The organism is Curtobacterium sp. NPDC092190 (assembly GCF_044755625.1).
Lineage (GTDB): Bacteria > Actinomycetota > Actinomycetes > Actinomycetales > Microbacteriaceae > Curtobacterium.
On record NZ_JBIVRJ010000003.1, the window covers coordinates 172628 to 549889 of the forward strand.

Consider the following 377262-nt stretch of genomic DNA (forward strand, 5'->3'; position numbering starts at 1 on the left):
CAGTTCGCGGCGCCGAGGTACCCGCGCTCGTCCACGTCGGCCTCGGGTGCCGCAGGACGCGTCACGAGCAGCGGCTTGCCGACGGCCAGTCGGTCGTAGATCATCGCGCTGATGTCGGTCACGGCGACGTCCGCGTCCGCGAGCTGCCACCCGAGCTGCGGTCCGTCGTCGTACACGTGGTGCGCAGACGGGTCGGCGGCGTTCGCGGCGGTGATCGCGGCGACGATGCGCTCGTGGGCAGCACGGTAGTCCTGGTCGAGCACGCCGCTGCGCGGGTGCGGCCGGTACACCAGCCGGTGTCGACCGGTCGCGAGCAGGCGCTCGGCGAGCTCGACCCCGTGCGACGCGATCGAGCCGTACGCGGCGGCGGCGCGGTCGCCCTCCCACGTGGGCGCGTAGAGCACCACGGTCCGGTCGTCGTGGGGGTACGGCACTGCGCCGGCGAAGTGGTCGGCCTGCGGGCGTCCGATGGCGATGGTGCGGCGGTCCACGTCGTAGTCCCACAGGGCGGCACGCAGGCGGTCCCGGGCGGCGTCTCCCGCGATCAGGGCGTAGTCGTACGCCTTGAACTGGTTGGTGGTCATGTACATCTTGTCGCTCTCGCCGTGGTTGACGAAGACGTGCCACATGCGCCCGTACCGCATCATCTGGAAGTTGCGGGCGTTCTGGTTGACGTACAGGACGATCTTCGGTGCCTGCTCCTCGACGAACCGTTCGAGGTCGACGACCTGGCGGGCGTACACCGCCGGGACGGGCGACTCGTCGAGCAGGGTCGTCATCGTGCCGGGGCTGCGGGAGATGATCGCGACGGGGTGCTCGCTGGCGAGTTCCGCCAACGGTGCGTACCACTGCCGGAGCTGGTACATGTTCACCTTGCCGTCGGCGAAGTAGACCGCGACCTCGATCGAGCGCGGTGCGAGCTCCGGGACCTCCGGGAGCCGGCGGGCGAGCTCCCGCCGGTTCTGACGGGAACGCAGCAGGCGGCGGGCGAGACGGATCGCGGTCCGGACGTCCTTGGTGATCGGCATGGTGGTCCTCAGGCTACGGGCGATTGCTGGGCGGTGTGCTCGGCGACGACGGCAGTGACGAAGGGTGTGGTGCGGGCAGCGACGGGTGATCGACCGCGGACACCCGGTCGGGGCGCCGGGACGTTCGGGCGGCGGCGTCAGACGACGGGTGGCCGACCGGCCAGCGTCATCCGAGCGATGGTCAGCCACCCCATGGGCCGCGACGGCCCGCAGTCCGCCGTCCAGCCCTCCCGGATCCCCGCGAACCACGTCCGCAGGCGCACGGGGTGTCGCCACCAGCGCGCCACCTGGATCGCGGCCCACGACCCGACGTAGACGGGTCGCAGTGCCACCGGCAGGTTGCGGCGTGCCAGGAACACGCGGTTGCGGGCGTTCAGCCGGATGTACTCGGCGTGCCGGGCGGGGTCGATCGCCGGGTGGTGCGCGACCAGGTCACCGGCGTACCAGGCGCGTCGACCGGCGTCCCACACACGCCACGCCAGCTCGATGCCCTCGTGCGCGTAGAAGTACGGCGCACCCCACCCGCCGACGGCACGGTGCACGTCCATCGGCAGGAGCACGGCCCCCTCCCACACCGAGAAGACCGGCGACGAGTCGGTCGCAGCGCCCTTGCGGATGCGCGGCACCCAGCGACGGGGGTTCGCCGATCCGGTCGGGTCGACCACCCGCGGTTGCACCAGGCCGAGCGACGGGTCGCGTTCGAGCAGTGCCACGGCGTCACGCAGGAAGGTCGGCGACGGGATCGACGCGTCGTCGTCGAGGAAGAACACGTAGTCGCCGTCGACGACTGCTGCTCCGGCGTTGCGACCGGCGGGGATCCCGACGTTCTCGGGCAGCGCGAGCGCACGGACGCCCTCGGGCAACCCCGTCGGCTCCCAGCCGTTGCCGACGCACACGACGTCGAGCTCGACGTCCTGCTGCGCGAGCACGCTCGTCAGCCCACGGCGGAGGTCGTCCGGACGGGTGCCCTGGGACAGGCTCACGACGGCGATGCGCGGGCGCTGCCGGTGCGGGACGGCGTTCCGACGGTGGGTCCCGGGCAACGCCTCCGGTGTGGCGCCCGTCGTCGCTCCCGAGGTCATGCCCGCACCCGCTTCGACGAGATGATGGCGACGAAGTGACCGGCCGTGGCGAGGACGGCGAGCGGCAACAGCGCCCCGACCAGGACCCGGTCGACCAGCGGGCTGCCGACGACGAGCCCGAGCAGTGCGAACACGAACGCCAGGATGGTCAGCTCGACCGAGTGGTACAGGCGGTGGAAGGGCAGGAAGCGTGCGAAGCGACGGAGCGTCGCCAAGCGCCGCCCGGACGGGGCCGTGCCGGCGTCCCGGCGGTCGACGAGCTTCTCGAGGCCGGCGTTCGCGCGGGCGACGTGGACCATGTCGTTGAGCGCCTTGTTGAGCACGATCACCAGGCCGAGCGCGCACCCGATCGTCGTCCACATCCAGTCCGCGCCGTGGACCGGCCAGGTCGCGGCGCGGACGCCGAGCGCGATCGGGATGAGTCCCTCGGTCGTGTAGTGCCCGACCTTGTCGAGGAACACCCCGGCGGGCGACCGGGTGCCGCGCCACCGGGCGACCTCACCGTCACAGCAGTCCACGAGCATCTGCAGCTGACCGAGCACGAGTGCGAGCAGTGCACCCCAGATGCCCGGGACCAGCAGCGCGGCGGCGACGCTCCACCCCACCAGGATCATCAGGCCGGTCACCTGGTTCGCCGAGACCCGCGTCCTGAGCAGCGCCCAGGTCAGGTACGGCGACACGTCGCGCAGGTAGAGCGACGCCGTCCAGTGCTCGGCGTTCGCCCGCGAGCGGACCTCGTCGGGTTGGGCGACCGCACGGAGTTCGGCGATCGAGGTCGGGCGGGCGCTGCCGCGGCCGGTGGTGTCGTCGGTCAAGGGGTCAGGTCACCGTCCCGTGTGCGTGGTCAGCTCGGAGGTCCGGGTCAGGAACCCGATGATGAAACCGATGCCCCAACCGACGTGGATGCAGGGCAGCACGACGATCAGCCAGAGCATCGTGGGCAGCCCGGAACGCCGCGCCACGAGGACGGCGCCGAGCACGACGAAGAGCAGGTAGACGGCGGGGACGACGAAGCCCAGCGCCGCCCATGCGACGGGCGACCCGAGCACGGCACCGACGATGCCGACGAGTCCGGCGACGATCCCGAGCGCCATCGCCACGACCATCGCCGGGGGCGCGAAGTACCGCAGGCCGTTGTTCGCCGGGAAGCGTCGGGCGAGCTCGCCGCGCCAGAGGCCCGTCGCGACGAACTGGCGCACCAGTCGTCGGAGGCTCGGCCGCGGCCGGTAGGTCACCACGAGTTCCGGGGTGAACCACACCGTGCCACCGGTCTGGCGCAACCGCCGGTTGAGTTCCCAGTCCTGGCCGCGCTTGATGCCCTCGTCGAAGAGTCCGACCTCGAACAGCCGGTCGCGTCGGAACACCCCGAGGTAGGCGGTCTCGGCCGGACCGGCCTTGCCGCCGACGTGGTGCGGTGTCCCCCCGAGGCCGACCCGGCTGCCGTAGGCGAGCGCGACGGCACGCTCGAACGGCGTGCGGCCCTCGGCGTGCATGATGCCACCGACGTTGTCCGCACCCGACTCGAGCAGCACGCGGACGGCGATCCGGGTGTAGTCCGACGGCAGCACCGAGTGGGCGTCGACCCGGATCACGATCGGGTGCACCGACGCTCGGATGGCGACGTTCAGCCCGGCGGGTGTGGAGCCGACGGGGTTCTCGATGGCCCGGACACGAGGATCGGCGGCGCTCATCTCGGCGACGAGTTCGTTCGTCCCGTCGATCGACGGTCCGAGCGCGAGGATCACCTCGAACGGACCCTCGTAGTCCTGCTCCAGCAGGCTCCCGACCGCGGCACGGACCTCGGTGACCTCGTTGAGCACCGGCATCACGTACGAGACCCCCGGCAGGGGCTGTCCGTCTGTCTGCATGCGGTCCTCGGGGTCGTGGCTGACGCGCGGAGCGCACCGTGGACCGGTACCGCCCCGGAGAGCAGCCATGAGCCTATCAAGCGGCCGGAGCGCCCACCTGCGCCGGACCCGCCAGGGCGCCGACCGGCGGACCGCACCACGACCCGCGGCGTGGACGGACGACGGACGGGAGGCGCCGTGCCAGCCGGCACCGCGCCTCCCGTCCAACGCTGGTCGCGTCAGCTCTTGTAGGTCCCGAGCGTGACGTCGGCCTCGCGCGTCTGACCGTCACGGACGTAGGTGATCGTCGTCTTCGCACCGCCGGCGAAGAAGCGGACCTGCGCGGTCAGGTCAGTGGCGTCCGCCACCGATGCCGAGCCGATCTTCGTCACGACGTCGCCCTTCTCGAGGCCGGCGTCCGCCGCCGCTCCGCCGGACGACACCGACTTGATGAGCGCACCCATCTGGGTGGCGTTCGCGTCCTCGGAGGCGTCGCCGACCGTCGCGCCGAGCAGACCGTGCGTCGCGGACCCGTTCTCACGGATCTCGTTCGCGACGCGCTGGACCAGGTTCGCCGGGATGGCGAAGCCGACACCGATGCTGCCCGACTGCGCGTCGGAGGACTGGGAGCTGCCCGCGCTCGCGATCGCGACGTTGATGCCGATCAACTTGCCCTTCGAGTCGAGCAGGGCGCCGCCCGAGTTGCCGGGGTTGATCGACGCGTCGGTCTGGATGACCGGCAGCGAGACGGTCGTCTTGGTGGAGGATCCGCCGTTGCCCGGGAACTCGAACGGGCTGTCGCCGTTGCCGCCCTCGTTCGAGTCGCCGCCCTGGCTGGGGGCGCTCGAGGCGACCTGGATGCTGCGGTTCAGGGTCGAGACGATGCCGTCGGTGACGGTGTTCGACAGGCCGAGCGGCGCACCGATCGCGACCGCGGTGTCACCGACGTTGAGCTCGGAGGAGTTCGCGAAGGAGATCGGCTTGGTGCCGGTCGCGTCGATCTTGATGACCGCGAGGTCGACCGTCGGGTCGGTGCCGACGAGCTTCGCCGGGTAGATCCTGCCGTCGGACGTCGTGACCGTGATCGTGCCGTTCGAGCTGTCACCGTCGAGGGTCACCACGTGGGTGTTCGTGACGATGTACCCGTCCTTCGTGAAGAAGACACCGGAGCCGGTGCCGCCCGCGGAGCCCGAGGAGACGTTGATCGTGACGACGGACGGCGTCGCCTGCGCGGCGACCGCGGTCACGACGGTGGCGTTGTTGTAGTCGTTGACCGTGAGGTTGCCGCCGTTCTGCGACGAGCCGGAGCCGATCACGGTGGTGCCGCCGCCCTGGGCTGCACCGGCCGCCCAACCGGCGCCGCCGCCGACCAGGCCGGCGAGCACCAGACCCGCGACGATCGGCAGGACGAGCTTGTTGCGGCCGCCCTTCCCGTTCGCGGTCGTGCCCGTTGCGGCACCCGTGGCGGTCCCGGTCGCCGCACCCGCGGCAGCGCCGCCGAAGTAGTGGCCGTTGCGCTGGTTCGAGCCGTCCACGTCGCCGAAGGCGCTGGCGGACGAGGGGGCCTGGGCGGAGCCGGGGTACGAGGCGCTCTGCGGTGCGCCGTACTGCGAGCCGACCTGCGGCGTGCCCTGGGCGTACTCGCCGTAGCGGGGCTGGCCCTGGGACCGGCCGTACTGGTCCTGACCGTACGGGGACGGGTTCTGGGTCTGGCCGTACTGGCTCTGGCCGTCCTGGCCGTACTGGCTCTGGCCGTACTGGTTCTGGCTCTGGCCGTACTGGTTCTGGTCCTGGCCGTACTGGCTCTGGCCGTACTGGCTCTGGTCCTGGCCCTGGCCGTACTGGCTCTGGCCGTACTGGCCCTGACCGTACTGGCCCTGGCCGTGGCCGTACTGGCCCTGGTCCTGGCCGTACTGGCCCTGGCCGTACTGGCTCTGACCCTGGCCGTACTGGCTGTGCCCGTACCGGTCGTCGTCCTGGCCGTGGGCGCTCTGGCCGGACGCGCTCTGTCCGTCGCCCTGCCCGTGGTGAGCGTTGTCGGAGCCGTAGGGGCTGGCCTGCTGCCCGGCATCGCTGCCGTCGCGGTCGCGGTCGATGGTCGGGTAGGGCGCGGTGTAGCGGTCCGTCGTGGTGTCGGTCCCCGCGGCGATGACGTCGGTCTCGGCCCCGTGGGCGTCGTCGAAGACGTCGGTGTGGTCGTGGTCCGTACGGCGGTCGGCGGGCTGTCCGGAGACGTCCTGCGTCGACGTGCCCTCGCCGGAGGTGGCGCGCGAGGCGTCCTCGGCTGCGGCCCGGTGGTCGGTTTCCTCGGGGCGGTTGTCGTCGCCCTGGCCGTGTGGCGTGGTGTCGGTCATGCTGGACGTGCTCCTTTCAAGCTCGTGCAGTCTTCCGGACCCACCTGAGCGGTGCTCCTGCTGGCGCTGCAAGCGACCTATGGCGATCTTATGCGTGGGCTGTGGACGCGTTCCCGGTCTCGCGGCGCCGGGTGACCCGCAGGACGCGCACCGCCGATCCGTCCGACTAGGTTGGGGCCTCCAGGCCGTCGACCCGCGCCGAGCGCACCGGAGGGACCACCATGCACCGCACCGGACCCTGGCTCCGAGCCGCCGAGGGAGCGATGCTGCTCGGTCCCGACGGCGTCCCCGCGCCGACCGTCTTCGCCGAGATGAGCGCGCTCGCTGCCGCCACCGGCGCCGTCAACCTCGGCCAGGGCTTCCCCGACCAGGACGGCCCGGTCGAGGTGCTCGACGCCGCGGTCGACGCGATCCGCCGCGGCGTGAACCAGTACCCGCCCGGCCGCGGGGCGCCGGAGCTCCGGGAAGCGATCGCCGAGCACCAGGCGCACTGGTACGGGCTGACGGTCGACCCGGACCGCGAGGTCCTCGTCACCGCCGGCGCGACCGAGGCCCTCGCAGCGACGCTGCTCGCGTTCGTCGAGCCCGGCGACGAGGTCGTCACCTTCGAGCCCTTCTACGACGCGTACGGGGCGCTGATCCGTCTCGCCGGCGGCACCCACGTCACGGTTCCCCTGACGGCACCGGACTTCCTGCCGGACGAGGCCACCCTGCGTGCCGCGTTCACCGACCGCACACGGGTCGTGCTGGTGAACACACCGCACAACCCGACCGGGCGGGTGCTCCCCCGCGAGGTCCTGGCCACCGTCCTCGAGCTCGCCGAGCGGCACGACGCCCTGGTCGTCACCGACGAGGTGTACGAGCACCTCACCTTCGGCACACCGCACGTCCCCGTCGCGACCCTGCCCGGTGCAGCGGACCGGACGATCACGATCTCCAGCGCTGGCAAGACCTTCAGCACCACCGGTTGGAAGATCGGCTGGCTCACGGCTGCACCCGCACTCGTCGAGGCCATCGTCTCGGTCAAGCAGTACCTCACGTTCGTGAACGGGGCTCCCTTCCAGCCCGCGGTCGCAGCCGGGCTCCGTCTGCCCGACGAGGTGTTCCACGGCATCGCGCGGGAGCTGTCCGAGAAGCACGAACTGCTCGCGGGCGGACTCCGCGCGTCGGGCTTCGAGGTGATGCACCCGGACGGTGGGTACTTCGTCCTCGCGGACACCGCACCGCTCGGGTACGACGACGCCCGGGAGTTCTGCCTGCGGCTCCCCGGACTCGCCGGGGTCGTCGGCGTCCCCGTGTCGGCGTTCGTCCGACCGGAGCGCGCGGCGGGCTACCGGTCGCTCGTGCGCTTCGCGTTCTGCAAGCGCCGCGACGTCCTGTCCGAGGCCGTCAGCCGCCTCGCGGCCCTCGCTCCGACCCACTGACCCGGAGGCGCCCCCACGTCCCCCACGGCGCACCCCGTGCTCCGGCGCGCCGCACCCGACGTGCACGTCCGCCGCCGTCCCGCGCTGACCAGCCGAGCGGGCGTCTTCTGCACTTCTCGCCGCACCGAGCCGCCGTTTCCGCCCGCTCGGCAGGCGCCCACCACCCGGTCACCGTGAGTGGGCCTTCTCTGCTCGTCTCGCCGCACCGAGCCGCCGTTTCCGCCCGCTCGGCGAGCGCCGGCCACCCGGTCCCCCAGCCACCGCGAGCGGGCCTCTTCTGCACGCCTCGCCGCACCGAGCCACCGATTCCGCCCGTTCGGCGAGCGCCCACCACCCGGTCACCCGGTCTCCCGGCCACCCAGCCACCCAGCCACCGCGAGCGGGCCTCTTCTGCACGTCTCGCCGCACTGAGCCGCTGTTTCCGCCCGTTCGGGGAGCGCAGCTCGTCGTGCCGACAGCGGCCCGTGCCGGCTGTCCCCGCGAGCGGGTCGTTCCTGCGCCTTCGGACACGCGGCCCTCCCGGTTCCGCCCGTTCGCCGTCGTGCGCCGGTCCGCGCCGCTCGTCTGGTTGCAGCAGAGGGCGAACACGACCGCACCAGGGCGCGCGAGCGGGCGGAATCGAGGGCGGAGCTCGCGCCACGATGCCGGTTCCGCCCGCTCGGGGAGACAGCGGTGCGGCAGAGGCACGGGCGGGCGCAGCCCGTGCGGCACGGGCGCGGGCGCGGGCGCGCGCGAGCGCACAGTCCGTGCCCGCGCGGGGCGTGCGCTCAGCGCGGGTGCACGTCGAACCGACGGAGCGCGAGCGAGGGGTTGACCGCACGGACCGCCTCGGTGGTCGCGGTGTCGATCGTCGCGACGACGGTGCCGGGCTGGGCTCCGCCGGCGGCGACCGCGACACCGGCGGGGTCGATCACCACGGAGTCGCCGATACCGATCGGCCCGGTCTGACCGACCCCGACGACCCAGATCGTGTTCTCGATCGCACGGGCGGTCAGCAGAGTGCGCCAGTGGTGTTCCTTCCCGGGGCCGCGCACCCACTCGGCCGGCAGGACCACCGCGTCGGCTGCGCCGACCTCGCGTGCGGCCAGGCGCCGGGTGACCTCGGGGAAACGCAGGTCGTAGCAGGTCTCGAGGCCGATGCGGACCCCGCCGAGCTCGAACACCGGCAGCTGGTCGGCATCACCCGACTCGATGCGGTCGGACTCCTTCGACCCGAACGCGTCGTACAGGTGCACCTTCCGGTACGTCGCCGCGATCGATCCGTCGGGCAGCACAGCGACCAGGGTGTTCCGGAACCGTCCCGGCGTCCCCGCGGTCTCGGCCACACCCACGACGAGCGCGATGGCGTGCTGTCGCGCGATCGCCCGGAGCCCGGTCACGAAGGGCCCGCCGAGCGGCTCGGCGGCGGCGACGAACCGGTCGTCGATCTCGGCGCTGAAGTACGACGTGTACTCGGGCGTCACGAGCAGGTCGACCCCGCGCGCGGTGGCGTGCTCGGCAGCGGCCTGCACGGTGCGGAGGTTGGCCGCCGTGTCGTCGACGGGAGCGAACTGCGCGGCGGCGACGGTGAGGGTTGCCATGGCCCGAGCGTAGCCGCGGCACGTCCTCGCTGAACGCAGCGGCGAGGAGGACCAGCGCGACCAGCGCGACCAGCACGCCGTGCACGACCAGCAGGCCTTGCACGTCCGGGTGGAACGACGAAGGCCCCGGTCCGAGTGGACCGGGGCCTTCTTGTGACGCTTGGTTGCGGGGGCAGGATTTGAACCTACGACCTCTGGGTTATGAGCCCAGCGAGCTACCGAACTGCTCCACCCCGCGGCACATCCAATAGCCTACACACCCCGGTGGCGGGGCACAAATCGAGTGCCCCGCCACGGCGTGTCAGTTGCCGTTCTCGGCTTCGGTCGCGGCCTCGATGGCGTCCTGCAGGCGCTTGTCTGCCTCTGCCGCAGCGACCAGGTCGTTGTCGGCGTAGGCCTTCTGGCGGTCCTGCAGCGCGCTGCGCGCGTCTGCCAGGGCCCGGTCGAGCGCCTGGTTGCCGGTGTCGCTCGACGAGCCGCCCGAGCCGCCGGAGGAGGACCCTCCGGACGACGAGCCGGAGTCACCCGAGGAGTCGGACGATCCCGAACCCGAGTCGGCCGAGCCTGAGCCCGACGATCCCGAGCCCGACGAACCCGAGTCCGACGATCCGGTCGAACCCGACCCGTTCGCCGCGCCCTGGTCACCGGCGGCAGCACCGGAGTCACCGTCGAACAGCTCGTTGAGCGCCTGGTCGAGGGTGTCCTCGAACGCGATCTTGTCGCCGAAGGCCACGAGCACCTTCTGCAGCAGCGGGTACGAGCCACTCGAGGTCGACTGGACGTAGACGGGCTGGACGTAGAGGAACCCACCGCCGACGGGCAGCGTCAGCAGGTTGCCCTGCTTCACGGTCGAGTTGCCCCGCTTCAGGATGTTCAGCTCCTGCGACACGGTGGTGTCACCGTTGAAGAGGCTCTGCACCTGCGCCGGGCCCGGGATGTTGTCCGTCTTCGGCATCGTCAGCAGCGTGAGCTTGCCGTAGTTCGACGCCTTCTCGCCCTTGCCGGCACCACCCGCGTCGGAGTCCACCGCCAGGTACCCGGTCAGCACGTTGCGGTTGTTCGCTCCGGCCGACTGCTGCGGGATGTAGGTCGTGTACAGCGAGTAGGCGGTGTCCTGCCCCGGCACCTTCATCGTCAGGTAGTACGGGTCCTGCAGGTTGCCCTGCGACGCCGTGGTCCTGGTACCGAGGGCGTTCGTCGTCGTCTGCGACACCGTGTCCGAGTTGGCCTCGGAGTCGGTCGTGCCCGTGGTGGTCTCCTGCGGGGTGTTCCACGCGTCGTCACCCGAGTAGAACGAGTTCGCGTTCGTCACGTGGTACGTGCCGAGGATCGAGCGCTGCACCTTGAACAGGTCGGTCGGGTAGCGCACGTGGTCGAGGAGCTCCGCGCTCATCTGCGAGACCGGCTGCGTCGACGTGGGGAAGATCTTCTGCCACGTCTTGAGCACCGGGTCCTCGGTGTCCCACGCGTAGAGCGTCACCTTGCCGGTGTACGCGTCGACGGTGGCCTTCACCGAGTTGCGGATGTAGTTCACCTGGTCCGTGCGGAACGCCGACGAGTCGGTCCCGGCGACCGTGTCCGACAGGCTCTGGCTCTGCGAGTACGGGTAGGCGTCGCTCGTCGTGTAGCCGTCCACGATCCACTGGATGCGGTGGTCGACGATCGCCGGGTACGCGTCGCTGTCGAGCTTCAGGTACGGAGCGACCTTCTGCACGCGCTGGATCGGGTCGCGGTCGTACAGGATCTGCGAGTCGCGGTTCACCGCGTCCGACAGCAGGATCTGCTCCGACTGGAACTTCGCCGCGTAGACGAGGCGGTTGAAGAACCCGCCGAGGCTCGGTCCGCCGTTGCCCTGGTACGTCGTCGTGGCGTTGCCGCCGTCGCTGTCGTCGGAGCCGGCCGGGTAGTCGAGCTCGATGTTCTTCGAGCCCTCGGGTCCGCCCACGATGGAGTACGGCGGCGAGGTCTCACCGAAGTAGACGCGCTCCTGGTAGTTGCCGAGCTGCCCGTTCGACGGGATGCCGGACTCGAGGAACACCGGCTTGCCGTCGCTCGCGCGCTGGTTGCCGTAGGCCGCGGTGACACCGAAGCCGTGGGTGTAGACGAACGTCCGGTTGTACTGGGTGTTCGCCTGCGAGCTGAGCCCGTCGAGGTCGATGTCGCGGACCGCGATGACGGTGTCCTCGGTCTGGCCGTCGATGTCGTAGCGGTCGACGTCCAGCTGGTCGGGGAACTGGTAGTACTGCCGGTACTGCTGCAGCTGGCTGAACGTGTCCGAGACGATCTTCGGGTCGATCAGACGGATGTTCGCCGTGGTCTGGGCGTCCTGTGCCAGTGCACCGGAGCTCGCCTCGGTCGTGGCGTCGTAGTTCTGCTCCTGCACCCCGCTCACGCCGTACGCGTCGCGGGTCGCCTTGATGTTGCGCTCGATGAAGGCCGACTCGTAGGTCCGCTCCGACGGCTTCACCTGGATGCGCTGGACGATCCAGGGGTAGATGCCGCCGATGACGATCGCCGCGACGAGCAGCAGCCCGGTGCCGACGATCGAGATGCGCCAGCGGCCGATGACGGCGGTGACGATGAAGAGGATCGCGACGATCGCCGCGATGCCCGCCATGATCTCGCGCCCCGGGATGACCGCGTTGACGTCGGTGTACTGCGCACCCGTGATGAGCGGGTTGTCCTTCGTCAGCGCGGCGTACTGGTCGAGCCACAGGCTGACGGCCTGCAGCGCCACGTAGACCGCTGCGGTGACGGCGAGCTGGATGCGCGCGGCCTTCGAGATGCGCACCTCGCGCCCGCCGAAGCGCAGCGCGCCGTAGAGGTAGGTCGCGGCGAGCGCGGCGATGCCGGCGATGAGGACGACGGCCGACGAGTACGCCACGATCGAGCGCCAGAACGGCAGCTCGAACACGTAGAACCCGATGTCCAGCCCGAACTGCGGGTCCTTCTGGCCGAACGGGGTCCGGTTGAAGTACTCGAGCACCATGCTCCAGCGACCAGCGGTCGCGAGCCCGGCGAACAGGCCGAGGACGACCGGGATGCCGATCATGACCGCGCGGCGCAGGGGCTCGATGACCTGCTGGTAGCGGTCGAGCTGCGAGTTGAGCTTGGCGTAGACCGGGCGGAAGCGGAAGGCGAGTGCGATGCTCACGTAGACCGGGACCGCCATGCCGAGGAACCCGGCCAGGAACATGAGCGTGCCCGCGATCCAGCGCGTGGTGAGGACCTGCTGGAACCCGAGCTGCGCGAACCACGCGTAGTCGGTGTACAGGCTGGCGAAGATGAAGAAGCCGATCACCAGTGCGGCCAGCACGATGATCGTGACCACGATCGGGACCCGCGGCGAACGCCGCCCAGCAGTGCCCGAGGTGGACGAGGTTGTCGTCACTTGATGTGCTCCAGACGTGTCGGACCGGCGGGCCCGGCGCGCCGGGCCGTCAGTGCTCCGATCCTATTGGTCCGGACCGACAGCGAAACTGTACGGGGACTCAGGAAGGCGAGCCGAGCCTCCAGGCCGGTCGGCCGGGAGGCGCGGATCGCGTCGAGCGCGCACGTCGCGCCGTGCGGGTGGCCGGGTCAGGAGCCGCAGCGTGCGAGCCCGGCGGTGCTCTTCCCCGCGGCGATCGTCTCGAGGTCGGTGACCGCCTGGTCGAGCGTGGCGACCTTGTAGACGTCGAGTCCGTCCGGCACGTGGCCGACGACCTCGTCGCAGTTGTCGGCCGGCGCCAGGAACACGGTCGCACCGGCGTCCTTCGCGCCGTAGAGCTTCTGCCGGATGCCACCGATCGGGCCGACCTCGCCGTCCGCGGTGATCGTGCCGGTGCCCGCGACGTGCTTCCCGCCGTTGAGCTCGCCCGGCGTCAGCTCGTCGATGATCCCGAGCGCGAACATCATGCCGGCGGACGGGCCGCCGACGTCCTGCAGCGCGATCTTCACGTCGAAGGGGAAGTCGTACCGTTCGGTGACGCCGACCCCGAGGAGCGGGGTCCCCTGCTCCTCGCGGGGGGTGACCTCGACCTGCTCGCGCTTCCCGTCGCGCAGCAGCGTCACGGTCGCCGGCGACGAGGTCCCGTGCTCCGCGACCGCCGCGCGGAGCGACCCGGCGTCGACGTTCTCGGTCAGCTGCTCCCCGTCGAAGGCCGTGATGACGTCGCCCTCGCGGATGGTGCCGTCCGCGGCGGAGCCCTCCTGCACCGTCCCGACCCGGAGCTCGGTCGGCAGGTCGTGGCCCTGGTGGATGAGCGCGGCGGCGACGGCGGACTGCTGCGACGACCGCATGTCGGCCTCGTCCTGCTGGTTCACCTGCTCGGTGGTGGTGCCCTCCGGGTAGACGGCGCTCGCGGGGATGACCGCCTCGGAGCGCGAGAACAGCGCGCGGATCACGCTCGTCCACGACGGGCGGTTCGTGGCGTCACCCTGGATGCCCACGGTGAGCATGTCGAGCGCGCCACCCGTCGGGTACGTCTCCGCCCCGTCGATCTGGATGAGCTCGACGTCCTTCGCGTCCTTGCCCTGCCCCTGCCGCTGCGTGCCGATCGTGTTGTAGACCGGCCCGGGCACCTCGATCAGGTAGGGGCTCGGCAGGAAGCTCGCCAGGAGTCCGAGCACGACCGCGCCGATGACGAACGCCCAGCCGACGGTGCGTGCGCGGGAACGGCGACGGGGCGCGGGGGCGAAGAGGGTCACGGACGTCCTTCCACGGGCGGGGCGCCCGCGGGTGCGGGCGGTGCACCCGCGCGCTGGCGGGTCGGTCGCCCGCGTGCTCGCAGGCTGTTCGCCCTCGGCGCAGCGGTCCGGGCGTCCCCTCGGGAGCATCCCGGGCGCGGCCCCGTGAGCAGCGGTTAGCGTAGTCGTCATGCCTGATCAACCGCAGCCGGGGCCGGACGACGACTTCCAGGAGATGCTGCGCAAGCTGCTCTCCGGAGAGGGACAGATCGACCCGTCGCAGCTCGCGGGCGCGGCCGGACTGCCGAACGACCCGGCGTTCGTGGCGAACCTGATGAGCCAGCTCCAGCGCGCGGCGCAGTCCGGCGGGGACGGCATCGACTTCTCGGTCGCGTCCGAGCGTGCGACCGCGATCGCGCGCGACGGCGGACACCCGGTCGACCCGGCGACCGCCCAGGCATCGGACCAGGCGTTCCAGGTCGCCGCGCTCTGGCTGGACGAGGCCACGAGCGTCCCCGAGCTCACCGCGACGCCGAGCCTGTACACGCGGGAGCAGTGGGCGAAGGCCACGACCCCGGTCTGGGCACAGATCGCCGAGCCGGTGGCGCTGAGCATCGCGAACGCGCTCACCGAGGCGATCGACCAGCGCGCGCCGGAGCAGCTCAAGGCCATGCTCGGCGACGTCTCGAAGGCGATGCGCGGCGTCGGCGGCGCCCTGTTCGCGATCCAGCTCGGCCAGGTCGTCGGGCAGCTGTCGAAGGAGGTCGTCTCCGGCGGCGACGTCGGCGTGCCGCTCCTCGATGAGCAGGTCGCCGCACTGCTGCCGCAGAACGTCGCCGAGTTCGCCGAGGGCCTCGACGTGCCCGAGGACGAGGTCCGGATCTACCTGGCCGTCCGTGAGCTCGCGCACGCCCGGCTCTTCCGCTCCGCCCGCTGGCTCCGGCTGCACATCATCTCGTCGATCACCGACTACGCACGGGGCATCCACATCCCGTTCGACCGGGTCGAGGAGCTGGCCTCGGAGATCGACCCGACCAACCAGGAGCAGCTGCGCGACGCACTCGCGTCCGGGGCGCTCATCCCGCCGCGCACGCCCGAGCAGGAAGCCGCGCTCGGCCGGCTCGAGACGATGCTCGCGCTCGTCGAGGGCTGGGTCGACACGGTCACCGCCGCCGCGACCGTCCGGCTGCCGAAGTCCGACGCGATCGCGGAGATGGTCCGCCGTCGCCGTGCCGCCGGTGGTCCCGCGGAGTCGGCCTTCGCCACGCTCGTCGGCCTCGAGCTGCGTCCCCGCCGACTGCGCGAGGCCGCTGCGCTCTGGCAGCGCGTCACCGAGGAGTTCGGGGCCGAGGAGCGCGACGCCCTGTGGTCGCACTTCGACGCCGTGCCGACGGCCGAGGACGTGGACGACCCGGACGCCTTCGTGCTGCGGCTGCGCAATCCGGGTCGCTCCGCCGAGGACGACGCGTTCGACAAGGCGCTCGAGGACCTGCTCAACGACGCCTCCGGCGATCGCCCGCGCGAGGACGAGAGCGGCGGCATCGAGGACGAGGGCGGCCCCGCGGACGACGGCGCTGCGGGCGACGACACCCCCGGCGCCGGACCCCGCTAGTTCTCCACAGATCGTGACGGCCGGTCCCCACGGGGCCGGCCGTTCCGCCAGCGTGGGTGCATGGGCATCCGCATCGACCCCACGCTCGAGTTCGTCTGGCGCGACCCGGGGACCGTGCAGCTCGGCGTCGACCCGCCGCGCGCCGTCGTCCCCGTCCCGACCGTGGCCGAGGAGCGCTTCCTCTGCGCGCTCCGGCGGGAGACGAGCCGCGACGCCCTGACCGCCCTCGCCGGGACGACGGGGTGCAGGCCCGAGGTGGCGGCCCGCGTGCTCGGTGACGCCTCCCCCGCCGTCGTCGACGTCCTGCCCGAGCCGCTCGCCCGGGTCGAGGTCCACGGGGACGGCGTCCTCGCCGACACCGTCGCCGAGATGCTCTCCGGCGAGGGCGTGACGGTGGCCCGGACGGCCGCGCGCCGCGGTGGGCCGGTCGTGCTGCCGGACCCGACCCCCGCACTCGCGGTGGTCGTCGTCGACCACGTCGTCGACCCGGCGCTCCGGTCGGCGTGGGCGCGGCGCGGGACCCCGCACCTGTCGCTCGTGGTCGGCGACGGTCGGATCCGGCTCGGGCCGGTGGTCGTCCCGGGCGACGGCCCGTGCCTGCAGTGTGTCGAGTACGCCCGCGTGGACGAGGACCCGGCGTGGCCCGCGCTGGCCGCCCAGGTGTGGGGTCGGCCGGCAGCACCGCTGTCGCCCTGGCGACGCGCAGCGGTCGCATCGGCCGCGGTGCGGATGCTCGTGCAGCGCCTGCCCCTGCGGACCCAGGTCCCCACGACGGAGCAGGTCGTCTTCGACCGCGACGACCTGACGGTCAGCCTGCTGCCGGTGGCACAGCACCCTCGGTGCGCCTGTCGAGCGCTGCCAGGAACCGACTCGGCGCCCGGGCACCCCCGCGCGTGGAACCCTGCCGTGACCACGTGACGGTGACCGAGCGACGCGCGCGGGTCAGCCCGACGTAGAACAGCCGGCGCTCCTCGTCGACCTCGGCGTCGGTCGCGGCGTGGGAGATGGGCAGCAGCCCCTCGGCGGCGCCCACGACCACGACGTGGGGCCACTCCAGACCCTTCGAGGAGTGCAGCGTGGCGAGGGTCACAGCGTCGAGCTCCGGCTCGTGGTGGGTCGCCGCACGGTCGACCAGGTCCTGCGTGAACTGCTGCATCGTCGTGCCGGCGGGCGCGGCCTCGGCCAGGCCCATGACCGCCTGCAACGCCTCCCACTGGTCGCGGACCGCGCCGGTGCCGTCCGGCGGCGTCGGGGTCCAGCCGCTCAGCTGCAGCACGAGCCCGACCCGGCGGGTGAGCTCGTCGTCGGTCTGCCGGACGGCCTCGCCGCGCATGTGGTGCACCGCGAGCTTCACCTCGGGCCGGTCGAAGAACCGCGTGCCGCCCTGCACCCGGTACGGGATGCCGGCGCGACCGAGGGCGGACTCGAGCGCGGCGGACTGCGCGCCGACGCGGAACAGGACCGCGCAGTCGCCGAACGCCGCTCCCGACGCCACGAGCTCGCCGATGCGACGGGCGACGGTCTGCGCCTCGTCGCCGTCGTGCACGCAGGGCAGCACCTCCGGCTCCGGGCCCCGCTCGGCGGACTGCGCGACGAGGTCGAGCGCACCGGGCTGCCCGCGCATCAGGGTGTTCGCGGCGTGCACCACCTCGGGCGTCGACCGGTAGTTCCGTTCGAGGCGCACGACCGACCCGCGGGGGAACTCCGACCCGAAGCCCAGCAGGTACCGGCTCGACGCGCCCGCGAACGAGTAGATCGTCTGGCTGGCGTCACCGACCACGCACACGTCGTCGCGGCCGCCGAGCCACGCGCGCAGCAGGTCGTGCTGCACGGGCGAGACGTCCTGGTACTCGTCCACGACGAAGAACCGGTACTGCTGTCGGACGTACGAGGCCACCCGCGGCTCCGACTCGACCATGCCGAGCGTCGCGAGCAGGACGTCCTCGAAGTCGAGTTGCCGACGGTCGTCCTTGAGCTGCTCGTACGCCTTCATGAGGTCGATCACCCGCCGGGGCGGGGTGTCCCGCGGCATCACCCGGTCGGCCGCAGCGGCCTCGTACTCGTCGTAGGTGAGCATCTGCACCTTGCGCCACTCGACCTCGGCCGCGAGGTCGCGGAGCACCGGGGTGTCCACGTGGATCCCGACCGTGTCGGCGGCGTGCGCGATGACCCGTCCCTTGGACTCCACGATGCGCGGGGCGTGCCCGCCGACGGTGTCCGGCCAGAAGTAGCTGAGCTGTGCCATCGCCGCGGCGTGGAAGGTCCGCGCCTGGACCGTCCCGGCGCCGAGCGCGCGCAGCCGCGACCGGAGTTCCCCGGCCGCCCGTGTCGTGAAGGTGAGCGCGAGGACGTGGTTCGGCGAGTACGTGCCGGTCGCGACCCCGTACGCGATCCGGTGGGTGATCGCCCGGGTCTTGCCGGTCCCTGCGCCGGCGAGCACGGCGACGGGGCCGAGCAACGTCCGGGCCACGGTCTGCTGCTCGGCGTCGAGCGCCGCGAGCAGTTCGTCCGGCGACGGCGGGCGCACCGGTGCGGCACCGGTCGCCGCGCGGGGATCGGTCACGGCACGTCCAGCGGCCCGCCGTACCACTCCTCGATGATCGCGCGGGCGATCGACGTGCGGCCGGGCAGCAGCAGGGTGTCGCCGGCACGCTCGCGGACCTCGTCGCGCGAGAACCACCGGACGTCGAGGATCTCGACGCCGTCCGGTCGAGCGGTCGAGGGATCGCCGTCCACGGCGCGTGCGCGGAAGCCGACCATGAGCGACGCGGGGAACGGCCAGGGCTGCGACCCGAGGTACTCGGGCTCCTCGACGCGCACGCCGGACTCCTCCCAGACCTCGCGGCGGACGGCGTCCTCGAGGGACTCCCCCGGTTCGACGAAGCCGGCGAGCAGCGAGTAGCGGTCGGCGTCCCACGCGGCGTTCGACCCGAGCAGGATGCGGTCGTCGGCGTCGGTGACCCCGACGATGATCGCCGCGTCGGTCCGCGGGAAGAGCTCGTGCCCCTCGGGGTCGCGGCGGACCCACCCGCCGCTGACGACGTCGGACGGCGAGCCGGTGCGCGGGGAGAACCCGTGCACGGCGTGCCAGTTCGCCATCGCGACGGCCTCGACCGCGAGGCCCTGGTCGCGGGCGGACAGCTCGGTGCCGAACATGCGCAGGCTCGACCACGCCCCGTCGTCGGGCTCGATCGCGGCGGCGGCCGTCGCGTCGAGCAGCGCGGCGGCGAAGCGCGTGCCGGCGGGAGCGTCGGCGGCGTCGGTGACCGCTCGGCCGAGGTAGAGCGTCACCGCGTGCTCGGGCACCGCGTCGGCGCCCACGAACCGGAGCGCGCCGTCGGCGTCACGGAGCAGCTCGGCACCGCGGACCGGCAGCCACCGGGTGTTCGGGTCGGCGCGCAGGACGCGGTCGAGGTCGGGGGTGGTCCGGAACTCCGCGTCGCGGTCGAGTTCGTTGCGGGACAGCGGGAGTCTGGCGGCGAACTCGACGGTCACGGCGGGGTGCTCCTCGATCGGGACGGGCTTCTCAACGGGACCCTGTGGACGGTGCCCGGGCTTGCACAGGCCAGCGTGGCGTGCGCTCCGGCACCGGACGCGGACCTACCCTGAGGGGCATGGCGGGATCCCAGTTCACTCTAGCCGCGTTGGCGACCACGGCCGTTCCCGGTCTGGTCGTCACGGGCACGCGCACACTCGGCTCGGCCGCCTCCGGTGACTACGAGTCGGCCGTCCTCCGCGACGCGGACGGCGCGCTCAGTGCGATCCGTCGCCCGCGCAACCAGCGGGCCGAGGCCCGGCAGTCCGCGGACCTCGTCGCGATCCGTGCCCTGAGCGCCGGCATCCGTTCGCGTCTGCCGTTCGCCGTGGCCGAGTACCGCGGTCAGGCGCCGATCGGCTCGACCCGGGCGATCGTCACGACCTACGTGCCGGGCACCCACCCGACGCTGCGCGACCTGACCGAGCGTCCCGACCTCGCGACCGCCGTCGGCCGTGCCGTCGCGGCCGTCCACCAGCTGCCGACGAGCTTCGTGACGGACGCGGGACTGCCGTCGCTCACCCCGTTCGAGGTCCTGCGCTCCGCCGTCTCCGTGATGGACCGCGCGGTCGCCACGAAGCTCGTGCCCGCCGCACTCGTCGAACGGTGGGAGGGCGCTGCGCGCGACCAGCAGCTCTGGCAGTTCACCCCGACGGTCGTGCACGGCGCGCTGGGCACCGGGGTCGTCCTGGTCGACGGCGACTCGGTCACCGGCGTCCTCGACTGGGGCGAGCTCCGACTCGGCGACCCCGCGAAGGACCTGGCCTGGGTGCTCGCCGGTCACCGCGACGCCTTCGACACCGTGATCAGTGCGTACGAGGCGAACGGCGGGGGTCGGGACCGCCAGCTCGCCCAGCGCGCCCGCGTCCACCACGAGCTCGAGACCGCCCAGTGGCTGCTGCACGGCGTGCAGGCGAAGAGCACCGAGGTGGTCGACGACGCGGTCGCGATGATGCACCGGCTGGTCGACGCCGTGCAGACCCCGAGCGCGGCGCCGCTGCAGTCGGTCTCCCCCGAGACGATGGAGATCGGCGAGGTCGAGCAGTTGCTGTCGTCGACCGAGCGTCGACACGGCTGACCCGGCCGCCGCCCCGTCCGTCGCGACCACCCATCGGACGGGAGGCTCCCCGCGGCCCCGCCCCGCGCCTCCCGTCCGACACGGCGTCGGTCCACGTGCCGCAGCGGCCCAGCCCTGATCCGGCCGGCCGACGCACCGGGCCCGGCCGGTCGACGCACCCGGCCGGTCGACGCACCGGATCAGCCGAGCGCCTCCTGCCAGGCGCGCTCGAGACCGGCACGGTCGAGCAGCGCCGTGGGCCGTACCTCGAGGTCGTCCGCGACGAAGTAGAAGACGGCGTCCACCTCGTCGACCGGTCGCCCGGTGAACTCGGCGTACGCCACCCGGTACAGCGCGAGCTGCAGCTGCCGCGCGGCCAGGTCCGCCGTGCCGGTCGGTGCCTTGCCGGTCTTCCAGTCCACCACCTCGGCGCGACCGTCGATCTCGTACACCGCGTCGAGCTTGCACACCACGCTGTGCCCGAGGAACGGGATGTGGATCTCGCGCTCGACCTCCACCGGGGTCAGGTCGGCCCAGCGTGACCGGGCGAAGGTCGCCTGGAACGCCGCCAGTCGTCGTGCGTCGTCGTCGGTGACCGCGGCGTCGGTCGAGGCGTCCACGGCCTCGTCCGCGTCGAGGTCGCGTTCGTCGTCCCACAGGTCGAGGGTCTCGAGCGAGCCACCGCTGCGCGCGCGCTGCTCGACCCACTGGTGGAAGAGCGTGCCGAGCCTGGTCGCACGGTACGGCCGCTCCGGCATGGGCCGGCGCAGGCGCTCGGCGACCGCGTCCGGCTGGCCGATGTAGTCCTTGAACCCCGAGGCCGGGACACGGTGCGGGATCGCGACGCGGCGCCGGTCCGACCGTGCAGCCTGCCGCTCGGCGAGCAGCAGGTCGATGTCCGCCGCGAAGCGCCCGGCCGCACCGGGGTTCGCGTTCCGGACGCGCTCGGCTGCCGCGAGGACCCGGGCACCCCGCTGCCCGAACGGCACGTGCGGCCAGGTCTGGGTCGCCCCGTCCCCGCCGAGGGGGTTCTCCTCGTGCACGGTGCCGTCGGGGACGGCGTCGGCAGCGACGACCCCTGCCGCGACGAGGTCCCGGAGGTACCGACTCGGCGGCGTCGGCTTGACCCCGCCGGCCCACGACGACCCGGACACGAGCAGGTCGTGCCGTGCCCGCGTCAGCGCCACGTAGGTCAGCCGACGCTCCTCGTCCTCGTTCCGGGCCTTCACCTGCTCCTTGTAGGCCTCGATGGCGTCGACGACGCCCTTCTGGTCCGCGTGCCCCCGCCACTCGAGCCGCGGGAGCTCGTCGGCGTCCCCGCGGAACTCGTACGGCAGGCGGCCGAAGCCGAGCCACCCCGAGGATCCTTCCTGCGGTCGGGCGGGGAGCGCGCCCTCGACGAGCCGCGGCACCGCGACCGCGTCCCACTCCAGGCCCTTCGACCCGTGGATCGTCAGGATCTGCACCGTGCCGGCCTCCGGCTCCTCCGACCGCGGGCCCATGTCGTCGCGGCGGGCGGCGGCGTCGATCCAGCCGAGGAAGGCACCGAGGTCGGCGCGGTCGTCGGTCGTCACGAACCCGGCGAGCTCGTCGACGAACGCGTCGAGGAAGGCGGCGCTCCCCTGCTCGTGGGCGGCGACCTCGACGTCGAGCCGCATCTCCTGCACGACCAGGGTCACGAAGTCGACCAGGTCCCCGGCCGCCCGGGCCCGGAGCGCGGCGAGCTGCTGCCCGAGCTCGCGCATCCGCTGGCGGCCGGCGGGACTGATGCCCTCGAGGGCGCCGTGCTCGTCGGGGGCGCTCGCGACGAAGTCGAGCGCGTCGACGATCGATCCGTGCTCCCCGGCGGCGACGGACGCGCGGAACGCCGCGGTCAGCTCGTCGTCGAGGCGCTGCTGCGTGTGGTCGCGGCGGAACAGCCAGCGGGCGAGTTCGTGCAGCGCGGCGACGTCGGCGGCACCGACCCGCCACCGTGCGCCGGCGAGCAGGCGGATGAGGTCGTTGCCGGCCGCCGGGTCGTGGAGCACCCGGAGACACGCCACCAGGTCGACGATCTCGGGTCGCTGCAGGAGGCCGCCGGTGCCGAGCACGTGGAACGGCACCCGGTGTGCACCGAGCGCGGCGGTGAACGCCGACAGGTCCTTCCGCGAGCGCAGCAGCAGCGCCATCGAGCCCTCCGGCGAGGCACTCCGGCGGTCCGCGAACCAGCGGGCGACCGCGTCCGCCTCCTCGGGCAGGGTCTCGGGGAAGACGGCCGTCACCGTGCCGGCGTCCGCACCGGGTCGCGGCGCGAGTCGCTCCACGGCGACCTCCGACGCAGCCGACAGCGGGTCGACGACGGCGTTCGCGCCGGCGAGCACGTCGACCGGGTTGCGCCAGCTCGTGGACAGGGCGAAGGTCACCGGCGCCGGCGTTCCGGCACCGTCCGTCCCCGCGACCGGTGCGTCCGGTGCGACCGGTGCGTCCGGTGCGTCCGGTGCGACCGGTGCGACCGGTGCGACCGCGAAGTCGCGCGGGAAGCGGGCCAGGTTCGCCGCGCTCGCCCCGCGGAAGCCGTAGATCGACTGGTGCGGATCGCCGACCGCCATCACCGGGTGTCCGCGGAAGAGCCGGGCGAGGAAGCGTGTCTGCACCACGGAGGTGTCCTGGTACTCGTCGAGGAGCACCACACGGAACCGGCTCCGCAGGTCGTCGACCACCCGCGGGGCGGACTCGGCCGCGGCGAGCGCGAGGGCGATCTGGTCCGAGAACTCCACGAAGCCGCGGTCGACCTTCTGCCGTCGGAACTCCTCGACGAGGTCGACGAGCGGCTCCAGCGCTCCGATCGCTGCGACGGTGTCGGTCACGGCCTTGTAGGGGTTGCCCCTGGCGTTCCCGGGCAGCTCGAGCAGCGCGCCGAAGTCGATCGCGAAGCGACGCAGGTCGGCCGGGTCGACGAGGTGCTCGGACACCGCCCCGGCGAGGGCCACGACGGCAGCGGTCACGGTGTCGACGTCGCGGTCGAGCCCGGCGAGCCGGTCGTCCCGCGCACCGACGACCACCCGACGGGCGAGCTGCCAGGCGGAGGGCTCGGTGAGCACCTGGGACTCGCCGTCGCGTCCGACCAGCAGGGCGTTCTCGCGGAACACGGCGTTGGCGAACGCGTTGTAGGTGGAGACCGTCGGGGCCTCGAAGGCGTCGCCGGCGGTCAGGAGCCCGACGTCCTCGAGCGCACGGATCCGGTCGTTGATGCGCACGGACAGCTCACCGGCCGCCTTGCGGGTGAACGTCAGCCCGAGCACCTCGGCGGGACGGACGAACCCGTTCGCGAGCAACCACACCACCCGCGACGCCATCGTCTCCGTCTTGCCGCTGCCGGCTCCCGCGACGACGAGCGCGGGAGCGAGCGGCGACTCGATGACCGCACGCTGCTGGTCGGTCGGGCGCGGTCGGCCGAGGGCGTCGGCGATCGCGTCGGCGTCGTGGGCCGCCAGGGGCGCGTCGGCGTCGTGGGCCGCCGGGGGCGCGTCGGCGTCGTGGGCCGCCGGGGGTGCGGCGGTGTCGACACCTGCGTCGGCCCCGGGCTGCGTGTCGGTACCGGTCGTCACCAGGTCACCTCCCCCACCACGTGGATGCGGCACTCGACGCCGGTCCGCGCCCGGTCGCAGTGGTCGTCGACGTTCGCCAGGAAGGTCCGGCCGGCCATCCCCCGCGCGACGGCGTGCAACCGTTCCCGGTAGGCCTCGCGCGCCTCGTCGTCGAAGGCGTGCTGCGTGCGCTCCGAGTACGCCTGTCCCGAGCGGGGGTTCTGCACGAAGACGAGTCGGGCGTCGGCCATCGGCGCGCCCGCCGGGACCCCCTCGACCGCGCCGTCCTCGACCGCGAGCTGGTACGCGCCGAGCTGGGGGTGCTCCGGCATGTCGTTCTTCTCGCTCGGCATGGAGCGGCCGGTCTTCAGGTCGACGACGCTGACCCGCCCGTCGGGGTCGACCTCGATGCGGTCGATGCTGCCGCGCATCCGCGCCGGCCCGGTCACGAGTGCGAACGACGTCTCCGCGCCGAGCAGCCGTCGACCGGCGCTCGCGAACGTGCGCAGGTAGTCGCTGAGCCCCTCGATCATCCGCCGGGTCCGCGCGCGTTCGCGGTCGGCGACCCACGGCGACTCGAAGGTCAGCTCGTCCCAGCGCCCCTCCACGTGGTCCCACAGCGACTCGACGTCGACCGCGGTGGCCCGCTCCATCGCCTCGTGGACGATCGTCCCGATGCCCATGGCCGGGCTCGGCGCGCTGCCACCGAAGGTCTGCACGAACCAGTGCACCGGGCACTCCTCGAAGGTGCCGATACGCGAGGGCGACACCGCGACCGTCGGGGCGACCGGCTCGCCGTCCTCGTGCTCGGGCGCCGGCGGGGCGTCCAGGTCGACCAGCGGTTCCTCCGTCGTCGGCTCGGCCGTCCCGTACCACTCGTCCGGTGACGCGCCGGCGACCCCGGCCTCGGCGAGTCGTGCGAGGGCGGACGCCGCCTCGTGGTCGCCCGAGGCGACGACGCGGCGGCGCAGCGAACCCGCCATGCCCCGGAGCGACAGCGGGTGCACGGTCGGTTGCCGGTCCGGCGGCACCGGGACGAGCCGGACGAAGGGCGACGGTGCCTCGTCGTCGTTGGCGACCGTGCCGATGAGGACCTGGGTGGTGGCGCGGGAGACGGCGCGGGCGAACAACCGGAGCTCGTCCGCGATGACGGCTGCCCGGTCGTCGACGGTCTGGTCGTCGATGCCGGCGGCTGCGCGGACCAGCCCGTCCGGGTCGAGCAGGCTCCCCCGCACCCGGGTGTTCGGCCAGACACCGTCCTGGAGCCCGAGCACGACGACCACGTCGCACTCGAGCCCGATCGTGGCCGAGGGGGTGAGCACGCGCACGCGGCCGGCCGTGCGGTCGGGGCCGATGGAGTCCTCGGGCAGGTCGGCGCCGAGCAGGTCGTCGACGAACACCCGCGCGGGCGCGTCCGGGGTGCGCTCGACGAAGCGCTTCGCCGCGGTGAAGAGCCCGACGACGGCGTCGAGGTGCCGGTCGGCCTCGGCGGCTCCGACACCCCCTGCCGCGGACTGCCCGCCCCAGGCCGTCGCGAGGCCGCTGCGCTCCCACAGTCCCCACAGGATCTCCTCGATGCTGGCGTCCGCGGCGGCGTCCGCCCGCGCCTGCACGAGGCTGCGGGCGAGTCGGGTCGCGCGTCGGGCGAAACCGGCGTCGACGGTGGCGAGCCGTTCGGGGGCACCGAGCGCCTCGACGAGCAGCTCGTCGGCGGTACGGGTCCCGCCGCCCGCGAGTTCCTCACGACGCAGGGCGAGCCGGAGACGGCGCATCGCGAGGGTGTCCAGGCCCCCGAGGGGTCCGGTCGCGAACGACGTCGCCAGGTCGGCACCGAGCGGGAGCACCCCGAGCGCGACCGCGGCGGCGTCGAGCAGCGCCCGGGCAGCGCTGTCGTCACGCGGGCGCACCGGAGCGGCGCCGGCCGTCGCGGGCACCTCGGCGACGGACAGGGCACGCACGAGCTCCGGGATGGCGGCTCCGCTGCGGGTGACGACGGCCATCCGGTGCCACGGCAGGCCGTCCAGCAGCCGGTGTTCACGGAGGCGCCGGGCGACGGCGACGACGAGCGCCGAACGGCTGCCGGCCTCGAGGTGCAGCACGGCGTCGCTCCGGGCTCCGGTCGTCGACGCGACGGCGGTGCGCTGGCGTCCGGCCGCGGCGGCCCCGATGCGCGCCGTCACCGCGCCGACGAGCTCCCGGACCGGTGCCGCGTGCCGGTGCACCGTGCCGAGCACGACCTCGTCGACGCGCGCCACACCGAGCCGGGTGGCCAGGCGTCCGAGCACGTCCGGCTCCGCACCGCGGAACGCCGAGGCCGCGATGTCCGGGTCCCCGAACGCCACGACCTGCACCCCGGAGCGGGCGAGCGCCCCGAGCAGGGCGACCTCGCCCTCGACGAGTTCCTGCGTGTCGTCCACGACGACCAGGCGCAGCGCGGCGACACTCGCCGGGACCTCGTGTCGCAGCACCGCGGCGGTCGCGAACGCCACGAGCTCCGCAGCGTCGAGACTGCTGCCACGGAAGGCCGTCACCGCTGCGCGGTACTCGTCCACGAAGTCACCGACCGCGCGCCACTCGGGGCGACCGCGCTCGTCGGCGAGCTCCCGCATGTCCTCGGGCTCCACCCCGGCGGCCACGGCGCGCATCATCACGTCGCGGAGTGCCGTGCGGAAGCCGGCCCGTTCCCGTACGACGGCGGTGATCGGCGCCGGCCACTCCGGTCCGACCCCGTCGGTCTCGTGCCCCGCGAGCAGGTCGGCGATGATGCGGTCCTGCTCGCCACCCGTGAGCAGCGTCGGCGGCTCCTGCCCCTGCAGCGCGGCGGCGTGCGCGACGACCTGGAAGGCCAGGGAGTTGACCGTCCGGGCGAGCGCGCCGGGGACCGCCCGGTCGACCGCGGCCGCCAGGCGATCGCGGAGCGCCGTGGCTGCGGTTCGGGCCGAGGTCAGCGCGAGCACCGTGGCGTGACCGTCCGGCGAGACCGCGTCCGGACGGGAGAGCCGGTCGGCGACGAGCCGCGCGAGCGTGGTGGTCTTGCCGGTGCCCGGCGCGCCGAGCACGGCGGCGTGCCGCCCCTCCGGCAGCGCGAGCACGGCGTCCTGCGCGGGGTCGGCGACGAGCGGGCGGACGACCCCGACGTCCTCGGGGAGGGTCGTCAGCGTGGTCCTGGGCACGCGGACACGGTACCGAGGACGGCCGACAGCAACGCTCGACGCACCGGGACCGCCGTCGGCGGTGCGCCCCCGGCGAACGCCCGGGCCGACGGGGTACCGCTCGGATACGCTGTGCTCGTGGACATCAAGATCGGCATCATCAACAGCCCGCGCGAGATCGCCTTCGAGACCGCCCAGAGCGCCGAGGAGATCGAGCAGGCCGTGGCAGCGGCCCTCGAGTCGCAGTCGACCCACCTCTCCCTCAAGGACGAGAAGGGCCGCCGGTTCATCGTGCCCGTCGCCTCGCTCGCCTACGTCGAGGTCGGCGCAGAGGAGTCCCGCCGCATCGGCTTCGTCGCCTGACGTGGAGCTGCTCTTCGCCGTGCTCGGCGGCCTCATCGCGGGGGCCGTCGCGCACGTCGTGGTGCCGTGGCGCTCGACGCGCGGCGCACTGCTCGGACCCGTCGTCGGCGGCGTCGTGGCGGCCGTCGTGTGGGAGGCCCTGACCTGGGCCGGTTGGCCGTACGACGGCGGATGGATCTGGGTCGTGGCCCTGGTGGGTGCCGGGGTCGTCGCCGTCGTGACCGAGTGGGTCCTGGGTCGTCGTCGCACGGCCGCAGACGAGCACGCCTTCGAGCGCGCACGCACCGAGCGCGCCTGACCGAGCAGGCCCGAGCGAGCGCGCCCCGCGCCCCGGGCCGTCGACGCGGCCCGCGCCTCAGGCGGTCAGGCCGAGTGCGTCCATCCGCCGTGTGTGCGCAGCGATGAGCTCCGTCCACACCGGCTCGAGCTTCTCCTGGTCCTCACGGGCGTGGACCGCCAGCGCCGACCGTGCCACGAGCAGCGTGTCCCCCACGAGCCGCCGGCCCCACATCGCCAGGCGCGACCCGACCCGCGGGTCCTGCTCGATGTGCGCTGCCAGCTCCTCGACGACCGCCGGTTCCTCGCGCGCGTCGAACACCGTCCGCAACCGCTGTCGGACGTCGAGCGGCAGCGACCGGAGCAGGCTGCCGAAGAGGTCGTTGAGGATCCCTGCCGTCACGTAGCCCGTGAGCATCGACTCGTACCAGTCAGCGCCGCTCGTGCGCAGCAGGAAGCGGTCGATCGCCTCGCGGTGGGGCTCCATGAGCTCCGCCGGCGCCCACCCGCCTCGTTCGATCTCGGCGACGATCGTCCGGTGCCGCTCGAGCGCGGTCGTCGCGAGCACGCCCGTGACGAGTCGCCCGGACATCGTCGGCGCCGCGGCACCGGCTCGACCCATCGTCTCGTAGAGCGACAGCTGCAGGTAGGCCGCCTGCCCCAGGTACACGTCGAGCTCGGGACTCACGTCGTCCAGCTGCAGGCGCTCCACGGGCTTGGCGTTCCGCGGGTTCCGCGACGCCAGCCACGCGGCGGCGAGCTGCGCAGCGCGCTTCCGGTTCCACCACGACACCACGCGCCAAGCATACGGGCCGCGGGCACCACTCCCGCCCGGCGGGCGCTGTCCTCGCCCGCCGTCGGTAGACTGGCCTGGACTTCCACCAGGACTAAGGTGATTCTTTGACTTTCGCAGACCTCAACATCGAGCAGGACATCGTCGACGCGCTCGCGACGAAGGGCATCGCCGAGCCCTTCCCGATCCAGCAGCAGACGATCCCGCTCGCCCTCACCGGCCAGGACATCATCGGCCAGGCCAAGACGGGTACCGGCAAGACCTTCGGCTTCGGCCTGCCGCTGATCCAGCGTCTCGGCGCCGACCCGGAGCACGGCGTGAAGGCGCTCGTCGTCGTCCCGACCCGCGAGCTCGCGGTCCAGGTGACCGAGGACCTCGAGCTCGCCACCTCGAACCGGTCGACCACGATCGTGTCGATCTACGGCGGCAAGGCGTACGAGGGCCAGATCGAGCAGCTCAAGGCCGGCGCGCAGATCGTCGTCGGCACGCCCGGTCGCCTCATCGACCTGCAGCGCCAGCGCCTGCTCGACCTGTCGAAGGTGCAGGAGGTCGTGCTCGACGAAGCAGACCGCATGCTCGACCTCGGCTTCCTGTCGGACATCGAGCGCATCTTCCAGGCCGTCCCCGCGGTGCGCCACACCATGCTCTTCTCGGCGACGATGCCGGCTCCGATCGTGGCGCTGGCCCGCCGGTTCATGACGCGCCCGGTGCACATCCGCGCGACGGACCCCGACGAGGGCCTGACGCAGGCGAACATCAAGCACGTCATCTACCGCGCGCACTCGCTCGACAAGGACGAGGTCATCGCCCGCATCCTGCAGGCCGAGGGCCGCGGCAAGACCGTGATCTTCACGCGCACGAAGCGCGCCGCCGCGAAGCTCGTCGAGGAACTGAAGGACCGTGGCTTCAACGCTGCCGCCGTCCACGGCGACCTCAACCAGGAGCAGCGCGAGCGCGCGATGGCGGCGTTCAAGGCCGGCAAGCGCGACGTGCTGATCGCGACCGACGTCGCGGCGCGCGGCATCGACGTGGACGACGTCACGCACGTCATCAACCACACGATCCCGGACGACCCGGACACCTACCTGCACCGCGCCGGCCGCACCGGTCGTGCCGGCAAGACGGGCATCGCGGTCACCTTCGTGGACTGGGACGACCTCCACAAGTGGACGCTCATCGACAAGGCCCTCGAGTTCGGCATCCCCGAGCCCGTCGAGACCTACTCGTCGTCGCCGCACCTGTTCGCCGACCTCGACATCCCCGCCGGGACGAAGGGCCGCCTGCCCGGTGCGCCCTCGCACGCGGCCGAGGCAGGTTCCTCCGCCGGCCGTGGCACGCAGCGGACCGGTGACCGTCGCGGCTCCGAGCGCAGCGGTGACCGCCAGGGCGGCTCGCGTCCGCGCTCGCGCACCCGGTCGGGAGGCTCGTCCGACGCCGTCACGTCGGCTCCGGCCGCCGACTCCACGGGTCCTGACGCCGCGCAGCCCGCCGGCGAGGGCTCGACCACCGACGGGGCCGCGAAGCGCCGTCGCCGTCGTCGTCGCCGCAGCGGTTCCGCCGAGGCGACCACCTCGGCACCGCAGGGCACCGGCGAGGGCGAGTAGCGCCTCCCGTCCGAAGGCCCCGTCACCCACGTGACGGGGCCTTCGTCACGTCCGCGTGCCTGCCCGCCGGGGACCCCGACAGGGGCGGACGTCAGGCCAGGCGGGAGCCCGCTCCGTGCACCGGGTCGCTGCCGGTGGCCTGGTCGACGATGGCGTCGAAGGAGTGCCGCGCGGTCCGGTGCTCGCCGAACCGGTTCGGCTTGCCGGTGCCGTGGTAGTCGCTCGAGCCGGTGACGAACAGGTCGTAGCGACCGGCCCAGTCGAGCAGCGTCCGCTTGCCGTGAGCGAGGTTCTCGCGGTGGTCGACCTCGAGCCCGCCGAGGCCGGCGTCGACGAGGTCGCGCAGCATGGGCTCGTCGATCACGATCCCGCGCGAGGACGCCGCCGGGTGCGCGATCACCGGCACGCCACCGGCGCCGCGGATGAGCTCGACGCCGCGCAGGGGCGTCGGCGCCTCGTGCGGTTCGTAGTAGCCGGAGGCCGGGTGCAGGATCCCGCGGAACGCCGCGCTGCGATCCGGCTCGAGCCCCCGGGCGACCAGGGCGTCGGCGATGTGCGGGCGACCGATGGTGGCGCCGTCGCGCGCCTGGGCGAGGACGTCGTCCCACGTGATCGGGTGGTCGCGACCGATGCGCTCGACCATGCGCCGTGCCCGCGCGAACCGGCCGTCGCGGATCCGGGCGGTCTCCGCGACCAGGGCCTCGTCGGTCGGGTCGACCAGGTAGCCGAGCACGTGCACGCTCCGGTGGCCGACGCGGGTGCTCAGCTCGAGGCCGGGGAGCAGCGACATCGGGCGGTCGCGGACGGCGGCGGTCGCCTCGTCCCAGCCGGCCGTCGTGTCGTGGTCCGTCAGGGCGACGCCGTCGAGGCCGGCAGCAGCGGCGGCAGCGACGAGCTCCGCCGGCCGCTCGGTGCCGTCGGACACGCTCGAGTGGGCGTGCAGGTCGATGAACGGATCGGGCACGTCGACCATGCTACCGACAGGTGAACAGCCGCTCAGGCCGGAGGGTCAGCTCGGTGCGATGATGGGTGACATGGCCGACACCACTCCTCGCGCGACGAGCAACCGATCCACCACCCCCGGGTCCTCGACCTTCAAGGACCACATCGCGTCGCAGTGGGCGGACCGGGAGCGTCCCACCCCCGAGCCGCGCGAGCAGTCGCCCTTCGCGGCGGAGCGACGTGCTCGCATCTCGGAGCTGCACCCCGGACGCACGATCGTCGTCCCCGCGGGTCAGGCGAAGGTGCGGTCGAACGACTGCGACTACCCGTTCCGTCCGCACTCGACCTTCGCGCACCTGACCGGCTGGGGCACCGACACGGTCGTCGGCTCCGTCCTGGTGATGACCCCGAACGGGTCCGGTCACGACGCCACGCTGTACTTCCGCGCCACGGCCGGCCGTGACTCCGAGGAGTTCTACGCGAACCCCGAGATCGGTGAGTTCTGGGTCGGGCCCCGCCCCTCGCTCGACGAGGTCGCCGCCGACCTGGGTCTCGCGACGGCCGACCTCGGCGCCTTCGCCGGGGTGGCCGACGGCCTCGACGCATCCGTCCTGCTCGTCCGCGATGCCGACGCCGAGCTGACGCGCGCCCTCGACACCCGACTCGGCACGACGGTCGGCGGTGCGGACGCCGTGGACGGGGCCCCGGCGACCGAGGACGTGCTCTCCCGTGACCTGTCCGAGCTCCGGCTGGTCAAGGACGCGTACGAGGTGCGCGAGCTCCGGAAGGCCGTCGAGGCCACGGGGTCGGGCTTCGACGACGTCATCGCCGACTTCGACGCCGTGCTCGCGCACCCTCGCGGCGAGCGCATCGTCGAGGGCACGTTCAACCGTCGCGCACGGGCCGACGGCAACACGGTCGGCTACGACACGATCGCCGCGTCCGGCCACCACGCGTGCATCCTGCACTGGACCCGCAACGACGGCGCGGTGCAGCCGGGCGACCTGATCCTGATCGACGCCGGCGTCGAGGTCGACTCGTTCTACACCGCCGACATCACCCGGACGCTCCCCGTGTCGGGCACCTTCACCGACGTGCAGCGCATGGTCTACGAGGCCGTGCTCGAAGCCGCCGACGCCGCGTTCGCGATCGTGAAGCCGGGCATCACCTTCCGCGAGGTGCACGCGACCGCGATGGAGGTCATCGCGAAGAAGACCGCCGAGTGGGGCTTCCTGCCCGGTACGGCCGAGGAGTCGCTGCAGCCGGACAACCAGTTCCACCGCCGCTACATGGTGCACGGGACGAGCCACCACCTCGGGCTCGACGTCCACGACTGCGCGAAGGCCCGTCGCGAGATGTACATCGACGGCGTCGTGCAGGCGGGCATGGTGTTCACGATCGAGCCCGGCCTGTACTTCCAGCAGGACGACCTGACCGTGCCCGAGGAGTTCCGCGGCATCGGCGTCCGGATCGAGGACGACGTCCTGGTGACCGAGGACGGCGCCGAGAACCTGTCGGTCGGCATCCCCCGGACCCCCTCGGAAGTGGAGGGGTGGATCGCCCGCACCGGCCGCTAGCCTGAGCGGGTGACGATGCCCGACGCCTCCCCCAGCACGACGTCCGCCCCGACCGACGGCCCGATCGCGCCGCGCGGGCTGGTGATCGACGTCGAGCACTTCGACTCGCCCGACGCACAGCGGCTCCGTGCCGCTCAGCGTCTGGAGATCGACCGGGCCTACGGCGGGGACACCGAACCGGGCGAGAAGCCGACGGCCGACTCGATCGCGGTCTTCTTCCTGGCCCGCGACGAGGACGGCACGCCCCTCGGCTGCGGTGGCCTGCGCCTGGTGCAGGACGGCATCGCCGAGGTGAAGCGGATGTACGTGCGGCCGGAGTCCCGCGGGGCCGGTGTCTCGAGCGCGATCCTCCGTCGCCTCGAGGAGGCCGCGATCGACCTGGGTTCCCCGGCGCTCGTGCTCGAGACCGGCGACGAGCAGAAGCGCGCGATCGGGTTCTACGAGCGCGAGGGCTTCCGCCGCATCGCGCAGTTCGGGCCGTACGTCGGAGCGGCGCGGTCGATGTGCTACTCGAAGGTGCTCTGACCACCGAGCCCTGACCGGCGACCCGTGACCGGAGCCCTGACCGGTCACGCGCCGCAACGCAGGACGCCCGCGTCGACGATCGTCGACGCGGGCGTCCTGCGGTTCGGTCCCTCCGTCAGCCGCGCTCGCCGTCGCGGCGGTCGTCGGGTGCCGAGCCGGGTCGCTGGTCCGCACCGGCGGGGCGGCCGCCGGCTCCGTCGACGCGCTCCCCGTACTGCGGGGGCTGGCCCGGTCGTGACTGCGGGACACGCGGGTCCGACGTCGGCGCCGGCTGCTGCGCCGTCTGCGGGGTCTCGCCGTACCGGGGGCCGTCGTTCGTCCCGTACCGCGGGCCGTCGTTGGTCCCGTACCGCGGACCGGCGGCCGACGGGCCGGACTGCTGCGGGCCTCCAGGCCGGTGCTGCTGCGGCTGGTGCGGCGTCGCGTGCCCACCGTAGGGCGAGCCCTGCTGGGGGCCCGGACGCCACGGCTCCTGGCCCTGGGACGGACGGGCCTGCGAACCCGGCGCGCCCGGCTGCGGAGCGTCGTTCCAGTGCGTCGACGGCGTCGCGCCGTGCTGGCCGAGGATCCGCTGCGCCTGGCCGGTGAGCTGCGGGTCGACGACGATCTGGTAGTTCGTGGCGAGCACCTGGTGCACGCTCGTGAAGTCCCGCTGCCGCTTCGTGATCGCGAACGAGACGATGCCGTACAGCATGCCGAACGCGGCACCGATGATCGCCGCGGCGATGATCAGCCCGCCCGCGGTCGGTGAGAACAGCGTCAGGACGATGCCGAAGAAGATGCCGAGCCAGAGACCGGAGAGCGCGCCCGCGATGGCCGCACGGCCGTAGGTCATCTTCCCGGTGACGCGCTCGACGGTCTTCAGGTCGTTGCCGACGATCGAGATCTTGGCGACGGGGAAGTCCGCCTCGGCGAGCTTCGCGACGACGCGCTGGGCATCGGGGTAGCTGTCGTAGGTGCCGAGGACGTCCCCACGCGGCAGCGTCGGGAAGGCCTGGGCGGTGCGTCCGGCGAACGGGCTCTGGTTGCTCACCCAGCCATCATCCACCGGGCACCTTGCGATCACACGTGCGCCTCCCGGGAACCTCCGGGGCAGGGGCGCAGCGGCTGGTGCACCGAGCCGCACGTCCCCTCGGTGTGCGCAGGGTGCGCTCGTCCCCGGCCCGCGCGGCAGCGACTACGCTGGACGGGTGAGCGCCACGAAGGTCTTCGTCGCCCGCCTCGCCGGGTGCTCCGTCTTCGACCCCGCGGGCGACCGCGTCGGTCGCGTCCGGGACGTCCTGGTCGTGTACCGCCGCGTCGACGCCCCGCACGTCGTCGGGCTCATCGTCGAGGTGCCCGGCAAGCGCCGCATCTTCCTCAGCATCGGCCGCGTCACGTCGATCGGCGCCGGTCAGGTCATCACCACCGGCATCGTCAACATGCGTCGCTTCGAGCAGCGCGGGGGTGAGGTGCGCGTCATCGCGGAGATGCTCGGCCGCAAGGTCCTGCTGACGCGCGACCGCATCCGCGCCACGATCGAGGACGTCGCGATCGAGGACCGCGGACAGGGCGACTGGGAGGTGTCGCAGCTCTTCCTCCGCAAGCCGAAGACGACCCCGTCGCCGTTCGGCAAGGGCCCGACGACCTTCGCCACGTGGAACGAGGTCACCGAGGACGAGCTCCCCGGCGAGGCCCAGTCCGCCGAGCACGTCATCGCCGCCTACTCCGACCTGGTCCCGGCCGACCTGGCGTCGACGCTGCTCGACCTGCCCGAGGAGCGCCGGTTCGAGGTCGCCGAGGAGCTCCCCGACGACCGGCTCGCCGACGTGCTCGAGGAGATGCCCGACCAGGAGCGCATCGAGATCCTGACCCGGCTCGAGGACGCCCGCGCAGCCGACGTCCTCGACCAGATGCAGCCCGACGACGCCGCAGACGTGCTCGCGCAGTTCCCCGACGACCGGAGCGAGGCGCTGCTGCAGCTCATGGAGCCGGAGGAGGCGCAGGACGTCCGCATGCTCCTCGAGTACGAGCCGGACACCGCGGGTGGTCTCATGACCACCGAACCCGTCATCGTCTCCGCGGACGCGACCGTGGCCGAGGGGCTGGCGCTCATCCGCCGGCACGAGCTCGCCCCGGCGCTCGGCGCGAGCGTGTGCGTGGTGCTGCCGCCCTACGAACCGCCGACCGGTCGGTTCCTCGGGCTCGTGCACTTCCAGCGCATGCTCCGGTACCCGCCGAACGAGCGCCTCGGCACGCTCATCGACCAGCAGACCGAGCCGGTCCGCGTCGACGCGAGCGCTGCCGAGGTCACGCGCGTGATGGCGACCTACAACCTCGTGTCCGTCCCCGTGGTCGACGACGCCCACCGTCTGGTCGGGGTGGTGACGATCGACGATGTCCTCGACCACGTCCTGCCGGACGACTGGCGAAGTCACGGCGAGGGGGATGCCCCCTCGCGACTCCGCCAACGCCAGCGCAAGACGCCCGTGACGACGGGGAGGAGGACCACCCGTGGCCCGAACGGATGACAACCGCCAGGGGCGACTCGACTCGCCGAAGGGCATGCGCACACGCGTGCTCCCGACCCGCCGCCGTGGTCGTGGCGACACCTTCGGTCGTGCGACCGAGGGCATCGCCCGCGGCATGGGGACGCCCTGGTTCCTGGTCGGTCTGACGCTCTTCTGTGCCCTGTGGATGGGCTACAACACCCTGGCGCCGAAGCCGCTGCAGTTCGACTCGGCTGCGATCGGCTTCACCGCGCTCACCCTGGTGCTCTCACTGCAGGCCTCCTACGCGGCACCGCTCATCCTGCTCGCGCAGAACCGGCAGGACGACCGCGACCGCGTGCAGTTCGAGCAGGACCGCCAGCGCGCCGAGCGCAACCTCGCCGACACCGAGTACCTGGCCCGCGAGGTCGTCGCCCTCCGTCTGGCGATGCGGGAGATGGCGTCGAAGGACTTCATCCGCGCCGAGATCCGGTCGCTGCTCGAGGAGCTCGACCGGCGGGACGCCGAGGAGGCAGCGCTGCGCGCCGACTCCGTCGACGACGGTGAGGGAGCGACGAGCACGCGTGGCTGACGGCACCGCAGCGACGCCCGACGAGCAGCTCGGCGCCGCGGTCCTCGCTGCGCTCGGTCGCGTGATCGACCCCGAGATCCGCCGCCCCGTCACGGAACTCGACATGATCCGCGGGGTCGACGTCCGGCCGGGAGGCTCGGTGCGGGTCGACCTGCAGCTCACGATCGTCGGGTGCCCCGCCGCCGACACCATCGAGCGCGACGTGCGGTCGGCCGCCGGTTCCGTGGACGGCGTGCACCACGTCGACGTCGACGTCGACGTGATGAGCCCGGCGACCCGCGCCGCCCTCACCGAACGCCTCCGTGCCGGCCGGCCGCGCGGCGTGCAGTTCACCCCGGACTCCCTGACCCGCGTGATCGCCGTCACGAGCGGCAAGGGCGGGGTCGGGAAGTCGACGGTCACCGTCAACCTGGCCGTCGCGCTCGCAGCGGCCGGTCAGCGGGTCGGCATCGTCGACGTCGACGTGCACGGCTTCAGCGTGCCCGGCCTGATGGGGTTGACCGACGAGCACGGCGTCGCACCCCGGCCGACCCGCGTCGACAACATGATCCTGCCGCCGGTCGCCCACGAGGTGAAGGTCGTCTCGATCGGCATGTTCGTCGACGACGTCTCGACCGCGGTGTCCTGGCGTGGACCGATGCTGCACCGCACGGTCTCGCAGTTCCTGACCGACGTCTGGTTCGGCGACCTCGACGTGCTCCTGCTCGACCTGCCGCCCGGCACCGGCGACGTGGCGATCTCGGTCGGGCAGCTGCTCCCCCACGCCGAGGTGCTCGTCGTCACGACGCCCCAGGCCGCGGCCGCCGACGTCGCCGAGCGGAGCGGGGTCGTCGCACGGCAGACCGGGCAGAAGGTCATCGGTGTGGTCGAGAACATGGCCGGGCTCGTGCAGCCCGACGGCAGTGTCCTGCACCTGTTCGGCGAGGGCGGCGGCGACGAGACCGCCGCTCGGCTCTCCCGGGGGCAGGACGTCCCCGTGCCGGTGCTCGGCCGCGTGCCCCTGTCGGTCCCGCTCCGGGAGGGCGGCGACGCCGGCGTCCCCGTCGTGCTCGGCGCCCCGGAGGACCCCGCCGCGGTCGCCCTGCGGTCCGTCGCCGAGACCATCACCACGATGGGACGGGGCCTGGCCGGACGGAAGCTCGGACTCAGTCTGTCCTGAGCGATCGTCGCGCACGGGCCGACGCGCCCGCTAGCGTGGCCGCATGGACAGCTCCGACCACGTCAGCGTCGACTGGGACGCCGCCCGCGCGACGAACCGCGCGAACTGGGACGACCGGGTCCCCATCCACGAGGGCGCGTACGACGTCGCCGCGCTCGACGACCCGGCACACCGGTCGGACGTCGTGCGCGACGACCTGCCCGCGCTCACACCGTGGCTGCCCGGCGGCACGCTCGCGGGGCTCGACGTCTGCCACCTGCAGTGCCACATCGGCACCGACACGGTCTCGCTGGCCCGCGAGGGTGCACGCCTCACCGGGGTCGACTTCTCGGCACCGGCGCTCGCGTCGGCAGCGGCCCTGGCCGACCGGCTCGGCCTCGACGTCACGTGGGTGGAGACCGACGTCCTCGACGCCCGCGCGGCCGTCGCGGGCGACTTCGACGTCGTCTACACGAGCATCGGCACGATCTGCTGGCTCCCGGACCTCGACCGCTGGGCCGCGCAGGTCGCGGGGCTCCTCCGGCCGGGCGGGGTGTTCTTCATCCGCGACGGACACCCCGCGATGTACGCCCTGGACGAGGACGCGCCGGAGCTCGCGACGCGACACCGGTACTTCCCCGACGGCACGGCCCAGCAGTGGGAGGACGCGGGCACCTACGTCGGCGAGGGCACCGTCGCGAACACCCGGACGTACGAGTGGCCGCACCCGCTGTCCGAGGTCGTCAACGCCCTGCTCGGCGCCGGACTGCGTCTCCGCCGACTGGACGAGGGGCGCACCCTGCCGTGGCGGTTCAGCCCGCACATGGAGGAGGACGGCCACGGTTCGTGGGTGTGGCCCGCCCCGGACCGCGACCGGATCCCGACGACGTTCACGATCGTCGCGACGCGTGATTGAGAACGGACGGGAGGCCCGGTGCCAGCTGGCACCGGGCCTCCCGTCCGTCGTGTCGTGACGGGAGCCGCGTCAGGTCGCCTCGGTGTCGAAGGGGGCCGGCTCGCCCTCGGCGAGCGGCACCACCGGCGCCGTCGCACGCACCTTCGACGCGGTGACCTGCGCGGTCTCCACCGCGGCCGTGCTGCCGGCGGCGGTGCCCCCGGAGTCGAGCAGGGCGTCGCGGATGATGCGACGGGGGTCGTACTGCCGGGGGTCGAGCTTCTGCCAGTCGACGTCGTCGAACTCGGGGCCCATCTCCTCGCGCATGCGGTCCTTCGCGGTGTCCGCGAACCGGCGGATCGCCTTGACGAACTCGGCGAGCTTCTGCGCGTACATCGGCAGGCGCTGCGGCCCGAGCAGCAGCACCGCGATGATCCCGATGATCAGGATCTTGTTGAAGTCGATGGACACGGCAACGAGCGTAACCCGTCCCACTGCGCCGCACCCGTAGAGTTGTCTCCCGAACGGAGTGTGCGTGTCAGAGAAAGAGTCGAACTGGAAGTTCGCCGAGGACATCGTCTCGGAGCCCGAGGTGATCGCCCGAGCGCGAGAGCACTCCCTCGAACTCGGGGTCGAAGCCGTCTCCCCCGCGATCGGCGCCCAGATCGCCGTGGTCGCAGCGGCATCGCGCGCGACGAGCATGATCGAGATCGGCACCGGGCTCGGCGTCTCGGGGCTCTACCTGCTGCGCGGCGCGCCCGATGCGACCCTCACGACGATCGACGTCGAGGTCGACCACCAGCAGTACGCCCGTGACGCCTACGTCGCCGCCGGCACGGCGCCCTCGCGCGTCCGGCTCATCCCGGGTCGGGCGAACCAGGTGCTGCCCCGGATGAACGAGGCGTCGTACGACGTCGTCCTCGTCGACGCCGACCCCGAGCACGTGATCGAGTACGTGGAGCACGGACTCCGCCTCGCGCGCGTCGGGGGCACCGTGCTCGTGCCGCACGCGCTCTGGCGCGGTCGCGTCGCGGACCCGGTGCGTCGGGACCGCGCGACGACGGACTTCCGACTGCTGCTCACCGAGGTCTCGACCTCGGGCGCGGTGCGGAGTGCGCTCTCCCCCGCCGGGGACGGGCTGCTGCAGATGACGAAGGTCTCGGCCTGACCCGCCGGACGTCCTGACCCGACGGACGTCCTGGACCGACGGACATCCTGATCCGATGGACGTCCTGGATCGACGGACGTCGCGGCCCGGTCTGCCGGTTCCGTCGGCCACGACGCACACGAGAGGCCCGGAGCGTACGCGCTCCGGGCCTCTCGTCGTGGTGCGTCGACGGACTAGGCGGAGACGACCTCTGCCAGTGCGTCGTGGAGTTCCTTGGCCTCGGCGTCGTTGACCGAGACCACCAGGCGGCCTCCACCTTCGAGCGGAACCCGCACGATGATGAGTCGACCCTCCTTGACAGCCTCCATCGGCCCGTCACCGGTCCTCGGCTTCATCGCTGCCATCAGATGTCCCCTTTCGTGCAGAAGATGCAGGCCCATTATCCCGTACCGAGGGGGCAACTGCGAAACCGCCCAGGTTGGGGGTGTCGGAATGCGACGTTCTCGCGGCTCCGGGTGGTCACCTTGGCGTGTGCCGAACATCCGCTCCATGCTGCGTCCACAGGTCGATCCGGTCGTCGAGGCGGTGCCGAGGGGCATGCGCATCGCCGGAGCGTTCTCGTGGCGCTTCCTCGTGGTGGTGGCTGCCCTCGCCGTCGTCGTCGCCCTCGTGGTCCTGCTGCAGGACATCCTCGTGCCGTTCCTGGTCGGGCTGCTCGTCTGCGCACTGCTCGCCCCCTTCTCGGCGTTCCTGCAACGTCACCGGTGGCCGAAGTGGCTCGCCGTGCTCACGGCCTGCATCTCGGTCGTGGTCGTCCTCGGTGTCCTGGCGCTCGTCGTGACGGCGCAGATCCGCTACGACCTGCCGACGCTCGAGCGTCGACTGACGAGCAACGTGCAGACCTTCCAGACCCTGCTCGCGTCCGAGCCGTTCGGCATCACCTCGGCGCAGGTCACGAAGTACCTGGCGGAGGCGACGAAGTTCCTGCAGACCCACGTCGCGTCGATCCTGTCCGGGGCCGCCGAGGCGGGCAGCGGGCTGGTGCACGCGCTCGAGGGGCTGTTCATCGTGGTGTTCACGACGATCTTCGTGCTCATCGACGGCCGCCGGATCTGGTCGTGGGTGGTGCGGATCTTCCCGCGACGCTCGCGCGGGCGCATCGACGCCGCGGGTCAGGCGGGGTGGAAGACCCTCACCAGCTTCATCCGCGTACAGCTCGTCGTCGCGGTGACGGACGCACTCGGCATCGTCATCGGCGCGCTCGCGCTCGGCCTCCCGCTCGCCGTCCCGATCGGCGTGATCGTGTTCTTCGGCGCGTTCGTCCCGGTGGTCGGGGCGATCGTCGCCGGCATCGTCGCCGTGCTCATCGCGCTGGTCTTCAACGGACTGGTCCCGGCGCTGGTCATGCTCGCCGTGGTGGTGGTGGTCCAGCAGCTCGAGAGCCACGTGCTGCACCCGTTCCTCACCGGCTCGGCCGTCCGGGTGCACCCGCTCGGCGTCGTGCTCGGCGTGACCGCGGGCACCACGATCGCCGGCGTCGTCGGAGCCTTCTTCGCCGTACCGTTCATCGCGACGGTGAACGCGATGGTGCACGCCGCGGCCGACTGGCGCCCGGGCGAGGACCCCTCGGCGACACCCGCCGCCGAGGACTCAGACGACCGCGAGGTCGATCACGGCGGCGTCCAGTCGTAGCCGTCGACCCACCAGCAGGTGTACAGCCAGACGAACTGCAGACCGAGACAGACCGCGACCACCAGCACCCGGTAGCCCGACGACCGCGGGAGGGCCACGATGCCGAGGAGCGGCGCGATCGGCAGCAGGATGCGCCAGGTGCTCGACTGCGGGAAGAACACGGCGAGCAGGTAGACGACGTAGGCCACGCCCCACAACCGCAGCTCGAGGCCGACGCGCCGCACAGCGGGGTGCGCGACGAACACCGCGAACCCGACGAGCGCCACGGCGAGCAGGATCCCGCCCGCCGGCTGCCCGAACCACCAGCCGGCGCCCTGGATCCACGGCGCGAACGGGACGAGTTCCCGCCACCCGATGTACGACGACCGCCAGGCGAGCTCGGTATCGGTGTACGCCTTCGGGACCCCGGTCACCGCCCACGCGATCGCCGGCCATGCGAGTCCGACGAGCCCCGAGACCGCACCCACGACGAGTGGCGGCAGAGCGGTGCGCAGGGTCGGCCGCTCCACCTCGCGCACCCATGACGGCCGGATCGTCCAGGCGGCCAGGAACAGCACCACGAGGAACGCGAACGCGAGCCCGGTCGGTCGGGTCATCCCGAGCAGCAGCACGACCGGCACCATCGTCCACCAGCGGCGGTCCACCATCAGCAGCAGGGCGACCAGGAGCAGGAAGAGCCCCATCGCCTCGGCGTAGGCAACCTGGAACACAGCGGACACCGGCGCGACGCAGAACAGCACCGTGGCGAACGTCGCCCGGCCGTCGTCGAGGAAGCGGCCCATCAGCCGTCGGAACACCAGCGCAGCGCCCCACCCGGCGACCAGCGACACCGTGACCGCGACGGCCTCGAACGACGCCCCGGTCAGCACCATCAGCCCTCGGACGAGGAACGGGTACGCGGGCATGAACGCCCACGCGTTCTCGGTGACGTGGCCCGCGGCGTCCATCGGCAGGGTCGACGGGTACCCGTTCGACGCGATCACCCGGTACCAGGCGCCGTCCCAGATCGATGCGAAGGACAGGTACGACGGACGCGCGCCGGTGAACGAGTTGGCGGTCTGCACTCCGGCGAAGGCCAGGAGCATCGCCCCCGTCACGAGACGCGCGACCACGTAGACGACGGTGACCCGGACCCACCAGGGCACGAGCCGGTAGCGCGCGCGCCAGCGGCCGGCGCCGTGGAGCCCCGCGACGGTGCGCGCGGGGCCGGTGGTCACGCCGTCAGCCACCGACGCAGGCCGTCCTCGACCGCGGTGATCTGGTCGACGGGGACCTGCTCGTCGTCGTGGTGGGCGAAGACCGGCTCGCCGGGACCGTAGTTGACCGCCGGGACCCCGAGCGCCGAGAAGCGGGCGACGTCGGTCCACCCGTACTTCGGGCGCGGGGCCGGGCCGCCGACCGCTGCGACGAACTGCTGCGCGAGCGGCGCGTCGAGCCCGGGGCGGGCGCCGGCGGCGAGGTCGACGATCTGCACGTCGTACCCGTCGAACAGCTCTCGGATGTGCGCGACCGCCTCGTCCGCGCTGCGCGACGGCGCGAAGCGGTAGTTCACGTGCACCATGGCCTCGTCCGGGATGACGTTGCCGGCGATGCCCCCGGTGATGCCCACGGCGTTGAGCCCCTCGCGGTACTCGAGCCCGTCGACCGTCACGGTGCGCGGTTCGTACGCCGCGAGCGTCGCCAGGATCGGTGCGGTCTTGTGGATCGCGTTGTCGCCGATCCAGCTGCGTGCGCTGTGGGAGCGCTTGCCGGAGGTCCGGACCTCGGCGCGGAGGTTGCCGTTGCACCCACCCTCGATCTGGGCCCCCGACGGCTCGCCGAGGATCGCGAAGTCGCCCGCGAGCAGCTCGGGACGGGTCCGCGCCAGCCGACCGAGGCCGTTCAGGGAGTCGCTGACCTCCTCGTGGTCGTAGAACACCCACGTGACGTCGACGTTCGGCTCGGTCAGGTCGTGCGCGAGCTTCAGCTGCACGGCGCACCCGGCCTTCATGTCGACCGTGCCGCGACCCCAGAGGATCTCGGTGCCGTCGTCCGCGGTCCGGAACTCGGTCGGCAGGTTGCCGTTGAGCGGCACCGTGTCGATGTGCCCGGCGATCACGACCCGGCGCTCGCGACCGAGCTGCGTGCGTGCCACGATCGCATCGCCGTCGCGCACGACGTCGAGGTGGGGCAGCGACGACAGCGCCGCCTCGATCGCGTCGGCGAGGGGTCCTTCGTTCCCCGACACCGACTCGATGTCGCAGACGGCGCGCGTGATGTCGATGGACGAGGCGGTGAGGTCGAGCTGCTCCGGCATGCGGTCAGCGTACCGGCCGCTTCCCTCAGCGGACGGTGAGGCGACCACCTGTGGACGGTGCCGATCCGTCCACAGCACCCGCGCCTCCAGGCCGGCCTGGTCGCGTCACCGACGTTCTCCACAGACCGTCTCCCCGGACGGGTCGCCGACCGGCCCGCTCGCTACCCTGGTGGCGTGACCGACGCGACCGCAGCCACCGACCGACCCACGCACGCCTGGGGCCACGGCCTCGCGACGATCGCTGCCGACGGCACCGTCCTCGACACCTGGTACCCCGAGACGCACCTCGGTGCGCGTCCGGCCGACGCGGTGTTCCCGCCCGAGCTCGAGGCGCACGTCGGCGACGACCCCCGACGCGAGGTCCGGATCGAGGCGGTGACGACCGAGATCGTCATCGACGACGCACCGACCAGCACGCCCGATGCGTACCTGCGGCTGCACCTGCTCAGCCACCTGCACGTCCGGCCGAACACCGTCTCGCTCGACGGCGTCTTCGGTCACCTGCCGATCGTCGCCTGGACCAACGCCGGCCCGGTGCACCCGGACGCCCTCGTCCGCCTGCGTCCGGTCCTGCAGCGCGCGGGCATCGCGGTGCACGCGGTCGACAAGTTCCCCCGCCTGCTCGACTACGTCGTGCCGGACCGGGTGCGCATCGGCGACGCCAACCGGGTGCGGCTGGGCGCACACCTGGCTCCCGGCACGACCGTCATGCACGAGGGCTTCGTGAACTTCAACGCCGGCACGCTCGGTGACGCCATGATCGAGGGTCGGGTGTCGCAGGGGGTCGTCGTCGGAGACGGCACCGACATCGGTGGGGGTGCGTCGATCATGGGGACCCTGTCCGGCGGCGGGACGCACCGGGTGTCGCTGGGCGAGCGGGCGCTCCTCGGGGCGAACGCCGGCCTCGGCATCTCGCTCGGGGACGACTCCGTGATCGAGGCCGGACTCTACGTGACGGCCGGCACCAAGGTCGTCCTGGTGGGTGTCGCACCGAACCCGGACGGCACGCCGCGCACCGTGAAGGCCGCAGAGCTGTCGGGCGTGCCGAACGTGCTGTTCCGGCGCAACTCGCTCTCGGGTGTGGTCGAGGCCCTGCAGCGCCAGGGCCAGGGCATCCAGCTCAACACGGCGCTGCACGCGTAGCGCGGCTCCCGACGAGAGACGGCATGGGGGCGACGATCGGGGGGCCGCACGGACCGGTGCCCGTCCGGCAGTACGGACGCCCGGGCCGACCCACCTTGGTGTGGTTGCACGGGGGCGGGTTCTTCCGCGGCGGCCTCGACCAACCGGAGTCGCACGCCGTCGCCACCGCGCTGGCCGCCCACGGGCTCGCCGTCGTGACCGTCGACTACCGCCTCGCTCCGCTGCCCGGGCTGCCCTGGGTCGGACGCCGTGGAGCTCGGCCCCGGGCGCGGTGGCCCCACGCGCACGACGACGTGCTCGCGGTGGTCCGACACACGAGGGCGCACACCGACGGGCCGCTGCTGCTCGGTGGGGCGAGCGCGGGGGCGTGCCTCGCGTCCGCCGCGACGCTCGGCCTGCTCGATGCCGGCGACCCGCCGGAGGGCGTCGTCCTCGCGTACGGCTTCCACCACGCCCGACTCCCCCGCGACCGCGCCGTGCAGCGCACCGTCCGCGGACACCGCCGTGTGACGCACGCCCCGTGGGCCCTCGACGTCGCGAACCGGAACGCGGTGCCCCGGACGGCACTCGGGCAGCGGACGGCGTTCGCCGGCGGACAGGACCTGACCGGCTTCCCGCCCGCCTTCGTCGTCGACGCCGCGTCCGACGCGATGCGGGCGTCGGGCGAGCGGTTCGCTGCCGAACTCGTCTCGGCGGGCACGTCGGTGGAGCGACACGTCCTGGCCGATCGGCACGCCTTCCTGAACCGACCGGGCACGCCCGCGTTCCGTGCGGCCGTCGACCTGCTCGGGACCTGGGCGACGGCGACGGGCCGGTTCCCGTCGGCGGCGCACCGCGCCTGCTGACCGCCGCTCCTGCACGCCGCCTGACCGCCGCTCCTGAGCGCCACGAGGAGCTCGGCGCGAGCCGGGTGACGCCGGCTGGCGCCGACGGAATCCGGGCGCACTCGATGGAACCGGGCGTACGCAGCAGGCCCGGGCGTACGCAGCAGGCCCCGGCGTACCCACCAGAACCGGGCGTACCGAGCAGAACCGGGCGTACCTGATCCGCAGGATCGACCAGGTACGCCCGGTTCCGCCTGCCGTGGCACGCGTGTCGGGAAGGAACGGGCTGCACGCCGGACGGGAGGCGCGGTGCCAGCCCGCACCGCGCCTCCCGTCCGGCGCGCGCGCACTTGCCCTCAGGTCACCGAGCGGGCAGGACACGCCGCGCGTCTCCTGCCGAGCGTGCAGGAACCGTCGCCGGACGACGACGCGCGTGACAGGAATGGCCCGCTCGCGCGCTCGCGCGCTCGCAACCGTTGAGCGTGACAGGAATGGCCCGCTCACGGCTCGCGCCCGTCGAGCGTGACGGAAGAGGCCCGCTCGCGGGGCGCGAGCGGGCCTCTCGGACCGTGTCGAGTGGGCCGGGGCCGGACGTCAGCGAGCGGGCAGGTCCCGCTCCGGGTGCCCCACGTAGAGCTGCTGCGGGCGGCCGATCTTGTTGAGCGGATCGTTGTTGAGCTCACGCCACTGGGCGATCCATCCCGGCAGACGCCCGATGGCGAACAACACCGTGAACATGCGCGGCGGGAAGCCCATCGCCCGGTAGATGATGCCCGTGTAGAAGTCGACGTTCGGGTAGAGCTTGCGGCTCACGAAGTACTCGTCCTCGAGCGCGATCTGCTCGAGCTCCATCGCGATGTCGAGCAGGTCGTCCTGCACCCCGAGCGACTGCAGTACCTCGTGCGCGGACTCCTTCACGAGCTTCGCGCGCGGGTCGTAGTTCTTGTAGACGCGGTGCCCGAAGCCCATGAGCTTCACCCCGCGCTCCTTGTTCTTCACCCGCTCGACGAAGCGCGACACCGGCTCACCGGAGTCCTTGATCTGCTGCAGCATCTCGAGCACGGCCTCGTTCGCGCCACCGTGCAGCGGCCCGTACAGCGCATTGATGCCGGCGGAGATCGACGCGAACATGTTCGCCTTCGTCGAGCCGACCAGGCGCACGGTCGAGGTGGAGGCGTTCTGCTCGTGGTCCTCGTGCAGGATGAGGAGCCGCTCGAGCGCCTTCGACAGCACCGGGTTCGGCTCGTACGGCTCGGCCATGGTGCCGAAGTTCAGCCGGAGGAAGTTGTCGACGAACGACAGCTTGTTGTCCGGGTAGAGGAACGCCTGCCCGATCGCCTTCTTGTGCGCGTAGGCGGCGATGACCGGCAGCTTCGCGAGGAGCCGGACGGTCTGCAACTCGACCTTCTCGGGGTCGTCGACGTCCATGTCGTCCTCGTAGTACGTGGACAGTGCGCTCACGGCGCTCGACAGCACCGACATCGGGTGCGCCGAGTGCGGCAGCGCGTCGAAGAGCCGGCGGAGGTCCTCGTGCAGGAGCGTGTGCCGACGGATGCGGGCGTCGAAGTCGTCGAGCTCCTCCTTCGTGGGGAGCTCACCGTAGATGAGGAGCCACGCGACCTCGAGGTAGGTGCACCCCGATGCGACCTGGTCGATCGGGTACCCGCGGTAGCGCAGGATCCCCTGGTCGCCGTCGATGTACGTGATGGCGCTCTTGGTCGCGCCGGTGTTGACGAAGCCGTAGTCGAGCGTGTTCAGCCCGGTCTGCTTCTTCAGCGAGGAGATGTCGATGGCGGACGCACCGTCGACGCTCGGCAGGATCGGGAACTCCGCCGTGCCACCCGGGAACGTCAGTGTCGCCGTCTCCGTCGACTCCGCGGCGGCGGGGCTCACGGGGACGGGCGTGGTGGGCGGTGTGGCCGTCTTCTGAGCGTCGTTGGCAGTGTCAGTCACGACGACAGCCTAACTGCGCCGACTGTCGGTCGTGCACCACCGGAAGGCGGAGATCTGGTGGATTCCACGGATTGTGCGGGGAGCGCACAGCGGTCTCGCCCCTCGTCACGACCGGGAGGCGCGGCCCACCTCGATCAGGACGCGGCCAGTCTCCGGGTGCTCGCCAGCCGCTGCGCCGCGGCCGCGATCCGGTCGTCGGTCGCGGTGAGCGCCACCCGGACGTGCTCCGCCCCGGCGGGCCCGTAGAAGGTGCCCGGTGCGACGAGGATGCCCCGCTCCGCCAGCCAGCCGACGGTCTCGAGCGCGGGCTCGCCGCGGGTCGCCCAGAGGTAGAGCCCGGCCTCGCTGTGGTCGATCCGGAAGCCCGCCCCTTCGAGTGCCCGTCGGAGCATGTTCCGTCGGGCGCGGTAGCGGGCCTTCTGCTGCTGCACGTGCGTGTCGTCGGCGAGGGCCACGATCATCGCGTCCTGGACCGGCAGCGGCGGCATCATGCCGGTGTGCTTCCGGACCGCCAGCACGTCGGCCAGGATCGCCGCGTCCCCCGCGACGAAGGCAGCACGGTACCCGGCGAGGTTCGACTGCTTCGACAGCGAGTACACGCTGAGCACACCGTCGACCCGGTCGCCCACGACCTGCGGGTCGAGGATCGAGGGTGTCGGCGACGCGTCGTACGGCGGCTCCCACCCGAGCTCGGCGTAGCACTCGTCGCCGACGATCACGGCGCCGAGCTCCCGCGCCCGTGCGACCGCGGCGCGCAGCTGTTCGACGGACAGCACGCGACCGTCCGGGTTGCCGGGCGAGTTCAGCCACACGAGCTTCGTGCTCTCCGGCCATGCGGCGGGGTCGTCCGATGCCAGCGCGTCGGCGCGCACGAGCGCGGCTCCGAGCTCGTAGGTCGGGTACGCGGCCTCCGGGAACACGACGGTGTCCCCCGGGCCGATCCCGAGCCAGAGCGCGAGCCCGGCGATGAACTCCTTCGACCCGATCGTCGGGAGCACCTGCTCCGGCGTCAGCGTGACGCCCTGCCGACGGCCGTACCAGTCGGCGATCGCCTCGCGCAGCGCGGGCGTGCCGGCGACCTGCGGGTAGGCGTGCGCGTCGGTCGCTCCTGCCAGGGCTCGTCGGACGACCTCAGGGGTCGGGTCGACGGGCGAACCGACGCTGAGGTCGACGATACCGCCCTCGTACGCCGCTGCGCGCTGCTTGAACGGGACGAGCTGGTCCCAGGGGAAGTCGGGGAGGTCGAGCGCCACGGAGCGGTCCGGGGTCAGCCGCGCGGGGGCTGGGCCGTGATGACGGGGTGGTCCTTGTGGATCACACCGACCTTGGCAGCACCGCCGGGCGAACCGACCTCGTCGAAGAACTCGACGTTGGCCTTGTAGTAGTCGGCCCACTCGTCCGGCAGGTCGTCCTCGTAGTAGATCGCCTCGACCGGGCAGACCGGCTCGCACGCACCACAGTCGACGCACTCGTCGGGGTGGATGTACAGCGACCGGTCACCCTCGTAGATGCAGTCGACCGGGCATTCGTCGATGCAGGCGCGGTCCTTGACGTCGACACAGGGCTGGGCGATCACGTAGGTCACGGTGCGGGTGCTCCCTTCGGACTGAGCGTGGTCGAGTCTACTCGCGGCGCCCGGGAGCCCCGGACCGCGCGGTGTCCGTGGACGATGCGGCAGCCGTCCCGGCGCCGGCTCCGGCTCCGGACGCCGACGCCGCCGCGGCGCGGGCGCGCAGCCCCGACAGGTCGGGCCAGGCGAGGGTGAACGCCGCGATCGCCGCCGGCGCGAAGGTCCAGACGTAGCCGGCGAGGTTCGCGAGCACCAGCGGGGACGACTGCCCGCCGACGCTCACGAGCACCTGCGTCGCGGCGATGATCCCGATGCCGGCCGCTGCGACCATCGCCCGCGAGCGGTACAGGAGGCGCAGTCCCACCACGAGTCCGAGCACGATGAGCGTCGTCAGGACCATGCCGACCGGGAAGCCCGCAAGCCGCTGCTGGTGCGTGACGGTCCCGAGTGCTCCGACGACGAGCCCGGCGACCGCCGCGACGACGACCGCGGTCACCTTCCCCTGACGGGTGAGCTCGGCGAAGGTCTCGGGAGCGTGGGGCACCGGGTCGGCGTCGTGCCGGAACGCCTCGATCGCGGGGGCCTCCTGCCGGACGCCGTGGGGCATCACCCAGGTCAGGCGCTGCGGGTCGGTCGGGTCCACGGGGTCGATGGCGACCTGCGACCGGTACTGCTCGACGGCGGCGCGGACCTTCGCCCGGACGGGGACGACGTCGACGGTCAGGTCGACCTCGTCCGACGTCGGGTCGACGATCATCGAGAAGGGGACCTCCTCTGCCCGGGCCGCGTACCGGGCAGCGTGGTGCACCCGCACGTGGTCCGGGTGGCCGTACCCGCCGTCGTCGGCGTAGCTGACCACCGCGTCGGCGCCGGTGGAGCGGATCGCCGCGCGCACGTCGTCGACGACCTCGCCCAGGTCCGCCGCGGTGAGCGAGTCGGCCGGGGCGTCGTCGGCGGCCGTCGCGCGTCCGTCCGGTCCCCACTGCATGCCGGAGTCGCTGTACCGCCGCTCGGGCAGGTCGGTGGGACGTGCTCCCCGGCCGCCGAGCCACAGGTGTGCCGGGCCGCCGAGCGCGGCCAGCGCGGCGGCGATCTCGGTCTCGCGGTGTGCGGCGACACGGGGGCCGTCACCGAAGAGCGGCGCCAGGGCCTCGGTGAGCATCTCGCCGCGCTCGCCCCGCGTCGCGGTGAGCACCGTCACCTCGGCGCCGAGCTCGAGCAGGGTGGCGATGGTGCCGCCGGACGACAGGGTCTCGTCGTCGGGGTGGGCGTGCACGAACAGGACGCGCTCGGGACGCGGTGCGGGAGCCTTGGACATCGCGTCCCAGGGTACTTCGCTAGCGGGGCGTGACGATGTACGTCGCGGTGACGCCGTCCGACGACTCGGACACCGTCAGCACCACGCGGTACGCGTCGCTGCGGAACATCCCGAACGCGCTCGACGTGTCCGCACGCTTCGCGGACTCGGTGTACCCGGCGGCAGCGAGCTGCTCGGCGGCCGCCGCGAAGTCGTCGACCGAGGCCACGCGGACCTGGACCACCCAGCCGGAACCGTTCGGCCCGGCCCCACCGCCGAGCACGGTGCCGTCGACGAGCGGGACGTCGGCGGTCGGGAAGCCGTCCGGCACCCTGCCGTCGCTCGTCACGCCCGTGCCCGACAGTGCCGCGTCGAGGGCGCCGTCGATGCCGCCCGCGACCGAGGCCATGCCGTCCTGGACCGCCTCGCCGTCGATGCCCTGCACGGTCTCGCTGACGTTCGAGGCGACCGACGAGCCGAGGTCGGTCGCCTGGCGCACCGCGTCGGCGGAGCAGCCGGTCAGGCCCGCGAGGGCGATCCCCGCGGTCACGGCGGCGATGAGGGTCCGGGTCGTGCGCATGCGGACACCCTAGGTGGACTGCCGGGAGGCGCGGCGTGCGTTCCCTGGGAAGTCTCCCGTCCGCCGCGCCGCCGGTCAGGACAGGTAGGTGCGGGCGGCTGCCGTCAGGGCGTCGACGCCGACCGGGATCGCCGTCTCGGCCTGCGGCGCGTAGAACGGCGAGTGGTTGCTCGGGATCTCCTCGCCGCGGCGGAACAGCTCCGGATCGGTGATGCCGGTGAACCAGTACACGAGCGGCACCCCCGCCGCGGTGGCGAGCTGGCCGACGTCCTCCGACGCCATCGCCAGCCCGATCTCCAGGTCGCGCGCACCGGGCACGACGGGACGGATCGCCTCGAGCACGCGCTTCGCCGCCTCGGGGTCGTTCACGGTCACCTCGGCACCCGGGGCACGCTCGATGGTCGGCGCGGCGAGGCCGCCCGCCTCGCTCTCGGCCCGCACGATGCGCTCGATCGAGGCGATGATCCGCTCGCGGGTCTCCTCGTTCCGGGCGCGCGTCGAGATCTCGATGACGGCCTGGTCCGGGATGATGTTCGGCCGGGTCCCGGCGTGGAAGGCGCCGACGGTGACGACGCCGGCGTCGGACGGCGAGACCTCGCGGGAGACGACCGTCTGCAGCCGCACGACGGCGCTCGCGGCGGTGACGATCGGGTCGAGCGAGGCCTGCGGCGCCGAACCGTGCGCGCCGCGGCCGTTGAACGTGACCGTCATCCGGTCGCTCGACGCCATGACCGGTCCGCTGCCGACCGCGACGATCCCGACCGGCGCGGGGGCGGAGTGCTGCCCCAGCACGACCTCCGGCTGCGGGAAGCGCTCGACCAGGCCGTCCTCGATCATCGCGCGGGCACCGGAGATGACCTCTTCCGCGGGCTGGAAGACGGCGACGACCGTGCCGTGCCACGCGTCACGGGTGTCGACGAGGCGCTCGAGGGTCCCGAGCAGCCACGTGACGTGGATGTCGTGTCCGCAGGCGTGCATCGTCGGGACCTCGACGCCCTCGTCGTCGCGGCCGGTGTGCGTGCTCGCGTAGGACAGCCCCGTGCGCTCCTGCACGGGCAGGCCGTCGATGTCGGCGCGGAGCCACACGACCGGCCCGTCGCCGTTCGCCAGGACGCCCACGACGCCCGTGCCGCCGACGCCCGTGGTGACCTCGATCCCACCGATCTCGGCCAGTCGGTCGGCGATCACACCGGCGGTGCGGTGCTCCTGGAAGCCGAGCTCCGGGTGGGCGTGCAGGTCCTGGTACAGGGAGAGGAGATCGAGGGTCACCCGTCCACCGTAACCCCGGAGCCGGAGGGCGCGGACGCCGACGGCCCGGCCACCTCGACGAGGTGACCGGGCCGTCGGACGGAGGCAGTGCCTCCAGGCCTGTCGCGGGGTTACGCGTCCTGGCGCTTCAGGCGGGCGTACGCGCGCTGACGGGCCTGCGCGTCGAGCTCGACCTTGCGGATGCGCACGTTGTCGGGGGTGACCTCGACGCACTCGTCCTCGCGCGCGAACTCCAGGCACTCCTCGAGGGAGAGCTGGCGCGACGGCGTCATCGACTCGAAGGAGTCGGCGTTCGCCGAACGCATGTTCGTGAGCTTCTTCTCCTTCGTGATGTTCACGTCCATGTCGTCGGCGCGCGAGTTCTCGCCGATGACCATGCCCTCGTAGACCTCCTCCGTCGGGTTGACGAAGAACGTCATGCGCTCCTGCAGGTTCGTGATGGCGAACGGCGTCACGACACCGGCGCGGTCGGAGACGATCGAGCCGTTGATGCGGGTCTGGATCGGGCCCGCCCAGTCGTCGTAGCCGTGCGAGATCGCGTTCGCGATGCCCGTGCCACGGGTCTCGGTGAGGAACGACGTGCGGAAGCCGATGAGGCCACGCGACGGCACGATGAACTCCATGCGGATCCAGCCGGTGCCGTGGTTCGTCATGTTCTCCATGCGACCCTTGCGCGCGGCCATGAGCTGCGTGATCGCGCCGAGGTGCTCCTCCGGCGTGTCGATCGTCATGTGCTCGTAGGGCTCCTGGAGCTTGCCGTTCTCGTCACGCTTCGTGACGACCTGCGGCTTGCCCACGGTGAGCTCGAAGCCCTCGCGGCGCATCTGCTCGACCAGGATGGCGAGCGCCAGCTCACCACGGCCCTGGACCTCCCAGGTGTCCGGACGGCCGATGTCCTGCACCTTGAGCGACACGTTGCCGATGAGCTCGCGGTCGAGGCGGTCCTTGACCATGCGCGCGGTCAGCTTGTGGCCCTTGACCTTGCCGACGAGCGGGCTCGTGTTGGTCCCGATGGTCATCGAGATGGCGGGGTCGTCGACCGTGATGGTCGGCAGCGGGCGGACGTCCTCGGGGTCGGACAGCGTCTCACCGATGGTGATGGTGTCGAAGCCGGCGACGGCGACGATGTCACCGGGGCCCGCGGACTCGGCCGGGAAGCGGTCGAGTGCCTTCGTGATGAGCAGCTCGGTGATGCGGGCGTTCGCGACGGTGCCGTCGTGCTTGACCCACGCGACCGTCTGCCCCTTCTTCATCGTGCCGTGGAAGATGCGGAGCAGCGCGAGGCGGCCGAGGAACGGCGAGGCGTCGAGGTTGGTGACGTGCGCCTGCAGCGGGTGCTCGTCGTCGTACGTCGGCGCCGGCACGTGCTGCAGGATCGCCTCGAACAGCGGCTCGAGGTCGTCGTTGTCGGGCAGCTCGCCGTCGTTCGGCTTGTTGCGGCTCGCGGCACCGGCACGACCGGACGCGTAGACGACCGGGACGTCGAGGATCGCGTCGAGGTCGAGGTCGTCGACCTCGTCCGACAGGTCGGAGGCCAGGCCGAGGAGCAGGTCCTGCGACTCGGAGACGACCTCGTCGATGCGGGAGTCCGGGCGGTCCGTCTTGTTGACGAGCAGGATCACCGGGAGCTTCGCGGCGAGCGCCTTGCGCAGCACGAAGCGGGTCTGGGGCAGCGGGCCCTCGGACGCGTCGACGAGCAGCACGACACCGTCGACCATGGAGAGGCCGCGCTCGACCTCACCACCGAAGTCGGCGTGGCCGGGGGTGTCGATCACGTTGATCGTGATGCGGCCACCCGGGTTGAACTCCTCGGCGTGCTCCCCGTTGTAGAGCACCGAGGTGTTCTTCGCGAGGATGGTGATGCCCTTCTCGCGCTCGAGGTCGTTCGAGTCCATCATCCGGTCTTCGCCCTCGAAGTGGGCGTCGAACGAGTTGGTCTGCGTGAGCATCGCGTCGACGAGGGTGGTCTTGCCGTGGTCGACGTGTGCCACGATGGCGACGTTGCGCAGGTCGGACCGGGTGGCGAGCGCCATACAGGACATCCTTCAAGTGTTCGGAGAAGATCGGGCGGCCGACGGCGGCTCTCGCGCCGTGGTGGCACTGCCCGTGGGTGGGCTGGAACGCCCGACACGCCAGTCTACCGGTAGTTCGCAACCCTGAGGAGTACAGCGCATGACCCGACGGCGGACGTGGACCGAGATCACGATCGTCCTCATGCTCTCACTGGGCGGCAGCGCGCTGTACTCGGTGCTGCAGATCATCGACGACCTGTCGCAGACGACGCCCCTCGGCGAGCAGTCGACGGCGCTCAACACGTCGACCACGACCGTGCAGTACGTCGACCTCGCGCGGCAGCTCGTCGGCATCGCGGTCGACCTGGCCCCGGTCGCGCTGGTCTGCTACCTCCTCTGGAGCGCGAGGCGCCCGCACCTCCACCGGCTCGGCATCGACCGCTTCCGGGCGCGGCCGGACCTCGGCGGTGCCGCCCTCATCGCGCTCGGCATCGGCGTCCCCGGACTCGCGCTCTACTTCACCGGTCGCGCACTCGGCTTCACGGTGGACGTCGACCCGGCGGCGCTGAACACCTACTGGTGGACGATCCCCGTCCTGCTGCTCTCGGCCGTCCGGTCCGGGCTGCAGGAGGAGGTCATCGTCATCGGGTACCTGTACGAGCGACTCGGCGGGCTCGGGTGGGGGCGGTGGCAGGTCATCCTGTCGACCGCGGTCCTGCGCGGGAGCTACCACCTCTACCAGGGGTTCGGGGCGTTCGTGGGGAACGCGGTGATGGGCGTCGTGTTCGGGTGGATCTACACGAGGTGGGGGCGGCTGCTCCCGCTCGTCATCACGCACTGCCTGCTCGACGCCGTCGTCTTCGTGGGCTACCCCTTCGTCGCCCAGGCGTTCCCGGGGCTGTTCCGGTGAGCGGGTGCGTCGCCGAGGCGAGACGCCGGCGTGCCCGTCAGACGGAGGCATCGACGCGAGACGCCGCAGAATCCTGCGGCGTCTCGACGTGACGAGACCGTCTCACGGCAGGACGGGCCCGAGGTGACCGGGTGACGGACGGGAGGCGCGGTACCGACCGGCACCGCGCCTTCCGTCCGTCGGCTGGTCACGCGACCAGCTGCGGCACCTGCTCCGGGTAGTGGCACGCCGCACGGTGATCGCGCTCCGCGCCGGCGCGCGGCGCCTTCTCGGGCACCTCGTCGCGGCACCGCGCCTGCTGCGCCTCGGGCAGCATCGCGTAGAGCGGGCAGCGCGAGCGGAACCGGCAGCCGGTCGGGCGCTCGGTCGGGCTGGGCGGGTCCCCCGGCAGCAGGATCGTCCGCCGTGCGCGCTCCACGACGGGATCCGGCACCGGGACCGCCGACATGAGCGCAGCCGTGTACGGGTGCATCGGGCGCTCGAACACCTCGTCCACCGCGCCCTCCTCGACCGTGCGGCCCAGGTACATCACGCTCACCCGGTCCGCGACGTGCCGGATCACCGACAGGTCGTGCGACACGAACAGGTACGACAACCCGAGTCGTGCCTTGAGGTCGGCGAGCAGGTTGAGCACCCCGGCCTGGATCGACACGTCGAGCGCGGAGACCGGCTCGTCGAGCACGATGAGCTCCGGCTCGGTGGCGAGCGCCCGAGCGATCGAGATGCGCTGCCGCTGCCCGCCGGAGAACTCGTGCGGGTAGCGGTCGGCCTCGGCGGCACGGAGTCCCACGAGCCCGAGGAGCTCCGGCACCCGCTCGGCGATGCGGTCCGACGAGGCGCCGATGGCCCGGAGCGGTTCGGCGACGACGTCGTACACGGACATGCGCGGGTCGAGGCTCGCTGCGGGGTCCTGGAACACCATCGAGATGCGCTGCCGCAGCTGCTTCGACGCCGTGACCGGCTGTCCGAAGAGCTCGACCGTGCCGTGCTCGGGCCGCTCGAGGTCCATCAGCTGGTGCAGGGTCGTCGACTTGCCGGACCCCGACTCCCCGACCAGCCCGAGCGTCTCGCCCGTGCGGATGTCGAGGTCGACGCCGTCCACCGCGTAGACCTCGCCGACCTTGCGCTTGAACACCGATCCCTTGACGAGCGGGAACGTCTTCGTCAGTCCCTCGACCTGGACGACGGCGGGGCGCTGCTCGCGGGCGGCGGGCGTGGTGGCGGGCACCCCGGCGTCCGGGATCTCGGGCAGCCGGAAGATCGCGCCGGCGTCGGCGTGGGCCTCGGCGACCTCCTCGTACCGGTGGCAGGCGACGGCGTGCGGCACCGAGGTGTCGACCGGTCCTTCTCCGGGGACACCGGCCGCCACGTCGATCGCTGCGAGCGGCGGTTCCGACCCACGGCAGACGGCGGCGGCGAGCGGGCACCGGTCGGCGAACGGGCAGGCGTCGGGCAGCCCGATGAGCGACGGCGGCGACCCGGGGATCGGGACCAGCGGCTCGCCGCTCGACTCGTCGAGCCGGGGCAGCGCGCCGATGAGGCCGATCGTGTAGGGCATGCGTGGTCGGGCGAACAGCTCGTCCGCACTCGCGGTCTCGACGATCCGGCCGGCGTACATGACGGCGATGCGGTCGGCGATCCCGGCGATCACCCCGAGGTCGTGGCTGACGAAGACCAACGCCGCACCGGTCTCGCGCTGCGCGGTGCGGAGCACGTCGATGATCTGGGCCTGGATCGTCACGTCCAGTGCCGTGGTCGGTTCGTCGGCCAGGATCACGTCCGGGTCGTTCGCCATGGCCATCGCGATCATCGCGCGCTGCCGCATGCCGCCGGAGAACTCGTGCGGGAAGGCGTCCACGCGCTGCTCGGCCTGCGGGATGCCGACGAGCTCGAGCAGCTCGATCGCCCGGGCGCGTGCGTCCTGCTTGGAGGCACCCCGGTGCACGCGGACGGTCTCGGCGATCTGCTCACCGATCGTGTACACGGGCGTGAAGGCGGACAGCGGGTCCTGGAAGACCATCGCCACCTTGGCGCCCCGCAGCTTGCTCAGCTGCCGGTCGCTGCGGCCGAGGAGCTCCTGCCCCTCGAGCGCGATCGACCCCGTGACCTTCGTGGTCTCCGGCAGCAGTCCGAGGATCGCCATGCTCGTGACGGACTTGCCCGAACCGGACTCACCGACGATGCCGAGGACCTCGCCCCGCCGGAGCTCGAGGTCGACCCCCCGAACGGCGTGCACGACGCCGCGCGGGGTCGGGAACCGGACGTCGAGGTCGCGGACACGGAGCAGCGGTTCGGTCGTGGTGGTCGTCGTGGTGGTGGTGCTCATGCGCCGGCCCCTGCCTGCGTGGTGATGGTCGCGGCGTCGACCGCGGCCTGGTTCTGGTCGCGCTTCCGACCGGTCCGCTTCTGCTTCTTGCCCGTCGCCGACGTCGGGTCGAGCGCGTCGCGCAGCCCGTCGCCGAGCAGGTTCGCCGCGATCGCGAAGACCACGAGCGCCCCGGCCGCGAAGAAGAACAGCCACGGGCTGGTGAGCGCGGCGTCCTGGTTCTGTGCGATGAGCGTGCCGAGCGAGACGTCCGGTGGCTGGACGCCGAAGCCGAAGTAGCTCAGGCTCGTCTCCGCGAGCACCGCGGCCCCGACCTGGATGGTCCCGTCGATGATGAGGAACGAGGCCACGTTCGGCAGGATGTGCCGGAGGATGATCCGGAACGGGCCGATGCCCATGTACCGGGCGGCGCGCACGAACTCGCGCTCCTTCACCGAGAGCGTCATCGAGCGGACGACACGGGCGGTGACCATCCAGCCGAAGGCCGCGATGAGGACCACGAGCACGATCCAGCCGGAGTCCTGGATGCGCGGGCTGATGATCGCGATGATGAGGAACGACGGCAGCACGAGCAGCATGTCGACGAAGAACATCACGATCCGGTCGACCCAGCCGCCGAAGTAGCCGGCAGCAGCACCCGTCAGCGCTGCGAGTGCGGTCGAGAACAGCGCGACCAGCAGGCCGATGAGCAGGCTCTTCTGCATGGCGCGAGCGGTCTGCGCGAAGACGTCCTGCCCGATGCCGTTCGTACCGAACCAGTGCGCGCCGCCCGGGGGCTGCGAGAACGCGGTGTAGTCGATCTGGGAGTAGCCGAACGGGCTCACGAACGGCCCGATGAACGCGAAGGCGAAGAGCAGCACGATCACGACGAGGCCGATCCCGGCTCCACGGTTCATGAACACGCGGACGGCGGTCTGCACGAAGCGGTTGCGCTGCTTCCCGCCCGGCTTCGGGCTGCCGGGCAGCGGCGTGTCGGACCGGCCGACGGTCGTGCCGTCGACGGGTTCGATGCGGGTGTCGGTCATGTCAGCTCCTCCGCACGCGCGGATCGAGGGCGGCGGTGAGGACGTCCGCGAGGAAGCCCGCGATGAGGACCACGACCGAGGCGAACAGCGTGTACGCGGTCACCGCGTTCACGTCGTTGTTCTGCACCGAGTCGATGAACCACGCGCCGAGGCCGTTCCAGCCGAAGATCTTCTCGGTGAAGGTCGCACCGGTGAGGATGCCGAGGAACCCGTAGGCGAAGAGCGTCGTCATGGGGATCAGCGCGGTCCGGAGCCCGTGCTTGAAGGTCGCCTGGCGCTTCGTCAGCCCCTTCGCCCGCGCGGTCCGCAGGAAGTCCGAGCCGAGCACGTCGAGCATCGTCGCCCGCTGGTACCGGCTGTAGATCGCGATGAGGCCGAGCGCGATGGAGATCGTCGGCAGGAGCAGGTGCACGCCCCGGTCGAGGAACAGGTCCCACGCGCTGCCGCTCAGCCCCGGGGTGGCCTCGCCGGTGAAGTTGATGAGCTGGGTCCCGGTGTCCTGGTTGAGCTTCGTCGCTCCGATCTTCAGGAACACGGCCGTCAGGAACACCGGTGTCGAGATGAGCACGATCGAGACGATCGCACTCACCCGGTCCGAGATCCGGTACTGCCGGATGGCGTTCCAGACACCGAGCAGCACCCCGAGCAGGATGCCGAGCAGGGACCCGACCACCAGCAGCCGCAGGCTCACCCCCAGGCGCGGCCAGAAGGCGTCGTTGACGCTGCGGTCCTGGATCGTCCGGCCGAGATCGCCCTGGACGGCGTCGCCGAGCCAGTGCCCGTAGCGCACGACGATCGGCGTCTTGTCGTTGACGCCGATGTCGTCGAGCTTCTTGTCGATGGTGGCCGCAGGCGGTGCCGGGTTGCGTTCTGCGTAGACGGATCGGGGGCTGAACGTCGCCGAGGCCAGGAAGTACGTCAGCGAGGTGGCGAGGAACACGAGCACGACGTAGTACACGAGTCGACGCGCCAGGAAGCGGGTCATGCGGAACACCATACGACCCGATTTGTTTCCGGGAGATCACATCCCGCCACATCCCGCGTAACGGATTGGTGTTTGCAACAGAACGGGTCGACTGCCCCCGCGCGGGGGCCGTATGGTGATCCACAACTTCACGAGGGGAACACCATGAAGCACAGGAAAGTCCTGGCGTTGACGGCGGCACTCGCCGGCTTCGCTCTCGTCGCGACCGGCTGCTCGAGCGGATCCAACGGAGGATCCGGCGGCGGCTCGGACGACTCGGGCAAGAAGACCCTGCCCACCTCGGCCCAGATCAACGAGCAGCCGGTCTCGGACCTGCAGGACGGCGGCACGCTCCGTCTGCCGATCTCGCAGTGGATCACGCAGTGGAACTACAACCAGGTCGACGGCGCCCTGGTCGACGCCTCCACGATCGAACAGGCGACGATGCCGTTCATCTACGTGATCGACGGCAAGGGCGCACCGCAGCTCGACACCGACTACGTGTCGAAGGCCGAGGCGACGAGCGACGACCCGCTCACGATCGAGTACGAGATCAACCCGAAGGCGAAGTGGAACGACGGGTCCCCCATCACGTGGAAGGACTTCGAGAACGAGTGGAAGGCCCTGAACGGGTCGAACCCGGACTACCTGGTCGGGTCGACCACCGGGTACGAGGACATCGCGTCGGTGTCGAAGGGCTCGTCCGACCAGGACGTCAAGGTCGTCTTCGACAAGCCGTTCTCCGACTGGAAGTCGCTCTTCAGCCCGCTCTACCCGGCGAGCCAGACCGGCACCCCGGAGCAGTTCAACGAGGCGTACAAGGGCAAGGTGCCGCTCTCGTCCGGACCGTACAAGGTGTCGAAGCTCGACGAGACCGCCGGCACCGTGACGATCGTCCCCGACGAGAACTGGTGGGGTGACAAGCCGAAGCTCGACCAGGTCATCTTCCGGTCGCTCGACGGCAACGCGGACGTCGACGCCTACCTCAACAAGGAGATCGACTCGGTCCTGACGACGACGTCCGAGCGGTTCGACCGCGTCAAGGACGCCAAGGACTCGAAGGTCTACGCCTCGACCTCGGCGCAGTACACGCACGTCGACTTCTCGTCCAAGGGCATCCTCAAGGACAAGCAGCTCCGACTCGCGATCCAGCACGCGGTGAACCGTGAGGCGCTGGCGCAGGTCATCGGCGGCACGCTGCCGTACGAGCTCGGCACGCTCGACAACCACATCTTCCTGTCGACCGACGACGGCTACGAGGCGAACACCGACCCGAACGGCACCTTCGACGTCGAGAAGGCGAAGAAGATCCTGGACGACGACGGCTGGAAGACCGACGGTCAGTACCGCAAGAAGGACGGCAAGACGCTCTCGCTGTCCATCACGATCCCGTCGGGTGCGACCGCATCGCAGAAGCTCTCCGAGGTCATGCAGCAGCAGCTCAAGGACGTCGGCATCGAGCTGAAGCTCAAGTCCGTCGCGGTGGACGACTTCTTCGAGCAGTACGTCACGCCGGGCAACTACGACATGACGATCTTCGTCTGGGGCGGCACCGGCTTCCACTCGGGCGGCGCCTCGATCTACACCACCGGCGACACCGGCCAGAACTACGGCCGCATCGGCGACGACAAGATCGACGAACTCGTCGCGAAGGCCATCGCCGAGCCGGACACCGACAAGGCGAACGAGATCTGGAACCAGGTCGACAAGCAGGTCTGGGCGATCGGCCACTCGATGCCGATCACCGCGAAGCCGGCCCTCGTCGCGCAGAACCCGAAGCTCGCCAACTACGGCGCGTTCGCGGGCGCGCAGAACATCGACTGGACCAAGGTCGGGTTCACGAAGTAGCAGCACGACACCAGGACGGGCCCGGTCGCAGAACGCGACCGGGCCCGTTCCCTGTCCTACTGTGAGGGCATGAGCATCCCCGAGCCGGGCGAGACCGCGCCCGACTTCTCCCTGCCCGGCCTGGTCATCCGGAACGGCGCACGGACGGACGACGAGTACGCCCTGTCGGCGGTCATCGGACGCCCCCTCGTCCTCGCCTTCTACCCCGGCGACGCCACGCCCGTGTGCACGGCTCAGCTCTGCAGCTACCAGGAGGAGCTCGACGAGTTCACCGACCTCGGGGCGGTCGTCTGGGGTGTCAGCCCGCAGGCACTGGACTCGCACGAGGACTTCGCCCGCGGTGCGTCCCTCACCTTCCCGCTGCTGAGCGACACCGGCGGCGACGTCGCGCGGGCCTACGGCGTCCGTGCGCCGGGCATCGGCCTCCGCCGCTCGGTCTTCGTCATCGATGCCGACGGCATCGTCCGCTGGCGCCACGTCGGGCTCGTCGGCCTGCGCTTCCCGAAGGCCGACACCATCCGCGAGCAGGTCGAACGACTCGTCTGACCGCGCCGGACGGACCGGCGTTCCTGAATATCGGGCACCGGGTGTTGACACCCGGGCGTGGCGGTGCCGACCATGGACGGACGAGGTCCGCAACGGACCCGCCTCTCCGGGGAGCCGGGTCGTCCGGCGGTACGCGCAGGTGTGTCACACCCGCTCCCGGACGTCCCCGGGGAGGCGCTCTCGACCCCGCCCACTCCCCTACGATGGCCTGGATGAGCACCGTCGTCGCGCCCCGGATACGCCTGTTCGCCGTCGTCCTGTGGGTCGTCGCGGTCGTGCTGGTGCCGCTCGCGCTCCTGACCGGCGGCAACCCGTTGCTCGTCCCCGTCCCGAGCATCTTCACCGCGTTCATCGCGTGGGCCGTGCTCTGGCGCCCGCGGTTCGAGCTCACGGAGGAGACGCTGACGATCGTCGACGTCCGCCGCACGAGCACCTACCCCTGGCGCCGCGTGCAGGAGGTCCGCACGAAGTACGGCATCGAGGTGGTCACGTCCGAGGGCGTCCGCCGCACCTGGCTCGCGACGCGGCCGACCGCCGTGCTCGGGATCCGTCGCCCGGGCGACGGCGCGACGACGGCCGCCGACGTGCGGGAGGTCGCGGACGTCCTCCGCGCGCACGTGCCGGCGCCGGTCGTGCAGGACGGACCGCCGCCGGCGACCGTCGAGGCCGCGACCATCGTCCACCGCGTGCACGGGTGGACGGTCACGGCGATGATCGTGCTCGGTGTCGCCGCGTCGATGGCAGGCGCACAGCTCTAGACGAGCACGCAACGGCCAGGAGGCGCGTGGCGGGACCGCGTCGAGCCTCCGGACCATCCCGTCGGCGGACGGGAGGCGCGCGGCGGGACCGCGCAGAGCCTCCCGGCCGTCCCGTCGGCGGACGGGAGCCGCGTGGCGGGACCGCGCAGGGCCTCCCGACCACCCCGTGGTGCGTCAGACCGCCAGCGCGCCCGCGGAGACCAGCAGCAGGACCGCGACCGCCGCCCCGGTCACGACGGCGGGACGGTCCCACCCGCGGCGGACGTCGCTGTCGGGTGCCCCGGCCGCGCGGCGTGCGCGCCAGCGCTGGCGGATCGTCCGCAGCTCCTCCGGCTCCTGCGGCACGGACAGCTGCCCACGACGGACCGGACGCGACCCGCGGATCGACGGCCCGCCGCGGCAGGTGACGGAGCGCCCGTCGGCGGTCTGCACCACGATCTGCCAGCGCAGCCGGACGTCGGTGACGGCAGCCCACGGGACGCGGGTGGTGCGCATCGGGTTCACGACCGTGAGCGCGTCGTCGTCGAGCCGCACCGACGGCCGGACGGTGAGCAGCCAGAGCGCCCACACGATCGCGGCGACCGGGCCGACCGCGACCCAGACGACGTCCCAACTCCCCCGTACCGCGGCGTCGGCGAGCAGGAACACCCCCAGGACGACGACGAGGCCGGACGCCACCGCGCCTCCGCGACCTGCGCGGAGGACGACGGGACGTCCGGCCTCGGGGTGGTGCAGCGGGATCAGCGCCCGAACTCGAACCCGGCACCCGGGATCGCGGCGAGCAGGTCCTTCGTGTACTGCTCCTTCGGGTTCGCGAAGACCTCGTCGGTCGTCGCCTTCTCGACGATCTGCCCCTTCCGCATGACGCAGACGTTGTCCGCGACGAGGCGGACGACGGCGAGGTCGTGCGTGATGAAGAGGTACGTCAGGTCGAGCTCGGTCTGCAGCTCGGTGAGCAGGTCGAGGATCTGTCCCTGGACGAGCACGTCGAGCGCCGAGACCGCCTCGTCGAGCACGATGACCTCGGGCTTGAGCGCCAGCGCACGCGCGACCGCGATGCGCTGCCGCTGCCCACCGGACAGCTCGTTCGGGTAGCGGTTCACCATCGACTTCGGCAGCGCGACCTGGTCGAGCAGCTCGAGCACGCGGGCCCGGCGGCTCGCCTTGTCGCCCACCTTGTGCGTGGCGAGGGGCTCGGCGATCGTGTTCCCGACGTTGTACATCGGGTCCAGCGAGCCGTACGGGTCCTGGAAGACCGGCTGCACCCGGCGACGGAAGTCGAACAGCTCCTTGCCCTTGAGGGCGCCGATGTCGATGCCGTCGAACGTGACCGAACCACCGCTGATCGACTCGAGCTGCAGCACGAGCTTCGCGACGGTCGACTTCCCCGACCCCGACTCGCCGACGAGCGCCGTGGTGGTGCCCTTCGGGATCGCGAACGAGACGTCGTCGACGGCCTTGAGCTCGCGGGACTGCAGGTTCTTCCCGCGGAGCTTGTAGACCTTCTGCAGGTTCTTCACCACGATGAGGTCCTGCGCCGGACGGTGCTCGCGCTCCTGGGCGCGGGCGATCAGCTCGTCGTCCTCGCTGCCCGCGTCGGCGATGTCGACCCGCGCGTGCTGCACCTTCGACTGGATGCGACGGCTCGCGAGCGAGGGCGCCGCGGCGACGAGGCGCTGCGTGTACGGGTGCTGCGGGTTCGCCAGGATCTCCTTGGACGGACCCGACTCGACGACCTGGCCCTTGTACATCACGACGAGCTTCTCGGCACGCTCGGCGGCGAGGCCGAGGTCGTGCGTGATGAACAGGACCGAGGTGCCGAAGTCACGGGTCAGCGTCTCGAGGTGGTCGAGGATGATCCGCTGGACGGTGACGTCGAGCGCCGAGGTCGGCTCGTCGGCGATGAGCAGCTGCGGGCGGCTGGACAGACCGATCCCGATGAGCACCCGCTGGCGCATGCCGCCGGAGAACTCGTGCGGGAACTGCTTGAGCCGGGTGGCGGCGTCGCCGAGGCCGGCCTCCTGCAGCACCTCGACCGCGCGGGCGCGGATCGCGTGCTTGCCGGTGGCCATGCCGTTGGCCTTGATCGCCTCCTCGACCTGGAAGCCGATCGACCACAACGGGTTGAGGTTCGACATCGGGTCCTGCGGGACGTAGCCGATCTCCTTCCCGCGGATGCCGGCCATCTCCTTGTCGGACAGCCCGACGAGCTCACGCCCGTTGAACTTGATCGACCCGCCGGTGACCTCGCCGGTGCCGGCGAGCAGCTTGATGATCGCCTGGGCGCTGGTCGACTTGCCCGAACCGGACTCGCCGACGATCGCCAGACGCTCGCCCTGCTCGAGGGTGAAGTCGACGCCGCGCACGGCCTGCACGAGACCGCTCTGCGTGCGGAACCCGACCTGCAGGCCGGAGACCTCGAGCAGCGGGGCGCCGGAACCGGCCGGACGACGGGTGGTGGGATCGGTGAGCGTCTCGGTCATCGACGGGCCCTCGCCTTCGGGTCGAGCGCGTCGCGGACCACGTCGCCGAGGAGCAGGAACGCGAGCACGGTGATGGACAGGGCGGCGGACGGCCAGAAGATCGTCGACGGGTTGGTGCGGATCGACGTCTGCGCGGTCCCGATGTCGAGGCCCCAGCTGAGCGCCGACGGGGGCAGCCCGATGCCGAGGAACGACAGGGTGGCCTCGGCGACGATGAACGACCCGAGCGACACCGTGGCGATGACGATGACCGGGGCGATGGCGTTCGGGATCACGTGGCGGACGAGCGTGGTGAAGCGGCTGACACCGAGCGCCGCCGAGGCGGTGACGTAGTCGGACTGCTTCGCACTGAGCACCGCACCGCGCATGATGCGGGCGATCTGCGGCCACGCGAACGCGGCGAGCACGAGGGCCACCGTGATCGCGTTGCGGGCCGGGATGACCGACATGATCACGATCGCACCGAGGATGGTCGGGATCGAGAAGAAGATGTCGCCGATGCGGGAGACGATCGTGTCGAGCCAGCCGCCGTAGAAGCCGGCGAGGGCACCGATGATGATGCCGACGAGCGACACCAGGATCGTGGCCACCAGGCCGACGATGACCGAGCTGCGTGCGCCCCAGATGACACGGGCGTACACGTCGTAGCCCTGGCGGTTGTACCCGAGCGGGTGACCCGGGCGGGCGCCCTCGTCACTGAAGTCGAGGTTCGCGGCGCGCGGGTCCACGTGCGTGAACAGGCCGGGGAAGACCGCGACGACCAGCACGAGCAGGATCAGGACCGAGGAGATCCAGAAGGTCGGGCGGACACGCATGGAGTCCCACGCGTCGGTCCAGGTCGAGCGCGTCTTCTCCGTCTCGTCGACCTGGTCGACGGCCTGGAGCGGCGTCTCCTCGATCGGCGCCACGTAGTGCGTCGCGGAGCGGGGTTCGGCGTTACTTGGCATAGCGGATCCTCGGGTCCAGGACGGCGTAGAGCAGGTCGACCAGGAGGTTGGCGAGCATGAAGATGATGACCATCACGGCGACGAACGACACGACCGTGGGGCCCTCGCCGAGCTTGACGGCGCGGAACACCGTGCCGCCGACACCGTTGATGTTGAAGATGCCCTCGGTCACGACCGCGCCGACCATCAGGTTGCCGATGTCGACACCGAGGTAGGTCACCACGGGGATGAGCGAGTTGCGGAAGATGTGCACCCCGACCACGCGACGACGGGGCAGGCCCTTCGCGGTGGCGGTCCGGACGAAGTCGGCGTTCATGTTCTCGGCGACGCTGGCACGCGTGAGCCGCACGATGTACGCGAACGACACGGTCGCGAGCACGACGGCCGGGAGCACGAGCTCCGACCACGGTGCCTGACCCGACACGGTCACGCGGAACAGACCGAGCTGGATGCCGAAGACGTACTGCAGCAGGAAGCCGACGACGAAGGTCGGCACCGAGATGAGCAGCAGCGAGACGACGAGTGCGGAGGTGTCGAACCACTTGCCCTTCTTGAGACCCGCGATGACACCGACGACGATGCCCGCGACGGCCTCGAAGAGCAGGGACAGGAGCGCCAGACGCGCGGTGATCGGGAACGCCGACGCGAGCTGCTGCGACACCGGCAGGCCCGAGTAGGTCAGTCCGAGGTCGCCGCGGAAGACGCCACCGATCCACAGGAAGTACTGGACGAGGAACGGCTTGTCCAGGTTGTACTGCTGCCGGAGCTGCTCGATCACCTGCGGCGACGGCTGACGGTCGCCGAACAGCGCGGCGATCGGGTCGCCGGGCAGCGAGAAGACCATGAAGTAGATGAGGAACGTGGCCCCGAAGAAGACGGGGATGAGTTGCAGGAGGCGCTTGCCGAGGTACCAGAGCATCAGATCGCTCGGCCCTGCGCAGCGGCGCGCGTGTCGTTCAGGTTCATGTCGTGAGGGGTGGACGGCTCGCGGGTCGGCACGGGTGTCCGGTGCGGGCGGCGGCGCCCGCGGTGGTGGGGGTTGTGTTGCCGCCGAGGTACGGGGGCCCGGAGACCGTGTGGTCTCCGGACCCCCGTCCGGTGGCCGCGGAGCAGGATACCTGCTCGCGATGTGTCTCCGCGGTGCTCGACCGCGGTGACACCGGTGTTACTTGGTGACCTCGATGTCGTAGTACAGCGGCACGGAGTCCCAACCGAACTTGACGTTCTTCACGTTGTCGGCCGACCAGACGCCGGTCACGTTGGAGTACCACAGCGGGATCTCCGGCAGGTCCTGGAACAGGAGCTCCTGGGCCTGGTCGAAGTACTTGTTGCCCTCTTCGACGGTCGAGGCGGAACGGCCCTTGGCGAGCAGTTCGTTGTACTCGGCCGAGTCGTAGCGCGCGTAGTTGCTGGACGAGCCCTCACCCATGGTCGGGCCGAGGAAGTTGTACAGCGACGGGTAGTCGGCCTGCCAACCGGTGCGGCTACCGCCCGTGAGCTTGTCCTGCGTCTGGGCGTCGAGCGCTTCCTGGAAGGTCGGGATCGCCTTGCCCTCGGCCTTGATGTCGAGCGTGTTCGAGATCGAGTTGGTGACCGCGGTCACCCATGCCTCGTGGCCGCCGTCGGCGTTGTAGGCGATGGTGAGCGTCTCGTCGTACGGCGACATCTCGTTGGCCTGCGCCCAGAGCTTCTTGGCCTCGGACGGGTTGTAGTCGAGGACGTCGGAGCCCTTGAGGTCACCGTTCCAGCCGGCGATGACCGGGGAGGTGAAGTCCTTGGCCGGGGTGCGGGTGCCGTCGAAGATCTTGTCGGTGATCTGCTTGCGGTTGACCGCCATCGACAGGGCCTCGCGACGGAGCTTGCCCTCCTCGCCCTTCCAGTGGTCGAGGTAGTAGGGCAGGTAGAAGCCCTGGAAGATCGCCGCGGCCTGGTTCGCGTTCGAGTCGGGGAAGTCCGACTTGTACGTCGCGAAGGCAGCGTCCGGGATGGCGTCGAGCACGTCGAGGTTGCCACCCTGCACGTCCGCGTAGGCGGTGTCCTGCGAGGTGTAGAACGTGATCGTCAGACCACCGTTCTTCGGCTTGCGCTTGCCGGCGTAGTCCTCGTTGGTGACGAGCTTGATCGACTGGTTGTGCGTCCACGCACCCTTGCCGTCGAGCTTGTACGGGCCGTTGCCGATCGGGTTCTCACCGAACGCCTTGGTGTCGTCGTAGAACGCCGAGGGGAGCGGCATGAAGGCCGAGTAGCCGAGCGACAGCGGGAAGTCCGACTGCGCCGACTTCAGCGTGACGGTGAACTCGTCGTCGCTCTTGACCTTGAGCCCGGTGAGCTCCGAGTCCTTGTCGGCGTCGTAGCCCTCGATGTTCTCGAAGAAGTAGCTCGCGCCCTGCGCGTTCGACTTCTGGGCAGCCCAGTTCCACGCCTTCGTGAACGACTCGGCCGTGACCTTCTCGCCGTTGGTGAAGGTGTAGCCCGTGTTCAGCGTGATGTCGTAGGTCTTGGAGTCATCGGTGTCGATGCTCTTCGCGACCTCGTTCACCGGCTTGCCGTCGGCGTCGTACGAGACGAGGCCCTCGAAGATCGACGTGATGATCTTGCCGCCACCGGTCTCGGTGGAGTTCGAGGGGATGAGCGGGTTCTGGGGCTCGGAGCCGTTCGTGGTGACGATCCCGGACGCGTTCGTCGAGCCCGAGTCACCGCCGTTGCCGCTTCCGTTGCTGGAGCAGCCGGTCAGGGCGATTGCTGTGGCCCCGAGCACGGCGAGGGCAGAGAGCCCAGCGCGCTTCTTGATCAAGGTTCCTCCTGGTGCATGGGACGCGCCAGGCACAGAGGTGCTGCCGGGCGCGTTTGTCCTTGCACTGTAGGCAGTGCCCCGACCGCCGACCAAACCCTGCGGCCATCGGTTACAAACCGGAAACCAAGTTGCAGGATCGTTGCGGGAGGATGCAAGATTCGGTCGCCCTGACGAGGCGCGAGCGGGTTTGTTGCTTCTGCAACGAAGTTGTTGCACGAGCGCACAGCGATGGGCTAGCCGAGCAGCCCTCGGACGGAGGTGGAGCGCTCCGACATCCCGCTGTCCGGAACCGTCGGCGCACACCCCCTGGCGCACGTGTGCCCTGCCCGGATCTCCGGACAGGGCACACGCTACGCGCTCAGGGGTGGGACCGCCGCCGTGTGACACGGGCGGCGGGCCTGATCAGGCGAACGCCTCGATCGGCGGGCACGCGCAGACCAGGTTCCGGTCGCCGTACGCCTGGTCGATCCGGCGGACCGGTGGCCAGTACTTCCGCGCACTGATCCCGGGGACGGGGTAGACGGCCTGCTCCCGCGTGTACGGGTGCGTCCACTCCCCCGAGATCGCGGACGCCGCGGTGTGCGGGGCGTGCACGAGCGGGTTGTCGTCCGCCGGCCACTCCCCCCGCTCGACGGCTGCCGCTTCGGCACGGATGGCCAGCATCGCGTCGACGAAGCGGTCGAGCTCGGCGAGGTCCTCGCTCTCGGTCGGTTCGACCATGAGCGTCCCGGCGACCGGGAACGACATCGTCGGGGCGTGGAAGCCGTAGTCCACCAGGCGCTTCGCGACGTCGTCGACCGTGATGCCGGACGACTCGCGCAGGGGGCGCAGGTCGAGGATGCACTCGTGGGCGACGAGCCCCGACTCCCCCGTGTAGAGCACGGGGAACGCGTCACGGAGCCGCGCGGCGATGTAGTTCGCACCGAGGACCGCGGCCTCGGTCGCCCGGGTGAGGCCCTCGAGTCCCATCATCCGGACGTAGGTCCAGGTGATCGGCAGGATGCTCGGGCTGCCGTAGGGCGCTGCGGAGACCGGCCCACCGGCGTGGGCGAGTCGCCCGTCCGAGGTCGATCCGGGTCGCCGGTCCGGGTCCTGGGCGAAGGCGTGCGCCGGCAGGAAGGGCGCGAGGTGCGCCTTCGCCGCGACCGGGCCGACGCCGGGGCCGCCGCCGCCGTGCGGGATGCAGAACGTCTTGTGCAGGTTGAGGTGCGAGACGTCGCCGCCGAAGTCGCCGAACCGGGCGTGCCCGAGCAGTGCGTTGAGGTTGGCACCGTCGACGTACACCTGGCCACCGGCCTCGTGCACGGCGTCGCAGACCTCGCGGACGTCGTGCTCGTACACGCCGTGCGTCGAGGGGTAGGTGATCATCAGCGCGGCGAGGGTGTCGGCGTGCTGCGCGGTCTTGGCACGGAGGTCGGCGAGGTCGACGTTGCCGTCCTCGTCGCAGGCCACGACGACGACCTTCATGCCGGCGAGGACGGCGGACGCGGCGTTCGTGCCGTGGGCGCTCGACGGGATGAGGCACACCGTGCGGTCGACGTCACCGCGGGACCGGTGGTAGCCCCGGATCGCGAGCAGCCCCGCGAGCTCGCCCTGGCTGCCGGCGTTCGGCTGCAACGAGACCGTGTCGTACCCGGTGACCTCGGCCAGCCAGGTCTCCAGGTCGCCGATCATGTCGAGGTACCCCTCGACGTCCTCGCGCGGGGCGAACGGGTGCACGTTCGCGAACTCGGGCCAGGTGACCGCCGCCATCTCGGTCGCCGCGTTGAGCTTCATGGTGCAGCTGCCGAGCGGGATCATGCCGCGGTCGAGCGCGTAGTCCTTGTCGGCCAGGTGCTTGAGGTACCGCATCATGCGGGTCTCACTGCGGTGTGCGCTGAACACGGGGTGCGTCAGGTACTCGCTGCTGCGCAGCAGGTCGGACGGGAGGCCCGTGGCCGCGTCGCGCACGGCGCCCTCGGTCGACGGGACGGTCACGTCCACCGCCCCGAACACGTCGGCGAGCGCCGTCACGTCCTCGGGTGCGGTCGTCTCGTCCACCGACAGCTGGAGGGTGTCGGCGTCGATCAGGTGGAGCAGGCGGTCGGCGTCGCGCGCGGCGTCGACGATCGCTGCCGCGCGCCCGGGAGCCCGCAGGGTCAGGGTGTCGAACCAGTGCTCGTGCACGACCTCGAGCCCCGCCGCACGGGCGACGTCGGCGAGCGCCGAGGTCGTCCGGGCCACGCGGTCCGCGATGAAGCGCAGCCCCTCGGGGCCGTGGTAGACCGCGTACATCGAGGCCATCACGGCGAGCAGGACCTGCGCGGTGCAGATGTTGCTCGTGGCCTTCTCGCGACGGATGTGCTGCTCACGCGTCTGCAGGCTCAGCCGGTAGGCCATCTGTCCGTCGGCGTCGAAGGAGACGCCGACGAGCCGGCCGGGCAGCTGCCGCTCGAGTCCGGCACGGACGGCGAGGTACCCGGCGTGCGGGCCGCCGAAGCCGAGCGGGACGCCGAAGCGCTGGCTCGTGCCCACGGCGACGTCGGCACCCAGGTCGCCCGGGCTCGCCAGGAGCGTCATCGCGAGCAGGTCGGCCGCGACCACGGCGATGCCGCCACCGGCGTGCACGCGCTCGATGGTCGTCGAGGGGTCGACCACGCGCCCGGAGGCACCGGGGTACTGCACGATCACGCCGAAGGCGCCGTCCAGGTCGTCGTCGCTGGGCCCGGTCGCCGCGTCGAACTCGCGCAGGGCGATCCCGACCGCGTCGGCACGGTGGTCGAGCAGCGCGCGGGTCTGCGGCAGCAGGTCGGCGTCCACCAGGAACGCGTCGCCCTTGACCTTCGACGCACGACGGGCGAGGAGCATGCCCTCGACCACGGCCGTGCCCTCGTCGAGCATCGACGCGCCGGCGGTGGCCATGCCGGTCAGGTCGGACACCATCGTCTGGAAGTTGATGAGCGCCTCGAGTCGGCCCTGCGAGATCTCCGGCTGGTAGGGCGTGTACGCCGTGTACCAGCTCGGGTTCTCGAGCACGTTCCGCTGGATCACCGCGGGCGTGTGGGTGCCGTGGTAGCCGAGGCCGATCATGGCGCGACGGACGGTGTTCCGCCCGGCCTTCGCGCGGAGCTCGGCGAGCGCCTCGGTCTCACCGACGGCCGCGGGGACGACCGTGTCGGTGGTGGGCGCGGCGTGGATCGACTCCGGGATCGCCGCGCGGACGAGGGCGTCGAGGGACGGCTGCCCGACCACGTCGAGCATGACCTGCTGGTCGGCGCTCGTCGTGCCGATGTGCCGGTCGGCGAAGGACGTCTGGAGGTTCTGCTGCGCGCCGGTCATGCGAGGGACGCCCGGTACGCGTCGTGGTCCATCAGGTCCTCGGGGAAGGAGGTGCCCTCGACCTTGAGCTTCACGAGCCAGCCGGCGCCGAACGGGTCCTGGTTGACGGTGTCGGGGGCGTCGACCACGGCGTCGTTGATCGCGACGACCTCGCCCTCGATCGGGGCGAAGAGCTCGCCGACGCTCTTGGTCGACTCGATCTCGCCCATCTGCTCGCCGGCGGTCGTGGTGGTGCCGACGGCGGGGAGCTCGACGTAGACGACGTCCCCGAGCTGCTCGGCGGCGTGGTCGGTGATGCCGACGGTCACGGTGTCGCCCTCGACGAGGATCCACTCGTGGTCGGCGGTGTACTGCAGTGCGGTCTGGTCGGTCACGGGATCAGCCTCTCGGAGTGCGGCGGTAGAAGGGGAAGGGGGTGACGGTGCTGGGGATCGCGGTCCCGCGCACGTCGATGTGCAGGAGCTGTCCCTCACCGGCCACGGTCGGATCGACGAAGGCCATGGCGACGGGGTGTCCCAACGTCGGCGAGAGCGCCCCGGACGTGACGGTGCCGACGACCTGCCCGTCGTGCACGACGTCGTACCCGGCGCGCGGCGCACGGCGTCCCTCGGTCACGAGGCCGACGAGCACGCGGGCGCCGGGGGCGGGCGCCACGCCGGCGTCCCCCACGAACGAGCCCGAGGTCGCGACGACCCGACCGAGACCGGCCTGGGCGGGTCGCACCTCGGTCGACAGTTCGTGCCCGTAGAGCGGCATCCCGGCCTCGAGCCGCAGGGTGTCCCGCGCGGCGAGCCCGGCGGGCACGACACCGCGGTCGGCGCCGGTCTCGAGCAGGGCGTCCCAGATCGACGACGCGACGTCGGTGTCGCTGTAGATCTCGAAGCCGTCCTCGCCGGTGTAGCCGGTCCGGGCGACGAGGACCTCGGCGCCGTCGAACAGCGCGTGCAGCACGCGGTAGTACCGGAGTTCGTCGAGCGGGGTCTCCGGCTGCAGGCGGTCCGCGACGACCAGGGCGTCGAGCGTCCCTGCGGCGGCCGGACCCTGGATCGCCACGAGGGCGGTGGTGTCCGAGTCGTCGGTGACCTCGACGTCGTGGCCGCCCGAGCGCGCGACGAGCGCGTCGACCGCGACGGAGCGGTTCGCGGCGTTCGCCACGACGAGGAAGACGTCCTCGCCGGTGCGGTAGACCACGAGGTCGTCGAGGATCCCGCCGTCCTCGGCGAGGAGCAGCGAGTACTTCGCGCGACCGACGGGCATCGCGCCGAAGGACCCGGCGAGCGCGTGGTCGAGGAACGGCACGGCGTCGGGGCCGACGACGCCGACCTCGGCCATGTGCGACAGGTCGAAGACGCCCGCGGCCTGACGCACGGCGTGGTGCTCGGCGAGGTCGGACGAGTACCGCACGGGCATCCGGTACCCGGCGAAGTCGGTGAAGGTGGCGCCCGCAGCCTCGTGCGCGGACTCGAGTGGGGAGGAACGCATGACGGAGTTCTCCTGGCATCGGCAGGACCCGACGGCCGTCGTCGGGTGGGAACTCCCCCTCTGTCATGGGCCTGAGAGTTTCACCGCGGCCCGTGAGGTCCGGCGGCTTTCACCGTGGGCGAGACACCGCGCGGGCCCGGCGGGGACGCGTGTCTGCTTTTCAGAGTGGCCTGTCCGCTGCGGTGTGGGACCTGAGAGATTGACGGGGAGGTTGCTCCTTCGGTGCCGTGCGCGTGCGCTCGGCTCTCCCGCGGCGGGTGTGCGGCCGGTGTTGAGTTGTGCAGGCCCGAGCATACCGACCCCGCGTTTCCGGCATGTGTCGTGGTCGACCCTTCGACGTCTCGTAGAATGCGGGGATGGCAGGACAGCGATCGCGCCCCCGTGGGCAGCTCGAGCAGGCGGTCCTCGAGACCCTGCGCGCTGCGGCCGACCGCGGCGTCGTGGACGGGTGCACGGCACGGCAGGTGCTGGACGCCTTCCCGGAGCCGCGTCCGGCGCTCACCACGGTGCTGACCGTGCTCGACCGCCTGGGACGCAAGGGCCAGGTCGAGCGGCAGGAGCACGCCGAGGCCCCGCTGACCTTCCGCGCCGTGCACAGCCGTGAGCAGCAGACGGCATCGCTGATGTCGAACGCGCTGGCCGCCGCGTCGGACCGCGAGGCCGCGCTGCTCCAGTTCACCGGATCGCTCGCCTCGGACGACCTCGACGTCCTGCGCCGCGCCCTCGACGCCCGAGCCCGCTCCTGACCGGAACCGAGCAGTGGTCGTCGTCGGAGTCGCCCTCATCGCCCTCGCCCTCGTCGTCGTGGTGGTCGCCCCGCGCGTCCTGACCCGGTCCGCCTGGACGATCGACCATCCACGCACGGCGCTGGTCTCGTGGTCCGTCGCGGTCCTGCTCGGCGTGGTCGGATTCGTCGTCGGGGTCGCCCTCGTCGTCGCGGCCGACCGGCCGCTCGACCCCTTCCGGCTCACCGAGTCCCCGACGCACGGCCTGAACCTCGGCGTCGCACTCCTCGGCGTGGCAGCGTTCGTCGTCGCGGTCCGGGTCCGTCCCGGCGCCGAGCACGAGGCAGTGCGGCAGGCCATGCGGTCGGGCACCGCTCCGCACCGACAGATCGACGGCACCACCGTCGCCCTGGTCGAGGCGGACCACGCGCTCGCCTGCGCGGTCCCCGGTCGGTCCGGCGGTGTGCTCGTGAGCACCGGGCTCGCCGACCTGCTGCGGACCGACGAACTGGAGGCCGTGGTCGCCCACGAGCGCGCCCACCTGACGCAGCGCCACGCGGTGGCCGTCGCGGTCGCCGAGTCGATCGAGCGTGCGGTCCCGTGGGTGCCCGGGGCGCGCGCCATGGCGCGCTCGACGCGCGTCCTCGTCGAGTTCGCCGCCGACGACGCGGCGGCCCGACGCGTCGGACGCGACGCCCTGCGCCGGGCGGTGCTCGTGGCGGACGGGACGAGCGCGCTCGGGGCGGTCCGTGCGTCCCGGCTGCGCTGAGCCCACCGGTCACGCCTGTCGGGGGCGAGGCATAGGGTGGCAGGCACCGTGAAGCCACTGACCGAAGCAGACATCCGTTCGTCGTTCGTGAACGCCACCCCGGACGAGCTCGAGCAGCTCCCCATCCCGGGGCTGCACGAGATGCTGTGGGACGAGCGCGAGTTCCTCGGCTGGCGCGACCCGCAGGCCGCCCGACGCGGCTACATCGTGTCGTGGATCGACGACCGCCCGGTCGGCATCGTCGTCCGCTCCGCCGGCGGTTCGCTCCGCCCGGGCATCGCCGCGATGTGCTCGTTCTGCCACTCCCCGCAGCCGGCGACGCAGGTCCGCCTGTTCTCCGCCGCCCGCGCCGGTGAGTCCGGCCGGAACGGCAACACCATCGGGTCCTACATCTGCGAGGACCTCGGCTGCTCGATGCTCATCCGGACGGCCCCGCCGCACCTCAACCCGCCCGCGACGATCGCGATGCGCGGCGAGGCCCTGCTCGGGCGCGTGCGGAACTTCACCGAGGACGTGGCGAAGACCGCGTGAGCCGGTTCGCCACCGCGCGGTGGGCCGTCGTCGAGGAACAGGGCGACGGGCGCTGGCGCCTCAGCATCCGCGACGAGGCGGACGACGAGCTCGGCGCCCTCGGCCTCGGGGTCGAGGGGCCGTGGGACCCGGACGTCGAGCCGCACGTGGCGTTCGTCCTGGTGCAGCTCGGACTGACGCTCCGCGGTGCGCGGCCGTGGCACGAGGACGAACTCGGCGACCAGCGCGCACCGGTGCTGCCGCTCGGGTGAGCGACCGCTCCAGCGGCCGCGGCGGGCGGCGGGCGGCGGGCGGCGGGCGGGGATCGAACCACGTACCCGACGTCGAACCAGCCACGCCGCCTGGTTCGACGTCGGGGACCTGGTTCGACGCTGCATTGCACCCCCGGCCCGGCGGCGGGGCACAGCTCAGGGCTCGGTGGCCGCGATGAAGTTGCGGAGGATCTCGCGGTCGTCGTCGACGCGGACGGCCCAGACCAGCTCGCTGCGGTGCGGGTCGTCCTGCAGCGGGAGCAGGACGACGGTGTCGGGTGCCGCGAGGGTTGCGCTCTCCGGGGCGATCGTCACACCGAGCCCCGCTCCGACCAGGTGGAGCACGGTCGCCCACGTCGTGGCCTCCTGCACGACCTCGGGTCGCCGTCCGTCGACGACCACGGGCGCGAGGTTGCGTTCGGTCGCGACCGCACCGGCGATCGCCGGGAAGAACACGAACGGGTCGTCGACCAGTTCGGTGCCGCGGATCGACGCCCGCTCCGCGAGCCGGTGCCCGTGCGGGACCGCCGCGACGAAGGGCTCGGAGCGGAACGGCAGGAACCGCACGGCGGGGTCCGGGTCGGGGTCGCGCAGCACCGCCAGGTCGAGCTCGCCGCGGACGATGCGGGCGAGCAGCGTCGACGAGTAGCCCTCGGTGAGTTCGACGCGGACGAGCGGGTACCGCTGCCGGAAGGCCTGCACGCGCTCGATCGGACCGAGGGGCAACGCCGAGACGACGAACCCGACGTCCAGCCGTCCGGCCTCACCGCGTCCGACCCGCACGACCTCGTCCAGGTCGCGCGCTGCCTGGTCGAGCAGCGAGCGCGCACGGCCCTGCAGCACCCGACCGGCGGCGGTGAGCGCGACGCTGCGCGAGGTGCGGACGAACAGGTCCACCCCGAGGTCACGCTCGGTCCGTCGGATCTGCTGCGAGAGCGCGGGCTGGGCGATGCGCAGCCGCTCGGCGGCCCGCCCGAAGTGCAACTCGTCGGCGACGGCGAGGAACGCCCGGAGCTGCCGCAGGTCGACATCCATGCACGCAGCCTATCGATGTGCGGGAACGAGTATTGGACGCGATCAGATCCCTCGTCGAGGATGGGTCCGTGCCCGAGACGCCCACGCTGACCATCGCCGAGTTCGAGACCGCCGCCGACGCCACGGCGTTCCGCACCCTCAACGAGGCGTGGATCGAGCAGTACTTCACGCTCGAGGACGAGGACCGCGCGATCCTCGGCGATCCGATCGGCCGCATCATCGAGCCCGGCGGTGCGGTGTTCGTCGCGCGGCTCGACCACGAGGTCATCGGCTGCATCGGGATCATGCCCGTGGACGAGCGCGTGTTCGAGCTCGTCAAGATGGCGGTCTCGCCGGTGCACCAGGGGCACGGCACCGGGCGGAAGCTCATCGCCGCAGCACTCGACCGCGCCCGGTCCCTCGGCGCGCAGCGGGTCGCGCTCGAGAGCAACAGTGCCCTGGCGAGCGCCGTGCACCTGTACGAGGCGTTCGGCTTCCGGCACCTCGGACACGACGAGATCGCGCCGAGCCCGTACGCCCGGGCGGACGTCCACATGGTGCTCGACCTGGTCTGACCCCGACCCGGTAGCGTCGCGCTCGTGCACATCCGACCGCGCCGCGACGATGACCTGGAGCACCTGGTCCAGGTGCTCCGGCGCACGCACGACGAGGACGGCTACCCGGCGCACTGGCCCGACGATCCGGTCACGTGGCTGACCCCGCCCGGGCACCGCTCGGCGTGGACCGCGTGGTCGTCGGGCAGCGTGGTCGGTCACGTCGGACTGGCCGCTCCGGCCGCGGCCGCGGCACCGCTGGTCACCCGACTCGTCGTCCACCCGGACCACCGTGGGCAGGGCGTCGCCGACGCCCTGCTGGCGGCTGCCGAGGCCTCCGCGGCGTCACCGGTCCTGCGGCTCGACGTGACCGAGGAGACCCCCGGTGCGTGGCGGCTCTACGAGCGCCGCGGCTGGCGGTTGACCCACCGGTCTCCCGCGGACTGGGCGAAGCCGGACGGGACCGTCCCGACCATGCGGTGGTACGAGAAGCGCCTGCCGTGAGCCGGTACGCTCGCCGCATGGCGACGTACGAGGTGCAGGCCGTCCGTGAGCGCGGCGTGTGGCAGGTGTTCATCGAGGGGACCCCGATCACCGAGGTGCTCCGCTGGTCCTCCGTCGGTCCGGTCGCACGGGAGTTCCTCGCGATGGACCGCGACGACGACCTGCGCATCCGCGTCGTCGGCCGCAACCAGTACGTCGACGAGCTGTCCGACTGACGCCGTCGCGGCGCTCCTCCGCGCGCGTCCTCCCGCGGTGAGGCTCGGGCTGAACGACGTCCCTCGCGCGCCCGGGCCCGGGACGGGTCGCTGGGCGCGAGACTCGTCCGAGCGCGACCGACCGCTCAGGCGACGTGCCAGACCAGCCCCTCCTGCGCGCTCGACGGGTAGGCCGCCGCGATGCGGTGCACGGCCTCGCGCAGGGTCTCCGGTGAGCACGCCAGGTTGAGCCGCGCGAACCCCCGCCCCTGGGCGCCGAAGCCGAGCCCGGAGTTCAGCGCCACGTACGCGTGCTCACGGAGCGGCACCGCCGGGTCGTCGCCGAGGCCGATCCCCCGGAAGTCGAGCCATGCCAGGTAGCCGGCCCGCGGCCGCGTGTAGACGACCCCGGGCAGGTGCTCCGCGAGCAGGGACCCGAGCAGCCGCTCGTTCGCGACGATGCGGGCGACGACGTCGTCGAGCCAGTCCGTCGCCAGGGTGAACGCGGCGAGGTTCGCGTGCAGCCCGAGGATGCTCGTGCGGCAGGCGACCTCCTCCCACAACGTGTCGAGGAGCGCCGCGGCCCGGTCGTCCCCCGCGACCATGACGGAGCACTTCACGCCCGCGAGGTTCCAGCCCTTGCTCGCGCTCGTCACGCAGACGCTGCGGGCGCCGTGCTGCTCGGCGACCATCGCGAACGGGGTGAAGTGGACCCCCGGGTGCGTGAGCGGCGCGTGGATCTCGTCGCTGACGACGAGCACGTCGTACCGCGCCGCCAGCTCGGCGAGCGCCTCGAGGTCGGCCCGGTCGTGCACGAGCCCCATCGGGTTGTGCGGGTTGCAGAGCAGGAACACCCGGACACCGTCGGCGAAGGCGCGCTCGAGCCCGGCGAGGTCGAGCCGGTAGACGCCCCACTGCTCGGTCAGCGGGACCTCCTCGACCTGACATCGTGCTTCCTCGACGAGCTCGAAGAACGGCGGGTACACCGGCGGGGTGATCGCGACGCGTCCGCCCTCAGGGAGCGCGAGCCGCAGGGACTCGACGATCCCGACGCTGACGTCCGTCGCCAGGTGCACACGCTCCGGGTCGACCGCCCAGCCCCACCGGTCGCGCGCGAACTGCGCGAACGCCGGCGCGAGCGGCCCGGGGCCGTCCAGGTACCCGAGGTCGGACTGCTGCACCCGCTCGACCAGTGCCTGCCGGATCGCCGGCGCCACGTCGTGGTCCATCTCGGCGACGAACAGCGGCAGCACGTCGGGCGCGTAGCGCGTCCACTTGATGCTCGTGCGGACCCCGCGGAGCGTGCCGACCGGGTCCTGTTCGTCGTCAGCCATGCGTCCCAGCATGCATCGACCGGAAGGCCCGGTGCGAGTCCGGCCGTCATCCCGCGTCGTCCAGCGGTCACCTCCCGTGCGTGCCGAGGCCCGCCCACGTAGGTTCGGCACCATGAGCACGAGCACCGCCGACAAGGCGACCACCCTCAAGCAGCTGCACGAAGCCCCCGAGATCCTGCGCGTCGTGAACGTGTGGGACGCGATCAGCGCGAAGGTCGTGAGCGACCTGCCGGAGACGAAGGCGATCGCGACCGCCGGGCACTCCATCGCCGCGAGCCACGGCTACGACGACGGCGGGATGCCGCTCGACGTGGCCCTCGCGGGCGCCGCGACCGTCGCCGCCGCGACCGACCTGCCCGTCACGGCAGACCTCGACGACGGGTACGCGGACCCGGCCGAGACGATCCGTCGCGCGATCGCCGCCGGGATCGTCGGCGCGAACGTCGAGGACCGACTCCGTCCCTTCGACGAGGCCGTCGCCCGCGTCGCCGCGATCACCGCCGCAGCCGAGGCCGAGGGCGTCGCCTTCCAGCTCAACGCCCGCACCGACGCGATCGCCCGGGGTGGCGACCGCCCGATCGACGAGAGCATCGAGGACGCCATCGCCCGCGGGAAGGCGTTCCTCGACAACGGCGCCGCACTCGTCTTCGTGCCGGGTGCGATCCAGCGCGACGTGGTCGAACGACTCGTCGACGGGCTCGGTCGCGGCAAGCTCTCGGTGATCGGACTGCCGGGCGCCCTGCCGGCTGCCGAGTACGAGGCCCTCGGCGTCGCCCGCATCTCCTACGGTCCGCTGACGCAGCGCGTCGCGCTGCGGGCGCTCCGCGACCTGGCGACCGACCTGTACGGCGACGGCGTCGTGCCGGAGGACACCCCCGCTCTGAACTGACGGCCCACCGGACGGACGGCGCGGTGCACGCTCGCACCGCGCCTCCCGTCCGTCTTGCTGGACGTTCCGGACGAAGCGACGTATAGTGTCTCCTTGGTGCACTGCAGCGAACCCATCTGACTCGCGCACACCAGCACGTCTCGTACCGACCCGCCGGGTCGCATTCCACCGAGACCACCGCTCGATCCGAACGGACGAGCAGCACGTCGAGACACGACGTGCGCACCCGCAGCCGATGCGTCGTGCCGGACCACGGAGTCCGCCGACCAGAGCACGGCCGGGTGCCGAACGACCAGGAAGTACCGCACCACCATGACCAGCAACGACCGCATCACCATCTCCGGGACCGCGCTCGCGGCCCCCACCGTCTCCCCCGACCGCATCGCCGAGTTCCCGGTCCGCGACGACCGCTCGCAGCGCGAGTACCTCGTCCGCATCGCGGCCGACGACCTGCGCCTGTTCGTCACGCGTGACGCACGCGTGGACATCGACGGCGAGGCCGGCTGGACCGTACCCGGCCGCTCCTGGCGGGGCGAGTCGAGCCGGACCATCCTGCTCGCGCGCCGCGTCGGCAAGGGCGAGCTCGCCCTGGCCGCCTAGGTCGAACCCGCCGGAACCGCTCACACGGTTCCCGGTCCACACACGACGAACGCCGCCGGCCCAGCGCCGGCGGCGTTCGTCGTCTGTGCCTTCGGGGTGTCAGGCCGGGCCGTACGACGACGGCTGCTCGGCTCCGCGGAAGCGCGTGCCACCGTCCGCGTTCACCGGGAGCGCTGGACCCGCACGTCGTGCCGCGTCGCGCAGGCGACGGATGAACGCCGGGTCCTCGGGCTCGAGCTCGTCGTCCGGGGCGACCGTCACGCAGAGCTCGCTCGCCGGGCCGACGAGCAGGATCGACGTCGACACCGAACCGTCGTCACCGACGCTCGGCACCGTGATCGTGTCGGTGCGCGAGTTCGCTCCGAGGACGGCTGCGTAGTCGGCGACCGCGTCCGCGATCAGGTCTCCGGTGAGGATCTGGCTCGCGTCGTAGTTGATGTACTTCACGTCTCCTCCTCGTCTCTCCCTCGACGGTAGGTACCGCGTGTGCGAGGAGGTTCGGAGTGTGCGTTCCGTGGCCAGTCCACTCCTCGGGGCGTGCGGCGGTCAGACCTCAGGCGGGTCCGTCCGGAGGCGCTTGGCCTCCGGCTCGTCGGAGTGCGACGACGCGGCGTCCGTGAACCGTCCGCCGCCCACCACCGCGATGCGGCGCCCGAGCTCGTTGACCAGGTCCTCATCCTCGGGCTCCAGCTCGTCGTCCGGCGCCGCCTCGACCATGATCTGCGAGGCCGGCCCGAGCAGGACCTCCGCCGTGGTGCCGTAGCCCTCGGCGTCCGCGGTCGGGATCTCGACGATGTCCGTCGTCCCGTTCTCGCCGAGCGCAGCGGCGTAGGCGAGCACCGCCTCGGCGATCGCGTCGCCGGTCATCACTCGGTTCTCTCCGTAGACCACGTACTTCATGCGTCCAGTGAACGCTGCGACCTCGGTGGGCACTCAGCTCGGACGGGCATCGGGGGACGCGCTGCTCCTCCGCCACGCCGGGACTGCGCGGCTGCGGAGATCGGCTCTTCCCAGTTCTGGGGACTGGTCAGGGCAGCACGCACCCGGTGGACTGGACCCATGCGATCGTTCCACCCCCTCGACACGTCAGCGCTGCTCCGGGTCGAGATCGTCGACGCGATGATCCGTGTGCTCCGCGCGAACGCCCTGCACGAGGTCTCGTACGAGCACGTGGCCACCGAGGCGTCGCAGCCGCTCGACGTCGTCACCGAGGTGTTCCCGACCTGGGACGGACTCCTGCTCGCCACCATCGACCAGTGGAACGACCAGCGGACCACCGCGCTGCTGCCGATCGCCGAGCGCAGCGGCACGATCGTGTTCCTCCGCGCCATCGTCCGCGCGAACGTCGCCGACCCGTCGCTCATGCGCTTCCTGACCTCGACGCTCAACATCGCCGCGACGCCGCACCACCCGCTCGCACCGATGCTCCACCTGCGCTGGCGTCGCTTCCACGGGTTCGTGCTGGCGGCCCTGCAGCGGGACGTCGAGCTCGGCCGGGAGCCGCGCACCATGGAGCCGGCTCGTGGTGCCGAGCAGCTCCTCGCGACGTACGAGGGGCTGCAACTGCAGTCGATGGTGCGGCCGGAGATGGACCTGCTCGAGTCGTTCGACCGCGCGGTCACCCGACTCCGCGAGGGCTGGTCGCGCGAGTACGTGCCGCCGGTGTGGGACCTCGAGACGGCCTGACGGGGCGACCGGTCGTCGTCGGACGCCCCGCTTCCGTCAGTTGTTGAAGCGGAACTCCACCACGTCGCCGTCCTGCATGACGTAGTCCTTGCCCTCGATGCGGGCCTTGCCGTGCGCACGGGCCTCCGCGATCGAGCCGGCCGCCATCAGGTCCCCGAACGAGATGACCTCGGCCTTGATGAAGCCCTTCTCGAAGTCGGTGTGGATCACGCCGGCAGCCTGGGGAGCCTTCCACCCCTTGCCAATCGTCCACGCACGCGCTTCCTTCGGCCCGGCGGTCAGGTAGGTCTGCAGCCCGAGGGTGTCGAACCCGATACGGGCGAGCTGGTCGAGACCGGACTCGGTCTGCCCGGTCGACTCGAGCAGCTCGGCGGCGTCCTCGGGGTCGAGCTCGATGAGCTCCGACTCGACCTGGGCGTCGAGGAACACGGCCTGCGCCGGTGCCACGAGCGCGGCCAGCTCGGCCTTGCGGGACTCGTCGGTCAGGATCGCCTCGTCGACGTTGAACACGAAGATGAACGGCTTCGCCGACAGGAGGCCGAGCTCGGCGATCGGCGCGAGGTCGATCGAGGTCGCGGAGAGCAGCGTGCCCTGCTCGAGCGCCGCCTTCGCCTCGTTCGCGGTCTCGAGCACGATCGGCTCGGCCTGCTTGAGCTTCACGGTCTTCTCGTACCGGGGCAGCGCCTTCTCGATGGTCTCGAGGTCCGCGAGGATGAGCTCGGTGTTGATGACCTCGAGGTCGTCCTTCGGCGAGACCTTGTTCGCCACGTGCACGACGTCGTCGTCGGTGAAGCCGCGGACGACCTGCGCGATGGCGTCGGCCTCGCGGATGTTCGCGAGGAACTTGTTGCCGAGGCCCTCGCCCTCGCTCGCACCCTTCACGATGCCGGCGATGTCGACGAACGACACGGGCGCGGGCACGGTCTTCTCGGAGCTGAAGAGCGTCGCGAGCTGGTCGAGCCGCGGATCGGGCAGGTTCACCACGCCGACGTTCGGTTCGATCGTCGCGAACGGGTAGTTCGCGGCGAGGACCTGGTTCTTGGTCAGGGCGTTGAACAGGGTCGACTTGCCGACGTTCGGGAGACCGACGATTCCGATGGTGAGAGCCACGGGAGCACAGCCTACCGGCGGCGGCCCGCCGGAGCCGACCCGGTCCTCCAGGCCGGTGCCGTCAGGACGGCCAGATGCCGGACAGGAAGCTCACGAACGTGAGCAGCAGGCCGTGCGCGATCCCGAGCACGATGCCGGCGACCAGCACCGCGGTCACGAGCAGGGTGGTCCCGAGACCGATCCCACGCCGCACCGTGTGCGGCCGCGCGTCCACGCGGTGTGCACCCGCCAACAGCTCGTCCAGGTCCCTCGGCTCCCCCATGCGCCGACTGTACGTCGCGGCGGGTCAGGACACCAGCGCTCTGATGCGCTCGTCGACCAGGGCGAGCACCTCGGCCTGGAGGCGCTGGGAACCGCGCCAGTCACCGCGCACCTCGAGCGCGTGGTCCGCACCGTCGACCGTGTGCAGTCCGGCGCGCGTCGTCCCGACCGCGGAGGGCAGCCACATCGGGTCGGCGGAGCCGCCGACGGCGAGCGAACCGGTACCCGCCGCGGCGAGCGCGGCGACGACGGCCGGGTCGGTGAGGACCGGCGTGAGCCAGAGCCCGTCGACGCCGTGGCGGACCGCCCAGGGCAGGGCGGAGCAGCCGAACGACTTCGCGACGACGAGGTCCGGGCGGCGGCCGTCGAGTGCGCCTGCCACCTGGCGCTCGACGAAGGCCACCGGGTCGACCTTCGCTACGGCGTCGACCGTCCACGCCGGCGCGACGACCTCGACGCCGTGCTGCGCGGCGATCGCGCGCGTCCACCAGAGCAGGGGCGCCTGCTGCCCGTACCCGGCACCGGGCAGGACGAGGACGAGCGGGGTCGTGGTGGCGGTGGCGGTCACGCCTCGGACGCTACCGCGCCGGGCCGCAACGCCGAGGCCGCGTGCGGGTGATGTCGGAACCCCGTGCGACCATCGAGGGCGTGCCGTTGAACTTCACCGCGATCGACTTCGAGACCGCGAACAGCTCCCCCGCGAGCGCCTGCTCCGTCGGACTCGTCAAGGTCCGCGGCGGCCGCGTGGTCGAGCGGGCCTCCTGGTTCATCCAGCCACCGCTGGGCCACGACGCGTTCCTCGAGTGGAACACCCGCATCCACGGCATCGTCGCGACGGACGTGGTCGGGGCGAAGGGGTGGGCCGAGCAGTACCGGGACATCGTGGCGTTCGCCGAGGGGGACGTCCTGGTCGCGCACAACGCCCGGTTCGACATGGGTGTGATCGCCGGCGGCTGCTCGGCGACCGGCACGGAACTGGCGGAGCACCACTCGCTGTGCTCGCTCCAGGTGGCGCGCAAGACCTACACGCTCGACTCCTACCGACTCCCGATGGCGGCCCGCGCGGCCGGGTACGAGGGCTTCCAGCACCACGACGCCGCTGCCGACGCCGAGGCCTGCGCCGCGATCGTCGTGCACGCCGCGGGGCAGCACGGGTGCGACACGGTCGAGGCGCTCGGTGCGGCCACCCGGGTGCACATCGCGCCGGTGCGACCGCGGACGGAGCAGCCCCGCGCGGCAGCCCAGCCGCGGCTGTCGAACCGTCCGATGATCTTCGCCGACTGACGATCCCGGGGAGCCGGGCCGCGCAGAGTCCGGTGCTATTGTCACGACATAGCCGAGGGGTGCCGTCGCCGGTGCCCTCCCCACCCGGAGGACCGCGATGACCAACGAGGGCCAGCTGCCGTCCGACTTCTCCACGGACCTGGACCGCTCCGGGCCGGTGCCGCTGTACTTCCAGGTCGCATCGCGGCTCGAGGAGGCGATCCGCTCCGGTGCGATGCCGCCCGGAGCACGGCTCGAGAACGAGATCGCCCTCGGCGAGCGACTCGGGCTCTCGCGCCCGACGATCCGCCGAGCCATCCAGGACCTGGTCGACAAGGGGCTGCTCGTCCGTCGTCGAGGGATCGGCACGCAGGTCGTGCACGGCCCCGTGACGCGCAAGGTGGAGCTGACGAGCCTGTACGACGACCTCGCGCAGGGCTCGCAGGCACCGGCGACCACGCTGCTCGAGCGCACGGACCTGCCGGCGAGCGACGTCGTCGCCGAGGCCCTCGGCACCGCCCCGGGCACGCCGGTCGTCCACATCCGCCGGGTCCGCTTCGCCGAGGACGTCCCGATGGCGATCCTCGAGAACTTCCTGCCGCCCGAGTTCACGGCGATCACCGACGAGGACCTGCAGACGCACGGGCTGTACCAGCTGCTCCGCGGCCGGGGTGTCACGATGCGGGTCGCGAAGCAGCGGATCGGGGCACGGGCGGCCACCGACGACGAGGCCTCGCTGCTCGAGATCGAGGACGGTGACCCGGTCCTGACGATGAGCCGCACGGCGTACGACGCGTCGGGCCGGGCGGTGGAGTACGGGGTGCACTGCTACCGCCCGGACCGCTACTCGTTCGAGGTCACCCTCGTCGACAAGTAGGCCGGCGGACCCGCTGCCTCAGCCGGCGGAGGGGACGCCGAGCTCGCCGGTCACGTACTGGGCACGGCCGAACCCGAACGACCAGTCCTGCGGCCCGTTCTCCACGTAGCCGATGAAGACGTCCTCGCTCGCGACGCCGACCTCGGCGAGCCGGTCGTGCACGGCGCGGTAGAGACCCTGCTTCGCCTCGTCGCTCCGACCGCCCTGGGTGAAGACCTGGACCATGACGACGCCCTCGGTCCGCTCGAAGCCGAGACCGGCGTCCTGCGCGATGATCTGCTGCGCCGGGTGCTCGGTGATCACCTGGAACCGGTCGCGCTCGGGGATGCCGTACTCGGCGACGATGGCGGTGTGGACCGCGTCGGCGACGGCACGCACCTGCTCCGGGGTGCGACCGGTGACGAGATCGATGCGGACGAGCGGCATGGTGCCTCCTGGGGGTGCGTGGGGGGGTGGCGGTGCGCCGTCGCGGACGGGAGGCGCGGTGCCAGCATGCACCGCGCCTCCCGTCCGGTACACGGCCCGTCTCCAGCACCGGTGCCGGCACCTCCGTCGCCGGGCGCCCGCCGCCGGGCGCCGCCGTCAGGCGTCCTTCGTCAGGGTGCGTCCTCAGGCGTCAGGCGTCGTCTCGTAGAACGCGGGCTTCGCGGTGGCGTAGGTCACGTGCTCGAGGGCGCCGGTCTGCTGCGCCCGCACGGCGACCTCGGCGACGACCGACGCCGTGTAGCCGTCCCAGGCGCTCGGCCCGTCGATGCCCCCGGTGCGGGCAGCGTCCACCCAGCGCTGGACCTCCTCGTCGTACGCGGCGCCGAAGCGCTCGACGAAGGACGGGGTGACGCCTTGGCCCGAGACACCGGCCGACACGACGTTCATCGTCGTCTCGCGCCCGATGTACGCGACGCCGGACTCGAACACGGCGTCGGTCGTCACCTGGTACCCGAACTGCGCGTTGACGTTGATCTCGACGATCGCCATGGTGCCCGACGCGGTGGTGAACAGCACGAACTGCGGCTCCGGCAGGTCGACCGGTCCGAGCGAGTTCCTGCGGGGCTTCTTCACCTCGACCGCGACGATCGGCTCGCCCGTGAGGAACGGGATGATGTCGATCTCGTGGATGACCGAGTCGTGGATGAGCATCGACTCGCTGAAGTTCGGCGGCGTCGTCGGGTTGCGGTGCGCGTGGTGCAGGGCGAGCAGCGCGCCGTTCGTGCCGGACTCCCGGAGTGCCCGGAGCTCCTGGTACCCCTTGTCGAAGCGACGCATGAAGCCGACCTGGATCCGTGGGCGGTCGGACCTCGCCTGCTCGAGCTCGACGATGCGCAGGGAGTCCTCCGCGCTCGTGGTGAGGGGTTTCTCGCACAGGACGGCGAGACCACGCTCGATCGCCGGCACGAGGACGGGCTCGTGCAGGAACCCGGGCGTCGCGACGAGCACGGCATCGATCGGCGTCGCGTCGAGGGCGTCCTCGAACGACGCTGCGGTGAGCGCCCCCGGTGCCCGCTCGGCGGTGGCGGTGGCCCGGGCGGTGTCCGGGTCGACGACGGCGACGACGTCTGCGCCGGCGATCGTGGACGTGATGCGACGGACGTGGTCGCTGCCCATCGCGCCGGCTCCGACGACGGCGACGCGGAGGTTCTCGGTGGTGCTCACGGGGTTCTCCTGGGGGGGTCAGCGGACGCGCGCCGAGGCGGTCGAGCCGAGGATGTGCCGGACGGTGCGCTCGGCGATCGGGCCGGGGGCGTCGACCGAGCAGCCGTACATGTCCTGCTCGACGATGCCGAAGACATCCGGGTCGATCCGGGCGACGGCCTCGATGACCGGGGCGAGCTCGGGGGTGCCGTGCGGCGGCTCGGTCATGATGCCCTGCGCCACGGCCGTCGCGAAGGGCACGTCGTTCTTGAGCACGTCGAACAGCAGCTCGGTGTCGACCTGCTTGAGGTGGAGGTAGCCGATGCGCTCCGGGTGTTCGGCGATCATGCGGAGGTTGTCGCCGCCGTAGTAGGCGAAGTGCCCGGTGTCCAGGCACAGGTTCGTGTACCGCGGGTCGGTCTCCTCGAGGAAGCGCACGGTCTCGCGGTACGTGCCGACGTGGCTGTCGGCGTGCGTGTGGAACTGCTGGCGGACGCCGAACTCCTCGAGCAGCGCCTTGCCCAGCTGGTCGTGTCCCCTGCCGAGGCGCTCCCACTGCTCGTCGGTCAGGGTCCGCGACTCGAGCACCGCACCGGTCGCGTCCGAGCGCCAGAGGTCCGGGATCGTCACGAGGTGCCGGGCACCGAGCGCCGACGCGAGCCCGGCGACCGCGACCGCCTGGTCCCACGCCCGCTGGAACTGGTCGTCACCCTTGTGGAACCCGGTGAAGACCGTGCCGGCGGACAGCCGGAGGCCGCGGGACTCGAGCTCGTCGGACAGCTGCGCCGGATCGGTGGGCAGGTACCCGTACGGACCGAGCTCGATCCACGTGTAGCCGGCTGCTGCGGCCTCGTCGAGGAAGCGCTGCCACGGCACCTGGCCCGGGTCGTCCGGGAACCAGACGCCCCAGGAGTCGGGGGCGGTGCCGATGCGGATCGCGGCGGGGGCGGCCGCGGCGTCGGTGGCAGCGGTGTCGGCGGTGTCGGTCATGACGTCGTCGTCCTTCGTGGGATGGGTTCGTTCAGCCGAGCAGGGGGCGCTGCGACGCGACCTGCTGCTCGTACTCGGCGCGGGCCTGCCGGGTGCTCGGCAGGGTCGAGGTCTCGGCGACGGGGACGTCCCACCAGCCGTCACCCTCGGGGGCGGGGGCGAGCGGGTCGGCGTGCACGTGCACCAGCGTGGTGTGGTCGTTCGCCTTGGCCTGCCGCACGGCCGCGGTCAGGTCGGCGATCACGTCCGGGCCGGGGCGGACCTCGATCACGTCGACGCCGTAGGAGCGCGCGTTCGCGGCGAGGTCGACGGGCAGCACCTCGTCGTTCTCGAACGACCCGGTGTCGTCCCGGTAGCGGTACTCCGTGCCGTAGCGCTCGGAACCGACGGTCTCGGACAGGCGGCCGATCGACGCGTAGCCGTCGTTCTGCACGAGCACGACGACGATCTTGATGCCCTCGGCGACCGCCGTCACCAGCTCGGTGTGCAGCATCAGGTACGAACCGTCGCCGACGAGGACGATCGCGTCGCGGTCCGGGGCGCCGCGTCGCACGCCGATGCCGCCGGCGATCTCGTAGCCCATGCACGAGAAGGCGTACTCGACGTGGTACCCGAGCGGGTCGCGGACCCGCCAGAGCTTGTGCAGGTCGCCGGGCAGCGAGCCGGCCGCCTGGACCACGACGTCGCGCGGGTCCGTCGCCGCCCGGACCGCGCCGATGATCTCCGACTGGCCCGGGACCGCACGTCCGGACGGCACGGACGCGGCGTCGACGACGGCGTCCCACTCCTGCTTCCGCGACGCGACCTCGGCGGCGTACCCGGCGGAGACGGCGTACGACGGGGCGTCCGACGAACCTGCCGTGAGCATCTCGGTCAGCGCGACCAGCGCCTCCCGGGCGTCCGCGACCAGCGGCAGCTGCGAGCCGTGCTTGTGGGCGTCGAACGCGGCGACGTTCACGTTGACGAAGGTCACGTCGGGGTCCTGGAACGCCGTCCGGGACGCCGTGGTGAAGTCGCTGTACCGCGTGCCGATGCCGATCACGACGTCGGCCCGTGCGGCGATCGCGTTCGCCGCAGCCGTCCCCGTCGCCCCGATGCCGCCGAGGTACTGCGGGTGGTCCCAGACGAGCGAGCCGCCGCCCGCCTGCGAGGTGCCGACGGGGATGCCCGTCGTCTCGACGAAGGCCGCGAGTTCGTCCTCGGCACCCGAGTAGAGCACGCCACCACCGGCCACGACCACGGGACGCTCGGCGCTCCGGATCGCCTCGACCGCACGGGCCAGCGGTCCGCGTTCCGGCAGCGGACGCCGGACGTGCCACTCGCGCGGTTGCAGGAACGTCACCGGCACGTCGAGCGCTTCGGCCTGGACGTCCTCGGGCAGGGCGATCGTCACGGCGCCGGTCTCGGCCGGGTCGGTGAGCACCCGCATCGCGGCGAGCGCGATCGGGAACAGCTGCTCGGGCCGTTCGACGCGGTCGAAGAACCGCGACAGCGGCCGGAACGCATCCGTCACCTGCAGCGACGGGTCGTGCGGCATCTCGATCTGCTGCAGCACCGGATCGGTCCTGCGGGTGGCGAAGGTGTCCGACGGCAGCAGGAGCGCGGGCAGCCGGTTCGTCGTCGCGAGCGCGGCGCCGGTGAGCATGTTCGCCGCGCCGGGGCCGACCGAGGCCGTCGACGCGAAGGTCGCCCGGCGGCGGTGCATCCGGGCGAACCCGACGGCCTGGTGCACCATCGCCTGCTCGTTGCGGGCCTGGTGGTACGGCAGCAGGCCGGGCTGGTCGACGTGGAGCTGCTTGATCGCCTGCCCGAGACCGGCGACGTTGCCGTGCCCGAAGATGCCGAAGATCCCCGGGATCGTGCGCTCGCGGTGGTCACCGTCGACGGTCCACTGGTTCGCCAGGAACGCGACGAGCGCCTGACCGACGGTCATCCGACGGGTCTGCTCCGGGCCGGCGTACTGGCTCATCGGGAGGGCTCCTTCTCGTAGGGCAGGCGCGGGTCGATCGGTTCCGAGGTCCACGTCTGCCGGACCCACCCGTGGGCGGGGTCGTCGGTGATGTTCCAGACGCGCTCCGGGTCCGGTCCGGCCATGACGTTGAGGTAGTACATGTCGTAGCCCGGTGCCGCGACGGCCGGTCCGTGCCAGCCGTACGGCACGAGGGCGATGTCCCCGGTCCGCACCTGGCGGAACTCGTCGATGGGCCGGTCGTCCGAGGCGTACGTGCGGTGCAGGGCGAAGGGGTCGGCCTGCTCGGGAGCCTGCAGACCACGGGTCACGGCGGCTTCGTAGTAGTAGATCTCCTCGAGGTCCGACTCCTCGCCCGGGCGGTTCGTGTCGTGCTTGTGCGGCGGGTACGACGACCAGTTGCCGGCCGGCGTGATCACCTCGCAGACGATGAACCGCACCGCGTCGAGGGCGGCCGGGGTCCCGAAGTTGTGCACCTGCCGGCTCGACTGCCCCGCGCCGCGGAGTTCCACGGGGACGTCGACGCGGGCGATGTACGTGCTCGGCTGGACCGTCTCCGTAGGCGCCTCGGCCACGGCGACACGACCGGAGCCGGTGATCGTCGCGGCGGTGCCGGAGCCCAGGTAGAGGACGTCGGTCGGCCCCTCGAAGACGCCGGTGCGTCCCTCGAGCGCCTGCTCGGTGTCGTCGTACGCCACGGTGAAGCTGCCGGCGAGCGGGACGACGAGGCGCTCGACCGCGTCGGCCGGGAGGCGCAGCTCGCCACCGTCCTGCAGGGCGCCGGTCCGCAGACCGGTGTGCGTCCACCCCTCGACGCGGCCGTCGACCACGTCGGTCCAGCCCGCCTCGGGGCGGGAGCCCGCCGGGATGAACCAGCGGTCGCGCTGCTGCTGTTCGTTCGCCATGCTGCGCGTCAGCCGTTCGACGGGAAGCCGAGGTCGACACCGCCGTGCACTGCCGGGTCGAGCCAGCGGGAGGTGATCGCCTTCTGCCTGGTGAAGAAGGCCACCCCGTCGGCGCCGTACGCCTTGTGGTCGCCGAACAGCGAGTTCTTCCAGCCGCCGAACGAGTAGTACGCCACCGGCACCGGGATCGGCACGTTGATGCCGATCATGCCGACCTGCACGTCGCGCTGGAATCGTCGAGCGGCTCCACCGTCGTTCGTGAAGATCGCGGTGCCGTTGCCGAAGGCGCCGGAGTTGATCAGCTCAAGCCCCTCGTCGTAGGACTGCACCCGGACGACCGAGAGCACCGGACCGAAGATCTCCTCGGTGTAGACGCGACTCGACGTCGGCACCCGGTCGATCAGCGTCGGGCCGAGCCAGAAGCCGTTCTCGTCGCCGTCGGGTCGCACGGTGCGGCCGTCCACCACGACCTCGGCTCCGTCCTGCTCGGCGACCTCGATGTACGAAGCGACCCTGTCGCGGTGCTGCTCGGTGACGAGCGGGCCCATGTCGCAGCCCCGACGTCCGTCGCCGACGCGCAGCGTCGCCGCGCGCTCGCTGATCTTCGCGATCAGCTCGTCGGCGACCGGCTCGACCGCCACCACCACCGAGATCGCCATGCAGCGCTCACCGGCCGAGCCGAAGCCCGCGTTGACCGCGTTGTCCGCGACGAGGTCGACGTCCGCGTCCGGCAGCACCAGCATGTGGTTCTTCGCCCCGCCGAGCGCCTGGACGCGCTTGCCGTGCTTCGTGCCCGTCTCGGACACGTACCGGGCGATCGGCGTGGACCCGACGAACGAGATCGACTCGACGTCGGGGCTGGTGAGGAGCCCGTCGACCGCTGCCTTGTCGCCGTTGAGCACCGTGAACACGCCGTCGGGCAGACCGGCCTCCCGGAACTTCCGCGCGAGCCACATCGCGGCGGACGGGTCCTTCTCGCTGGGCTTGAGCAGGACGGTGTTGCCGGCGGCGATCGCGATCGGCAGGAACCAGAGCGGCACCATCGCCGGGAAGTTGAAGGGCGAGATGATGCCCACGACACCGAGCGGTTGACGGATCGAGTACACGTCGATGCCGTTCGACACCTGGTCCGAGAACTCGCCCTTCATCAGTGACGGGATGCTCGTCGCCAGCTCGACCACCTCCTGCCCGCGGGCGATCTCCCCCAGGGCGTCGTCGATGACCTTTCCGTGCTCGCTCGTGATGATCTCGGCGAGCTCGGCCTTGTCGCGGTTGAGGACCTCACGGAACGCGAACATGATCTGCTGGCGCTTCGCGAGCGACAGATCCGACCACGCCGGGAACGCCGCCTTGGCACTCGCGATCGCCCGCTGGACCTCGGCCTCGTCGGCCAGGGCGACCCGCTTCGTCACGACGCCGAGCGCCGGGTCGTGGACCGGGGCGGTCCGACCGGAGGCCGAGGCGACGTGCTCGCCGTCGATCCAGTGCCCGACCGTCGTGCTGCCGGCGCTGGTCTCGGTGCTGGTGGTCATGCGGTGCTTCCTTCCGGGACGGACGGGTCCAGGGTGGCGGACGGGGCGGGCGAGTCGGCGCGTCGGCGAGCCGGTGTGGAGCGATCGCCCCGTGCCTCCCGGCTGTGGACGAGTGCGGCGGCGACGTCGACGGCGGCGGCGACGTCGCCGTCCTGCGGGTAGAGCAGGGTGCGACCGACGACGAGCCCGCGGACGCCCGGCAGGGCGAGCGCGTCGTCCCAGGCGGCGTACGTCTCGTCCGGACTGCCCGACGGGTCGCCGCCGAGCAGCAGCGTCGGCAGGGTGGTCGCAGCCATCACGCGTGCCATGTCGTCGACGACCGGGACCTTGAGCCAGCTGTAGGCGCTCGACTCACCCAGGCCGGCGGCGATCGCCATCGACGTGATGACGGCGTCGGCGCTCAGGTCGTTGACGACCCTGCCGTCCCGCCACGAGGACATGAACGGCTCGAGCATGATCGGCAGCTGCAGGGCCGCGGCCTCGGTCACCGCCCGCGCCGTCGCCTCGAGCGTCGAGGCGGTGCCGGGATCGTCGAGCGCGATCCGGACGAGCAGCTTCGCGACGTCGAGCCCGGCGTCCGTGATCGCCTGCGCCGAGTACGCGGTGTAGCGGTCGTCGAGCTCGAACGATGCTCCGCGCAGGCCGCCGCGGTTCATCGAGCCGACGACGACCTTGCCGTCGAGCGCCCCGAGGAGCGCCAGGTCCTCGAGGACGTCCGGCGTGCCGAGGACCCCGTCGACGCCCGGGCGGCCGAGGGCCACGACGAGCCGTTCGAGCAGGTCGTACCGGTCGGCCATCGCCGAGGCGTCGTCGCGGACCGCGAGCGCACCGCGCGCCGGGTGGTCCGCGGCGACGATGAGGAGCCTGCCGTCCTCGGCGAGCAGCGGACGGCGGGTCCGGGTCCGCAGGACCTCCCCGACGCGTTCCGGTGATCCGGCGCGCAGGTCGCGCAACCGGGCGAAGTCGGCCGGGCTGACCTCAGGCACCGACGCCCTCCTCCGCGGTCGCCGGCGCGGGGTTCGTGCGCAGGAAGCCCTCGACCTCGTCGCTCGTCGGCATCGCGGTCGAGCACTCGAACCGGGTGGCGACGATCGCCCCGGCCGCGTTCGCGAACGCGAGGGTGCGGTCGAGGCTCCAGCCCTGCAGCAGCCCGTGCACGAGTGCTCCGCCGAACCCGTCGCCGGACCCGAGGCCGTTGACGACGTCGACGGCGTGCGGTCGGTACGCGACGGTCTCGTCGCGGGTCTTCGCCAGCACGCCCCTCGGGCCCTGCTTCACGATCGCGAGCTCGACGCCGCGCTCGAGCAGGGCGTCGGCGGCGCGCAGGGGGTCGGTCTCCCCCACGGCGATCTCGCACTCCTCACGGTTGCCGACGGCGACGGTGGCGTGGTCGAGGGCGACGGCGACCTCGCGCGTCGCGGCCGCCGGCTCGGGCCAGAACACCGCTCGGTAGTCGAGGTCGAGCACGGTGTGCCGCCCGGTGGCGCCCGGCGCCCGCAGTGCCGCGCTCCGTGCCGCGGCGGCCGCGTGGTGCGCGCTGCGGCTCGGCTCCTCGCTGAGTCCCGTCACGGTCGTCCAGAACACCCGCGTCCGTTCGATCGCGTGCAGCGGCAGGGACTCCGACGTGATCATCAGGTCCGGCGCCTTCGGCGCGCGGTAGAAGTAGAGCGGGAAGTCGTCCGGCGGGAAGATCTCACAGAACGCCACGGGCGTGTTGAGGCCCTCGACCGGCTCGACGAAGTCGTTCGCGACGCCGAACTCCGGCAGGGTGCGGGCGATGTAGCGGCCGAAGGGGTCGTTGCCGGTGCGGGTGATCACCGCTGCGTCCGCGCCGTGCCGGGCGGCGGCGACGGCGACGTTGGTCGCGCTCCCACCGACGGACTTCGAGAAGGTGGTGACGTCCTCGAGCGGTCCGGTCTGCTGCGGGTAGACGTCGACACTGACGCGTCCCATCGTGATCACGTCGTGGACGTGCGGGGCTTCGTCGGTCATGCGACGCGGACCTTCCGGGCGGCTTCATCGGCGGACGAGCACGACTGTACACGGACTTTGCGCTGATGTCAGTACATGGATCGGGCTGCTGTCCGGCGCCTCTCCGGCCTGGAGGCGCGTGTCGGTGGGACCTGCCAGGGTCACGACATGCAGATCCTCGCCCTGGTCATCGGCCTCGTCCTCGGTACGGCCGTCGGTGCCGTCGTCGCGTGGTCGCTCGCCCGCTCGCGCGCCGGGGTGGAGGCGGCAGCCGCACGGGCGACGGCCGACGTGCTGCGTGCGCAGCTCGACTCGGTGCGCGCCGACGCCGAGGAGCGCCTCGACGCCCAGGACGCCCAGTACCGCCGGCAGGTCGACTCCCTCGAACGCCGTGCCGCCGAGCTCGAGCACCTCGTGCAACGCATGCACGGCGCCGACGCCGCGCGCACACAGGGCGAGTCGAAGGTGCTCTCTGCGCTGAGCCCGGTCGCGCAGACGCTCGACGTCATGCGCGCGAAGATCGCCGAACTCGAGCAGTCCCGCAGCGAGCAGTACGGTGCCCTCTCCGCGCAGCTGCGATCCGCCGCCGAGTCCGAGGAACGGCTCCGCGCGACGGCCGACACCCTCGCGAGCGCCCTGTCCTCGAACAGCACCCGCGGCGTGTGGGGCGAGACGCAGCTCCGGAACGTCGTCGAGGCCGCGGGGCTCCTCGAACGCGTGGACTTCGACGTGCAGTCCTCCATCACGACGACCGCGGGGACCGCCCGACCCGACATGGTCGTGCACCTGCCCGGCGGCAAGACGATCGCCGTCGACGCGAAGGTGCCGTTCAGCGCCTACCTGCAGGCGGCCGAGATCCCGGCGAGCGCGACGGGTGCCGAGGGTGCCCGGCGCGAGCAGCTCATCGCGCAGCACGTCAAGGCGCTCCGGGCGCACGTCGACGCCCTCGCCGCCCGCGAGTACTGGACGGGCTACGACGCGTCGCCCGAGTTGACGATCGCGTTCATCCCGTCCGAGTCGCTGGTCTCGAGCGCGCTGGCCGCCGACCCCGGACTGCTCGACCACGCCTTCCGCAAGCGCATCGCACTGGCGTCACCCGTCACGCTGTGGTCGGTGCTGAAGACGGTGGCGTTCTCGTGGCAGCAGGACGTCGTCACCGCCGAGGCACGCGAGCTCTTCCGGGTGTCCCGCGAGCTGTACGGCCGCCTGGCCACCATGGGCGGGCACGTCGACAAGCTCGGCCGGGCCATCCGCGGCTCGGTCGTCGACTACAACCGCTTCGTGGGGTCGCTCGAGCGCCAGGTGCTGCCGAGCGCCCGGCGGCTGTCGCTGCTCGACGAGTCGAAGGTGCTCGCCGACCCGGCGACGATCGACGACGAGCCGCGGCTGCTCACCGCGCCGGAGCTCGTCGGCGCCCTCGACGAGGACTGACCGCGCGGCGCCACGGCACGAGGCGCCGCGGCGCGAGGTGCTCCGGCACGACGAGAAGCACCCCGAACCACGTGATCGCGTGGTTCGGGGTGCTTCTCGTCGTGCGAGCGGTCAGGCGTCCCGACGGCCGTCAGCGGTCCGGCCGGATCAGAACCACTTCTCGGCGCGGTGGTCGGCCTGGATGCGGCGGATGGTGTTCGAGCGCGAGCGGAGCACGAGCGAGTCGGTGTGGATGACACCGCGCGACCGGCGGACACCGTCCACGAGGACACCGTCGGTGACGCCCGTCGCGACGAAGAACGTGTTGTCGCCCGTCACGAGGTCGTCCTGGTCGAGGACCTTGTCCAGGTCGTGCCCGGCGTCGAGTGCCTTCTGGCGCTCCTCGTCGTCCTTGGGCTGGAGCTTGCCGAGGATCACACCGCCGAGCGCCTTGATCGCGCACGCGGTGATGATGCCCTCGGGCGTACCGCCGACACCGACGCACATGTCGATCTTCGAACCGGGCAGTGCCGCCGAGATGCCACCGGCGACGTCGCCGTCGAGCAGCAGGCGCGTGCCGGCGCCCGTTGCGCGGATCGCGCGGATGAGCTCGTCGTGGCGCGGACGGTCGAGGACGGCGATCTGCATGTCCTCGATGTCCTTGTGCTTCGCCTTCGCGAGCGCGCGGATGTTCTCGCCGATCGGCTTCTCGAGGTCGAGGACGCCACGACCCTCGGGGCCCGCGGCGATCTTGTCCATGTAGAACACCGCCGACGGGTCGTACATCGAGCCGCGGTCGGAGACGGCCATCACGGAGATGGCGTTCTGCCGGCCGGCGGCGGTGAGCGAGGTGCCGTCGATCGGGTCGACCGCGATGTCGCAGGCCGGGCCGTGGCCGTTGCCGACGTGCTCGCCGTTGAAGAGCATGGGGGCGTCGTCCTTCTCGCCCTCGCCGATGACGACCACACCGTCGAAGTTCACCGTGCCGAGGAACTTCCGCATCGCGTCGACGGCTGCGCCGTCCGCGAGGTTCTTCTCGCCCCGGCCGACCCACGGCTGCGCACGGATCGCGGCGGCCTCCGTCGCACGCACGAGCTCGAGCGCCAGGTTGCGGTCGGGCTGGAGGAACAGGGAGCCGGTCTCAGTCGTGGGAGTCACGACCAGAGCCTACCGACCGGGCTCCGGGGCGGCCGCACGGGTGCACGGACGTGCACGCTGTAACCCGTTGAGGAGCCCTGACTAGGCTCGGCGGGGAACCACCAGTCGAAGGAGATCGCAGTGCCCATCGCAACGCCGGAACAGTACGCCGAGATGCTCGAACGAGCGAAGGCCGGCAAGTTCGCCTACCCCGCGGTGAACGTGTCCTCCTCCCAGACGATCAACGCGGTCCTCCAGGGCCTGCAGGAGGCCGGCTCGGACGGCATCCTCCAGGTCACGACCGGTGGCGCCGACTACTTCGCCGGGCACACCGTGAAGAACCGCGCCGCCGGCGCCCTCGCGATGGCCCGCTTCGCCCACGAGGTCGCGAAGAACTACGACGTCACGGTCGCGCTGCACACGGACCACTGCCCGAAGGACGCCCTCGACGGCTTCGTCATGCCCCTCATCGCCGCGAGCGAGGAGGAGGTCCGCCAGGGCCGCAACCCGATCTTCCAGTCGCACATGTGGGACGGCTCGGCCGTACCGCTCGACGAGAACATCGAGATCGCCCGCACGATGATCGAGAAGACGCGCAACATCAACGCGATCCTCGAGGTCGAGATCGGCGTCGTCGGCGGAGAAGAGGACGGCGTCCAGCACGAGGGCACCAACGACGCGCTCTACACGACCCCGAACGACGTCGAGAAGGTCGTCGACGCCCTCGGGCTCGGCGACCGGGGTCGCTGGATCGCCGCGCTCACGTTCGGCAACGTGCACGGCGTCTACAAGCCGGGCAACGTCAAGCTGCGCCCGGAGCTCCTCGGCGAGATCCAGGCCTCGGTCGCGCAGAAGCACGGCACCGGTGAGAACCCGCTCGACCTCGTCTTCCACGGCGGCTCCGGCTCGACCGACGACGAGATCCACGAGGCCGTGCGCAACGGTGTCATCAAGATGAACATCGACACGGACACGCAGTACGCGTTCACGCGCTCGATCGCCGACTCGATGTTCCGGAACTACGAGGGCGTGCTGAAGATCGACGGCGAGGTCGGCAACAAGAAGCAGTACGACCCGCGTGCGTGGGGCAAGGTCGCCGAGACCGCCATGGCGGCCCGCGTCGTCGAAGCGGCGAAGGTCCTCGGCTCGGCCGGCAACAGCAAGGGCTGATCGGCACCACCAGCCGGGAGGAACGGGGCGCGTCCGCAAGGACGCGCCCCGTTCCTCGTCCGGTCACCGCCACCGCCCGTGCCACGATGGGCGGGTGACCTCCGACGCCATCGCCTCCTCGTTCGCCCAGTACGTCACCGAGTCCCCCACCGCGTTCCACGCGGCCGCGGTCGCGCGGGACCAGCTCGTCGCAGCGGGGTTCACCGAGCTGTCGGAGCTCGACGCCTGGCCGACCGAGGCCGGCGCCTACGTCGTCGTCCGTGACGGCGCGGTCATCGCCTGGCGTCTGCCGGAGTCGGCGACGCCCACCACCCCCTTCCGGATCCTCGGTGCCCACACCGACTCCCCCGGCTTCCGCATCAAGCCGAACCCGGCCGTGCGCGTGGGCGGGTGGGAGCAGCTCAACGTCGAGGTCTACGGCGGCGCGCTCCTGTCCACCTGGTTCGACCGCGACCTCCGCATCGCCGGACGTGTGGTCGACGCCGACGGATCGGTGCGGCTCGTGTCGACCGACGCGGTCGCGCGGATCCCGAACCTCGCGATCCACCTCGACCGCGGGGTGAACGACGGCAAGGAGATCGACCGGCAGCGCCACACCCTGCCGGTCGTCGGCACGGACGGCACCACCGGCGGCACCGACGTGCTCGGGTGGCTGCGCGGCCGGCTCGGGGAGGACGCGGTCTCGTGGGACCTCTTCCTCGCGGACACACAGCCGCCGGCGCGCATCGGCATCGATCGGGAGTTCCTCGCGTCCGGCCGCATGGACAACCTGACGAGCGTGCACGCCGGGCTCCGCGGGGTCGTCGACGCGCCGACCGACGGCGACCACATCCCGGTGTTCGCGGCGTTCGACCACGAGGAGATCGGTTCCTCGACCCCGTCCGGTGCCGGGGGCCCGTTCCTCGAGGACGTGCTCGGCCGCGTGCAGGAGGGGCTCGGTGCCACCCGCTCCGAGGCCGCCCGGGCGTTCCGGGCGTCCTGGCTCCTGTCGAGCGACGCCGGACACCTCGTCCACCCGAACCAGCCGGAGAAGCACGACCCGACGAACCGTCCGCGTCCGGGAGCGGGCCCGCTCCTGAAGATCAGCGCGAACCAGCGTTACATGACCGAGGCGAAGGGCGAGGCCGTCTGGGCGACCGCCTGTGATGCCGCCGGCGTCTCCTGGCAGCCGTTCGTCAACGTGAACACGATCCCCGGTGGCTCGACCATCGGCCCGATCGCGGCGACGCGGCTCGGCATCCCGACGATCGACATCGGCGTCGGCCTGCTGTCGATGCACTCGGTCCGCGAACTCGTGCACGTGGACGACCTCGCGGCACTGCACGGCGCGGTCGCCGCCTTCCTCGCCGGGTAGGCGGGTCACGGCCCGGCCGGCCGGACAGCGCCGGCTGGCCCGCTGGTCAGAGCGTCACGACCACCTTGCGCGCGGACACCCCTGCACGCTGCCGGTCGATCGCGCCCTGCACCGCGCCCGGCCCGTGCCCGACGACGAGCGGCTCCGGCATCGGTCGGATCGAGCCGTCGGCGAGTCCCTCGGGCAGGACCCGGCCCCACAGCTCGGGGCCCAGGTCGTCGTCGCGCAGGCTGCTCCCCCACACGAACGCGGCGCGGATCCCCGCACGACGGGCACGCAGCGTGAGCGCCAGCGTGGCGAGTCCGAGGCGGGTGAACACCGGGAGCATCGCCGGGAAGAGTCGCCGACGGCCGGCGACCCGGTCGAGGGAGACCGGCGTGCTCGCCATCGCCAGCGCGGTGCCACCCGTCCGGCGGAGCACCTCGATGCACGCGGCCGTCGAGGTCGTCCCGAGCGCGACGGCACCGACGACGGGGCGTCCGGCGACGCCGGCGACGAGGTCGTCCACCGCCGTCGGCGAACCGTGGTCGACGACGACGTCGGCCCCGAGCGACCGGACGGTCGCGGCGTTCCGGGGCGACGCGGTGCTCACGACCGCGTACCCGGCGGCACGGGCGAGTTGCACCGCGTTCATCCCGACGCTCGTCGAACCACCCCAGACCACGACGACGCCGGAGCGGTCCGACGGCGCGTCGGCGGCCCCGGGGAGCGGGAGCCCGAGGTGCTTCGGCTGGAACAGCGCGCAGGCGGCGGTCGAGGCCCCGAGCGGAAGGACCGCGGCCTGTTCGAGGGGCACGTCGTCCGGCACCGCGGCGGTCAGGCGTTCGAGCAGCGCGGTGTGTTCCTGGAACGCGCCCTCGTGCACCGGGTCGCGGCCACGGTCGGTCCCGGTCGCGAGTCCGACGACACGGTCGCCGACCGCGAAGCGGGTGACGCCGGCGCCGACGGCGACGACCTCGCCGGCGACGTCCGAGCCGAGCACCGCCGGCGTCCGGAGCCAGCGGTAGGTCACCGGCCCCGTGCCCTGGATCACCCAGTCGACGGGGTTGACGGCAGCGGCGCGGACGCGCACGACCACCTCGTCCTCGGCGGGGACGGGGACCGGCACCCGGTCGACGACGAGTGCGCCCCGGGGTTCACGGAGCAGAGCGGCGGAGTTGTCGGGCACGGCGGGCCTTTCGTCACGAGCGATGACACCTGGTGTCGTCACTCTACCCGCCCTCGGCACCGAGTGTCATCACTAGGGTGTCCCCATGGCGAGATGGGCACCGGACACCCGTGAGCGACTGCGGACGGCCGCGATGGAGCTCTTCGCGGAACGCGGCTTCCATGCGACGACGGTCCCCGACATCGTCGCGCGGGCGGGCGTCACCCGGCGCACGTTCTTCCGCCACTTCAGCGACAAGCGCGAGGTCTTCTTCGGCGACGACGAGATCCCCGCGATCGCGACCCGGATGATCGAGACCGCGCCGGCCGAGGAGGCACCGATGCGCGTGGTCCTCGACGGGCTCCGGCGGCTCGCGGCCGAGCGGTTCGACCCCCGCCGCGACCAGGTGCTCGCCGCACGACGGATCATCAGCGAGGAGCCCGACCTGCGGGAGCGGGACCTGCGGAAGCAGGAGGACCTGCGGGCGGCGGTCCGGGACGGCTTCCGTCGCCGCGGCGAGGACGACCGGACCGCCCGCTCCGTCGCCGGGCTCACGGTCCTCGTCCTGCAGACCGCGCTCGAGACGTGGCTCGAGGACGCGGACGGAACACCGCTGCAGGACCACCTCGACGCCACGGTCGACCGGGTCACCGGACTGCTCGACACCGGTCGCTGACGGGCGCACGGCCCGCACACGACAGCGAGGGCCCGAGGGTCAGGCCCCGGACTGCTGCATCAGCACCTGCACGAAGCCCGGGTCCTGGAACATCACCACGGCGAAGGCGACCAGGCTGACGAGCGACGCCACGGCCCCGCCGAGCAGCGGGACCCAGAACGTCCACCTCCGAGCGGCCAGCCGACGCAGGGACCACCACGCGACGAGGGCGAACACGACCACGTTGCCGATGGCTCCGACGGCAGCGGCGGTCGACAGCGCCGTGGGGTCGGAGAGCTCCAGGCCCTGCTGTTCGAACGCCCTGCGCACGGCGGAGGCGACGTCACTCACGGCGAGCGACTGCACGACCGACAGCAGACCGAACGCCAACAGGGCGACCGTCACCACGAAGTCGAACTGCGACGCCCCGAAGCGGCTCGAGAGCGTCGGCCGCTCCTGACCGGCCGCGGCACCCCGCGACGGCCCGGCGCCGGTGCCACCGGGCGTGCGGCGGTCCGTCGGACGGGTCGTGCGTGCCGTGCCACGGTCGGTCGGCCCCTGGGTCGCCGCGCGGGCACGGTCGTCGGCTTCGCGCCGCTGCCGGTCGCGCCGTTCCTGCTCGACCAGGACCGGGTTCACCCAGCCCTCCGGCGCGTACTCGCCGTACTCGGGAGCGGGCGTGCCGTGGACCCGGCCGTCCCGTCGACCGGAGGCCGGTGCGGCGGAGGCGGGACGGGCCTCCAGGCCGAGGGCGGTCTCGTCCACGTGCCCCGGTTCACGGGCCGGTGCCGACGACCAGTCGCCGCGGAGGCCGCTCACGAGCGACGCCCGCCGAGGGCGCGGGTGGGGTTGCCCGCGGCGTCCGTGCGGAGCTCCTTGGGGAGCGAGAACATGAGGTCCTCGTGCGCCGTCACGACCTCTTCCACGGTGCCGTAGCCGGCGTCCGCGAGCTGCTCGAGCACCTCGGTGACGAGTTCCTCGGGCACCGAGGCACCGCTGGTCACACCCACCGTGCGGACACCGTCGAGCCAGTCCTGGCGGATCTCCTCGGCGTAGTCGACCCGGTGGGCGGACGCCGCACCGTACTCGAGGGCGACGTCGACGAGGCGCACGCTGTTCGAGGAGTTCGCCGAACCGACGACGATGACGAGGTCGGCGTCGGGCGCCACCTTCTTCACCGCGACCTGGCGGTTCTGCGTGGCGTAGCAGATGTCGTCCGACGGCGGGTTCTCGATGGACGGGAACCGCTCACGGAGCAGGCGGACGGTCTCCATCGTCTCGTCGACGCTCAGGGTGGTCTGCGACAGCCAGACGAGGTTGTCGGGGTCGGGCACCTCGAGCGCGGCGACGTCCTCGGGTCCGTTGACCAGGATCGTGCGCTCGGGCGCGTGGCCCATGGTGCCCTCGACCTCCTCGTGACCGGCGTGGCCGATCAGGACGATCGTGCGGTCCGCCTTCGCGAAGCGGGTGGCCTCGCGGTGGACCTTGGTGACGAGGGGGCAGGTCGCGTCGATCGCGTGCAGGTCGCGTTCTGCGGCACCGGCCACGACGGCGGGTGCGACGCCGTGCGCACTGAAGACGACGTGTGCGCCGCGCGGGACCTCGGCGACGTCGTCGACGAACACCGCGCCGCGCTGCTCGAGCGTGGAGACGACGTGGACGTTGTGGACGATCTGCTTCCGCACGTAGACCGGCTCGCCGTACTGCTCGAGCGCCTTCTCGACGGCGACCACGGCACGGTCGACACCCGCGCAGTACCCGCGCGGCGCGGCGAGCAGGACCTTCTTCGTGCCGGCGACCGGCTCGTCCCGCAGCCGACCACGCGCTGCGTGCACCCGCGGCGGGGCGAGCGGGACCGTGCGGCCGTTGGTGATCGTCACGTCCTCGATGATAGGTCCCGGGCACGCGCGGGGCCTGGGTGCGTCCGGGGCCGAGCCGGGCCGTGACGACGTGGTGGAGCACCGGCGTGCGGCGCCGCGGGCCGGCGCTGTCGCCGGGATGCGGCACGATGGTGGGCATGGCGATCGAACAGGGCCCGCCGACGGCCGACAACCCGTGGCCCGTCGCCCTGCTCGGGGCGAAGCTCCGCGACTGGATCGACCGACTCGGCACCGCCTGGGTCGAGGGCGAGATCACGCAGTGGAACGTCGCCGGCGGCAACGTCTACGGCAAGCTCAAGGACGTCGAGGTCGACGCGACCGTGTCCTTCTCGATCTGGTCGAGCGTGCGTTCCCGGGTGCCCGCGGACCTGGGGCAGGGCGCTCGCGTCGTCGCCGCGGTGAAGCCGAACTACTGGGTTAAGGGCGGCTCGCTCACCATGCAGGTGGTCGAGATGAAGCACGTCGGCCTCGGTGACCTGCTCGAGCGGCTCGAACGGCTCCGGCGCACCCTGGCGGCGGAGGGCCTGTTCGACCCGTCCCGCAAGAAGCGTCTGCCGTTCCTGCCGCACCGGATCGGCCTGATCACCGGCAAGGACTCCGACGCCGAGAAGGACGTCAAGCGGAACGCGCAGCTCCGCTGGCCGCAGGTCGAGTTCCGCACGGTGCACACGGCGGTGCAGGGCGAGCGGGCCGTGGGCGAGGTCACGGCCGCGATCCTCGAGCTCGACGCCGACCCGACCGTCGACGTCATCATCGTCGCCCGGGGTGGCGGCGACTTCCAGAACCTGCTCGGCTTCAGCGACGAGGGACTCGTCCGGACCGCCGCGGCCGCCACCACCCCCATCGTCTCCGCCATCGGGCACGAGGCGGACCGCCCGATCCTCGACGAGGTCGCCGACCTGCGCGCCTCCACCCCCACGGACGCGGCGAAGCGCGTGGTGCCCGACGTGGCCGAGGAGCTCGCGAACGTCCGCCAGGCCCGGGCCCGGCTCGGGCTGCGGCTCTCGCACACCCTGTCGGTCGAGGCCGACCGGATCGCCGCACTCCGGTCCCGCCCGGCGCTGGCGTCGACCGCCTGGCTCGTCGACACCCGGGCCGAGGAGGTCGCACGCGACCTGTCCCGTGCCCGCGAGCTGCTCGACCGACGCCTCGAGCGCTCGCACAGCGACGTCGGGCACCTGACCGGGCGGCTGCGCGCGCTCTCGCCGCGCGACACCCTGCGGCGCGGCTACGCCATCGTGCAGCGGAGCGACGGAGGGGTCGTGCGCGGCACCGAGGACCTCGACGGTGCGACGCCGGTCCACGTCACCCTCGGCGCGGGCACGGCGACGGGGACGCTCGAGCCGGAGGGACCGGGGCCGGACGGTTCCGGGGCGTAGCCCGGTCCCCACGGGCTCCGTCGGCGGTGCACCGTCGACGGAGGGTGCTCGGTAGGATCGGGGTGTGTCATCCCAGCAGGAACCCGTGCCGTCCGACGTGCAGTCGCTGAGCTACGAGGCAGCGCGCGACGAACTCGTGCGCGTCGTCGGTGAGCTGGAGCAGGGGTCCGCGACGCTCGAGCGTTCGCTCGCGCTCTGGGAGCGTGGCGAAGCCCTCGCGGCCCGGTGCGAGGAGTGGCTCGTCGGTGCGCGCGCCCGGCTGGACGCCGCCCGTGCCGCGTCGGCCGGCGACGGCACCGCGGACACCGCAGGCGACCCGGACGGAGCAGCACGGTGACCGACCCCGACGGCCGGCCGATCGTCGCCGAGCTCGGCCGCCCGGAGACCCCGGAGGAGACCTGGGCCCGGAAGGACGCCGCGCGACGCTCCCGCCGCGAGCACCAGACCGCCTTCAACCTCGTGCTGGCGCTCATCGCATCGCTCGGCATCGTGCTCTTCCTGGTCGCCGTCGTCGTGCGACCGGACCAGACCGTCGACCGGTCCGTGGACTACCAGCAGGTCGCCGCCGGTGCCGACGTGCCCGGCGTGACGCTCGCGGCACCGGACCTGCCCGACGGCTTCACCTCGAACCGCGCCGACTTCCAGGACAAGACGTCGGACGGCGTGCGGGTCTGGACGGTCGGCCTCGTCACCCCGGACCGCCAGTACATCGGCCTCCAGCAGGGCATCGATGCGAACGCGTCGTGGGTGGCCAACCAGCTCGACCAGGAGCCCGCCACCGGTGACCGCACCATCGACGGCACGAAGTGGACCGTGTACGACCGTCGTGACGAGGGCAAGGACGCCGGGAACCACGCGTACTCGCTCGTGCACACCTTCGGCCGCGACACCATCGTCCTGTCCGGCACGGCCGACGACTCGTCGTTCACGACCGTCGCGAAGGCCGTCACCGAGCAGCTCGCGAACTGACCCCGCCCGACCGAACCCGAAGCACGAGGAAGACCATGCCCGACCGCGCCGCCTCCACCCCGTCCGACGCCCTCCGCCTGCTCGTCGAGGGCAACGCCCGCTTCGCCGCCGACAAGCGCCGCACCGGCCGGATCGACCCGGACCGCCGTGGCGAGCTCACGGGCTCGCAGGCGCCCTTCGCGACCGTGCTCGGCTGCTCCGACTCACGCGTGCCGTTCGAGCACGTCTTCGACGCGGGCATCGGTGACCTGTTCGCGATCCGCAACGCCGGTCAGATCGTCGACGACGTCGTGCTCGGCTCCATCGAGTTCGCGGTCGTCGCCCTCGGCACCCCGCTCGTCGTCGTCCTCCGCCACACCGCGTGCGGAGCCGTCGCCGCAGCGCGCTCGGGCGAGCCCGTGCCCGCGCCGCACCTGCAGTCGCTCGTCGACGCGATCGCGCCGAGCGTCGAGCGGGTCCGCGCGACCGACGCCGAGCTCCCGCAGGAGGCCGTCGGTGCCGCGCACCTCGAGGCCACGCTCCGCCAGGTGATCGAGCGGTCCGGTGTCGTCTCCGACGCGGTCGCCGACGGTAGGTTGGCCGTCGTCGGGGCGACCTACGACCTCTCCACAGGCGAGGTCACCATCGACACCGTCGTGGGCCAGGCCTGACCGGCCGCCACGACGCGACGCCCGGAGACCACCGGGCCGCCGAAGACACCGGAGCGACCGCTCCGGCCGTGCACCACAGGAAGGACCACGACGACGTGACCCACACCAGCGAGCCCGACCAGACCGCGACCGACCGGACCGCGACGGGCGGTGACGGCTTCCGCATCGAGCACGACACGATGGGCGAGGTCCGGGTCCCGGTGGACGCCCTCTACCGCGCCCAGACGCAGCGCGCGGTCGAGAACTTCCCGATCTCGGGCAGCGGACTCGAGCCGGCACAGATCGTCGCCCTCGCCCGGATCAAGCGCGCCGCAGCGGTCGTCAACGGGTCCCTCGGCATCGTCGACCCGACCGTGGCCGACGCGATCGCACGGGCGGCCGACGAGATCATCGGCGGCGAGCACCACGACCAGTTCCCGGTGGACGTCTACCAGACGGGCAGCGGCACCTCGTCGAACATGAACATGAACGAGGTCCTCGCGACCCTGGCGACCCGCATCGCCGGCACGGACGTCCACCCGAACGACCACGTCAACGCGTCCCAGTCGTCGAACGACGTCTTCCCGACCTCCGTGCACGTCGCCGTGACCGAGGCCCTCATCCGCACGCTCGTCCCCGCGCTCGAGCACCTGGCGGAGTCGCTCGAGGCCAAGGCGACGCTCTGGGCCGATGCCGTGAAGTCCGGACGCACCCACCTGATGGACGCCACCCCGGTCACCCTCGGGCAGGAGTTCGGCGGCTACGCCCGCCAGGTCCGGCTCGGTATCGAGCGCGTGCAGGCCACGCTCCCCCGTGTCGCCGAGGTCCCGCTCGGCGGCACCGCGGTGGGCACCGGCATCAACACGCCGAAGGGCTTCCCGCAGCAGGTCATCGCCCGTCTGGCCTCGGACACCGGCCTGCCGATCACCGAGGCGCTCGACCACTTCGAGGCACAGGGGGCCCGGGACGCACTGGTCGAGGCGTCGGGTGCGCTCAAGGTCATCGCGGTCAGCCTGACGAAGATCAACAACGACCTGCGCTGGATGGGCTCGGGTCCGAACACGGGCCTCGGCGAGCTGCACATCCCGGACCTGCAGCCCGGCTCGTCGATCATGCCCGGCAAGGTGAACCCGGTCATCCCCGAGGCCACCCTGATGGTCGCTGCACGCGTCATCGGCAACGACGCGACGGTCGCCTGGGCCGGCGCCTCGGGTGCCTTCGAGCTCAACGTCGCGATCCCGGTGATGGGCACCGCCCTGCTCGAGTCGATCCGCCTGCTCGCGAACAGCTCGCGGGTGCTCGCCGACAAGACCATCGACGGGCTGCAGGCGAACCTCGAGCGCGCCCGCGCGTTCGCGGAGTCGTCCCCGTCGATCGTCACGCCGCTCAACCGCGTCATCGGGTACGAGGCCGCGGCCAAGGTCGCCAAGTACGCCGTCGCCGAGGGCATCACCGTGCGCGAGGCGGTCGTCGCCCTGGGCCACGTCGAGCGCGGCGAGGTCACCGAGGAGCAGCTCGACAGCGCGCTGGACGTGCTGTCGATGACGCACCCGAACTGACCCTCGGGACCCACTGACGGACGGGAGGCACGGTGCCGGCTGGCACCGTGCCTCCCGTCCGTCGTCGGGTCACCCCCGAGACTCGCGCCTGCGGACACGTTCGCAGTCCTGCGACCGCGAACGTGTCCGCCCAGGCGAGTTTCGCTGGCGGCCGACCAGCCGCGCTACCCGAGGTCGGGCGAGTCGAGCAGCTCCGTCACGAGCGCCGCGATCGCCGACCGCTCCGAGCGGGTCAGCGTCACGTGCGCGAACAGCGGGTGCCCCTTCAGGCGCTCGATCACGCTCGCGACACCGTCGTGCCGGCCGACCCGCAGGTTGTCGCGCTGGGCGACGTCGTGCGTGAGCACCACACGCGAGTTCTGCCCGATGCGCGACAGCATGGTGAGCAGGACGTTCCGCTCGAGCGACTGCGCCTCGTCCACGATGACGAACGCGTCGTGCAGGGACCGCCCGCGGATGTGCGTGAGCGGCAGCACCTCGAGCATCCCGCGCTCGACGACCTCGTCGAGGACGTTGTCGGACACCAGCGCGCCGAGGGTGTCGAAGACGGCCTGCGCCCAGGGGTTCATCTTCTCGGAGGCGTCGCCCGGCAGGTACCCGAGCTCCTGCCCGCCCACGGCGTAGAGCGGCCGGAACACCATGATCTTCTTGTGCTGCTGTCGTTCGAGCACCGCCTCGAGCCCGGCGCAGAGCGCGAGCGCCGACTTGCCGGTGCCGGCCGATCCCCCGAGCGAGACGATGCCGATCTCCGGGTCGAGCAGGGCGTCGATCGCGAGCCGCTGCTCGGCGGAGCGTCCGCGCAGCCCGAAGACCTCGCGGTCGCCGCGGACGAGCGACACCGCGCCGGCCTCGTGCACGCGGCCGAGCGCCGACCCGCGCTCCGAGTGGATGACGACGCCGGTGTTCACCGGGACGCCGTCGAGCCGCGAGGACCGGATCTCCTCGTGCTCGTACAGGTCGCTCATCTGCTCACCGGAGACCTGCAGGTCGGTGATGCCCGTGTAGCCGGAGTCGACGGCGAGCTCGGCGCGGTACTCCTCGGCGGCCATGCCGATCGACGACGCCTTCACGCGCAGCGGCAGGTCCTTCGACACGACGACGACGTCCAGCCCGTCGTTCGCCAGGTTCGACGCGACCGCGAGGATCCGCGAGTCGTTGTCCCCGAGCCGGAGCCCGGACGGGAGCACGGACTGCTCGGAGTGGTTCAGCTCGACGCGGAAGGAACCGCCGTCGTCGAGTGCGACGGGGAAGTCGAGCCGCTCGTGCTCGACCCGCAGTTCGTCGAGCAGCCGCAGGGCCTGGCGCGCGAAGTACCCGATCTCCGGGTCGTCACGCTTGGACTCGAGCTCGCTGACGACGACCACGGGCAGCACCACGGCGTGCTCGGCGAAGCGGAACAGCGCCCGCGGATCGCTGAGGAGCACCGACGTGTCGAGCACGTACGTGCGTTGGGCGACCGACGTGGACGAGTCCGCGGTGGACCGCTGGGCGGGTTCGCGAGCGACGTTGCGAGAGGTCACGACCACTCCATCCCCGGGCCGCGCTCGGCCCGGTCGCTGTCCTCGACGCGGCCGGAGAGCGGTCCCGAAGCACCGTTGCCTGGCCGCTCCGACCGGGCACCGTGCCCGGTGGCGCCAAGCTACGACCGGCCCCCGACAGCCGGACCGCGACACGCGGTCCCGGAGGTTACGGTCACGTGAACGCGCACCACGACGGCCGGGAGGCACGGGGCGGGCCCGCTACGGGCCTCCCGGCCGCCTCGGGCGCACGTCCGGCCCGTGCCCGTCCGGGCGCGCAGGCGCGCAGGCGCGCAGCCGCGCAGGCGCGCAGGCGCGCAGCGGCGAGACTCGCGGACGCGGACGGATTCGCGGGCCGGGAGGCGCGAACACGTCCGCCCGGCCGAGTCTCGCGGACCGCGGCCAGGCCGGCGGGCGGCCAGCGCGCGGGCGCGCTACTGCATCGTGGCGTAGGACAGGCACGCGTCGCGGAACATGTCGAGCGTCGCGTCCGTGGTGGACGCGAACACCGACACCCGCGCGACCCCGAGCCGCGTCGTCGCCGTGACCCCGTGGTTGTGCAGCGCCGCGGACAGCGCCGTGAGCCGACCCTGCGGCGGACGCAGCACGACGATGCCGGCGCGCTCCCGCGGGTCACGGCTGGACTCGACCGACAGGCCGAACTCGTCGGCGATGTCGAGCACCCGCTCGACCCGGTCGGCCACGCGCTCCTGCACGGCCCCGACCCCGACGGAGACCAGCCGCTCGAGGGACACCGCCATCCGGGCCTGTGCGACCGGGTCGACGCGCGTCATCTGGTACCCCGCGGCGCCCGGCTTCACCGACGGGACCTCGGTCGGCCAGCCGGTCGTGCCGTGCGGCCCGGACAGCGCCGGGCGCAGGCGGTTCAGGGCGCGGTCGCTGAACGCGAGGAAGCCCGTGCCCCACCCAGCGTGCAGCCACTTCTGCCCGCCGGTGGCGACGACGTCGGCGACCTCGTACGGGGCGTCGACGACGCCGAAGCCCTGGATCGCGTCGACGATGAGCAGGCGGTCACCGATGACCTCCCGGATCGCAGCGAGGTCGGCGAGGTACCCGGTCTGCCAGTCGACGAGCGACACGGCGACGGCGGCGACGTCGTCGGTCAGGCGCTCCCGGACCAGCGTCGGGGTCATCCAGCCGGCACCGGACTCGACGACGACGGGCTGCACGCGGCCACCCGTCGCCGAGGCGGCGCTCGCCAGTGCGAGCGGCAGCGACGGGTACTCGTCGGCGGCCACGAGGACACCGCCGGTCAGGCCGAACGCGGTGTGCAGCAGCCCCGGCGTCGTGGCGGTCTGCGAGACCACCTGGTCCTCGCGACGGCCGACGAGCCGGGCAGCGACGGTGCGCACCCGGGCGTCCTGCTCGTCGAGGGTCTCCACGGCGCCGAAGCGCATGCGCTCCTGGATCGTCCCGAGCACCCGCTGCTCCTCGAGCACGGCGGTCTGCACCGGCCCGAAGGCGGCGTGGTCGAGGTAGCCGGGCTCCTCGTCGAAGCCGGCCGCGTACTCGGCGATGTTCACAGGGGCAACCTTCCGTGGGACGAAAACCCTGTGAGTCTACTGGGACGCACGGAGGCCGCGCGAACCTGAGCCGCCCGACGCACTCGCCACCGCCGTCGGGAGCCTCCCGCGATCAGCCGCCGAAGCGACGGGAGCGCAGGCCGAAGTCGCGCACGGCCCGCAGGAAGTCGACCTCGCGCAGGTCCGGGTAGAGGGCCTCGACGAAGTAGAACTCGCTGTGCGCGCTCTGCCACAGCATGAAGTCCGACAACCGCTGCTCACCCGAGGTGCGGATCACCAGGTCGGGATCGGGCTGGCCCTGCGTGTACAGGTGGTCGCCGATGAGCTCGGGCGTCAGCACCTCGGCCAGGGTGTCGAGCGTGCCGCCGCCCTCGCCGTGCGCCCGGACGATGCTCCGCATCGCGTCGGCGATCTCCCGGCGTCCGCCGTAGCCCACCGCGAGGTTGACGTGCAGGCCGTTGTGGGCTGCGCTCCGGGCCTCGGCGTCCGCGAGCGCCCCGAGGAGACCCGCGGGCAGCCCCTCGTCGGAACCGACGTGCTGCACGCGCCAGTCGCGGTGCACGGCGAGCGTCCCGGCCAGGTCGCCGATGATGCCGACGAGCTGCTCGAGCTCCTCGCCGCCCCGACCGGTCAGGTTGTCAGCGGACAGCAGGTAGAGCGTGACGACCTCGATGCCGAGCTCGTCGCACCAGTCGAGGAACTCGGGGATCTTGGCCGCGCCGGCACGGTGCCCGTGGGCGGCCGACTCGAGGCCGAGCTGCTTGGCCCAGCGACGGTTGCCGTCGACGATCATGGCGACGTGCTTCGGCATCGCCTGGCCGTCGATCTGGCGGCGGATACGACGCTGGTAGGCACGGTAGAGGACGCCGCGCCCTGCCCATCCCACCCTGCCGGTCACGCCACGACTGTAGTGCACCGTGACGCCGGCCGTGCGGGGCTGTGCATTCCCTGCTGCCGTTCGGCCGGGGGCCCTACTGTCGCCCCATGCAGGACGAGACCGCCACGCTCCCCCACGTCCCGTTCACCGAGGAAGCGGACACCACCGAGCCGCCGCGCCCCGCCTGGCGCGGCTGGATCCACCTCGGCACGTTCCCGTTCGCCATCGCGATGGGCATCGTGCTCATCACCCTGGCCGACAGCGGGGCCGCGAAGGCCGGCAGCGCCGTGTTCATGGCGACGTCGCTGCTCATGTTCGGCGTCTCCGCGACCTACCACCGCTTCCCGTGGGGCCCGACGGTGAAGAAGGTCCTCAAGCGGATCGACCACACGAACATCCTGCTGCTCATCGCCGGCACGTACACGCCGATCGCGATCTGCGCGCTGCCGCACACGCTCATGGTGGTCGTGCTCTGGGTGATGTGGTCCGGGGCCGCGCTGGGCATCGCCTTCCGCGTCCTGTGGATCGGCGCACCGCGCTGGCTGTACGTGCCGATCTACCTCGTGCTCGGGTGCGCTGCGCTCGGTCTGCTCCCGCAGTTCTTCGCCGCGAGCGTCCCGATGACGGTCCTCGTGCTCTCCGGCGGCCTGGCGTACGTCATCGGTGCCCTGGTCTACGGCTTCAAGCGCCCCGACCCCGCCCCGACCGTGTTCGGCTTCCACGAGGTCTTCCACGCACTGACCGTCGTCGCGTTCGCCGCGCAGTGGGTCGGCGTGCTCATCGTGGCCCTCGACCCGGTGCGCTGACCGCAGCCGCTGCGGACCGCGGCACCGGCCGGCAGGGGCGACCGGACGACGGACGGGAGGCCCGTGGCACGCTCGCCACGGGCCTCCCGTCCGTCTGCTGGGGACGTCGCTGCTGCCGACGTCGCCGCTGCTGGTGTCGCTGCTGCCGACGTCGCGGGCTCAGCCGCGTTCGGTGTCGTCGCCCAGGTCGGTCCGGCCGTCCTCGTCGGCGCGACGCACCGGCTCGTCCGTCGACGTGCCGTCGCCCGCGTCGGACTCGAGCCGCTGGCGGATCTCCGCGCGGTAGCGGGTCCGACGGATTCGGCGGGTCATGTCGACCACGAGCAGGATCGTGACGACCGCGACGACCGCGATCGCGACGAAGCCGGCGACCCCGGGGGTGACGTCGACGTCGGGCACGACCGACGGGCTCGGGCTGGGGGCGGCGGCGATGGCCGTCAGGATGGTGCTCACGCGGTGGTGTCCTCGTCGTCAGGGAGCCCCGCGAACAGGTCGGACTCCGGCAGGTCGGTGGGCACGCGGGCCTCGACGAGCTGGTAGTCCTCGGTGGGCCACACCGTCGCGAGGAGGTCGTTCGGCCACGAGAAGAAGACGCTGTCCGGCGGCACCTGGCTGGCGTGCGCGTGCAGGGCGGCGTCGCGGGCGTCGAAGTGGTCGCGGACGTCGACGTGGGTCGTCGCCAGGTCCGGCCGGTCGGCGAACCGCTCCACCCACTCGCGCAGCTGCTCGACGGCAGCGCTGTCCGGGTCGCGCTCGCGCAGTGCCTCGTAGATCGTGCGGAAGCGGCGCGGGTTCATGGTGCGCTCGTAGTAGAGCTTGCTGATCGACCACGGCTCCCCGGCGTCCGGGTACTCCGCGGGGTCGGCGGCGGCGCGCCAGGCGGCGACCGAGACCTCGTGCGTGCGGATGTGGTCGGGGTGCGGGTAGCCGCCGTTCTCGTCGTAGGTGACGAGCACGTGCGGACGGAAGCGGCGGACGACGCGGACGAGTGCCTCGGTCGAGTACTCGAGGGGCACCGTCGAGAACGTGCCCGGACGGACCGTCTCGCCCTTCTCGGCATCCGGCAGCCCGGAGTCGTGGTAGCCGAGCCAGACGTGGTCGATGCCGAGCGCTGCCTGCGCAGCCGCCATCTCGGTGCGCCGGTAGCCCGCCATGTCGCGGTGGGCGCGGCTCGTCGCCGGCTCACCGAGCTGGTCGTTGAGGATGTCCCCGGCCTCGCCGCCGGTACAGGAGACGACCATCACCTGGTGCCCCTCGGCGACGTACTTCGCGGCCGTCGCGGCACCCTTGCTCGACTCGTCGTCGGGGTGGGCGTGGACGGCCAGCAGGCGGTACGGCACGGAGGATCCTCACGGGTGACGGAGCGGGCGGGACGCGCACGGATCGACCCGGGCGTGGGGGCAGCGCACAGCGGGGCGTGAACTACCCTGGGACCAGGATAATCACCCCAGGAGCCCCGAACTGTCCGAACCGCTGCACCCCACCCCCACCGCTGCGTCGGCCACGGCCACGACCACCGCCGCGTCGCTGGACGACCGGTACGGGCGCACGCCGGATCGTCGGCGCCGCGGGAAGCTGTTCGGGGTCGTCGCGGCGATCGCCGTCGTGCTCGTGTTCGTCGCGTGGGTGGTCTGGGCCGGCCTCGACCAGGAGTCACACGGGCTCGACGACACCGAGCTCGGGTACACCGTCGTCTCCGACCACCGCACTGTCGTGCACTCACAGGTGTCGGCCGACCCGGGGACCGAGGTCCGGTGCGCCGTGCAGGTGCTCGACAAGTCGTACTCGATCGTCGGGTGGAAGGAGGTGACGCTGCCGGCATCCGAGCAGCGCACCCGCTCGATCTCGACCGAGGTGAACACCACGACCCGCGGCGTGACCGGCTTGATCCACGACTGCTGGGTTCCCTAGACTCGACTGATTCGCGGACGAGACCGGCCACACCGGCCGGTCTCGTCCTTTGTCGAAAGGGAGACCGATGAGCAACGACACGCAGACCACCTGGCTGACCCAGGAGGCGCACGACCGTCTCACGGCCGAGCTCGAACAGCTGTCGGGCCCGGCCCGCAAGGAGATCGCGGACCGCATCGAGGCGGCGCGTGAAGAGGGCGACCTCAAGGAGAACGGCGGCTACCACGCCGCGAAGGACGAGCAGGGCAAGATCGAGGCCCGCATCCGGCAGCTCACCGAGCTGCTCAAGCACGCCACCGTGGGCGAGGCCGACTTCGACGGCACCGTCGAGCCGGGCACCGTCGTCACGGCGGTCATCGCCGGCGACGAGTCGACCTTCCTCGTGGGCAACCGCGAGATCGTGGCCGAGGGGTCCGACCTGACCGTGTACAGCCCGGTGAGCCCGGTCGGTGCCGCGATCCTCGGGCTGCGCGCGGGCGACGAGACGACCTACACCGCGCCGAACGGCAAGGAGATCAGCGCCAAGGTGACGAAGGTCGAGCGCTACGAGCCGTAGGGCGCCCGGCGCCCGGCGCCCGGCGCCCGGCGCCGCAGTGCGCCCGGAACGCGAAGGCCGCAGAGCGCGCGGCGGGCCAGCAGGCGGCGCGACGCGCCAGTGCACAACGAGGAGCAGCTCGCACCACGGAACCACGTGGCGCGAGCTGCTCTTCGTTGTGCAGGGGCCGACGGGGCTCTCGGCGCCGGTCGGTGCGCGACGACGTCGCGAAGCGAGGGCAGGATCGACGTGAGGGTCATGACGGGAGCTCCACGCGCCTCCCGGCCGTCCGCGGTGTCGCTCACGCGACCCTGACGCCTGCGCGGCCGTCCCGTGCGCACCGCAGACACCGACGCGTGCAGCCAGCGCGGCGGGGTCAGTTCTCGAGCAGCTCCGGGCGGAATCCGACCTCGTGCAGGCGCTGGATGACCTCCTGCGCGTGCTCGGGGCCGCGTGCCTCGATCGACAGGTCCAGGGCCACCTCGTTGATCACCAGGCCCTGCCCGTGCCGGGTGTGCAGCACCTCGACCACGTTGGCGCCGGCGTCCGAGATGACCTGGGCGACGCGGGCGAGCTGCCCGGGGCGGTCGGGCAGCATGATCCGGATGCCGATGTAGCGCGACGCCGCGACGAGACCGCGGGTGATGATCCGCTCCATCATGAGCGGGTCGATGTTCCCACCGCTCAGCAGCACGACGGTGCGGCCGGTGTCACGGACGGCGCCGGACATGATCGCCGCGACGCCGACGGCGCCGGCGGCCTCGACCACGAGCTTCGCGCGCTCGAGCAGCACCAGGAGGGCACGGGCGGTGTCGTCGTCCGAGACGGTCACGATCTCGTCGACCAGGTCGCGGATGATCGGGAAGTTCAGGTCGCCCGGTCGGGCGACCGCGATGCCGTCCGAGATCGTCGGCTTCGTCGTGATCGTGACCGGTGCTCCCGCGGTGATCGACGACGGGTACGCCGCGGCGTTCTCCGCCTGCACGCCGATCACCCGGATCGGACGACCGAGGCGCTCGGACATGCCCTTCACCGCGAGCGCGATGCCGGAGATCACCCCGCCGCCACCGATCGGCACGACCACCGTGTCGACGTCGGGCACCTGGTCGATGATCTCGAGGCCCAGCGTGCCCTGGCCCGCGATGACGTCCGGGTGGTCGAAGGGCGGGATGAACACCGCACCGGTGTGGGCGGCGAAGTCCTTCGCGGCGCTCAGCGCTTCCTCCACCGAGTGACCGCGCAGCACGACCTCGGCGCCGTAGTGCCGCGTCGCCTGGAGCTTGGGCAGCGCGACGCCCACCGGGGTGAAGATCGTGGCCGGGATGCCGAGCTCACGAGCGGCCAGGGCGACTCCCTGCGCGTGGTTGCCGGCACTCGCGGCGACGACACCCGCCGCTCGCTGCTCGGGGCTGAGGGCGGCGAGTCGGTTGTAGGCGCCGCGCACCTTGTAGGCGCCCGTGCGCTGCAGGTTCTCGCACTTCAGGTGCACCGGCGAGCCGAGCAGCTCGGCGAGGAACTGCGACGTCTCCATCGGCGTGACGCGTGCGACGCCCGCGATGGTCTGCCGAGCGGCCTCGATGTCCGCGAGCGTCGGGAACGCGTCGGTCTGCTGCTGGGGCGCGGAGGTGTCGGTCACGGACCCATCATCGTCCGTCGGAGCCGTCACGGCGAACTCGTGACGGTCCGTCGGTGAACGCCCGCTCAGCCCGCGGTCCCCTTGGTGGCGGTGGGCTGTTCGTCGCTGCCCGGGGCCGGGACGCCGTCGGGGTGGCGCTTCCGCCAACGACGGCGCTTCTTCGCCTCGACGCTCGCGTGGTGGTCGCGCTGCTTCGCCTCGAGCACATGGTCGGAGTCGAGCCCCTTCCACCGGCCGCTCGCGATCGTCGTGACCATCGAGTTCACGGTCGCGATCAGCGGCACCGCGAAGAACGCTCCGGCGATGCCGGCAAGCCCGGACGCCGCGGTGACGCCGAGGACGACGGCGAGCGGGTGCACCTTGACCGCGCTGCCCATGACGAGCGGCTGCAGGATGTGCCCCTCGACCTGCTGCACGACGAGGATCACGCCGAGCATGACGAGCGCCGCGACCCATCCGTTGAAGATCAGGGCGATGAAGACGGCGAGGAAGCCCGTGACGATGGCGCCGACGACCGGGATGAACGCGCCGAGGAACACGAACACGGCGATCGGGATGACGAGCGGCAGCTGCAGCGCGGCGGCACCGATGCCGATGCCGACGGCGTCGACGAACGCGACGAAGATCTGCACGCGGATGAAGCTCGTCAGGGTGGTCCACCCGGCGACCCCGGCGCCGTCGATCGCGGCGCGGGCGTTCTTCGGGAACAGCCGGACGGTCCAGCGCCACACGTTCTTGCCGTCGATGAGCAGGAAGATCACCGTGAAGATGACCACGAACAACCCGGTGAGCAGGTGCGTCAGCGACGATCCCGCGCTCGCGACCCCGGACAGGATCGAGCCGGAGTTGCTCGACAGCCAGTCGGTCGCCTGGTTGAGGTAGTTGTTGAGGTCGGACTGGCTGATGCCCAGACCGGAGCTGAGGACGAACTCGCGGATGTTGTCGTACTGCGAGAGCGTCCGGTCGCGGAGCGAGGGGTAGGCCGCCGCGATCTGGTCGACGACGAGCCAGATGAGTCCACCGACGGCCGCGAGGCCCCCGACGAGGCTGACCACGACGGCGATCCACTTCGGCACGTGGTGGCGCTGCATCCAGTTCGACAGCGGCACGAGCAGGGCGGCGACGACGATCCCGATGAGGAACGGGATGAGCACCTCGCTGAACAGCGTCACGAGGTAGATGAAGACCGCGACCACGCCGACGACCACGAGCACGCGCCAGGACCACGCCCCCGCGATCCGCATGCCCGTCGGCACGACCTGCTCGACGACGGGATCCGGATGCGTCTTCTTTCCCCAGGCCATGCGGTGAGTGTACCGACGCGTGCCGGTGTGTGTTCCAGATGCGGCATACATCGGCCCGACCCCGGTGTCGGCGTCGATCGGTAGCGTCGTGCCATGGTCCGGACCACGCTCTCCGCCGCCGAGGCCCGCCGCGTCACGCTGGCGGCCCAGGGCTTCGGCGCACCCCCGCGCGACGCGGTGGGCACCCGCACCCTGACCAGCACGATCGGCCGGCTCGGGTTGCTGCAGATCGACTCGGTCAACGTCTTCGAACGCAGCCACTACCTGCCCCTCTTCGCCCGCCTCGGTCCCTACGACCGGGACACGTTGGACCGGCTCACCATGCGGCGCTCCGGCCCCTACGCGGAGTACTGGGCGCACGAGGCGGCGTTCCTGCCGCGGACCGACCTCCCGCTCTTCCGGTGGCGGATGGACGCGTACCGCGAACGCGACGCCCGACCGAACCGGATCGCCGGCGTGGAACGGACCGCGAGCGTCCGCCGGGAGCTCCGCGCACTGCTCGCCGCCGAGGGGCCCCTGCCCGCCAGCGCGGTCGAGCACGAGGCGAACGTCCGACGCGGGCCGTGGTGGGGGTGGAGCGACGTGAAGGCGGGGCTCGAGCAGATGTTCCGCTGGGGCGAGGTCGTGAGCGCCGGACGCGCCGGGTTCGAGCGTGTCTACGCCCTGCCCGACCAGGTGCTGCCGGTGGGGACGCTCGAGGCCGCGCCCGACCGCCACACCGCGGTCACGGAGCTGGTCCGGCGTGCCGCGCGCGCGTCCGGGGTCGGGACCCGCGCGGACCTCGCCGACTACTTCCGCCTGCGTGCGGACGACACCGCCGCCGCGATCACGGAGCTCGAGGAGCGCGGCGAACTCGTACCGGTGCGGGTGGCGGGCTGGCGGGACCGTGCCTGGCTGCACGTCGACGCCAGGGTCCCACGCCACGTCGCCGCCGACGCGGTGCTCAGCCCGTTCGACCCCGTCGTGTGGTTCCGGCGTCGCGCGGAGCGCATGTACGACTTCCACTACCGCATCGAGATCTACACGCCGGCGCCGAAGCGTGTGTACGGCTACTACGTGCTGCCCGTCCTGCAGGACGACCGGCTGACCGGACGCGTCGACCTGAAGAGCGATCGGCAGCGCGGCGTGCTCCGGGTCCGGACGGCCTGGCAGGAGCCCGGCGAGCACCTCGACGCGGAGCGCCTCGCCGAGACGCTGCGGCGGGCGGCGGCGTGGCAGGGCCTCGACGGCGTCGAGGTCACCGATCGCGGCACCGCCGCGGGTGCGGTGGCCGCGGCGCTCGGGGTCGCGCTCGTCCCGCACGAGGCGGCGGACGACGCCGATGCTCCGGCTCCCGAGGACGACACGGTCGTGTGACCAGCGGCCGGGAGGCACGGCGCCCGTCCGCCCCGCCCGTCCGGCTCGGGTCGAGGTCCCGTCACCCGCCGCTCCGTCGCGGCGACGCCGCATCGTCGTCGAGACACCGCTTCGTCGTCGAGACACCGCATCGTCGTCGAGACGCCGCGGATTCCGAGGGCGTCTCGCCGGCACGAGTCCGTCTCGTGTGGACACCGGCGTCTCGGCGCCGGCATCGCAGCGACGGCGGCGACGGCGTCAGCGCCCGTCAGAACCGGTCGAGGCTCCCCCGGAGTCGCGCGACCCGGTCGGGCAGCGGCGGGTGCGTGGAGAACAACCGGTCCATCAGGCCCGGTCGCATCGGGTCCGCGATCCACAGGTGCGCCATCGAGGAGTTCTGCGACCGGGTCGGTCGGCCGTGCGCCTGGAGCTTCTCCAGCGCACGGGCGAGTCCCTCGGGGTACCGCGTGGTCATCGCACCCGTGGCGTCGGCGAGGTACTCCCGCTGCCGCGAGACGGCCGCCTGCACCGCCGCGGCCGCGATCGGGGCGACGAGCACGGCCACGATCCCCGCGACGAGGACGATCGGGTTGCCGCCTCCACCCCCGGAGTCGCTGTTCCGCCCGCGCCCGCTCAGCCCGCCGAAGATCGAGATGCGCAGGAGCACGTCCGCCAGGAACCCGACCGCGACGACCAGGCCGAACACCATGGTCGAGACGCGGATGTCGAAGTTCTTGACGTGACCGAGCTCGTGGGCCATGACGCCCTGCAGCTCGCTGTCGTCCATGATCGCGAGCAGTCCGGTCGTCGCCGCGACGATCGCGTGCTCCGGGTCCCGTCCGGTGGCGAAGGCGTTCGGTGCCGGGTCCTCGATGACGAACACCCGCGGCATCGGCATGCCGTTCGTGATCGCCAGGTTCTCGACCGTCCGCCAGAGCCGCGGCTCCGTGTTCCGGTCGATCTCGATGCCGCCCGCGATGGCCGTCGCCTGCCGCCCGGCCAGGAAGTACTGGAGCACCGCGTACCCGAGCGCGACGAGGAGCACGATGACGCCCACGGAGACGTTGCCCGCGAGGTAGCCGCCCAGGAACCCGAGCGCCCCGACGATGAGCAGGAAGACCAGGATGATGACGACGGTGTTGCGCTTGTTCCGCGCGATGGCGCTGTACACGGGTCAGGCCGCCCCGGTCGACGTCAGAACTGGACGCGCGGCGGTTCGGCGATCGCCGCAGGCTCGGCCGTCTCGAAGAACGTCGCCTCGCTGAAGCCCTTGCTCTTCGCGAAGGTCGAGTTGGGGAAGACCCGGATCTTCGTGTTCAGCTCGCGCACGCCACCGTTGTAGAAGCGCCGGGCGGACTGGATCTTGTCCTCGGTGTCGACGAGTTCCGACTGCAGCTGCAGGAAGTTCTGGCTCGACTGCAGCTGGGGGTAGCCCTCCGCGACGGCGAACACACCCTTCAGGGCCTTCTGCATGTGCCCCTCGGCCACCGAGGCGCTCGAGGCGTCCGATGCGCCGAGGGTCTCGGCGCGGGCGCGCGTCACCGACTCGAACACGGACTTCTCGTGCGCGGCGTACCCCTTCACCGTCTCGACGATGGTGGGGATGAGGTCCGCGCGGCGCTTCAGCTGCACCGTGATGTCGCTCCACGCCTCGTCCACGCGCAGCTTCAGCGTGACGAGCGAGTTGTAGGTCACCCAGAGGTAGATCCCGACCACGACGAGCAGGACCACCACCACTCCGACGACGATCAGCGTCGTGACGAGTCCGGTGTCCATCTGGGCGTACTCCTTTGCGCTTCGGGTCCGGCGCAGTGGGACCGCGGCCGGTGCGTGGCCGTGGGACGACCGTCCACGAGTGTACCGAGGCGCACCGGCACGACCCGTTCGCGCAGTCTGGTTCACGGGGGATTCCCGAGTGGCGCACACCCACCGTCCGGGGACCCCCGCCGGGGATCGGTCCCGGGACACATCATCCGGGTGGTGGATTGACCCGAGCCCGATGATCGCGTGTGATGGAGACGGTGGACAGGCTCGGGGACAACGTGCAGGACGGGACCGTCGGGGGCGGCGGTCCCGTCGGTCGACCCCGATCGCGCGTCGGGCTGCTGGCCGCGGCGCTGGTGACGGTGCTCGCCACCGGGACGGTCCTGCTCGGCGCACAGCCCGCCGCAGCCGCGCCCGCGACGACGTCCGCGACCGCGACGACCACGACGTCCACCACCGACACCGTGCCGCAGCAGGACGGCGACGCGCCCCGGACCGCCTCCCCGACGCCCTTCCCCCAGTTCGGCACCCTGCCACCGGACACCGGTTCCCCGGCGCCCTCGCCGACGGACCGCCCCGCCGTCCGCCCGAGCATCGCCGACCCCGGCGACGTCACGACCGCCACCGTCCGGCTGCACGGCGCCGGGACCCCCGGGCACCGGCTGCGCGTCACCGGACCGGCGGCCACGGGCTCGAGCGGCTGCACGACGACCGTGGCGACCGACGGGTCCTGGTCGTGCATCGCCACCGTCCGCTCGGGCCCGCAGCAGGTCTTCACGGTCGCCGACGAGACCGACGCCGCGCTCGGGTCGTCCCGCGCTCCGGCCTCGGACGTCGTCGTCCCGCCGGCCGTCACGACCGACGGTCCCACCTCGGGTCCCGTGTCCGGCACCGGCCTGCCCGGAGCGACCGTCGCCGTGTCGGTCTCCGGCACCCCGACCGACCGCACCGCGCGGGTGGACGCCGGCGGTCACTGGACCGTCCCGCTGCCCGGCAGCACGCGCGACGGGCGCATCGCGGTCTCCGCGGCACAGACCGCGAGCACCGCGAACGGCTTCCGCTCGGACTTGCGGAGCGCCTCCTCGGCCCCGCGGACGGTGGTCGTGGACCGGACCGCCCCGGCAGCACCGGTCGTCACCACGCCGGGGTCCGACGAGCGCGTCCGTTCCCAGCCGTTCACCGTGCGCGGCACCGGTGAGCCCGGTGCCGTCCTCACCGTGTACGTCGACCGCTCGCCGGTGTGCCGCTCCGACGTCGGTGCCGACGGCCGGTGGGCGTGCACGACGACGGGCGCGACCGCACCCGCCGGGACCCGGGTGGTGAGCGCGATGCAGCAGGACGCCGCGGGCAACTCCTCACCGTCGTCGTCTGGGGTCCGCGTCGTGCTGAGCGACGCGACCGCAGCGCCGAGCGCCGGGCCGAGCGCGAGTGCCTCCGGGGCCGCGGGCGGGCAGACGTCGTCGTCCGGCGCGCCGGGGACGACGTCGGACGACCACACGTCCGGTACGACGGACGGCACCGGGACCCCGACCGACACCGGCACGAGCGGCGGCGGGACGGCCGGGGGCAGCGGCACGGCAGGCGCCGGGGGCAGCACCAGCGGGGTGCCCGACTGGTCCGGCCCCGCGGGCGACTGGACCGCCGACACCGCCTACGACCGCGGCGTCCCGACGATCCAGGCCTCGTTCTCGTGGGGCACCGTCCTGCTCGCCACCGGCGTCGCCGCCGGGTTCCTCGTGCTCGTCGCCGTGCCGCTCGCGGTGGTCGGCGCCGCTGCCCGGGGTCGCCTGCGCAACCCGTTCGCCGCGCTGCTCGGCCGCAACCGCTCGCGCACGGAGCGACGACTCGGGGACGAGGTCCTGCCCGCCTGGGCCGCGGCGGCCGTCGGCGTCGGGATCGTGGTCGTCACGACGCTCCTCGGTGTCGGCGTCGCGCTCGAGGCCCGCTACGTCCGGCTCGCGCTCGCGGTGCTGCTCGGTTCGGCGGTCACCACCGGGGTCGTCGTCCTGGCCACCCGCTGGGCGGCCGGCAAGGACCGCGCCGCCGTCGGTTTCCGCGTCTCCCCCTGGCTCGTGCTCGCAGCCGTGCTGGGCTGCGCCCTGACCCGCGTCACCGACCTCTCCCCCGCCCTGGTCGTCGGGGCCGTCCTCGTCCCGGTCGGACGCCCCGGCGCCGACACCGCCGCCCTGCGACTGGGCTCGAGCCTCGCCCGCGGGGTCCGGAGCGCCACGGCCCGCTCGGCCGCGCTGCTCGGCGTCGCCACCGTCGGCTGGGTCCTGCACTCGCTGGTGCACGGGTCGGGCTTCTGGACGACGCTGACGGCCGAGTTCGCCACCACGCTCTGCGTCGGCGCGGTCGGGGCACTCGTCGTGTCGCTGCTGCCGTTGCCCGGGTCGACGGGTGCGGTGCTCGTCGCCGGGGCGCGTGCGCGCTGGGTCGGCCTCACCGCCGCTGGGGTCGCGCTGGCGGCGGTGACGGCGGGCGCGGGCGCTCCCGCTGTCCCCTCACCGACCGAGACCGCGGTGGCGTCCGCCCTGTGTGCCGCCGCCGTCGCCTGCTGCTGGATCTGGTTGCGCGGCTCGCGCACCGCCGCACAGCACCGCTGACCGGTCCTTCCACGGGACGGGAGGCGCCGGGCTCGACCGCCACGCGCCTCCCGGCCCGCCACCCACCGGACGGGAGGCGCCGGGTTCGCCCGCCACGCCCCTCCCGGCCCGCCACCCACCGGACGGGAGACGCCGGGCTCGCCCGCCACGCCCCTCCCGGCCCGCACCGGTCGGACGAGAGGCGCGTGACGGGGCGGCTGCGCGCCTCCCGACCGCCGCGCGCCCCAGGTCTCAGGCCACGCGGTGCGGGACGTTCCGCCGGAACAGACCGGGCAGCAGGCCGCCGATCTTCGTCCCGATGCACAGGCTGACGAACGTCGCCAGGGGCGTGCCGAGCGCGACGGGGTCGAACGTGGTCACCGCGACGAGTCCCACGGTGCCGGGCACGAGCAGCAGGAACGCGGGGAAGAACGACACCGTCGCCGGGATCACCGGGACCACACGCTCGAGCAACCGCGTCGCGACGAACAGCAGCGCGGCCGCAGCTCCGGTCGCGACCACGCTGCCCCACACCGGCGTCGTCCCGCTCACGACCGCGTACGCGCTGATCATGACGGCGACGGACACGACGGTGAGCCGCCAGCCGGAGCGGAACACGAGCCCGAGGCCGACGGCGAGGCCTGCCACCGCCACCCAGGACACCCAGTAGGACGGCACGGCCTCCCAACCACCGCGGAGCGTGCCGACGCCGGCGACCTCGCCGACGAGGGCCGCCGACGACGGGTCGACCCGCAGGCCGGTGAGGGCGCTCCCCGCGGCGATCCCGGCGGCCATGAAGCCGAGCGTGATGAGCCCCTGCACCAGGCGCGAGGCTCCGGTCACGATGTCGGCGGCCGTCAGCTCGAGCAGCGCGTTCGTGACCAGCGCGCCGGGCACGAAGACCGCGACGGGCGCACACACCGCGAACAGGGGCACGTGGTCGAACCCGGTGCCGGCGGCGACGAGGCCGACGACGCTCGTCGACATGAACGCGGCCAGGAACGGGATGATCGCGACGGCCTCGCGGAAGCGGCGGAGCACGAGGCTGAGCACACCGACCAGGGCACCGACGACGAGCGCGAGCACGATCGCCCACCACGGGCAACGGAACACGACGGCCAGTCCGACCGAGGTGAGGGCGTTCCCGGTGATCCACGGCAGCGCCGGCGGCGGCACGGTACCGGTCCGGATCGCACGCACCCGGGCGGGGATCTCGGCGAGGGCGATGGACCCGCGTTCCAGGCCGAGCACGAGGCGGTTCGCCCGCGCTGCCTGACGCGACGAGAGCTCGACGCCCTCGGCGTTCACGATGGTGGCGGCGCCGGTGGCGACCTCGCTGACCATGACGAGTGCGGGCAGGACACCGACGGCGAGCGTCGGTCCGACCCCGGCGGCGTCGCGGGCCTTCTCGAGCGCGGAGCGGACGTCGGTGACGGAGCTGCCGGCGTCGAGCAGCAGGGCGCCGAGGGTCCCGAGCAGCATCCCGGTGGGGACCGTCTCGCCGTCGACGACCTCGACGTGCGCCTCGGGTCGGTTGAGCGCGTTGCGCAGGTTCGCGAGAGCGCTTCCGAGTCCGACCACGGACGTCGATGCTACTGCGCGGCGGCGAGCGGCGGGTGGCTCCGGCCTGTGCGGGCGGGGTTGTGCGGGCGGGGTTCCGGGCGGGCGGGGCTCCGGGCGGGCGGGGCGCTCGCACGAGACTCGCCTGTGCGGACACGTTCGCGACGGTAGACCCGCGAAACCGTCCGCGGAGCCGAGACTCGCCCGCCGGTACGCGGCGGGGCGGGCGGCGCGGCGGCGCGGCGGCGCGGCCAGCGCGGCCGGCGGCGCACCCGCGCCTCGCGTACCCCCGGTGGGACTCGAACCCACAACTCAGCGATTTTAAGTCGCGTGCCTCTACCGATTGGGCCACGGGGGCGGGCCGCAACAGCCTACCGATGCGACGACGGCCGCCGCCCACGTGGGGCGACGGCCGTCGGTGCTGGTGCTGGTGCTACTTGGCGTCGGCCGGGGCCGCGACGGGCGCAGCGTCCTTGGAGACGTCCTCGGCCGGGGTGGCGTACGCGGGACCGGCCGCGTCGGCCGGCTGACCCTCCGCCGGAGCCGGGGCAGCGACGGCCTTCGGCTCCTCGGCGGCAGCGGGCTTCGGGCGCGACGCGAAGGCTTCGAACGCGGCACGCGGGGTCTCACGGTCGTCGAGCGACGCGATGTCGCGGCCCAGGAAGAAGCCGCCGACCCAGTCGCCGATGACGCGCCACTTGCGCTCCCACGACGGCATCGCCAGGCCGTGGTACCCGCGGTGAGCACCCCAGGCCAGGAAGCCCTTCATGGCGAACTTGCCGGACTGGAACACACCCGTGCCGAGACCCAGGCCCGCGACGGCGCCGAGGTTCTCGTGCTTGTAGTCGGTCGTCGCCTCTCCGCGGACGACCGCGACCAGGTTCTTCGCGAGCTGCTTCGCCTGGCGCACGGCGTGCTGGGCGTTCGGCACGCAGAAGCCGCCGACACCGCCACCGGTCAGGTCCGGCACGGCCGCGACGTCACCGCAGGCCCACGCGTCGGCGATCACGCCGTTGTCGTCGACCACGCGGAGGTCGGGCTGCACGCGGATGCGACCGCGCTGCTCGAGCGGGAAGTCGGTGCCCTTGACCATCGGGTTCGCCATGACACCGGCGGTCCAGATGATGAGGTCGGACTCGATGGTCTCGATCGACTCGTCCTTGGCCTTGAGCTGGCAGACGCCGCCCTCGGCCGAGGCCAGCTGGGTCTCGAGGTGCACCGTCGCGCCGCGGGACGCGAGGTTCTCGAGCACCCAGTGCGAGGTCTCGAGCGACACCTCGGGCATGATGCGGCCCATCGCCTCGACCAGGTGGAAGTGCGTGTCGTCGAAGGACAGCTGCGGGAAGCTCTTCAGCAGGTCGGACGCGAAGGAGCGGAGCTCGGCGAACACCTCGATGCCGGCGAAGCCACCGCCGACCACGACGACGGTGAGCAGGCGGTCGCGCTCGGGACCGGCCGGCAGGTTCGCCGCCTTGTGGAAGTTCGTGAGGATCTTGTCGCGGATCGCCGCGGCCTCCTCGATGGTCTTCAGGCCGATGGCCTCGTCCGCGACGCCCGGGATCGGGAAGGTGCGCGAGACGGCACCGGCGGTCATGACGATCTGGTCGTAGGACTCCTCCCACGCCTCGCCCTCGGCCGGGGTGATCGTCGCGGTCTTCGTGGCGTGGTCGACCTTCGTGACCTTCGCCGTGACGACACGGGTCTTCTTCAGGTGACGACGGTGCGACACGATCGCGTGACGCGGCTCGATCGAACCGGCGGCGACCTCGGGCAGGAACGGCTGGTACGTCATGTACGGCAGCGGGTCCACCATGGTGACCTCGGCTTCACCCTGACGCAGGTGCTTCTCGAGCTTCCAGGCGGTGTAGAAACCGGCGTAGCCGCCGCCGACGACGAGGATCTTGGGCACGGGGGATGATCTCCTTGGAGTGGGGTGGTTGCTTGCCGGGAGGCTGGTCAGTCTTCGCCGCCACCCGCCCCGACTCCAGCGTCTGCGATGCCATCATACGCCCGGCACTCACAGCGGGAGGGCGACCAGTCCACGCGCTCGAGCGCGAGGTCGCCGATGGGGTTGACGCCGGGTCCGGCAGCGAGGGCGTGGCCGACGAGCGCGTGCAGGCACTTCACGCGGGTGGGCATGCCGCCCGCGCTGATGCCGTCGATCTTGTCGACGTGCTCGATCGACTCGCGGTCCGCCAGGTAGGACTCGTGGGCCGCGCGGTACTGCGCCGCGACGGTCTCGTCCTCGAGCAGGGCGGCGAGCTCGGGCATGACGTGGTTCGCCTCGAGCGTGCTCACGGCCGCGGTGGCGGCGGGGTGGCACAGGTAGTAGAACGTCGGGAACGGGGTGCCGTTCGCGAGTCGGGGCTTCGTCGACACGACGGTGGGGTTGCCGCAGGCGCACCGTGCAGCGATCCCGACGACGTCGCGGGCCGGTCGCCCGAGCTGCGCCGAGACGACCTGGATGTCGCGGTCGGACGGCGGATCGAAGGGAGGGGTCGTCACGGGCACGTGAGCCTACCCGAGTCCGGGTCGCCGTCCCACTCCGTGACGCCGCGGCGCCCCGGCTGCCCTACTTGCTGTCGCTCGTCGCGGCGCCGGTCGGGTCCCCGGTGCCGGAGACGTCCGGGGCCACGAGCTCCTCGGTGGTCTTCTCGGTCAACCCGGACTGCAGCACGCTGGACAGCATCGCCTGCACCCAGTCGACCTTCGGCGTCTGCACCATCGAGCTGACCGGGCTGCCGGAGTCGGTCTCGGTCCGGTCCGACCCCTTCGCCTGCTCCGCACCCATCACGAGGTAGCTCTCCTCGCCCGGGTACACGTAGAGCAGCCGGTCGCGGGCCTGGGCCTCGATGTAGGCCGGGTCGTCCCACCGCGCGACGTCCTGCTTCTTCTGCGCGACGTCGGCCTTCTGCGCTGCGACCTCGCGCTGCTGCTGCGCGATCTGCTCCTGCTGCTGGATGAGCGTCCGCAGCGAGGGGGCGAGCACGACGACGAACAGCACGATGATCGCGAGCATGAGGAGGCTGAAGCCGGAGAACCGGATGGACCGGTACCAGGGCTGCTCGTGCGCACCGGACTCCGGCACGGCCACGGGGATGCGGCGGACGCGGGGCTTCTGGCTGGGCACGGCTCGACGATAACCCGGCGCGGCACGGTCACGTGACCCGGCACGCGGACCGTCGTGCGTCGCTCGGCACCCTCCCAGCGGCCGGGAGGCGCGGCGCACGGCCACCACGCGCCTCCCGTCCCCCGGAGGGCCACCAGGCTGGCTGGCTGACCGACCGGCTGGCTGGCCGGCTGTGGGCTAACCGGCTGCCGAGCGGGAAGGACATGCCGCTCACGTCCACCGAGCGAGCGATGACCGTCGGAATGCAGCGCCGAGCGTCGCAGATCTGGCCCGCTCGAGGGCGAGAGCAGACCGGGTCGAGAGCGAGGGCGGATCAGCTCGACGACGACGGGAGCGCCCGGGAACGGCGAGACGCCGCCCTCCCGGAGGAGGGCGGCGTCTCGTGGTGGTGCGGGTGCGACCTAGAGCGCAGCGGCCCGGGGGAACGCGGTGCGGCCGGCGTAGACGGCGGCGTCGCCCAGTTCCTCCTCGATGCGGAGCAGCTGGTTGTACTTCGCGACGCGGTCCGAACGGGCCGGGGCACCGGTCTTGATCTGGCCACCGTCGACGGCCACCGCGATGTCGGCGATGGTGGTGTCCTCGGTCTCGCCCGAGCGGTGCGACAGGATCGCGGTCATGCCGTGGCGGTGCGCCAGGGAGACGGCGTCGAGGGTCTCGGTCAGCGTGCCGATCTGGTTCACCTTGACCAGGATCGAGTTGCCGGCCTGCTCGTCGATGCCACGCTGCAGACGCTTCGGGTTCGTGACGTACAGGTCGTCGCCGACGAGCTGCAGCTTCGAGCCGAGTTCGGCGGTGAGGTGCTTCCAGCCCTCCCAGTCGTCCTCGGCCAGGGCGTCCTCGATGGTGACGAGCGGGTAGTTCGCGACGAGGTCCGAGAAGTACCCGGTGAACTCCTCGCTCGAGAGCTGCTTGCCCTCGAACGCGTACTTGCCGTCGTGGAAGAACTCGGTCGCGGCGACGTCGAGGCCGAGCGCGATGTCCTTGCCCGGGGTGAAGCCGGCCTTCTCGATCGCGGCGAGCAGGAAGTCGAGCGCAGCACGGTTCGAGGCGAGCTCGGGGGCGAAGCCGCCCTCGTCGCCGAGGCCGGTCGCGAGACCCTGCTTCTTCAGCTCGCCCTTGAGGGCGTGGTAGGTCTCGACGCCCCAGCGCAGGGCCTCCGAGAAGCTCTCGGCGCCGTAGGGCACGAGGAAGAACTCCTGGATGTCGACGTTGGTGTCGGCGTGCGCGCCACCGTTGACGACGTTCATGAGCGGGACGGGCAGCGTGTGCGCGTTCGGGCCACCGAGGTAGCGGAACAGCGGCAGGTCGGCCGAGTCGGCGGCGGCGCGGGCGACGGCGAGCGAGGCGCCGAGGATCGCGTTGGCACCCAGGCGGGACTTGTTCTCGGTGCCGTCGAGTTCGATGAGCGCGGCGTCGACGAGGCGCTGGTCGGTGGCGTCGAAGCCCTCGAGCGCCGGGCCGATCTCGTCGAGGACGGCGTCGACGGCCTTCAGGACGCCCTTGCCGCCGTAGCGGTTCGCGTCGCCGTCGCGGAGTTCGTACGCCTCGAACGCACCGGTGGAGGCGCCGGACGGGACGAGCGCGCGCGAGACCACGCCGTCGTCGAGGAGGACCTCGACCTCGACCGTCGGGTTGCCTCGGGAATCGAGGACTTCGCGTGCGCCTACGGCATCGATCTGGGCCACGGGGTACTCCCTACGAGTTCGGTTGTGGTGGACAGCGGGTCGATCCTACCGAGGCGCGGTGGACGCCTCGCCGCGGATGACGTCGGGTGTGGAGGAGTTCACGCCAGCGGGCGGAACTCGACACCTTCCAGGGTCTCGGTGTCGGCCCGCACACCGGTGAAGGCCGCGAAGCCCTGCTCGGCGAGGCTCGCGAGCAGGTTCTTGGTGTTCTTCGGCCGCCGCTCGAGCCGGACGCGACGGTGCGACGCGAGGGCCTCGGTCTTGAGCGCCGCGAGGCGGACCGGGTCGACGTCCCTGTCGTACAGGAGCACGACGGCGTCCGACTCGGCCGACTCCGGCAGCGTGACGAGGTCGACGAGCCGCTCGAACCCGAGCGAGAACCCGACCGCGGGCACGTCCTGCCCGAGGAAGCGTCCGATCATGCCGTCGTAGCGACCGCCGCCGCCGAGGCTGTAGCCGAAGTCGGGGTGGGCGACCTCGAAGATCGTGCCCGTGTAGTAGCCCATGCCGCGCACGAGTGTCGGGTCGAAGCGCAGGTCCACGCCCGGCAGGGCCCGGCGGAGGCGGAGCAGGTCCGCGAACGCCTCGGCATCGAGCCACGGCGCCCCCTCGACGGACACCCAGTCCGCGGCCTCGAGCGCACGGATCGTGTCCTCGAGGCCCGGCAGGTCGGCGCCGATCGTCGCGCGGAGCTCGGCGGCCACACCGTCCGCACCGATCTTGTCGAGCTTGTCGACCGTGATCAGCGCCCGGTCCGCGGCGTCCGGGTCGGTGATCCCCCACGAGGCGAGCAGCGCGAGCAGGATGCGACGGTCGTTGATCCGGATGGTGGTGTCCGCGATGCCGAGCGCGTCGAGCGCGGCGGTGGTCGCGCGGATGAGCTCGATCTCCGCGAGCTGCCCCGGCTCGCCGAGGATGTCGATGTCGCACTGGACGAACTGCCGGTAGCGCCCCTTCTGCGGACGCTCGGCACGCCACACGGGTGCGATCTGCACGGCACGGAACACCGCGGGCAGCTCGGCGCGGTGCGAGGCGTAGAAGCGGGCGAGCGGGACCGTCAGGTCGAAGCGGAGTCCGAGGTCCGCGAGGTCGAGCGGCGCAGCCGCCTGCTGCAGGTCCTCGGTGGTGAGCCCGCGGCGCATCACCGCGAACGCGAGCTTCTCGTTGTCGCCGCCCAGCCCCGAGTGCAGGCGTGCGGCGTCCTCGACGACCGGGGTCTCGATCTCGTCGAACCCGTGACGCGCGTACACGTCCCGGACCACCCCGAGGACGTGCTCGCGACGGGCCTTGTCCGCCGGGAGGAAGTCACGCATGCCACGGGGAGCCGTCACGGTCGTCGCCATGCGCCAATCTTGCCAGAACCGAGGCAGGATCTTGCGCCCCACCCGGTCTACTGGTACGCTACATACAGAACCTCGGTCTGACGGCCTCCTGATCCGGCCACCAGACCGTTCGCGGGGCTGGTGTGCTGCAACGGTGCCCCGCGGTTCGGGCGGGCATCCCTGTCGACGTGTCGCCTTGGCGCGTCGTGGCCCGCTCGCGGGCACCCTCCTTTTCGGGTTGGGAGGGTGCCCGCCCTCTCGTCTGCCTGCCCGGCGCTCCTCCGCGCGCGCCGAACAAGAGGCGCAGCTCACTCCCCGACGCGCGCGCCGGCCTCGAGCCGGGTCACCGCGTCCCGCAGGCTGGCGACGACGTCGATGCCCGCCTCCCGCGCCGCTGCGACCTCGGCGAGCATCCCCGCACCCCACCGGTCGTCGACGGCGCCCTCCGACCGGCTGCCCTCGGCAGGCGCGGCCGCCGACGTGACGGCGGCGACGACCGTGGCGGCGTCGCCACGCTCCTCCAGGCGTTCGAGCAGCTTCACGGCTCGCTCCAGCGGCGGCATCGCCCTCGGGACCCCGTCGAGGACACTCGTGCGCGACGCCTTCTCGGCCGACTTCGCCGCCCGCCACACCCGGACGACCTCCGCCTCCGTGTCCGCCCGTTCGGCACCGAACACGTGCGGGTGCCGACGGACCATCTTGTCGCGAGCACCGGCGGCGACGTCCTCGAGGTCGAACCGGCCCTGCGCTGCAGCCAGTCCGGCGTGCAACACGACCTGGTAGAGCACGTCGCCGAGTTCCTCGCGGAGGTCGTCGTCGTCGCCGGAGTCGATGGCGTCGACGAGTTCGTACGACTCCTCCACGGCGTACCGCGCGAGCGATGCGTGGCTCTGTGCACGGTTCCACACGCAACCGCCGTCGGGGGCGAGCAGGCGGTCGACGACTTCGACGAGGTCCGTGACGGCGGTCATGGCGTCATGCTCGCACGCAGGCCGCTCCGGTAGGCTCACCCCTGGTGTGTCGGGAAGTCTGGTCGACGGTTCCGTACCCGTACCCGCACACCGTCGGAGATCCATGTCGGCACTCGTCCGCTCCCCCCGTTTCAGCGCGATCGCGCTCCTGACCGCCGCCGTGCTCGGCCTCCTCGTGGCGAACTCGCCGCTCGGACCGGGCCTCGAACGAGCCCTCGACGCGCACTCGCCGTGGGGAGCGGTCGGTCTCGACCTGTCCGTGTCGCACTGGATCAGCGACGGCCTGCTCGCGGTCTTCTTCCTGCTGGTCGCGATCGAGTTGCAGCAGGAGCTGCTCGACGGGGAACTCTCGAACCCGAAGACGGCCGTCATCCCGGCGATCGCCGCGGTCGGCGGCGTGCTCGTGCCGGCCGGGATCTTCCTCCTGGTGACCTCGGGCACGCCGTACCAGCACGGGTGGCCCATCCCGACCGCGACGGACATCGCGTTCGCGCTCGGGGTCCTGGCGATGTTCGGTCGAGGGTTGCCCTCCACGCTGCGCGTGTTCCTGCTCGCGCTCGCGGTGCTGGACGACCTCATCGCGATCGTCATCATCGCCGTCGTCTTCGCGCACGGCACGGACTTCCTCGCGCTCGGCGGTGCGATCGTCGCCCTCGTCGTCTTCGCGGTGCTCGGTCGACTGCTGCGTCCGGGCCGCACCGGCCACGTGTGGATCATCGCCGCGATGGTGCTGGTCGGCCTCGTCACGTGGTGGCTCGTGTACCACTCGGGCGTGCACGCGACCATCGCCGGCGTCGCGCTCGGTCTCGTCCTGCCCCGCCGTCCGGGACACACGTTGCACGAGAACGTCGAGCCGTGGTCGAACGCCGTCGTGCTGCCGGTGTTCGCCTTCGCCTCGGCGGCGGTCGTGCTCCCGAGCGTCGGCATCGGCGAGCTCTCCCCCACGTTCTGGGCCGTCGTCCTCGCGCTCCCGGTCGGCAAGGTCATCGGCATCACGCTGTTCGGTGCCGTCGCGACGCGCATCTTCCGCGCCCCCGGTCGATCGACGCTCTCGTTCTGGTCGATCGTGACGGTCGGCGTGCTCGGCGGGATCGGCTTCACGGTCTCGCTGCTCATGAACGAGCTGGCGTTCGCCCGGAACGAGGAGATCCTCGACGAGGGTGTCCTCGCCGTGCTCGTCGGGTCCGGCATCGCGATCCTCGCGTCCGCCGTCGTCGTCAGCCTGCGCGCCCGCCGCTACCGCGCGCGACGCGAGCTCTCCGAGGCCGAGGCCACCGAGTAACGCACCGAGCGGCCACTGCGCTGCGACACGTCCGCCGTCGGACGACCGCGGACGTGTCGTTGCAGGCGCACCGTGCGACGTCGCACGGGTCGATCGACACGTGCGATGTCGGATGGCGACCACTCGTCGGCCTGGAGGCGCGGTACCGGCTGGCACCGCGCCTCCAGGCCGCGTCGGGTCGCGTCACTTCGCGCAGGCCGCGTCAGGAGGCAGGCGCCTCCGCGGGGGCCTTGGACGCGCCGTAGACGGCCGTCAGGATGCTCTCCACCCACTCGATGAGCCCGTCGTCGGGCAGCGTCTCGCCGTGCGGCTTCGGCAGCGGGATGCTCGCGGCGTCCTGCTGCGGGAACCAGCGCGCGCCGGGGAACATGCGCGTCAGCCGGACCTGGGCCGAGTCGGCGAGTTCCTTGCCCGCGATGCGCAGGTTCGACCCCATCACGACGACGTCGGACAGGCCGACCTGCTGCGCCATGCGGCGGAGGCGCGACACCTCGACCAGGGTGAGCACCGGCTGCGGCGGCTGGCCGTAGCGGTCGGTGAGCTCGTCGAGCACCATGTCGATCGCCTCGGGCTGCGCAGCCGGAGCCGATGCGGCCGACAGCTTCTGGTACGCCTCGAGCCGGAGCCGCTCGGACTCGACGTAGTCCTCGGGGATGTGCGCGTCGACCGGGATCTCGAGCCGGAGCTCGGTCTGTCCCTCGGCGACGTCGCCGCGGAACTGCGACACCGCCTCGCCGATCATGCGGAGGTACAGGTCGAAGCCGACCCCGGCGATGTGCCCGGACTGCTCGCCGCCGAGCAGGTTGCCCGCGCCGCGGATCTCGAGGTCCTTCATGGCCACCTGCATGCCGGCGCCGAGCTCGTTGTTCGCGGCGATGGTCTCGAGCCGGTCCTGTGCGGTCTCGGAGAGCGGCTTGTCGGCGTCGTAGAGGAAGTACGCGTACCCGCGCTCACGCCCACGGCCGACGCGACCGCGGAGCTGGTGGAGCTGCGACAGCCCGTACTTGTCGGCCTTGTCGATGATCAGCGTGTTCGCGTTGGCGATGTCCAGGCCCGTCTCGACGATGGTCGTCGACACGAGCACGTCGAACTTGCGCTCCCAGAAGTCGACCATGACCTGCTCGAGGGTGCCCTCGGACATCTGCCCGTGGGCGACCTGGATCCGGGCCTCGGGGATGATCTCGGCCAGGTGCGACGCCACCGACTGGATGTCCTTCACGCGGTTGTGCACGTAGAAGACCTGGCCCTCGCGCAGGAGCTCGCGGCGGATCGCGGCGGCGACCTGCAGGTCGGACTGCGGCCCGACGAAGGTCAGGATGGGGTGGCGGTCCTCCGGCGGGGTCGCGAGCGTCGACATCTCCCGGATGCCGGTGACGGCCATCTCGAGCGACCGCGGGATCGGGGTCGCGGACATCGCGAGCACGTCGACGTTGGTCTTGAGCTTCTTGAGCTGGTCCTTGTGCTCGACGCCGAAGCGCTGCTCCTCGTCGATGATGACGAGCCCCACGTCCTTGAACGCGATGTTCTGCGACAGGATGCGGTGCGTGCCGATCACGATGTCGACGGTGCCGTCGGCGAGGCCGGCGATCGTCTCCTTCGACTCCTTCTCGGTCTGGAAGCGACTGAGTGCGCGGAGGTGCACGGGGAAGCCCGCGAAGCGCTCCTGGAAGGTCTCCATGTGCTGGCGCACCAGCAGCGTCGTCGGGACGAGCACGGCGACCTGCTTGCCGTCCTGCACGGCCTTGAACGCCGCGCGGATCGCGACCTCGGTCTTGCCGTAGCCGACGTCGCCGGAGAGCAGGCGGTCCATCGGGATCGGGCTCTCCATGTCGCGCTTGATCTCGTCGATGGTGGTGAGCTGGTCGGCGGTCTCGGCGAACGGGAAGGCCTCCTCCAGCTCACGCTGCCACGGGGTGTCCGGACCGAACGCGTGCCCCTTCGAGGCCATGCGCGCCGAGTACAGCTTCACGAGGTCGACGGCGATGTCGCGGACGGCCTTGCGCGCCTTCGACTTCGCGGCGGACCAGTCCGAGCCGCCCATCTTGGACAGGGTGGGGTTCTCGCCGCCGACGTACCGGGAGAGCTGGTCGAGCTGGTCGGTCGGGACGAAGAGCTTGTCGCCCGGGTAGTTCCGCTTCGACGGGGCGTACTCGAGCACGAGGTACTCGCGCTGCGTCTTCACGGCGTTGCGGCCGCCGGAGCTGACCTCGCGCGAGACGAGCTCGACGAACTTGCCGATGCCGTGGGTGTTGTGCACGACGACGTCGCCCGGCTTCAGCTGCAGCGGGTCGACGACGTTCTTGCGGCGGGCGGCGAGCTTCTTGACGGTGCGGGCGCCCTGCTGGACGCTGCGGCCGTAGAACTCGGCTTCGCTCAGGACGGCGATCCGCGGGTCGGGGGTCGCGAAGCCGGCCTCGACGGTGGCGGTGGTGACGATCGCGACACCCGGCTCGGGCGGAGCGGTGAGGTCCTCGGCACGAGCCGCGACACCCGCGTCCGCGAGCACCTGCACCGCGCGCTCGACGAGCCCCTTGCCCTGCGCCGTCACGACGACGCCCCACCCGTCGTCGACGAGCTGCTTGACGTGCTCGACGGCCCCGTCCGCACTGCCCGCGAAGCTCGGGATCGACTCCGCTCGGACGCGGATGTACTCACCGGCCTCGGCAGCGGCCTCGGCGTCCGTGAGCACGCGCTCGCGGTCACCCTCGTCGAGCCCCGAGTCGAACGGCGTGACCGTCCACCAGGTGCGCTGGCCGCGGGTGTTCTTGAGCTGCTGCACGGACAGGAAGTTGCCCGCGTCGAGGTCGATGGGTGCCTGTGCGCCCGCGACCGCGGCGCTCCACGCGGCCTGCAGGAACTCGGTGTTCGTCTCGGCCAGGCTGTGCGCGCGACCGGCGACCCGCTCGGGCGAGAGGACCGCGATCGTGGCGGTCTCGGGCAGGTAGGTGGTGATCGGCACGAGGTCCTGCACGAGCGCCGGCGCGAGGGACTCCATGCCCTCGACCGGGATCCCCTCGGCGATCTTCGCGAGCATCTGCGACAGGTTCGGGAACTCGTGCAGCATCTCGCGTGCCCGCTGGCGCACGTCGTCGCTGAGCAGGAGCTCGCGCGAGGCGGTGAGCTCGACCGAGCCGAGGTCGTCGTCGGTGGTGCGCTGGTCGGCGACCGAGAACGCCTTGATCGCCTCGATCTCGTCCCCGAAGAAGTCGACGCGCACCGGGTGGTCGGCACCGGGCGGGAAGACGTCGAGGATGCCACCGCGCACCGCGAACTCGCCGCGGCGGGTGACGAGGTCGACCCGGGCGTAGGCCAGGTCGACGAGCTGCGACGCGATGGCCGCGAGGTCGTTGCCGCGTGAACCCGTCGCGAGTGCGACCGGGGCGAGCGACGTCAGGTTGCCCGCGATGGGCTGCAGTGCGGCGCGGACGCTCGCGACCACGACGATCGTGCGGCGGTCGGCCGGATCGGCGTCCTGCCACGCGGCGAGCTTGCGGAGCGTCGCGATGCGGGTGCCGACCGTCTGGGCGCTCGGGCTGAGGCGCTCGTGCGGCAGGGTCTCCCACGCGGGGAACTCGCGGACCTCGGCGTCCGGGACCGTGCACGTGAAGGCGCCGCGGACCGCCTCGGCCTCACGCCCGGTGGCGGTGACGACGAAGAGGCACTGGGGACCGTTGCGCTCGGCGAGCAGCGCGCCGAGCAACGGGACCCGCAGGCCGTCGACGACGGAGAAGTCCGCGTCACGCCCGGCAGCGCGGAGGACGCGATCGAACGCGGAGGCGCGCGAGAGCGCAGGGATGATGCCCGAGATCGTCACTCAGACGATGGTACCGGCGGCGTCCGACACCCGGCCCGGCGTGCGCGGGCGGCGAACACGGTCAGCTGCGGCGACGGAGTCGGGACCCGATCAGGACGAGCAGCGCGGCCACGAGCAGCGCGGGCGCGACGGGTGCGGCGCCGGTCCAGGCGAGGGTGGTCGGGCTGCGGTCCGCAGACGTGGAGCCGGCCCGGTCGGGAGGCGCGGCACCGTCCGCCGCGTCGGCACCCGTCACGCCGGTGGTCCCGCCGCGGCCGGGAGACGACCCCGGGTCGGCGCTCGGGATCGGGGCGGTCGGGGTCGGGGCGGTCGGTCCTCCCCCGCCGGTGGAGCCGTCCGGGCCGGGCGACGGGTCCAGGTCGGGTGCGGCCGTCGGTGCGGGGGCGCCGGTCGGGCCGGGGGCGGCTCCGGACGAGGCGTCGGGCGAGGGCGACGGTCCGGGCTCCGGGGCGGTGGTCGCCCCCGGCTCGGGCGCCGTGGTGGGTCCGGGCGCGGTGGTCGGCTCGGGCGCGGTGGTCGGCTCGGGCGCGGTGGTCGGCTCCGGCGCGGTCGTCGGTCCGGGCGCCGTGGTCGGCTCCGGCGCGGTCGTCGGTCCGGGCGCCGTGGTCGGCTCCGGCGCGGAGGTCGGTCCGGGCTCCGGCTCCGCGGTCGGCTCGGCCGTCGGGGACGGTGCGGGCGACGGCTCCGCTCCCGTCGAGGGTGTCCCGGTCGGGAGCGGTCCTGCCGTGGCCGGGGCGGAGGGGGTCGGGGTCGCGCTCGCCTCGCCCGTCGGGTCGGGATCCGGCTCGGGTCGGGGGCCCGGGTCGGTCGTCGGTGTCGCACCCGGGGTGCCCGACGGCGACGGGGTCGGCTCCGGGGTGGTCGGTCCGGGGCCGGGCGGCGTCGGGGTGGGGCCCGGCTCGTCGGTCGGCTCCGGGTCCGTCGAGGGACCGGGCTCCGTCGACGGATCGGGCTGCGGCGTGGCGGTCGGCTCCGCGGTGGGATCGTCGGTCGGGGAGGGCGACGAGGTCGGTGCGGGGGTCACCGTCGGCGTCGCGCTCGGCTCGTCGGTGGGCTCGTCGGTCTGCTCACCCGTGGAGGCGGGGGTGGGCTCGTCGGTCGCCGGCGCCGACGGGTCCGTACCCGGCTCGCTGCTCGGCATCGGCGTCGGCGTCGGCGTCGGCGTCGGCGTGGGCGTCGGCTGGTCGTTCGGATCCGACGTCGGCGCTGCGGTCGGATCCGACGTCGGCCCGGGGGTGGGCTCCCCCGTCGGGTCGGACGTCGGTGCAGCGGTCGGTTCCGACGTCGTCTCGGGGATGGGCTCCCCCGTCGGGTCGGACGTCGGCGAGGCAGTCGGGTCGGGCGTCGACGGGTCGGTCGGGGAGGCGGTCGGATCGGACGTCGGCGAGGCGGTCGGGTCGGACGTCGGCGAGGGGGTCGAACCGCCGCTCGGGTCACTGCTCGCCGGCGTCGTCGGCTCACCGGTCGCCGGAGTCGTCGGCTCCGCCGAAGGTCCGGGAGACGGGGCGCTCGTCGGGCCAGCCGTCGGCTCGGGCGTCGGGATGTCCGACGGCAGGGGCTCCGCCGTCGGCGCGGTCGGGCTCGTGCCCGGGGTCTCCTCGACGCGGCCGGACGACGTCGCGGTGACGATCCGCTGCCGGTTGTAGTCCGCCACGACCAGGCTCCGACCCGGGCCGACGGACACCGCGGTCGGGTTCGCGAGTGCCGACCCGTCGGGCGCCGTCGAGAACGCCGGAGCCCACGCGCCGCCGGCGTCCGACCAGACGCGGCCGTTCCCGTTGTCCACGACGAAGACGTCCCCGTCGTCGACCGCCACCCCGCGGAGCCGGGTCTGCCCGTCGGCCGGGAACCCGAGCGCGCTGACGACGCCCGACGCGCGGTCGACCTGCCACACCTCGTCGGGTCCGGCGTCCGTCACGGTGAGCGTTCCACCGTCGGCGGAGATCGCGACGCCGCTCGGGTCGGACCACGGACCCGCGACCGCCGTCCACGTCCCGCTGCCGAGCTCGGCCGTCCAGAGCGATCCGCTGCCGGGCACGGCAGCGAAGACCGTCGTCCCCTGCACCGCGAGTTCGGAGACGGCTCGTCCGCTCGGAGGCGGGGCCCACCGGGAGACGACGAGCCCGTCCGGGGAGAGGAGCGTGATCGACCGCCGCCCGGCCTCGGCGACGAGGATGCGGCCGTCGTCGAGGGTGGTCACGGCCGACGGGTTCCACATGTCGCCCGGCGCCGTGCCGAACGGAGCGACCACGCTCCAGGTGCCGTCGAGTCCGCGGCGCAGCAGGCCGTTCCCGGCGAAGTCGGCGACCAGGAGTCGTCCGTCGACGTCGTGGTGCACGTCGTTCGGGGCGGAGAAGCTGCTCGCGACCGGTGGCGCGGACGACTCGGCGCTCGTCGGTGTCCAGGTCTCGGTGGCGGCGACCGCGCCGTCCTGGGTGAGCAGGGAGGCCATGCCGACCGCGATGACCGCGACCGCGGCCGGGACGACGGCGAGGACCGCACGCACCCCCGTGCCGGAGCGCTGTGCGACGTCTGTCGGTCCTGCCCGGTGTCGTGCTCGCCCCACGTCGCCCCCTCGTCGTCGGGACGGTCGCCCCGACGGCGAACCTACCGACGACCGGGGGACGTGACGGTCCCCCAGTTCGGGGACCCGGCGGGAACCGGACAGCCGCCGCTGACCTGCACTGCGCCTCCCGACCGTGGTTACCGGGCACCGGCGAAGCCGGGATCAGTCCTGTCCGGGCTCGAGATCGTCCGGCTGCGACGGCCGCGTGTCCGAGCGGTCGTCCCGGGTCGCCTTCCGGGTCAGCATCCGGACAGCGAAGGTGAGCGTGAAGCCGACGATCACCACGACGACGAGCGCGATCACCTGGACGGGGCCGTCGGCCGCGAACAGGACCGTGCTCACGACGGGGCGTGCACGCGCTGCTGCGCGGCGAGGAGCCCGAGCTCCGCGATCGCCTCGACGGCGTCGGCGCCGTCGGCGAGCAGGTTCGGCAGCGTCTTCTTCTCGGCCGGCGAGAAGTCACGCAGGACGTAGTCGGCGGGGTCCTGGCGACCCGGGGGACGGCCGATGCCGATCCGCACCCGGGTGAACTCGTTCGTGCCGGTCGCCTTGATGATGTCGCGGAGCCCGTTGTGGCCGCCGTGCCCGCCGCTGCCCTTGAGACGGACGGTGTCGAACGGCAGGTCGAGTTCGTCGTGGACGACGACGAGGTCCGCCGGGGTGGCGCTGTAGAACCCGAGCACGCTCGAGACCGGGCCACCCGAGGTGTTCATGAAGGATCCCGGCTTCGCCAGGACGAGCTTCGGTCCGCCGGGCACCAGGCGCCCCTCGGCGACCTGGTTCGGCGTCTTGTGCTTCTTGAACGTCGCACCCATGCGGGCGGCGAGTTCGTCGAGGACCATCTGGCCGACGTTGTGACGGTTCCCCGCGTAGCCGGGCCCGGGGTTCCCGAGCCCGACCACGACGAGGGTCGTTCCTGTCATCAGCGTCGGCCAGACGTTCCGCGGAGGGTGTGTTACTCGGAGTCGACCGGGGCGGAGCCGCCCTCGGCGCCGGCCTCGGCGCCCGCCTCGGCAGCGGCCTCGTCGGCAGCGTCGTCGTCAGCGGTGCCACGCGGGGTGACGATCTGCACGACGAGCGCCTCGCCGTCGGTCTCGAGCTCGGCGCCGGTCGGCAGCTCGAGCTGCGAGGCGAGCACCTGGGTGCCGTCCTCGAGGCCCTCGACGTCGACGGTCACGTGTTCCGGGATGTCGGTCGCCTCGACGAGGAGCGAGACCGAGGAGAGGTCCTGGACGTGGATCGTGCCGGAGAACGACTCGCCCTCGACGACGACGGGGACGTCGACGGTGACCTTCTCGCCACGGCGCACGACGACGAGGTCGATGTGCTCGATGATCTGGCGCACCGGGTCGCGCTGGACGTCCTTGACGAGGGCGAGCTGGGCCGCACCCTCGATGTCGAGGTCGACGACCGCGTTGGCGGTACGGACGAGCAGCATCGTCTCGTGGCCCGGGAGGGTGATGTGCTGCGGCTCGGTGCCGTGGCCGTAGACGACCGCGGGGATCTTGTCGGCGGCGCGGAGCTTGCGCGCAGCGCCCTTGCCGAACTTGGTGCGGGTCTCCGCTGCGAGCTTGGTGTAGTCGGCCATGGTGCCTCCTGGTGTCGGGGTCGACGCCGGGGTGCCGGCATCGGGGGGTCTGTGGTGTTGCAACTCGAACGCGTGCACGCGTGAGGAACGCTCCCAGGACTGGGCCGGGTCTCCCTACCGCGTCGATCACGGCCGCGCGCTGCGCGGCCCTCGCCGAAGTCGGTTTGTGAGTCTAGCAGGGGACGTCGGGCGTGTCGCACCGCGGCACTGCCCACCACCGGACCGGAGGCTCGTGGCGGTGCCGCCACGAGCCTCCCGTCCGTCCCTGCGCGCGGTCGCGGACCGGTCCCCCCAGGTCCACCTGCCCGCGACCGCGGGTCTGTCGCCGTTGTCCGTCAGTCGACGCCCTCCGGTGCGTCCGGCGCCAGTCGCTCGATCGTCCTGGCGACGCGGTCGGCGACCGCGAGCTGGTCCGGCCGCGCGGCCGCCAGCACGGCGGCGTCGGTGGCGGTGACGTGGAGGAGCCGGGACCACTGCGCGTCGTAGAGCGCCTCCCGGTAGCCGGACGACTGCTGGCAGGCCAGGTCGTGCTCGGCGAGGGCGATCTCGGGCTTCGTGACGGGCAGTGCGAGGCCGCTGATGCCGAACGCCTGGCGCATCGGAGCGGTCGGCATCCCCTGCGGGTCCTCGGGGAGCGCGCTCGGGGCGTGCGGTCCGAGGCACGTGCGCCAGCGTGCCGCCGCAGCGACGACCGCCGGTTCTCGTCGTGCCTCGTCCGCGGCGAGGTAGGTGAGGCGCTTCGCGGTCATCGAGGCGCCCTGGGCTTCCTCGTCGTCGTCCGTGCCGAGCGCGCGACGGGAACGTTCGAAGCACCGATCGACGGCGGACCGGTCGGCGCGGTCGAACGCCGCGTCGTGCTCGGGGTCCTCCGCCCACTGCCGCCAGCCGTCACGGTTCGCACCCCGTGCCGACGGCCGGTGGTAGCCGAGGTCCGCCGCCGCCTTGCTCAGCGGTCGTGACCAGTCGAGTGCGGGAGCGTCGTTGCCGCGTTCCGGCGTCTCGTCGGCGACCGACTCTGCCTGCAGGCCCGCGGACGTCGCCCACGGCACCGGGAAGTCGATGCCGACGTCACGCAGGCAGGACTGGTCGAGGAGCGACTCTGCGTACCCGGTCTCGGACCAACCGGGCTGGGCGTAGCCGTCGAGCGGCATCGACCACGTGTCGAGGTCGCGCTCCACCGTCGGGCGGACGGCGTGGTCGGCGGGCTCGGGCAGGCTGTGCAGCACGGCTCCCCCGAGGCCGGCGAGGACGAGGACGAGTACGCCGGACTTCGCGGCACGCTGGGTGATGCGCATGGTGTTCCCCCTAGGCGCGGACGAGTCCGCGTTCGTGTGCGGTGATGACGACCTGGATCCGGTTCCGGAGTCCGAGCTTCGTGAGCACCGCGCGGACGTGCGTCTTGACCGTGGCCTCGCTGAGGAACACGGTCGCCGCGATCTCCTGGTTGCTGAGCCCCTTCGCGACGAGCAGGAAGACCTCGCGCTCCCGGGCGGTGAGGACGTCGAGCACCTCGTCCGGGCGCGGGGTCTCGACGAGGGTCCCGTCGGCGCGGAGCAGGTCGAGCGCCTCGGCCTCGGTCGGCGCCGGACGCCCCTCGTGGACGTCGCGGATCGTGGCGAGCACCACCTCGGGCAGGGCGTCCTTCGTCAGGAACGCCGCCGCTCCCGCACGGAGGGCGGCGAGCACGGCCTCGTCGCGGCGGATCGTCGTCAACACCACGACCCTCGGGCGGTCTCCGCCCTGCGCGGCCAGGCGTGCGGTGGTCTCGATGCCGTTCAGCACCGGCATGCGGAGGTCCAGGAGCAGGACGTCGGGGTCCTCGTCGGCGCAGAGCTCGAGCGCCGCGGCGCCGTCGGCAGCGGTGCCGACGCAGGCCATGTCGTCCTGGGCCTCGACGAGCATCCGCATGCCGGAGGCGAAGAGGTGCTGGTCGTCGACCACGGCGACGCGGATCGCGCTCACCGGGCGTCCTCGACGGGCACCCAACCGGTCACGACGAACTCGTCGGCGTCGTCGCCGGCACCGGCCCGGAGCCACCCGCCGGCGAGCCGAGCCCGCTCCCGCATGCCCTCGATGCCCGAGCCCGCGCCGTCGAGCTGCACCAGGGGCGCGTCCCCTCGCGAGGTGACCACGATGCCGAGGCCCGGGCCGCGCCAGTCGAGCACGACGCGGGTCGACGCCGTCCGCCCCTGGTGCTTGAGGACGTTCGTCAGGCTCTCCTGCACGATCCGGTGCACCGCTCCCCCGGTCGCCGTGCCGACGGGTCCGGGTACACCGTGCTGCTCGAACGTCGCACGCATGCCGAGGTCGCGCATGTCCTCGACGAGGTCGGGGACGTCCGCGAGGCCGTGCACCGCCGCCGACCCGGTGCCCTGGATGCGTTCGACGAGTGCACGGACGTCGCCGAGGGCGCTCCGGCTCACGTCGGCGATGTCGCGGAGGGCCGTCGCTGCCGGTGCGCCGGCACCGGCGATCGCCGCGGCGCCCTGGGCCTGCGAGACCACCACGGCGAGCGAGTGTGCGAGCGAGTCGTGCACGTCGCGGGCGATCCTGGCGCGTTCCTGTTCCGCGCGGAGCTCGGCGGTCGTGACCTCGGTCTCCCGCTCGGCCGCGACGACGCGGGTCCTGGCGAGGCCGATCCGCCACGCTGCACCGATCGCGACGCCGGCGGCCCAGGCGATGCCGCTCGCGCCGGCGATCGCCAGCGACAGGAGCACGAGGTCACTCCGCGTCCCCGAGTGCGCCCCGGTCCAGCTGCCCCAGACGTCGGAGTCGGCGACCGTCGGCACCGCCATCGCCCAGGCGGCGGCGATGCTCGCGACGCCGAGGACCGGGACCGCGAGCCACCGGAGCAGCCCCGACCGCCCTGCACCGACGACGCCCACGACGATCGCGATCGCCAGGTACTCCGGCCACGTCGTCGCGCGCGGGCGGTCGAGCAGGTGCAGCGCCTGCAGCAGCGGGACCACCACGACCAGGCCGAGCGCCGTCGCGGGCATCCAGTTCGTCAACCCGATGGCGACGGCGAACGCGGCGACGACGAGCACGTGGCCGGTCAGCTCGGAGCGTCCGGCCTCGGCGACGATCCAGAGCACCAGGTACACGGCACCGACGACCGGAGGCAGCACGTGCCGGACGCGGCGACGCAGGAAGGAGGTCATGTCGGCGAGCGTAGGGCGGGCGTCCACGCGGCTGCGAGCTCGGGCGGCACCTCTCATCCGAGTGGATGAGTGCTGCGGACGTCAGCGACCGACGTCTCGGCGGTGGTGCTGCGCGGCGCGCAGGAGGTCCCGCGCGCGATCGCTCGCGTCCGCTGCCTCGTCGCGCGCGCGTTCGGCCCGCTCGACCTCGACCGCCGCTTCGGCGAGCTGCCGTTCGAACTCGGCACGACGGTCCTCGGCGGCCTCGAGTTCCTGCTCCGCCGAGTCGAGGGCCGCGTCGGCATCGCGGGACTCGGCCCGAGCGGTCGCCTCGGCCTCGCGAGCGGCGCGGCGCTCGGCAGCGGGGTCGGTACGCGGTTCGGGTGCGGCCTGCGGTTCCGCTTCCGGCTCCGGTTCGGACTGCGGCTTCGGCTTCGGCTCCGGCTCCGGCCCCGGCCCCGGCCCCGGCCCCGGCCCCGGCCCCGGCCGGGAGGCTCGGCCCCCCTTCCGGGACCGTCGCGCGCTGGTGATCGGGATGGGTTCGGCGTCGGTGCCGGACCACGAGTCGGGGACCGCGTCGGGATCGGCCAGTGCCTCGTCGAGGTCGACGGCGTCGAACCCGGCGCTCTCGAGCGGTCGGACGAGCAGCCCGGACCGGACGGCGGCACCCGCGTGTCCGTCGGCCATCGCAGCCTCGATCGTCGCGCGGACCTGGTCGAGGACGGCGGATGTCAGCGGGTGCCCGGCGTCGGAGGCCAGGTCGGCGCCCGCCTGCGCCAGCGCGGCGACGACCTCGGACCGCTGGCGGCGGAGCCGTCGGATCTCGTCGGGGTCGGCGTCCGCCTGGGCCTGCCGGATCGCCGGGCCGAGGTCGACCGCCTCGTCCAGGGCGCCCTCGTGCGCGAGCAGGTCGACCACCCACGCCGCGGGCGCGGGCTTGCGCAGACCGCCGATGCGCGTCGCGAGCGCTCGGTCGTCCTTCCGCACCGATCGCTGCCGCGCGGTGCGTTCCCGGACGAAGTCCGCGGGCGCGACGAGGAGCAGTTCCCTCGCCTCATCCGCGAACTCCATGCCCCCAGCATGCCCGTCGGCTCACTCGCACTCTCGTCGGAAGCACGACCGACCGGGCAGGACACGCCGCACGTCCTCCACCGAGCGGGCCGCGTACGTCACCGTCGTGCGCGACCGTGCCGTGTTTCGCCCGCTCGGGGGCGGGGGCGGGGACGGGGGCGGCCGCCGGTCCGGCGTCGGACTACCAGTCGTGGACGGTGCCGTCGGCCAGGCGGTTGAACGGCAGGTACGCCTGCTCGTACGGGTACTTCCCCGCCTCGTCCACGTCGAGCGTCACGCCGAGGCCCGGCTCGTCGCCCGGGTGCAGGTACCCGTCCGTGAAGGTGAACGTCTGCCGGAACACCTGATTCGTCCTCGGTCCGTGCTGCATGTACTCCTGGATGCCGAAGTTGTGGATCGCCATCCCGAGGTGCATCTGCGCGGCGAGTCCGACGGGTGAGATGTCGGTCGGCCCGTGGAACCCGGACTTGATCTGGTACATCGCGGCGTAGTCCATCGTCTTGCGCAGCGGGGTGACGCCGCCCATGTGGGTCACGGCACCGCGCACGTAGTCGATGAGCTGGTCGCGGATGATGTCCTTGAAGTCCCAGATCGTGTTGAAGACCTCGCCGATCGCGAGCGGTGTGGTGGTGTGCTGCCGGACGAGCTTGAGCGCCTCCTGGTTCTCGGCGGGGGTGCAGTCCTCGAGCCAGAACAGGTCGTACGGCTCCAGGCTCTTGCCGAGCTTGGCCGCCTGCAGCGGGGTCATCCGGTGGTGACCGTCGTGCAGGAGCGGCAGCTCGGGCCCGAACTCGTTCCGGACGGCCTCGAACACGGTCGGCACGTGGCGCAGGTAGGCACGGGTGTCCCAGTCCTCCATCGCCGGGAACGCACCGCGCTGTGCCGGCTCGAAGTCGTACCGGACGCCGGCGTTGCCCTCGGTCGTCCGGTTCGACGCGATGCCGTAGATGCTCTCGAGCCCGGGGACGCCCGTCTGCACGCGGATGGACCGGTAGCCCTCCTCCTGGTGCTCGCGGATCGAGTCGAAGAGCTCCGGGAGCTCCTTGCCCGAGGCGTGGCCGTACGCCATGAGTCCGGTGCGCGACGCCCCGCCGAGCAGCTGGTAGAGCGGCATGCCGGCGACCTTGGCCTTGATGTCCCACAGCGCCATGTCGACGGCCGCGATGGCGGCCATCGTGACCGGGCCCCGGCGCCAGTACGACGAGCGGTAGAGGAACTGCCAGGCGTCCTCGATGCGGCTGGCGTCCCGCCCGACGAGCAGCGGGACGACGTGCTCGGACAGGTACGCGGACACGGCGAGCTCGCGGCCGTTGAGGGTGGCGTCGCCGAGCCCGGTGACACCGTCGGCGGTGGTGATCCGCAGGGTGACGAAGTTGCGGTCCGGACTCGTGACGATGACCTCCGCGCGGTCGATGAGCTGTCCGCGGTCGGCCGACACCCAGGTGTCCGGTCGGCCGGCGGTCGGGTCCGTCGCCGCGCCGCCGTCGGCAGCGCCGGGGACGGGCGCAGCGGGGTTCGTGGTGCCGGTGTCGGTCATGCGTGGACTCCTTCGTCGACGGGGCCGCGTGCTGGTGCCGCGGCGGCGCGGATGCGTTCGGCGGCCGCGGTCACTGCGGCCACCACGGGGGTGGTGTCGAGGTCGGGCGCGACGACCCCCAGGACGTCGTGCACGTCCGAGTCTGGCCCGGGTGCTCCGGCGTCGTCCACCAGCTCGGCCTGCGTGGTGCAGTGCACCCACCAGGCGGCGAGCAGGGTCGCGGCTCCCGGGCCGACCCCGGCGTCGGGGTCGCGCTCGAGTCGCCGACGCAGGACGTCGACGACGCGGACGGGCAGCTTCTGCGAGCCGCCGGACGCGATCTGGCGCAGGGTGTGCCGGATGCGCGGGTTCGCGAACCGCTCGACGAGCGCGGCCCGGGCGTCGGCGACCTCGTCGGTCGGCAGCGGGAGTTCGGCGGCGGCTTCGTCCCAGAGCTGCTCGACGGCGGTCCGGCAGCGTGGGTCGTCCATCGCCGACGCCACGGTGTCGTGGCCGAGCAGCAGGCCGAGGTACGCCAGGAGCGAGTGCGCCCCGTTGAGCAGCCAGAGCTTCCGCTGCTCGTACGGGGTGACGTCGGGCACGAGCCGCACGCCGGCGGTCTCCCACGCGGGGCGGTCGATGCCGTCGAACACGTCCTCGAGCACCCACTCGGCGAAGGGTTCCGTGACCACGGGCACACGGTCGCCGTCGAGCGCCCCGGGCAGGTCGCCGATCTCGTCGAGGTCGGCGGCGGTGGTGGCCGGCGTGATCCGGTCCACCATCGACGACGGGAAGGCGACGGACGACTCGATCCACGACCGGAGTGCCGGGTCGTCCGTCGCCCACAGCACGGCCTCGCGGAGCACGGCGCCGTTGTGCGTCAGGTTGTCGAGCGACACCAGGGCGATGCGTCCGCCGTCGGCGGCCCGGCGTGCGGCAAGCCCGTCGACCAGCCGGGCCGGCACGTCGGCGTCGGCGCGGTAGCCGGCCTCGGTGACCGTCAGCGTGACGATGGTCGTCCCCGGGGACGCGACCACGTGCCTCCAGGCCGTGCCGTCGCCGCCGGGGTGCGCCGCCACGATCGAGTCGACCACCTCGGCCGTGTCACCGTCGGCCGCTCGCGTCACCAGCGTGTACCGGCAGTCCTGGCCGGCGAGCGCATCGGCTGCTCCGGGCGAGCGCCCGGTGAAGGCGGTGATCCCCCACGGATCACCGCTGGCGTGCTGCGTGTACCAGGCGAGGTGGGCGCGCGCGAACGCGCCGATGCCGAGGTGGGCGATGCCGGGGCGTCGACTCATGCGGTCACCGGGACCAGGGAGCGCAGGTACGCCAGGTTGTCGGCGGTGCGCTCGGCGAGCGGCAGGTCGGTCGAGAAGTCCTCGATGGTGACCCACCCGTCGTACCCGTGCCGTCGCAGGGCGTCGAGGTACTCGGACACCGACGCCTGGCCGTCGCGCAGCGGTGCCCACTCGTTCCGCCAGATCCGGCTGCCGTCGTCCCGGGTCTCGCCGGTGTCGACCCACCGTGCGTTCTTCACGTGCGCGTGGGCGAGGTACGGCCCGAGGAGCTCGAAGGCCGCGAGGTGGTCCTCCTGCCCCTCGATCACGAGGTTCCCCAGGTCGTGGATGACGCCGACGTGCTCGGGGTCGAGCCCGTCGACGAGCCGGAGCGCGGCCGACGCGGACGGGGTGATCGTCATGTGGTGCAGCTCGACGAGTGCCTTGACACCGAGCTCGGCAGCACGCGCCGCCGCCCACTCGAGGTCGGCGCGCGTGCGGTCGAAGAGCTCCCCGTAGGTGGCGCCGGTCCGCTCGCGCTCGCGCTGGTACCAGGGCATGGTGACGCGCACCTGGCGGGCGCCGAGTTCGCTCGTCACCCGGAGCATCGTCTCGACGCCCTCGTGGTCGGACACCGGCTGGTAGCCGCCGATGCCCGAGTACTGCAGGCCGGCGGCGTCGGTGGTGCGGGCGATCTCGCCGACCCGGTCCGCGATGCCGGTGAACTGCCAGGTCGACCGGTTGCCGGCCCAGAAGCCGGACGAGCCGTCCTCGGTGAGGTCGTCGACGATGCGCCACTCGATGCCGTCCCAGCCCTGCTCGGCGAGGGTGTCGGCTGCCTGCGACGGGGTCCAGTCGGGCGTGGAGGCGGTGAACACGGAGAACTTCACCGGACTGCTCCTTCCCGGGGAGCGACGACCGGTTCGACGTCGTCGTACTTCCCCTCGATGACGTCGTCGATCCGGACCGGCTGCCCGAGGGTCGCGCTGACGTACAGGCCGCGGACGGTCGCGAGCGACACGAGGGCGTCGTCGACGGTCACGCCGGGGTCGCGTCCCTCGCGGATCGCGGCGACGATGTCCGTGTACTGGCGGGCGTGCCCCGCGGCGAAGTGGTCGGGCTCCGGCGGGCCGCCGACGACGTGCTCCGGCGGGACGACGTCGTGCTTCTGGTCGACGGCGTCGGCGACCGCGGTGGCGTTCGCCGTGGTCGACGCGGACTCGAGCGTCGCCGCGTCCGGTGCGACGTGGAAGTACGCGAGCCGGTCGTCGTCGACGATCGCCGAACCGTGCGTGCCGTACACCGCGTAGCGCGCGGAGAGTCCCGGGTAGGCGGCGGTCGTGCAGTGGATGACGCCGAGCGCGCCGCCGCGGAACCGGACGGTCGCGACCGCGGTGTCCTCGACCTCGATGCGGTCGTGCGCGAGGAGCCCGACCTGCGCCGAGATCTCCTCGGGACGACCGAGTGCCCAGACGAGCAGGTCGACGGTGTGCACGCCCTGGTTCATCACCGCGCCGCCGCCGTCGAGCGCCCAGGTGCCGCGCCAGTCGCCCGAGTCGTAGTAGCCCTGCGAGCGGTACCAGGCGACGCTCGCGACGCCGGAGGTCACGGTGCCGAAGTCGCCGCCGTGCGCGGCTCCCGCGACCGCGACCGAGGCCGGGTCGAAGCGGTGCTGGCTGATCACGCTCGTCGTCACCCCACGCGAGCGGGCGTCCGCGGCGAGCGCCGCGATCTGGCGGGCCCGGGGCATCGTGGTGTCGAGCGGCTTCTCGATGACGACGTGCTTGCCCGCGGCGAGCGCCGCCTCGGCCAGCTGGACGTGCATGCCGGACGGGGAGCAGATCGCGACGACGTCGATGTCGGTCTGCGCGACGGCCTCCTCGACGGTCGCGGTGGTGACGGGCCGGGCGGCGCCCGTCGCCTCGATCTCGTCCGCCGCGCCGGTGGCGGCCGCGGGGACGGCGTCGACGAGGGCGACGACCTGCAGGTCCGGGTGCTGCACGGCAACGCGGGCGTGGTGGCGTCCGATGACGCCGGCGCCGACGACCGCCAACTTCAGGGGGGTGCTCATCGCAGGGTGACTCCGATCTGGTCGGTGAGGGAGCGGAAGGCCCGTCCGGCACGGCCGAAGGCCGCGGGGCCGGAGAACCCGCCGAGGGAGGTGACGTCGCTGAGGTGCGGTTCGAGGGAGGCGTACCCGGAGTACCCGGCGTCGCGGAGCGCGGTCAGGGTCTCGAGCAGTTCGCCGTCGCCCTCCCCCGCCGGGACGACGGACGCGTCGGCGGCCAGGGCGTCCTTCACCTGCAGGTAGTCGACGTACGGCGCGAGCTGCGCCCAGCCGTCGGCGAACGGCCGGACGCCGCACTGCACGTAGTTCGCGTTGTCCCAGGCGAGCCGCAGCGCGCTCGACCCGACGCTCTCGACGATGTCGAGCACGCGCTCGGGGACGTCGCCGTAGATGTCCTTCTCGTTCTCGTGCAGCAGGGTGACGCCCTCGCGGTCAGCGAGGTCGGCGAGCGCACGCATCCGGACCATGACGTCGTCGCGCACCTCGTCCGCCGTGCGCCCGTCGAAGTAGAACGAGAAGATCCGGATGTTGGTCGTGCCGAGCGCGTGCGCGGCGGCGATCGCGCGGCCCAGCCGCTCGACCTCGTGCTCGACGGGCCGGTCGACGAGCACCTTGCCGATCGGCGAGGCGATCGCGGACACGGTCTGCCCGCGCTCCTCGAGCAGGCGGTGGAGGCCGGCGAGCTGGTCGTCGTCGAGGTCGACGACGTTGGTGCCCCATGCGCTGCGCACCTCGATCGCGCTCGCGCCGAGCGCCTGCAGCACGGCGACCTGGACGGCCGGGTCGGCATCGATCTCGTCGCCGAAGCCGGAGAGCTCCCACGTTGGCTGGGTCATCGTGTTCCTTCCTTGTCGGACGGGAGGCGCGTGGCGGGCCGGCACCGCGCCTCCCGTCCGTCGTGTGGTTGCGTTCGTCACTTGACGGAGCCGGCGGTGAGCCCGCCGACCAGGTAGCGCTGGAAGATGAGGTAGAGCGCGACGACCGGCACGGCGCAGACGATCGACGCGGCCATCATCTGGCCGTAGATGGGGACGGCGCCGCCCTCCTGGGCGGTGCCGAGCACCTGCAGCACCACGGCCACCGTGCGGGTGTTCGGGGTCGTCATGATCGTGCTGAAGAGCACGTCGTTCCAGCCGAGCAGGAAGGCGAAGATCGCCGAGACCACGACGCCGGGCCACGAGAGGGGCAGCACGACGCTCCGCAGGATGCGGGTGCTCGAGGCGCCGTCGATGCGGGCCGCCTCCTCGAGCTCCTTCGGCAGGCCGCGCAGGTACGTGACCATCACCCACGTCGAGAACGGCAGGGCGAACGTCAGGTAGGTGACGAAGAGGCCCCAGCGGGTGCCGATCACCTGCACGCCGGTGGCGCTCGCGATGTTGGCGAAGACCACGAAGACGGGCAGGAGCAGCAGGGTGCCGGGGATCGACTGCAGGGCGAGCAGCCCGCGGAGGATCGTCAGCCGGCCGAGGAACCGGAACCGGACGAGCACGTAGGCGGTGGACACGGCGAGCGCCGCACTCGCGACCGCCACCGCACCGGCGGTGAGCAGGGAGTTCACCAGGCCCTGCCCGAGCGACACGGTGTCCCAGATCGCCACGTAGTTCGACAGCGTGAACTCGGACGGGAAGTACTCGCCGCGGGCGACCGCGACGTCCGAGTTCACCGAGCCGAACAGGATGTACAGCACCGGCACGGCGATGAACGCGACGAGGACGGCGATCACGGTGACCAGCAGCCACCGCGGCAGCAGCCGGGTGACGTCGGTGTCGTACGGACGCTTCGGGCGCTTCGCGCCACCGGCGGTGATGCTCTCGGTGAGCGTCGCGGTCGGACGGGTGCGGGTCTGGCTGAAGGCGCTCATGCGCGGGCTCCCTCGAGGTCGGCGGCGGCCGGGGCGGCGAGCAGGGCGCGGTCCGCGCGACGCTGCTTCCGGGTGGGGCCCGCGTCGTCTCCGGTGTCGAGCTTGACTGCCCGGAGGTAGACGAACAGCGGGATCGCGACGATCACCAGCGAGCAGATCGCCATCGCCGCGGACAGGCCGAAGCGGAACGACTGGAAGCTCGCGATGTACGTCAGGACGGGCATCACCTCGACGCTCGAGGGCAGGGGGTTGCCGAAGAGCACGAAGGGCAGCGTGAAGTTGTTGATGTTGTGCAGGATCGAGATGATGATCGCCAGGCTCAGCGGTCCGCGCAGGTACGGGAAGACGATGTAGCGGAGCTTCGCCCACCACGTCACGCCGTCGAGGGCGGCGGCCTCGTGCACCTCGTTGTCGACCGCCTGCAGTCCGGCGAGCGAGAGCAGGTAGACGAACGGCCAGCTCGTCCACACCATGACGCCGGCGAGCGCCCAGTAGGACGCGGAGCCGTTCAGCCAGAGGACGTCGGTGCCGAGGACGGTGTTCACCACGCCCTGCGGCTGGAGCATCGTGCGGAAGAACGTCCCGACGACGAAGGCCGGCAGCACGTACGGCACGAGGTAGATCGACCGGACCAGGCCGCGCCCGGGGAACCGGTTCTGCGTGGAGACCGCCGCGGCGACACCGATCGGGACGGTGACCGCGGTGACGAGCACCGACAGGGACACCGAGATCCAGATCGAGTGCAGGAGCGGCGAGTCGGTGAAGGCCTCGGCGAAGTTGGCGAACCCGACGAAGGGGGCGCTGAACCACTGGCGCAGCGTGTACTGGTCGAGGTCGAGCATCGCGATGTACAGGCCGACGAGCAGCGGCACGACGATGACGGCGAGCATGAGGACGCCGCCGGGCAGGAGCATCCAGAGCGGACGCTCGCGCTGGTACAGCGGGGTCGTCCCGTGCGGGCGGACCTCCCGCGGGGTCTCCTGGCGGGGTCGGGTCTGCGTGGTGGTCATCACAGCCCTCCGTTCTTCTGGCGGTCGAGCGTTGCCTGGGCGTCCCGCTGCGCCGCTGCGAGGCGCTTCCGGAGCTGGTCGTCGCTGACCTCGCCGCGCTTCAGCGACGGGATCGACTGCACGACGACGTCGACCAGCGAGAGCTGCACGTCCGACCAGGCGCCGGTGAAGGCGGTGGGCTTCGACAGTTCGCCGGCGCGGACGATGGGGGCGAGGTCGGGGTTCTGCTGCGCGATGCGGTCCGCCGCGACGGTGTTCGTCGGCAGTTGCCCGAAGAGCTCGAAGTAGCGTTCCTGCGCCTCGGGCGAGGACACCTGCCGCACGAAGTCGAACGACAGGTCCTGCTTCGAGCCGTAGTCGGCGACGACGAGGTTGTCCCCGGACAGGATGCTCGCCGCCTCGATGCCGTCGGCGGGGCGCTCGGTCGCGCCCGGTGGCACGGTCGGCAGCAGGGCGTACTCGTACTTGCCGTCGACAGCCGAGCCCTGCAGCGAGTTCAGGGAGGTCGTCGTGGTCATCGGGAAGAACGCGGCCTTGCCGTCGGCGAACTGCGCGAGGGCCTGCGGGTTGTTCCAGCCGATCGCGGCGGGGTCGACCACGCCGTCCTCCGTCACCCAGTCGAAGTAGGTGCGGTAGGCCTGCTCGACGGCGGGGGCGTCGATCTCGGCCTTCCCACCGTCGATGATCGTGTTGCCGGCGTTCTGCGCCATCCCCCACACGAACTTCCACGGGTCGAAGCCGTCCGCGTAGGCGATCGCCATGCCGTAGGTACCGTCGCCGGTGGTCTTCCGGGCGTCCTCGGTGAGCTCGTCCCAGGTCGTCGGCAGGTCCGTGATCCCGGCGCGCTCGAGGAGCTCCGTGTTCACGGCCATCACGAACGGTCGGCTGGCGAAGGGGATCCCGATCTGCTCCGCCGTGCTCGGACCGGAGATGCCGAGGGACGCCGGTGCGAACTGGTCCTTGCCGCCGACCGCGTCCCACTGCTCCGGCCCCATCTCGACGAAGGCACCGGTGGCGTAGGCGGTCGGGGTGAAGGTCGTCCCGATGGCGTAGACGTCCGGGCCCTGGCCCGAGATGACGCTGGTCTGGATCGCGGTGAGCTCCTCCTGCGGGGTCGAGTAGGTCTCCCACTGGATGTCGGCACCCGTGGTGCGCTCGAACTCGGCGGCGGTCTCCCGCTGCCACTGCGCGCGTTCCTTCGGGTAGGTCGTGTCCGCGCCCATCATCACGCGGAGGGTGTCCGGGTCGTCGCCGCTGCCGTCGACGATCGCGCAGCCCTGCAGCGAGAGGGCGGCGACGGCGACGACGGCGGCACCGACCAGGATGCGGGTCCTGCGTCTTCCTGTGCTCATGCGGGGGTGTCCTCCTCGACATCTCCCCCGGGCGACGGTGCCCGGGACGGCGGCTGCGCTGCCGACGTGCCACCACTGTCCCGGTCGTGGCAACAACCGGCAACCGGTTGCCACTTGTTGCCACGCCGGCATAGTTTCGCCTCGTGAGCAGCGCAGACACGGACACCTCGCGGCGGGTGACCATCCGGGACATCGCCGACGCGACCGGGGTCGCCCCGTCCACGGTCTCCCGCGCGCTCTCGCTGCCGGACCGGGTCAACCGCGACACCCAGCAGCGGATCCAGCAGGTCGCCCGCGAGCTCGGCTACGTCGCGAACTCGCAGGCCCGGGCGCTCACCTCGGGACGGACCCGGGCGGTCGCCGTCCTGGTGTCCGACATCACCAACCCCTTCTACTTCGACGTGATCCGCGGCACGCAGCACCAGCTCTCCGCCGCCGGGTGGACGCAGTTGCTCGTCGACACCGAGGAGTCCGCCGAGGCCGAGGTCGCGGCGCTGCGTGCCGTCGCGGGCAAGGCCGACGGCGCCGTGCTCACGGCGTCCCGCCTGTCCGACGCGCAGATCGCGCGGTTCGCCGAGCGCACCCCGCTCGTCGTCGTGAACCGTCGCCCGGCCGGGGTGCCGTCGGTCCTCATCGACACCCCCGGAGGCGTCGAGCAGGCCGTGCAGCACCTGGTCTCCCTCGGGCACCGGGACGTGCTCTACGTGGCCGGCCCGGACAGCTCGTGGTCGAACGAACGCCGCTGGCGGGCGCTCGTCCGCGTGGCGGGGCGCCTGGGCGTCCGGGTCGCCCGCATCGGCCCGCACGCGCCGTTCGTCGACTCCGGAGCGGCCGCCGCCGACGCCGCCGTGCACGCCGGGGCCACCGCGTGCATCGCCTTCAACGACCTCATCGCGATCGGGATGCTGACGCGGTTCCGGGAGCGGGGCGTCCGCGTGCCCGAGGACGTGAGCGTGGTCGGCTGCGACGACATCTTCGGTGCCGACTTCTGCAACCCGCCCCTGACGACCATGACGTCGCCGATCGAACGCGCCGGTCGGGTGGCGATCCGGATGCTGCTCGGTCGACTCGATGCACTGCCGGCCGACGAGCCGCCGGGTGAGCACGCGGCGGGCGCCGTCGCGCTGCCCACCCACCTGACCGTCCGGGGGTCCACGGGCCCGGCACCCGTGCGGCCCCGCTGATCCCCGCCCCGCCGCTCGATCCCGCCCGCTCGCTCGCCCGACCTCGCCCGCCTGCCCGCCCGCTCGCCCGACCTCGCCCGACTGCCCGAAGGAGCCGATGATGCCCTCCACCAGCACGACCACGCCGCTCGCACCGCACCCCGACCGGCTGTTCCCGGCGGACCCGGGGACGCGCTCGGTCGCCCGCACCGTCTACGAAGCGGTCCGCGACGCCCCGATCATCTCCCCGCACGGGCACGTCGACGCGGCGCTCATCGCGGACGACCAGCCGTTCCCCGACCCCGCTGCGCTGCTGGTCGCGCCCGACCACTACGTCCTGCGCCTGCTGCACGCGAACGGGGTCGGGTTGCAGGAACTGGGTCGCCGCGACCTGACGGGCACGCACCCAGACCCCGACGGCCGGGAGGTCTGGCGCCGGCTCGCCGAGCACTGGGACGACTTCGCCGGCACGCCGGTCCGCTACTGGTTCGAGACCGAGCTGCACGACGTCTTCGGTCTGACCGAGCAGCCGTCGGCCGCGAACGCGGACGCGCAGTACGACCGCATCGCAGCCGCGCTCGCGACGCCGGCGCTCCGACCCCGCGCGCTGTTCGACTCCTTCGGGATCGAGGTGCTCGCGACCACCGACGGCCCCGCGGACGACCTCGCCGCGCACGCACGGCTCGCCGCCGACCCCTCCTTCACCGGTCGGGTGCTCCCCACCTTCCGCGCGGATGCCGTGTTCGACCCGTCACGCCCGGACTGGAGGCACGTCGTCGCGTCGATCGGCGAGGCGTCCGGCATCGACACGGGCACCCACGACGGGCTGCTGGCGGCCCTCCGTGACCGGCGCCGGTACTTCATCGAGCACGGCGCGACCGCCACCGACACCGGCGTGCTCGACGCGGGATCCGCGCCACTGTCCACGACCGAACGCTCGCGCATCCACGCGGCGGCGATGCAGGGCCCGTCGGGCGTCTCCGCGGCCGAGGCGGTCGCCTACCGCCACGACATGCTCTACCGGTGGGCGGAGATGAGCGTCGACGACGGCCTCGTCATGCAGCTGCACCCGGGTGTGCTCCGGAACCACCACACGCCGACCCTCGAGCGGTTCGGCCCGGACACGGGCCACGACCTGCCGGCCGTCGGCGCGTTCACGGAGCCGCTCCGTCCGCTGCTCGAGGCCTTCGGGACCGCACCCGGCTTCCACCTCGTCCTGTTCACCGTGGACGAGACCGTCTTCTCGCGCGAGATCGGCCCCCTGGCCGGCTTCTACCCCGCCGTGTACGCGGGCGCCCCGTGGTGGTTCATCGACACCCCGGCGGCGATCGGCCGCTACCGGGCGGCGGTGACGGACTCCGCCGGGTTCACGAAGACCTCCGGGTTCATCGACGACACCCGGGCGTACTGCTCGATCCCGGCACGGCACGACATGGCACGGCGGGCCGACGCGGCGTACCTGGCGTCGCTCGTGGTGTCGCACCAGCTCTCCGAGGAGGACGCGGTGCGTGCGGCACGGAGGATCGTGTCGGACATCCCGCGGGCGACGTTCAAGCTCTGAGCGGGATGCCGCACATGTGACATGCGGAGTGTTCGGTCCTGCGGCGTCGGCGGGGTCAGGGTGAGGCGTCCGTCGTCCATCCGATCTCCGACCGAGGAGCGCCATGTCTCGTCGTCCGTCGTCCGAACGTCCTCCCTCGCCCACCCCCGCCCGTTCGAGCCGATCCGGCCGACCCGTCGGGCCGCCCTCCCTCGGCCGCGCAGTCGGCGCTCTGGGGGCAGCGGCCCTCGCGGTCCCCTCCGTCCTGCTCGGACCGACGGGTGCCGCCGCTGCGGCGACCGCGCCGGCGGCGGTGGTCGGCCTGGCCGTCGAGGTCGCCGCCGACGGCCGCGGTCCCTTCACGCCGGACGACGGCCCGGGTGGGGACCGGGGTCCCGCCAACGGCATCGTCCGGACCCGCGACGCCGTCACGTACCGGGTCACGGTGAACGCCGGCGACGGGACCGCGCACCACGAGCGCTTCGTCCTCGACGCTCCGGCGGGCACGGGTTGGGCGGGGGTCCCGCTCGCGTGCACAGGTGCCGGGTCGGCGGTCGAGGGCCAGCGGCTCACCTGCGGCCTCGGCGACGTCCCCTCGGGTCACGCCGTCGCCGTGCCGGCCGTGCTCGACGTCTCCGGGGACCGGCGGAACGGTGACCGCATCGCCGTGACCGGCACCGCGACCGCGGACGACGCCGAGCCCACCGCACCGGTCACGTCGGCGACGACCGTCGTGTCCGCCGCGCCGCGGTACAACCTCAGCAACGCCGTGGTGGGCTCGACCCTGCAGACCGACGTGCCGGGCCCGGACGGGACCCCCGGTGTGCAACTGCGCTACCCGATCGCCGTCGACTGGCAGTCCCCCGTCCCCGGGCAGGGTCTCCTCGGGTTCGAGCGGAGCACGGGCGACATGCACTTCACCGACGACCTGTCCCATCTGCTCGGCGACCGGCCGTCGCGTGCGGTGCTCTGGAACGGCGGTCGACCCACCTGCGGCAGGAACGGCGAGGACGGCGTGCAGTTCGGCGGTCTGCCGGGCGGCCGCGGCGGGGGCGACCGTGCCGTGGCCGACTCCGGCACCATCACCTGCACGCAGGCAGCGCCCGGCGGCGAGGTCGACGTGACGATCGCCGGCGCGGTGACGGACGCCGCGCGGATGCCCGGGCGGAACATCGGCGGCGGCCCGCTCAGCGGCGGCCCGAAGCCGTACGTCGTGAGCGGGTGGATCTCGCTGTGGATGCCCACCCCGTCGGTGCCGACGTCCGTCGAGTCGGTCAACACCTTCACGCCGCTGCAGACGACCTCGGTCAGCGGGACCCCGAACTTCCCCGGCAGCTCGGAGCCGATGGCGGACAACAGCGCCCGACGGAACCTCGTCGAGCTCGGACCGGGGACCGCGGGGAAGCGGCTGTGGCGCCTCGGGAGCGACGGCAGCGGCGTGACCGCCGGATCGGCGAGGGCCGGGGACCCCTGGGCCACCGGCGGCACTCGACTCCGCAGTGCCGTCACGATGGCGAACACCGGCCTCGCGCCCTTCCGCGGCGCAGCGCTCTGCGACACCTTCGACCGCCGGACGCAGCGACTGACGACGGTGGCAGGGCGGGCTCCTGCGTGGTCGAGCGGTCTCGAGCATGCGCACGTACAGTACGCCGCGTACGACATGGCGTCACCGGCGGCGGGCCAGGTGCGTACGTGCGACGACGCCGACGGCCCCTGGTTCGACGATCCGGCGGACGTCCCCGGCGGCATCGCGGCGGTCGGGGCAGTCCGCGTCACCGGTGACCTGGCCGGCAGCGCGAGCGGCGGCCTCTACTCCACGGTGATGACGCAGCGCGCGCCGGACGGGACCCGGGCGTACGACTTCGGGCACGCTCGCTTCGGTGACCACCGGCCCGAGTGGGTGCACGATCACACGGACCCCGGGCTCGGTGCCGGCGGGCTGGCCGACAGCGTCATGCTCACCGAGGACCTGGTCCGCGTCGAGAAGGTCGTCGTCGACCCGGGTACCGACGCCGCGGACACCCCGGACCGGACGAGCTCGGCCCTCCCCGGCAACACCGTCGACTACGCGCTCCGTCCGACCCTGACGAACGGCTTCGCCGACGGCAGGGCGACCACGGTCACCGTCCGCGACGTCCTGCCGACGCACACCGAGTACGTCGAGGACAGCGCCTCGCTGACGCCGGAGGTCGACGTGGTACAGGACGCTGACGGCCGTCAGCACCGACGCCTGACCTGGACGCTGCACGACGTGCAGCCGAACGCCCACATCGCGCCGATCACCTACACGGCGCGGATCGACCGCTCGGCGCAGGCCGGTCCGATCAGCAACACGGTGACCGTGGCGTCACCGGCCGACCGGTCCGACGAGCGCTGGCGCACCGCCGAACGCGGCCTGGAGGTCGTCACCACCGGCGGGGTCGGGGTCGAGAAGCGCACGCCGGCCCCCGTCGTCGTGACCGGCGACGATCCGGAGTGGGACCTCGACGTCACGAACACCGACGACGCCGCGATCGGCGGCCTCGACCTGATCGACGTGCTCCCGCACCACGGAGACGCACGAGGCTCGGACTTCCACGGCACCGTCGGACTCGCGGCGCCGGTCCCCACCGACCCCGACGCCGGTGAGCTCGTCCGGTACACCGACGCCGATGCCGCCGACGTCTCCCCCGACGGTGCCGACCCGAGCAACCAGCCCGGCGGTACGACCCGCTGGTGCACCGAGGACGAGTTCGGTGCGAGCGGCTGCCCGGACGCACTCGACCGGGTGACCGCCGTCCGGATCGAACGGCAGACGCCGGTCCCTGCCGGCGAGACCGTCACGCACCGGCTCGTGCTCGCGACGAGCGGCGCACAGGACGGCGACCGCTACGTGAACCGGTTCGGCCTGCGGACGTCCGACCTGGCGCTCCCGGTGCAGTCGAACCCGTCGACCGTCCGGGTCGTCGCCGGCATGATCGGCGATCGGGTGTGGGACGACCGGAACGGCGACGGCCTGCAGGACGACGACGAGTCCGGCGTCCGTGGCGTCCCCGTCACCCTGACCGGGACCGACGACCACGGTGACGCAGTCGAGCGGCGCACGACCACCGACGACGAGGGTGGGTACCGGTTCGACGGGCTGCGGCCGGGCGACTACCGCGTGCACTTCACGGCGCCCGACGGCATGCACGTCACCGAGGAGCACGTCGGCGACGATCCGGCGGTCGACTCCGACGTCGGACCGGACGGCGAGACCGCGGCGGTCATGATCGACCGGGTCACGAGCGCGGAGGGAGCGCTCGAGGGGGTGCGCCGCGACACGACCGTCGATGCCGGCCTGGTCGAGGCCGGATCCGGCGACGGTGGGGACGGCGGTGGTGGGGACGACGGCGGGGACCCGGGGGCAGGCGACGGGACCGATGGCCCCGGGAGCCCCGGTGACGGCCGTCCTGGTGGCGCCGGTGCCGGTGCCGGTACCGGGGGTGGGGACGCGCCGATCGGCAGCGATCACGAGCAGACCGGCGCGGCGCAGGCCCTGTCTGCCGGCCGACTCGCCTACACGGGGACGACCGTCGGTGCTGCGGTGGCGCTGGCGCTCGCGCTCCTCGTGCCCGGGCTGACCGTGCTCATCAGCCGACGACGGTCCCGTCGGTCGTCTGCCTGACCCGGCATCCGGCGCTCCGCACGGCGGGGTCGGGTCACCTCCGGGTAGCTCGACCCCGCTGTCGTGCCTCCACCGCTCGCCGTCGGGAAGCAGCGGCCCCGGTCGTGCGTTCGACGGTACGTCGGCGGTCGGCGGTCGGCGGTCGGCGGTCGGCGGTCGGCGGTCGGCGGTCGGCGGTCGGCGGTCGGCGGTAGCGTCGCTTCGTGGACCCTGCCTCGATGAGCGCTCCGAGCGCAGCAGCTCGAGCGGACGCCCGCGTCGTGGCGGCCTACGGCGACCGGGCGGACGAGTACGCCGAGGTCCTCGGATCGATGGACGCCGTCCACCGCGAGGACCGGACGCTCGTCGAGGACTGGGCGGACACGACGCCCGGCCTCCTGCTCGACGTGGGGTGCGGACCCGGCCACTGGACCGCGCACCTGCACCGTCGTGGCCACGCCGTCATCGGGATCGAGCCCGTACCGCGGTTCGTCGAGCTCGCGCGCGCTGCCGCTCCCGAGGTCGACTTCCGGACCGGGACGATCGAGGCGACCGGTCTGTCCGACGGCGGTGTCGGCGGTGTGCTCTCCTGGTACTCGCTCGTGCACCACCGTCCGGACCGGGTGCCGGTCGCGCTCGCGGAGTGCCGCCGGATCCTGGCGTCGGGGGGCGGGCTGCTCGTCGGGTTCTTCGAGGGTCCGACGCTCGAGCCGTTCGACCACGCGGTGACGACCGCCCACCGCTGGCCCGTCGAGCGGATGGTCGCTGCGCTCGAGGACGCGGATCTCACGGTCGACGCCGTGCACCGACGCACCGACGACGGAGCGCGCCCGCACGCGGCCGTCCTCGCGCACCGGGCCTGATCACGGCTGCCATCCCGGAGTGACCAGCCCGGTCTCGTAGGCGAAGACGACCAACTGCGCGCGGTCGCGGGCACCGAGCTTGATCATGGCGCGCGAGACGTGCGTCTTCGTGGTCATCGGACTGACGAAGAGCCGCTCGGCGATCTCCGTGTTGGTCAGGCCGAGGGCGACGAGTTGCATGACCTGGCGCTCGCGTTCGGTGAGGACCTCGAGGGACGGAGCCAGCGCGGACGGCTTCGCGTGCGTCGCGTACGCGGCGACGAGCGAGCGCGTCGGACCCGGTGAGAGCAGCGACTCCCCGGCGTGCACGGTACGGACGGCGCGGAGCAGTTCGGCGGGCTCGGTGTCCTTCACCAGGAAGCCGGCCGCACCGCCACGGATCGCCTCGAACACGTAGGAGTCCTCCTCGAAGGTGGTGAGGATCACCACGTGCACGCCGTCGAGGTCCGGATCCGCCGAGATGCGCTGGGTTGCGACGAGCCCGTCCGTGCCCGGCATCCGGATGTCCATCAGCACGACGTCGGGACGCTCACGTCGGACCGTCGCGACGGCCGAGTCACCGTCACCGGCCTCGCCGACCACGGTCATCCCCGGTTCGGCGTCGACCAGGGCGCGGAGCCCGGCCCGGATGAGCACCTGGTCGTCCACGAGCACGACCCGGATGGCCTCGTCGGTGGTCGTCACGATCGCTCCTCGTCCTCGTGCTCGTCCTCGTCCTCGGCCGCGTCCGACGACCGCGCGGCGACGGTCGAGGGCAGTCGTGCGGCCACGCGCCACCCGCCGTCCGGCGTGGGTCCGGCCGACAGGGTGCCCCCGACGGCGGAGGCCCGCTCGCGCATCCCGATGATGCCGTTGCCGGACGGTCCGAGCAGCGGCGTGATCCGGGTGTCGGCCGGGTCACGGTCCGGGGCCGGGGAGTCCTCGACCGACAGGTCCACGATCTCCGGTCCGAACCGCACCGCGATGCGGGCGCGGTGCTCGGGAGCGTGCTTCATCACGTTCGTCACCGACTCCTGCACGATCCGGAAGGCCGTGCGGTCCGTGGTCCGGTCCACCGGTGCAGGGTCACCCTCGACCGTCGCGCTGATGTCGACCCCGGCCGCGCGTGCCCGCTCGACCAGGTCCGCCAGGCGGTCGAGCCCCGGGACGGGGGTGCGGTCCGGGGCGCCGGGGTGCGGCTCGCTCCCGGCGGACCCGCGGTCGGCCGTTCCGCCGGTCGGTCCGTCCGTCCCGGCGACGTCCCGGTCCCCGGATCCGTCGACCGACCGGAGGACCCCGAGGATCGTCCGCAGCTCGACCAGTGCCTCGCGGCTCGTCGCACGGATGTCGGCCAACGAGGTGCGGGTCTGCTCGGGGAGCGCCGACCCCAGGTGGAGCGCGACACCCGCCTGCAGGTTGATGAGCGACATGCTGTGCGCGACGGAGTCGTGGAGCTCACGGGCGATGCGGACGCGCTCGTCACGGGCGCGTTCCTGCTCTGCGGCAGCGCGCCGACGCCGTCGGTCCGCGACGCGGTCGAGACGGACGCGGACGAGCTCCGCCACGGACAGGGTCACCGCTGCCCAGGCGACGGCGAAGAAGACCGCGTCGAGGTTCCCCGCGGGTGCACGGCCGAGCAACCCGTCGGCGGTCGGCAGCACCGTGACGGCCAGTCCGAGCGCGACACCCACTGCGGTGCGGCGCCCGTGCAGCCACGCGTTCACCGCCGCCATCGTCAGCGCGGCCACGAACGGCCCCCGCGGGCTGACCAGCAGGGCGTAGCCGATCGTCGTCACGAGCGTCACGGCGAGGACGCCCGTCGGCCACCGCCAGCGCCACGGCAGGACGAGCACCCCGACGACGAGCAGCACGATCGCGAGCGGACCCGGCTGCGTTGCGTCGACGATCGAGGAGCCGAGGACGTGGGTCGCCCAGCGCGGGCCACCGCGAGGGCCGACGGTGTCGGTCGGGAAGCGCGCGGCCAGCAGTGTCCCCACGATCTGCACGAGTGCGACCGGCAGCACCCGACCGAACCGGGCGAAGCGACGGACGCCGTCTCGCTGGTCGTCGGTCGCCTCGACGGCGGCAGTGGGGGTGCGGCGCATGCGTCCGAGCCTAGGGTCGCCTCGGCGGCACGGCATCGGGTCGTGGCAGGAGCTGTGGACTACTCCCATGGGAGTAGTCGGCGGTGCAGGAGGACCGGTCGTACGGCTGCGGGAGCAGGCGGGAGTCGGCCTCCGTGGCGGACGCGGGACGAGCCTCCGGACCGGATGCTGGGAACGTCGCCCGACCGGGCGACACGATCCGCCCAGGAGGCAACCGTGCACACCGCTCTCACCACCTTCGCCGCCGTCGGCCCCCTCGGGCACGGCGGGCCGCCCTTCTTCCTGTTCCCGGCGTTCTTCCTGCTGGTGCTCCTGGCCGCCGCCGTCGTGTTCGGCGTCCTGCGCCGCGGCGGCTGGCGGTCGCGGTCCGATGCCCGGGCCGTCCTCGCCGACCGGTTCGCCCGGGGTGACATCGACGCGGACGAGTACCGCTCGCGGCTCGCGGAGCTCAGCCGGAAGTGACCGCCAGCGCCGACGTGATCGTCGCCACGGTGTCGTCGACCGACCCGTCGATGGACACCGCGACGACGGTCTCGTCGGGCTGGGGCCGCTCGAGGGTCGCGAACTGCGAGTCGAGCAGCGACGACGGCATGTACTCGTGGTGGCGGTGCGCCTGGCGCTCGGCGATGAGGTCGTGCGAGCCGTCGAGGAAGGCGATCACCAGGTCGGGTGCCGCGCTGCGCAGCCGGTCGCGGTAGGCGCGCTTCAGGGCGGAGTTCGCCATCACGCACCGGTGCCCCGACGCCTGCACCTCGGCGATCCGTGCCGCGCAGGCGTCCAGCCACGGCCATCGGTCCTCGTCGGTCAGCGGCGTACCCTGCCGCATCTTCTCCTTGTTGGCGGCCGGGTGGAGGTCGTCGGCGTCGACGAACGTGCTCGGCTGGCCCTGCTCGGCGAGCGCGTCGGCCAGCGCCTGACCGATCGTGGACTTGCCCGAGCCGGAGACACCCATCACGAGCACGGGCGGGAGGACGTCGTGGTCGGTCATCCCTCCACAGTACGGGTCGTCCGCTTCCCGTCCCCAGTTGACCGGATCCCCGTGCCGACCCCAGGTGTCGGTCGTACCGTGGGCCGCGACACGTCAGGACGAAGGAGACTCAGGTGGCGGACAACGAACAGCACGACGACGGCGGCACGGCGAACATCGGTGTCGTCGGTCTGGCGGTGATGGGGTCGAACCTGGCCCGCAACCTCGCCTCGCGCGAGGGCAACACGGTCGCGGTGTACAACCGCACCTACGCGCGCACCCAGGACTTGCTGGACGAGCACGGCGACATGGGGTTCATCGCGTCCGAGGACATCGACGGCTTCGTCGCGTCGCTGTCGAAGCCGCGCACCGCGATCATCATGGTGCAGGCGGGCAAGGGCACCGATGCCGTCATCGAGCAGCTCGCCGACCGTTTCGAGGAAGGCGACATCATCGTCGACGGCGGCAACGCCAACTTCCACGACACCATCCGCCGCGAGCACGACCTGCGTGAGCAGGGCCTGAACTTCGTCGGTACCGGCATCTCGGGTGGCGAGGAGGGCGCGCTGAAGGGCCCGTCGATCATGCCCGGCGGCTCGGACGAGGCGTGGGAGACCCTCGGCCCGATCCTGAAGTCGATCGCCGCGGTGGCCGAGGGCGAACCGTGCGTGACGCACATCGGTACCGACGGCGCCGGTCACTTCGTCAAGATGGTCCACAACGGCATCGAGTACGCGGACATGCAGTTGATCGCCGAGTCCTACGACCTGCTCCGTCGTGCCGGCGGACACTCGGTCGACGAACTCGTGCAGATCTACGAGAAGTGGAACGAGGGCGACCTCGAGTCCTACCTGATCGAGATCACCGGCGAGGTCCTCAAGCAGCAGGACGCCGACTCCGGGGAGCCGCTCGTCGACGTCATCCGTGACGAGGCCGGGTCCAAGGGCACGGGTGTGTGGACGGTGCAGAACGCGGTCGGGCTCGGCATCCCCGTCTCCGGCATCGGTGAGGCGGTCTTCGCCCGCGCGGTGTCCTCGAAGCCGTCGCAGCGCGCAGCCGTCCAGCGCTCCGTGACGAACCGACCGGACGTGGTCGACGTCCCCGACACGTTCGAGGACGACGTCCGGGCTGCGCTGTACGCGTCGAAGGTGGTCGCGTACGCACAGGGCTTCGACCTCATCATCGCCGGGGCGAAGGAGTACGACTGGGACATCGACCTCGGCGCGGTCGCGAAGATCTGGCGCGGTGGCTGCATCATCCGCGCCCAGTTCCTCAACCGCATCGTCGAGGCGTACGACAAGAACCCCGCGCTCGAGAGCCTGCTGGTCGACCCGTACTTCGCGGACGCCGTCGCCGAGGGCGAAGCGGCCTGGCGTCGCATCGTCGGCATCGCCGCTGCGTCCGGCATCCCCGCTCCGGGGTTCTCGTCCGCGCTGGCGTACTTCGACTCGCTCGCGTCCGATCGACTCCCGGCGGCGCTCATCCAGGGGCAGCGTGACTTCTTCGGAGCGCACACCTACCAGCGCGTCGACAAGGACGGCACGTTCCACACGCTGTGGTCCGAGGACGGCCGCCGCGAGGTCGAGCAGGAACCCTCCACGCACTGACCCGGACAGGCAGCAGGCCCCGTCGGGCGGCGGGGCCTGCTGCCGCCGTGTCGGCGGGGCCTGCTGCCGCAGAGTCGACGGGGCGTGTTTCCGCAGAGTCGACGGGGCGTGTTCCCGCAGAGTCGGCCGGGCGTGTTCCCGCCGGGTCGGCCGGGCGTGTTCCCGCCGGGTCGGCGGGGCGTGCTGCCGCCCGACCGGCCCCGGCAGCTGCCGCCGCCGGCCAGCCGTCCCGTCCGGCCCCGGAGCCGGACACGGGCGACGGGGTCAGGCGACGATCCGCTCCCGTGCGAGGTCGGCGACGAGCCGCTCGAGCCGAGGTCCCCGTCCGAGCAGCCGTCGGGACCCGGGCGACGAGCGGACGAAGAACGTCGCGACGGCAGCGGAGTCGTCCGGTCGGACGTAGTGCATCGCCACGGCGCTCACGTCGCGCTCCCCCGGGACGTCCTCGACCCCGACGTGCACCATCCGGCTCCAGCGGATCACGAGCAGCCGCGTCGCCCGGCGCTCCTCGAGTTCCCAGAGCGACGCCTCGGTGGCTCCGAACGCCCAGGTCACGCGCTCGCCCAGGGTGACCTCGGGGCGGGCCCGCAGCACGTCCTGGCGCAGTTCCGGTGTCGGCGCCGCGGGGACCAGCCAGACCGTCGGGTCGATGCGACGGATGGCCAGTGCGAGCGCTTCGTCCGCGCGTCGCCGACGGATCACGCGGGCGCGGACGACGGCGACGACGAGCCCGACCACGCCGACGGAGATCGCGACGAGCTCGACGACGCCGAGGAACGCCAGGTCGGTCTGCGGCGCTGCCGCCACGACCACGATGCGGCTGACGACGAGCGCGGTCCAGACACCGACGAGGGTCCACCGCAGGACCGCGAACCGGCGGCCAGCGCTCCCCGGCGTCCGCGGCCGGTGCGCGCGCCGGCCGCGGGGCACGCGGTCTGGTCGGTCCAACACGCTCCCGATCCTCGCACGGCCGCGGTCGGCGGCGCTGTCCCGGAGCAGTGCACGACCGACGAACCCGGCGCGGAGCGGGACCGAGGCGTCCACCGCCGTGCTGTTGTCAGCCCATCCGCGGTGGCTCCGACCTACGCTGCACGGGTGAGCACGTCAGCGGCACCGACCACCGAGCAGGCACCGACCCCGACCCGGGTCCGTCGTCCGGCCCTGCTCGCCGCGGTCTGCGGCGTAATCGCGATCGCCGCGTTCCTGGCGGTCGCCGAGCTCGGAGCGCTGCTGCTCGGCGGGGCGGGCAGTCCGCTGGTGGCCGTCGGCTCCGCCGTGATCGACCTCGCTCCCCCGGCGGCGAAGGACCTGATGGTCGGCCTGTTCGGCACCGGGGACAAGGTCGCCCTCTTCGTGCTCATGGCCGTGGTCACGGCCGCGGTCAGCGCCGGCGCCGGTGTGCTCGAACGTGCCCGGCCGCCGTTCGGCGCGCTCGTCCTCGCGGCCGGTGCGGTCCTCGCGCTGGTCGCCGTCACCACCCGCTCGGGCAGCGGCACGTGGGACGGAGCGCCCACGGTCCTCGGCGTCGCAGCCGCGATCGTCGTGCTCCGCGTGCTCCTGCGCCACCTCCGCCGGTGGGAGGCAGCGACCGCCGTGCCGTCGGCCTCGCCCCGCCCCGCGGCGACCGAGCGGCGCACCTTCCTCGTGTGGAGCGCGACGACGGCCGTGGCGGCGATCGTCGTGGGAGGAGCGTCGCGAGCCGGCACCGCGGCGGTGCAGGCCACCGCAGCGGCACGGCGGGCGGTCCGGCTGCCCCGAGCGGCGACGATCGCGCCCGTCGTCCCCGGGGGCGCGTCCCTCGACGTCGACGGGATCACGCCCTACGTCACCCCGAACGCTGACTTCTACCGGATCGACACCGCACTGCGGGTCCCGTCCGTCGACCCCGCAGACTGGTCGCTCCGCATCCACGGCGCCGTCGACCGGGAGGTCGAGCTGACGTGGGACGAGCTGCTGGCGCTCCCGCTGCAGGAGCACATGGCCACGCTCAGCTGCGTGTCGAACGAGGTCGGCGGCGACCTGATCGGCAACGCGCTGTGGCTGGGCTACCCGATCCGTGAGCTGCTCGCTCGTGCGGGCGTCCAGGACGGTGCCGACATGGTGCTGTCCCGCAGCATCGACGGGTTCTCCGCGGGCACGCCGCTGGACGTGCTGCAGGACGAGGGCACGGCTGCGCTGCTCGCGATCGGGATGAACGGCGAACCGCTGCCGGCCGAGCACGGGTTCCCGGTGCGGATGGTGGTGCCCGGGCTGTTCGGGTACGTCTCCGCGACGAAGTGGGTGACGGAGCTCGAGGTCACCCGCTTCGCCGACGCCCAGGGCTACTGGACACCCCGCGGGTGGTCGGAGCGCGGGCCGGTGAAGCTCGAGTCGCGGATCGACACCCCTCGCGGCGGTGCCTCGTTGACCGCCGGGCAGCAGGTCGCGGTCGCCGGCGTCGCGTGGCAGCCGCACACCGGTGTGAAGGCCGTGCAGGTCCGCATCGACGACGGCGCGTGGCAGGACGCCATGCTCGCGGACTCCGTCTCGGCCGACACCTGGCGACAGTGGGTGTACCGGTGGACGCCCGACGCCGGCTCGCACACGATCCGGGTCCGGGCGGTCAGCGCCGACGGTCAGGTGCAGACGAGCGTCGAGCGGCCGCCGGCGCCGAACGGCGCGACCGGGTGGCACACCGTGCAGGTCAGCGCCGGCTGACCCCGCTGCCGCTGCCGTCGCTGCCGGTGCCGGGCGCCGCGACGACCGTCACGAGGTCCATGCCCGGTCCGTCCTCGTGCCTGCGTCCGAAGCCACGCTGCTCGTAGAAGGCAGCTCGGCCCCGAGCCGCGAAGAGCTGCACGTCGTCGACCCCACGACGGCGCGACTCGTCGACGAGCCGCGCGAGCACCTCGCCGCCGACGCCCCGGCCGCGCGCGCCCTCCGCCACGATCATCTCGGTCACGAAGGCGTGCAGGGCGCCGTCGCTGATCAGCCGTCCAATGCCGACCAGACGTCCCGTCTCGTCGCGTGCGCTGCACACCACCCAGCTGCCGGCCAGCGCCCGACGGAACCGTTCGAGGTCCCACGCACCCCACGCGGTCTGGTCGTACAGGGCCCGGAACTCCGCTGCGGTCGGCGGTGCGAACGAGTACTTCACACCGCGACGGTACCGCGGCGGACGAGTGTCAGGCGGGGAACTCCGCGACGATGCACGTGCCCTCGACCTGCTCGTCGGACTCGACCGTCACGGTGAACCCGGCGCCCTCGAACAGCGCAGCGGACTGCGGCGCCTGCGTCGACGAGACCTCGATGACGACCGCGCCGCCCGGGCGCAGCCACTCCCCCGCTCCCGCGGCCACTCGCCGGTGCACGTCGAGCCCGTCCGGCCCACCGTCCAGCGCGATGCGCCGCTCGTGCTCCCGCGCCTCGGCCGGCATGGTGGCCAGCGCGTCCGACGGCACGTACGGCGCGTTCACCGCGATGACGTCGACGACACCGCGGAAGCGCTCGGGCAGCGGCGCGAACAGGTCGCCCAGGACGACGATCCCCCGGTCGCCGATGTTCTCCGCCGCGACGTCGACGGCGTCCGCGTCGATGTCCGCCGCGACGAGGTCGAGTGCGCCGACCCGTCCGAGCAACGCCACCGAGATCGCCCCGACACCGCAGCACAGGTCGACGACCCGGTCGTAGCGGTGCAGGCGTCGCGCGGCCTGCTCGACGACGACGGCGGTGCGGGTCCGCGGCACGAAGACCCCCGGGACGACCCGGACACGGTGCCCGTCGAACGCGGCCCAGCCGAGCACGACCTCGAGCGGCTCACCGCCGAGTCGCCGCTGCACGAGCCCGCGCAGCTTCACCGGATCGCCGTCGCCGGCCTCGAGCAGCAGGTCGGCCTCGTCCTCGGCGAACACGCTGCCCGTCGCCCGCAGACGGGCAGCCAGGGCAGCGCGTGCCGGGTGGACGGGAGGCACGGCTCAGCCCGCCGGCCGGGTCACGCCCGACACGCGTCCGGTCCGCCTACGCGGCACCGTCGAACATGGAGGTCACGGACCCGTCGTCGAAGACCTCGTGGATCGCGCGGGCGATGAGCGGCGCGATCGGCAGGACCTCGAGGCGGTCCCAGCGCTTGTCCTCGGGCAGGGGCAGCGTGTCGGTGACGACGACGCGATCGATGAACTCGCTCTGCAGCAGCTCGGTGGCCGGGTCGGAGAACACGGCGTGGGTCGCCGCGACGACCACGCCGGTCGCGCCGGCGTTCTTGAGCGCCTCGGCGGCCTTCGCGATGGTGCGGCCGGTGTCGATGAGGTCGTCGACGAGCAGGCACACGCGGCCCGAGACGTCACCGACGATCTCGTGCACGGACACCTGGTTCGGCACGAGCGGGTCGCGCCGCTTGTGGATGATCGCCAGCGGAGCACCGAGCTTCTCGGACCAGATGTCGGCGACGCGCACACGGCCCATGTCGGGCGACACCACGGTCAGGGTCTTCGGGTCGAGGATCTGCTGGAAGCGCTCGAGCAGGACGGGCATGGCGAACAGGTGGTCCACGGGGCCGTCGAAGAAGCCCTGGATCTGTGCGGCGTGCAGGTCGACGCTCATGATGCGGTGGGCACCGGCGGCCTTGAACAGGTCGGCGACGAGCCGGGCCGAGATCGGCTCGCGCCCGCGGCCCTTCTTGTCCTGGCGCGCGTAGGGGTAGAAGGGCGCGACGACGGTGATGCGCTTCGCCGAGGCACGCTTCAGGGCGTCGACCATGATGAGCTGCTCCATGAGCCACTCGTTGATGGGCGCGGTGTGCGACTGGATGACGAACGCGTCGCAACCGCGGACCGACTCGTCGAAGCGGGCGTAGAGCTCACCGTTCGCGAAGGTCCGGGCATCGGTCGGCACCAGGTCGACTCCGAGCTCGTCGGCGATCTGCGCCGAGAGTTCCGGGTGCGCCCGGCCCGACACGAGGACGAGTCGTTTCTGGCCCGTGGTCTTGATTCCGGACAAGTGCGGTGCTCACTCCCTGACCCGCTCGGGGTCGTCTCGATCGACCCGACCGCCGTCAGATCTGTTCGCCGTGCGCGCGCCGAGCCGCCTCGGCCGCCGGCGAACCGGGTCGGTGTTCCTCGACCCATCCGTCGGTGTTGCGCTGCGGGGCGTAGCTGATCGCCAGCGACCCGGCCGGTACGTCCTTGCGGACGGTCGTACCCGCGCCGGTGTACGCCCCGTCACCAATCCTAACCGGGGCGACGAACACGTTGTGCGAGCCCGTGCGGACGTTCGACCCGACCTCGGTGCGGTGCTTGTGCACGCCGTCGTAGTTCGCGGTGATCGTGTTGGCCCCGATGTTCGAGTCCTCGCCGACCTCGGCGTCACCGATGTACGACAGGTGCGGGACCTTGCTGCCACGGCCGATAACCGCGTTCTTCGTCTCGACGAACGTGCCGATCTTGCCGTGCTCGCCCAGGACCGTCCCCGGTCGCAGGTAGGCGAAGGGACCGACCGTGGCGCCGTCGCCGATGACCGCCAGCGTCGCGTCGACACGGTTCACGACCGCGCCGGCTCCGACCTCGGTGTCGCGGAGCGTGGTGTCCGGTCCCACCACCGCGCCGGCGGCGATCGCCGTCGCCCCGACGAGCTGCGTGCCGGGGAGGATCTCGGCGTCGGCCTCGACGGTGACGTCGACGTCGATCCACGTGGTCGCCGGGTCCTGCACGGTGACACCGGCGAGCTGGTGCCGACGGACGATGCGGGCGTTGAGCTCACGCGCCGCGTCGGCGAGCTGCGCGCGGTCGTTGATGCCGGCGACGAGCCACGGGTCGGTCAGCGTGACGACGTCGATCGCTCCCCCGCGCGCGGCGACGAGCGACGGGACGTCGGTGACGTACTTCTCGCCCTGCGCGTTGGCCGTGGTGAGCGAGGGCAGCACCGCACGCAGGTGGGTCACGTCGAACGCGTAGATGCCGGCGTTCGCCTCGGTGATGGCCCGTTCGGCCTCGGTGGCGTCCTTGTGCTCGACGACGCGCACGAACGCCCCGGCGGCGTCGCGGACGACCCGGCCGAGCCCCGTCGGGTCCGGGGCGATCGCACTGACCAGGGTCACGGCGTTGCCGGCGTGCGCGTCCACGAGGCGTCGGAGCGACGCCGTGTCGAGCAGCGGGACGTCCCCGGAGAGCACCACGACCGAGCCGTCGAAGTCCGCCGGGAGCGCCTGCACCGCGACCTCGACGGCGCGTCCGGTGCCGGGGACCTCGTCCTGGTCGACCACGATCGCCCCGGGGGCACGCTCGGCGACCTCGGCCGCGACGCGCTCGCGCTCGTGCCGCACGACCACGGCGACGTGCTCCGGCTCGATCGAGGACGCCGTGCGCAGCACGTGCGCCAGCAGGGGCAGGCCGGCGAGGCGGTGCAGCACCTTCGGGGTGGACGACTTCATGCGCGTGCCCTGCCCGGCGGCGAGGACGACGACGGCGATCCGCTGGTCGGTCATGCACCCATCCTGGCGTATGTGCTCCGACTGGGTGCTCGACCCGCACCGGCAGCGCCGGCCCGGCGTGGGGCGAGCGGACCGTGCGCTACGCCCGCGCGGGCTCCCGCTGCACGAACGCCATGAGCACGAGGCCCGCGACGAGGACCACGACCACGCCGATGATCCCGTACCGCGTCGAGCCGCCGATCGTCACCGCGATGCCGAACAGCGCCGGCGCGAGGAACGACGCCGCTCGCCCGGTCGTCGCGTAGAGGCCGAAGAGCTCGCCCTCGCGTCCCGGGGTGGCGAGTCGTGCCAGGTACGCCCTGGACGACGACTGCACCGGCCCGACGAAGATCGCCAGCGTGAGCCCGAGCACCCAGAACCCGGCCGTCGCGCTCCCGATCAGGAACACCCCGATGCCGGTGAGCGCGAGCCCGACGAGCGCGACCGTGATGACCGCCCGGGAACCGAAGCGGTCGTCGAGCCGCCCGGAGGCGAAGGTCGCGACACCCGCCACCACGTTCGCCGCGATCGCGAAGAGGATCACCTGCGACGGGCTGAAGCCGAACACCTGCGCGGCGACGATGCCGCCGAAGGTGAAGACCGCACCGACGCCGTCGCGGAACACGGCGCTCGCGAGCAGGAAGACCAGGACGTTGCGGCGTTCCCGCCACAGCCGGGCGACGTGCCGTCCGAGGTCACGGTAGGCGCTGAGCAGACCGCCCGTGCGCGAACGGTCCGGCGCCGCCTCGGGCACGGTCAGGAAGAGCGGGACCGAGCTGACCGCGAGCCACACCGCGGCGATCCCGATCGCGACCCGGACGTCCCACGACCCGGACGCGACGGTCGACGGCAGCTGCAGGAGGCCCGCGACCCCCTCGGTGCCGAAGTCCTGGATGCAGAGGAGGAGCAGGACGACGAGCAGCACGATCCCGCCGAAGTACCCGGCTGCCCAGCCGATCGCCGACACGCGGCCGGTCTGCGGGCCCGACGCCACCTGGCCGAGCATCGCGTTGTAGCCGACGGTGGCGACCTCGTACGCGACGGTCCCGATGCCGAGGAGCGCTGCGCCGAGCACCAGGTACGGCTGCTGCGGCGCGACGAACACCATCGCCCCGATCGACAGCGCCACCCCGATCGTCCCGATGAGCACGGACCGGCGGCGGTGCCCGGACGAGTCCGCCAGCCGCCCCACCGCAGGTGCGACGAGCGCCACGACGATCCCCGCCAGGGTCAGGGCCGTCGACACCGTCGCGGCGTTGTGCGCCAGCTCCCGCTCGACCGTCTGCGCAGCGGCCGTCGACGAGTCCTCGGCAGCGACGAGCCGCGGGTCGACGAACGCCCGGCTCGCCAGGTAGGTGCTGAAGACGAAGGTGGTGACGACGGCGGTGAACGCCGAGGACCCCCAGTCCCAGAGCGCCCAGGACACGAGTGCCCGCCGGTCGGTGCGTCGCGGCACTGCCGCCGCCGGTGTCGCGGTCATGGCCGAACCGTAGCGCGTCGCGGTGTCGCGGCGGGGCCGACCCGGCCACGGCTCGCCGTGGTGACCGGACGACGGACGGGAGGACGGCACTCGCCGGCACCGCGCCTCCCGTCCGACGACCGCTCACCGGACGGCGCGACCCGCGTCGCGCACGTCGGCTCGCGTCCTCACGCGCCCGCGGGCACGCCGTTCGGGTAGACGACGGACTTGAGCGAGGCCGGGTCGGTGTCGCTCTCGAGGGCCTCGCGGACCGCGTCGAGTCCGAAGCGCCCGGTGACGAGCGCGTCGAGGTCGACCTGGCCCGACGCGACCAGACCGATCGCGACCGGCCAGGTGTTCGTGTAGCGGAAGATGCCGGTGACCGTCACCTCGAGGTTCTGGATGTGCTCGACGGGCAGCACCATCTCGGAGTTGCCGAGGCCGACGAGCACCGCCGCGCCGGCCGGTCCGACGGCCTTGATGCCGTCCGAGACGGCACGGGGCGCACCGCTGGCGTCGATGAAGGCGTCGACGGGGACGATGTCCGACGTGACGTCCACCGAGACGGGGTCGACCACCTCGGTCGCGCCGAAGGACAGCGCACGCTCGCGGCGCTCGGGGACGAGGTCGCTGACGACCACGCGCGTCGCGCCGAACGCCCGGGCGACCTGGGCGCAGATGACCCCGATCGGACCGGCACCGGCGATCAGGACGCTCGAGCCGGGCACGATGCCGGCCTTGCGCGCCGCGGCGATGCCGACGGACAGCGGCTCGAGCAGTGCGCCGGCCTCGAAGGACACCGTGTCGGGCAGGGCGTGCGCGAACTCGGCCTCGATCGTCACGTACTCCGCGAAGGCACCGTCGACCGGCGGTGTCGCGTAGAAGCGCATGTGCGGGCAGAGGTTGTAGCGGCCGGCCAGGCACTGCGCGCAGCGGTGGCAGGGGCGCTGGGGCTCGACGGCGACGCGCTCGCCGACGCGGGCGGGGTCGACGCCCTCGCCGACCGCGGCGATCGTGCCGGAGAGCTCGTGGCCGAGGACGAGGGGCTCCTCGACGACGAAGTCGCCGATGCGGCCGTGGCGGTAGTAGTGGACGTCGGAGCCGCAGACGCCGACGGCGGCCACGCGGACGAGCACGTCGCCGGGGGCGACCTCGGGGACGGGGCGGTCCTCGATCGTCAGGTCCTCGGTGCCGAGCAGGACGCTCGCGCGCTGGGTGTCGGAGGTGGTACTCATGCGGATCTCGCTTCCTCGACCGCGTCGTCGCGGTCGGCTGTGGTGTGGTCGGTGTCGGTCGCGCGGGTCCCGGTCGCGCCGGTCGTGGTCGCGCCGCTCGGGCCGGTCGTGGTCGCGCCGCTGGTTGTCGGGAGGGCCCCGTCGCGCAGCAGGTCGGCGAAGCCGAGCTCGGCGGCGCCCCGGACGAGGACGTCACGGCCGAGCTCCGCCGGCACGATGCGCAGCCGGTCGGTCATCGCGGCCATCGTCTGCGCCCGGACGTCGTCCTCGACGCGGTCCCCCACGTGCCCGAGCAGCACGCCGAGGAACCCCCCGAGCACGACGACCTGCGGGTCGACGGTGTGGATGGCGTTCCGGATCGCCGTCGCGAGCGCGGTCACCTGGCGGTCCACGACCCGTTCGACCGCGTCGTGTCGCTCGGCCAGGGCGGCGGCGAGGGCGTCCAGGTCGTCGGGCGCGGTCCGGGTCACCGCGGTGAGGGCCCCGCGTGAAGCCTCGGTCTCCAGGCACCCGATCGCCCCGCAGTGGCAGCGGATGCCGTTCGCCGCGACGAAGGTGTGCCCGAGCTCGCCCGCGTACCCGTCCGCGCCGCTGAACGGGCGGCCGGCGCTGACGATCCCACCGCCGATGCCGCTGGCGCCGCCGTTGAGGTACACGAGGTCGTCGACGCCGCGCGCGCTGCCGTAGAGCCGTTCGGCCCACGCACCGACGTTCGCGTCGTTCGCCGCGCGGACGGGCAGCCCGAGACGCTCGGCGAGGGGCCCGGCGAAGGGCTCGTCCCGCCAACCGAGGTGCGGGGCGTCGCGGACGACCCCGTCCTCGACCCGGACGATGCCCGGGACAGCGACGCCCACGCCGACGAGCCGCAGTGCCGGATCGGCGCGTGCGGTCAGCGTGGCGAGGACACGGGCCACGGCGTCGATCGCTGCGGCGGCACCGGGCACGCTCGACTGCGGTTCGACGAGGCGGTCGCGCACGGTGCCGTCGAGCGCGACGAGCGCCACCGCGACGGCGTCGATCTCCACGGTCACCGCGGCGGCCACGACGTCGCGCGATGCCCGGACGACGGCGCTCGGCCGACCGACCCCGGCGGGACGGTCCGCCCCGGCTCCCGGGAGCTCCTCGTGCACGAACCCCTGCTCGACGAGCTCCCCGACGAGCGCCAGGACCGTCGACCGGTTGAGTCCCGTCCGACGGGTGAGCTCGGCACGGGTGACCGGCCCGCCCTCGTGCACGATGCGGAGGACGCGCGCGACGTTCCCGGGCGTGGTCGTGGCCGACCTGGCCATGGGTCCTCCTCGTGGTGGTGTGGTGTGGGGGGCCGAGTCTCGGCTCGGCGGACACCTTCGCGGGTTCGGCACCGCGGAACTGTCCGCGGTGCCGAGTCTCGCGGGTCCGTCCGTACCCGCGCGCGGCTCAGCGCGAGCGGGAGAACGCGGCGTCGAACGCGGCGTCCGGTGGGGCGATCGTCCCCAGGCGACGCACGAACGCGAGCGCCTCGGGGCCGCCGACCAGTCGGTCCATGCCGGCGTCCTCCCACTCGACGCTCGTCGGGCCGTCGTACCCGATGTGGTTCAGCACGCGGAACACCCGCTCCCACGGCACGTCCCCGTGCCCGGCGGAGACGAAGTCCCACCCACGACGGGGGTCGCCCCACGGCAGGTGCGATCCGAGTCGACCGTTGCGGCCGTCGAGCTGCTTCACCGACTCCTTGCAGTGCACGTGGTACACCCGGTCGGCGAAGTCGAGCAGGAACGCGGCGGGGTCGAGGTCCTGCCACACGAAGTGCGACGGGTCGAAGTTGAACCCGAACGACGGGCGGTCCCGGAACACCTCGAGCGCCCGCTTCGCGGTCCAGTAGTCGTAGGCGATCTCGGACGGGTGCACCTCGAGCGCGAAGCGGACGCCGACCTCCTCGAACACGTCGAGGATCGGCGACCAGCGGTCGTGGAAGTCCTGGTACCCGGCCTCGATCATCGCCGGGGGCACGGGCGGGAACCCGGCGACGGTCTTCCAGATCGACGACCCCGAGAAGCCGGTCACGGTCGACACCCCGAGCGCAGCGGCCGCACGGGCCGTCCACTGCAGCTCCTCCGCCGCCCGCTGCCGGACGCCCTCGGGGTCGCCGTCGCCCCACACGTGCGGCGCGAGGATGTCCTCGTGCCGCTGGTCGATCGGGTCGTCGCAGACGGCCTGGCCGGTCAGGTGGTTCGCGATCGTCCAGACCTGCAGTCCGTTGCGCTCCAGGACCGCCTTCCGGTCGGCCACGTACGCCGGGTCCGTCGCGGCGCGTCGGACGTCCAGGTGGTCGCCCCAGCAGGCGATCTCCAGCCCGTCGTAACCCCACTCGCCCGCCAGCCGTGCGACCTCCTCGAAGGGCAGGTCCGCCCACTGCCCGGTGAACAGGGTCACCGGCCTGGTCGAGCGGCCGCCGCCGTCCGGCCTGGAGGCGCCGCTCGCCCCGGTCTCGCCGGTTCCGTCCGTCGTCGTCATCGTCGTCGTCCTTCCTCGCCTGTCGTGTCGTGTCGTGTCGCGTCGTGCTGCTGCTGCTGCTGCTGCTGCTGCTGCTGCCGAGTCTGGCTCACCAGGACCCGGGGGTGGCACCGGCCGGCACGGTGTCGGGGCGGTCGACGCGCGACCGGACCTCGACCACGGTGTGCTCGCGGGCCGCGGTGGAGACCGCCTCCATCACCTCGAGCACGTGGAACGCGAGGTCGCCGGACGCGCGGTGCGGGCGATCCGTCGCGATCGCGTGCGCCATGTCGGCCAGGCCGTAGCCGCGTCCGGCGTCGGCGTACCCGGCGCTCGTCGGCAGGTCCCGCCACTCGCGGGTGGCTGCGTCGGCGATCGACACGGTGTCGGAGAACCGGTTCGGGTCGGGGACGCCGAGGGTGCCCGCGGTGCCGAACACCTCGAACAGCGGCGCCCTGGTGGCCCAGACCTCGAACGACACCGTGACGGTCGAGACGACGCCGTCCGCGTGCTCGAGGACGGCGACGACGTGCGTGTCGATGTCGACCCGGAGCGGGGTGCCGGCCGCGGGGCCGGTCGCGATGGTGCGCTCGCGGTCCGACCGGGTCGAGGCTCCGCTGACCCGGACGACCGGGCCGAAGAACGACACGAGGCTCGTCAGGTAGTACGGCCCCATGTCGAGCAGCGGGCCGCCGCCGGGCTGGTAGTAGAACGCCGGCGCCGGGTGCCAGAGCTCGTGCCCGGGCGCCGACCACGACACGGCGGCGCCGACCGGGGTGCCGATCGCGCCGCTGTCGAGCGCCTGCCGCGCCGTCTGGATCCCGGTGCCGAGCACGGTGTCCGGCGCGCTGCCCACCCGCAGGCCCGAGCGACGGGCGAGGTCGAGCACGGGGCGCGCCTCGGCCGTCGACATCGCCAGCGGCTTCTCGCCGTACACGTGCTTGCCGGCCTCGAGCGCCCGCGTGGCGATCTCGGCGTGGGCCGCCGGGATCGTCAGGTTGAGCACGACGTCGACGTCGTCCGCGGCGATCAGCTCGTCGACCGAGGAACCGCGGACGCCCTGCGTCTCGCCCACCGACCGTGCCCGGGCCACGTCGATGTCCGCGACGGCGGTGAGCTCGAGCCCGGGCAGTGCCGGGAAGTGCTCGAAGTACTGCTGGCTGATGACGCCGACCCCGACGACACCGACCTTCATCGGGCTGCCCACAGGAGTCCCCTCTCGATGATCGTGCGGAGCGGCTGCGACTCGACGACCTCGAGCCGGTGCCCGGGTGCCGAGACGAACACGCGTCCCTGCCCCCACTGCCGGGTCCAGATCGCCGGCGCGGTGACCGGACGGTTCCAGGCGTCGAAGTCCCGGGCCTCCTGCGTCGTCGTCGCCAGCACGTCGTTGTACTCGTCGGAGAGCACCCAGTACTGCTCGGTCACGAGGTCGAAGTCCTCGATGCCCTGCGTGATCGGGTGCTCGTGCCCGGCCTCGGTGATGTGCACCGTGTACGGGATGTAGTTGTCGGACTGCTCGCCGGTGCGCTCGGACGGGTGCTTGCCCGCGTGGTGCGCGAACTGCCCGCCGACCATGTGCAGGTAGTCGGCGGTGTTCCGGAAGGCGTCCGCGATCCCGCCGTGCCACCCGGCGAGCCCGGCGCCGCCGAGCACCGCCTGCTGCAGTCCCGCGAACTCGTCGTCGGCGATCGTCGACATCGTGACGACCTGGACGATCAGGTCGACGTCCGCCATCACGGACTCGTCGGCGTACACGGCCGTCGAGTCCGACACGCGGACGTCGAAGCCGTTGTCGCGCAGGAAGGGGACGAACAGGTCGGTGGTCTCGACGGGCATGTGCCCGTCCCACCCGCCACGGACGACCAGCGCTCGCTTCGTCGTGTCGTTCATCGTGTCGGCCATCAGATCGCCGTCCAGGCGCTGCCGTCGGACGCGCTGCGCTCGACCGCGTCGAGGACGCGCTGCACGTGCAGGCCGTCGGCGAACGACGGCGAGGGGTCGGTGCCCGCGACGATCGCCCGCACGAGGTCGGCGACCTGGTGGCTGAAGGTGTGCTCGTAGCCGATGAGGTGCCCGGTCGGCCACCACGCGGCCATGTACTCGTGCTCCGGCTCGGTGACGAGGATGCGACGGAAGCCCTGCTCCCCCGCGGGCGCCGACGACTCGTACAGGCGCAGCTCGTTCATGGACTCGAGGTCGAACTGGATCGCGCCCTCGGACCCGCTGACCTCGAGCGTCAGGCCGTTCTTCCGCCCGGTCGCGTAGCGCGTGGCCTCGAAGGTGCCGATCGCACCCTCGGCAGTGCCGCCGGTGAGCCGACCGAGGAAGAACGCGGCGTCGTCGACGGTGACCTGTCCGCGCTCGCTCGACGCGGTGCCGGAGAGCCCGACCCCTTCGGCCATCAGCGGACGTTCGTGCACGAAGGTCTCGAGCGTGCCGGACACGGTCGACAGGTGTGCGCCCGTGACGTGCTCGACGAGGTCGATCGCGTGCGCACCGATGTCGCCGAGCGAGCCCGAGCCGGCGAGCGCCTTGTCGAGGCGCCACGTCATCGGGCCGTCCTCGTCGGACAACCAGTCCTGCAGGTAGAGCGCGCGGACCTGGCGGACCGTGCCGATCCTCCCGTCCGCCACCAGCTGCCGGGCGAACGCGATCGCAGGGACGCGGCGGTAGCTGAAGCCGACCATCGCGCGGACGCCGCGCTCGGCGGCGGCCTCCGCAGCGGCGGTCATCGCCTCGGCCTCCTCGACCGTGTTGGCGAGGGGCTTCTCGCAGAGGACGTGCTTGCCGGCCTCGAGCGCGGCGATCGCGACCTCGACGTGCGAGGAACCGGGCGACACGATGTCGACGAGGTCGATGTCGGGGTCCGCCACGACCTGCCGCCAGTCCGTCGACGCGGCCTGCCAGCCGTACTGCACGCGCGCTGCCTCGGTGCGCTCGGCGTCACGGCCGACCACCACGGCCATCTCGGGCTCGACGCCGAGGTCGAAGAACCGCGGTGCGGTCCGCCACGCCTGGGAGTGCGCCGCTCCCATGAAGCCGTGCCCGACCATGGCGACGCGCAGTCGTCCCGGTCCGTGTCCGTCCTGTGCCATCCACTCGCTCCTTTGCGATCCGGTGTTGCCAGGATCCACCCTACCCCTTATGTTGGGCGCGGCAACATTTTGTTTCGACGACGAACGGTGATCCACCATGGCAACGACGCCCACCCGCGACGACAAGTTCTCCTTCGGTCTCTGGACCATCGGCTACAACGGCTCCGACCCGTTCGGCGGCCCGACCCGTCCCGCGCTGGACGTGGTCGAGGCGGTCGAGAAGCTCGACGAGCTCGGTGCCTACGGCCTGACCTTCCACGACGACGACCTGTTCGCGTTCGGCTCGACCGACGCCGAGCGCCAGGCACAGATCGACCGCCTCAAGGGCGCGCTCGACTCCACCGGCATCATCGTGCCGATGGTCACGACGAACCTGTTCTCCGCGCCCGTCTTCAAGGACGGCGGCTTCACCTCGAACGACCGGAACGTCCGTCGCTTCGCCCTCCGCAAGGTGCTCCGCAACCTCGACCTGGCCGCCGAGCTCGGCGCGAAGACGTTCGTCATGTGGGGTGGCCGCGAGGGCTCGGAGTACGACTCCGCCAAGGACGTGCAGGCCGCCCTCGAGCGCTACCGCGAGGCCGTGAACCTGCTCGCCCAGTACGTCACCGACAAGGGCTACGACATCCGCTTCGCCATCGAGCCGAAGCCGAACGAGCCCCGTGGCGACATCCTGCTGCCGACCCTCGGTCACGCGATCGCCTTCACCGAGACGCTCGAGCGTCCGGAGCTCTTCGGCATCAACCCCGAGGTCGGTCACGAGCAGATGGCGGGCCTGAACTTCACGGCCGGCATCGCCCAGGCGCTCTACCAGGGCAAGCTCTTCCACATCGACCTCAACGGTCAGCGCGGCATCAAGTACGACCAGGACCTGGTGTTCGGCCACGGCGACCTGCAGAACGCCTTCTCGCTCGTCGACCTGCTCGAGCACGGTGCCCCGCAGGGCGGCCAGGCGTACGACGGCCCCCGCCACTTCGACTACAAGCCGAGCCGCACCGAGGACATCACCGGCGTCTGGGACTCGGCGCAGGCGAACATGCGCATGTACCTGCTCCTCAAGGAGCGCGCCCAGGCGTTCCGCGCCGACCCCGAGGTGCAGGAGGCCCTGTCCGCAGCCAAGGTCGACGAGCTCTCGACGCCCACGCTGAACAGCGGCGAGTCGTACGACGACTTCCTCGCCGACCGTTCGGCGTACGAGGACTTCGACGCCGACGCGTACTTCGGCGGCAAGGGCTTCGGCTTCGTGCGCCTGCAGCAGCTGGCGATCGAGCACCTCATGGGCGCTCGTTGAGCCAGCAGCTCGTCGCCGGGGTCGACTCGTCGACCCAGTCGTGCAAGGTCACCATCCGTGACGCGGGCACCGGTGCGGTCGTCCGGGAGGGTCGTGCGACCCACCCGGACGGCACGTCCGTCGACCCCCGCCGCTGGTGGGACGCGCTCGGCACCGCGATCGCGGACGCCGGCGGGTTCGACGACGTCGCCGCCGTCGCGGTCGCCGGGCAGCAGCACGGCATGGTCGCGCTCGACGCCGACGGCCGCGTGGTCCGCGACGCACTCCTGTGGAACGACGTCCGCAGCGCCGACGCGGCCGCGCAGATGGTCGAGGAGCTCGGCCGGGAGGCATGGGTCACCCGCACGGGTCTGGTCCCGGTGGCGTCGTTCACCGGCACCAAGCTGCGGTGGCTCCGCGACGCGGAGCCCGACAACGCGGCGCGCGTCGCCGCCGTCGCGCTCCCCCACGACTGGCTGTCGTGGCGGCTGCGCGGGTACGGCCCCGCCGACGAGAGCCCGCTCGGGCCGGACCTCGACGCGCTGGCGACCGACGGTTCGGACGCCAGCGGCACCGGTTACTGGGACCCGGTGCGCCGGGAGTACGACGCGGAGCTGTTCGAACAGGCGCTCGGACGTCCTTCGCGGGTCGCTGCCGGACCGCACCACGGCGGCGACAGCCCGGTCGTGGTCCCGCGGGTCGTGGCGCCCGACGAGGCGATGGGCACCCTGGCGTCCGACGTGGAGCTGCCGGGCGGCGCCGTCGCCCGCGCGGGGCTCGTCGTCGGCCCGGGACTCGGCGACAACGCCGGGGCAGCGCTCGGCCTCGGGCTCGGCCCGGGTGACGTCGCGGTGTCCCTCGGGACCAGCGGGACCGTCTTCGGCGTCACCGACACCGAGGTGACGGACCCGAGCGGGACCGTGGCGGGCTTCGCCGACGGGACCGGGTCGCGCCTCCCGATCGTCACCACGCTCAACGCGGCCCGCGTGCTCGAGGTGATCGGCGGACTCCTCTCCGTCGACCACGGCGAGCTCGGCGAGCTGGCGCTGCAGGCGCCGGCAGGGGCGGACGGGCTCGTGCTCGTGCCGTACTTCGTCGGCGAGCGCACGCCGAACCGACCGGACGCCACCGCCTCGCTCGTGGGCATGACGCCCGCGACGACCGACCGGGCGCACCTCGCCCGCGCCGCAGTCGAGGGCATGCTCTGCGCCCTGGCCGACGGCCTCGCCGCGGTCGAGGCCACCGGGGTGCAGGTGTCGCGGCTGCTGCTGATCGGCGGCGCTGCACGGAACGAGGCCGTCCGGGCCGTCGCCGCGCAGGTGTTCGGCCGCGACGTGTCGATCCCGGAACCGGGCGAGTACGTCGCCTCGGGCGCCGCTCGACAGGCCGCGTGGGTGCTGACCGGGAGCCTCCCGTCGTGGGAGGTCGCCGCGACGGTGGTGCCCGCGGACCCGCACCCCGAGGTGCTCGAGCAGTACCGCGCCGCCGCGCGCCAGTAGGACGAACCGCTCGGAGGAAGACGAATCGCTCGTAGGGTGCAGGAAGAACCGGCACCCTACGAGCGGTTCGACATCCCGCACGCGGAACAGCCCACATCACCTCTGCCGGAAGGACCCCATGCCGCTCACCGACATGCCCCTCGACCAGCTCCGCGCGTACCGCCCGTCCGTGCGGCGGCCCGACGACCTCGAGGCCTTCTGGACGGACACGATCGCCGAGGCCCGGGCGGCCGGCGCCGGGACCGAGCCCGTGCTCGTCCCCGCCACCACGCCGGTCACCGCGCTCGACGTGCAGGACCTGACGTTCCCGGGCTTCGGCGGCGACTCCGTCCGCGCCTGGGTCTCGCGGCCGGCGGGCTCGACGGGCGACCTGCCCGCCGTGGTCGAGTTCATCGGCTACGGCGGTGGTCGCGGGCTGCCCGGCGAGCGGGTCGCGTGGGCGCTCGCCGGGTACGTGCACGTCGTGATGGACACCCGCGGGCAGGGCAGCGGCTGGGGAACCGGCGGCGACACCCCCGACCCGCACGGGTCCGGCCCGAACGGTGGCGGGTGGATGGCGAGCGGCATCACCTCGCCCGCCGAGCACTACTACCGGCGGGTCTACACGGACGCCGTCCGACTCGTCGACGCCGTGCGGACACTGCCGGGAGTCGACCGTGACCGCATCGCGCTGACCGGCGGCAGCCAGGGCGGGGGCATCGCGATCGCGGCGGCCGCCCTGGTCGAGGCACACAGCGCGCCACTCGTCGCCGTGCTGCCCGACGTCGCGTTCCTGTCCGACTGGGAGCACGGCACCGACGTCGCGACCGGCGGCCCCTACCTCGAGCTCGCCCAGTACCTCGCCGTGCACCGGGACGCGGTCGACACCGTCTGGGACACCGCGGCGTACTTCGACGGCGTGAACCTGGCCGCAGGCATCACGGCCCCGGCGCTGTTCTCGGTCGCCCTCATGGACGACGTGGTCCCGCCGCGCACGACCTTCGCTGCGTACAACGCGCTCGCGTCGACCGACAAGCACATCGAGGTCTACCCCTACAACGGCCACGAGGGCGGCGGCCACCGGCACTGGGAGCGGCAGGCGGCGTTCCTCTCGCAGCACCTCGGTTGACCAGTCGCAGAATGCAACACTTTCCGATCGTCGACGTCGGAGTCGGCGCCGGAACGCCGCGACGCGCACCGCACCGCTGATCCTCGGCGAGGAGGCGCAGACTGGTCCGCGCATGCGAACCGATCTCCGCACCCCCACCGCCACCGAACAGCACGGCGCAGCGGTCGACGACGCCGTGGAGCTGTTCGAGGGCGTCTACAGCAGTCACGACATCAACATCGGACAGGCGCTGTCCGAGGGGTTCTCCTACCGGTACCGCGCGGTCGGCGACGACCAGGTGACCACCGCGACGTCAGCGGTCGCGGCGCACCGCTGGGGCACGATCAACCCGGGGGGCCAGTACACCCTGGCGTGGGCGACCGGGCCGGGCATGGTCCTCGACACCGACCGCCGTGACCGGATCACCATGCGGCCCAACGTCCCCGTGATGTACCCGGCAGGACGCCCGTTCGCCTTCGACGCCGCCCCCGCGGTCCAGCACGTGATCCGCTTCGACGGCGCCTTCCTCGAGTCCGTCTCGGCTGCGGTCCGCGGTGACCTCCCCGGCCCGCTGGACCTGCGCGCGGAGGCCGACCCGGACGCGCTCCCCGCACTGCGCCGGACCATCGCGGGCGCCGCCACGACCCTGTGGGACCCGGGTGCCGACCCCGTCGTCCGCTCGGTGCAGCACCGTCGCGTCGCCGAGGCCGTCATCGGGGCGTTCGACGTGACCGCTGCGTCCGGCGTCACGGCCGCAGGACGGGGATCGGTGCGGGTCGCGCAGGAGTGGATCGCCGCGAACGCGCACCGCCCGCTCACCACTGCCGACGTCTGTCGCGCCACCGGGCTCAGCGCCCGAGGACTGCAGGCGGCGTTCCACCGCGTCGGAGCCGCGAGCCCGATGCAGTTCCTGCGCGACGTGCGACTGCACCGGGTCCGTGCCGCGCTCGAGGCCGGGGACCCGACCACCACCACGGTCTCCGAGGTGGCGCAGGCGTGGGGGTTCGCACACCTCGGCCGGTTCGCGGGGACCTACGCCGGCGCCTTCGGCGAGCGCCCCTCGGACACGTTGCACCGCAGGGCCCGACGGGACACCGGTCAGTCGCCGAGCAGCGCTCCGACGGCGTCCACGACGACCTGACGGCGGCGCTGCGGCACGACCGCGGCGACCGGAGCGGACGCCTCGGGCCGGAGCGTCGACCAGACCTCCGCGAGCTGGACGACGAGCCCGTAGAGCACCGCGGGGCGGAAGCGCCGCGGGAGCACACCGGCGCGCTGTGCCCGCTCGACCTCGGCGACGGCGTCGGCGTACTGCTCGGCGAGCGCCTCGATCGGTGTCTCCGGCCGCTCGAGCCGGTGCCAGGTGGCGAGACGCTGCACCCAGGGACGCTCGACCAGGACGTCGTGCAGGCGTCCGGCCCACGCCGCCAGGTCGGCCGTGTCGAGCGGCGCGGCATCGTGCACGGCCGTCAGCTCGCTCGTCAGCAGCGCGTCGAACAGGCCGTCCTTGCCCCCGAAGTAGTGGAACACCTGCGCCTTGTTGCTCCCGGCGTCGGCGGCGAGGCGCTCGATCCGCGCCCCGCCCAGCCCGTGCGCAGCGAACTCGTCGCGGGCGGCGGCGAGCAGGGCCGCACGCATCGCGTCGGCAGCGGGGGGTGTGAAGCGGGCCATGCCCGACACGGTACCGATCCGCGGCCCGGTCCCGCAGGCGACGCGGCGACCGGAGACGCAACGGGAGGCCCGTGGCGGCGTCGCCACGGGCCTCCCGTGCGTCTCGTGCTCGGGTCGGCTACTCCGCCGTCTCGTCGTCCTCTTCGGGGTTGAAGTGCGAGTCGTCCCCGGCGAAGCCGGCGGCGACCCCCTCGGGGTGCGCGGGGATCGTGCCGTCCTCGCCGAGGCCGTCGGCCTTCTCGGTGCCCTCGGGGTCGTTGGTGGTGTCGCGGGGGTCGTGTGCGTCCGACATGGCGTGCTCCTTCACGGTGTGAGGAGTGCCACGGTACCCACGCTCCCCCGGGGTTCCCGGAGCGAGGGCGGATCCCGGACCTCCCGGTGCGGTCCGCGGCCGTGTAGCCTCAAGAGGACCGACACCGGGAGGGGCGTCATGGGGCACTCGGACGACGACCGACCGTGGGGTGACGACGCGTTCGAGCATCCGCGGAAGCGCGGGTGGTTCGCGACCGCGGTGAGCATCGTGACCCGCTCCGTCACGGCCGTGGGCGCTGCGAGGAACGGCGGCCAGTCGCCGCGACAGCTGCCGCTCGACCCACCGCCGGGTCGGTACGAACACCGCCCCTGACGGGGTCGTCCCGGTGTGGCGCTCCGGCCGCTCCGTGTGAGGTCTCGAGTGATCGCGGAGTGCGTCGACCGGCCTGCCGGGCGAGCGCGGTACCGGTCGGTCCGCTTGGCTGATCGCAGGTCGTCGGAACCACCGACGCGCGATCCGGAAGGCCACGATGGACTGGCAGTTCGACGGCATCCCCCTGCACCCGCTCCTCGTGCACCTGACCACGGTCTCGGTGCCCGTCGCGGCCCTCACCACGATCGTGACGGCGGCCTGGCCGGCAGCCCGACGGTGGCTCGCGGTCGGCGCGCCGGTCATCGGCCTGGTGGCGCTGGTCTCGGTGCCGCTCGCAACCTCGTCCGGCGAGTGGCTCGAACACCGCGAGCGTGAGACCGCGCTGCTCGAACGGCACACCGAGCTCGCCGACGGACTGCTGCCGTGGTCGATCGCGGTGTTCGTGCTGCTGACGCTGTGGTGGGGCTGGCACCGCTTCGCCGCCCCGCGGGTCGCGGACGCCGGGCTGGCACGAGCGGTGGGGATCGTCGGCCCCGTGCTGCTCGTCGCCGCCGGCATCGGCTCGCTCGTCGAGGTCGTCGTGATCGGTCACGCCGGCGCCGTGTCCGTCTGGAAGGGCTGACCGGACCCACCGGCGGGATGCGCACTGCTCCCGCCGTCCTCACAGCCTCGGGGCGGAGCGTGACGGGCGTCCCCCGCGTTCCGCGGACAGTCATCGAACAGGAGCAGCGTTGAGCAACGACAGCACGACCGGCACGCACGGCACCGACGACAGCGGGCAGCACGACACCGCGACCCCGCAGGGCGCGTCCTTCCACGGTTCCCACGGCCGGGACGCCGACGGCACCGACACCTGCAGCTTCCACATGGCCGGGTCCCTGCCCGCCGGTGGTGACCACCTGGGCGGGACGTTCGGTCAGGCACCGTCGTCGCTCGAGGGCTGGTACCCGCAGCGGCTCCGTGTCGAGCTGCTGCACCGCAACGGCGTCGACGCCGACCCGCTCGGTGCGGACTTCGACTACGCGGCGGCCTTCGCGACGATCGACCTCGACGAGCTCAAGCGCGACATCACGCAGCTGCTCACGACCTCGGTCGACTGGTGGCCCGCGGACTACGGCAACTACGGCCCGCAGATGATCCGGATGGCCTGGCACGCCGCGGGGACCTACCGGATCGCGGACGGTCGCGGCGGAGCGGGCACCGCGATGCAGCGCTTCGCCCCGATCAGCAGCTGGTGGGACAACGGGAACACCGACAAGTCGCGACGTCTGCTCCAGCCGATCAAGCACAAGTACGGCAACGCGCTCTCGTGGGCCGACCTGATGGTCCTCACGGGGAACTGCTCGCTCGAGCTCATGGGTCTGCCGACGTACGGCTTCGGCGGCGGTCGACTCGACGCGTGGGAGCCGGACGAGGGCACCTGGTGGGGCCCGGAGGTCCGGGACCCGCACCACGTCGAGAGCCAGGACGACATGGTCCAGCGCGACGAGCGGTGGCACGGCGAGAACGGCGACGCGGACTACGACCTGCAGAGCCCGCTCGCTGCCTCGCACCAGGCGCTCATCTACGTGAACCCCGAGGGACCGTACGCGAACGGCGACCCGATGGGCTCGGCGCGGGACATCCGCATCACCTTCAGCCGGATGGCCATGAACGACGAGGAGACGGTCGCCCTGATCGCCGGCGGCCACGCGTTCGGCAAGAGCCACGGCCAGGTCCCCGCGGCCGAGATCGGTCCGCCCCCGGAGATCGCGCCGGTCGAGGCGATGGGGCTCGGGTGGCACAACCCGAAGGGTGCCGGCAACGGCAAGGACACGATGACGAACGGCATCGAGGGCAGCTGGACCCAGGACCCGACCCGCTGGGACAACAGCTACCTGGAGAACCTGTTCGGCCACGAGTGGGAGCAGACGACGAGCCCGGCGGGCGCCCTGCAGTGGACCCCGGCGGAACCCGACGCCCCGCGCACCCCGGACGCCCACGTGCCCGGCGAGACACACGCGCTCATGATGATGACCTCGGACATCGCGCTGAAGGTCGACCCGGCCTACCGCGAGGTGTGCGAGCGCTTCCTCGCCGACTTCGACCTGTTCACCACGGCCTTCTCGAAGGCCTGGTACAAGCTGACGCACCGCGACATGGGGCCGAAGCACCGTTACCTCGGTCCGGAGACGACGATCTCGGACGACCTGCTGTGGCAGGACCCGCTGCCCGACCCGGTCGGCGAGCCCCTGAGCGACGCGGACGTCGAGACGCTCCGAGCGGCGATCCGGTCGACCGGCACCTCGGTCTCCGACCTGGTCGTCACCGCGTACTCCGCCGCGTCGACCTACCGGGACAGTGACAAGCGCGGCGGTGCCAACGGCGGGCGGATCGCGCTCGCCCCGCAGAAGGACTGGCCGATCAACCGGCGGACGGTCCCGGTCGTCGAGACCCTCCGCAGCGTCAAGGCCGCCTTCGAGCAGGACGGGAAGCACGTCTCGCTCGCCGACCTGGTCGTGCTCGCCGGTTGCGTCGGGGTGGAGGACGCCGCACGCGCCGCGGGTGTCGAGGTCACCGTGCCGTTCACGCCCGGCCGTGTGGACGCCTCCCAGGAGCAGACCGACGTCGAGATGTTCGAGTGGCTGCGCCCCGTCGCCGACGGGTTCCGGAACCACGTGTCCGAGCGCTTCGCGGACTTCGCCCCCGGTGTCGCTCCGGAGGCGGTGTTCCTGGACCGCGCGAACCTCATGACGCTCACGGCCCCGGAGTGGACGGTGCTGACCGGCGGCCTCCGGGTGCTCGGCGCGAACTGGGACGGCTCGTCGACGGGCGTCCTGACCGACCGCGTCGGCACGCTGACGACGGACTTCTTCGTCAACCTCACCGACACCGACCTGGTGTGGACGAGGACGGACGAGCACGAGTCGACCTTCACCGGCACCGTCCAGCGCACGGGCGAGGAGCGGTGGACCGCGTCGCGGGACGACCTGGTGTTCGGGTCGAATGCGCAGCTCCGTTCGATCGTCGACGTCTACGCCGGCAGCGACGGGCAGGAGCGGTTCGTGCGGGACTTCGTCGCCGCCTGGGACAAGGTGATGATGCTCGATCGCTACGACGTCAAGGGGCACCGCCGCTACGGCCCGATGGCTGCCTGAGCCGGAGGCCGCTGCGCGCGGTCAGGCCCGGCCGAGGACGACGACCGTCACGTCGTCCTCGGCCCGCTCGGCCGCACGCAGCCGCACCGTCTCGAGGAAGGCCTCGACGCTCGACGCGGCGCGCAGGGTCCGCGCGAGGTCCAGCAGGGTGTCGATCGTCCCGTCACCCAGGTCGAGCGCCCCGTCGCTCACCACGACGAGGGCGTCCCCGGGCTCCAGGACCGTGGTCGACGCCCTGCGCCGCGCACCCTCGGCGTGCAACCCCAGCGGCAGCCCGTGGGACCGGAGCACCCGAGGCGTCCCCGCCGCCGGCACGTGCACCGCCAGCCCGTGGCCCGCGTCCACCACGTCGACCACGCCGCTGACCGGGTCGAGCCGGGCGTGGAACAGTGTGGCGAAGGCGCTCGCGCGTCCGAGGTCCTCGGCGAGGGCGGGTTCGACGGCGGCGACGGCGGCCACGGGCGCGACGGTGCGGTGCTGCCGGAGGGCGGCCCGGATCCCCGCCGCGAGCAGCGCGGCCGGCTGCTCCTTGCCCATGACGTCGGCGAGCGTCAGCACGAGGTCGCCGTCGACGACCGACCAGTCGTGCAGGTCGCCGCTGAGGTCGCCGTAGGGCACCGTGGTGCCGGCGATCCGGTAGCCGTCGGGCGCGACGGCGCTCGGCGCGAGTGCGCCTGCGACCTCGAGCAGGCGGTCGTGGTGCAGCCCCTGGGCGAGCGCGCGCTCGGCCCAGTGTCCGAGGTCGATGAGCGCGGCGGTGTCCTGCGGCGAGAACGCCCGCGGTCGCGTGTCCATCAGGCAGAGCGTCCCGACGGGCTCCCCACCCGCGATCGTGAGCGGGACGCCCGCGTAGAACCGGATGCCGCGCCGTGTCACGCCCGGCAGGTCGGCGGTCCGGGGGTCGGCCGTGGTGTCCGGCACGACGGTCGGCTCCGTGTGCTGCACCGTCAGCTGGCAGAAGGACCACCCGACCGGTCCGGAGACGATCTCGTCGGGCACGTTCGGGGTGAGGGTGTGCAGCAGGTCGTCGTCGAGCACGTTGACGTACGACAGCGGCACGTCGAAGACCTCGCGCGCGACCCGGACGATGCGCTCGAAGCGCTCCGACGGTGGCGCGTCGACGACGTCGAGTGCCGCCACGAGCGCGCTGCGCACGCGTGCCTGGTCGTCGGTGCTCACGGGTGTCGTCCTCCTCCTGGTCCACCGGGGCCGCGGTGCGTGGTGGCGCACCGTGACGCGGTCCCCGTGGAAGACTCGTTCCACGCTACCGGCCGGACGTCGGAACGCACGCGGACGCCGCCGCGGGGTCCCTGATCCGGACACTCCACGGCGGCGTCGGCAGCTCAGACGGTCGTCCAGGTCACGGTGCGCCGGTCGGCCAGCGTGACCTCGTGCACGGCACCGGTCAGGCGCACGACCGCACGGTCCGTCGCCGACCGGGGGAACTCGTGCCGGACCGGTCCGTCCCCGGACGCGACGATCCCGCCCGTCTCCACCGGGCCTCCCGGCCGCGACGCCGCCGCGTCGGACGCGACCCACACCTCGACGTCCCCCGGCTCGACCACCTTCCGCATCGCGCGGTCGGTGAAGGCGAACCGCTGCACCGGCACGTCGAACCGCACCGTGACGCACTCCCCCGCCGCGACCGCGACCCGGGCGTAACCGAGCAGCTGCGCGACCGGGCGCGTGATCGACGCGTGCGGGTCGTGCCCGTAGAGCTGGACGACCTCGACGCCGTCCCGGTCGCCGGTGTTCCGCACGGTGACCGACGCGGTGAGCGCTCCGTCCGTGGACGCGGTCCCGTCCACCGTCAGGTCCTCGTACGCGAAGGACGTCCAGGTCAGGCCGTAGCCGAACGGTCGGACCGGCGTGGAGTCCGTCGCGGTGACGTCGGACGGTCCGCCGAGACGAGGGTGCAGGTACGAGTACGGCTGCGCGCCGGCCGACCGCGGCAGCGAGACGGGCAGGCGGCCGGACGGTGCCGCGGCACCGGTGAGCAGGTCGGCGATCGCGGTGCCGCCCTCCTCGCCGGGGAAGAACGCCTGGACGACCGCCGCGGGCTTCGGTTGGTCGCCGTCGAGTGCCCAGCCGATCGCGTACGGACGACCGGTCAGCAGCACGACGACGGTCGGCGTGCCGGTGGCGACGACGGCCTCGACGAGCTCGCGCTGCACGCCCGGCAGGTCGAGCGACTCGGAGTCGTTGCCCTCGCCGACCGTGCCACGACCGAACAGGCCGGCCTGGTCGCCGACGACGACGACCGCCACCGAGGACTCCCGCGCGACCGCCACCGCCTCGGCGAACCCGGCGCGGTCCTCGCCCTCGACCTCGGCACCGCGGGCGTACCGGACCCTGTCGGACCCGAGCGCGTCCTGCAGCGCCTCGAGCACGGTCGGGATCGCGAAACCGGCCTCCAGCCCGGGGTGCGTGGCCAGCACGTGGTTCGCGAAGGAGTAGCAGCCCTGCAGGGCCTCGGCGCGGTGGGCGTTCGGGCCGATCACCGCGACCGGGCCCTGCAGGTCGGCGCCCGGGGTCGGGGAGACGGGGGCTGCGGCGCCACCGTCGAGCGGCAGCACGCCGTCGTTCGACAGCAGCACGAGCGACTCCGCCGCGAGCCGCCGCGCGAGCGCCCGGTGCTCCGGCGAGTCGAGGTCGACGCCGGTGGGCGGTTCGTCCTCGAAGACGTCCGGGTCGAGCAGGCCGAGCCGCTCCTTCTGCCGGAGCACGCGCAGCACGGCGCGGTCGACGAGGGCCTCGTCGACGAGTCCGCTGCGCACCCGCTCGACCAGCGGCGCCAGGTAGGCGTCACCGGTCGGCAGCTCGACGTCGATGCCGGCGGCGAGCGCCGTCGCAGCGGCCTCGCCGCGGTCACGGGCGACGCCGTGCATGACCTCGAGGAACGCGACGGAGAAGTAGTCGGCCACGACCGTGCCGTCGAACCCGAGCCGGTCGCGCAGCAGGTCGGTGAGCAGCGCGGGGTCGGCGGCGACGGGGACGCCGTCGACCTCGGCGTACGAGTTCATGACGCTCCGCGCGCCGCCGTCGACGAGGGCCATCTCGAACGGCGGCAGGAACACGTCGGCGACCTCGCGCGGTCCGGCGTGGACCGGGGCGTGGTTGCGGCCGGCGCGCGAGGCCGAGTAGCCGAGGAAGTGCTTGAGCGTGGCGTCGACGCCGGCGCTCTGCACACCGCGGACGTACGCGGTACCGACGGTGCCGACGAGGTACGGGTCCTCGCCGATGCACTCGTCGACCCGTCCCCAGCGGGGGTCGCGGACGACGTCGAGCACGGGCGCGAGGCCCTGGTGGACGCCGAGCTCGCGCATCGAGCGGCCGATCACGGCGCCGACGTGCTCGACGAGCTCCGGGTCGAACGACGCACCCCACGCCAGCGGTGTCGGGAACGTCGCGGCCTTCCACGCCGCGAGCCCGGTCAGGCACTCCTCGTGCACGAGCGCCGGGATGCCGAGGCGGGTCTCGCGCTTCAGCCGACGCTGCTCCGCCCACAGCCAGGCGGCGCGCTCGTCGGGCTCGACGGGACGGGTGCCGTACACGCGGGTGTACTGGCCGAGGCCGTGCCGGGTGACGTCGGTGAGCGTCGTGCCCTGCTGGGCCGCGGCCATCTCGCCCTGCATCGGGGCGACGACGCCGTTCTGGTCGAGCCAGTAGCCGACCAGCTGCGCGGTCTTCTCCTCGAGGGTCATCGCGGCCAGCAGCGTGGTGACGCGGTCGGACGCGGTCGCGTCCGTGACGTGCCCCGGGTCGGACGGGAGGCCCGTGGCGGCGTCGCCACGTCCCTCCCGTCCGTCACGGGTGGCGGCGGGCCGCGGTGCGGACGTGCCGCGTGCCGCCTGGCCGTCGGTGGTGCCGTCGGTGGTGACCGTGTGGTCGAGCGTGGTCACCCCTTCACCGCCCCGGTCAGACCGCCGACGATGCGCTTCTGGAAGATCGTGAAGAACACCAGCGCGGGGATCATCGACATCGACGTGAAGGCGAGCACCTTCGCCGTGTCGACGGAGTACTGCGACGAGAACGCCTGGACGCCGAGCGGCAGCGTGTAGGCGGCCTCGTTGTTGAGGATGAACAGCGGCAGGATGTAGCTGTTCCAGCTGCCGATGAACGCCAGGATGCCGACGGTCACCACACCGGGCAGGGACAGCGGGACGATCATCCGGAAGAAGAAGCCGAGGCGGCTGGCCCCGTCGATCGACGCGGCCTCCTCGAGCTCGTCCGGGATCGCCCGCAGGAACGGCACCAGGATGATGACCGTCGTCGGCAGGGCGAAGGCGATCTGCGGCAGGATCACGCCCGCCAGGCTGTTCGTGAGACCGAGGTCCTTCACGAGCAGGTAGAGCGGTGTGATCGCGACCGTGATCGGGAACATCAGGCCCGCGGCGAACAGCGCGTACACCGCACCGCGACCCCGGAAGGAGTAGCGGGCGAGCACGAAGCTGACCATGAGCCCGAGCACGACGACGCCGAGCGTCGTGGTGACCGCGCTGATCGTCGAGTTGCCGAGCTGCTGCCAGAAGATCCCGCTCGACAGGACCGATCCGTAGTTGCCGAACTGGAACGGTGCCGGCAGACCGGCCGGGCTCGTCGTGATCTGCGAGTTCGTCCGGAACCCGCCCAGCACGATGTAGAGCACCGGGGCGAGGTTGGCGGCGACGAACAGGATCGCGACGACGTAGGTCAGCGGGCTCGCCTGGCCGAGTGCTGCGCCGGACTTGCGTGCCCGGGCACCGCGACGGCCAGGGGCGACGAGGTTGGTGGTGGCGCTGGTGACGGCCATCAGTGCTTCCTCTCGGTGATGGCGCCGGCGGTGTCCCGACGGAGCACGAAGTGCTGGTAGACCAGGGCGACGGCGAGCGAGATCAGGAACATGACCACCGCGACGGCGCTGCCGAAGCCGTAGTTGCCCGAGGTCCGGCCGTTCGCGACCATGTACGTCGCCATGGTCGAGGTCCCTGCGGTCGACGAGATGTACTGGCCCCAGATGATGTAGACGAGGTCGAACAGCTGGAGCGAGCCGATGATCGACAGGAACGCCCAGATGCGGATGGTGGGGCCGAGCAGCGGCAGGGTGATGCGGCGCTGGATCTGCCAGTAGCTCGCACCGTCGATCGCCGCGGCCTCGAAGAGCTCCTCGGGGATGCTCTGCAGACCGGCCAGGAACAGGATCACCGCGAAGCCGATGTACTTCCACGAGATGATCGCGAGGAGGCTCCAGATGGCGATGTCCGGGTTGGACAGCCAGTCCTGACGGAGTCCGCCGAGCCCGATGCCCTGCATCAGGTCGTTCACGGCGCCGTTGGACTGCAGCATGAGGCTCCAGCCGGTGCCGACGATGACCTCGGAGATCACGTAGGGCACGAAGACGAGCACGCGGACGAGTCCGCGGCCGCGCATCTTCTGGTTGAGCAGCAGGGCGAGGACGATGGCGATCGGGCCCTGGAGCACGAGCGACATCACGACGATGAAGCCGTTGTGCAGCAGGACCGACTGGAACGCCTTGTCCTGGAAGATGATCAGGTAGTTCTGCAGCCCGACGAAGTTCGTCGGCGGGCCGTAGCCCTGCCACTTGTAGAAGCCGTAGTACGCGGCGAGCGCCACCGGCAGGATGACGAACGTCACGAAGACGATGACCGCGGGTCCGGCGAGGACCGCGATCTCGACGCGTTTGCGCCAGTCGGCGACGCGCTGGGCGGTCCGCCGGGCGGGGAGCGGCGAACCGCTCCCCGCCGGGGACGTCCCGGGAGCCGTGCCCGACGCCTTCGCCGGGGTCGTGCCGAGGGAGGTGTCGAGCGCCATGATCAGCCCTTGGCCGCGGCCTGGTTGGTGGTCTCGACGATGTCCTTCGCGCTGCCCTTGCCGGCGAGCAGGTCGACGACGCTGGTGTTCAGCGCGTTGCCGACGTTCTGGCCGTACAGGGTGTCGAGGTACTGCGAGACGAACGGGGCCTCCTGGTAGGCGGCGAGGGCCGTCTTCAGGTAGGGCTCGGACACGACGGACTGCGCGTCCTTGTTGACGGGGATCGCGTTGAAGGCCTTGTAGTACGCCTCCTGGTTGTCCTTCTGCACGATGAAGTTGAGGAAGTCCGTGCAGGCCTTCTTCGGGGCCTGTGCCGAGCAGGAGTTGCCGTCGACACCACCCATCATCGACTTCGGGTCACCCTTGCCGCCGTCCACCGCGGGGAACGGGAACCACCCGAGGTCGCCGAGCGGCTTCGCGTCGGGGGTCAGCGAGGCGATCACGCCCGGGTCCCAGGCGCCCATGAGCTCCATCGCGGCCTTGTGGTTCGCCAGGAGTCCGGCCGAGCTACCGGCGCCCTGCTGCGCGGCGGTGGTGAGGAAGCCCTGGTTGAAGGGCTTCGTCGCGGTGAAGTCCTCGAGCTGCTGGCCGGCCTTGGTCCAGCACGCGTCGTCGAACTCGAGCGTCTTCGCCGCGTCGTTCAGCGTCTTCTCGCTGCACTCGCGGAGCGCGAAGTTGTAGTACCAGTGCGCGGCGGGCCAGGCGTCCTTCGCGCCGACGGCCACCGGGTCGATGTCCTTGGCCTTGAGCTTGGCGATGTCCTCGTTCAGCTCGTCCATCGTGGTCGGGGTGCCGTCGATGCCGGCCTGCTCGAACAGGTCCTTCGAGTACCAGATGCCCTCGGGGAGCACGGCGCCCGGCATGGCGTAGGTCTTCCCGTCCTTCTCGTACCCGGCGAAGGTGCCCTTGCTGATCGACTGCTTCGCGTCGTCGCTGATCGAGTCGGAGATGTCCATGAGCTGACCGGCCGCGATCATCGCGTCCATCTTGCCGCCGCCGCGCTGCAGGAAGACGTCCGGACCGTCACCGGAGTTGAGCGCGGTCTGGAGCTTGCCGTCCAGGTCCTCGTTCTGGATCGCCTGGGTCTTGATGGTGACGTTCGGGTACTTCTCCTCGAACGCCTTGACGGTGCTGTCCCAGTAGGCCTTGCCCGGACCGGTGGTCGAGTTGTGCCAGAAGGTCATCGTGACCTTGCCGCCGTCCTCCGACGGGTCGCTGCCGCCGGCGGAACAACCCGCCAGCGTGAGAGCGGTGGCCCCGACCAGCGCGATGGCTGCCGCGGCACGGATCTTCCTCGTCATCGTGGAACTCCTCGGTGTCGTCGTTGACGTTCGCGGCAGTCGATGCCGCTGCGGAGAGCGTGCCAGCTGCTCCACGGCCTTGTCAATCGTTATCGATAACGTTTTCTAACCGTGATGTGTCCGCTGGCGGAACGCTGTTGCGGCGGTACGGTGAGCACATGCAGACCGCCGTCGACCACACGCCCGGACCGGGGCGGGTCACGATCGCGGACGTCGCGCGTGCCGCCGGCGTCTCGATCCCGACCGTGTCGAAGGTGGTCAACAACCGCGACGGCGTGGCGCCCGCGACCATGCTCCGCGTCCAGGAGGTGGTCGAGCGCCTGGGCTACGAGACGTCCCTCGTCGCGCGCAGCCTGCGGAGCTCCCGCACCAACGTCATCGGCATCCTGGTCCCCGAGTTCGAGCCGTTCTCGACCGAGCTCCTGCGCGGCGTCTCGGCGGCGACCACGGGGACCGGCTACGAGCTGCTCGCCTACGCCGGACTCGAGGCCGGCACGGGGCAGCCCGGGTGGGAACGCCGCTCGCTCTCACGCCTGTCCGGAACGCTCATCGACGGCGCCATCGTCGTGACCCCCTCCGCCGCCCTGTCGGGAGCGTCGATCCCCGTCGTGGCGATCGACCCGCACACCGGGCCGGAGGGCCACGCGACCGTCGACACCGACAACGTCGCCGGGGCCCGGGACGCCGTGGACCACCTGCTCGAGCTCGGGCACAGCCGCATCGCCCACGTGCAGGGGCGCAGTGACCTGGCGTCGTCGCAGCTCCGCGAGACCGGCTACCGGGACGCCCTCGCCGCCGCCGGCATCGCGGTCGACGAGCGACTCGTGCGCGCCGGTGACTACCAGGAGGAGCGCTCGGCAGCCGTCGCGCACGAGCTCCTCACGCTGCCCGACCGGCCGACGGCGGTGTTCGCCGCGAACGACTCGTCGGCCATCGGCGTGCTGCACGCCGCGGCGTCGCTGGGGCTGCGCGTGCCCGAGGACCTGTCGGTCGTCGGGTTCGACGACGTCCCGCAGGCATCGACCACGACCCCGCCGCTCACCACCGTGGCCCAGCCGCTCGCCGAACTCGGCGCGAGCGCGGTCGCGATGCTCCTTGCCATGCTCCGCGGCGAGCCCACGAGCGACCACGTGCGTCTGCGCTCGACGCTGCGCGTCCGGAGCAGCACGGCGCCGGCGCACGCCTGAGGCGCGCGGCCGCTGCGCGGCGCGCAGCCGGCACCGCGTCTCCCGTCGGTACGGCGAGCGGGCCACATCCGTCACGCTCGGCGCTGCTGACGACCGATCGCACCCGCCCGACGCACGCCCGCGGCGTGTCGTACCCGCTCAGCCGTCGCGACCGGTCGACGGACGGGAGGCACGCAGCGACCTGGCACCGCGCCTCCCGTCCGGCGGTGCTCGCCTGCTGCGCGGCGGCGAGTCGTCCGCGGAAGCGACAGTGCGCCGCGGTCGGGAGACGGAAGCGTGTCGCTCCCGCGGCGCGGAGCTTCGCGGCGCCCGCGGCCGCGGCGCCTGCGGCCACGGCGCCTGCGGCACAACCGAAGGCATGTCGCGCCACGACGTTCCGTGGCGCGACGTGCTCCTGGTTGTGCGCGAGCACGTCGCGCCGGCCGGCGCGACGCTGGCGCCGTCGCCGCGCGACCCGCCGCTCAGCGCTCAGCGCCGCAGCGTCTGCTTCGGGTACTCGCCGAAGCGCTCGGCGTAGGACGCCGAGAACCGCCCGAGGTGCGCGAAGCCCCACCGGCGCGCGATGTCCCCGACGGCACCGGCCTGCGGTCCTGCCTCAAGGAGCTCCTCGTGCACGCGGTCGAGCCGCACGTGGCGCAGGTAGGTCAGCGGGGAGACGTCGAAGACCCGCCGGAAGGACTCCTGGACGGACCGCACGCTCAGCCCCGCGGCCTCGGACAGGTCGACGATCGACACCGGTTCGGCGGCGTGCGCGTGGATGTACTCCACGGCGGCCCGGAGCCGGGCGTTCCGCGGCTGCTCCAGCACATCGGGCAGGTCGTCGCTCTGCGGCGGGAACATGTCGAGGAAGACCTCGGCAGCGGTGACCTTCGCGTCCTGCCACGCGTCCGAGTCCGGTCCGCCGACGCGCAGCGCCCGGGACAACGCCGTCAGGGCACCCTGCCAGCGGTGCTCGATCGACTCGTCGGCACCACGTCGCGCGTCGAACCGCATCGGCCGGTCGGCGACGTCCGCCCGCGCCGTGGCGACACGTCGGACGAACTCGCGGTCGAAGTGCACCAGTCGCTGGTCGTAGTCGGCGGTGACGAAGCCGAACTCCTCGTCGGCGGGGAACATCACCGGGGTGTCGTGCAGCATGGGCCAGCGCTCACCGCGCATCTCGAGCTCACCCGTGCCGGCGCTGATCCACGTGACGACGTAGTCGACCGAGCCGACGGGCATCCAGCCCCGGATCTCGCCGTGCATCTGGGAGCGCCGGATGGTGACCTCGCTGTCCCCGATCGCGGTGTAGCGGTAGTCGAACCGCCCGTGGGACGGCACGGCGCTCCACCGCTCCCCCGCGTAGATGCCGCCGAGGTCGCGGACGGCGGTGTCCGGGCGCGTCCCGGACACCTCGAACCGCACCGGTGCGATGGTCTCCTCGGCGCCGAACGCCTCGATCAACGGGTCAGCCACGGCAGGTCCGTCGGCGTGGATCTGTCCAGATGGCGCATGCTTCCTCGTTATCCGGATACGGTTCTGGGGTGGGTGCCGCGTAGTGTCGCGCACGACCGATGCGCACGGAGGGGGCGATCACGTGAGTGAGATCGACCTGACGGCGGCGATCACCCGGCTCGAGGCCGCGATGGGTGCCCTCCGCGGCCGACTGCGCGAACGCCTCTCCGTCTCCGGCTCGGACCTCACGGTCCTGCAGTTCGTCGCCCGCGCCGCTGCGGCCGACCGGACGGTCCGGGTGAAGGACCTCGTGTCGCACCTCGGCCTGACGGGCCCGGCGGTCACCGGGACGGTCGACCGGCTCGAACGCGCCGGGCACCTGTGCCGCGTGCCGAACCCGGAGGACGGCCGCAGCCGGTTCATCGAGCTGACGCCGGAGACACAGCGCGCCTACGCCGCGGCGATGGACAGCACGAACGAGCACCTGCACGAGCTCCTGTCCTCCTTCTCCGAGCGCGAGACCTCGCGGTACGTCCGCGTGATCGATCGTGTGATCGAGGCGCTCGAGTACGGCGCTCCGACCCCCTGACGGCAGGCTACGGGCGGCCGAGGACCCTGCTCGAACGTTTGTCCAACAAGCGCAGTTAGGTAACTTCCCGACCTATCTTGCCGGACGCGGAGCCGCCGTGCCCGTACCGTCGCCACTGGGTACCCCCACACGGGGGTGGATCAGGGAAACGGGGAGGAACCATGGGTTCGTACCAGTCCGAGCCGGGCATCGACCCGGTGCGCATCGAGACGTTCCGCCGGATGCGCAAGCGGTGGAAGTACGGCGAGCTGCAGGACGTGAACGGCCTGTACGCCGACTTCTTCACCGACACCGCCCGCGACCGACGTCGCTGACGGCACGGCACCGTCCGGGCCGCGACGAGCGCGCACCGGCCGGGTGACGGACGGGAGGCCCGTGGCGGGATCGCCACGGGCCTCCCGTCCGTCACGGGACCGACGAACGGTCTGCGGTCACCGATGCTGCGGACGTCACCCCTTGACCGCTCCGCTGGTGAGCCCGGAGACGATCGAGCGGCGGAACACCAGCACGAGGATGACGATCGGGATCGTCGCGGCGACGCTCGCCGCGAAGATCTGCGCGAACGGCACGGTGAACTGGGTCCCGAACAGGGCGATGCCGACCGGGATGGTCCGGAACGAGTTCTCGCTGTTGAAGGTGAGCGCCATGAGGAACTCGCTCCACGACGCCGTGAACGTGAAGACGCCGACGGTGAACAGTCCGGGCTTCGCCATCGGCAGGATCACCGACAGTACGGTGCGCCAGGCGCCGGCGCCGTCGATCTCGGAGGCCTCCTCGATGGTGGAGGGGATCCCCTGCAGGTAGTTGCGCATGATCCAGATGGCGAACGGCAGGTTGAAGGCGACGTACGGCACGATCAGGCCCGGGTACGAGTTGAGCAGCCCGAGGTTCCGCTCGAGCAGGTACAGCGGCGTCAGGACCGCGATCGCCGGGAAGACCGACAGCATGAGCAGCGAGGTCATGATCGCCGTCCGGCCCTTGATCCACCGCCCGGCGAGGGCGTAGCCGGCGAGGAACGACAGTGCCAGCACGACCACGGTGGTGGCCACCGACACCACGATGCTGTTGACCATGTACTGGCCGAGGGCGTTGTCGCGGAAGGCCACGACGAAGTTGTCGAACGTGAGCGACCGCGGCACGACGGTCGGCGGCGACTGCGCGATCTCCGACGACGGCTTGAGCGACGTGGAGACGAGCCAGTAGAGCGGCAGCGCGGTGAGCACGGCGATGACGACACCGCTGACGTTGACGGTGTTGACCCACTTCCGCCAGCCCTTGCGGACACGTTGACGGGGCATCAGGCATCCCCTCCCTTCGCCTGGTTCCGGAACGCCCGCAGGAAGAGCAGGCACCCGACGGCCACGATGACCGCGGTGCTGGTCGCGATCGCTGCGCCCGGTCCGATGTTGATGTCCTGGAAGAGCACCTTGTAGCCCATGATCGCGAGCGACTGGGTGGTGGTGCCCGGTCCGCCGTTCGTCAGCACGAACGGCAGGTCGAAGACGCCGAACGCCTGCAGCACGCGGAACAGGACCGCGATCGTCAGGGTCGGAGCCAGCTGCGGGACGACGACGCGCCAGAACGTCTGCCACCCGTTCGCCCCGTCGAGCTCGGCGGCCTCGTAGAGGTCCTCCGAGATCTGGACGAGGCCCGCGAGCAGGATGATCGCCACGAACGGCGTGGTCTTCCAGATGTCCGCGACCATCAGACCCGTGATCGCGGGGACCGGTTCGCCGAGGATCACCGGGGCGTCACCGAACAGCCCGAAGAACCACGTCGCGACGCCGTACGTCGAGTCGTAGATGTACTTCCACAGCTGTGCGTTGACGATCGTCACGAGCGACCACGGCACGAGGAGCAGCGCGAGCATCCAGCCGCGGGTGGCCCCGAGCCGTTCGAGCACCAGGGCGACGAGCATGCCGAGGACGAGCTCCACGGACACCGTGACGACCGTGTACAGCACCGTGAAGCCGAGCGCCCGGTACCAGTCGGCGCTCTGCAGCAGGGCCGCGTAGTTGCCGAGGCCGAAGCCCTGGATCGTGAAGCCGTCGTAGCCGATCTCGACGTCCGCGAAGCTCAGGACGATCGAGTACACCACCGGGAAGATCGTGACCGCGGCGACGACCAGGAGCGCCGGGGCGGCGAAGCCCCACGCACCCCGGGCACGGACGCGCTCCATCCGCGACCGAGCGCTCGTCGGGCGGTACCCGTCGGGCCTCCTCCCCGGAGTCCGTCCCCCGCCCGCACCGGCTGCGCCGGCCGGCGTCCGCGTCGCGGTGCCGGCGCTCACAGCGCGTCCCCGGTCAGGGCGAGCGAGATCGCGGAGGCCATCGCGCGGGTGCCGCCGTCGACGGAGGCCTGCCCGCCGAGGATGCTGTTGCCGTTCTGGTACACGCCCTGCGAGACCTTCGGGTAGTACGCCGTCGAGGTCGGACGGGGAACGAGCGTGATGCCCGCCGCGGTGTCGTACGTCGGGCGGTTCTGCCGCTTCGCGTCGTCGCTGACCAGGCTCGCGCTGCGGGCCGGCAGGACACCGCCCTCGCGGGTGAGGAACTGCTGCGCCGTCTCGCTCGACATCCAGGCCGCGAAGGTGAGCGCCGCCGCGGGCTGCTGGGTGTGCGGGTTGATGTAGTTCCCCCACCCACCGATCGTCGAGTGGTGCTCGTCCGTGCCGTCGAAGGTCGGGCGCGCGGCGAGACCGACCTTGCCCGCGACCGCGGAGTCCGGCCCGTTGGCGATGCCCCACGCGTACGACCAGTTGCGCAGGAACGCGGCGCGACCGCCTGCGAAGGCGTCGTTCGTGTCCTGCTCCTGGTACGTCAGGGTCGCGCGCGGTGCGGCGCCGTCGGTGATGAGCGACCGCATGAACTCGAAGGCGCGCTTCGTCTCCGAGCTCGTGGTCGCGGGCTTCGTCAGGTCGTCGTTGAGCAGCGAGCCGCCCGCGTCGGCGACGAACTCGGTGACGTTGCACGTGAGGCCCTCGTACACGTCGCCCTGGAACGCCAGCCCGTAGTCGACGTCGCCCGTGTCGACGAGCTTCGCGGCGGTCTCCTTGACCTCCTCCCACGAGCGCGGGACCTGGAACCCGTGCTTGTCGAGCAGGTCCTGCCGGTACAGGAAGAACGACTCGTCGATGTAGAGCGGGAACATGTAGTAGGTCCCGTCGACGCTGGCGGCCAGCCGGAGTCCCTCGGGGAACTGCTCGAAGAAGTCCTCGCCGACGAGCTGGTTCACCGGGGTCGCGAGCTTGTTCTTCGCGAACTGCCCGGGCCACGCGACGTCGCCCAGGTACACGTCCGGTGTCGGGCTCCCAGCGGCGATCTGCGTCGTCAGGCTGGTGCGGTTCGTGTCGGTGTCGCTCGGGGCGCTGACGATCCGCACGCGGATGTTCGGGTGCTCCTTCTGGAACTCCGCGATCAACCGGCGACGGAGGTCACCGCCGTCCTTCGAGGCCACCTGCCCCGCCCACCAGCTGATCGTGACGTCGCCCTCGGGCGGGTCGGTGGGCCACTGCTCGACGGTGGTGCGCTCCGGCCGGGTGGAGCAGCCGGCGAGCAGCAGCACCCCCGTGCCCCCCAGCAGGAAGAGCCTGCGGTCGATTGCCATCCGTCCTCCTCGACGAAGGGTGCGCGAGCACCCGGCGATCACGTGGCACCACAGAACCAAGCGCGCCTGAGCGACCGCACAGGGAGCCTGAGTAGGCGACGGACGGGAGGCTCGGTGCGGGCCCGCCACGAGCCTCCCGTCCGAGGCGTGGCCGCGCGGGTCAGCGGGTGGGTGCGGGGGCCGTCGACTCGGCGGGGCGGAGCACGCAGGGCAGCAGGAAGTGCGGCAGCTCGACGGACGTACCGTCGAGGCGGTCGATCAGCGCGTCGGCCGCGCGCACGCCGAGCTCGCGGCCGGGCGCGATCATCGTCGACAGGCGGGGGTGGTGCTGGTCCCCCGCCGCGGCCGACGACGCGATGCTGAGCACCGAGACGTCGTCCGGCACCCGTCGACCCGCGGCGTAGAGCCCGACCAGCAGACCGGCGGACGAGTCGTCCTTCATCACGAGCACCGCGGTGACGTCCGGGTCCGCCTCGAGCAGGCGTCGGGCGGCGTCGCGACCGCCCTCGCTGCCGGGCCCCGCGGTGATGATCGTCCCCGCACCGCCGCGCTCGGCGACCGAGCGGCGGAAGGTGTCCTCGACCCGCAGGTGCGGTGCGTACCCGGCCATCGGTGTGCCCTCGAGGCTCTCGAGCACGAGCCCGAAGCGCCGGTGGCCGAGACCCTGCAGGTGGTCGAGACCGTCCTCGATGGTGGTCTCGAAGTCGATGTCCACGTACGGCAGCTCCGCGGCGTCGCGCGTCCGGCCGATCAGGGTGAAGGGCACCCCGAGCTCGGACAGCTTGACCACGCGCGGGTCGTCCATCCGCACCTCCATGAGGACGACGCCGTCGACGAGACCGCCGGAGACGAGGTCGTCGAGGTCCTCGCCCGCAGGGTCGACGGGCCAGAGCACCAGGTGGTACCCGCGTTCGGACGCCCGCTCGGCGGCGTTCATGAAGAACTCGGACGTGGTCGGGCTGAAGCGGTTGCCCGTCGTCGGGAAGAGCAGGGCGATGATCCGCGTCCGCCGACTGGCAAGCGCGCGCGCAACGACGTTGCCGCGGAACTTCAGCTCGCGCATCGCCGCGGTGACCTTCGCCGTCGTCGCCGGCGTGACGTACTTCGTGCCGTTCACCACGAACGACACCGTCGCGATGGAGACGCCGGCGCGGTCGGCGACCTGCTGCATCGTGGCCATCGGCCCCTCCTGATCGATCGGCACCGTCGGGTTCCGTGCACGTCCGGCGGCAGGCCGGCGACGGTGCCGTCCTGCTCCGCGTGCACTGCGGTGGTCACGAGCATAGACCCGCACCGGAACCAGAAAAGCGCTTTACAGGTGAAGCGCTTCTCTGTTAGCTTCTCGCCCCAGGACCACCGCGACGACGACGTCAGTGGAGTCGACGCACCGTGTCCTTCCCCGCATCCGCGAAGAGAAGAGCAGTGCAATGAAGCCTGGTTTCCGCTCCACGTCCCGCCGGGGCCGCGCCCTCGTCGGCGCCGCCGCGATCGTCGCGACGGTCCCCCTCGTCCTGGCCGGGTGCTCCGGCTCCGGCAACGCGTCGTCGTCCGGCGGCGGCGGCAAGACCCTCACGATCGAGGACTACTACGACGCCAACTACGACCCCGTGTACCAGCAGTGCGCGAAGGACGTCGGCGTCGAGGTGAAGATCAACCACGTCGCCGGCGCCGGCCTCATCTCGAAGGTCCTGCAGCAGGCGTCGTCGCGCACCCTGCCCGACGTGCTCATGCTCGACAACCCCGACGTGCAGCAGATCGCCTCGTCCGGTGCACTGTCCGACCTCGCCGACTACGGCCTCGACGCGGACGACGACGTCCCCGGCGTGAAGGGCGCGAACACGTTCGAGGGCAAGCTCTACGGGCTGCAGCCGAACACGAACTCCATCGCGCTGTACTACAACAAGAAGCTGCTCGACGAGGCAGGCGTCCAGCCGCCCAAGACGTGGGACGAACTGCAGGAAGCCGCGAAGAAGCTCACGAACGGGTCGACGTACGGCTTCGCGATGAGCAACATCAACACCTACGAGGGCACCTGGCAGTTCCTGCCGTTCTTCTGGTCGAACGGCGGCGACGAGAAGGACATCGCGACGCCCGAGGCCGCGCAGGCGCTGCAGCTCGTGCAGGACCTGCAGGACGACGGCTCGATGTCGAAGAGCTCGATCAACTGGGCGCAGGCCGACGTCAACAACCAGTTCATCGCCGGCAAGGCCGCGATGATGATCAACGGTCCGTGGCAGCTGCCGGCGCTCAAGAAGGCGAAGGACCTGGAGTTCGACAGCGTCCCGATCCCGACGCGCACCGGGTCCGAGACCGTCGCCCCGCTCGGCGGCGAGGCCTTCACCGTCCCGCAGACCGGGAACAAGGACACGATGCAGCTCGCCGGCAAGTTCGTCGGGTGCCTGAACAGCGACAAGATGCAGGCCGTCCTGGCCGGGGTCAGCGGCAACGTGCCCACCAACATCGAGGTCGGCAAGAAGTGGGCCGAGGACCACGCCGACGTGGCCTCGTTCGTCACCACCGTGCAGACCGCCCGGGCCCGGACGGCCGAGCTCGGACCGGACTGGCCCAAGGCCGCCACGAGGATCTACACCGCCGTGCAGCTCGCACTGACCGGCAAGGCCGACCCCGAGCAGGCGCTCGAGCAGGCGCAGTCGCAGAACCAGTAGCGGAGCCGGGGAGCCGGTCGCGAGACCGGCTCCCCGTTCCCTGACGGAAGGACCTGACATGAGCGCCTCCACGCAGATCCGGCCCCGGGCGACGACGCCCGCGGCCCCCGCCCGCCCCGGACAGCGCCGCGCGCGCCTCCGGTCGTCCATCACCCGCTGGCTGTTCGTCGTGCCGGCCGCGGTGTTCGTGGCCCTGTTCTTCGGCTACCCCGTGGTCAAGAACATCCTGATGTCGTTCCAGGACTACACGACGAAGACCTTCTTCACCGGCGAGGCCCCCTGGGTCGGCCTCGGCAACTACATCGCGGTCTTCTCGAGCAGCGTCTTCACGACCAGCGTCGTCAACACCGCCCTGTTCACCGCGGGCTCGATCGTCCTGCAGTTCGTCCTCGGCCTCGGCCTCGCGCTGTTCTTCCGGCGGCACTTCCCGCTGTCGGGCTTCCTGCGCGGCCTGCTGCTCCTGCCGTGGCTGCTCCCCCTCATCGCCTCGAGCGCGGTGTGGAAGTGGCTGCTCGACCAGGACAGCGGTGCGCTGAACCAGCTGCTCGGCGTCGTCGGCATCGGCCCCGTGCCGTGGCTGGTCAGCCCGAGCCTGGCCCTCATCGCCGTCATCGGCGTGAACGTCTGGCTCGGCATCCCCTTCAACACGACGATCCTGTACAGCGGGCTGCAGTCCGTCCCGCCGGAGCTCTACGAAGCGGGCGCCCTCGACGGTGCCACCGGCGTCAAGGCGTTCTGGTACATCACCTGGCCGAGCATCCGGAGCGTCGTGAGCGTGGTGATCGTGCTCGGGGTCGTCTACACGCTGAAGGTCGTCGACATCATCCTCGGCCTGACCGGCGGCGGTCCCGCGAACTCGACGCAGACGCTCGCCACGAACGCCTACCACCAGTCGTTCATCAACTTCCAGTTCGGCATCGGAGCCGCGGTGAGCAACGTGCTCATCGTCGTCTCGTTCGTCTTCGCGATGGTCTACATCGCGATCTCCCGGAAGGCGGTCGACGAATGAGCGTCGGACTCGCGAACCAGACCATCACCGTCACCCGTGCGATCACGACGAAGCGGAGCGCACGAGCGCCCCGCCCGCGCCGCACCGCGAAGGGGTTGCCGTTCACCATCCTCGGGATCGTGTTCCTCGCGATCATGGTCTTCCCCGTGTACTGGATGGTGAACACGAGCCTCCAGGCCACCTCGGGAGCCGCCACCGCGACCTGGTTCCCGTGGAACCCGACGTTCGCCGGCTACCGGGCGGCCTTCGCCCAGCAGGGGCAGAACTTCGTGTCGAGCATGATCATCGGCCTCGGCACCGTCGTGCTCACGCTGGCGATCGCGACCCCGGCGGCGTACGGCCTCGCCCGGTTCCGGATGCGCGGCACGAAGGTGTTCCTGCTCGTGCTGCTCATCACGCAGATGATCCCCGGCATCGTGATCGCCAACGCGCTGTACACGCTCTTCAACAACGTCGGGCTGCTCAACAGCTACGTCGGGCTGATCCTGGCCGACAGCGCCGTGCAGGTGCCCTTCGCGATCCTGCTCATGCGGGCGTTCATGGAGTCGATCCCGCCGAGCCTGGTCGAGGCCGCGCTCGTCGACGGGGCGAACGACCTGCGTGCCTTCGTGTCGATCGTGCTGCCGATCAGCCGCAACGCCATCGTCACCGCGGCACTCTTCACGTTCCTCGGCGCGTGGGGCGACTTCCTCATCGCGCTCACGCTCACCTCGACCGACGCGGTCCGACCGATCACGCTCGGCATCTACAACTACATCGGCTCGAACGTCACCGACTGGGGACCCGTCATGGCGACGTCGGTCCTCGCGTCCCTGCCGGCGGCCGTGCTCCTCATCGTCGCCCAGCGCTACATCTCCGCCGGTGCACTCGGCGGGGCGGTCAAGTGACGACCGCCCCCGACGTGCTCCACGCCACCCCTCCAGGAAGGCCCACACCATGACCACCACCCCGCTGCGCATCACCGTCTGGGGCGAGAACGTCCACGAGCAGGTCGAGCAGCACGTCGCCGAGCGGTACCCGGACGGCATGCACGGCGCGATCGCCGACGGCATCCGCGAGAACCTGCCGGACGCCGTCGTCCGCACCGCCACCATGCAGGAGCCCGAGCACGGGCTGACCGATGCCGTGCTCGCCGAGACCGACGTCCTGACCTGGTGGGGGCACGCCGCCCACGCCGACGTCGACGACGCCGTGGTCGACCGCGTCCACAAGCACGTGCTGTCCGGCATGGGGCTCGTGGTCCTGCACTCCGGCCACTGGTCGAAGATCTTCGGCAAGCTCATGGGCACCACCTGCACCCTGCGCTGGCGGAGCGAGCACGACCAGGAGCTCGTCTGGACCGTGAACCCGCAGCACCCGATCACCCGCGGTGTCCCGAACCCGATCGTCATCCCCGAGCAGGAGATGTACGGCGAGTACTTCGACGTGCCCACGCCCGACGAGCTGGTCTTCATCTCCGGGTTCACCGGCGGCGAGGTCTTCCGGAGCGGCATGACCTACCGCCGCGGCCTGGGGAGGATCTTCTACTTCTCCCCCGGTGACCAGGACTTCCCCGTGTACCACCACCCGGACGTCCGACGGGTGATCGCGAACGCGGCCGAGTGGGCGCGACCGGAGCGCGAGCGCGAGCTGCCGACCCTGCGCCGCTACGACCTCGGCGAGTACTTCGACGGGCAGCACTACCGCGGCCCGTTCGACGACGCACCCGAGGACGAGCTCGCCGAGCCGACCGAGCCGACCGAGCCCGCTGAGCCCGCCGAGGCCCGCGCATGACCGAGCACGCCCCGCTGCGGGTCGTGCAGGTCGGCGCCGGCGGCATGGGCCGCGCGTGGCTCGGGACGGTCGCCGCCGACCCGGACGTCCAGCTCGTCGGAGTCGTCGACCTCGACCTCGACGCCGCCCGCGCCGGGGCCGAGCTCGCCGGGTCCCCGACGATCCCGGTCGGTCGTGACCTGCCCGCGCTCCTGGCGGAGACCGGTGCCGAGGCCGTCCTCGACATCACGGTGCCCGTCGCCCACCACCCGGTGACGATGGACGCCCTGCACGCGGGACTCCCCGTCCTCGGCGAGAAGCCCGCGGCGCAGACCGTCGCCGAGGCGCTCTCCCTCGCGGCCGCCGCCGAGGCCACCGGGCAGCTGTTCATGGTGTCGCAGTCGCGCCGCTACAACGACCAGCTCGTGGCCTTCCGGCAGCACGTCCGCGCGCTCGGCGGGGTCGGCAGCCTGAACACCCGGTTCGCGAAGGCCCCGCACTTCGGCGGCTTCCGCGAGGAGATGGACGACGTCCTGCTCCTCGACATGGCGATCCACGCCTTCGACTCCGCCCGCTACGTGCTCGAGCGCGACCCGGTGTCGGTGTACTGCGAGTCGTGGAACCCGTCGTGGTCCTGGTACCGCGGTGACGCGGACGCCGCCGCGGTGTTCACCTTCGAGGACGACGTCCGGTACGTCTACGACGGCTCGTGGTGCGCGCCCGGCGACGAGACGTCGTGGAACGGTGACTGGCGCGCGTCGGGAGCGTCGGGGTCGGCGTCGTGGGACGGCGACCACGACCCGTCGAGCGTGATCGACGACGCACCCGGCACGCCGGCGGGTGCGCCGGGGGTCGGCACGGAGATCGCCGGGGCGCTCGCGTCCTTCGTGCGGGCCGTCCGGACCGGGGTCACCCCCGACGGCGAGGTGCACGGCAACGTCATGAGCCTGGTGATGGTGGACGCGGCGATCGCCTCCGCCCGCTCGGGACAGCGCGTCGTGGTCGACGACGTGCTCGAACAGGCGCACGCGACGGCGCTCGAGGTCGAGCGGGACGACGCCGTCCGGGAGCGGCTCGCCGCGTGGGGGTCGGTGCGGCAGGCGCTCGCCTCCGCGCCGGACCGGACGCCCGCGGGCTGACGCAGGCACGCACGGACGGGAGGACGGTGCCGGCCGGCACCGCGCCTCCCGTCCGTCGCTGTTCGCGCCACCCTGCCGGACGGATCCGCGCGTAGCAAGCGGATCCGCGCGTACGAGGTCGTTCCTCCTGACCAGGTACGCGCGGTTCCGCTTCCCACTCCAGGCGTGATGGGAAGGAACGGGCACGCGACACACGGCCGGCTCGTCCGGCATCCGCGACCAGGACGCGAGTGCAGCTCAGGGCGATTACGGTTGCTCCGTGCGTGGACACCGGGCGTCGACCAGCGGGCAGCCGACCCCGGTCGTGCTCGTCACCGCCGACCCGCGTCGTCGTGCGGCACGGACCCCCTGGCGGCGGGTGCTCGTCGGGGTCGTCGTCGCCGCGCTGCTCGGCGGCGCCGTCGTCGCGACCGCGGGCACCCTCGTGTCGCAGCGCGTCGCCGAGTCCTTCGCCGTGCGGGACGCCACCGCCGACACCGCCGCGCTCGCCCGGGTGGTGGTGGAGCCCGCCCTCGTGGACGACGTCACCAGCGGCGACCCGGACGCCCGAGCCGTCGCCCGCGCACGACTCGACGGCGCCCTGGCCGGCGAGTCCCGCGCCGGCTCGACGGTGCGCCTGAAGCTCTGGGGCGCGGACGGCACCGTGCTCTGGTCCGACGAACCCCGGCTCGTCGGCGAGCAGTTCCCGCTCTCCGACGAGGACCTCGCGGCGCTCCGGACCGACCGGTCCGACGCCGAGGTGTCCGACCTGGACGAGCCCGAGAACCGGTACGAACGCGGGCACGGACCGCTGCTCGAGGCGTACCAGGCGGTGCACACGCCCTCGGGTGAGGCCCTGCTGTTCGAGGCGTACCGACCGTACGACCAGGTCCTCGCCCGCGCCGCCGACCTGCGTGCCGCGTTCGCCGCGCTGGCGTTCGGCACCGTCGGGGTCGTGCTCGTGCTGCTCGTGCCGCTGCTGCTCTGGCTGCTCGTGCGGATCCGGACGGGCCAGCGGCTCCGCGAGCGGTTGCTCGGGCGCGCGCTCGACGCCGAGGCGGCCGAGCGCCGACGCCTCGCAGGCGAACTGCACGACGGTCCCGTGCAGGACGTCGCCGGGCTCGCACTCTCCCTCGGTGCGGTGCCCGAGACCCGTGCCGCCGCCGAGACGCTCCGGCAGGCGGTGTCCGCCCTCCGGACCTCGATGGCGACGATCCGCCCGGCCGCTCCCGGTCGCGACGGCCTGGGTGCCGCGCTCGACGACGCGTGCGCCCGTGCCCGGGCCGCGGGGGTGGTGACGGACGTCGACGTGCCGGAGCCGCTCGAGGCCTCCACGGCCGCGCGGACCGCGGTCGTGCGCTTCGTGCGTGAGGCGGTCTGGAACGCCGTGAAGCACGCCGACGCGACCCGCATCCGGGTGTCGGTGCGGGCCGACCGCGGGGACCTGGTGGTGCGCGTGTCCGACGACGGGGTGGGCTTCGACCCGCGGCTCCTCGACGGGCCGGCTCCCGCCGGGCACCTCGGCACGACGCTCCTGCGCGAGGTCGCCGAGGACACCGGGGGCGCGCTGCTGCTGCGGACCGCACCGGGGGCGGGGACCGCCTGGGAGCTGACGCTGCCCGCCAGGACGGAGTCGCTGCGGTGAGGGTCCTGCTCGTCGACGACCACGCCCTGGTCCGACAGGGCCTCCGCGCCGTGCTCGCGACCACGACCGACTGCGACGTCGTCGGCGAGGCAGGCACGGGTGAGGAGGCCACCGAGCGTGCCGCGTCCCTGCACCCGGACGTCGTCGTGATGGACCTCTCCATGCCCGGCGCGGGCGGGGTCGAGGCGACGCGGGTGATCCGCACCACGATGCCGGCGGTCCGGGTGCTCGTCCTCACCACCTTCTCCGACGACGACCGCGTGCGCGCTGCCCTGGCCGCAGGGGCGACCGGGTACCTGCTCAAGGACGCGGCCCCGGAGGAGGTCGTCGCCGCGGTCCGCTCGACGGCGCGCGACGAGGCGCCCGTCGACCCCCGCGTCGCCCGTGCCCTGCTGCCGGGTGCGGGGCGGGACCGCGGACCGGCCCTGCCGCCCCGCGAGCGCGACGTGCTCGACCGCATCGCGCGCGGCCTGTCGAACCGCCAGATCGCGACCGAGCTCGGGATCGCCGAACGGACCGTGAAGGTGCACGTCGGATCGCTGTTCCGCCGCATCGGCGTCGCCGACCGGACGAGTGCGGCGCTCTGGGCCCGCGACCACGGCTGGTGACGACCCGGCCGTGCTCACGCCGGCGGAGCGGGTACTAGTACCAAGGTCCGATGGTGCCGCCTCCGCGTCCCGGCGACGATCGTCACGAGGGACGCGACCACCGCCGGCGCGTCGGACCAGCCCAGGAGGCACCCCATGACCATCCAGCGCACGCGACGCCGCACCACCGGCATCGCCACCGCGATCGCGCTCGGCGCCGTCGCCGCGGCGGCCCTCGTCGGGGTGTCCCCCGCGAACGCGTCCGGCAAGACGTCGACCGGCGGGGACTACGCCGTCACCGTGAACGGCACCACGACGAACCCCGCCGTCGGCAAGGACTTCAAGCTCAAGGACGTCGCCGTCACCGGCACCATCGCGGTCCGCGGCAAGCACAACGGCTTCGACATCCGCATCGCCGACCTCGGCGTGTACGACTACACGCTGACCGGGGCACCGGACACCCAGCGGATGGTGACGAAGCCGACCGTGGTGTTCGCCTCGAAGGTCCCGTCGCTCACCGCCGCGCAGCTCGCCGGCACGAAGCTCTCCTCGCTCGAGGTCCGCGACGACACGCTCGTGGCGATCTTCGGCACCGGCGCGGGCAAGTTCAAGATCCAGGCGAAGGACGGCGCCCAGGGCGGGATCTTCCAGATGGAGACCGAGTTCGCCCAGCCCGTGACGTTCACGCACACGCTCGGGGCCGGGCTGTTCTACTTCACCAACCCCTACACGGGGAAGATCAACTTCGGCGACGGCGTCGCGGCGGTGTCCTCGGGCAGCGACGCGCACCAGATGCTGCTCGGCAAGGACAGCCCGCAGGTCGCGACGAAGACCTCGCAGACCGCGACCACCACGACCTGGACGGTCCAGCCCGGCGGACGCATGGGTGGTGTGCTCGGCGAGGACGCGGTCGAGCTGTCGCAGGGCGCGACGAACTGCACGAGCGACTGCCAGGCGCAGAACCAGGTCCGCGGCTCCCTGCCGGTCCCCCCGGACCCGGTGGACCCGCAGCCGCTGCGCGTCGCCACGCACTGACGCGACCACGCGTCGGACTGGAGGCGCGGTGCCAGCTGGCACCGCGCCTCCCGTCCGTCGTTCCGTCCCGCCCGCCCGGCCCTGCCCGGCCCAGCCCGGCCCGAGACTCGGGCTCAGCGACGGTCCTCGTGCCGCCGACCGCGAGGACCGTCGGTCAGGACGAGACTCGGAGCCCGCTGCGACGGACCACGCCGCCCACGCGGGTCAGCGCGGGATGACCGAGAACATGAAGCGCTTCCGGATCATGTACCAGACCAGCAGGATCAGGGCCGTGTGGGCCGCGAAGCCGATCCAGCCGTTGAACCAGTTCACGCCCGGGATCGACGCGATGGCCAGCGCGAAGAAGACCTGCCAGACGAACACGTAGAGACTCGCCTGCCCGATCGGGATCCACAGCCACCCGATGACGGCGCTGATGGGCTTCCAGAACACGGTGAGGATCGCGTACGACACGATCGCGAAGAAGGCGATGTCGACCAGACGCCCCCACTGCAGGTCCACCCGCTGGTACGCCGTGTTGTACAGGTCGTTGTACATCGACGCGGGGAACGGTGCCGGGGTGAACCCGAAGTGGTCGCCCGCCCACACGTAGACGAGGAACGCGGCGTACCCGGTGATCCCGATGCCGATCAGGACCTTGCCGAGTCGGCCGGTCAGCGCTCCGATCACCTGGCGCCGGTAGTAGCCGAGCACCAGGCCGTGCGTGAAGACCACCTGCCAGGTGAGCAGCGGGAACACCGACTCGAACTGCGAGTTCAGCGGGCGGAACTCGGGGTTCAGCGCCTGGAACGCGTACAGCCCCCAGCTGACGAGGAGCAGCGCCCACCAGAAGCCACGCCGGATCGCCCACAGGAAGACGGGGATGAACAGGCTCAGCACCACGAACAGGCCCATGATGTTGAACGGCCACGGCCCCATCTCGAGCAGCAGGAACTGCCGGATCGCGAACCAGGGCGGCGGGTAGGCCAGCAGCTGCATCGCGTTCGGGTACAGGTCGTACACGCGACCCTCGGCGCCGACGCCACCGGTGCCGGTCCCCCGGTCGGTGAAGGTCGTGATGGCGTCGGTGTCCAGGAACGGCACGAAGCTCAGCGCGAAGACGACCACGATCACCGCCAGGGTGACGACGTACTGCTTCCGCGCCCGCTTCCACGCCCCGACGGCCGCCACCCACTCGCCGAACTTCTTGATCGCGAACGGGTACGTCATGCCGAGCACCATGCCGGACAGGAACACGAACATCTCGGCGCCGGTGATCGCTCCGGTGGCGTGCAGCGTGATGTACGAGTAGGGCCCGCCGATCTCGATGTGCGTGATCACCACCGCGAGGATGATGAACCCGCGGAAGAGGTCGAGGCGCAGGTCGCGCCCGGGCTTGCCGTCGTCGGGGTACCGCCAGCTCGGCAGCAGCCGTCCGACGAGCCCGCTCAGCAGGAACGCCGCTGCGAGGCCGAAGGCGCACCAGACGATCCACGCCATCTGGTCGCCGCCGGTCTCGTACTGCTGGCTGATCGCCGCGGCACCCTCCTGCGTCGTCACGCGCTCCGTCACCGGTCCGAGCACGAAGTCCCCGGCCTGTTCGAGGTCCGTCCGGAAGGACCCAGCGATCCCGGGGTCGGCCGTGTCCCGCCAGTCGGCGACGCGGTTGCCGGCCTCGGGCTCGCGCCGGTTCGTCTCGAGGAACGTCACGCCCCGGACCTCGGGGTGGTCCTGCACGGCGGCGATCACCTGCCGCCACCACGCCTGCTTGACCGGGAGCTCGGCCTCGCCGCGCAACGAGTGGTCGTACAGCGCGCCGGTGTCGAGGAGCATCGGCCGGTCCTCGCCCTGTGCGAAGCGCTCGGTGAACGTGCCCCCGGACTGCGTCTGCTCGTAGCCCCAGGTCTCGTCGAAGCGCGCCGCGACCTCGCCGTCCTGCGGGACCTCGTTGCGGGTCAGCGGGACGTCGCGGCCCGCGGCCTCGGTCGCCTTGCCCTTGCCGAAGAAGAACATCGACAACCCGACCCAGTCGACGCTCTCCGCGCCGGGCCAGTACGGGCCGTAGGGGTCGTCGGCGGCGGTGAGCCGGCCGTCGCCGTCGGTGTCCAGCTCGGCGACGTCGCTGCCCGACAGGGTCTGCAGCCGCCCGGCGGACTCGCCGAACGGGTAGCCCGCGCCGTACGACGGCGACCACACCATGGCAGCGTCGGAGTCGCCCGCGTGCACGGCCGCGGCCAGTGTCCGGAACGCCGGGACGAACGCGGTCGGCTGCTGTCCCCAGCGAACCCACGTGCCGTTCATCTGGGGAGCGAAGCGCACGAGCAACTGGGTGTCGTACTGCCGGTGGACCTCCTCGAACAGCCGGTTCGCCGCGGCGGCGTCGGCCTTCGTGAGGGACCGCAGCGACCGCGACGGCTCCAGGCTCACGGCGAGCACCGCGCCCTGGGTGGCCGCCGCGCGGGTCGCCCGCAGGAACTCGTTCCGTGCGCTGCGGTCGAAGGGGTACTCGATCTCGACGCCGTAGACCGACGGCGTCGCGCCGAGCCGGCCCTCGTACCCGTCGGGGGCGTCGCTCCCCCAGTCGAGGTCCGGGCCGAACCACACGCGCCCGTCGGAGGGCGTCTCGCCGGCACGACCCGGAGCCGACACGGCCGACGCGGGGAGCGCCCCGCCGAGCAGCAGCGTCCCGACGACGACGAGGAACGCGACGGCCTTCGCCAGCGCGCCCCTCACCGGTTGCACGCCAGGGTCCAGATGTTGTGGCCGCCGGTGTGCTCGTGCTCGAGGCGGTCGAGCGCGGCGATCGCCAGCGCGAGGCCGCGACCGCTCTCCTCGTCGGGGTCGGCCATGGTCACGGCGGACAGGTCGACGTCGGCGGGGCGCCCGTTGTCGGTGAGCACCGCGACGAGCTCACGGTCCGTGGCGCAGAGCTCCACCGTGTACCCGCGGCCGGCCTCGGCATCGGTGCGTCGCGTGTGCTCGACGATGTTGGCGGCGATCTCGGCGAGGGCGGTCTCGAGCGAGAAGCGGAGACGGGCGTCGTCGACCCCCAGGGTGTCCCACCAGGCGCCGAAGCGGTCCTGCACGACGTCGAGCGACCCGGCGACGGCCGGGACGTCGAAGGTCAGGTCGTGGTCGGTCACAGTGGGCCTCCTGCCGTCGAGGACACGTGTTCGGACTGCGGCGTCCCCGCCTCCGGTCCGCGGTAGAGCACGGCGCGGACGACGATGCTGAAGATGAACAGGTCGAAGATCACCCACGCGGTGTTCACGAGCGGCGCGATGCCGTCCGCCTGGCCCGTGGCGTACCGGATCGCGATCATCACGAGGGCGGCGACGAGTGCACCCATCGCGTACAGCTGGGGCTTCACGAGGTCCCACCGCGGTCGCTGGTCGGACTCGTCCTTGACCTTCGGCGTGACCCGGAACCCCAGTGGCTTGCCGCGGAACACGTTCTCGAACGCGCTCGTCACCGACTCGATCCAGACGGGGAACAGCGCGAGCGAGTACTGCTGCCCGCGCCACGTGGGTCTGCCGGCGGCCACCACCCAGAACAGCAGCTGGTTGAGCACGAGGAACGGGATGAGCCGCACGAAGAAGTCGACGCTGTAGGCCTGCACGGGCACGACACCGAACGACAGGCAGAGCACCGGGGCCGCGATGTACACGATCGCCGCGAAGCCCGACAGGTAGCTCCACATGGTCGAGAAGTACATGAGGCGCTGCCCCCACGACAGGCCCTTCTGCACGAGGGGGTTCTCGCGGAAGAAGACCTGCATGGTGCCCTGCGCCCAGCGGAGTCGCTGCACGAGCATGGTCGGCAGGTCCTCCGGCGCGAGGCCCTTCGCCAGGATCTCGTCGTGGTACGCGGACCTCCATCCCAGGCCGTGGAGGCGCATCGCGGTCGCCATGTCCTCGGTCACGGAGATCGTGGCGAGCGGCATGATCGGCTGGGCCTCGTCGTCGCGGTTCACGTCGAGCGCCCGGGCGAGCACCGCGATGGACTCGATCGCGGCCACCGGCGAGGCATCCCGTCGTCCGAGCACGTCGAGGGCAGCGTCGTCGAGACCGGCGAAGGTGTCCGCCTCGGTCGACATCGCGGCGAGCTCCTGCAGGTCACGGCGGACCGACTCGAGGTCGGCGGCGGCGAACCGGTACGCGATCGCGTCGATGCCGCGCTGGAAGTCGTAGGTGACGTCGCCGAGCGGTTCGCCGCGGTCGATCTGGTCACGGGCACGGTCGACGACCTGCTCCGCACCGTCGAGCGCGTCGAGCACCCGCGGGTCGGTCTCGGTCTCGCGGGCTCGTGCGAGCAGCTTCCGCGACGTCTTGATGGTCCGCTCGACGGACTCCTCGACCTCGCGCACGTAGCGGGTCACGCCGAGCTGCATGAGTGCCTCGCGCCGCAGGATCGCGTTCGACCCGCAGAAGAACGCCGCGTTCCAGCCGTCCTTCGACTGCTGGATGGGCCCGTAGAACAGCGGCGCCTGGCTGCCGAGCAGGTCGGCCTCGGGCACGTTCTCGAACCACTGCGGCGTCTGGACCAGCGCCATCCGCTCGTCCTTGAAGTAGCCGAGCGTCCGGTCGAGGATCGACGGCTCCGGGACCTGGTCGGCGTCGAGGATGAGCAAGAACTCGCCCTGCGTCGCGAGCAGCGCGTTGTTGAGGTTGCCGGCCTTCGCGTGCCGCGGCCGGTCGACCCAGTCGGCACCGCGCGTGATCACGCCGATGCCGAGGGACTCGGCGGCGGCGCGCATCTCCGGGCGGTTGCCGTCGTCGAGGATCCACGTGGCGTGCGGGTGCGTGATCGCCTTCGCCGCACGGGCGGTGCGGACGACCAGCTCGACCGGCTCGTTGTACGTCGTGATGAAGACGTCGACGGTGACGTCCCCGGCGGGCTTCGTCGGCGGTTCCCCGCGCTCGCGGAGTCGCCAGGCGCCGAAGGCGAACAGCAGCGAGTCGATCACGCTGTAGGTCTCCGCGAGGATCAGCGGCACCGCGATCCACCACGAGTGCCAGTTCACCGAGCCGACCCAGCGCCAGACGATGTAGTTGACGCCGGCGATCGACGCGAGGAGCGCGACGGTGCGCACGGTCGCGAGCCGTTTGGTCGGGGTGCCGGTGGTGAGTCGGCGACGGTCCTGACGGCTGACGTCGAGCGCGGTCATCGGCGTCCTTCCTGCTGCAGCCGGCGAGCGCTGGGTGAGTGCGCCGTACCGCCCTGTCTACCGCAGGCAGGGCACCGCTGTCAGCCCGCCGCCCCGTCCACGGGGTGAGATCGGCTCATCCGGGCGCTGCGAGCCCCAGATCGTGCGCGAGGCGGACGATCACCTCGTCGAAGTACGCCGCCGGGTCGGTCACCGAGCCGACCGCGTGCCCGAACAGCTCGAACGACAGGACGCCGAACACCGTCGTCCAGGCGATCAGGGTCCGCAGGACGACCTCGGGCGAGGGGTCGTCGTGGAGGCCGCGCTCTCGTGTGTAGGCGACCGCGTCGGCGACGGCGCCCGGCGCTGCGGGCCGCGAGCCGATCGTGGGACCGGCACCGAGCCTCCAGTCCGGAGCCAGCTCGGACCCGGCGACCCCCGACCACGCGTCGGTGACGACGCGGACGAGCACGTGCGTCGTCCGCGAGGCGGGCTCGACCGTGTCCTGCGGTGCGACGTACCCGGGCACGGGTGAGCCGTACAGGAGCGCGAAGTCCCCGGGGTGCCCGATCGCCCACTGTCGGACGGCACGACACGCGGCGACCCAGCGGCCGACGTGGTCGGACCGGTCGACCGGCGCCTCTGCCGCCTCGACCGCGGCGCCGAGTTCGTCGTAGTCGAGCACGAGCAGCGCGGTGAGCAGGTCGTCGCGGCTCGGGAAGTACCGGTACACGGCGGAGGACACCAGGCCGACGTCACGAGCGACGGCGCGCAGGCTCAGCTGCGCCGGTCCCTCCTCGGTGAGCCGGGCGCGCGCGGCCGCGAGGATGCTCGCGTGCACGGCCTCCCGTGCCAGGGACCGGGCGGTCCTCGCCTTCTCCACCATGCCGTCAAGCGTGTCACGGGAGAGCACCGCACACAAACGAGAGCACTGCTCTTGCAATGGAGTGCGTCCGGCTGCATGATGGCTTCCGAGAGCACTGCTCTCCCGAATCCCAGGAGGAACCATGCCCCGTCACCACGTCGTCGTCGGCGCCGGCCCCGTCGGTCGCCACACCGCGGCACTGCTGTCCGAGCGTGGCGACGAGGTCATCGTCGTCACGCGCTCCGGACGCGACACCGGTCTGCCCGGGGTCCGCCACGTCGGCCTCGACGCCGCCGACGCGGACGCCCTGACGGCCGTCGCGGACGGCGCGGCAGCACTCCACAACTGCGCGAACCCCGGTGACTACACGCAGTGGGAGCGGGTGTGGCCGCCGCTGGCGTCCTCCCTCCTCACCACCGCCGAGCGGACGGGTGCCGTGTACGCGATCACCGGCAACCTGTACCCGTACGGCCCGGTCGACGGACCGATGCGCGCGGACCTGCCCGACGCCGCGACCGACCACAAGGGCGTCCTGCGGGCCCGGATGTGGGCGGACGCGCTGGCGGCACACGAGGCCGGACGCATCCGCGCGGTCGAGGTCCGCGGCTCGGACTACGTCGGCCCGGGCACCGGCGTCAACGGGCACGTCACGCGGGTGCTCCCGACCGCGCTGCGGGGGAAGCCCGTCACCGTGATCGGGCGCGCGGACCAGCCGCACTCGTACACCGACGTCGGCGACGTCGCGCGGCTCCTCGTCGCCGCGGCGGACGACGAGCGGTCGCACGGCCGGACCTGGATCGTCCCGACCAACGCACCGCGGACCCAGGAGCAGGTCCTCACCGAGATGCTCCGGACGGCCGGTCGGCCCGCCGTCCGCGTGCGGTCACTGCCGATCGGCCTGCTCCGCGGGATCGGCGCGGTGTCCCCGTTCATGCGGGAGGTCGCGCAGCTCGGCTACCAGTGGTCGGCCCCCTACGTGGTCGACGACACCGCGACCCGGGCGCACTTCGGGTTCGGCCCGACGCCCTGGGACGAGGTCTGCCGCCGCACGGTGGACGGGCTGACCGCCTGAGCGGACCCGACGGGAGGCGCGACCCGCGACGGGCGGGCGGCTCGCGTCCGTCCCGGGGTCGGCCCGGCAGGGAGCAGGGGGCAGGGCCGGTGGGGTCGGGCGACGCGACTGCGCGACCCCGTAGGACGGGGTCGCGCAGCGGATCAGTGGCCGGTCAGGGACCGACCGATGGCTGGTCAGTGACGGGGCTTGCGTGCCGGACGGTCGTCGTCACGGCGGTCGTCACGGCGGGGACGGTCGTCCCGACGGGGCGCACGCGGTCCGCGGTCGTCGCGGTCGTACCGACGGGCACCACCGCGGCGATCCGGCGCGATCTCGATGAGCTTCCCGCTGATCCGGGTGTCCGCCAGTCGGTCGAGCACGCCCGGGTCCATGCTCTCGGGCAGCTCGACGATCGAGAAGTCGGGTCGGATCTGGATCGCGCCGAAGTCGTCGCGCCGCAGGCCGCCCTCGTTCGCCAGGGCGCCGACGATCTGGCGCGGCTCGACGCGGTGGCGACGCCCGACCTCGATCCGGTAGGCGGTCATCGGCTGCGAGCGGCGCGGCCCACGGTCCTCGCGGCCACCACGGTCGTCGTCACGGTCGCGGCGCTCACCACGGCGGCCGTCGCGGTCCACCTGGTTGCGGAGCTGGTCGTCGGCCGGGTCGAGCAGCAGCGGCGAGTCGCCCTGCGCCACGACCGCGAGCGCGGCCGAGACGTCCTCGGCGGGCACGTCGTGGTTGCGGACGTAGTGGGCGATGACGTCGCGGAACTTCTCGATGCGGTCCTGCTGCTCGAGCGCCGCGGTGATCGCGTCGTCGAACCGGCTCAAGCGCGTCTCGTTGACGTCCTCGACCGTGGGCAGCTGCATCTGCGTGAGCGGCTGCTTCGTGTGGCGCTCGATGGCCGACAGGAGGCGACGCTCGCGCGGCGTGACGAAGCTGATCGAGTCGCCCTTGCGGCCCGCGCGACCGGTGCGGCCGATGCGGTGCACGTAGGACTCGATGTCGACGGGGATGTCGAAGTTCACGACGTGGGTGATGCGGTCGACGTCGAGGCCACGGGCGGCGACGTCCGTGGCGACCAGGATGTCGAGCTTGCCGGACTTCAGCTGGTTGACCGTGCGCTCGCGCTGCGCCTGGGCGACGTCACCGCTGATCGCCGCCGCGGCGTACCCGCGGGCGCGGAGCTTCTCGGCCAGGGCCTCGGTCTCGCTCTTCGTGCGGACGAAGATGATCATGCCCTCGAAGTCCTCGACCTCGAGGATGCGGGTGAGCGCGTCGACCTTCTGCGGGTACGACACCATCAGGTAGCGCTGCGTGATGTTCGCGGCGGTCTTCGTCTTGGTCTTGACGGTGATCTCGGACGGGTCGTTCAGGTACTGCTGCGAGATGCGACGGATCTGCGCGGGCATCGTCGCCGAGAACAGCGCGACCTGCTTGTCGTCCGGCGTCTCGGCCAGGATCGTCTCGACGTCCTCGGCGAAGCCCATCTTGAGCATCTCGTCGGCCTCGTCGAGCACGAGGTACTTCAGCTGGGACAGGTCGAGCGTGCCCTTCGCGATGTGGTCCATGATGCGACCGGGCGTACCGACGACGACGTCGACGCCACGGCGCAGCGCGGACAGCTGCACGCCGTACGCCTGGCCGCCGTAGACGGGCAGGACGTGCACGTGCTTCATGTGCGACGCGAACTGCTCGAACGCCTCGCACACCTGCAGCGCGAGCTCACGGGTCGGCGACAGCACGAGGGCCTGGGGCACCTTGCTGCCCGACTCCATGCGGGACAGGATCGGCAGCGCGAACGCCGCGGTCTTGCCGGTGCCGGTCTGCGCGAGGCCGACGACGTCGCGCCCCTCGAGCAGCGTCGGGATCGTCGCTTCCTGGATGGCGGAGGGGGTCTCGTAGCCGATGTCCTTGACGGCCTTGAGCACCGGATCGCTCAGGCCGAGGTCGGCGAAGGTCACCACGGGCCCCTCGTCGGCGGTCTCGGTGGCGGTGGCGGTGTCCGTGCTCATGGGGAAACGGTACCTCGGACGGCGGACGCCCGCTGACGCGACCGGGCGAGCGGTGGCCGGACGGGAGGCGCGTGGCGGCGCCGCGACGCGCCTCCCGTCCGTCGCCGTTTAGTTGCATTCCGGAACCACCGGATGTACCGTTGCGCGGTCTGCAAAGTTACACAGTACGAAAAAGGAGTTCGATGACCGCCACCGCACCCGTCTCGGTGCAGCAGGGCCGCGACACCGCCGGCCCCGACGCGGCGACCGGCGCGCACGCGCCCGGCACCTCCGGCCAGCAGCCGCTCATGACGCACCGCCAGATCCTCCTGGTGATCTACGGCCTGATGGCGGGCATGTTCCTGTCGTCCCTCGGCCAGACGGTGTTCGGCACGGCGATCCGCACCATCGGCGACGACCTGCACGGTCTCGACCAGCAGGCATGGGTGACCACGGCCTACCTGATCACGTCGACGATCGCGACGCCGATCTACGGCAAGCTCTCCGACATCTTCGGCCGACGGCCGCTCTACATCTTCGGCATCGTCGTCTTCATCCTCGGCGCCGTGCTGTCCTCGATGTCCACCTCGATGCTCATGCTCGCGGCCTTCCGTGCCGTGCAGGGCATCGGCGCCGGCGCGCTCATGTCGCTGCCGCTCGCGATCATGGGTGACATCCTCGCGCCGCGTGAGCGTGCGAAGTACCAGGGGTACTTCCTCGCCGTGTTCGGCATCTCGTCCGTCATCGGACCGCTCATCGGCGGCCTGCTCGCCGGCTCCTCCGAGATCCTCTGGATCACCGGGTGGCGCTGGGTGCTCCTCATCAACGTGCCGATCGGCGTCGCCGCGCTCATCATGGTGATCGTCTTCCTGCACCTGCCGAAGGTGCACGGCAAGGGCGACAAGCCGAAGGTCGACTGGTGGGGCGCGACGGCCGTCATCGTCACGCTCGTGCCGCTGCTGCTCGTCGCCGAGCAGGGCCGCACCTGGGGCTGGGGCTCGCCCGCCGCGATCGCCAGCTACGTGATCGGTGCGCTCGGACTCGTCGCACTGCTGCTCGTCGAGTCGAAGATGGGCGACGCGGCGATCATCCCGCTGAAGCTCTTCCGCTCCGGCACGTTCTCGATGGCGACCGTCATCGGGTTCCTGGTCGGCTTCGCGATGTTCGGCGCCATGCTGACCATCCCGCTCTACCTGCAGATCGTCGTGGGCCTGACCCCGACCGAGTCGGGCTTCGCCACACTGCCGCTCGTCGGTGGTCTGATGATCGCGTCGATCACCTCGGGCCAGATCGTCGCCCGTGTCGGCCGCTACCGGATCTTCCCGGTCATCGGCACGTTCCTGGTGTCGGCCGGCTACGTCGTCCTGACCTTCATGACGATCGACAAGCCGCTCTGGTTCCTGATGATCGGCATGTTCCTGATCGGCCTCGGGCTCGGCTCGGTCATGCAGTCGCTGACCCTGGCGTCGCAGGGCTCGGTCGAGGCCCGGGACATGGGCGTCGCGACCAGCTCGGCGACGTTCTTCCGGCAGATCGGCGGAACGCTCGGCACCGCGGTGCTGCTCTCGATCCTGTTCTCGGTCATGCCGAGCAACATCCTGACGGCGACCGCGAACCAGGCCGACCTGAAGCCGGCGCTGTCGGCCGCACTCGACCCCGCGGTGGCGAGCAAGCCGGCCAACCAGGGCGCGATCGACACGATCTGGGCCCCGATCACCACCCCGCTGCAGCAGACCGTCCAGGGGAAGCTCGACGACGCCTCGGCGCAGGCGAAGCAGGCGGCCGACCAGGCCGTCACGCAGCAGGTCACCGCGGCCGTGCAGCAGCAGGTCGCCGCCGGTGCCGTGCCCGCTGCCGCGGCGCAGGGCGTGATCGACCAGCAGGTCGCAGCGGCCACCCCGGCCGCAGAGTCCGCAGCCCTCGAGGCCGTGGCGGACGAGGCGCACGCCAGCGTCCAGGACGGCACGGTGTCGGTCGACTGGTCGAACGCCTCGCAGCGGTCGTACTGGGTGGACGAGCTCACGCCGGCCCTGGCGAAGCAGATCGACGACGGTGCCAGTTCGGACTCCGCGGCGACGAGCACGAACGACACCTCGTTCCTCACCGGCGCCGACAGCCGCCTCACGCGGCCGTTCATGGCGGGCTTCAACGCCTCGTCCGTGACGATCTACTGGGTCGGACTCGGCGTGATCCTGCTCGCCTTCGTGCTCACCTGGTTCTTCCGGGTGCCGCCGCTGCGCCAGCGCTCGGCGCTGCAGGAACAGCACGACGCCGCGAACGGATCCTCGTCAGACGGCTCCTCGTCCGACGGCTCCTCGTCCGATGTCGACCGCTCGGCGCCGTCGGCCGAGGCCGAGCTCGAGGCCCGCGCCGGGCTCGCAGCAGCCGAGGCCGGATCGTTCACCGGGCCGATGACCGGCTCCACGCCGACCCAGCGTCGGTGACCCCCGGCCGCCCGCACCCCGCCCGGGGTGCGGGCGGCCTCCCCGTGCCGGACCCGTCCGGCGCAGACGACCCGGCCCACCGCAGCACACGGTGGCCGCCCAGCACCACAGGAGTGCACGTGAGCACCACAGCAGCACCGGAGCCGGTCACCGCACCGTGCACGTTGCGCGAGCGGAAGAAGCAGCAGACCCGGCAGGCGCTCCACGACGCCGCCCTGACGCTCGTCTCCGAGCACGGTCTCGACGGCGTCACCGTCGAGCAGATCTGCAGCGACGCCGACGTCTCCCCGCGGACCTTCTTCAACTACTTCACGTCGAAGGCGCACGCAGCGCTCGGTCTCGACACCGTCGAGGTTCCGGAGTGGGCGGCCACGCGCTTCGCCGAGGCGGACGGCCGACTCGTCGACGACCTGTGCGTCCTGATCGCCGCGACCGTCCCGCTCTCCCAGGACCGCCGCCGGATGAAGGAGCTCCTCGTGCTCCGACCCGAGATGGCACCGATGGTCATGCAGTGGATGGCCGAGTCGCGGCAGTCGCTCCTCGCCACGGTCTCGTCGCGCACCGACGAGCAGACCGCTCGCACGGCCGTCGGACTCGTGCTGTCCGCGCTGTCCGAGGTCGCGCACCGCGACACCGTCGGTGACAGCGACGAGCTCGCGGTGAAGCTCCGCACCGTCGTCGCCGAGATGGGCGCGATCGCCGCGTCCTGATCCGCGCCCGCAGTGCGGCTCACGGGCGCACAGCGCTGCGGGGTTCCACAGGGTCCCTTCGGGAAGCCGCAACCGATCGTCCGCGAGGGTTCCTCGCCGCCTACGCTCGCGGCACCGGACGTACCCGACGACCGGTCCCGGCGCGGTCTCCTGACGCTCCGGGGATCCGCGAGGAGCACCATGCAGCACGTCCCGAGCGCTCGGTCCGCAGCGCGCACCACCGCAGCGGCCGCCGCCGTGCTGGTCGCCGCCGCACTCGGCGTCCTGCCGGCCGCCACGGCCCGGGCCGCCACCCAGCCCGTGTCGGCGTCGACAGCGTCGTCGTCGCCGACACCGGTCACCCCGCCGACGACGGCGGACGTGCCGTCCTGGGCAGGGGCCACCAGCGAGTCCTCCCCCCAGGTGCTCCCGACCGTCCGGGCCGGCGAACCGTCCTCCGCCGACCTGCGCGCACGGGACGCCGACGGAGCCACGTACTCGCTCACCACCGCGGACGGCGCCACGGCCCACCTGGACGACGGGCTGACCTTCGCCCACGGTGTGCTCTCCGGCACCCCGACCCACGCGGGCACCGCCACCGTGCGGGTCACCGCGACGACCGCGGTCGGCTCCGCGGAGCACTGGGTGCGCTGGACCGTCCTGCCCGCTGCCGCCACCGGCGTCGGCGTGGTCGTCCGCACCGTCCCCGCCGCGTCGGACGGTACGTACACCTGGGTCGGTGCCGACGGCAGGGTCTACCCGGATCCGCTGGGCGTGGCGCCCGGCGGCTCCCTCACGCTCGAACCGTGGACGACCGACCGGTTCGGCAACACGGTGGCGGTCGCCGAGGACGCCGAGGTCCGTGCGAGCGACGACGCCGACCGGGTCGACCGCGCCGACGGGCCCGTCACGGTGACCTTCGCCGGCGCGGCGTCGCAGACCGTCCGGGTGTCGGTCGACGGCACCGCGACCACGTTCCCGGTGCGGGTGACCGGTGGACGGGCGGCGACCGCTCCCGAGGGAGACGCCACCACCGCAGCTCGGGTCGGGCAGGACCCGGACGGCGGTCCGTCGAACGCCCGCTCGGTCGCGGACACCGCCGGCGAGCTCGCCTGGACCGGGGCCGATGCCGCCGTGCCGATCGGCTGGGCCGTGGCGCTCCTCGCGCTCGGTACGGCCGTGGTCGGACTGCGCCGGGCCCGTCGGACGCGGCACCGCGCCTGAGCCGGGCGGCCGGTCCGAGACGCCGGCGTCTCGCCACGATGCCGGCGTCCCGGCACGACGACGGCGTCTCACGTCGACCACGGACGGGGAGGCCGAAGGGGGCCCGCCGGCGAGCACCGGAGTACGGTCAGCCCATGGACGGCACAGCCCCGACCCCGTACCTCCTGCTCCCCGGTACCGCCCGCACGGCGCTCGCCCGCTGGCAGCAGGTCTTCGGCGGCGACGTCCGCATCACCTCGTACGAGGAGGCCGCTCGCGAGGACGGGCCGCCCGGCGCCGTGGCGCACGGCGACCTCGTCGGCCCGGTCCGGCTCTTCGCCGCCGACACCGGCCCCGACGACACCGCGCTCGCGGTCTCCGGTCTGCTGTTCGCCCTGCTCGGGAGCGCCCGGCCCGAGGTGCTCCGGCGGTGGTTCGTGGACCTGGCCTCCGACGGCACGGTGGTCGACGACCTCCAGGAGCGGCCGTGGGGCGACTGGGACGGAACGGTGCGCGACGCGTTCGGGGTGACCTGGTTGATCGGGTTCGAACGGTCAGCGCTCGACGACCAGGACTGACCAGCCTCAGTCCGTCGGGTGTTCGTCAGACCCGAGCGGGAGCAGGGGCGCCCAGAACGCGTCCGGGCCGTCCGTGACGACGGCGTCGGCCTCGAAGCGGAACCCGTACCCGCGCACGAAGTCGAGGGCTGCGACCCGCTCGTCCTCGGCGTCGTCGGACGCAGCGTCGGGGAGGTGCACGCCGTGCCCCATCCGGACGCCGGAGTCGCTGATGAGTGTGAGGTCCCACCGGCCCTCCTCCGCGCGCTCGATCCGGACGACGGCGGCCTGTGCAGCGGTGAAGTCAGCCATGCAGCGGATCCTACGGACGGCCGCCCGGGCGCGTTCAGGGTGCCGACGCCCGTACCCTGACCGCATGGACACCCCACAGCCGTCCGGCACGACGAAGCGCCGGATCACCCTCGACCTCGGTCGCCCCATGCTGACCTGGGGAGCCCGACCGACGGTGACGATCGACGGTGTCGGTCACCCGGCCCAGTGGGGCACCGGCACGTGGGCGGTCGCCGACGACGGGTCGACCCGGATCGGCGTCTCCTGCTTCAACCGCCTGTGGCACTTCGGCACCGCCAGCGGCACGGTCGGCGATGCCGACGGCTTCGCCTACCGCAGCGGCGCACTGCCACTGGGCCGCGGTCGGCTGACCGCCCGTCGCACCGCGGGCTGAGCCCGGAGGCGCGGTGCCGGTGGGTGGTCCCGCTCACCGGCACCGCGCCTCCCGTCAGTCGTAGATCGCGATCCAGTCGACGCTCACGTGCCCCGAGGCGCCCGCCGGCACGCGCCCACCGGTGTCGGTCTCGGCCTGCAGCGTGACCCGCATCGGCTTCGTCGGCACGGCCTTCGTCGTCGACGCGACCAGCTTGCCGTCCCAGAAGAAGCGGACCACCTTGCTGTCCCACTCGGTGGTGGCGACGTGGTAGCTGCTCGTGTCGGTGGCCGCGAAGGTCTCACGCTCCGGCTGGAAGGTCATGGCGCCGTTCCGCAGGCTGCCCGGGACGGCCGACGCGGGTCGGGGCTTCGCGCCGAGGGCCGCTTCGGGCCAGTCGATCTCGCCCTCGTTCCACCGGTCGCTCGACGGCCACAGGATCACGACGAACTTGTACCCGGGGGTCTTCGTGGTCTTGTAGCGGATCGAGACGCGGCCGGTGCGGTGCGGCGCGTACCCGTCGGGCATGACGGCCGCGGCGAGCGGCTGCCCGCGGTCGGACCGCAGCCAGAAGTCGAGCGCACCGTTCTGCACGCTCAACACCTTCGACGGCGTGTAGCGCCCCTGACCGCTCGTGTCGGAGAACCCGTCGTACAGGCCCATCCCCGGGTACTTCGCGGCGACCCTGCCCGCCGGAGCGGCCGAGGCGAAGTCCTGCCGGTAGGTCTGCTTCCAGGTCCGACCGTTCGACACGACGTTGCCCTTCGGGGCGGAGGTCGTCGCGGTCGCCGTCGGTGCGGCGGATGCGGAGGGGGGAGCCGAGACATCGGCGACCGCGCCGACTGCGAGCACGGCGACGGTGAGGGCTGCGACGATCGAGGACTGCAAGGGGCGCTCCTGCCTGTGGGCGCCGACGTGGGTGGCGTCGGCGGACCGTGGTGGTGGTGCTCGGTGTGCCCTGCTGTGTCGGCTCGGGAAGGGCTGCCGTCAGTGAAACGACGGGTGGCTGCCAGGCAACCCCCAGCGGCGTACCCCGTTCGCGCGAGCAGAACGGTCTGACTGCGCGCCGCTTCGGGGATGTCGGCGCGGACCTGCCGTCACACGTACCCCGATCTGGGGGAAGCGCCGGCCGGTAGGAGGGCGCGGGACGGACGCCGGTGACCGCTCCAGTAGGGTGAGCGACATGTCAGTCGGGTTGCTCGCCGTGGTGGACGACATCCTCTCCGCGGCCCTCAAGGCCAGCGCGAAGACCGCGGGGGTCGTGATCGACGACGCGGCGGTCACACCGCAGTACGTCCAGGGACTGCAACCGGCTCGCGAACTCCCCGTCGTCGGGCGCATCGCGCTCGGCAGCCTCTTCAACAAGTTCGTCATCATCATCCCGTTGGCGCTGCTGCTGTCGGCGTTCGCCCCGTGGGTGCTGCCCTGGCTGCTCGTCATCGGCGGCACGTACCTGTGCTTCGAGGGTGCCGAGAAGGTCACCGAGTGGTTCGGTGTGCACCACGAGGCCGCCGGCGACGCGCAGCCGACAACGGAGCCCAAGCTCGTCTTCGGTGCCGTGCGCACCGACCTCATCCTCAGCACCGAGATCATGCTCATCGCCCTGTCGAGCCTGGACACCGGGCTCGACTTCTGGCCGAAGGTCGGTGCCCTCGCGCTGATCGGGCTCGGGATGACGGCCCTGGTCTACGGCGCCGTGGCGCTCCTGGTGAAGGTCGACGACATCGGCCTGCAGATGATGAAGAACGACTCCCGGCGGACCCGCCGTGCCGGTGCGCGGATCGTGCGCGCGATGCCGACGGTGTTCCGGGTCATCAGCGTCGTCGGCACGGTCGCCATGCTCTGGGTCGGTGGGCACCTGGTGATCGCGAACCTGGCGGAGACGTTCTGGGCGGGCCCGGAGGAACTGCTGCACGTGGTCGAGCACGCGGTCGAGGCCGCCGGCCCGGTCGTCACGTGGATCGTCGACACCGCGGTGTCGGCCGTGTTCGGGCTCGTGCTCGGCATGGTCGTGGTCGGCATCGTGCTCGGTGTCGGTCGCCTGCGGGGCCGCGCGCACTGACCCGACCGGGCTCCCCCGACGGCACGGTCCGCGCGGTCCTACTGGCGCGCTGTGGACGTGGCCGGCAGGTCGTCACCGCGACCGGGCGGAGTGCTGCGGCGGCCCGGTCCGGCCGAGGGACGGCGGCCTCAGGCGTCGCCGACCGCGGTCTCCCACTGGTACCAGGCCTCGAGCTGCGCCTGCGCACTGCCGAGGGCGCTGTGCGACCCGCGCACCGATCCGTCCTCGGACTCGAGCTCGTACTGCCGCTGGAGCGTGATGTGGGCCAGCACGCGGCCGTCGGCCCACGCCGACCAGGTGGCGTCGCTGTCCTGACGCCAGGTGAGGTCGTTCCGGTGTGCCATGGTGCGGCTTCCGTTCGGTGCCGCAGGAGCCCGGGTGGCGGAACGACCCGTCGGACGCTACGCCGTCCGCCTGGACGGTGCTCAGCCGCCCGGGACGGCGCTCAGAGCTCGACGTCGCTGCCCATCGTCACCGTGCGCTGTGCCGGCACCCCGAAGCGCGCTGCCGGATCAGCCGCGTTGTGCGCCAACCCGACGAAGAGCTTCTTCCGCCAGCGCGCCATGCCGCGGTTGCCGGCCTGCGGTCGGAGCGCACCGCGCGAGATGAAGTACGACGCCCCGGCGATCGCCTCCGGATCGACGTCGAGCACCTCGGCCAGGCACGCGGCGTGCAGGGCCCGCGGCAGGTCCTGGTCGTCGGAGAACCCGAACTTCACCGTGATGTGGTCGATGCCGTCGTCCTCGTACCCGAGGTCGTCGCGGAAGAACGCCTTGGCGTGCGGCACGTGCGGCACGTTCGCGGTGAGCACCGAGACGATGATCACGGTCCGGTGCACGACGTGGTTGTGCTCGACGTTCGCGCGGAGCGCCAGCGGGGTCGTCTCCTTGTTGGGGTGCGGGAAGATCGCGATGCCCTCGACCCGTGGGACGTGCTTCGTGTTGATGCGCTCGATGAACTCGGCGAGCGACCCCTCGCGTTCCTTGCGTTCCTCCTGCACGAGCTGCCGTCCCCGGCGCCAGGTCGTCATCAGTGTGATCACCGCGAGGGCGATGAGCAGCGGGACCCAGCCGCCGTGCACGATCTTCGACAGGTTACCGGCCAGGAAGGTCAGCTCGAGCCCGCCGAAGACCACCGCGGCCAGCACGAGCTTCCACGTCGCCCAGTGCCAGAGCGGCTTGACGACCAGGAGCAGCAGCAGCGTGTCCACGACCAGCGCGCCGGTCACCGACACCCCGTACGCGGTGGCGAGGCTCGCCGACGACCGGAAGGCGAGCATGATCGCGAGGACACCGATGAAGAGCAGCAGGTTGACCGCCGGCAGGTAGATCTGGCCGCCTTCCTCCCGCGAGGTCTGCCGGATCGTCAGGGGCGGCAGCAGCCCGAGCTGGACGGCCTGGCGCGTGAGCGAGAAGGCGCCGGAGATGACCGCCTGGCTCGCGATCACCGTGGCCATCGTCGCGAGCACGACGACCGGGATCTGCAGGGCGTCCGGGAAGAGCAGGAAGAACGGGTCCTTCGCCGCCGAGGGGTCCTGCAGCACCAGCGACGCCTGGCCGAGGTAGTTGAGCACGAGCGCCGGGAACACCACGAAGAACCAGGCGCGGAGGATCGCCGGACGGCCGAAGTGGCCCATGTCCGCGTACAGCGCCTCGGCCCCGGTGATCACGAGCACGACCGCGCCCATCGCCACGAACGTGATGTACGGGTGGGCGACGAGGAATGAGATCGCCCAGGTCGGCGAGAGCCCCTGCAGCACGCCGGGGTGCGCGACGATGTGCGGGACGCCGGCCGCGGCGATGACCACGAACCAGAGCAGCATCACCGGGCCGAACAGGTTGCCGACCTTGCCGGTGCCGAACCGCTGCACGAGGAACAGCAGCACGAGGATGACGGCCGCGATCGGCACGATGAGGTGCTCGAGCGACGGCGCCGCGGTCGAGAGCCCCTCGACCGCGGAGAGCACGGACACGGCCGGGGTGATGACCGAGTCGCCGTAGAAGAGCGAGACACCGATGATGCCGATCACCAGGAAGACCGTCGCGCCCCCGCGCCGCTTCGCGTAGAGCCGGCGCGCCAGTGCGGCGAGCGCCATGACCCCGCCCTCGCCGTCGTTGTCGGCGCGCATGAGCACGAGCACGTACTTGATCGACACGACGATCGTGACGCTCCAGAACATGATCGAGATGACGCCGTAGACGTCCTCCTGGTTCGCCTTCACGATGCCGCCGTCGATGGTGAACACCGTGCGGAGGGCGTACAGCGGGCTGGTGCCGATGTCGCCGAACACGACGCCGAGGGCGGTGAGGGCGAGGGCTGCGATGCCCTTCGCCGGGCCGTGCGAGGGGTCGTCGACGGTGTCGCTCGTCGGCGCCGGGGAGCGGGTCTCGGTCACGCTCGTCACTTCCGTCCGGGCCGTCCGGGCGACGGCCGCGGATCATCATCGCACCGGCGGAGCGTCGAGGCACTCGGCTGGCGCCCAACCGTGCACGAGTGTGCGGAGACCGGCTGTCGTGCAGGAGTCGTACCCCGCCCCCTCGACGCGTACAGGAACCGCGTCCTACCGTTCGGGTCGATGCGAGCGCGGACGTCCCGCGCACGGAAGGAGTGCACCATGGACCTCGACGGGTTCCAACCGGCCCAGCTGATCGTCTTCGTGATCGCGGTCGTCCTGGTGTTCGGCGGCCTGATCGCCAGCCGCCGGCGTCGCTGACCCGGCGCTCACCCGGTCTGCCGCCACGCGTGTCCGACACGGGCGCCCGACGGACGGGAGGCGCGGGACCGACGGGTGCCCTGCCTCCCGTCCGGTGGGCGGTGGCGGTCGCTGGTGGTCGCCTCCTCAGGCCGCCAGGTCGAGCAGGACGTCGTGCGCCACGCGCGCTGCGCGTGCCGACGCGTCGTCGAGGTGCTCCCGGAACTCGTCGCCGTCCGGTGCGCACAGGTCGCTGATCCCACGGATCGACAGGAACGGCATGTCGTGCACGTGCGCGAACTGCGCGATGGCCGCGGACTCCATGTCCACCGCTGCGACCGCGGGGAAGACCTCGCGCAGCGCACGGGCGCGACCCTCGGTGACGAAGACCTCGCTCGAGCCGATGGTCGCGGATCGGATGCGGTACGGCGTCCGAGCAGCGGCGGCGCGGGCGAGCATGCGGGAGTCGGGCGCGTACTGCGGCGGCATCCCGGGGACCTGCCCGAGCGCGTAGCCGAACGCCGTCGCGTCCGCGTTGATGTTCACGTAGTGCTCGCCGACGACGACGTCACCGATCTCGATGCCGCGCATGAGCCCGCCGGCGGTCCCGACGCTGAGGACCGGGACGGTGCCGAAGTCGTGGAAGCAGTGCGCGACGGCGGCCGTCGCGTTCGTGAACCCGATGCCGCTGCGGCGGAGGGCGACCACCGATCCGCCGACGTCGAGCAGGTGGTGCTCGTCGTGTCCGCCCACCGGCCCGTCGTCGATGACGACACCACCCAGCAGGGTGGCGACGGCGGAGAGTTCCTCGGTCATCGCGGCGATGACGACGGCGACGGGCGTTGCTTGCACCGACCGATCCTCGCACGGAGCGGCCCGGCTCCCGTGCACGACGGCGCTCACGCGGCGGAGGACGGCCCGGCCGGGCACCCCGTGGCGGGCAGTGCCACCTCGACGACGAGACCGCCCTCAGGACGTGCGGCGACGTCGAGCGTGCCACCGTGCGAGGTCACGATCGCCGCGACGATCGCCAGACCGAGACCGGCGCCGGCGTCGTCCTCGCGCCGCCGCGAGGCCACCCGTTGGAACGGCTCGGTGAGGGTCGGGACGACCGCGGCCGGCACGACGGCACCGGGGTTCTCGACCACGACGACCGACGCGCCCTGCCGGGTGCCCGTCGTGACGCGGACCCAGCCGTCCCCTCCCGGGCCGACGTTGTGGACGACGGCGTTCTGCAGGAGGTTCGTCACGAGCTGGAGCAGCAGGGACGTCGAGCCGGTCGTCCACGCCGTCGCCGTGACGGGCGCGACGTCGATGCCCCGCGCCTCGGCGAGGGGCAGGACGGTCTCGACGGCCTCGTCCGCCAGGAGCGACAGGTCCACCCGCTCGCGGTCCGGGAGCTCCCGGCCGGCTCGTGCGAGCACCAGCAGGGCCTCGGTCAGGTCGACCGCCCGCTCGTTCACGTCCCGCAACCGCTCGAGGACCCCGGCCGGGTCGCGGTCCGGCTCGCGGGCGGCGACCTCGAGCAGCGCGCGCGTCGTGGCCAGCGGCGTCCGCAGCTCGTGCGAGGCGTTCGCCGCGAAGCGCTGCTGCTCCGCCACGTACGCCTCGAGCCGCCCGACCATGCCGTCGAACGCGTCGGCGAGGTCACGGAACTCGTCGCGTCGCCCGGGGAGCGCGACGCGGTGCGCGAGCGACCCGGCCGCGACCTGTCGCGTGGCGTCGGTGATCCGCTGGAGCGGCGCCAGCACCCGGCCGGCGAGGAACCACCCGCCGACCAGCCCGACGACCACGAGTCCCACGGACACCGCGGCCGCTGCGGGGACGAACGCACGGACGAGGTCGGCACGGTCGGGGACGTAGCCGTCGGTCGTGGCCAGGTTCCCGACGGGCACGTACCGCAGGAGGAACACCCAGACCACGGCGAGGATCAGCGCTCCGGTGAGCACCACCACCCCCGCGTAGCTGAGGGCGAGTCGCACCCGCACGCTGGCGCCGCGGCGACGGTCGGTCACGAGCCGCCGTCCGTCACGCCGCCGGCACGCGGTCCGTCGGTGTCGATGCGGTAGCCGACGCCCGGCACGGTGGCGATCACCCACGGCTCCCCCAGACGCTTGCGGAGCGCCGACACCGTGATCCGGACGGCGTTCGTGAAGGGGTCCGCGTTCTCGTCCCAGGCGCGTTCGAGCAGCTGCTCGGCACTCACCACCCCGCCACCGGCGCGGACGAGGACCTCGAGCACGGCGAACTGCTTGCGGGTGAGGGCGACGTGGTGGCCGTCGCGGAAGACCTCGCGGCGGAACGGGTCGACCCGCAGCCCCGCCGCTTCGAGGACCGGTGGGCGGTGCTCGCCGCTCCGCCGTGCCAGCGCGCGGACGCGGAGCACGAGCTCCCGCAGTGCGAACGGCTTCGTCAGGTAGTCGTCAGCACCGACGGCGAAGCCGGAGACCTTGTCGTCGAGTCGGTCGGCCGCGGTCAGCATGAGCACCGGGACGCCGGCGTCGGTCGCGACCAGGTGTGCGGCGACCTCGTCGCCGGTCGGCCCGGGAACGTCCCGGTCGAGCACCGCGACGTCGTAGCGGTTCAGCGCGAGGAGCTCGAGCGCGGCGTCCCCGTCCTGCGCGACGTCGGCCGCGATGGCCTCGAGGCGGAAGCCGTCGCGGACGGCCTCGGCGAGCAGGGGTTCGTCCTCGAGGATCAGCACACGCACGGCACCGATGCTAGGCGGCGGTACGTGTCGGGAGCGTATGCGGAAACGCGTACGCTCCGACGACACGGTCCACGCTGCACTGGTCGACATGCAGCACCGTCCCGCTCCTCCCTCCGTCCCCGTCCCCGCACGACCGCGACGAACCGGGGCCGTCCTGGTCGTCGTCCTCCTCGCCCTCGTCGCGGCGGTCGCCGTCGTCCTCGTCGTGCTGTCCGCCGTCTCCGGCCGCCCCGGAGCGACCGGCGGCGCACCGGGGCACGGCCTCACCGGCGCCTCCGCCGGCACACACGACGACGGCACGGCCGGCGCCGCCACCGGATCCGCCGCCGGCGAGGTGCCGTCCGGCGCGTCGGTCTTCGACGACGACCTGCCCGCGGTCGCACGACTGCAGCCGGACCTGCTCGACGCGGTCCGTCGCGCTGCCCGGGACGCCGAGGGCGAGGGCGTGCGCTTCGTCGTGAACAGCGGCTGGCGCTCCCCCGCGCTCCAGGAACGACTCCTCGACGACGCCGTCGCCGAGTACGGCTCGCGGCAGGAGGCGGCGCGCTGGGTCTCGACGCCCGAGACGTCGCTCCACGTCCGCGGCGAGGCGATCGACATCGGGGACTGGGATGCGGCCACCTGGCTGCAGGACAACGGCGCTCGGTACGGGCTCTGCCAGGTCTACGACAACGAGGCGTGGCACTTCGAGCTCCGGCCGGACGCCCCCTCCGACGGGTGCCCCCGCAAGTACTGGGACCCGACCGGCGACCCGCGGATGCAGCAGTGACCGCGTCCGGGTCGCTCCTGACGGTCCACGACGACGCCATCCGCGCCAACACGACCTTCTTCGCCGCCCTGACGGGCGGACGGTTGATGGCGGTGCTCAAGGCCGACGGGTTCGGGCACGGGGCGGTCGCACGGTCCGTCCTGGAGGCCGGGGCCGGCTCCGTCGGTGTCACGAGCGTCGACGAGGCGCTCGCGGTCCGCGCCGAGGGCGTGACCGCACCGGTGCTGAGCTGGCTGAACCCACCGGACGCGGACTTCGCTGCGGCGGTCGGCGCCGACGTCGCGCTCGCCGTCGCCGACCCCGCCGTCCTGGTCGCCGTCGTGGTCGCGGCACGCGCCGTCGGTCGCGCGGCACGGGTGCACCTGCACGTCGACGTCGGCATGGCCCGCGAAGGGTGTGCGCCCGCCGACTGGGCAGCGCTGTGCTCGCTGGCGCGCGAGGCCGAGGGCACCGGCGCGGTCCGGGTCGTCGGCGTGATGGGGCACATGTCCTCGGCGGACCGCCCCGAGGACGACCAGAACGTCCGCGAACGCCTGCTCTTCGGCAACGCCGTCCGGACCGCCCGTCGCCGCGGGCTGACCCCGTCCACGGTGCACCTCGCGGCCACCGCTGCCACGCTGACCGGCGTCGGCGCCGGGTTCGACCTGCACCGGATCGGCGCCGGACTCTTCGGCATCGACCCCTCGGGCACGACCGACCGGCTGCGGCCGGCGCTGTCGCTGACGACCGCGGTCGTGTCCTCGCGCTCGGTGCGGGCGGGCACCCGCATCGGGTACGGCGGGACGAGCACGACCGCGTCCGCGACGAACCTGGCGCTGCTGCCGCTCGGGTACGGCGACGGTCTCCCCCGCGCTGCCTCGGGCCGGGCCGAGGTCCTGGTCCGTGGTCGCCGGCGTCCGGTCGTCGGGCGGTTCTCGATGGACAGCGTCGTCGTCGACACCGGCACCGAACGCACGTCCCCGGGCGAACCGGTCACCGTGTTCGGCCCCGGGGTCGGCGGCGAACCGACCGTCGCCGAGTGGGCGGCGTGGGCGGGGACGATCCCGCACGAGCTCGTCACGCGGATCGGCAGCCGGGTCGCCCGCGTGCACCGCACCAGCACCAGCACCAGCACCAGCACCGAGGAGCACCCGTGACCGACCGACCACACCACCGCGTCGCCGTGATCGGCGGCGGCGCGAACGACGAGCACGACGTGTCCCTGGCCTCCGCGGCGGCCGTCGTCGTCGCACTCCGCACCGGCGGCCACACCGCGGTCCCGCTGACCGTCGGCCGTGACGGCACGTGGCACGACGAGGACGGGTCGCTCCTGCCCCCGGCCGACGCCGTCGCCCGGTTGACGTCCTGCGACGCGGCCTTCCCGCTGCTCCACGGCGAGCACGGCGAGGACGGCGCCGTCGCCGGGCTGCTCGACCTCGTGGGTGTGCCCGTCGTCGGCTCACCGGTCCGAGCCGGCGCCCTCGCGGCGGACAAGTGGGTGACGAAGACGGTGGCCGGCGCGGTCGGCATCGCCTCCGCGCCCGCCGTGCGCGTCGCGGCAGCGGTGTCGGCGGACGAGGCAGCGGCGGCCGTCCCGTCCGCACCCCCGCTCGTGGTGAAGCCGACGTCGGCCGGGTCGAGCAACGGCGTGACCCTGGTCCGGCGGCACGACGACCTGGCGGCGGCGATCGCGCACGCGCGCTCCGCCGGCGGCACCGTGCTCGTCGAGTCGTTCGTCGCCGGGCGGGAGGTCGACGTGGCGCTGTTCCGCGACCGGTCCGGCGTCCTGCGGTGCGGCGCGACACTGGAGATCGCCACCGACGAGCGCGGTGTCTTCGACCGGGAACAGAAGTACGACGGCAGCGCCCCGTTCCGGGTCCCGGCCGGCCTGTCCGTCGCCGAGCACGCAGCGGTCACCGGTGCAGCCGCCCTGCTCTACGAGGTCCTGGGCTGCGCCGGGGTCGCCCGCTTCGACTTCTTCGTGACCGGTGACGGGGTGGTGCTCAACGAGGTGAACACCGCGCCGGGCTTCACCGAGCAGTCGCAGGTCCCGCGGATGTACGCGGCGGTGGGCCTCGGCTACGTGGAGCTCGTCGACGAGCTGCTCGCCGCAGCACTCGGCTGACCGGGCGGGCGGCGGGCGACGTCGTCCGCCGCCGCCCGCCCGCGCTACCGGACCTCGAAGGCGTACGTCGAGTAGCCGTACGGCGTCGCCCGGTCGACACCCTGCAACCGGATCTGCCGCCACGTACCGGACAGCGGGACCCGGTCGGTGCCACCGTCGCCGTCGGTGACTGTGGCGATGGTCGTCCACGCTCCGGTCGTCGCGTCGCGACCCTCGATGCGGTAGGCGCGGCCGTACGCGTCCTCCCACCGGATCGTCGCCTCGTGCACCTCGTGGCGCGCGCCGAGGTCGACGTCGAGCCGGGCATCGTCCCGGTGCTCACTCGCCCACCGCGTGCCCGGGTCCCCGTCCACCGCCTGGCGCGCCGGTGTCCCTGCCGACTCGTCGCCGGACGACGAGACCGCGGCGCGCCGGGCGAGGTCCGGCGTCGGCGTGCCCTCGGTGGAGAACACCCGGAACGACCACACCGAGACGCCGTACCGGGTCGTGCGCGAGTCGGCCACCAGGCGCACGAAGCGGGCCCGGACGCCGTCGAGGTCGTGCGTCTCCGTCCCGCCCCGTCCCTCGGCCGTCGTCGAGACCGTGCGCCACGGGTCGGATGCGCGGTCGCGGACCTCGACGTGGTCGGACGCGGCCGCCGCAGCCTCCCAGACCACCTCGACGCGGTCGAGCGGCACCACCGCGCCGAGGTCGACGGCGAGCCACTCGCCGTCGCGCGCGGCGCTCGACCACCGGGTCGTGTCGTCGTCGTCGACGGCGGCGTCGCCGGACAGGTCACCGCGCTCGTCGGACGAGGTCGTCACCTGCTTGCCGACGGCGACGTCGCGGGCGACCGTCGGCTCCCCGCCCTGGTCGAGGGTCGTGAGGACGGCCTGCCCGGTCGCCCCACCGCGGTCGGCGCGGACCGTCGTCGTCACGCCGCCGCGCTCCGGCACGGTCGCGGTGCCCGAGCCGCTCACCGTCGTGCCGTCGTCAGCGGTCCAGGTCGGTTGCGCCGGGCCGGTCAGCAGTCCGCCGTACCCGTCGGCGTCGAACCCGTACGCGGCGAGCCGGACGGCGGCGCCGGGCAGCACGGTGGCGCTGCGGGGGGCGACCAGCAGGTCGCGGACGACCACGTCGGCGGCCGTCGGCGTCCCCGTCACGTGCACGTCCCACACCGAGTAGCCGTACTGGGTGAGGCGCTCGGTCATGTGCAGCCGGACGAAGCGGCCGGTCGCACCGACCGGCACCGTGTCGACCGTCGCGTCGGTGTTCGACACCGATCGGACGTCCCGCCACGGGCCGTCGTCCGTGTCGGACACCTGCACGACGTACCGTGCCGCTGCGGCGTTCTCCCACGTGACCCGGACGGAGTCGACGTCCCGCGCGGATCCGAGGTCGAGCGTCAGGTCCACCGTGTCGACGCCGTGCACGCTCTCCCAACGGGTGGCGGGGTCCCCGTCGACGGCCTTCGCCGCGGTGTTGCCCCCGTCGGTCGAGCTCGCCACGGCGGCGGCGACGCCCACCTCGGGGACGGACGCGATCGACGAGACGACCGCACTGCCCTCGACACCGCCAGCCGTCGCCACGACGTAGCCTGCGCCGGGCGCGGTGGTGGTGAGGGTCCCGTCACCGGTGACCGTGCCGGGTGCGGTGGTGCTCCAGGCGACGTCGGCGGGCAGCGGAGCCGGGTCGCCGTACTGGTCGTGGCCCTCGGCGGAGAACGTCACCGGGTCGCCGACCACGGCACGGGCGGTGCCGGGCGTCACGGCGATGCCGGTGAGCACCGGTGCCGGTGCGACCCGGAAGTCGTACGAGTCGGACACCCCACCGACGGTCGCGGTGACGGACGCCTCGTCCGCCGCGGCTGCCGCGTGCAGGGTGCCGTCCTGGTCGATCGTCCCCGCGCTGGTCGACCACCGCACGTCGTCGAGCGGCATGGTCGCGCCGTACTGGTCGTAGCCGGTCGCGGTGAACGCGGTCGTGCTGCCCGGGGCGAGCGTGCGCGGGTCGCCCTCCGTCCCGACGACGACCTTCGCCAGTCGGGCATCGAGGTGGGACGTGATCTGCGTCCGGGCGGGCACCGCGATCTGCCCGACGACCCGCTGCCCCGCGTACACGTCGTAGGTGTGCTGGACGTCGTCGACGTTGTCGATCACGTAGGAGTACGTGCCGTCGGCGGCGCGGAACACCTGGCTCAGCGGGTTCGACGTGTGGCGGTCGGTGACCTCGTGCCCGACGGTGCGGTTCGACATCGCCTGGTGGTAGACCATCCCGGCCATCGACTGCCCGGTCACGGTCGGGTCCTGCGCCTCCCAGAGCGCCGCGTGGACGTCGGCGTAGGTGTCCGGGTCGTACTGGGCGAGGAACCCGAGGACGACGTTGCCGAGTGCATCGCCCATCTCGCTGAAGACGGCGGCCGCGCGGGCGGTGTCGGCGCCCGGGCGGTGGTGGGTCAGGTCGACGCCGTACAGCCGGCCGATGGTGTCGGGGTCCGCCCGGTAGTCGGTGACGAGGAACGGCAGGAGCGGCGACGGCTCCGGCCAGTCCCCCGGCTGCCGGTCCGCCGTCGGGCCGTCGAGCTGCGCGGGCACGAGTGCCGCCGGCAGGGCCTCGGGTGTCCACCACCGGGACGGGAACACGACGGAGCCGTCGTCGTCGACCGAGACGTACAGCGTGTCCGTCGACCGGTCGTACAGGGGGTTCGTCGCGGTCTTCGCGGTCACGTACCCCGGGTGGTTCCGCTCCACGGCCCGGATCGCGTCCTGCAGCTCACCGATCGCCGCCGACCGGTCCCGCGTGATCGCGACGTCCCCGTAGGTACCGACGCCCCACCACTTCTTGGTGAGCATCTGCACGCGCCCGGCGTTGCCGTCCACGACGCCGTCCTGCCCGACGACCTCGCCCCGGGCGGCCATCATCTGCCGCATGATCGCCTTCGAGAAGTCCGGGTCCCACCCGAAGTACGTGAACCACGGCGCGGTCGGCATCCACTGGATCCCGTAGATCCACGCGGGGTCGCCGGAGAAGTACGTGGCCTCGGCCTGCCCGGAGTCGAAGAGGATCCCTGCCTGTCCGGCGTCGTACGCCTCGGGGAACGCGCCGTCGCCGTCGTACGCCGCCGACGCCGGGTTGCCGTGGGCGTTCTGGTAGTAGTCGCGGACGGCGGCACGCTCGGTGACGTACTGCACCGCACCGGCTGCCTGCATGTCCTCGTCACCGAGCACCGACCCGAGCAGGAACAGCCCGGCCTCGGACTGGATCGCCTCGGACGACGACTCCTGGTTGTTGCCGCCCGGCGAGGACACACCGCCGGCGTTCGAGTGACCGGTCCACACGCCGAAGGTGCGGAAGTGCGGGAAGCGCTCGTCGTCCCGGTCCCAGTTCGCGTACTGCTTCGCGACGAGGGTCGCCATCTCGCCGTACCGCTGTGCCCACTCGGGGTCGGCCCGCCCGAGCAGCGCGGTCGCGAGTGTGAAGTAGCCGTAGTGGAAGTGGTTGTCGTTGAACTGGGCGGACCCGTACGAGTCGCCGAACCCGATGAGGGCCTTCCACGTCGGGTACATCGCGAAGAAGTGCTCCCGCTCGCCCTCGCTGTACGTGTACCAGTCCGTGAGTGCGCGCTCGAGGGTCGCCCGCATCCGGTCGGCGTCCTCGGTGTCGCCGATCTGGTCCGCGACGCTCATGTACGCGCCGAGCTGCTGCAGGTCCTTGCCGCCCCAGTAGGTGTCGCCGCCGTAGGTCTCCTTCGCGGCGTAGTCCGACAGGTACTGCCGCATGACCTCCTCGCGGTACGGGTCGTCGCCCGTGCTCGTCGGCTCAGCGCCGATCGGGGTCAGCCCGCTGAAGGCGTACCGCAGCTTCCAGCCGTCGTGCCCGACGGTCGTCCTCATCGTGCCGCGCGGCGTCGCGTACGTGGCTCCGGTGAACGACAGGTCGTGCGTCGCCTCGGCGTACTGGTGCTGCAGCCAGCCCTGGACGGTGTCGTGGTCCGAGCCCTGCAGCACGTCCGTCTGCAGCGACCACCGCTGCTCGACCTGACCCGCCGCGGGGTCGTACGAGTAGTCCATCCGGGTGTCCCGCGGGACGGCGAAGGCCGTGCGGTGCAGGTCGTCGAGCGTCAGCCCCTGCTCGGGCACCGCGCTGAGCACGAGGAAGGGGGTGCCCGCGGACGCCTCGAGCACGTTCCCGGAGCGGGTGAAGGTGGTGCCGGTGGGTGCGTGCACCCCGAACACGTGCCCGTCCTGCCGGATCTCGAAGCGGTCGGTCGTGATCGTCCCGGTGAGTCCGCGGCCGTCGGCGTCGGTGAGCGCGGCGCCGTCCTGCAGGGTGATGCGCGGGGTCAGGCCGTGGAACTCGAACCACTCGTACGGCGACCCCTGCACGCTCGTCACGTCCATGTACTGACCGCCCGGTCCGGCCTGTGGCATCCGCCAGCTCACGTTCCAGTCGCCCCAGCGCAGGGCGTCGGCCCGATCGGCCGAGAACGCCGTCGTGAAGCGCTCCGCGATGCCGTCCGGGGCGTCGGTGAGCAGCACCTGGTCGACCAGGACGTGCGCCCACCCGGCACGGAGCGAGTCGACGACCCGGACCTGCGCCGTCCGTCCGCGGTACGCGCTGACGTCCCACCTCGTCCAGCGCAGCTCCTCGCTGTCCGCGCCGGTCGCCTCCTCGACCACCTCGCCGTCGACGAGCAGCTGCACCGCCTCGGCCCCGGGGTGTCGGCCCCCGCCGACCAGGAAGGCGAGGGTCGACCGGTCGACCGTGAACCCCGGCGAGGTGAGCGTGCCGGTCGCGCCGTCGCCGTCGCGGTCGGTGAACGAGTCGACGAACCCACCACCGAGCCAGCCGGACACGGCGCTCTGCCCCGACGCGGTCCCGGACGAGGTCCCGGCGAAGGCATCACCGGTCGTGGTCCACCCGTCGGGCAGACCGTCCTCGAAGTCGGCGAGCACCCGGTCGGAGGCGTCCGGGGTCGGGTCCACCGTGCCGCCCACGGTGACCGGCGCGTCGAGTCGCATCGCGGTGCCGTCCGCGTTCCAGGACGTCGGGTACGTGAGCTTCGTCCCCTGCGCACTGTTCGACGACACGAACGGGTACGCCCACATGTCGCCCGAGTACCTGCTGACGAGCAGGTCGGTCCACCACTGGTTCGTGGGGACGGGCTTCCCCGCCTGCGACGGGTCGACGTACAGGTGCTGGTCGACGGTCTTCCGCACGTCGGCGACGGACGCGATCTCCGCCGGCGGCGTCGGCGCGTACGAGCCGGCCCCGACGCGCACGCCGTCGACCTGCGGGCCGGCAGCACCGGGAGCGGATGCGGCGGCCCGGTCGACCGGCGGGTCTGCCAGGTCGGCGGAACCGGTCCCTGCGGCAGGGTCCGGCAGGACCGTCGGGAGGGTGCTCGCCGACGCGAGGTCCGCGGCGGCGACGGGCGCGAGCGAGAGCCCGCCGAGCAGGAGCGTGACGACGACGGTTCGGACCAGGTGCACGGAGGGGTCCCTTCCGGGGGCGGAGGTTCGGCGGCGGTGCGTGCGTCGGGTCGCAAGGATCTCTGTCGGCAGCCTCGCCACCGACGTCAGCAGAAGTGAGGATCCGTCCTGGAGGCACGGTGACGGCCCGCCTCGCTCGTCCCCTCGGACTGGGGTGACGCCCGCCCGTTGACCCACTCCGACGGCTTCCGTACGGTTGCCGGGTCTCGATCGGAAGGGGCCCGATGCGCGTCACCACCACCCACGGCCGGACCGCCACGACGGCCGTCCGACTCATCGCTTCCATCGTCGCCGTCGTCCTGCTCGCGGTGGTGCTGGTGACGGTCCGGGCACCGGCGGCCAGCGCCGCACCCGCTCAGCTCTCGAAGGGCCGCCCGGCCGTCGCCTCGTCGAGCGACGCCGCGTCCCGTGGTCCGCAGATGGCGGTCGACGGACGCGCGGGCACCCGTTGGGCGAGCGCGCGGTCGGACGCGCAGTGGCTGCGTGTCGACCTCGGTGCGGCGGCGCGACTCGAGCGGATCGACCTGCGGTGGGAGACGGCGTACGCGAAGGCGTACCGGCTCCAGGTGTCGTCGGACGCGAAGACCTGGAGCACCCTCGCAAGTACCTCGTCCGGCAGGGGCGGTGTCGAGCGCAAGGCGGTGTCCGGCACGGGCCGGTACGTCCGGATGCTCGGTGTGCAGCGTGCGACCGGTCACGGCTACTCGCTGTGGGAGTTCCGGGTCTACGGGACACCGGTGACGACCACACCGAGCGCGACGCCGACACCGACCCCGCCGCTGATGCCGACCCCGACGCTGATGCCGGCGGCGGGGGTGCGCGTCACCGGCACGCAGGGGAACTGGCAACTCACCGTCGACGGGAAGCCCTGGCTCGTCCGGGGCGTCACGTACGGCCCGTCGAACGCCGAGGCGCCGACGTACCTCGACGACGTCGGCGCCATGGGCGTCAACACCGTCCGCACCTGGGGCACCGATGCGTCCTCGGCGCAGCTGTTCGACGCCGCGCGGGCGCGGGGCATGCGGGTCGTCGCCGGGCTCTGGCTCGACCAGGGCGTCGACTACGTGCACGACTCCGCGTACAAGGACGCGACGCTCGCGAGCATCACGAGGACCGTGACGACGTACCGCGATCACGGCGGGGTCCTCGTGTGGGACGTCGGCAACGAGGTCATGCTCGGCCAGGGCGAGGCGCAGCGCGTCGCGTACGCGCAGTACGTCGAGCGGGTCGTGCAGGCGATCCACCGCGTCGACCCGTCCCACCCGGTGACCTCCACGGACGCCTGGACCGGTGCCTGGAGCTACTACCACCGGTACACGCCGAGCCTCGACCTCTACGCGGTCAACTCGTACGGCGGCATCGGCTGGGTGCAGCAGGCGTGGCGCGACGGCGGCTACACGAAGCCCTACCTGGTGACGGAGACCGGCCCCGCGGGTTCGTGGGAGGTCCCGACCGACGCGAACGGCGTCCCGCGTCAGCCGACGGACACCGCCGCGGCCCAGGCGTACACCGACGCGTGGCGTGCGGTGACGGCAGCGCCGGGGGTCGCCCTCGGCGCGACGATGTTCCACTACGGCGTCGAGGACGACGAGCCCGGCGTGTGGCTGAACCTGCGCACCGGCGGACTCAAGCGGGCGTCCTGGTACGCGGTGCAGCAGGCGTACCGCGGGACGGTCGCGGGCAACCGACCGCCCGACGTGGGGAGCACCACCGTGACCCCGTCCTCCGGTGTCGCGCCCGGTGCGACCCTGTCGATCACCGCCCCGACGACCGACCCCGACGGGGACGCCGTCACGTGGCGCGCTGCCACGTCGAGCCGGTACCTCGACGGCAACGGCGCACAGCGCCCGACGCCCGTCGTCCGCGCCGCCGACGGAACCCTGCGGATCAGCGCCCCGACCGCCCCGGGTGCCTGGAAGATCACCGTCTACGCCCTCGACGGGCACGGCAACGTCGGCATCGGCACGACGTCGGTGCGCGTCCGCTGAGCCCGGAACCGCACCGTCGTCGGCTCCCAGCGGGTCCGGGGCTACCGTCGGACCGGTGACGGACGAACGACGCCGCGAGGTCGGCGACAACGACGCCCCGGTCGAGGACGAGATCGAGGAGTCCTTCGACGCGGTGGTCGACGAGGGGGCCGAACGCCTGCAGCGGACCCTGCGGGTGGTGCTCGCGACCGGGTTCGCCGGCGGCCTGGAGATCGGGCTCGGCGTGATGGGGTACCTGGCCGTCCTGCACGAGACCGACAGCCACCTGCTCGCGGGCCTCGCCTTCAGCATCGGGCTCGTCGCGCTGTACCTGGCGCACAGCGAGCTCTTCACCGAGAACTTCCTCGTGCCGATCGTGGCGCTCGTCGCCCGGGAGGGCACGGTGTGGCAGCTCGTCCGGCTCTGGGCGGGGACGCTGGTCAGCAACCTCGCCGGCGGTTGGGTCGTGATGTGGCTCGTCGTCCAGGCGTTCCCGCAGTGGCACACGGTGCTCGAGGAGTCCGCCCGGCACTACGTCGACGCCCCCTTCGGACTGCAGACCGCGGTGCTCGCCGTGCTCGGTGGGAGCACGATCACCCTCGTGACCCGCATGCAGCAGGGCACCGACTCGGACCCGGCGAAGCTCGTCGCGGCGATCGCCGGTGGCTTCCTGCTGGCCGGTCTGCAGCTCTTCCACTCGATCCTGGACTCGCTGCTGGTCTTCGGCGCCATCCAGGCGGGGGCGTCGATCACGTACGGCCAGTGGGCCGCCTGGTTCGGCTACGTGCTCGTGTTCAACGTGCTCGGCGGTGTCGTGCTGGTGACGTCGCTGCGCCTCATCCGGTCGGCGGACCTGCTGCGCGGTCGACGGCGCGACGCGCCGGACGCACCGGACCGTGCGACGGGCGAGCAGGAGCGGGGCACCGCGCGCTGACCGGACCGGGTGCCGGACGGGAGGCCCGTGGCGGCTTCGCCACGGGCCTCCCGTCCGGCACGGCGTCGGGTCAGCCGACCGGGGTCGTCTCGTCCGCGTCGGCGGATGCCGTCACGGTGACCGCGTGCGGCCCGGGGTCCACCAGCAGGCGACGGCGTGCGTCGGTCGCCGACCCGGCGAGCAGCGCCGTCATCGAGCCGGTGCCGGCACCCGACGAGACCTCGACCGACGACTCGTCGAACCACAGGGTGAGCGCGACGCGGTCGCCCTCCGGTCGCACCGTCGACGCCACGTGCCGTCCGAACGACGCCGGGAGCCCCGGCACGGCGGGACGGTCGAGCCGGAGCGAGGCGTCGGCGGCGTCGTAGCGCAGGCCGAGCCGACGTCGGCCGTCGGCGTCGTCGAGCTCCAAACGGACCACACCGTCGGGTCCGCGCAGCGTGATCACGACCTCGACGCGGACGAGTCCCGGGAGCTCGTGGGTGCTCGCCGCGTCGTCGTCGTGACGAAGCACCGTGTCCACGGCACCGGTCGGGCCGACGATCCGCTGCACCAGCTCGAGGCGTCCGTCCCGCTCGGTCAGACCGAGGGCCCGAGCAGCGGTCATCGCGCCGCGCCACGGCGTGGTCGGCAGGTCCTTCGCGTAGTCCCAGTTGTCCATCCACGCGACGAGCGTCCGGTCTCGGAGGCCCGTACCGGAGAAGGTCACGCCGGCGTACGAGTCGGGACCGTGGTCGAGCCAGCGGTACGTCGCGAGCTCCTCGGTGGACTGCTGCCGCCAGGACCCGTCCGGCGACCGGGTCTCGGCGGGGAGCGGCTCGTCCGGGACGAACCGCTCCCCGTCGAACTGCCCGAGCACGACGTGCGTACCGGATCCGCCCGCGACCCCGCCGGGGTTGAGGCTGACCAGCAGCACCCAGACCACGCGGTCGGGGTCGCCGTCGACGGTCAGGGGGAAGAGGTCCGGGCACTCCCAGACGCCACCGACCGGACCGGCGGGACCGTAGGTCGACACGAGGGTCCAGGTGCGCAGGTCGGTCGACCGGTGCACGAGCACCTGGCGGTCCTGGGCCTCGACGGCGACCATGATCCAGCAGGGTCCGTCCGTGCCCTCGTACCGGAACACCTTCGGGTCGCGGAAGTCGGCGGAGCCGCGGCGCAGCACCGGGTTCCCCGGGTACTTCAACCACCGGTACCCGCCGTCGGTGCTGGAGGCGAGGGCCTGCGACTGCTCGGTCTCGGCGGCCTGCGTCCAGATCGCGACCAGCGGCGGCTGCTCGGCCGATCCGAGCCCGCTCGTGTTCTCCGCGTCGAACACCACGGAGCCCGAGAAGACCTGCCCGTCCGCGTCGGCCTCGAGCGCCACCTCGTGCTCGGTCCACGTGAGCAGGTCGGTGCTCGACGCGTGCCCCCAGCCGACCGTGCCGTGGTCGATCCCGTCCGGGTTGTGCTGGAAGTAGAGGTGGTACCGGCCGTCGTGGACGACCAGGCCGTTCGGGTCGTTCATCCAGTTGCGGGCGGGCGTGAAGTGCTGCCGCGGGCGCCGGATCGTGGCGCCGTCGGCTGCTGGCTCGGTCCAGGTGCGCTCCGTCGCCGGCACGTCGGACTGCGTCGCCGTCTCCGTGCTCACTTGACCGACCCCGCGGTGAGGCCACGGACGAAGAAGCGCTGGAGCGACAGGAACACCACGAGGGGCACGATCAGCACGATGAACGAGCCGGCCGCGACCAGGTTCCAGCCCGACCCGTACTGTCCGAGCAGCCCGAGCAGGCCCTGCTGCAGCACGGGGTTCGTGTTGCCGATGAAGATGTACGCGACGAGGTAGTCGTTCCAGACCCAGAGGAACTGGAAGATCGCGAACGACGCCAGCGCCGGCACCGACATCGGGACCGCGAGCCGCCAGAAGATCTGGAAGTGCGACGCGCCGTCGACGCGGGCGGCCTCGATGAGCGCGACCGGGAGCGTCGACATGTAGTTCCGCAGGATGTAGATGCAGAGCGGGAGCGCGAACGCCGAGTGCACGATCCACGCCGCCGGGAATGTGCCGGTGATCTGCAGCCCGGTCGCCTGCGTGATCGTCTTGTACAGCTGCAGGACCGGGATCAGCGAGATCTGCACGGGCACCACGAGCAGCCCGACGATGACCGCGAAGTAGAACTCCTTGAACCGGAACTGCAGGAACGTGAACGCGTAGGCCGCGAACGCGGAGATCATGAGCGGCAGGATCGTGGCCGGGACCGCGACGGCGACGCTGTTGAGGAACTCGGCCGCCAGGCTCTGCCCGGTCCCCGAGGTCGCCCCCGTCAGCGCGTTCGAGTAGTTGTCGAGGGTCCACTCCGTACCGAACAGGTTCCCGAAGACGGTCCACCACCCGGTGCTCTGGGCGGCGGTCGTCGTGCGGAAGCTCGTGACGAGCAGGCCGATCGCCGGCACCATCCAGAGCACGGCGATGACGCCCATGACGATGCTCAGCAGGACGCGGGGACGCTGCTCGGCGCTGGTCTTCGTGACCCGTTCGCGCTTCGTCGCGACGATCTCCGGGGCTCCGGCCACCGGGACGATCTCGGTCATCGGAGGGCCTCCTGTTCGCGGTAGGTCCGCACCTGGTACACGATGACGGGCACCACGGCGAGGATGAGGATGACGACCACGGCGGACGCCTTCCCGGGGTTGTTGAACGCGAAGAACTGCGAGTAGAACTCGACGCCGAGCACGTTCGTGTCGAACTGCCCGTTGGTCATCGCGAAGACGATGTCGAAGATCTTCATCACCGTGATGAGGACCGTGATGCCGACGGCGATGATGGTCGTGCGGATCTGGGGAGCGATCACACGGAAGAACGCCTGCCGCTCGCTGGCACCGTCGATGCGTGCCGCCTCGATCGTCTCCTCGGGCACGGCCTTGATCGCCGCGGAGAGCAGGACCATCGCGTAGCCGGCGTTCAGCCAGATCACGACCGCCATGAGCAGGAAGCTGTTCATGCGCAGGAAGTCGTTCTGCAGCCACGGGATCGGGTTCTGGTGCGTGATCGCGGTCCAGATGCCGTTGAGCAGGCCGACCTGGGGCTGTCCCGGTGCGTTGTACGCGTACACGAACGACCACATCGACGCGGCCGCGATGAAGCTCACCGACATCGGCAGGAAGATCAGGGACTTGAACGTCTTCTCGCGCTTCGGCCCGAGGCGGTCCGCCAGGGTCGCCACGAGCAGGCCGATCACGACCACCACCGCCGGGACGACGATGATCCAGAGCAGGTTGTTGAACAGGGTCGACAGGAACGACGGCGTCGAGAAGAGCGAGACGTAGTTGTCGAGGCCGCCGAAGGACGTCAGCCCGTACTGGTCCGTCTTCTGCAGGCTCTGGATGACCGTCTGCACCGTCGGGACGACCAGGAAGACGAGCAGGAGGAGCAGGACCGGCCCGATGAAGACGTAGGGCAGCAGTCGACCGTGCCACTTGCCGTGCGTCTTCGAGACCAGGAAGTTCAGCCCGAGGTAGATCAGGAACGAGACGGCCAGTCCGCCGATGACGGAGACGAGGACGCTGAGGACTTGCTGCACGAGGGGTCACCTCACTTCGTTGTCGGGGTGTGTCGTCGCGGCGTGCAGGCGCCGACGGCCGTGGCGGCGCCGGTCGGCACCGCCACGGCGCAGGTGGAGGGTGTTACTGCGACGGCCAGGAGTCGTCGATGGCCTTGAGCGTCTGGTCGAGTGACTGCTGACCCGCGGTCCAGGCCGTCAGGTTCGTCCACTCGGTACCGGCACCGACGGCTCCGGGCATCTGGTCGGAGGCGTCGAAGCCGAACACCTTCGAGTCCTTCACGGCCTGCTGCGCGACCTTCTGGAACGGGCTGGTGTACTCGGACGCCGGGAAGTCGTTGTGCGGCGAGAGCGCGGCCGACCAGTTCTTGGCGTAGCCGTTCGTGCCGAACTCCTTGCCGACCAGGTAGTCGACGACCTTCTTCGTGTCGTCGTCCGTCTTGAACGCGGCGACCAGGTCACCACCGCCGAGCGTGCCGGAGGTCGCGGCACCCTCGGGCGTCGGGAGCGGGAAGGCGTTCACGTTCGTCGTGTCGCCCTTCGCGATCTGCTCCTGGATCGCGGCCGGGAAGTTGCCGGTGATGAAGGTGCCCTGGCGCATCATGTAGCACTGCCCCGCCGACTTGCCGCCGTCGACGAACAGGTTGTTGCCCGCCGCGCCGAAGTCGGTGGACGCCATGGCCTTGCCGCCGCCGTTGACCGCGCCGTCGGCGAAGATCATCGACTCGACCTTGCCCGCGGCCTGCTTGACCAGGGGCGAGTCGAACTTCACCTCGTGGGTGATCCAGTCGTCGTACTTCTCGAGGCCGCCGTAGCGGAGCACGTACTCCTCGAGCCAGTCCGTCATCGGCCAGCCGTTCGAGCCCTGCGACGCGATGCCGACGCACCACGGGTAGCCGGAGCCGTCCTTGATGATCTTCTCCTGCAGCGCGGTGAGCTCGGCGTCGGTCTTCGGGACCTCGTACCCCTCGGCCTCGAACGCGGCCGGGTCGTACCAGACGAGCGACTTCACGTTGATGTTGTAGGGCAGGCCGTACGTCTTGCCGTTGACCTTCGCGATGTCGGCGAGGCCGTTCGCCTCGTCCGCGGTGACGCTCTTGACGTCCACGAGGTCGTCGAGCGGCTGGATGCCCTGGCTGATGAGGGACTTGAGCACGCCGGGCTGGGGGAAGATCGCGACGTCGGGGGCCTGGCCGCCCTTCACCTGCGTGACGATCGACGTCTGGAAGCTGTCGCTGCCCGAGTACTTGACCGTGATGCCCTGGCCCTCGGCCCACGTGTCCAGGTCCTTCTGGAACGCCGTGGCCTGCGCACCGGTGAAGCCACCGGAGATCGTGACCGTGCCGTCGGACGATGCGGATCCTCCGGCGCTGCAGCCGGTCAGCGTCAAGCCGGTCCCGACCGCGAGCGCGGCGGCGACGGCGATGCCCTTACGAAGCCTCATTACTTCGACCTTTCACTCGCACAAACCCAAATCGTTTTGTGTTGAGGAAGAGCATCACACAGGGGCCGACCGCTCGCCACGGGCGCGGGTCACGAACGAGTAACGGTTACCGGTCCGATCGAGTCGCGGACGACGAGCTCTCCGCGGAGCCGCTCGACCCCGGCACGCGGCGTCGGCGGTGCGGTCAGCGCTCCCGTCTGCTCGAGCGCACGGCGGACCGCCGCACGACCCATCTGCGCGTGCGGGAGCGCGACGGTCGTCAGGCCCGGACGCAGGGCGGCGGCCACGAGCTGCAGGTCGTCGATGCCGACGACCGACAGGTCACGGCCGATCCGCATGCCCCGCTCCTCCGCGACCTGGTAGACCCCCATCGCCATCTGGTCGTTGAAGGCGAACACCGCGGTCGGGCGCTCGGCGGCGCGGTCGCCGGCTGCCTCCGGTACCGGTCCGAACAGCTCCGTCGCCGCCCGGAAGCCCGCTGCGGCATCCGCGACCTCGCCGACCGCGCGGACCACCACGGGGGTGCCGCCGGCCTCCACCAGGGTCCGCTCGTACCCCTCGACCCGGCCGGTCACGGCGGGACCGGCGCCCTCGACCGTCAGGTGCGCGATGCGCCGGTGCCCCGCCGCGAGCAACGCGCGGACCGCCGTCGCGGCGATGTCCTGCTCGTCGGGCACCACCGACGGCACCGGAGCAGCGGGGTCGAACGCGTCGAGCAGCACCGTCCGGGCCGGGTCGAGCGACCGCGGCAGCCGGATGACCCGGTTCGACGCCGAGGCGAACACCACCGCGTCGACCCGCCGCTGGATCAGGGCGTCGATGCGCGGGTCGTCGAACTCCCCGGCTGCGATGTCGACGATCATCAGGACGTGGTCGTGCGCGGCCGCCTCGGCCTGCGCCCCGACGATGATCTTGCCCGCGTACGGGGTCGACGCGATCTCCTCGGACACGAACCCCAGGACCGCCCGTCGGTCGGTCCGCATGGCACGGGCGATCGGGTTCGGCGCGTACCCGAGCCGTTCGACCGCTTCCTCGACCCGGAGGCGCGTCCGGGCACTCACGGTGCCCTTGCCGCTCAGCGCATGCGACACCGTCGTGATCGACACCCCGGCCTCGGCCGCCACGTCGCGGATGCTCGTCGCTCGCGCCACGTGGTCTCCTGCTCTCTGCCCGTCCGGCCCGACGGCCCTTCCGGGAACCACCCGCGGACCGCACGTGCTGAGCCTAGTCACGCACTCGGCGGACGCGGGCGCGGCGAGGGACTAGCGCGGAGCGGGCGCTCCCACGGCGAGCGCCGACGCCAGGGTCGCGATCAGCCCGAGCCGGGCGAAGTACGGTCGGGCGCCCACGGGGAGCACCGCGATCAGGGCGAACGCGTTCGCTGCGGTGTCCGCGAGCCGGTCCTGCTCGGACGCCGACAGCGGCACCCCGGCCACGACGAGGGTCGCCCACCCGACGATCTCCGCGCTCGGCAGCTCCGGGTCGCAGGCACTGGCACGGTCCACGCCGTCGGGCAGTGGCGTGACGCGGTGTGCCTGCAGGACCGCCTCGAGCTCTTCTCGCATCGCTCCACCGTAGAGAGCGGCACGACGTCGGTCACAGGGAACCGGGGGACGTCACCGCCCGGTCACCGGGTCGGCTCTCGGCTCGCGCGGGTTGAGTGGACCCGTGCAGCCCTCATCGGAACCGACGCAGACCCCGGGTGACGGCGCGCTGCTGTCGCTCGTCTACGCCAGCCGCGCGGTCGTCGGCTTCGGACTCGACGACCTCGACGACCTGCTGGCGCACGCCCGCAGCGCGAACGCCCGCGCCGGCGTGACCGGCCTGCTGCTGTTCCGCGACCACCGGTTCCTGCAGCTGCTCGAGGGGCCCGCCACGGCGGTCCGCGAGAAGATGGCGTACATCGCCGAGGACCCGCGCCACGACCAGGTCACCGTGCTGCTCGAGGAACAGGTGCCCGCACGGCAGTTCCCGGACTGGTCGATGGGCTACGCGGCCGAGACCACCCTGCAGCGCGCCGCGGTGCCCGGTCACCGCACCACCTTCGACGACCTCGACTTCCTGCCGGACGACCACGGCGGGGCACCGGACCTCGCCGCGGTGCGGGAGCTCCTGCAGTGGTTCCGGCAGGACCGGACCGGAGCAGGTGCCGACGCGGGCACGGCCCGCGCACGCTGACCCCGCTGCCGGGGCGACCGGACCACGGACGGGAGGCGCGGTGCCGGCCCGCACCGTGCCTCCCGTCCGGTACGCCGCACGTCGCACGCCCGCAGCGCGCCGATCAGCGCAACCAGCGGTACTCGTACTCCGGCCGTCCTTGCCCGCGGTGGCGGACGTCCTTGCCGACCTGCCCGGCGGCGGCCAGGTGCTCGAGGTACCGCCGGACGGTGACCCGCGACAGCCCGGTCGCCTCGGCGACCTCGGATGCCGAACCACCGTCGGACCGCTGCAGCAGTGCGTCGCGCACCACCTCGAGCGTCTCCGGGGCGATGCCCTTCTCGTGGTCGGCGGGCGCGACCGGACGGAGCGTCCCGAGCCGCTGGTCGATGTCGGCCTGCGTGAGGGCACGACGGTCCTCGAACCCGCGCCGGAACTCGCGGTACGACGTCATCCGGTCGGCGAACGACCGGAAGCTGAAGGGCTTGACGAGGTACTGCACGACCCCGAGGGCGATCGCGTTCCGCACCGCCTGGACGTCGTGTGCCGCGGTCACCGCGACGACGTCGACGGCGGAACCGGCGGCTCGCAGCGTGCGGACGAGCTGCAGGCCGTGGGCGTCCGGCAGGTTCAGGTCGAGCAGCACGAGGTCCGGTCGCTCCGCAGCGACCGCGGCGAGCATCGCCCGACCGGTCCCCACGGTGCCGACCACGGCGAAGCCCTCGAGGCGCGACACGTAGGCCGTGTGCGCCTCGGCGGTCAGCGGCTCGTCCTCGACGATGAGGACCCGGATGGGCGCGGTCACGAGGGCACCCGCCCGGTGGTGATCTCGACGGTGAACGTGCTGCCGTCCGGTCCCGTGGTCACGGCGACCTCACCGCCGATGCGGGCGAGGGTGGCGCGCACGAGGTCGAGGCCGATGCCGCGTCCCTCGGGACCGGACTGCTTCGTCGACCACCCGCGCTCGTAGACGGCGTCGACGTCGGCGATGCCCGGTCCGTCGTCGCGGACGACGAGCCGGACGGTCCCGCCGGCTGCGGCGACGACGACCTCGACGCGGCCGCGGTCCGGGCCCTGCGGGGAACCGGCGACGGCGTCGACGGCGTTGTCCACGAGGTTGCCGAGCACGGTGACCACGTCGGCGGGTGCGGCCGGGACGGGGTCGAGCAGCCCGCTCGTGTCGGCGACCAGGTCGACACCGCGCTCGCCGGCCTGTGCCCGCTTGGCGGCGAGGAGGGCGTCGAGCACCTCGGGCTCGGTGTGCGCCGGGTCGGCGCACGGGTCGCTCTCGCCGGACGCGTCGGTCCCGCTGCGCCGGTCGGTCTCGCCGTGCCGCCGGTCGGTCTCGCCGTGCCGCTCGGTCTCGCCGTGCCGCTCGACCTCGCTGTGCCGGTCGATCTCGTGTGCGGCGAACCGGATCGCCTCGTCGACCCGACCGAGCTCCAGCAGCGCGACGACGGTGTGCAGGCGGTTGGCGAACTCGTGCGTCTGCGACCGCAGCGCATCGGTGAGCGTCCTGGTGGCGGCGAGCTCGCCGGACAGGTGCAGCAGGTCGGTCTGGTCGCGGATGGTCGCGACGGTGCCGACCGGCCGGGTCGCCCCCCGCGGGAACGCCATCTCCTGGTTCACCACGAGCACCCGGTCGCTCGTGGCGTACGTCTCGTCCACGGCACGGTCGCCCGATGCGAGCAGGGTCCGGAGGGCGTCCGGCACGTCGAGCGCCGCCAGCGGCACCGGATCCTGGCGTTCGGCCGGCGCCGGCAGGTGCAGCAGCTCCGCTGCACGGTCGTTGTGCAGGACGACCGCGCCCGACCGGTCGACGACCACGAGCCCCTCGTGCACCGAGTGGAGCACGCCCTCGTAGGACGCGAAGACCCGCGCGAGCTCCTCCGGGCCCCGTCCCGCGGTGACCCGACCGAGGTACCGGCTGAGCAACCACGAGAACAACGCGGACACCGCGACCACCGCCAGGCCGAGCAGGACGACCGACGTGAGTCGCGGCACGAGGGCACTCGAGATGTTCGCCACGGTGACCCCGGCGGCGACCAGCCCGACGATCCGGCCGTCGTCGTCGGTGATCGGCGTGACGGCCCGCACCGAGGGGCCGAGCGTCCCGGTGGACGTCTCGGTGAAGGTCCGGCCGTCGAGCGCCGGCTGGACCGTACCGCGGAACGGCCGGCCGAGCTCCGACCGGTCGGGGTGCGTCCACCGGGTCCGGTCGGGCGCCATGATCGTGATGAAGTCCGTGTGGGTGCGGCGCATCAGGTCGAGCGCGTACGGCTCGAGGCGCTCGGACGGGTCCGCGGTGGTCGCCTGCTGGACCACGAACGGGTTCCGGGCGATCGACACCGCGACGGCGGTGGACTTCTCGGCCGCGTCCGCCTCGAGGTCGGCTCGCGCCGAGGTCCAGCTCCAGACGCCACCGACCGCCACCCCGACCACGACGAACAGCAGCTGCAGCGCGAAGAGTCGCGCGGCGATGCTCCACCGACGGGGTACCACTGAGCTGCCTCCTCGCTCCGTTGCGGGACGACCCATCCTCGCGCACGGGGGCCCGTCCGCGCAGCCTCCCCGTGAACGTTGTGAACACAAGTCGCCGCCGCGGGTCGCTCCGCGCGAGGGTGTGTCCGTTCCCCCGAGGACGAACCGACCGGAGCGACGCCGCTCCCGGTCCTGACGACAAGGAAGTCGCATGGCATCGACGCACTCGACCACCGCCCGCCCACGGCGACGCGGTCTGGATCGCTCGCACTGGCTCTACATCGCGGTCATCGTGGCCGTGCTCGCCGGCATCGTGGTCGGCCTGACGGCCCCCGACCTCGCCGTCGGACTCAAGCCGATCGGCGACGGCTTCATCGCGCTGATCAAGATGATGATCGCGCCGGTCATCTTCTGCACGATCGTGCTCGGCGTCGGCTCCATCGCGAAGGCGGCGACGGTCGGCAAGGTCGGCGGGTTGGCGCTCGGCTACTTCGTCGCGATGTCGACGTTCGCCCTGGCGATCGGCCTCGTCGTCGGCAACCTCATCCACCCCGGCGACCAGCTCGACATGTCGGAGGCGACGTACGAGCTGCCCGCCGGCACCGAGGAGAGCGCGTCCTCGACGTCCGGGTTCCTGCTCGGGATCATCCCCGCGACGCTCGTGTCGTCCCTGACGAGCGGCAGCATCCTCCAGACCCTGTTCGTCGCGCTGCTCGTCGGCTTCGCGCTGCAGGCGATGGGCGAGAAGGGTGCGCCGATCCTCACCGGCATCCGACACCTGCAGGCCCTGGTGTTCCGCATCCTCGCGATGGTCATGTGGGCCGCCCCGATCGGCGCGTTCGGGGCTATCGCAGCGGTGGTCGGTGCCACCGGCGTCGCGGCGCTCGTCGCGCTCGGGACCCTCATGGTCGCGTTCTACATCACCTGCATCGTGTTCGTCGTCGGCGTCCTCGGTGTCCTGCTCCGCGTCGTGACCGGCGTCAACATCTTCCGGCTCATGAAGTACCTCGGCCGCGAGTACCTGCTCATCGTGTCGACGTCCTCCAGCGAGGTCAGCCTCCCGCGGCTCATCGCGAAGATGGAGCACCTCGGCGTCTCGAAGCCCGTCGTCGGCGTCACGGTGCCGACCGGGTACTCGTTCAACCTCGACGGCACCGCGATCTACCTGACGATGTCCTCGCTGTTCATCGCGAACGCCCTCGGCACGCCGCTGAACATCCCCGAGCAGATCTCGCTCCTGGTCTTCATGATCATCGCGTCGAAGGGTGCTGCCGGGGTGACCGGTGCCGGACTCGCCACCCTCGCCGGCGGCCTGCAGGCGCACCGCCCGGACCTGGTCAACGGCGTCGGCCTGATCGTCGGCATCGACCGGTTCATGTCCGAGGCCCGCGCGCTGACGAACTTCACCGGGAACGCCGTGGCCACGGTGCTGGTCGGGACGTGGACGAAGCAGATCGACAAGCAGCAGGTCGAGCGGGTGCTGTCCGGCGCGGCGCCGTTCGACGAGCGGACGATGTCCGCCGACGACCACGGCGCGTCGGCTCGCGCAGACGGTCCCGGCTCCGCTCCCGCCGACGAGCGGATCTCGACCGAGGCCGTCCGCACCATCGTCGAGCCCGAGGGCTCGACCGCCACCCGCCGGTAGTCCCCCATCACGAGGAGATCGACGATGATCACGAACCCCAACCACACGAGTCCCGCACCGCACACCGTGCCCGGCTCGCCCCGCGTCGCCCTGGAGGCGTGGGTCGCCCGGATCGCGTCCCTCACCTGCCCGGACCAGGTCGTCTGGTGCGACGGGTCAGCCGACGAGACCGCCCGCCTGACGCGGCAGCTCGTCGACGAGGGCAAGCTGATCGCCCTCGACCCGGGACGCCGACCGAACAGCTACCTCGCCCGGTCGGACCCGGACGACGTCGCCCGGGTCGAGGGGCGCACGTTCACCTGCTCCCGCACGCCCGAGGACGCCGGTCCGACGAACCACTGGCGGGAACCGACCGCGATGCGCGCCGAGCTCGAGGAGCGGTTCGCCGGGAGCATGCGCGGCCGCACGATGTACGTCGTGCCGTTCTCGATGGGACCGGTGGGTGGGCCGATCTCGCAGCTCGGCGTCGAGGTCACCGACTCGGCCTACGTCGTCCTCAGCATGGGCAGGACGACCCGGCTCGGGGCGGACGTGCTCCGCGCGATCGACGCCGGCGTGCCGTGGGTCGCGACCGTGCACAGCGTCGGGCACCCGCTCCGCGACGACCAGGGCGTCCCGCGGCCGGACGTGTCCTGGCCCTGCAACGCGACGAAGTACATCGTGCAGTTCCCGGAGACCCGCGAGGTCTGGTCGTACGGCTCCGGGTACGGCGGCAACGCCCTGCTCGCCAAGAAGTGCTTCGCGCTCCGGATCGCCTCGGTGATGGGTCGTGACGAGGGGTGGCTCGCCGAGCACATGCTGCTCGTCCGGCTCACCTCGCCCGAGGGCCGGGCCGTCCACGTCGCCGCCGCGTTCCCCTCGGCCTGCGGCAAGACGAACCTCGCGATGCTGCAGCCGGCCCTGCCCGGGTGGTCCGTCGAGACCATCGGCGACGACATCGCCTGGCTCCGTCCCGGAGCGGACGGGCGGTTGCACGCGATCAACCCCGAGGCCGGACTGTTCGGCGTCGCGCCCGGGACCGGCCCAGACACGAACCCCGTCGCGGTCGAGACGATCGCCGCGGACACGATCTTCACGAACGTCGCGCTCACGGACGACGGCGACGTCTGGTGGGAGGGCCTCACCCCCGAACCGCCCGCGCACCTGGTCGACTGGACCGGCGCCGACTGGACACCGGCGAGCGGCACTCCGGCCGCGCACCCGAACGCCCGGTTCACGGTGGCGCTCGACCGGGTCCCGACGCTCGCCGACGGGTGGGAGCGCAGCGTCCCCGTCGACGCCGTCGTGTTCGGCGGTCGTCGGTCGACGAACGTCCCGCTCGTGGCGCAGGCGTCGACCTGGGCCGAGGGCGTGTTCATGGGTGCGACGGTGTCGTCCGAGCGGACCGCCGCAGCCGAGGGCACCGTCGGCGAGCTCCGCCGCGACCCCTTCGCGATGCTGCCGTTCTGCGGCTACGACATGGCCGACCACTGGGCGCACTGGCTCCGGATCGGCGAGCGCCTCGGCGCCGGAACACCGGCGGTGTTCCAGGTCAACTGGTTCCGGCGTGGCGAGGACGGCGCCTTCCTGTGGCCGGGCTTCCGCGAGAACGCCCGCGTGCTCGAGTGGATCGCGCGCCGCGTCGAGGGCACCGTACCGGCGGCCGAGAGCCCGGTCGGCCTGCTCCCCGACCTGGACGACCTGGACGTGCACGGGCTCGACGTCACCGCCGCACAGCTCGACGCCCTCTTCGCCGTCGACCCCGGGCCGTGGCTCGAGGAGTGCGACCTGACCGAGGAGTTCCTCGCCGGGTTCGGCGACCGCACGCCCCCGGTGTTCACCGCGATCCTCGACGAGCGTCGCGCCGCCCTGCACGCCACGGCCGACGTCCGGCAGGTCGCCTGATGCCGTCCGGCGCCCCGACCACGACCGGGGTGTCCACCGCCGCCGAGCGTGCGCACCTGCAGCAGGTGTGGGACGAGAAGCTCGCTGCCGCCGAGGCGATGGTGCCGCTCATCGGACGGCTGTACCGGCGGGACGACGTCGTGCCGTCCGTCCACGGCCGTCCCCTGGTGGGGCAGTCCCCGATCGGGATCGTCAAGGCGCACCGGTCGAGCCGCCGGGTCGACGAGACCGAACTGCCGGTCGCGACGAGCCTGGCGATCCTGACCGAGCTCGACACGATGGCACTGTCGTCGGTGTCGGTGGACCTCGGCGACCTCGCGTCCCGCCACCGACGTGACCGCCTCGGCAGCACCCTGCGCGAGTTCCTCACCGACGAGTTCTTCCTGCACCGCGGCACGGCGGACGGACCGCACCGCGACGCCCCACGCGACGTCGTGCTGTACGGGTTCGGGCGGATCGGTCGGATGCTCGCCCGGATCCTGCTCGAACGCGCCGGGGAGCACGCCCCGCTCGCCCTGCGCGCCGTCGTCGTCCGCCGTCGCGGGCCCGGCGACCTGGTCAAGCGGGCGAGCCTGCTCCGCCGGGACTCGATCCACGGCCCCTTCGCCGGCACGGTGACCGTCGACACCGAGCACGACACCATCACCGCGAACGGCACCCTCGTGCAGTTCATCTCGGCCGACTCCCCCGACGCCGTCGACTACCGCGCGCACGGCATCGAGGACGCGATCGTCGTCGACACCACCGGTCGCTGGCGCGACGTCGAGGGCCTGACGCAGCACCTGCTGGCTCCCGGAGCGGCCCGCGTGCTGCTCACCGCGCCGGGGAACGGTGACGTGCCGAACGTGGTGCACGGCATCAACCACGACGGCATCGGCGACGACCCGGTCGTGAGTGCCGCCTCGTGCACGACGAACGCGATCGTCCCGGTGCTCAAGGTCGTGTCCGACGCCTGGGGCATCGTCCACGGGCACGTGGAGACCGTGCACTCCGCCACGAACGACCAGAACCTGGTCGACAACTACCACCCCGCCGACCGGCGAGGGCGGGCGGCGGGCCTGAACATGGTGATCACCGCGACCGGTGCCGCGAAGGCCGCCGAGAAGGCACTGCCCGAACTCCGCGGGCGGCTCACCGGCAGCGCCGTCCGCGTCCCCACGCCGAACGTCTCGCTCGCGGTCATCCACCTGACGCTCGGTCACCCGGTCGGACGCGACGAGCTGAACGGGGTGCTCCGGGACGCCTCGCTCACCTCGCCGCTCCGGCGGCAGATCGACTACGTCGAGTCGCCGGAGGTCGTCTCGACGGACCTGCTCGGCAGTCGGCGGGCGGGCATCGTGGACGGGCTCGCCACGATCGCGGACGGGTCCGAGCACGCGGTGCTGTACGTCTGGTACGACAACGAGTCCGGCTACAGCCGACAGGTGCACCGGGTCCTGCAGGAGATGGCCGGCGGCCGGCGGGCGGCGTCGCCGCCCGCCGGTGACGCACTCCGTCCGGTCCGTGCGGCAGCGCACCTGTCGTCCTGACGGGGCGGACGGGAGGCGCGGACCACCGGACGCCGACCGGCGACGGTGATCCGCGCCTGTAGTCCGTCGTCGCGGTGCCGGTCCGTCAGCCGGCCTGCGGACGACCGGCACGATCGCCGTGCCACGTCGACCGCTCGGGACGCGACGTCGGTGCCGTCTCCCCCGACGTCGGTGCCGTCACCTGCACCGGCTAGGTGAAGAAGACGACGGTGCCGACGCCGATCCAGGCGAGGCCGATGGCGGCCAGCGCGGCGAGGCTGGCGAGACCGGTCGCGATGACCGCCGACACCTGTTCGCGCCAGACGCGGAGCGAGCTCGCCGCGATGCAGAGGGCGAGGACGGCGACGGGCAAGGACCCGATCAGCGCGGCAGCCTGGACGGCAGAGGTCCGGCGGTCGTCTGCTGTGGGCGGAAGCATCCCGTCGTCGTGGTCGAACTGGGACGGCGGGGTCTGGTGTGCGGGGTCGAAGACTCCGGTCGCCACGAGCACGATGCCCCACAGGACGATCAGGGCGATCGCGACGAGTGCCCGGACGTTGACCTGCCGTGATCGGTCCCGCTCCCGAAGCCCCACGCGCCGACCCTAGCGCGCCGGGCGCCGGACCTCCGCGAGCACGGCCCGCCCGGTGGTGGCGCGTCCCGTCCTCGGACGTGCGGGCGGTCAGGCCGTGACGACGGTGACGTCCGCGGTGTCGAAGCGCTCGACGAGGTCCGGTGCGATGCCGTCGTCGGTGACGAGGGTCCATCCGCCACCGAGCCGGGTCCAGGCGTGGAACTCCGACTGCGCGAGCTTCGAGGAGTCAGCGAGGACGTACACCGCTGCCGCACGACGAGCGATGAGTTCCTTCAGGCGGATCTGACTGAGGTCCGCCTCGCAGATCCCACGCTCCGGGGACACCGCGTCGGCGCCGAGGTACGCCGCATCGAACGTCAGGTACTCGAGCGCCGCCTCCGTCAGGGGTCCGACGAAGCCGTTGCTCAACGACCGGTACTCACCGCCGAGCATGACGAGTCGGACGTCGTCGCGGTCCGCCACGTCGGTGACGACCCCGACGCTGGTGGTGGTGACGGTGAGGTCGGCGTCCACCGGGAGCGCATGGGCGAACGCCGCGACGGTCGAGCCGTTGTCGAGGAAGAGCGACGTCCCGGGCTGCACGGCCTCGGCTGCGCGCCGCGCGATGTCGCGCTTCGCGTCGAAGTGCTCACCGAGCCGCTGCCGCAGCGACGCCTCGGGGTGCGCGGCCACCGCCATCGCGCCACCGAACGTCCGGGTGAGCTTCCGCTGCTCCTGCAGGGTCGCGAGGTCCCGGCGGATGGTGGATGCCGTGACCCCGAACCGCTCCGAGAGTTCGTCGACGCTCGCGAGTCCGACCGTCGTCGCGAGCGTGACGATCGCGTCACGCCGAGCTCTGGCCGAGATCGACACGGGCACCTTCCGGACAGTGGGGACTCAGGACCTGTCAGGCGCCCGGGGCCGGTCGCAGCGCGCCCGACGTCGGGGCGAGCTCGGCGGCCTGGCGGAGCGCCTCGATCATGCTAGCGACATCGGCCTTGCCCGAGCCCGCGATGTCGAACGCCGTCCCGTGGTCCACCGACGTGCGGATGACCGGCAGACCCACCGTGATGTTCACCCCGGCCTCGATCCCGAGCACCTTCACGGGGCCGTGCCCCTGGTCGTGGTACATCGCGACCACCAGGTCGTAGTCCCCGCGGCCGGCGAGGAAGAAGAGGGTGTCGGCCGGGAGCGGTCCGACGGCGTCGATGCCGTCGGCGCGCGCCGCTTCGACGCCCGGAGCGATCTTCTCGGCCTCCTCGCCGTACCCGAACAGGCCGTTCTCGCCGGCGTGCGGGTTGATCGCCGCGACCCCGATCTTCGGGTGCGGGTTGCCCGCGCGCACGAGGGCCTCGTTGCCGCGCCGGATCGTCCGCTCGACGAGTCCCGGTTCGATCCGCGCGACGGCGTCGATGAGACCGAGGTGGGTGGTCACGTGGACGACCTTCAGCTTGGCGGTCGAGAGCATCATCGAGACCTCGTCGACGCCCATGAGCTCGGCGAGGAGCTCGGTGTGCCCGGGGAAGACGTGGCCACCGGCGTGCAGGGCCTCCTTGTTGAGCGGAGCCGTGCAGATCGCCTGGACCTTCCCGGCCATCGCCGCTTCGCAAGCGACACGGATGTACTGGAAGGCTGCATCGCCGGCGACCGGCGAGAGCTGCCCCCACGGCAGGTCCTCGGGCAGGAGTCCGAGGTCGACCACGTCGATGACGCCGTCCCGGTGCCCGGCGTCCGCGACGTCCTCGACGACGTTGAAGGTGACGTCGACGTTCCGGATGGCGGCGGCCTGACGGAGACGACCGAGGTCGCCGATGACGACGGGGCGGCAGACGGCCAGGACGTCCGGCGAGACGACGGCCTCGACGACGATCTCTGGGCCGACACCGGCCCCGTCGCCCATCGTGACAGCGACGATCGGAGTTGCGTTCATCTGCGGTACTGCCTTTCGGTTCGTGCGGCCTGCGGCCGCTTCGACGCGGCCTCCGGATGCGGGGTGTGATCGGTCGAGCCGGCCTGGAGGACCGTGGCGGCGTCGAGCAGGTTGGTGACGGTCCCGAAGCTGCCGGGACGCGTGACGACACGACGGCCGTCGTCCGCGCGGGACACGACGCAGCCCGGTTCGACGGCGCCCTCCGGCACGAGGGTCGTGATGTCGAGGCGGGTGAGCACGGACCGGGCCGTCTCCCCGCCGGTGAGCACGAGCGCGGCCTGCCCGCTGACGGCGGCGGCCACGATGCCGAGGCCGTCGGCGAGCCGTCGGGCGAGGTGCGGCACCGGTTCGTGCCGGTCCTCGACGCAGATCGCCGCGCTCCCGCTGCGCAGTGCCGTCCGCACGGTGTGCAGCGCCGGGTGGTCGATGTCGTCGACCTCGCGGCGGTCGACGGCACGGAGCAGGACGTCACGGGGCACGGGCACGACGGGGACACCGTTCGCTGCGAGGGCCGCGAGCTGCCCGGTCGCCTCGGCGCTGGCGGTGCCCACGACGAGCAGGACGGGCTGGAGGCCCCCGGCGAGCGCCACCCGCTCCCGGTCGTTCGTCACGACGGGGCCCGGGGGCTGCGCTCCGCGGAGGCGACCGACGGCCGCAGCGATCCCGCCGGACCCGACGATCGTGCAGTCCGCACCGTCGAGCGCCGCTGCGATCCGGTCGAGGTCGTGGTCCGAGGCGGCGTCGACGACGGGGACCTCGCCGGCGCCGATCGCTCGCTCGACCGCGTCGAGGACGGCCGCGCTCCCGGCGCGGACGACCGCGAGCGGGACGGACCGGGCTCGCGGTCCGACCGCGGCCAGCGGGCCGGGGACGACCCGGGCCTCCAGGCCGTGCAGTCCTGCATCCGCCACCGGGCGGTCGTGCACGAGGAGCTGACCGTGGACGACCGTCCTCCCGAGTGCGGGGAGTGCGGAGGCGACCACGACGCGTGCACCGGCGTCCGTGAGCCCGTCGACGACGTCGCCCACACCACCGCGCAGCAGCGAGTCGGTCTTCACCAGCCGCACCGGCGCTCCGGCTGCGCGCATCCGCTGCGCCGCCTGCGCGACGGCCGCGCGACGCACGGCCGGATCGAGCGACCGCGTGTCGCAGTCCAGGACGACGTCGGACCGCGATCGAGCGACGTGCTCGAGCGCGGCGGGGAGCGTCAGGGCGACGGTGACCGACCCGGTGCCGAGGACCGCGGCGACCTCGGCGGCTCCGGACAGGTCGTCGGCGATCGCGGCGAGGCGGTTCGACATCGGACCCCTCCTCGGGTTCGGTGGACGGTCCCGTCGAAGCATCGACGGCGTGCACGAAACACGCTAGACGACCTGCGTGAAACACGCAATAGTGGTGCGCACGACTGTCGCCCGGCGACTCGACGACGAGTCACTCCGACGGCGTCCGAACGAGAGGAACCCAGTGCGTGACACCGACATCCGAGGCCGCAGGCTCGCCCCCGCCGTCCTCGGCACCATGACCTTCGGCGACAGCGTCGACGAGCCTACGGCGGCCGAGATGGTCGACCGCTTCCTGGCATCCGGCGGGACCGGCATCGACACGGCCAACGGGTACGCCGGCGGCCGCAGCGAGGAGATCCTCGGCTCCGTGCTCGCCGGACGCCGCGACGAGGTCGTGCTCGCGACGAAGGTCGGCATCCCGAACCCGGACGCCGGAGGGGCCGCGCCCCTGTCCGCCGTGGCGATCGACCGGTGCGTGCGCGCGAGCCTCCGACGGCTCCGGACGGACCACGTCGACGTCCTCTACCTGCACCAGCCCGACCGCTCGATCACGGCGGAGGAGACGCTGACCGCTGTCCGCGCGCTCGTCGACGCGGGCGTGGTGCGCACGTGGGGTGTCTCGAACTTCGCGGCCTGGCAGATCGCGGAGCTGCGGCACACCGCCGCGCGACTCGGTCTCGACGCGCCCGTCCTCGGGCAGCAGGTCTACAGCGTGATCGCGACCCGCATCGACGACGAGTACGCCGAGTACGCCAGGAGCACCGGACTCGCGACGATCGTCTACAACCCGCTCGGCGGCGGGCTCCTGACCGGCAGGCACCGGCCGGACGAGCACCCGACCGCGGGACGCTTCGGGTCCTCGCCGCTCGCCGGCATGTACCGCGACCGGTACTGGAACGACGAGGTCTTCGCCGCGGTCGGACAGCTCCGTGCGATCGCCGAGGGTGCGGGGATGCCGATGGCCGAGCTCGCGCTGCGCTGGACGATCGACCGTCCCGTCGTGGACGCCGTCCTGATCGGTGGGTCGCGGCTCACGAACATCGAGGCAAACCTCACCGCGCTGGCCGCCGGTGCGCTGCCGGAGGACGTGCAGCGGGCTGTCGACGACGTGGCCGCTGCGCTCCGCGGACCGATGCCGGCCTACAACCGCTGACGCATAGGTGGCGGCCCGACCACGTGACGGACAGGAGGCGCGGTGCCGGCTGGCACCGCGCCTCCTGTAGGTCCGGGGTCGCGCAGGCTCAGCCCAGTCCTGCCGCCTGATCGGCGCGCACCGTGTCCGCGATCTTCTCGAGCGCCGCCTCGCTCAGCAGGTTGAACGGCGCGCGGCACGGCCCCACGGGCTCGCCGGCGGCGTTGGTGGCCGCCTTGACGATCGTGTTCGGGTTGCCGAGCGCGAACAGGTTGCGCAGCGTGCGGATCGACGCCTGCGCCGCGCGGGCCCCCTCGAGGTCGCCCGCCGCCCACTTCCGGGTGATCTCGACCATGGTCCGCGGGTAGACGTTCGCGACGGCGGTGATGCCGCCCGCGCCGCCGGCCTGCAGCGTCGGCAGGACCAGCGAGTCGGTCCCCGCGAGCACCGCGAAGTGCTCGGGATCGGTCAGCTCGATCAGCTGCAGGATCGCGTCGAAGTTCCCCGACGAGTCCTTGACACCCGCGATGTTGTCGATCTCCGCGAGTCGGGCGACCGTCGCCGGCGTGATGGTGTTCCCGGTCCGCGCGGGGATGTTGTAGATGAGCACCGGGATGTCGACGGCTCCGGCGACCGCCGCGAAGTGGCGGTACAGCTCGTCCTGCGACGCCGCAGCGAAGTAGGGCGTGATCACCGACAGCACGTCGGCACCCGACGCCTGCATGCGCTGGGCGATGCGCACCGTCTCCTTCGTCCCGACGGCACCGGCGCCGCCGTAGACGGGGACGCGGCCCCCGGTGGCGTCGACGACCGCCTCGAGCACGGCGAGCCGTTCGTTTTCGGTCTGTTGGAAGAACTCGCCGTTGGTACCGAGGCAGAAGACGCCGTCGGCGCCTGCCCGGACGGCGCGGTCGGTGTGCAGCCGCATCTGGTCGAGGTCGAGCGACTCGTCGTCGTGGAACGGGGTGACGAGCGCGTGGATGCTGCCGCTGATCGTGGTGGTCACTGCAGGTGCTCCTTGTCGGCTGGGGGGGCCAGGCGGTCGGGTGGTGGGTCAGGGACGGGGTTGCTGCATCACGTGGACCGCGAAGCCGCCGTACTCCCCCGCCAGGTAGATGTTCTGCAGACGGCCGTCCTCGAAGTGTGCAGCCGTGTCCTGGTCGAAGCCGAAGCCCTTCGCGGTGAGTTCCTCGACCGCTGCCTCGAGGTCGTCGGTCGACATCCCGATGTGGCCGTGCGTACCCAGGTACTGAGATCGCACGCACTCGAAGAACGTGCCGGCGAACTCGGACTTCTTCCCCTGGCGGGGGTCGAGGTTGAACATGAGGCAGAAGAGGTCGCACAGTTCCTGCGCGGCTGCGGCGTCGGGGTTGTTGATGCCCACGTGGGCGAGCTCGAAGGTGGTCGTCACGACAGGTTCTCCGTCACGTCAGGTCCGTCACATCGGGAAGAGCAGGAGGGCGCCGGCCGTCAGCGCCAGCAGGCGGATGAAGTACATCGGGATGGTGAACTTCCAGAACTGGAGGAGCGAGTACTTCCCGACCCCCATCACCATCGCGGGGAGCCCGTCGATGGGGAGGAAGTGTCCGTTCCACCCGGAGATGACGATGGCGACGGCCGCAGCCGCGGGGTTGAGCCCCAGGCTGACGCAGGTCGCGATCGCCAGCGGTGCGAAGACGTACACCGTGCCGATCGTCGACCCCGTGAGGGTCGCGAGGACACTCGTCAGGACACAGAACGCGAACACCAGCAGGAAGGGGCTGACGTTGCCGCCGAGCAGTCCGGCGACGGACTCGCCGACGAGCTTCGTGAGCCCGGTCGCGCCGAGCGCCTCAGCGATGCCGATGACACCGGCGGACATGATGATGATCGGCTGGCTGATGGCGTCGCGGATCTCCGTGAAGTCCAGGACCTTCATCACCAGGAGGAGTGCCACGGAGAGGCCCGTGATCGCGTACCCCGCGTCGCCGATGTAGCTGTAGGAGATCATGCCGGCGATCGCCAGGACGAAGCAGGCGTACGTCGCCAGCTGCTTCCGACGGTCCAGCGTCGGCGCGGTGACCGTCGCGGTCGCGCTCGACGAGGCGATCGCGGTCGCGTTCGCCTCGGCGGCGTGGGGGCCGGGCGTGGCCGGGTCCGCTGCGGACGAAGCGGCACGTGTGCCCGGCGTGGACGCGTCGCCGGTCGGGGTGCTGCCGGCACCGACCGTGGCCGGTTCCTTCGCCGCGCTCGTGCTCTCCGGGGCGGACTCGCCGTCGACGATGGGGTGGTCCGGCAGCAGACGGTAGGCGATGAGACACCAGACGAGGAACCCGAGACTGAGCACGAGGTTGACGATCGAGAACCGGACGAGGTCGATGTTCTCCCGGACCCCTGCTGCCTCGAGCACCGCGACGACGATGCCGTACTGCAGCGCCACGTTGAACGGCAGCATCGGGTGGTTCGCGGCGAACCCGGCGGGCATGAGGACCTTCGACGGCGGCAGCTTCTTGTTGTACGCGAGCGTCGACAGCAGGCCGATCACCAGCACGTAGTAGGCCGTCGACCCCGTGCCGAAGATGCTGCACCCCACCATGACGAACACGACGATGAGGACGTAGGCACGGAACCCGCCCTTCGTCCCGAGTCTCGTGATCATCCGTTTGAAGCCCGAGACGAGGTCGGTCTTCTGCAAGGCGGCGATCACCGCCATGAACGAGGCGAGCATGATGATGGTCGCGTTGGCGAAGCCGCTGAAGGCCACGTTGATCGGCACGACGCCGAACACCACCATCAGCAGGCAGGCGATCAACGGCGGGACGCCGAACGGCAGGCGGTCGATCATGATCAGCACGATCATGAAGACGGTGATCGCGAGTGCGAAGACCATGGGGAGGGTCATGCTCGCTGCTCCTTCGCAGGGAGGTCCGGACCGGCGGAGACGGACGGCGTCGACACGATCGCAGCGAGGACGTCAGCAGGCAGGTACACGTGCTTGATCGACTTGCGGTGCCAGGTGTAGGCGACGTGCAGTCCCCCGGCCGAGTCGGGGAGCACCGAGGGGTAGGACAGCTCCCGGTTGCGTGACTCGCGGCTGTTGTTCGAGAGGCAGTACCCGTCACCGTTCTCGATGTCGTAGGCGGTCGGCCAGGATCGCCCGTCGGGGCTCGAGACCACGAGCGTCATCGGCGCGCGCGGGGCACCCCAGAACGCACTGGGGCCGTCGGCGTCGAACGCGGGCTCAGCGACCCGCGGACCGCTGTCCGCTGCGAGGCCCGCGTCGTCGATCTCGTCGTACAGGGAGACACGGCGGCTCGTCGCGTCGTCCTTGCTCGAGTGGTTCATCACCATCGCGATGCGGCCGTCGTCGAGGGAGCGCGCCTGGATCGACGAGTTGTTGTTCGGCAGGTCGAGCGGCCGGCACGGCTCCCAGGTCATCCCGCCGTCCGACGACGTCGACTCGTAGACGTGGTCAGCCCAGCGGGATCGGAAGCACGCCCAGAGCACGCCGTCATCGCGCGGCACGATGTTCATGTGCACGCACCCGGTTGACTCGGGCACGGCGACCTCGGACCAGGTCTCGCCACCGTCGTCGGAGTACCAGACCGAGGCGGTGTCGTCGTTGCCGACCCACTTCTCGCCGGGCACCGTCCGGCAGTTGAACACCGGGAGCAGGATCCGACCGCTCTCGAGCACGACCGGTGCCTGGCGAACGAACACGCCGACCGGCGCATCGCGTCCGAGCAGCGGTGCCGGCTCTCCCCAGGTCTCGCCGCCGTCGCGGGAGACCCGTCGTCGCACCTCGGAGGTGTCCTGGTTCCCGGCGAGCTGCGCGGTGTACAGCAACCAGACGTCGCCGTCCGGCGCGGTGAAGAGGATCGGGTTCTGCTCGGAACGCGCACTGTCGAAGCTCAGCTGGACGGGCTCGAGCCAGCGCTCCGTCCCGGCGGGGAGGCGCGACAGGTGGATCGAGATGTCGGAGACGCCCTCCTGCGTGCCGCCGAACCACACGCAGGCGAGGTCTCCGCCGGGCAGGAACGCGAGGTTGGCCGCGTGGCACTGGACCGTGGGAGTCGGGAGGAGCGCTTCTGCGCCCCCGTCGGACCGGGCTCGCAACAGCCCGTCGAAGTCACTCATGCGGGGGTCCTCCAGTCGACGTTGACGGTGGGCACCGGTGGATCGGTGCTGCGCGCTCATCCTGACAGACCTGCTCGAAGTGCGCAATGACCATGCGCGACATGCGCACACTCGTGCTGTTGTGTGGGGGTGCACGTGCCGTTGTCGCTCGAAGTACGCGATCGTCGCCACGCTCACGGATCAGCCCCGCCCCGTCGCGGCTGCGAGCCGCGAGGAGGTGGACCCGGCGCACGACAGGTCGTCGTCGGGGCTCTCGAGGAGGCGACGGGGCGCGTCGCGACACCCGTCGAGGAGGGAGGCTGCCCGTCGTCGACCGGACCGACGCCGCGCTCCGCCTCCAGGATTCGAACCCGGACCTAACGGCACCAAAGGCCGTCGTGCTGCCGTTACACCAAGGCGGAACACACCGGACGGGGTGGAGCCCGTCCGGTGCCCGTCCATCCTCCCACGGCCCGGGCGCTGGCCGCGCGCGACCGGTTCGGCCAAGATGGAGGGATGCCGCAGCAGGACGAGGTCGACCGGATCGTCGCGGCGTGGGGTCGGGAGCGGGGCGACCTGGACTTCGGGCCGCTCGAAGTCCTGTCCCGCGTCGACCGGCTCGCCCGGCACCTCGACCGCGCACGACGGGCCGCGTTCGACGCGAGCGACGTCGAGCCGTGGGAGTTCGACGTGCTGTCGGCGCTGCGGCGCGCGGGCGAACCGTACGAGCTCAGCCCGAAGGCGCTGCTGCAGCAGACCCTGGTGTCGAGCGGCACGATGACGAACCGGGTCGACCGGCTCGCGGCGCGAGGGCTCGTGAACCGGCGGACGGACCCGCGGGACGGTCGGGGCATCCTCGTGTCCCTCACGGCGAGCGGTCGCGCGGCCGTGGACGCCGCGATCGCGGACCTGCTCCAGGCCGAGCGCGCGATCCTGTCCGGGGTGTCCGAGGACGAGCAGGCGCAGCTGTCCGGGCTGCTCCGACGACTCATCCTCGGGCTCGGCGACTGACGGCAGCCGGTCCGGCGTAGCGTGCGCGGCATGCACGCCATCACCCTCGCCGTGGCCGACGTCGGACGCTCGGCAGCCTTCTACCGCGCACTGCTCGGCATCGACGGCAGCGGGATCATCGGCACCGAGTACCCTGCGACCGAGACCGCGGCGGGCGGCACCACGGCGATGTTCACCCTCGACGACGGCTTGATCGTCAGCGTGTACGGGCGCGAGGACATGCGGAAGGACTCCGGCGTCGCACTCGCCGAGGCACCGAGCACCACCATCGGGCACTTCGAGCCGTCGCAGGAGGCCGCACAGGCGTTCCTCGACCGTGCGGCAGCCGCCGGAGCGACGATGCTCGCAGCGCCGTACACGCGCCCGTGGGGCATGTGGTCCGGCTTCTTCCAGGACCCGGACGGCCACCTCTGGGAGGTCGTGGCGAACCCCGGTGGCGGTGACCCGGCCGGAGCGGTCCCCGAGCAGGACAGCGTCGACCCGGAGTCGATCGAGTAACGTCTCCGAGCCCGCGGCCCCCGCTACACCCCGAGCTGCTCGGCCACCTCGAGCCACCGCTCCTCGAGCTGCTCGACCTCGGCGTCGAGCGCCCCGAGCTTCGTCTGCAGCGCCCCGAGCCCCGCGTAGTCCGACTGGTCGTGCGCGGCGAACGCGTCGAGCAGCTTCTGCCGGTCCTGCCCCGCCTTCGCGATCTTCCGGTCGAGGGCCGACATCTCCTTCTCCGCGACGCGACGGTCCGCACCCGACAGGCCGGGCGCGGCAGGGGTGGTGGACCCGGCCGCGGCACCGCCGGAGCCGCCTGCCGGCGCCGTGTCGGGCCTCCCGGCCGAGGCGGCGGCGGCAGCAGCAGCCGTCTGCGGGACGGAGCCGGACGCGCGCAGCCGCATGTACTCGTCCACGCCGCCGGGCAGGTGGCGGAGGTGCCCGCCGAGGACCGCGTACTGCTGGTCGGTGACCCGCTCGAGCAGGTACCGGTCGTGCGACACGACGAGCAGGGTGCCCGGCCAGGTGTCGAGCAGGTCCTCCATCGCGGCGAGCATGTCGGTGTCGAGGTCGTTCGTCGGCTCGTCGAGGATCAGCACGTTCGGCTCGTCGAGCAGGATGAGCATGAGCTGCAGGCGGCGCTTCTGCCCGCCGGACAGGTCCTTGACCGGCGTGGACAGCTGCTCGGAGGTGAAGCCGAGCCGCTCGAGCAGCTGCGACGGCGTCATCTCCTTGCCGTCTGCGACGTAGCTCGTCTTCTTGCGGGCGACGACCTCGCGGACACGGTCGTCCGCGAACTGCTGCAGGTCGGCGAGCTGCTGGTCGAGCACCGCGACCTGCACGGTCTTGCCGGTCTTCACGCGGCCGGTGGTCGGCTGCAGCTTGCCGGACACCAGGTTGAGGAGCGTGGACTTGCCCGCACCGTTCGGTCCGAGGATGCCGGTCCGCTCCCCCGGTGCGATCCGCCACTCGACGTCACGCAGGATCACGTCGTCGCCGAACGAGACACCGATGTCGAGCAGGTCGACCACGTCCTTGCCCAGCCGGGCGGTCGCCATCTGCGACAGGCCGACGGTGTCGCGGATCGGCGGCACGTCGTCGATCAGGGCGTTCGCCGCGTCGATGCGGAACTTCGGCTTGCTGGTCCGCGCGGGGGCACCGCGGCGGAGCCAGGCGAGCTCCTTGCGGGCCAGGTTCTGCCGCCGCTGCTCGCTCGCGGCTGCCTGCCGGTCACGCTCGACGCGCTGCAGGATGTACGCCGCGTAGCCGCCCTCGAACGGCTCGACGACACCGTCGTGGACCTCCCACGTGTCGGTCGACACCGCGTCGAGGAACCACCGGTCGTGCGTCACGACGACCATGCCGCCCTGGTTCGACGACCACCGGCGGTTGATGTGGTCGGCGAGCCACTGGATGCCCTCGACGTCGAGGTGGTTCGTCGGCTCGTCGAGGAACAGCACGTCCCAGTCACCCACGAGCAGCTTCGCGAGCGCGATCCGTCGCCGCTGCCCACCGGACAGGTCGTCGACCGTGGCCTCCCACGGGATGTCGGACACGAGGCCGCCGATGATGTCGCGGATCTTCGGGTCCCCGGCCCACTCGTGTTCCTCGAGCTCGCCGACGACGATGCTGCCGACGGTCGCCCCCGCAGGCAGGACGTCGCGCTGGTCGAGGTACCCGACGGTCAGGCCGCGCCGATGGGTGACGCGGCCGGCGTCCGGCTCGAGGCGCTGCGCGAGCAGGGCGAGCAGGGTCGACTTGCCGTCACCGTTGCGGCCGACGACGCCGATGCGGTCGCCCTCGTCGAGGCCGAGGGTGACGCTGTCGAAGACGACACGGGTGGGGAACTCGAGATGCACGTTCTCGGCGCCGAGGAGATGAGCCACCCGTCAAGGGTAGGCGGCGCGGCGGGGTGCGGGTGCCGCGGGGTGCGGGTGCCGCGGGGTGGCCCCGGTGGTTCGATGGTGTTGTGTGCTCCCGCACAAGCGGAAGCACGTCGCGCCACGAGATTCCGCGGCGCGACGTGCTTCCGGTTGTGCTGCGGCCAGCGGTAACGGCTGCGGTGAGCGGGTAACGGCTGCGGCGAGCGGGGTGGCGGCTGCGGCGAGCGGGGTGGCGGCTGCCGCGAGCGGGGTGGCGGCTGCCGCGAGCGAGCGCGGCAGCGGCGGCCGGCCTGGAGGCGCGGCTCAGCTCCCCGGGGTCGGTTCGCCCTCGCCCGCGGCCTCCTTGGCACGCCGGAGGCGCGCCTGCGCCTCCCAGTACTCGATCTCGCGTTCGAGCGCGGCGAGCTCCTGCTCGGTACCGTTGACGCGCTTGTCACCGTGGGCGGCACGGGCGTGACCGATGCTGGCGTACCGGTCCTCGTGACGGTTCGGCTCGAGGTAGCGGCCGTGGTTCCGGTCGTTCGTGCTCCAGTCGTGCCCGACGGCGAACCACACGATGCTGCCGACCACGGGCACGAAGATGCAGATCAGGACCCACGCGAACTTCGGGAGTCCGCGGACCTGGTCCTCGCCCCGGGTGACGATGTCGATCAGGGCGAAGACGAGCAGCACGATCCCCGCGCCGTACAGCAGAACGCTCATGGCTCCGGACTCTACGGCGCGACCGAGCGCCGGACCATGCCCTGATCGGGTGGCGCGATCACGATCGGGCGTCGGTCTCCTGCGCGATTCCACAGGTCTCGGCCGTGGTGACGTCGAGAGCGCCCCCGGCCAGCGGGTGCTGCGTCAGCCACCGTCGCGCGGCGAGGGTGTCCCGAGCGGGAACGACGACGGCTGCGATGTTCACCACGGCGAGCGCGGCGTACATCGGCCAGAGCGTGCCACCGACGGCAGCACTGCCCACCCAGAGCACCGCTGTGGCACAGAACCACACCAGCTCTGTTCCCGACGCTGCCTGCACGGCCGCGGCGGTCACGACGTCGTGACGGTCGTCCGGCACGAAGCGGCGGCCGTGGAACGCCTGCCGGACCGCGTGCCGCTCGCGCGTCTGCAGGACCGCCACCACCGGCGCTGGCGCCGGTCCGGCGCGTCGACGTGCCGCGGCCGCCCGGATGATCTGCGTGACCAGGAGGACGAGCGCGCCGAGGGCGACGCCGATGGCCACGACCGTCCTCGCGGGTGCCTCGGGTGGCGCCGTGAGTGCCAGCGCGACCAGGACGGCGACGACCCCCGCAGACCCGCCGAGGCCCCATGCGACGGCACCCGCCGATCGCTGACGGTCGGCCGGGGCAGCAACCGCGAGCACGGCCTCCGCGCGCTCCTGCGCGAGTGCCCACCGGTGACCGGCCGCGGTCTCCTCGTCCGTCACAGCGCAGCGACCCACTCGTCCGTGCCGTCGGTGAACTCCTGACGCTTCCAGATCGGCGTCCGCTCCTTCACCAGGTCGACGAGCGCGGCGCAGGCTGCGAAGGCCTCGGCACGGTGCGGCGACGCCACTGCTGCGGCGAGCGCCACATCCCCGATGCCGAGCGCGCCGACGCGGTGCAGCACGGCGATGCGGACCTCGGGGTGGTCGACGGCGATCGTCCGGGCGACCTCGGCGATGACGTCTCCCGCGCTCGGGTGCCGTTCGTAGTCGAGTGCCGTGACGCCCTTGCCCTCGTCGTGGTCGCGGACGACCCCGGCGAAGGTCACGACGGCGCCGTCGCGGTCGGTCGTGACGGCAGCGGAGACCTCGTCCACCGTGATCACCCGGTCCACGACGTCGGCCACGACGACACGGTCGCCGCTCACGACGCGCTCCGGGGTGCGTGGCCCTCGCCGTGCAGCTGGGCCAGCACGTGGTCGAGCACCCCGTCCAGCACCGCGAGCCCGTCGGCGACGCCCCCGCGCGACCCGGGCAGGGTCACGACGACGGTGCGGCCACCGGCGATGCCCGCGACCCCGCGGGTCAGCAGCGCGGTCGGACCGGCACCGTCGAGTCCGCGCCGGCGGATCTCCTCGGTGATGCCCGGCAGCTCGAGGTCGATCAGGGGTGCGACGGCCTCGGGCGTGCGGTCGGTCGGGGTCACGCCCGTACCGCCCGTGGTGACGACGACCTTCGCGTCCGCGAGGAGCTCGGCGGACACCGTCTCGGCGATCGGACCGCCGTCGGGCACGATCGTCGGCTCGGCGACGGCGAAGCCGCGCTCGCGCAGCCACGCGGCGATGACGGGTCCGGTGCGGTCGAGCGCGGGGTCGGTCGAGGCCTGCGTGGAGACCACGACGACGCCCGCACGGCCCCTGGTCGGTTCGGGGTTCATCGGTTGCTCCAGTCGCCCGAGCGTCCGCCGTGCTTCTCGAGCACCCGGACGTCCGTGATCACGGCCGTGCGGTCGACGGCCTTCACCATGTCGTACACGGTCAGTGCCGCGACGCTCGCGCCGGTCAGGGCCTCCATCTCGACACCGGTGCGGGAGGTCGTGCGCACGGAGACCTCGATCCGCACGCGGTCGCCGTCGCCGGTGATGTCCACCTCGACCCCGGCGATGGGCAGCGGGTGGCAGAGCGGCACCAGGTCCGACGTCTTCTTGACGGCCATGATCGCCGCGATCCGGGCGGTGCCGATGACCTCTCCCTTGGGCAGCGATCCGTCGAGGATCCGCTCGACGACGTCGGTGCGGGTCACCAGCGTGGCCGTGGCCGTGGCCGAGCGGGCAGTCACGTCCTTGCCGGACACGTCGACCATGTGCGCGGTGCCGTCGGCGCGGACGTGGGAGAGCTCGGCGTCGCGCACGCCGTTCGGGTGGTCGTCGGTCATCGGAGGCTCCAGACGGTCAGCGGGTCCCCCGGTTCGACGGAGTCGGTGCCGAGGGGGACGTGGACGAGGTGGGTGGCAGCGGCGAGGTGCCCGAGCAGGTGCGAGCTCGGCCCGCCCACGAAGTGCACACGCCCGTCGGCGACCCGGCCGCGGCGGACCTGGTGCTTGCCGACGGGTGAGCTCGCCGACTCGGCGGCCGGCAGCTCGGCGGTCGGGCGGTCCGGTGCACCGACGAGGGCCGCGAGCGCCGGCCGCAGGAACACCTCGAACGACACGAGGGCGGACACGGGGTTGCCCGGGAACGCCACGACCGGCACTCGTCGACCGGCGAGGTCGACGAGTCCGAGGGCCTGGGGTCCGCCGGGCTGCATCGCGACCGGGGTCACGGCGAGTCCGCGCGGCTCGAGCACCTGACGCACGACCTCGTACGCCCCCGCACTGATCCCACCGGTGGTCAGGACGACGTCGGCCCAGTCACCGACGGCCGACTCGAGCCCCGGCAGGAAGGCGTCCGGGGCGTCGCTGAGCCGGACGCCACGGGCGATCGCACCGACCTCGGCCAGGGCCGCACGGAGCGCGACACCGTTCGCGTCGCGGATCACCGCGCCCGTTCCGTCGAGCCCGTCAGGCGCGGCGTCATCGGTGAGTTCGCTGCCGGTGGACACGACGAGCACGTGGACCGGGCGGACCACGGACACCTCGCCGACACCCGCCGAGGCCAGGGCCCCCAGGAGCGCCGGCGTCACCGGGGACCCGGCCGGGGCGAGCTCGGCGCCGACGGCGACGTCGCTGCCGACCCGGCGGACGAACGTCCCGGTGGTCGTCCCGGCGGGCACGGTCAGCGTGTCGAGCCCCAGCGCCGCGGGGAACGCCCCCGGCGGTGTCGCCTCGACCGGCACGACGGCGTCCGCGCCCTCGGGGATCCGCGCCCCGGTCATGATCGGCGCAGCGGTGCCCGGGCCGAGCGGTGCCGGCACGGCCCCGGCGGGGATCGGGTCGACCACGCGGACGTCGTGGCCGGCATCGGTCGACCGGACGGCGAACCCGTCCATCTGGCTGTTGTCGAACACCGGCAGCGGGACCGGCGCGGAGACGGCCCGGGTGAGCACCCGGTACCCACGGCCGGCACCGGCGCCGTCCGCCAGCGCGTCGAGCGGCAGGGTCTCCTCCGCCCGCGCAGCGAGCACGGGCGCGAGGAGCGCGGCGACCTCGTCGCGGTGCTGACCGATCGTGCGCACGGATGCCTCCGAACCTCGTGGGGACGCCCCGTTCCCGGTCGATGCCGGAGGGGCGTCAGTAGCGTATCCAGGGCGCACCACGCGCCGAGGACATCCGGAGGACCTGTGGAGGACCACGTGACCACGACCGAACCTGTGGACGGAACGACGGCTCGCATCGGGGTGATCGGGGGCTCCGGCCTCTACCGCCTCTTCGAGGAGGGCACCGCCGACGAGATCACCGTGGACACGCCCTACGGCCCGACGTCGAGTCCGATCACGGTCGGCACGATGGCCGGCAAGCGCGTCGCGTTCCTCACCCGCCACGGTCGCGAGCACTCGGTCGCCCCGCACCTGATCAACCACCGCGCGAACGTCTGGGCCCTCCGGTCCCTCGGCGTGCGTGCGATCGTCTCGTCGAGCGCGGTCGGTGGCCTGCACCCGGACTACGCCCCCGGCACCTTCGTCGTGACCGACCAGCTGATCGACCGCACCTGGGGCCGGAAGGACACGTTCTTCGAGGACCAGGTGCAGCACCTGTCCTTCGCCGACCCCTTCGACCCGGTGCTCCGCCGCGCCGCGATCGACGCCGTCGCCGCGCTCGACGTGCCCTTCCGGCCGACGGGCACGTGCGTCGTCATCCAGGGCCCGCGCTTCTCGACCCGCGCGGAGTCGACCTGGATGCGCGAGGCCGGCGGCCACACGATCAACATGACGATGACGCCCGAGGTGCCGCTCGCTGCCGAGCTCGGCATCGGCACGGTCAACCTGTCCTTCGTGACCGACGCGGACGCCGGCCTGGCCCCCACCGAGGACGAGGCGGCACGGTCCACCGACGCCCCGGTCACCCACGGCGCCGTCATGGAGCGCCTGGCCCGCGCGAACGAGGTCATCGTCCGCGCCATCGGCGGCGTCGTCGCCGCGTTGCCCGACGACTACACCCCGCGCGAGCTCGTCCCCGCTGCCGCCAGCGCCAGTGTCCTCGGGGCGACGGCGTGAGCCGCCTGCTCGTCACCGGCGGCGCGGGCTTCATCGGGTCCGCGATCGTCCGTCGCGCCCTCGCCGAGGGGCACGAGGTCCGCGTGCTCGACTCCCTGCGTGACGACGTGCACGGCGACCCGTCCGAGGTCGTCCGCGCCCACGAGCAGCAGGGCCTGTCGTTCGTGCACGGTGACGTCCGTGACCGTGTCGCCCTCGAGGCGGCGCTCGACGGCGTCGACGTCGTCTGCCACCAGGCGGCCAAGGTCGGCCTCGGCGTCGACTTCCAGGACGCCCCGGACTACGTGTCGTCCAACGACGCCGGGACCGCGCACGTGCTCGCCGGTATGGACCGGCACGGCATCGGCCGCCTGGTCGTCGCGAGCTCGATGGTGGTCTACGGCGAGGGCGCGTACGAGACCGCCCACGGCGAGCCGATGCGGCCACCGGCACGACGACGCGAGGACCTCGACGCCGGACGCTTCGACCCGATCGGGCCCGACGGTCGCGCGCTCGTGCCCGGGCTGATCGACGAGTCGGCCGCCCTGGACCCCCGCAACGTCTACGCGCAGACGAAGGTCGCGCAGGAGCACCTGGCCTCGTCGTGGGCCCGCGCGACCGGCGGTACCGCGATCGCCCTGCGCTACCACAACGTCTACGGGCCGGGCATGCCGTCGAACACCCCGTACGCCGGCGTCGCGTCGCTCTTCCGCTCGGCCCTGGCCCGCGGCGAGGCACCCCGCGTCTTCGAGGACGGCCGCCAGCGTCGCGACTTCGTGCACGTGGACGACGTCGCGGGTGCCAACGCCGCGTCGATCGCCGCGACCGCGGAGCTGCCCGCCGAGACCTTCCGCGCGTACAACGTGGGCTCGGGCGTCGTCCACACCATCGGTGACATGGCCGCGGCCATCGCCGGGCCGGACGGCCCGCAGCCGGTCGTCACCGGCGAGTACCGACTCGGTGACGTCCGGCACGTCACGGCGTCGTCCGAGCGGATCCGTTCGGAGCTCGGCTGGCACGCGCAGGTCGACTTCGAGCAGGGCATGCGTGACTTCGCGACCGCACCGCTCCGCGCCGCCGTGCAGCGGTGACGCAGCGTCCAGCGGACGACGCCGCCTGAGACTCGTCTCAGCGGACACGGCTCGCGCCTCGGGGCGCGAGCCGTGTCCGTCCAGGCGAGTCTCGCGTCCGCCACCGCACCAGCGCGGGACGCCACCGCACCAGCGCGGGGCGCCACCGCACCAGCGCACCAGCGCGGGACGCCACCGCACCAGCGCGAGACGCCACCGCACCAGCGCGGGGCGAGCACGCACCACCCGCCCGCGCACGCGGACCCGGGACCGCACCCGGGCCTCCCGGCCGTCCCCCGATCGCGGGCCAGACGGTCCGATCACCGCGCTCGACACGCCCCGGGGGACAGGATCCTGTACCCCGCGACGTGTCATCGTGTTACGTCGTGAGCATGGACCGAACCCCACCCGCCGGCGACCAGCCCGACGAGGACGCGACGCGCGCGACCGGAGATCGGCCCCGTCGCCAGGGCGACCCGCACCGAATGGACCACATGACCGTCGACGTGATCCTCCCCTGCCTGGACGAGGCGGACGCGCTCCCGCGCGTCATCGGCCGCCTGCCCGAGGGGTACCGCGCCATCGTCGTCGACAACGGCTCGACCGACGGATCCGCCGACGTCGCCCGCGCCCACGGCGCGACGGTCGTCACCGAACCGGTCAAGGGCTTCGGCTCGGCGTGTGCCGCCGGCGTCGCCGCCGCGACCGCGGAGTACGTCGCGTTCTGCGACGCCGATGCCTCGATGGACCCCGCGGAGCTGCCCGACCTCGTCGCCCGCGTGGCCGACGGGCGGACCGACCTCGCCCTCGGTCGGCGCGTGCCGACCACCCGTGGCGCGTGGGCGCCGCACGCCCGCTTCGCGAACCGCGTGCTCGCGGTCCTGATGCGCCGCGCGACCGGCTACCGCCTCCGCGACCTCGGTCCGATGCGCGTCATGCGCCGCGCCGACCTGGTCGCCCTCGACCTGCAGGACCGACGCAGCGGCTACCCGCTCGAGATGGTCCTGGCGGCACACGCGGCCGGGTGGCGGGTCGACGAGTCCGACATCGGGTACGCCCAGCGCGTCGGTGACAGCAAGGTCACCGGCACGCTCCGCGGGACGGTCAACGCCGTCCGCGACATGTCCCGTCTGCTGCGCGAGTACGGCCGGGAGGCACGCCCCCGCGTGGTCGCGCCCGGTCCGGCCCGCGACGTGGCCGGGTCCACCACGGAAGGAGCACGCTCATGACGGACGTCACGGTGGTCGTCGTGGCCAAGGAGTGCCTGCCCGGCAAGGTCAAGACCCGGCTGACGCCGGCCCTGACCCCGGAGGGTGCTGCCCGCGTCGCCTCGGCCGCGCTGGCCGACACGATCGCGACGGTGCGTGCCCTGCCCGCCTCGCGTCGCGTGCTGCTCTACGACGGCGTCGTCCTGCCCGAGGGCACCGACGACTTCGAGGTCCTGCACCAGGTCGGCGGCGGCCTCGACGAGCGCCTCGGGGCGATGTTCGACGCGATGACCGGTCCGACGCTGCTCGTCGGCATGGACACCCCGCAGGCCACCTCCGAGCACCTCGCACCCGTGTTCGACGACCCGGACCGCGACGCGTGGTTCGGCCCGGCGGACGACGGCGGCTTCTGGTCGCTGTACCTGCGCGAGCCCGACGGCGCCCTGCTCCGCGGCGTCCCGATGTCGCAGGACGACACGGGCGCCGTGCAGCTCGCGCGCCTGACCGACGCCGGCCTGTCGGTCGGCACCCTGCCCGCGCTGCTCGACGTCGACACCGTCGCGGACGCCGAGCAGGTCGCCGCCCTCGCGCCGACCTCGCGCTTCGCCACGGCCTTCGCCGCCGAGCACGACACGACCATGACCACGACGACCGGAGGTGCCCGATGACGATGCACGACACCGTCACGTTCGGCGCCGGCGGCGGCGAGCCGTACGCCCGCGCCCTGCAGACCGACGGCCACCTGCGCCTGACCGACCCGGAGCGTCCCGACGTCGAGGTCACGATGGACGTCGGCCGGTGGAGCGCCGCAGCCGACCGGATCGACCGTTCCCTCCTCGAGGGCGCGGACGGCCCCGTGATCGACATCGGGTGCGGCCCCGGTCGCATGCTCGTCGCCGCCCGGGCGCTCGGCATCCCCTCGCTCGGCGTGGACGTCTCCGCCGAGGCCGTCGCGATCGCCCGACGCTCCGGCGGCACGGCCGTGCAGGGCTCGGTGTTCGACCCGATCCCCGACGAGGGCCGCTGGGACACCGCCCTCGTGATCGACGGCAACATCGGCATCGGCGGCGACCCGGTCGCGCTCCTGGCCCGGTGCGGCGAGATCGTCCGCGACGGCGGCCGCGTGGTCGTCGAGACCCACGTGGACCGCGCGGCGGACCGTGCGTTCACCGCGCACGTGGTCGACGTGGACGGCAACCGGAGCGAGGGCTTCCCGTGGGCCGAGGTCGGCGTCGACGCACTCCTCCGTCACGCGGCCACGGCGGGGCTGCGAGCCCGGCAGAGCTGGACCGCCGACGGACGGACGTTCTGCGAACTCGTCGCGTGACCGCGTCGCGTTGTCTTGCATGATTCAAGACAACGCGGTAGCGTCGTGGGCAACAGCCGACGGCGTCCTGGTCGTCGGTCCGACGACCCGGGACCCTCGGCACGACGACGAGGAGCACCCGTGCAGAACCGACAGAACCCCCTCGGCGGCGCCTACGTCTCCGGTCTCGAGCAGCGCGACGAGCTCGGCGCGTACACGGTCGAGGCCGCATGGCGCCCGGTCGGCAGCTACACCGGCACCGGGGCGGGCCGTGCGCTCGGCCGCTTCGTGGACACCCAGTTCCGCCGTCCCGGCACCGCGACGTCCTCGACGCGGACCGTGACCGGCTCGCTGCGGACGACGACCGGGTCGTTCCGGACCGCCTGAGCCCCGGCTCCCCCAGACCGCGAGCGGTCGCCCGACCCGGGACGTCCCCCCACGTCCCCGGCAGGGCGGCCGCTCGTGCCGTACCGGGGCGGTCTCCTGCCGGACCCGTGCGGCTGCGTGACACCCGGCGACGCGCGGAGGGTCCTGGTGCCAGGATGGGCGCATGAACGACCGCGCCGGCACCCCCGCGACCGCAGACGACCTCGTCGACCTCGACGCCCTCCTGGCCGCGTACCACGAGCGTGTCCCCGACGTGTCGATCCCCGAGCAGAAGGTGGTGTTCGGCACCTCCGGCCACCGCGGCTCGTCGCTCGACACCGCCTTCAACGACACGCACATCGCCGCGATCACGCAGGCGATCGTCGAGTACCGCACCGAGCAGGGCACCACCGGTCCGCTGTTCATCGGCCGAGACACGCACGCGCTCTCCGCGCCGGCGGAGCGGACCGCGCTCCAGGTCCTGGCCGCCAACGGCGTCCGCGTGCTCGCCGACGCCGAGGACGGCTTCGTCCCGACGCCCGCACTGAGCCACGCGATCATCCGGTACAACCGCGCGGAGCACGGCGACACCGCCGACGGCATCGTCATCACGCCGAGTCACAACCCCCCTCGTGACGGCGGCTTCAAGTACAACCCGCCGCACGGTGGCCCGGCCGACAGCGACGCCACGTCGTGGATCGCCGACCGGGCGAACGCGATCATCGCCGGCGGGAACGCCGACGTCCGCCGCCAGGACGAGACCGCAGCCGAGGGCTACGACTACCTGGGCACGTACGTCGCGGACCTCGAGCACATCATCGACATCGACGCGATCAAGCGCGCCGGGGTGAAGATCGGCGCCGACCCCCTGGGTGGGGCGTCCCTGCCGTACTGGGAGCGCATCCGCGACCACTACGGCCTCGACCTGACCGTCGTGAACCCCGAGGTCGACCCGACGTGGGCGTTCATGACCCTCGACTGGGACGGCAAGATCCGCATGGACCCGTCGAGCCCGTCCGCGATGGCGTCGGTGCTCGCCCACAAGGACGACTTCGACGTCCTGACCGGCAACGACGCCGACTCGGACCGCCACGGCATCGTCACGCCCGACGGCGGCCTGATGAACCCGAACCACTACCTCGCCGTGGCGATCGAGTACCTCTACGCGCACCGCCCCGAGTGGCGCGACGACGCGGCGATCGGCAAGACGCTCGTGTCGTCGAGCATCATCGACCGCGTCGCGGAGTCGCTCGGCCGCCGGCTGTGGGAGGTCCCCGTCGGCTTCAAGTGGTTCGTCCCCGGTCTCATCGACGGCTCCGTGGCGTTCGGCGGCGAGGAGTCCGCGGGCGCCTCGTTCCTCCGCAAGGACGGCACGGCGTGGACGACCGACAAGGACGGCATCATCCTGGCGCTCCTGGCGTCCGAGATCACCGCGGTGACCGGCAAGACCCCCTCGCAGCTCTACACCGAGCTCACGGAGCGCTTCGGTGCGCCGGTCTACCAGCGGGTCGACGCCGCTGCGAGCAAGGAGCAGAAGGCCCGGCTCTCGAAGCTCGACGGCGACGCGATCACCGCCGACACCCTGGCCGGCGACCCGATCACCGCGAAGCTCTCGAAGGCGCCGGGGAACGACGCCGCCGTCGGCGGCGTCAAGGTGGTCACGGAGAACGCGTGGTTCGCCGCACGGCCCTCCGGCACCGAGGACGTCTACAAGATCTACGCGGAGAGCTTCGTCGGGCAGGAGCACCTCGAGCAGGTGCAGCGCGAGGCGAAGGAGATCGTGGACGCCGCCCTGGGCGCGTAGTCCCCGACGACCGACAGGGGCGCCACCGGATCCGTCCGGTGGCGCCCCTGTCGCTCCTCCGCATCCGCCGGAGGACCCTGCCGATGTCCACAGGAACGAGGCGGATGGGAACAATCCGTTTGCGCTGGTTGTATTTTTGCAGTGCGCGCAACAACGCTCCCCCGCGCCCGGGCGAGAGCGACGCGCGAGCACCAGTACGCACGGGAGACCGAATGACCCAGACGGCGACCGCACCCGCGGCCCCCACCACGTCCTCGAACGCGGTGATGAACCACCGACAGATCCTGCTCGTCATCTACGGACTGATGGCCGGCATGTTCCTCGGCGCGCTCGACCAGACCATCGTCGGCACCGCCATCCGCACGATCGGCGACGACCTGCACGGGCTCGACCAGCAGGCGTGGGTGACCACGGCCTACCTGATCGCGTCCACGATCACGACGCCGATCTACGGCAAGCTCTCCGACATCTTCGGCCGCCGCCCGCTGTTCCTCACCGCGATCGGCATCTTCATCCTCGGGTCGCTCGCCGCGTCGTTCTCGACCTCGATGCTCATGCTCGCCGGGTTCCGCGCGCTGCAGGGCCTCGGCGCCGGCGGCCTGATGTCGCTGCCGCTCGCGATCATGGGCGACATGCTCGCCCCGCGCGAGCGCGCCAAGTACCAGGGCTACTTCCTCGCCGTGTTCGGCATCTCCTCGGTCATCGGGCCGCTCGTCGGCGGCCTGTTCGCCGGCGCGTCCGAGATCCTGTTCGTCAGCGGGTGGCGCTGGGTCTTCCTGGTCAACGTGCCCGTCGGCATCATCGCGCTCTTCATGGTGACGACGTTCCTGCACCTGCCGAAGTTCGGCGACCGCGGGAAGCCCCGCATCGACTGGTGGGGCGCCTCGCTGGTCATCGTCACCCTCGTCCCGCTGCTCCTCATCGCCGAGCAGGGTCGCGAGTGGGGTTGGGACTCCCCCGGCGCGATCGCCTGCTACGCGATCGGCGCGCTGGGTCTCGTCGCCTTCGTGATCGTCGAGCGCTCCATGGGCGACGACGCGATCCTCCCGCTCAAGCTCTTCGGCTCGCGGGTGTTCTCGATGGCCGCGGTCCTGTCCGTGCTCGTCGGCTTCGGGATGTTCGGCGCGATGCTGACGATCCCGCTCTACCTGCAGATCGTCAAGGGCGTCACCCCGACCGAGTCCGGCTTCGCCATGCTGCCGATGGTGCTCGGTCTGATGATCTCCTCGATCGCCTCGGGTCAGATCATCTCGCGCACCGGCCGCTACGGCGCCTTCCCGATCACGGGCACCGCGTTCACGGCGATCGGCTTCACGCTCCTCACCTTCCTGACCGCCGACAGCCCCCTCTGGTTCCTCATGCTCGGCATGTTCGGCATCGGTCTCGGGCTCGGGCAGCTCATGCAGACACTGACCCTCGCCGCGCAGAACTCGGTCTCCCCGCGGGACATCGGCGTCGCCACGAGTGCAGCGACGTTCTTCCGCCAGATCGGCGGCACGATGGGCACCGCGGTGCTCCTGTCCGTCCTGTTCACGCTCATGCCGACGAACATCACCGGCGCGATGCAGAACGAGTCGACGCTCAAGCCGGCCCTCACCGCCGCGCTCACCCCCTCGGTCGCCAGCGCGTCCGAGAACAAGGGCGTGATGGACCAGATCTGGTCGAAGATCGTCGACCCGGTGCAGCAGAACGTGCAGCAGGGTCTCGACCAGGGTGCCGCAGCGGCGAAGCAGGCCGCGGACCAGGCCGTGACGAAGCAGGTCACCGCGCAGGTGCAGCAGCAGGTCGCCGCCGGCCGGATCCCCGCCGCCTCCGCCGACTCGGTCATCGCCGAGCAGGTCGCCGCGAACAAGTCGGCCGCCGAGCAGCAGGCGCTCGAGACCGCCGCGTCGAAGGCGAACGCCGAGGTCGTCGACGGCACGCTGCAGATCGACTACAGCAACGCCGACCAGCGGAAGACCGTGGTCGACGAGGTCGCGCCGAAGCTGGTCGACCAGCTGAAGAACGGCGACACGGCGGCCAGCTCGTCCGCCGGCTCGGCCACGAGCGACACGTCGTTCCTCAACGGTGCGGACCAGCGGCTCACCCGTCCGTTCCTGGTCGGGTTCAGCCAGTCGGCCGTCGTCGTCTACTTCGTCGGGCTGGGCGTCATCCTGCTCGCCTTCGTCCTGACCTGGTTCTTCCGGGTCCCGCCGCTCCGCAAGGTGTCTGCACTGCAGGAACAGGCGAACGCGGCGAAGGGCGACTCCGACCGCCTGGCGGCGGACGCGCAGCAGGCGGCGGCGGACACCGGCTCGCTGGTCACCCCGGACACGGGGTCGGTCCGGGCGGTCCCGACCTCGCCCGACGTCACGGTGCAGCAGCCGCAGGACCGGTCCGGAGGCACCACCTCCCCCGCCGACCGGCCCGCCTCCGACACGGGTGCAGCTGACCGCGCCGGTCACCACCCCGAGGGCGGCACCCGGGCACCGCTCACCGACGCGACCACGCACGGCGCGCACGCCGCGGCGGCACCGGTGGACGAGCCTCCGGCCACGACCGCGACCATCCGGACGCACCCGGCGCACGCCTCGTCGCACGGGGCCACGCCGCCGGGTACCACGGCCGAGCACCACGGGCGACACACGGCGGAGTAGCCCGCCGCCGCTGGGAGGCGACATCGTCGACGTCGTACGACGTCGAGGGTGTCGCCTCCGTCGTCCCGCCCGGACGGGCGCCGCGCTCGTCAGCGCTGCCCGCGCTCCTGCTCCCGGAGCTCGACGTAGTCGCCAGCCGCGCACTCCGAGGTCGCACTGATCGTGTCGCCGCCGCCCAGGTCGGACGAGTTGAACGCGATGTTCGCGATCCCGGCGCCCCTGCCGTTGAGTCCGGAGTAGCTGCCGTCCCCGTTGGTGAAGCGCTCCGTCACGAGCCCGGCACGCTTCCACAGCGTGGTGAGGGTGCTGACATCGGTCTCGATGTCGCCGCGCTCGGCTCGCGAGGACAGGATCGTGTAGTGCACGCCCTCGCCGTTGCCGCGTTCGTCCGTGCACGTCCCGAGTCGTGGGCCCTCCTCCACGGTCCAGTCCCCTCCGAGCGCACTGGCCGAGTCGTCCACGATCTGCTGCACCGCTCGCTCCGCGTCCTCGGGCCGCGACGACGGGGAACCCGTCCCGCCCGTGCACCCGGCCGTGAGGGCGAGTGCACTGACCATCAGTCCGACCGCAGCCGTGCGGACCCTCTTCGCCGCCATCGCCCCCGTCTCCCCGGGCGCAACGCGTCCGCCCCGATCCATCCTGGCCGCTCCGGGCGGCAGGCGCTCAGTCCTCCTGCGCGACGGGAGACACGACCGCCGAACCGACCGCCGACTCGACCGCTGCGTGCGGCAACCGGCGCCGCATCACGTCGACCGCCACCGGGTTGTCGTCCACGAGCACGAACCGCCGGCCCAGGTCACGAGCGACCGCACCGAGCGTGCCGCTCCCCGCGAAGAAGTCGAGCACCCAGTCCCCCTCGCGCGACGACGCCTGCACCATCCGACGCAGGACCCCCTCGGGCTTCTGCGTCGGGTAGCCGGTCTTCTCGCTGCCGGTCGGCGACACGATGGTGTGCCACCACACGTCCGTCGGCAGCTTCCCGCGCTCGCGCTTCTCCGGCGTGACGAGTCCCGGCGCCATGTACGGCTCGCGGTCGACCGTCTCGGAGTCGAACCAGTAGCGCTCCGGGTCCTTCACGTAGACCAGGATCGTGTCGTGCTTGGTCGGCCAGCGCGTGCGGGACTTCGCGCCGAAGTCGTACGCCCAGATGATCTCGTTGAGGAACGCGTCGCGGCCGAAGAGCGCGTCGAGCAGCACCTTGGCGTAGTGGGCCTCGCGGTAGTCGAGGTGCAGGTACAGCGTGCCGTCGTCGGTGAGCAGCCGCCAGGCCTCGAGCAGGCGTGGCTCGAGGAACGCCCAGTAGTCCTCGAAGCGGTCGTCGAAGCGCATCAGGTCACCGCGGATCCGCTCGTAGGTCCGACCACGGAAGCCCGTGATCGTCCCGGCGTCGCCGACGGTCCGGCGCTCGGCGGTCACCGCGTGGCGCCGCTGCTTCCGTCCGGTGTTGAAGGGCGGATCGAGGTAGACGACCGTGAACGACGCGTCGGGCAGTGTCGGCAGGACGTCGAGGTTGTCGCCGAGCACGACGAGGTCGGGGCTCGAGTCGTCGATGCTGCGCACCGGACCATCCTCCCGCAGAGCGGACCGACGCCCGACCGCACCCAGCCCCCACCCCGTCCGACGGCGTACGGTCCCCTGCATGGCATCACCCGAGGTCCGCAACGACACCGACGCGCAGCAGTACTCCCTGGTCGAGGACGGCGAGGTCATCGGCTTCGCGGCGTACGAGGTCGACGGCGACGAGATCCGCTTCACCCACACCGAGGTCGACCCCGCGCACCGCGGTGGTGGCCACGCGTCGATCCTCGTCCAGCACGCGCTCGACGACGTCCGCGAGGGGTCCCTCCGGGTCGTCCCGCTCTGCACCTACGTCAAGGCGTGGATCGAGCGGCACCCGGACTACCAGGAGCTCACCACGCGCTAGCGCGGCAGGTGCCAGCGCTCAGTAGGTGCGGTCGAGCGTGCCGGGTCGCGCCTCGTGCCGCCCGCCGTGTCCGACCGCAGGCACACGGATGAGGACGGTGCCGCTGAGCAGGTCGTGGTCGTCGTCGGCGGGCGTCGGGGCCTCCTCCGGGAGGCGCGACTGCCGCTCGTACTCGGCCTGCGTCTCGTGACGGGTCGGGGCGAACACCTCGTCCATCATCGCGCCGACACCGCCGGATCCGCCGCTGCGTGTGGCCTTGTTCGACAGGTCGATCCACCCCACGCGATCGGCGACCCACATCACGACGGCCGCCACGGCCACCGCCCCCAGGAGGATCAACCAGTTCACGGTCCCGACGCTACGTCAGTCGACCGGCCAGGGCCTCCGCCGCGCGGATGATCCTGGCGATCGGTCCGCCGCGACGGCGGACTGCTCGCGAGCTCCCGCACCGGTGTCCGTCGTGCGGATCAGTCGACGACGACCGTCGCCTCCGGCTCGAAGCCGCGGTGCACGATGGAGACGTACCAGTACGAGACGACGTCGCCGTGCCGGACGGCATCGCTCGCGTCCGACTGCGGCTCCACCTCGACCGTCAGCCCGCCGCCGCGCGGCACCGTGACCGGCACCCTCGTGACCAGGCCGCACGGTACGTCGGTGCGCAGGACCTCGTCACGGCCGCCGGGTCCCACGGACACCCGCAGGCGCTTGCCGTCGACGCCGTTGCAGGCGACGAGGAGGTCCCAGTCGCCGGCGGGCGTCTCCGTCCCGGCCGCGCCACGGTCGAGTCCGTTCGATGAACCGAAGCCGCGGTCCCCGTCGAGCAGCGCTGCGTTCATCGCGTCGCCCCACCGGTCGAGTCCTGCCGCCCGTGTCGCGTCGGCATCGTCGGACAGCAGTCCGGAGACAGGTGCGGACGAGCAGGCCGTCGCGACACCGAGGACCACGAGTCCTGCGACCGTGGCGGACAGGAGACGGCTCGGACGACGCATGCGCAGAGCATAGAGGGCGCTCCGTACGGGCGTCACTGCCCGGTCAGGGCACCCGCTCGAGCCACTCCCGCGTCGCGAACTTCGTCTCGACCAGCTCCCGCGCGCGGGCCCGCTCCGCCTCGGTCACGTGGCCCTCGTGCGCGCCGTAGAGCTTCGTGAAGGTGCCGATCAGCCGGTCGATGATCTCGGCTCGGGTCAGACCGGTCTGCGAACGCAGCGGGTCGACACGCTTGGCGGCCGAGGTCGTCCCCTTGTCGCTCATCTTCTCGCGACCGATGCGGAGCACCTCGACCATCTTCTGGCCGTCCATGTCGTAGCTCATCGTGGCGTGGTGCAGCAGGGCGCCGGTGCCGAGCCGCTTCTGCGCCGCGCCGCCGATCTTGCCCTTGGTCGAGGAGATGTCGTTGAGTGGCTGGTAGTACGCGTCGATCCCGAGGGACTTCAGCGCCTCGATCACCCACTCGTCCAGGTAGGCGTACGAGTCGGCGAAGGTCATGCCCTGCACGAGGTCGGTCGGCACGTACAACGAGTACGAGATGATCGCGCCGGCGTCCATGAACATGGCGCCACCGCCGGAGATGCGGCGGACGACCTCGACGCCGTACTTCGCGGCACCGGTCGGGTCGACCTCGTTCTTCAAGGACTGGAACGACCCGATCACGACCGCGGGCTGGTCCCACTCCCAGATGCGCAGGGTCGGACCGCGACGGCCGGCACCGACCTCCTCGGTCAGGACCTGGTCGAGTGCGAGGTGCTCGTTCGGGCTGATCGGCCCCTCGTGAACGATCTCCCAGTCGTACTCCTGCCACGTCGACGCCCGCGAGAGCGCGCGACGGACGGCGACCCCCACCGACTCCGGTGTGAAGCCGAGCAGCACCGCCCCCTCGGGCAGCGCCGTGCGGACCGCGGCGGCGATGCCGGCCGCGTCGGTGGTCGCGGGCAGGCCGTCCACGGCCTGGTCGATCAGCGGCAGCGCGTCGTCCGGCTCGAGGAAGAAGTCACCCGCCAGCCGGAACTCCTGGATGCTCCCGTCGACGACCTCGAGGTCGACGACGACCAGCTTGCCTCCGGGGACCTTGTACTCACCGTGCACAGGGCGAGCCTACGCCCGCCACCCGCCGGACGGGAGGCACGGGGCACCGCTGCCACGCGCCTCCCGTCCGGCAGCCCGTCGCGTCAGCGCGCCACGTGGCGGTCGAGCCACGCGATCAGGTCGGCGACCACCTCGTCGCGGTTCGTCTCGTTGTAGACCTCGTGCCGCGCCCCCTCGTAGACGTGGACCTGGACGTCCGACAGCCGACCGCGACGGCGGTACGCCTGGGCGAGCCGCTCCACGGAACGGGGTCCACCGAGGGTGTCGTCCGACCCGACCTGCAGCAGGATCGGCAGGTCGTGCGGGATGCCTCGGCGCGGCACGCCGAGCAGCCGCGCGGCGTCACGGACGCCGAAGAGCTTGATCACGTCGGCCTCGACCGCGAGCGGATCGGCGGCGATCGCGTCGATGACGGCCCGGTCGCGCGTGATCCACTCGAACTTCGTCGGTCCGGAGCCCGCGTGCCGGGCGTTCAGGTCGCCGCTGTTCATCCACCCGGGCAGCCGGTACGCCGTGGCGGAGAACACGACCCCGTCGTACCGCTCCGACGAGGTGTTCACGATCCGCTGTGCCATGAGCGACCCCCACGAGTGCCCGACGAGCACGAGCGGGACGCCGGGGTCCTGCGCGCGGGCGACGTCGCTCATCTGCTCCACGGCCGCGATCGCCGCCCGCAGGCCACCGGGTCCGAGCCGTCCGAGCCGCGCGTGGTCCCCGTCCCACTGCGCCAGACCGGTCCGGCCGTGCCCGCGGTGGTCGTTCGCGTGCACGGTGTACCCGGCACGGACGAGGTCCTGCGCGAGCGGCTCGTACCGGAGTCCGTGCTCCCCGACGCCGTGCGCGATCTGCACGATGCCCTTCGGCCTGGCGGCGCGCCAGGTCGAGTAGACGATCTCGACGCCGTGCGCGTCGGTGAACGAGGAGTCCCCTCGAGCGGCGGAGAAGGTGGGCACGGGTCGATCCTCGCAGACGTGGAGGCGGCGCAGGCGGTCCGTGGCGCGTCCGTCCGGCGTCCACGCAGCCGGCTCGGAGCCCGCCCAGGTCCACCAGGAACGCTGCACGCCTGGGAGGATCGACCGGTGACCTCCCACCGCATCGATGCCTCGCCCGACACCGCTGTCGACGTCCTCACCGCGGAACGCGAGCCCGTGCTCCGCGTCGAGGACGGTGACACCGTGACCGTCCGGACGCTGAGCGCCGCGGGCTACACCGAACGGCTGGCCGCGCCGGGGGCGGACGCACCGACGCTCCTCGATCCGCGACGCGGGCACTGTCTGGTCGGACCGATCGCGGTCGCGGGAGCGCGACCCGGACAGGTGCTCGCCGTGCGCTTCGACGCGCTGGTGCCGGACGACTGGGGCTACACCGGGTCCGGCGGCGTCGACACCCCGGTCAACCGGGCGCTCGGGCTCGTCGACGCTGCGTCGCGCGGGCCGCTGCTCTGGGACGTCGACGCGGACGCCGGCACGGCGTGGAACCAGCTCGGGCTGGGCGTCCGGACCGCGCCGTTCCTCGGCGTGGTCGGTCTGCCGCCGGAGCCCACCGGGGAGCACTCGACGATCCCGCCGCGTCCGCTCGGCGGGGGCAACATCGACTGCCGCGAACTGGTCGCCGGCGCGACGCTGTACCTACCCGTCACCGTGCCGGACGCGCTGCTCTCCGTCGGGGACGGGCACGCCGCACAGGGCGACGGCGAGGTCTCCGGCACCGCGGTCGAGTGCGGCATGACCACCACGATGACGCTGTCCCTGCTCGACCACGCCCCGGTCGAGGGCGTCCACGCCGACACCCCTGCCGGCCGCATCACGTTCGGGTTCGACTCCGACCTCAACACGGCGACGACGACGGCGCTCGACCGGATGGTCGACTGGATCGTCGGGCTGCACGGGATCACCCGCGGGCAGGCACTGGCGATGGCGAGCGTCGCGGTGAGCATGCGTGTGACCCAGGTCGCGAACCGGACCTGGGGCGTGCACGCGCTGCTCCCCCACGACGCGATCCTCGCCCCCGACGCAGGCTGAGCGCCCGACGCGGCCCGGGCGCGGACGGGCGCGGGCGGGGGGGGGGGGGGGGGGGGGGGGCGGGGGGGGGGGGGGGGGGGCCCCCCCCCCCCCCCCCCCCCCCCCGCCTCCCGTCCGCCGCTTCGAGCCCATCGCCCCCGACCTGGGATGCCGAACCGCGCGTCGGAGGCAGGAAGTTCCTGCTCCCGATGCGCGGTTCGTCCTCCCACGCGCGGAACGGCACTCCGTGTCCGGTCAGTGCGCGGAGTACCCGCCGTCGACCAGGTGGTAGCTGCCGCTGATGAACGAGGCCTTGTCGCTCAGCAGGAACAGCACGAGCGCTGCGACCTCGGCATCGGTGCCGAGCCGCTTCGCCGCGTGCTCACCCTCGAGCGCCGCGAGCTCCTCGGCGGAGAGCGACGACCGGACGAGCGGGGTGTCGATGAACCCGGGACCGACCGCGTTCGTGCGGACACCCTGCGCCGTGTACTCGAGCGCCGCGACCTTGGTCAGCCCGACGAGCGCGTGCTTCGACGCCACGTACGCGGCGTTGTGCGCGATGCCGACCGACCCCAGCACCGACGCCATGTTCACGATCGCGCCACCACCGGCAGCCAGGATCGCCGGGATCTCGTAGCGGAGCCCGTAGAAGACGCCGTCGAGGTCGACCGCGCGGACCCGGTCCCACGCCTCGACGTCGTACTCGCCGATGGGCTGGGGAGCCGCACCGATGCCGGCGTTGTTCACCGCGAGGTGGAGCGCGCCGTAGGTGTCGACCGCGTGCTGGACCATCCGCTCGTTGTCGCCCGCGACCGCGGAGTTCGCCTCGAACGCACTCGCGGTGCCCCCGGCACCCTCGATCTCGGCCACGACGCGCTGCGCGGCCTCGGCCTTGATGTCGGTGACGACGACCCGCGCGCCCGCGGCCGCGAGCTCCTTCGCGATCGCAGCCCCGATGCCGCTGCCGCCACCGGTGACGACGGCGACCCTGCCCTCGAACTCGGACATGTTCTCCTTCTTCCTCGACGTTCCGTCGATCGTGCACAAAGCAACACGTGTTGCGTACGCAGCGTACACCTCGCGCAGACCAGTTCGTTCGCTGAACTAATGAGGTAGGCTAACGGTCGTGCCCGACACCTCACTCGCCACCGACCTCCGCGTCGCGGTGGCCCGGTTGTCCCGGACGCTGCGCGCACAGAAGGTCGACGCGAGCATGACGGACGGCCAGTTCTCGGCCCTCGCGCGACTGCACCGCGAGGGCGCCATGACCCTCGCCGAGCTCAGCCGGCAGGACGGCGTCACACCGCCGAGCATGACGAAGTCGATCGCGGTGCTCGTGGACCGCGGCCTCGTGTCGAAGGTCGACCACGGCGACGACCGCCGCAAGGTCCTGCTCGCCGCGACCCCGGCCGGAGCGACCTTCGTCGAGGAGACCCGGCGCCGCCGCGACGACTGGCTCTCCCCGCGCCTCACGACCCTGACCGCCACCGAGCGCCGCACCCTCGCCGAGGCCACCGAGATCATGAGGAGGCTTGCCCAGCAGTGACCGCCCTGTTCCGCTCCCTGTCCACCCGCAACTACCGCATCTGGTTCGCCGGGGCCCTGGTCTCCAACGTCGGCACCTGGATGCAGCGCACCGCCCAGGACTGGATCGTCCTGACGAAGCTGTCCGACAACGACGCGATCGCGGTCGGCATCACGATGGCGCTGCAGTTCGGTCCGCAGCTGCTCCTGCTCCCGCTGACCGGCCTGGCCGCGGACCGCTTCGACCGGCGGCGGATGCTCATGCTGACGCAGGGACTCATGGGCGCCCTCGGGCTCGGCCTCGGGATCATGGTCCTCACCGACACGGCGACCCTGTGGTCCCTGTACGGCTTCGCCCTGGCGCTCGGCATCGTCGCCGCGTTCGACACCCCGATCCGGCAGGCGTTCGTCTCCGACGTCGTGCAGGGCGAGCACGTCTCGAACGCCGTCGCGCTGAACTCGGCGTCCTTCAACGCCGCCCGGCTCATCGGGCCCGCGGTCGCGGGGGTGCTCATCGCCGCGATCGGGTCCGGCTGGGTGTTCGTCATCAACGCCGGCTCGTTCCTGGCCGTCCTCGTCGCGCTCCGCTTCGTCGACCCAGCCCAGCTCGCCGAACGCGTGCGCGCGAAGCGCGGGAAGGGGCAGATCCTCGCCGGCTTCACCTACGTGCGGACCCGTCCGGACATCATCGTGGTGCTCTGCATGATCTTCGTCGTGGGGACCTTCGGCGTGAACTTCCCCATCTTCACCTCGACCATGGCGCGGGTCGAGTTCGGCAAGGGTGCCGGCGAGTTCGGCCTGCTGAACTCCGTCATGGCGATCGGTTCGGTCGCCGGCGCGCTCCTCTCCGCCCGGCGGGACCGCCCGCGGATGCGGACCCTCGTCGTCGCCTCGGCCGGCTTCGGCCTGGCGTGCACGGCGGCGGCCCTCGCCCCGACGTACTGGACCTTCGCGGTCGTGCTCGTCTTCGTCGGCCTGGCCTCGCTCACCTTCATGACCACGGCCAACGCGCTCGTGCAGACCACCACGAAGCCCGCGATGCGCGGTCGCGTGATGGCGCTGTACATGGCGATCTTCGCCGGGGGCACGCCGATCGGCGCCCCGGTGGTGGGCGCCGTCGCGGATGCGTGGGGGCCACGCTGGGCGATCGTGGTGGGAGCCGCGTCGGGCTTCGTCGCGCTCGCGATCGCCCTGGTCTGGCTCGTCCGCTGGGAACACCTGCGGCTGCGGTACGACGCCGACGCCCGACTGCACCTCGCGGTCACGCACGCGGTGCCGGTGGTCGGCACGCGGGCGTCGCGTGCCGCGCTGCGGCGCGACCTGGAGCGCGACGAGGCGGTGGCGGACCGGTCCAGCTCGGTCTGAGCGTCGGGACCGTCGGCCAGGAGGCACGGGCCACCCCCGCCGCGCGCGCACCGCGACGGGATGCCGGCCGGGAGGCACGGTGCCAGCCCGCCACGATCCTCCCGTCCGGCGCTGTGCCCCGCCCGACGACCGCAGCTCAGCGCGCGGGGGTCGCGACCGTGAAGACGCGGTCCTCGAGCGCCGCGACGACGGCGTCGACCGCGGCGGCGAGTCCCTCGGCGGCGGCTCGGATCCGGTCCGGAGCACCGACCTCCACGCGTCCGAGCGCCGAACGCGCGACCCGGAACGCGGCGACCTGGTCCCCCACGCAGGCGGGCGCGACGTCCGCGAGGCAGTCGTCGGCGCGCGCCGCGAGGAACGCGAGCGACCGCGGACTGTGCGACTCGTGGAGCAGGAACCCGGCGGCGTCCCGCGGATCGACGCCGTGGTGGTCGCGCCCCCGCCGGAAGGCCTCGCCGGCACCGCACGCCCGCAGCGCGGTGGTCCACGACGCCGCCGACCCCGCATCGACGAGCGACGACGCCAGCAACCGCGCCGTGAGGCCGCACCGCAGCAGGGACCTGCCCAGGGTGAAGAACTCCCACACCTCGTCGCGGCTGACGTCACCCTCGACGACGCCGACGGCCAGCGCGCTCCGTTCCCGCACCCACGCGAGGAACTCGTGCGCCCGGTCGACGGCGACCTTGCGCGGCATGCGCGACCGGGTGACGTCGAGGCAGTCCCAGAGCTCGGTGGACACGACCTCGCGCGCGCGACGGGCGTGGTCCCGTGCCACACCGACCGCGTGTGCGACCGAGGCGGGTTCGTGCCGGTCGAGCGCGAGCGACTCGACGACGGCCGCACGCTCACGGCGTCGTGCGGGCGCGCGTGCCCCCACGACGCGGTGCAGCACGGAGCCGACCGTGGACTCCTCCTCGACCACACCCGCGTCGGGCCGGACGACGTAGACGTCGAGCATCCTCGCGACCACGTCGGCCCGCTCCACCGCGCTCCCGACGTGGAACACGCTCCCCGCGAGTCGGCTCAGCACGTCGGCTCCTGCATGCGGCGAAGCTACCGAGCGGGCGTTGCGGCGGTGTTTCGGGACCGCGTCACGGGTGTTGCGAGCCATCCGGCAGACGCGCTCCCAGGGGACACTCGCTAGACAATCTAACTAGAGCGTCTAGCATTGTCCGTATGACGACCGAGGTGACGAACACCACCACGGGCTTCTGGTACGGGTCAGGATCCAGGGTCGACGCGGTGGACGTACTGAACGCGCTCCGTAGGTACCGGAGTGCCGAGAGCGCTGCCCAGCGCCGGGCGCGCGAGGCACTCGGCATCGGCGAGAACGCACTGCTCGCGCTCCGGGTCCTGCTGGACGCCGAGTCCGAGGGACGCTCCGTCAACGCGAAGGAACTCGCCGACCGACTCGAGATCACGCCGGCGTCGACGTCGGCACTCGTGGACCGACTCGTCCGCAGCGGTCACGTCGAACGACACCCCGACCCCCACGACCGCCGCGGGGTCATCCTCACCGCGTCCGGCGGGTCGATGCGGCAGGTGCTGCGGGTGATCGACCAGCTCGACACGCGCGCGATCGAGGTCGCCGAGCACCTGCCCCAGACCGACATGTCGGTCATCGTCGCGTTCCTCGAGGAGATGGCCCGGGTCGTCGACCACGACGAGGACGCGGCCGACACGGAGCGCTCCGCGTAGCCTCGTCCCATGCCCAGCGCACCGGACGAACCCGTCGGGGTCCCACCGCTCGGTCCGCGGTCGCAGGAGCCGGGCCGCGAGCACGCGCGCGACCCCGAGGACGACATGCCGCTCGCCGAGCTCGACGCGCGTGCCCGGGCCGACGCCGCACTCCGGCGCATCCGGAACGGCGCCGACCCCGCGCGGGAGGCCTTCGACCTGGCGAACACGATGAACGACGAGGCCGTCGGACGGCTCCGCGGCGCCGTGCTGCGCTGGCTGCGCCGAGACTGACCCGGCTGGCGGCCTACCGCTGGTCGTCGGCGAAGGCGGTGCCCACCGCAGCGATGTCGTCGGCGCCGTGCCCGGCTGCACTGGCGTCGGCGTAGACCCGGTCGAGCGCGTCGAGGAGGGTCGTCGACACCCCCGCGGTCCGTGCCGCGTCGCCGATCAGCCCGATGTCCTTCCGCAGGCCGTCGAGGGCGAACTGTGGCGCCAGGTCACCGCCGATCATCGCTGCACCCTTCGTGTGCGCGTAGGGCGAGTCGCTCGCGGTGCCGTCGATCGCGTCGAGGAACAGCTGCGGGTCGAGTCCGAGCGCACGGGCGATCGCGAGCGACTGGCCGGTGGCGGCGGTGATCGACGCGACCCAGGCGTTGGCCGCGAGCTTCAGGGCCGTGCCGTCGCCGACCCGCTCCCCCGCGCGGACGGTCTTCGCCCCGATGGCGTCGAGCACCGGGTCCACACGGTCGAGCACGTCCGACGGGCCGGCGGCCAGCATGGTGAGCTTGCCCTGCTCCGCCGGGGCCTTCGTTCCGAGCATCATCGCCTCGACGAGGGTGATGCCGTACTTCTCGGCCAACTGCACCACGGTCTCGGTCCCCGCGACGCCGATGGTCGAGGCCTGCACCCACACGGCGTCCGCGGGAGCGTCCCCGGCAGCGGTCTCGAGGACGTCGACGACCGCATCGGTGTCGAAGAGCGTCAGCAGGACGACCTCGGCGTCGCTCACCGCCGCGGCAGCGTCCGTCGCCACGGTGGCGCCGGCGTCGCCGAGCGGGCGGGCCTTGTCGGCGCTGCGGTTCCACACGGTCACCCGGTGGCCCTCGCGCAGCAGCGACCCCGCGACCCCTGCACCCATCGTCCCCGTACCCAGCACCGTCACGCGCACCACTGTCTCCGTCCTGCGTCCGGCACCCTGCCGACGTCGCTCTCGACGCTACGCCTGCGCGGCCCGACCAGCCTGACCCGACCAGCCTGGCCCGGTCGGCGTGCGGACGCCGACACCCGTCGCCGGTGCGACCCGTTCAGAGCAGGCCGCGAGCGGCGAGCCACGGGGCCGGATCGATCGGCGTCCCGCCGACGATGACCTCGAAGTGCAGGTGCGGGCCGGTGGAGACCCCGGTGCTGCCCACGGCGCCGAGCTGTTCGCCGGCCGACAGCGTCTGCCCGGGCAGGACGTCGATGCGGGACAGGTGCCCGTACCGCGTCTGCGTGCCGTCCGGATGTGCGAGGAGCACCTGGTTGCCGTACCCGCCGAGCGGCCCGGCGGACACGACCCGTCCGGGCATCGCGGCGACGACGGGCGTCCCGGATGCCGCGGCGAAGTCGAGCCCGTGGTGGTTCGTCGAGCACGCACCGCACCCGGCGACCTGCCGACCGCCGAAGCCTCCGGCGGTCGGGATCGTCCCCGCGACGGGACGGACCACGTCCGAGCCCGTCGTGATCTGCACGCGGCCGTGTCGATCGCCACCCGCCCGGGTCGCCTGCACGTCGAAGCCGTCGCGGATGACGGTGACGGTGACGCCGGACGCGACGCGGTAGTGCTGCTCCGGCGCCGGGGCGACCTGGTGCGCGGGTGCGGATGCGGGTGCGGCGCCGAGACCGAACCCGGTGGGGTCGTCGAGTGCGGCGGCCGGGGTCGACACGGAGACGACCAGGCAGGCGGCGAGGGCGGACGCCGTCACCGGGAGGAGTCGCGAGGACGACCCCGACCGGGCCGGTGGCAGCGCCGCGGGACGCTGAGGCCGACCGACAGCGACACCCCTGCGGAGCTCGGGGACGTGCAGGTCACGCCCGGGTCGCCCGGACATGCGCAGGTCGGGCACGCGCAGGTCGGGTACGCGCAGGCCGTGTTTGTTGTACTTGCCGAGCTTGCCGAGCCTGCCGGGACGATCGGCGGACCGGCGAGGGGTGCGGAGGTCACGACGACTCGGCTGGGCTGCTCCGGACCGAGCGCCGTCGATGGTGGTGGTGGTGGTGGACACCGAGGCGGCGGCAGGGGGGACCGCCGCCTCGGTGGTCTGGTGGCCGACACGGACGGACCGGGCAGCGGCGTCGTTCGCCGCTCGGCGGGCCGCTCCGCGGGGGCGGATCGAGGCCGTCGGTGCCGAACCGGGGGCGCTGTCGGTCGTGGTCATCGTCATCGTGTCGGGAGATCGGATCGGGTCGGTCGGGATGGGGTGTGTCGGGATCGGGTGTGTCGGGACGCTCGGACGTCGTCCGTCATCGGTGGCGGTGCCGGTCGGTTCAGCCGCGGACGACGCCGTCGCGCGTGATGCGCTCGAGCTCCCCGACGACGGCGTCGACGACCGCGCGGGTGATCGCGTCGGTCACCGCTTCGACCAGGGCGAGCTGGTCGGGCGTGACGGCGACCTCGCTCGGGAGCGCGGTCCCGACCCGCTGCGGGATCTCGTCGATCGCGGCGACGAGGGCAGCCGGCACCAGGGCGGACCGCATCGGGGACACGGGAGCCGTCAGCGGCGAGGTGGGTGCGGGGACGACCCGGGTGCGTGCGGCGGTGGAGACCGCTGCTGCCGGAGCGGGCGTCGCCGTCGGGACCGGTGCCGGTGCCGGTACCACCGGAAGGGTCACCGCGGGCTGGGCCTGCTCCGGCGCCGTGGTCGCGGCGCGGGAAGCCCGACGCGAGATCGAGTCGAAGAGGGGCGTGGAGGACATGCTGCTTGCCTTCCGGTCAGTGGTGGATCGGGCCGTCCTGGGCGGTCCGACTGCGCTCGTGCCTCGAGCACGAGGACGATTCAACCACTGATATTCCGAATGTGCAATAGCGCGTTCCGGGTCAGTCCGGCTCGACCGCCTGCGTCGGGTCGTCGCGCCGCAGCACCTGCTTGACCCGCTCGACGATCGTCGACGGCGGGTTGTTGTAGGCGTTCGCGGGTTCCTGGCCGCTCAACGCCTGGATCGCGTCCATCACGGCGTCGGTCGCGTGGCGCCGTGCACGGCCGGACGACGCCTCGCCGAAGTGGGACAGGTCCATCGGTGCACCGAACTCGATGGTGACGCGGGCGAGCCGCGGCAGCCGGGAGCCGACGGGCTGCACGTCCTCGGTGCCGGTGAGCGCGACCGGCACCACCGGCGCCCCGCTCGTCAGCGCCAGCCAGGCCACGCCGGTCCGACCCTTGTAGAGCCGACCGTCGAGGGACCGGGTGCCCTCGGGGTAGATGGCGAAGGCCTCGCCGGCCTCGAGCCGCTCGAGCCCGAGGTCGAGGGCGTGCTGCGCCGCGGCTCCCGCTCCGCGTTCGACCCCGATGGCACCGATCCCGCCGAAGAACGCGCGCGAGACCGCACCGCGCAGACCGGTCCCGGTGAAGTACTCCTGCTTGGCCAGGAACGACACCTTGCGCGGCGCCATGAGGGTGATCGCCGGGGAGTCGATGAAGGACCGGTGGTTGCTCGCCAGGATGACCGGCCCGTGCTTCGGTACGTTCTTCCGTCCAACGATGCGCGGTCGCCAGACCAGGCGCGCGAGCGGGGTCACCACCGCACGGCTCATCGTGGTGGCGAACTTCGTCGTACCGGGCAACCGGGCCTCCTCGTCGTGGGAGGTTCCGAGTGTAGTGAGCGTCGCGCGGGCCACATTCCGTCTGCGGAATGCGTCTGCGCGGCAACCGCCGGCGGCTCAGTCCGCGTGCGCTGCGACCACGTCGAGGACCGCGCGCCCGTACCGCTCGAGCTTCGCGCCGCCGATGCCGGAGATCTCGCTGAGGGCGTCCTCGTCCGCCGGCTTCACCGCAGCGATCCTCCGCAGTGTCGCGTCGTTGAACACCACGTAGGCGGGGACCCCCTGCTCCCGGGCCTGCGCCGCACGCCAGGCACGCAGCGCCTCGAACAGGCCGAGGGCCTCCTGCGGCACGTCGGTGACCGCCTGACGTCGCACCCGTTGACCCCGCGGAGCCTTCACCGGGTCGCGACGCATCAGCACGCGCGTGCGACCGCTCAGGACCTCGGCGCTCGTGGGGCTGAGGACGATCGTGCCGAAGCCGTCGCCCGACACCGCCGCGTAGCCCTGCGCCAGGAGCTGCCGGGCGACCGCACGCCACTCCCCCTCGCCCAGGTCGTTGCCGATGCCGAACGTGGCGAGGGAGTCGTGCCGCAGCTCCTGCACGCGGGGCGACTGCTTGCCGACCAGGATGTCCACGAGGTGCGCGACGCCGTACCGCTGGCCGCGCTCACGCTCCAGCCGGACCACGGTCGACAGGAACTTCTGCGCGGGCACGGTGCCGTCCCACGGCTCGGGCGGCGCGATGCAGGTGTCGCAGTTCCCGCAGGCCGTGGACTCCTGCCCGAAGTACGCCAGCAACCGCACCCGGCGGCACTCGATCGTCTCGCACAGCGCGAGCATGGCGTCGAGGTGGGCGCTGAGCTGCCGCCGGTGCGCCGCGTCGCCCTCGGACTGGTCGATCATCCGGCGCTGCTGCACGACGTCGTTCAACCCGTAGGCGAGCCACGCCGTCGAGGGCAGCCCGTCACGACCCGCACGTCCGGTCTCCTGGTAGTACCCCTCGACCGACTTCGGCAGGTCGAGGTGCGCCACGAACCGCACGTCGGGCTTGTCGATGCCCATGCCGAAGGCGATCGTCGCGACCATGACGATGCCGTCCTCGCGGAGGAACGTCGACTGGTTGCGCTCACGGACCTTCGCGTCGAGGCCGGCGTGGTACGGCAGCGCCGGGATCCCCTGGTCGGCGAGGGCGGCCGCGGTGCGCTCGACCGAGTTGCGGGACAGGCAGTAGACGATCCCGGCGTCGCCGCTGTGCTCGGTGCGGATGAACGTCAGCAGCTGCTGCAGCGCGCCGGTCTTCGGCTCGATGCGGTACTGGATGTTCGGCCGGTCGAAGTCGGCCACGAAGTGCGCGGCGTCGTCGAGCCCGAGGCGGCCGGAGATCTCGCGGTGGGTCTGCGGCGTCGCGGTCGCGGTGAGGGCGACGCGCGGCACCGTCGGCCAGCGCTCGTGCAGCACGCTCAGCTCGAGGTAGTCGGGGCGGAAGTCGTGGCCCCACTGGGCCACACAGTGTGCCTCGTCGATGGCGAACAGGGCGATGCGTGCGCGGTCGAGCAGGGATCGGGTCGACTCGAGTCGCAGGCGCTCGGGCGCGAGGTAGAGCATGTCGACCTCGCCGGAGACGACCGCCCGTTCGACCCGGGCGCGCTCGTCGGGGCCCTGGGTGGAGTTGAGGAACGCGGCGCGGACACCGTTGGCGGCGAGGGCGTCGACCTGGTCCTGCATGAGGGCGATGAGCGGCGAGACGACCACGCCGACGCCGTCACGGACGAGCGCGGGCACCTGGTAGCAGAGCGACTTGCCGCCACCGGTCGGCATGAGCACGAGCGCGTCGCCGCCGGAGACGACCTGGTCGATGATCGCGGCCTGCTCGCCGCGGAAGGCGTCGTACCCCCACACGCGGTGCAGGACGTCGAGCGCGGCAGCCCGCGACGGCGAGGTCGTGGTCGTCGTGCTCATGCACCCAGCCTACGAGCGCGGGGCGACACCCACCGTCTCGTCCACAGGCACCGCGTCGTCCGGGCCGGCCGCCGACGTGTCCCGGTCCGTCTCGGGACCGCGGGCCGGTGCGGCTGCCCAGCCCGTGCCTCCCGGCAGGGTCCACTGCCGGCCGCCCGCCCAGACCGGAGCCGGACCGCGGAAGCGGGGCGCCTCGTGTCCCGGGAAACGACGGTCGAGCCCCCGCCACCACGCGAGGAGCTCGATCATGCCCCAGAAGGCGAGCGAGGTCGCGAGCGTGACCAGGAAGCCGCCCGCAGTGCCGTCCGAGGCGTCGAGGTCGACCTTCGACCAGCCGGGGGCCTGCAGCACGAAGATCATGATGTTGTTGAAGGCGTGCTGCAGGACGGTGGCCTCCATGCCGCCGGTCCGCAGCACGATGATCGCGGCGATCAGCCCGAACGAGCCGACGTCGAGGATGCCCCACACGTTGTAGCCGTTCGGGATGTGCCCGGCGGCGAACACGACCGTCGACACCGCGACGGCGACGACGACGCCGACGATCCGCACCGGGATCCACGATGCGATCGTCTGGATCAGGAAGCCGCGGAAGACGTACTCCTCCGCTGCACCCTGGAAGGGCACGAGCACCAGGACCATCACGATCGTGAAGGTCAGGGTGGCGGGCGAGACCGTCGACTGCCCGATGGCGTCGTGGTCCCAGCCGAAGCCGCCGTCGAACGAGAACATCCCCCACGTCTGCAGCAGGAACATCGGGATCGCGATGACGAGCGTGGGGAGCAGGCACCACAGCGTCCACCGCCAGCGCACCCGGAAGCGTGTCGACGACAGGATGCCCGCCGGGCCGATCCGGGCGATCTTCACCGCGAGCAGGATGCCGGGCAGCAGGACAACGAGCGACAGCAGGGTCAGCGACAGGATGAGCGGGTCCGTGGGGTCGAGGGCGCCGCTCGTCAGGTCGTCCTGGAACCCGATCAGCCCCTCGGCGCCCTGCGTCGCACCGATCGGCACGAAGTACGCCACCGCGAGGACGATCTGCGTCACGACGTAGTACCCGACGAGGAACGCGAGCGCGACCAGCGGACGCCACCAGCGCCAACGGGCATCGACACGGGGCAGGCGGTGGTAGGGAACGCTCACCCGCGCAGGCTACCGGCACGGGCAGGATGGGAGCCGTGCTCTCCGTCCTGCTCGGCCTGACCGGTGCGGTCGTCTACGGGGCGGCCGACTTCCTCGGCGGCCTCGCCGCACGCCGGGTCCGAGCCGTGGTCGTCGCGGCCGCCGCTGCGGCGGTCGGGCTGGTCCCGCTCGGTGCCGGGGTGCCGCTCGTGGGCGCGACGTTCTCGACCGGCGCGGTCGTCGCGGGGACGGCCGCGGGTGTCTCCGGGTCCGTGGCGGTGCTGCTGCTGTACCGGGCGCTGGCCGTCGGCCCGATGAGCGTGCTGTCGCCCCTGACGGCGGTGTTCGCCGCGCTCGCCCCGGTCGTCGTCGCGCTGCTGGGCGGGACGGTGCTGTCGTTCGCGGCGTCGGTCGCGCTCGTGGTCGCGGTGCTCGCGGTCGTGCTGGTCGCGGCGGTGCGGGATTCCTCGGGTGCGCGGGTGACCGCGGTCGGGGTCGTGACGGCTGCGGTGGCAGGGTGCGGGTTCGGCGGGATCGTGCTCGCGTACGACGCGGCACCCGGGGACGCCGGGGTCGCGACGCTCCTGGTCGGGCGGGTGGTGCAGGCGGTGCTGCTCGGCGCCGTGGCGGTCGCGGTGGCGGCGCGGTCGGGGCCGGTGCGGTGGCGGGGTCCGTTCCGCTGGCCGCGCTGGTCACGGCCGACGGTGGTCGCCGTGGTGGCGTGCGGGGTGCTCGACGCCCTCGCGAACGCCTGCATCCAGGCGGCGCTGCACGTCGGTTCGGGCGACGCCACGCTCCCGGTGGTGAGCGTCCTCAACGCGCTGTACCCGATCGGCACGGTGGTGCTCGCCGGCGTCGTGCTGCGCGAACGGCTGACCGCGGTGCAGTGGACGGGAATCGTGCTCGCGTTCGCAGCCGCGGTCGGACTGGCGCTGGCCTAGCGGGCGGAGGGCGTCGGGCGTCGGGCGTCGGAGTCAGTCGTCGGGCGTCGGGCGCCGGGCGCCGGAGTCAGTCGTCGGCGACGAGGCGCTTGCCGAGCGAGACCGCGCGGTCCGGGGCGTACCCGAGCGAGGCGTAGAACCCGAGGACCTGCTCGTTCCCCTCGCGCACCTGCACGTTGACCTTCGGGCACCCGCGCTCGGTGAGCAGCCGTTCGAACTCGGCCATGAAGGCGCGACCGAGTCCGGAGCCCTGCAGGTCGGGACGGACGGCCAGGTAGTTCACCCAGCCGCGGTGCCCGTCGTACCCAGCCATGCCGACGCCGACGACCCTGCGCTCGTCGTCGTGCTCGGGGTGCTCGGGCTGGTCGGGCTGCTCGGCGACCAGGAAGAGCTCGGGCTGCTCGGCGACCTTCCGCGCGATGTCACGACGCGAGTCGTTCCACGGGCGCAGCAACCCACAGGCTTCCCACAGGGCGACGACCGCCTCGGTGTCGTCGGGGCGGAACGGTCGGAACACCGGGGTCATCCGTCCACGCTAGCGGGACCCGTGGGCATCCACAGGTGCGAGGACTCGTCACCTGTTCGTCGGCGTGGTCTGATAGACCTGTCCGACCACCCCATCCGGATCAGGAGCACCGTGACCGCACACGACACCGCCCCGACGCGCCGATCGGCGCGCGAGGACGAGGCCACGCGGCCGCCACGACGCCCTCGACGCCGTCAGACCGTCGGCGGGGCGCTCGTCTCGCTGCTGGCCGAGCTCCTGATCATCGCCGGTGCCGGCACGGGCCTCTACGTCGTGTGGACCGCGTGGTGGACGGACGTCGTCGCCGTGAACGAGCAGACGAAGCTCGTCGACGACCTCGGGCAGCGCGCGGCGCCGAAGGTCGAGGGCTCGGAGCACCGGGGCGAAGCGCCCGTGCTCGCCGAACCGCCGGACGTCACGAGCGTGTTCGGCACGATGCAGATCCCCCGCTTCGGCGCCGACTACCTCCGTCCGATCGGTGAGGGCACCGACCGCGAACGCGTGCTCAACACGATCGGGCTCGGGCACTACCAGGACACCGCGATGCCGGGCGCCGAGGGCAACTTCGCCGTCGCCGGGCACCGCGTGACGTACGGCAAGCCGCTCAACCAGATCGCGGAGCTCAAGACCGACGACGCGATCGTCGTCCGGGTGACCGACGAGGAGAAGGACTTCGACGTCTGGTACGTCTACAAGGTCACCGACTCGCAGATCGTCACGCCGGACAAGATCGAGACGATCGCGCCGGTGCCGAACCAGCCGGGTGTCACGCCCTCGGCCGAGGACCGCTGGCTCACCCTGACCGCGTGCCACCCCATGTGGTCCGCCAAGGAGCGCTACGTGACCCACGCCAAGCTCGACTACTGGATGCCCGTCTCGGAGGGCACCCCCAAGGAACTCTCGGAGACGCCGAAGTGATCTTCCCGTTCGTCTGGCGGATCCTGCCCGGCCCTGCTGCCCTGAAGGTCCTCGAGCTGCTCGTGCTGCTCGCGGTGATCGTGTACGCGCTGTTCACGTGGGTCTTCCCGTGGATCGCCGCCGACATCCTGCCGCCGCCCGACGGCACGGTGGACGCGCCGCCGTCGCCCTGACCGCGGCCCGTCGTCGACTGCCCGCGGGGTCCGCAGCGGCGGTCTGCGGTCCGACGTCTGTGGTCCGCTGCCCGCGCGGATCGTCAGACCGTGGTCGTGACCCGCGAGCCGCCCTCGGCGGTGCGCCGCACGGCGATGCGCTCGGGGATGCGCTGCTTGAGCTCCTCGACGTGGCTCACGATGCCGACCTGCCGTCCGCCGGCGGTGAGGCGTGCGAGCTGCCCGATGACGTCGTCCAGCGTCTCCGGGTCCAGCGTGCCGAACCCCTCGTCGACGAACAGGGTGCCGAGCGAGACCCCGCCGGCCTCGGCCTGCACGACGTCGGCGAGCCCGAGTGCCAGGCAGAGCGACACCGTGAAGGTCTCGCCGCCGGACAGGCTCCCCGGAGCGCGCCGGGTGTCGGTGGTGTGGTCGTGGACGGCCAGCGCGAGGCCGGTCCGGCGGGCTCGTGACCCGGCCTCGCGCTCGTCGGACGTCTCGAGGGTGAACCGCCCTCCGAGCATGCCCCGCAGCCGGTCGTTGGCCGCGGCGACGACGTCCTCGAAGCGCCGCGTGAGCACGTAGGTGCCGAGGGTGATCCCGCTCGGGTTCACGGCGGTGACACCGTTCGCGACGTCGGCCAGGCGGACCACGGCGCGGCTGCGCGCTGACGTGTCGTCGCGAGCACGGACGGCACGGGCGACCTCGGCGGCACAGCGGGCTGCGGCCTCCGACCGGTCGGAGGCCGACACCGCCGTGCGGGTGGCCTCGTCGGCACGCTCGGCAGCGGCGACGGTCGCGGTGCGGGCGGCGTCCAGGTCGAGGGCGACGGTGGCCCCGGCGTTGACGGAGCCCTCGTCGTCGGCGGCCGCCACCACCGCCGGTTCGACGAGCCCGGCGTCGACGACGGCACGCTCCCGCTCGGCGGCGACGACCTCGGCGTGCAGTGCGGCCGACGCATCCGGCTGGAGCAGTGCCGCCCGGGCGGCGTCGAGCGTGTCGAAGCCCTGCTCGGTCAGCGCCAGGTCGACCTCGGCGGACCGCTCGCGCACGGCCTGTGCCGCCGTCGTGGCCTGCGACTCGGCGACCGCGACCTCGTCGGCTCGTGCGACGAGGTCGTCGAGCTGCCGGACCAGCTGCGCGAGGGAGCGGTCGTCCGACGTCGCACCGATGCGGCCGTCGGTGTCGGTGGACACGTCCCAGGAGCCCGCGGCGAGGGTCGCTGCGCGCTGTCGGGCGTCCGTCACGGCAGCGGCGTCCTGGTCGAGCCGCGATCCCTCTGCCCCGCTCGTCGCCACCAGGACGGCGTGGTCGGCCTGCACGGTGTTGTGCTCGCGCTCGAGGGCCCGGGTCTCGTCGTCGTACGCCGTCCGCTGCCCCTCGACCTCGGCCACGCGGACCGCCGCCGCGTGGGCTGCCTGCACGCGGGCCTCGGCGACCGCGGCTCGGGTCGCCAGGGCGTCGGCGTCCGTCTCCCCGACGGCGACGCGCAGTCGTTCGAGGGCGGCACGCTCGACGGCGAGCGCGGACGCCGCCTCGGCGAGGGCGCCGTCCGCGGCACGTGATGCGTCGGCGGCTTCGTCGACGGCGGCTGCGTCCGGGTGGTCGTCCTGCGGGAGGGCGACGTCCGGGTGCTCGAGCGCGCCGCACACGGGACAGGGGTCGCCCGGGACGAGTGCCGCGCCGAGTTCGCCGGCCAGTCCGGCGATGCGGCGGGTACGCAGGGCCTGCTCGGTCCGCAGGAGCGCTTCGGCGCGGACGCGACGGTCGGCCACCACCTGCTCCGCCCGGTGCACGGCGGCGGCTGCGGCGTCACGGGCGTCGAGGTCTGCGCGCAGCTGCCGGAGGCGCTCGACCTCGGCTCGGGCGGCCTCGGCGTCGCCCGCGGCGGCGGCCGCGGTCCGGGCTTCCTCGACGAGCGCGGCCCGACCGGCGGGACGCGCCTCGAGCGCACGGTCGAGCTCGGCCACCCGTCGGACGAGCAGTGTGGCCCGTTCGGCGGCGTCCGTGCGGGCTCGTCGGCGGTCGTCGAGCGTGGCCTCGACCGCGACGAGGTGCCGGACCGCCGCGACGCAGGTGGCCAGGTCGGTGCGGCGTGCGGCGGTGTCGACGTCCGACGGGACACCGAGGCGCGCACGGAGGTCGTGCGCTCGGCGACGGTGCTCGTCAGCACGGGAGCGGGCGGCGTCGAGCCCCTGTGCCGGCGTCGTGACCCGGCCGGCTCGTTCGGCGAGCGCGAGCCGGGCGCGGGCGGCCTCGACCCGGGGTGCGGCGTCGTCGAGGGCGCGGCGACGATCGAGGAGCGCGGCGCGTCGTGCCCTGGCCTGCAGTCGCGCGGCCACGTCGTGCTCGTGCACCCGGGCGCGTTCCGCCGCCGCGACCGCCTCGGTGCGATCTGCTGCGGTCGCCTCGGCCACGGTGCGCAGCGCGTCGAGGGTCCCGGGCACCGATGCCTCGTCGGCGTCGACGACACCGGCGGCCTGGGCGAAGCGGCTCAGCGCGTCCCGCACCCGGGCGTCGGCGGACTCCACCTCGGCCTGCACCTCGCGGCGGCGGGCGGCGAGCTCGTCCGCCGTGCGGTCGTAGACCTGGGTGCCGAAGAGCGACTGCAGGAGCTTCCGGCGGTCCTCGCCCGGTGCCCGGAGGAAACGAGCGAACTCGCCCTGCGGGAGCACGACCGTCTGCAGGAACTGCGCACGGTCGAGTCCGACGACCCGAGCGACCTCGAGCCCGATCTCCGGGATCCGCGAGGACATCGGCTCACCGACGACGTCACCGGGGTGTGCGAGCCGGAAGAGCTGCGCCGACGCCTGCTGTCGCACCGTCCCTGCGCCGCGCTGCTTCGGCCGGTCGTACTGCGGCGTCCGCCGCACCCGGTACACGCCGGCACCGGTCTCGAACACGAGCTCCACGAAGGGTTCCACCCCGGGGTCGGCGTGCTGGCTGTGCAGGCGGTCGTGCGTCGATCCCTCGCCCGCGAGCCCGCCGTACAGGGCGAACACCACGGCGTCGATGATGGTCGACTTGCCGGAGCCGGTCGGGCCCTCGAGCAGGAAGACCCCGGAGGCGGCGAGCGCCGCGAAGTCGATGGACACGAGTTCGGGGTAGGGCCCGATCGCCCGGAGTTCGAGTCGGTGCAGGTACATCAGCGCCCCCGGTCGTCGTGCATCGCGAGGACCGCTGCCTCGTACGCCTCGGTCAGGACCGCGCGGTCGTCGTCGCCCGGCGTCGCGCCGGTGGCGAACGCGACGAAGTCGGCCGCGACCTCGACCGGGTCGGAGGTCGCCGTGACCGCCCGCGCCGCCTGCCGGTCGGGGCGGTCGGCGGGCTCGTGCGTGATCGCCAGCGCGTGCGGGAAGTGGTCCTTCACCCGGGCGTACAGCCGCTCGGGGTGGAGGGTATCGGTGACCGCCACGCGGACCCAGGCGTCGGCGTCCCCGCGGTACGCGCCGGACTCGATCGCCTCCATGCTCGTCCGGACGTCGACCAGGCGCCGGGGCACGGGAGCGGGTACCAGCTCCGCCGAGACCCCACCGTCGGCCGCCAGTTCGACGAGGGTGACGCTCTTGCGCTGCTGCCGTTCCCCGAACGAGAACGCGAGCGGCGACCCGGCGTACCGGATGCGGTCCTCCGCGCCCACGCGCTGCGGTCCGTGCAGGTGTCCGAGCGCGACGTAGTCGATGCCGTCGAACACCGAGGCAGCGACCTGGTCGACCCCGCCGACCCGGATGTCCTGCTCGCTGTCGCTCGGAGCAGCCCCGCCGACGAAGGCGTGCGCGACGACGACGCTGCGGGTGCCCGGGCGCTCGGCGAGGTCTGCTCGGATCCGTGCGGTGGCTGCGCCGACGACCGCCTGGTGGGACCGGGCGAGGGGCTCGTCCGGCACGTCCGCGAGGGCGTAGCGCGTCAGGTCGGGGTGCAGGTACGGGATCCCGTACACGGCGACCGGGCCGTGCTCGTCGTCGAGCAGCACCGGCGTGCCGATGCCCGTCGGCTCCGCCAGGATCCGCACGCGGTGGTGCATGACCCCCGCGCCGAAGCCGAGCCGAGCGGCGGAGTCGTGGTTGCCCGGGGTCAGCACGACCGTCGCCGTCTCGGCCAGACGTTCGAGCGTCCGCGAGAGCAGCCGGACGGCGTCGACCGGTGGGATCGCACGGTCGTAGACGTCGCCGGCGATGACGACCAGGTCGACCGCGCGGTCGCGGACGGTCTCGACGAGGAAGTCCGCGAACGTCGACTGGTGTCCGAGCAGGTCCGCACCGAGCAGCGTGCGGCCGAGGTGCCAGTCGCCGGTGTGGAGGATCCGCATGCCGCCACGGTAGCGGCGGCCGGGGACATCACCGGGGCACCGCGCTCCGGCTGTGGCGTGGGGAACACCGCGCGGTGGTGTGCAGGAGTCGCGGGCTCAGGGCCCGCAGCTCGTCCCGGTCCCGATGCCCGCGATCGTCACCAACTTGACCGGCACCGATTCGGTGGAGGTCGCCGTCCACGAGCCCAGGTCGTTCGTCTGCACCTTCACGACGTGGTTCACCCCGAGTCCGAGCAGTCCGCTGAGCTGCACCGTCTGGGCGGAGGCCGTCCCGCTGGTCGTCGTCGCGAGCACCGTGCCGTCGGTCGTGTCGAGGACGGAGAAGGACCGGGGCACGTCCCCGCTGTACGACCACCCGATCACCACCGAACCGTTGGCGTTCCGGCACGTCAGGGCGGTCGCCTTCGCGGTGGCGCCGGCGGTCAGTCCGACCAGGGTGCCGGTGGTCCGGCCGAAGGGCGCGGCCTGCGCGGGCCCGGCTGTCACGGCAGCCGCACCGGTGACGATGACGGCGAGCCCAGCGACGACGCCGCGGCGCACCACCCCGCTGCTGCGGCTCGTCCGTCGGGTCCGGTGCGCCGGTGCGTGGGCACCGCGGGGGACCTGCCCGGCGGAGGCGAGCCGTGCCTGCCGGCCGTGGCCCGCGGTCCCGCCGTCACCCGCGTGCCCACCGTCGCCGCGGTGCCGCGGACCGCGTCGACGGAGCGGAGCGTCGACCGTGCAGAGCAGGAGCACCGCGACGAGCGCGAGGGCGACGGTGCCGACCTCGACCCAGCGGCCCTCGCGGACCCAGAGCACCGGGGTGGCGACGGACGGCACCCGCAGGAAGCCGACCCCGTGCACGGCGGAACGCTCGATCGGCGTCGAGTCCGCCTGCGGGTTCGCGTCGCCCTTCGTGACGACGGTGCCGTCCGGGCCGGGTTCGACGAACCGGTGCATCCGCAGGTGTCCCGGCTGGTCGGGGTCGTCCGCGAGCAGGATCTGCCCAGGCCGGATCTCCGCCGGGGCGACCGGTCGCGACACCACGACGTCGCCCGGCGCGAGGCGCGGTGCCATCGACCCGGTCATCACGGTGGTGGGGTGCCAGCCGAGGAGCGCCGGGGCGGCCGACCACAGCGCGAGCCCGAGGAGCGTCGCGACGACGGCCCGGGCCGCGGTCGCGACGACGACACGCCCCCAGTCGACGACGTCGTGGAGCACGTCGTGCGGGGTGTGACCACCGTGCACTGCGATGCTGACCATGACTGCCTTCGACCGGGGGCGTGGTGACGGGCGAGGTGCCCTGCTAGTTGTTCTGGGCCTCCCAGGTGAGACCGATCTGGGCGTTGGTGCCCTGCGCCGCGTTCGGGGTGTTCGCGGAGACGGTGTACGTGACCCTGTAGACCCGGGTCTCGCTGGCAGCACCGGTCGTGGTCCACGCGCCGAGGCCCGAGGCGAAGTTCGTCGCCTGCGTCCCGAGGGTCGGGAGCGTGTTCTCGAAGAGGGTCCCGCCGGTCGCCGCGGGGGTGAAGCCCGAGCACGACGAGAAGCCGCCGCCGGTGCCCTGCTCGATCTTGATCGTGGTGTTCTGCGCGAGCACGCTCGAGGTCGACGGCGAGGTCGCGTAGAGCTTCACGGTCGACGGCAGCGACCCGGTGGAGGTCACGGTGATGCACTTGCTGTCGGTCGAGCCGGGCTTGAGGTTCGCAGCGGTGAAGAGCGCGGTGTTCGCGTCGTCGTCCGACAGCGCGACGGTGCCGGCGGTCCAGTTGCTGGTGGGGTTCGTGGTGGTGGCCGAGAAGGCCGAGTACGAGGCGGTCGACACGACGACGCCCGAGGCGACGAGGGCGGCGGGCACGGCGATCCAGGCGGCGAGACGGGCGGCGCGAGGGGACACACGGGACATGGTTGTCCTCCGGAGGAGAGATTCTGATCGGTGGTGGCTCCGGACCCGCGGTGGTTGGTCGCGCTACGGTGCCTGTGTACTGCGACGATCAAGCTACTTGTCGAACGTGTTGATGACAAGAGAAGCAATGACCCCATTGTTGGGGGGTGCCTCAATCGTTGAGATACTTGTTGCATGGACCTCTGACCCGGGTCCGCCCGCGTCCCGTCGATCGCCGCCGCGATCACCACCCGAGAAGAGCCACCCCGTGACGGACACCTCCCCCGCCCTGCCTCCCCTGACCGTCACGACCGGCCTCCCCCCGGCCCCGGTCTCCCCCGACGTCGAGATCGACCTCGAGAGCGACCTCGCGATCGGCGACCCGGCACCGGCACACCGTGTCGGCACGGCCGCGGACGACGCCGGGCTCGCACGGATGATCGCGGCCTTCCGGGTCTTGCAGGTCCGGCACGCTCGGGTCCTCGCGCACGAGAGCGCCGCGCAGGGCCTCGGCATCACCGACACGCGGTTCCTGGTGCACCTCGCGGCGTCGGAAGGGCAGGCGACGACACCGAAGCAGGCCGGCGACGTCCTCGAGCTGAGCACCGGTGCGATGACCTCACTGCTCGACCGGCTCGAGCGCCACGGGCACCTCGAACGACGCCCGAACCCGGGCGACCGGCGGAGCATCCTCGTGCACCTGACGCCGTCGGGCGCAGCCGTCGCACGGGCCGTCAGCGCCGCGTACGCCTCGGCCTTCAGCGAGGCCGTCCCCGCCACCGAGCGGAACGGCGTCGCCGCTGCCCTCGAGGACATCGGCGCAGCGCTCGACCGGCGGCACCGCGCGGCCACCGTCCGCTGAGCGCGGACCGGAGCCCTGGAGCAGGGCCCGCACCCGCCGCGTAGCGTCGGCCGCATGACCCCTGCCGAACTCCTCACCGAAGCGTTCTCCCGCGTCCCCGAGACGGTCGAGCGTGCGCTCGACGGTCTGTCCGCGGACCAGCTCGCCGCTCGCCCGGCCGCCGGCGCGAACACCCTCGCGTGGCTCGCCTGGCACATCGCTCGCGGGCAGGACGCGCAGGTCGCCGACCTCGCCGGCTCCGAGCAGGTCTGGACCGCGGACGGGTGGGTCGAGCGGTTCGACCTGCCGTTCCCGGCCGACGCGCTCGGGTACGGGATGTCGCGCGACGACGTCGGTCGCGTGCGCGCCTCGGCGGACCTGTTGAACGGCTACCTCCGCGCGGTCCACGAGCGGACGGTCGCGTACGTCGCGACGCTGGCGCCGGAGGACCTCGACGCCGTCGTCGACGACGCCTGGGACCCGCCGGTGACCCGCGGCGCACGGCTCGTCAGCATCCTCGACGACTGCACGCAGCACGCCGGCCAGGCCGGCTACGTGCGCGGCCTGCTCTTCTTCAGCCGCTGACCCCTTCCGCGGAACGCAACGTCGGCGGTCGCTCGCAGCGTCGTCGCGCTGCGCGGGACCGCCGACGTTGCGTCCTGCGGGACGGACGGACGGGAGGCACGGTGCCAGCTGGCTCCGTGCCTCCCGTCCGTGGAGGTGGTCGCGTCTAGCGCGCCGCGAGCTCCGCGACGATGCCGTCGCCGGGGGCGGCCTGCACGAGGTCCGCCTCGATCTCGGCGTTCTCGAGGATGCCCTCGATCTTCCGGACGCGGCCACGCGGGACGAGCGTGACGACGGTGCCCTCCTTGCCGGCACGGCCGGTGCGGCCGGAGCGGTGCATGTACGCCTTGTAGTCGTCCGGGGCGTCCGCCTGCACGACGAGCGACACGTCGTCGACGTGGATGCCGCGCGCCGCGACGTCCGTCGCGACGAGGACGTTCACCCGGCCGCTCGTGAGCAGCTGCAGGTTGCGCGTGCGGCGCGACTGGTTGAGGTCACCGTGGAGCGAGGTCGCCCGGATGCCGGCGTCCTCGAACTGGTCGGCCAGGCGCTCGGCGTAGGCCCGGGTGCGGGCGAAGACGATCGTCTTGCCGTCGCCGGCGACGAGCTCCTCGAGCACCTGGTCCTTCTGGCGCTGCTCGACGACCAGCACGCGGTGGTCGATGGTCGAGGACGCCTGGTCCTCGCCGGCGACCTCGTGGACGCTCGGCTCGTGCAGGAACTCGGACACGAGCGACGCCACCTGGGCGTCGAGCGTGGCGCTGAACAGGAGCTTCTGGGCGCGGTTGCCCTGCGGGGTGACCTCGGCGGTCGCGGAGAGGATCTCGCGCACCGGCTCGAGGAACCCGAGGTCGCACATGTGGTCGGCCTCGTCGAGCACGGAGACGACGACCTCGCTGAGGTCGAGCTTCCCCTTGTTCATGAGGTCCTGCACCCGGCCGGGCGTGCCGACGATGATGTCGACGCCGCGCTCGAGGGCACCCTCCTGGCGGCCGTAGGGCACACCGCCGTAGATCTGCGTCGTGAAGAGGCCCACCGAACGGGCGATCGGCTGCACCGTGCGGTCGATCTGCAGGGCGAGCTCGCGCGTCGGGGCGAGGATGAGCGCACGCGGGGCGCGGCCCATCTTGCGCTTCGTCCCGCCGCCGTGCTCCATGAGCTTCTCGACCAGGGGTGCACCGAACGCGATCGTCTTGCCGGAACCGGTGCGGCCACGGCCGAGGACGTCCTTGCCGGACAGCACGTCGGGGATCGTCGCCGCCTGGATCGGGAACGGGGCCGTGGCGCCCATCTCGGCCAGGGCGCGGGAGATGTTGCCGCCGATGCCGAGGTCGGCGAAGGTCACGCCCTCGACGTCGGCCGCGACGGTCGCCTCGGCCTGGAGCTTCTCGAGCTTGACGTCGTCCGCGGGGACGTAGGCCGGGCGCGAGTCGTCGCGGTCGCGGCGGGGCGCGCGGTCGTCGTCGGAGGAGCGGCGCTGCGGGCGGTCGTCGCGGTCGAAGGAGCGACGCGGGGCGCGGTCATCGCGGTCGAACCGACGGGCACCACGATCGTCGTCACGACGGGGCGCACGGTCGTCACGATCGAACCGACGGGCGCCACGGTCGTCCTCACGACGGGGCGCACGGTCGAACCGACGCGGGGCGCGGTCGTCACGGTCGAACCGACGAGCACCACGGTCGTCATCGCGACGGGGGGCACGGTCGTCACGGTCGAACCGGCGCGGGGCGCGGTCGTCGTCACGACGGGGCGCACGGTCATCACGGTCGAACCGACGCGGGGCACGGTCGTCATCACGGCGAGGAGCGCGGTCGTCGCGGTCGAACCGACGCGGGGCACGGTCGTCACGGTCGAACCGACGCGGGGCACGGTCGTCATCACGACGGGGAGCGCGGTCGTCGCGGTCGAACCGGCGCGGAGCACGGTCGTCGCGGTCGAACCGACGAGCACCACGGTCGTCGTCACGACGAGGGGCACGGTCGTCACGGTCGAACCGACGCGGAGCACGGTCGTCGCGATCGTGACCGCGACCACCACGGTCACGGTCGAACCCGCGTCCGCCGCGGTCGTCACGGCGCTGGCCGCCGTCGCGCGGCTCCCAGTTCGGGCGAGCCGGGCGCTCGCCCTGCGATGCGCGGCCGCGACGCTCCTCGGCGTCCCAGCGCTGCTTCTGCCGCGGCTGGGCCGGGTCGGCGGCGCGGTACCCGCGGTGCTTGCTGCTGCGAGCGGCGGGCGTGCCGTTCGCGTGGCGGACTCGGTCGTCGGCACGCTGACGCGCGCCCTTGTCGTACGGGGCCATTGCTACTTTCCGGGGTGCAGACGTCCCACAGCGCCCGGCAGCGACATCGGCGGGGGCTCTTCAGCGGGGAGGGGGTTCTTCCCGTCGCGGATCGACGTGAATCCAGCCCTCGAGCGCACACACACCCAAACGAGACCCGCGGTCACATGCCGCGGTGCCGAAGGCCGACCGAGCGAGTCTACGTGACACGAGCCCGCCTGGCCAGCCCCGATCGACCGGCTACCGGCCGCGCGCGGGCCGTCGGCCGCGGGGCGGAGGGGTTCCGGGCCTCCAGACCGTGAGCGGGATCAGGACTCCGCGAGCCGCCGTCGCTGCTCGGCCACGTCGAAGTCGGCGGCGGGCCAGGTGAGCTGGAGGTCCTCGAGCGCGCGGAGCAGGAGCTGCTGCACGGCGAGTCGGGCGTACCACTTGCGGTTCGCGGGGACGACGTACCAGGGCGCCCGGGCCGTCGAGGTGCGCTCGAACACCGTCTGGTACGCCTGCTGGTACTCGTCCCACAGCAGACGCTCGTCGATGTCGCCCGGGGTGAACTTCCAGTGCTTGTCGGGGCGGTCCAGCCGGTCGCCGAGGCGCTCGCGCTGCTCGTCCTTCGAGATGTGCAGCATGACCTTGACGATCGTCGTGCCCTGCTCGACCAGACGGTCCTCGAAGTCGACGATCGCGCCGTACCGACGCTCGATCTCCTCGGGCGGGGCGAACGCGCGCACCTTCTGGACGAGGACGTCCTCGTAGTGGGATCGGTCGAACACACCGAGCTGCCCGGCCGCGGGGAGCTGCCGTTCGATGCGCCAGAGGAAGTCGTGTTCGCGCTCCTCGGCGGTGGGCACCCCGAAGCCCGCGTAGTGGACGCCGTTCGGATCGACCGCGCCGACGACGTGCGAGACGATGCCGCCCTTGCCCGCGGTGTCCATCGCCTGCAGCACGAGGAGCACACGACGCTGGTCGCCGGCGGTGCTCGCGGCGTGCAGGCGTTCCTGCAGGGCGGCGAGGCGGTCGGCACCGGCGGCGAGGGCCTCGAGCCCGTCGATCTTGCGGCCGGGGAAGCCCGGTGTGCCGTCGGGGTCGACGCGGTCGAGGCGGAAGCCCTCCTCGACGCGGAGCAGCGGTTCGGGGTCGGTGTTCCAGGCCTTGCGACGGCTCACGGGTCCTCCTGCGGGTCTCGTGCCCATCCTGGCACCCGGCGGATCCCGGCGTACTTGGCGAGATCGGGCGTACCTGGTCGATCTGTCCGACCAGGTATGCCCGGTCCGACCAGGTGTGCCCGGCTCGGCCGCGGGGAGGAGTCTGCTCGTCCGGACGGCGGACGCAGTGCCGAGCGGGCGGGATTAGCGTGGACGTCGATGAAGACCGGCCGCACCCTGCTCGCGCTCCTCACCGCGCTCGTGGCGACGGCCGTGCTCGGGTCGTGCAGCGGCACACCGGCCGGCGACCGGGACGACGTCGTCACAGCCGACCCCGTGATCTACCCGCTGTCGCTGCGCTACCCCGGGATCGAGGTCGTCGCCGACGTGCCCTACGGTCGGGAACCGCTGCAGCGCCTCGACGTGTGCCTGCCGTCCGACAGCGCGCCGGACACCACGGCGACCCCGACGGCCCCGACGTCGACGCCAGCGACGCCGGCCGGTGACGCCACTGCGCGCGCGGACGCACGGGACACCCGTGCTGCCGGCGGCCGACCGGCCGTGATGCTCGTCCACGGGGGCAGCTGGTCGCACGGTGACAAGGCGACCGCCGCCTACCGGGCGGTGTGCCAGTACCTGGCGTCCGAGGGCTTCGTCACCGTGAACGTGGACTACCGCCTCGCACCGACGGACCCGTTCCCGGCGGGGCTCGACGACGTCCGCCGAGCGCTCGACTGGGTGTTCCGACCCGCGACGCTGGGGACCTACGACATCGACCCGGACCGCGTCGGGCTCTTCGGCGGCAGCGCGGGAGGCAACCTCGTGGCGATGCTCGCGGTGACCGACCACGAGTCGGCCGCGTGGGCCGCCGGGGACCGCATCCGCGCGGTCGTCGACCTCAGCGGTCCGACCGACCTCACGACGCGGTCGACCGAGCCGGACGGGGTATCGGCGTCGTTCCAGCGGAAGCAGTTGCTCTACCTCGGTTGCCGGGACTACACGACGTGCCCGGCGGCACGGGCGGCCTCGCCGGGCTACCACGTCACCGACGAGACCGCTCCGTTCTTCGTGGGGCACTCCACCGACGAGTTCATCCCGCTGTGGGAGTCGCAGGAGTTCGTCGCCACCCTGCGCGAGCACGACGTCCCCGTGACGTTCGTCGCGGTCGAGGGGACGGCGCACTCGATCGCCCAGCTCGACCGGGCGATGAGCGAGCGGGTGGTGGCGTTCCTCCGCGACCGTCTCCGCTGAGGGGTCCGGCCGGGCCGTGCCCCGTGCGGGTGGCACCCGGACTCGGGTGTGCGGGGGCTGGGGCGTCCGCGCACACTCGAGGGGTGACCGACACCACGAGCCGTCCCGCGCGCCCCGTCACCGAGTGGCCCACCCGGACCTCCGTCCGGACGTACGCGGAGCTGCTGCTCGGACTGTCGTTCACCGCCGCCGTGGCCTTCGGCGGCTACTCGGCGGCCACCGGGCACATGGCGATCGCCGCCCAGGGCGCTGCCGTCGTGTTCCTCGTGACCCTGACCTGCGTGCTCGTGTCGTGGTTCCGGCAGGTCGACGCCGAGGAGTCCGGCACCCGCGACTGACGCAGGTCTCGAGCACCCGGACCTCGGGCGTCCGGCCCCCGGCGTCCGTCGTCGGGGCCCGGCGCCCGCGGTCCGGCACCCGCGGTCCCGCGCCCGGCGCCCGGCGCCCGGTGTCAGTGCTCTGCTGCCGCCTCCCGGTCCGCCCGCCGGTCGGCCCGGCGTTCCCGGAAGCCCTCCACCACCGAGTACAGCGCCGGCAGCACGACGAGGGTCAACAGCGTCGAGGACACCAGACCGCCGATCACCACCAGGGCGAGCGGCTGCGAGATGAAGCCCGACTTCCCCGTGAGCCCGATCGCCATCGGCAGCAGCGCGAAGATCGTCGCGAGCGCCGTCATGAGGATCGGCCGGAGTCGGCGGGTCGCTCCCTCGATCAGCGCCTCGCGGACGCGGAGCCCACGGCGGCGGTACTGGTTGACGAGGTCGATGAGCACGATCGCGTTCGTGACGACGATGCCGACGAGCATGAGCAGGCCGATGAGCGACGCGACCCCGAGCGGGATGCCCGTGACGATCTGCAGGAGCAGCGCACCGGTCGCGGCGAACGGCACCGAGAGCAGCAGCAGGATCGGCTGCAGCAGGCTCCGGAAGGTCGCGACCATGATCACGTAGACGATCAGGATCGCGACGAGCACGGCGAGCAGCAGCTGGCTGAACGCCGACGACTGGCTCGACGCGACACCGCCGATCGTCGCCGACGCGCCCTTCGGCAGGTCGAGGGAATCGACGGCCGTCGTGACGTTCTGCACCGCCTGTCCGAGGTTCGTCGAGTCCGGCGTGACCGTGATGGTCGCCGTGCGGACGGCGTTCGACGTGGTGATGGTGGTCGGACCGTCGGACTGCTCGACCGTCGCGACGTCGGTCAGCGGGACCTCGCCGCTCGCGGTCGGGATCGACAGCAACTTCAGCGCGTCGATGGTGGTCGGCGGCTCCGGGTCGGCGATGTAGACGTCGAGGGTGGCGTCGTCGATCTCGACGCTGCCGGTGTCCCGCGGCGAGACCGCAGCGGCGACGATCCCGCCGACCTGGGTCTCGGTGAGACCGCGCTCGGCGGCCTTCGTCCGGTCGACCTGCACGGCCAGGTACGGCTCGGCGGCGGACAGGTTGCTCGACGCCGCGGTGGTGCCGTCGACGCCGCGCATCTCGGTGAGGACCTTCTCCGCCGCGGTCTGCAGCTCGGCCTGGGTCGGCGCGGTGACGTCCACCTCGATGTCGCTCGACCCGCCGAAGCCGCCACCGGCGCTCGACAGGCTGACCTCGCCGACGCCGTCGATCCGCTCGATGCGGTCGCGGGCCTCGGACTGGATCGTCGTCTGGTCCACCCCGGCGTCGGTCGTGACGTTGTACTGCACGGAGGCAGATGCACCGCCGCCGAAGGCGGCCTGGATGGACTGGCCGCTCGACCCGATCGTGGTCTGCACGGTCTCGACGCCGGAGACGTCCTGCAGCACCCGCTCGACCTTGCGCGCGGCGTCCGACTGCTCGTCGAGACTGGTGCCCGGCTCGAGGTCCTGCGTCACGGTGAAGGTGTTCTGCCCGGAGTCGCCGAGGTAGTTCGTCTTGACGAAGGGCACGGCCGCTGCGGTGCCGCCGAGGACGACCAGGGCGAGCACGAGGACGAGCGCCGGGCGGCCGACCGCCCAGCGGAGGACGGGCAGGTACCCGCGACGCAGCCGGTCGGACGTCCCGGCATCGTGCAGGTCGTCGGCCGAGGTCAGCGTCCCGGTCGACGTCGGTCCAGCCGCCCCGGACGCAGCCGACACCGGTGCCGACGAGCCCGTCGCCACGGTCTCGGTCGACCCGGTCTCGGTCGATCCGGTGGTCGGCACCGCTGCGTGCCGGTGCGTCTTCGGCGCCCGGAGCCACCAGTACGCGAGCACGGGCACGATCGTCAGCGACACGAACAGCGACGCGAGCAACGCCATCGTGACCGTGAGCGCGAAGGGCCGGAACAGCTCGCCGACGAGCTCGGCGACGAACGCGACCGGCAGGAAGACCGCGACGGTCGTGAGCGTCGAGGCGGTGACCGCCCCGGCGACCTCGCGCACGGCGTCGAGCACCGCCCGCCCGCGGTCGACGCCGGGTTGCAGGTGCCGCTTGATGTTCTCGATGACGACGATCGAGTCGTCGACCACGCGGCCGATCGCGATGGTGAGCGCGGCGAGCGTGATGATGTTGAGGGTGTAGCCGGCGGCCTGCATGCCGATCGCGGCGAGCAGCACCGAGGTCGGGATCGAGATCGCGGTCACCAGCGTCGACCGCCACGACAGCAGGAACACCAGGATGACGACGACCGCGAACCCGAGGCCGAGCAGGCCCTCCTCCGCCAGGGAGTCGATGGACTGCTGGATGTAGGGCGCCTGGTCGAACACCACGGTGAACTGCGGGTCGCCGGTGACCTTCGCCTCGATGCCGGGCAGTGCGGCCTTCACCGTCTCGGAGACGTCGACGGTGTTCGCCTCCTGCGTCTTCGTGATCGCGATGGTCAGCGCGGTCTTGCCGTCGACGCGGCTGATCGAGGTGCGCGGCGATTCCTCGATCTGCACCGTCGCGACGTCACCGAGCGAGGTCGGCGTGGAGGCGGTGCTCCCGCCCGCACCGCCGGTCGCGGTCGTCCCGGTGCCGGTCGCACCGGTCTGGCCCTGGCCCGCGGCCGTCCCGCCCGCGGTGCCGTCCCCAGAACCCGCGGAGCCGGTGGCCGTGCCGGTGCTGCCGGGAGCGCCCACGGCACTGCCGGAGTCCGTCGCAGCACCGCCCGTGGACGATCCACCGGTCGACGAGCCGGACGACCCGGACCCGCTCGAGGCCGTCAGGGGCAGCCCGCGGATGTCGTCGAGCGACGCGATGCGCTGCCCGGTCTGCACCGAGAGGGTCGTGCCGTCCTGCGTGATCGTGCCACCGGGGATCAGCGTGCCGTTGTCGTCGAGGGCGTCCGAGATCGACTGCGTCGTGAGCCCCCGTGCCGCGAGCTCGTCCTCGTCCGGGGTGATCTCGATGCGGCGGCCGGGGTTGCCGAAGACGTCGGCCTGCCGCACGCCGTCGAGCTTCTCGAGGTCGGGCACCGCCGTGGCGTTCAGCCGGTCGACGAGTTGCTCCTGGTTGCCCGAGGCCGTGACGGCGAGCTGCAGGACGGGCAGGTCGTCGAAGGACCCGGTGACGATCTGGGTCTGCACGGTGTCCGGTAGCGACAGGGCGTTCACCGCGGTCTGGATCTTGTCCTCGGCGCTGGCCAGGTTCGACCCGTAGTCGAACGAGGCGGACACCACGCTCTGCCCGGTCGAGGAGGTCGCACTCGTCGACTCGAGGTTCGGCACGACCTGGATGGCCTGCTCGATCTTCGTCGAGACGTCGTTCGACACGACCTCCGGCGTCGCACCGGGGTAGGCGCTGACGATCGCCACCTGGGGGAACTGGACGCTCGGGATGAGCTCCTGCTTGAGGTTCGTCAGCGCGACGCCGCCGAACACCGCGACGACGATCGTGACGAGCGCGATGAGGGCGCGGTTCCGGAGGCTGAAGACCGAGAGGAGGTGCACGTGCCGATCCTCGCAGTTCCACCTGCGAACCAGACCGCCCGGCGCAGGTCCGTGGACGAACGTGCACCAGTGGACGACCGGGCGTTCAGACCACCGCGGCGAGCGATCCCCGGGCGCCTGCTGCCTCGCCACCGATCCGCGACCACGCGCCCCCGAGCACGTCGACCAGGCGCTCCCGGTCCGCGGCGGCCATCGTCCAGGGCACCCGGAGGAACCGCTCGAACCCGCCGTCGGGGCCGAACACCCCACCCGACGCCAGGAGCACCCCCTCGGCCCGCGCGGCCAGGACGAGTGCGCTCGACACCGGACGGCCGAGCCCGACCCACGTCGTCAACCCGCCTGCCGGCGACGGGACGTCCCACTCGGGCAGCCGGGCGCGCAGGCCGGCCACGAGCTCGTCGCGACCGGCGCGCAGGAAGGTGCGCCGCCCCTCCAGGACGGCCGCCGTGCGCGGCACGAGCTCGCGCGCGACGAGCTGGTCGAGGACCGGCGTGCCGAGGTCGCCCGTCGGGCGGGCGAGCAGCAGGCGCTGGAGGAGCTCCGGTGCGGCCCGGACCCAACCGATGCGCAGGCCGCCCCAGAAGACCTTCGCGGCGGAGCCGATCATCACGACCGAGGCGCCCGACGGGTCGGCCGCGGCGAGCGGCGGCGCGGGGTCCCCGTCGATGCGGAGCTCCCCCATCGTCTCGTCGGCGACCACGGTCGTGCCGGTCGTCGCGGCGACGTCGAGCAGCAGCCGCCGGGTGTCGGCCGTCATGGTCGCCCCGGTCGGGTTGTGGAGCTCGGGCATGACGTAGGCGACCGCCGGGGCCGTCCGGCGCAGGGTCGTCTCGAGCGCTGCCGCGTCCCAGCCGGCGCGGGCGTCGACGGGCACGCCGACGAGTCGCGCGCCGGCCTCGCGGAAGGCCTCGTGCGCGTGCGGGTACGTCGGCGACTCGACGAGCACGGTGTCGCCGCGGCGCACGAGGACGCGGGCGAGCAGTGCGATCGCGTGCTGGGCACCGATCGTGACGACCACCTGCGAGGGGTCGGTGGGCAACCCGCGCTCGGTGTACCGGTCCGCGATCGCTGCGCGGAGCCCGGGATCGCCGACGGTGTCGTAGCCGATGCCGGCGAGCGCGGCGGGCACGGACCGGACGGCCCGCTCGACGGCGTCGGCGACCTCGGGTGCGGCGTGCAGGGCGGCCTTCCGCAGGTCGAGCAGGTCCCCGGGCACCACGCCGCCGAGCCGCTCGGGGTCGGGCCGACCGGCCAGGTCGCGCGGCAGGTGCACGACGCTGCCGGACCCGCGCAGCGACACCACGAACCCGTCGTCCCGCAGCCGGGCGTAGGCGTTCGCGACGGTCGTCCGGGAGACGCCGAGGGCCTCGGCGAGCCCGCGTTCGGCGGGCAACCGGACGCCCAGCGGCACCCGGCCGTCGATGACGAGCACGCGGACGGCGTCGGACAGGGCCTCGTAGGCGGGGGCGTCGGTGCCGTCGCGCCAGTCGGCCAGCAGGAGGGCGGCGGCGCGGGCACTGAGGGAGACCGGGGGCACGGGGCCACGCTAGCCCGATTGGCTCTCGACGGCCAGGCCAATCCGGCGGGAGCATCGGTGCATGCGCCGCTCCACCGCCCTCGTGCTCCGCTCCGTCCAGCTCGCCGTCGGGCTCTTCCTCTACGGCGCCTCGACCGCACTGCAGGTCCGCGCCGTGGTCGGCGTCGGATCGTGGACGGTCCTGACGCAGGGCCTGGAGAACGTGCTGCCCTGGTCGTTCGGCGTCATCACCGTGGCGTCGAGCGTCGTCATCCTGCTGCTCTGGATCCCGCTCCGCCAGAAGCCCGGCATCGGCACGCTCTGCAACGTGCTGGCGATCGGTCCGTCGGCAGACCTGGTGCTCTGGCTCGTGCCGGAGCCCGACGGGATGGTCCCCCGGATCCTGCTGTTCGCCGCGGGGCTCGCGCTGCTCGCCGTCGCGACGGCCTGCTACATCGGCGCCGGGCTCGGCACCGGCGCCCGGGACGGCCTGATGGTCGGCGTGCACGAGCGGTTCGGTTGGCCGCTGTGGCTCGCCCGCACGCTCATCGAGGTCACCGTCGTCGTGGTGGGGTGGCTCCTCGGCGGCGACGTCGGGGTCGGCACGGTGGTCGCGGCGTTCGCGATCGGCCCGATGGTGCAGCCGCTCATGCCGCTCTTCCGCCGCCTGCCGTGGTCCCCGCAACGCCAGGGCAGCACCCCTGGTGGCGGCGCACCGACTGCGGCTAGGGTCGCGCCATGCGACTCGGAGTGTCCTCCTACAGCTACGCCCGCTCGCTCCAGCGCGGTGCACTGACGATCCTCGACGTCGTCGACCGGGTCGCGGACGCCGGTGGCGAGCACCTCGAGATCGCCGCGGGTGGGTTCGGCGACGACCTCCCCCGGCAGCCCGAGCTCGTCGACCGGTTGCGCGAGCACGCCGCCGCCCGCGGGATCGAGCTCGCGAACCACGTGATCGGTGCGGACTTCTCGGACCCGGCGACCGTCGACGCCGAGGTCGCCCGCGTCCACGAGCACCTCGACGTCGCACACCGGCTCGGCATCACGCACCTCCGCCACGACGTCGTCCCCTGGGCCTGGCGGGACGCCGACCACGCGGAGTTCGAGCGGGTGCTCGCGCAGGTGGTGCCGGTCTGCCGCGCGGTCGCCGAGCACGCCGCGACGCTCGGCATCACGACGATGGTCGAGAACCACGGCTTCGCCTTCAACGACAGCGAGCGGATCCTGCGACTGGTGCACGAGGTCGACCACCCGGGCTTCCGCGCGCTGCTCGACGTCGGCAACTTCGTCTGCCTCGACGACGACCCGCTGCGCGCGGTGCAGCGGGTGCTGCCGGTCGCAGCGGTCGTGCACCTCAAGGACTTCCTGGTGCGCGAGACCCCGCCGGCGGCGGACGGGTGGCTCACCACGCTGGCCGGTCGCGCCGTCCTCGGCACGGTGGTCGGGCACGGCGACCTGCCGCTCGGACGGATCGTCGAGCGGATCGTCGCCAGCGGGTTCGACGGGCCGGTGTCGATCGAGTTCGAGGGACTCGAGGACGACGTCGACGCGGTCGAGCGCGGACTCGCGAACGCACGCCGCCTGTGGGCGGCGGCCGGTGGCTCCTGACGCGACCGCCCGGCGGTCGGGCCGCACCCGCTGACGGCCTGGAGGCGCGGCACCGGCCGGCACCGCGCCTCCAGGCCGTCGGCGGGTCGGGTCAGACGGACCGCACCCGCACCGTCTCGCCGCTCGCGGCCGACTCCTGCGCTGCCAGCACGATCGCCAGGGTCCGCAGTCCCACGGCCGCGTCGGGCTGGGGCTGCTCGCCGGAGCGCACCGCGGCGACGAACGTGTCGAGCATCGCGGCGTCGAAGTCCGGCCCGTAGGGCAGGACGACCGACCGGCCGCTCGCGGCGTCGAGCCCGCGGACGCTGGGCCGGAAGAAGTCGACGTCCACCGATCCCTCGGTCCCGACGACGGTGAGGGCCAGCCCACCCCACGTCGGCGAGGTGTCCGGACGGCTCCACGAGCAGTCGATCGCCGCGATCGTGCCGTCGGCGTAGGTGATGGTGACCAGACCGGCGGTCTCGGCCTGCGCGCGCGACGCGTGCAGCACCCGGTTCGTGACCGCCGTGACGGTCTCGGCCGGCGTGCCGTCCAGGAGCTCGTCGAGCAGGTCCGCGATGTGCACGACGTGGTCGACGATCGCGCCGCCGCCGGACAGTCCGGGTTCCGTGAACCACGAGCGGGTCAGCGGCAGCATGCCGTTGTTGGCACCGCGGACCGAGAACACCTCGCCGAGGCGGCCGGACCGCTTCGTCGCGGCGAGCCGGGCGAAGGTGCTCGCGAAGCGGACCGGGAAGGCGACCATGAGCAGCACGCCGGCGGCCTCCGCGGCGGCGCCCATCGCGAGCCCGTCCTCCCAGGTCGTGGCGAGCGGCTTCTCGCACAGCACGTGGGCCCCGGCGGCGGCGGCCTGTTCGACCAGGGCACGGTGCCGGGCGTTCTCGCTCGTGACCACCACGGCGTCGACCCCGCTCGCCAGCAGCTCCTCGACGGTGTCGACGTACGCGACCCCGAGGGCATCCGCGAGTGCACGACCGCGCAGGTCGACCAGGTCGGTGCCCGTCGAGGTGCCGTCCGGGTCGGTGCCGACGACCTCGACGTCCGGCATCGCCTGCAGCGCGGACAGGTAGGACAGGGCGTGCGTGTGCGCGAAGGACAGCACGCCGATGCGCAGGGCGGTCACGCCGTCGCCCCCTCGTGCGTCCCGGCCGCCGGCGCGGGCTCGAGGTCGACGGGCTGCCCCGTCGCGACCGACCGCAGCGCGGCGTTGACGATGCGGACCGCGGTGGCGCCGTCCTCGGCGGACACGCGGGGCACCGCGCCGCCACGGAAGGCCCCGAGGTACTCGCGGATCTCGAGGAAGTACGGGTCCTCGGCGGGGTCGAGCTCGGGCAGGTCGCCGCCGACCCCGGCTTCGTCGAGGAGCTCCGCCGTGTAGTTCCGCTCGGCGCGGGAGTCGTGCGACAGGGACCCGAGGGTGCCGGTCGCCGAGAACTCGGTGACGAACGGCAGGTGCGCCGGCCCCCAGATGCCCGCGACGTGGCTGATCGCCCCGGACGCGTGGGTGAGCAGCACGTGCGCCGCCTCGACCGGGTGGTCGACGGTGCCCTTGCGGACGTGCACCGCGCTGACCCGGACGACGTCGCCGGCGATCCACCGTGCGATGTCCAGGTCGTGGATCATCTGGTCCATGATGATGCCGCCCGAGAGCTCGGGGTCGGCGAACCAGGCGGAGCGGGTCGGGAACGCACCCGAGCGGACGAACCGCAGGACGGCCAGTTCGCCGAGCTGCCCGGCCTCGACCGCGGCCTTGAGACGGACGTACTCGGGGAAGTAGCGGACCACGTGTGCCGGGTAGAGCTGGCGACCGGCCTCGTGCGCGAGCCGGACCAGGTCGTCGGCGTCCGCGTCGGTGCGGGCGAGCGGCTTCTCGCTGATGACGTCCTTGCCGGCGGCGAGCGCCGCGCGCACGACCTCGGCGTGGGCGTACGTGGGGACGACGACGTCCACCACGTCGACGCGGGCGAGGAGTTCGTCGAGCGAGTCGACCACCTCGCCGCCGTGTGCTGCGACGAGGTCCTCGGCGCCGACCTCGGAGAAGACGACGACGTCCCCGATCCGGAGCAGGTTCGGCAGGTGCGCGTGGGCGATCACCCCCGCGCCGACGAGGCCGATCCGGAGTCGCTGAGCGGTCATGGGGTCCTCCTGGTTCGTGGTGGTGCGGTGTCCGTGGTGGGTTCGGCGCCGTGGGCAGCGGTGGTGGCGGCAGGCGGCGCAGGGGCCGACTGCGCTGCGGTCGACTGCGCTGCGGTCGACTGCGCTGCGGTCGACTGCGCAGCGGTGCGGGCGAGCAGGGCTGCTCCCGCCAGGCCGGCACCGGCGCCCGCGAGGGACTGCTCGATGCGGGGCGCGGGACGCCAGCCGAGCCGCGCGTCCACCGCGGCGCGCAGCGGGGCGAGCAGGCGTTCCCCGGACTCGCCGAGTCCGCCGCCGACGACGACCACCGCCGGGTCGAGCACGGCGGACAGGATCGCGATCCCGGCGGCGAGCGCGTCGACCGCGTCGGCCCAGACCGCGGCGGCCACGGGGTCGGCGTCCACGGCGGCGACGATCTCCTCGGTCGCGCCGTCGATCGTGCCGCCGGCCGCGCGGTAGCGCCGTCGGATGTTGCGTGCGGAGGCGTACACCTCGACGCACCCGCGCTGCCCGCACGTGCAGGGCTCGCCGCCCGGTCGGACGCACACGTGTCCGACCTCGCCGGCACCTCCGGCTGCCCCGACCACCAGGCGCCCGTCGACGACCAGGCTCGCGGAGACGCCGGTCCCGATCGGGATGAAGACCAGCTCGGCGACGTCCCGGCCCGCCGCGGTGCGTGCTGCGATCTCGGCCGTCGCGGCAGCGCGGGCGTCGTGCGCGACGGCGACGGGGACGCCGTACCGGTCGCGCAGGAGTCCGGCGAGGGGCAGGTCGTGCCAGTCGAGGTTGACCGCGACGACCACCGTCCCGGTCTCGGCGTCGACGACCCCGGGCGTGCAGAGACCGATGGCGGCGAGCGGGTGCCCGGCGGCGGCGGCTGCTGCGGCGAGTCGGTCGACGACGGCGGTGACGGCGGCGAGCGCCGGACCGCCCACGGCGGCGTCCGTGGCCGCCGCGTGCGCGTCGGTCGCCGCGACCGGCGCCAGGGTGGGGACGACCGCGCGGTCGAGGACGACGTCACCGACCCGGACCATCCCCTTGACGGTGGTGCCGCCGACGTCGACGGCGACGACCGCGCCCGATGCCTCCCGGCCGCCGTGCGAGCCCGTGCCCGCGGCGCTCATGCGGTCCGCTCCGTCGCCGCGCGGGCGAGTTCGTCGACGCGTGCCGGTGCGAGCACCTCGTCGATCGCGAGCACCGTCGCCCCGCGGATGCCGGCGTCGCGCGGGGACGAGCTCGCCCGGACGTCGAGGGCGTCCGCGACCATCGGCAGGCACGACCGGTAGAGCTCCCCGCGGATCGTCGCGACCAGGACGGACGACGCCGACATCGCCCCCGCCAGCACGACCTCGCTCGGGTTGCAGAAGTTCACGATGCCGGAGAGCACGCGGCCGATGTGCTCCCCCGCCCGGCGGAGCTCGTCGAGGACGACCGCGTCGCCCTGCGCCGCGAGCGCGAGCACGTCGCTCGTCCCGCCGACCTGCCGTCCGCCCGCGCGCAGCCGCGCCACGATCGCTCCCCCGGACGCCACCGACTCGAGGCAGTCCGGCACGCCGCAGGTGCAGCCGATCGCGGCCTGGCCGTCGACCGGGGTGTGGCTGATCTCGCCGGCGGCACCGCTCACCCCGCGGTGCAGGCGCCCGTCGAGCAGCACCCCCGAGCCGATGCGGGTGCCGAGCTTCACCGCGACGAGCGTGCCCGTGCGGTCGGGGCCCGGACGCTCGGCCAGGGCGATGAGGTTCGCGTCGTTCTCCACGAGGACGGGGGCGTCGGTGTGCTCGGCGAAGAGCTCGGGCAGCACGGCACCGTGCCACGACGGCTCGAACGACGGGGTCGCGATGCTGCCGCCCGGGTACGACACGGGCGCGGGGACGCTGATCGCGGCGCCGCGGAAGCGGGTCGTGTCGAGGCCGGCGTCGCGGGCGAGCTCGACGAACCGGTCCCACAGCGCGGCGACCGACGCCCGCGGTCCGGCGGCGACGGGCACCGTCGCAGCGCCGTGCTCGAGGGCGTCGGTGTCGGCGACGATCCGGCCGGCCAGGTCGGTGAGCACGATGCGCACGTGGTGGGCGCCGAGGTCGGCCGCGGCGACGAAGCCGGCGTCCGCCACGAGTTCGAGCCGCCGGGCACGCCGGCCGCCGCGGGACCCCTCGGCGCCGCTCTCGCGCACGAGCCCGAGCGCGGTCAGTGCGTCGACCCGGGCCGAGGCCGTGGACGGTGCGAGTCCGGTGCTCCTGGCGATGCTCGAGCGCGAGGTCGTGTCCGAGACGCGGATCAGTCGGAGGACGTCCCCGACGGACCCGGGGTTCCGGTCCATGTCCTGGAAGTGCTGCTCGTGCATGCCGACACTGTAGCGACGAAACGGTCGATTATCGAACGAAGTCGTTGCAGATTCGACTGTTTACTTTTGGTGATCGAACGGTAATCTGCTCGAAACAGCCGATTCCTAGCGTTCAACGACGAGCCAAGAGGAGGTCCGCATGACGAGTGCGGTTGAGAACCCGGCCCGGGTGCGTGTCCCCGGTCGACGGTCGTCCACTGCGGACGCGAGCCGGATGGAACGACGCGAGGGCCGAGCGGGCTACGTGCTCATCGCCCCGACGACGGTGCTGCTGGCGCTGTTCTACCTGTACCCACTGGCGCAGACCGTCTTCTACTCGTTCACCGACTGGAACCCCGCGTCCGGCGAGACGAACGGCTTCGTCGGCCTGTCGAACTTCACCGGGCTGTTCCAGGACGGCGAGTTCGTCCGGGCGGCCGGCAACACGGCGCTGTACGTGGTGGTCGTGGTGCCGATCACGATGGCCCTCGGGCTGTTCTTCGCGGCACTGCTGGCGCAGCCGTTCCGCGGTCGCGGCGTCTACCGGGCACTGCTGTTCGTGCCGTACATCGCCCCGATCGTCGGCAGCGCACTGATCTTCAGCTTCATCCTGTCGCCGCTCGGTGGTCTGGTGAACGGCGTGGTCACCGCGCTCGGTGCTCCCCCGATCGGCTTCCTGACGTCCGAGCCGTGGGCCCTGGTCTCGGTGATCGTGTTCTCGATCTGGCAGGGCGTCGGCTACACGATGATCATCTACTCGGCCGCGCTCACGAACATCCCGGCGTCCTACATGGAGGCCGCGACGCTCGACGGCGCCGGGCCGATCCGCCGCTTCTTCCGGATCTCGCTGCCGCTGGTGGCCCCGACCACGGGCTTCCTCGCGATCACCGGCGTGATCGGCGCCCTGCAGGTCTTCACGCAGGTCTACGTCCTGACCCAGGGCGGCCCGATCAACTCGAGCGAGACGATCCTCTACTACATCTACAACCAGGGCTTCGTGTTCTTCCACGGCGGCTCGGCCAGCGCTGCCGCCGTGCTCCTGCTCATCGTCGGCATCCTCGTCGCGGTCGTCCAGCTGCGGGTCATCAACCGCCGCGATCCCGTCGAGCTGAACTAGGACCGCCACCGTGACCCAGATCGCCTCCCGCACCCTCCCGGCGGACGCACACCGCGCCTCCCGTCCGCACCGCAGCCGCCCGTTCGGCGTGCTGTTCCGCAAGCACTCACCCGCCGTCCTGCGGCACGTCATCCTGCTCGTCGCGGTCGTGCTGTTCTTCGGCCCGTTCCTCTGGATGCTGCTGACGAGCTTCAAGTCCTCGGAGGAGGCACTCGCCTTCCCGCCGACCTTCCTGCCGCGGCAGTGGGAGCTGTCGAACTACACCGACATCTTCACCGTCGCCCCCTTCGGGCTGTACTTCTTCAACTCGACGGTCGTGGCGATCGCGACCACCCTCGGGCAGATCGTGACGAGCCTGGCTGCGGGCTTCGCGTTCTCGCGCCTGAAGTTCCCCGGCAAGAACATCGTCTTCGTCGTCCTGCTCGCCGCGCTCCTCGTGCCGTTCGAGGTCGTGTTCACGCCGCTCATCACCCTGCTGTCGTCGCTGCACTGGCTGAACAGCTACCAGGGCCTCATCGTCCCGAACATCCCGTCGATCCTCGGCACCTTCCTCTTCCGGCAGTTCTTCACGTCGTTCCCGAGCGAGATCGAGGACGCCAGCCGGGTGGACGGCGCCGGGGTGTGGCGGCGGATGTGGTCCGTCGTGACGCCGATGGCGACGCCGATGATCGGGTCCTTCGCGGTCCTGTCGTTCGTCTACAACTGGAACAACTTCTTCTTCCAGTTCCTCGTGGCGTCGCGGACCGAGTTCTTCACCGTCTCCGTCGGCCTCACGCAGCTGCAGTCCGCGAACGCGAGCCAGAGCTTCAACCTGCTGATGGCCGGCTCGACGCTGGCGATCCTGCCGGTCTTCATCGTCTTCATCATCTTCCAGAAGCAGATCGTGTCGGCCATGGCCGGCGGACTCCGCTGATCCCGCACCGCCCCTCGCTCCACTCCTCCTCATCAGCCTCCGCCCCAGGCGGGGGCACCCTTCGCTCCACCCGAAGTCCGAGAAAGGACGACTCATGCGCAAGCGACTGCTCGGCGCCACGGCCCTCGCCGTGGGTGCCGCACTGGCCCTGTCCGGGTGTTCCGGCGGCTCCGTCACCGGCAACTCCGGCGGCAGCGGCGGCAAGACCACGATCACGGTCTGGCACAACTACACGGGGCCGCAGGCCACCGAGGTGAAGAAGCTCATCGACGAGTACAACTCCTCGCAGGACGAGATCGACGTCCAGCCCCAGTACGCGGCCTCGTCCGACCAGTTCGACGCGAAGCTCATCAACGCGCTGAAGAACGACACCGGACCCGACATGGTGCTCGGCGACAGCACTCCGCAGCAGACCGGCGAGGTGATCCAGACCGGCAAGGTCCTGCCGCTCGAGGACCACCTGTCGAGCGGTGACGTCACGAAGGACAGCTTCACCGAGGGCATGCTCTCGACCGGCGAGTTCGACGGCAAGCAGTACACGCTGCCGACGGACATCGGCGACTACGCCGTCGTCTACAACAAGGAGATGTTCAAGGCCGCGGGCATCACCGACACCCCGACGACGTGGTCGGAGTTCCAGGACGACGCGAAGAAGCTCACCAAGGGCACGACCCAGTACGGCGCCTACCTGCCGATCGGTACCGGTGAGTGGCCGGTCTTCACCTGGCAGTCGATGCTCTGGGGTGCCGGCGGCGACTTCCTCAACGAGGACAACACCAAGGTCGAGTTCAACAGCGACGCGGGCGTGAAGGCCCTCACCGCGTGGACGGACATGCTGCAGGACGGCTCGGCCTACCCGCAGTCGCTCCTGACCACCTCGACGAACGGCGCCGTCCCCGCGCTCACGTCGAAGAAGGCCGCGATGGCGATCACCGGCGCGTACGACCTGTCGACCATCGACAGCACGCTCGGCAAGGAGAACGTCGGCGTCTTCCCGCTCCCGGGCATCGAGGAGCCGGCGATGAACCTCGGCACGAACAACTCGTACATCATCGAGACGACGACCGCGAAGCAGGACGCCTCGTGGAAGTTCCTGCAGTGGTGGCTCAGCCCGGACACCCAGGCGAAGTGGGACATCGCGACCGGCCTGCTCCCCGCGAACCAGGCCACGGCGGACAACGCGACGTGGAAGCAGTACCTGGACGAGAACCCGCGCCTCAAGGCCTTCGCCGACGAGCTCGAGTACGCCAAGGCGCGTCCGTCGATCACCGCGTACGGCGAGGTGAGCGCGGCGCTGTCGACGCAGCTGCAGTCCGCGATGCTGCTGAAGACCAGCCCGAAGGAGGCCCTCGACGCGGCGGCGGAGAAGGCACAGGCGGCGCTGGACGACGCCGCGAAGTAGGCCCGCTCCGCAGGACGGCCCCGCTCCCCACCGGGAGCGGGGCCGTCCTGCATCCTGGCCTGGTGACAACCGGTCACTCGCGATGTACCGTGACTCCACACACGCGATACATCGCGAGTTCGAGGAGGCAACATGGCCCAGGAGAAGTGGCTCGTCGAGGAGCCCAAGGTGATCGACACCGGCATCGTCCGCGCCCTGCGCGTCGGGCTCGCCGGTGGGCAGGTCGACGTCGTGGCCCACGACGAACCGACCGCCCGGGTGGAGGTGCACGGCGTGTCCGGCAAGCCGCTCAAGATCGAGCTGGACGGCGACACGCTCACCATCGACCACCCGCAGGTCCGGTGGGACGACCCGCTCGGCTTCCTCAGGTCGTTCCGCGGTCGCGCCACCGCCGACGTCAGCGTGCTGGTCCCCCGCGACGCACGGGTCACGGTCGGCGTCGTCTCCGCGGGGGCGCTGCTCTCCGGCACGAACCGCGGCGCCTCGGTGAACACCGTCTCGGGCGACGTCGTCGTCGACGGGCTCGCGGGCGACCTCGCCGTGCACGCCGTCTCCGGGGCGACCACGGTCCGCGACCTCGACGGCGCACTGACGGTCCGCACCGTGTCGGGCGACGTCGTGGCGACGGGCGCGATCCCGCGCCTCACGGCCGACGGGGTGAACGCCGACGTGGTGCTCGACCTGCAGGGCACCCCGGACGCCGCACGCATCAACACCGTGTCCGGTTCGGTGAGCGTCCGGCTCGAGGACGGCGTCCCGTACCGCTGCACCGTCAGCACCGCGTCCGGCAAGCTGCAGTTCGACGACTCCGAGATCCGCGGCGTCCGCGGCTCGTACGTCAAGCAGGGCGGCGAGCTGAGCGGGCAGTGGCTCGACCTCAAGGTCAACTCGGTCTCGGGCGACGTCGCGGTCCTGCACGCCCCGCCCGCCCCGGCCGCTCCGACGGACGCCCCGACCGGCGCGGAGGCGTCCGAATGAGCCCCGTCTTCGCGCACGGTCACCTGCGCCTGTCACTGCTCGCCATGCTCGCCGACCGCCCCATGCACGGCTACGAGCTCATCCAGGCCCTCGGCGAGCGCTTCGGCGGCGCGTACGTCCCGAGCGCCGGCACCGTGTACCCGCGACTCGCCAAGCTCGAGTCCGAGGGGCTCGTCACCAAGACCGTCGACGGCCGCAAGACCGTGTACGCGATCACCGACGCCGGCCGCGCCGAGCTCGACGCCCGCGCCGAGGAGCTCGCCGCGGTCGAGTCCGGGGTCGCCGACTCGGTGCGGTCCCTGGCCGACGGCGTCCGCGCCTCGGTCGGCGAGGCCATGCGCTCGCTCCGAGCGGACCTCGCCGCGAGCGCCCAGGCCCCGCGCGGTCAGACCGCCGACGAGCCCGTCGACGTCCCGACGGAGGGCGCCCGCGCCCTGCGCGAGGTCGAGATGGCGATCGCCGCGTTCCGGCAGCAGGTCCGGGCGGACCTGCGTCGCCGCGCGACGCGCGGGACGCTCACCGAGGACACGGTGACGCGCCTGCGGGACGGCCTGGAGGCCCTGCGCCGCTCCGTCTGACGGCCGCCGGCGGACGGGTGGTGGCGAGCCGCGCCTCCCGTCCGCTGCCCGTCGACGTGCGTCCGGCGCACGGCCGTCGCCGCCTGTCCGTTCCCACAGTGTTGACTCGGGCGCGCAACTGAGTAGGTTTGCCGCTCGTGACGAACGAGATCCGGTCGCTCAAGGCGCGACTGATCGGCGATCCCCTGCCCTCCGAGAAGCTCGAGGGACAGCTCCTCCCGAAGCACCTGGCGCTGCCGATCTTCGCGAGCGACCCGCTGTCGAGCGTGGCGTACGCCCCGCAGGAGCTCCTCATGATCCTGCTGCTCGGCGGGATGGCGTTCCTGACCTTCGCCCCGTGGGTCGCGGCCGTGGTGGTGCTGCTGCTCGTCGTGGTCGTCGCGTCCTACCGGCAGCTCGTCAAGGCCTACCCGTCCGGCGGTGGCGACTACGAGGTCGCCCACCGGAACCTCGGCGAGAAGGCCGGCCTCGTCGTGGCGAGCGCGCTGCTCGTCGACTACGTCATGACGGTCGCCGTGTCGGTGGCCTCGGGCGTGGACAACATCATCTCGGCCCTGCCGGGACTCGACCCGTTCCGCGTCGAGCTCGCGGTCGCCTTCGTCGTGCTGCTCGCCGGGGTGAACCTGCGCGGCGTCCGCGAGTCGAGCAAGGCGTTCGCGGTGCCGACCTACCTGTTCGTCGGCTCGGTGTTCGTCATGGTCGTCACCGGCCTGGTCCGCACCGCCCTCGGCAACGCCCCCGTCGCCGAGTCCGCCGCGTACACGATCGACAACGTCGAGCACACGACGCAGGCGGCCTTCGTGCTGCTCCTCCTGCGCGCGTTCGCGTCCGGCTGCTCGGCCCTGACCGGTGTCGAGGCGATCGCGAACGGCGTGCAGGCCTTCCGCCGCCCGAAGATCCGCAACGCCCAGACGACGCTGGTGCTCATGGGCTCGATCGCGATCGTGCTGTTCGTCGGGCTCATCACGCTCGCGCTCGTCTCCCACGTGCACTACGCCGAGCGCGCGTGCGACCTGCAGGGCTTCACCGCGTGCGCGACCACACCGCAGCGCTCGCTCATCGCGCAGATCGCCGCCGCGACCTTCGGTGGCGGCAGCGTGCTGTTCTTCGTCGTCCAGGCGACGACGGCCGCGGTCCTGCTCCTCGCCGCGAACACGGCCTTCAACGGCTTCCCGCTGCTCGGCTCGATCCTGGCGCGGGACTCCTACGCGCCGAAGGCCCTGTCGACCCGCGGCGACCGCCTCATCTACTCGAACGGCGTCATCGTACTCGCGCTCGTCGCGGTCGCGCTGCTCGTGGTCTACCGCGCGAACGTCACGAGTCTCATCCAGCTGTACATCATCGGCGTCTTCGTGTCGTTCACGCTCGGCCAGACCGGCATGGTCCGGCACTGGCTGCGCCTGCTGCGCTCGGACCGCGACGGCAGCGCGGACGAGCCCGTCGACCGCGGACAGGTGTGGCGCTCGCTGACGATCAACGCGATCGGCGCGACCTCCACCTTCGTCGTGCTCGTCGTCGTCACCATCACGAAGTTCACGCACGGCGCCTGGCTCGTGTTCGTGATCATGCCCGTGCTGTTCGTCCTCATGCTCGGCGTGAACCGGTACTACCGCGACGTCTCGCACGAGGTCGAGGCGGACGTCGACACGCAGTTCGGCGCGACCGGCGACCACGCGATCGTCCTCGTCAACACACTCCAGAAGCCGGTGCTCAAGGCGATCGACTACGCCATCGCGGCACAGCACGCCGGACTCGAGGCGGTGCACGTCGCGATCGACGACGCCGAGGCCCGCCGGCTGCAGGAGCAGTGGGTCGAGCACGGGATCGAGGTCCCGCTCACCGTCGTGCCGAGTCCCTACCGCGACATCTCGATGCCGCTCATCCGGTACATCAAGGCGCACCGGGCCGAGCACGGGTCCGAGGTCGTCACCGTCTACACGCCGGTCTTCGTCGTCGGGCACTGGTGGGAGACCCTGCTGCACAACCACCGCGGGCGCCGGATCCGCAAGAAGCTCCTGCTGGTGCACGGGGTGACCGTGGCCCTGGTGCCGTGGCTGCTCGACTCGTCGGAACTGCTCTACGGCCGGCGCTCCCGTCCGCTGCCGGGGCAGGAACGCCGCGGTGAGCCGGTCCGGCCGGCCCTCCGCCGCTCGCCGCAGGGCGTGTCCCACCACGACGCGCAGGAGGACCGTCTGCTCCGGTCCGTCCAGCGGAACAGCCTGCAGCCGGTGGGGTCGCCGGTGCAGCGCGACGGCCTGCAGCCGCGGCGGGCGTCGCGTCCCGCCGGTCCCGCGAAGGGCGTCGACCCGACCCAGTGCACGGGCGAGGTGCACCTCCTCGTCGCCACACCTGCACGCCGTGACGGCGGCCGGTCGTAGCATCGTCGGCGACATGACGATCTCCGACCTGCGCACCTTCGCGACCTTCGACGGCCACGGCGGCAAGGTGTCGAAGCGCGTCGAGGTGCTCGACCACGAACCACCGGTGGCCGGACCGTACGCCGGACTCGTCGCCGTGCGCGGTGAGCACCCGCTCGGAGCCCTCGACGAACGCCCCGCCGACGACCGCGCCGACCTCGCCCGCGGGGTCGCCAGCATCGGCTGGGTCGACCCGGCCACACTCCGCGACTGGTACCGACCGGACCGCGTCGTGGTCACGCGCCTCGAGGCACGCCGCTCCGGGCTCGAGCCGGGGCTCTACGCCGACTCGCGTGGCCGCGGTCGCGTGCGGATCGACGGCATGGAGGGACTGCTCGCCCCCGACGGTCGGCCCGCCTTCCGTGCACTGGCCGGCCCGGTCGACGCCCCGGTCGTCGACGTCCCCCTGCCCACCGACCAGGCGGTGCGCCTGGTCGCCGTGCGTGCCATCGAGGGTGGTCTCGAGGTCGTGACCACCCCGGTCTCGCCGTTCCTCTCCCCCGGTCGGTACGCCGCGTACGACGCCGACGTGGTCGGGCTCCCGCCCCGGGCGTCCACCGGGCAGGTGTCCGTGCGGGCGGCGGTGCTCATCGACGGCTCGTTGCACGAGGTCGTCCGGATCGACGAGCGGGCGGCGACGATCTGGATCGAGCAGGGCGGCGCCGAGGTGCCGATCGCGACGAGCGGCGTCGGACCGGACCTGGTGCGCTACACGGCGACGCCGGTCTGAGCGCCGCCGTCCGCCTGGTCGGGAGCCCTGTCCGCGTGCCGGCGCACGTCCCCTGGGGGACGTCTTCGCTGCGTGTCGTGTCCGGCGTCGCGCGTAGGTTCAGCGCCATGACCGACGCAGCAGACCAGACCCCCGACGAGTCGCACCAGGGCGAGACCCTGGGCGGCGAGCGTCCCGACCCCTCGACGACCGCGAGCAAGGACCCGGAGCAGTGGGTGACCGGCGACGAGCCCATGACCGGACCGCAGCGCAGCTACCTCGACACCCTCGCCCGCGAGGCCGGCGAGGAGCTCCCCGCGGACCTCAGCAAGGCCGAGGCGTCCGAGCACATCGACCGCCTGCAGCAGCAGACCGGGCGCGGCGCGGACTCCTGACGCGACACCCTGTCGCCCGACGCCGGTCCCCACTGTGGTGGACCGGCGTCGGTCGTTCCTGAGCGTCGGTCCCCGATTCGGCGGACCGACGTCTGGGTGACCCCTGGCCGAGTGCGGACAATCCCCCGAGGGCCTCGGGTCGATGACACGTCACCGCATAGCGTCGTCGCCATGCGAACGACATCGACCTCCATCGGCCTGACCGCGCTCCGCATCGTCCTCGGCGTGGTGTTCACCGCGCACGGCGCCCAGAAGTTCGCGCAGGGGATCCCCGGCGTCGCGCAGGGCTTCTCGGGCATGGGCGTCCCGCTCGCCGAGGTCGCGGCGCCCCTCGTCGCCGGCCTCGAGCTCGTCGGCGGGATCCTGCTCGTGGTCGGCGTCGCGACACGGGTCGTCGGACTGCTGCTCGCGGTCGACATGGTCGTCGCGGGCCTGCTCGCCCACGCGACCGCGGGGTTCTTCGCCCAGGACGGCGGCTTCGAGTACGTGCTCGTGCTCGCCGTCGCCTCGCTCGCGATCGCCCTGACCGGGCCCGGGCGGTTCTCGCTCGACGCCCTCGTCCTGCGCTCGGCACGGCGGAAGCGGGGCGTGCCGGAGCCGCTCGCGGCGTGAGCCCCGGTCACCTCTGCGACCGGCCGACGGGGGACGCCGATGGGCAGGTGGGGAACGGGGTACATGGTAGAGTGATCGGCAGATTTCAAACCACGAACCGTTCGGTTCCCCGGGTGGCAACCATGCACCCGCCAGGACCGGACCAGAGCCGATCACGAGGGGGTCACGCATGGGGCGCGGCCGTCAGAAGGCAAAGCACACCAAGGTCGCTCGGGAGCTGAAGTACTTCAGTCCGGACACGAACTACGGTGCGCTCGAGCGAGAGCTCTCCGCCGGGCAACACTCGGACGAGAACTCCTACGTCGACCGCTGGGCTGACCAGTACGGTGAGGAACCGGGCGACGACGAGGACGAGTTCGAGCCCCAGCAGGACCAGGACAAGTCCGCCTGACCCGGACCGTCGACGCCGCGCACCCTCCGGGTTCGCGCGGCGTCGTCGTGTGCGCGGGCGTCGGGCTCCGGGCTCCGGGCTCCGGGCTCCGGGCTCCGGGCCTAGTCGCAAGACTTGCCGCTCACCTTCGACCTGAGCGGCAGTTCGCGCGACCGGAACGACCGCGACCGGCAGTTCGCGCGACCGGAACGGCCGCGCCCGGCATGTCGTGCGACCGGAACGGCCACGCCGGCACCGGAGCAGCATCGTCGGCGCCGGCACGGACGGGTCGACCTCGCCGCACCGCCGGACGCGGCGGTGAGCTCCGGTCGCAGGACTTGCCGCTCACCTTCAACTTGAGCGGCAGGTCGTGCGACCCGAAGATCCGCGCGCGGCATGTCGTGCGACCAGGCCGGCCGCACACCGCCGCGCGACCGCCGACGGCGTCTGCGCCGCGCGGCCGACGGGTGCGGCCGACGCGGCTCAGCCCGCGTAGGAACCGACGAGCCGGACCGCGCCGCCGTCGACGCCCTTGGCGCCCTGCTCGAACCCGTCCAGCTCGCGGGCCGAGGTCGACACCGTGCCGACCGTCCACGCGGGCAGCCCGGCGGCACGCAGGTCCTCGAGCACCGCCGACGCCGAGGCCGCAGCGACCACGGCGAACATCCCGATGCCGAGGTTCCACGTGCCCTCGGTGTCCTCGACCGGCGTCCCCGCCATGTCCGCGAGCACCCGGAACACCGCCGGGGGCGTCCACGTCGAACGGTCGACCTCGACCCAGGTGCCGACGGGCAGCACGCGCGCCAGGTTCGCGGCGATGCCACCACCGGTGACGTGGGACAGCGAGTGGACGACACCGGGTCGGGCGTCGAGCAGGTCGAGCAGCGGCGCGGTGTACAGCCGGGTGGGCTCGAGCAGGGCCTCGCCCACCGAGACGCCCGCGCCGAACTCCGGCAGCTGGTCGGTGTAGCCGATGCCCTTGCCGGAGAGGATGTGCCGGACGAGCGAGTACCCGTTCGAGTGCAGCCCGGAGGACTCGATCGCCACGACGACGTCGCCGTCCTCGACGAGGTGCGCGCCGAGCTGACGTCCGGCCTCGACGACGCCGGTCGCGGCACCCGCCACGTCGTAGTCGTCCGGCCCGAGCAGCCCCGGGTGCTCCGCCGTCTCGCCGCCGACCAGGGCGGTCCCGGTCGCCGAGCAGCCGCGGGCGATGCCGGCGACGATGTCGGCGATGCGGTTCGGCACGACCCGGCCGCAGGCGATGTAGTCCGTCATGAAGAGCGGCTTCGCGCCGACCACGACGATGTCGTCGACGACCATGCCGACGAGGTCCTGGCCGATCGTGTCGTGCTTGTCGATCGCCTGCGCGATGGCGACCTTGGTGCCGACGCCGTCGGTCGAGGTCGCGAGCAGCGGACGCTCGTAGTCCTTGAGGAACGAGACGTCGTAGAGCCCGGCGAACCCGCCGACACCACCGAGCACCGATGGGTCGTGGGTCGCCGAGACGGCGGACTTCATGAGTTCGACGGCCAGGTCACCGGCGGCGGTGTCGACACCGGCGGCAGCGTACGGGTTCGGCATGCGTGGTCCTCCGCGGAGCATGGCAGACTTGTTCGGTACCACCCGATCCTACGGTCTGGAGCACTCCGCGAATGTGCGGCATCGTCGGCCTCGTTGCGCAGGGGCCCGTCAACCAATCCATCTACGACGCCCTGCTGCTCCTGCAGCACCGGGGCCAGGACTCGACGGGCATCGCCACGGTCGAGGGTCGCGTCCACCACATGCACAAGACGCGTGGGCACGTCCGTGAAGCATTCCGCACCCGCGACATGCGTGCCCTGCTCGGCACGATGGGGCTCGGACACGTCCGGTACGCCACGAAGGGCGTCGCGAGCAACGAGGAAGAGGCCCAGCCGTTCTACGTGAACGCGCCCTACGGCATCGTGCTCGTGCACAACGGCAACCTGACGAACACCCGCGAGCTCACCCGCGAGCTGTTCGACATCGACCGCCGTCACCTCAACACGACGAGCGACACCGAGCTGCTGGTCAACGTCCTGGCGCACGAGCTCCAGGGCCAGGTCCGCGGCAGCGAGCTCGACGCCGGCCAGGTGTTCGACGCGGTCGAGCGGGTGCACGAGCGCGTCGAGGGCTCCTACGCCACGATCGCCACGATCGCCGGGCACGGCCTGCTGGCGTTCCGCGACCCGTACGGCATCCGACCGCTGATCCTCGGCCACAAGTTCGACGAGGCCGGGCAGCCGGAGTGGGTCGTCGCGAGCGAGTCCCTCGTGCTCGAGTCCGGCGGCTACGAGGTCGTCCGCGACATCGCTCCGGGCGAGGCCGTGTTCATCGAGATGAACGGCCAGATGCACGCCCGCCAGTGCGCGAAGGACCCGCGTCTGGTGCCGTGCTCGTTCGAGTACGTCTACCTCACGCGTCCCGACTCCGTCATGAACGGCATCTCGGTGTACGACGCCCGCCTCCGCCTCGGCAACCGCCTGGCCGACACGATCGCGCAGTACGCCCCGACCGGGGACATCGACGTGGTCATGCCGATCCCGGACTCGTCCCGACCCGCGGCCATGCAGGTCGCGCAGAAGCTCGGCATCGACTACCGCGAGGGCTTCTTCAAGAACCGCTACGTCGGCCGCACGTTCATCATGCCCGGGCAGGCGGAGCGCAAGCGTTCGGTGCGCCAGAAGCTCAACGCGATGTCGTCCGAGTTCAAGGGCAAGAACATCCTGATCGTCGACGACTCGATCGTCCGCGGCACCACGAGCCGCGAGATCGTCGAGATGGCACGAGCAGCCGGTGCGAACGAGGTCACGTTCACGAGCGCCGCTCCCCCGGTCCGGTACCCGCACGTGTACGGCATCAACATGCCGACCCGCGCCGAGCTGATCGCGCACGACCGGAAGATCCCGGAGATCAACCGCGTGCTCGGCAGCGACCACCTCATCTACCAGGAGGTCGCGGACATGCGTGACGCGATCATCGAGGGCTCGGACGTCACCGACCTCGAGATGAGCTGCTTCACCGGTGAGTACGTCACCGGCACGGTGAGCCCGGAGTACCTGTCGTGGGTGGAGGCGAACCAGCTCAGCTGAGTCGCGTCGCCACGGCGACCACGGAACGGACGGGAGGCTCCCCACCAGCTGGTGGGGAGCCTCCCGTCCGTCGTGCGGTGCAGACCGTCAGCGGTCGGTACGTCCCGCGGGTCCGCCCGCGTCACCGTGCTCCTCGACCTCGCCGTCGACGGTCTCCTCGGCCGGCTCGACCTCGACGCGCTCCGCCGTCAGGCGGGCGGCGCGGCGGGCGAACACGCGGTCGAGGACGATCGCCACGACGGCCCCGACGAAGGCGCCGATCGTGACACCCCAGAGCGAGAAGTAGCCGACCAGCGTGCCGAAGTCGGCGTCCTGCTGGTCGCCGCGGTCGATGTCCATGGTGAGCGTCACGACCAGCAGGGTCGCGAGGAAGCCGAGCACCGCGCCGCCGACGATGAACACGCCGAACTTCGGCGCGCGGCGGATGGTGACCTCGTCCGCCGAGCTGACGGCGCTCGGAGCCGGCGTCGCGGCCGGCGCTGCCGGGCGGTCTTCGGGTCGGTCGGTGTCGCTCACCCGACCATTGTCCCCCACTGTGGGACGTCCGTCGGCCTGTTGCGCGTCGACCGATCCAGGGCATGATGTCCCTACCGGTCGGTATCCACGGAACGCAGTCCGTCGGACACCGACCACCCGGTCGAGGACGATGTCGGAGCCCGGGAACGGGATCCGTGAGCCGGGGGGAGCAGGCGGACGACCAGGAACGGGAGGTGACGGGGTGCACGAACGGTCCGTCCGTGGGCGTCGCCGCCCCCGCACGCCCGGACGCGTCCCGTGGCCGATCGTGCAGCGTCGCGAGGAGGACCGCGCGGTCTCCGTCGTCGCCGAGCACCGCTGGAGCGTCGCGATCGTCGGCGCACCGGGGCTCGGCAAGACCTCCACCGCCGCCCGCGTGACCGACCGAGTCGCTCGCCGTGACCCCACCGGTCGCACGGTCGTCGTGCCGATCACCGCGGTCGAAGCCGGTCGCTCGATGCCGTTCGGTGCCGTGGCGGACCGCTTCGGTGAGCTGCCGGCGGCCCTGGCGGACCTGGTCGACGACGCCTCGGCCGCACGCCGACTGCGCGAGACCGACGACCTGGCCGACCGCGACGTCGTGCTGCGCGTCGACGACGCCGACCACCTCGACGCCATCTCGGCTCGGTACGTCGCCTGGCTCGTCCGCGACCAGGGTGCGCGGCTCGTGCTGACGTGCCGCGACTTCACCGCACTGTCGGAGCCGCTCCGCGCACTGTGGCAGGACGACCTGCTCGAGCGCATCGACCTCGCCCCGCTCGACCTGCACGAGACCGGCGAGGTCGTCGCACAGGCACTCGGCGCGCAGCTCGAGACCGCCTCGACCGAGCGCGTGCACCGGGCGACCGCCGGCAACCCGCTGTACCTGCGCGAGGTCGTCCGCGCGGCACTGACGTCCGGGGCGCTCGACCAGACCGCGACGGGCTGGTACTGGCGCGGCCGGGTCACCGCGTCGAACAGCCTGGCGGACATGTACCGCACCGAGCTCGGCGCGCTGCCCGAGGACCTCCGTGACGTCGTCGACATCGTCGCGCTCGCCGACCCGATCCCGCTCGTCCGACTGCTCGGGATGGTGTCCGGCGGCGATGTCGACCGGGTCGTCGCGCTGGGCCTGGTCGCCGTCGACTCCGCCGAGGACGGCACGAGCATCGTCCGGTCGTCCCACCCGCTCGTGGGCGAGGTCGTCCGTGGCCTCGTGCCGGTCGCGCGGCGCACGGCCCTGTTCGCGCGCGCCAACGCCTTCCGGACCGCCCGGCCGGAGGGAGCGCCGCCCGCCGCCCGGCTCCGCGCCGCGCTCTGGTCGCTCGAGTGCGGTGTGCTGCCGTCGGTCGGCCAGCTCATCGACGCCACCCAGGTCGCCGTCCGGCTGCAGGAGCACGAGAGCGCCGTCGCCCTGGCCTCGGCTGCACTGCGCACCGCGCTCACGGCCACCGAGCGGGTCACCGCCCTCTGCCTGCGGTCCATCGCGCACTCGTACAGCACGGGTCGTGAGGCCGGTCGCGCCGACGCGGAGGCCGCGTGGGACCTCGCCCGGAAGCGAGCCGGCGAGATCGACGACGCCGTCGTGGTCGAGGCGTGCGAGACCCTGGCGAACATCCGGCAGTTCCACGACGACGACGTCGACGCCGCCGTGGCGCTCTCCGAGGCCCTCGCACCCCTCGTCGGTCCGGAGACGGCCGAGCACGTCCGGCTGCTCCGACTGGCCCACCTGGGTTGGGGCGGTCGGTTCGCCGAGATCCGGGCGGAGATCGAGCGGTCGCGCATCCTCCAGCAGCCGACCGTGCCCGTGTCGCTCCTGTGCCTCGCGCCGTGCGTCACCATGGCACTCGCGACCGAGGGCCGGCTCGAAGAGGCCGCCGCGTTCGCGCGCCGGGCGATCGCCACCGCCGTCGAGCACGTCGAGGCTGCCCCGTGGGGCGTCGGCGAGAACGTCTCGGTGCTGCACCAGGTGCAGGTCTGGCGCGGGGACATGGCCGACCTGGTCACCGAGATCCCGGTCCGACGCGGGAGCCCGTTCCTGAAGTACGACTTCACGCTCGAGCTCATCGGCCTGGGCAACCACGCGATCGGTCAGCGACGGTGGGACGACGCGATCGCCGCGTTCTCGGCGGCGTGCGAGCGCTACGACGTGGCCGACCACGGCGGGTTCGCGGCCTACCCCTGGGCACGACTGGCCATGGCCTACGCGTACGCCGGCGACACCGAGCGCGCAGCGGCGGCGCTCGAGCGCGCCCGCACCACACCGGGCCGCGCGATGCGGATCACCGGGGAACAGGTCGCGGTGTCGATCGCCTGGACCGAGACGGTGCTCGGCAACCCGGCCGGACTCCGACACGCAGACGAGATCATCGAGCGCAGCACCCGTGACGGGTCGTGGCTGCACGTGATGTACGCGGTGACGCAGCACTACACGCACGACATGACGTCCGGGCGGGACACCACCGCGTCGCTCGCCCGCATGCGCGAAGCCGCAGCGCGCGTCGACGGTCCCCTCGCCAGAGCGGTCGTCGAGTACGCGGACGCCGAGCTCGCCGGCGACCGGACGCGGGTCGTGGCGGCGCAGGGGGTCCTCGCCGCGCACGGGATGGCCGTGTCCGCCGGTCGGGTCCGCCCACCGCTGACGAACCGGGAGTACGAGGTCGCGGAACTCGCGGCGCAGGGCCTGAGCAACCGGCGGATCGCGGAGACGCTGAGCCTGAGCGTGCGGACGATCGACGCGCACATGTCGCGGATCTTCGCGAAGTGGGACGTGCACGCACGGTCGGAGCTGGTGGAGCTGCTCGGCGCCCGCTGACCACGCGTCGGCGTCCTGATGGTCGTCCGGCGGCATCCTGAACCGCCTCGGAAGCTGACGCCGGGTCAGGAAAGGTCCCCGATGAGACCGCGATCGTTGCGGTTTGCAGCACGACTCGCCGTACCGGTTGACAACGAAGGCAGCATGTCGCGTACCGTGAACCCTGTCGCCGGGTTCGGACCCGTTCGGGTCGGGTCCGAATCCCGGCGACTTCGACGTTACGCGGGTGGTCCTGTCGGTCACATCGGTAGGACCTACCTAAGTCGGTGAGCGAGGGTGTACGACCTGGTCGCGCGCCTCGCCGCCGGGTCACCCGGTCGCGCGACCGCAGCAGCGCGACCGGCGTCAGACCGCGGTACGGACCGGCAGGAACGCCGTCAGGTCGGCCCGGGACCCGGACGCGCTGACCCGCAACGCTGCCAGGGCCTCGTCCCACCGCAGCTCGCCCAGCGCCAGGGCCAGCCAGGTGGTGGCGTCGGTCTCCACCACGTTCGGCGGGGTCCCCCTCGTGTGCCGCGGACCCGGGACGGCCTGCACCGCGGCGAACGGCGGGACGCGGACCTCGACGCTGTTGCCGGGGACGTCGTCGGCCAGGCACTGCAGGGTCCACCGCACCGCGGTCGCGACGTCCGAGCGGACGGTCGAGCCCGCGCGCACGGCGGCGAGCGCGGAGCGTCCCGCGGCGTCCTCGATCCTCTTCGGCGGCATGTCCACAGGCTAGCCGTCGCCTCGCGGACGGCGTGTCGCGCTCGGTAGGCTTGCCGCGTGCGAATCCTCGTCCTCGGTTCCGGTGCCCGCGAGCACGCGATCATCACGGCCCTCCTTGCAGAGCGGGCCGGACACGTCATCACGGTGGCCCCCGGCAACGCCGGCATCGCCGCCGACGTCGAGACCGTGTCGCTCGACCCCACGAACGGCGAGCTGATCGCCGAGTACGCGATCGAGAACGGTGTGGAGCTCGTGGTCGTCGGGCCCGAGGCACCGTTGATCGCCGGGGTCGCCGACCCGCTCCGGACCCGGGGCATCCCGGTGTTCGGCCCGAGCCGTGCGGCCGCCCAGCTCGAGGGCTCGAAGGCCTTCGCGAAGCGCATCATGTCCGAGGCCGGGGTCCCGACCGGACGCCCCGTGTACGCCGGCACGGTGGACGAGGCAGTGGCCGCGATCGACGAGCTCGGGGCACCGTACGTGGTCAAGGCCGACGGGCTCGCCGCGGGCAAGGGCGTCCTGGTGACCGAGGACCGGCAGGCGGCCGTCGACCACGCCACGTACTGGCTGCAGCACGGCCGTGTCGTGGTCGAGGAGTTCCTCGACGGCGAAGAGGTCTCGCTGTTCTTCCTCAGCGACGGGCACGACGTCCGGGCGCTCAGCCCCGCACAGGACCACAAGCGTCTCGGCGACGGGGACACCGGTCCGAACACCGGCGGCATGGGCGCCTACTCCCCGCTGCCGTGGCTCGCCGAGCGGTGGGAGTCCGAGCAGGCGTTCGTCGCCGAGGTCACCGAGCTCGTGGCGCTCCCCACCGTCCGTCGACTCGAGCACGAGGGGACGCCGTTCATCGGCCTGCTGTACTGCGGGCTCATCGTGACCGAACAGGGCGTCCGCGTCATCGAGTTCAACGCCCGCTTCGGCGACCCGGAGACCCAGGTCGTGCTCCCCCGCCTGACCACGCCGCTCAGCGCCCTGCTGACGGCGGCCGCGACGGGACAGCTCGCGTCGGCTCCGCAACCGGCGTTCAGCACCGACGTCGCGGTCACGGTGGTGCTCGCGAGCGAGGGCTACCCGGAGAACCCGCACACCGGTCGGGTCATCACCGGCATCGATGCTGCCGAGGCGCGCGAGGGCGTGTCCGTGGCGCACGCCGCGACCGCCGTGCTCGACGACGACCTCGTCGCCACCGGCGGCCGGGTCCTGAGCGTCGTCGCCACGGGCACCGACTTCGCACAGGCCCGGGAACGCGCCTACGCCGGACTCGGCGACATCGCGCTCCAGGGGGCGCAGTACCGCACCGACATCGCCGCGAAGGTCGCACGGTGACGGCCGTGACCGAGCTGCCCGGCTGGCAGCACGTCTCGTCGGGCAAGGTCCGCGAGCTCTACGTGCCCGCGGGCGTCGCCGACGTCGCCAGCGCGTCGGAGCTGCTGCTCGTCGCCTCGGACCGGGTCAGCGCCTACGACTTCGCACTCGAACCCCCGATCCCCGGCAAGGGCGAGCTCCTGACGCGGCTGTCGCGCTTCTGGTTCGACCGCATCGCGGACGTCCCGAACCACCTGGTCGACCCCGGTGCCGGCGGGACCCCGGTGCCGGAGTCCGTGGCCGCCAGGTCCATGCACGTGCTGCCGCTCGCCATGTTCCCGGTCGAGTGCGTCGTCCGGGGGTACCTGGTCGGCAGCGGTTGGGCGGAGTACCGCGAGACGCAGAGCGTGTGCGGTGTCCCCCTGCCCGCGGGGCTGTCCGAGGGCGATCGCCTGCCCGAGCCGATCTACACCCCGGCCTACAAGGCGCCGCAGGGCGAGCACGACGAGAACATCTCCTTCGAGCAGACCGTCGAGCTCGTCGGGCGCGAGGACGCCGAGGCCCTCCGCGACCTGTCGCTGCGCGTCTACGGCGAGGCGGCGGCGATCGCCCTCGAGCACGACGTCGTGATCGCCGACACGAAGTTCGAGTTCGGCCGCGACACCGACGGCACGATCCGGATCGCGGACGAGGTCCTGACCAGCGACTCCAGCCGCTACTGGGACGCCCGCTCCGGCAGCCGCACGGACTCGTTCGACAAGCAGATCGTGCGCGACTGGCTCAGCGCGAACTGGGACCGCCAGGGCACCCCGCCGGTGCTGCCGGCGGAGATCGTGGACCGCACCGCCGCCCGCTACGCGGAGCTCATCGAGCGCCTCGGCGCCTGACCGCCGGGCCGGCGTCGCGGCCCGGCCCGGTGCGTCCCGTCCCGCCACGCGTCCGCCGATCACGGACCGCGCCCCGGCACGGACGTCGCGCCCTCGCACGGACGTCGCACCCCGCCGCAGCGGGGTGCGTCGTCCGCAGCGGGGCAGGACATGACCGGGTGACGGCGGGGAGGCGCGTGGCGGGGCCGCCGCGCGCCTCCCGTCCGACCACCCGACGACCGACGACCACGACCGCCGGTCGCTGGTCGCCGGTCGCCGGTCGCCGTGGCTCAGTCGCGGACGAGCACGACGACCGTCAGGTCGTCACCGGGGTCGTGCTCGAGCGCACGGGCGCGGACCCGACCCAGGAACGCGTCGATCTCGGGCTCCTCGCGCCACAGGGCCCCGAGCCGGGAAAGCGACTGCAGCGTCGAGTCCCAGAGTTCGAGCGCACCGTCGCTGACGAGCACGAGGACGTCACCCTGCTCGAGCACGAGCGACCCCGAGGACCGGGTGAGCCCGGCCGGGTGCAGGCCGATCGGCAGGTCGTTCGACAGGAGCGTCCGTTCACGGCCGTCCGCACGCATCTGCAGCACGAGGCCGTGCCCGGCGTCGACGAAGTCCATCCGTCCGCTGGCCGGATCGAGCCGGCCGTGGAACATGGTGGCGAACGACTCGGCACGGCCGAGGTCCGGCGCGACCTGCTCGTCCAGGGCGGCGATCGCCCGCCCGGGCTCCTCGTCCGGCCGTGCGAGGAGCGCTCCGCGGATCGTCGCCGCCAGCAGCCCGGCGGACATGCCCTTGCCCATCACGTCCGCGACCGTCAGGTGCAGGGCATCACCGGCGAGGTGCCACTCGTGCAGGTCGCCGGAGACCACCCCGTGCGGGACCGACATGCCGCCGATCCGGTACCCCGGCACCGTGACCGGCGTGGGCTGCAGCCCGGCGAGGACGTCCCGGAGGCGGTCCTCGTCCGCGCCGGCCGCGAGCTCGCGCTCCGCCCACACGCCGAGCTCCTCGAGCAGCGCCAGGTCGTCGGGCTCCAGCGTCCGGGGCTGCGGGTCGACCAGGCAGAGCGTGCCGACCTTGACGTGGTCGTCGCCGACGCGGAGCGGCACACCGGCGTAGAAGCGCACGTTGGGGTCCTCGACGACCATCGGCATGTCGGCGTACCTGTCGTCGGCGCGGGCATCCGGTACGACGATCGGACCGGCCTGGTCGAGCGTGCGGCCGCAGAACGTGTCCCGGAGCGGGATGGTCGGGCCGAACACGGCGTCGCTCTGCTGCGACTTGATGGTGAGGACCTCGGTGCCGGCGAGGTTGAGGAAGGAGCCCGAGACACCGAACGCCTCGCGGGCGATCCGCGTGATCCGCTCGAAGCGCTCCTCGGGCCCGCTGTCGACGACGTCGAGCGCGGCGACGAGGGCCGCGCGGCGGACGGCGTCGGGTGATGATCCGGCGGAGGTCGGTGAGGTCCCCTGGTGCATGCCCTCCACGGTACTGGTCCGTCGTGGGAGCGCCCCTCCCCAGAACGGTGGACCCGGGAGCGCGGGACCGGATCAGCCGCACACGCGCCCGTGTCGGACGCGCGTACCCTCGGCACGGTGATCCGTCGTGCTCCGCTCGTGCTCGCCCTCGGCGCTGCCGCCGCGCTCTCGCTGACCGGGTGCGGCGCGCACGACTCGACCGGGCAGATCTCGGTGACGGTGTCGTCGAACGCTGCGGATCGTCCCTACGAGGTGCAGGTCTTCGCCGCGACCGGCAAGCTGTCCGAGCACCAGCGGGTGTTCCCCGGAGGCACCGCGGACTTCGCCGGGGTCCCGCTCGGCGACGTCACGGTGCGGGCCGGCGACCTGTGCTCCGTCCGGACGACGGTGTCGGGCGACGACGTCACGCGGGTCACGCTCAGCACGACCGGCTGCTGACCGACCACCGCGACCGGACGACCCGGCTGCTGACCGGCCACCGCGTCCGGACGACCCGGCTCCAGGCCCGTCCACCGCGCTGCGCGGGGTCCCTCACCGCGGGTCTGGCACCGCGTCCCACTCCTCGCCGTACCGGCCGAGCACGCTCCACCGCGTGATCGGCCAGGTCACGACGAACGCCCGGCCCACGACGTCCGCCGTCGGCACCGTCCCGTGGATGCGCGAGTCGGCCGACTCGTACCGGTTGTCGCCCATCACCCAGATCCGCCCCGCGGGCACGGTGACGTCGAAGTCCTCCGCCGAGACACGGTCCACGTCGGACGGCCGGACCACGTACGGCTCGTCGACCGCGTGCCCGTTCACGGACAGCCGTCCCTCGGCATCGCAGCACGACACCCGGTCGCCCGGCAGCCCGATCACCCGCTTGATGAGGTCGTCGCCCTGCTCGCTGGTCAGCCAGTCGCCCGGGTCGCGGAAGACCACGACGTCGCCCCGGCGGAGCGGCGCGACGCCCGGTACGAGCTCGTTCACCAGCACGTTGTCGCCGATCAGCAGCGTGCGCTCCATCGAGCCGGACGGGATCGAGAACGCCCGCACCAGGTAGGCCTTCACCAGGAAGGACGCCAGCAGCGCGACGACCACGATGACCGCCAGGTCGCGGACGAAGCGCCACCCGGACCGTACCGGTCGTCCGGCACGGGACTCGTCGGTCTGCTCGCTCAATGCGTCACCACCACCTTCACCAGGCCGATCACGAAGGCCACCGCGGCGAGCACGATGCCACCCCAGAGCCCGAGGAACGTCGGACGCCGTCCGCTGAACCGCTGCAGGAACACCCCGACCATCCCGATGCGGACGACGAGGATGACGATCGCCGCGGTCTGCGCCCACTGCGCCGGCAGCCAGTCCGCCCACGCGACGGCGTAGAGCACCGCGGGGATGAGGCCGGAGGTCGCGATCGGGTTCGCGTCGCGCAGGATCGCCCCGATGGTCTCGCGGTGTTCGGCGTCGTCACCGGTGTCGCCGATGGTGTGCGCCACCAGGTGGGACAGCACGTGCGCCAGGTACGTCAGCACCGCCGTCGCGAGCACCGTGAGCACCGCTGCCCCGTGCTCGATCTGCTCCGGCCCCACCGCGATCGCGACCGCGAGCACGGTGATGTTGCCGTAGATGTACGACGACATGCGGTCGCGCAGACGGTCGACCGGGAAGGTCGCCAGGTCGGGTCGGCGGGAGGGCGGCATGCTCCCATCCTGGCCCTGCCGCGCCGCGCCGCGCCGACGGGATCCCGTGTGCGATGCCATCCTGGTCGGGCGACGCACCGACGCGTCGCCCGGACGGGAGGCACGACCCATGACCCACGGACCGCTCACCAGCAGACCGCTCGCCCTGGTGACGGGCGTCGGCCGCCGCGCCGGGATCGGTGCCGCGATCGCGACGCGGCTCGCCGCCGACGGTTGGGACCTCGCCCTCTCGTGGTGGGGGCCGTACGACGCGCGCGTGCACGGCGCGGCCGACCCCGACGGGGTGGACGCGGTGGTCGCGGAGGCCGAGCGTGCGGGGGCACGGGTGACGCGCCTCCCGGTCGACCTGGCCGACCCCGAGCAGGCGGCCGCGCTCGTCGGCCGCGCCGAGGCAGAGGCCGGCGCGCCGGTGACCGCCGTGGTGATGTCGCACTGCGAGTCGGTCGACTCGGACTTCGCGACCACGACGGTGGAGTCGTTCGACCGGCACCTGGCGGTGAACGTGCGCGCGCCGTTCCTCGTCGTGCAGGCGTACGCGCGGCGGCTCCGCGAGGGTGCGGCCGTACCGGAGGACCGCCGTCGCATCGTCGCGCTGACGAGCGACCACGTCGGGTTCAACCTGCCGTACGGCACGAGCAAGGGCGCACTGGACCGGTTGATCGTCGGGGCTGCCCTCGAGCTCGGCGATGTCCGGGTCAGTGCGAACCTGGTCAACCCGGGCCCGAACGACACCGGGTGGATGACCGACGAGATCCGCCGGGCCGCCGTCGCGCAGACTCCGCTCGGGCGCCCGTCGATGCCGACCGACACCGCGGCGCTCGTCGGGTTCCTGCTCGGGCCGGACGGCGGGTGGGTGAACGGCCAGCTGCTGAAGACCGACGGCGGGTTCAGCGCGAAGTAGCCCGTGGTCGCGGTTTGGTTGACGCGTCAACCATTCCGGCGCACACTGGGGGCATGCACACGCAGGACCTGCTCGCAGCCGACACCGGGATGGGCGCCGTCACGCTCCGCGTGGCCGACCTCGACACGATGGTCGCCTACTACCGCGACGGCGTCGGCCTGACGGTGCTGACGAACGCGGGCGGGACCGCCGTGCTCGGCCGTGGCGCGACGCCGATCGTGGTGCTCGAGCACGCCCCCGCGATGCGGCACGCGTCCCCGCACGAGGCCGGGCTCTTCCACACCGCGATCCTGTTCGACACGCAGGCCGACCTGGCGGCAGCGCTGTACTCCGTCGCGACGAAGTACCCGCGGACCTTCACGGGCAGCGCCGACCATCTGGTCAGCAACGCGTTCTACTTCCAGGACCCCGAGGGCAACGGCGTCGAGCTGTACTGGGACCGCGACCGCACCGAGTGGTCGTGGACGCACGGGATGGTCGACATGGCGACCATCTACGTCGACCCGAACGCCTTCGTGCAGGAACACCTGACCTCCTCGGCGCTCGAAGCGGCCAGCACGCGCCCCGGCCGGGTCGGCCACGTGCACCTGTCCGTGGGCGACGTCGCCACCGCGAAGGCGTTCTACGTCGACCGGCTCGGCTTCGCGACGACCGCGGCGATGGGCGACCAGGCGCTGTTCGTCAGCGCGGGCGGGTACCACCACCACATGGCGATGAACACGTGGAACTCCCGCGGGGCCGGGCGCCGGCAGCAGGCACTCGGGCTCGGGCTCGTGCGGATCGAGGTCCCGGGTGCGGACGACCTCGGCGCACTCGTGTCCCGCATGCACGACACCGGGGTGCAGACCGCGGACGACGGTCGGACCGTGGCGTTCGAGGACCCGTGGGCGAACCGCATCGAGGTGACCGCGCCCGGTCGCGGCTGAGCGGGCTCGTCCCGCCGCCCTGCCCCATTCCTGGGCGCGAGACTCGGCCCTCCGGACATGTTCGCGGGTCGGTCGCCGCGAATGTGTCCGCAGCGACGAGTCTCGAGACATCCGGCACGGCGCCGCGGCTCACCGGGATCGGAAGTACCGGTGCAGCGCTCGATCCCGGACGCTGGCGACACCGACGATCCCTCCGCAGACCGCGCCGACCACCGCGAGACCGCTGAGCGCTGCCGCGTGCAGGACCACGGGGGCGGCATCACCGATCGACAGCCCCCGGACGAGCACGACGGCGAGGGCGGTCGCGACCGACCCGGCCACGACGCCCCACATCAGGTGCTGGACCGCGGCGCTCACCGCCTGGGCACCGACGCCCACGCCCACGTGTCGATCCGAAGCGACGACCAGGCGGCGGCGACGAGCTGCGGCCACTCCGACGGTCAGTCCGACACCGAGGGCAGCGGTCTCCGCCGACCCGGCCGGCAGCTGCGCCGTCGCTTCGAAGGTCGCACCAGACCGCGGGTTCAGCTGTCCGAGCGTCGGTCTGGTGCCCTCCGCCCCGGCGGTCCCAGCGGTCCCGGCGAACCCGGCGGTCCCGGGCAGCAGTGTCCGACGGAGCGCCGCGCTCGCGGAGTCGTCGGCCGGCCACACCGTCGCCCAGCACGCGTCGAACGGCCGACCGTCATCCGGCGCGGGAGCGAGCACTGCCCACTCGAGATCCGGGTCGCGCCCGTCATCAGGGTAGGAGTAGATGCCGGCGACCGGGACACTGCCCTGCGGGACCGGGAGGTCGTCGCCTGCCGCCTTCCCGAGCGCGCTCGCCACATCCGGGGCGAGGAGGACGCCCGGGCCGCCGAGCCGACCTTCGACGCCGAGGACGGTCGGGAAGCCCGTCGTCGTCTCGTGGAGTGGGATCGCCGTTCCCGGCAACGAGCTGACGAGCAGCCCGTCTGCGACCCGACGCACCGCACCGGCCGCGACGACGCGAGGGTCCTGCGTGAGTGCCTGGCACGCTCGACCGTCGATCCGCCCGGCCGCCGTGAACACCTGCGTCGCGGCGCCCGACGACAGGAAGCGCGCGGCACCCCGGACGTCCTGCACCGTCGCTCGGGCGGTGGCGCCGACGACCCCGCACAGGAGCAGGGCGAGGACCACCGCGCACGTCAGCGCTCCGGCGGCCCCCGTGCAGACGTCGCGCCGGGCTTCACGGAACACCTCGACCGGGCGCATGCCATCGCGACGACCACCCGGGCCGTGACGGGGGTGATGCGGAGGGCCGACGACCGGACGACGACGTCGGCGCCACAGGGGCACTCGGAGCTGTCGGGTCACCGGAACCGCGCCAGGTCGAGCACAGCCGGGCAGGCTGCTCTCGTCGCGTCGTCGTGGGTGGCGACGACGACGGTCGTCCCCGCAGCGGCGAGCGCCGCCACGGCATCGTTGACCTCGTCGGCGGTCCGGCGGTCGAGTTGCGCCGTCGGTTCGTCCACGAGCATGAGCGTCGGTTCTGCGGCGACCGCGCGAGCGAGCATGAGCCGTTGCGCCTCACCACCGGAGAGCTGGCCGAAGGGTGCAGCGGCACGAGCGCTGAGTGCGAACGTGTCGAGGATCTCGATGGCGCGTTCTTCTGCCGCCCGACGGGTGGCCCCGCGCGCGAGGACGGGGAGCGTGACGTGGTCGAGCGCGGTCCGGTGGGACACGCCGTGCGGGTTCTGGAACACCCAGACCACCCGCGCACGGTCCGGCAGTCCGACGGCACCCGCCGACGGGGTCGTCATCCCGGCGAGGATGCCGAGCAGGGTCGACTTCCCAGACCCACTCGGTCCCACCAGCGCGGTCACCGAGCCGTCGGCGAACGTCCAGTCGACGTCACGGAAGAGCTCGGTGCCGGACGACCACCCGTGGCCGACACCGGAGAGCGTCACCGGCACGGACGTTCTCCGTCCGGTTCGCTCCGGACACGTGTGAGGCGTTCGCCGGACGGGAGGCGGACGAACGACTGCCCGAGCTCGGAGCCCACGACCTCGACGAGCGTCGGAGCACCGGGAACCGGTCGGACACACGCACTGCCGTCCCTGATGTCCCACAGGGACGACGGCGGGACGACCAGGACGCGGAGCGGCTCGGCGAGGGTCCACGTCGCCGGGACGCTCGGTGCCCCGTCCGTCGACGCGAGGACGGCGGCGTACTCCGGCTGGGTCCGGAGCGCTTCGAGTGCGGCCGGGTCCGACACGAGACCACGCTCGTCCACCGGGACGACAGCCTGCCCCACGCGCACCCGCCGGGCACCGGGCACCGCGTCCACCGGGAGCTGCTCGAGGCGAGCACTGCGGAGCGCTGCCGGCAGGGTCGCCAGGACTCCCTCGGGGCCGATGGTCGCGCCGACGACCGCATCGCAAGCGGTGACGGACACCTCGGGCGCCGGGATCCACGCGAACACCGCGCGCTCGATCACGTCGTCGGGCACGGCGGTGGCCCGCGCGGAGCCCTGCGCGACGAGGAGCTCGCGCACCGCTCGGATGGTCCCGGGCCCGACGACGCCGTCCACGGTGATGCGGCTCCCGAGCCTGGCGAGCTCCTGTTGCAACCCTCGGACGTCGTCACCCCGATCCCCCTCCGACAGGTCCCGGTAGAGGGGCGTACTCGATGCGAGTGCGAGCACGGGCACCTCGTCGATGCGGACGACCTCGGTGCCGCTCCGGAGTGTCCCCCCGGCCGTGCACGTCGAGCTGGTCACCACTCCGGTACGTGCGGTGACGAGGGCACCCGGCGCTCCGGTGTCGAGCACGAGCTGCACCTGCCGCTCGTCGGGATCGGTGCGCTCGGTCACCGCGACCGAGCGCACCGGCTCCGGCGTCGACAACGAAGCCGGTGGGCCGACAGGGAGTGCGACGACGACGCCGACCGCCGCTCCGGCAGCCACGAGCAGGCTGGCCAGACCGATCGCGGGGGCGGCGATCCGGTCGCGCACACGGCCGGTCACCCGTTCCGCCACAGCCCGATCGGGTCCAGTGTGCACTGCTGCGCCCGTTCGTCGAACTCGGGGAACGAGAACGATCCGGCGTCGTACTCGTCGCGCCACTTCCGCTCGGAGTAGTCAGCACCGACGAGCCCGGCCTTGCGCAGACAGACGACGGTGATCGCCGCTTCGTCCTGCTTGTGCGGGTTGCGCCGGGTCTCCTCGAACAGCATCGTCACGAACTGGTCGTAGTGCTCCTCGCAGGACTCCAGCACGCCGTTCGCCCGCGGCATGTCGTCGCTGGGTGAACCACCGCCGACCCGCCCCAGCTCGAACCCGCCGTCCGGGCCGTAGGCGATGGTGTAGCCCGAATCCGACAAGCAGCGGCCCATCTGCTCGTGCGCGTCCTCGACCTCGGCCGTCGTGACCCTGCCGTCGGCCAGGATCTTCGTCTCGTAGCCGGAGACGCCGTGGTCGAGCGCAGCGCGGAAGTCGTCGGCCCACGGCCCCGCATTCGCCAGTGACACGTCACCAGCCGCCGTGGAGGGTCGTGACGGTCCGTCCGCGTCGCAGCCACTGAGGAGCACCGAGACCAGGACCGCACCCACGGAGACGGCTGCGACGTGGCCGTACCCCCGGAGCACGGACTACCTCGCCGTCATGCCGTAGGACACCACGTTCGCCCAGCAGGCACTCTGCTGCGACCACTTCTTCTTCCCCACCCACGGTCCGTACCGGGCGTCGGCGTTCCTGATCGCATCCCAGTGCCGAGCCGAACCGCAGGTGTTGTTCTTCCCCTTCCAGGTGCTCACCGAGCCGTAGCACGAGGCCGCCTCGGCCCCGGGCGCCGAACCCGCGTCGAGCGCGATCCCTGCACTGATGACCATCCCGACGATCGCAGCGCCGAGGACGAACTTCACGGACATCTCTCTCCCTCACACCGGAAACCCCTCCCGGTGATGTACAACGTATGAGCGGACAGATGATCGGCGCAAGCTCGGCGCGCCGGGTGTGGACGACCTCGGTGCACTCGCGTCCCGGATGCACGACACCGGGGTGCAGACCGCGGACGACGGTCGGACCGTGGCGTTCGAGAACCCGTGGGCGAACCGCATCGAGGTGACGGCACCCGGTCGCGGCTGAGCGGCTCGCGCGCGGGCGGTCTGCGCCGAGGCTCGGCTCCGCGGACACGTTCGTGGTCGAGCACACGCGAACATGTCCGCCCGGCCGAGCCTCGGGCCGCACCGATGCGCAGGCGGACCCGGCAGGATGGACGCGTGAGCGAAGACATCCGGTGGGAGGTGGTCGAGGAGAGCGCACTGTCGCTCCCCGACCACGAGGCGATCGCAGCGATGCTCGGGCAGGCGTTCCCGAGCTGGTCGCACTGGTACGTGGGCGGCCGCGACTACGCCGGCATGCAGCCCGAGCGCCGCGTCGTCGGCTGGGGCGAGGACGGCACGGTGCTCGCGCACGTCGGGATCCGTCGGATGTTCGTCACGGTCGGCGGGCAGGACGTCCTGGTCGGCGACACCGGCATCGTCGCCGTCTCGCCGAGGCTGCAGGGCAGCGGGGTCGGCCGCGAGCTCCTCGTCCGCACCCGCGCCGTCCTCGAGGGACTCCGCGTGCCCTACGGCTTCCTCGGCGCCGGCGAGGACCGCATCCCCTTCTACGCGCACATGGGCTGGCACGAGGTGGACGGCGCCGTCGGCACGTTCTCGGCGTTCACGGCCGACGGGGTCGGCGTGAACGAGACCGAGCAGGGCGGCTGGATGGTCCTACCGGTCGAGGCGCAGCTGGAGGACTGGCCGACGGGCGAGATCATGCTCAACGGCCAGCAGGTCTGACACAGCCACGACGACGGACGGGAGGCCCGGTACCAGCTGGTACCGGGCCTCCCGTCCGTCAGGTGGTGGCGACTACGCCTCGACCGCGACCTTCTCCGGGTCCTCGTTCGAACCGGGCGCGCTCGGCGCGACCGCGGCGCGCACGCGCGCACCCAGGTCGGCGTCGACGCTGGTCCAGTAGGCGAACACACGCTCGCGCAGGTCGTCGCGCGTCACCTTCGAGACGTGGCCGGCGATGTTGCCGACCAGGCGCTCACGCGCGGCGTCGTCGAGGACCTCGCGGTAGAGCGTGCCGGCCTGGCCGAAGTCGTCGTCCTCCGCGTGCAGCGTCGCAGCGGAGCGCTGCAGCGCGCCGTCGGACTCCCAGCCCGGGACGTCGTCCGTCGCGGTCGGGTCGGCGTGCGCGCCGCCCTGGGTGTTCGGCGCGTACACCGGCACCTCCGCCTTCTGGAAGTCGAAGCGCATGGCGCCGTCCTTCGAGTACGAGTGGACCTCGTTCTTCGGGGCGTTCACCGGCAGCTGCGCGTGGTTCGTGCCGACGCGGTAGCGCTGGGCGTCCGCGTAGCTGAAGATGCGCGCGAGGAGCATCTTGTCGGGGCTCGCCGCGATGCCGGGGACGAAGTTCGACGGCGCGAACGCGGCCTGCTCGATCTGCGCGAAGTAGTTCTCCGGGTTGCGGTTCAGCTCCATCGTGCCGACCTCGATGAGCGGGTAGTCCGCGTGCGGCCACACCTTCGTCAGGTCGAACGGGTTGAAGCGGTAGCCCTCGGCGTCCGCGTACGGCATGACCTGCACCTTGAGGACCCACTTCGGGAAGTCCTGGCGCTCGATCGCCTCGTAGAGGTCGCGGATGTGGAAGTCGGCGTCCTCACCGGCGATGCGGTCGGCGTCCTCCTGCGTCAGGGTCTTGTGGCCCTGCTGCGTCTCGAAGTGGTACTTCACCCAGAAGCGCTCGCCCTCGGCGTTGATCCACTGGTAGGTGTGCGAGCTGAAGCCGTCCATGTGGCGCCACGACGACGGCAGGCCGCGGTCGCCCATGAGCCACGTGACCTGGTGAGCCGACTCCGGCGAGAGGGTCCAGAAGTCCCACTGCATGTCGTGGTTGCGGAGGTGGCTGCCCGGCAGGCGCTTCTGCGAGCGGATGAAGTCGGGGAACTTGATGCCGTCGCGGATGAAGAACACCGGGGTGTTGTTGCCGACGAGGTCGTAGTTGCCCTCTTCGGTGTAGAACTTCAGCGCGAAGCCGCGGGGGTCGCGCCAGGTGTCCGGGGAGCCCTGCTCACCGGCGACGGACGAGAAGCGGGCGAGCATCTCGGTCTGCTTGCCCGGCTGCAGGAACGCGGCACGGGTGTACTGCGACACGTCGTGCGTGACGGTGAAGGTACCGAACGCACCGCCGCCCTTCGCGTGGACGACGCGCTCCGGGACGCGCTCGCGGTTGAACTGGGCGAGCTTCTCGACCAGGTAGTGGTCGTGCAGGGCGAGGGGGCCGTCGGCGCCGACACCCATGGAGTGCTGGTCGCTCGAGACCGGGGCGCCGCTGTTGGTCGTGGTGGTGGGGGTGCCGGCGGGGCCGGTCGTGTTCTGGTCGGACACGGTTCCTCCTCAGGTGGAACGGTTGGTTCGGTCAGGATGGTTCGGGTTGCTCGTGGGGCGCGTCACGTCGGTGTCGCGCCGGGCGGTCTCGTCCGACTCCGGACGTCCCGGCCGTGTCAGGCCGTGACGACCTGGGCGTCGTCGCGTTCCGCCGCTGCGCAGCGTTCGCAGATGCCCCAGTACGTGACCTCGGCCGTCGTGACGGCGAAGCCGTGCGTCTCCGACGGCGTGAGGCAGGGGGCGTGGCCGACCGCGCAGTCGACGTCCTCGACCGCGCCGCACATCGTGCAGACGATGTGGTGGTGGTTGTCCCCGGTGCGCCGCTCGTACCGCGCCGGACTGCCGGCGGGTTCGATGCGCCGGACGAGTCCTGCGCCGGTCAGGGCGCCCAGCACCCCGTAGACGGCCTGGTGGCTCGTCGTCGGCAGCTCGGCCGAGACCGCGGTGAGGATGTCGTCCGCGGTGGCGTGCGGCATCGCTCCCGAGGCACGCAGGACGGCCAGCCGGGGCGTCGTCACCCGCAGGCCGGCAGCCCGGAGCAGGTCGGCGTCGGCGTCCATCAGCTTCTTTCTCTTGCATCGGTCAAGACAAGCTCCACCGTACACGGTCGTGGGCTCGGAGCCCAGGGTGGCGGCGTGCTGCGCGTGTCGGCGCGTCATCCGGCCGTGCCCGTCCGCAGCGGCGGCGTAAGCCCCCCCACGGCGATTCCGCGCGCCGCTCTCGGGAGGATGCATGCCGCTGCTGGCATGCGATGTGTCACGATCCGGTCGCGATCCGCTGGGACGATGCTGATCCAGCCGGTCGGGCGCTAGCGTCACGGCATGTCCACGAAGCAGGGGCCTTCGTCGCGGATCGACTCCGTGCCGGCCAGCAGCGCTCAGGACGTCCGGGGGATCATCGCGCAGCGGGACCTGGTCGTCGACCTCATCAGGACGGCGTGCGTCGTCCTCGTCGTCGTCGTGCACGTCACGATGGTCGGCGTGGCGGTGTCGGCCGACGGCATCGGTGTCACGAGCCCGCTGCAGGAGGCGGCCTGGTACGTCCCCGCGACGTGGGCGGGCCAGGTGATGCCGCTGTTCTTCGCCGTCGGCGGGTTCGCGAGCGCGGTCGGGTGGCGCAGCACGCTCGCTCGGGGCGGCGGCGCGCGGGACTTCGTGGCGACGCGACTCGTGCGGCTCTACCGCCCGGCGGTGCCGCTGTTCGTGGTGCTGGCACTCGGCCTGGGGATCGCGACGGCCCTCGGCACCCCCGCGGAGCTGCTCGCCGAGGTCGCGTTCGGCATCGGCTCGCCGCTCTGGTTCCTCGCCGCGTACGGCATCACGCAGTGCTGCGTGCCGGTGATGGCACGCCTGCACGCGCGGGCGCCGTTCCGCACGCTCGGTGTCCTGCTGGTCCTCGCGACGGCCGTCGACACCCTCCGCTTCGCGACCGGCACCGCCGAGGTCGGACTCCTCAACCTCGGCCCGGTGTGGCTCTTCGCGCAGCAGCTCGGGTTCCTCTGGGCAGACGGCTGGTTCGCCCGCCGCTCGAGGCTGCTGCTCGCGGCGGTCGCGCTGGCCGGGTACGCCCTCCTCGTCCCGCTGACGAGCGTCGGGCTCTGGGCGCCGGACATGCTGCAGGACCTCAACCCGCCGATTCTGCCGCTGGCGGTGCTCGCGGTGTCGCAGGTCTGCCTCGTGCAGCTCGTGCACCGACCGCTCACCCGACTGATGCAGACCCGGGCGGCGCAGGCGACCGTGTTCGTGCTCGGTCGTGACGGCATGGCGATCTACCTCTGGCACCTGCCGCTGTACATCGCCCTGAACGGCGTCGCGCTGCTGCTCGCCGTCCCGTTCCCCGACCCGGGCTCGGTGCCGTGGTGGGCGACGCGGCCGATCGCACTCGTCGTCGTGCTGGCCGCGGCGATCGGTGTGGCCAGGGCGCTGCGCCGGTGGGACCGCCCGCTCCCCCGACTGCAGCCGGGGACCGATCGGGCGGGGTGGCCCGTGGTGACCGTCGCAGCGCTGTGCACGATCGGTCCGGCGTTCGTCGTGATGCAGTGGCACCTGTCCTTCGGCGTCGCGGTCCTCGGCGCGGTCGCCGTGCCGGTCGGGGTGTGGTTGCTCGGCCGGACCCGGCCCGCCCGAACAGCCTCGGCAGCCGTGGGACCAGTGGGCACCTGAGCCGATCCTCACCGCCGCTGCGGATCGGCCCGGCTGCGGCGGGGTCCGACGGGCGGAGGATGACGGAGCCGGCTCGTCCGGCCCGACACCAGGAGGCACCCCACGCCCGAACCCGCCGAGTTCTGGAGCACCTGGCACGTCGATCCCCTGGCCGCGGTGCTGCTGGCGGTCGCCGCGGTGACCTACGGCTGGTGGCTCGTCGGCGCTCGACGCCGTGGGGCCCGGTGGTCCGCCTGGCGCACCGCGTCGTTCCTGGCCGCGCTGCTGCTCTTCGCCGTGCTGCAGTTCGGCATCGTCGGGCGGTACGACCAGGAGCTCCGGTGGGCGTTCACGCTCCGGCTCGCCCTGTTGTTCTTCGCGGTGCCGACCTTCGCCGCCCTGGCTGCTCCCGTGTCCCTGCTGCGCCTGGGCGGACCCGCGCACTGGTCCGCCGTCGCCGACCGCGTGGTGCACTCACGGCCGATCCGGGTGCTCGGCAACGCGATCGTCGCCCCCGTGGTCGGGCTGGTGCTCTTCGCGGTGCTGCTCACCCCGCTGTCGGCGGTCGTGCGTGAGTCGAGCGTGTGGGCCGCGCTCGTCACCGTGTCGGTGCCGGTGCTCGGCTTCACGGTGCTCGGGCCGCTGTCCGAGCCGGGGGTCCTCCGGAGTTCGACGTTCGTGACGGTCGAGTTCCTGCTCGCCTTCGTGGAGCTGCTGCTCGACGCGGTCCCCGGCATCGTGCTGCGGGTGTCGAACCACGTGCTCGACGGGTCGTTCGTGCACGCCGTGGGGCAGCCGTGGTTCCCTTCCCCGCTGCGCGACCAGCACCTGGCGGGTGACCTGCTCTGGTTCATCGCCGAGGTCGCCGACGTCCCGGTGCTCGTGATGCTGTTCGTGCGGTGGCAGCGGACGGACCGCCGCGAGGCACGTTCCGTGGACGCCCTGTCCGACGAGGAGATGGCCGAGCTGACCCGGGCGCACCTGCAGCGGCGGGGGTGAGCGGGGCCCGAGGGGGGTCTGCGGCGTGCCGGCGGTGCGGGTCGGCTGCGTGCGGCCCGCTGCGTGCTGAGCGTGGCGAGTGAGCGGCGTGGTCGTGCGACAGTTCCGCTGTCGTACGACGACGATCCTGTCGCGCCGGTCCCCACCGGACGACGTTCTTCCGCTCATGACGGCAAGAACGGCAAAACCGCTGTCGTACGACAGCGGTTTTGTCGTTCTCCAACGGCGCGCACCACCCGACCCCAGCCGCGCGCGCGACGACCCCAGCCGCCGTGCCGCAGCGTCAGCGCGCTGCGGCCTCGGGCTCCGCCGCACCGGGCTGCGTCTCGACCGCGCCGGTCTGCTTCCACGCCGTCGTCTGCTTCGGCTTCGCCAGGAACAGCGCCGCGACGATGGCCGCCACGAGCACCACGGCCGGCAGCACGAGCGACTGCCCCATCGCCGTGGCGAACGGCTGCTGCAGGAACTCCGGCAGCGCGCCGACCTGCTGCTCCGCACCGCCCGAGCCCGTGCCCGACCCGGACGGGAAGTTCGCCGTGATGCGCGCCTCGATCAGCGCCGCGATGCCGGCCGAACCGAGCACCGCGCCGATCTGCCGCGTGGTGTTGTAGACGCCCGACCCGGCACCCGCGAGCGCCGGCGGCAGGTTGCGCGTCGCCGAGACCGAGAGCGGGCCCCACATGCAGGCGTTCGCGAGCCCGAGGAGCGCGCTCGGGAGCAGCGTCCAGCCCCAGCCGGCACCCGACCACAGCAGGGCGCCGAACCAGAACAGCCCGCCGGAGAAGCACGCGAGGCCGAACGAGCCGACCCACCGCGGGTTCCACTTGTTGAGGTTCTTGCCGACGAGCGGTGCGAGCGCGGCGGACAGGACGGCCTGCGGCACGAGCAGCAGCGCGGCCTGGGTCGGCGAGAAGCGCAGGACGTCCTGTGCCCAGAGCATGATCGGCAGCGCGAACGACGAGATCGCGACGCCGACGGCCGTGATGGCGATGTTGGCGAGCGTGAAGTTGCGGTCCTTGAACAGGCCGAGCGGCAGCAGCGGCTCGCCCTTCTGCACGCCCTGCCACACCACGAAGGCGGCGAGCACGACGATGCCGGTGATGATCAGCGACCAGACCGAGATCGGGCCCGTGATGGTGCCCCAGTCGTAGGTCTCGCCCTCCTGGATGCCGAAGACGAGCAGGAACATGCCGGCGGCGCTGAGCACGATGCCCAGGTAGTCGAAGCGGTGTCCGTGCCGCTCGAAGCGGGGGACGAAGCGCTGCGCGAGCACGAACGCGACGACGCCGACGGGGACGTTCACGAAGAAGATCCACTCCCAGCCGAGGCCGTCGACGAGCAGCCCGCCGACGATCGGGCCGACGAGCGATGCGACGCCGGCGACGGCGCCCCACAGGCCCATGGCCGCACCGCGGTTCTGCGGCGGGAAGATGCGCGTGATGACCGCCATCGTCTGCGGGGTCATCATCGCGGCGCCGAGGCCCTGCACGACGCGGGCGAGGATGAGCACCTCGATCGACCCGGCGAGGCCGCACCACAGGCTCGCGAGGGTGAACACCACGAGACCCGCCTGGTACAGCACCTTCGGGCCGAACCGGTCGCCGAGGCGCCCGGTGATGAGCAGCGGCACCGCGTACGCGAGCAGGTAGGCGCTCGTCACCCAGATGACCGCGTTGATGTCGGCGTCGAGCGCCTGCGCGATCGTGGGCGTCGCGACCGACACGATGGTCGAGTCGACGAGGATCATGAAGAAGCCGACGACGAGTGCCCAGAGCGCGGGCCACGGCTTCTTCCCGTGCTGCAGGTCGGCGGACGTGGTGGAGGTCATCGAGTGGTGTCCTGGTCCTTCTGTGGTGCTGGGTCGGGGACGGCGGGGCCGTCCCAGGGGATGTCGCCGCTCGCGATCCGGTCGGCGGTGGCGGTGAGCCACTCGATCTGCGCGGTGAGCATGCCACGCACGTACGACACGTCGAGCCAGTAGCGCTCGGCGAGCTGCTTGGCCTGGAGGCCCGTGGCGGCTTCGTCGTACCCGGCACGTTCCGCGCGGAGCGCGGCAGCGCGTACGCGCATCGCGGTCACCGCGTCGGTCGCGGTCAGGTTGTCGACGTGGGACACCGCGAGCTGGAACTCGGGGTACTCGTCGGCGGGCTCCGCGATCATGCGCCGGAGTCCGGCGTCGAGCTCCGCGCGGCCGTGGTCGGTGATGGCGTAGGTGGTGCGCTCGGGCCGGTTGCCCTCGCGCGCGGTCCCGAGTGCCTCGGCGTACCCGAGGTCCACGAGGCGTCCGATCTGGTGGTACAGCGTGCTCGGCCGGACCTTGACGTTCTGGTCCTCGTGCCGGTGGAGCATCGTCTGGAACATCTCGTACGGGTGCATGGGCGCCTCGGCGAGCAGGCCGAGCGCGGCGAACGCGAGGGGCGTGAGCGACGCCATCCGTGCCTCCAGACCGTGTTCGCGAGCGATTATTCGACTTGGAACATACGCCTTGGACGACTTCTCCACAAGCGGCCCGGCGCGGCGCGCGGGGCCCGTAGACTGATGCCGTCCCACCCAACCCACCCAAGCGCTGGAGTGAACACGTGCCAACCATCGTCGTCGAGGTCATGCCCAAGGCAGAGATCCTCGACCCCCAGGGCAAGGCGGTGGGCAACGCCCTCGCCCGTCTCGGCAAGGCCGACCTGACCGACGTCCGCATCGGCAAGCGCTTCGAGATCGCCGTCGACGGCCCGGTCGACGACGCGAAGCTGGCCGAGGTCCGCGACATCGCGGCCGACGTCTTCTCGAACGCCGTGATCGAGGACGTCGTCTCCGTCACCGTGCAGGACGCGTGACGCGGATGCGCATCGGCGTCATCACGTTCCCGGGCTCGCTCGACGACCGCGACGCCCAGCGCGCGGTCCGCCTCGCAGGAGCCGACCCCGTCGCGCTCTGGCACGGCGACCACGACCTGCAGGGGGTCGACGCGATCGTGCTCCCCGGTGGGTTCTCGTACGGCGACTACCTGCGTGCGGGCGCCATCGCGGCGAAGGCCCCGATCATGGCCGAGGTCATCGACGCCGCGGGCAAGGGCATGCCCGTGCTCGGCATCTGCAACGGGTTCCAGATGCTCGCCGAGGCCCGCCTCGTGCCCGGCGCCCACACCCGCAACGCGCACCAGCAGTTCATCCGCCGCGACCAGAAGCTCCGCGTCGAGACCGCCGGCACCGCCTGGACCTCCGGGTTCAGCGCCGGGCAGGAGATCACGATCCCGCTGAAGAACGCCGACGGCCGGTTCGTCGCCGACGCCGACGAGATCAAGCGCATCGAGGACAACGGCCAGGTCGTGTTCCGCTACGTCGGGGTGAACCCGAACGGGTCGATCGACGACATCGCGGGCGTCTCGAACGAGCGCGGCAACGTCGTCGGGCTCATGCCGCACCCCGAGCACGCGACGGAGCCCGGGTTCGGCCCGGACACCCCCGCGGCGATGGCCTCCGGCACGGACGGCCTCACCTTCTTCACCTCCGTGATCGAGTCGACGCTCGTCAAGTGACGACGACTCCGACGAACACGACTCCAGTGACAGGGAACGACAACACCGTGACGACCCACGTTCGCCCGAAGCCCGACACCGTCCAGGACGCCGCCGCCACCCCCGACAAGGAGCAGCCGTACGAGGCACTCGGGCTCAAGGCCGACGAGTACGCGAAGATCCGCGAGATCCTCGGCCGCCGCCCCACCTCGGGCGAGCTCGCCATGTACTCGGTGATGTGGTCCGAGCACTGCTCGTACAAGTCGTCGAAGAACTACCTCCGTCAGTTCGGCAAGAAGGTCACGCCGGAGATGACGAAGAACCTGATGGTCGGCATGGGCGAGAACGCCGGTGTCGTCGACGTGGGCAACGGTTGGGCGGTGACCTTCAAGGTCGAGTCGCACAACCACCCGTCGTACGTCGAGCCCTACCAGGGCGCCGCGACCGGCGTCGGTGGCATCGTCCGCGACATCATCTCGATGGGCGCGCGCCCGGTCGCCGTGATGGACCAGCTGCGCTTCGGTGCGATCGACCACGAGGACACGGCGCGCGTCGTGCACGGCGTCGTCGGCGGCATCTCGTTCTACGGCAACTGCCTCGGCCTGCCGAACATCGGCGGCGAGACCTACTTCGACCCGGTGTACCAGGGCAACCCGCTCGTCAACGCGCTCGCGGTCGGTGTCCTGCGGCACGAGGACCTGCACCTGGCGAACGCCTCCGGTGCCGGCAACAAGGTCGTGCTCTTCGGTGCCCGCACGGGTGGCGACGGCATCGGCGGCGCGTCGATCCTGGCGTCCGACACCTTCACCGAGGGCGGCCCGACCAAGCGCCCGGCGGTGCAGGTCGGCGACCCCTTCGCCGAGAAGGTCCTCATCGAGTGCTGCCTCGAGCTGTTCCGCGAGGAACTGGTCGAGGGCATCCAGGACCTCGGTGCCGCTGGCATCTCCTGCGCGACGAGCGAGCTCGCCTCGAACGGCGACGGTGGCATGCACATCTCGCTCGACGACGTCCTGCTGCGCGACCCCACGCTCACGGCCGAGGAGATCCTCATGTCCGAGAGCCAGGAGCGCATGATGGCGGTCGTCCGCCCGGACAAGCTCGACGCGTTCCTCGCGGTCGTCGGCAAGTGGGAGGTCGAGACGAGCGTCCTGGGCGAGGTCACCGGCACCGGCCGTCTCGTCATCGACTGGCAGGGCCAGGAGATCGTGAACGTCGACCCGCGCACGGTCGCCGTCGACGGTCCGGTGTACGACCGCCCGGTCGCCTACCCGTCGTGGATCGATGCGCTGCAGGCCGACACCGCCGCCTCGCTCGAGCGTCCGACCGACGGTCCGGCCCTCAAGGCGCAGTTCCTGCAGCTGCTCGGCTCGCCGAACCTCGCGTCGAAGAACTGGGTGACGAACCAGTACGACACCTACGTGCTCGGCAACACCGCGCTGTCCTTCCCCGACGACGGCGGCATGATCCGCGTCGACGAGGAGACGGGGCTCGGCGTCACCGTCGCGACCGACGCCAACGGCCGCTACTGCCAGCTCGACCCGAAGCAGGGCGCGCGCCTGGCGCTGGCCGAGGCGTACCGGAACGTCGCCGTCACCGGCGCCGTCCCCGCCGCGGTCACCGACTGCCTGAACTTCGGCTCGCCGGAGAACCCCGAGGTCATGTGGCAGTTCTCCGAGGCCGTCGAGGGCCTGGCTGACGGCTGCATGGAACTCGGGATCCCGGTCACCGGCGGCAACGTGTCGTTCTACAACCAGACCGGCACGACCCCGATCCACCCGACGCCCGTCGTCGGTGTGCTCGGCATCATCGACGACGTCGCCCTGCGCGTGCCCTCGGGCTGGCAGGACGACGGCCACAACGTGTACCTGCTCGGCACGACGAGCCTCGAGCTCGACGGCTCGGCGTGGGCCGGCACCGTCCACGGGCACCTCGGTGGCCGCCCGCCGGCGGTGGACCTCGACCGCGAGAAGGCCCTGGCGGACCTGCTGCACGCGGCATCGGGCGAGCAGCTGCTCACGAGCGCCCACGACCTGGCGGACGGCGGCCTCGGCCAGTCCCTCGCCGAGTCGGTCCTGCGCTTCGGGATCGGCGCACGCGTGGTGCTCGACGAGCTCGAGGAGCGCGACGGCGTCGACACGGCGACCGCGCTGTTCTCGGAGTCGACGGGTCGCGTCATCGTGACCGTGCGCCGCGAGGACGACGTGCGGTTCCGCGGGCTGTGCGAGGGTCGCGGGTTCCCGGTGCTGCGCATCGGTGTGACGGACGCCTCGTCCGGCACGCTCGAGGTGCAGGGCGCGTTCGAGGCGCCGATCGACGAGCTGCGGGGCACGCACGGCGCGACGCTGCCGGCGCGCTTCGGCGACGTGATCGTCGAGGACGTCACCGAGGGCTACGTCGGGCGCGGGCCGCTCGACGACCACGGTTCGTTCTCGCCGCGCACCGACAGCTGACGGCGACCCAGGAGCACCGCGACCGCATGCCGATCGTCACCCTGCCCTTCGTCGAGCTCGTCGACCGGTTCGGCCCCGTGCCGGACGGCGTCGAGCTCGACGTGTGGGACGTCGAAGGCCCGTACGACCGCCCCGAGGACGTCGCGCTCACGCTGCTGCCGTTCTACTTCGCGGGTCGTCACCGGTGGCAGTTCGTGCACGACCTGCCGAACCTGCGACTCCTGCAGCTGCCGAGCGCCGGGTACGAGCACGCGCTGCCGCACGCCCCGGCACACGCGCAGGTCGCGAACGGCCGCGGCATCCACGACGACGAGACGGCCGAGCTCGCGGTCGGTCTGGCGCTGACCTCGCTCCGCGAGATCCACACGTTCCAGGCCGACCGCGCCGCAGGGGTGTGGGACGTCCGCACCACCCGATCGCTCGCCGATCGTCGGGTCACGGTGGTCGGCCACGGGGCGATCGGCGCTGCGATCGCCGCGCGGTTCGAGGCGATGCGGTGCGACGTCACCGTCGTGGCGCGCACTGCACGGGAGCAGGACGGTCGGCACGTGCACGCGTTCGGGGAGCTCCCGGAGCTCGCGGCCCGGACGGACGTCCTCGTGCTCATCACCCCGCTCACCGACGAGACCGAACACCTCGTCGACCGAGACCTGCTCGCTGCGCTGCCCGACGGAGCCCTCGTGGTGAACGTCGCCCGCGGGCGGGTCGTCGACACCGATGCCCTGGTCGCGGAGCTCCAGCGCGGACGGCTGTCGGCAGCGCTCGACGTGACCGACCCGGAGCCGCTCCCGGCCGGGCACCCGCTCTGGACGACGCCGAACACGGTGCTGACGCCCCACGTCGGTGGGAACACGGACCTCAGTGTGCCGCGGACCCTCGAGCTCGTGCGACGCCAGGTGTCCGCGCTGGCAGCGGGCCGGCCCTTCGCCAACGTCGTCCACGGCTGACGCCCGGCTCCCTCAGCGCAGCGGCAGCGCCATCCCGAGGCTCGGCGCGACGTCCTCGAACCCGAGCGAGCGGTAGAGCCGCTGACCGGGCGGGTCCCCGACGAGCGTGATGTACGCACCTTCCGGTGCGCGGGAGCGGATGTCCGCCACGAGCCACTCGACGACGACCCTCCCGAGCCCCCGGCGCTGGTGGCCCGGATCAGTGGCGATGTCGGCGATGTGGAAGTACCACCCGCCGTCGCCGATCGTGCGGCCCATGGCGACGGGGACCCCGTCGCTGTCGACGACGTGCACGGCCGACCAGCTCCCCGCGATCGCCCCGGCACCCTGCGCAGCGTCCTTCGGCGACAGACCGGAGTCCCGCCGCAGGCGCAGGTAGTCGTTCAGCGGCGGCGGCCCGACCACCAGGCGGTACCCGTCGGCGAGCACGCCCGACGCACCGGCCCCGGCCACGGGCACCCCAGCGCCAGCACCATCCCCGACCCCGGTCACGACCGGGCCGGCACCGGCACGATGCACGCGGGCGACCCGACGGCGATCTGCGCCACGGCCTCACCCGGCACCCCGTCCGACCCCACGGGCAGCACGGCGATCGCGTCGGACATCTGGTTGGCCACCAGCAGGTACCCGGGCACCTGCGCGAAGTGCCGCGGCCAGACGCCACCGCACGACGCCGACCCGACGACGGTCAGCCCGTCGTCCGCGGTGTCGAGCACCACGATCAGGTCCCGACCTCGGACCGCGACGACGACCCGTCCGGCCTGGTCGACCTCGACGTGGCTGAGGAGCGACTCCCCCACCTCGCCGTCGAACGCCGCCGCCGAGGCGATCGGCCGCAGCGTCCCGGAGTCGTCGCGGCGTAGGCGGTACACACGTCCGTCGAGCTCACCCGCGACGACGAGGTCCGCGTCCGCGTCGGCCCCGGCCCCGAGCCACGCCATGTGTCGCGGCCCGACCCCGGGCCCGAGGTGGTGCACGCGCACGAGATCGGTCGCGGGGTCAGCCGTCACCCGGAACTCGTGGAGTGCGTCGCCGCCGAGGTCCGCGACGAGCACCGTGCCGTCGGGCGTCGCGATCGACTGGTGGGCGTGCGGCCCCTCCTGCCGGTCCTCGACGGGCCCCTCGACGTCGGGGAGCACGCCGGTGACGAGCGCCGACTCGGGGACGACGACCCGGTCCGCGCTGCCGTGGGTCCCGACGACGCCGTCGCTCGCGGTCACCGAGGCGGCGTGTGATTCTGCGGCCTCGAGCGACACCGCGGTCACGGTGCCGGAGACGTAGTTCGTGACGACGAGCGCGCCGGAGGGGTCGACCCGCACGTGGCAGGGTGCGTCACCACCGGCGTCGGCATCCCAGCGGTGCTCGAGCGCACCGCCGGCGTACCGGAAGGCAGAGACGCGACCGTCCGCGGTCTCGGACACGGCGTAGACCTGGTCGCCGGAGAGCGCGAGGAACGAGGGGTCGTCCATCACGGCGACGGTGGAGGCGGTGGTCCCGTGCACGACCGAGATGCCGGTCGCGTTCCCACCGCCCGTCGCCGTGTACGACCCGACGAGCAGGTGCAGGTCGGCGAGATCCTGCGGGAAGCCGTCGGCCGGGATCCCGGCAGCAGGCCCGCTCACCGCTCGCCGCCGGCGATGCGCTCGTGGTGGTGGATGACCTCGGCGACGATGAAGTTCAGGAACTTCTCCGCGAAGGCGGGGTCGAGGTGCGACTCGGCGGCCAGCTGTCGGAGCCGCGCGACCTGCACCTGCTCCCGGCCCGGGTCGGCGGCCGGCATGCCCGCCTCGGCCTTCAGGTAACCAACCCGCTGGGTGTACTTGAAGCGCTCGGCGAGCATGTGGATCACGGCGGCGTCGATGTTGTCGATGCTCTGCCGGATGCTCGCCAGCTCGGCGACCGCATCGTCGTGGACGGGTGTGGACTCGTCGGCACTCATGGCCGCAGCCTACCGGCGGGCCTCCGCCGAGCGGGCTGGTGTGACGAGCGGACACGAGCACTGCTCCGGGGCTGCGAGAATGGAGGCCATGTCGGTCCTGCTCGTGATCTCGGGCGTGTGTGCGGTCCTCGCGGGCCTCGTGCACGTGTACATCTTCTTCCTCGAGTCCGTCGCATGGACGAGTCCTCGCGTGCGCCGCGTGTTCGGCATCGCCTCGGAGTCCGAGGCGCAGGCCACCCGCTCCCTCGCGTTCAACCAGGGCTTCTACAACCTGTTCCTCGCGATCGGCGCGATCCTCGGCGTCGTGCTGGTCGTCACCGGCAGCGGTGCGACGGGGTGGACCCTCGTGGTGTTCTCGAGCGCGAGCATGCTCGGTGCCGCGGTCGTCCTGGCCGGCACGGGTCGCCGGTACCTGAACTCGGCGTTCGTGCAGGGCTCGCTGCCGCTCATCGCCCTGCTCTTCGCCTTCATCGGCTCCACCTTCACCGCCGCGTAGCCCCGCCGCCGCCTCCCGAAGCGCGGCGTTCGAGCCCATCACGCGCGCGATCGGAGACCGATCCGCGCAAGGGAAGCAGGAAGGACCTGCCTCCCACGCGCGGAACAGCCCCCGACGAGCGGAACGGCCGCCCACGCGCGGAACGGCACCAGGCACCGGACGGGAGGCGCGGTGCCGGCCGCGCCGCGCCTCCCGTCCGGCGTCCGCGCACCATCCGTCACGGCCGGTCACCACGCCCCCGCATGCAGCGAGAGACGCACGCAACGGGAGACGCCGGGTCGCGACTCGCGACCCGGCGTCTCCCGTACTCCCCCTGTGGCTGTCGGTCAGCCGACCTTCTTCGCGAACTCGTCCGGCAGCCGGTCGAGCGCCCACTCGATGGCGGCGGTGGTGCCGAGCGAGAAGGCGTTCGACACGTCCGCGTCGTCGACGACGATGGAGTGCCCGGCCTCGACCGACGGCACCTTCTGGAACAGCGGGTCGGACTCGGCTTTCGACGCGTCGACGTAGATCGGCAGGACGACGGTCAGGTCGGCGTCGAGCAGGTCGAGGTTCTCCTCGGACAGGCTCACCGAGAACGCGTCGCCGGCCTGCTGGTCGACGGCCTTCGGGATGGTGAAGCCGAGCTGCTGCATGAAGGTGGAGCGGCTGTCCTTCGAGGCGTACGCGCCGAAGCCGTCCGCCGTGTACGAACCGACGACGGCGGTCTTGCCGTCGAACTCGGGGTGCGCCTTCCGCGCCGCCGCGTACGCGTCGTCGAGGTCCGTCAGCAGCTTCTTGCCCTCGGACTCCTTGCCGAGTGCACGCGACACGAGGTCGACCTGCTGCTCGGTGGTGGTGAGGTAGTTCGCGCCGCCCTTCGGCACCGCGACGGTCGGCGCGATCGCCGAGAGCTTCGCGTAGCGGTCCTTGTCGCCCGAGCTCTTCGTGTCGAGGATGAGGTCCGGCTTGAGCTTGAGGATCTGCTCGTAGCTGGGCTCGAGCGTCTGGATGATCGTCGGCTTCTTCGTGTACGCGTCCTTGAGCCACGGCCCGACGCCGTCGCCACCGAAGGCGAGCCAGTCGCTGGCGCCGACGGGCTGCACGCCGAGCTCGAGCGCCGTCTCCGCGTCTCCCCAGCCGAGGGCGACGACGCGCTTCGGCTGCGAGGGGATCTCGGTCGTGCCGAGTGCGGTCTGGATCGAGACGGGGAACGCGCCGCCCGAGCCCGAGGCGCCGTCGGACGCGGCGGGCGACGAGGAGCCGGAGGTGCACCCGGCGAGGACGAGGGACGCGGCGACGACGGCACCGGCGGCCGCGAGCACGCGGCGGACGCGGCGCGCTGAGGGGGAGGTTCGGATCACACAGGTAAGGCTACCCTAAGCACCCCAGTCGAGGGCGCTGAGCGGCTAGGCTCCGGACGTGGAGTTCACCGACCCCGACCGGACCCGGCTGGCCGTGCTGGGCTCCCCCATCGCGCACTCGCTCTCCCCCACGCTGCACGCGGCGGCCTACGACGTGCTCGGGCTGCCGTTCACGTACGGGAGGCACGAGGTCGCCTCCGGTGGGCTCGACGCGTTCGTCGCGGGGCTGGGTCCCGACTGGCGCGGGCTCAGCCTGACCATGCCGCTCAAGCGGGACGTGCTGCCGATGCTCGACCGCACCACCCCGCTCGTCGACGAGCTCGGGGTGGCGAACACGGTGGCGTTCCGGCAGGAGGGCGACCGCGTGGTCCTGGCGGGCGCGAACACCGACGTCGAGGGCATCGTCCGACCGGTGGAGGCACTCGGGCACCTGCCGGGCGAGGCCACGATCGTCGGCGGTGGGGCCACTGCGGCGAGCGCCCTCGCGGCGGCGGTGCGGCTCGGCGCGGTCGACGTGCGGCTCTTCCTCCGCGACACCGCGAAGGCCGGCTCCCTCGTGGACCTGGCGGTGCGCCTCGGGGTGACGCTCGAGGTGCTGCCGATCGACTCGCTGCCGGGGACGCGGCACGGGTTCCTCGTGTCGACGCTGCCCGGCGGCGCGGCCGACCCGCTCGAGCTGCTGCCCTCCGGGCCGGACGCGGTGCTGTTCGACGTCGCCTACGAGCCCTGGCCGACCGCCGCGGCCGGACGCTGGGCCGCTGCCGGGGGCCGGGTGCTCAACGGGCTCGACATGCTGACGGAGCAGGCGATCGGGCAGATCCGGTTCTTCGTGTCCGGCGACGACACCGAGCTGCTGCCGGACGAGGCCGCGGTCCGACGGGCGATGCGGCTCGCGGTCGGGCTGCCGGCGACCATCACCGCCTGACCGTCAGCGCTCAGGCACCACCGCTCAGGCGACCACCCCGTCGACGGTGAACCACGGTTCAGGCGACCACCCCGTCGACGGTGAACCACGGTTCAGGCGACCACCCCGTCGACGGTGAACCACGGTTCAGGCGACCACCCCGTCGACGGTGAACC

339 protein-coding genes, 3 tRNA genes, 1 pseudogene and 1 riboswitch (1 of these 344 running past the window's edge) are annotated in these 377262 nt (G+C 72.4%); of the genes and pseudogenes, 141 read left to right on the forward strand and 202 right to left on the reverse strand.

Annotation, left to right across the window (positions count from 1 at the left end):
- The 5 genes from ACIQFY_RS08720 to ACIQFY_RS08740 form a co-directional block, all read right to left on the reverse strand.
- On the reverse strand, positions 1-1028 hold the 5' portion of the coding sequence (locus ACIQFY_RS08720) for a CDP-glycerol glycerophosphotransferase family protein (protein ID WP_400339428.1). 205 nt of this gene lie to the left of the window's left edge; 1028 of the gene's 1233 nt are visible here — the first part of the coding sequence; the start codon lies at positions 1026-1028; its stop codon lies beyond the left edge, outside the window.
- A gap of 137 nt (positions 1029-1165) precedes the next feature.
- Positions 1166-2110, reverse strand: coding sequence for a glycosyltransferase family 2 protein (locus ACIQFY_RS08725; protein ID WP_271825989.1), 945 nt, complete (start codon positions 2108-2110; stop codon positions 1166-1168).
- Entirely contained in the window at positions 2107-2925 is an 819-nt protein-coding gene (locus ACIQFY_RS08730) for a CDP-alcohol phosphatidyltransferase family protein (protein ID WP_326495730.1), read from the reverse strand. Before ACIQFY_RS08730 ends, ACIQFY_RS08725 begins: the two co-directional genes overlap by 4 nt.
- Before the next feature lie 9 nt (positions 2926-2934).
- The gene (locus ACIQFY_RS08735; protein WP_251154726.1) at positions 2935-3978 is read right to left on the reverse strand and encodes a glycosyltransferase family 2 protein; all 1044 of its coding nucleotides are present in this window, start codon (positions 3976-3978) and stop codon (positions 2935-2937) included.
- 218 nt (positions 3979-4196) lie between these two features.
- Positions 4197-6311 carry a S1C family serine protease gene (locus tag ACIQFY_RS08740; protein WP_400339433.1) on the reverse strand — a complete coding sequence of 705 codons (2115 nt, stop codon included), beginning with the start codon at positions 6309-6311 and terminating at the stop codon, positions 4197-4199.
- Between the two features lie 221 nt (positions 6312-6532).
- Here ACIQFY_RS08740 and ACIQFY_RS08745 point away from each other — a divergent pair, with 221 nt between their 5' ends.
- A complete protein-coding gene (locus ACIQFY_RS08745) occupies positions 6533-7735 on the forward strand; it encodes an aminotransferase class I/II-fold pyridoxal phosphate-dependent enzyme (protein WP_400339436.1) in 1203 nt (400 codons plus the stop codon).
- Between the two features lie 767 nt (positions 7736-8502).
- On the opposite strand, the gene ACIQFY_RS08750 is transcribed toward ACIQFY_RS08745, so the two are convergent.
- From ACIQFY_RS08750 to ACIQFY_RS08765, 4 genes are all read right to left on the reverse strand, one after another.
- A complete protein-coding gene (locus ACIQFY_RS08750; protein WP_400339438.1) occupies positions 8503-9315 on the reverse strand; it encodes a carbon-nitrogen hydrolase family protein in 813 nt (270 codons plus the stop codon).
- Positions 9316-9476: 161 nt separating this feature from the next.
- Positions 9477-9553, reverse strand: a tRNA-Met gene (locus tag ACIQFY_RS08755).
- Between the two features lie 63 nt (positions 9554-9616).
- Positions 9617-12646 (reverse strand): UPF0182 family protein, encoded by a 3030-nt coding sequence (locus ACIQFY_RS08760; protein WP_400339441.1) that lies wholly within the window; start codon positions 12644-12646, stop codon positions 9617-9619.
- Between the two features lie 248 nt (positions 12647-12894).
- Positions 12895-14004 carry a S16 family serine protease gene (locus tag ACIQFY_RS08765; protein WP_251154721.1) on the reverse strand — a complete coding sequence of 370 codons (1110 nt, stop codon included), beginning with the start codon at positions 14002-14004 and terminating at the stop codon, positions 12895-12897.
- Between the two features lie 169 nt (positions 14005-14173).
- Between ACIQFY_RS08765 and ACIQFY_RS08770 the strand changes: the two genes are divergently transcribed.
- Both ACIQFY_RS08770 and ACIQFY_RS08775 read left to right on the forward strand, forming a co-directional pair.
- Positions 14174-15595: a zinc-dependent metalloprotease gene (locus tag ACIQFY_RS08770; protein WP_400339444.1), complete on the forward strand. Its 1422-nt coding sequence runs from the start codon at positions 14174-14176 to the stop codon at positions 15593-15595.
- Positions 15596-15655: 60 nt separating this feature from the next.
- On the forward strand, positions 15656-16513 hold the full coding sequence (locus ACIQFY_RS08775) for a hypothetical protein (protein ID WP_209683615.1): 858 nt from the start codon (positions 15656-15658) through the stop codon (positions 16511-16513).
- Here ACIQFY_RS08775 and ACIQFY_RS08780 read toward each other — a convergent pair.
- Positions 16404-18158 carry an ATP-dependent helicase gene (locus tag ACIQFY_RS08780; protein ID WP_209683617.1) on the reverse strand — a complete coding sequence of 585 codons (1755 nt, stop codon included), beginning with the start codon at positions 18156-18158 and terminating at the stop codon, positions 16404-16406. The two genes, ACIQFY_RS08775 and ACIQFY_RS08780, sit on opposite strands and share 110 nt — an antisense overlap.
- Complete coding sequence (gene nudC / locus ACIQFY_RS08785) at positions 18155-19090, reverse strand: NAD(+) diphosphatase (RefSeq protein ID WP_400339448.1); 936 nt, start codon at positions 19088-19090, stop codon at positions 18155-18157. Before nudC ends, ACIQFY_RS08780 begins: the two co-directional genes overlap by 4 nt.
- A 119-nt stretch (positions 19091-19209) precedes the next feature.
- Between nudC and ACIQFY_RS08790 the strand changes: the two genes are divergently transcribed.
- The gene (locus ACIQFY_RS08790) at positions 19210-20208 is read left to right on the forward strand and encodes a phosphotransferase (RefSeq protein WP_066652883.1); all 999 of its coding nucleotides are present in this window, start codon (positions 19210-19212) and stop codon (positions 20206-20208) included.
- A gap of 179 nt (positions 20209-20387) precedes the next feature.
- Here the strand turns inward: ACIQFY_RS08790 and ACIQFY_RS08795 are convergent, their stop codons facing one another.
- On the reverse strand, positions 20388-23774 hold the full coding sequence (locus ACIQFY_RS08795) for an ATP-dependent DNA helicase (RefSeq protein WP_307810378.1): 3387 nt from the start codon (positions 23772-23774) through the stop codon (positions 20388-20390).
- Positions 23771-26926 (reverse strand): PD-(D/E)XK nuclease family protein, encoded by a 3156-nt coding sequence (locus ACIQFY_RS08800; protein ID WP_400339452.1) that lies wholly within the window; start codon positions 26924-26926, stop codon positions 23771-23773. Before ACIQFY_RS08800 ends, ACIQFY_RS08795 begins: the two co-directional genes overlap by 4 nt.
- Positions 26927-27043: 117 nt before the next feature.
- Between ACIQFY_RS08800 and ACIQFY_RS08805 the strand changes: the two genes are divergently transcribed.
- Together ACIQFY_RS08805 and ACIQFY_RS08810 are read left to right on the forward strand one after the other, a co-directional pair.
- On the forward strand, positions 27044-27268 hold the full coding sequence (locus ACIQFY_RS08805; RefSeq protein WP_066657860.1) for a DUF3107 domain-containing protein: 225 nt from the start codon (positions 27044-27046) through the stop codon (positions 27266-27268).
- Between the two features lies 1 nt (position 27269).
- Positions 27270-27566 (forward strand): hypothetical protein, encoded by a 297-nt coding sequence (locus ACIQFY_RS08810; RefSeq protein ID WP_400339455.1) that lies wholly within the window; start codon positions 27270-27272, stop codon positions 27564-27566.
- A 57-nt stretch (positions 27567-27623) separates the two neighbouring features.
- On the opposite strand, the gene ACIQFY_RS08815 is transcribed toward ACIQFY_RS08810, so the two are convergent.
- The gene (locus ACIQFY_RS08815; RefSeq protein ID WP_066652872.1) at positions 27624-28340 is read right to left on the reverse strand and encodes a ferritin-like fold-containing protein; all 717 of its coding nucleotides are present in this window, start codon (positions 28338-28340) and stop codon (positions 27624-27626) included.
- Positions 28341-28444: 104 nt separating this feature from the next.
- On the opposite strand from ACIQFY_RS08815, the gene ACIQFY_RS08820 reads away from it, so the two are divergent.
- A complete protein-coding gene (locus ACIQFY_RS08820) occupies positions 28445-29941 on the forward strand; it encodes a DEAD/DEAH box helicase (RefSeq protein ID WP_400339456.1) in 1497 nt (498 codons plus the stop codon).
- A 91-nt stretch (positions 29942-30032) separates the two neighbouring features.
- Here ACIQFY_RS08820 and ACIQFY_RS08825 read toward each other — a convergent pair whose 3' ends face one another.
- Positions 30033-30905, reverse strand: a complete 873-nt coding sequence (locus ACIQFY_RS08825; protein ID WP_311205946.1) for a PHP domain-containing protein — start codon at positions 30903-30905, stop codon at positions 30033-30035.
- 70 nt (positions 30906-30975) lie between these two features.
- On the opposite strand from ACIQFY_RS08825, the gene ACIQFY_RS08830 reads away from it, so the two are divergent.
- Together ACIQFY_RS08830 and ACIQFY_RS08835 are read left to right on the forward strand one after the other, a co-directional pair.
- Complete coding sequence (locus ACIQFY_RS08830) at positions 30976-32460, forward strand: aminopeptidase P family protein (RefSeq protein ID WP_209683626.1); 1485 nt, start codon at positions 30976-30978, stop codon at positions 32458-32460.
- A 15-nt stretch (positions 32461-32475) separates the two neighbouring features.
- Positions 32476-32985 carry a GNAT family N-acetyltransferase gene (locus ACIQFY_RS08835; RefSeq protein WP_081985226.1) on the forward strand — a complete coding sequence of 170 codons (510 nt, stop codon included), beginning with the start codon at positions 32476-32478 and terminating at the stop codon, positions 32983-32985.
- A gap of 115 nt (positions 32986-33100) precedes the next feature.
- Here ACIQFY_RS08835 and ACIQFY_RS08840 read toward each other — a convergent pair whose 3' ends face one another.
- Positions 33101-34018, reverse strand: a complete 918-nt coding sequence (locus tag ACIQFY_RS08840; RefSeq protein WP_400339461.1) for a general stress protein — start codon at positions 34016-34018, stop codon at positions 33101-33103.
- Between the two features lie 157 nt (positions 34019-34175).
- Here ACIQFY_RS08840 and ACIQFY_RS08845 point away from each other — a divergent pair, with 157 nt between their 5' ends.
- The 4 genes from ACIQFY_RS08845 to ACIQFY_RS08860 are packed head-to-tail and all read left to right on the forward strand — an operon-like array spanning position 34176 to position 38099.
- Positions 34176-35495, forward strand: coding sequence for a magnesium transporter MgtE N-terminal domain-containing protein (locus ACIQFY_RS08845; protein ID WP_066652860.1), 1320 nt, complete (start codon positions 34176-34178; stop codon positions 35493-35495).
- A gap of 34 nt (positions 35496-35529) precedes the next feature.
- Positions 35530-36045 (forward strand): DUF1003 domain-containing protein, encoded by a 516-nt coding sequence (locus tag ACIQFY_RS08850; protein WP_285844494.1) that lies wholly within the window; start codon positions 35530-35532, stop codon positions 36043-36045.
- Entirely contained in the window at positions 36038-37204 is a 1167-nt protein-coding gene (locus ACIQFY_RS08855; RefSeq protein ID WP_400339463.1) for a P-loop NTPase, read from the forward strand. The genes ACIQFY_RS08850 and ACIQFY_RS08855 overlap by 8 nt, the downstream gene beginning before the upstream one ends.
- Positions 37205-37247: 43 nt before the next feature.
- The gene (locus ACIQFY_RS08860) at positions 37248-38099 is read left to right on the forward strand and encodes a class I SAM-dependent methyltransferase (RefSeq protein WP_400339466.1); all 852 of its coding nucleotides are present in this window, start codon (positions 37248-37250) and stop codon (positions 38097-38099) included.
- A 69-nt stretch (positions 38100-38168) separates the two neighbouring features.
- Here ACIQFY_RS08860 and ACIQFY_RS08865 read toward each other — a convergent pair whose 3' ends face one another.
- A complete protein-coding gene (locus tag ACIQFY_RS08865; RefSeq protein WP_066652853.1) occupies positions 38169-38549 on the reverse strand; it encodes a twin-arginine translocase TatA/TatE family subunit in 381 nt (126 codons plus the stop codon).
- Positions 38550-38613: 64 nt separating this feature from the next.
- Here ACIQFY_RS08865 and ACIQFY_RS08870 point away from each other — a divergent pair, with 64 nt between their 5' ends.
- Positions 38614-39246: an O-methyltransferase gene (locus tag ACIQFY_RS08870; RefSeq protein WP_066652851.1), complete on the forward strand. Its 633-nt coding sequence runs from the start codon at positions 38614-38616 to the stop codon at positions 39244-39246.
- A gap of 173 nt (positions 39247-39419) precedes the next feature.
- Here the strand turns inward: ACIQFY_RS08870 and ACIQFY_RS08875 are convergent, their stop codons facing one another.
- Positions 39420-39590, reverse strand: coding sequence for a DUF3117 domain-containing protein (locus ACIQFY_RS08875; RefSeq protein ID WP_017887054.1), 171 nt, complete (start codon positions 39588-39590; stop codon positions 39420-39422).
- A gap of 145 nt (positions 39591-39735) precedes the next feature.
- Here ACIQFY_RS08875 and ACIQFY_RS08880 point away from each other — a divergent pair, with 145 nt between their 5' ends.
- Complete coding sequence (locus tag ACIQFY_RS08880) at positions 39736-40878, forward strand: AI-2E family transporter (protein WP_158407733.1); 1143 nt, start codon at positions 39736-39738, stop codon at positions 40876-40878.
- Here ACIQFY_RS08880 and ACIQFY_RS08885 read toward each other — a convergent pair.
- Together ACIQFY_RS08885 and dapE are read right to left on the reverse strand one after the other, a co-directional pair.
- Positions 40857-42095: a hypothetical protein gene (locus ACIQFY_RS08885; protein ID WP_400339472.1), complete on the reverse strand. Its 1239-nt coding sequence runs from the start codon at positions 42093-42095 to the stop codon at positions 40857-40859. The two genes, ACIQFY_RS08880 and ACIQFY_RS08885, sit on opposite strands and share 22 nt — an antisense overlap.
- On the reverse strand, positions 42092-43174 hold the full coding sequence (gene dapE / locus ACIQFY_RS08890; protein ID WP_326495709.1) for a succinyl-diaminopimelate desuccinylase: 1083 nt from the start codon (positions 43172-43174) through the stop codon (positions 42092-42094). The genes ACIQFY_RS08885 and dapE overlap by 4 nt, the downstream gene beginning before the upstream one ends.
- Positions 43175-43348: 174 nt before the next feature.
- Between dapE and dapD the strand changes: the two genes are divergently transcribed.
- Positions 43349-44317, forward strand: coding sequence for a 2,3,4,5-tetrahydropyridine-2,6-dicarboxylate N-succinyltransferase (dapD, locus tag ACIQFY_RS08895; RefSeq protein WP_400339474.1), 969 nt, complete (start codon positions 43349-43351; stop codon positions 44315-44317).
- Between the two features lie 23 nt (positions 44318-44340).
- Positions 44341-45162 carry an alpha/beta hydrolase gene (locus ACIQFY_RS08900; RefSeq protein WP_400339477.1) on the forward strand — a complete coding sequence of 274 codons (822 nt, stop codon included), beginning with the start codon at positions 44341-44343 and terminating at the stop codon, positions 45160-45162.
- A 573-nt stretch (positions 45163-45735) separates the two neighbouring features.
- Here ACIQFY_RS08900 and ACIQFY_RS08905 read toward each other — a convergent pair.
- From ACIQFY_RS08905 to typA, 7 genes are all read right to left on the reverse strand, one after another.
- A complete protein-coding gene (locus ACIQFY_RS08905) occupies positions 45736-47034 on the reverse strand; it encodes a citrate synthase (protein ID WP_400339912.1) in 1299 nt (432 codons plus the stop codon).
- A gap of 194 nt (positions 47035-47228) precedes the next feature.
- Positions 47229-48347, reverse strand: coding sequence for a succinyldiaminopimelate transaminase (gene dapC, locus ACIQFY_RS08910; protein ID WP_400339480.1), 1119 nt, complete (start codon positions 48345-48347; stop codon positions 47229-47231).
- 14 nt (positions 48348-48361) lie between these two features.
- Complete coding sequence (gene fdxA, locus ACIQFY_RS08915; RefSeq protein WP_066652836.1) at positions 48362-48679, reverse strand: ferredoxin; 318 nt, start codon at positions 48677-48679, stop codon at positions 48362-48364.
- Positions 48680-48716: 37 nt separating this feature from the next.
- Entirely contained in the window at positions 48717-49982 is a 1266-nt protein-coding gene (locus ACIQFY_RS08920; RefSeq protein WP_400339484.1) for a PIG-L family deacetylase, read from the reverse strand.
- A 19-nt stretch (positions 49983-50001) separates the two neighbouring features.
- Positions 50002-50541, reverse strand: a complete 540-nt coding sequence (locus ACIQFY_RS08925; RefSeq protein ID WP_400339487.1) for a hypothetical protein — start codon at positions 50539-50541, stop codon at positions 50002-50004.
- A 75-nt stretch (positions 50542-50616) separates the two neighbouring features.
- Positions 50617-51810, reverse strand: coding sequence for an amidohydrolase (locus ACIQFY_RS08930; protein WP_400339489.1), 1194 nt, complete (start codon positions 51808-51810; stop codon positions 50617-50619).
- A gap of 110 nt (positions 51811-51920) precedes the next feature.
- Positions 51921-53843, reverse strand: a complete 1923-nt coding sequence (gene typA, locus ACIQFY_RS08935; RefSeq protein WP_251154704.1) for a translational GTPase TypA — start codon at positions 53841-53843, stop codon at positions 51921-51923.
- Positions 53844-53982: 139 nt separating this feature from the next.
- Here typA and ACIQFY_RS08940 point away from each other — a divergent pair, with 139 nt between their 5' ends.
- Entirely contained in the window at positions 53983-54732 is a 750-nt protein-coding gene (locus ACIQFY_RS08940; protein WP_066652815.1) for a CPBP family intramembrane glutamic endopeptidase, read from the forward strand.
- Positions 54733-54919: 187 nt separating this feature from the next.
- On the opposite strand, the gene ACIQFY_RS08945 is transcribed toward ACIQFY_RS08940, so the two are convergent.
- From ACIQFY_RS08945 to ACIQFY_RS08955, 3 genes are read right to left on the reverse strand one after another with little or no spacing between them, the layout of a single operon-like run.
- The gene (locus ACIQFY_RS08945) at positions 54920-57058 is read right to left on the reverse strand and encodes a dipeptide ABC transporter ATP-binding protein (protein WP_400339493.1); all 2139 of its coding nucleotides are present in this window, start codon (positions 57056-57058) and stop codon (positions 54920-54922) included.
- On the reverse strand, positions 57055-58083 hold the full coding sequence (locus ACIQFY_RS08950) for an ABC transporter permease (RefSeq protein ID WP_400339496.1): 1029 nt from the start codon (positions 58081-58083) through the stop codon (positions 57055-57057). The genes ACIQFY_RS08945 and ACIQFY_RS08950 overlap by 4 nt, the downstream gene beginning before the upstream one ends.
- Before the next feature lies 1 nt (position 58084).
- Entirely contained in the window at positions 58085-59068 is a 984-nt protein-coding gene (locus ACIQFY_RS08955) for an ABC transporter permease (RefSeq protein WP_066657847.1), read from the reverse strand.
- A 144-nt stretch (positions 59069-59212) separates the two neighbouring features.
- On the opposite strand from ACIQFY_RS08955, the gene ACIQFY_RS08960 reads away from it, so the two are divergent.
- The 3 genes from ACIQFY_RS08960 to ACIQFY_RS08970 all read left to right on the forward strand — a co-directional run bounded on the left by ACIQFY_RS08960 (position 59213) and on the right by ACIQFY_RS08970 (position 62199).
- A complete protein-coding gene (locus ACIQFY_RS08960; RefSeq protein ID WP_400339500.1) occupies positions 59213-60895 on the forward strand; it encodes an ABC transporter family substrate-binding protein in 1683 nt (560 codons plus the stop codon).
- A gap of 69 nt (positions 60896-60964) precedes the next feature.
- Positions 60965-61441: a peroxiredoxin gene (locus ACIQFY_RS08965; protein ID WP_209683664.1), complete on the forward strand. Its 477-nt coding sequence runs from the start codon at positions 60965-60967 to the stop codon at positions 61439-61441.
- A 212-nt stretch (positions 61442-61653) separates the two neighbouring features.
- Positions 61654-62199 (forward strand): hypothetical protein, encoded by a 546-nt coding sequence (locus ACIQFY_RS08970; protein WP_400339503.1) that lies wholly within the window; start codon positions 61654-61656, stop codon positions 62197-62199.
- A gap of 174 nt (positions 62200-62373) precedes the next feature.
- Here ACIQFY_RS08970 and ACIQFY_RS08975 read toward each other — a convergent pair whose 3' ends face one another.
- From ACIQFY_RS08975 to gcvT, 8 genes are all read right to left on the reverse strand, one after another.
- Positions 62374-62877, reverse strand: a complete 504-nt coding sequence (locus ACIQFY_RS08975; protein WP_066652794.1) for a PH domain-containing protein — start codon at positions 62875-62877, stop codon at positions 62374-62376.
- Between the two features lie 62 nt (positions 62878-62939).
- Positions 62940-64682, reverse strand: a complete 1743-nt coding sequence (locus ACIQFY_RS08980; RefSeq protein ID WP_326495698.1) for an ABC transporter ATP-binding protein — start codon at positions 64680-64682, stop codon at positions 62940-62942.
- The gene (locus ACIQFY_RS08985) at positions 64679-65629 is read right to left on the reverse strand and encodes an ABC transporter permease (protein WP_066652788.1); all 951 of its coding nucleotides are present in this window, start codon (positions 65627-65629) and stop codon (positions 64679-64681) included. The genes ACIQFY_RS08980 and ACIQFY_RS08985 overlap by 4 nt, the downstream gene beginning before the upstream one ends.
- Positions 65619-66548, reverse strand: a complete 930-nt coding sequence (locus ACIQFY_RS08990; protein ID WP_066652773.1) for an ABC transporter permease — start codon at positions 66546-66548, stop codon at positions 65619-65621. The genes ACIQFY_RS08985 and ACIQFY_RS08990 overlap by 11 nt, the downstream gene beginning before the upstream one ends.
- A 246-nt stretch (positions 66549-66794) precedes the next feature.
- Complete coding sequence (locus ACIQFY_RS08995; protein WP_066652772.1) at positions 66795-68423, reverse strand: ABC transporter substrate-binding protein; 1629 nt, start codon at positions 68421-68423, stop codon at positions 66795-66797.
- 402 nt (positions 68424-68825) lie between these two features.
- Entirely contained in the window at positions 68826-71741 is a 2916-nt protein-coding gene (gene gcvP, locus ACIQFY_RS09000; protein ID WP_400339508.1) for an aminomethyl-transferring glycine dehydrogenase, read from the reverse strand.
- Complete coding sequence (gene gcvH, locus ACIQFY_RS09005; protein ID WP_066652768.1) at positions 71738-72115, reverse strand: glycine cleavage system protein GcvH; 378 nt, start codon at positions 72113-72115, stop codon at positions 71738-71740. Before gcvH ends, gcvP begins: the two co-directional genes overlap by 4 nt.
- 4 nt (positions 72116-72119) lie before the next feature.
- The gene (gcvT, locus tag ACIQFY_RS09010; RefSeq protein WP_251159886.1) at positions 72120-73223 is read right to left on the reverse strand and encodes a glycine cleavage system aminomethyltransferase GcvT; all 1104 of its coding nucleotides are present in this window, start codon (positions 73221-73223) and stop codon (positions 72120-72122) included.
- 170 nt (positions 73224-73393) lie between these two features.
- Positions 73394-73484: riboswitch (glycine riboswitch) on the reverse strand.
- 95 nt (positions 73485-73579) lie between these two features.
- On the opposite strand from gcvT, the gene ACIQFY_RS09015 reads away from it, so the two are divergent.
- Genes ACIQFY_RS09015 through ACIQFY_RS09030 form a run of 4 tightly spaced genes read left to right on the forward strand, consistent with a single transcriptional unit; the run spans position 73580 to position 75499 of the window.
- A complete protein-coding gene (locus ACIQFY_RS09015) occupies positions 73580-73969 on the forward strand; it encodes a BlaI/MecI/CopY family transcriptional regulator (RefSeq protein WP_066652757.1) in 390 nt (129 codons plus the stop codon).
- A 13-nt stretch (positions 73970-73982) separates the two neighbouring features.
- Positions 73983-74717 carry a M56 family metallopeptidase gene (locus tag ACIQFY_RS09020; RefSeq protein ID WP_209683672.1) on the forward strand — a complete coding sequence of 245 codons (735 nt, stop codon included), beginning with the start codon at positions 73983-73985 and terminating at the stop codon, positions 74715-74717.
- A gap of 48 nt (positions 74718-74765) precedes the next feature.
- Positions 74766-75248: an FBP domain-containing protein gene (locus ACIQFY_RS09025; protein ID WP_081985224.1), complete on the forward strand. Its 483-nt coding sequence runs from the start codon at positions 74766-74768 to the stop codon at positions 75246-75248.
- Positions 75245-75499: a hypothetical protein gene (locus ACIQFY_RS09030; RefSeq protein ID WP_209683676.1), complete on the forward strand. Its 255-nt coding sequence runs from the start codon at positions 75245-75247 to the stop codon at positions 75497-75499. Before ACIQFY_RS09025 ends, ACIQFY_RS09030 begins: the two co-directional genes overlap by 4 nt.
- 156 nt (positions 75500-75655) lie before the next feature.
- On the opposite strand, the gene ACIQFY_RS09035 is transcribed toward ACIQFY_RS09030, so the two are convergent.
- Positions 75656-76534 (reverse strand): LysR substrate-binding domain-containing protein, encoded by an 879-nt coding sequence (locus ACIQFY_RS09035; protein WP_400339514.1) that lies wholly within the window; start codon positions 76532-76534, stop codon positions 75656-75658.
- A 68-nt stretch (positions 76535-76602) separates the two neighbouring features.
- Between ACIQFY_RS09035 and ACIQFY_RS09040 the strand changes: the two genes are divergently transcribed.
- Genes ACIQFY_RS09040 through ACIQFY_RS09050 form a run of 3 tightly spaced genes read left to right on the forward strand, consistent with a single transcriptional unit; the run spans position 76603 to position 77786 of the window.
- Positions 76603-77088 carry a GNAT family N-acetyltransferase gene (locus ACIQFY_RS09040; RefSeq protein ID WP_400339517.1) on the forward strand — a complete coding sequence of 162 codons (486 nt, stop codon included), beginning with the start codon at positions 76603-76605 and terminating at the stop codon, positions 77086-77088.
- Positions 77089-77112: 24 nt separating this feature from the next.
- Entirely contained in the window at positions 77113-77571 is a 459-nt protein-coding gene (locus ACIQFY_RS09045) for a GNAT family N-acetyltransferase (protein WP_326495695.1), read from the forward strand.
- A 17-nt stretch (positions 77572-77588) separates the two neighbouring features.
- Positions 77589-77786 carry a hypothetical protein gene (locus tag ACIQFY_RS09050; protein ID WP_209683687.1) on the forward strand — a complete coding sequence of 66 codons (198 nt, stop codon included), beginning with the start codon at positions 77589-77591 and terminating at the stop codon, positions 77784-77786.
- Between the two features lie 125 nt (positions 77787-77911).
- Here ACIQFY_RS09050 and ACIQFY_RS09055 read toward each other — a convergent pair whose 3' ends face one another.
- A complete protein-coding gene (locus ACIQFY_RS09055) occupies positions 77912-79099 on the reverse strand; it encodes an aminotransferase class I/II-fold pyridoxal phosphate-dependent enzyme (RefSeq protein WP_326495694.1) in 1188 nt (395 codons plus the stop codon).
- Between the two features lie 112 nt (positions 79100-79211).
- Between ACIQFY_RS09055 and ACIQFY_RS09060 the strand changes: the two genes are divergently transcribed.
- On the forward strand, positions 79212-79988 hold the full coding sequence (locus ACIQFY_RS09060; protein WP_066652738.1) for an isocitrate lyase/phosphoenolpyruvate mutase family protein: 777 nt from the start codon (positions 79212-79214) through the stop codon (positions 79986-79988).
- Between the two features lie 312 nt (positions 79989-80300).
- Positions 80301-80588 (forward strand): hypothetical protein, encoded by a 288-nt coding sequence (locus ACIQFY_RS09065; protein WP_066652736.1) that lies wholly within the window; start codon positions 80301-80303, stop codon positions 80586-80588.
- A 99-nt stretch (positions 80589-80687) separates the two neighbouring features.
- Here ACIQFY_RS09065 and ACIQFY_RS09070 read toward each other — a convergent pair whose 3' ends face one another.
- Both ACIQFY_RS09070 and ACIQFY_RS09075 read right to left on the reverse strand, forming a co-directional pair.
- The gene (locus ACIQFY_RS09070; RefSeq protein WP_400339522.1) at positions 80688-81035 is read right to left on the reverse strand and encodes a hypothetical protein; all 348 of its coding nucleotides are present in this window, start codon (positions 81033-81035) and stop codon (positions 80688-80690) included.
- Positions 81036-81134: 99 nt separating this feature from the next.
- Complete coding sequence (locus ACIQFY_RS09075; RefSeq protein WP_066652730.1) at positions 81135-81488, reverse strand: hypothetical protein; 354 nt, start codon at positions 81486-81488, stop codon at positions 81135-81137.
- A 159-nt stretch (positions 81489-81647) separates the two neighbouring features.
- Between ACIQFY_RS09075 and ACIQFY_RS09080 the strand changes: the two genes are divergently transcribed.
- Positions 81648-82274, forward strand: a complete 627-nt coding sequence (locus ACIQFY_RS09080; RefSeq protein ID WP_066652727.1) for a TetR family transcriptional regulator C-terminal domain-containing protein — start codon at positions 81648-81650, stop codon at positions 82272-82274.
- A gap of 36 nt (positions 82275-82310) precedes the next feature.
- Here ACIQFY_RS09080 and ychF read toward each other — a convergent pair whose 3' ends face one another.
- From ychF to ACIQFY_RS09095, 3 genes are all read right to left on the reverse strand, one after another.
- A complete protein-coding gene (gene ychF / locus ACIQFY_RS09085; RefSeq protein WP_326495693.1) occupies positions 82311-83384 on the reverse strand; it encodes a redox-regulated ATPase YchF in 1074 nt (357 codons plus the stop codon).
- A 61-nt stretch (positions 83385-83445) separates the two neighbouring features.
- Complete coding sequence (locus ACIQFY_RS09090; RefSeq protein ID WP_066652723.1) at positions 83446-83646, reverse strand: hypothetical protein; 201 nt, start codon at positions 83644-83646, stop codon at positions 83446-83448.
- Between the two features lie 24 nt (positions 83647-83670).
- Complete coding sequence (locus ACIQFY_RS09095; RefSeq protein WP_326495692.1) at positions 83671-84213, reverse strand: hypothetical protein; 543 nt, start codon at positions 84211-84213, stop codon at positions 83671-83673.
- 50 nt (positions 84214-84263) lie between these two features.
- Here ACIQFY_RS09095 and ACIQFY_RS09100 point away from each other — a divergent pair, with 50 nt between their 5' ends.
- Positions 84264-84929: an exonuclease domain-containing protein gene (locus ACIQFY_RS09100; protein ID WP_245171741.1), complete on the forward strand. Its 666-nt coding sequence runs from the start codon at positions 84264-84266 to the stop codon at positions 84927-84929.
- 97 nt (positions 84930-85026) lie between these two features.
- Positions 85027-85785, forward strand: coding sequence for a GntR family transcriptional regulator (locus ACIQFY_RS09105; RefSeq protein WP_326495691.1), 759 nt, complete (start codon positions 85027-85029; stop codon positions 85783-85785).
- An 18-nt stretch (positions 85786-85803) separates the two neighbouring features.
- On the opposite strand, the gene ACIQFY_RS09110 is transcribed toward ACIQFY_RS09105, so the two are convergent.
- The 8 genes from ACIQFY_RS09110 to iolC all read right to left on the reverse strand — a co-directional run bounded on the left by ACIQFY_RS09110 (position 85804) and on the right by iolC (position 94802).
- Positions 85804-86211 carry a tautomerase family protein gene (locus ACIQFY_RS09110; RefSeq protein ID WP_326495690.1) on the reverse strand — a complete coding sequence of 136 codons (408 nt, stop codon included), beginning with the start codon at positions 86209-86211 and terminating at the stop codon, positions 85804-85806.
- A 183-nt stretch (positions 86212-86394) separates the two neighbouring features.
- Positions 86395-87435 (reverse strand): Gfo/Idh/MocA family protein, encoded by a 1041-nt coding sequence (locus ACIQFY_RS09115; protein WP_209683703.1) that lies wholly within the window; start codon positions 87433-87435, stop codon positions 86395-86397.
- 18 nt (positions 87436-87453) lie between these two features.
- Positions 87454-88404 carry a sugar phosphate isomerase/epimerase family protein gene (locus tag ACIQFY_RS09120; protein ID WP_400339527.1) on the reverse strand — a complete coding sequence of 317 codons (951 nt, stop codon included), beginning with the start codon at positions 88402-88404 and terminating at the stop codon, positions 87454-87456.
- Positions 88405-88435: 31 nt separating this feature from the next.
- Entirely contained in the window at positions 88436-90373 is a 1938-nt protein-coding gene (gene iolD / locus ACIQFY_RS09125) for a 3D-(3,5/4)-trihydroxycyclohexane-1,2-dione acylhydrolase (decyclizing) (RefSeq protein ID WP_400339530.1), read from the reverse strand.
- Entirely contained in the window at positions 90370-91278 is a 909-nt protein-coding gene (iolB, locus tag ACIQFY_RS09130) for a 5-deoxy-glucuronate isomerase (RefSeq protein ID WP_326495687.1), read from the reverse strand. The genes iolD and iolB overlap by 4 nt, the downstream gene beginning before the upstream one ends.
- Positions 91279-91286: 8 nt before the next feature.
- Positions 91287-92810 carry a CoA-acylating methylmalonate-semialdehyde dehydrogenase gene (locus tag ACIQFY_RS09135; RefSeq protein ID WP_400339533.1) on the reverse strand — a complete coding sequence of 508 codons (1524 nt, stop codon included), beginning with the start codon at positions 92808-92810 and terminating at the stop codon, positions 91287-91289.
- Positions 92807-93796: a deoxyribose-phosphate aldolase gene (locus tag ACIQFY_RS09140; protein WP_326495685.1), complete on the reverse strand. Its 990-nt coding sequence runs from the start codon at positions 93794-93796 to the stop codon at positions 92807-92809. The genes ACIQFY_RS09135 and ACIQFY_RS09140 overlap by 4 nt, the downstream gene beginning before the upstream one ends.
- The gene (gene iolC, locus ACIQFY_RS09145; protein WP_209683709.1) at positions 93789-94802 is read right to left on the reverse strand and encodes a 5-dehydro-2-deoxygluconokinase; all 1014 of its coding nucleotides are present in this window, start codon (positions 94800-94802) and stop codon (positions 93789-93791) included. Before iolC ends, ACIQFY_RS09140 begins: the two co-directional genes overlap by 8 nt.
- A 147-nt stretch (positions 94803-94949) precedes the next feature.
- Here iolC and rmuC point away from each other — a divergent pair, with 147 nt between their 5' ends.
- Positions 94950-96212, forward strand: a complete 1263-nt coding sequence (gene rmuC / locus ACIQFY_RS09150; protein WP_326495684.1) for a DNA recombination protein RmuC — start codon at positions 94950-94952, stop codon at positions 96210-96212.
- Between the two features lie 147 nt (positions 96213-96359).
- Here the strand turns inward: rmuC and glpX are convergent, their stop codons facing one another.
- A complete protein-coding gene (gene glpX, locus ACIQFY_RS09155; RefSeq protein ID WP_081984693.1) occupies positions 96360-97349 on the reverse strand; it encodes a class II fructose-bisphosphatase in 990 nt (329 codons plus the stop codon).
- A 120-nt stretch (positions 97350-97469) separates the two neighbouring features.
- On the opposite strand from glpX, the gene fbaA reads away from it, so the two are divergent.
- The gene (gene fbaA, locus ACIQFY_RS09160) at positions 97470-98498 is read left to right on the forward strand and encodes a class II fructose-bisphosphate aldolase (RefSeq protein WP_066652690.1); all 1029 of its coding nucleotides are present in this window, start codon (positions 97470-97472) and stop codon (positions 98496-98498) included.
- A 94-nt stretch (positions 98499-98592) separates the two neighbouring features.
- A complete protein-coding gene (locus ACIQFY_RS09165) occupies positions 98593-99852 on the forward strand; it encodes a M18 family aminopeptidase (protein WP_251154687.1) in 1260 nt (419 codons plus the stop codon).
- A 46-nt stretch (positions 99853-99898) separates the two neighbouring features.
- Here the strand turns inward: ACIQFY_RS09165 and ACIQFY_RS09170 are convergent, their stop codons facing one another.
- A complete protein-coding gene (locus ACIQFY_RS09170) occupies positions 99899-101020 on the reverse strand; it encodes a zinc-binding alcohol dehydrogenase family protein (protein WP_400339538.1) in 1122 nt (373 codons plus the stop codon).
- 85 nt (positions 101021-101105) lie between these two features.
- Between ACIQFY_RS09170 and ACIQFY_RS09175 the strand changes: the two genes are divergently transcribed.
- Positions 101106-101675, forward strand: a complete 570-nt coding sequence (locus ACIQFY_RS09175) for a TetR family transcriptional regulator (RefSeq protein ID WP_066652678.1) — start codon at positions 101106-101108, stop codon at positions 101673-101675.
- Positions 101676-101714: 39 nt separating this feature from the next.
- Here ACIQFY_RS09175 and ACIQFY_RS09180 read toward each other — a convergent pair whose 3' ends face one another.
- Together ACIQFY_RS09180 and ACIQFY_RS09185 are read right to left on the reverse strand one after the other, a co-directional pair.
- Complete coding sequence (locus ACIQFY_RS09180; RefSeq protein WP_400339541.1) at positions 101715-102473, reverse strand: DUF6264 family protein; 759 nt, start codon at positions 102471-102473, stop codon at positions 101715-101717.
- Positions 102470-103534 carry a 4-hydroxy-3-methylbut-2-enyl diphosphate reductase gene (locus ACIQFY_RS09185; RefSeq protein WP_081984691.1) on the reverse strand — a complete coding sequence of 355 codons (1065 nt, stop codon included), beginning with the start codon at positions 103532-103534 and terminating at the stop codon, positions 102470-102472. Before ACIQFY_RS09185 ends, ACIQFY_RS09180 begins: the two co-directional genes overlap by 4 nt.
- Before the next feature lie 137 nt (positions 103535-103671).
- Between ACIQFY_RS09185 and xseA the strand changes: the two genes are divergently transcribed.
- From xseA to ACIQFY_RS09210, 5 genes are all read left to right on the forward strand, one after another.
- Positions 103672-104913, forward strand: coding sequence for an exodeoxyribonuclease VII large subunit (gene xseA / locus ACIQFY_RS09190; protein ID WP_400339544.1), 1242 nt, complete (start codon positions 103672-103674; stop codon positions 104911-104913).
- A gap of 64 nt (positions 104914-104977) precedes the next feature.
- Positions 104978-105250 (forward strand): exodeoxyribonuclease VII small subunit, encoded by a 273-nt coding sequence (locus ACIQFY_RS09195; RefSeq protein WP_066652672.1) that lies wholly within the window; start codon positions 104978-104980, stop codon positions 105248-105250.
- Positions 105247-105882, forward strand: a complete 636-nt coding sequence (locus ACIQFY_RS09200) for a DUF4245 domain-containing protein (RefSeq protein ID WP_066652670.1) — start codon at positions 105247-105249, stop codon at positions 105880-105882. Before ACIQFY_RS09195 ends, ACIQFY_RS09200 begins: the two co-directional genes overlap by 4 nt.
- Positions 105883-105917: 35 nt before the next feature.
- Positions 105918-106532 carry a carbonic anhydrase gene (locus ACIQFY_RS09205; protein ID WP_066652668.1) on the forward strand — a complete coding sequence of 205 codons (615 nt, stop codon included), beginning with the start codon at positions 105918-105920 and terminating at the stop codon, positions 106530-106532.
- A 164-nt stretch (positions 106533-106696) separates the two neighbouring features.
- Positions 106697-108070 (forward strand): class II fumarate hydratase, encoded by a 1374-nt coding sequence (locus ACIQFY_RS09210; RefSeq protein ID WP_400339915.1) that lies wholly within the window; start codon positions 106697-106699, stop codon positions 108068-108070.
- A 164-nt stretch (positions 108071-108234) separates the two neighbouring features.
- Here the strand turns inward: ACIQFY_RS09210 and ACIQFY_RS09215 are convergent, their stop codons facing one another.
- The 3 genes from ACIQFY_RS09215 to ACIQFY_RS09225 form a co-directional block, all read right to left on the reverse strand.
- A complete protein-coding gene (locus tag ACIQFY_RS09215; RefSeq protein WP_209683731.1) occupies positions 108235-109596 on the reverse strand; it encodes a PhoH family protein in 1362 nt (453 codons plus the stop codon).
- Between the two features lie 425 nt (positions 109597-110021).
- Positions 110022-111131, reverse strand: a complete 1110-nt coding sequence (locus ACIQFY_RS09220) for an aminotransferase class V-fold PLP-dependent enzyme (protein ID WP_066652665.1) — start codon at positions 111129-111131, stop codon at positions 110022-110024.
- A gap of 112 nt (positions 111132-111243) precedes the next feature.
- Positions 111244-112029, reverse strand: coding sequence for an isoprenyl transferase (locus tag ACIQFY_RS09225; RefSeq protein ID WP_326495680.1), 786 nt, complete (start codon positions 112027-112029; stop codon positions 111244-111246).
- 86 nt (positions 112030-112115) lie between these two features.
- Here ACIQFY_RS09225 and ACIQFY_RS09230 point away from each other — a divergent pair, with 86 nt between their 5' ends.
- Positions 112116-112814 (forward strand): hemolysin III family protein, encoded by a 699-nt coding sequence (locus ACIQFY_RS09230; RefSeq protein WP_400339549.1) that lies wholly within the window; start codon positions 112116-112118, stop codon positions 112812-112814.
- Between the two features lie 159 nt (positions 112815-112973).
- Here ACIQFY_RS09230 and ACIQFY_RS09235 read toward each other — a convergent pair whose 3' ends face one another.
- On the reverse strand, positions 112974-113267 hold the full coding sequence (locus tag ACIQFY_RS09235) for a hypothetical protein (protein ID WP_326495678.1): 294 nt from the start codon (positions 113265-113267) through the stop codon (positions 112974-112976).
- Positions 113264-114154 carry a mycothiol conjugate amidase Mca gene (mca, locus tag ACIQFY_RS09240; protein ID WP_144411239.1) on the reverse strand — a complete coding sequence of 297 codons (891 nt, stop codon included), beginning with the start codon at positions 114152-114154 and terminating at the stop codon, positions 113264-113266. Before mca ends, ACIQFY_RS09235 begins: the two co-directional genes overlap by 4 nt.
- A 256-nt stretch (positions 114155-114410) precedes the next feature.
- Between mca and ACIQFY_RS09245 the strand changes: the two genes are divergently transcribed.
- On the forward strand, positions 114411-114725 hold the full coding sequence (locus ACIQFY_RS09245; protein ID WP_400339917.1) for a DUF4307 domain-containing protein: 315 nt from the start codon (positions 114411-114413) through the stop codon (positions 114723-114725).
- Between the two features lie 67 nt (positions 114726-114792).
- Positions 114793-115281 (forward strand): transcription elongation factor GreA, encoded by a 489-nt coding sequence (gene greA / locus ACIQFY_RS09250; protein WP_066652650.1) that lies wholly within the window; start codon positions 114793-114795, stop codon positions 115279-115281.
- A gap of 355 nt (positions 115282-115636) precedes the next feature.
- Here the strand turns inward: greA and ilvA are convergent, their stop codons facing one another.
- Positions 115637-116896, reverse strand: a complete 1260-nt coding sequence (gene ilvA, locus ACIQFY_RS09255; protein ID WP_066652647.1) for a threonine ammonia-lyase — start codon at positions 116894-116896, stop codon at positions 115637-115639.
- Positions 116897-116961: 65 nt separating this feature from the next.
- A complete protein-coding gene (locus ACIQFY_RS09260) occupies positions 116962-118200 on the reverse strand; it encodes an AI-2E family transporter (RefSeq protein WP_326495676.1) in 1239 nt (412 codons plus the stop codon).
- Between the two features lie 93 nt (positions 118201-118293).
- Between ACIQFY_RS09260 and ACIQFY_RS09265 the strand changes: the two genes are divergently transcribed.
- Positions 118294-119556, forward strand: coding sequence for a DNA glycosylase AlkZ-like family protein (locus ACIQFY_RS09265; RefSeq protein ID WP_326495675.1), 1263 nt, complete (start codon positions 118294-118296; stop codon positions 119554-119556).
- Positions 119557-119803: 247 nt separating this feature from the next.
- Here the strand turns inward: ACIQFY_RS09265 and ACIQFY_RS09270 are convergent, their stop codons facing one another.
- Positions 119804-120706, reverse strand: coding sequence for a M48 family metalloprotease (locus ACIQFY_RS09270; RefSeq protein WP_326495674.1), 903 nt, complete (start codon positions 120704-120706; stop codon positions 119804-119806).
- A gap of 23 nt (positions 120707-120729) precedes the next feature.
- Entirely contained in the window at positions 120730-121311 is a 582-nt protein-coding gene (locus ACIQFY_RS09275; RefSeq protein WP_066652615.1) for a LemA family protein, read from the reverse strand.
- A gap of 236 nt (positions 121312-121547) precedes the next feature.
- On the opposite strand from ACIQFY_RS09275, the gene ACIQFY_RS09280 reads away from it, so the two are divergent.
- The gene (locus ACIQFY_RS09280; protein WP_400339554.1) at positions 121548-123905 is read left to right on the forward strand and encodes an Ig-like domain-containing protein; all 2358 of its coding nucleotides are present in this window, start codon (positions 121548-121550) and stop codon (positions 123903-123905) included.
- 231 nt (positions 123906-124136) lie between these two features.
- Here the strand turns inward: ACIQFY_RS09280 and ACIQFY_RS09285 are convergent, their stop codons facing one another.
- The 8 genes from ACIQFY_RS09285 to ACIQFY_RS09320 all read right to left on the reverse strand — a co-directional run bounded on the left by ACIQFY_RS09285 (position 124137) and on the right by ACIQFY_RS09320 (position 132552).
- Positions 124137-125465, reverse strand: a complete 1329-nt coding sequence (locus tag ACIQFY_RS09285; protein ID WP_400339557.1) for a threonine/serine exporter family protein — start codon at positions 125463-125465, stop codon at positions 124137-124139.
- Between the two features lie 263 nt (positions 125466-125728).
- A tRNA-Leu gene (locus tag ACIQFY_RS09290) sits at positions 125729-125802 on the reverse strand.
- A 75-nt stretch (positions 125803-125877) separates the two neighbouring features.
- The gene (locus ACIQFY_RS09295; RefSeq protein ID WP_066652606.1) at positions 125878-127353 is read right to left on the reverse strand and encodes an NAD(P)/FAD-dependent oxidoreductase; all 1476 of its coding nucleotides are present in this window, start codon (positions 127351-127353) and stop codon (positions 125878-125880) included.
- 47 nt (positions 127354-127400) lie between these two features.
- Entirely contained in the window at positions 127401-127949 is a 549-nt protein-coding gene (locus ACIQFY_RS09300) for a DUF501 domain-containing protein (RefSeq protein WP_400339560.1), read from the reverse strand.
- 67 nt (positions 127950-128016) lie between these two features.
- The gene (locus ACIQFY_RS09305) at positions 128017-128574 is read right to left on the reverse strand and encodes a septum formation initiator family protein (protein ID WP_326495671.1); all 558 of its coding nucleotides are present in this window, start codon (positions 128572-128574) and stop codon (positions 128017-128019) included.
- Positions 128575-128975: 401 nt separating this feature from the next.
- The gene (eno, locus tag ACIQFY_RS09310; protein WP_058728084.1) at positions 128976-130259 is read right to left on the reverse strand and encodes a phosphopyruvate hydratase; all 1284 of its coding nucleotides are present in this window, start codon (positions 130257-130259) and stop codon (positions 128976-128978) included.
- Between the two features lie 98 nt (positions 130260-130357).
- A complete protein-coding gene (gene hisS / locus ACIQFY_RS09315) occupies positions 130358-131602 on the reverse strand; it encodes a histidine--tRNA ligase (RefSeq protein WP_400339564.1) in 1245 nt (414 codons plus the stop codon).
- A gap of 287 nt (positions 131603-131889) precedes the next feature.
- Positions 131890-132552, reverse strand: a complete 663-nt coding sequence (locus ACIQFY_RS09320) for a MazG family protein (protein ID WP_400339566.1) — start codon at positions 132550-132552, stop codon at positions 131890-131892.
- Positions 132553-132655: 103 nt separating this feature from the next.
- On the opposite strand from ACIQFY_RS09320, the gene nhaA reads away from it, so the two are divergent.
- Positions 132656-133834 carry a Na+/H+ antiporter NhaA gene (gene nhaA, locus ACIQFY_RS09325; protein WP_400339569.1) on the forward strand — a complete coding sequence of 393 codons (1179 nt, stop codon included), beginning with the start codon at positions 132656-132658 and terminating at the stop codon, positions 133832-133834.
- 202 nt (positions 133835-134036) lie between these two features.
- On the opposite strand, the gene mfd is transcribed toward nhaA, so the two are convergent.
- The 17 genes from mfd to ACIQFY_RS09410 all read right to left on the reverse strand — a co-directional run bounded on the left by mfd (position 134037) and on the right by ACIQFY_RS09410 (position 155097).
- Positions 134037-137648: a transcription-repair coupling factor gene (mfd, locus tag ACIQFY_RS09330; protein ID WP_400339572.1), complete on the reverse strand. Its 3612-nt coding sequence runs from the start codon at positions 137646-137648 to the stop codon at positions 134037-134039.
- Positions 137649-137709: 61 nt separating this feature from the next.
- Positions 137710-140214 carry a hypothetical protein gene (locus tag ACIQFY_RS09335; RefSeq protein WP_400339574.1) on the reverse strand — a complete coding sequence of 835 codons (2505 nt, stop codon included), beginning with the start codon at positions 140212-140214 and terminating at the stop codon, positions 137710-137712.
- Positions 140215-140376: 162 nt separating this feature from the next.
- Positions 140377-140556, reverse strand: coding sequence for a hypothetical protein (locus ACIQFY_RS09340; protein ID WP_326495665.1), 180 nt, complete (start codon positions 140554-140556; stop codon positions 140377-140379).
- Positions 140553-141137 (reverse strand): aminoacyl-tRNA hydrolase, encoded by a 585-nt coding sequence (pth, locus tag ACIQFY_RS09345; protein WP_326495664.1) that lies wholly within the window; start codon positions 141135-141137, stop codon positions 140553-140555. Before pth ends, ACIQFY_RS09340 begins: the two co-directional genes overlap by 4 nt.
- Before the next feature lie 32 nt (positions 141138-141169).
- Complete coding sequence (locus ACIQFY_RS09350; RefSeq protein WP_066652537.1) at positions 141170-141802, reverse strand: 50S ribosomal protein L25/general stress protein Ctc; 633 nt, start codon at positions 141800-141802, stop codon at positions 141170-141172.
- Between the two features lie 335 nt (positions 141803-142137).
- Positions 142138-143097 (reverse strand): hypothetical protein, encoded by a 960-nt coding sequence (locus ACIQFY_RS09355; protein WP_400339577.1) that lies wholly within the window; start codon positions 143095-143097, stop codon positions 142138-142140.
- A gap of 10 nt (positions 143098-143107) precedes the next feature.
- A complete protein-coding gene (locus ACIQFY_RS09360; protein ID WP_326495662.1) occupies positions 143108-143764 on the reverse strand; it encodes a response regulator transcription factor in 657 nt (218 codons plus the stop codon).
- Complete coding sequence (locus tag ACIQFY_RS09365) at positions 143761-144963, reverse strand: histidine kinase (protein WP_326495661.1); 1203 nt, start codon at positions 144961-144963, stop codon at positions 143761-143763. The genes ACIQFY_RS09360 and ACIQFY_RS09365 overlap by 4 nt, the downstream gene beginning before the upstream one ends.
- A gap of 81 nt (positions 144964-145044) precedes the next feature.
- Positions 145045-146013, reverse strand: coding sequence for a hypothetical protein (locus ACIQFY_RS09370; RefSeq protein WP_400339581.1), 969 nt, complete (start codon positions 146011-146013; stop codon positions 145045-145047).
- Between the two features lie 181 nt (positions 146014-146194).
- Positions 146195-147550, reverse strand: a complete 1356-nt coding sequence (manD, locus tag ACIQFY_RS09375) for a D-mannonate dehydratase ManD (RefSeq protein WP_400339583.1) — start codon at positions 147548-147550, stop codon at positions 146195-146197.
- Positions 147547-148827, reverse strand: coding sequence for a mannitol dehydrogenase family protein (locus ACIQFY_RS09380; RefSeq protein WP_400339585.1), 1281 nt, complete (start codon positions 148825-148827; stop codon positions 147547-147549). Before ACIQFY_RS09380 ends, manD begins: the two co-directional genes overlap by 4 nt.
- Complete coding sequence (locus tag ACIQFY_RS09385) at positions 148824-149696, reverse strand: sugar phosphate isomerase/epimerase family protein (protein WP_400339587.1); 873 nt, start codon at positions 149694-149696, stop codon at positions 148824-148826. The genes ACIQFY_RS09380 and ACIQFY_RS09385 overlap by 4 nt, the downstream gene beginning before the upstream one ends.
- Entirely contained in the window at positions 149693-150877 is a 1185-nt protein-coding gene (locus tag ACIQFY_RS09390; protein ID WP_400339590.1) for a Gfo/Idh/MocA family protein, read from the reverse strand. Before ACIQFY_RS09390 ends, ACIQFY_RS09385 begins: the two co-directional genes overlap by 4 nt.
- Entirely contained in the window at positions 150874-151710 is an 837-nt protein-coding gene (locus ACIQFY_RS09395; protein ID WP_400339593.1) for a sugar phosphate isomerase/epimerase family protein, read from the reverse strand. The genes ACIQFY_RS09390 and ACIQFY_RS09395 overlap by 4 nt, the downstream gene beginning before the upstream one ends.
- A 77-nt stretch (positions 151711-151787) precedes the next feature.
- On the reverse strand, positions 151788-152735 hold the full coding sequence (locus tag ACIQFY_RS09400; protein ID WP_326495655.1) for a carbohydrate ABC transporter permease: 948 nt from the start codon (positions 152733-152735) through the stop codon (positions 151788-151790).
- The gene (locus ACIQFY_RS09405) at positions 152732-153745 is read right to left on the reverse strand and encodes a carbohydrate ABC transporter permease (RefSeq protein WP_066652494.1); all 1014 of its coding nucleotides are present in this window, start codon (positions 153743-153745) and stop codon (positions 152732-152734) included. The genes ACIQFY_RS09400 and ACIQFY_RS09405 overlap by 4 nt, the downstream gene beginning before the upstream one ends.
- Positions 153745-155097, reverse strand: a complete 1353-nt coding sequence (locus ACIQFY_RS09410; protein ID WP_209683786.1) for an ABC transporter substrate-binding protein — start codon at positions 155095-155097, stop codon at positions 153745-153747. The genes ACIQFY_RS09405 and ACIQFY_RS09410 overlap by 1 nt, the downstream gene beginning before the upstream one ends.
- Before the next feature lie 143 nt (positions 155098-155240).
- Between ACIQFY_RS09410 and ACIQFY_RS09415 the strand changes: the two genes are divergently transcribed.
- The 4 genes from ACIQFY_RS09415 (at position 155241) to ACIQFY_RS09430 (ending at position 162288) form a co-directional block, all read left to right on the forward strand.
- Positions 155241-156281 (forward strand): LacI family DNA-binding transcriptional regulator, encoded by a 1041-nt coding sequence (locus tag ACIQFY_RS09415; RefSeq protein ID WP_326495654.1) that lies wholly within the window; start codon positions 155241-155243, stop codon positions 156279-156281.
- Between the two features lie 100 nt (positions 156282-156381).
- Positions 156382-157821, forward strand: coding sequence for a glucuronate isomerase (uxaC, locus tag ACIQFY_RS09420; RefSeq protein ID WP_400339597.1), 1440 nt, complete (start codon positions 156382-156384; stop codon positions 157819-157821).
- Between the two features lie 103 nt (positions 157822-157924).
- A complete protein-coding gene (locus tag ACIQFY_RS09425; protein ID WP_400339600.1) occupies positions 157925-161446 on the forward strand; it encodes an SdrD B-like domain-containing protein in 3522 nt (1173 codons plus the stop codon).
- 218 nt (positions 161447-161664) lie between these two features.
- Positions 161665-162288: a class I SAM-dependent methyltransferase gene (locus ACIQFY_RS09430; RefSeq protein ID WP_400339603.1), complete on the forward strand. Its 624-nt coding sequence runs from the start codon at positions 161665-161667 to the stop codon at positions 162286-162288.
- Here ACIQFY_RS09430 and ACIQFY_RS09435 read toward each other — a convergent pair whose 3' ends face one another.
- The gene (locus ACIQFY_RS09435) at positions 162289-162972 is read right to left on the reverse strand and encodes a response regulator transcription factor (RefSeq protein ID WP_326495650.1); all 684 of its coding nucleotides are present in this window, start codon (positions 162970-162972) and stop codon (positions 162289-162291) included.
- The gene (locus ACIQFY_RS09440) at positions 162969-164372 is read right to left on the reverse strand and encodes a sensor histidine kinase (RefSeq protein WP_400339605.1); all 1404 of its coding nucleotides are present in this window, start codon (positions 164370-164372) and stop codon (positions 162969-162971) included. The genes ACIQFY_RS09435 and ACIQFY_RS09440 overlap by 4 nt, the downstream gene beginning before the upstream one ends.
- A 216-nt stretch (positions 164373-164588) precedes the next feature.
- On the opposite strand from ACIQFY_RS09440, the gene ACIQFY_RS09445 reads away from it, so the two are divergent.
- The gene (locus ACIQFY_RS09445) at positions 164589-164834 is read left to right on the forward strand and encodes a hypothetical protein (RefSeq protein WP_326495648.1); all 246 of its coding nucleotides are present in this window, start codon (positions 164589-164591) and stop codon (positions 164832-164834) included.
- On the opposite strand, the gene ACIQFY_RS09450 is transcribed toward ACIQFY_RS09445, so the two are convergent.
- A complete protein-coding gene (locus tag ACIQFY_RS09450) occupies positions 164821-165360 on the reverse strand; it encodes a gluconokinase (RefSeq protein WP_400339608.1) in 540 nt (179 codons plus the stop codon). The two genes, ACIQFY_RS09445 and ACIQFY_RS09450, sit on opposite strands and share 14 nt — an antisense overlap.
- Positions 165361-165539: 179 nt before the next feature.
- On the opposite strand from ACIQFY_RS09450, the gene gndA reads away from it, so the two are divergent.
- Positions 165540-166946, forward strand: a complete 1407-nt coding sequence (gene gndA / locus ACIQFY_RS09455; RefSeq protein ID WP_400339919.1) for an NADP-dependent phosphogluconate dehydrogenase — start codon at positions 165540-165542, stop codon at positions 166944-166946.
- 264 nt (positions 166947-167210) lie between these two features.
- On the opposite strand, the gene ACIQFY_RS09460 is transcribed toward gndA, so the two are convergent.
- The gene (locus ACIQFY_RS09460; RefSeq protein WP_400339611.1) at positions 167211-167897 is read right to left on the reverse strand and encodes a hypothetical protein; all 687 of its coding nucleotides are present in this window, start codon (positions 167895-167897) and stop codon (positions 167211-167213) included.
- Between the two features lie 144 nt (positions 167898-168041).
- Here ACIQFY_RS09460 and ACIQFY_RS09465 point away from each other — a divergent pair, with 144 nt between their 5' ends.
- Complete coding sequence (locus tag ACIQFY_RS09465) at positions 168042-169643, forward strand: molybdopterin-dependent oxidoreductase (RefSeq protein WP_400339614.1); 1602 nt, start codon at positions 168042-168044, stop codon at positions 169641-169643.
- Here ACIQFY_RS09465 and ACIQFY_RS09470 read toward each other — a convergent pair.
- From ACIQFY_RS09470 to ACIQFY_RS09520, 11 genes are all read right to left on the reverse strand, one after another.
- Positions 169630-170082 carry a GNAT family N-acetyltransferase gene (locus tag ACIQFY_RS09470; RefSeq protein ID WP_400339616.1) on the reverse strand — a complete coding sequence of 151 codons (453 nt, stop codon included), beginning with the start codon at positions 170080-170082 and terminating at the stop codon, positions 169630-169632. The genes ACIQFY_RS09465 and ACIQFY_RS09470 overlap by 14 nt on opposite strands.
- Before the next feature lie 28 nt (positions 170083-170110).
- Positions 170111-170896 carry a putative protein N(5)-glutamine methyltransferase gene (locus ACIQFY_RS09475; RefSeq protein WP_081984669.1) on the reverse strand — a complete coding sequence of 262 codons (786 nt, stop codon included), beginning with the start codon at positions 170894-170896 and terminating at the stop codon, positions 170111-170113.
- A 46-nt stretch (positions 170897-170942) separates the two neighbouring features.
- On the reverse strand, positions 170943-171920 hold the full coding sequence (locus tag ACIQFY_RS09480) for a ribose-phosphate diphosphokinase (protein WP_066652469.1): 978 nt from the start codon (positions 171918-171920) through the stop codon (positions 170943-170945).
- Positions 171921-171975: 55 nt separating this feature from the next.
- A complete protein-coding gene (gene glmU / locus ACIQFY_RS09485; RefSeq protein WP_209683812.1) occupies positions 171976-173403 on the reverse strand; it encodes a bifunctional UDP-N-acetylglucosamine diphosphorylase/glucosamine-1-phosphate N-acetyltransferase GlmU in 1428 nt (475 codons plus the stop codon).
- Between the two features lie 85 nt (positions 173404-173488).
- Positions 173489-174868, reverse strand: a complete 1380-nt coding sequence (locus tag ACIQFY_RS09490; protein WP_066652465.1) for an MFS transporter — start codon at positions 174866-174868, stop codon at positions 173489-173491.
- 167 nt (positions 174869-175035) lie between these two features.
- Positions 175036-176082, reverse strand: a complete 1047-nt coding sequence (locus ACIQFY_RS09495) for an NAD(P)-dependent alcohol dehydrogenase (RefSeq protein WP_066652463.1) — start codon at positions 176080-176082, stop codon at positions 175036-175038.
- Complete coding sequence (locus tag ACIQFY_RS09500; RefSeq protein ID WP_271826211.1) at positions 176079-177371, reverse strand: ROK family transcriptional regulator; 1293 nt, start codon at positions 177369-177371, stop codon at positions 176079-176081. The genes ACIQFY_RS09495 and ACIQFY_RS09500 overlap by 4 nt, the downstream gene beginning before the upstream one ends.
- A gap of 127 nt (positions 177372-177498) precedes the next feature.
- Positions 177499-178575 (reverse strand): sugar phosphate isomerase/epimerase, encoded by a 1077-nt coding sequence (locus tag ACIQFY_RS09505; protein WP_235426493.1) that lies wholly within the window; start codon positions 178573-178575, stop codon positions 177499-177501.
- Positions 178576-178663: 88 nt separating this feature from the next.
- Positions 178664-179761 carry a Gfo/Idh/MocA family protein gene (locus tag ACIQFY_RS09510; RefSeq protein WP_251155295.1) on the reverse strand — a complete coding sequence of 366 codons (1098 nt, stop codon included), beginning with the start codon at positions 179759-179761 and terminating at the stop codon, positions 178664-178666.
- A complete protein-coding gene (locus ACIQFY_RS09515) occupies positions 179746-180459 on the reverse strand; it encodes a ThuA domain-containing protein (protein ID WP_235426490.1) in 714 nt (237 codons plus the stop codon). The genes ACIQFY_RS09510 and ACIQFY_RS09515 overlap by 16 nt, the downstream gene beginning before the upstream one ends.
- Positions 180459-181652 carry a Gfo/Idh/MocA family protein gene (locus ACIQFY_RS09520; RefSeq protein ID WP_400339623.1) on the reverse strand — a complete coding sequence of 398 codons (1194 nt, stop codon included), beginning with the start codon at positions 181650-181652 and terminating at the stop codon, positions 180459-180461. Before ACIQFY_RS09520 ends, ACIQFY_RS09515 begins: the two co-directional genes overlap by 1 nt.
- A gap of 97 nt (positions 181653-181749) precedes the next feature.
- Here ACIQFY_RS09520 and xylA point away from each other — a divergent pair, with 97 nt between their 5' ends.
- From xylA to ACIQFY_RS09540, 4 genes are all read left to right on the forward strand, one after another.
- The gene (gene xylA, locus ACIQFY_RS09525) at positions 181750-182940 is read left to right on the forward strand and encodes a xylose isomerase (RefSeq protein ID WP_326495633.1); all 1191 of its coding nucleotides are present in this window, start codon (positions 181750-181752) and stop codon (positions 182938-182940) included.
- The gene (locus ACIQFY_RS09530) at positions 182937-184418 is read left to right on the forward strand and encodes an FGGY family carbohydrate kinase (RefSeq protein WP_326495632.1); all 1482 of its coding nucleotides are present in this window, start codon (positions 182937-182939) and stop codon (positions 184416-184418) included. Before xylA ends, ACIQFY_RS09530 begins: the two co-directional genes overlap by 4 nt.
- Before the next feature lie 118 nt (positions 184419-184536).
- Positions 184537-185526, forward strand: a complete 990-nt coding sequence (locus ACIQFY_RS09535; protein WP_400339627.1) for an acetylxylan esterase — start codon at positions 184537-184539, stop codon at positions 185524-185526.
- 112 nt (positions 185527-185638) lie between these two features.
- On the forward strand, positions 185639-186646 hold the full coding sequence (locus ACIQFY_RS09540) for a helix-turn-helix domain-containing protein (RefSeq protein WP_326495630.1): 1008 nt from the start codon (positions 185639-185641) through the stop codon (positions 186644-186646).
- Here ACIQFY_RS09540 and ACIQFY_RS09545 read toward each other — a convergent pair.
- Positions 186604-187176 (reverse strand): TetR family transcriptional regulator, encoded by a 573-nt coding sequence (locus ACIQFY_RS09545; protein ID WP_326495629.1) that lies wholly within the window; start codon positions 187174-187176, stop codon positions 186604-186606. The two genes, ACIQFY_RS09540 and ACIQFY_RS09545, sit on opposite strands and share 43 nt — an antisense overlap.
- A gap of 118 nt (positions 187177-187294) precedes the next feature.
- Positions 187295-187468: a hypothetical protein gene (locus ACIQFY_RS09550; RefSeq protein WP_200884131.1), complete on the reverse strand. Its 174-nt coding sequence runs from the start codon at positions 187466-187468 to the stop codon at positions 187295-187297.
- Between the two features lie 490 nt (positions 187469-187958).
- Here ACIQFY_RS09550 and ACIQFY_RS09555 point away from each other — a divergent pair, with 490 nt between their 5' ends.
- On the forward strand, positions 187959-188423 hold the full coding sequence (locus tag ACIQFY_RS09555) for a DUF2231 domain-containing protein (protein WP_400339630.1): 465 nt from the start codon (positions 187959-187961) through the stop codon (positions 188421-188423).
- A 109-nt stretch (positions 188424-188532) separates the two neighbouring features.
- Positions 188533-190938, forward strand: coding sequence for a catalase/peroxidase HPI (katG, locus tag ACIQFY_RS09560; protein ID WP_400339632.1), 2406 nt, complete (start codon positions 188533-188535; stop codon positions 190936-190938).
- Positions 190939-190959: 21 nt separating this feature from the next.
- Here katG and ACIQFY_RS09565 read toward each other — a convergent pair whose 3' ends face one another.
- The 5 genes from ACIQFY_RS09565 to ACIQFY_RS09585 all read right to left on the reverse strand — a co-directional run bounded on the left by ACIQFY_RS09565 (position 190960) and on the right by ACIQFY_RS09585 (position 198050).
- Positions 190960-192117, reverse strand: a complete 1158-nt coding sequence (locus tag ACIQFY_RS09565; RefSeq protein ID WP_326495626.1) for a GAF domain-containing SpoIIE family protein phosphatase — start codon at positions 192115-192117, stop codon at positions 190960-190962.
- A 164-nt stretch (positions 192118-192281) separates the two neighbouring features.
- Positions 192282-194654 carry a glycoside hydrolase family 3 N-terminal domain-containing protein gene (locus tag ACIQFY_RS09570; protein ID WP_400339922.1) on the reverse strand — a complete coding sequence of 791 codons (2373 nt, stop codon included), beginning with the start codon at positions 194652-194654 and terminating at the stop codon, positions 192282-192284.
- 182 nt (positions 194655-194836) lie between these two features.
- Positions 194837-195730 (reverse strand): carbohydrate ABC transporter permease, encoded by an 894-nt coding sequence (locus ACIQFY_RS09575; RefSeq protein WP_066652437.1) that lies wholly within the window; start codon positions 195728-195730, stop codon positions 194837-194839.
- The gene (locus tag ACIQFY_RS09580; protein ID WP_058728968.1) at positions 195730-196749 is read right to left on the reverse strand and encodes a carbohydrate ABC transporter permease; all 1020 of its coding nucleotides are present in this window, start codon (positions 196747-196749) and stop codon (positions 195730-195732) included. The genes ACIQFY_RS09575 and ACIQFY_RS09580 overlap by 1 nt, the downstream gene beginning before the upstream one ends.
- Before the next feature lie 2 nt (positions 196750-196751).
- A complete protein-coding gene (locus ACIQFY_RS09585; RefSeq protein ID WP_271826203.1) occupies positions 196752-198050 on the reverse strand; it encodes an ABC transporter substrate-binding protein in 1299 nt (432 codons plus the stop codon).
- A 158-nt stretch (positions 198051-198208) separates the two neighbouring features.
- Between ACIQFY_RS09585 and ACIQFY_RS09590 the strand changes: the two genes are divergently transcribed.
- Entirely contained in the window at positions 198209-199237 is a 1029-nt protein-coding gene (locus tag ACIQFY_RS09590; protein WP_326495624.1) for a LacI family DNA-binding transcriptional regulator, read from the forward strand.
- 468 nt (positions 199238-199705) lie between these two features.
- On the opposite strand, the gene ACIQFY_RS09595 is transcribed toward ACIQFY_RS09590, so the two are convergent.
- Positions 199706-200692 (reverse strand): helix-turn-helix domain-containing protein, encoded by a 987-nt coding sequence (locus ACIQFY_RS09595; protein WP_400339637.1) that lies wholly within the window; start codon positions 200690-200692, stop codon positions 199706-199708.
- 121 nt (positions 200693-200813) lie between these two features.
- On the opposite strand from ACIQFY_RS09595, the gene ACIQFY_RS09600 reads away from it, so the two are divergent.
- Together ACIQFY_RS09600 and ACIQFY_RS09605 are read left to right on the forward strand one after the other, a co-directional pair.
- Complete coding sequence (locus ACIQFY_RS09600) at positions 200814-201260, forward strand: MarR family transcriptional regulator (protein WP_326495622.1); 447 nt, start codon at positions 200814-200816, stop codon at positions 201258-201260.
- Positions 201261-201421: 161 nt separating this feature from the next.
- Complete coding sequence (locus tag ACIQFY_RS09605; protein WP_175415895.1) at positions 201422-201574, forward strand: hypothetical protein; 153 nt, start codon at positions 201422-201424, stop codon at positions 201572-201574.
- 135 nt (positions 201575-201709) lie between these two features.
- Here the strand turns inward: ACIQFY_RS09605 and ACIQFY_RS09610 are convergent, their stop codons facing one another.
- From ACIQFY_RS09610 to ACIQFY_RS09625, 4 genes are all read right to left on the reverse strand, one after another.
- Entirely contained in the window at positions 201710-202558 is an 849-nt protein-coding gene (locus ACIQFY_RS09610; RefSeq protein WP_126892586.1) for a carbohydrate ABC transporter permease, read from the reverse strand.
- Positions 202558-203439: a sugar ABC transporter permease gene (locus tag ACIQFY_RS09615; protein WP_326495621.1), complete on the reverse strand. Its 882-nt coding sequence runs from the start codon at positions 203437-203439 to the stop codon at positions 202558-202560. Before ACIQFY_RS09615 ends, ACIQFY_RS09610 begins: the two co-directional genes overlap by 1 nt.
- A gap of 107 nt (positions 203440-203546) precedes the next feature.
- On the reverse strand, positions 203547-204866 hold the full coding sequence (locus ACIQFY_RS09620) for an ABC transporter substrate-binding protein (protein ID WP_066652411.1): 1320 nt from the start codon (positions 204864-204866) through the stop codon (positions 203547-203549).
- A gap of 160 nt (positions 204867-205026) precedes the next feature.
- Positions 205027-206046, reverse strand: coding sequence for a LacI family DNA-binding transcriptional regulator (locus ACIQFY_RS09625; RefSeq protein ID WP_326495620.1), 1020 nt, complete (start codon positions 206044-206046; stop codon positions 205027-205029).
- A gap of 247 nt (positions 206047-206293) precedes the next feature.
- Between ACIQFY_RS09625 and ACIQFY_RS09630 the strand changes: the two genes are divergently transcribed.
- The 8 genes from ACIQFY_RS09630 to ACIQFY_RS09665 all read left to right on the forward strand — a co-directional run bounded on the left by ACIQFY_RS09630 (position 206294) and on the right by ACIQFY_RS09665 (position 214678).
- A complete protein-coding gene (locus tag ACIQFY_RS09630) occupies positions 206294-207532 on the forward strand; it encodes a sugar ABC transporter substrate-binding protein (RefSeq protein ID WP_326495619.1) in 1239 nt (412 codons plus the stop codon).
- 58 nt (positions 207533-207590) lie between these two features.
- Entirely contained in the window at positions 207591-208541 is a 951-nt protein-coding gene (locus ACIQFY_RS09635) for a sugar ABC transporter permease (protein ID WP_326495618.1), read from the forward strand.
- The gene (locus ACIQFY_RS09640; protein WP_326495617.1) at positions 208538-209428 is read left to right on the forward strand and encodes a carbohydrate ABC transporter permease; all 891 of its coding nucleotides are present in this window, start codon (positions 208538-208540) and stop codon (positions 209426-209428) included. The genes ACIQFY_RS09635 and ACIQFY_RS09640 overlap by 4 nt, the downstream gene beginning before the upstream one ends.
- A gap of 49 nt (positions 209429-209477) precedes the next feature.
- The gene (locus tag ACIQFY_RS09645; protein WP_326495616.1) at positions 209478-210314 is read left to right on the forward strand and encodes a ThuA domain-containing protein; all 837 of its coding nucleotides are present in this window, start codon (positions 209478-209480) and stop codon (positions 210312-210314) included.
- Positions 210311-211432: a Gfo/Idh/MocA family oxidoreductase gene (locus tag ACIQFY_RS09650; RefSeq protein WP_326495615.1), complete on the forward strand. Its 1122-nt coding sequence runs from the start codon at positions 210311-210313 to the stop codon at positions 211430-211432. The genes ACIQFY_RS09645 and ACIQFY_RS09650 overlap by 4 nt, the downstream gene beginning before the upstream one ends.
- 259 nt (positions 211433-211691) lie before the next feature.
- Complete coding sequence (locus ACIQFY_RS09655) at positions 211692-213056, forward strand: sensor histidine kinase (RefSeq protein ID WP_400339649.1); 1365 nt, start codon at positions 211692-211694, stop codon at positions 213054-213056.
- Positions 213053-213664 (forward strand): response regulator, encoded by a 612-nt coding sequence (locus tag ACIQFY_RS09660; RefSeq protein ID WP_400339652.1) that lies wholly within the window; start codon positions 213053-213055, stop codon positions 213662-213664. The genes ACIQFY_RS09655 and ACIQFY_RS09660 overlap by 4 nt, the downstream gene beginning before the upstream one ends.
- A 135-nt stretch (positions 213665-213799) precedes the next feature.
- On the forward strand, positions 213800-214678 hold the full coding sequence (locus ACIQFY_RS09665) for a hypothetical protein (protein ID WP_400339655.1): 879 nt from the start codon (positions 213800-213802) through the stop codon (positions 214676-214678).
- A 204-nt stretch (positions 214679-214882) separates the two neighbouring features.
- On the opposite strand, the gene opgC is transcribed toward ACIQFY_RS09665, so the two are convergent.
- From opgC to ACIQFY_RS09685, 4 genes are all read right to left on the reverse strand, one after another.
- Complete coding sequence (opgC, locus tag ACIQFY_RS09670) at positions 214883-217399, reverse strand: OpgC domain-containing protein (RefSeq protein ID WP_400339657.1); 2517 nt, start codon at positions 217397-217399, stop codon at positions 214883-214885.
- Positions 217387-217800: an ATP-binding protein gene (locus ACIQFY_RS09675; protein ID WP_326495613.1), complete on the reverse strand. Its 414-nt coding sequence runs from the start codon at positions 217798-217800 to the stop codon at positions 217387-217389. Before ACIQFY_RS09675 ends, opgC begins: the two co-directional genes overlap by 13 nt.
- A complete protein-coding gene (locus ACIQFY_RS09680) occupies positions 217797-219824 on the reverse strand; it encodes a glycosyltransferase (RefSeq protein ID WP_326495612.1) in 2028 nt (675 codons plus the stop codon). Before ACIQFY_RS09680 ends, ACIQFY_RS09675 begins: the two co-directional genes overlap by 4 nt.
- A 115-nt stretch (positions 219825-219939) precedes the next feature.
- A complete protein-coding gene (locus ACIQFY_RS09685) occupies positions 219940-220689 on the reverse strand; it encodes a TetR/AcrR family transcriptional regulator (RefSeq protein WP_326495611.1) in 750 nt (249 codons plus the stop codon).
- 121 nt (positions 220690-220810) lie between these two features.
- Between ACIQFY_RS09685 and ACIQFY_RS09690 the strand changes: the two genes are divergently transcribed.
- Positions 220811-221740: an NAD-dependent epimerase/dehydratase family protein gene (locus ACIQFY_RS09690; protein ID WP_400339662.1), complete on the forward strand. Its 930-nt coding sequence runs from the start codon at positions 220811-220813 to the stop codon at positions 221738-221740.
- A 176-nt stretch (positions 221741-221916) separates the two neighbouring features.
- Here the strand turns inward: ACIQFY_RS09690 and ACIQFY_RS09695 are convergent, their stop codons facing one another.
- Positions 221917-223737, reverse strand: a complete 1821-nt coding sequence (locus ACIQFY_RS09695; RefSeq protein ID WP_400339664.1) for a DEAD/DEAH box helicase — start codon at positions 223735-223737, stop codon at positions 221917-221919.
- A gap of 182 nt (positions 223738-223919) precedes the next feature.
- On the opposite strand from ACIQFY_RS09695, the gene ACIQFY_RS09700 reads away from it, so the two are divergent.
- From ACIQFY_RS09700 to ACIQFY_RS09715, 4 genes are all read left to right on the forward strand, one after another.
- Positions 223920-226160, forward strand: coding sequence for an MDR family MFS transporter (locus tag ACIQFY_RS09700; RefSeq protein WP_066652372.1), 2241 nt, complete (start codon positions 223920-223922; stop codon positions 226158-226160).
- A 119-nt stretch (positions 226161-226279) separates the two neighbouring features.
- Positions 226280-226870, forward strand: a complete 591-nt coding sequence (locus ACIQFY_RS09705) for a TetR/AcrR family transcriptional regulator (RefSeq protein ID WP_066652370.1) — start codon at positions 226280-226282, stop codon at positions 226868-226870.
- Positions 226871-227050: 180 nt separating this feature from the next.
- Entirely contained in the window at positions 227051-228073 is a 1023-nt protein-coding gene (locus ACIQFY_RS09710; protein WP_400339669.1) for a hypothetical protein, read from the forward strand.
- A gap of 134 nt (positions 228074-228207) precedes the next feature.
- Positions 228208-228630: a VOC family protein gene (locus ACIQFY_RS09715; RefSeq protein ID WP_400339672.1), complete on the forward strand. Its 423-nt coding sequence runs from the start codon at positions 228208-228210 to the stop codon at positions 228628-228630.
- A gap of 6 nt (positions 228631-228636) precedes the next feature.
- Here ACIQFY_RS09715 and ACIQFY_RS09720 read toward each other — a convergent pair whose 3' ends face one another.
- Positions 228637-228921 (reverse strand): hypothetical protein, encoded by a 285-nt coding sequence (locus ACIQFY_RS09720; protein ID WP_251155310.1) that lies wholly within the window; start codon positions 228919-228921, stop codon positions 228637-228639.
- Between the two features lie 64 nt (positions 228922-228985).
- Here ACIQFY_RS09720 and ACIQFY_RS09725 point away from each other — a divergent pair, with 64 nt between their 5' ends.
- Positions 228986-229294: a hypothetical protein gene (locus ACIQFY_RS09725; RefSeq protein ID WP_400339675.1), complete on the forward strand. Its 309-nt coding sequence runs from the start codon at positions 228986-228988 to the stop codon at positions 229292-229294.
- 54 nt (positions 229295-229348) lie between these two features.
- Here ACIQFY_RS09725 and ACIQFY_RS09730 read toward each other — a convergent pair whose 3' ends face one another.
- Positions 229349-230161, reverse strand: coding sequence for a glycoside hydrolase family 16 protein (locus tag ACIQFY_RS09730; protein WP_326495605.1), 813 nt, complete (start codon positions 230159-230161; stop codon positions 229349-229351).
- 295 nt (positions 230162-230456) lie between these two features.
- On the opposite strand from ACIQFY_RS09730, the gene ACIQFY_RS09735 reads away from it, so the two are divergent.
- A complete protein-coding gene (locus ACIQFY_RS09735) occupies positions 230457-231335 on the forward strand; it encodes a DUF808 domain-containing protein (protein WP_326495604.1) in 879 nt (292 codons plus the stop codon).
- Positions 231336-231463: 128 nt separating this feature from the next.
- Here ACIQFY_RS09735 and ACIQFY_RS09740 read toward each other — a convergent pair whose 3' ends face one another.
- The 5 genes from ACIQFY_RS09740 to ACIQFY_RS09760 all read right to left on the reverse strand — a co-directional run bounded on the left by ACIQFY_RS09740 (position 231464) and on the right by ACIQFY_RS09760 (position 236737).
- On the reverse strand, positions 231464-231679 hold the full coding sequence (locus ACIQFY_RS09740) for a hypothetical protein (protein ID WP_326495603.1): 216 nt from the start codon (positions 231677-231679) through the stop codon (positions 231464-231466).
- A gap of 101 nt (positions 231680-231780) precedes the next feature.
- Positions 231781-233730, reverse strand: a complete 1950-nt coding sequence (locus ACIQFY_RS09745) for a potassium transporter Kup (protein WP_400339679.1) — start codon at positions 233728-233730, stop codon at positions 231781-231783.
- 444 nt (positions 233731-234174) lie between these two features.
- Positions 234175-234879 carry a 5'-methylthioadenosine/S-adenosylhomocysteine nucleosidase gene (gene mtnN, locus ACIQFY_RS09750; protein ID WP_251160560.1) on the reverse strand — a complete coding sequence of 235 codons (705 nt, stop codon included), beginning with the start codon at positions 234877-234879 and terminating at the stop codon, positions 234175-234177.
- 47 nt (positions 234880-234926) lie between these two features.
- Positions 234927-236042 (reverse strand): sensor histidine kinase, encoded by a 1116-nt coding sequence (locus ACIQFY_RS09755; RefSeq protein WP_400339682.1) that lies wholly within the window; start codon positions 236040-236042, stop codon positions 234927-234929.
- Positions 236039-236737, reverse strand: coding sequence for a response regulator transcription factor (locus ACIQFY_RS09760; RefSeq protein ID WP_209683887.1), 699 nt, complete (start codon positions 236735-236737; stop codon positions 236039-236041). The genes ACIQFY_RS09755 and ACIQFY_RS09760 overlap by 4 nt, the downstream gene beginning before the upstream one ends.
- 88 nt (positions 236738-236825) lie before the next feature.
- On the opposite strand from ACIQFY_RS09760, the gene ACIQFY_RS09765 reads away from it, so the two are divergent.
- From ACIQFY_RS09765 to ACIQFY_RS09775, 3 genes are read left to right on the forward strand one after another with little or no spacing between them, the layout of a single operon-like run.
- Positions 236826-237506 carry a M15 family metallopeptidase gene (locus ACIQFY_RS09765; protein WP_209683889.1) on the forward strand — a complete coding sequence of 227 codons (681 nt, stop codon included), beginning with the start codon at positions 236826-236828 and terminating at the stop codon, positions 237504-237506.
- The gene (alr, locus tag ACIQFY_RS09770) at positions 237503-238642 is read left to right on the forward strand and encodes an alanine racemase (protein ID WP_400339686.1); all 1140 of its coding nucleotides are present in this window, start codon (positions 237503-237505) and stop codon (positions 238640-238642) included. Before ACIQFY_RS09765 ends, alr begins: the two co-directional genes overlap by 4 nt.
- Entirely contained in the window at positions 238639-239610 is a 972-nt protein-coding gene (locus ACIQFY_RS09775) for an ATP-grasp domain-containing protein (protein WP_326495597.1), read from the forward strand. The genes alr and ACIQFY_RS09775 overlap by 4 nt, the downstream gene beginning before the upstream one ends.
- A gap of 44 nt (positions 239611-239654) precedes the next feature.
- Here the strand turns inward: ACIQFY_RS09775 and ACIQFY_RS09780 are convergent, their stop codons facing one another.
- Entirely contained in the window at positions 239655-245081 is a 5427-nt protein-coding gene (locus ACIQFY_RS09780; RefSeq protein ID WP_400339689.1) for a discoidin domain-containing protein, read from the reverse strand.
- A gap of 224 nt (positions 245082-245305) precedes the next feature.
- On the opposite strand from ACIQFY_RS09780, the gene ACIQFY_RS09785 reads away from it, so the two are divergent.
- Both ACIQFY_RS09785 and ACIQFY_RS09790 read left to right on the forward strand, forming a co-directional pair.
- Positions 245306-247069 carry a discoidin domain-containing protein gene (locus ACIQFY_RS09785; RefSeq protein ID WP_326495595.1) on the forward strand — a complete coding sequence of 588 codons (1764 nt, stop codon included), beginning with the start codon at positions 245306-245308 and terminating at the stop codon, positions 247067-247069.
- Positions 247070-247124: 55 nt separating this feature from the next.
- Positions 247125-247982: a formate/nitrite transporter family protein gene (locus ACIQFY_RS09790; protein ID WP_400339692.1), complete on the forward strand. Its 858-nt coding sequence runs from the start codon at positions 247125-247127 to the stop codon at positions 247980-247982.
- A 70-nt stretch (positions 247983-248052) separates the two neighbouring features.
- Here ACIQFY_RS09790 and ACIQFY_RS09795 read toward each other — a convergent pair whose 3' ends face one another.
- From ACIQFY_RS09795 to ACIQFY_RS09820, 6 genes are all read right to left on the reverse strand, one after another.
- The gene (locus ACIQFY_RS09795) at positions 248053-249612 is read right to left on the reverse strand and encodes a glycoside hydrolase family 32 protein (protein WP_400339695.1); all 1560 of its coding nucleotides are present in this window, start codon (positions 249610-249612) and stop codon (positions 248053-248055) included.
- Complete coding sequence (locus ACIQFY_RS09800) at positions 249609-250553, reverse strand: carbohydrate ABC transporter permease (protein WP_209683910.1); 945 nt, start codon at positions 250551-250553, stop codon at positions 249609-249611. Before ACIQFY_RS09800 ends, ACIQFY_RS09795 begins: the two co-directional genes overlap by 4 nt.
- A complete protein-coding gene (locus ACIQFY_RS09805) occupies positions 250550-251542 on the reverse strand; it encodes a carbohydrate ABC transporter permease (protein WP_066652333.1) in 993 nt (330 codons plus the stop codon). Before ACIQFY_RS09805 ends, ACIQFY_RS09800 begins: the two co-directional genes overlap by 4 nt.
- Before the next feature lie 103 nt (positions 251543-251645).
- The gene (locus tag ACIQFY_RS09810; protein ID WP_400339700.1) at positions 251646-252965 is read right to left on the reverse strand and encodes an ABC transporter substrate-binding protein; all 1320 of its coding nucleotides are present in this window, start codon (positions 252963-252965) and stop codon (positions 251646-251648) included.
- Between the two features lie 89 nt (positions 252966-253054).
- Complete coding sequence (locus tag ACIQFY_RS09815) at positions 253055-254116, reverse strand: LacI family DNA-binding transcriptional regulator (RefSeq protein ID WP_400339702.1); 1062 nt, start codon at positions 254114-254116, stop codon at positions 253055-253057.
- 111 nt (positions 254117-254227) lie between these two features.
- On the reverse strand, positions 254228-254530 hold the full coding sequence (locus tag ACIQFY_RS09820) for a hypothetical protein (protein ID WP_066652329.1): 303 nt from the start codon (positions 254528-254530) through the stop codon (positions 254228-254230).
- Between the two features lie 103 nt (positions 254531-254633).
- Here ACIQFY_RS09820 and ACIQFY_RS09825 point away from each other — a divergent pair, with 103 nt between their 5' ends.
- Complete coding sequence (locus tag ACIQFY_RS09825) at positions 254634-255143, forward strand: BLUF domain-containing protein (protein ID WP_066652328.1); 510 nt, start codon at positions 254634-254636, stop codon at positions 255141-255143.
- 103 nt (positions 255144-255246) lie between these two features.
- Here the strand turns inward: ACIQFY_RS09825 and ACIQFY_RS09830 are convergent, their stop codons facing one another.
- Positions 255247-255927, reverse strand: coding sequence for a response regulator (locus tag ACIQFY_RS09830; protein WP_400339707.1), 681 nt, complete (start codon positions 255925-255927; stop codon positions 255247-255249).
- On the reverse strand, positions 255924-257624 hold the full coding sequence (locus tag ACIQFY_RS09835) for an ATP-binding protein (RefSeq protein WP_326495587.1): 1701 nt from the start codon (positions 257622-257624) through the stop codon (positions 255924-255926). The genes ACIQFY_RS09830 and ACIQFY_RS09835 overlap by 4 nt, the downstream gene beginning before the upstream one ends.
- Positions 257625-257814: 190 nt before the next feature.
- On the opposite strand from ACIQFY_RS09835, the gene ACIQFY_RS09840 reads away from it, so the two are divergent.
- The 3 genes from ACIQFY_RS09840 to ACIQFY_RS09850 are packed head-to-tail and all read left to right on the forward strand — an operon-like array spanning position 257815 to position 262661.
- On the forward strand, positions 257815-259248 hold the full coding sequence (locus ACIQFY_RS09840; protein WP_400339710.1) for a cation:dicarboxylate symporter family transporter: 1434 nt from the start codon (positions 257815-257817) through the stop codon (positions 259246-259248).
- 24 nt (positions 259249-259272) lie between these two features.
- Positions 259273-261132, forward strand: coding sequence for a phosphoenolpyruvate carboxykinase (GTP) (locus tag ACIQFY_RS09845; protein WP_400339713.1), 1860 nt, complete (start codon positions 259273-259275; stop codon positions 261130-261132).
- Entirely contained in the window at positions 261132-262661 is a 1530-nt protein-coding gene (locus ACIQFY_RS09850; RefSeq protein WP_400339715.1) for a glyceraldehyde-3-phosphate dehydrogenase, read from the forward strand. Before ACIQFY_RS09845 ends, ACIQFY_RS09850 begins: the two co-directional genes overlap by 1 nt.
- A gap of 190 nt (positions 262662-262851) precedes the next feature.
- Here ACIQFY_RS09850 and ACIQFY_RS09855 read toward each other — a convergent pair whose 3' ends face one another.
- From ACIQFY_RS09855 to ACIQFY_RS09870, 4 genes are all read right to left on the reverse strand, one after another.
- Positions 262852-263235, reverse strand: coding sequence for a hypothetical protein (locus ACIQFY_RS09855; RefSeq protein ID WP_400339717.1), 384 nt, complete (start codon positions 263233-263235; stop codon positions 262852-262854).
- A gap of 87 nt (positions 263236-263322) precedes the next feature.
- A complete protein-coding gene (locus ACIQFY_RS09860) occupies positions 263323-264093 on the reverse strand; it encodes a DeoR/GlpR family DNA-binding transcription regulator (RefSeq protein ID WP_400339720.1) in 771 nt (256 codons plus the stop codon).
- Between the two features lie 28 nt (positions 264094-264121).
- Entirely contained in the window at positions 264122-265144 is a 1023-nt protein-coding gene (gene pdxA, locus ACIQFY_RS09865; RefSeq protein ID WP_400339722.1) for a 4-hydroxythreonine-4-phosphate dehydrogenase PdxA, read from the reverse strand.
- Positions 265141-266445 (reverse strand): four-carbon acid sugar kinase family protein, encoded by a 1305-nt coding sequence (locus tag ACIQFY_RS09870; RefSeq protein WP_400339725.1) that lies wholly within the window; start codon positions 266443-266445, stop codon positions 265141-265143. Before ACIQFY_RS09870 ends, pdxA begins: the two co-directional genes overlap by 4 nt.
- A gap of 163 nt (positions 266446-266608) precedes the next feature.
- Here ACIQFY_RS09870 and ACIQFY_RS09875 point away from each other — a divergent pair, with 163 nt between their 5' ends.
- Complete coding sequence (locus ACIQFY_RS09875; protein WP_400339728.1) at positions 266609-267580, forward strand: aldo/keto reductase; 972 nt, start codon at positions 266609-266611, stop codon at positions 267578-267580.
- A gap of 88 nt (positions 267581-267668) precedes the next feature.
- On the opposite strand, the gene dapA is transcribed toward ACIQFY_RS09875, so the two are convergent.
- The 5 genes from dapA to ACIQFY_RS09900 all read right to left on the reverse strand — a co-directional run bounded on the left by dapA (position 267669) and on the right by ACIQFY_RS09900 (position 272076).
- Positions 267669-268565: a 4-hydroxy-tetrahydrodipicolinate synthase gene (gene dapA / locus ACIQFY_RS09880; RefSeq protein ID WP_400339730.1), complete on the reverse strand. Its 897-nt coding sequence runs from the start codon at positions 268563-268565 to the stop codon at positions 267669-267671.
- Between the two features lie 48 nt (positions 268566-268613).
- On the reverse strand, positions 268614-268970 hold the full coding sequence (locus ACIQFY_RS09885) for a hypothetical protein (RefSeq protein ID WP_400339733.1): 357 nt from the start codon (positions 268968-268970) through the stop codon (positions 268614-268616).
- 27 nt (positions 268971-268997) lie between these two features.
- Positions 268998-270440 carry an SLC13 family permease gene (locus ACIQFY_RS09890; protein ID WP_400339734.1) on the reverse strand — a complete coding sequence of 481 codons (1443 nt, stop codon included), beginning with the start codon at positions 270438-270440 and terminating at the stop codon, positions 268998-269000.
- Positions 270437-271675: an exo-alpha-sialidase gene (locus tag ACIQFY_RS09895; protein WP_400339736.1), complete on the reverse strand. Its 1239-nt coding sequence runs from the start codon at positions 271673-271675 to the stop codon at positions 270437-270439. Before ACIQFY_RS09895 ends, ACIQFY_RS09890 begins: the two co-directional genes overlap by 4 nt.
- 329 nt (positions 271676-272004) lie before the next feature.
- Positions 272005-272076 (reverse strand) — tRNA-Gln (locus tag ACIQFY_RS09900).
- A 94-nt stretch (positions 272077-272170) separates the two neighbouring features.
- Between ACIQFY_RS09900 and ACIQFY_RS09905 the strand changes: the two genes are divergently transcribed.
- Positions 272171-272665 carry a MarR family winged helix-turn-helix transcriptional regulator gene (locus ACIQFY_RS09905; protein ID WP_066652288.1) on the forward strand — a complete coding sequence of 165 codons (495 nt, stop codon included), beginning with the start codon at positions 272171-272173 and terminating at the stop codon, positions 272663-272665.
- Between the two features lie 30 nt (positions 272666-272695).
- A complete protein-coding gene (locus tag ACIQFY_RS09910; protein ID WP_400339740.1) occupies positions 272696-273163 on the forward strand; it encodes a VOC family protein in 468 nt (155 codons plus the stop codon).
- Between the two features lie 23 nt (positions 273164-273186).
- On the opposite strand, the gene ACIQFY_RS09915 is transcribed toward ACIQFY_RS09910, so the two are convergent.
- The 8 genes and pseudogenes from ACIQFY_RS09915 to glp form a co-directional block, all read right to left on the reverse strand.
- Positions 273187-274509, reverse strand: a complete 1323-nt coding sequence (locus tag ACIQFY_RS09915; RefSeq protein ID WP_400339925.1) for an ABC-F family ATP-binding cassette domain-containing protein — start codon at positions 274507-274509, stop codon at positions 273187-273189.
- Between the two features lie 56 nt (positions 274510-274565).
- Positions 274566-275034: pseudogene (locus ACIQFY_RS09920) on the reverse strand (ATP-binding cassette domain-containing protein); the annotation flags it as partial.
- A 300-nt stretch (positions 275035-275334) separates the two neighbouring features.
- A complete protein-coding gene (locus ACIQFY_RS09925) occupies positions 275335-275733 on the reverse strand; it encodes a PLD nuclease N-terminal domain-containing protein (RefSeq protein WP_400339742.1) in 399 nt (132 codons plus the stop codon).
- Positions 275734-275791: 58 nt separating this feature from the next.
- On the reverse strand, positions 275792-276460 hold the full coding sequence (locus tag ACIQFY_RS09930; protein WP_400339745.1) for a hypothetical protein: 669 nt from the start codon (positions 276458-276460) through the stop codon (positions 275792-275794).
- Positions 276457-276864: a molybdenum cofactor biosynthesis protein MoaE gene (locus ACIQFY_RS09935; RefSeq protein WP_209683943.1), complete on the reverse strand. Its 408-nt coding sequence runs from the start codon at positions 276862-276864 to the stop codon at positions 276457-276459. The genes ACIQFY_RS09930 and ACIQFY_RS09935 overlap by 4 nt, the downstream gene beginning before the upstream one ends.
- Before the next feature lie 17 nt (positions 276865-276881).
- The gene (locus ACIQFY_RS09940; RefSeq protein ID WP_251155336.1) at positions 276882-277394 is read right to left on the reverse strand and encodes a molybdenum cofactor biosynthesis protein B; all 513 of its coding nucleotides are present in this window, start codon (positions 277392-277394) and stop codon (positions 276882-276884) included.
- The gene (gene moaC, locus ACIQFY_RS09945) at positions 277391-277891 is read right to left on the reverse strand and encodes a cyclic pyranopterin monophosphate synthase MoaC (protein ID WP_400339748.1); all 501 of its coding nucleotides are present in this window, start codon (positions 277889-277891) and stop codon (positions 277391-277393) included. Before moaC ends, ACIQFY_RS09940 begins: the two co-directional genes overlap by 4 nt.
- A complete protein-coding gene (glp, locus tag ACIQFY_RS09950) occupies positions 277888-279129 on the reverse strand; it encodes a gephyrin-like molybdotransferase Glp (protein ID WP_400339750.1) in 1242 nt (413 codons plus the stop codon). Before glp ends, moaC begins: the two co-directional genes overlap by 4 nt.
- 117 nt (positions 279130-279246) lie before the next feature.
- Between glp and ACIQFY_RS09955 the strand changes: the two genes are divergently transcribed.
- The 8 genes from ACIQFY_RS09955 to ACIQFY_RS09990 all read left to right on the forward strand — a co-directional run bounded on the left by ACIQFY_RS09955 (position 279247) and on the right by ACIQFY_RS09990 (position 288476).
- Positions 279247-280107 (forward strand): MTAP family purine nucleoside phosphorylase, encoded by an 861-nt coding sequence (locus ACIQFY_RS09955; protein ID WP_251160616.1) that lies wholly within the window; start codon positions 279247-279249, stop codon positions 280105-280107.
- The gene (locus tag ACIQFY_RS09960; protein WP_400339753.1) at positions 280104-281177 is read left to right on the forward strand and encodes an NAD-dependent epimerase/dehydratase family protein; all 1074 of its coding nucleotides are present in this window, start codon (positions 280104-280106) and stop codon (positions 281175-281177) included. Before ACIQFY_RS09955 ends, ACIQFY_RS09960 begins: the two co-directional genes overlap by 4 nt.
- 464 nt (positions 281178-281641) lie before the next feature.
- Positions 281642-282385: a glycosyltransferase family 2 protein gene (locus ACIQFY_RS09965; RefSeq protein ID WP_058728516.1), complete on the forward strand. Its 744-nt coding sequence runs from the start codon at positions 281642-281644 to the stop codon at positions 282383-282385.
- Positions 282382-283032, forward strand: a complete 651-nt coding sequence (locus tag ACIQFY_RS09970) for a DUF2064 domain-containing protein (RefSeq protein ID WP_271826282.1) — start codon at positions 282382-282384, stop codon at positions 283030-283032. Before ACIQFY_RS09965 ends, ACIQFY_RS09970 begins: the two co-directional genes overlap by 4 nt.
- Positions 283029-283691 carry a class I SAM-dependent methyltransferase gene (locus ACIQFY_RS09975; RefSeq protein ID WP_066652249.1) on the forward strand — a complete coding sequence of 221 codons (663 nt, stop codon included), beginning with the start codon at positions 283029-283031 and terminating at the stop codon, positions 283689-283691. Before ACIQFY_RS09970 ends, ACIQFY_RS09975 begins: the two co-directional genes overlap by 4 nt.
- Before the next feature lie 120 nt (positions 283692-283811).
- The gene (locus ACIQFY_RS09980) at positions 283812-284057 is read left to right on the forward strand and encodes a hypothetical protein (RefSeq protein ID WP_209683951.1); all 246 of its coding nucleotides are present in this window, start codon (positions 283812-283814) and stop codon (positions 284055-284057) included.
- Positions 284058-284220: 163 nt separating this feature from the next.
- Positions 284221-285840: a phosphoglucomutase (alpha-D-glucose-1,6-bisphosphate-dependent) gene (gene pgm, locus ACIQFY_RS09985; RefSeq protein WP_400339757.1), complete on the forward strand. Its 1620-nt coding sequence runs from the start codon at positions 284221-284223 to the stop codon at positions 285838-285840.
- Between the two features lie 212 nt (positions 285841-286052).
- Entirely contained in the window at positions 286053-288476 is a 2424-nt protein-coding gene (locus ACIQFY_RS09990; protein ID WP_400339760.1) for an MDR family MFS transporter, read from the forward strand.
- Positions 288477-288565: 89 nt separating this feature from the next.
- Here the strand turns inward: ACIQFY_RS09990 and ACIQFY_RS09995 are convergent, their stop codons facing one another.
- Complete coding sequence (locus ACIQFY_RS09995; RefSeq protein ID WP_400339762.1) at positions 288566-289072, reverse strand: hypothetical protein; 507 nt, start codon at positions 289070-289072, stop codon at positions 288566-288568.
- Positions 289073-289139: 67 nt separating this feature from the next.
- Positions 289140-290036 carry a DNA-methyltransferase gene (locus ACIQFY_RS10000; protein ID WP_396137161.1) on the reverse strand — a complete coding sequence of 299 codons (897 nt, stop codon included), beginning with the start codon at positions 290034-290036 and terminating at the stop codon, positions 289140-289142.
- A 79-nt stretch (positions 290037-290115) separates the two neighbouring features.
- Between ACIQFY_RS10000 and ACIQFY_RS10005 the strand changes: the two genes are divergently transcribed.
- Positions 290116-290400 carry a GNAT family N-acetyltransferase gene (locus ACIQFY_RS10005; protein WP_209679875.1) on the forward strand — a complete coding sequence of 95 codons (285 nt, stop codon included), beginning with the start codon at positions 290116-290118 and terminating at the stop codon, positions 290398-290400.
- A gap of 18 nt (positions 290401-290418) precedes the next feature.
- On the opposite strand, the gene ACIQFY_RS10010 is transcribed toward ACIQFY_RS10005, so the two are convergent.
- The 4 genes from ACIQFY_RS10010 to ACIQFY_RS10025 form a co-directional block, all read right to left on the reverse strand.
- Entirely contained in the window at positions 290419-290748 is a 330-nt protein-coding gene (locus ACIQFY_RS10010) for a hypothetical protein (RefSeq protein WP_209683961.1), read from the reverse strand.
- Positions 290749-290867: 119 nt separating this feature from the next.
- A complete protein-coding gene (locus ACIQFY_RS10015) occupies positions 290868-291389 on the reverse strand; it encodes a hypothetical protein (RefSeq protein WP_066652236.1) in 522 nt (173 codons plus the stop codon).
- A gap of 43 nt (positions 291390-291432) precedes the next feature.
- A complete protein-coding gene (locus ACIQFY_RS10020) occupies positions 291433-292482 on the reverse strand; it encodes a biotin/lipoate A/B protein ligase family protein (RefSeq protein WP_066652234.1) in 1050 nt (349 codons plus the stop codon).
- An 83-nt stretch (positions 292483-292565) separates the two neighbouring features.
- Complete coding sequence (locus ACIQFY_RS10025) at positions 292566-293435, reverse strand: alpha/beta hydrolase (protein WP_251155344.1); 870 nt, start codon at positions 293433-293435, stop codon at positions 292566-292568.
- A 126-nt stretch (positions 293436-293561) separates the two neighbouring features.
- Between ACIQFY_RS10025 and ACIQFY_RS10030 the strand changes: the two genes are divergently transcribed.
- Positions 293562-294503: an acetamidase/formamidase family protein gene (locus ACIQFY_RS10030; RefSeq protein ID WP_400339768.1), complete on the forward strand. Its 942-nt coding sequence runs from the start codon at positions 293562-293564 to the stop codon at positions 294501-294503.
- A gap of 234 nt (positions 294504-294737) precedes the next feature.
- Here the strand turns inward: ACIQFY_RS10030 and ACIQFY_RS10035 are convergent, their stop codons facing one another.
- Positions 294738-295490, reverse strand: coding sequence for an SDR family NAD(P)-dependent oxidoreductase (locus ACIQFY_RS10035; RefSeq protein ID WP_066657758.1), 753 nt, complete (start codon positions 295488-295490; stop codon positions 294738-294740).
- Between the two features lie 118 nt (positions 295491-295608).
- On the opposite strand from ACIQFY_RS10035, the gene ACIQFY_RS10040 reads away from it, so the two are divergent.
- Positions 295609-296028, forward strand: a complete 420-nt coding sequence (locus ACIQFY_RS10040) for a MarR family winged helix-turn-helix transcriptional regulator (RefSeq protein WP_066652230.1) — start codon at positions 295609-295611, stop codon at positions 296026-296028.
- Positions 296025-297371: an MFS transporter gene (locus tag ACIQFY_RS10045; protein ID WP_066652228.1), complete on the forward strand. Its 1347-nt coding sequence runs from the start codon at positions 296025-296027 to the stop codon at positions 297369-297371. The genes ACIQFY_RS10040 and ACIQFY_RS10045 overlap by 4 nt, the downstream gene beginning before the upstream one ends.
- Before the next feature lie 136 nt (positions 297372-297507).
- On the opposite strand, the gene ACIQFY_RS10050 is transcribed toward ACIQFY_RS10045, so the two are convergent.
- Positions 297508-298401: an alpha-E domain-containing protein gene (locus tag ACIQFY_RS10050; protein ID WP_209683965.1), complete on the reverse strand. Its 894-nt coding sequence runs from the start codon at positions 298399-298401 to the stop codon at positions 297508-297510.
- A 146-nt stretch (positions 298402-298547) separates the two neighbouring features.
- On the opposite strand from ACIQFY_RS10050, the gene ACIQFY_RS10055 reads away from it, so the two are divergent.
- Positions 298548-299069, forward strand: coding sequence for a MarR family winged helix-turn-helix transcriptional regulator (locus ACIQFY_RS10055; RefSeq protein WP_066652224.1), 522 nt, complete (start codon positions 298548-298550; stop codon positions 299067-299069).
- 9 nt (positions 299070-299078) lie between these two features.
- Positions 299079-299342: a hypothetical protein gene (locus tag ACIQFY_RS10060; RefSeq protein WP_066652222.1), complete on the forward strand. Its 264-nt coding sequence runs from the start codon at positions 299079-299081 to the stop codon at positions 299340-299342.
- A 13-nt stretch (positions 299343-299355) separates the two neighbouring features.
- Here ACIQFY_RS10060 and ACIQFY_RS10065 read toward each other — a convergent pair whose 3' ends face one another.
- The 6 genes from ACIQFY_RS10065 to ACIQFY_RS10090 form a co-directional block, all read right to left on the reverse strand.
- Positions 299356-300213 (reverse strand): NAD(P)-dependent oxidoreductase, encoded by an 858-nt coding sequence (locus ACIQFY_RS10065; RefSeq protein ID WP_209683967.1) that lies wholly within the window; start codon positions 300211-300213, stop codon positions 299356-299358.
- Between the two features lie 142 nt (positions 300214-300355).
- Positions 300356-301468 carry a M23 family metallopeptidase gene (locus tag ACIQFY_RS10070; RefSeq protein ID WP_400339773.1) on the reverse strand — a complete coding sequence of 371 codons (1113 nt, stop codon included), beginning with the start codon at positions 301466-301468 and terminating at the stop codon, positions 300356-300358.
- Positions 301469-301577: 109 nt separating this feature from the next.
- Positions 301578-302006 carry a hypothetical protein gene (locus tag ACIQFY_RS10075; RefSeq protein WP_400339776.1) on the reverse strand — a complete coding sequence of 143 codons (429 nt, stop codon included), beginning with the start codon at positions 302004-302006 and terminating at the stop codon, positions 301578-301580.
- A gap of 121 nt (positions 302007-302127) precedes the next feature.
- The gene (locus ACIQFY_RS10080; protein WP_081985203.1) at positions 302128-302841 is read right to left on the reverse strand and encodes a 1-acyl-sn-glycerol-3-phosphate acyltransferase; all 714 of its coding nucleotides are present in this window, start codon (positions 302839-302841) and stop codon (positions 302128-302130) included.
- 126 nt (positions 302842-302967) lie between these two features.
- Positions 302968-304809, reverse strand: a complete 1842-nt coding sequence (recQ, locus tag ACIQFY_RS10085) for a DNA helicase RecQ (protein WP_400339778.1) — start codon at positions 304807-304809, stop codon at positions 302968-302970.
- 9 nt (positions 304810-304818) lie between these two features.
- Positions 304819-305949, reverse strand: coding sequence for a lysostaphin resistance A-like protein (locus tag ACIQFY_RS10090; RefSeq protein ID WP_400339779.1), 1131 nt, complete (start codon positions 305947-305949; stop codon positions 304819-304821).
- Positions 305950-305984: 35 nt separating this feature from the next.
- Here ACIQFY_RS10090 and ACIQFY_RS10095 point away from each other — a divergent pair, with 35 nt between their 5' ends.
- Entirely contained in the window at positions 305985-306869 is an 885-nt protein-coding gene (locus ACIQFY_RS10095; protein WP_400339782.1) for an EamA family transporter, read from the forward strand.
- Positions 306870-306936: 67 nt separating this feature from the next.
- On the opposite strand, the gene ACIQFY_RS10100 is transcribed toward ACIQFY_RS10095, so the two are convergent.
- Positions 306937-307395, reverse strand: coding sequence for a GNAT family acetyltransferase (locus tag ACIQFY_RS10100; protein WP_400339785.1), 459 nt, complete (start codon positions 307393-307395; stop codon positions 306937-306939).
- 111 nt (positions 307396-307506) lie between these two features.
- On the opposite strand from ACIQFY_RS10100, the gene ACIQFY_RS10105 reads away from it, so the two are divergent.
- Complete coding sequence (locus tag ACIQFY_RS10105) at positions 307507-308313, forward strand: class E sortase (protein ID WP_400339787.1); 807 nt, start codon at positions 307507-307509, stop codon at positions 308311-308313.
- Positions 308310-308486 carry a hypothetical protein gene (locus ACIQFY_RS10110; RefSeq protein ID WP_158407726.1) on the forward strand — a complete coding sequence of 59 codons (177 nt, stop codon included), beginning with the start codon at positions 308310-308312 and terminating at the stop codon, positions 308484-308486. The genes ACIQFY_RS10105 and ACIQFY_RS10110 overlap by 4 nt, the downstream gene beginning before the upstream one ends.
- Positions 308487-308569: 83 nt before the next feature.
- Here ACIQFY_RS10110 and ACIQFY_RS10115 read toward each other — a convergent pair whose 3' ends face one another.
- The 4 genes from ACIQFY_RS10115 to ACIQFY_RS10130 all read right to left on the reverse strand — a co-directional run bounded on the left by ACIQFY_RS10115 (position 308570) and on the right by ACIQFY_RS10130 (position 314659).
- A complete protein-coding gene (locus ACIQFY_RS10115) occupies positions 308570-311611 on the reverse strand; it encodes an AAA family ATPase (RefSeq protein ID WP_400339790.1) in 3042 nt (1013 codons plus the stop codon).
- On the reverse strand, positions 311611-312774 hold the full coding sequence (locus tag ACIQFY_RS10120) for an exonuclease SbcCD subunit D (protein ID WP_400339792.1): 1164 nt from the start codon (positions 312772-312774) through the stop codon (positions 311611-311613). The genes ACIQFY_RS10115 and ACIQFY_RS10120 overlap by 1 nt, the downstream gene beginning before the upstream one ends.
- 96 nt (positions 312775-312870) lie before the next feature.
- Positions 312871-314016 carry a S24/S26 family peptidase gene (locus ACIQFY_RS10125; protein ID WP_326496485.1) on the reverse strand — a complete coding sequence of 382 codons (1146 nt, stop codon included), beginning with the start codon at positions 314014-314016 and terminating at the stop codon, positions 312871-312873.
- A gap of 43 nt (positions 314017-314059) precedes the next feature.
- Positions 314060-314659 (reverse strand): hypothetical protein, encoded by a 600-nt coding sequence (locus ACIQFY_RS10130; protein ID WP_326496486.1) that lies wholly within the window; start codon positions 314657-314659, stop codon positions 314060-314062.
- A 247-nt stretch (positions 314660-314906) separates the two neighbouring features.
- On the opposite strand from ACIQFY_RS10130, the gene ACIQFY_RS10135 reads away from it, so the two are divergent.
- Together ACIQFY_RS10135 and ACIQFY_RS10140 are read left to right on the forward strand one after the other, a co-directional pair.
- Positions 314907-315500: a MarR family transcriptional regulator gene (locus ACIQFY_RS10135; protein ID WP_326496487.1), complete on the forward strand. Its 594-nt coding sequence runs from the start codon at positions 314907-314909 to the stop codon at positions 315498-315500.
- 54 nt (positions 315501-315554) lie between these two features.
- The gene (locus ACIQFY_RS10140) at positions 315555-316064 is read left to right on the forward strand and encodes a DUF664 domain-containing protein (RefSeq protein ID WP_326496488.1); all 510 of its coding nucleotides are present in this window, start codon (positions 315555-315557) and stop codon (positions 316062-316064) included.
- 145 nt (positions 316065-316209) lie between these two features.
- On the opposite strand, the gene ACIQFY_RS10145 is transcribed toward ACIQFY_RS10140, so the two are convergent.
- The gene (locus ACIQFY_RS10145; protein WP_400339797.1) at positions 316210-318342 is read right to left on the reverse strand and encodes a DEAD/DEAH box helicase; all 2133 of its coding nucleotides are present in this window, start codon (positions 318340-318342) and stop codon (positions 316210-316212) included.
- A gap of 287 nt (positions 318343-318629) precedes the next feature.
- On the reverse strand, positions 318630-319511 hold the full coding sequence (locus ACIQFY_RS10150) for a PPK2 family polyphosphate kinase (RefSeq protein ID WP_081984632.1): 882 nt from the start codon (positions 319509-319511) through the stop codon (positions 318630-318632).
- 171 nt (positions 319512-319682) lie between these two features.
- On the opposite strand from ACIQFY_RS10150, the gene ACIQFY_RS10155 reads away from it, so the two are divergent.
- Complete coding sequence (locus tag ACIQFY_RS10155) at positions 319683-320714, forward strand: alpha/beta hydrolase (RefSeq protein WP_400339802.1); 1032 nt, start codon at positions 319683-319685, stop codon at positions 320712-320714.
- 83 nt (positions 320715-320797) lie between these two features.
- Complete coding sequence (locus tag ACIQFY_RS10160) at positions 320798-321052, forward strand: hypothetical protein (RefSeq protein WP_400339804.1); 255 nt, start codon at positions 320798-320800, stop codon at positions 321050-321052.
- Between the two features lie 113 nt (positions 321053-321165).
- Here the strand turns inward: ACIQFY_RS10160 and ACIQFY_RS10165 are convergent, their stop codons facing one another.
- Both ACIQFY_RS10165 and ACIQFY_RS10170 read right to left on the reverse strand, forming a co-directional pair.
- Positions 321166-324588 (reverse strand): efflux RND transporter permease subunit, encoded by a 3423-nt coding sequence (locus ACIQFY_RS10165; RefSeq protein ID WP_400339806.1) that lies wholly within the window; start codon positions 324586-324588, stop codon positions 321166-321168.
- An 85-nt stretch (positions 324589-324673) separates the two neighbouring features.
- Positions 324674-326125 carry a PLP-dependent aminotransferase family protein gene (locus ACIQFY_RS10170; RefSeq protein ID WP_326496492.1) on the reverse strand — a complete coding sequence of 484 codons (1452 nt, stop codon included), beginning with the start codon at positions 326123-326125 and terminating at the stop codon, positions 324674-324676.
- 61 nt (positions 326126-326186) lie between these two features.
- On the opposite strand from ACIQFY_RS10170, the gene ACIQFY_RS10175 reads away from it, so the two are divergent.
- Together ACIQFY_RS10175 and ACIQFY_RS10180 are read left to right on the forward strand one after the other, a co-directional pair.
- Positions 326187-326900, forward strand: coding sequence for a hypothetical protein (locus ACIQFY_RS10175; protein WP_326496493.1), 714 nt, complete (start codon positions 326187-326189; stop codon positions 326898-326900).
- Positions 326843-327712 carry a sugar phosphate isomerase/epimerase gene (locus ACIQFY_RS10180; protein WP_326496494.1) on the forward strand — a complete coding sequence of 290 codons (870 nt, stop codon included), beginning with the start codon at positions 326843-326845 and terminating at the stop codon, positions 327710-327712. Before ACIQFY_RS10175 ends, ACIQFY_RS10180 begins: the two co-directional genes overlap by 58 nt.
- A gap of 91 nt (positions 327713-327803) precedes the next feature.
- On the opposite strand, the gene ACIQFY_RS10185 is transcribed toward ACIQFY_RS10180, so the two are convergent.
- Genes ACIQFY_RS10185 through ACIQFY_RS10200 form a run of 4 tightly spaced genes read right to left on the reverse strand, consistent with a single transcriptional unit; the run spans position 327804 to position 332189 of the window.
- Entirely contained in the window at positions 327804-328835 is a 1032-nt protein-coding gene (locus ACIQFY_RS10185; RefSeq protein ID WP_326496495.1) for a Gfo/Idh/MocA family oxidoreductase, read from the reverse strand.
- A complete protein-coding gene (locus ACIQFY_RS10190; RefSeq protein ID WP_271826259.1) occupies positions 328832-329848 on the reverse strand; it encodes a Gfo/Idh/MocA family protein in 1017 nt (338 codons plus the stop codon). Before ACIQFY_RS10190 ends, ACIQFY_RS10185 begins: the two co-directional genes overlap by 4 nt.
- A complete protein-coding gene (locus ACIQFY_RS10195) occupies positions 329845-330972 on the reverse strand; it encodes an ROK family protein (protein ID WP_400339809.1) in 1128 nt (375 codons plus the stop codon). The genes ACIQFY_RS10190 and ACIQFY_RS10195 overlap by 4 nt, the downstream gene beginning before the upstream one ends.
- Positions 330969-332189 (reverse strand): ROK family transcriptional regulator, encoded by a 1221-nt coding sequence (locus tag ACIQFY_RS10200; RefSeq protein WP_066652175.1) that lies wholly within the window; start codon positions 332187-332189, stop codon positions 330969-330971. Before ACIQFY_RS10200 ends, ACIQFY_RS10195 begins: the two co-directional genes overlap by 4 nt.
- Before the next feature lie 139 nt (positions 332190-332328).
- Here ACIQFY_RS10200 and ACIQFY_RS10205 point away from each other — a divergent pair, with 139 nt between their 5' ends.
- The 10 genes from ACIQFY_RS10205 (at position 332329) to ACIQFY_RS10250 (ending at position 341680) form a co-directional block, all read left to right on the forward strand.
- Positions 332329-333285, forward strand: a complete 957-nt coding sequence (locus ACIQFY_RS10205; protein ID WP_081984625.1) for a carbohydrate ABC transporter permease — start codon at positions 332329-332331, stop codon at positions 333283-333285.
- A gap of 10 nt (positions 333286-333295) precedes the next feature.
- Complete coding sequence (locus tag ACIQFY_RS10210; RefSeq protein ID WP_066652173.1) at positions 333296-334198, forward strand: carbohydrate ABC transporter permease; 903 nt, start codon at positions 333296-333298, stop codon at positions 334196-334198.
- 94 nt (positions 334199-334292) lie between these two features.
- Positions 334293-335600 (forward strand): ABC transporter substrate-binding protein, encoded by a 1308-nt coding sequence (locus tag ACIQFY_RS10215; RefSeq protein WP_209684011.1) that lies wholly within the window; start codon positions 334293-334295, stop codon positions 335598-335600.
- 132 nt (positions 335601-335732) lie between these two features.
- Positions 335733-336578, forward strand: a complete 846-nt coding sequence (locus ACIQFY_RS10220) for a DUF4097 family beta strand repeat-containing protein (RefSeq protein WP_066652169.1) — start codon at positions 335733-335735, stop codon at positions 336576-336578.
- Positions 336575-337156, forward strand: a complete 582-nt coding sequence (locus ACIQFY_RS10225; protein WP_066652167.1) for a PadR family transcriptional regulator — start codon at positions 336575-336577, stop codon at positions 337154-337156. The genes ACIQFY_RS10220 and ACIQFY_RS10225 overlap by 4 nt, the downstream gene beginning before the upstream one ends.
- Before the next feature lie 128 nt (positions 337157-337284).
- Positions 337285-339534 (forward strand): APC family permease, encoded by a 2250-nt coding sequence (locus ACIQFY_RS10230; RefSeq protein ID WP_400339812.1) that lies wholly within the window; start codon positions 337285-337287, stop codon positions 339532-339534.
- Positions 339535-339547: 13 nt separating this feature from the next.
- Positions 339548-340303, forward strand: coding sequence for a hypothetical protein (locus ACIQFY_RS10235; RefSeq protein ID WP_400339815.1), 756 nt, complete (start codon positions 339548-339550; stop codon positions 340301-340303).
- 107 nt (positions 340304-340410) lie between these two features.
- Positions 340411-340677 (forward strand): DUF3072 domain-containing protein, encoded by a 267-nt coding sequence (locus tag ACIQFY_RS10240; RefSeq protein ID WP_066652161.1) that lies wholly within the window; start codon positions 340411-340413, stop codon positions 340675-340677.
- 171 nt (positions 340678-340848) lie between these two features.
- Positions 340849-341289 carry a DoxX family protein gene (locus ACIQFY_RS10245; protein ID WP_066652159.1) on the forward strand — a complete coding sequence of 147 codons (441 nt, stop codon included), beginning with the start codon at positions 340849-340851 and terminating at the stop codon, positions 341287-341289.
- Positions 341290-341458: 169 nt separating this feature from the next.
- A complete protein-coding gene (locus tag ACIQFY_RS10250; RefSeq protein ID WP_066652157.1) occupies positions 341459-341680 on the forward strand; it encodes a DUF3073 domain-containing protein in 222 nt (73 codons plus the stop codon).
- Positions 341681-342142: 462 nt separating this feature from the next.
- Here the strand turns inward: ACIQFY_RS10250 and purM are convergent, their stop codons facing one another.
- A complete protein-coding gene (gene purM, locus ACIQFY_RS10255; RefSeq protein WP_400339818.1) occupies positions 342143-343243 on the reverse strand; it encodes a phosphoribosylformylglycinamidine cyclo-ligase in 1101 nt (366 codons plus the stop codon).
- A 71-nt stretch (positions 343244-343314) separates the two neighbouring features.
- On the opposite strand from purM, the gene purF reads away from it, so the two are divergent.
- Positions 343315-344772 (forward strand): amidophosphoribosyltransferase, encoded by a 1458-nt coding sequence (gene purF, locus ACIQFY_RS10260; RefSeq protein WP_400339820.1) that lies wholly within the window; start codon positions 343315-343317, stop codon positions 344770-344772.
- Positions 344773-344859: 87 nt separating this feature from the next.
- Here the strand turns inward: purF and ACIQFY_RS10265 are convergent, their stop codons facing one another.
- Positions 344860-345288, reverse strand: coding sequence for a hypothetical protein (locus ACIQFY_RS10265; protein ID WP_209684023.1), 429 nt, complete (start codon positions 345286-345288; stop codon positions 344860-344862).
- A gap of 268 nt (positions 345289-345556) precedes the next feature.
- Here ACIQFY_RS10265 and ACIQFY_RS10270 point away from each other — a divergent pair, with 268 nt between their 5' ends.
- Positions 345557-348082, forward strand: coding sequence for a LuxR C-terminal-related transcriptional regulator (locus ACIQFY_RS10270; RefSeq protein WP_400339822.1), 2526 nt, complete (start codon positions 345557-345559; stop codon positions 348080-348082).
- Positions 348083-348427: 345 nt separating this feature from the next.
- Here ACIQFY_RS10270 and ACIQFY_RS10275 read toward each other — a convergent pair whose 3' ends face one another.
- Positions 348428-348790 carry a sterol carrier family protein gene (locus ACIQFY_RS10275; RefSeq protein ID WP_326496503.1) on the reverse strand — a complete coding sequence of 121 codons (363 nt, stop codon included), beginning with the start codon at positions 348788-348790 and terminating at the stop codon, positions 348428-348430.
- Between the two features lie 57 nt (positions 348791-348847).
- On the opposite strand from ACIQFY_RS10275, the gene purD reads away from it, so the two are divergent.
- Positions 348848-350116, forward strand: a complete 1269-nt coding sequence (gene purD, locus ACIQFY_RS10280) for a phosphoribosylamine--glycine ligase (RefSeq protein ID WP_209684027.1) — start codon at positions 348848-348850, stop codon at positions 350114-350116.
- A gap of 5 nt (positions 350117-350121) precedes the next feature.
- Positions 350122-350982, forward strand: a complete 861-nt coding sequence (locus ACIQFY_RS10285; protein ID WP_400339824.1) for a phosphoribosylaminoimidazolesuccinocarboxamide synthase — start codon at positions 350122-350124, stop codon at positions 350980-350982.
- Positions 350983-351251: 269 nt separating this feature from the next.
- On the opposite strand, the gene ACIQFY_RS10290 is transcribed toward ACIQFY_RS10285, so the two are convergent.
- Positions 351252-352448 (reverse strand): GAF domain-containing SpoIIE family protein phosphatase, encoded by a 1197-nt coding sequence (locus tag ACIQFY_RS10290; protein WP_326496505.1) that lies wholly within the window; start codon positions 352446-352448, stop codon positions 351252-351254.
- Between the two features lie 117 nt (positions 352449-352565).
- Here ACIQFY_RS10290 and ACIQFY_RS10295 point away from each other — a divergent pair, with 117 nt between their 5' ends.
- The gene (locus ACIQFY_RS10295; RefSeq protein ID WP_326496506.1) at positions 352566-352886 is read left to right on the forward strand and encodes a hypothetical protein; all 321 of its coding nucleotides are present in this window, start codon (positions 352566-352568) and stop codon (positions 352884-352886) included.
- Between the two features lie 93 nt (positions 352887-352979).
- Here the strand turns inward: ACIQFY_RS10295 and lepB are convergent, their stop codons facing one another.
- Both lepB and ACIQFY_RS10305 read right to left on the reverse strand, forming a co-directional pair.
- Complete coding sequence (gene lepB / locus ACIQFY_RS10300; protein WP_400339827.1) at positions 352980-353609, reverse strand: signal peptidase I; 630 nt, start codon at positions 353607-353609, stop codon at positions 352980-352982.
- Entirely contained in the window at positions 353606-354130 is a 525-nt protein-coding gene (locus tag ACIQFY_RS10305; protein ID WP_209684029.1) for a hypothetical protein, read from the reverse strand. Before ACIQFY_RS10305 ends, lepB begins: the two co-directional genes overlap by 4 nt.
- A 109-nt stretch (positions 354131-354239) precedes the next feature.
- Here ACIQFY_RS10305 and ACIQFY_RS10310 point away from each other — a divergent pair, with 109 nt between their 5' ends.
- Together ACIQFY_RS10310 and ACIQFY_RS10315 are read left to right on the forward strand one after the other, a co-directional pair.
- Positions 354240-355031 carry an SDR family oxidoreductase gene (locus ACIQFY_RS10310; RefSeq protein WP_400339829.1) on the forward strand — a complete coding sequence of 264 codons (792 nt, stop codon included), beginning with the start codon at positions 354240-354242 and terminating at the stop codon, positions 355029-355031.
- Positions 355032-355084: 53 nt separating this feature from the next.
- Entirely contained in the window at positions 355085-355957 is an 873-nt protein-coding gene (locus ACIQFY_RS10315; RefSeq protein WP_400339831.1) for a VOC family protein, read from the forward strand.
- A 129-nt stretch (positions 355958-356086) separates the two neighbouring features.
- Here ACIQFY_RS10315 and ACIQFY_RS10320 read toward each other — a convergent pair whose 3' ends face one another.
- The 5 genes from ACIQFY_RS10320 to ACIQFY_RS10340 form a co-directional block, all read right to left on the reverse strand.
- Positions 356087-357187, reverse strand: a complete 1101-nt coding sequence (locus tag ACIQFY_RS10320) for a hypothetical protein (protein ID WP_400339833.1) — start codon at positions 357185-357187, stop codon at positions 356087-356089.
- 98 nt (positions 357188-357285) lie between these two features.
- Entirely contained in the window at positions 357286-357888 is a 603-nt protein-coding gene (locus ACIQFY_RS10325) for an ATP-binding cassette domain-containing protein (protein WP_326496510.1), read from the reverse strand.
- Positions 357879-358952 carry a peptidoglycan-binding protein gene (locus ACIQFY_RS10330; protein ID WP_400339835.1) on the reverse strand — a complete coding sequence of 358 codons (1074 nt, stop codon included), beginning with the start codon at positions 358950-358952 and terminating at the stop codon, positions 357879-357881. The genes ACIQFY_RS10325 and ACIQFY_RS10330 overlap by 10 nt, the downstream gene beginning before the upstream one ends.
- The gene (locus ACIQFY_RS10335) at positions 358937-359443 is read right to left on the reverse strand and encodes a hypothetical protein (protein ID WP_400339837.1); all 507 of its coding nucleotides are present in this window, start codon (positions 359441-359443) and stop codon (positions 358937-358939) included. Before ACIQFY_RS10335 ends, ACIQFY_RS10330 begins: the two co-directional genes overlap by 16 nt.
- A gap of 120 nt (positions 359444-359563) precedes the next feature.
- On the reverse strand, positions 359564-359842 hold the full coding sequence (locus tag ACIQFY_RS10340; RefSeq protein ID WP_326496513.1) for a hypothetical protein: 279 nt from the start codon (positions 359840-359842) through the stop codon (positions 359564-359566).
- A gap of 85 nt (positions 359843-359927) precedes the next feature.
- Between ACIQFY_RS10340 and ACIQFY_RS10345 the strand changes: the two genes are divergently transcribed.
- Both ACIQFY_RS10345 and ACIQFY_RS10350 read left to right on the forward strand, forming a co-directional pair.
- Entirely contained in the window at positions 359928-360059 is a 132-nt protein-coding gene (locus ACIQFY_RS10345; protein WP_400339840.1) for a hypothetical protein, read from the forward strand.
- Positions 360060-360193: 134 nt separating this feature from the next.
- Positions 360194-360760 (forward strand): GNAT family N-acetyltransferase, encoded by a 567-nt coding sequence (locus tag ACIQFY_RS10350; protein WP_209684035.1) that lies wholly within the window; start codon positions 360194-360196, stop codon positions 360758-360760.
- A 72-nt stretch (positions 360761-360832) separates the two neighbouring features.
- Here ACIQFY_RS10350 and ACIQFY_RS10355 read toward each other — a convergent pair whose 3' ends face one another.
- Positions 360833-362356, reverse strand: coding sequence for a catalase (locus ACIQFY_RS10355; RefSeq protein ID WP_271826246.1), 1524 nt, complete (start codon positions 362354-362356; stop codon positions 360833-360835).
- A 116-nt stretch (positions 362357-362472) separates the two neighbouring features.
- The gene (locus ACIQFY_RS10360; RefSeq protein ID WP_251155378.1) at positions 362473-362916 is read right to left on the reverse strand and encodes a Fur family transcriptional regulator; all 444 of its coding nucleotides are present in this window, start codon (positions 362914-362916) and stop codon (positions 362473-362475) included.
- Positions 362917-363177: 261 nt separating this feature from the next.
- On the opposite strand from ACIQFY_RS10360, the gene ACIQFY_RS10365 reads away from it, so the two are divergent.
- Complete coding sequence (locus tag ACIQFY_RS10365) at positions 363178-364518, forward strand: acyltransferase (protein ID WP_400339844.1); 1341 nt, start codon at positions 363178-363180, stop codon at positions 364516-364518.
- A gap of 156 nt (positions 364519-364674) precedes the next feature.
- Positions 364675-365496: a cytochrome c oxidase assembly protein gene (locus ACIQFY_RS10370; RefSeq protein WP_326496515.1), complete on the forward strand. Its 822-nt coding sequence runs from the start codon at positions 364675-364677 to the stop codon at positions 365494-365496.
- Between the two features lie 283 nt (positions 365497-365779).
- On the opposite strand, the gene ACIQFY_RS10375 is transcribed toward ACIQFY_RS10370, so the two are convergent.
- Positions 365780-367324, reverse strand: a complete 1545-nt coding sequence (locus ACIQFY_RS10375) for a DHA2 family efflux MFS transporter permease subunit (protein ID WP_144411226.1) — start codon at positions 367322-367324, stop codon at positions 365780-365782.
- Positions 367321-367929, reverse strand: coding sequence for a PadR family transcriptional regulator (locus ACIQFY_RS10380; RefSeq protein ID WP_400339847.1), 609 nt, complete (start codon positions 367927-367929; stop codon positions 367321-367323). The genes ACIQFY_RS10375 and ACIQFY_RS10380 overlap by 4 nt, the downstream gene beginning before the upstream one ends.
- Positions 367930-368075: 146 nt before the next feature.
- Between ACIQFY_RS10380 and purS the strand changes: the two genes are divergently transcribed.
- From purS to ACIQFY_RS10400, 4 genes are read left to right on the forward strand one after another with little or no spacing between them, the layout of a single operon-like run.
- Positions 368076-368327, forward strand: a complete 252-nt coding sequence (gene purS / locus ACIQFY_RS10385) for a phosphoribosylformylglycinamidine synthase subunit PurS (protein WP_066652126.1) — start codon at positions 368076-368078, stop codon at positions 368325-368327.
- A gap of 5 nt (positions 368328-368332) precedes the next feature.
- Positions 368333-369028 carry a phosphoribosylformylglycinamidine synthase subunit PurQ gene (gene purQ, locus ACIQFY_RS10390; protein WP_066657734.1) on the forward strand — a complete coding sequence of 232 codons (696 nt, stop codon included), beginning with the start codon at positions 368333-368335 and terminating at the stop codon, positions 369026-369028.
- Positions 369029-369075: 47 nt separating this feature from the next.
- Positions 369076-371457, forward strand: coding sequence for a phosphoribosylformylglycinamidine synthase subunit PurL (gene purL, locus ACIQFY_RS10395; RefSeq protein WP_400339850.1), 2382 nt, complete (start codon positions 369076-369078; stop codon positions 371455-371457).
- Between the two features lie 26 nt (positions 371458-371483).
- The gene (locus ACIQFY_RS10400; protein WP_400339853.1) at positions 371484-372404 is read left to right on the forward strand and encodes a 2-hydroxyacid dehydrogenase; all 921 of its coding nucleotides are present in this window, start codon (positions 371484-371486) and stop codon (positions 372402-372404) included.
- 12 nt (positions 372405-372416) lie between these two features.
- Here ACIQFY_RS10400 and ACIQFY_RS10405 read toward each other — a convergent pair whose 3' ends face one another.
- Genes ACIQFY_RS10405 through ACIQFY_RS10415 form a run of 3 tightly spaced genes read right to left on the reverse strand, consistent with a single transcriptional unit; the run spans position 372417 to position 374343 of the window.
- Entirely contained in the window at positions 372417-372857 is a 441-nt protein-coding gene (locus ACIQFY_RS10405; protein ID WP_400339854.1) for a GNAT family N-acetyltransferase, read from the reverse strand.
- A gap of 35 nt (positions 372858-372892) precedes the next feature.
- A complete protein-coding gene (locus ACIQFY_RS10410) occupies positions 372893-374026 on the reverse strand; it encodes a lactonase family protein (protein WP_400339857.1) in 1134 nt (377 codons plus the stop codon).
- Positions 374023-374343: a chorismate mutase gene (locus ACIQFY_RS10415; RefSeq protein ID WP_066652113.1), complete on the reverse strand. Its 321-nt coding sequence runs from the start codon at positions 374341-374343 to the stop codon at positions 374023-374025. The genes ACIQFY_RS10410 and ACIQFY_RS10415 overlap by 4 nt, the downstream gene beginning before the upstream one ends.
- An 88-nt stretch (positions 374344-374431) precedes the next feature.
- Between ACIQFY_RS10415 and ACIQFY_RS10420 the strand changes: the two genes are divergently transcribed.
- Positions 374432-374839 carry a DUF1304 domain-containing protein gene (locus ACIQFY_RS10420; protein ID WP_200884129.1) on the forward strand — a complete coding sequence of 136 codons (408 nt, stop codon included), beginning with the start codon at positions 374432-374434 and terminating at the stop codon, positions 374837-374839.
- Between the two features lie 326 nt (positions 374840-375165).
- Here the strand turns inward: ACIQFY_RS10420 and ACIQFY_RS10425 are convergent, their stop codons facing one another.
- Positions 375166-376182 carry an iron-siderophore ABC transporter substrate-binding protein gene (locus ACIQFY_RS10425; protein ID WP_066652111.1) on the reverse strand — a complete coding sequence of 339 codons (1017 nt, stop codon included), beginning with the start codon at positions 376180-376182 and terminating at the stop codon, positions 375166-375168.
- A 58-nt stretch (positions 376183-376240) separates the two neighbouring features.
- On the opposite strand from ACIQFY_RS10425, the gene ACIQFY_RS10430 reads away from it, so the two are divergent.
- Positions 376241-377107 (forward strand): shikimate dehydrogenase, encoded by an 867-nt coding sequence (locus ACIQFY_RS10430; RefSeq protein WP_066652109.1) that lies wholly within the window; start codon positions 376241-376243, stop codon positions 377105-377107.
- Positions 377108-377262 lie beyond the last annotated feature (155 nt).

Bases quoted from the DNA above. Each gene is read 5' to 3' on its own strand.
- ACIQFY_RS08725 (WP_271825989.1), bottom strand. From the start codon at position 2,110: ATGACCTCGGGAGCGACGACGGGCGCCACACCGGAGGCGTTGCCCGGG.
- ACIQFY_RS08735 (WP_251154726.1), bottom strand. From the start codon at position 3,978: ATGCAGACAGACGGACAGCCCCTGCCGGGGGTCTCGTACGTGATGCCG.
- ACIQFY_RS08740 (WP_400339433.1), bottom strand. From the start codon at position 6,311: ATGACCGACACCACGCCACACGGCCAGGGCGACGACAACCGCCCCGAG.
- ACIQFY_RS08745 (WP_400339436.1), top strand. From the start codon at position 6,533: ATGCACCGCACCGGACCCTGGCTCCGAGCCGCCGAGGGAGCGATGCTG.
- ACIQFY_RS08750 (WP_400339438.1), bottom strand. From the start codon at position 9,315: ATGGCAACCCTCACCGTCGCCGCCGCGCAGTTCGCTCCCGTCGACGAC.
- ACIQFY_RS08770 (WP_400339444.1), top strand. From the start codon at position 14,174: ATGCCTGATCAACCGCAGCCGGGGCCGGACGACGACTTCCAGGAGATG.
- ACIQFY_RS08775 (WP_209683615.1), top strand. From the start codon at position 15,656: ATGGGCATCCGCATCGACCCCACGCTCGAGTTCGTCTGGCGCGACCCG.
- ACIQFY_RS08790 (WP_066652883.1), top strand. From the start codon at position 19,210: ATGGCGGGATCCCAGTTCACTCTAGCCGCGTTGGCGACCACGGCCGTT.
- ACIQFY_RS08830 (WP_209683626.1), top strand. From the start codon at position 30,976: ATGGCCGACACCACTCCTCGCGCGACGAGCAACCGATCCACCACCCCC.
- ACIQFY_RS08835 (WP_081985226.1), top strand. From the start codon at position 32,476: ATGCCCGACGCCTCCCCCAGCACGACGTCCGCCCCGACCGACGGCCCG.
- ACIQFY_RS08850 (WP_285844494.1), top strand. From the start codon at position 35,530: ATGCGCACACGCGTGCTCCCGACCCGCCGCCGTGGTCGTGGCGACACC.
- ACIQFY_RS08860 (WP_400339466.1), top strand. From the start codon at position 37,248: ATGGACAGCTCCGACCACGTCAGCGTCGACTGGGACGCCGCCCGCGCG.
- ACIQFY_RS08875 (WP_017887054.1), bottom strand. From the start codon at position 39,590: ATGGCAGCGATGAAGCCGAGGACCGGTGACGGGCCGATGGAGGCTGTC.
- ACIQFY_RS08880 (WP_158407733.1), top strand. From the start codon at position 39,736: ATGCTGCGTCCACAGGTCGATCCGGTCGTCGAGGCGGTGCCGAGGGGC.
- dapE (WP_326495709.1), bottom strand. From the start codon at position 43,174: ATGCCGGAGCAGCTCGACCTCACCGCCTCGTCCATCGACATCACGCGC.
- ACIQFY_RS08900 (WP_400339477.1), top strand. From the start codon at position 44,341: ATGGGGGCGACGATCGGGGGGCCGCACGGACCGGTGCCCGTCCGGCAG.
- ACIQFY_RS08920 (WP_400339484.1), bottom strand. From the start codon at position 49,982: ATGTCCAAGGCTCCCGCACCGCGTCCCGAGCGCGTCCTGTTCGTGCAC.
- ACIQFY_RS08925 (WP_400339487.1), bottom strand. From the start codon at position 50,541: ATGCGCACGACCCGGACCCTCATCGCCGCCGTGACCGCGGGGATCGCC.
- typA (WP_251154704.1), bottom strand. From the start codon at position 53,843: ATGGCGCTCGCCACCCGGTCCGACCTGCGCAACGTCGCCATCGTGGCA.
- ACIQFY_RS08940 (WP_066652815.1), top strand. From the start codon at position 53,983: ATGACCCGACGGCGGACGTGGACCGAGATCACGATCGTCCTCATGCTC.
- ACIQFY_RS08945 (WP_400339493.1), bottom strand. From the start codon at position 57,058: ATGAGCACCACCACCACGACGACCACCACGACCGAACCGCTGCTCCGT.
- ACIQFY_RS08950 (WP_400339496.1), bottom strand. From the start codon at position 58,083: ATGACCGACACCCGCATCGAACCCGTCGACGGCACGACCGTCGGCCGG.
- ACIQFY_RS08955 (WP_066657847.1), bottom strand. From the start codon at position 59,068: ATGACCCGCTTCCTGGCGCGTCGACTCGTGTACTACGTCGTGCTCGTG.
- ACIQFY_RS08960 (WP_400339500.1), top strand. From the start codon at position 59,213: ATGAAGCACAGGAAAGTCCTGGCGTTGACGGCGGCACTCGCCGGCTTC.
- ACIQFY_RS08965 (WP_209683664.1), top strand. From the start codon at position 60,965: ATGAGCATCCCCGAGCCGGGCGAGACCGCGCCCGACTTCTCCCTGCCC.
- ACIQFY_RS08970 (WP_400339503.1), top strand. From the start codon at position 61,654: ATGAGCACCGTCGTCGCGCCCCGGATACGCCTGTTCGCCGTCGTCCTG.
- ACIQFY_RS08980 (WP_326495698.1), bottom strand. From the start codon at position 64,682: ATGACCGAGACGCTCACCGATCCCACCACCCGTCGTCCGGCCGGTTCC.
- ACIQFY_RS08985 (WP_066652788.1), bottom strand. From the start codon at position 65,629: ATGCCAAGTAACGCCGAACCCCGCTCCGCGACGCACTACGTGGCGCCG.
- ACIQFY_RS08990 (WP_066652773.1), bottom strand. From the start codon at position 66,548: ATGCTCTGGTACCTCGGCAAGCGCCTCCTGCAACTCATCCCCGTCTTC.
- gcvP (WP_400339508.1), bottom strand. From the start codon at position 71,741: ATGACCGGCGCGCAGCAGAACCTCCAGACGTCCTTCGCCGACCGGCAC.
- gcvT (WP_251159886.1), bottom strand. From the start codon at position 73,223: ATGCGTTCCTCCCCACTCGAGTCCGCGCACGAGGCTGCGGGCGCCACC.
- ACIQFY_RS09015 (WP_066652757.1), top strand. From the start codon at position 73,580: ATGGCAGGACAGCGATCGCGCCCCCGTGGGCAGCTCGAGCAGGCGGTC.
- ACIQFY_RS09035 (WP_400339514.1), bottom strand. From the start codon at position 76,534: ATGGATGTCGACCTGCGGCAGCTCCGGGCGTTCCTCGCCGTCGCCGAC.
- ACIQFY_RS09050 (WP_209683687.1), top strand. From the start codon at position 77,589: ATGGCGACGTACGAGGTGCAGGCCGTCCGTGAGCGCGGCGTGTGGCAG.
- ACIQFY_RS09055 (WP_326495694.1), bottom strand. From the start codon at position 79,099: ATGGCTGACGACGAACAGGACCCGGTCGGCACGCTCCGCGGGGTCCGC.
- ACIQFY_RS09060 (WP_066652738.1), top strand. From the start codon at position 79,212: ATGAGCACGAGCACCGCCGACAAGGCGACCACCCTCAAGCAGCTGCAC.
- ACIQFY_RS09065 (WP_066652736.1), top strand. From the start codon at position 80,301: ATGACCAGCAACGACCGCATCACCATCTCCGGGACCGCGCTCGCGGCC.
- ACIQFY_RS09075 (WP_066652730.1), bottom strand. From the start codon at position 81,488: ATGAAGTACGTGGTCTACGGAGAGAACCGAGTGATGACCGGCGACGCG.
- ACIQFY_RS09080 (WP_066652727.1), top strand. From the start codon at position 81,648: ATGCGATCGTTCCACCCCCTCGACACGTCAGCGCTGCTCCGGGTCGAG.
- ACIQFY_RS09090 (WP_066652723.1), bottom strand. From the start codon at position 83,646: ATGGGGGAGCCGAGGGACCTGGACGAGCTGTTGGCGGGTGCACACCGC.
- ACIQFY_RS09100 (WP_245171741.1), top strand. From the start codon at position 84,264: ATGTCGGAACCCCGTGCGACCATCGAGGGCGTGCCGTTGAACTTCACC.
- ACIQFY_RS09105 (WP_326495691.1), top strand. From the start codon at position 85,027: ATGACCAACGAGGGCCAGCTGCCGTCCGACTTCTCCACGGACCTGGAC.
- ACIQFY_RS09110 (WP_326495690.1), bottom strand. From the start codon at position 86,211: ATGCCGCTCGTCCGCATCGATCTCGTCACCGGTCGCACCCCGGAGCAG.
- ACIQFY_RS09120 (WP_400339527.1), bottom strand. From the start codon at position 88,404: ATGACCGACACCGCCGACACCGCTGCCACCGACGCCGCGGCCGCCCCC.
- iolD (WP_400339530.1), bottom strand. From the start codon at position 90,373: ATGAGCCAGTACGCCGGCCCGGAGCAGACCCGTCGGATGACCGTCGGT.
- iolB (WP_326495687.1), bottom strand. From the start codon at position 91,278: ATGGCGAACGAACAGCAGCAGCGCGACCGCTGGTTCATCCCGGCGGGC.
- ACIQFY_RS09135 (WP_400339533.1), bottom strand. From the start codon at position 92,810: ATGACCACCAGCACCGAGACCAGCGCCGGCAGCACGACGGTCGGGCAC.
- iolC (WP_209683709.1), bottom strand. From the start codon at position 94,802: ATGACCGACGAAGCCCCGCACGTCCACGACGTGATCACGATGGGACGC.
- rmuC (WP_326495684.1), top strand. From the start codon at position 94,950: ATGCAGATCCTCGCCCTGGTCATCGGCCTCGTCCTCGGTACGGCCGTC.
- ACIQFY_RS09175 (WP_066652678.1), top strand. From the start codon at position 101,106: ATGGCGAGATGGGCACCGGACACCCGTGAGCGACTGCGGACGGCCGCG.
- xseA (WP_400339544.1), top strand. From the start codon at position 103,672: ATGGCGATCGAACAGGGCCCGCCGACGGCCGACAACCCGTGGCCCGTC.
- ACIQFY_RS09205 (WP_066652668.1), top strand. From the start codon at position 105,918: ATGCCCGACCGCGCCGCCTCCACCCCGTCCGACGCCCTCCGCCTGCTC.
- ACIQFY_RS09230 (WP_400339549.1), top strand. From the start codon at position 112,116: ATGCAGGACGAGACCGCCACGCTCCCCCACGTCCCGTTCACCGAGGAA.
- greA (WP_066652650.1), top strand. From the start codon at position 114,793: ATGAGCAACGACACGCAGACCACCTGGCTGACCCAGGAGGCGCACGAC.
- ACIQFY_RS09260 (WP_326495676.1), bottom strand. From the start codon at position 118,200: ATGGCCTGGGGAAAGAAGACGCATCCGGATCCCGTCGTCGAGCAGGTC.
- ACIQFY_RS09265 (WP_326495675.1), top strand. From the start codon at position 118,294: ATGGTCCGGACCACGCTCTCCGCCGCCGAGGCCCGCCGCGTCACGCTG.
- ACIQFY_RS09275 (WP_066652615.1), bottom strand. From the start codon at position 121,311: ATGGACACCGGACTCGTCACGACGCTGATCGTCGTCGGAGTGGTGGTG.
- ACIQFY_RS09280 (WP_400339554.1), top strand. From the start codon at position 121,548: ATGGAGACGGTGGACAGGCTCGGGGACAACGTGCAGGACGGGACCGTC.
- hisS (WP_400339564.1), bottom strand. From the start codon at position 131,602: ATGGCGACGACCGTGACGGCTCCCCGTGGCATGCGTGACTTCCTCCCG.
- ACIQFY_RS09320 (WP_400339566.1), bottom strand. From the start codon at position 132,552: ATGACCGCCGTCACGGACCTCGTCGAAGTCGTCGACCGCCTGCTCGCC.
- nhaA (WP_400339569.1), top strand. From the start codon at position 132,656: ATGTCGGCACTCGTCCGCTCCCCCCGTTTCAGCGCGATCGCGCTCCTG.
- pth (WP_326495664.1), bottom strand. From the start codon at position 141,137: ATGACAGGAACGACCCTCGTCGTGGTCGGGCTCGGGAACCCCGGGCCC.
- ACIQFY_RS09350 (WP_066652537.1), bottom strand. From the start codon at position 141,802: ATGGCCGACTACACCAAGCTCGCAGCGGAGACCCGCACCAAGTTCGGC.
- ACIQFY_RS09355 (WP_400339577.1), bottom strand. From the start codon at position 143,097: ATGCGCATCACCCAGCGTGCCGCGAAGTCCGGCGTACTCGTCCTCGTC.
- ACIQFY_RS09365 (WP_326495661.1), bottom strand. From the start codon at position 144,963: ATGACCTCCTTCCTGCGTCGCCGCGTCCGGCACGTGCTGCCTCCGGTC.
- ACIQFY_RS09370 (WP_400339581.1), bottom strand. From the start codon at position 146,013: ATGGAGTTCGCGGATGAGGCGAGGGAACTGCTCCTCGTCGCGCCCGCG.
- manD (WP_400339583.1), bottom strand. From the start codon at position 147,550: ATGACCGACACCGGCACCACGAACCCCGCTGCGCCCGTCCCCGGCGCT.
- ACIQFY_RS09380 (WP_400339585.1), bottom strand. From the start codon at position 148,827: ATGAGTCGACGCCCCGGCATCGCCCACCTCGGCATCGGCGCGTTCGCG.
- ACIQFY_RS09390 (WP_400339590.1), bottom strand. From the start codon at position 150,877: ATGAGCACCCCCCTGAAGTTGGCGGTCGTCGGCGCCGGCGTCATCGGA.
- ACIQFY_RS09395 (WP_400339593.1), bottom strand. From the start codon at position 151,710: ATGACCCAGCCAACGTGGGAGCTCTCCGGCTTCGGCGACGAGATCGAT.
- ACIQFY_RS09400 (WP_326495655.1), bottom strand. From the start codon at position 152,735: ATGAGCGCCTTCAGCCAGACCCGCACCCGTCCGACCGCGACGCTCACC.
- ACIQFY_RS09405 (WP_066652494.1), bottom strand. From the start codon at position 153,745: ATGACCACCACGCAGACCCGACCCCGCCAGGAGACCCCGCGGGAGGTC.
- ACIQFY_RS09410 (WP_209683786.1), bottom strand. From the start codon at position 155,097: ATGAGCACAGGAAGACGCAGGACCCGCATCCTGGTCGGTGCCGCCGTC.
- uxaC (WP_400339597.1), top strand. From the start codon at position 156,382: ATGCCCTCCACCAGCACGACCACGCCGCTCGCACCGCACCCCGACCGG.
- ACIQFY_RS09425 (WP_400339600.1), top strand. From the start codon at position 157,925: ATGTCTCGTCGTCCGTCGTCCGAACGTCCTCCCTCGCCCACCCCCGCC.
- ACIQFY_RS09430 (WP_400339603.1), top strand. From the start codon at position 161,665: ATGAGCGCTCCGAGCGCAGCAGCTCGAGCGGACGCCCGCGTCGTGGCG.
- ACIQFY_RS09440 (WP_400339605.1), bottom strand. From the start codon at position 164,372: ATGCGCCGCACCCCCACTGCCGCCGTCGAGGCGACCGACGACCAGCGA.
- ACIQFY_RS09450 (WP_400339608.1), bottom strand. From the start codon at position 165,360: ATGACCGACCACGACGTCCTCCCGCCCGTGCTCGTGATGGGTGTCTCC.
- gndA (WP_400339919.1), top strand. From the start codon at position 165,540: ATGGGGTCGAACCTGGCCCGCAACCTCGCCTCGCGCGAGGGCAACACG.
- glmU (WP_209683812.1), bottom strand. From the start codon at position 173,403: ATGACCGACCAGCGGATCGCCGTCGTCGTCCTCGCCGCCGGGCAGGGC.
- ACIQFY_RS09490 (WP_066652465.1), bottom strand. From the start codon at position 174,868: ATGACCGCGACACCGGCGGCGGCAGTGCCGCGACGCACCGACCGGCGG.
- ACIQFY_RS09495 (WP_066652463.1), bottom strand. From the start codon at position 176,082: ATGAGTACCACCTCCGACACCCAGCGCGCGAGCGTCCTGCTCGGCACC.
- ACIQFY_RS09500 (WP_271826211.1), bottom strand. From the start codon at position 177,371: ATGGCCAGGTCGGCCACGACCACGCCCGGGAACGTCGCGCGCGTCCTC.
- ACIQFY_RS09505 (WP_235426493.1), bottom strand. From the start codon at position 178,575: ATGACGACGACGGACGGAACCGGCGAGACCGGGGCGAGCGGCGCCTCC.
- ACIQFY_RS09515 (WP_235426490.1), bottom strand. From the start codon at position 180,459: ATGGCCGACACGATGAACGACACGACGAAGCGAGCGCTGGTCGTCCGT.
- ACIQFY_RS09520 (WP_400339623.1), bottom strand. From the start codon at position 181,652: ATGGCACAGGACGGACACGGACCGGGACGACTGCGCGTCGCCATGGTC.
- xylA (WP_326495633.1), top strand. From the start codon at position 181,750: ATGGCAACGACGCCCACCCGCGACGACAAGTTCTCCTTCGGTCTCTGG.
- ACIQFY_RS09535 (WP_400339627.1), top strand. From the start codon at position 184,537: ATGCCGCTCACCGACATGCCCCTCGACCAGCTCCGCGCGTACCGCCCG.
- ACIQFY_RS09540 (WP_326495630.1), top strand. From the start codon at position 185,639: ATGCGAACCGATCTCCGCACCCCCACCGCCACCGAACAGCACGGCGCA.
- ACIQFY_RS09545 (WP_326495629.1), bottom strand. From the start codon at position 187,176: ATGGCCCGCTTCACACCCCCCGCTGCCGACGCGATGCGTGCGGCCCTG.
- ACIQFY_RS09550 (WP_200884131.1), bottom strand. From the start codon at position 187,468: ATGTCGGACGCACACGACCCCCGCGACACCACCAACGACCCCGAGGGC.
- ACIQFY_RS09555 (WP_400339630.1), top strand. From the start codon at position 187,959: ATGGACTGGCAGTTCGACGGCATCCCCCTGCACCCGCTCCTCGTGCAC.
- ACIQFY_RS09575 (WP_066652437.1), bottom strand. From the start codon at position 195,730: ATGGCCGTCACCAGCGCCACCACCAACCTCGTCGCCCCTGGCCGTCGC.
- ACIQFY_RS09580 (WP_058728968.1), bottom strand. From the start codon at position 196,749: ATGGCGCTCGACACCTCCCTCGGCACGACCCCGGCGAAGGCGTCGGGC.
- ACIQFY_RS09585 (WP_271826203.1), bottom strand. From the start codon at position 198,050: ATGACGAGGAAGATCCGTGCCGCGGCAGCCATCGCGCTGGTCGGGGCC.
- ACIQFY_RS09590 (WP_326495624.1), top strand. From the start codon at position 198,209: ATGCAGACCGCCGTCGACCACACGCCCGGACCGGGGCGGGTCACGATC.
- ACIQFY_RS09605 (WP_175415895.1), top strand. From the start codon at position 201,422: ATGGGTTCGTACCAGTCCGAGCCGGGCATCGACCCGGTGCGCATCGAG.
- ACIQFY_RS09610 (WP_126892586.1), bottom strand. From the start codon at position 202,558: ATGCCCCGTCAACGTGTCCGCAAGGGCTGGCGGAAGTGGGTCAACACC.
- ACIQFY_RS09615 (WP_326495621.1), bottom strand. From the start codon at position 203,439: ATGGAGCGCGTCCGTGCCCGGGGTGCGTGGGGCTTCGCCGCCCCGGCG.
- ACIQFY_RS09620 (WP_066652411.1), bottom strand. From the start codon at position 204,866: ATGGCAATCGACCGCAGGCTCTTCCTGCTGGGGGGCACGGGGGTGCTG.
- ACIQFY_RS09625 (WP_326495620.1), bottom strand. From the start codon at position 206,046: ATGGCCACGATGCAGCAGGTCGCCGACCGCGCCGGCGTCTCCATCGCG.
- ACIQFY_RS09630 (WP_326495619.1), top strand. From the start codon at position 206,294: ATGAAGCCTGGTTTCCGCTCCACGTCCCGCCGGGGCCGCGCCCTCGTC.
- ACIQFY_RS09635 (WP_326495618.1), top strand. From the start codon at position 207,591: ATGAGCGCCTCCACGCAGATCCGGCCCCGGGCGACGACGCCCGCGGCC.
- ACIQFY_RS09640 (WP_326495617.1), top strand. From the start codon at position 208,538: ATGAGCGTCGGACTCGCGAACCAGACCATCACCGTCACCCGTGCGATC.
- ACIQFY_RS09645 (WP_326495616.1), top strand. From the start codon at position 209,478: ATGACCACCACCCCGCTGCGCATCACCGTCTGGGGCGAGAACGTCCAC.
- ACIQFY_RS09650 (WP_326495615.1), top strand. From the start codon at position 210,311: ATGACCGAGCACGCCCCGCTGCGGGTCGTGCAGGTCGGCGCCGGCGGC.
- ACIQFY_RS09665 (WP_400339655.1), top strand. From the start codon at position 213,800: ATGACCATCCAGCGCACGCGACGCCGCACCACCGGCATCGCCACCGCG.
- ACIQFY_RS09680 (WP_326495612.1), bottom strand. From the start codon at position 219,824: ATGACCGCGCTCGACGTCAGCCGTCAGGACCGTCGCCGACTCACCACC.
- ACIQFY_RS09685 (WP_326495611.1), bottom strand. From the start codon at position 220,689: ATGGTGGAGAAGGCGAGGACCGCCCGGTCCCTGGCACGGGAGGCCGTG.
- ACIQFY_RS09690 (WP_400339662.1), top strand. From the start codon at position 220,811: ATGCCCCGTCACCACGTCGTCGTCGGCGCCGGCCCCGTCGGTCGCCAC.
- ACIQFY_RS09695 (WP_400339664.1), bottom strand. From the start codon at position 223,737: ATGAGCACGGACACCGCCACCGCCACCGAGACCGCCGACGAGGGGCCC.
- ACIQFY_RS09700 (WP_066652372.1), top strand. From the start codon at position 223,920: ATGACCGCCACCGCACCCGTCTCGGTGCAGCAGGGCCGCGACACCGCC.
- ACIQFY_RS09710 (WP_400339669.1), top strand. From the start codon at position 227,051: ATGCAGCACGTCCCGAGCGCTCGGTCCGCAGCGCGCACCACCGCAGCG.
- ACIQFY_RS09715 (WP_400339672.1), top strand. From the start codon at position 228,208: ATGGACGGCACAGCCCCGACCCCGTACCTCCTGCTCCCCGGTACCGCC.
- ACIQFY_RS09720 (WP_251155310.1), bottom strand. From the start codon at position 228,921: ATGGCTGACTTCACCGCTGCACAGGCCGCCGTCGTCCGGATCGAGCGC.
- ACIQFY_RS09725 (WP_400339675.1), top strand. From the start codon at position 228,986: ATGGACACCCCACAGCCGTCCGGCACGACGAAGCGCCGGATCACCCTC.
- ACIQFY_RS09735 (WP_326495604.1), top strand. From the start codon at position 230,457: ATGTCAGTCGGGTTGCTCGCCGTGGTGGACGACATCCTCTCCGCGGCC.
- ACIQFY_RS09740 (WP_326495603.1), bottom strand. From the start codon at position 231,679: ATGGCACACCGGAACGACCTCACCTGGCGTCAGGACAGCGACGCCACC.
- ACIQFY_RS09765 (WP_209683889.1), top strand. From the start codon at position 236,826: ATGCAGCACCGTCCCGCTCCTCCCTCCGTCCCCGTCCCCGCACGACCG.
- ACIQFY_RS09785 (WP_326495595.1), top strand. From the start codon at position 245,306: ATGCGCGTCACCACCACCCACGGCCGGACCGCCACGACGGCCGTCCGA.
- ACIQFY_RS09800 (WP_209683910.1), bottom strand. From the start codon at position 250,553: ATGACCGAGATCGTCCCGGTGGCCGGAGCCCCGGAGATCGTCGCGACG.
- ACIQFY_RS09810 (WP_400339700.1), bottom strand. From the start codon at position 252,965: ATGAGGCTTCGTAAGGGCATCGCCGTCGCCGCCGCGCTCGCGGTCGGG.
- ACIQFY_RS09820 (WP_066652329.1), bottom strand. From the start codon at position 254,530: ATGCGAGAAGAGCTCGAGGCGGTCCTGCAGGCACACCGCGTCACGCCA.
- ACIQFY_RS09840 (WP_400339710.1), top strand. From the start codon at position 257,815: ATGGCATCGACGCACTCGACCACCGCCCGCCCACGGCGACGCGGTCTG.
- ACIQFY_RS09845 (WP_400339713.1), top strand. From the start codon at position 259,273: ATGATCACGAACCCCAACCACACGAGTCCCGCACCGCACACCGTGCCC.
- ACIQFY_RS09850 (WP_400339715.1), top strand. From the start codon at position 261,132: ATGCCGTCCGGCGCCCCGACCACGACCGGGGTGTCCACCGCCGCCGAG.
- pdxA (WP_400339722.1), bottom strand. From the start codon at position 265,144: ATGAACGCAACTCCGATCGTCGCTGTCACGATGGGCGACGGGGCCGGT.
- ACIQFY_RS09870 (WP_400339725.1), bottom strand. From the start codon at position 266,445: ATGTCGAACCGCCTCGCCGCGATCGCCGACGACCTGTCCGGAGCCGCC.
- ACIQFY_RS09890 (WP_400339734.1), bottom strand. From the start codon at position 270,440: ATGACCCTCCCCATGGTCTTCGCACTCGCGATCACCGTCTTCATGATC.
- ACIQFY_RS09895 (WP_400339736.1), bottom strand. From the start codon at position 271,675: ATGAGTGACTTCGACGGGCTGTTGCGAGCCCGGTCCGACGGGGGCGCA.
- ACIQFY_RS09905 (WP_066652288.1), top strand. From the start codon at position 272,171: ATGCCGCAGCAGGACGAGGTCGACCGGATCGTCGCGGCGTGGGGTCGG.
- ACIQFY_RS09910 (WP_400339740.1), top strand. From the start codon at position 272,696: ATGCACGCCATCACCCTCGCCGTGGCCGACGTCGGACGCTCGGCAGCC.
- ACIQFY_RS09915 (WP_400339925.1), bottom strand. From the start codon at position 274,509: ATGGTCGTCGTGACGCACGACCGGTGGTTCCTCGACGCGGTGTCGACC.
- ACIQFY_RS09925 (WP_400339742.1), bottom strand. From the start codon at position 275,733: ATGAGCGTTCTGCTGTACGGCGCGGGGATCGTGCTGCTCGTCTTCGCC.
- ACIQFY_RS09940 (WP_251155336.1), bottom strand. From the start codon at position 277,394: ATGAACCCCGAACCGACCAGGGGCCGTGCGGGCGTCGTCGTGGTCTCC.
- moaC (WP_400339748.1), bottom strand. From the start codon at position 277,891: ATGACCGACGACCACCCGAACGGCGTGCGCGACGCCGAGCTCTCCCAC.
- ACIQFY_RS09965 (WP_058728516.1), top strand. From the start codon at position 281,642: ATGGACCACATGACCGTCGACGTGATCCTCCCCTGCCTGGACGAGGCG.
- ACIQFY_RS09970 (WP_271826282.1), top strand. From the start codon at position 282,382: ATGACGGACGTCACGGTGGTCGTCGTGGCCAAGGAGTGCCTGCCCGGC.
- ACIQFY_RS09975 (WP_066652249.1), top strand. From the start codon at position 283,029: ATGACGATGCACGACACCGTCACGTTCGGCGCCGGCGGCGGCGAGCCG.
- pgm (WP_400339757.1), top strand. From the start codon at position 284,221: ATGAACGACCGCGCCGGCACCCCCGCGACCGCAGACGACCTCGTCGAC.
- ACIQFY_RS09990 (WP_400339760.1), top strand. From the start codon at position 286,053: ATGACCCAGACGGCGACCGCACCCGCGGCCCCCACCACGTCCTCGAAC.
- ACIQFY_RS09995 (WP_400339762.1), bottom strand. From the start codon at position 289,072: ATGGCGGCGAAGAGGGTCCGCACGGCTGCGGTCGGACTGATGGTCAGT.
- ACIQFY_RS10005 (WP_209679875.1), top strand. From the start codon at position 290,116: ATGGCATCACCCGAGGTCCGCAACGACACCGACGCGCAGCAGTACTCC.
- ACIQFY_RS10015 (WP_066652236.1), bottom strand. From the start codon at position 291,389: ATGCGTCGTCCGAGCCGTCTCCTGTCCGCCACGGTCGCAGGACTCGTG.
- ACIQFY_RS10035 (WP_066657758.1), bottom strand. From the start codon at position 295,490: ATGTCCGAGTTCGAGGGCAGGGTCGCCGTCGTCACCGGTGGCGGCAGC.
- ACIQFY_RS10055 (WP_066652224.1), top strand. From the start codon at position 298,548: ATGACGACCGAGGTGACGAACACCACCACGGGCTTCTGGTACGGGTCA.
- ACIQFY_RS10060 (WP_066652222.1), top strand. From the start codon at position 299,079: ATGCCCAGCGCACCGGACGAACCCGTCGGGGTCCCACCGCTCGGTCCG.
- ACIQFY_RS10070 (WP_400339773.1), bottom strand. From the start codon at position 301,468: ATGACCACGACCGACAGCGCCCCCGGTTCGGCACCGACGGCCTCGATC.
- ACIQFY_RS10075 (WP_400339776.1), bottom strand. From the start codon at position 302,006: ATGTCCTCCACGCCCCTCTTCGACTCGATCTCGCGTCGGGCTTCCCGC.
- ACIQFY_RS10080 (WP_081985203.1), bottom strand. From the start codon at position 302,841: ATGAGCCGTGCGGTGGTGACCCCGCTCGCGCGCCTGGTCTGGCGACCG.
- recQ (WP_400339778.1), bottom strand. From the start codon at position 304,809: ATGAGCACGACGACCACGACCTCGCCGTCGCGGGCTGCCGCGCTCGAC.
- ACIQFY_RS10100 (WP_400339785.1), bottom strand. From the start codon at position 307,395: ATGACCCCGGTGTTCCGACCGTTCCGCCCCGACGACACCGAGGCGGTC.
- ACIQFY_RS10115 (WP_400339790.1), bottom strand. From the start codon at position 311,611: ATGTACCTGCACCGACTCGAACTCCGGGCGATCGGGCCCTACCCCGAA.
- ACIQFY_RS10120 (WP_400339792.1), bottom strand. From the start codon at position 312,774: ATGCGGATCCTCCACACCGGCGACTGGCACCTCGGCCGCACGCTGCTC.
- ACIQFY_RS10125 (WP_326496485.1), bottom strand. From the start codon at position 314,016: ATGGTCAGCATCGCAGTGCACGGTGGTCACACCCCGCACGACGTGCTC.
- ACIQFY_RS10130 (WP_326496486.1), bottom strand. From the start codon at position 314,659: ATGTCCCGTGTGTCCCCTCGCGCCGCCCGTCTCGCCGCCTGGATCGCC.
- ACIQFY_RS10140 (WP_326496488.1), top strand. From the start codon at position 315,555: ATGACCCCTGCCGAACTCCTCACCGAAGCGTTCTCCCGCGTCCCCGAG.
- ACIQFY_RS10145 (WP_400339797.1), bottom strand. From the start codon at position 318,342: ATGGCCCCGTACGACAAGGGCGCGCGTCAGCGTGCCGACGACCGAGTC.
- ACIQFY_RS10150 (WP_081984632.1), bottom strand. From the start codon at position 319,511: ATGGGCACGAGACCCGCAGGAGGACCCGTGAGCCGTCGCAAGGCCTGG.
- ACIQFY_RS10155 (WP_400339802.1), top strand. From the start codon at position 319,683: ATGAAGACCGGCCGCACCCTGCTCGCGCTCCTCACCGCGCTCGTGGCG.
- ACIQFY_RS10175 (WP_326496493.1), top strand. From the start codon at position 326,187: ATGCGCCGCTCCACCGCCCTCGTGCTCCGCTCCGTCCAGCTCGCCGTC.
- ACIQFY_RS10180 (WP_326496494.1), top strand. From the start codon at position 326,843: ATGCGACTCGGAGTGTCCTCCTACAGCTACGCCCGCTCGCTCCAGCGC.
- ACIQFY_RS10190 (WP_271826259.1), bottom strand. From the start codon at position 329,848: ATGACCGCTCAGCGACTCCGGATCGGCCTCGTCGGCGCGGGGGTGATC.
- ACIQFY_RS10195 (WP_400339809.1), bottom strand. From the start codon at position 330,972: ATGAGCGCCGCGGGCACGGGCTCGCACGGCGGCCGGGAGGCATCGGGC.
- ACIQFY_RS10200 (WP_066652175.1), bottom strand. From the start codon at position 332,189: ATGCACGAGCAGCACTTCCAGGACATGGACCGGAACCCCGGGTCCGTC.
- ACIQFY_RS10205 (WP_081984625.1), top strand. From the start codon at position 332,329: ATGACGAGTGCGGTTGAGAACCCGGCCCGGGTGCGTGTCCCCGGTCGA.
- ACIQFY_RS10215 (WP_209684011.1), top strand. From the start codon at position 334,293: ATGCGCAAGCGACTGCTCGGCGCCACGGCCCTCGCCGTGGGTGCCGCA.
- ACIQFY_RS10220 (WP_066652169.1), top strand. From the start codon at position 335,733: ATGGCCCAGGAGAAGTGGCTCGTCGAGGAGCCCAAGGTGATCGACACC.
- ACIQFY_RS10225 (WP_066652167.1), top strand. From the start codon at position 336,575: ATGAGCCCCGTCTTCGCGCACGGTCACCTGCGCCTGTCACTGCTCGCC.
- ACIQFY_RS10235 (WP_400339815.1), top strand. From the start codon at position 339,548: ATGACGATCTCCGACCTGCGCACCTTCGCGACCTTCGACGGCCACGGC.
- ACIQFY_RS10240 (WP_066652161.1), top strand. From the start codon at position 340,411: ATGACCGACGCAGCAGACCAGACCCCCGACGAGTCGCACCAGGGCGAG.
- ACIQFY_RS10245 (WP_066652159.1), top strand. From the start codon at position 340,849: ATGCGAACGACATCGACCTCCATCGGCCTGACCGCGCTCCGCATCGTC.
- ACIQFY_RS10250 (WP_066652157.1), top strand. From the start codon at position 341,459: ATGGGGCGCGGCCGTCAGAAGGCAAAGCACACCAAGGTCGCTCGGGAG.
- purM (WP_400339818.1), bottom strand. From the start codon at position 343,243: ATGCCGAACCCGTACGCTGCCGCCGGTGTCGACACCGCCGCCGGTGAC.
- purF (WP_400339820.1), top strand. From the start codon at position 343,315: ATGTGCGGCATCGTCGGCCTCGTTGCGCAGGGGCCCGTCAACCAATCC.
- ACIQFY_RS10275 (WP_326496503.1), bottom strand. From the start codon at position 348,790: ATGCCGCCGAAGAGGATCGAGGACGCCGCGGGACGCTCCGCGCTCGCC.
- ACIQFY_RS10290 (WP_326496505.1), bottom strand. From the start codon at position 352,448: ATGCACCAGGGGACCTCACCGACCTCCGCCGGATCATCACCCGACGCC.
- ACIQFY_RS10305 (WP_209684029.1), bottom strand. From the start codon at position 354,130: ATGCCGCCCTCCCGCCGACCCGACCTGGCGACCTTCCCGGTCGACCGT.
- ACIQFY_RS10310 (WP_400339829.1), top strand. From the start codon at position 354,240: ATGACCCACGGACCGCTCACCAGCAGACCGCTCGCCCTGGTGACGGGC.
- ACIQFY_RS10315 (WP_400339831.1), top strand. From the start codon at position 355,085: ATGCACACGCAGGACCTGCTCGCAGCCGACACCGGGATGGGCGCCGTC.
- ACIQFY_RS10320 (WP_400339833.1), bottom strand. From the start codon at position 357,187: ATGCGCCCGGTCGAGGTGTTCCGTGAAGCCCGGCGCGACGTCTGCACG.
- ACIQFY_RS10340 (WP_326496513.1), bottom strand. From the start codon at position 359,842: ATGTCCGTGAAGTTCGTCCTCGGCGCTGCGATCGTCGGGATGGTCATC.
- ACIQFY_RS10360 (WP_251155378.1), bottom strand. From the start codon at position 362,916: ATGGACGCCGACGCCGACCTGCTCCGGGCTGCCGGCCTGCGGGTGACG.
- ACIQFY_RS10365 (WP_400339844.1), top strand. From the start codon at position 363,178: ATGTCCACGAAGCAGGGGCCTTCGTCGCGGATCGACTCCGTGCCGGCC.
- ACIQFY_RS10375 (WP_144411226.1), bottom strand. From the start codon at position 367,324: ATGACCTCCACCACGTCCGCCGACCTGCAGCACGGGAAGAAGCCGTGG.
- ACIQFY_RS10380 (WP_400339847.1), bottom strand. From the start codon at position 367,929: ATGGCGTCGCTCACGCCCCTCGCGTTCGCCGCGCTCGGCCTGCTCGCC.
- purQ (WP_066657734.1), top strand. From the start codon at position 368,333: ATGCGCATCGGCGTCATCACGTTCCCGGGCTCGCTCGACGACCGCGAC.
- ACIQFY_RS10400 (WP_400339853.1), top strand. From the start codon at position 371,484: ATGCCGATCGTCACCCTGCCCTTCGTCGAGCTCGTCGACCGGTTCGGC.
- ACIQFY_RS10415 (WP_066652113.1), bottom strand. From the start codon at position 374,343: ATGAGTGCCGACGAGTCCACACCCGTCCACGACGATGCGGTCGCCGAG.
- ACIQFY_RS10420 (WP_200884129.1), top strand. From the start codon at position 374,432: ATGTCGGTCCTGCTCGTGATCTCGGGCGTGTGTGCGGTCCTCGCGGGC.